At 45.4% G+C, this 458629-nt stretch carries 494 protein-coding genes, 10 tRNA genes, 3 rRNA genes, 6 pseudogenes and 4 riboswitches (2 of these 517 running past the window's edge); of the genes and pseudogenes, 117 read left to right on the top strand and 396 right to left on the bottom strand.

Going from position 1 to position 458629, the window contains the following annotated elements:
- The 6 genes from manZ to ACYCSE_RS17765 form a co-directional block, all read right to left on the bottom strand.
- Positions 1–499 carry the 5' portion of a PTS mannose transporter subunit IID gene (gene manZ, locus ACYCSE_RS17790; protein WP_459699121.1) on the bottom strand. The gene continues 326 nt to the left of window position 1, outside the view, so the window shows 499 of its 825 coding nt (coding positions 1–499); it begins with the start codon at positions 497–499; the stop codon falls past the left edge of the window.
- A gap of 28 nt (positions 500–527) precedes the next feature.
- Positions 528–1298, bottom strand: coding sequence for a PTS mannose/fructose/sorbose transporter subunit IIC (locus tag ACYCSE_RS17785; RefSeq protein ID WP_023988666.1), 771 nt, complete (start codon positions 1296–1298; stop codon positions 528–530).
- A gap of 39 nt (positions 1299–1337) precedes the next feature.
- Positions 1338–1820 carry a mannose/fructose/sorbose PTS transporter subunit IIB gene (locus tag ACYCSE_RS17780; protein WP_039269822.1) on the bottom strand — a complete coding sequence of 161 codons (483 nt, stop codon included), beginning with the start codon at positions 1818–1820 and terminating at the stop codon, positions 1338–1340.
- Position 1821: 1 nt separating this feature from the next.
- Positions 1822–2241: a PTS sugar transporter subunit IIA gene (locus tag ACYCSE_RS17775; RefSeq protein WP_039269820.1), complete on the bottom strand. Its 420-nt coding sequence runs from the start codon at positions 2239–2241 to the stop codon at positions 1822–1824.
- Positions 2242–2442: 201 nt separating this feature from the next.
- A complete protein-coding gene (locus ACYCSE_RS17770) occupies positions 2443–5223 on the bottom strand; it encodes a sigma-54-dependent transcriptional regulator (protein WP_459699116.1) in 2781 nt (926 codons plus the stop codon).
- 49 nt (positions 5224–5272) lie between these two features.
- A complete protein-coding gene (locus tag ACYCSE_RS17765; protein WP_235307906.1) occupies positions 5273–6094 on the bottom strand; it encodes a Cof-type HAD-IIB family hydrolase in 822 nt (273 codons plus the stop codon).
- A 274-nt stretch (positions 6095–6368) separates the two neighbouring features.
- On the opposite strand from ACYCSE_RS17765, the gene rpoN reads away from it, so the two are divergent.
- Positions 6369–7751, top strand: a complete 1383-nt coding sequence (gene rpoN, locus ACYCSE_RS17760; protein WP_459699112.1) for an RNA polymerase factor sigma-54 — start codon at positions 6369–6371, stop codon at positions 7749–7751.
- Between the two features lie 220 nt (positions 7752–7971).
- On the opposite strand, the gene ACYCSE_RS17755 is transcribed toward rpoN, so the two are convergent.
- Complete coding sequence (locus ACYCSE_RS17755) at positions 7972–8940, bottom strand: LacI family DNA-binding transcriptional regulator (RefSeq protein WP_459699110.1); 969 nt, start codon at positions 8938–8940, stop codon at positions 7972–7974.
- A gap of 644 nt (positions 8941–9584) precedes the next feature.
- On the opposite strand from ACYCSE_RS17755, the pseudogene ACYCSE_RS17750 reads away from it, so the two are divergent.
- Both ACYCSE_RS17750 and ACYCSE_RS17745 read left to right on the top strand, forming a co-directional pair.
- A pseudogene (locus ACYCSE_RS17750) lies at positions 9585–9851 on the top strand (spore germination protein); the annotation flags it as partial.
- Between the two features lie 146 nt (positions 9852–9997).
- The gene (locus ACYCSE_RS17745) at positions 9998–11101 is read left to right on the top strand and encodes a GerAB/ArcD/ProY family transporter (protein WP_459702542.1); all 1104 of its coding nucleotides are present in this window, start codon (positions 9998–10000) and stop codon (positions 11099–11101) included.
- Between the two features lie 302 nt (positions 11102–11403).
- On the opposite strand, the gene ACYCSE_RS17740 is transcribed toward ACYCSE_RS17745, so the two are convergent.
- The 6 genes from ACYCSE_RS17740 to ACYCSE_RS17715 all read right to left on the bottom strand — a co-directional run bounded on the left by ACYCSE_RS17740 (position 11404) and on the right by ACYCSE_RS17715 (position 17141).
- Positions 11404–11919 carry an OsmC family protein gene (locus ACYCSE_RS17740; RefSeq protein WP_459699108.1) on the bottom strand — a complete coding sequence of 172 codons (516 nt, stop codon included), beginning with the start codon at positions 11917–11919 and terminating at the stop codon, positions 11404–11406.
- 386 nt (positions 11920–12305) lie between these two features.
- The gene (locus ACYCSE_RS17735) at positions 12306–12563 is read right to left on the bottom strand and encodes a YciI family protein (protein WP_134910491.1); all 258 of its coding nucleotides are present in this window, start codon (positions 12561–12563) and stop codon (positions 12306–12308) included.
- Between the two features lie 276 nt (positions 12564–12839).
- A complete protein-coding gene (locus ACYCSE_RS17730) occupies positions 12840–13355 on the bottom strand; it encodes an OsmC family protein (protein WP_459699106.1) in 516 nt (171 codons plus the stop codon).
- Positions 13356–13417: 62 nt separating this feature from the next.
- Positions 13418–14146: a DsbA family oxidoreductase gene (locus tag ACYCSE_RS17725; protein ID WP_459699104.1), complete on the bottom strand. Its 729-nt coding sequence runs from the start codon at positions 14144–14146 to the stop codon at positions 13418–13420.
- 24 nt (positions 14147–14170) lie between these two features.
- Positions 14171–14827 carry a carboxymuconolactone decarboxylase family protein gene (locus tag ACYCSE_RS17720; protein ID WP_254349315.1) on the bottom strand — a complete coding sequence of 219 codons (657 nt, stop codon included), beginning with the start codon at positions 14825–14827 and terminating at the stop codon, positions 14171–14173.
- A 667-nt stretch (positions 14828–15494) separates the two neighbouring features.
- Positions 15495–17141, bottom strand: coding sequence for an RNA polymerase sigma factor (locus ACYCSE_RS17715; RefSeq protein WP_250261916.1), 1647 nt, complete (start codon positions 17139–17141; stop codon positions 15495–15497).
- Between the two features lie 948 nt (positions 17142–18089).
- Between ACYCSE_RS17715 and ACYCSE_RS17710 the strand changes: the two genes are divergently transcribed.
- Positions 18090–19547, top strand: a complete 1458-nt coding sequence (locus tag ACYCSE_RS17710; protein ID WP_459702541.1) for an IS110 family transposase — start codon at positions 18090–18092, stop codon at positions 19545–19547.
- Between the two features lie 392 nt (positions 19548–19939).
- Here the strand turns inward: ACYCSE_RS17710 and ACYCSE_RS17705 are convergent, their stop codons facing one another.
- Positions 19940–20893 (bottom strand): aldo/keto reductase, encoded by a 954-nt coding sequence (locus ACYCSE_RS17705; protein ID WP_250267906.1) that lies wholly within the window; start codon positions 20891–20893, stop codon positions 19940–19942.
- Between the two features lie 158 nt (positions 20894–21051).
- Here ACYCSE_RS17705 and ACYCSE_RS17700 point away from each other — a divergent pair, with 158 nt between their 5' ends.
- Entirely contained in the window at positions 21052–21717 is a 666-nt protein-coding gene (locus ACYCSE_RS17700) for a TetR/AcrR family transcriptional regulator (RefSeq protein WP_250261919.1), read from the top strand.
- Positions 21718–22085: 368 nt separating this feature from the next.
- Here ACYCSE_RS17700 and ACYCSE_RS17695 read toward each other — a convergent pair whose 3' ends face one another.
- The 4 genes from ACYCSE_RS17695 to trxB all read right to left on the bottom strand — a co-directional run bounded on the left by ACYCSE_RS17695 (position 22086) and on the right by trxB (position 25595).
- Positions 22086–23147, bottom strand: coding sequence for an NADH:flavin oxidoreductase (locus tag ACYCSE_RS17695; protein ID WP_322162885.1), 1062 nt, complete (start codon positions 23145–23147; stop codon positions 22086–22088).
- A 565-nt stretch (positions 23148–23712) separates the two neighbouring features.
- Positions 23713–24054, bottom strand: coding sequence for a thioredoxin family protein (locus ACYCSE_RS17690; protein WP_459699100.1), 342 nt, complete (start codon positions 24052–24054; stop codon positions 23713–23715).
- A 25-nt stretch (positions 24055–24079) separates the two neighbouring features.
- Entirely contained in the window at positions 24080–24568 is a 489-nt protein-coding gene (locus tag ACYCSE_RS17685) for an OsmC family protein (RefSeq protein WP_459699098.1), read from the bottom strand.
- Between the two features lie 97 nt (positions 24569–24665).
- Positions 24666–25595: a thioredoxin-disulfide reductase gene (gene trxB / locus ACYCSE_RS17680; RefSeq protein WP_459699095.1), complete on the bottom strand. Its 930-nt coding sequence runs from the start codon at positions 25593–25595 to the stop codon at positions 24666–24668.
- Between the two features lie 565 nt (positions 25596–26160).
- Between trxB and ACYCSE_RS17675 the strand changes: the two genes are divergently transcribed.
- On the top strand, positions 26161–26829 hold the full coding sequence (locus ACYCSE_RS17675; protein ID WP_023988726.1) for an ArsR/SmtB family transcription factor: 669 nt from the start codon (positions 26161–26163) through the stop codon (positions 26827–26829).
- Positions 26830–26978: 149 nt separating this feature from the next.
- Complete coding sequence (locus ACYCSE_RS17670) at positions 26979–27947, top strand: LacI family DNA-binding transcriptional regulator (protein ID WP_459699092.1); 969 nt, start codon at positions 26979–26981, stop codon at positions 27945–27947.
- 128 nt (positions 27948–28075) lie between these two features.
- Here the strand turns inward: ACYCSE_RS17670 and ACYCSE_RS17665 are convergent, their stop codons facing one another.
- The 7 genes from ACYCSE_RS17665 to ACYCSE_RS17635 form a co-directional block, all read right to left on the bottom strand.
- On the bottom strand, positions 28076–29038 hold the full coding sequence (locus ACYCSE_RS17665; protein WP_459699090.1) for a zinc-binding dehydrogenase: 963 nt from the start codon (positions 29036–29038) through the stop codon (positions 28076–28078).
- 441 nt (positions 29039–29479) lie between these two features.
- Positions 29480–29809, bottom strand: a complete 330-nt coding sequence (locus ACYCSE_RS17660) for a thioredoxin family protein (RefSeq protein ID WP_459699087.1) — start codon at positions 29807–29809, stop codon at positions 29480–29482.
- Between the two features lie 587 nt (positions 29810–30396).
- Entirely contained in the window at positions 30397–31062 is a 666-nt protein-coding gene (locus ACYCSE_RS17655; protein WP_459699084.1) for an ArsR/SmtB family transcription factor, read from the bottom strand.
- A gap of 244 nt (positions 31063–31306) precedes the next feature.
- Complete coding sequence (trxA, locus tag ACYCSE_RS17650; RefSeq protein WP_250267898.1) at positions 31307–31624, bottom strand: thioredoxin; 318 nt, start codon at positions 31622–31624, stop codon at positions 31307–31309.
- A 2287-nt stretch (positions 31625–33911) separates the two neighbouring features.
- Positions 33912–34028 (bottom strand): 5S ribosomal RNA (gene rrf, locus ACYCSE_RS17645).
- Positions 34029–34175: 147 nt separating this feature from the next.
- A 23S ribosomal RNA gene (locus ACYCSE_RS17640) occupies positions 34176–37102 on the bottom strand.
- A 361-nt stretch (positions 37103–37463) separates the two neighbouring features.
- Positions 37464–39019 (bottom strand): 16S ribosomal RNA (locus ACYCSE_RS17635).
- The 16S, 23S and 5S rRNA genes sit together here, the layout of an rRNA operon.
- Positions 39020–39947: 928 nt before the next feature.
- Between ACYCSE_RS17635 and ACYCSE_RS17630 the strand changes: the two genes are divergently transcribed.
- Entirely contained in the window at positions 39948–40361 is a 414-nt protein-coding gene (locus ACYCSE_RS17630) for a hypothetical protein (protein ID WP_250261929.1), read from the top strand.
- A gap of 313 nt (positions 40362–40674) precedes the next feature.
- On the opposite strand, the gene ACYCSE_RS17625 is transcribed toward ACYCSE_RS17630, so the two are convergent.
- The gene (locus ACYCSE_RS17625) at positions 40675–41004 is read right to left on the bottom strand and encodes a hypothetical protein (RefSeq protein ID WP_459699081.1); all 330 of its coding nucleotides are present in this window, start codon (positions 41002–41004) and stop codon (positions 40675–40677) included.
- Positions 41005–41393: 389 nt separating this feature from the next.
- Between ACYCSE_RS17625 and ACYCSE_RS17620 the strand changes: the two genes are divergently transcribed.
- From ACYCSE_RS17620 to ACYCSE_RS17605, 4 genes are all read left to right on the top strand, one after another.
- A complete protein-coding gene (locus tag ACYCSE_RS17620) occupies positions 41394–42119 on the top strand; it encodes an AzlC family ABC transporter permease (RefSeq protein ID WP_459699079.1) in 726 nt (241 codons plus the stop codon).
- Positions 42116–42439 carry an AzlD domain-containing protein gene (locus ACYCSE_RS17615; RefSeq protein WP_039269810.1) on the top strand — a complete coding sequence of 108 codons (324 nt, stop codon included), beginning with the start codon at positions 42116–42118 and terminating at the stop codon, positions 42437–42439. Before ACYCSE_RS17620 ends, ACYCSE_RS17615 begins: the two co-directional genes overlap by 4 nt.
- Positions 42440–42798: 359 nt before the next feature.
- Complete coding sequence (gene yhbH / locus ACYCSE_RS17610; RefSeq protein ID WP_459699076.1) at positions 42799–43965, top strand: sporulation protein YhbH; 1167 nt, start codon at positions 42799–42801, stop codon at positions 43963–43965.
- On the top strand, positions 43962–45404 hold the full coding sequence (locus tag ACYCSE_RS17605; RefSeq protein ID WP_452566518.1) for a SpoVR family protein: 1443 nt from the start codon (positions 43962–43964) through the stop codon (positions 45402–45404). Before yhbH ends, ACYCSE_RS17605 begins: the two co-directional genes overlap by 4 nt.
- Positions 45405–45543: 139 nt before the next feature.
- On the opposite strand, the gene ACYCSE_RS17600 is transcribed toward ACYCSE_RS17605, so the two are convergent.
- The 7 genes from ACYCSE_RS17600 to ACYCSE_RS17570 form a co-directional block, all read right to left on the bottom strand.
- Positions 45544–46725, bottom strand: coding sequence for a TolB-like translocation protein (locus ACYCSE_RS17600; RefSeq protein ID WP_459699074.1), 1182 nt, complete (start codon positions 46723–46725; stop codon positions 45544–45546).
- 126 nt (positions 46726–46851) lie between these two features.
- Positions 46852–48435: a sensor histidine kinase gene (locus tag ACYCSE_RS17595; protein ID WP_459699072.1), complete on the bottom strand. Its 1584-nt coding sequence runs from the start codon at positions 48433–48435 to the stop codon at positions 46852–46854.
- Complete coding sequence (locus tag ACYCSE_RS17590; RefSeq protein WP_459699070.1) at positions 48432–49118, bottom strand: response regulator transcription factor; 687 nt, start codon at positions 49116–49118, stop codon at positions 48432–48434. The genes ACYCSE_RS17595 and ACYCSE_RS17590 overlap by 4 nt, the downstream gene beginning before the upstream one ends.
- A gap of 34 nt (positions 49119–49152) precedes the next feature.
- Complete coding sequence (locus ACYCSE_RS17585) at positions 49153–50688, bottom strand: PucR family transcriptional regulator (RefSeq protein ID WP_459699068.1); 1536 nt, start codon at positions 50686–50688, stop codon at positions 49153–49155.
- A gap of 256 nt (positions 50689–50944) precedes the next feature.
- On the bottom strand, positions 50945–51571 hold the full coding sequence (locus ACYCSE_RS17580) for an aspartate/glutamate racemase family protein (protein ID WP_322162719.1): 627 nt from the start codon (positions 51569–51571) through the stop codon (positions 50945–50947).
- Between the two features lie 16 nt (positions 51572–51587).
- The gene (locus ACYCSE_RS17575; protein WP_459699065.1) at positions 51588–52538 is read right to left on the bottom strand and encodes an aminopeptidase; all 951 of its coding nucleotides are present in this window, start codon (positions 52536–52538) and stop codon (positions 51588–51590) included.
- Between the two features lie 26 nt (positions 52539–52564).
- Positions 52565–53260 (bottom strand): AroM family protein, encoded by a 696-nt coding sequence (locus tag ACYCSE_RS17570; protein ID WP_459699063.1) that lies wholly within the window; start codon positions 53258–53260, stop codon positions 52565–52567.
- A gap of 327 nt (positions 53261–53587) precedes the next feature.
- On the opposite strand from ACYCSE_RS17570, the gene ACYCSE_RS17565 reads away from it, so the two are divergent.
- The 7 genes from ACYCSE_RS17565 (at position 53588) to ACYCSE_RS17535 (ending at position 60187) form a co-directional block, all read left to right on the top strand.
- Positions 53588–54289, top strand: a complete 702-nt coding sequence (locus ACYCSE_RS17565; RefSeq protein WP_061831416.1) for a response regulator transcription factor — start codon at positions 53588–53590, stop codon at positions 54287–54289.
- Positions 54286–55647 (top strand): sensor histidine kinase, encoded by a 1362-nt coding sequence (locus ACYCSE_RS17560; protein ID WP_061831415.1) that lies wholly within the window; start codon positions 54286–54288, stop codon positions 55645–55647. The genes ACYCSE_RS17565 and ACYCSE_RS17560 overlap by 4 nt, the downstream gene beginning before the upstream one ends.
- 22 nt (positions 55648–55669) lie before the next feature.
- Positions 55670–56263, top strand: coding sequence for a PepSY domain-containing protein (locus ACYCSE_RS17555; RefSeq protein WP_459699060.1), 594 nt, complete (start codon positions 55670–55672; stop codon positions 56261–56263).
- Positions 56264–56382: 119 nt separating this feature from the next.
- Positions 56383–56931: a PepSY domain-containing protein gene (locus ACYCSE_RS17550; protein ID WP_459699058.1), complete on the top strand. Its 549-nt coding sequence runs from the start codon at positions 56383–56385 to the stop codon at positions 56929–56931.
- 207 nt (positions 56932–57138) lie between these two features.
- A complete protein-coding gene (locus ACYCSE_RS17545) occupies positions 57139–58149 on the top strand; it encodes an aminoglycoside phosphotransferase family protein (protein WP_322162713.1) in 1011 nt (336 codons plus the stop codon).
- Between the two features lie 18 nt (positions 58150–58167).
- Positions 58168–59064 (top strand): aminoglycoside phosphotransferase family protein, encoded by an 897-nt coding sequence (locus tag ACYCSE_RS17540; protein ID WP_165176119.1) that lies wholly within the window; start codon positions 58168–58170, stop codon positions 59062–59064.
- 244 nt (positions 59065–59308) lie between these two features.
- A complete protein-coding gene (locus ACYCSE_RS17535; RefSeq protein WP_459699055.1) occupies positions 59309–60187 on the top strand; it encodes an arylamine N-acetyltransferase family protein in 879 nt (292 codons plus the stop codon).
- A gap of 38 nt (positions 60188–60225) precedes the next feature.
- Here ACYCSE_RS17535 and ACYCSE_RS17530 read toward each other — a convergent pair whose 3' ends face one another.
- From ACYCSE_RS17530 to ACYCSE_RS17385, 30 genes and pseudogenes are all read right to left on the bottom strand, one after another.
- Positions 60226–61248, bottom strand: a complete 1023-nt coding sequence (locus ACYCSE_RS17530) for a protoglobin domain-containing protein (protein ID WP_459699053.1) — start codon at positions 61246–61248, stop codon at positions 60226–60228.
- A gap of 295 nt (positions 61249–61543) precedes the next feature.
- Positions 61544–62578 (bottom strand): annotated as a pseudogene (locus ACYCSE_RS17525) (protein prkA); the annotation flags it as partial.
- 48 nt (positions 62579–62626) lie between these two features.
- A complete protein-coding gene (locus tag ACYCSE_RS17520) occupies positions 62627–62830 on the bottom strand; it encodes a hypothetical protein (RefSeq protein ID WP_459699050.1) in 204 nt (67 codons plus the stop codon).
- A 46-nt stretch (positions 62831–62876) separates the two neighbouring features.
- The gene (locus ACYCSE_RS17515; protein WP_459699048.1) at positions 62877–63374 is read right to left on the bottom strand and encodes an ArpU family phage packaging/lysis transcriptional regulator; all 498 of its coding nucleotides are present in this window, start codon (positions 63372–63374) and stop codon (positions 62877–62879) included.
- 71 nt (positions 63375–63445) lie between these two features.
- A complete protein-coding gene (locus tag ACYCSE_RS17510; RefSeq protein WP_459699046.1) occupies positions 63446–63961 on the bottom strand; it encodes a hypothetical protein in 516 nt (171 codons plus the stop codon).
- A 195-nt stretch (positions 63962–64156) separates the two neighbouring features.
- Positions 64157–64465 carry a hypothetical protein gene (locus ACYCSE_RS17505; RefSeq protein WP_459699044.1) on the bottom strand — a complete coding sequence of 103 codons (309 nt, stop codon included), beginning with the start codon at positions 64463–64465 and terminating at the stop codon, positions 64157–64159.
- Positions 64462–64827 carry a hypothetical protein gene (locus tag ACYCSE_RS17500; RefSeq protein ID WP_459699042.1) on the bottom strand — a complete coding sequence of 122 codons (366 nt, stop codon included), beginning with the start codon at positions 64825–64827 and terminating at the stop codon, positions 64462–64464. The genes ACYCSE_RS17505 and ACYCSE_RS17500 overlap by 4 nt, the downstream gene beginning before the upstream one ends.
- Positions 64820–65185 carry an ASCH domain-containing protein gene (locus ACYCSE_RS17495; RefSeq protein WP_459699041.1) on the bottom strand — a complete coding sequence of 122 codons (366 nt, stop codon included), beginning with the start codon at positions 65183–65185 and terminating at the stop codon, positions 64820–64822. The genes ACYCSE_RS17500 and ACYCSE_RS17495 overlap by 8 nt, the downstream gene beginning before the upstream one ends.
- 6 nt (positions 65186–65191) lie before the next feature.
- A complete protein-coding gene (locus ACYCSE_RS17490) occupies positions 65192–65374 on the bottom strand; it encodes a hypothetical protein (RefSeq protein ID WP_459699039.1) in 183 nt (60 codons plus the stop codon).
- Between the two features lie 52 nt (positions 65375–65426).
- Positions 65427–65549, bottom strand: coding sequence for a hypothetical protein (locus ACYCSE_RS17485; RefSeq protein WP_459699037.1), 123 nt, complete (start codon positions 65547–65549; stop codon positions 65427–65429).
- A 15-nt stretch (positions 65550–65564) separates the two neighbouring features.
- Entirely contained in the window at positions 65565–65765 is a 201-nt protein-coding gene (locus ACYCSE_RS17480; RefSeq protein WP_459699035.1) for a hypothetical protein, read from the bottom strand.
- A 53-nt stretch (positions 65766–65818) separates the two neighbouring features.
- Positions 65819–66115, bottom strand: coding sequence for a hypothetical protein (locus ACYCSE_RS17475; protein WP_459699033.1), 297 nt, complete (start codon positions 66113–66115; stop codon positions 65819–65821).
- Positions 66116–66404: 289 nt separating this feature from the next.
- Complete coding sequence (locus ACYCSE_RS17470) at positions 66405–68081, bottom strand: DNA cytosine methyltransferase (protein ID WP_459699031.1); 1677 nt, start codon at positions 68079–68081, stop codon at positions 66405–66407.
- Positions 68082–68111: 30 nt separating this feature from the next.
- Complete coding sequence (locus tag ACYCSE_RS17465) at positions 68112–68912, bottom strand: hypothetical protein (RefSeq protein ID WP_459699029.1); 801 nt, start codon at positions 68910–68912, stop codon at positions 68112–68114.
- A 65-nt stretch (positions 68913–68977) separates the two neighbouring features.
- Entirely contained in the window at positions 68978–69571 is a 594-nt protein-coding gene (locus tag ACYCSE_RS17460; RefSeq protein ID WP_459699027.1) for a hypothetical protein, read from the bottom strand.
- Entirely contained in the window at positions 69568–69915 is a 348-nt protein-coding gene (locus ACYCSE_RS17455; RefSeq protein WP_459699025.1) for a hypothetical protein, read from the bottom strand. Before ACYCSE_RS17455 ends, ACYCSE_RS17460 begins: the two co-directional genes overlap by 4 nt.
- Complete coding sequence (locus ACYCSE_RS17450) at positions 69899–70135, bottom strand: hypothetical protein (protein ID WP_459699023.1); 237 nt, start codon at positions 70133–70135, stop codon at positions 69899–69901. Before ACYCSE_RS17450 ends, ACYCSE_RS17455 begins: the two co-directional genes overlap by 17 nt.
- Positions 70136–70163: 28 nt before the next feature.
- Positions 70164–70403 (bottom strand): hypothetical protein, encoded by a 240-nt coding sequence (locus ACYCSE_RS17445; protein ID WP_459699021.1) that lies wholly within the window; start codon positions 70401–70403, stop codon positions 70164–70166.
- 16 nt (positions 70404–70419) lie between these two features.
- Positions 70420–70791 (bottom strand): hypothetical protein, encoded by a 372-nt coding sequence (locus ACYCSE_RS17440; RefSeq protein ID WP_459699019.1) that lies wholly within the window; start codon positions 70789–70791, stop codon positions 70420–70422.
- Entirely contained in the window at positions 70772–72106 is a 1335-nt protein-coding gene (locus ACYCSE_RS17435; RefSeq protein WP_459699017.1) for a replicative DNA helicase, read from the bottom strand. The genes ACYCSE_RS17440 and ACYCSE_RS17435 overlap by 20 nt, the downstream gene beginning before the upstream one ends.
- A complete protein-coding gene (locus tag ACYCSE_RS17430; RefSeq protein ID WP_459699015.1) occupies positions 72096–72407 on the bottom strand; it encodes a hypothetical protein in 312 nt (103 codons plus the stop codon). Before ACYCSE_RS17430 ends, ACYCSE_RS17435 begins: the two co-directional genes overlap by 11 nt.
- Positions 72400–73218 (bottom strand): replication protein, encoded by an 819-nt coding sequence (locus tag ACYCSE_RS17425; protein ID WP_459699013.1) that lies wholly within the window; start codon positions 73216–73218, stop codon positions 72400–72402. The genes ACYCSE_RS17430 and ACYCSE_RS17425 overlap by 8 nt, the downstream gene beginning before the upstream one ends.
- Positions 73219–73233: 15 nt before the next feature.
- Complete coding sequence (locus tag ACYCSE_RS17420) at positions 73234–74091, bottom strand: hypothetical protein (RefSeq protein ID WP_459699011.1); 858 nt, start codon at positions 74089–74091, stop codon at positions 73234–73236.
- The gene (locus ACYCSE_RS17415) at positions 74088–74846 is read right to left on the bottom strand and encodes an MBL fold metallo-hydrolase (RefSeq protein WP_459699009.1); all 759 of its coding nucleotides are present in this window, start codon (positions 74844–74846) and stop codon (positions 74088–74090) included. Before ACYCSE_RS17415 ends, ACYCSE_RS17420 begins: the two co-directional genes overlap by 4 nt.
- Positions 74836–75075: a hypothetical protein gene (locus tag ACYCSE_RS17410; RefSeq protein ID WP_459699007.1), complete on the bottom strand. Its 240-nt coding sequence runs from the start codon at positions 75073–75075 to the stop codon at positions 74836–74838. Before ACYCSE_RS17410 ends, ACYCSE_RS17415 begins: the two co-directional genes overlap by 11 nt.
- Positions 75076–75421: 346 nt before the next feature.
- Positions 75422–76351 (bottom strand): RecT family recombinase, encoded by a 930-nt coding sequence (locus tag ACYCSE_RS17405; protein WP_459699005.1) that lies wholly within the window; start codon positions 76349–76351, stop codon positions 75422–75424.
- A 20-nt stretch (positions 76352–76371) separates the two neighbouring features.
- Positions 76372–76542: a DUF6906 family protein gene (locus ACYCSE_RS17400; RefSeq protein ID WP_459699003.1), complete on the bottom strand. Its 171-nt coding sequence runs from the start codon at positions 76540–76542 to the stop codon at positions 76372–76374.
- Complete coding sequence (locus tag ACYCSE_RS17395; protein ID WP_459699001.1) at positions 76539–76748, bottom strand: hypothetical protein; 210 nt, start codon at positions 76746–76748, stop codon at positions 76539–76541. Before ACYCSE_RS17395 ends, ACYCSE_RS17400 begins: the two co-directional genes overlap by 4 nt.
- Positions 76745–78310, bottom strand: coding sequence for an AAA family ATPase (locus ACYCSE_RS17390; RefSeq protein WP_459698999.1), 1566 nt, complete (start codon positions 78308–78310; stop codon positions 76745–76747). Before ACYCSE_RS17390 ends, ACYCSE_RS17395 begins: the two co-directional genes overlap by 4 nt.
- Positions 78282–78497, bottom strand: a complete 216-nt coding sequence (locus ACYCSE_RS17385; protein ID WP_459698997.1) for a hypothetical protein — start codon at positions 78495–78497, stop codon at positions 78282–78284. The genes ACYCSE_RS17390 and ACYCSE_RS17385 overlap by 29 nt, the downstream gene beginning before the upstream one ends.
- 375 nt (positions 78498–78872) lie before the next feature.
- On the opposite strand from ACYCSE_RS17385, the gene ACYCSE_RS17380 reads away from it, so the two are divergent.
- Positions 78873–79118, top strand: coding sequence for a hypothetical protein (locus ACYCSE_RS17380; RefSeq protein WP_459698995.1), 246 nt, complete (start codon positions 78873–78875; stop codon positions 79116–79118).
- Here ACYCSE_RS17380 and ACYCSE_RS17375 read toward each other — a convergent pair.
- The 4 genes from ACYCSE_RS17375 to ACYCSE_RS17360 form a co-directional block, all read right to left on the bottom strand.
- Positions 79096–79293 carry a hypothetical protein gene (locus ACYCSE_RS17375; RefSeq protein WP_459698993.1) on the bottom strand — a complete coding sequence of 66 codons (198 nt, stop codon included), beginning with the start codon at positions 79291–79293 and terminating at the stop codon, positions 79096–79098. The two genes, ACYCSE_RS17380 and ACYCSE_RS17375, sit on opposite strands and share 23 nt — an antisense overlap.
- Before the next feature lie 16 nt (positions 79294–79309).
- On the bottom strand, positions 79310–79924 hold the full coding sequence (locus tag ACYCSE_RS17370; RefSeq protein ID WP_459698991.1) for a BRO-N domain-containing protein: 615 nt from the start codon (positions 79922–79924) through the stop codon (positions 79310–79312).
- Between the two features lie 13 nt (positions 79925–79937).
- On the bottom strand, positions 79938–80141 hold the full coding sequence (locus tag ACYCSE_RS17365; protein ID WP_459698989.1) for a hypothetical protein: 204 nt from the start codon (positions 80139–80141) through the stop codon (positions 79938–79940).
- Positions 80142–80241: 100 nt separating this feature from the next.
- Positions 80242–80457: a helix-turn-helix domain-containing protein gene (locus tag ACYCSE_RS17360; protein ID WP_459698988.1), complete on the bottom strand. Its 216-nt coding sequence runs from the start codon at positions 80455–80457 to the stop codon at positions 80242–80244.
- Between the two features lie 182 nt (positions 80458–80639).
- Here ACYCSE_RS17360 and ACYCSE_RS17355 point away from each other — a divergent pair, with 182 nt between their 5' ends.
- Both ACYCSE_RS17355 and ACYCSE_RS17350 read left to right on the top strand, forming a co-directional pair.
- Positions 80640–81017, top strand: a complete 378-nt coding sequence (locus tag ACYCSE_RS17355) for a helix-turn-helix domain-containing protein (protein ID WP_459698987.1) — start codon at positions 80640–80642, stop codon at positions 81015–81017.
- A 175-nt stretch (positions 81018–81192) separates the two neighbouring features.
- On the top strand, positions 81193–81417 hold the full coding sequence (locus tag ACYCSE_RS17350; protein ID WP_459698985.1) for a helix-turn-helix domain-containing protein: 225 nt from the start codon (positions 81193–81195) through the stop codon (positions 81415–81417).
- Positions 81418–81666: 249 nt separating this feature from the next.
- Here ACYCSE_RS17350 and ACYCSE_RS17345 read toward each other — a convergent pair whose 3' ends face one another.
- Genes ACYCSE_RS17345 through ACYCSE_RS17325 form a run of 5 tightly spaced genes read right to left on the bottom strand, consistent with a single transcriptional unit; the run spans position 81667 to position 83676 of the window.
- Positions 81667–82035: a LytTR family transcriptional regulator DNA-binding domain-containing protein gene (locus tag ACYCSE_RS17345; RefSeq protein ID WP_459698983.1), complete on the bottom strand. Its 369-nt coding sequence runs from the start codon at positions 82033–82035 to the stop codon at positions 81667–81669.
- A 16-nt stretch (positions 82036–82051) separates the two neighbouring features.
- The gene (locus tag ACYCSE_RS17340; protein WP_459698981.1) at positions 82052–82174 is read right to left on the bottom strand and encodes an AgrD family cyclic lactone autoinducer peptide; all 123 of its coding nucleotides are present in this window, start codon (positions 82172–82174) and stop codon (positions 82052–82054) included.
- An 8-nt stretch (positions 82175–82182) separates the two neighbouring features.
- Complete coding sequence (locus tag ACYCSE_RS17335) at positions 82183–82707, bottom strand: accessory gene regulator ArgB-like protein (protein WP_459698979.1); 525 nt, start codon at positions 82705–82707, stop codon at positions 82183–82185.
- Entirely contained in the window at positions 82704–83330 is a 627-nt protein-coding gene (locus ACYCSE_RS17330; RefSeq protein WP_459698977.1) for a hypothetical protein, read from the bottom strand. The genes ACYCSE_RS17335 and ACYCSE_RS17330 overlap by 4 nt, the downstream gene beginning before the upstream one ends.
- Before the next feature lie 34 nt (positions 83331–83364).
- On the bottom strand, positions 83365–83676 hold the full coding sequence (locus ACYCSE_RS17325) for a hypothetical protein (protein WP_459698975.1): 312 nt from the start codon (positions 83674–83676) through the stop codon (positions 83365–83367).
- Between the two features lie 168 nt (positions 83677–83844).
- On the opposite strand from ACYCSE_RS17325, the gene ACYCSE_RS17320 reads away from it, so the two are divergent.
- A complete protein-coding gene (locus tag ACYCSE_RS17320) occupies positions 83845–84429 on the top strand; it encodes a DUF4352 domain-containing protein (protein WP_459698973.1) in 585 nt (194 codons plus the stop codon).
- 28 nt (positions 84430–84457) lie between these two features.
- Here ACYCSE_RS17320 and ACYCSE_RS17315 read toward each other — a convergent pair whose 3' ends face one another.
- On the bottom strand, positions 84458–84730 hold the full coding sequence (locus ACYCSE_RS17315) for a hypothetical protein (RefSeq protein WP_459698971.1): 273 nt from the start codon (positions 84728–84730) through the stop codon (positions 84458–84460).
- Positions 84731–84805: 75 nt separating this feature from the next.
- The gene (locus ACYCSE_RS17310; RefSeq protein WP_459698969.1) at positions 84806–85021 is read right to left on the bottom strand and encodes a helix-turn-helix domain-containing protein; all 216 of its coding nucleotides are present in this window, start codon (positions 85019–85021) and stop codon (positions 84806–84808) included.
- A gap of 150 nt (positions 85022–85171) precedes the next feature.
- Between ACYCSE_RS17310 and ACYCSE_RS17305 the strand changes: the two genes are divergently transcribed.
- The 3 genes from ACYCSE_RS17305 to ACYCSE_RS17295 all read left to right on the top strand — a co-directional run bounded on the left by ACYCSE_RS17305 (position 85172) and on the right by ACYCSE_RS17295 (position 85763).
- Positions 85172–85312, top strand: coding sequence for a hypothetical protein (locus ACYCSE_RS17305; protein ID WP_459698967.1), 141 nt, complete (start codon positions 85172–85174; stop codon positions 85310–85312).
- A gap of 107 nt (positions 85313–85419) precedes the next feature.
- Positions 85420–85608, top strand: a complete 189-nt coding sequence (locus tag ACYCSE_RS17300) for a hypothetical protein (protein WP_338532584.1) — start codon at positions 85420–85422, stop codon at positions 85606–85608.
- Positions 85605–85763 carry a hypothetical protein gene (locus tag ACYCSE_RS17295; protein ID WP_158442530.1) on the top strand — a complete coding sequence of 53 codons (159 nt, stop codon included), beginning with the start codon at positions 85605–85607 and terminating at the stop codon, positions 85761–85763. The genes ACYCSE_RS17300 and ACYCSE_RS17295 overlap by 4 nt, the downstream gene beginning before the upstream one ends.
- 172 nt (positions 85764–85935) lie before the next feature.
- On the opposite strand, the gene ACYCSE_RS17290 is transcribed toward ACYCSE_RS17295, so the two are convergent.
- From ACYCSE_RS17290 to ACYCSE_RS17130, 33 genes are all read right to left on the bottom strand, one after another.
- Positions 85936–86556 carry a glycoside hydrolase family protein gene (locus ACYCSE_RS17290; RefSeq protein ID WP_459698964.1) on the bottom strand — a complete coding sequence of 207 codons (621 nt, stop codon included), beginning with the start codon at positions 86554–86556 and terminating at the stop codon, positions 85936–85938.
- The gene (locus ACYCSE_RS17285) at positions 86556–86981 is read right to left on the bottom strand and encodes a phage holin family protein (RefSeq protein ID WP_459702539.1); all 426 of its coding nucleotides are present in this window, start codon (positions 86979–86981) and stop codon (positions 86556–86558) included. Before ACYCSE_RS17285 ends, ACYCSE_RS17290 begins: the two co-directional genes overlap by 1 nt.
- Before the next feature lie 99 nt (positions 86982–87080).
- Positions 87081–87212, bottom strand: coding sequence for a hypothetical protein (locus ACYCSE_RS17280; RefSeq protein WP_459698962.1), 132 nt, complete (start codon positions 87210–87212; stop codon positions 87081–87083).
- A 14-nt stretch (positions 87213–87226) separates the two neighbouring features.
- Positions 87227–87610 (bottom strand): hypothetical protein, encoded by a 384-nt coding sequence (locus ACYCSE_RS17275; RefSeq protein WP_459698960.1) that lies wholly within the window; start codon positions 87608–87610, stop codon positions 87227–87229.
- Between the two features lie 15 nt (positions 87611–87625).
- Positions 87626–89233, bottom strand: a complete 1608-nt coding sequence (locus tag ACYCSE_RS17270) for a tail fiber protein (RefSeq protein ID WP_459698958.1) — start codon at positions 89231–89233, stop codon at positions 87626–87628.
- Position 89234: 1 nt separating this feature from the next.
- Positions 89235–89795: a phage tail protein I gene (locus ACYCSE_RS17265; RefSeq protein WP_459698956.1), complete on the bottom strand. Its 561-nt coding sequence runs from the start codon at positions 89793–89795 to the stop codon at positions 89235–89237.
- A complete protein-coding gene (locus ACYCSE_RS17260; protein ID WP_459698954.1) occupies positions 89788–90918 on the bottom strand; it encodes a baseplate assembly protein in 1131 nt (376 codons plus the stop codon). The genes ACYCSE_RS17265 and ACYCSE_RS17260 overlap by 8 nt, the downstream gene beginning before the upstream one ends.
- Positions 90902–91252 (bottom strand): GPW/gp25 family protein, encoded by a 351-nt coding sequence (locus tag ACYCSE_RS17255; protein WP_459698952.1) that lies wholly within the window; start codon positions 91250–91252, stop codon positions 90902–90904. Before ACYCSE_RS17255 ends, ACYCSE_RS17260 begins: the two co-directional genes overlap by 17 nt.
- Positions 91249–91650 carry a phage tail protein gene (locus ACYCSE_RS17250; protein ID WP_459698950.1) on the bottom strand — a complete coding sequence of 134 codons (402 nt, stop codon included), beginning with the start codon at positions 91648–91650 and terminating at the stop codon, positions 91249–91251. Before ACYCSE_RS17250 ends, ACYCSE_RS17255 begins: the two co-directional genes overlap by 4 nt.
- 2 nt (positions 91651–91652) lie before the next feature.
- Positions 91653–92180 (bottom strand): phage baseplate assembly protein V, encoded by a 528-nt coding sequence (locus ACYCSE_RS17245; protein WP_459698948.1) that lies wholly within the window; start codon positions 92178–92180, stop codon positions 91653–91655.
- A gap of 1 nt (position 92181) precedes the next feature.
- Entirely contained in the window at positions 92182–93321 is a 1140-nt protein-coding gene (locus tag ACYCSE_RS17240) for a phage late control D family protein (protein WP_459698946.1), read from the bottom strand.
- A gap of 1 nt (position 93322) precedes the next feature.
- Positions 93323–93529: a tail protein X gene (locus tag ACYCSE_RS17235; RefSeq protein WP_459698944.1), complete on the bottom strand. Its 207-nt coding sequence runs from the start codon at positions 93527–93529 to the stop codon at positions 93323–93325.
- Entirely contained in the window at positions 93526–95346 is a 1821-nt protein-coding gene (locus tag ACYCSE_RS17230; RefSeq protein WP_459698942.1) for a phage tail protein, read from the bottom strand. The genes ACYCSE_RS17235 and ACYCSE_RS17230 overlap by 4 nt, the downstream gene beginning before the upstream one ends.
- A gap of 303 nt (positions 95347–95649) precedes the next feature.
- Complete coding sequence (locus tag ACYCSE_RS17225; protein ID WP_459698940.1) at positions 95650–97080, bottom strand: phage tail tape measure protein; 1431 nt, start codon at positions 97078–97080, stop codon at positions 95650–95652.
- 168 nt (positions 97081–97248) lie between these two features.
- Positions 97249–97587, bottom strand: coding sequence for a hypothetical protein (locus tag ACYCSE_RS17220; RefSeq protein ID WP_459698938.1), 339 nt, complete (start codon positions 97585–97587; stop codon positions 97249–97251).
- Positions 97588–97632: 45 nt separating this feature from the next.
- Positions 97633–98157 (bottom strand): phage major tail tube protein, encoded by a 525-nt coding sequence (locus tag ACYCSE_RS17215; protein WP_316243857.1) that lies wholly within the window; start codon positions 98155–98157, stop codon positions 97633–97635.
- A gap of 14 nt (positions 98158–98171) precedes the next feature.
- Positions 98172–99620, bottom strand: coding sequence for a phage tail sheath family protein (locus ACYCSE_RS17210; RefSeq protein WP_459698936.1), 1449 nt, complete (start codon positions 99618–99620; stop codon positions 98172–98174).
- Positions 99621–99977, bottom strand: a complete 357-nt coding sequence (locus tag ACYCSE_RS17205) for a hypothetical protein (protein WP_459698934.1) — start codon at positions 99975–99977, stop codon at positions 99621–99623. It abuts the gene before it with no gap.
- Entirely contained in the window at positions 99967–100437 is a 471-nt protein-coding gene (locus ACYCSE_RS17200; RefSeq protein WP_459698932.1) for a hypothetical protein, read from the bottom strand. The genes ACYCSE_RS17205 and ACYCSE_RS17200 overlap by 11 nt, the downstream gene beginning before the upstream one ends.
- Positions 100434–100982, bottom strand: a complete 549-nt coding sequence (locus ACYCSE_RS17195; RefSeq protein WP_459698930.1) for a phage tail protein — start codon at positions 100980–100982, stop codon at positions 100434–100436. Before ACYCSE_RS17195 ends, ACYCSE_RS17200 begins: the two co-directional genes overlap by 4 nt.
- Positions 100979–101392 carry a hypothetical protein gene (locus ACYCSE_RS17190; RefSeq protein WP_459698928.1) on the bottom strand — a complete coding sequence of 138 codons (414 nt, stop codon included), beginning with the start codon at positions 101390–101392 and terminating at the stop codon, positions 100979–100981. Before ACYCSE_RS17190 ends, ACYCSE_RS17195 begins: the two co-directional genes overlap by 4 nt.
- 18 nt (positions 101393–101410) lie before the next feature.
- A complete protein-coding gene (locus tag ACYCSE_RS17185) occupies positions 101411–101569 on the bottom strand; it encodes a hypothetical protein (protein ID WP_341161497.1) in 159 nt (52 codons plus the stop codon).
- Between the two features lie 17 nt (positions 101570–101586).
- On the bottom strand, positions 101587–102621 hold the full coding sequence (locus tag ACYCSE_RS17180; RefSeq protein ID WP_341063755.1) for a major capsid protein: 1035 nt from the start codon (positions 102619–102621) through the stop codon (positions 101587–101589).
- A gap of 16 nt (positions 102622–102637) precedes the next feature.
- Positions 102638–103030, bottom strand: coding sequence for a head decoration protein (locus tag ACYCSE_RS17175; RefSeq protein WP_339200458.1), 393 nt, complete (start codon positions 103028–103030; stop codon positions 102638–102640).
- Positions 103030–104259, bottom strand: a complete 1230-nt coding sequence (locus tag ACYCSE_RS17170; RefSeq protein ID WP_341063757.1) for a head maturation protease, ClpP-related — start codon at positions 104257–104259, stop codon at positions 103030–103032. The genes ACYCSE_RS17175 and ACYCSE_RS17170 overlap by 1 nt, the downstream gene beginning before the upstream one ends.
- Positions 104237–105934, bottom strand: a complete 1698-nt coding sequence (locus tag ACYCSE_RS17165; protein ID WP_459698924.1) for a phage portal protein — start codon at positions 105932–105934, stop codon at positions 104237–104239. The genes ACYCSE_RS17170 and ACYCSE_RS17165 overlap by 23 nt, the downstream gene beginning before the upstream one ends.
- The gene (locus tag ACYCSE_RS17160) at positions 105931–106164 is read right to left on the bottom strand and encodes a DUF6148 family protein (RefSeq protein WP_322175121.1); all 234 of its coding nucleotides are present in this window, start codon (positions 106162–106164) and stop codon (positions 105931–105933) included. The genes ACYCSE_RS17165 and ACYCSE_RS17160 overlap by 4 nt, the downstream gene beginning before the upstream one ends.
- Positions 106165–106191: 27 nt before the next feature.
- Positions 106192–108054: a phage terminase large subunit family protein gene (locus ACYCSE_RS17155; protein ID WP_459698922.1), complete on the bottom strand. Its 1863-nt coding sequence runs from the start codon at positions 108052–108054 to the stop codon at positions 106192–106194.
- Positions 108051–108539 carry a hypothetical protein gene (locus ACYCSE_RS17150; RefSeq protein WP_341063760.1) on the bottom strand — a complete coding sequence of 163 codons (489 nt, stop codon included), beginning with the start codon at positions 108537–108539 and terminating at the stop codon, positions 108051–108053. The genes ACYCSE_RS17155 and ACYCSE_RS17150 overlap by 4 nt, the downstream gene beginning before the upstream one ends.
- Positions 108540–108895: 356 nt before the next feature.
- Entirely contained in the window at positions 108896–109126 is a 231-nt protein-coding gene (locus tag ACYCSE_RS17145) for a hypothetical protein (protein WP_316243871.1), read from the bottom strand.
- A gap of 314 nt (positions 109127–109440) precedes the next feature.
- On the bottom strand, positions 109441–110115 hold the full coding sequence (locus ACYCSE_RS17140; protein ID WP_459698919.1) for a head fiber protein: 675 nt from the start codon (positions 110113–110115) through the stop codon (positions 109441–109443).
- Between the two features lie 195 nt (positions 110116–110310).
- Positions 110311–110778 carry a hypothetical protein gene (locus ACYCSE_RS17135; protein WP_459698917.1) on the bottom strand — a complete coding sequence of 156 codons (468 nt, stop codon included), beginning with the start codon at positions 110776–110778 and terminating at the stop codon, positions 110311–110313.
- Positions 110779–110924: 146 nt separating this feature from the next.
- Positions 110925–111581 carry a hypothetical protein gene (locus tag ACYCSE_RS17130; protein WP_459698916.1) on the bottom strand — a complete coding sequence of 219 codons (657 nt, stop codon included), beginning with the start codon at positions 111579–111581 and terminating at the stop codon, positions 110925–110927.
- Between the two features lie 93 nt (positions 111582–111674).
- On the opposite strand from ACYCSE_RS17130, the gene ACYCSE_RS17125 reads away from it, so the two are divergent.
- The gene (locus ACYCSE_RS17125; protein WP_459698914.1) at positions 111675–111947 is read left to right on the top strand and encodes a hypothetical protein; all 273 of its coding nucleotides are present in this window, start codon (positions 111675–111677) and stop codon (positions 111945–111947) included.
- Positions 111948–112019: 72 nt separating this feature from the next.
- Here ACYCSE_RS17125 and ACYCSE_RS17120 read toward each other — a convergent pair whose 3' ends face one another.
- The 3 genes from ACYCSE_RS17120 to ACYCSE_RS17110 all read right to left on the bottom strand — a co-directional run bounded on the left by ACYCSE_RS17120 (position 112020) and on the right by ACYCSE_RS17110 (position 113056).
- On the bottom strand, positions 112020–112304 hold the full coding sequence (locus ACYCSE_RS17120) for a hypothetical protein (RefSeq protein WP_459698912.1): 285 nt from the start codon (positions 112302–112304) through the stop codon (positions 112020–112022).
- Between the two features lie 82 nt (positions 112305–112386).
- A tRNA-OTHER gene (locus ACYCSE_RS17115) sits at positions 112387–112468 on the bottom strand.
- 81 nt (positions 112469–112549) lie between these two features.
- Complete coding sequence (locus ACYCSE_RS17110; RefSeq protein ID WP_459698910.1) at positions 112550–113056, bottom strand: hypothetical protein; 507 nt, start codon at positions 113054–113056, stop codon at positions 112550–112552.
- 736 nt (positions 113057–113792) lie between these two features.
- Here ACYCSE_RS17110 and ACYCSE_RS17105 point away from each other — a divergent pair.
- Positions 113793–115436, top strand: a complete 1644-nt coding sequence (locus tag ACYCSE_RS17105) for a recombinase family protein (protein WP_459698908.1) — start codon at positions 113793–113795, stop codon at positions 115434–115436.
- A gap of 63 nt (positions 115437–115499) precedes the next feature.
- Here ACYCSE_RS17105 and ACYCSE_RS17100 read toward each other — a convergent pair whose 3' ends face one another.
- The 28 genes from ACYCSE_RS17100 to ACYCSE_RS16965 all read right to left on the bottom strand — a co-directional run bounded on the left by ACYCSE_RS17100 (position 115500) and on the right by ACYCSE_RS16965 (position 131370).
- Positions 115500–115703 carry a hypothetical protein gene (locus ACYCSE_RS17100; protein ID WP_459699050.1) on the bottom strand — a complete coding sequence of 68 codons (204 nt, stop codon included), beginning with the start codon at positions 115701–115703 and terminating at the stop codon, positions 115500–115502.
- A gap of 46 nt (positions 115704–115749) precedes the next feature.
- Positions 115750–116247 carry an ArpU family phage packaging/lysis transcriptional regulator gene (locus ACYCSE_RS17095; protein WP_459699048.1) on the bottom strand — a complete coding sequence of 166 codons (498 nt, stop codon included), beginning with the start codon at positions 116245–116247 and terminating at the stop codon, positions 115750–115752.
- 71 nt (positions 116248–116318) lie between these two features.
- Entirely contained in the window at positions 116319–116834 is a 516-nt protein-coding gene (locus ACYCSE_RS17090) for a hypothetical protein (RefSeq protein WP_459699046.1), read from the bottom strand.
- Positions 116835–117029: 195 nt separating this feature from the next.
- On the bottom strand, positions 117030–117338 hold the full coding sequence (locus ACYCSE_RS17085) for a hypothetical protein (protein ID WP_459699044.1): 309 nt from the start codon (positions 117336–117338) through the stop codon (positions 117030–117032).
- The gene (locus ACYCSE_RS17080) at positions 117335–117700 is read right to left on the bottom strand and encodes a hypothetical protein (RefSeq protein WP_459699042.1); all 366 of its coding nucleotides are present in this window, start codon (positions 117698–117700) and stop codon (positions 117335–117337) included. Before ACYCSE_RS17080 ends, ACYCSE_RS17085 begins: the two co-directional genes overlap by 4 nt.
- On the bottom strand, positions 117693–118058 hold the full coding sequence (locus ACYCSE_RS17075; RefSeq protein ID WP_459699041.1) for an ASCH domain-containing protein: 366 nt from the start codon (positions 118056–118058) through the stop codon (positions 117693–117695). Before ACYCSE_RS17075 ends, ACYCSE_RS17080 begins: the two co-directional genes overlap by 8 nt.
- A 6-nt stretch (positions 118059–118064) precedes the next feature.
- Positions 118065–118247 (bottom strand): hypothetical protein, encoded by a 183-nt coding sequence (locus ACYCSE_RS17070; RefSeq protein ID WP_459699039.1) that lies wholly within the window; start codon positions 118245–118247, stop codon positions 118065–118067.
- A gap of 52 nt (positions 118248–118299) precedes the next feature.
- On the bottom strand, positions 118300–118422 hold the full coding sequence (locus tag ACYCSE_RS17065; protein ID WP_459699037.1) for a hypothetical protein: 123 nt from the start codon (positions 118420–118422) through the stop codon (positions 118300–118302).
- Between the two features lie 15 nt (positions 118423–118437).
- Positions 118438–118638 carry a hypothetical protein gene (locus ACYCSE_RS17060; protein WP_459699035.1) on the bottom strand — a complete coding sequence of 67 codons (201 nt, stop codon included), beginning with the start codon at positions 118636–118638 and terminating at the stop codon, positions 118438–118440.
- Positions 118639–118691: 53 nt separating this feature from the next.
- Complete coding sequence (locus ACYCSE_RS17055; RefSeq protein WP_459699033.1) at positions 118692–118988, bottom strand: hypothetical protein; 297 nt, start codon at positions 118986–118988, stop codon at positions 118692–118694.
- Between the two features lie 289 nt (positions 118989–119277).
- Complete coding sequence (locus tag ACYCSE_RS17050; protein ID WP_459699031.1) at positions 119278–120954, bottom strand: DNA cytosine methyltransferase; 1677 nt, start codon at positions 120952–120954, stop codon at positions 119278–119280.
- A gap of 30 nt (positions 120955–120984) precedes the next feature.
- Positions 120985–121785, bottom strand: coding sequence for a hypothetical protein (locus ACYCSE_RS17045; RefSeq protein WP_459699029.1), 801 nt, complete (start codon positions 121783–121785; stop codon positions 120985–120987).
- A 65-nt stretch (positions 121786–121850) separates the two neighbouring features.
- The gene (locus ACYCSE_RS17040) at positions 121851–122444 is read right to left on the bottom strand and encodes a hypothetical protein (protein WP_459699027.1); all 594 of its coding nucleotides are present in this window, start codon (positions 122442–122444) and stop codon (positions 121851–121853) included.
- Positions 122441–122788: a hypothetical protein gene (locus ACYCSE_RS17035; RefSeq protein WP_459699025.1), complete on the bottom strand. Its 348-nt coding sequence runs from the start codon at positions 122786–122788 to the stop codon at positions 122441–122443. The genes ACYCSE_RS17040 and ACYCSE_RS17035 overlap by 4 nt, the downstream gene beginning before the upstream one ends.
- The gene (locus ACYCSE_RS17030) at positions 122772–123008 is read right to left on the bottom strand and encodes a hypothetical protein (protein ID WP_459699023.1); all 237 of its coding nucleotides are present in this window, start codon (positions 123006–123008) and stop codon (positions 122772–122774) included. The genes ACYCSE_RS17035 and ACYCSE_RS17030 overlap by 17 nt, the downstream gene beginning before the upstream one ends.
- Before the next feature lie 28 nt (positions 123009–123036).
- A complete protein-coding gene (locus tag ACYCSE_RS17025; RefSeq protein ID WP_459699021.1) occupies positions 123037–123276 on the bottom strand; it encodes a hypothetical protein in 240 nt (79 codons plus the stop codon).
- A gap of 16 nt (positions 123277–123292) precedes the next feature.
- On the bottom strand, positions 123293–123664 hold the full coding sequence (locus tag ACYCSE_RS17020) for a hypothetical protein (protein WP_459699019.1): 372 nt from the start codon (positions 123662–123664) through the stop codon (positions 123293–123295).
- Positions 123645–124979 (bottom strand): replicative DNA helicase, encoded by a 1335-nt coding sequence (locus ACYCSE_RS17015; RefSeq protein WP_459699017.1) that lies wholly within the window; start codon positions 124977–124979, stop codon positions 123645–123647. Before ACYCSE_RS17015 ends, ACYCSE_RS17020 begins: the two co-directional genes overlap by 20 nt.
- On the bottom strand, positions 124969–125280 hold the full coding sequence (locus ACYCSE_RS17010) for a hypothetical protein (protein WP_459699015.1): 312 nt from the start codon (positions 125278–125280) through the stop codon (positions 124969–124971). The genes ACYCSE_RS17015 and ACYCSE_RS17010 overlap by 11 nt, the downstream gene beginning before the upstream one ends.
- Entirely contained in the window at positions 125273–126091 is an 819-nt protein-coding gene (locus ACYCSE_RS17005; RefSeq protein ID WP_459699013.1) for a replication protein, read from the bottom strand. The genes ACYCSE_RS17010 and ACYCSE_RS17005 overlap by 8 nt, the downstream gene beginning before the upstream one ends.
- Positions 126092–126106: 15 nt before the next feature.
- Entirely contained in the window at positions 126107–126964 is an 858-nt protein-coding gene (locus ACYCSE_RS17000; RefSeq protein ID WP_459699011.1) for a hypothetical protein, read from the bottom strand.
- Positions 126961–127719, bottom strand: coding sequence for an MBL fold metallo-hydrolase (locus tag ACYCSE_RS16995; protein WP_459699009.1), 759 nt, complete (start codon positions 127717–127719; stop codon positions 126961–126963). Before ACYCSE_RS16995 ends, ACYCSE_RS17000 begins: the two co-directional genes overlap by 4 nt.
- Complete coding sequence (locus tag ACYCSE_RS16990; RefSeq protein WP_459699007.1) at positions 127709–127948, bottom strand: hypothetical protein; 240 nt, start codon at positions 127946–127948, stop codon at positions 127709–127711. Before ACYCSE_RS16990 ends, ACYCSE_RS16995 begins: the two co-directional genes overlap by 11 nt.
- A 346-nt stretch (positions 127949–128294) precedes the next feature.
- On the bottom strand, positions 128295–129224 hold the full coding sequence (locus ACYCSE_RS16985; protein ID WP_459699005.1) for a RecT family recombinase: 930 nt from the start codon (positions 129222–129224) through the stop codon (positions 128295–128297).
- A gap of 20 nt (positions 129225–129244) precedes the next feature.
- Positions 129245–129415, bottom strand: a complete 171-nt coding sequence (locus ACYCSE_RS16980) for a DUF6906 family protein (RefSeq protein ID WP_459699003.1) — start codon at positions 129413–129415, stop codon at positions 129245–129247.
- Positions 129412–129621 carry a hypothetical protein gene (locus ACYCSE_RS16975; RefSeq protein ID WP_459699001.1) on the bottom strand — a complete coding sequence of 70 codons (210 nt, stop codon included), beginning with the start codon at positions 129619–129621 and terminating at the stop codon, positions 129412–129414. The genes ACYCSE_RS16980 and ACYCSE_RS16975 overlap by 4 nt, the downstream gene beginning before the upstream one ends.
- Positions 129618–131183, bottom strand: a complete 1566-nt coding sequence (locus ACYCSE_RS16970) for an AAA family ATPase (protein WP_459698999.1) — start codon at positions 131181–131183, stop codon at positions 129618–129620. The genes ACYCSE_RS16975 and ACYCSE_RS16970 overlap by 4 nt, the downstream gene beginning before the upstream one ends.
- Positions 131155–131370 carry a hypothetical protein gene (locus ACYCSE_RS16965; protein WP_459698997.1) on the bottom strand — a complete coding sequence of 72 codons (216 nt, stop codon included), beginning with the start codon at positions 131368–131370 and terminating at the stop codon, positions 131155–131157. Before ACYCSE_RS16965 ends, ACYCSE_RS16970 begins: the two co-directional genes overlap by 29 nt.
- Positions 131371–131745: 375 nt before the next feature.
- On the opposite strand from ACYCSE_RS16965, the gene ACYCSE_RS16960 reads away from it, so the two are divergent.
- Positions 131746–131991 (top strand): hypothetical protein, encoded by a 246-nt coding sequence (locus ACYCSE_RS16960; RefSeq protein WP_459698995.1) that lies wholly within the window; start codon positions 131746–131748, stop codon positions 131989–131991.
- Here the strand turns inward: ACYCSE_RS16960 and ACYCSE_RS16955 are convergent.
- The 4 genes from ACYCSE_RS16955 to ACYCSE_RS16940 form a co-directional block, all read right to left on the bottom strand.
- A complete protein-coding gene (locus ACYCSE_RS16955) occupies positions 131969–132166 on the bottom strand; it encodes a hypothetical protein (protein WP_459698993.1) in 198 nt (65 codons plus the stop codon). The two genes, ACYCSE_RS16960 and ACYCSE_RS16955, sit on opposite strands and share 23 nt — an antisense overlap.
- A 16-nt stretch (positions 132167–132182) precedes the next feature.
- Positions 132183–132797, bottom strand: a complete 615-nt coding sequence (locus tag ACYCSE_RS16950) for a BRO-N domain-containing protein (RefSeq protein WP_459698991.1) — start codon at positions 132795–132797, stop codon at positions 132183–132185.
- A 13-nt stretch (positions 132798–132810) separates the two neighbouring features.
- Positions 132811–133014: a hypothetical protein gene (locus tag ACYCSE_RS16945; RefSeq protein ID WP_459698989.1), complete on the bottom strand. Its 204-nt coding sequence runs from the start codon at positions 133012–133014 to the stop codon at positions 132811–132813.
- 100 nt (positions 133015–133114) lie between these two features.
- On the bottom strand, positions 133115–133330 hold the full coding sequence (locus tag ACYCSE_RS16940) for a helix-turn-helix domain-containing protein (RefSeq protein WP_459698988.1): 216 nt from the start codon (positions 133328–133330) through the stop codon (positions 133115–133117).
- Between the two features lie 182 nt (positions 133331–133512).
- Here ACYCSE_RS16940 and ACYCSE_RS16935 point away from each other — a divergent pair, with 182 nt between their 5' ends.
- Together ACYCSE_RS16935 and ACYCSE_RS16930 are read left to right on the top strand one after the other, a co-directional pair.
- On the top strand, positions 133513–133890 hold the full coding sequence (locus tag ACYCSE_RS16935; RefSeq protein WP_459698987.1) for a helix-turn-helix domain-containing protein: 378 nt from the start codon (positions 133513–133515) through the stop codon (positions 133888–133890).
- A 175-nt stretch (positions 133891–134065) separates the two neighbouring features.
- Positions 134066–134290, top strand: a complete 225-nt coding sequence (locus tag ACYCSE_RS16930) for a helix-turn-helix domain-containing protein (protein ID WP_459698985.1) — start codon at positions 134066–134068, stop codon at positions 134288–134290.
- A 249-nt stretch (positions 134291–134539) separates the two neighbouring features.
- Here ACYCSE_RS16930 and ACYCSE_RS16925 read toward each other — a convergent pair whose 3' ends face one another.
- The 5 genes from ACYCSE_RS16925 to ACYCSE_RS16905 are packed head-to-tail and all read right to left on the bottom strand — an operon-like array spanning position 134540 to position 136549.
- Positions 134540–134908, bottom strand: coding sequence for a LytTR family transcriptional regulator DNA-binding domain-containing protein (locus ACYCSE_RS16925; protein WP_459698983.1), 369 nt, complete (start codon positions 134906–134908; stop codon positions 134540–134542).
- Between the two features lie 16 nt (positions 134909–134924).
- A complete protein-coding gene (locus ACYCSE_RS16920) occupies positions 134925–135047 on the bottom strand; it encodes an AgrD family cyclic lactone autoinducer peptide (RefSeq protein WP_459698981.1) in 123 nt (40 codons plus the stop codon).
- Between the two features lie 8 nt (positions 135048–135055).
- A complete protein-coding gene (locus ACYCSE_RS16915) occupies positions 135056–135580 on the bottom strand; it encodes an accessory gene regulator ArgB-like protein (RefSeq protein ID WP_459698979.1) in 525 nt (174 codons plus the stop codon).
- On the bottom strand, positions 135577–136203 hold the full coding sequence (locus tag ACYCSE_RS16910) for a hypothetical protein (RefSeq protein WP_459698977.1): 627 nt from the start codon (positions 136201–136203) through the stop codon (positions 135577–135579). The genes ACYCSE_RS16915 and ACYCSE_RS16910 overlap by 4 nt, the downstream gene beginning before the upstream one ends.
- A 34-nt stretch (positions 136204–136237) precedes the next feature.
- Positions 136238–136549 (bottom strand): hypothetical protein, encoded by a 312-nt coding sequence (locus ACYCSE_RS16905; protein ID WP_459698975.1) that lies wholly within the window; start codon positions 136547–136549, stop codon positions 136238–136240.
- Positions 136550–136717: 168 nt separating this feature from the next.
- On the opposite strand from ACYCSE_RS16905, the gene ACYCSE_RS16900 reads away from it, so the two are divergent.
- Positions 136718–137302 carry a DUF4352 domain-containing protein gene (locus tag ACYCSE_RS16900; protein ID WP_459698973.1) on the top strand — a complete coding sequence of 195 codons (585 nt, stop codon included), beginning with the start codon at positions 136718–136720 and terminating at the stop codon, positions 137300–137302.
- A 28-nt stretch (positions 137303–137330) separates the two neighbouring features.
- On the opposite strand, the gene ACYCSE_RS16895 is transcribed toward ACYCSE_RS16900, so the two are convergent.
- Together ACYCSE_RS16895 and ACYCSE_RS16890 are read right to left on the bottom strand one after the other, a co-directional pair.
- On the bottom strand, positions 137331–137603 hold the full coding sequence (locus tag ACYCSE_RS16895; RefSeq protein ID WP_459698971.1) for a hypothetical protein: 273 nt from the start codon (positions 137601–137603) through the stop codon (positions 137331–137333).
- A gap of 75 nt (positions 137604–137678) precedes the next feature.
- Positions 137679–137894, bottom strand: a complete 216-nt coding sequence (locus ACYCSE_RS16890; RefSeq protein WP_459698969.1) for a helix-turn-helix domain-containing protein — start codon at positions 137892–137894, stop codon at positions 137679–137681.
- Between the two features lie 150 nt (positions 137895–138044).
- Here ACYCSE_RS16890 and ACYCSE_RS16885 point away from each other — a divergent pair, with 150 nt between their 5' ends.
- The 3 genes from ACYCSE_RS16885 to ACYCSE_RS16875 all read left to right on the top strand — a co-directional run bounded on the left by ACYCSE_RS16885 (position 138045) and on the right by ACYCSE_RS16875 (position 138636).
- A complete protein-coding gene (locus ACYCSE_RS16885; protein WP_459698967.1) occupies positions 138045–138185 on the top strand; it encodes a hypothetical protein in 141 nt (46 codons plus the stop codon).
- A 107-nt stretch (positions 138186–138292) separates the two neighbouring features.
- Complete coding sequence (locus ACYCSE_RS16880; protein WP_338532584.1) at positions 138293–138481, top strand: hypothetical protein; 189 nt, start codon at positions 138293–138295, stop codon at positions 138479–138481.
- Positions 138478–138636: a hypothetical protein gene (locus ACYCSE_RS16875; protein WP_158442530.1), complete on the top strand. Its 159-nt coding sequence runs from the start codon at positions 138478–138480 to the stop codon at positions 138634–138636. Before ACYCSE_RS16880 ends, ACYCSE_RS16875 begins: the two co-directional genes overlap by 4 nt.
- A 172-nt stretch (positions 138637–138808) precedes the next feature.
- On the opposite strand, the gene ACYCSE_RS16870 is transcribed toward ACYCSE_RS16875, so the two are convergent.
- The 33 genes from ACYCSE_RS16870 to ACYCSE_RS16710 form a co-directional block, all read right to left on the bottom strand.
- Positions 138809–139429 carry a glycoside hydrolase family protein gene (locus ACYCSE_RS16870; protein ID WP_459698964.1) on the bottom strand — a complete coding sequence of 207 codons (621 nt, stop codon included), beginning with the start codon at positions 139427–139429 and terminating at the stop codon, positions 138809–138811.
- A complete protein-coding gene (locus tag ACYCSE_RS16865) occupies positions 139429–139854 on the bottom strand; it encodes a phage holin family protein (protein WP_459702539.1) in 426 nt (141 codons plus the stop codon). The genes ACYCSE_RS16870 and ACYCSE_RS16865 overlap by 1 nt, the downstream gene beginning before the upstream one ends.
- Positions 139855–139953: 99 nt before the next feature.
- Positions 139954–140085, bottom strand: coding sequence for a hypothetical protein (locus ACYCSE_RS16860; protein WP_459698962.1), 132 nt, complete (start codon positions 140083–140085; stop codon positions 139954–139956).
- Positions 140086–140099: 14 nt separating this feature from the next.
- Positions 140100–140483, bottom strand: coding sequence for a hypothetical protein (locus tag ACYCSE_RS16855; RefSeq protein ID WP_459698960.1), 384 nt, complete (start codon positions 140481–140483; stop codon positions 140100–140102).
- 15 nt (positions 140484–140498) lie between these two features.
- Entirely contained in the window at positions 140499–142106 is a 1608-nt protein-coding gene (locus ACYCSE_RS16850) for a tail fiber protein (protein ID WP_459698958.1), read from the bottom strand.
- A gap of 1 nt (position 142107) precedes the next feature.
- Entirely contained in the window at positions 142108–142668 is a 561-nt protein-coding gene (locus ACYCSE_RS16845; RefSeq protein ID WP_459698956.1) for a phage tail protein I, read from the bottom strand.
- Positions 142661–143791 carry a baseplate assembly protein gene (locus ACYCSE_RS16840; protein WP_459698954.1) on the bottom strand — a complete coding sequence of 377 codons (1131 nt, stop codon included), beginning with the start codon at positions 143789–143791 and terminating at the stop codon, positions 142661–142663. The genes ACYCSE_RS16845 and ACYCSE_RS16840 overlap by 8 nt, the downstream gene beginning before the upstream one ends.
- Positions 143775–144125 (bottom strand): GPW/gp25 family protein, encoded by a 351-nt coding sequence (locus ACYCSE_RS16835; RefSeq protein WP_459698952.1) that lies wholly within the window; start codon positions 144123–144125, stop codon positions 143775–143777. Before ACYCSE_RS16835 ends, ACYCSE_RS16840 begins: the two co-directional genes overlap by 17 nt.
- Positions 144122–144523, bottom strand: a complete 402-nt coding sequence (locus ACYCSE_RS16830) for a phage tail protein (protein WP_459698950.1) — start codon at positions 144521–144523, stop codon at positions 144122–144124. The genes ACYCSE_RS16835 and ACYCSE_RS16830 overlap by 4 nt, the downstream gene beginning before the upstream one ends.
- 2 nt (positions 144524–144525) lie before the next feature.
- On the bottom strand, positions 144526–145053 hold the full coding sequence (locus ACYCSE_RS16825) for a phage baseplate assembly protein V (RefSeq protein WP_459698948.1): 528 nt from the start codon (positions 145051–145053) through the stop codon (positions 144526–144528).
- Position 145054: 1 nt separating this feature from the next.
- The gene (locus ACYCSE_RS16820; RefSeq protein ID WP_459698946.1) at positions 145055–146194 is read right to left on the bottom strand and encodes a phage late control D family protein; all 1140 of its coding nucleotides are present in this window, start codon (positions 146192–146194) and stop codon (positions 145055–145057) included.
- A gap of 1 nt (position 146195) precedes the next feature.
- Entirely contained in the window at positions 146196–146402 is a 207-nt protein-coding gene (locus tag ACYCSE_RS16815) for a tail protein X (protein ID WP_459698944.1), read from the bottom strand.
- A complete protein-coding gene (locus ACYCSE_RS16810; protein WP_459698942.1) occupies positions 146399–148219 on the bottom strand; it encodes a phage tail protein in 1821 nt (606 codons plus the stop codon). The genes ACYCSE_RS16815 and ACYCSE_RS16810 overlap by 4 nt, the downstream gene beginning before the upstream one ends.
- Positions 148220–148522: 303 nt before the next feature.
- Positions 148523–149953: a phage tail tape measure protein gene (locus tag ACYCSE_RS16805; RefSeq protein WP_459698940.1), complete on the bottom strand. Its 1431-nt coding sequence runs from the start codon at positions 149951–149953 to the stop codon at positions 148523–148525.
- Positions 149954–150121: 168 nt separating this feature from the next.
- Positions 150122–150460: a hypothetical protein gene (locus tag ACYCSE_RS16800; RefSeq protein ID WP_459698938.1), complete on the bottom strand. Its 339-nt coding sequence runs from the start codon at positions 150458–150460 to the stop codon at positions 150122–150124.
- Positions 150461–150505: 45 nt separating this feature from the next.
- A complete protein-coding gene (locus ACYCSE_RS16795; protein ID WP_316243857.1) occupies positions 150506–151030 on the bottom strand; it encodes a phage major tail tube protein in 525 nt (174 codons plus the stop codon).
- 14 nt (positions 151031–151044) lie between these two features.
- Positions 151045–152493, bottom strand: coding sequence for a phage tail sheath family protein (locus tag ACYCSE_RS16790; protein WP_459698936.1), 1449 nt, complete (start codon positions 152491–152493; stop codon positions 151045–151047).
- Positions 152494–152850 carry a hypothetical protein gene (locus ACYCSE_RS16785; protein WP_459698934.1) on the bottom strand — a complete coding sequence of 119 codons (357 nt, stop codon included), beginning with the start codon at positions 152848–152850 and terminating at the stop codon, positions 152494–152496.
- Complete coding sequence (locus ACYCSE_RS16780; protein WP_459698932.1) at positions 152840–153310, bottom strand: hypothetical protein; 471 nt, start codon at positions 153308–153310, stop codon at positions 152840–152842. The genes ACYCSE_RS16785 and ACYCSE_RS16780 overlap by 11 nt, the downstream gene beginning before the upstream one ends.
- Complete coding sequence (locus ACYCSE_RS16775) at positions 153307–153855, bottom strand: phage tail protein (protein WP_459698930.1); 549 nt, start codon at positions 153853–153855, stop codon at positions 153307–153309. Before ACYCSE_RS16775 ends, ACYCSE_RS16780 begins: the two co-directional genes overlap by 4 nt.
- Positions 153852–154265: a hypothetical protein gene (locus ACYCSE_RS16770; RefSeq protein ID WP_459698928.1), complete on the bottom strand. Its 414-nt coding sequence runs from the start codon at positions 154263–154265 to the stop codon at positions 153852–153854. Before ACYCSE_RS16770 ends, ACYCSE_RS16775 begins: the two co-directional genes overlap by 4 nt.
- Positions 154266–154283: 18 nt before the next feature.
- A complete protein-coding gene (locus ACYCSE_RS16765; protein WP_341161497.1) occupies positions 154284–154442 on the bottom strand; it encodes a hypothetical protein in 159 nt (52 codons plus the stop codon).
- A gap of 17 nt (positions 154443–154459) precedes the next feature.
- Positions 154460–155494 (bottom strand): major capsid protein, encoded by a 1035-nt coding sequence (locus ACYCSE_RS16760; protein WP_341063755.1) that lies wholly within the window; start codon positions 155492–155494, stop codon positions 154460–154462.
- A gap of 16 nt (positions 155495–155510) precedes the next feature.
- Entirely contained in the window at positions 155511–155903 is a 393-nt protein-coding gene (locus tag ACYCSE_RS16755; RefSeq protein ID WP_339200458.1) for a head decoration protein, read from the bottom strand.
- Complete coding sequence (locus tag ACYCSE_RS16750; protein WP_341063757.1) at positions 155903–157132, bottom strand: head maturation protease, ClpP-related; 1230 nt, start codon at positions 157130–157132, stop codon at positions 155903–155905. The genes ACYCSE_RS16755 and ACYCSE_RS16750 overlap by 1 nt, the downstream gene beginning before the upstream one ends.
- Positions 157110–158807, bottom strand: coding sequence for a phage portal protein (locus tag ACYCSE_RS16745; protein WP_459698924.1), 1698 nt, complete (start codon positions 158805–158807; stop codon positions 157110–157112). The genes ACYCSE_RS16750 and ACYCSE_RS16745 overlap by 23 nt, the downstream gene beginning before the upstream one ends.
- Entirely contained in the window at positions 158804–159037 is a 234-nt protein-coding gene (locus ACYCSE_RS16740; RefSeq protein WP_322175121.1) for a DUF6148 family protein, read from the bottom strand. The genes ACYCSE_RS16745 and ACYCSE_RS16740 overlap by 4 nt, the downstream gene beginning before the upstream one ends.
- A gap of 27 nt (positions 159038–159064) precedes the next feature.
- Positions 159065–160927, bottom strand: a complete 1863-nt coding sequence (locus ACYCSE_RS16735) for a phage terminase large subunit family protein (protein ID WP_459698922.1) — start codon at positions 160925–160927, stop codon at positions 159065–159067.
- A complete protein-coding gene (locus ACYCSE_RS16730; RefSeq protein ID WP_341063760.1) occupies positions 160924–161412 on the bottom strand; it encodes a hypothetical protein in 489 nt (162 codons plus the stop codon). Before ACYCSE_RS16730 ends, ACYCSE_RS16735 begins: the two co-directional genes overlap by 4 nt.
- Before the next feature lie 356 nt (positions 161413–161768).
- Positions 161769–161999 (bottom strand): hypothetical protein, encoded by a 231-nt coding sequence (locus tag ACYCSE_RS16725; protein WP_316243871.1) that lies wholly within the window; start codon positions 161997–161999, stop codon positions 161769–161771.
- 314 nt (positions 162000–162313) lie between these two features.
- Positions 162314–162988, bottom strand: coding sequence for a head fiber protein (locus tag ACYCSE_RS16720; protein ID WP_459698919.1), 675 nt, complete (start codon positions 162986–162988; stop codon positions 162314–162316).
- Between the two features lie 195 nt (positions 162989–163183).
- A complete protein-coding gene (locus tag ACYCSE_RS16715) occupies positions 163184–163651 on the bottom strand; it encodes a hypothetical protein (protein ID WP_459698917.1) in 468 nt (155 codons plus the stop codon).
- Positions 163652–163797: 146 nt separating this feature from the next.
- Positions 163798–164454: a hypothetical protein gene (locus tag ACYCSE_RS16710; protein WP_459698916.1), complete on the bottom strand. Its 657-nt coding sequence runs from the start codon at positions 164452–164454 to the stop codon at positions 163798–163800.
- 93 nt (positions 164455–164547) lie between these two features.
- On the opposite strand from ACYCSE_RS16710, the gene ACYCSE_RS16705 reads away from it, so the two are divergent.
- A complete protein-coding gene (locus ACYCSE_RS16705) occupies positions 164548–164820 on the top strand; it encodes a hypothetical protein (protein ID WP_459698914.1) in 273 nt (90 codons plus the stop codon).
- A 72-nt stretch (positions 164821–164892) separates the two neighbouring features.
- Here the strand turns inward: ACYCSE_RS16705 and ACYCSE_RS16700 are convergent, their stop codons facing one another.
- From ACYCSE_RS16700 to ACYCSE_RS16690, 3 genes are all read right to left on the bottom strand, one after another.
- The gene (locus ACYCSE_RS16700) at positions 164893–165177 is read right to left on the bottom strand and encodes a hypothetical protein (protein ID WP_459698912.1); all 285 of its coding nucleotides are present in this window, start codon (positions 165175–165177) and stop codon (positions 164893–164895) included.
- An 82-nt stretch (positions 165178–165259) separates the two neighbouring features.
- Positions 165260–165341, bottom strand: a tRNA-OTHER gene (locus ACYCSE_RS16695).
- Between the two features lie 81 nt (positions 165342–165422).
- A complete protein-coding gene (locus ACYCSE_RS16690; protein WP_459698910.1) occupies positions 165423–165929 on the bottom strand; it encodes a hypothetical protein in 507 nt (168 codons plus the stop codon).
- Positions 165930–166665: 736 nt separating this feature from the next.
- Here ACYCSE_RS16690 and ACYCSE_RS16685 point away from each other — a divergent pair.
- Positions 166666–168309, top strand: coding sequence for a recombinase family protein (locus ACYCSE_RS16685; RefSeq protein ID WP_459698908.1), 1644 nt, complete (start codon positions 166666–166668; stop codon positions 168307–168309).
- Between the two features lie 12 nt (positions 168310–168321).
- Here the strand turns inward: ACYCSE_RS16685 and ACYCSE_RS16680 are convergent.
- Positions 168322–169185: pseudogene (locus tag ACYCSE_RS16680) on the bottom strand (protein prkA); the annotation flags it as partial.
- Between the two features lie 283 nt (positions 169186–169468).
- Between ACYCSE_RS16680 and ACYCSE_RS16675 the strand changes: the two are divergent.
- Positions 169469–170302 (top strand): DUF2161 domain-containing phosphodiesterase, encoded by an 834-nt coding sequence (locus tag ACYCSE_RS16675; RefSeq protein ID WP_459698905.1) that lies wholly within the window; start codon positions 169469–169471, stop codon positions 170300–170302.
- A 19-nt stretch (positions 170303–170321) separates the two neighbouring features.
- On the opposite strand, the gene ACYCSE_RS16670 is transcribed toward ACYCSE_RS16675, so the two are convergent.
- The gene (locus ACYCSE_RS16670) at positions 170322–171575 is read right to left on the bottom strand and encodes an aminotransferase-like domain-containing protein (protein WP_061829165.1); all 1254 of its coding nucleotides are present in this window, start codon (positions 171573–171575) and stop codon (positions 170322–170324) included.
- Between the two features lie 50 nt (positions 171576–171625).
- The gene (locus ACYCSE_RS16665) at positions 171626–172282 is read right to left on the bottom strand and encodes a response regulator transcription factor (protein WP_023987808.1); all 657 of its coding nucleotides are present in this window, start codon (positions 172280–172282) and stop codon (positions 171626–171628) included.
- Positions 172283–172558: 276 nt separating this feature from the next.
- On the opposite strand from ACYCSE_RS16665, the gene ACYCSE_RS16660 reads away from it, so the two are divergent.
- Together ACYCSE_RS16660 and ACYCSE_RS16655 are read left to right on the top strand one after the other, a co-directional pair.
- The gene (locus ACYCSE_RS16660) at positions 172559–172966 is read left to right on the top strand and encodes a hypothetical protein (protein WP_013309441.1); all 408 of its coding nucleotides are present in this window, start codon (positions 172559–172561) and stop codon (positions 172964–172966) included.
- Complete coding sequence (locus ACYCSE_RS16655; RefSeq protein WP_254326420.1) at positions 172963–174030, top strand: phosphodiester glycosidase family protein; 1068 nt, start codon at positions 172963–172965, stop codon at positions 174028–174030. The genes ACYCSE_RS16660 and ACYCSE_RS16655 overlap by 4 nt, the downstream gene beginning before the upstream one ends.
- A gap of 98 nt (positions 174031–174128) precedes the next feature.
- Here ACYCSE_RS16655 and ACYCSE_RS16650 read toward each other — a convergent pair whose 3' ends face one another.
- The 12 genes from ACYCSE_RS16650 to ACYCSE_RS16595 all read right to left on the bottom strand — a co-directional run bounded on the left by ACYCSE_RS16650 (position 174129) and on the right by ACYCSE_RS16595 (position 186892).
- Complete coding sequence (locus tag ACYCSE_RS16650; RefSeq protein ID WP_013309439.1) at positions 174129–174377, bottom strand: AbrB/MazE/SpoVT family DNA-binding domain-containing protein; 249 nt, start codon at positions 174375–174377, stop codon at positions 174129–174131.
- Positions 174378–174753: 376 nt separating this feature from the next.
- Positions 174754–175218 (bottom strand): tRNA (uridine(34)/cytosine(34)/5-carboxymethylaminomethyluridine(34)-2'-O)-methyltransferase TrmL, encoded by a 465-nt coding sequence (gene trmL, locus ACYCSE_RS16645; protein WP_459702537.1) that lies wholly within the window; start codon positions 175216–175218, stop codon positions 174754–174756.
- 238 nt (positions 175219–175456) lie between these two features.
- Positions 175457–176548: a 3-phosphoserine/phosphohydroxythreonine transaminase gene (gene serC / locus ACYCSE_RS16640; RefSeq protein ID WP_081112429.1), complete on the bottom strand. Its 1092-nt coding sequence runs from the start codon at positions 176546–176548 to the stop codon at positions 175457–175459.
- A gap of 265 nt (positions 176549–176813) precedes the next feature.
- The gene (gene glnA, locus ACYCSE_RS16635) at positions 176814–178238 is read right to left on the bottom strand and encodes a type I glutamate--ammonia ligase (RefSeq protein WP_061829159.1); all 1425 of its coding nucleotides are present in this window, start codon (positions 178236–178238) and stop codon (positions 176814–176816) included.
- Positions 178239–178509: 271 nt separating this feature from the next.
- On the bottom strand, positions 178510–179547 hold the full coding sequence (gene aroF, locus ACYCSE_RS16630) for a 3-deoxy-7-phosphoheptulonate synthase (RefSeq protein WP_013309435.1): 1038 nt from the start codon (positions 179545–179547) through the stop codon (positions 178510–178512).
- 264 nt (positions 179548–179811) lie between these two features.
- Positions 179812–180768, bottom strand: coding sequence for a 4-hydroxy-3-methylbut-2-enyl diphosphate reductase (locus ACYCSE_RS16625; RefSeq protein ID WP_459698899.1), 957 nt, complete (start codon positions 180766–180768; stop codon positions 179812–179814).
- Positions 180769–180879: 111 nt separating this feature from the next.
- Positions 180880–182358 (bottom strand): sensor histidine kinase, encoded by a 1479-nt coding sequence (locus ACYCSE_RS16620; protein ID WP_069291491.1) that lies wholly within the window; start codon positions 182356–182358, stop codon positions 180880–180882.
- A 1-nt stretch (position 182359) separates the two neighbouring features.
- Positions 182360–183049 (bottom strand): response regulator transcription factor, encoded by a 690-nt coding sequence (locus ACYCSE_RS16615; protein ID WP_069291490.1) that lies wholly within the window; start codon positions 183047–183049, stop codon positions 182360–182362.
- Positions 183050–183198: 149 nt separating this feature from the next.
- Entirely contained in the window at positions 183199–184785 is a 1587-nt protein-coding gene (locus ACYCSE_RS16610; protein ID WP_061829154.1) for a S1C family serine protease, read from the bottom strand.
- Between the two features lie 195 nt (positions 184786–184980).
- Positions 184981–185289, bottom strand: coding sequence for a hypothetical protein (locus tag ACYCSE_RS16605; RefSeq protein WP_069291489.1), 309 nt, complete (start codon positions 185287–185289; stop codon positions 184981–184983).
- An 84-nt stretch (positions 185290–185373) separates the two neighbouring features.
- The gene (locus ACYCSE_RS16600) at positions 185374–185949 is read right to left on the bottom strand and encodes a 3D domain-containing protein (protein ID WP_459698896.1); all 576 of its coding nucleotides are present in this window, start codon (positions 185947–185949) and stop codon (positions 185374–185376) included.
- 61 nt (positions 185950–186010) lie between these two features.
- Positions 186011–186892: a putative sporulation protein YtxC gene (locus ACYCSE_RS16595; protein WP_165176137.1), complete on the bottom strand. Its 882-nt coding sequence runs from the start codon at positions 186890–186892 to the stop codon at positions 186011–186013.
- 240 nt (positions 186893–187132) lie between these two features.
- On the opposite strand from ACYCSE_RS16595, the gene ACYCSE_RS16590 reads away from it, so the two are divergent.
- From ACYCSE_RS16590 to ACYCSE_RS16575, 4 genes are all read left to right on the top strand, one after another.
- Positions 187133–187528 (top strand): hypothetical protein, encoded by a 396-nt coding sequence (locus tag ACYCSE_RS16590; protein ID WP_069291487.1) that lies wholly within the window; start codon positions 187133–187135, stop codon positions 187526–187528.
- 206 nt (positions 187529–187734) lie between these two features.
- Positions 187735–188229: a cation:proton antiporter regulatory subunit gene (locus tag ACYCSE_RS16585; protein WP_013309426.1), complete on the top strand. Its 495-nt coding sequence runs from the start codon at positions 187735–187737 to the stop codon at positions 188227–188229.
- Between the two features lie 4 nt (positions 188230–188233).
- The gene (locus ACYCSE_RS16580) at positions 188234–189460 is read left to right on the top strand and encodes a cation:proton antiporter (RefSeq protein ID WP_023987794.1); all 1227 of its coding nucleotides are present in this window, start codon (positions 188234–188236) and stop codon (positions 189458–189460) included.
- An 84-nt stretch (positions 189461–189544) separates the two neighbouring features.
- Complete coding sequence (locus tag ACYCSE_RS16575; protein ID WP_459698891.1) at positions 189545–190408, top strand: YitT family protein; 864 nt, start codon at positions 189545–189547, stop codon at positions 190406–190408.
- A gap of 96 nt (positions 190409–190504) precedes the next feature.
- Here ACYCSE_RS16575 and mqnC read toward each other — a convergent pair whose 3' ends face one another.
- The 4 genes from mqnC to metA all read right to left on the bottom strand — a co-directional run bounded on the left by mqnC (position 190505) and on the right by metA (position 195475).
- The gene (gene mqnC / locus ACYCSE_RS16570) at positions 190505–191638 is read right to left on the bottom strand and encodes a cyclic dehypoxanthinyl futalosine synthase (protein ID WP_459698889.1); all 1134 of its coding nucleotides are present in this window, start codon (positions 191636–191638) and stop codon (positions 190505–190507) included.
- Positions 191639–192071: 433 nt separating this feature from the next.
- Positions 192072–193250 carry an aminotransferase class I/II-fold pyridoxal phosphate-dependent enzyme gene (locus tag ACYCSE_RS16565; RefSeq protein WP_459698887.1) on the bottom strand — a complete coding sequence of 393 codons (1179 nt, stop codon included), beginning with the start codon at positions 193248–193250 and terminating at the stop codon, positions 192072–192074.
- Positions 193247–194431, bottom strand: a complete 1185-nt coding sequence (locus ACYCSE_RS16560; protein ID WP_459698886.1) for a PLP-dependent transferase — start codon at positions 194429–194431, stop codon at positions 193247–193249. Before ACYCSE_RS16560 ends, ACYCSE_RS16565 begins: the two co-directional genes overlap by 4 nt.
- Before the next feature lie 126 nt (positions 194432–194557).
- Positions 194558–195475: a homoserine O-acetyltransferase MetA gene (metA, locus tag ACYCSE_RS16555; protein WP_061829145.1), complete on the bottom strand. Its 918-nt coding sequence runs from the start codon at positions 195473–195475 to the stop codon at positions 194558–194560.
- A gap of 118 nt (positions 195476–195593) precedes the next feature.
- A riboswitch (SAM riboswitch) is annotated at positions 195594–195719 on the bottom strand.
- Between the two features lie 552 nt (positions 195720–196271).
- Between metA and corA the strand changes: the two genes are divergently transcribed.
- Positions 196272–197207 carry a magnesium/cobalt transporter CorA gene (gene corA / locus ACYCSE_RS16550; protein WP_459698883.1) on the top strand — a complete coding sequence of 312 codons (936 nt, stop codon included), beginning with the start codon at positions 196272–196274 and terminating at the stop codon, positions 197205–197207.
- A 161-nt stretch (positions 197208–197368) separates the two neighbouring features.
- Here corA and ACYCSE_RS16545 read toward each other — a convergent pair whose 3' ends face one another.
- From ACYCSE_RS16545 to ACYCSE_RS16490, 12 genes are all read right to left on the bottom strand, one after another.
- Complete coding sequence (locus ACYCSE_RS16545; RefSeq protein ID WP_459698881.1) at positions 197369–198376, bottom strand: HRDC domain-containing protein; 1008 nt, start codon at positions 198374–198376, stop codon at positions 197369–197371.
- Between the two features lie 165 nt (positions 198377–198541).
- Positions 198542–199420, bottom strand: a complete 879-nt coding sequence (locus ACYCSE_RS16540) for an ROK family protein (RefSeq protein ID WP_459698879.1) — start codon at positions 199418–199420, stop codon at positions 198542–198544.
- 222 nt (positions 199421–199642) lie between these two features.
- On the bottom strand, positions 199643–200539 hold the full coding sequence (locus ACYCSE_RS16535; RefSeq protein ID WP_080710677.1) for a 5'-3' exonuclease: 897 nt from the start codon (positions 200537–200539) through the stop codon (positions 199643–199645).
- Positions 200540–200611: 72 nt separating this feature from the next.
- The gene (locus tag ACYCSE_RS16530) at positions 200612–200977 is read right to left on the bottom strand and encodes an arsenate reductase family protein (protein ID WP_235307885.1); all 366 of its coding nucleotides are present in this window, start codon (positions 200975–200977) and stop codon (positions 200612–200614) included.
- A 43-nt stretch (positions 200978–201020) separates the two neighbouring features.
- A complete protein-coding gene (locus ACYCSE_RS16525; protein WP_459702536.1) occupies positions 201021–201980 on the bottom strand; it encodes an RluA family pseudouridine synthase in 960 nt (319 codons plus the stop codon).
- A gap of 21 nt (positions 201981–202001) precedes the next feature.
- Positions 202002–202565, bottom strand: coding sequence for a cob(I)yrinic acid a,c-diamide adenosyltransferase (locus ACYCSE_RS16520; protein ID WP_061829140.1), 564 nt, complete (start codon positions 202563–202565; stop codon positions 202002–202004).
- Between the two features lie 18 nt (positions 202566–202583).
- The gene (locus tag ACYCSE_RS16515) at positions 202584–203153 is read right to left on the bottom strand and encodes a type 2 periplasmic-binding domain-containing protein (protein WP_235307884.1); all 570 of its coding nucleotides are present in this window, start codon (positions 203151–203153) and stop codon (positions 202584–202586) included.
- 101 nt (positions 203154–203254) lie between these two features.
- The gene (locus tag ACYCSE_RS16510) at positions 203255–203461 is read right to left on the bottom strand and encodes an aspartyl-phosphate phosphatase Spo0E family protein (protein WP_061829138.1); all 207 of its coding nucleotides are present in this window, start codon (positions 203459–203461) and stop codon (positions 203255–203257) included.
- 114 nt (positions 203462–203575) lie between these two features.
- A complete protein-coding gene (locus ACYCSE_RS16505; protein WP_061829137.1) occupies positions 203576–204787 on the bottom strand; it encodes an aminotransferase class I/II-fold pyridoxal phosphate-dependent enzyme in 1212 nt (403 codons plus the stop codon).
- A 12-nt stretch (positions 204788–204799) separates the two neighbouring features.
- Complete coding sequence (locus ACYCSE_RS16500; protein ID WP_013370105.1) at positions 204800–205300, bottom strand: Lrp/AsnC family transcriptional regulator; 501 nt, start codon at positions 205298–205300, stop codon at positions 204800–204802.
- A 143-nt stretch (positions 205301–205443) separates the two neighbouring features.
- A complete protein-coding gene (locus ACYCSE_RS16495) occupies positions 205444–205830 on the bottom strand; it encodes a spore coat protein (protein ID WP_459698875.1) in 387 nt (128 codons plus the stop codon).
- Between the two features lie 31 nt (positions 205831–205861).
- Complete coding sequence (locus ACYCSE_RS16490) at positions 205862–206098, bottom strand: hypothetical protein (protein ID WP_459698873.1); 237 nt, start codon at positions 206096–206098, stop codon at positions 205862–205864.
- Between the two features lie 113 nt (positions 206099–206211).
- Here ACYCSE_RS16490 and ACYCSE_RS16485 point away from each other — a divergent pair, with 113 nt between their 5' ends.
- Entirely contained in the window at positions 206212–207450 is a 1239-nt protein-coding gene (locus ACYCSE_RS16485; protein WP_459698871.1) for an NAD(P)/FAD-dependent oxidoreductase, read from the top strand.
- Between the two features lie 71 nt (positions 207451–207521).
- On the opposite strand, the gene ACYCSE_RS16480 is transcribed toward ACYCSE_RS16485, so the two are convergent.
- The 4 genes from ACYCSE_RS16480 to ACYCSE_RS16465 all read right to left on the bottom strand — a co-directional run bounded on the left by ACYCSE_RS16480 (position 207522) and on the right by ACYCSE_RS16465 (position 212495).
- On the bottom strand, positions 207522–208775 hold the full coding sequence (locus ACYCSE_RS16480) for an MFS transporter (RefSeq protein ID WP_061829135.1): 1254 nt from the start codon (positions 208773–208775) through the stop codon (positions 207522–207524).
- A 116-nt stretch (positions 208776–208891) separates the two neighbouring features.
- Entirely contained in the window at positions 208892–209599 is a 708-nt protein-coding gene (locus ACYCSE_RS16475) for a hypothetical protein (RefSeq protein ID WP_254351385.1), read from the bottom strand.
- Positions 209600–209653: 54 nt separating this feature from the next.
- The gene (locus ACYCSE_RS16470) at positions 209654–210067 is read right to left on the bottom strand and encodes a DUF350 domain-containing protein (protein WP_013309402.1); all 414 of its coding nucleotides are present in this window, start codon (positions 210065–210067) and stop codon (positions 209654–209656) included.
- A gap of 58 nt (positions 210068–210125) precedes the next feature.
- Entirely contained in the window at positions 210126–212495 is a 2370-nt protein-coding gene (locus ACYCSE_RS16465; protein WP_254351386.1) for an endonuclease MutS2, read from the bottom strand.
- Between the two features lie 152 nt (positions 212496–212647).
- Between ACYCSE_RS16465 and ACYCSE_RS16460 the strand changes: the two genes are divergently transcribed.
- Entirely contained in the window at positions 212648–213007 is a 360-nt protein-coding gene (locus tag ACYCSE_RS16460; RefSeq protein ID WP_023987773.1) for a phage holin family protein, read from the top strand.
- 148 nt (positions 213008–213155) lie between these two features.
- On the opposite strand, the gene ACYCSE_RS16455 is transcribed toward ACYCSE_RS16460, so the two are convergent.
- The 15 genes from ACYCSE_RS16455 to ilvB all read right to left on the bottom strand — a co-directional run bounded on the left by ACYCSE_RS16455 (position 213156) and on the right by ilvB (position 234852).
- Entirely contained in the window at positions 213156–215180 is a 2025-nt protein-coding gene (locus ACYCSE_RS16455; RefSeq protein ID WP_254351387.1) for a cell division protein ZapA, read from the bottom strand.
- A 209-nt stretch (positions 215181–215389) separates the two neighbouring features.
- Positions 215390–217837 carry a phenylalanine--tRNA ligase subunit beta gene (gene pheT / locus ACYCSE_RS16450; RefSeq protein ID WP_254351388.1) on the bottom strand — a complete coding sequence of 816 codons (2448 nt, stop codon included), beginning with the start codon at positions 217835–217837 and terminating at the stop codon, positions 215390–215392.
- Positions 217838–217865: 28 nt separating this feature from the next.
- Positions 217866–218897, bottom strand: coding sequence for a phenylalanine--tRNA ligase subunit alpha (pheS, locus tag ACYCSE_RS16445; protein WP_269321413.1), 1032 nt, complete (start codon positions 218895–218897; stop codon positions 217866–217868).
- A gap of 452 nt (positions 218898–219349) precedes the next feature.
- Entirely contained in the window at positions 219350–221200 is a 1851-nt protein-coding gene (abc-f, locus tag ACYCSE_RS16440; protein WP_459702535.1) for a ribosomal protection-like ABC-F family protein, read from the bottom strand.
- A gap of 365 nt (positions 221201–221565) precedes the next feature.
- A complete protein-coding gene (locus ACYCSE_RS16435) occupies positions 221566–222567 on the bottom strand; it encodes a polysaccharide lyase family 1 protein (RefSeq protein WP_254351431.1) in 1002 nt (333 codons plus the stop codon).
- Positions 222568–222877: 310 nt separating this feature from the next.
- Positions 222878–222948 (bottom strand) — tRNA-Gly (locus tag ACYCSE_RS16430).
- A 107-nt stretch (positions 222949–223055) separates the two neighbouring features.
- Complete coding sequence (locus tag ACYCSE_RS16425) at positions 223056–225197, bottom strand: bifunctional diguanylate cyclase/phosphodiesterase (RefSeq protein ID WP_459698865.1); 2142 nt, start codon at positions 225195–225197, stop codon at positions 223056–223058.
- A gap of 341 nt (positions 225198–225538) precedes the next feature.
- On the bottom strand, positions 225539–226642 hold the full coding sequence (locus ACYCSE_RS16420) for an ATP-binding protein (RefSeq protein WP_061829128.1): 1104 nt from the start codon (positions 226640–226642) through the stop codon (positions 225539–225541).
- A 337-nt stretch (positions 226643–226979) separates the two neighbouring features.
- Positions 226980–227396, bottom strand: a complete 417-nt coding sequence (locus ACYCSE_RS16415) for a hypothetical protein (protein WP_013309391.1) — start codon at positions 227394–227396, stop codon at positions 226980–226982.
- A 259-nt stretch (positions 227397–227655) separates the two neighbouring features.
- Complete coding sequence (locus tag ACYCSE_RS16410; protein ID WP_023987763.1) at positions 227656–228195, bottom strand: peroxiredoxin; 540 nt, start codon at positions 228193–228195, stop codon at positions 227656–227658.
- 321 nt (positions 228196–228516) lie between these two features.
- Positions 228517–229593, bottom strand: a complete 1077-nt coding sequence (gene leuB, locus ACYCSE_RS16405) for a 3-isopropylmalate dehydrogenase (protein WP_076158045.1) — start codon at positions 229591–229593, stop codon at positions 228517–228519.
- Between the two features lie 204 nt (positions 229594–229797).
- Positions 229798–231339 (bottom strand): 2-isopropylmalate synthase, encoded by a 1542-nt coding sequence (locus ACYCSE_RS16400; protein WP_165176169.1) that lies wholly within the window; start codon positions 231337–231339, stop codon positions 229798–229800.
- A 124-nt stretch (positions 231340–231463) separates the two neighbouring features.
- A complete protein-coding gene (gene ilvC, locus ACYCSE_RS16395; protein WP_013309387.1) occupies positions 231464–232456 on the bottom strand; it encodes a ketol-acid reductoisomerase in 993 nt (330 codons plus the stop codon).
- A gap of 163 nt (positions 232457–232619) precedes the next feature.
- Positions 232620–233105, bottom strand: coding sequence for an acetolactate synthase small subunit (gene ilvN, locus ACYCSE_RS16390; RefSeq protein ID WP_023987760.1), 486 nt, complete (start codon positions 233103–233105; stop codon positions 232620–232622).
- 1 nt (position 233106) lies between these two features.
- Entirely contained in the window at positions 233107–234852 is a 1746-nt protein-coding gene (ilvB, locus tag ACYCSE_RS16385) for a biosynthetic-type acetolactate synthase large subunit (RefSeq protein WP_061829126.1), read from the bottom strand.
- Positions 234853–235465: 613 nt separating this feature from the next.
- Here ilvB and ACYCSE_RS16380 point away from each other — a divergent pair.
- The gene (locus ACYCSE_RS16380) at positions 235466–235906 is read left to right on the top strand and encodes a GNAT family N-acetyltransferase (RefSeq protein ID WP_061829125.1); all 441 of its coding nucleotides are present in this window, start codon (positions 235466–235468) and stop codon (positions 235904–235906) included.
- 34 nt (positions 235907–235940) lie between these two features.
- On the opposite strand, the gene ACYCSE_RS16375 is transcribed toward ACYCSE_RS16380, so the two are convergent.
- From ACYCSE_RS16375 to ACYCSE_RS16335, 9 genes are all read right to left on the bottom strand, one after another.
- Positions 235941–236288 carry a hypothetical protein gene (locus ACYCSE_RS16375; protein WP_023987757.1) on the bottom strand — a complete coding sequence of 116 codons (348 nt, stop codon included), beginning with the start codon at positions 236286–236288 and terminating at the stop codon, positions 235941–235943.
- Positions 236289–236550: 262 nt separating this feature from the next.
- Positions 236551–237510 (bottom strand): ABC transporter permease, encoded by a 960-nt coding sequence (locus tag ACYCSE_RS16370; protein WP_459698857.1) that lies wholly within the window; start codon positions 237508–237510, stop codon positions 236551–236553.
- 1 nt (position 237511) lies between these two features.
- Positions 237512–238591: an ABC transporter permease gene (locus tag ACYCSE_RS16365; RefSeq protein WP_069291470.1), complete on the bottom strand. Its 1080-nt coding sequence runs from the start codon at positions 238589–238591 to the stop codon at positions 237512–237514.
- Positions 238584–240122 carry an ABC transporter ATP-binding protein gene (locus tag ACYCSE_RS16360; RefSeq protein ID WP_023987756.1) on the bottom strand — a complete coding sequence of 513 codons (1539 nt, stop codon included), beginning with the start codon at positions 240120–240122 and terminating at the stop codon, positions 238584–238586. The genes ACYCSE_RS16365 and ACYCSE_RS16360 overlap by 8 nt, the downstream gene beginning before the upstream one ends.
- Positions 240123–240263: 141 nt before the next feature.
- Positions 240264–241301 (bottom strand): BMP family lipoprotein, encoded by a 1038-nt coding sequence (locus ACYCSE_RS16355; RefSeq protein ID WP_061829124.1) that lies wholly within the window; start codon positions 241299–241301, stop codon positions 240264–240266.
- A gap of 379 nt (positions 241302–241680) precedes the next feature.
- Positions 241681–242040 (bottom strand): 50S ribosomal protein L20, encoded by a 360-nt coding sequence (gene rplT, locus ACYCSE_RS16350; protein WP_007429517.1) that lies wholly within the window; start codon positions 242038–242040, stop codon positions 241681–241683.
- 52 nt (positions 242041–242092) lie between these two features.
- Positions 242093–242293 (bottom strand): 50S ribosomal protein L35, encoded by a 201-nt coding sequence (gene rpmI / locus ACYCSE_RS16345; RefSeq protein WP_013309379.1) that lies wholly within the window; start codon positions 242291–242293, stop codon positions 242093–242095.
- Between the two features lie 20 nt (positions 242294–242313).
- The gene (gene infC / locus ACYCSE_RS16340; protein ID WP_013309378.1) at positions 242314–242811 is read right to left on the bottom strand and encodes a translation initiation factor IF-3; all 498 of its coding nucleotides are present in this window, start codon (positions 242809–242811) and stop codon (positions 242314–242316) included.
- A 310-nt stretch (positions 242812–243121) separates the two neighbouring features.
- The gene (locus tag ACYCSE_RS16335; RefSeq protein ID WP_103047663.1) at positions 243122–244360 is read right to left on the bottom strand and encodes a glycosyltransferase family 2 protein; all 1239 of its coding nucleotides are present in this window, start codon (positions 244358–244360) and stop codon (positions 243122–243124) included.
- A gap of 610 nt (positions 244361–244970) precedes the next feature.
- On the opposite strand from ACYCSE_RS16335, the gene ACYCSE_RS16330 reads away from it, so the two are divergent.
- Together ACYCSE_RS16330 and ACYCSE_RS16325 are read left to right on the top strand one after the other, a co-directional pair.
- A complete protein-coding gene (locus ACYCSE_RS16330) occupies positions 244971–245498 on the top strand; it encodes a phosphatase PAP2 family protein (protein ID WP_061829122.1) in 528 nt (175 codons plus the stop codon).
- A gap of 51 nt (positions 245499–245549) precedes the next feature.
- Positions 245550–246683: an MGDG synthase family glycosyltransferase gene (locus ACYCSE_RS16325; RefSeq protein WP_416145804.1), complete on the top strand. Its 1134-nt coding sequence runs from the start codon at positions 245550–245552 to the stop codon at positions 246681–246683.
- 41 nt (positions 246684–246724) lie between these two features.
- Here ACYCSE_RS16325 and trmB read toward each other — a convergent pair whose 3' ends face one another.
- Together trmB and ACYCSE_RS16315 are read right to left on the bottom strand one after the other, a co-directional pair.
- Positions 246725–247438: a tRNA (guanosine(46)-N7)-methyltransferase TrmB gene (gene trmB / locus ACYCSE_RS16320; protein WP_013309374.1), complete on the bottom strand. Its 714-nt coding sequence runs from the start codon at positions 247436–247438 to the stop codon at positions 246725–246727.
- 104 nt (positions 247439–247542) lie between these two features.
- Positions 247543–247740: a hypothetical protein gene (locus ACYCSE_RS16315; RefSeq protein ID WP_013309373.1), complete on the bottom strand. Its 198-nt coding sequence runs from the start codon at positions 247738–247740 to the stop codon at positions 247543–247545.
- A 306-nt stretch (positions 247741–248046) separates the two neighbouring features.
- On the opposite strand from ACYCSE_RS16315, the gene ACYCSE_RS16310 reads away from it, so the two are divergent.
- The 4 genes from ACYCSE_RS16310 to ACYCSE_RS16295 all read left to right on the top strand — a co-directional run bounded on the left by ACYCSE_RS16310 (position 248047) and on the right by ACYCSE_RS16295 (position 251759).
- Complete coding sequence (locus tag ACYCSE_RS16310; RefSeq protein ID WP_061829120.1) at positions 248047–249000, top strand: tRNA modification radical SAM protein MnmL/YtqA; 954 nt, start codon at positions 248047–248049, stop codon at positions 248998–249000.
- Positions 249001–249582 carry a tRNA 5-(aminomethyl)-2-thiouridylate-methyltransferase MnmM gene (locus ACYCSE_RS16305; protein WP_235307871.1) on the top strand — a complete coding sequence of 194 codons (582 nt, stop codon included), beginning with the start codon at positions 249001–249003 and terminating at the stop codon, positions 249580–249582.
- A 169-nt stretch (positions 249583–249751) separates the two neighbouring features.
- The gene (locus ACYCSE_RS16300; protein ID WP_023987749.1) at positions 249752–250726 is read left to right on the top strand and encodes a type I phosphomannose isomerase catalytic subunit; all 975 of its coding nucleotides are present in this window, start codon (positions 249752–249754) and stop codon (positions 250724–250726) included.
- A gap of 25 nt (positions 250727–250751) precedes the next feature.
- Entirely contained in the window at positions 250752–251759 is a 1008-nt protein-coding gene (locus ACYCSE_RS16295) for an alpha/beta fold hydrolase (RefSeq protein WP_250261974.1), read from the top strand.
- Between the two features lie 94 nt (positions 251760–251853).
- On the opposite strand, the gene ACYCSE_RS16290 is transcribed toward ACYCSE_RS16295, so the two are convergent.
- The 3 genes from ACYCSE_RS16290 to ACYCSE_RS16280 all read right to left on the bottom strand — a co-directional run bounded on the left by ACYCSE_RS16290 (position 251854) and on the right by ACYCSE_RS16280 (position 256719).
- Positions 251854–252384 (bottom strand): YfiT family bacillithiol transferase, encoded by a 531-nt coding sequence (locus ACYCSE_RS16290; protein WP_250267860.1) that lies wholly within the window; start codon positions 252382–252384, stop codon positions 251854–251856.
- A gap of 139 nt (positions 252385–252523) precedes the next feature.
- Positions 252524–253822 carry a 2-oxoglutarate dehydrogenase complex dihydrolipoyllysine-residue succinyltransferase gene (odhB, locus tag ACYCSE_RS16285; RefSeq protein ID WP_254351392.1) on the bottom strand — a complete coding sequence of 433 codons (1299 nt, stop codon included), beginning with the start codon at positions 253820–253822 and terminating at the stop codon, positions 252524–252526.
- Between the two features lie 5 nt (positions 253823–253827).
- The gene (locus ACYCSE_RS16280) at positions 253828–256719 is read right to left on the bottom strand and encodes a 2-oxoglutarate dehydrogenase E1 component (protein ID WP_250261977.1); all 2892 of its coding nucleotides are present in this window, start codon (positions 256717–256719) and stop codon (positions 253828–253830) included.
- A 705-nt stretch (positions 256720–257424) separates the two neighbouring features.
- Here ACYCSE_RS16280 and ACYCSE_RS16275 point away from each other — a divergent pair.
- Positions 257425–258696, top strand: a complete 1272-nt coding sequence (locus ACYCSE_RS16275; protein ID WP_459698847.1) for an MFS transporter — start codon at positions 257425–257427, stop codon at positions 258694–258696.
- Between the two features lie 249 nt (positions 258697–258945).
- On the opposite strand, the gene ACYCSE_RS16270 is transcribed toward ACYCSE_RS16275, so the two are convergent.
- Positions 258946–259019, bottom strand: a tRNA-Pro gene (locus tag ACYCSE_RS16270).
- Between the two features lie 165 nt (positions 259020–259184).
- Here ACYCSE_RS16270 and ACYCSE_RS16265 point away from each other — a divergent pair.
- On the top strand, positions 259185–259490 hold the full coding sequence (locus ACYCSE_RS16265) for a hypothetical protein (protein WP_459698845.1): 306 nt from the start codon (positions 259185–259187) through the stop codon (positions 259488–259490).
- A gap of 41 nt (positions 259491–259531) precedes the next feature.
- Here ACYCSE_RS16265 and ACYCSE_RS16260 read toward each other — a convergent pair whose 3' ends face one another.
- Entirely contained in the window at positions 259532–259936 is a 405-nt protein-coding gene (locus ACYCSE_RS16260; protein WP_459698843.1) for a hypothetical protein, read from the bottom strand.
- A gap of 284 nt (positions 259937–260220) precedes the next feature.
- On the opposite strand from ACYCSE_RS16260, the gene ACYCSE_RS16255 reads away from it, so the two are divergent.
- Positions 260221–260433 carry a helix-turn-helix domain-containing protein gene (locus ACYCSE_RS16255; protein ID WP_094155811.1) on the top strand — a complete coding sequence of 71 codons (213 nt, stop codon included), beginning with the start codon at positions 260221–260223 and terminating at the stop codon, positions 260431–260433.
- A gap of 692 nt (positions 260434–261125) precedes the next feature.
- Here ACYCSE_RS16255 and ACYCSE_RS16250 read toward each other — a convergent pair.
- From ACYCSE_RS16250 to ACYCSE_RS16230, 5 genes are all read right to left on the bottom strand, one after another.
- A complete protein-coding gene (locus tag ACYCSE_RS16250) occupies positions 261126–261848 on the bottom strand; it encodes a hypothetical protein (RefSeq protein WP_459698840.1) in 723 nt (240 codons plus the stop codon).
- A gap of 197 nt (positions 261849–262045) precedes the next feature.
- Positions 262046–262420, bottom strand: coding sequence for a hypothetical protein (locus ACYCSE_RS16245; RefSeq protein ID WP_254327682.1), 375 nt, complete (start codon positions 262418–262420; stop codon positions 262046–262048).
- A 334-nt stretch (positions 262421–262754) separates the two neighbouring features.
- Complete coding sequence (locus ACYCSE_RS16240) at positions 262755–263123, bottom strand: barstar family protein (RefSeq protein WP_459698838.1); 369 nt, start codon at positions 263121–263123, stop codon at positions 262755–262757.
- Between the two features lie 135 nt (positions 263124–263258).
- Positions 263259–263771, bottom strand: coding sequence for a hypothetical protein (locus tag ACYCSE_RS16235; RefSeq protein WP_459698836.1), 513 nt, complete (start codon positions 263769–263771; stop codon positions 263259–263261).
- Between the two features lie 162 nt (positions 263772–263933).
- Positions 263934–264422 carry a HEAT repeat domain-containing protein gene (locus ACYCSE_RS16230; RefSeq protein ID WP_459698835.1) on the bottom strand — a complete coding sequence of 163 codons (489 nt, stop codon included), beginning with the start codon at positions 264420–264422 and terminating at the stop codon, positions 263934–263936.
- A 208-nt stretch (positions 264423–264630) separates the two neighbouring features.
- Between ACYCSE_RS16230 and ACYCSE_RS16225 the strand changes: the two genes are divergently transcribed.
- Both ACYCSE_RS16225 and ACYCSE_RS16220 read left to right on the top strand, forming a co-directional pair.
- On the top strand, positions 264631–265389 hold the full coding sequence (locus ACYCSE_RS16225) for a DUF2087 domain-containing protein (protein ID WP_069291461.1): 759 nt from the start codon (positions 264631–264633) through the stop codon (positions 265387–265389).
- 33 nt (positions 265390–265422) lie between these two features.
- Positions 265423–265764: a GIY-YIG nuclease family protein gene (locus ACYCSE_RS16220; protein ID WP_069291460.1), complete on the top strand. Its 342-nt coding sequence runs from the start codon at positions 265423–265425 to the stop codon at positions 265762–265764.
- A gap of 2 nt (positions 265765–265766) precedes the next feature.
- Here the strand turns inward: ACYCSE_RS16220 and ACYCSE_RS16215 are convergent, their stop codons facing one another.
- From ACYCSE_RS16215 to ACYCSE_RS16170, 10 genes are all read right to left on the bottom strand, one after another.
- The gene (locus ACYCSE_RS16215) at positions 265767–266327 is read right to left on the bottom strand and encodes a GNAT family N-acetyltransferase (RefSeq protein ID WP_061829107.1); all 561 of its coding nucleotides are present in this window, start codon (positions 266325–266327) and stop codon (positions 265767–265769) included.
- Positions 266328–266356: 29 nt separating this feature from the next.
- Positions 266357–266914, bottom strand: a complete 558-nt coding sequence (locus ACYCSE_RS16210; protein WP_322155956.1) for a hypothetical protein — start codon at positions 266912–266914, stop codon at positions 266357–266359.
- 309 nt (positions 266915–267223) lie between these two features.
- Positions 267224–268168, bottom strand: coding sequence for a class I SAM-dependent methyltransferase (locus ACYCSE_RS16205; protein WP_459698831.1), 945 nt, complete (start codon positions 268166–268168; stop codon positions 267224–267226).
- Positions 268169–268283: 115 nt separating this feature from the next.
- A complete protein-coding gene (locus tag ACYCSE_RS16200; RefSeq protein ID WP_459702534.1) occupies positions 268284–269495 on the bottom strand; it encodes a rhamnogalacturonan acetylesterase in 1212 nt (403 codons plus the stop codon).
- Positions 269496–269555: 60 nt separating this feature from the next.
- The gene (locus tag ACYCSE_RS16195; protein WP_459698829.1) at positions 269556–270038 is read right to left on the bottom strand and encodes a ribosomal maturation YjgA family protein; all 483 of its coding nucleotides are present in this window, start codon (positions 270036–270038) and stop codon (positions 269556–269558) included.
- 222 nt (positions 270039–270260) lie between these two features.
- Positions 270261–270848 (bottom strand): GNAT family N-acetyltransferase, encoded by a 588-nt coding sequence (locus tag ACYCSE_RS16190; protein ID WP_459698827.1) that lies wholly within the window; start codon positions 270846–270848, stop codon positions 270261–270263.
- Complete coding sequence (locus tag ACYCSE_RS16185; protein ID WP_069291454.1) at positions 270845–271558, bottom strand: HAD family hydrolase; 714 nt, start codon at positions 271556–271558, stop codon at positions 270845–270847. Before ACYCSE_RS16185 ends, ACYCSE_RS16190 begins: the two co-directional genes overlap by 4 nt.
- A 250-nt stretch (positions 271559–271808) precedes the next feature.
- Positions 271809–272366, bottom strand: a complete 558-nt coding sequence (locus ACYCSE_RS16180) for an SMI1/KNR4 family protein (protein ID WP_459698826.1) — start codon at positions 272364–272366, stop codon at positions 271809–271811.
- A 301-nt stretch (positions 272367–272667) separates the two neighbouring features.
- The gene (locus tag ACYCSE_RS16175) at positions 272668–273753 is read right to left on the bottom strand and encodes a saccharopine dehydrogenase family protein (RefSeq protein WP_459698824.1); all 1086 of its coding nucleotides are present in this window, start codon (positions 273751–273753) and stop codon (positions 272668–272670) included.
- On the bottom strand, positions 273740–274507 hold the full coding sequence (locus ACYCSE_RS16170) for a class I SAM-dependent methyltransferase (protein WP_459698823.1): 768 nt from the start codon (positions 274505–274507) through the stop codon (positions 273740–273742). The genes ACYCSE_RS16175 and ACYCSE_RS16170 overlap by 14 nt, the downstream gene beginning before the upstream one ends.
- A gap of 172 nt (positions 274508–274679) precedes the next feature.
- Between ACYCSE_RS16170 and ACYCSE_RS16165 the strand changes: the two genes are divergently transcribed.
- Positions 274680–275771, top strand: a complete 1092-nt coding sequence (locus ACYCSE_RS16165; RefSeq protein ID WP_459702533.1) for a LuxR C-terminal-related transcriptional regulator — start codon at positions 274680–274682, stop codon at positions 275769–275771.
- A gap of 76 nt (positions 275772–275847) precedes the next feature.
- On the opposite strand, the gene ACYCSE_RS16160 is transcribed toward ACYCSE_RS16165, so the two are convergent.
- From ACYCSE_RS16160 to ACYCSE_RS16085, 16 genes and pseudogenes are all read right to left on the bottom strand, one after another.
- The gene (locus ACYCSE_RS16160) at positions 275848–276027 is read right to left on the bottom strand and encodes a hypothetical protein (protein WP_013309345.1); all 180 of its coding nucleotides are present in this window, start codon (positions 276025–276027) and stop codon (positions 275848–275850) included.
- Between the two features lie 77 nt (positions 276028–276104).
- On the bottom strand, positions 276105–277106 hold the full coding sequence (locus tag ACYCSE_RS16155; RefSeq protein ID WP_459698820.1) for an NAD(+)/NADH kinase: 1002 nt from the start codon (positions 277104–277106) through the stop codon (positions 276105–276107).
- Positions 277103–278164, bottom strand: coding sequence for an SPFH domain-containing protein (locus ACYCSE_RS16150; protein ID WP_459698818.1), 1062 nt, complete (start codon positions 278162–278164; stop codon positions 277103–277105). Before ACYCSE_RS16150 ends, ACYCSE_RS16155 begins: the two co-directional genes overlap by 4 nt.
- A gap of 170 nt (positions 278165–278334) precedes the next feature.
- A complete protein-coding gene (locus ACYCSE_RS16145; protein WP_459698816.1) occupies positions 278335–279000 on the bottom strand; it encodes an HD domain-containing protein in 666 nt (221 codons plus the stop codon).
- Between the two features lie 250 nt (positions 279001–279250).
- Positions 279251–280285 carry an NAD(P)/FAD-dependent oxidoreductase gene (locus ACYCSE_RS16140; protein WP_459698814.1) on the bottom strand — a complete coding sequence of 345 codons (1035 nt, stop codon included), beginning with the start codon at positions 280283–280285 and terminating at the stop codon, positions 279251–279253.
- A 133-nt stretch (positions 280286–280418) separates the two neighbouring features.
- The gene (locus ACYCSE_RS16135; protein WP_459698812.1) at positions 280419–280691 is read right to left on the bottom strand and encodes a hypothetical protein; all 273 of its coding nucleotides are present in this window, start codon (positions 280689–280691) and stop codon (positions 280419–280421) included.
- A gap of 108 nt (positions 280692–280799) precedes the next feature.
- A complete protein-coding gene (locus tag ACYCSE_RS16130; RefSeq protein WP_459698810.1) occupies positions 280800–281249 on the bottom strand; it encodes a hypothetical protein in 450 nt (149 codons plus the stop codon).
- 28 nt (positions 281250–281277) lie between these two features.
- Positions 281278–281799, bottom strand: a complete 522-nt coding sequence (locus ACYCSE_RS16125) for a GNAT family N-acetyltransferase (RefSeq protein WP_459698808.1) — start codon at positions 281797–281799, stop codon at positions 281278–281280.
- A 38-nt stretch (positions 281800–281837) separates the two neighbouring features.
- A pseudogene (locus ACYCSE_RS16120) lies at positions 281838–282844 on the bottom strand (phosphotransferase family protein).
- A 2-nt stretch (positions 282845–282846) separates the two neighbouring features.
- Positions 282847–283338 carry an 8-oxo-dGTP diphosphatase gene (locus ACYCSE_RS16115; RefSeq protein WP_028542993.1) on the bottom strand — a complete coding sequence of 164 codons (492 nt, stop codon included), beginning with the start codon at positions 283336–283338 and terminating at the stop codon, positions 282847–282849.
- 255 nt (positions 283339–283593) lie between these two features.
- Complete coding sequence (locus ACYCSE_RS16110; RefSeq protein WP_459698805.1) at positions 283594–284550, bottom strand: aldo/keto reductase; 957 nt, start codon at positions 284548–284550, stop codon at positions 283594–283596.
- A 120-nt stretch (positions 284551–284670) separates the two neighbouring features.
- A complete protein-coding gene (locus tag ACYCSE_RS16105; protein ID WP_459698803.1) occupies positions 284671–285468 on the bottom strand; it encodes a helix-turn-helix transcriptional regulator in 798 nt (265 codons plus the stop codon).
- A 36-nt stretch (positions 285469–285504) separates the two neighbouring features.
- Entirely contained in the window at positions 285505–285966 is a 462-nt protein-coding gene (locus ACYCSE_RS16100) for a hypothetical protein (RefSeq protein WP_459698801.1), read from the bottom strand.
- 11 nt (positions 285967–285977) lie between these two features.
- Positions 285978–286406 (bottom strand): GNAT family N-acetyltransferase, encoded by a 429-nt coding sequence (locus tag ACYCSE_RS16095; protein ID WP_459698799.1) that lies wholly within the window; start codon positions 286404–286406, stop codon positions 285978–285980.
- Between the two features lie 295 nt (positions 286407–286701).
- Positions 286702–287052: a FlxA-like family protein gene (locus ACYCSE_RS16090; protein WP_235307839.1), complete on the bottom strand. Its 351-nt coding sequence runs from the start codon at positions 287050–287052 to the stop codon at positions 286702–286704.
- Between the two features lie 81 nt (positions 287053–287133).
- The gene (locus ACYCSE_RS16085; RefSeq protein ID WP_459698796.1) at positions 287134–287970 is read right to left on the bottom strand and encodes a hypothetical protein; all 837 of its coding nucleotides are present in this window, start codon (positions 287968–287970) and stop codon (positions 287134–287136) included.
- A 286-nt stretch (positions 287971–288256) separates the two neighbouring features.
- Here ACYCSE_RS16085 and ACYCSE_RS16080 point away from each other — a divergent pair, with 286 nt between their 5' ends.
- The 4 genes from ACYCSE_RS16080 (at position 288257) to ACYCSE_RS16065 (ending at position 290745) form a co-directional block, all read left to right on the top strand.
- On the top strand, positions 288257–288832 hold the full coding sequence (locus tag ACYCSE_RS16080) for a class I SAM-dependent methyltransferase (protein ID WP_061829083.1): 576 nt from the start codon (positions 288257–288259) through the stop codon (positions 288830–288832).
- A 15-nt stretch (positions 288833–288847) separates the two neighbouring features.
- Positions 288848–289453, top strand: coding sequence for a DedA family protein (locus ACYCSE_RS16075; protein ID WP_061829082.1), 606 nt, complete (start codon positions 288848–288850; stop codon positions 289451–289453).
- 138 nt (positions 289454–289591) lie between these two features.
- Positions 289592–289906, top strand: coding sequence for a transposase (locus tag ACYCSE_RS16070; protein WP_322159231.1), 315 nt, complete (start codon positions 289592–289594; stop codon positions 289904–289906).
- A complete protein-coding gene (locus ACYCSE_RS16065; protein WP_250268514.1) occupies positions 289861–290745 on the top strand; it encodes an IS3 family transposase in 885 nt (294 codons plus the stop codon). The genes ACYCSE_RS16070 and ACYCSE_RS16065 overlap by 46 nt, the downstream gene beginning before the upstream one ends.
- A gap of 237 nt (positions 290746–290982) precedes the next feature.
- Here the strand turns inward: ACYCSE_RS16065 and ACYCSE_RS16060 are convergent, their stop codons facing one another.
- The 3 genes from ACYCSE_RS16060 to recQ form a co-directional block, all read right to left on the bottom strand.
- Entirely contained in the window at positions 290983–292296 is a 1314-nt protein-coding gene (locus tag ACYCSE_RS16060) for an alkaline phosphatase (protein ID WP_459698793.1), read from the bottom strand.
- A gap of 184 nt (positions 292297–292480) precedes the next feature.
- Positions 292481–294349: a B12-binding domain-containing radical SAM protein gene (locus ACYCSE_RS16055; protein WP_061829080.1), complete on the bottom strand. Its 1869-nt coding sequence runs from the start codon at positions 294347–294349 to the stop codon at positions 292481–292483.
- A gap of 56 nt (positions 294350–294405) precedes the next feature.
- Positions 294406–296304, bottom strand: a complete 1899-nt coding sequence (gene recQ / locus ACYCSE_RS16050; protein WP_165176242.1) for a DNA helicase RecQ — start codon at positions 296302–296304, stop codon at positions 294406–294408.
- A gap of 223 nt (positions 296305–296527) precedes the next feature.
- Between recQ and ACYCSE_RS16045 the strand changes: the two genes are divergently transcribed.
- Complete coding sequence (locus ACYCSE_RS16045) at positions 296528–297541, top strand: RluA family pseudouridine synthase (protein WP_061829078.1); 1014 nt, start codon at positions 296528–296530, stop codon at positions 297539–297541.
- Positions 297542–297626: 85 nt separating this feature from the next.
- On the opposite strand, the gene ACYCSE_RS16040 is transcribed toward ACYCSE_RS16045, so the two are convergent.
- A complete protein-coding gene (locus ACYCSE_RS16040; RefSeq protein ID WP_165176244.1) occupies positions 297627–298475 on the bottom strand; it encodes a hypothetical protein in 849 nt (282 codons plus the stop codon).
- A 685-nt stretch (positions 298476–299160) separates the two neighbouring features.
- Here ACYCSE_RS16040 and speD point away from each other — a divergent pair.
- Both speD and ACYCSE_RS16030 read left to right on the top strand, forming a co-directional pair.
- Entirely contained in the window at positions 299161–299967 is an 807-nt protein-coding gene (gene speD / locus ACYCSE_RS16035) for an adenosylmethionine decarboxylase (RefSeq protein WP_013309324.1), read from the top strand.
- A gap of 272 nt (positions 299968–300239) precedes the next feature.
- Positions 300240–301658, top strand: coding sequence for an NAD-dependent malic enzyme (locus tag ACYCSE_RS16030; protein WP_134903719.1), 1419 nt, complete (start codon positions 300240–300242; stop codon positions 301656–301658).
- Positions 301659–301743: 85 nt separating this feature from the next.
- Here ACYCSE_RS16030 and ACYCSE_RS16025 read toward each other — a convergent pair whose 3' ends face one another.
- Positions 301744–302424 carry a protein kinase family protein gene (locus tag ACYCSE_RS16025; RefSeq protein ID WP_069291431.1) on the bottom strand — a complete coding sequence of 227 codons (681 nt, stop codon included), beginning with the start codon at positions 302422–302424 and terminating at the stop codon, positions 301744–301746.
- 137 nt (positions 302425–302561) lie between these two features.
- A complete protein-coding gene (locus ACYCSE_RS16020) occupies positions 302562–303293 on the bottom strand; it encodes an HAD family hydrolase (protein WP_459698788.1) in 732 nt (243 codons plus the stop codon).
- 359 nt (positions 303294–303652) lie between these two features.
- Here ACYCSE_RS16020 and ACYCSE_RS16015 point away from each other — a divergent pair, with 359 nt between their 5' ends.
- The 3 genes from ACYCSE_RS16015 to ACYCSE_RS16005 all read left to right on the top strand — a co-directional run bounded on the left by ACYCSE_RS16015 (position 303653) and on the right by ACYCSE_RS16005 (position 305830).
- A complete protein-coding gene (locus ACYCSE_RS16015; protein WP_061829073.1) occupies positions 303653–304507 on the top strand; it encodes a hypothetical protein in 855 nt (284 codons plus the stop codon).
- A gap of 112 nt (positions 304508–304619) precedes the next feature.
- A complete protein-coding gene (locus tag ACYCSE_RS16010) occupies positions 304620–305375 on the top strand; it encodes a threonine/serine exporter family protein (RefSeq protein WP_459698786.1) in 756 nt (251 codons plus the stop codon).
- A 20-nt stretch (positions 305376–305395) separates the two neighbouring features.
- Positions 305396–305830, top strand: a complete 435-nt coding sequence (locus tag ACYCSE_RS16005) for a threonine/serine exporter family protein (protein ID WP_103047615.1) — start codon at positions 305396–305398, stop codon at positions 305828–305830.
- Positions 305831–305951: 121 nt separating this feature from the next.
- Here ACYCSE_RS16005 and ACYCSE_RS16000 read toward each other — a convergent pair whose 3' ends face one another.
- Positions 305952–306464, bottom strand: coding sequence for a GNAT family N-acetyltransferase (locus tag ACYCSE_RS16000; protein WP_348621896.1), 513 nt, complete (start codon positions 306462–306464; stop codon positions 305952–305954).
- Between the two features lie 324 nt (positions 306465–306788).
- On the opposite strand from ACYCSE_RS16000, the gene ACYCSE_RS15995 reads away from it, so the two are divergent.
- Positions 306789–307397, top strand: a complete 609-nt coding sequence (locus ACYCSE_RS15995) for an MBL fold metallo-hydrolase (RefSeq protein WP_459698783.1) — start codon at positions 306789–306791, stop codon at positions 307395–307397.
- Between the two features lie 72 nt (positions 307398–307469).
- Positions 307470–308558, top strand: coding sequence for a M24 family metallopeptidase (locus ACYCSE_RS15990; RefSeq protein ID WP_341161978.1), 1089 nt, complete (start codon positions 307470–307472; stop codon positions 308556–308558).
- Positions 308559–308623: 65 nt separating this feature from the next.
- Here ACYCSE_RS15990 and ACYCSE_RS15985 read toward each other — a convergent pair whose 3' ends face one another.
- The 3 genes from ACYCSE_RS15985 to ACYCSE_RS15975 all read right to left on the bottom strand — a co-directional run bounded on the left by ACYCSE_RS15985 (position 308624) and on the right by ACYCSE_RS15975 (position 312420).
- The gene (locus ACYCSE_RS15985; protein ID WP_459698781.1) at positions 308624–309322 is read right to left on the bottom strand and encodes a queuosine precursor transporter; all 699 of its coding nucleotides are present in this window, start codon (positions 309320–309322) and stop codon (positions 308624–308626) included.
- A 246-nt stretch (positions 309323–309568) separates the two neighbouring features.
- Positions 309569–310966, bottom strand: coding sequence for an L-cystine transporter (locus ACYCSE_RS15980; protein WP_459698779.1), 1398 nt, complete (start codon positions 310964–310966; stop codon positions 309569–309571).
- 218 nt (positions 310967–311184) lie between these two features.
- Entirely contained in the window at positions 311185–312420 is a 1236-nt protein-coding gene (locus ACYCSE_RS15975; RefSeq protein ID WP_459698777.1) for a PTS transporter subunit EIIC, read from the bottom strand.
- 497 nt (positions 312421–312917) lie between these two features.
- On the opposite strand from ACYCSE_RS15975, the gene ACYCSE_RS15970 reads away from it, so the two are divergent.
- Positions 312918–314618, top strand: a complete 1701-nt coding sequence (locus ACYCSE_RS15970) for a methyl-accepting chemotaxis protein (RefSeq protein ID WP_459698775.1) — start codon at positions 312918–312920, stop codon at positions 314616–314618.
- 97 nt (positions 314619–314715) lie between these two features.
- Here the strand turns inward: ACYCSE_RS15970 and ACYCSE_RS15965 are convergent, their stop codons facing one another.
- The 10 genes from ACYCSE_RS15965 to cobD all read right to left on the bottom strand — a co-directional run bounded on the left by ACYCSE_RS15965 (position 314716) and on the right by cobD (position 325183).
- Positions 314716–316335, bottom strand: coding sequence for a cobyric acid synthase (locus ACYCSE_RS15965; protein ID WP_250267811.1), 1620 nt, complete (start codon positions 316333–316335; stop codon positions 314716–314718).
- A 38-nt stretch (positions 316336–316373) separates the two neighbouring features.
- Positions 316374–317243, bottom strand: a complete 870-nt coding sequence (gene cobS, locus ACYCSE_RS15960; protein ID WP_459698772.1) for an adenosylcobinamide-GDP ribazoletransferase — start codon at positions 317241–317243, stop codon at positions 316374–316376.
- The gene (cobU, locus tag ACYCSE_RS15955) at positions 317240–317800 is read right to left on the bottom strand and encodes a bifunctional adenosylcobinamide kinase/adenosylcobinamide-phosphate guanylyltransferase (RefSeq protein ID WP_459698770.1); all 561 of its coding nucleotides are present in this window, start codon (positions 317798–317800) and stop codon (positions 317240–317242) included. Before cobU ends, cobS begins: the two co-directional genes overlap by 4 nt.
- Complete coding sequence (cobT, locus tag ACYCSE_RS15950; RefSeq protein ID WP_459698768.1) at positions 317797–318867, bottom strand: nicotinate-nucleotide--dimethylbenzimidazole phosphoribosyltransferase; 1071 nt, start codon at positions 318865–318867, stop codon at positions 317797–317799. Before cobT ends, cobU begins: the two co-directional genes overlap by 4 nt.
- Positions 318868–318910: 43 nt before the next feature.
- A complete protein-coding gene (locus ACYCSE_RS15945; protein WP_459698766.1) occupies positions 318911–319744 on the bottom strand; it encodes an ABC transporter ATP-binding protein in 834 nt (277 codons plus the stop codon).
- Positions 319741–320787 (bottom strand): FecCD family ABC transporter permease, encoded by a 1047-nt coding sequence (locus ACYCSE_RS15940; RefSeq protein WP_103047604.1) that lies wholly within the window; start codon positions 320785–320787, stop codon positions 319741–319743. The genes ACYCSE_RS15945 and ACYCSE_RS15940 overlap by 4 nt, the downstream gene beginning before the upstream one ends.
- Positions 320784–321791: an ABC transporter substrate-binding protein gene (locus ACYCSE_RS15935; RefSeq protein WP_235307820.1), complete on the bottom strand. Its 1008-nt coding sequence runs from the start codon at positions 321789–321791 to the stop codon at positions 320784–320786. Before ACYCSE_RS15935 ends, ACYCSE_RS15940 begins: the two co-directional genes overlap by 4 nt.
- Before the next feature lie 208 nt (positions 321792–321999).
- Positions 322000–322193, bottom strand: a riboswitch (cobalamin riboswitch).
- 122 nt (positions 322194–322315) lie between these two features.
- Positions 322316–323074: a histidine phosphatase family protein gene (locus tag ACYCSE_RS15930; protein WP_459698763.1), complete on the bottom strand. Its 759-nt coding sequence runs from the start codon at positions 323072–323074 to the stop codon at positions 322316–322318.
- Positions 323075–323118: 44 nt separating this feature from the next.
- Positions 323119–324090 carry an adenosylcobinamide-phosphate synthase CbiB gene (gene cbiB, locus ACYCSE_RS15925; protein WP_452566464.1) on the bottom strand — a complete coding sequence of 324 codons (972 nt, stop codon included), beginning with the start codon at positions 324088–324090 and terminating at the stop codon, positions 323119–323121.
- Positions 324080–325183: a threonine-phosphate decarboxylase CobD gene (gene cobD / locus ACYCSE_RS15920; protein ID WP_452566463.1), complete on the bottom strand. Its 1104-nt coding sequence runs from the start codon at positions 325181–325183 to the stop codon at positions 324080–324082. The genes cbiB and cobD overlap by 11 nt, the downstream gene beginning before the upstream one ends.
- A 159-nt stretch (positions 325184–325342) precedes the next feature.
- On the opposite strand from cobD, the gene ACYCSE_RS15915 reads away from it, so the two are divergent.
- Positions 325343–326344 (top strand): lipoate--protein ligase, encoded by a 1002-nt coding sequence (locus ACYCSE_RS15915; RefSeq protein ID WP_452566462.1) that lies wholly within the window; start codon positions 325343–325345, stop codon positions 326342–326344.
- 162 nt (positions 326345–326506) lie between these two features.
- Positions 326507–327307 (top strand): Cof-type HAD-IIB family hydrolase, encoded by an 801-nt coding sequence (locus ACYCSE_RS15910; RefSeq protein ID WP_023987642.1) that lies wholly within the window; start codon positions 326507–326509, stop codon positions 327305–327307.
- A gap of 139 nt (positions 327308–327446) precedes the next feature.
- Here the strand turns inward: ACYCSE_RS15910 and ACYCSE_RS15905 are convergent, their stop codons facing one another.
- Positions 327447–328358: a DMT family transporter gene (locus tag ACYCSE_RS15905; protein WP_013309297.1), complete on the bottom strand. Its 912-nt coding sequence runs from the start codon at positions 328356–328358 to the stop codon at positions 327447–327449.
- A gap of 132 nt (positions 328359–328490) precedes the next feature.
- Here ACYCSE_RS15905 and ACYCSE_RS15900 point away from each other — a divergent pair, with 132 nt between their 5' ends.
- Positions 328491–329984 (top strand): aminotransferase-like domain-containing protein, encoded by a 1494-nt coding sequence (locus ACYCSE_RS15900; protein WP_459698759.1) that lies wholly within the window; start codon positions 328491–328493, stop codon positions 329982–329984.
- Positions 329985–329998: 14 nt separating this feature from the next.
- Here the strand turns inward: ACYCSE_RS15900 and ACYCSE_RS15895 are convergent, their stop codons facing one another.
- Together ACYCSE_RS15895 and ACYCSE_RS15890 are read right to left on the bottom strand one after the other, a co-directional pair.
- Positions 329999–330769: an MBL fold metallo-hydrolase gene (locus tag ACYCSE_RS15895; protein ID WP_452566460.1), complete on the bottom strand. Its 771-nt coding sequence runs from the start codon at positions 330767–330769 to the stop codon at positions 329999–330001.
- Between the two features lie 165 nt (positions 330770–330934).
- The gene (locus ACYCSE_RS15890; RefSeq protein ID WP_061829549.1) at positions 330935–331996 is read right to left on the bottom strand and encodes a sulfate/molybdate ABC transporter ATP-binding protein; all 1062 of its coding nucleotides are present in this window, start codon (positions 331994–331996) and stop codon (positions 330935–330937) included.
- 219 nt (positions 331997–332215) lie between these two features.
- Here ACYCSE_RS15890 and ACYCSE_RS15885 point away from each other — a divergent pair, with 219 nt between their 5' ends.
- The gene (locus ACYCSE_RS15885) at positions 332216–332617 is read left to right on the top strand and encodes a secondary thiamine-phosphate synthase enzyme YjbQ (RefSeq protein WP_235307813.1); all 402 of its coding nucleotides are present in this window, start codon (positions 332216–332218) and stop codon (positions 332615–332617) included.
- Positions 332618–332789: 172 nt separating this feature from the next.
- Here the strand turns inward: ACYCSE_RS15885 and ACYCSE_RS15880 are convergent, their stop codons facing one another.
- The 3 genes from ACYCSE_RS15880 to ACYCSE_RS15870 all read right to left on the bottom strand — a co-directional run bounded on the left by ACYCSE_RS15880 (position 332790) and on the right by ACYCSE_RS15870 (position 335513).
- Positions 332790–333371 (bottom strand): TetR/AcrR family transcriptional regulator, encoded by a 582-nt coding sequence (locus ACYCSE_RS15880; protein ID WP_459698757.1) that lies wholly within the window; start codon positions 333369–333371, stop codon positions 332790–332792.
- A gap of 5 nt (positions 333372–333376) precedes the next feature.
- On the bottom strand, positions 333377–334009 hold the full coding sequence (locus ACYCSE_RS15875) for a YigZ family protein (protein WP_029516377.1): 633 nt from the start codon (positions 334007–334009) through the stop codon (positions 333377–333379).
- Positions 334010–334157: 148 nt separating this feature from the next.
- Complete coding sequence (locus tag ACYCSE_RS15870; protein ID WP_235307810.1) at positions 334158–335513, bottom strand: glucose-6-phosphate isomerase; 1356 nt, start codon at positions 335511–335513, stop codon at positions 334158–334160.
- A gap of 250 nt (positions 335514–335763) precedes the next feature.
- On the opposite strand from ACYCSE_RS15870, the gene ACYCSE_RS15865 reads away from it, so the two are divergent.
- On the top strand, positions 335764–336663 hold the full coding sequence (locus ACYCSE_RS15865) for an NAD(P)-dependent oxidoreductase (protein ID WP_061829552.1): 900 nt from the start codon (positions 335764–335766) through the stop codon (positions 336661–336663).
- Between the two features lie 108 nt (positions 336664–336771).
- Here ACYCSE_RS15865 and ppnP read toward each other — a convergent pair whose 3' ends face one another.
- The 4 genes from ppnP to ACYCSE_RS15845 form a co-directional block, all read right to left on the bottom strand.
- Entirely contained in the window at positions 336772–337086 is a 315-nt protein-coding gene (gene ppnP, locus ACYCSE_RS15860) for a pyrimidine/purine nucleoside phosphorylase (protein WP_013309288.1), read from the bottom strand.
- A gap of 213 nt (positions 337087–337299) precedes the next feature.
- Positions 337300–339345 (bottom strand): transketolase, encoded by a 2046-nt coding sequence (gene tkt / locus ACYCSE_RS15855; protein ID WP_061829554.1) that lies wholly within the window; start codon positions 339343–339345, stop codon positions 337300–337302.
- 388 nt (positions 339346–339733) lie between these two features.
- The gene (purU, locus tag ACYCSE_RS15850) at positions 339734–340633 is read right to left on the bottom strand and encodes a formyltetrahydrofolate deformylase (protein WP_023987631.1); all 900 of its coding nucleotides are present in this window, start codon (positions 340631–340633) and stop codon (positions 339734–339736) included.
- A 22-nt stretch (positions 340634–340655) separates the two neighbouring features.
- Positions 340656–341783, bottom strand: a complete 1128-nt coding sequence (locus tag ACYCSE_RS15845) for a deoxyribonuclease IV (protein WP_025722686.1) — start codon at positions 341781–341783, stop codon at positions 340656–340658.
- 298 nt (positions 341784–342081) lie between these two features.
- Here ACYCSE_RS15845 and ACYCSE_RS15840 point away from each other — a divergent pair, with 298 nt between their 5' ends.
- On the top strand, positions 342082–342996 hold the full coding sequence (locus ACYCSE_RS15840) for a TIGR01777 family oxidoreductase (protein ID WP_250262027.1): 915 nt from the start codon (positions 342082–342084) through the stop codon (positions 342994–342996).
- 196 nt (positions 342997–343192) lie between these two features.
- Here ACYCSE_RS15840 and ACYCSE_RS15835 read toward each other — a convergent pair whose 3' ends face one another.
- The 15 genes from ACYCSE_RS15835 to ACYCSE_RS15765 all read right to left on the bottom strand — a co-directional run bounded on the left by ACYCSE_RS15835 (position 343193) and on the right by ACYCSE_RS15765 (position 360517).
- Positions 343193–345013, bottom strand: a complete 1821-nt coding sequence (locus ACYCSE_RS15835; RefSeq protein WP_459698752.1) for a DUF6382 domain-containing protein — start codon at positions 345011–345013, stop codon at positions 343193–343195.
- A 63-nt stretch (positions 345014–345076) separates the two neighbouring features.
- On the bottom strand, positions 345077–345589 hold the full coding sequence (locus ACYCSE_RS15830) for an A24 family peptidase (protein WP_025722689.1): 513 nt from the start codon (positions 345587–345589) through the stop codon (positions 345077–345079).
- Positions 345590–345683: 94 nt separating this feature from the next.
- Positions 345684–346679, bottom strand: a complete 996-nt coding sequence (locus tag ACYCSE_RS15825) for a TadE/TadG family type IV pilus assembly protein (protein ID WP_235307804.1) — start codon at positions 346677–346679, stop codon at positions 345684–345686.
- Positions 346648–348864, bottom strand: a complete 2217-nt coding sequence (locus ACYCSE_RS15820) for a hypothetical protein (RefSeq protein ID WP_459698749.1) — start codon at positions 348862–348864, stop codon at positions 346648–346650. The genes ACYCSE_RS15825 and ACYCSE_RS15820 overlap by 32 nt, the downstream gene beginning before the upstream one ends.
- Positions 348865–348904: 40 nt before the next feature.
- Entirely contained in the window at positions 348905–349573 is a 669-nt protein-coding gene (locus tag ACYCSE_RS15815; RefSeq protein WP_254326494.1) for a TadE family protein, read from the bottom strand.
- Complete coding sequence (locus tag ACYCSE_RS15810) at positions 349573–349764, bottom strand: Flp1 family type IVb pilin (protein WP_013309278.1); 192 nt, start codon at positions 349762–349764, stop codon at positions 349573–349575. Before ACYCSE_RS15810 ends, ACYCSE_RS15815 begins: the two co-directional genes overlap by 1 nt.
- Positions 349765–349777: 13 nt before the next feature.
- Positions 349778–350662 (bottom strand): type II secretion system F family protein, encoded by an 885-nt coding sequence (locus ACYCSE_RS15805; protein ID WP_080942820.1) that lies wholly within the window; start codon positions 350660–350662, stop codon positions 349778–349780.
- Between the two features lie 6 nt (positions 350663–350668).
- On the bottom strand, positions 350669–351460 hold the full coding sequence (locus tag ACYCSE_RS15800) for a type II secretion system F family protein (RefSeq protein WP_459698746.1): 792 nt from the start codon (positions 351458–351460) through the stop codon (positions 350669–350671).
- Positions 351457–352704: a CpaF family protein gene (locus ACYCSE_RS15795; protein WP_459698744.1), complete on the bottom strand. Its 1248-nt coding sequence runs from the start codon at positions 352702–352704 to the stop codon at positions 351457–351459. The genes ACYCSE_RS15800 and ACYCSE_RS15795 overlap by 4 nt, the downstream gene beginning before the upstream one ends.
- A gap of 15 nt (positions 352705–352719) precedes the next feature.
- A complete protein-coding gene (locus ACYCSE_RS15790) occupies positions 352720–353877 on the bottom strand; it encodes a P-loop NTPase family protein (RefSeq protein WP_459698742.1) in 1158 nt (385 codons plus the stop codon).
- Between the two features lie 528 nt (positions 353878–354405).
- On the bottom strand, positions 354406–356733 hold the full coding sequence (locus tag ACYCSE_RS15785) for a histidine kinase (protein WP_459702531.1): 2328 nt from the start codon (positions 356731–356733) through the stop codon (positions 354406–354408).
- Between the two features lie 214 nt (positions 356734–356947).
- Positions 356948–357835 (bottom strand): metal ABC transporter permease, encoded by an 888-nt coding sequence (locus tag ACYCSE_RS15780; RefSeq protein ID WP_459698740.1) that lies wholly within the window; start codon positions 357833–357835, stop codon positions 356948–356950.
- Entirely contained in the window at positions 357832–358761 is a 930-nt protein-coding gene (locus tag ACYCSE_RS15775) for a metal ABC transporter permease (RefSeq protein WP_069291389.1), read from the bottom strand. The genes ACYCSE_RS15780 and ACYCSE_RS15775 overlap by 4 nt, the downstream gene beginning before the upstream one ends.
- Before the next feature lie 5 nt (positions 358762–358766).
- Positions 358767–359531 carry a metal ABC transporter ATP-binding protein gene (locus ACYCSE_RS15770; RefSeq protein WP_459698737.1) on the bottom strand — a complete coding sequence of 255 codons (765 nt, stop codon included), beginning with the start codon at positions 359529–359531 and terminating at the stop codon, positions 358767–358769.
- A gap of 14 nt (positions 359532–359545) precedes the next feature.
- A complete protein-coding gene (locus ACYCSE_RS15765) occupies positions 359546–360517 on the bottom strand; it encodes a metal ABC transporter solute-binding protein, Zn/Mn family (RefSeq protein WP_459698735.1) in 972 nt (323 codons plus the stop codon).
- A 238-nt stretch (positions 360518–360755) separates the two neighbouring features.
- Between ACYCSE_RS15765 and ACYCSE_RS15760 the strand changes: the two genes are divergently transcribed.
- The gene (locus ACYCSE_RS15760; protein ID WP_459698733.1) at positions 360756–361532 is read left to right on the top strand and encodes a DUF3153 domain-containing protein; all 777 of its coding nucleotides are present in this window, start codon (positions 360756–360758) and stop codon (positions 361530–361532) included.
- 8 nt (positions 361533–361540) lie between these two features.
- Here the strand turns inward: ACYCSE_RS15760 and ACYCSE_RS15755 are convergent, their stop codons facing one another.
- The 3 genes from ACYCSE_RS15755 to ACYCSE_RS15745 form a co-directional block, all read right to left on the bottom strand.
- Positions 361541–361966, bottom strand: coding sequence for a thiol-disulfide oxidoreductase DCC family protein (locus tag ACYCSE_RS15755; RefSeq protein ID WP_061829569.1), 426 nt, complete (start codon positions 361964–361966; stop codon positions 361541–361543).
- A 130-nt stretch (positions 361967–362096) separates the two neighbouring features.
- Complete coding sequence (locus tag ACYCSE_RS15750) at positions 362097–362423, bottom strand: hypothetical protein (protein ID WP_025722703.1); 327 nt, start codon at positions 362421–362423, stop codon at positions 362097–362099.
- Positions 362424–362546: 123 nt separating this feature from the next.
- Positions 362547–362966 (bottom strand): organic hydroperoxide resistance protein, encoded by a 420-nt coding sequence (locus ACYCSE_RS15745; protein ID WP_061829570.1) that lies wholly within the window; start codon positions 362964–362966, stop codon positions 362547–362549.
- A 261-nt stretch (positions 362967–363227) separates the two neighbouring features.
- Here ACYCSE_RS15745 and ACYCSE_RS15740 point away from each other — a divergent pair.
- The 4 genes and pseudogenes from ACYCSE_RS15740 to ACYCSE_RS15725 all read left to right on the top strand — a co-directional run.
- Positions 363228–363514 (top strand): annotated as a pseudogene (locus ACYCSE_RS15740) (manganese catalase family protein); the annotation flags it as partial.
- Positions 363515–363606: 92 nt separating this feature from the next.
- Positions 363607–363921, top strand: coding sequence for a helix-turn-helix domain-containing protein (locus ACYCSE_RS15735; RefSeq protein ID WP_025722639.1), 315 nt, complete (start codon positions 363607–363609; stop codon positions 363919–363921).
- Positions 363876–364760, top strand: a complete 885-nt coding sequence (locus tag ACYCSE_RS15730) for an IS3 family transposase (protein ID WP_459698730.1) — start codon at positions 363876–363878, stop codon at positions 364758–364760. The genes ACYCSE_RS15735 and ACYCSE_RS15730 overlap by 46 nt, the downstream gene beginning before the upstream one ends.
- 235 nt (positions 364761–364995) lie before the next feature.
- Positions 364996–366315, top strand: coding sequence for an Nramp family divalent metal transporter (locus ACYCSE_RS15725; protein WP_459698728.1), 1320 nt, complete (start codon positions 364996–364998; stop codon positions 366313–366315).
- A 109-nt stretch (positions 366316–366424) separates the two neighbouring features.
- Here the strand turns inward: ACYCSE_RS15725 and kdpC are convergent, their stop codons facing one another.
- The 4 genes from kdpC to ACYCSE_RS15705 form a co-directional block, all read right to left on the bottom strand.
- A complete protein-coding gene (kdpC, locus tag ACYCSE_RS15720) occupies positions 366425–367153 on the bottom strand; it encodes a potassium-transporting ATPase subunit KdpC (RefSeq protein ID WP_061829573.1) in 729 nt (242 codons plus the stop codon).
- A gap of 19 nt (positions 367154–367172) precedes the next feature.
- A complete protein-coding gene (gene kdpB, locus ACYCSE_RS15715) occupies positions 367173–369203 on the bottom strand; it encodes a potassium-transporting ATPase subunit KdpB (RefSeq protein WP_459698726.1) in 2031 nt (676 codons plus the stop codon).
- A gap of 37 nt (positions 369204–369240) precedes the next feature.
- Entirely contained in the window at positions 369241–370917 is a 1677-nt protein-coding gene (kdpA, locus tag ACYCSE_RS15710; protein ID WP_459698724.1) for a potassium-transporting ATPase subunit KdpA, read from the bottom strand.
- A 412-nt stretch (positions 370918–371329) separates the two neighbouring features.
- Positions 371330–371725, bottom strand: a complete 396-nt coding sequence (locus ACYCSE_RS15705) for a hypothetical protein (RefSeq protein WP_023987603.1) — start codon at positions 371723–371725, stop codon at positions 371330–371332.
- A 115-nt stretch (positions 371726–371840) separates the two neighbouring features.
- Positions 371841–372008, bottom strand: a riboswitch (cyclic di-AMP (ydaO/yuaA leader).
- 465 nt (positions 372009–372473) lie between these two features.
- On the opposite strand from ACYCSE_RS15705, the gene ACYCSE_RS15700 reads away from it, so the two are divergent.
- The gene (locus tag ACYCSE_RS15700; protein ID WP_061829575.1) at positions 372474–372959 is read left to right on the top strand and encodes a glutathione peroxidase; all 486 of its coding nucleotides are present in this window, start codon (positions 372474–372476) and stop codon (positions 372957–372959) included.
- Positions 372960–373051: 92 nt separating this feature from the next.
- Here the strand turns inward: ACYCSE_RS15700 and ACYCSE_RS15695 are convergent.
- Positions 373052–373134 (bottom strand) — tRNA-Leu (locus ACYCSE_RS15695).
- A gap of 262 nt (positions 373135–373396) precedes the next feature.
- On the opposite strand from ACYCSE_RS15695, the gene ACYCSE_RS15690 reads away from it, so the two are divergent.
- On the top strand, positions 373397–374134 hold the full coding sequence (locus ACYCSE_RS15690) for an urease accessory protein UreF (protein ID WP_459698722.1): 738 nt from the start codon (positions 373397–373399) through the stop codon (positions 374132–374134).
- Between the two features lie 296 nt (positions 374135–374430).
- Positions 374431–374652 carry a hypothetical protein gene (locus ACYCSE_RS15685; RefSeq protein ID WP_029516349.1) on the top strand — a complete coding sequence of 74 codons (222 nt, stop codon included), beginning with the start codon at positions 374431–374433 and terminating at the stop codon, positions 374650–374652.
- Positions 374653–374776: 124 nt separating this feature from the next.
- On the opposite strand, the gene ACYCSE_RS15680 is transcribed toward ACYCSE_RS15685, so the two are convergent.
- The 6 genes from ACYCSE_RS15680 to ACYCSE_RS15655 all read right to left on the bottom strand — a co-directional run bounded on the left by ACYCSE_RS15680 (position 374777) and on the right by ACYCSE_RS15655 (position 376764).
- Entirely contained in the window at positions 374777–375160 is a 384-nt protein-coding gene (locus tag ACYCSE_RS15680; protein WP_069291379.1) for a helix-turn-helix domain-containing protein, read from the bottom strand.
- Positions 375161–375253: 93 nt separating this feature from the next.
- The gene (locus ACYCSE_RS15675; RefSeq protein ID WP_025722343.1) at positions 375254–375628 is read right to left on the bottom strand and encodes a helix-turn-helix domain-containing protein; all 375 of its coding nucleotides are present in this window, start codon (positions 375626–375628) and stop codon (positions 375254–375256) included.
- Between the two features lie 185 nt (positions 375629–375813).
- On the bottom strand, positions 375814–376269 hold the full coding sequence (locus tag ACYCSE_RS15670; protein ID WP_061829577.1) for a MarR family winged helix-turn-helix transcriptional regulator: 456 nt from the start codon (positions 376267–376269) through the stop codon (positions 375814–375816).
- Between the two features lie 163 nt (positions 376270–376432).
- Positions 376433–376515 (bottom strand) — tRNA-Leu (locus ACYCSE_RS15665).
- A 15-nt stretch (positions 376516–376530) separates the two neighbouring features.
- Positions 376531–376606, bottom strand: a tRNA-Lys gene (locus ACYCSE_RS15660).
- 86 nt (positions 376607–376692) lie between these two features.
- Positions 376693–376764: transfer RNA gene (locus ACYCSE_RS15655), tRNA-Glu, on the bottom strand.
- Positions 376765–377008: 244 nt separating this feature from the next.
- Here ACYCSE_RS15655 and ACYCSE_RS15650 point away from each other — a divergent pair.
- Both ACYCSE_RS15650 and ACYCSE_RS15645 read left to right on the top strand, forming a co-directional pair.
- Positions 377009–377770, top strand: coding sequence for a DeoR/GlpR family DNA-binding transcription regulator (locus ACYCSE_RS15650; protein WP_013309250.1), 762 nt, complete (start codon positions 377009–377011; stop codon positions 377768–377770).
- Between the two features lie 69 nt (positions 377771–377839).
- A complete protein-coding gene (locus ACYCSE_RS15645; protein WP_061829578.1) occupies positions 377840–378715 on the top strand; it encodes a Cof-type HAD-IIB family hydrolase in 876 nt (291 codons plus the stop codon).
- A 177-nt stretch (positions 378716–378892) separates the two neighbouring features.
- Here ACYCSE_RS15645 and ACYCSE_RS15640 read toward each other — a convergent pair.
- From ACYCSE_RS15640 to ACYCSE_RS15630, 3 genes are all read right to left on the bottom strand, one after another.
- Positions 378893–378981 (bottom strand) — tRNA-Ser (locus tag ACYCSE_RS15640).
- A gap of 1 nt (position 378982) precedes the next feature.
- Positions 378983–379058: transfer RNA gene (locus ACYCSE_RS15635), tRNA-Asn, on the bottom strand.
- A 44-nt stretch (positions 379059–379102) separates the two neighbouring features.
- Positions 379103–379627: a SprT family protein gene (locus ACYCSE_RS15630; RefSeq protein ID WP_459698718.1), complete on the bottom strand. Its 525-nt coding sequence runs from the start codon at positions 379625–379627 to the stop codon at positions 379103–379105.
- A 144-nt stretch (positions 379628–379771) separates the two neighbouring features.
- Here ACYCSE_RS15630 and cmpA point away from each other — a divergent pair, with 144 nt between their 5' ends.
- Positions 379772–379906, top strand: a complete 135-nt coding sequence (cmpA, locus tag ACYCSE_RS15625) for a cortex morphogenetic protein CmpA (protein WP_007429337.1) — start codon at positions 379772–379774, stop codon at positions 379904–379906.
- Positions 379907–380011: 105 nt separating this feature from the next.
- Here the strand turns inward: cmpA and ACYCSE_RS15620 are convergent, their stop codons facing one another.
- The 5 genes from ACYCSE_RS15620 to ACYCSE_RS15600 all read right to left on the bottom strand — a co-directional run bounded on the left by ACYCSE_RS15620 (position 380012) and on the right by ACYCSE_RS15600 (position 386089).
- On the bottom strand, positions 380012–382234 hold the full coding sequence (locus ACYCSE_RS15620; RefSeq protein WP_459698715.1) for a Tex family protein: 2223 nt from the start codon (positions 382232–382234) through the stop codon (positions 380012–380014).
- 179 nt (positions 382235–382413) lie between these two features.
- Positions 382414–382764, bottom strand: a complete 351-nt coding sequence (locus ACYCSE_RS15615) for a type II toxin-antitoxin system PemK/MazF family toxin (protein WP_007429335.1) — start codon at positions 382762–382764, stop codon at positions 382414–382416.
- 6 nt (positions 382765–382770) lie between these two features.
- On the bottom strand, positions 382771–383052 hold the full coding sequence (locus ACYCSE_RS15610) for a CopG family ribbon-helix-helix protein (protein ID WP_007429334.1): 282 nt from the start codon (positions 383050–383052) through the stop codon (positions 382771–382773).
- A 293-nt stretch (positions 383053–383345) separates the two neighbouring features.
- A complete protein-coding gene (gene alr / locus ACYCSE_RS15605) occupies positions 383346–384542 on the bottom strand; it encodes an alanine racemase (RefSeq protein WP_459698712.1) in 1197 nt (398 codons plus the stop codon).
- A 269-nt stretch (positions 384543–384811) separates the two neighbouring features.
- The gene (locus ACYCSE_RS15600) at positions 384812–386089 is read right to left on the bottom strand and encodes an outer membrane lipoprotein-sorting protein (RefSeq protein ID WP_459698710.1); all 1278 of its coding nucleotides are present in this window, start codon (positions 386087–386089) and stop codon (positions 384812–384814) included.
- Positions 386090–386377: 288 nt separating this feature from the next.
- On the opposite strand from ACYCSE_RS15600, the gene ACYCSE_RS15595 reads away from it, so the two are divergent.
- Positions 386378–386650, top strand: a complete 273-nt coding sequence (locus tag ACYCSE_RS15595; RefSeq protein ID WP_459698708.1) for a hypothetical protein — start codon at positions 386378–386380, stop codon at positions 386648–386650.
- Between the two features lie 181 nt (positions 386651–386831).
- Entirely contained in the window at positions 386832–387653 is an 822-nt protein-coding gene (locus ACYCSE_RS15590) for a helix-turn-helix domain-containing protein (RefSeq protein ID WP_459698706.1), read from the top strand.
- A gap of 24 nt (positions 387654–387677) precedes the next feature.
- Here ACYCSE_RS15590 and ACYCSE_RS15585 read toward each other — a convergent pair whose 3' ends face one another.
- The 3 genes from ACYCSE_RS15585 to ACYCSE_RS15575 form a co-directional block, all read right to left on the bottom strand.
- Positions 387678–389309 carry a formate--tetrahydrofolate ligase gene (locus tag ACYCSE_RS15585; protein WP_459698704.1) on the bottom strand — a complete coding sequence of 544 codons (1632 nt, stop codon included), beginning with the start codon at positions 389307–389309 and terminating at the stop codon, positions 387678–387680.
- Between the two features lie 213 nt (positions 389310–389522).
- Entirely contained in the window at positions 389523–389831 is a 309-nt protein-coding gene (locus tag ACYCSE_RS15580; RefSeq protein ID WP_013309242.1) for a hypothetical protein, read from the bottom strand.
- 98 nt (positions 389832–389929) lie between these two features.
- The gene (locus ACYCSE_RS15575) at positions 389930–390433 is read right to left on the bottom strand and encodes a DUF6933 domain-containing protein (RefSeq protein WP_459698701.1); all 504 of its coding nucleotides are present in this window, start codon (positions 390431–390433) and stop codon (positions 389930–389932) included.
- 268 nt (positions 390434–390701) lie between these two features.
- Here ACYCSE_RS15575 and ACYCSE_RS15570 point away from each other — a divergent pair, with 268 nt between their 5' ends.
- From ACYCSE_RS15570 to ACYCSE_RS15545, 6 genes are all read left to right on the top strand, one after another.
- Entirely contained in the window at positions 390702–391409 is a 708-nt protein-coding gene (locus tag ACYCSE_RS15570) for a response regulator transcription factor (protein ID WP_069291369.1), read from the top strand.
- Between the two features lies 1 nt (position 391410).
- Positions 391411–392355: a sensor histidine kinase gene (locus tag ACYCSE_RS15565; RefSeq protein WP_459698699.1), complete on the top strand. Its 945-nt coding sequence runs from the start codon at positions 391411–391413 to the stop codon at positions 392353–392355.
- 127 nt (positions 392356–392482) lie between these two features.
- Positions 392483–393406: an ABC transporter ATP-binding protein gene (locus tag ACYCSE_RS15560; protein ID WP_459698697.1), complete on the top strand. Its 924-nt coding sequence runs from the start codon at positions 392483–392485 to the stop codon at positions 393404–393406.
- Complete coding sequence (locus tag ACYCSE_RS15555; protein ID WP_061829586.1) at positions 393399–394094, top strand: hypothetical protein; 696 nt, start codon at positions 393399–393401, stop codon at positions 394092–394094. Before ACYCSE_RS15560 ends, ACYCSE_RS15555 begins: the two co-directional genes overlap by 8 nt.
- Before the next feature lie 121 nt (positions 394095–394215).
- A riboswitch (FMN riboswitch) is annotated at positions 394216–394360 on the top strand.
- Positions 394361–394532: 172 nt separating this feature from the next.
- Entirely contained in the window at positions 394533–395480 is a 948-nt protein-coding gene (locus tag ACYCSE_RS15550) for a DMT family transporter (protein WP_076292438.1), read from the top strand.
- Between the two features lie 241 nt (positions 395481–395721).
- Positions 395722–397752 (top strand): methyl-accepting chemotaxis protein, encoded by a 2031-nt coding sequence (locus tag ACYCSE_RS15545; protein WP_459698694.1) that lies wholly within the window; start codon positions 395722–395724, stop codon positions 397750–397752.
- 145 nt (positions 397753–397897) lie between these two features.
- On the opposite strand, the gene ACYCSE_RS15540 is transcribed toward ACYCSE_RS15545, so the two are convergent.
- On the bottom strand, positions 397898–399379 hold the full coding sequence (locus ACYCSE_RS15540) for a carboxylesterase/lipase family protein (RefSeq protein ID WP_459702530.1): 1482 nt from the start codon (positions 399377–399379) through the stop codon (positions 397898–397900).
- Positions 399380–399532: 153 nt separating this feature from the next.
- Complete coding sequence (locus ACYCSE_RS15535) at positions 399533–400096, bottom strand: GbsR/MarR family transcriptional regulator (protein WP_028543060.1); 564 nt, start codon at positions 400094–400096, stop codon at positions 399533–399535.
- A 515-nt stretch (positions 400097–400611) separates the two neighbouring features.
- On the opposite strand from ACYCSE_RS15535, the gene ACYCSE_RS15530 reads away from it, so the two are divergent.
- Positions 400612–401835, top strand: coding sequence for a quaternary amine ABC transporter ATP-binding protein (locus ACYCSE_RS15530; protein ID WP_029516322.1), 1224 nt, complete (start codon positions 400612–400614; stop codon positions 401833–401835).
- Positions 401810–404407: a glycine betaine ABC transporter substrate-binding protein gene (locus tag ACYCSE_RS15525; protein WP_069291363.1), complete on the top strand. Its 2598-nt coding sequence runs from the start codon at positions 401810–401812 to the stop codon at positions 404405–404407. The genes ACYCSE_RS15530 and ACYCSE_RS15525 overlap by 26 nt, the downstream gene beginning before the upstream one ends.
- A gap of 95 nt (positions 404408–404502) precedes the next feature.
- On the opposite strand, the gene ACYCSE_RS15520 is transcribed toward ACYCSE_RS15525, so the two are convergent.
- The 6 genes from ACYCSE_RS15520 to ACYCSE_RS15495 all read right to left on the bottom strand — a co-directional run bounded on the left by ACYCSE_RS15520 (position 404503) and on the right by ACYCSE_RS15495 (position 411230).
- Positions 404503–405726, bottom strand: a complete 1224-nt coding sequence (locus ACYCSE_RS15520; protein WP_459698690.1) for an ABC transporter permease — start codon at positions 405724–405726, stop codon at positions 404503–404505.
- Between the two features lies 1 nt (position 405727).
- Positions 405728–407092, bottom strand: coding sequence for an HlyD family secretion protein (locus ACYCSE_RS15515; RefSeq protein ID WP_459698688.1), 1365 nt, complete (start codon positions 407090–407092; stop codon positions 405728–405730).
- Between the two features lie 23 nt (positions 407093–407115).
- Positions 407116–407700 (bottom strand): TetR/AcrR family transcriptional regulator, encoded by a 585-nt coding sequence (locus tag ACYCSE_RS15510; RefSeq protein ID WP_250267730.1) that lies wholly within the window; start codon positions 407698–407700, stop codon positions 407116–407118.
- A 257-nt stretch (positions 407701–407957) separates the two neighbouring features.
- Positions 407958–409322 carry an ABC transporter substrate-binding protein gene (locus tag ACYCSE_RS15505; RefSeq protein WP_459698685.1) on the bottom strand — a complete coding sequence of 455 codons (1365 nt, stop codon included), beginning with the start codon at positions 409320–409322 and terminating at the stop codon, positions 407958–407960.
- A gap of 124 nt (positions 409323–409446) precedes the next feature.
- Positions 409447–410268 (bottom strand): carbohydrate ABC transporter permease, encoded by an 822-nt coding sequence (locus ACYCSE_RS15500; protein WP_452566434.1) that lies wholly within the window; start codon positions 410266–410268, stop codon positions 409447–409449.
- Positions 410265–411230: a carbohydrate ABC transporter permease gene (locus ACYCSE_RS15495; protein ID WP_043882098.1), complete on the bottom strand. Its 966-nt coding sequence runs from the start codon at positions 411228–411230 to the stop codon at positions 410265–410267. The genes ACYCSE_RS15500 and ACYCSE_RS15495 overlap by 4 nt, the downstream gene beginning before the upstream one ends.
- A gap of 192 nt (positions 411231–411422) precedes the next feature.
- On the opposite strand from ACYCSE_RS15495, the gene ACYCSE_RS15490 reads away from it, so the two are divergent.
- Positions 411423–411743, top strand: coding sequence for a hypothetical protein (locus ACYCSE_RS15490; protein ID WP_459698683.1), 321 nt, complete (start codon positions 411423–411425; stop codon positions 411741–411743).
- Positions 411744–411855: 112 nt separating this feature from the next.
- Here ACYCSE_RS15490 and ACYCSE_RS15485 read toward each other — a convergent pair whose 3' ends face one another.
- Positions 411856–412230 (bottom strand): PH domain-containing protein, encoded by a 375-nt coding sequence (locus ACYCSE_RS15485; RefSeq protein ID WP_165176370.1) that lies wholly within the window; start codon positions 412228–412230, stop codon positions 411856–411858.
- Between the two features lie 371 nt (positions 412231–412601).
- Between ACYCSE_RS15485 and ACYCSE_RS15480 the strand changes: the two genes are divergently transcribed.
- Positions 412602–413390, top strand: a complete 789-nt coding sequence (locus ACYCSE_RS15480; protein WP_254351545.1) for a polysaccharide deacetylase family protein — start codon at positions 412602–412604, stop codon at positions 413388–413390.
- Positions 413391–413593: 203 nt separating this feature from the next.
- On the opposite strand, the gene ACYCSE_RS15475 is transcribed toward ACYCSE_RS15480, so the two are convergent.
- The 3 genes from ACYCSE_RS15475 to ACYCSE_RS15465 all read right to left on the bottom strand — a co-directional run bounded on the left by ACYCSE_RS15475 (position 413594) and on the right by ACYCSE_RS15465 (position 417660).
- Positions 413594–414922: a prolyl oligopeptidase family serine peptidase gene (locus tag ACYCSE_RS15475; RefSeq protein ID WP_459698680.1), complete on the bottom strand. Its 1329-nt coding sequence runs from the start codon at positions 414920–414922 to the stop codon at positions 413594–413596.
- A gap of 100 nt (positions 414923–415022) precedes the next feature.
- Positions 415023–415904 carry an AraC family transcriptional regulator gene (locus tag ACYCSE_RS15470; RefSeq protein ID WP_322173998.1) on the bottom strand — a complete coding sequence of 294 codons (882 nt, stop codon included), beginning with the start codon at positions 415902–415904 and terminating at the stop codon, positions 415023–415025.
- Between the two features lie 811 nt (positions 415905–416715).
- Positions 416716–417660: an MBL fold metallo-hydrolase gene (locus ACYCSE_RS15465; RefSeq protein WP_459698678.1), complete on the bottom strand. Its 945-nt coding sequence runs from the start codon at positions 417658–417660 to the stop codon at positions 416716–416718.
- 193 nt (positions 417661–417853) lie between these two features.
- Here ACYCSE_RS15465 and ACYCSE_RS15460 point away from each other — a divergent pair, with 193 nt between their 5' ends.
- Together ACYCSE_RS15460 and ACYCSE_RS15455 are read left to right on the top strand one after the other, a co-directional pair.
- The gene (locus ACYCSE_RS15460) at positions 417854–418261 is read left to right on the top strand and encodes a MerR family transcriptional regulator (protein WP_459698676.1); all 408 of its coding nucleotides are present in this window, start codon (positions 417854–417856) and stop codon (positions 418259–418261) included.
- 382 nt (positions 418262–418643) lie between these two features.
- Positions 418644–419296 (top strand): annotated as a pseudogene (locus ACYCSE_RS15455) (IS3 family transposase); the annotation flags it as partial.
- 187 nt (positions 419297–419483) lie between these two features.
- Here the strand turns inward: ACYCSE_RS15455 and ACYCSE_RS15450 are convergent.
- Together ACYCSE_RS15450 and ACYCSE_RS15445 are read right to left on the bottom strand one after the other, a co-directional pair.
- Positions 419484–419696 carry a hypothetical protein gene (locus ACYCSE_RS15450; protein ID WP_459698674.1) on the bottom strand — a complete coding sequence of 71 codons (213 nt, stop codon included), beginning with the start codon at positions 419694–419696 and terminating at the stop codon, positions 419484–419486.
- Between the two features lie 36 nt (positions 419697–419732).
- Positions 419733–420251: a hypothetical protein gene (locus ACYCSE_RS15445; RefSeq protein ID WP_459698672.1), complete on the bottom strand. Its 519-nt coding sequence runs from the start codon at positions 420249–420251 to the stop codon at positions 419733–419735.
- 79 nt (positions 420252–420330) lie between these two features.
- Between ACYCSE_RS15445 and ACYCSE_RS15440 the strand changes: the two genes are divergently transcribed.
- Entirely contained in the window at positions 420331–420681 is a 351-nt protein-coding gene (locus tag ACYCSE_RS15440) for a hypothetical protein (protein ID WP_459698670.1), read from the top strand.
- A 164-nt stretch (positions 420682–420845) separates the two neighbouring features.
- Positions 420846–421730, top strand: a complete 885-nt coding sequence (locus ACYCSE_RS15435) for a hypothetical protein (protein WP_459698668.1) — start codon at positions 420846–420848, stop codon at positions 421728–421730.
- A gap of 25 nt (positions 421731–421755) precedes the next feature.
- Here ACYCSE_RS15435 and ACYCSE_RS15430 read toward each other — a convergent pair whose 3' ends face one another.
- The 5 genes from ACYCSE_RS15430 to ACYCSE_RS15410 form a co-directional block, all read right to left on the bottom strand.
- Complete coding sequence (locus ACYCSE_RS15430) at positions 421756–421977, bottom strand: hypothetical protein (protein WP_459698666.1); 222 nt, start codon at positions 421975–421977, stop codon at positions 421756–421758.
- Positions 421961–422293, bottom strand: a complete 333-nt coding sequence (locus tag ACYCSE_RS15425) for a DUF2500 family protein (RefSeq protein ID WP_459698664.1) — start codon at positions 422291–422293, stop codon at positions 421961–421963. Before ACYCSE_RS15425 ends, ACYCSE_RS15430 begins: the two co-directional genes overlap by 17 nt.
- Positions 422294–422334: 41 nt before the next feature.
- Positions 422335–422598, bottom strand: a complete 264-nt coding sequence (locus ACYCSE_RS15420; protein WP_459698662.1) for a hypothetical protein — start codon at positions 422596–422598, stop codon at positions 422335–422337.
- Positions 422599–422690: 92 nt separating this feature from the next.
- Positions 422691–423497: a hypothetical protein gene (locus tag ACYCSE_RS15415; RefSeq protein WP_459698660.1), complete on the bottom strand. Its 807-nt coding sequence runs from the start codon at positions 423495–423497 to the stop codon at positions 422691–422693.
- A gap of 1 nt (position 423498) precedes the next feature.
- On the bottom strand, positions 423499–423897 hold the full coding sequence (locus tag ACYCSE_RS15410) for a hypothetical protein (RefSeq protein ID WP_459698658.1): 399 nt from the start codon (positions 423895–423897) through the stop codon (positions 423499–423501).
- A gap of 294 nt (positions 423898–424191) precedes the next feature.
- On the opposite strand from ACYCSE_RS15410, the gene ACYCSE_RS15405 reads away from it, so the two are divergent.
- Entirely contained in the window at positions 424192–424752 is a 561-nt protein-coding gene (locus ACYCSE_RS15405; protein ID WP_459698656.1) for a site-specific integrase, read from the top strand.
- 66 nt (positions 424753–424818) lie between these two features.
- Here the strand turns inward: ACYCSE_RS15405 and groL are convergent, their stop codons facing one another.
- The 7 genes from groL to ACYCSE_RS15370 form a co-directional block, all read right to left on the bottom strand.
- The gene (gene groL / locus ACYCSE_RS15400) at positions 424819–426447 is read right to left on the bottom strand and encodes a chaperonin GroEL (protein ID WP_013369880.1); all 1629 of its coding nucleotides are present in this window, start codon (positions 426445–426447) and stop codon (positions 424819–424821) included.
- Between the two features lie 73 nt (positions 426448–426520).
- Positions 426521–426802 carry a co-chaperone GroES gene (groES, locus tag ACYCSE_RS15395; RefSeq protein WP_007429271.1) on the bottom strand — a complete coding sequence of 94 codons (282 nt, stop codon included), beginning with the start codon at positions 426800–426802 and terminating at the stop codon, positions 426521–426523.
- A 358-nt stretch (positions 426803–427160) separates the two neighbouring features.
- Positions 427161–427928: a twin-arginine translocase subunit TatC gene (tatC, locus tag ACYCSE_RS15390; protein ID WP_103048885.1), complete on the bottom strand. Its 768-nt coding sequence runs from the start codon at positions 427926–427928 to the stop codon at positions 427161–427163.
- A 112-nt stretch (positions 427929–428040) separates the two neighbouring features.
- Positions 428041–428292, bottom strand: a complete 252-nt coding sequence (locus tag ACYCSE_RS15385; RefSeq protein WP_013309213.1) for a twin-arginine translocase TatA/TatE family subunit — start codon at positions 428290–428292, stop codon at positions 428041–428043.
- A gap of 103 nt (positions 428293–428395) precedes the next feature.
- Positions 428396–428878, bottom strand: coding sequence for a MogA/MoaB family molybdenum cofactor biosynthesis protein (locus ACYCSE_RS15380; RefSeq protein WP_013309212.1), 483 nt, complete (start codon positions 428876–428878; stop codon positions 428396–428398).
- Between the two features lie 113 nt (positions 428879–428991).
- Entirely contained in the window at positions 428992–429480 is a 489-nt protein-coding gene (gene moaC, locus ACYCSE_RS15375) for a cyclic pyranopterin monophosphate synthase MoaC (RefSeq protein ID WP_013309211.1), read from the bottom strand.
- Between the two features lie 52 nt (positions 429481–429532).
- Positions 429533–430165, bottom strand: a complete 633-nt coding sequence (locus tag ACYCSE_RS15370; RefSeq protein ID WP_254350994.1) for a 5-formyltetrahydrofolate cyclo-ligase — start codon at positions 430163–430165, stop codon at positions 429533–429535.
- A 270-nt stretch (positions 430166–430435) separates the two neighbouring features.
- Here ACYCSE_RS15370 and ACYCSE_RS15365 point away from each other — a divergent pair, with 270 nt between their 5' ends.
- On the top strand, positions 430436–432400 hold the full coding sequence (locus ACYCSE_RS15365; RefSeq protein WP_039270134.1) for an ABC-F family ATP-binding cassette domain-containing protein: 1965 nt from the start codon (positions 430436–430438) through the stop codon (positions 432398–432400).
- A gap of 546 nt (positions 432401–432946) precedes the next feature.
- Here ACYCSE_RS15365 and tsaD read toward each other — a convergent pair.
- The 4 genes from tsaD to tsaE are packed head-to-tail and all read right to left on the bottom strand — an operon-like array spanning position 432947 to position 435860.
- Positions 432947–434011: a tRNA (adenosine(37)-N6)-threonylcarbamoyltransferase complex transferase subunit TsaD gene (tsaD, locus tag ACYCSE_RS15360; RefSeq protein ID WP_459698652.1), complete on the bottom strand. Its 1065-nt coding sequence runs from the start codon at positions 434009–434011 to the stop codon at positions 432947–432949.
- Complete coding sequence (rimI, locus tag ACYCSE_RS15355; RefSeq protein ID WP_190298813.1) at positions 434008–434523, bottom strand: ribosomal protein S18-alanine N-acetyltransferase; 516 nt, start codon at positions 434521–434523, stop codon at positions 434008–434010. The genes tsaD and rimI overlap by 4 nt, the downstream gene beginning before the upstream one ends.
- A 17-nt stretch (positions 434524–434540) precedes the next feature.
- On the bottom strand, positions 434541–435377 hold the full coding sequence (gene tsaB, locus ACYCSE_RS15350) for a tRNA (adenosine(37)-N6)-threonylcarbamoyltransferase complex dimerization subunit type 1 TsaB (protein WP_459698650.1): 837 nt from the start codon (positions 435375–435377) through the stop codon (positions 434541–434543).
- A 3-nt stretch (positions 435378–435380) separates the two neighbouring features.
- Positions 435381–435860 (bottom strand): tRNA (adenosine(37)-N6)-threonylcarbamoyltransferase complex ATPase subunit type 1 TsaE, encoded by a 480-nt coding sequence (gene tsaE, locus ACYCSE_RS15345; protein ID WP_459698648.1) that lies wholly within the window; start codon positions 435858–435860, stop codon positions 435381–435383.
- A gap of 133 nt (positions 435861–435993) precedes the next feature.
- On the opposite strand from tsaE, the gene ACYCSE_RS15340 reads away from it, so the two are divergent.
- From ACYCSE_RS15340 to ACYCSE_RS15320, 5 genes are all read left to right on the top strand, one after another.
- A complete protein-coding gene (locus tag ACYCSE_RS15340; RefSeq protein WP_459698646.1) occupies positions 435994–436524 on the top strand; it encodes a cysteine hydrolase family protein in 531 nt (176 codons plus the stop codon).
- A gap of 612 nt (positions 436525–437136) precedes the next feature.
- Positions 437137–438321, top strand: coding sequence for an acetyl-CoA C-acetyltransferase (locus ACYCSE_RS15335; protein WP_165176405.1), 1185 nt, complete (start codon positions 437137–437139; stop codon positions 438319–438321).
- Between the two features lie 55 nt (positions 438322–438376).
- Positions 438377–439117, top strand: a complete 741-nt coding sequence (locus tag ACYCSE_RS15330; RefSeq protein ID WP_250259069.1) for an acetoacetate decarboxylase — start codon at positions 438377–438379, stop codon at positions 439115–439117.
- Between the two features lie 43 nt (positions 439118–439160).
- Complete coding sequence (locus ACYCSE_RS15325; RefSeq protein ID WP_250259071.1) at positions 439161–439826, top strand: CoA transferase subunit A; 666 nt, start codon at positions 439161–439163, stop codon at positions 439824–439826.
- Entirely contained in the window at positions 439823–440479 is a 657-nt protein-coding gene (locus tag ACYCSE_RS15320; RefSeq protein WP_459698643.1) for a 3-oxoacid CoA-transferase subunit B, read from the top strand. Before ACYCSE_RS15325 ends, ACYCSE_RS15320 begins: the two co-directional genes overlap by 4 nt.
- A 245-nt stretch (positions 440480–440724) precedes the next feature.
- Here ACYCSE_RS15320 and ACYCSE_RS15315 read toward each other — a convergent pair whose 3' ends face one another.
- Together ACYCSE_RS15315 and ACYCSE_RS15310 are read right to left on the bottom strand one after the other, a co-directional pair.
- The gene (locus tag ACYCSE_RS15315; RefSeq protein ID WP_013309199.1) at positions 440725–440904 is read right to left on the bottom strand and encodes an H-type small acid-soluble spore protein; all 180 of its coding nucleotides are present in this window, start codon (positions 440902–440904) and stop codon (positions 440725–440727) included.
- A 56-nt stretch (positions 440905–440960) separates the two neighbouring features.
- Positions 440961–441200 (bottom strand): hypothetical protein, encoded by a 240-nt coding sequence (locus ACYCSE_RS15310; RefSeq protein WP_061829618.1) that lies wholly within the window; start codon positions 441198–441200, stop codon positions 440961–440963.
- Between the two features lie 211 nt (positions 441201–441411).
- On the opposite strand from ACYCSE_RS15310, the gene ku reads away from it, so the two are divergent.
- A complete protein-coding gene (gene ku / locus ACYCSE_RS15305; protein ID WP_013309197.1) occupies positions 441412–442326 on the top strand; it encodes a non-homologous end joining protein Ku in 915 nt (304 codons plus the stop codon).
- Positions 442327–442348: 22 nt separating this feature from the next.
- Here ku and ACYCSE_RS15300 read toward each other — a convergent pair whose 3' ends face one another.
- The 8 genes from ACYCSE_RS15300 to ACYCSE_RS15265 form a co-directional block, all read right to left on the bottom strand.
- Positions 442349–444160 carry an ABC transporter ATP-binding protein gene (locus ACYCSE_RS15300; protein WP_459698640.1) on the bottom strand — a complete coding sequence of 604 codons (1812 nt, stop codon included), beginning with the start codon at positions 444158–444160 and terminating at the stop codon, positions 442349–442351.
- A 20-nt stretch (positions 444161–444180) separates the two neighbouring features.
- Positions 444181–445677, bottom strand: coding sequence for a nucleotidyltransferase domain-containing protein (locus ACYCSE_RS15295; RefSeq protein ID WP_459698638.1), 1497 nt, complete (start codon positions 445675–445677; stop codon positions 444181–444183).
- Between the two features lie 45 nt (positions 445678–445722).
- The gene (locus ACYCSE_RS15290; protein WP_459698636.1) at positions 445723–446208 is read right to left on the bottom strand and encodes a lasso peptide biosynthesis B2 protein; all 486 of its coding nucleotides are present in this window, start codon (positions 446206–446208) and stop codon (positions 445723–445725) included.
- 1 nt (position 446209) lies between these two features.
- The gene (locus tag ACYCSE_RS15285; RefSeq protein WP_025720436.1) at positions 446210–446512 is read right to left on the bottom strand and encodes a lasso peptide biosynthesis PqqD family chaperone; all 303 of its coding nucleotides are present in this window, start codon (positions 446510–446512) and stop codon (positions 446210–446212) included.
- Entirely contained in the window at positions 446499–447542 is a 1044-nt protein-coding gene (locus tag ACYCSE_RS15280) for a serine kinase (RefSeq protein WP_459698633.1), read from the bottom strand. Before ACYCSE_RS15280 ends, ACYCSE_RS15285 begins: the two co-directional genes overlap by 14 nt.
- 191 nt (positions 447543–447733) lie before the next feature.
- Positions 447734–447862, bottom strand: a complete 129-nt coding sequence (locus ACYCSE_RS15275) for a paeninodin family lasso peptide (RefSeq protein WP_459698631.1) — start codon at positions 447860–447862, stop codon at positions 447734–447736.
- Between the two features lie 53 nt (positions 447863–447915).
- Positions 447916–449841 (bottom strand): asparagine synthase-related protein, encoded by a 1926-nt coding sequence (locus ACYCSE_RS15270; protein ID WP_459698629.1) that lies wholly within the window; start codon positions 449839–449841, stop codon positions 447916–447918.
- Positions 449838–451106: a sulfotransferase family protein gene (locus tag ACYCSE_RS15265; RefSeq protein WP_459698627.1), complete on the bottom strand. Its 1269-nt coding sequence runs from the start codon at positions 451104–451106 to the stop codon at positions 449838–449840. The genes ACYCSE_RS15270 and ACYCSE_RS15265 overlap by 4 nt, the downstream gene beginning before the upstream one ends.
- 213 nt (positions 451107–451319) lie before the next feature.
- Between ACYCSE_RS15265 and ligD the strand changes: the two genes are divergently transcribed.
- Entirely contained in the window at positions 451320–452222 is a 903-nt protein-coding gene (gene ligD, locus ACYCSE_RS15260; protein ID WP_459698625.1) for a non-homologous end-joining DNA ligase, read from the top strand.
- A gap of 69 nt (positions 452223–452291) precedes the next feature.
- Here the strand turns inward: ligD and ACYCSE_RS15255 are convergent, their stop codons facing one another.
- Both ACYCSE_RS15255 and cls read right to left on the bottom strand, forming a co-directional pair.
- The gene (locus tag ACYCSE_RS15255; RefSeq protein WP_081276708.1) at positions 452292–453236 is read right to left on the bottom strand and encodes a YitT family protein; all 945 of its coding nucleotides are present in this window, start codon (positions 453234–453236) and stop codon (positions 452292–452294) included.
- A gap of 195 nt (positions 453237–453431) precedes the next feature.
- Positions 453432–454862 carry a cardiolipin synthase gene (cls, locus tag ACYCSE_RS15250; protein ID WP_061830255.1) on the bottom strand — a complete coding sequence of 477 codons (1431 nt, stop codon included), beginning with the start codon at positions 454860–454862 and terminating at the stop codon, positions 453432–453434.
- Between the two features lie 144 nt (positions 454863–455006).
- On the opposite strand from cls, the gene ACYCSE_RS15245 reads away from it, so the two are divergent.
- Both ACYCSE_RS15245 and ACYCSE_RS15240 read left to right on the top strand, forming a co-directional pair.
- Positions 455007–456038 carry a M23 family metallopeptidase gene (locus ACYCSE_RS15245; RefSeq protein ID WP_459698623.1) on the top strand — a complete coding sequence of 344 codons (1032 nt, stop codon included), beginning with the start codon at positions 455007–455009 and terminating at the stop codon, positions 456036–456038.
- A 45-nt stretch (positions 456039–456083) separates the two neighbouring features.
- Entirely contained in the window at positions 456084–456545 is a 462-nt protein-coding gene (locus ACYCSE_RS15240) for a bactofilin family protein (protein WP_061830256.1), read from the top strand.
- Positions 456546–456563: 18 nt separating this feature from the next.
- Here the strand turns inward: ACYCSE_RS15240 and ACYCSE_RS15235 are convergent, their stop codons facing one another.
- Together ACYCSE_RS15235 and ACYCSE_RS15230 are read right to left on the bottom strand one after the other, a co-directional pair.
- A complete protein-coding gene (locus ACYCSE_RS15235; RefSeq protein ID WP_061830257.1) occupies positions 456564–457649 on the bottom strand; it encodes an AI-2E family transporter in 1086 nt (361 codons plus the stop codon).
- A 241-nt stretch (positions 457650–457890) separates the two neighbouring features.
- Positions 457891–458629, bottom strand: partial view of an ABC transporter permease gene (locus ACYCSE_RS15230; protein WP_459698620.1) — the 3' portion only. Its footprint extends 44 nt past the window's final position; only the last 739 of its 783 coding nucleotides appear in the window; its start codon lies beyond the right edge, outside the window; the stop codon is at positions 457891–457893.

Genomic DNA, 458629 nt, shown 5'->3' with positions numbered 1-458629 from the left:
CCGTACCTTTGAGATAACCGTATTTCAGACCGTACCATTTCGTTGCCAAGCGTGCAGTGTTAAAGAGAAGGAAGAAAAGAACCGGTCCGACAAGGCTGCCGGATAAGGCGATTGAGGCTCCGAGAGCAGCCAGAACCGGACGTAAAGTCCCCCAGTAAATGGGGTCACCCACTCCCGCAAGAGGTCCCATTAGACCGACTTTGACTCCACTTATGGTCGCATTGTCAATCGGCTGGCCGCTCGCTTTCTGCTCTTCCATCGCAGCCGTTACACCCATAATAGGCGCCGAGATAAACGGTTGAGTGTTGAAAAATTCCAGATGTCTTTTCAATGCCTCTTTTTGATCTTCTTTCTTGCTGTACAGCCGCTTAATCGCAGGGATCAAGGTGACACAGAAACCGATCGACTGCATTCGCTCAAAATTGAACGAGCCTAACAGGAAGCATGAACGGACAAACATCTTATTTAAATCACTTTTAGTCAGCTTCTTTTCTTTCATAGTGCTCTCCTCTCCCTTCAGGTAGTTACTATAACTCTTCAATTTCTTCCATCTTCTCATTACGCTGGTTGTATTTTGGGCTCAACTGGATGTAAAGCAGAGCCAGAACCGCGCCAATGACCCCAAAACCAACCAGATTAATGCTGGTAAAAGCTGCAATGACAAAGCCCAGAAAGAAGAATGGCATCAGGTATTTGGCTGCCATCATATTAATGACCATCGCATACCCTACGACTACGATAAAGCCGCCCGCAATTTGTAGTCCTCTTGTGATAACCTCCGGAATTGCGTTAAGCATAGCAGTCACCAGGCCCGTTTCTGCGGCAACTGCCACCAAAACAGCGGGCAGAGCAACGCGCAGACCTTGCAAAAGTAAGGCAATAAAGTGACATAGCTCAATTCCTTTGAAATTTGCAGATTCCGCATACTTATCAGCTAAATGCTGGAAGAAGACAGTAATCGTCCTGACAAAAATGGTAAGCACTTGTCCGGCGGCTGCAATTGGAATCGCAACGGCAATTCCGGCGCCGATCGATTGATGGCCGACGATGACCAAAATGGTTGAAACCACGCTGGCTAGAGCAGCGTCTGGTGCCATGGATGCTCCTACATTCATCCATCCCAAAGCCATTAATTCCAGAGTACCGCCAAGTATAATGCCAGTTTTGAGATCGCCAAGGACAAGGCCAATCAACGTACACGCAATCAGAGGACGATGGGTTTGCCCTTCATCTAGAACGCTACCCATGCCACATATGGCCGCTACCAGTGTTACCATCACAATTTGAAAAACAGTCATTTCTATAACTCCTCTCTAGTTGCCGCCTGGTATTTACGATCACATATCCTGCAGTTTGGTAATCAAGTTGATTTTCGGATCACTGGCTACTTTTCTGATTTCCAGCTCAATGCCTTTTTCATGCAGCTTACGAAATGCATCTACATCCTGTTGGTTTACGGATACCGCCCCGGTAATCTGCGTCTTTCCTTCCTTAAAACACATTCCTCCAACATTCACCGAGCGGATGGGTACTCCCCCTTCCACAACCCGCAGTACATCCGTAGGGTTGGTAAAGAGAAACAATGTTTTAAAATCACTGTATTTGGGGTTATTATAAGCCTCTATCGCTTTGTTAATCGTTACGACATACGCCTTAATTCCAGGCGGCGACACCTGAAGCAATAAGGTTTTGCGTAATGTATCCGCTGCGACATCATCGCTAACGGCGATAATCTTATTGCACTTCGCTTCTTTCACCCAAACGGTCGCCACCTGACCGTGAATCAGACGGTCATCAATACGAACTAATGCAATTTCCATTCTATAATTCCTCCTCTAATTGACTGTTTCGAATGGCACGAAAAGACATCATGGAATCGTGCCCTGCATGGATCGCTAAATTTACCAAATTCTCCACTTGTTCAATTCCTCTGTTTGCAAGAAGGTCAACGATCATTGGCAGGTTTACTCCTGTCACAATATCCATTTTTTCATGGTTAACTGCAATTCGGCTGGCAGCATTATAAGGACTGCCGCCGAATAGATCAACAAGGAAGATAACACCGTCCGTCCAATCCAGCGATGCCAACGCAGCCTTATATTTCTCTACAAGTCCGCTGACACTTTCACCTGGTTCAAACGTAACACCTGCCACATTATCCAAATGGCCGAAAACCATTTCTGTTGACCTCAGTATTTCTTCAGAAAATTTCCCGTGTGTCCCAACAATTACACCGATCATCTGTCTCACCCCCTTTTTTTTCTCTCCACATATCTATGATGCAAGTTCTGTGCCAAACTTCTGTATAGATCAGAAGGAATTTTGTAAACAACAAAAAAACCCCCGTTGCGTCGGAGGTTTTTTTCCAGTCTGAACAGATCATTATTTATCAATCTCCACTGCTTTCATACACATATGAAAGCGTTTTATACTCTTTGACCATTACTGTGGAATAAAGTTATATACTTCGCTCAACATTTCGCAAATATAATATTTTTCGTCTTCAGAAAGTATAAGATTCATACCAGAAACAAATATGCTGCATGAACGGTTTACCACCTCGAATATGTGCTGGTCGAGCTGTTTCACTTCCCCCTGATAAACAAGTCCATCGCGAATAACCATACGTTCCAGCGCATAAGCTGTGTGAGTAGAAATTTGGACTTTTGTTGCATAATCAAATTTGACTTCTAATCCAAGTTCCAGCTCTTGCACAAATCTCATCACCATTCCCAGAATTTTGTGGGGATTCAAATACGTCATAAATTCTTTCAGACTTTCCTCGCATAACTCCCTGACGACTACACTTTGATCCACAGCAGGGATCTGCTTGTTATTCAGCAGTAGCTCTCTCAATGTCTGCTCACCGCTCGCTTCAATCAGCTTTTCCAAGGGAATAAACGGGATTTCCGGCTCGCTTGGCCGTTTTACTCCAATCACGGCAAGAATGGTTCGCTTAGACCGCATATCCTGGACCACTTTATCCAACTCTCTTACGTTTGCCGGGACAACCAGTATCTCCTCATCCGTCAAATCGCAGACAACTTTCTCTACAAACTCTTTCAATTTGACCGCTGCACCTTTGCCGGAGGAGCAAACCGTCACAATTGCCTTATGAACTACTTTCACTGCGGCGCTGCTATTGTTATATCCCCTGAAATCCTTTAGCGATTGGTATATCTCCTCTATCCCCATGTCAAAAACACTGGCCTTTCGGACAGCCTCCAGCGTGAGCGGAGTTGAAACCATATCAATGGTCTTTACATTAATTCCAACACGTTCCATAATAGTTTCTTCAAGATTGAGCAAAGAGCCCATATCAACCAGCAGCAACACGCCTCTACCACGGTCAATGCTCTTTACTTTATCGATAATAAGCTCCAAAATTTCCCTAGGACTGACATCGAGGGGCATATCAACAGCACAAAGATTAGAACTGCCCAGCAAGCTGTCTACGACGCCGACGATGCTGCTCGCTGTACTGGTACCGTGTGCTGCCACAATAATTCCCACACTACCCTGTCGTTCTTCCTCAACAGATTTCAGAAGAATCGCCATATAAGTTATTTCGGCCTCCGGTACATGTACTCCAAACTTAGACTCGATCAAACTTTTGATAGTCTGGGCCAGTCTGTACTCTTCATCATGTTCATTCATCGGTTCATAGATTCGTGCATCACCGTATTTTTTATCTCTGGTGCGCTTGAAAAAGGCGCTTAAATGAAGACTGAAAGCATACACGAATCTCTCACTGTAAATTCGGTTTAGTTCCTTTTTGGCCATTTCCTTAATCTGCTCGGAGAATTCAAGGATGTCTTTGTCCACAATTTTCAGAATTCGTTCCCTGCTCCCCTTGGTGTTATAAAAACGGTTATAAAAGCTTTTAATATGGATATTGACATCCGTAGCAATAAATCTGTGGATGTAGGCGTCGTCGAGCCCTTCTTCCTTCAGCATGCCAATCTTGTCTTCAATTAATTTGTAAAGGTTAAACGGCAGCTCGGAAACAACCTCTTCATCCAAAGCTTTTCTTCCTTCTGGAGTAATGTATAGGCACGAGGAAATACATCCGATTTCCTTCATCTTATATTGCGTTTTATCAATATTAAACAAACCATCTCGGATATTTCCCGGCAGGTTTTTAAAATCAAGTCCTATTTCTTCTTTGTTTTCATGTATGCTGTTTAAAAAACCTTTAGCGCATACCAGCTGGATGTTCGACTTTAACTGGCCGATATTGCCGTAGGTGACGCTGCCGATCAGTGCTCTTACTACCTCTGGTTCAATCCTAATCGGCTTGTTTACCCTATTGGCCTCGTTAGCAAACAAATACTTCAAAATCAGCATTTGCTCCTCAATAGCACGTTCCTGAAGGGAAGGGATATTGATCGTGATGGGTATGCGCCTAATGAAGGTTTTCAGCATGGATGATCCGGGATCTTCCGTCGTAGCTCCAATCAATAACACACTCGCATCTCTTTTTCGATCCGTTTCGCCCAATTTGTTATAGGTGTGAGTATCCATGAAATAGAAAATCATTTCCTGGCCTTCCGGGGGTAAACGGTGAATCTCATCCAAAAACAGGATGCCTCCGTCAGCTTTCTCCACCAGCCCTGCTTTTTCATGATCAGCGCCTGTAAACGCCCCTTTAACGTGACCAAAGATGTGGGAAAGTAACAAGTGGGGGTTATTGAAATAATCAGCGCAGTTAAAAACGATAAATGGCGCATGCTCTGAAAACCGCTTCATATATTTGCCATAATGGTACATCAACCTGGCAAACATAGTTTTTCCAACACCCGTCTGCCCGACTATCAGGGTATGCAGACCTCTAGGAGGATACAGAATCGCTGCCTTCCCCTGCTCAACCTGGTTACGCATGCTGCCCCTGAAACCGATCAAAGCATGGAACGGATCGACCTGTTCGTCAGGCAGCAATACCTCTTTGATGCTTTTGACCTCAATTTGTTTCTCTTTCAGCCGAACCTGAAAGGTGTCCTCGATAATCTGCTTGTGCAGAAATCTGACCGGTCTTCCTTTGATTTTAAGGATTAGATCGTCACGCAGCAGATTATTCAACTCTTTGCTCACATTGTTTCTCAACATCTTTTGATCATCAGCAATTTCCGCAGCCGTAATCCCTTCCCCCGCAAATAAAGCCTCTTTGGAAATTTTCTTGGTGCTTTCGGCAATATACTCTAAAATCTTATCTATTCTTTTCACCTGTATTCCTCCAGCCTGAATCAGTCATTGGAAATTTATTCCAACCCGCTTATTTAGGGAACAGAATATGGTTTTTCAGCGCATGAGCTACTCCATCCTCGTCATTCGAGAGAGTAACGGTGTTGGCAGCAGCTTTGACCTCAAGGGGAGCATTTTCCATGGCAATGCCAAGTCCCGCAAAGGCCAGCATGTCGATATCATTGTAGTTGTCACCCATAGCCAGACAATCGCTTTGTTTCAGTTGGTACTCTTTTAGCAGAATTTGAATGGCTGCCGTTTTGGAAGCCTTTTTTGACATGATTTCCAGATAAGTAGGCTTGGATAAGTAGAGATTTACTTCTTCGCCGTATAGGGGTCGCAATACTTGAAGGACGCGTCTGATCTCTTCGGGATCACCCATGCACAAAATTTTACTTGTTCCATCAGTCTCTTCCCTCCAACCACTGGTAAGCTTAGAAAAACTATAAATGCGAGGCTCGATATTGGTGATGTCACGTTCTTGAAGCGCCCATGCATCCAATTGTTCAATATACCACTCATCATCCTTATACAGGCTTACGTGAAGATCATACTCAGCCAGGCTGTCAAGCAAACACTGTGTCATTTTCTTATCTATATAACGGGTGTTCAGCTTGTTCCCGTGTTTATCTATAACAAGTGCCCCACTGTAGCATATGAGAGGCTCAGAAATACCAAGATGCTTCTGCAATGGAATAATTGCTTTTGGCATTCGCGCAGAGACAAGAACCACTGGAATCTGCTTATCATTTATAACCTGGAGAATGGTTTCTTTTGTTGCTTCCGTGATTTGATGCGCCGAGTTAAGCAGCGTCCCGTCAATATCAATGCAGACAATTTTATAAGTTTCCATAAATGATTCCTCCAGCTCCAGTGTATTTTGTTATTCAATGAATGAGTATACAAGAAAGATAGTGTATATAACCAAAAATACAACACACATAATAACTGTTACTTATTACGACAAGCTTTGGCTTGTTTATGAATCGTTTCTATCAGATAAAATTACTCCGTAACGTTAACATCTAGGCAGGAGAATTGCATAGGCTTAGAGAAGTAGATCTTTCATAAATGACTGACTGTGAATTCGTGCCGGAAATGTATGGAAAAGGAGTTTGAATAAGTCAATGATACGATATGGATTACAACAGGAACAAGGATTCAAGCTGGTTATGACGCCCGAATTGCGACAAGCAATCACGATCTTGCAATATTCTTCGGCTGATTTAATATCCTTTCTGCATGAACAGGCGAACAATAATCCAGTCATTGATTTGCCGGAGTTTAATATGTCCATAGGCAGTATCAAAGAAGAAGCAGAGCGGTTTTCACAGAAAGATCAAGGAGATCTGCTTGAACATTATCGTGGCGGAGAAAAATATCCATCGGTCCAGCGAGCAAACCCCGTTACATTTCTGGATTTTGTCCCCAATCCGAATGATACCCTGTTTGAACATCTGTACAGGCAGCTTGGACTGGTATGTGGGCTTACAAATTCACAGCGTATGGTGGCACGGTACCTCATTGGCAATTTGAACGAAATGGGATATTTAGAACTTGATGTTCCAACGGTCGCCTCACTATTGGACGTTCCCATAGCCGAAATTGAGGATATGCTCTTGGTGATACAGAGTTTTGATCCACCGGGGATCGCCTCTTACAGCTTGGAAGAATGTCTTCTTCTCCAGCTCCAGCTTGCTGGCATGGATGATGAATGCATAGTCAGAATGGTAAGCAACCATCTGGCCGATCTGGCGAACAATCGGATACAAAAAATTGCGGATGCTCTTGAAATCGGTAGGCAAGAGGTTATACAGATGGCCGATCGAATTCGCAAGCTAAATCCATGCCCGGGCGCAGCATTTGCTCATAAAGAGCAGCAATACATCATAGCAGATATCACGGTCGAAAAAGCCAACGGGGAATATCTTGTCCTGATTAATGACATTAGTGCGCCGCGGGTTGAGATTAACCCTTTTTACCGGCAAATGATGCAGGATCTACCGAATAGTGAAACCAAACGTTTTATCCATGAGAAGATGAATACGGCAAAATGGCTGGTCAATAGCCTGAAGCAACGTCGGCTGACCCTTCTACGGGTTGCCAAGGCCATTGTGGAAAAGCAGCAGGATTTTTTTGAGCATGGCGTGTATTTCCTCAAACCAATCACCCAAAAGGAGATTGCCGATAAGACGGGCTTACACGAATCCACGGTCAGCAGGGCGGTCAGTAATAAATTTATACAGACGCCTCGCGGATTGTTCGAGCTCAAATTTTTCTTTACTTCCTCCTTGACGTCAGCGGACGGAGATGCTGCTTCATCGGAGAGTGCAAAAAAGCGTATCAAAAATTTGATAGATGATGAGGACAAGCAAAAACCGTTATCGGATCAGGCTATTACTACCCTGCTGGGAAAGGAAGGTTTGCATCTATCACGCAGAACCGTGGCGAAATATCGGGAAGAACTGAGATATCTTTCTTCTGCCAAAAGAAAAAAGTTTGAAGTTTGAATGTTTAAGGAATAGTCGCGTTTGATCCGGTTCCATATTTTTCGATTTGGCTTGATCCTGAATGATCCGACTCGCTAGTTCTTGAATTCACCATTACACCTCCTTTCTTGAACTAGGATGTTTTCACTTTTGAAACGCTTCCAATTTGCTGTGAGAAAAACATCAGTTAGTAGATCCATACTATGAATCGACCGAATGAGCTAATATTTTTACAATAAAATCATGTAGTTTCGCCTTGCTTGAAGACAACGGGGAGACGATACACTTGCTGATCTAAAGTTTCACCTTCGATTTTCTTATAAAGCAGTCTGATTGTCATACGTGCCATCTCCTCCACTGGCTGCCTGATTGTAGACAATATCGGATGAAAATAAGGATGGTCCTGAATCCCGTCGTAGCCGATAACCTTTACATCCTCTGGAACGCGAATGCCCTCCCTGCGTGCTCTTTCTATATAGTTGGCGGCTAACATATCGGTAATAGCAAAAATGCCGTCCACATCGCGATGCTCATTTAGGAACTCGTTAAAATAGGCATCGTCGTCCACTATAGGGTCGGGCTTCTCGTAGATTACATAATCGACTCCCAATGTTTGCGCCTCATGAATGAAACCTTTTCTCCGATTCATGGTTTCACTGAAAATGGAAGTGACGCTTCCCATAAAAGCCGGTTTCTGGGCCCCCACCTTAACAAGCTTCCTCAAAGCCAGACGCCCTCCCTCATAATTATCGGAGGTCACACAAGTAATTTTTTTGTTGAAGTGCCTATCAATACTTACAATCGGAATGTCATTGCTTACGCTATTTTCTATATCATTGTAAGTAATGCCGACAATACCAGCCACTTTGTTTTGCCGTAGCATATCCAGATAATACAGTTCTTTTTCGGGCTTGCCGCCGCTATTACACAACATGAGCTTAAAGCCTTCCTGATCCAACTCATCCTCAATGTAATAAGCCAGTTCAGAAAAAAAAGGATGCCAGATACTTGGAAGCAGCAAGGCTACCATCTTGGATTTCCTCATCTTGAAATTTCGAGCGACTTCATTAGGAAAATAATTCAGTTCTTGTATAGCTTCCTCCACTTTTCTGCGTGTATCTGGTTTTACAGAGCCCGAGTTGTTAATAACTCGGGATACAGTTCCTACAGCTACGCCAGCTAAGCTAGCTACATCTTTAATACTTGGCATCGGCATCTCCCTCCCTCTATCTCTCTTTATGAAAATTATAATAACACTAAGATGGAAACGTTTCAATTTTGTTGATGCTCTTTTTTCGCTGAAGCTCTTTATCTTCCTTACCGGGCTGAAGCACCAGCGCGGATTCCATTAGGTATACGTCCTTGTCCTCTACATCTGTTCATATTCATCTCTATCCTTAGGGTCAAGTTCTAAAAAGCAATAAAATAAACATTCTCTGTCGGCTGTAATTAGTTTTGTCATTAATACAGCCTATAAACGCCACTTTCTGTACTATGAAAATGACACTTTCTGTATTATCATTTGTCACTTCTTATATAGACTGTATTGTAAAATGTCATTTATCTGTTGCACCTTAATTGGAAACTTACACGTCTAAAATTGAGGGGAAATGCTTATCTCAATTCTCCGTCTCCATGCCCAATACTAGTTAGCGATCACTACACTAAAAACAAATAATATCATTCGTAGGAGTTCCATTCGAAAATGAACCTACTCATAAGTCTTTACAGATCTTTTGCAATTTAGGAACGGATTTTTCCGACTCATGTGTAAATACAACCTTTATTAGGAATACTTTACGAACAACTTGGTTCTTATTGGGAAATGAATTGAAACGTTTAGAGGTGATCATCATGTGGTCTAAAATAATTCCTTATATTCCGAGGTGGGTTACATTATTTCAGGCCGCTCTCGCGTTGATTACCCCTTTAGATTACAGGGAATTATGATTCCGACTTAAAGACAATTCGTGAGGCTATAGGTGAAAATAGTGATGTGCATTTTCGTGAGTTTGTGGTGAAGAAATGCACGGTCCGTGTTAGTCTTCATAGAAGGTATGCAGGATGAAGAGATTATGAACAAGCAGGTATTGCAGATTTTTGATGTTTAAAGATCAGCAACCCTAACAGGAACAACAGGAAAGTATAAGTAACTGGAATTTTTGTATTCCTAAGCTCCTATATCTCTGATGAAAAGAAGACCTATTATGATGAAAACGCAGCAAAGCAAACGTAAGCCATGATGCTAAGACGAAGGAGGAGCTATGGTGTTTACACGCTCTGATGATAAGATCACAACGAAGCAGGCCGCTGTATTCCTGACCAATACCGTATTGGGGGCTGGGATTTTGACACTGCCGAGAAATGTAACTGAAAAGGTACAGACTCCTGATGGATGGCTTTCTGTCCTCATCGGTGGATGTATTGTCATATTAGTCGTTTGGCTGATGGTGAAATTAAGTCAACAGTTTCCTGGAAACACCGTGTATCAATACTCCAGAAAAATCGTGGGCATCATCCCAGGAGGATTTTTAAGTGTATTATTGATTATATATTTTTTAATCATCGCTGGCCTCGAGATTCGGGTTTTTGCTGAAGTGACGATGTTTTATCTGCTTGAAGGCACACCCATCTGGGCGATTGTGATTCCATTTATTTGGGTAGGAAGTTATTTGGTTTTTGGAGGTATTAACCCCATCGCTCGGCTATACCAGATTGTACTTCCGATTAGTCTCTTTTTTCTGCTCTTCTGTTTTGTCTTTAGTTTAAGGATATTTGAAATTGATCATCTTCGTCCCGTATTGAGTGACGGGATTTTACCTATCATCAAGGGACTAAAATCGACTATTCTTGTTTATGTTGGATGCGAAGTCGTCATGACACTAGTCGCTTTTCTGCAGCACCCTGAAAAAGCATTTAAGGCCATGGTAGTGGGGATCAGTATCCCTTGGGTTTTGTACTTTCTGACCGTAGTTATGGTGATCGGCGGGTTATCGACGGACTCCACTGTGACAAGTACTTGGCCCACCATTAATTTAATACGCAGTTTTGAAATCCCCGGATTTCTTTTTGAACGTCTGGAGTTTCCGCTGCTGGTGATCTGGATGATGCAAATGTTTTGTAATTTTTGCAGTTTTTTCTTCAATGCATCCTTAGGAATCTCACAGGTATTCGGTCTTAAATATCGTTATGCGATTTTTGGCTTAATTCCGATTATCTTTATCTCCACAATGACTCCTCTCAGTATGATGGACGTGTTTAGCCTTAGCGGTGCGGTCGAATACATGGGAATCATTTTGTTTTTTCTGGTTCCGGTACTTCTCTCCATCGTGTTCGTGATCAGAAAGAAGGGAATGAAGCAAAATGTGTAGACGACCTATCCCATCTTTACTGCTTGCTTCATTCTACTTAGATCAAGTCGGCTGCTGGAGCAGCAAATCTATTTTCTTCACTCCCACTGTAGAATAGTTCGTACATCGGCCTGTCGGCTGTTTTAAAATACTAACTACTGACGTATGCAGGGCGTTTGGCAAAAAAAGGGAGCACACATGTCCTTAGCCACAAGGGAAAACGAAAGCACCCTGATCCTAAAATTATAAAAAAGTAGACATTATGCTATGTGTTCCTCGCATAATGTCTACTTTTCTAGCAAAACAATCAAGTATACATGGTATTAACTGTGAAGTGTATACATCGAAGTCACTTTAACGTTTCTTTCAATGGTGTTTCTCACAAGTGATATTTCTATGGCTTTTGCAATCAACTTTTCAACCTGCGCTTCATCTGCGTCACTGTCCACATTGAAACGAACGTTTATTTCATCAAAGCCAGAATTCCCCTCTTTTAAGCCAAAGAAAACGTTCAGATCTATTTCGCCAGTAACATCAACGTCCAACGAATTTACTTTAATCCCCATACCACTAGCTGTTGCAATGAATCCAACACCTACACAAGCACCAAGTGCACTTAACAAAAGCTCAACGGGATTAGGCCCTTTTCCAGTTCCGGATAGCCACTCTGGTTCATCAATGGGTACCGGCTTATAGTCCCCAACCTCGGCCTCCGAGTAAAACCCATCTTTCCATTTTACTGTAGAAGCAAAACTTGTAATCGCATCCTCGGGATTTTCCTTATATTTTTCTGCCAAGCTTCCGAGCATATTTACATCTACACCGTTCATTTTACTCATATTTAGGACTCCTCTATTTTATATTTTTCATAGACCAATTTAATTGAATCCTGGCTTGTCCTTTATGACTTTTTAGGCGGGATCGCACACCCTTCATCAGTACATAGTCCTTCACTAGGGGTTTCATCAGAAAGAATTTCAAACTTAGCTGCCGGATGCTCTTCTTCCCAAACTTTCTCCACCCTGCCCATCCGAAACCTTGGGTTGCCGGATGTCTGCTTTGGCTACGGCACTTTAAAGGGTAAAGTTACCCGGTGGATTTGAACCACCTAATGATGCGACTGTGAGGTGCACCCAAAAAAGAGGCTCCCTATACTGGGGGCCTCTTGATATTATAGTAGCGTTGATGGCTTTAAACAAAACCTAAAAGAGAAATGTATATTCATTTATACCATTTTCCACTCATGAAGTTCCAAGCGAAGCGCTTTTTCCGACACATACGGGTCTTTTTCAACCATCGCCTGTGCCTCTTCCAATGAATCTGCAACGTAAATGACTAGACCGCCGGCCCCATCAACAAAAGGTCCCATGGCATAAATTTTCCCCTGTTCCTTCATTTTGTTCAAAAATTCCAGGTGCTTAGGATGTAACTCTTGTCTTTTTCCCGGGTCAACTATGTGCAAGATTGCTGCGTAATGTGCCATTGTACCACTCCTTAAGTGAATGAAAAATAGATTACCAAGTCTATGAAGCCTTTATATTCTTAATAGCACGAATCTTTTGAATTAGTACACAATTTCGTGATCTTCACGTTTTTCATACAGTGAGGCCACTGGCTCGATAGTCCGTGATGCGCTCCGTCCATTACTGCTGGTGTCGTTCTGCTTTGGTCATCTGGCAAATCTCCTTGAGTTAAGATATGCCTATGATCTCATAACTGGTGTTAGGTTTACAGGTGTACTGGGTTTGACGCTTACGTTTTAACTGTGGAGTGTATACTCCGAAGTCACTTTAACGTTTCTTTCAATGGTGTTTCTCACAGGTGATATTTCTATGGCTTTTGCAATCAACTTTTCAACCTGCGCTTCATCTGCGTCACTGTCCACATTGAAACGAACGTTTATTTCATCAAAGCCAGAATTCCCCTCTTTTAAGCCAAAGAAAACGTTCAGATCTATTTCGCCAGTAACATCAACGCCCAACGAATTTACTTTAATTCCCATACCACTAGCTGTTGCAATGAATCCAACACCTACACAAGCGCCAAGTGCACTTAACAAAAGCTCAACGGGATTAGGCCCTTTTCCAGTTCCGGATAGCCACTCTGGTTCATCAATGGGTACCGGCTTATAGTCCCCAACCTCAGCCTCCGAGTAAAACCCATCTTTCCATTTTACTGTAGAAGTAAAACTTGTAATCGCATCCTCGGGATTTTCCTTATAATTTTCTGCCAAGCTTCCGAGCATATTCACATCTACACCGTTCATTTTACTCATATTTAGGACTCCTCTATTTTATATTTTTCATAGACCAATTTAATTGGATCCTGGCTTGTCCTTTATGACTTTTTAGGCGGGATCGCACACCCTTCATCAGTACATAGTCCTTCACTAGAGGTTTCATCAGAAAGAATTTCAAACTTAGCTACCGGATGCTCTTCTTCCCAAACTTTCTCCAACACTTGAGAAAAAGATTCTGTCGGCTGTGCCCCTGAAACTGCATATTTTTGGTTGAATATAAAGAACGGTACCCCGCTAATCCCAACTCTACGAGCTTCATCTTGATCTTTTCGTACTTGATCTTTATAAAGATCCTTATTTTTTAATACTCCGAGGGCTTCTTTTCTGTTTAATCCAACTGCTTCTGCAATATCGGCCAGTGTATCATAATCTCCTACATCCCTTGATTCAGTGAAATGTGCAATAAGTAATTTTTCATTCAACGTTGTTTCTTTGCCATTCGTTTTTGCCCATTTTAATAAACGATGAGCATCCAGTGTATTGGTGGGTTTAAGACTATCTAATTGAAAGGATAACCCCACGTTCTTGGCTTGTTGAGTTAAGTGGCTAAGAAATTCTTTTGCTTGTTCTCTTCCTCCAAATTTAGGGGTTAATTTTTCTACAAAACTTGTTCCATCATACGAAGAAGCTCCCGGATCAAGCTCAAAGCTTTTGTATTCAATACTTATTTCATCTTTATGCGGTAATCCATCTAAGGCTCGCTCCAGATTTTGTTTACCAATATAGCAGAATGGACATGCAATGTCAGACCAGATTTCAATTTTCATGTTTCTACCCCTTCTCAGTTTTAGTTATTCGTCAAATGCAACCAGTGCATTTACTCCATGAGCAAGAGCGGAACCAGCTTTTAAAGCAGTAGCTACCATAATCGACTCAGCCAGTTCTTCTTTGGTTGCTCCGGCTTTTTTGGCTGCTTTCGTATGAATATCAATGCAATATGGACACCCAGTGGTATGGGCAACCGCAACCGCAATCAATTCTTTTTCCTTGGTACTGAGTATGCTGGCTTTTAACGCTTGCTGATCAAAAGAAGCAAAGGATTTGAACGAATCACTTAATTGGGTAAACTCCCGTAGTCTATTAATATAAGATGCACGGTATAACTCGTCGTCATCGGTACCATCATACGCATTTAAAGCATTAACGCCATGAGCCATCGCCGAACCGGCTTTGAGCGCGGTGGCAACCATTATAGCTTCTGCCATTTCCTCTTTTGATACACCATGTTTCTTAGCTTGTTTTACATGAACCTCAATACAATAAGGGCATCCCGTGGTGTGGGCTATAGCAATTGCAATTAGTTCCTTGTATTTTGCTGTAAGTTTCCCTTCAGCCAATGCTAACTTTTCAAAGGCTACAAACGCCTTGAAAATCTCTGGAGAAACCGAGTTAAATTCTCCAATACGTTTAAAATTCGATTTTTTAAATAAACTGTCTTGATGACTCATAGAAAACCCCTCTATTCATTAGAAATTTTAGTGTACTCTGAGCTTTAATTCATTACGCTCAGAATTTTTTCCTTACTTACGTTTTTCATAGATCCTACGATTGAATCAAAAAGTTTCTCTCTTTAAATGCCTTCTTTTAATCGAAAACAATAAGACATTATTCAATTGATTAATTGAATTATAGAATACATAGGCATTTAAGTCAAGTGTTCGGTGAAAATAAAGTATTTTCTTAGTGCTTAGGTTAAGATAAGTCCCCTGTTTAAGCACTACATGCTATCCGCGTACGTTCTTTAATTAGTAATTGGAAATGGAATATAATGAGGAGGACGTAGCCCAAACGAAGGCGCGGGAGCGTCCTTTTTTTGAAAGGGCAGTTTTGCTGATTAGATCTGCTGAGTAGTGGAGCATCTGGCCTCTCACGGTTGGTTGCGGACAAGAAGATTAAAAATAGTAAGGTAAGGAGAAATCCGGCAGATACGATGGCGATCAAAAACTACCCATGACGGACATGCGTCATGGGTAGTTTTTAATCATTTCCATACGTTCAGGAGGGGGCCGTGGTGCAATAGCGATATCCTAATCACTTCGTTGGACAGACAGAGTTTTGTGTAAAAATGGCCACCGCTCGGGAACGGCCTTTCTTCATATACATTTCCGAACTGACTTATTTGACCGGCCCCATCCAGGTTGAGATCGTCTTCTGCTGGTGCGGCAACGGCGGTTTCAACTTCCCGTTATCGACCAAATGCTTCAAAATATAAGCGACAAGCCGGCCTCCGCCGGTGTTGCCTCTCACCATGTAAGCAAGCTGTGGCTCCAAATGCTTCGGCTGATTTTGCAGGAACAGCTTGAGCATTTTGTCGTAGAGCTTGCCGACAGCAGGCGCATACAGAGCGGACAAATCCGGCATTGCCTTGTTCAACCGATCCAACGTTTGCGGAGAGTCGATCCAAACCGCATTGAACTTGTACCCTTCATCCGTCTTGCGGATGTACCCCTTCTCCAGCAGGAACGAATATTGCTCGCTGTTCTCTTCGTTGTCGGGCAGTTCCCCTTGTTGGAACGCATGACAAATCTCGACATTCCGGTATTCCAGGAAACGCCAATCCATCTGGCGGTCACTCCAGTAAGTATTGAATTGCCACAAGTATAAGGGAGTGTCTTCGACGTAGCGGAGCGACGGACCGAAGGTGACGTAACTACTCAAATCAAAACCCGGATCGGCATTGCGGCTCCGGTTTAACGCCGCATAGGCAATATACTGACCTCCGTCCTTTCGCATTGGTGCGACCGCATCGAAGTTTTCGCCCGCCGGCATGCTCCGCCAAGATTGCTCCTCGACGTTCTTGGGCAGCAAGGTCCAGAGCAGGAAGTTATAGTCGCCGTCCGGAACGTACACTCCGCTATCCTCGACTTGCCGGCGAACTTCCATTAACGCGTCAAAATGAACATCGGCCACTTCGGCGGCGCAATCTTGCCAGAATTGATGACCGGCTACGGCCAACTCGAAGAGGTCCCAGACGATGGTATTGCTTTGATATTTGCCGGGAGAGGTTTGGATGAGAAAATTGTAATCGGCCAGGTGCCGGACTTCGCCTTCCAGCAAAGACGGCGGCATTCCGAGCTCCTCCGCGATTTGATGTACGGTACGCGCCTTGTGATAAGCCGCGTAAACGATATTTTGCGCCAAGGCGCGTCCAAGAAAATCGTTGGTTTCGCCCAGTCTGCCGGCCGAACCGGAATGGCCCATTTCCCCCATGCTGACCGGATTGACACTTAAAGTTCCTGTTGCACGCATACGTTTCATCCCTTTCCGTAACTTCTTTTTTGCCTCGCTCAAATGCCACTTCACCGTGTTGACAGGAATGTTCAGAGCAACCGCGATATCGCCGATTTTAAGCTCGTCGTAGTAATGCATGACCACGATCCGGCGATGGATGTCGGACAGGAACGCGACTTCTCGGCGCAACTCGCGGTAAGCTTCGGTTACCAGCAGCCGGTCAAGCGGCTCCCGGGAAGGGGCGGCAGACAGTTCGGACATGCCGTTGATTTCGATCGCTTGGGGAGCGTGCGCACGCTTTTTCAACCAATTCACCCAAGTGTATCGGGCAACCGTCCAGACGTAAGCGTCAAGGCTTCTAATGTCCCGCACCCCGGAGAAGGATTTCAACAACTGCAGCATAATCTCCTGAGCCAGATCCTCCGCCTCGGCCCGCTGCTTGACCCGGTTTAACGCAAAACCGAAAATCGGTTTGACATAGCTCCGAATCGCTTCCGCCGCTTCTTTTCCGTTTTTACTAATTGAATCCATTTTTTGCCTCCATAGTTGCATCTGTAATTCCTGACAATTATATAGTGTGCCAGGCGAAATAAAGGTTGGGATTATTTCAAAAAAATTTGGGCATCCTAACGGATCACTTCATACATGTATAATTACAAACTTCATGAGTAGGTCATTTGAATGGTTAAAGAGACGTTATGAACTTTTTGTTGAGTATATTGGAAAAGAATTAAACAAGCTGAAGATTACTTTAGATGTAAAGGTCTCACTTTTAGTATATAAAGATACTTTTTTCCGTTCAACTAAGGGAGGATACAAACTAGGAGCACGAGCCGAAGTTCTTCTTCGGGTACTTGGGGTACTCCTTCGTTCCGTAGGTAAACCAGGAGTGGTCTCGATTAATTATTCAAATGCATAATAGAGGTTCATTAAACTAACGGAGAACGTTAGTTCAATAAATTGGCTTTTACCACTTTTGAGCAACCTGCTAAAATACATTTGTACCAGTTAACCCCTGAGTCTAACGTGGAGCTTATAAGACTTCTATAAAGTGTTTGTGGTAACTGGTACATCCGTAGAGGATTTGGCGGTAAGAAGTCGTATATATATATTGTGCAGTGACCTCTCAGGAAAACAACCGCCCCAAAAAAGGTTTGGAGCCAGCAGGTATCCCCTCCTGGACTTCTTTAACAGAACTGAGGCGCTCCATGTTCTTGGCGCTGCACAAAATGATAAATTATCAACTTGTCGATGTGACAAGTTTTTTTTATGTAAACAAAGAACTTAACAGAAGAAAGAAGGAAAATGTTTCCATCTGTCGAAAGAACATAACAGAAAGCCCTTTAAAGTGTTGAGGCGAATACTCGACCTCTAAGTTTATTTTGGGTAATGCACTGACTCTGAAACCTGACATGCTACATTGGGCCCGTTTTGGAGCTCTTAAGAAAACTTGGTTAGTCTGGTGCTAATTGAATGCAAATAGGTGATCATAAGTTGAATAATTTTATGCTTAAGAATTCAACCATTAATAAAGGCCAAGACAACTCTAGAGCTTTTTACGCCTTCTATGTTGGAGTAGATATCGGCTCGGATTTCCATGTTGCTGCTTGCATTCCATTTGAAAAGTTCCGCAGTGAGAAGGAATGGAAACGCAGTAAAACGATGAAGTTTAACTCGGATAGTCAAGGAATTACAAAGTTTATCAATGCCTTAGAAGATATTCAAGCTCAATTCGGTTATAAACCTCAGGATTTCTTTGTATTGCTGGAGCCAACTGGCGGACATTATTCATATTTGGTTGTTCGAGTGCTGTTAGATCGAGGCTATTCTATATTTCAGGTTGAAAATAAAGCTGTAAAGGATTTTCGTGAACGCCAGCTAGGACTTAATGAAAAGTCCGATGAAATTGATGCTAGAATCATGGCCTATATGGGATGGCACAAAACCCTTCATCCCGATATGCGTTCGGTGCGAATAGTTCGTCCTGCAAGTGCAGAGCAGGTTTTGTACCGCACATTAACTAGGGATCGCTGGTTACTTACTACTCAATTAACAAGACGTAAGAATCAAATCCAGCAATTATTTTCTGTAACCAATCCTGAACTTAAACAAGCTTTTAAAAAAACAGGTGCGCTAAGTGTCCTCAAATTGGCTTTGAAGTATCCTACAGCTCAAGAAATGGCCAAGGTAACTCAGGATGAACTTAGGCAAACTCTAATAACTATTGGTGCAAAAACTATTGCTACGAAAGCCTCTACGACCTTGGCAGAACTGTTACCCAACACATTGGCCTTGAACATTCCACACTTAGCTGAACGGCAAACGTGGCTAATTGAAGAAGCTTTGCGCATAGACGAAGCGATAAAAAGCATGGATAAACAGATCACTTCCCTGCTTTATGGCGATAAAGAAAAAGGATATCAACCACATCCTTATACAAAGATACTTATGTCCTTCCCTATTATGAGTGAATCTATGGCGTGTACATTTATCGGCGCAATTGGTGATATTGAACGCTTCTCAACATATTTAGAGCTTAAAAAGTACCTTGGAGTAGCCGCAGAGAATAAAGTCTCGGGCACATCCGTTTTTAAGAGTAGGCAGACATACGAGGGTGTTAGAGATACTCGCAGAGTTCTATTCTTAATGACTTTGCTACTAATATCTCCAAAAATAAGTGAAAATAGTTTTCGTGTTTACTATAAGCGATTAGTTGATCGAGGAATGGCGAAGAGAAAAGCAATAGGGCATGTATGCGGTAAGATTGCCCAAGTTTTATACTCATGCCTTAAAAACAATGAACCGTATGATCTTTTCAAACACGCGAGCAAAATGGGAGTAATCCTTGACGATGATAAAGTAAGATTAAAGATCCCAGCTAATTTAGAAGATTACGAACGCCAAGCGGATGAGTTAGCAGATGACGATGTCTTATAAACGACCAGTATCTTACACTGCCTTACACTGAACATAAATAGCTCATTGCATGTAAAATTGGAAATAAGAAGCTTCCAAATTACGGTGATGGGCTCATTTACATTTTTCTAAGCGCTACACTACATTAGACTGGAGTCATTGATTTAACGCGGTTTTTGAATTGAAGAATCGTCAGCTTTTGAAAAATAAGTTTTAGTCTGATCCATTAATAAAAGCAGCGGCAGTCTAAGACTTGATAAATAAAGTCTTAGACTGCCGCTGTTGTCGTTCAACTAACGTTTCCCGTTAGCTTACTCCCTTACTTTTAAAACTTCGATCGTAATCTGCACTACATCAACATCCGCTGTGATTAGGATTTATATTTAGCATTATTCCGCAACAGGATACTACTATTAATAACGGCCACCAAACGCATTTGGACTAACAGCATCAATACGGGCAAAATCATCAGACGTAAGATGAATATCAAGTGCCTTGATATTATCCTCCAAATATTTACGGCGTTTCGTACCAGGAATCGGCAATGTGCCTCTTTCTACTGTCCATGCTATTGCTAGTTGAGGTACCGTACAGTTCTTTTCTTTGGCGATTTCCGCTAGTTTATCAACGATGTTAATATTCTTTTGGAAGTTCTCACCTTTGTAACGTGTAAAAAGATTGCGCATATCATCAGCTTGGAAGTTCTCATTCATGTGACGTTCCCCCGTAATAAAGCCTCTGCTTAGAGGACTGTAAGCTACAAGGGTGATTCCTAATTCTTTTACGGTAGGTAGAGCTTCTTCTTCAATTTCCCGACTCCAAATGGAGTATTCCGATTGGACTGCGGAAATAGGGTGTACTTGATGCGCTTTACGAAGTGTAGATGCACTAATAACTGATCCATTTAGGCCATTAGAAAGACCAAGATAACGTACTTTACCTGCTTTAACTAAGTCAGCCATAGCACCAACTGTCTCCTCAATTGGAACATTAGGATCTACCGCATGTTGATAATACAGGTCGATATAATCGAGACCAAGACGTCGAAGGCTTTCATCAATTGCTTTCTTTACATAGTCCGGGTGTCCTCCGATGAATTCCCAATTTGGACCATACGAAAACTTGGTAGCGACAATTGCCTGTTCTCTTCGTCCCTTCAACGCTTTTCCTAATAGCTCCTCATTATGGCCGTTGCCATATGTATCAGCAGTATCAAGCAAAGTTACCCCGAGATCAAGCGCCCGATGAATGGTTTTAATGGACTCCTCATCATCAATGGTGCCATATATGCCGGGGGACATGCCCATCATACCCAATCCAATAGAAGAAACGACGATATCGCTGTGACCGAGCTTTTGCGTTTTCATTTTAGTTACCTCGCTTTTTATATGTTTTAGCTTCGAGTTACATCTTAGCATAAAGACATTTACAAAGTAAACACTTTTAATCATTTCTGTATAATCTGCAAAATATGTTTGTGCCGAAAGCGAAATTCCGGTTATAATAAAAGTAAGGGGGGCTGTATGTGAATAGCCAGATATCAGATAAAAAAAACGAAACACGAGCTAAGCTTATGAATAAGCTGCTTCCTTATTTACGAAAAAATGGCCTTCAGTCCGTTCGGATGGACGAAATTTCTAGAGTAATGGAGATAAGCCGAGCGACTTTATATAAGTATTTCTCAACCAAGGAAGAAATTGTCGAGTTCATCGTAGATGGTTTTATTGAATACATGAAGGAACTGACTCACAACCCTTTGGATTCGGTTCAAAGTTTCGGTACTCGTTTTTTGCAAATATTTGAACAAACCATATCTCTAGTCGTTTATTTCTCGGATATTATCCTTCAGGACCTCGAAACCAGTTACCCGGATTTATTTGATCGCTTTAATGAAGCTATGAAGGAGCGAGAAGAGAAGATACTGGCTTTCTTTGAGGAAGGTAAACAAAAAGGGATTTTCAATCAACTTAACGGCAGGCTATTAATAAAGCAGGATGAAATTCTTAGAGGGATGTTCGATGTTAAATATCTGATGACCAATCAATTCACGGTTCAACAAGTTTTATATGATTATTTTCAATTAAAGAGGATTCAGTTGTTTAAGCCCGAAAAGCTGACAGCAATTGATGATGAAGTGTTGATGCCGAAAATAGAACATTTAACTCAAAAAGTGACCAAAAACCTTTTTTAACATTTACTAACGCGATACCACAATGATAAGAGGCCCACCAAATTAAATTAATGGGGGTTCTTCACTAACCTGCCCGTTCAGCTTAATGAAGCATTGTCAGTCTAATACTTTATTTTCTCAGTCTAGAACTTTATTTTCTTTTGACATCAAGTACTTTTTGTACGAAGAGTGGGACACCTTGAAAACCATGAATAACCAGATATTTAATGAATCTTTTATATAAATCCAACCTTTAAAAATATGGAGGGAAATAGCCATAAAAAAAATGAACCCTTAGAATACATTGGTTAAACCCAGGGTTTATCTAATGTATTCTAGTGGGTGCATTTCAAATCGATATAGGTTCTTCGTTATTTTTCAAACTCCGTTTAATATAATGTGTTTAGTGCCTCACGCGTAAACGGAAGTAATTCTTCTGTTCGTCCATCGCGGATTTTGTTTACCCAGTCAGGGTCAGCCAATAATGCGCGCCCGACTGCGATCAAATCGAATTCTCCACGTTCTAATCTCTCGATTAGCCCCTCTATTTGGGTTGTTTTTCCATTCGCATTTTCTCCGTTATCAAAGAAATCCAAAAAATCAGCGTCAAGACCGACAGATCCAACTGTAATTGTTGGTTTCCCTGTCAGTTTTTTTATCCATCCTGAAAGATTCAAGTCAGATCCTTCAAAAGCCGGTTCCCAAAAACGACGAATAGAAGCATGAAAGATGTCAACGCCTGCATCAACTAATGGTGTTAAGAAGTGTTCTAGTTGTTCTGGAGTTTCTACTAATTTTGCTGTATACGCATCATATTTCCACTGTGAGATTCGCAACACAATTGGAAATTCTGGTCCAACAGCAACTCGGCAAGCTGCGATAACCTCACTAGCAAAGCGCGTACGATTGACAATATCACCACCGTATTCATCGTTACGCGAGTTTGTTTTTTTCCAAAAAAATTGATCAATTAAAAATCCATGTGCCGCCATAATCTCGATGCCATCAAACCCAACTTTTTTAGCATTGACTGCTGCCTGCACGAAGGCTTCAACTAATTCCGAAATTTCTTGTTTAGAGTAATCATTGACGTTACCACGTGCACCCATGTGCCATATTTGCGAGAAAATTTTGCCACCGACTTCGTGGATACCATTAACTACTTCTGACCATCCATTTAGCGCCTCTTCTCCGTATAAGTGTGGTACGTCCTCCTGCCATGCTGGCACCTCGGATGCAACATCAGGATGGTTGATAAATGTACCCTCTGTTAGAATAAGTCCAACACCATTTTCAGCTCTACGACGATAATACGCAGCGACATCCCTCCCTGGCACTCCATTTGGAGAAAAATTTCGAGTCATAGGTGCCATTATAATACGATTAGATAGTTTGAGATTTCCCATTTCGAATGGTTTAAAAAGAGCATCAACAGATTGAAAATTATTCACAAAAAAACCTCCAAGTTTTATTATTGTCATTTTATAACGTAGACGTTCGTATATTAGCAACAATTAAATCAACTTATCTAATCCCTAACAATGCATATAAAAAGACTCTCATTCTAACGTTTATAAAATGAACTGAGAACCAAGTTATGGCTGCACCACCACAGAAGCCTGTTAAATAGGGCAGCTTTCCTCCATTAAAGCAGATATCCAAATTGGCTCCATCTTCGGCTTAGGGCTTGTTTTACCTAAGACATTGATTTTCATGTAATTTGGGAAAACACTCTTCCATCAATGAAATTACTTGAAACCAAATCCTTGCTGCTCCAACATTCTTCTCACTTCAAGATAATAAATGTGGTTATAGAAGGAGGATATTTCTTGACTCCAACCTCTTGTTTCTTTTCCATTTGTACGTTTATCCATGTAGTTAGAGATCGTTTGATCATATTCTTTAATGAGGCCTTCTAAGTTGGTGTCGTACCGTTCTTTATGCCAAATTGCTTTTTGAGGTAAACGTGGCTTCTTCGAGTAGTTTCTATATTGATACGAAATAGCGAAAAATCCCTTATAAACGTTTGTTACATACCTCAACAGCACTTTGCAGAAAATCCTCTATCTCTTCGCGTGATTTACGAAGCTTGTTGACATATCGAGTAAGCTCTTTACCGTCGACATAGGCAACAAAGCTTGGAATACCCATAATATTTTGTTCTTCACTTACAGTACCTACATGATCTACATCCACCTCGATGAGATCCAGATCATTCGCAAATTTTTCTTCAACTTCAGGCATGAATGGATCAATAAATTTGCAGTCCGGGCACCAGTCTGCTTTAAAAACAGCAACTGTAATTTTGGGGGAACGGATAGCTGTATCAAATTCTGATTTAAAGGTAATTTTTTTCATTTTAAGATCTCCTTTTTTAATGGAGTTACCATTCCAATTGATGTTGTTCAATATAGTTACTTGTCAGATCATCTCCAGCATCAATCGATACCTTACCTTCGGTACCTACCGGCACACCTGCTTTGACAAGCAGCTGACCAATGTGGCATTTTTCTTCTGCTTGTAAGAATAATGCTTCGACCACAGTGATATCTTCCTTTGATGCACTCGAGGATAAAACAACATGCGGACGATGTGTAATGCTCAGTTGGTCCCCTCTAGCTATGTCCCCTTCTGTGTCCATAAAGAACCCGACAACGTGTACTTTCTTGCGATCGAGCATGTACGCTAGTGTCAGAGCATAACAAGCAATGGCAGAGGACATCAGGAGTTGTTGTGGATTAGCACCTTCTCCACTTCCGCCTTTCATAACAGGGATAGCAATTTGGGTTTGTAAATTGTCGCCTTTCATACGACCAAAACCTTTCGCGTCTTTGAACCAAACCGTATTCATATTCACTTTTTGATTCGGCATTTTAATATGCTCCTTTCCATATTTTCAATACTTGTACTTGTCACTAAAATCCTTAGATTCCGAGAAACTTCAAAACGTTCTATTCGGTTACGACGTTTTAATTATTTTCCAAAGAATCGATAAACTTTTCGCTATCCATGGCCGCCATGGCTCCAGTCCCTGCTGCAGTAATAGCTTGACGATAGCGAGTATCCTGTACATCTCCACAAGCAAACACACCTGAAATATTTGTCATCGATGTGCCGGGTACTGTAACGATGTAGCCGTTCTTATCCGTTTCAATTTGACCATTTAAAAAGTCCGTATTCGGATGATGGCCGATGGCTACAAATACACCATGTGCATGTAGGATTTCCTCTTCGCCTGAGATATGGTTCCGGACTTTCAATCCTGTCACTCCACGCTCTTCCGCAACAACTTCAAGTGGGGTCCTGCTTAAAGCCCACTCAATTTTTGGGTTTGAACGAGCGCGATCTTGCATAATTTTTGAGGCTCTCAGTTCTTCTCGACGATGCACCACAGTAACTTTGGAAGCGAATCGTGTTAGAAAGTTTGCTTCTTCCAATGCAGTATCGCCTCCACCCACTACAATGAGTTCCTTATTTCGAAAGAAAAAACCATCACAAGTGGCACAAGTACTAACTCCCCGGCCTACATTTTCTGTTTCGCCTGGTATTCCTAAATATTTCGCACTGGCACCGGTTGAAATGATCAGAGTCTCAGTAATGATTTCACCTTTGCCCTCCACTTCCAGTTTAAACGGCCGTTTTTCCAAATCTACCATCTTTACCCAACCATTAAGAAATGTAGCCCCGAAGCGTTCCGCTTGTTTACGCATATTATCCATTAATTCGGGGCCCATGATGCCTTCTGGAAATCCAGGATTTTTCTCAATTTCAGTTGTTGTTGTAAGCTGTCCTCCTGGTTCAAGTCCTTCAATGACGAGCGGATTCATATTAGCACGAGCCAGGTAGATCGCTGCGGTCAGTCCTGCTGGACCAGTTCCGACAATTACAGATTTATACATATTCATCCCTCCAAATTCGATATTTTTTACAGTTGTTTATAACCATATTTTTTTAATATTCAATTGATTAATTGAATTATAGCATTAGGAAATCTGCTCGTCAATACAAGGATGGAAAATGACTACGAATGAGACACACATTGTAGAAATATATTTAGGGGCGGATGTTTGACTAATCTTTGCATAATGAAAAAAGCTGACAGAGCGCAATGGCAGTGTCAACTTTTTTTGTGAGAGTTTATGTTTCATATGCGTTGTATGTTGGAGTAAACCAGAATTTAAGGCTTTCTTTTTAACTTTCTAAATAGGGTATTCTTATAAATTTTATCAAGTTATATCCTTTTGACTTGACTCCACTCGGGTTGTTCATGTTAAAATTTTAATATTCAATTGAATGAACAAGAGCCGATTTCATGAGTAAAGTCAATTTTTGAGTATATAATTTCCACATTATGATTCTTCAGTTATGGATTATAGTTTAAGGTGTATTCTAAGGCTTCTCCTATGCATGATTGGAATTGGGGATTCCCGTTTTATAATACGACAAGAATAGAGGTTGAGAATAATGGAAGATATGCTGAACTCTGCGAAAATCTTTAAGGAAGATCTCTATAAACAATTGGCTAGAATCGGAAAATGTTTATCCAGTGATAAGCGTCTTGAGATCTTAAATGTGCTATCCAATGGTTCTAGAACCGTAGAAAAAATAGCTACCTGCACAGACATGAATATTGCGAATGTATCTCGCCACCTTCAAGTTCTGCTCGATGCAAAACTGGTTAAATTCACAAAGAAAGGAGTATATGTGATCTATTCTTTGGCTGATCCAGAAATCATCGAATTTCTTTCCTCTTTATGGCGAATCAGTGAAAAACAACTTCCTGACATTAGTAGAATGAAAGACGATTTCCTAAACAATCTTGATGACGTTCAAACGCTTACGATGGATGAGGTTAGGGAGAAGATTAATAATGATTCAATAATTTTGGTGGATTTACGTCCTAAAGAAGAGTATGACATGGATCATATTGCGGGAGCAATTTCAGTGCCGATGGAAGAATTAGATGCACTAATAAGAGAGATACCGAAAAACACAGAAATCATCGCATATTGTAGAGGTCCACTGTGTGTCTACTCAGCTCTGGCGACGCAGAAATTACAATCTGAAGGCTTTACGGCTTTTCGCATGGAAGAGGGCTTGAATGAGTGGCAAGAACATTTTCAGTTACATTAAGCTGACTTCTAAGAACAGACGAATAACAATTAATTTCTCCAATTCTTAACTAAAAGACTTCAAGGCCAATATTATTAGGCTCTGAAGTCCTTTTTAGTTAAGACAAACTTAGGAAACATGATATGATTTCTCTTAAGAGGTGGTTAGAAGTGGCGAATATTCAAGAAATTGCTCGCTTAGCGGGAGTATCCACAGCAACTGTATCACGAGTAATTAATAAACATGGCTACGTAAGTGATTTAACCAGACAAAAAGTTTTAGAAATTATCGAGGAGCTTGATTATGTCCCCAATGCTAATGCGATCTCTCTAAAAAAAGGTAAAACTCGTCAGATTGGAATAATGACGGTCTCCTTTAGTCCCATTATTATTAATTTTGTTCGTGCATTCACTCTTTTTGCTGAGAAAAACGGATTTATCGTCACTCTTTTTATCACGAATGGAGAACCTGAAAAGGAGCTTATTGCCCTGGAAATGCTAAAACGGAAGCAATTAGATGCTATCGTGTGTTTGATACGGTCCAATGAATGGGATGTCATTGAATCCTATGCCCGGTATGGCCCCATTGTTATATGGCAACGTCTTCAAAACGAGAATCTTCCTTCTGTCTTTATGGATCAATTTCATGCCTATTCGACAGGTCTTGAATATCTTCATTCCAAAGGTTACCGAAAAATACTTTGCATATATCCGATGTCCAAAGGACTGAATACAAAGGAACGCATTCGTGCCCATACAGAATTCGTTAAGAAACACAATCTCATGGCGTATCCATTTCCTCATTTCGAAGATAAAACTTTAGTTCGTGATGGGGAGGAGCTTGCTAAATGGTGGGTATCGCAGGAAGACCGACCTGATGCTATTTTTTGTGCCAATGATGAAGTGGCAGCTGGTCTTATGACAGCCCTGCGTCGATTGGGATTTTCCATTCCGGGAGATTTGGGGATTATGGGCTTCGATAATACAGAGGTGGCTCACTTGCTCGATTTGACAACGATTGACTATCCTATCGACCAGCAAGCTGAGAATGCATTTCTTATTTTGAAAAATAAGTTGAATAACACCAAAAACAGGCTAAACACTTTAACATACAAGTTAGTTGAGCGAAGTTCGACATAACGCAGTATCTTTAGTATTACTGGCATATGGTAAATTCTACAGTACATTAATAGAACCACTTGTCCAAATTGAACAAGTGGTTCTATTAACCCGTGAGTCGTAGGCTACCCACCCATGTAATTATATCATCACTCAGAAATATTCAGGACAGCACGGAATCGAGTCGATGCTGACATCATTTTATCGTATGCTTCGCTAGCACGATCTAATGGATATGACTCAATCATGGGGCGAATATCCGTCAGCACACTGAAATTAATCGTCGCTTGGATTTCTTCCGCTCCGCCTGTTAACGTACCTTTGACCGTGTTAGATCCTTTCAAAAAGTCCATCGCTGACAATTCTAGTGGATCAGTGGAAGTTGCCACAATGATGAGCTCGCTGTCTCGACCCAACCCGTTGATCAGAGAGGAAACGGCCTTCGCGTTAGGTGCAGTTGCCAGGATGACTTTAGCACCGCCTAATGCTTGTAATGCCTCAGCCGGATCTTCTTTGGCCGAATCAATGTAGTGATGGGCTCCAAGTTCACGTACGAGAGCTTCTTTATCATTTCCTCGTGAAATAGCCACGGTGCGATATCCGGCTTTGCTTGCAAACTGCACGGCAAGATGTCCCAGTCCACCAATCCCCTGAATCGCTACTAGATCACCAGGGCGAGCTTTACTATTTTTGATGGCACTAAAGGTCGTTTCTCCAGCACACATTAGTGGAGCAGCTTCCATTGCCGAAATTTCATTTGGAATACTGGACAAACTATCCTCATAAGCAACCATGTATTCAGCATATCCACCGTCCATTGTTAATCCGGTCACATGGCTATGTCCCCCATGCCATCCAATGCCGACACGTTCTCCAATTTTCCATTTTGACGAGCCTGATCCAAGCTCATCAACGATTCCTATCACTTCATGTCCAGGAATGCGGGGATATGCTGACGCCGCACCGCCCATGGCCATTGAATCTCCATTACATACGCCGCAAGCTTCAACGCGGAGCAATACTTGCCCTTCTGCCGGCTGCGGAACCGGTACCTCAACTAACTGCATTTTTTCTCCTGCAGCTGGAATTTGCATGGCTTTCATTTTCTTCATGAATAAACCTCCTTAGTTTTAAAATAGTGGTACTCCATTAGTATAGTTTAAACAGGTCAAATATTCAATTAATTAATTGTATATTTGAATGTATTATTTTCATTACGGATGAATAGATTCGTTGCAACTTCTTGTAAGTTTTGTATTTTTGTTATCTGATTGATGATTTTTGAGACTACTAGTTCAGCTGACTGAAGTGCACCTTCAAGATGTCACCAAATTCTGCACTTGCTTCTGTTCCAGCAAAGGCAATTTATTTTTCCATTCCCCAGATGCAGGTATAGGTCCGTAATGCGGAAAATTTTGAAGTGGAATACGATCTTCGGATATAGCAGTGCTCGCAGGTCACTTAAGCCAGCACCAATAATAATCACGGGGTTCTTCATTCTTTTCTCCATCGTATTAAATAGTTTTATTTTCATGTTGATATTACCTTAGAATTTATACCGCATTGTACAACTGTTCTAATCGTGCTTCTAATTGTTCAAACTGAACAAACCGTCCTTCACGAAAATATTCCTTTTGATCAAAAAATAAGATGATCGTGGGAACTGTAAAAATCAATAATTTGCCTGCAACCGCCTCTACCTTACTAGCATCTATATGCGCAAGTTTTATTTTTGGATAGTTGTTGAGTAATTCTTTTAGTTTGGGATAAATTGCATGACATACATTACAATCCTCTTGAGATACATATAGCATACTTAATCGGTTATTTTGGATAAACGTATCTATTTCATTCACTGAAGTTATTTCTTGGACATTTATCATTAATCTCCCGCCTTACTGTATGTTATTCGGAACTGAATGGCTCCAGATCCAATATTATTCAATGCAGTTTTGTTCTAATTTACTTTTCTGACTCCATTCAATTAATTGAGAAACTGGATCTACTAATAACTAATAAATACAAATCATGAAATCCCTGTTTTGGTAAAATACGTGCCACTTTTTTTCCTTTAAAATATTAATCGGTCAATATAATTACGCTATCTTTTGGAGACAAATCTTTTCCCCAAACAAACGGCAATCGCCCTAGGAAGACATTGTGGATTCCTGAAATGCTATTTTTCAAAATCGGAACTATCTCTTAATGTCAATCCATTTAATATAAACAGGCACCTGATTTTGTTTGATTATAAAGATAACATCTTACACCGCAAGGAAGCGAAAATGTTGAGTTAGCCAGTAAATTATCCTATATCTATTCCGTTCTTTCATATTAAGTCGAATCATTAAAATTAATAGAACTGTTGAATTTAATGATTAAATTTCAGTTTTATCAACTCTCTAAATCCAACTTTAAATGTTAAAAGCACTATATTTTTCACTTGCATCTTTTATTTAAATTTCATTCCTCATTCTCCATCGTAAGCATTCCACTCTCGGGCTCCTTCTTCTATTCGATACGCCGTAAAGCCCTGTTTTTGAATATAATCAACAGCTTGAGATGCAAGAGAACAATAAGGGCCACGACAGTATGCAGCAAGTTCTACATCAGCTTTATTTAATGTTTTTAGGTATTCTTCCAACTGCTCTAAAGGTACAGATATAGCACCTGGGATATGAGATGTTTTATACTCCTCAACTGGTCGAAGATCTATGAGAACCATGTTATCCTGCTTCATTTTTGCCAATAGGTCATTTTTTGTGATACTTTGGACACCTACATATTGCCTTTTCAACTCATCTTTAATCTGTTTTATGTCAGAGAGTCTGTCCTCACACAAATTCCATAAAGAGGACAAAAAATGAGTTACAGATAAATCACTAATATTATATATAACGAAAGTACCTTTTTTTTGAAATCTAACCAATTTTGCTTCCAGCAAAATTTGTAAGTGACGGGATACATTCGCAACACTCATATCAGTTTGTGTAGCCAAACTTTCAACAGATTTTGGTCCGTTTGATAAGAGATCCATAATCTCAAGTCTTTTGTCACTGGATAAACATTTCCCAATTCGAGCAAATTGCTGATATAAACGTTCTTTAATATCCGATTCAGGACATCTACTTTCCATTGGAACCTCCTCTTTGTTGCAATACCTTAGATTTTCGGGTATGCCTTCCTGCATGCGAATCACTCACTAGTATGTCCAAATATAAAATAGCAATCCAACATTTACTTTCCGTTCATTTTGGTTCTAGCTTTAAGAATTCACTTAATAAATTGAAAAAAACGACGGTTCAGAAAAATCCAAATCCGTCGTTCTCTTTACATGTATTTCAATGATTATTACAAAAATGGATTTGTTGAATACTCTGTTAATTAAGCATTCCTAGAATTTTTTCTCTAAGAGCCTGCTTTTGCTCAATCCCCACCATTGTCTCAGCCAATTTACCATCTTTAAATAAGAGTAGCGTAGGAATACTTCTAACTCCAAATTGTTGAGCCAATTCGATTTCTTCATCAACGTTGACTTTGGCTACTGTTGCTTGTCCAGCCAGATCATCAGCTAGCTCATTTACGATCGGAAGTTGCACTTGACAAGGTGGACACCATGGTGCCCAAAAATCAACTAGTGTCACTCCGCTGTTAATGTTCGATTCAAAATTCTGTTTTGTTAAAGATACTGCTCCCATAAATAGAATCCCCCTTAATTAATTTATCAATTATTCAATCGATTAATTGAATTATACTTTTGAAATCGAATTAAGTCAACTTTTTAATATCTATGAAGTTAAGTTCATTTATACGGCACCAGTATTTTTCTTGTATTATTTGCCCCGTTTGAACTACGTCTAATTTGCTTTTAAACAAAAAAGCCGAAGATCATTTGAATTAGATCACCGGCTAAAGATTCAACTTATTTAAGATTTTGATTAACTAGGGAGTGCGCCTTTAAACTCAAGTAATCCACTCCATATAACTGCCAAGATTAAATAAAATCCTTCTTCTCATTCAAACATTATTTTGCTCGTGAAATAAGAAAAAAAATCACAGAGTCGAATCCCAAACTTGGAACTCATCTGTGTTTTGCTTTTCTCGAATATTTTAGCTTTGGCTTGTCTGTTTATTTAATGCAGATCTATGTTTCAATTACGATGAACTGAAACCACTCGCTGGTCTTTTCATCTCTCAATTTGTTTTTTTAATATCTCCATGTTGTTTTGAATAATAAGTCTCTGAGCACCAATTAATTTGAGGCTCTCTATTCTTCTCATAAATCTTTATTAGTTGGTTTAAAACGAAAATCTTTTGTACGATATTTTCACAAAAAAAGTTAAGCTGTCGTTTATAAAAATTAATATCCTTTTGATAAGGATGGCGAAACGTTTGATTCCTCTCATATACATCAAGAAGCTGAATATGTAAATTATATATATCTTTATAATTAATCTTAATCTCCTCCGTTCTATTTTAGAATCAGTATTCCCATTTAGACAAGGAAATAGACATATGATTTCAATCTAATATTTCTTGGAAATTAATCAACAAAATAAAAAAACTGATGAGATCGTTTCGTCCCAACTTAAAAATTACAATGTATAAACAGGTCTGCTAATTATCTAAATACCTCGGGTAAATTAAAGCCTAAGTACCAAAGATGCATTCTCCAAATAGCAATGATGAGATTTGAATGAGTGCAACCTTTTTCTTGAAACGGTCATTTCACCTGCTATACATAAAGTAAAAAAGCCCCTTTTTAACGGGACTATTTAGGTTAGATATTTGATTGTCCTGTAGCTAAAAATGTTATAACAAAATTTTAGCCGAGCAAAGGTGATTTTTCCTTCAAATAATGTTTGTCTCACTTCTTGTTATAAAAAATAGGCTATCCTTTTTCACCATAAACTAAGAACACTTAGATTAATCATTAACAGATAATTTTGTGTTTACTTAGCCTTAATTCCCGATTTCACTGGGTTTTCGGGGATATTGCCTGTCTCATTTAGATGATATAAATAGTCTTGTGAGTTATAACTTCAATTGAGACAAAAACAGCCTAAAATAGGCTGTTTTTATATCATGAATTTTGAGAAAATTATAACATGAGCTAGGATAAACCCACTGTTTCTATACAACTAATTGAGATTTTATCAAAACAAAGAAACAAAGTAATGCTTTCTAAAAGGGACAATGAAATAAACAACGTCATTATCAGCTGCGACTATAAAATATCAAATGCTTTAATTAAGTGGCCATTTGTCTCGTCTATATCTTTTACTGCAATCATGCTTTTGTTCAAATCTTAGAAAAACGACAAGGGTAGTTATTCAGTATATAATAAGTTACTGTCTTGTACTTGCTTAAAAATCACACAATATTCTATGCCAGTTAACATCCTCAATAATAAAAGACATTACAATAAGTGAATTAGGAGAAGCCATGCTTCTTAATCAAACTACGGTTACTCGGAATGTGAACATCTTAAAAAAGCAGTTTCGTTGACGTCGTACAAAGTACAATTGATTCAAGAACTAGGATTATTACAGTGACAGAATTAGGATTGGCCAAGTTACAAGAAGCTATCCTATTTGGCAGGTAAGCCACTCCAATAGCGGTAACCATATACTAACGTTAACGTTGGTGGTAACATTAATATCTGTATTTCTTGGAAGTGTAATCTATGATTTTATTGCAAATAAATGAAAATTCCAAAGAGGAACGCTCTAACGATCTTTTTATCACTTCTGATCAGAATCCAGAGTCCCCAATTCGAACCACCTGCTCCAACGATTTCTCCTAACGAAACATAAACAGTTGGCTCTTAGAAGTTAATTGACATTGGGATGCTATACAGAAGTAGTAGTGCTAAGATAACTGTATATTTAGAAAGTACTAAACTTAAATTTCATTTTCTAATATCGACTCGGTTCCGAAAAAGACAAAAAGAGCACTGCCAGTAAGGCTGTGCTCTTTTATTACGCTTGGCAACGTCCTACTCTCCCAGGACCCTGCGGTCCAAGTACCATCGGCGCTGGAGGGCTTAACGGTCGTGTTCGGGATGGGTACGTGTGGAACCCCTCCGCTATCGCCACCAAACATGAATTTGCTGTGCAAATTCTTTTTCAGGAATCAGCATCGCCAAATGCTGTGTGTTCGCTTGTTTCATATAAGCCACTTGAGCCTATACAATACAAAACTTACACCCTGAAAACTGGATCCGAAACTTATTTGCGTTTTATTCTTTAGGATAAGCCCTCGACCGATTAGTATTGGTCAGCTCCATGCATTACTGCACTTCCACCCCCAACCTATCTACCTCGTCGTCTTCAAGGGGTCTTACTAATTGGGAAATCTCATCTTGAGGGGGGCTTCACGCTTAGATGCTTTCAGCGCTTATCCCTTCCGTACATAGCTACCCAGCGGTGCTCCTGGCGGAACAACTGGTACACCAGCGGTACGTCCATCCCGGTCCTCTCGTACTAAGGACAGCTCCTCTCAAATTTCCTACGCCCACGACAGATAGGGACCGAACTGTCTCACGACGTTCTGAACCCAGCTCGCGTACCGCTTTAATGGGCGAACAGCCCAACCCTTGGGACCTACTTCAGCCCCAGGATGCGATGAGCCGACATCGAGGTGCCAAACCTCCCCGTCGATGTGGACTCTTGGGGGAGATAAGCCTGTTATCCCCAGGGTAGCTTTTATCCGTTGAGCGATGGCCCTTCCATGCGGTACCACCGGATCACTAAGCCCGACTTTCGTCCCTGCTCGACTTGTAGGTCTCGCAGTCAAGCTCCCTTCTGCCTTTGCACTCTTCGAATGATTTCCAACCATTCTGAGGGAACCTTGGGGCGCCTCCGTTACTCTTTAGGAGGCGACCGCCCCAGTCAAACTGCCCACCTGACACTGTCCTCGCACCGGATTACGGTACCAAGTTAGAACCTAGATACGATCAGGGTGGTATCCCAAGGATGCCTCCTCTCAAGCTGGCGCTCAAAGTTCTACGGCTCCCACCTATCCTGTACAGATCGTACCCAAATTCAATATCAAGCTGCAGTAAAGCTCCATGGGGTCTTTCCGTCTTGTCGCGGGTAACCTGCATCTTCACAGGTATTAAAATTTCACCGGATCTCTCGTTGAGACAGCGCCCAAGTCGTTACGCCATTCGTGCGGGTCAGAATTTACCTGACAAGGAATTTCGCTACCTTAGGACCGTTATAGTTACGGCCGCCGTTTACTGGGGCTTCGGTTCATAGCTTCGCTCTTGCGAGCTTACCACTCCCCTTAACCTTCCAGCACCGGGCAGGCGTCAGCCCGTATACTTCGCCTTGCGGCTTCGCACAGACCTGTGTTTTTGCTAAACAGTCGCTTGGGCCTTTTCACTGCGGCCCCCTCGGGCTATTCACCCTACCGAGGCACCCCTTCTCCCGAAGTTACGGGGTCATTTTGCCGAGTTCCTTAACGAGAGTTCTTCCGCGCGCCTTAGAATTCTCTTCTCGCCTACCTGTGTCGGTTTGCGGTACGGGCACCTTCTCCTGGCTAGAGGCTTTTCTTGGCAGTCTGAGATCATGACCTTCGCTACTACAATTTTCGCTCCCCATCACAGCCCAGCCTTACGATGTGCGGATTTGCCTACACATCAGCCTCACTGCTTAGACGGACATCCATCAGTCCGCGTCACTACCCTACTGCGTCACCCCATCGCTCATAACGGATTACGGTGGTACAGGAATTTCGACCTGTTGTCCTTCGACTACGCCTATCGGCCTCGCCTTAGGTCCCGACTTACCCTGAGCGGACGAACCTTCCTCAGGAACCCTTAGGCTTTCGGCGGATCTGATTCTCACAGATCTTTTCGTTACTCATACCGGCATTCTCACTTGAATGCAGTCCAGCGCTCCTTACGGTACACCTTCAACCCGCATTCAACGCTCCCCTACCCCTGATGCAAGCATCAAGCCATAGCTTCGGTGGTGTGTTTAGCCCCGTTACATTTTCGGCGCAGAGTCACTCGACCAGTGAGCTATTACGCACTCTTTCAATGATGGCTGCTTCTAAGCCAACATCCTGGTTGTCTGTGCAACTCCACATCCTTTCCCACTTAACACACACTTGGGGACCTTAGCTGATGGTCTGGGCTGTTTCCCTTTCGACAATGGATCTTAGCACTCACTGTCTGACTCCCGGAACTAAATCTATGGCATTCGGAGTTTGACTGAGCTTGGTAACCCTTGCGGGCCCCGCACCCAATCAGTGCTCTACCTCCACGATTCTTCTTTCCGAGGCTAGCCCTAAAGCTATTTCGGGGAGAACCAGCTATCTCCGGGTTCGATTGGAATTTCTCCGCTACCCCCACCTCATCCCCGCATTTTTCAACATGCGTGGGTTCGGGCCTCCAGTGCGTGTTACCGCACCTTCACCCTGGACAGGGGTAGATCACCCGGTTTCGGGTCTACGTCCACGTACTCATTCGCCCTATTCAGACTCGCTTTCGCTGCGGCTTCAGCTCTTCACCTTAACCTTGCACGGGAACGTAACTCGCCGGTTCATTCTACAAAAGGCACGCCATCACCCATCAATAGGGCTCTGACTTCTTGTAAGCACACGGTTTCAGGATCTATTTCACTCCCCTTCCGGGGTGCTTTTCACCTTTCCCTCACGGTACTGCTTCACTATCGGTCGCCAGGGAGTATTTAGCCTTGGCAGATGGTCCTGCCGGATTCATACGGGGTTTCACGTGCCCCGCACTACTCGGGATCCGTCTCGGAGAGAACAAGTTTTGAACTACAGGGCTTTTACCTTCTCTGGCGGGCCTTTCCAGACCTCTTCATCTAACCGGTTCCTTTGTAACTCCATGTGAGACGTCCCACAACCCCAAGGAGCAAGCTCCTTGGTTTGGGCTAATCCGCGTTCGCTCGCCGCTACTGACGGAATCACTATTGTTTTCTCTTCCTCAGGGTACTTAGATGTTTCAGTTCCCCTGGTCTGCCTCTATTCTGCCTATGTATTCAGCAGAAAGTGACTGTCGATGAAGACAGCCGGGTTTCCCCATTCGGACATCCCCGGATCAAAGCTTGCTTACAGCTCCCCGAGGCCTTATCGTTGTTCGCCACGTCCTTCGTCGGCTCCTGGCGCCTAGGCATCCTCCGTGTGCTCTTTGTAGCTTAACCTAGACTTTTCTTTCGAAGAAAGAAAATGTCGATGTTCGATAAAGAATGATTTTTGCCAAAGGCAAAAGATCTTTCCTTACCTGCTACCTTTATTTTACTTGTTTACACAAGATCAGCTTAAAGGAATATTCTAAAACGCAATTTCGTTTCGGTATCCAGTTTTCAAGGTGCACGTTTTACCGGTTTTTAAGGCCGGATGAATAGTATATCTCATTGCTACTGACCTGACTACAAGTAAGTGTTGGAAATTGATATACCTTTTTGAGAGCTTGAACTCTCAAAACTGAGCAACGAGTGAGTAAGTTTGAAGCTAATGCTTCATATTTGAATGTTTCCGCTCTCCGGAAACGATTCTCCATAGAAAGGAGGTGATCCAGCCGCACCTTCCGATACGGCTACCTTGTTACGACTTCACCCCAATCATCTACCCCACCTTCGGCGGCTGGCTCCCTTGCGGGTTACCCCACCGACTTCGGGTGTTGTAAACTCTCGTGGTGTGACGGGCGGTGTGTACAAGACCCGGGAACGTATTCACCGCGGCATGCTGATCCGCGATTACTAGCAATTCCGACTTCATGTAGGCGAGTTGCAGCCTACAATCCGAACTGAGACCGGCTTTTCTAGGATTGGCTCCACCTCGCGATTTCGCTTCCCGTTGTACCGGCCATTGTAGTACGTGTGTAGCCCAGGTCATAAGGGGCATGATGATTTGACGTCATCCCCACCTTCCTCCGGTTTGTCACCGGCAGTCTGCTTAGAGTGCCCAGCTTGACCTGCTGGCAACTAAGCATAAGGGTTGCGCTCGTTGCGGGACTTAACCCAACATCTCACGACACGAGCTGACGACAACCATGCACCACCTGTCTCCTCTGTCCCGAAGGAAAGGTCTATCTCTAGACCGGTCAGAGGGATGTCAAGACCTGGTAAGGTTCTTCGCGTTGCTTCGAATTAAACCACATACTCCACTGCTTGTGCGGGTCCCCGTCAATTCCTTTGAGTTTCAGTCTTGCGACCGTACTCCCCAGGCGGAATGCTTAATGTGTTAACTTCGGCACCAAGGGTATCGAAACCCCTAACACCTAGCATTCATCGTTTACGGCGTGGACTACCAGGGTATCTAATCCTGTTTGCTCCCCACGCTTTCGCGCCTCAGCGTCAGTTACAGCCCAGAGAGTCGCCTTCGCCACTGGTGTTCCTCCACATCTCTACGCATTTCACCGCTACACGTGGAATTCCACTCTCCTCTTCTGCACTCAAGCTCCCCAGTTTCCAGTGCGACCCGAAGTTGAGCCTCGGGATTAAACACCAGACTTAAAGAGCCGCCTGCGCGCGCTTTACGCCCAATAATTCCGGACAACGCTTGCCCCCTACGTATTACCGCGGCTGCTGGCACGTAGTTAGCCGGGGCTTTCTTCTCAGGTACCGTCACTCTTGTAGCAGTTACTCTACAAGACGTTCTTCCCTGGCAACAGAGCTTTACGATCCGAAAACCTTCATCACTCACGCGGCGTTGCTCCGTCAGGCTTTCGCCCATTGCGGAAGATTCCCTACTGCTGCCTCCCGTAGGAGTCTGGGCCGTGTCTCAGTCCCAGTGTGGCCGATCACCCTCTCAGGTCGGCTACGCATCGTCGCCTTGGTAGGCCTTTACCCCACCAACTAGCTAATGCGCCGCAGGCCCATCCACAAGTGACAGATTGCTCCGTCTTTCCTCCTTCTCCCATGCAGGAAAACGATATATCGGGTATTAGCTACCGTTTCCGGTAGTTATCCCTGTCTTGTGGGCAGGTTGCCTACGTGTTACTCACCCGTCCGCCGCTAGGTTGTGTAGAAGCAAGCTTCTACACAACCCCGCTCGACTTGCATGTATTAGGCACGCCGCCAGCGTTCGTCCTGAGCCAGGATCAAACTCTCCATTAAAGACCAACCGAAGTTGATTTATAGAAAGAGCGATAAGCTCATTTTGAAACTGACGAGATAAAATATCTCTTGTTTGATTTTGCGAACAAAATCAATTTACTCACTCGTTGTTCAGTTTTCAAAGATCAAATTTTCATTTGGCTTTTCTTGGGCCGGATAAATAATATATCATTTAGGTTTCCTGATTACTACATGTAAATTATACAAATTAGTAAGTGACTTATCAAAATCAATTCTATTACTGTACTCCTCATATACTTTTGAATTTTTTTCTTCATTATATACCGTATATGTACCATGAATCTTTGAGGCTTCACAGCGCGGCGTTTCGACGGGGAGAAACATTCATAACCTTCAGTCAAAGCGTATTTACGAACGTTCTGAGCTAAAAGACGCTGGGACCAGACTTCGTAAGAATAGCCCAACTCTCCATCGGAAGCGTTAGACAAGGCTAGTTTATTTACATGGTAACCAAGTTCTGTAGTCTTTTCGTTGATATGTTTGATTAGGTTTATCCTATACTCAGGCTGTAAACAGTGACTTTCCTCTTTCAGCAATTGAAAACCTATCAATTAGAACAAATACACAGAATTATCCTTATTACAAGCACACTTATGCTTGGAGACTCAGATTAATTACCAGTGATTGGTTTAATAAAGTATTACTGAAAAATAAAATTAAATACTGTCCGGTCTGTATTAGTTTAAAGCACTATCATCGTTTGCATTGGGGAATTCACCCTTTACATTTATGTTTAATACATAAAACTAGATTGCAAGATTGTTGCGCGACTTGCTCTTCACCTATTACTCATAGCAATTTTATAAGAAATGAATGTGAAGCTTGTAATTCCAAATTAGAGAATGCAAATTTTGAGATATGCCAAAATGCGTTGCTTCTTGAATCTCAGAAAAGAATGTATGAAGCATTGCTAAACCAAAATTTAATTCTGCCGAATATTGATAGTTTCTCTGAATATCTTAAATTGGCGTATGGAAGTTTTCACTTGTTAATTGGTGCTAAGCATTTTATAGGAATGAAGGAAGGTGTTATTATAGCTTTTTATAATCAAAGTAATCATCGCAAAAATGGTTATGATGAGGCACTTGCTTATGCAAATGTTTATTGGATGTACAAAAACTTCCCATACAACTTTTATTTTGTTTTAAATGATTTTATTTCAAGAAACAAAGGCAGCAGAAATTTTTACCCTAGATTAAAAAAATTTGAGTTTTTTGTTCAATCCTCGGAATTTATTTGGTTAGAAAGAGCTTATCGGTCGTTTTTACTACAAAAATGTGAGGAAGGTACGATCAAAAAAGATTTATCGATTTTCAATTGATGTTCCATGCTTATGTTTAAAGAAAAGTAATAATATATATGACGAGAAATCAAGAAATGAGTTTGATCTATATATTTCAGCTACTGCATCAAAGGAAGATGATTACTGGTTACTTCCACGCATACAGTTTGATAAAGTACAATATCTTTCAATTAATTCATAATTTAAAAAAAGCCACTTAAGAAAATAATTGCTCATAGTTTTTTAAAAATTGATAATAAAAGTTAATGCCTAAAGAAAACATTATTATAGTTTAAAGTAAATCTTAAACGATATCGAAACATTGACAAAGTTGCTTTAGCTCAATTAGATATTAGGCTAAATGCTTAATAAAAATTGATTTCCAATCCTCAACACTTTTATTCTGTTGCAAAAGCACTTCGAGCTCATACACTGTTATTTTTGAATTATAAAGATCATAAATTATTGAATTCATAATAGTTGTAAGAGAATGTACTCTATAATATTTTCTTTCTATACCGGTTTCTTCAGTAATTCTTTGATGCGATATTGAAACCCCTTCTTTATATAATTTACATATGGCTGTTATTGCATTCTCAAGTCTTATACGTTCTGTTTCAATTTTATTTATTTGGGTTACTTCTTCTTTCCTTTGGATATACCAATTTATTAATTCTGGCATTTGACTCTTGAATAAAGTTCATCCTCATGTAACCATGATCTTTTACCGACCCAGTTCACTGCTATCACCTCTAAAATGACATTTTATTATCAAGTTTTAATTGCATTCTTATAAGCCATTGTTGCCGAAAAAAGTTAGCGTTAATCAAGAAAATAAATAACTGAAAGTAAAAAATGCCTGAACCATCAAGGTCGCAGGCACTGACATCTAATTCAAGTTCAATGACAAAACATATTCTATATAATGACAAAACTAATTACAACGGACATTCTCCCTGTGTGTTCGCTATAGACATTATTCAATATAACGTACAAACGTATAATATATTGATACTTTACAACTTACGTTATATACTATTATAAAATTTATACACTGGGGGTAAGGTTAAAATGTACATAGCTTCGGAGTTGAGCGGAACGAAGCCCGATTCACTCAGCTTTTTACATGGGGTTAAAGATTGTATTCCTACATTGCTTGGTTATGTATGTATTGGGTTCGCGGCAGGCATTGTGGGTGCCTCATCAGGGGTTAGCACCATGGAAATTGCCTTCATGTCAGCGCTTGTGTACGCCGGAGCCTCTCAGTTTATTATGTGCTCGATGCTGGCTGCAGCCAGTCCTCCATCCGTCATTATTTTAACGACATTCATTGTGAATGCTCGTCATCTGCTGTTAAGTGCGTCGCTGGCTCCTTACTTTTCTAAATATTCATTGTGGAAAAACATAGGCATCGGCGCTCTTTTGACGGACGAATCCTTTGGAGTAGCGTCGGATAAATTGGCTAAAGGCGGGCAGGTCAGTGACCGCTGGATGAACGGGCTTAATATTACAGCTTATCTCGCTTGGATTGCATCCTGTGTGGCGGGAGGGGTTCTCGGGAACTGGATTTCCCGGCCGGAGGCTTTAGGTCTGGACTTTGCCTTGCCTGCGATGTTCCTTGCCCTGCTTATTTCCCAGCTCCAAAGTGTCCAGACCTCCAAACTCAAGCATCGTCTGCTGCTTGTGCTATGTATGGCTGTTCTGATGTACCTTTTGTCCTGGTGGGTGCCATCACATATCGCCGTCATTGTAGCAACCATGATCACCGCAACGATTGGAGTGTTAACCGACAAATGAGCATTAATCCCAATGTCCTGTATATCATTATCGGTGCCATGATTGTCACAGCCATCCCAAGGATCATTCCCTTTGTCGTGCTGCAAAGGCTGGCGCTTCCCAAACCAGTGCTACAATGGCTTTCCTATATTCCCATCTGCATATTCACGGCCCTCGTGATGGAGAATTTACTCGTCCGAACCGAATCCTCAGTCACTCTTAATGGGCAAGTGCTTATGGCTGTCTTTCCTACGCTAGTGACCGCCTTGTGGAGCAAAAACCTGCTGGCTACCGTCGTTGTCGGTATTGTGAGTATGGCTGTAGTTCGACTATTATGGTGAAGATAAAAATGCCCTCCTACAATAGGAGGGCACCTGCCATTTCTTATGATCCACCTGTCGTCCTTACTAACGAGGACGACAGATCTCCTTCCTCAAAACCACGTTCTCGAAGAATGTGGCAATCCGTAAATTGACGCATCTGACGCATACCTCTACTACCAGTAAGCATATCTTCAAGCACAATCAATCAATATTAACCCAAGGTTCTCCATTCTTTTTTTACATTTTTTACTTTCATTATAAAAGCAAACGGGCAGAATTTAAATCGAGTTCCATCACATATCGTTCATCCCCGTGAATATACTTAATAACCAACAAGGCCAAACTGTGCCGTGTATCCACTTGGGGGGTGCCTAATAATGCCGGAACCACGCCAGCCATATTCATTCGTCGTATCCCGCGAAGATTGGTCGCTGCATCGCAAAGGGTACCAGGACCAGCAACGTCATCAGCAGAAGGTCAAAGATGTCATTAAGCAAAATCTACCCGATCTGATAACGGAAGAAAATATTATTATGTCGGACGGTCAACAGATTATTAAAGTGCCGATTCGCAGTCTGGATGAATATCGCTTCATTTATAACTATCAAAAGCAAAAACATGTAGGCCAAGGGGATGGAGATAGTCAGGTGGGGGATGTCATCGGACGTGATCCTGCCTCCCAGAAGCCTGGTAAAGGTGAGAAAGCCGGCGACCAGCCGGGACATGATATTATGGAAACGGAAGTCAGCATAGAAGAACTGGAAGATATGCTGTTCGAGGAAATGGAATTACCGAATTTACAGCAAAAAGATAAGGATCAAATTGAGGTTGAATCTATCGTGTTCAATGATATACGTAAAAAAGGCATGCAAGCGAACATTGACAAGAAACGAACCATTCTCGAAAATCTGCGCCGCAACGCCCGTGAGGGGAAACCGGGCATTCATCATATTAGTCCGGACGATCTTCGCTACAAAACATGGGAAGAGAAAACTATTCCTAAATCCAACGCGGTGATTATAGCCATGATGGACACATCAGGCTCGATGGGCTCTTTTGAAAAATATTGCGCTCGCAGCTTCTTTTTCTGGATGACCCGCTTTTTGCGCCGTCAGTATGAAAAGGTGGAAATTGTATTTCTCGCGCATCATACCGAGGCTAAAGAGGTTACGGAGGAAGAATTTTTTACCCGCGGAGAAAGTGGCGGCACGATCTGCTCTTCGGCTTATCTGAAAGCACTAGAGATTATCGACAAACGATATCCTCCTTCCAGCTACAATATATATCCCTTCCATTTCTCGGATGGCGATAACCTGACCTCGGACAATGAGCGGTGTGTGAAGCTAATCGAGGAACTTATAAAGCGAAGCAATATGTTCGGCTATGGAGAAGTGAATCAATATAATCGCAGCAGCACGCTGATGTCAGCCTACAAGAATATTAAAAAGGATCAGTTTATGTACTATGTCATCAAGGAAAAAGGTGAGGTATACCAAGCCTTACGTACCTTTTTTCGCAAACGGGAAGGGGGAACGGTGGGATGAGCACCGACCAGAAGGAGCTGGAATATGCGATATCAGAAATTATGGAGATTGCAGATGGATTCGGGCTCGACTACTACCCGATGCGGTATGAGATTTGTCCGGCGGATATTGTATACACGTTCGGAGCCTATGGTATGCCCACGCGCTTCAGCCACTGGAGTTTTGGAAAAACGTTTCACAAGATGAAAATGCAGTACGATTTTGGATTGAGCAAAATCTATGAGCTGGTCATTAACTCCAATCCCTGCTATGCCTTCCTGCTGGAGGGAAATTCTTTGGTGCAGAATAAACTGATTGTCGCCCATGTACTGGCACACTGTGATTTTTTCAAACACAACGCCCGCTTTTCAGCTTCTAATCGCAATATGGTGGAGAGTATGTCGGCCACAGCAGATCGAATCAACAGCTATGAAATGGAATACGGTTCAAAGGCTGTGGAATCCTTCATTGACTCTGTACTGGCGATACAAGAGCATGTGGACCCACAGATCATCAAACCAAGGCATCTGGATAAGCAGCGCTACATGGAGCTCAAAATTCGGGAGCAGAAAGAACCTGGAAAACGCCACCGTCCCCCTGGGCCTTACGATGATCTGTGGTCACTGGACACAGTGAAGCAGCATGATCCCGCCGAGACCGAGGGCATCAAGGTACGCAAGTTCCCACCGGAACCTGAAAAAGATATCGTCTGGTTTATTCAGGAATTCTCGGAGGTGCTGGAGGACTGGCAGCGGGATATTATGACGATGCTACGGGACGAAATGCTGTATTTCTGGCCCCAAATGGAGACCAAAATCATGAATGAAGGCTGGGCCTCCTATTGGCACCAGCGGATTGTAAGGGAACTGGATTTGACCGGGGAGGAAACCGTTGAATTTGCGATGCTGAACGCTTCTGTCGTACAGCCTTCCAAGCAAAGCCTAAACCCGTACTATTTGGGGCTGAAAATATTTGAGGATATTGAAAAACGATGGGATAACCCAACCCGTGAGGAACAAGAGCGACAAGGACGCAAACCAGGCGAGGGTCGAGCTAAAATGTTCGAGGTGCGAGAATTCGACTCGGACACCTCTTTTATACGCAATTACATGACCAAGAAACTGACAGAGGATTTGGATCTGTACGTGTTTGAGAAACGGGGACCCGATTGGAAAATTACTGATAAATCTTGGGAAAACATACGGGATCAGCTTGTGTTTTCACGTGTGAATGGAGGCTCCCCTTATATCGTCGTCGAGGATGGAGATTACCTGCATACGGGCGAGTTGAAGCTCAAGCACCAGTACGAAGGCATTGAGCTGGATTTAAAATATATGGAGCGCACACTTCCGTATGTATATCAGCTGTGGGGGCGCACCGTTCATTTGGAAACATTGATTGAGGGTAAGCTCGCCTTATTCTCATATGACGGTAAAAAACATCATCGCAAGTTTGTATAGATATATAAAATCAATAGCCATCCTAATTTAAAAAGGTGCATTCCGAAAAAACGGATATGCGCCTTTTTACTACTTACTTAATAACAGCTCTAAGCAATCACCATTTCTTACGGACTGGATGGACATATTTTTCCAGAAACTACTTCCTCCTAAATTCGACGATGTAGCTTTGATTGAGCTGTTTTCCACCTTCCGAAATGTTCTGATACATGGATAAAAACCGGGCGGATGGGCTCCATACCGTTGGGCTGTCATAGGATTGGATATCGGTCGTAACCGGAGTGGTTTTACCCGTGGACTGGTCAAACACATACAGCCCTCTCATGCCTTGCTGATCCTCATCATAAATGGAAAAAGCAAGCTTGGACCCGTCACTGGACCAGCTTCCACGACTCATTAAAGTACCTTGACCGACGATTCCTTTCTCTTTGCCCTGTTCATCCAAAATGATCATACGGGCTGGTTCGGATGTATTCCATTTCCGCTTTTCAATGGCAATAGACTTACCGTCAGGCGACACGGCAAAGGACATGGCACCCTCTGCAATGGTCACAGCCTGAGGATGATTGAGGGTGAACCGATTCAGCACCGGATACCCTTGTTTATCACTGCCTGTATAAAATATGGCGTTACCCACTTTTTCGACATGAGACATCAATTCAGAGCGATTCGGATCTTGAAAACTCAATTCTTCAGCTTTGCCGTCCAGACCAATCAGCTGGATTTTACCATCCGGTGTGCCCGTAATGAGATCATTCTCATCGCTCCAGCTCACTTCGTTAGTCATATCCAGCTTGCCAATCGATGTAATCCTACCACTGCTTAGTTCCAAAATGTAACCCTGGATATCATATTTGCTGCTGGTGCTACCTTCAGTAAAAAAGACATGGCGCTGATCCGGTGATACCACAGCAAGTAACTGTGGAGCCTTACGACCTGGTGTTAAAATCCGCTCCTTGTTTGTCTCTACATTATGAATCCACAGCTGGGTTTTACGCTCGACAATCAGCTCTTCGTCGCTCAGCCAAGACCTCGCGTAGACATCCCCCAGCCTGTCGATAGACGATACCACCAGCTCGTCCGTTACTTGCTTCTGGGCTGTATCTGTGTCAATCACAGTAAGCTGTTGGCCCGGCTTCATACCGGATGCAGAATTTGTCTCTCCTGCGTTCTTCATGCCGCAACCGCTGAGCAATCCCCCCACGATCAAGCCGGTCATGAGCACCCGCGTGGCTTTCTGTCTGAGAAACCTTGTGCGGGAATCTTCGCGATGAGAGAAGCCGTTTTTATGCCTATAGCTGTCTATGTTTTTCTTTATCATGTACAACGGCCTCCTTGTTAACGATACCCCCAGTTTAATGCCAGAACATCTCATGAATACATCGAATTGTTTCCAAGTTGTAAACAAGACATCATTCTATCTAGCCCTGTGCTAACAATCGGCCGTTTACAGGAAGCTATCGTGAACCAAGAGGGGGAGTCTAAGCGAAAATTCATTCCCACTTTCATTCGTATGGCCGTTGCCATTTTCCAACCCACCATGATCTGAAGCTGTAAGCTGCAACTCTCCCCCCATGCGCTCCGCCAGTCTGCGCGCCAGAGGAAGACCGAGTCCCGTACCGCTGTCCTGACGAGATCGATCACGACTTAAGGTAGCGAACGGCTCAAAAATCATGTTCCATTGCTCCCTAGGAATCGATGGACCGGAATTGCGTATACACACCATCACAGTGTCCTGTTCTACCCGATTCGATAACGTAATCCATCCACCGTCCCGATTGTACTTCACTGCATTATCCAGCAAATTCAGTACAATATGCATCAGATGCTTAGGGTCTCCCCACACCTGGGCAGGAACGGTATCTATCGAAAAATTCAGTCTACGCGCTGCCGCTCTTCCTCGAATACGACTCCCTGCATCTTCCAGTAACGAATGCAGTTCCACAGCCTCCGTATGCAATTCAAAATCATATTTATCCAGCACAGATAGCCGCAACGAGTCCTCGACAAGCTCGTACAACCGTTTTGTTTCCTTACTGATGCTTTCTCTCGCTTCACGCACCAGTTCAGGATCATCCCCATACATATCCAGTAAATCAGCATAAGCTTGAATAGACGTTAATGGGGTCTTTAGTTCATGGCTTATATTTCCAATAAAAGATTTTTGCTGCTGCTCTAGCTCTCTCAAGCGCTGAACCGCTTCTTCCAGCCGGAGCTTTTCGTTTTCCAGCGCGGTAATGCTCTTCCGGATCACATGACTCATTTGGAGCATTCCTTCATCCAGTCTTCCCAGTTCATCCTGCCGCCGCAGCAGTCTGACTTCTGGATAATGCCCTGCCGATATCTGTTCGGAAGCCCGAGTCAGTCGTCCGATGTCCCTCGTCTGGCGGCTAACATAGCCTAAACCCAAAATAAAGCTCAATACCAGCACCGCACCCCCCGTCCATAGAAACAAGTGGGCAATGGCCCGGTAGAACTGCTGCTGCGCTTCTATTGAGCTGTGAAGCTGTACCACTCCCAGTAAGCCGTCTGGACCTTGAAGCGGAGCCAAATAAGTGATTGCGCTTCCTTCCGTAATATACGCAATTTTGCCTTGGATCGCATAGGAGAGCGCCTGGCTGACATCTGTTCTAAAAGCCAGCGGTAGAGAATTGCCAACCTCATGCCCCTGACCATCATATAAAATAACACGCATATTACTGGATACGCCCAGTTCCACTGCGAGCCCAGGTGCCTGCTTCTTCATAAAGTCTTCCGGTGATTGGCGCACTCCCAACAGGTAAGACTGTTTTACACGCATTTCTACAATTTCGGCCTGACGCTTTAAGCTGCGTTCCATTTGATCTGTCTGGTTAGCGCGAATACCAGTAAGCACGAGCCAGCTCAGCACACCGACAGTAAACAGCAGCAAAGCCGCCAGTACCAGCGGAAATTTCCAACGCAGGCTCAAGCCTGTAGGGTTGCGTTTGCGCTTCTGTTGGTCGGTGGACCGCAAGCTTCCTTGCTGATGGAGTGAATGATGTTCGTTCACGTCATTTTCTCTGCCTTATAGCCGATACCATACACGGTCTGCAATATCGCCTGGTGTGGCTCAAGCTTCTTGCGCAAACGCTGGATATGAATATCCACCGTACGCGTTCCGCCTACATAATCGAAGCTCCATACCTGCTCCAGCAGCTCATCCCGTGTATATACCCTCCCGGCATGAGACACCAACAGCGCCAGCACATCAAACTCCTTGGGGGTCAGATCCAGCGCTATGGCTCCAAGTTCAGCTGTTCGGCTGGACGGACGTACCCGTAATGGGCCGAGGACCACTTCTGTTCCTTCCGGGGCAGGCGCTCCTTCTCGCTCCAGCCTCCGTACCAATGCTTTAAGACGAGCGAGCAGCTCCCTCAGGTCAAACGGTTTGCTCATAAAATCGTCCGCACCCAGCTCCAGCCCGAGTACCTTATCAACGATATCGTTTTTGGCCGTCAGCAGTAAAATACCGATGCCCTTCCGACTCTCCAAACGGCGGCACACCTCATATCCACCCAGTTTGGGCATCATCACATCCAGTATGAGCACATCTGGATGGAACAAACGCACTTTTTCCAAGGCGTCCTCCCCGTCAACGGCGGTTTCCACCAAAAAACCCTCTCGCTTTAATGCATAAGCCAGCGCATTTCGAATGCTCGCCTCATCGTCCGCTATCAGTATTTTTTTATCCATGTCCTGCCCTCCCTGCATAAAAAAAACGCTCCAGCTACCTATGTTCCCGCAAATAATAATGAATCAGACAGGTATGACATATAAACTGCTCACGTGGATCGTTAAGAGCAAAATCTATCATGTCGCGTATCCGTTCCAATCTGTATTTTACTGAGTTACGATGTATAAAAAGATAATTGGCTGTATCTACCAGACTGCCTCTGTTTTCCAAATAATAAAATAACGTTTTGAGTAAGTCACTGCCATGTGAGCGATCATATTGCTGAAGTCTCCCCAGCTTGCGTTCAAATACATTTGAAAATTCCTCTTTGTCCATCGCTTCTCCAAGCATATAGTGCATCTCTATATCGCTGTATTTGCATACACGTTGATCAGGATACAGCCGCTGGGCTACAGTAATGGCACGACGTGCTTCATTGTAGCTTTGCAGCAGCTCCCATAACTTTTTGGCACTTCCGATGCCTAAATAATAATCGGCGGTACCCCAGGCCTTTTCAGTCGACCAGTTTTTCAGCGTATCACTCCAGGACATTTCCTGATCAGAGCCAGGTACATTCTGGTGATCATTCTGCTGAAGAGTTGGCAGAAATAATATCGCCCGATTTGAACGAAACTCAATATGAGACACCACACGCCGTCGGGTCGATTCCATACTCAGTAGCCCAGAAAGAATCTCTTCTGGCGGAGCCGCAGCACTTTCCAGTACAGCCACCTCCCAGTCATATTCCGGATTGAATCCCAATTGACGGCCTCTCCGCTCAACCTCATGCCGCAACGGCAACGGAGGTGTCATTAGCTCATCTATAAAGTTCCCCCGTAGTCGGCTTTCCGTATCTTCTACCGCCTTTTCACGCATGAGTTCCAACGCCATCACCAGCCGTGCCTGCTCAATACCAACCTGCTCCATATCATCCAGCTCATTGCGGGCAATGACCAACTTGGCAACTGTACGTTTATCTACGCTAATGGGAAAATGACGAGCATCTTGTACCATCGTCCAATCCCATTCTTGTGGTGAAGTGACAATGGCTTGACCTCCATTATCAATCAAAGCAACCGGAGCTTTAAAAAGCTCTGCTATATTATCGCTTACAGCCTGTATGCCACTGTTTTCCAGCACCATCGTCGTTAACGTTCGATAGATTTCTTCCGAACGTCGCAGCAGCTCTGCCTGTCGGTTCAGCACCATATCCATGACACGCTGCGTAATATCCGTATAGGGAATATCGGCTGGAATCTCAATCACAGGGAGGCCGCAGGCATTGCTTTCTTCAAGCGCACTATGAGGGATTTCCGTGAGAAAGCGGGTAGGCTTGATCACAAGCGCCGCCGCTCCGCCCTGATGCAGTAATTGAATAATTTGACACAATACCTCAGGCTCATGACGGATCGAATAAGCCGTTGTCATCAACAATACACCTTCCCGGACCCAGCCTTTCAGGTCAGGGACTTCCATAATGTCAATAAACCGGACAACCCGGCTTAGCCCCTGTTCTCCGCTTAATACCTTCGCCTCCTTCAACACGGGTATTGCCATGAGCTCTTGAACTGTTACACCCGGTATTTTCATAAAGACAGACCACCCTGCTATTTATTTTGCAAAATCCTTACTTCATCTAATTTTCAGGATAGTGTATCAAAAAAGTATACAAAACAAAACCTTTTATCGCTTGGTCAAGTCTATCCACACCAGCCCATTCCTATCTTTAGGAGCTCAATGGAACATAAATAAACCGCCTTTCTAAAGAAGGCGGTTTATTCCAATATTGAACTATTTATGATGAAGTTTAAGATTATCCTGCCTGTGCCCCGTCACGAAGCAACTGCTAGCGTACCGACACGGCTGCACCCAACGCCACAATCGGATCAATAGCCCGAATACCCAGTGTACGCTCCAGCTCTGGTGCAAAGTTCATCGTTACAAAACCTGTGCAGGCAAGTACGATTACCTCAGCTCCCTTCTCCTGAAGCCGCAACGCTGCTGCCATAGCCGCCTCTTTACCTTGTGGAGTGTTCAAGTCCAGTGTCGTCTGCACACCTATGGGACGCTCTGTACCGATATAGGAATTGCCCAAAATGTGGCGAATCAGCGGCGGAGCCTCCTCCAAAATGGTCAACACGCCTACACGGCTGGCCGATGTCAGAGCCAAGAGTGCTGCACAAGACCCCGCCCCGTATACAGGTACAGATACAGCTTGACGAGTTTCCTCTAGCGCCGGATCAGCCGCGCAGCTAATACCGATAGACGTACAGCCTTGTTCAACGAGTTGTTGCGCCGCAAGCACAATTTTAGGCACCGCTTCCCGGTCTGTGATATCATCGTAGATTCCTTTCGGCTGATCAGGGATACATACACTGGTGACAGGCAGCCCGTAGCGCTGCTCAATGACCCGGCCGTGAAGGTCGATAGCTGCTTTGTCCTGCATGGTAAGCACTCTGATCATTCCAAGCATGATAACTTCCTCCCTTTTATCTCTCTAGCAACTGACCAGCCTTTATCATCAGACGATCATCCAGATATACATCCGGTTTTTGTACGACTCCGTCAATATGTACACCCGCAGCGACAGTTCCCCCGAAGGTATTATTGCTGCCAAAAGCGACATGAATCGTGCCATACACTTTCTCGTCTTCTAACACAACACCTGTAATGCGGGCTTTATCATTCGTTCCAATACCAAATTCGGCCAGCATTCTACCATCGCCTTCGCCGAGCATATCCAACAGGGACTGTCCGGCTTCCCCTTCTGCGGCGATTAATCTGCCATTTTGCACCGTCAGCAGCAGCGGTTCTTTTAAGGCACCGATTCCTGCTACAGAACCGTCCACCACAATCTGACCCTGTGCCGTTCCTTCCAGTGGAGCAATATACGCTTCACCGGAAGGCAGATTGCCCGATTCGCCAGGATTCAAATACATACCTGTGCTGGGAACGCCGTTGCGCCCTTCTATGGTAAAGTTCAGGCTATATCCATCCTTTTCAATCCGTACCTGCTTGGCAGCAGTCAGCAATGCGGTTACCTCTTCGGTCAGCGCCTTGACCTTCGGATAATCAGCAGCGATTGCTCCATTCATGAACATATCGTCTGTCATGCCAGGCATGGTCGCCAGGCGTGCTCCAGCAGCTGCGGCCTGCTTACGGGCACTTGTATGTGTCAGCGAATACCGGGTGACACATACAACAACGTTGGAGCGAAGCATGGCTTCGGCAACAGGGACTGGAGGCTCCTCGCCCGATTTGGAGCGAACCTTCATCGTCAAAATAGCTGCTTCTGCCCCCAGTGCCTTGCCAGCCTCATATATGGACTCGCCCAATTCTTTTTTATCATCGTCGGTTACGACCAGAAGCGTCTCCCCAGCGGTAAGTCCCAAACATTTTTGCAATACATTTTTACTGATTTCAATACGGTGTTGACTCATAGTTCTTACCTCCAATTTTTAGCTCCTTACACCATTTCCGATACCAGTTTGCCAATCAAGGCATTGGACAATACAACGGGAACCCCCGAGTAATGCGCCGCTAGCTCTCTATGCGTTTCCGTATAGCCCATACAATCCAGCACAATCAGATCGGCTTGATTCTTGAACTGTCCGGCTGCTCGGCAAAATTCTTCTTCACTGCCACTGTAAGGCGAGGCCGCCGCAAACTCTGGATTCAATCCATAAGGACTGAATTTAAGCTTGAGGTTATTCTTCTGTTCTTCGAGCGGTCCAATGAGACCCAATCTTCTTCCGCTGGACATAGCCTTTAGTACAGGAGGAAGCACTTGATCTGGCTCAATTAGAAAAGCGCTTTGGGTATGTAATCCAGGAAACACACCGGTACAGAGTAGCAAAATCGTACGTATGCCTTGCTCCTCCAAATGTGTGATTTTTTTCTGGAGCAGCGGCTGGATTTTTTCGCGTGAAATGACCACCGACTCCCCGGTCGTCAAGCGCGAGGTTAATACATATTCTCCCGGTGACGGTGATAGATGCTGTTGTATATAGTCCAATGAGAGCCCATCCAGCGCACCAGCCTGTACCAGCTCTGCCCGTCCTTCCAACGCCCTTTCTACGATAGGGGCCACATCTGACCGAGGGGCTTGCCCAATCGTAATCATCCCAAGCTTATGCATTTTGAACCCCTGCTTTCGCTTCATTTTATTTTACGCTCCTGGCGACAAAGGGCAAGCCCGCGGTCTGCCCTTATTTCGGTTCTGGTGAATAGTTTTAACTTATGTTACTGCAACTTTCCTAACATAAACAATGTTCGTTCTGACCAAAACAAAGGCTTATTTGTTGTGCATAAAGGATAAAAAAACAAAATCATAGCGCTATTATTACATTTTATCCCTCTTTTAATGTCAAGAAATATAACGCAGTATAAATATCTCTTCCCTCACTGCCCTGCGCTTTGAAGTGTCTTACCTGTCCGTATATGCTAAAATACTTCCGTATCGGCTATTCGCCTACAGGAGGGCATGATCATGAAACAATCTATTTTGATCGTAGAAGACGAAGAAAAGATTGCCCGGCTTCTAGAGATTGAACTTCAATTTGAAGGCTATCAAGTATGTAAAGAAAAAAACGGAATTGATGGGCTGGAGACGTATTGCAAAGGCAATTGGGACCTAGTGTTGTTGGATATTATGATTCCCGGTCTCAATGGCATCGAGCTACTTCGGAGGATTCGTAAGCATGATGCGAATGTTCCTGTCATTTTGCTGACGGCTAAAAGTTCCATTGCAGATAAGGTCGAGGGACTCGATTTGGGAGCCAATGATTATGTTACTAAACCGTTTGTGATCGAAGAGCTGCTTGCACGTGTACGGGCCGCACTCAGAGTGGGTGCAACGAAAGACATGGCTCCACAAGGGGTAGAGAAATGGCTTAGTGCCGGGGATTTACGTCTCCATGAAGGTACTCGTGAAGTTCTTCGAGGAGAGCACAACATTGAGCTTACACCGCGAGAGTTTGACTTGCTCGTTCATTTACTCAGACATCAGCGGCAGGTACTTAGCCGTGAACAATTACTGGAGAATGTATGGGGCATAGATTATATGGGCGATACCAATGTGGTCGATGTGTATATTCGCTACGTGCGCAATAAAATCGACCCTACGCGCCAGCTCCCTGAGCTGATCCATACTGTACGCGGAATTGGTTATGTTCTGAAGGAATCCTTATGAAGCTACAAAACAAAATCCATACGTATACCTCGTTATTATTCGGGATTTTACTTGTGGCCATTAACTTCTCTGTCTATTTCCTATTCAGCCAACTTTCGATAGACAGTCGAAAAGACCAGGTAGAGGCCGCAGCAGAAAACATGATTCGTGGGATTCAACGTGCTCCGGTATCCGTAGCCGCTGAGGATCTTCTCCGAGCCTATGTACCGCTGGATGGCATGCTTCGGCTAATGAAACCAGAAGGCGACTTTCTTCCCCCTATCACCTCTTCTTCCGAGCAATCTCTTAGCTTGATGAAGGGCGTTTTTGATGAAACACGGCAGGTTCGCATCATTACCTATGAAAGTAACCGTTACATTCTTGTATCGCTCCCCATGATTTGGACCAATGGCGAGGTTGTCAATCTCCAGGTGACCGAAAGTCTGCAACCGACGATGCAGACGCTACAGGTACTCAGAATCGTACTTGTTGCTGTCACTGGAATTGCACTCATTCCTGTCGTGGTATCGGGAAGACTGCTCGGCAGACTGATTACACGTCCAATTACATCTATGATTAGCACGATGAAAGAAATTCAGCGCAGCGGGAAATTTAAACGTCTTCCGCTCCATTCATCATCACGCGACGAACTGGTCGAAATGGGTGAAACATTTAATGACATGATTGAACTGCTGGAGCGAAATTTCGTCAGGCAAGAACAATTTGTATCTAATGCGTCCCATGAATTGAAGACGCCGCTCACCATTATTGAAAGTTATGCCAGCCTGCTCAAACGGCGGGGGTTGCAGCATCCTAAGATTTTTGCCGAATCCGTTGAAGCGATCCATTCCGAGGCGATCCGAATGAAGGACATGGCAGAGCAGCTTCTTCTGTTGGCCAGAAACGAAGAACAGTGGAATGTCGTGCTGGAGCCTGTACGCCTGACCAGAATAGCGACAGAATTAAAGGCTACATTTGAAAATGCGTTCGCCCGACAAATTCAACTGGATGTACAGGCAGACTGCATTGGCTATACCGATGAAAATAAGCTGAAGCAGCTCCTATTTATCTTTTTGGATAATGCACGCAAATACAGTGACGAGCCGATACACCTGATGATTGATACGATAGGCGATACAGCTCAACCCTGCATAAGAATCACAGATCAAGGAATTGGAATCCCAGAAGAAAAGTTATCTAAAGTATTCGACCGCTTCTATCGTGTGGATGAAGCCAGAAGCCGCGAGGAAGGTGGGACTGGACTAGGCTTATCATTGGCTACAGGAATTGCACAAGCTATACATGCTCAAATTGGGCTAGAAAGTGTAGAGGGGAGCGGAACAACGGCAACGATCATCCTCCCTACCGTTCCAAAATAATAAGCCAAAGGAGGGAATAACGATGAAAGCCATCTATGTGTGGATGATTGGGGGTACGCTGGCGGCTGTATTGATTACAATTTGTCTTTTACAGTGGCCTTGGGCACGGTCGTTAGCAGCTTCTCCATTGGAAGAAAAGGCCGTCATCCAATCCGTTTTGCATCAGTATCCCGGCGAGGTGCTCGAATCCCAACGCTTGGGTGATTTTTATCTGATCAGGCTGGAACGCACCAAAGGGAAGTACGATATAAAAGCCAATGCCTATGACGGTGTCATCGACTCCATTAAGCGGACACAAGCTTATACAGATGTGAAGCAGGAGCCCCAAGACCACAATCCCGGTAACTCACCAACCAGAGACACATCGAATCCAGCTAATAAACCTGACCCGGTTTCTCTCGTTATTACAGAGAAAGAAGCAGCCAAGCTTGCTGCCAAAGCAGTTAACGGAACATCCGATGATATTGAGCTTCACCGCAACGACAAAGGCCTCTATTATCTGGTTGAGGTTGAGGTGAAAAATGGGCGTGAAGCAGTGGTACAGGTCAATGCAGTATCGGGCTCTATCGACTCTATAACGTGGGAAAAAGCAAAACAGGAGCACGCCGAATCATGACGACTTGATGATCATCTCAGCTCATGTTTTCTCATGGTTTTCTCATGATTCTATTATGTTCCTCTCATGTTCAAGAGATAAGCTGTATTCATGCTTATAGCACAAGGAGGAATAATGTAATGAAAAAAAACTATACATTAGGAATTATGGCAGCTACGGTTCTGCTTGGAGTTACAGTTACGGGTGTCTCAGCGAATGCCGTATGGGCCGCTAAACCTACGGGCCTTATTGGAGCGACCGCCGCTGCCAACATTGCCAAGAAGGCTGTGGGGAATAATGCACAAGTTGAAGATGTCGAACTGGAGCGCAAGAACGGAAAAGTCTACTATGAGGTGGATCTCCAGCAAGGGGATAAAGATTGGGATATAGATATCGATGCTTATACTGGGAAAACCATCCGTTCCCATTCTGAGCTTGATCATGACTCTAATAACGAGTCCTCCCTTAACAAGCCAAATCACATCACCCTGACTGAAAAGCAGGCTGGACAAATCGCGCTTAAGCACGTGTCCGGGAGTACCCTTTTGTCTTCTAAATTGGATAAGGAAGATGGACAATTCATCTACGAGGTAAAGGTACTCACCAACGAAGGAACCGTTGAGCTTGATATCCATGCATCATCTGGTGCAATCGTGGATACAGACGATGATGATGACAACGAATATTAATTACCCAGGTCATAATTAGGGTAACTAAATACAGAGCTAATTAAAACGGAGCAGCGAACTTTCGCTGCTCCGTTTTTTTGACCAATGTGACACAGGAAAAGAACGAAGATGGCTCCATAAAACTGCACCTATTATATCTTCATGAATAGACTGATAACTAACAGAGGATTACCTTTTTTCTTCAATCCAAAGTCAAGTGAGGTTCTTATGGCGAAATCCTATACTAAAGCACAGATTCGCAAAATCACCCGTCGTTTCGGCCTGATCCCGTTAAAATCAAGCTTAGTCTCATCATTATACCGAAAAAATGCAGTGATCCAGGTGAAAACGAAAAAGGGAACTTATGCATTAAAACCCTTTAGTCGTACAAAGATGGTCCGTTCAAATACGATTCAACAGATGGAACGAGCTGCGAGCCATATCAGGCTTTTGAAAAAGAGAAAGTATACCTACATGCCCGCATGGCTCCCCACTCATTCCGGCAAGTTATGGACTCTGTATCAGGGAACGCCATTTTATGTAAGTCAGTGGATCAAAGGACGGGGACTGGAGACCGCTGAAGATTTCGAAAAACTGGGGCGGGCACTTGCTACACTTCACGCCACCTCCACTGGCTTGCATCAGATGGATAAAGGAAAATCCCCTCCGACCATTCAACAATTGCGGATATGGAAAAACCAGGATCGTCTTTTTCAAAAAAAAATGACAAAAACCAGTCGCCATGATAAAACGTACCGCAACTGGTACAATGCTCACGGCGAAGACTGCAAACGTTTATCCAGGCGAGCATGGAAGGATTTGCAGGATGCATCCATTATAAGGCTGCTTCGGATGGAACATCGGCATCCCTCCTTGATACACAGTGATATCACTACCCCAAATGTCATTATTTCGGATGACGGTCATCTCAAAATCATTGATTGGGATCGGGTTAAGATCGGCTCAGCCTATGCTGATTTGGCAAAGGCCCTTATGAATACGACTCAATTCAACCCTGAATTTGTGCAATCCTTGCTGAAGGGATACCAAAAACGCAAACCGCTAAGCCGTACTGAACGGAAGATTGTTACAGCTTTATATAAACTACCACGAGAAGCCTGGCATGCTTCCCGACACCCGAATCGTTCAAGAGATCGCGAAATCCTGGACAATTGGGATCAGTCGTGGCCTCTTCGATTACAAATCATCCATATTTTGCAGGAGTGGGCTCATGTATAAAAGAAAGTGAGGAGCAAAATGTCGATTTTATCGAACGTTGAGCAGATGTACGGAATCAAAATTCAGCGTAGCCGTCAAATGAAGGACATTCACAAGATTGAGACCGCTAATACGACTTATTGCTTAAAACCCTACAAATTCCCGGAAGAAGAGATCCGTTTTATTACACGTGTCTTGTCCTACTTGGATGAGCGCGGGTTTACACGCAGCCAAAAGGTCTATCCAACAGTACAACAAGCGGCTTACATGACCTATGAAGGTGTTTCGTATACATTAACCAATTGGGTTCATGGACTCAGACCAGAATTCACAAAGAGAATAGACTTCAAAAAGGGAATTGCTACTTTAGCCAAATTCCATTCCAGTGCCGTGGGCTTTCCTGTCACTGAAGCTCCGCCATCCAGAATCCGTTATGAAGGCTTGAGCGATGAAATAGCTGGATACAAAAAACGCCTCATCCCATACAGAGGCACAGCACATCTCGTAGCTCTTTGTGAGGAAGTGTCCCATCGCCTACAGCAGCCCAAAGTTAGAGAAGCCATTGCTCAGGAGCAAAAAGCCGCCGCATTTATACACGGCGACTATAATTATCCCAATCTGATTAAAGACAAACAGCTCAAAATCCATATGATCGACTTTGAAAATTGCTCCCTACATGTAAGGATGAAAGATCTCTCCCATCTTCTTCATCGGAATTGTCTTTGGAATGGGACAAAGATGCTGCGCGCGATAGATTACTATCAACGATATCGTCCATTGAGCACTCATGATTTGCATCTACTTCACGCACTATTGATCTCTCCCTATCATGTGGTCCGCAATATCAGAATAGGCGGCTTCCGTTCTGCCAAGCGAGTCATTCCATCGTTCGCGCATTTGAACAAATACCGACGTGAACTTAGATCACTCTTATAATCTGTCAGCTTGGAACTAAACAAAAAAACAGACCCGATGAAGCGGTCTGTTTTTTTGTGTTCTGACAACCAACTACAGGAAAAGCGCATGCCGCTAAAGCCAATTGACTTGCTGACTGTACCGGTACAACCAAAAATGTATAGCATTGTAAACAGCACTTCCCCCTTCTACAATGATGCTAAGACTCAATGCTTAATGGTTTCGAGAAGAGAATTTGGGAAACTAACAATAGAGGTGATTATACATGTACACCATGACAAAAGAAGAAATAAAAGCTTATTTAAACAGAATTGGAATTCCCGAAATTCAGCCTCCTACCCTTTCCTATTTAGTTGAGCTGCATAAGGCTCATGTAAAACATCTTTCATGGCAAACATTGGACATTTTCGCAAGGAAGCCGGCAGCCATTGGTTTTCGAGAATCCATTCAACTCATTCTACATGGGAGAAGTGGTTATTGTTTTCATCTGAATGGTGCCTTTAGTGCACTACTATATTCACTAGGGTACAAAGTCTCTCTGCATCGTGCCGGGGTACAACCTCTGGGAGCTGAACCACGCATTAATTCATTTCATCTTGGACTAACAGTGAACTTGCTAAATGAGCATCATGAAGATGAAGTATGGATTGTTGATGTCGGGCTAGGCGATATGCCATATGAGCCTCTTCCACTCCGTATAGGGACTTATGAACAAGCCCCTCTTCATTATAAAGTTATGGAATCCGGAGTTGTTACAAAAGGTTGGCGCTTAGAGCATGACTCACTTGCTTCATTTGTTGGCGTTGATTTTGCCCCTGCGGTTGTTCAGGATTTGGAAGAATTTATGCCGAAACATCATTTCTATAGCCGCTCAGCGGAATCTCCATGGTTTAACCTGTTTCTGATTCGGCAAAGGCAAGCATTAGAGGCGAATGAACTCAGAGGATGTATTTGGAAAAGACGCGGGCTACACAGTTTGGAAAAAATAGAACTGGATAAGAAGTCGCAGTGGCTGGAAGTGTTGGCAGATGTATTTGGCGAGCCGCTCGTTAACTACAGTCGCCAGGAACGGGACGAGTTATGGAAAAGAGTACTTGCGGCTCATATAGAATGGAAAAAATCTATGACTGAATCGTTACATTAGTGAAGCCTCCAACGTAAGGATAGCCTTCAAGCCACATCTTACACCTTTAGCATTTCCGAGGAGTGCTGCAGCATTTCCAATTCCTTCACCATGTTTTCGATCAGCTTTGTGAACGAAGCCAATTCCTCTGAGCTGGAAGCCTGTTGCCGGGCACTGGCTGTTGTGACAGCTGTTTCGGATTGCACACTGTCAAGCATACGGGCAATATCCAGCACCTTGCGCTGAATTTGCTCCTGTGCTTGCTTCGAATTAGATGCAAGCTTTCGCACCTCCTGTGCCACAATTTGAAACCCGCGCCCTGCTTCCTGCGCATGGGCAGCTTCAATTGCCGCATTCAGTCCCAGCAGATGAGTCTGATCGGACAGTTCCCGGATCGTACCACTCATCTGCTCAATATGCTTAATCTCGTCACTCAAATGCTGTACCAATTCCTCTGTATGTTCCTGCGAAGAAGCAGTGTTGCAGGCACTCTCCGCGATATTATCCGTATTTTCCCTAAGCTCAGCAATCATCCCGGTCAAATTTTGCGCAATTCGGGACACAACGGTCAGCACCTGCGTTTGTTCGTCGGCCAGCTCGTTGATTTGTTCCTTTTCCTTTTCCTGATAAGCTTCCAATACAAGCTGGGAATCCAGGTTGAACATTTTGGAAAGAGCATGCACAATAGAAAACCAATCCTCTATCCCCGAACGTTTTAAAATGTCGACTGCAATATCAAGATAAGCAATGTACGTGCCTAAATAATAATCGGAAGACAATCCGATTCGGGAATGTACCTGCCCCACAAAAAGACGGTGTTCGATAAACTGATCATCTATTTTTCCATCTGCGAGAGAAAGCCAGTATTCACGTTGTGTTTGTTTTAGTCGTTCAATATTCGACCATTTGGAAATAATCGACATGAGATGCGGAACCTTTTCTACATGCTCATAAAACCGATCGACCACCTCATTCACAATAGATCGGAATAGTCCTTGATAATGATGCAATAAAGCCAAATCATCATCAGTAATACCAATATATTGTATCTGTTTTAATCTACTCTCCGCGACATGAATCATAAGTTCCTCCAAATAATAGTTTACATATATTTTACATTACCATATTTATCGGCAACTTTTTAGAAAATGTTAAAAAAGCAGAAGATTGATTATGATTTTTTTCATAGCAATTTCAGAAAAATTATATATAAACTTAACTGCTTAATGATACAAAAAAAGAATCCGGCAGCACCTGAAATCCCCTGTGCTTGCCGAATTCCCTCTACGAAACACGTTCATCGGATACCTCACAACCGTATGACACCATCCAGATCAACCCATGGTTTCACCATACTGTACTTGTTTATTATTCGTCTTACCGATTCAGGAGGCTACCTACATACCTTAACAGATCGTTGGCGCTGGCTCCTGTGTAGCCGTGCTCCTCAATCAGTCGCTTAATCACCTCATTCATCCGTTTGAGCTGATTAGCGTCAGGCGTTTTGGTTGAAGTCGTAATCTTCACAATATCCTTCAAATCAGCAAACAGCTTCTTCTCAATGGCTTCTCGCAGCCGATCATGATGATGATACTCAAACTTTCGTCCCTTGCGAGAATACGCGGAAATACGGATTAATATTTCTTCACGGAACGCTTTTTTCGCATTTTCCGATACCCCGATTTGCTCCTCAATAGAGCGCATGAGCCGCTCATCCGGGTCGAGTTCCTCATCTGTGAGCGGATCGCGAATTTTCGCCCAATTGCAAAAAGCTTCGATGTTATCCAAATAGTTGTCAAACAGCGTCTTGGCTGATTCCTCGAAAGAGTACACAAAGGCCTTCTGCACTTCTTTTTTCGCCAATTCGTCATATTCCTTACGAGCCACGGAAATGAAATTCAGATAGCGCTCCCGTTCTTCCTTTGTGATGGAGGCATGTTGATCCAGACCATCCTTAATTGCTCGTAAAATGTCCAGGGCATTGATGGATTCCACATTTTGCTTAATCAATGCACTAGAAATACGATTAATAACGTACCTCGGGTCTACCCCGGACATACCTTCCTCCAGAAACTCACTTTGCATTTCTTTCAGATCGGCTTCCTTGTATCCTTCGACCTCTTCACCGTCATACATGCGCATCTTTTTGACCAGATCCATCCCCTGTTTCTTCGTCTCCTTCAAGCGGGTAAGCACAGAGAAAATGGCAGCTGTTCTCAGCGCATGAGGCGCAATGTGGATATGTCTCATATCACTTTGATCAATGAGCTTGGCGTAAATCTTTTCTTCCTCAGATACTTTCAGGTTATAAGGAATCGGCATTACAATCATCCGTGATTGCAACGCCTCGTTCTTTTTGTTAGCAATAAAGCTTTTGTACTCGGATTCATTGGTGTGAGCCACGATCAGTTCGTAGATTGTTACATCATAACACCAAAATAAAGAACAGAAGAAAAGCCCCTATTCATCTGGGGCTTTCTGAGTTTTTATGGTATGAATCATAGCTGTAGCAACTGCTGTGTATATCTCTTGTAGATCATTCGGGGAAGGTTCTTTATTAGGGGCCTTTATTGTAATCAGACCATGCTTACCCTGTATGTGCCCTAAGATGATTTTTTCGTCGCTGTCTTCACAAGTACGCGTGCCCGCCTGCTGGCACTCCATGTCCATCCCCTCCTTCTCCCACAATATATTCAGTGAGGCTTGTCCTTCATTCGGGATTAAAAATTTCTGAGATACGTAATATTTTTAGATCATCCAGTTTGAGTATTAATCTATAGAATGCTTTCCTGCGTATTTTCCCGTACGTATCTTTGTTGCACGGTGGCTGAAACTCAAAGTTATAAACGTGTCCATCGGTTATATACTCGGCATTTTTACTCATATACCGCTTCTGAATTAGGAACTTTTCCATCTTGGGTAATGCGTTCACGGCCCGATCAACTCTTTCGACAAAAGAACGCCGGAATGCTTGTGCATCCACATTATGAGTAGCTATACTTGCCGTCTGGTCGCTTGTCACATTAGTTGGGCTGCTACGTGGCATATCACTGTATGATGCGGTTATGCTGGCCTCTCTTTCCTCTGTTTCCTCAGACAACAGGTAACGGTACATTCTATATTTATGGAGAACATCTTCTACTGCTGACTTCGTTTTTTTAGGATCAAGTTCTTGCAGTTCAAAATCTTCAAATGATTGTTGCCCCACTTGGTAATCACCTCATGCTGTATTAAGTAAATCCCCCGACCGAAGCCGGGGAGCGTATAAGTGCGGTTTGCTTAGAAAGGCAAATCGTCGTCCGGGTTATCTCCACCTGCAGCACTTGCGGCAATCTCAGCGGCTGCGGCCTCTTCTTCATCCAAAGGCAATTCAGCCTGGTTCGGATCATCTTCACGGTTTACCGTTACGCTACCGTCCTGGGCAATGGTCCCTTTAACGCCTTCGCGATATTCCGCCTGTTGCTCACGGAATTCGTCTATATCCATTTGGGATTCAGTAATGGTCAGTTCCACATCAGAGCCCGCGAGTTTATAAAATTCAAATGTCTGAGCGGCAGAAGAGTCGCCTTTCACCTCAAAATCCAGAATGGTCTTTTTAGAGTCCTTGGAGGACTTCTTGAATTCGGCTGTCAGCTCCACATCCTCCAAACCTTTAATGCTCAAGACAACTACTTCCCGGGTGAGTTGATTCAGCTCTGGACGATGCTCGTCGTCACCTTTTACATAGAACTGCACAAGTTCCTTTTTAGAATCTTTCGTCTGTTTATTGAAATGAGCTTTAATAGTTACGTTCATGGGTGGTTACCCCTCTCAGTTGTTTTATTTTTATTTATAGAAAACGAACAGTATCGACAACGCTAATATAGCTGCAACACATATGCATGCCATGTTGCGAGCAGACTCTTTATTCTTGTCTCCCTCAGCTACTGTTCCGAGGAAAGAGGTTACTAGAATTGAGCCCAGCAGGATCTTAAACCACATATTTGACGGTCACCCCTTCGGCTTACTCTTATGAGCGTACTTGTTAGATGGATCAGGTTTCACCACGCCCATCATAGCCAGTTCATGGACTACACGCAGCTTCGACAATCCCGTAAGCTTGGCGATGCGTGAACGAGGTACGCCAGCACGGTCCAATCTGCGAATCTCCTTAACTGTCTCTTTGAGTAAAGGTGTCTGTAAGCTATTAAGCAGTAAATCCGGTCCGATTGAAGGAGCATCGTATCCATCTGGACCAGGAACTTTGGGCCCGCGTTGCTCTTTGTTCTGACCGCCTGTGCGGTGCTGACGCTTGTTCATCCTTTACCGCCTCCTAATGCCTGGCGAGCTTCTTCTAGCTTATAGGTCAGGCGGCGTATAACTGCGTCCCTCTCTGCAAGCTGCTTACGGAGAGCATCCCGTTCGGCTGTAACTCTATCAACAAGCTTGTCCCAGTCCACAGCAGTATCCTTTTGTATATTGTTAGCAACGTTGAGCATGTGGATTTTTTGTACTTGGTCATTTACCTGCTGCTGGAGTGAGTCTACCAGGGCAAGAACCTCAATCAATAAACTTGAATCGCTTATCAATCCTTTAAGGTCCCCCGTTCTAAGCCAGACACTTTCGTTGGCTTCTATGCTCAATTCATCGCCTGATGGCAGTGGATATGTCCGTTCACTCACCTTTACCGCCTCCTTGGTATACTGTTTTCGGTAGCCTAACCCAAATCACTGCCCCTTGTGGATGCTTATAAGGTATAGGCTCCGGGTAAATGATTGGATTTTGCATTACCCATGCATAAGGTGTTTTGTAATCTATATCTACGTAATCTACATGGTGCTTATCTTTATTAGCGGCCCACTCATACATGGTAAGCGGGATGCAGTCTACAAGCTTTGCTGTGCCGTATACAAGACCGCTGCCGCTCTTGATAATGCCGATGGTACCGCGTTTATGTGTCCGGCTGCCGCGTATCTCCCACGGTTTAATGCCGGACAGCACCATGTCAGCCCAGTTAGGTTTAATGATTAGTCCATCCATATCTATTCACTCTCCCATCCACTTTTTATATTCAGCCAGTTCCTGTCGAAGCCGATCATTCTCGAGCCTGATCTCACTCAAGCTCCGACAGGTGGTGTGTTTCATTTTGTCGCCATGCCAGCCTATTTCATCCTCATAGACAAGACCTTTGCATACGTAACAAGTACCAAGTATGCAGCCGCTAGCCATGCGCTTATCGCTCCTTATAGGGGTATAGGGTAAGAGGCCAGAAGGCCCCTGTTTAGGCGTTGTAAGGCAGCTCCGTAACCTCTGCCTCGCAATCTTCATCCGTCATGGTTTCAAGCAGACTTTCTTCGTATCCGATCTCACGCAGCAGTTTACGGTCATTGGTTTCTGTGAACATATTCAGCAACTCCTTTTAATTTTTTGGGGTATAAGGTAATAGAGTGGATATCTCGTACCTACCTTGGTTGTCTATACCGTAGACAGGATTAGAGATTTCAAATTCTTCAAATCCCTTGTCTCGCAGTGCGTTCACATACCCTTCAACGTCTTGTTCATACATCAAATAACCCGATGCCTTACCGTCTTTTTTACAGATCAACCAAACTTTTTGCATACGTTCATTCGCTCCTTTTAATTTGATTGGGTAGAGTAAGAGGCTGTTATGCCTCAAAACAATATGTTTGTATCAGGCTGCCTTTTGAAGTTTTTGTTTTCCCCATCTGTTGTTTTAACGACAATTTTTTCTTTGTTGTTGTTTAACTGCAACTGTTCAATTTTGGTGATGGTACATTTGCCTATTCCATGTTTACCACGGCTAACCCGAAGCCAAATTCGCCCTCTGTCGTTATAAAGTAAATGACCTTCATCCACCTCGATTTTTCTTTCTTTCGGTTTTAAAGACTCATTGAGATAAGTTTCAGCTTCCCATGTAATGCGATACCAACAGCCCTTTTCAAGTTCCATACTATTTATCTCTCCTTTGGTATAGGTAGTAGGATTACAAGCTGTATTCTTTAATCCATGTACGTTGGAATAGGTCGTCCCTGTATATTTCAATGCAATCACATTTTTTAGGGTCAAGCAGACTCCGAGCCTTTTTTAAGGCTCTCAACAAGCTGCTTTTAAAAAACATTACTCTAACGCGTTTGCCTTTGTAGTAAAGCACAAACTCAAAATCCGATTTATTAGTCATATCAATCTCCTTTGGTATAGGTAGTAGGGGGTGTATCCCCCTTATGGAGGGCTAAGCCTCCTACATTGAAAATGCCATTTGCCCGGCTGCTGCCTCTGCATAACGCTCCAGCACCAAGTTATTACCGGACCCAGTGCAAAGCTCTGGCAGATTGGCCCGGACAAGCGCCTCGGCAAATGGAGGCGGTACGGCGTTACCGCAGCGGGCAACCTGGGCCGACTTGGAATAGCGTTTACCGTCCGCGTCCACTTCGATAATGTAGTTGCTCGGGAAGCCCTGAGCCGCAAACAGTTCATGAGGCTCCAACATCCTCATGCCGATGTCCACTATTTGATAATCAACCCCGTGGATCGTCACCAATCCAAACCTGTCTTTAGTGGTGATAGTATGCAATGGCCCGTCCATCGTTTGCCCGTTGTCAGCACTGCCGTAGTATTTGAGTAGGAAGGCCCTGACCTCTCCGAAGTGATTCCCGCCGGCTGTTATCGTCTGAATCGGCTCCTCTACCAGCTGCCCGATGTTGGTTCCCTTCATTTTGACCAAATGCGAGGTAACCAGTGCATTGTGATCCACCGTCGTAACTGTAGAAAGTGGATCATCCAAATCATTGCTGGGGCCAGTGTATCCCCCGCCGTAGTGCTTGGCGAGAAAAGCAGCAACCAGTGCATGTTTACGCCCTCCAGCAACGACAGTCCCTAATGGTTTTTGCAAACCAGGTACGCGGGGTGCCTGCCCCGGTCCTTCGCCGTATCCAATCTCAATCAACGTTGGACTTACTACCATATGGTGACCCCCTGTTGTGACAGTACGTAGGGGTTCCGTAGGCGAACTACCGGGGTGCCCCGAAGTATTAACACCAAGTACAGGAGTAACAAGTAAATGCTCAGCCTTAGTCGTCACAGTAGTGAGCGGGTCGGTTACTTGGTATTGAAGCCGATCCTTACCGAATCCTGTCTGTCCGATACGAACAATGAACGGCTGAGGATTGTCGATTACAAACCGATGAATACCCCTTGCTATCCGGCGCTGAGTATTTTCAGCCAGTGGCTTCTTACGCTCAAAGATTGAAGGGCAAGGAAGGTCCCAGTCTATAATCTCCGCCGCTGTCCTCCACGGTTGACGCTTACCCGCTTTAACCTCCGGACTGTCCGGCGCTCCATGCGTCGGCTCGGGCCAGACAATCGGACGACCATCGCGGCGTGCTATAAGAAACAACCGCTTGCGAATCGTTGGCGCTCCGTAGTCACACGCCCGCAGCTCCTTCCACTCGACGCGGTAACCCTGCCGCCGCAGCGCATTGACAAATGCCCTGAAAGTGCGGCCCTTCTGCTTCTTATCAGGATAACCGTCTGGAGTCAGCGGTCCCCACGTCGTGAATTCCTCGACATTCTCCAGCATGATGACCCGCGGTTTTACCGTTGCCGCCCAGCGGACAGCCACCCATGCAAGGCCGCGAATCTCTTTTGCAACTGGCTTGCCGCCCTTGGCCTTACTGAAATGCTTACAGTCAGGCGAGAACCATGCCAGTCCCACCGGACGGCCTTTAACCGCCTCCGCCGGGCTGACCTCCCACACAGATTCGCAATAATGCTCCGTCTCTGGGTGATTTGCTTCGTGCATCGCAATAGCTGCTGAATCATGGTTGATCGCTATATCCACCGACTTTCCAGTCGCCAACTCAATTCCCGTACTGGCCCCGCCGCCTCCTGCAAAATTGTCTACTATGATTTCCTGCATGCTGCCCCTCCTTCTTGTCCCCTATGGGGCTTAATCCGTTATACCTGACACCTTAATGCCTGCAATTTCAAGAGCCGTGATAAAGCCAGCGTGGAACCCGTTTGCTTCCGCCACACTTTCTCCACAAAAGCACCCATCATGGGCCGTTGTTTCCTCGAAAGCCTCTTTCATCCGTTCTTCCATCGTCAATTCCACCGTATAGCCTGAGATAAGCGCCTGAGCCAGCAACCAGACTGACATACCGTTCAAAGCCTCCGCTTGCGTGCCGACCTGCCAGCCATTAGGGGCAGCAGCGTGTTCATGGAGGAGAGATTGTTTATCCCATTCAGTAAGCAACCACTTGATTGCCTCGTCCTCTGCCTTCGACAGCACAGGTTTATAGGGTCCGTCCGGTTGAGTGACAGGTAGTGTTTCCGCAGCGACCTCTGCAACAGGAACAGTAGGCTTTGGATCGTCCTCTGTTTTGGCTTTGATAGACTCCTTATACCGAGCAATTGCCACCTCTTCGGCCTCTGGTGTCTTGATATCCCACTTGGGCAGCCAATATGACCGCAAGCTGTTCATTGTGATTCCCAATTTCCTCGCTGCATCTGCGCGGGATAACGCTTCTGCTCGAAGCTTTAAATATTCGTTTTTCGATGCTTTTGCCACAGGTATTTCCTCCTTGATGGTCTTTGTTTTGGCACGGAAGGTCAGCGGTTTTATATGCGACTTTGGTATAGGCTTGCCAACAATCTCCGCAAGTTCTTCCGGGGAAAGCGTGTACGTTTTAACGTCACCCTGACCCCGAGAAGCCGTTTCGTTCTTTTGGTTTGGGATGGATGTACCCATGGATTGCCCCTTTCTAGCCGTTTTTGGGCGCAGCTACCCGCCGCAGGACCCAATAGCCCCGGGTGTTATGCCTTATTTAAGATAGATTCAATGACTTCGATTTGGTACGGCTGAGTGTCCAGCAGTGGCATGTATTCGCGCATGCGGTACAGGTTGAGAGCGATACGGGCGATGATGTAAGCATCCACTACGTCATTGCTTTTGTGGGAATATCCAAAGTGCTGCAATGCTGCATCTGCCATTGCTTTTTTCTTCGCTTTTCCTTCTAAACGCCGCTTGCTTCCAACCTCTCCCTCCCAGCCAGTTACAGCCACATACTTTTTAACTGAGTTCGGCATGATGAGGTTAAAACTCAAGCCTTTTCGATGGATGATGGTCCGCAGGTTTCCGTGTATCATCCCGGTTGTTATACCCTTTTGGGTACCAGGAGCGGCATCCTCTTTAAGAATTTCGTCACCAGGCTGGAGCAGCTGATAAAGCTGATTCTGTAAGGATACAAGTTGCGGAGTGGTTATCCCTCCGGGTATCTTAGGTCCTTTACCACGGATAGCTGTCTGTAATAGCACGTTAGCCTCGATGTCCAAAGCAACAACCCCTGTTGTCGTAGCTGGATCAATTCCCACAAATCTCATAGCCGGGTCAATTTCCAAAAGAGTCATCGCCGCGCCGCCTCCCAGTTACGCTGCCGCCCATACTCTGTAATCTTGTATAGGTGGTCCTGATTGGCCCGGGCAATCACATTTTGCAGGACCTTGCTGGCCTCTCCAGATGGAAGAGTCTCGCGGGCCTGCTGCCGGATTAGCCCCACCGTCACCTGCAGCACATCAAACAGTTCCGAAAGCGTCCGGCGTTGGTCATAATCCTTGGACTCTACTTCCTCGATCAGCTCATTAACTTCCTCTTGCAATTTCACGCGCATATCTCCCGGCTGGTACCCATGAACCGGATAGTCCAGTACGGGGATTGCAATTACTATAAATTGTTCTTTAGCCAACTCGCTCACCTTCGTCCTCTTTTGCGCTCGTTACTTGATCAGTTGTCATTTCCCACGCCTCATATGCAACGATTTCATCCAAATTCAATCCGAAGCTATCGTGTGATGTAATTCCACTGAAACTGTAGCCCACAAACTTCCCGGAACTGCTGGACCATTCAAAATTGAATTTTCTAGCGATGATTTCAATTTTGGTGCCGTTTCTAAGAGTGACATTTACCTTATACATGGTTTATCCTCCTTGAGTGATGATAAATTTAAGCATCATATGTCCCGAGTTCATTCATCTCGTATGTTGTACAAGCTCTATCACACGGCTCTATTTTTGAATCTTCGTAGTCAACAGAGAAAATTTTCCCGTTTAGGTTTATTTGACTGCATTCAGGCAATATTGTGATGCTATCAACAAGCAGCAATGAACAATCTTGTTTAGTTTCAACGAAAAACCGTTGTTCTGGTTCGAGTGTGATTTTCACTTCTTTGGTTGCTCTGTTCATCTTTCGGTCCCCTCTCTTAGTCCAACCAGCCTGATAGATCCGGCTTAGCTTTTGGCGGCTCTGGCGGCGTTTCTGGAGCCTGTTCAGGCTCGGCTGGTGTGTTGGTCTTCATCTTTTCAGCCTCTGTTGCTGGGGCCTCCTGTTCAGGCTGTGGAGCCATTTCCTGATACGTCCACCCGAGAATCTTATATTGCTCTTTCAGGCCCGGGAATTTGGCTACCAGTTCCCCACGCCGATATTCTTTGACCTTTGCAGATACAAGATCATATTGCTTTCTTAAATTCGTCTTAGCAGATTCATCAATCAAAGGATCATCCAGCATCGGAGCCTTTGAAACAAGCCAATCAAGCGACTTCTGATAACCTGCTTCATCTACGATTTGCCCCATGTTCCCTCACCTTCTTTTCTAGCTCATATTTATCGTCCTTCGTGAGATTCATAAAGCGACTCGTTTTCCGGTTGAACATCATTTGTATTGTTCCGGTACCGATCTTCCGGCCTTTGGCTACAATCAGCTCCATGACACCTTTCAGGACCGTATCCGGGTAATAGTAGTCGTCTCGGTAAAGGAAGATAATCACGTCCGCGTCAAACTCAATGTTTCCGCTATCCCGTAGGTCTGACATCATCGGGCGTTTGTCCTGCCGATCCTCACATTTCCGACCGACCGAAGAGATTACCACTACAGGGATACCCAGCACCCGAGCCATCTTCTTGAACTGAGCTGAAACATAGGATACACGCTCAGACGTACTGGAGAATTTCCGTTCTGACTCAATCAATTGAAGATAATCAACATAAATGATTAGGCGTGGATTCCGCTTTTTGAGTGTCTTGGCCTGCCGCCAAATATACTCAATGGTCATGCCTGGAGTATCGTCAATGTAGATTGGTAGAGACTCTAAAATCTCAAGCGCCTTGCTGTAGCTGTCCCAATCGTTCTCTGTCAGTCGGCCCGTTCGTATCTTCTTGCTGTCAATGCCGCCTAGAGTGCATATATGGCGTTCTGACACATCTTTAGAAGGCATTTCAGCCGAGAATATGGCAGCAGTAGTTCCACCCTCAGCAGCAGCTATAGAGTCGTTTACAATGTAGGCTGTCTTTCCGATACTGGGCCGCGCCGCTACAATGGTTACATCACCAGGCTGGTGACCGCTCCCCATCTCGTTCAGGTCGTCGGATGCTGTTTTCGTTCCCGTAATCCCTGCCCGCGAACCACGATCCATAATTTCTAGGTGGTGACCGTCCAGCACTTCCGCCATTCGAAGCATGTTATTCTCGGCCTGTCCCTTTTGGAGTTGGTTAAGCTCGTCCATTCGTTCCTGTACAGACGTTACGTCAATTACTCCCGCAGCCGATGCTTCTTCGAAAGCCCTAGCGGCTTCGCGCTGAACAAAAGCTTCGCGGACAATAGCCTGATAGGACTGGTAGTTATGAACCGCAGGAACCGCATCACGAAGCTGCATGAGGTAAGTCACCCCGCCAATCTTCGCAATATTCCCACCCCAGTGTTGAACCATCAACAGCGGATCAAATGGGTCAGGATTTCCGGTGAACTGTTCATATGCATAGCGAAGCGTTGTAAGGATCAGCCCGTGTCTTTCATCAGCTCCAAAATCTTCGGAAGTGAGGTAACAGTCGTCTAGCAATTCGGGTTTGTTCAGGATTGACCCGAGGACTGCGCGTTCAGCGTCAAGACTCATGTTTCACCCTCATTCGAGCGTTCAAGCGCTCCAGTCGTTCCCGAATGTGGTCAGGCATAGGCACGGCTTGTTCTAAATACTCCTGTAGAGCCAAAGTCTCAGCCCGTTCCTCTGCCCGCTGCAGAGCATAATAAGATTGTTCAGGCTGACATGCTTGGTATATCTCCGCAGGCGTTGGAGCCCATTTTTCATTCGTCTGGCAAAGCATCCTTGTTTTTTCTAGAGCAGTTTCAAAAGGAACGTCTCGAAGAAGGTCATGCCATACTTGAACCTCAGCTTCGACTTCCCTTTCGTCAATCACGAAACTCCGGTAAGCCTTGGAGATGTACTTCATTAGAAATATCACGTTTGCCCGTTCCACCTTGTCCCAACTCCTTCCGCATCAAGTTATCTAAGGCTTGATCTCCCCGAGCTCTGTTTGATTCTTTGGGAGCGTTTCGAGCCTGATCCCGTTTAATCCAAACACGAATCGCCTTGTTATGATCCTTCTTGTGTTTACTAGGCTTCTGGTTCCCTTGCCATTCGTCCAAAGCCTCAATCATGTCGTCAACCTTCGTTTTACCAAAGTCAGAACAAAGCTTTTCATACTGTTCTGGTATTAAAAATACAGTGTCAGCATATTGAGTTTTACCAGGAGGAATTTTCATATATATATCTTCTTTCTTTATAGTTTTCTTTCTTTCTTTCTTGGGGGGTGAATCTTCCCCCTCTCTTGGTGTATGATTAGACCCCTCAGAGGGGGAGGATTGTACCCCGAGAGATTGTTTTTTCCTAGGGGGCGTTTTGTCCCCCACAAGCCACTGGTCATAGTTTTTGTTGAATCCGAGTTTACGAGATTTGGACCCATAAGCTTCCTCAGTTACAACCAGCACCTTACGTTCTATAAGATAAGATAATTCCTTTTTAACGCCTCGCAGGTCGCCTTCGAGATATTCAGCGATGAAACTCACGGCTAATTCATGGTCCTTTCGCCCGTACCCGTAAGTGTATCGCCAGACCGCCAGGACAATCGCATATTGAGTTCCGTTGAATTTATGATGTCTCTTCACGATGTTATCGAATATCTCGTTGGCGATCCTCGCGTACCCATTTTCGAGTTGGGGGTTTGCCATTCCGTTTCACCTGCTTTAAATAGTCACCGCTTTGCCTGCTGCTGTTTCCCGTTCTCTGATAAAATCGCAGATTCGTTCAATCAAGACCTCTTTATCATCATTCGCGCAAGGGGCGTGATACCACCTATCTACAAGGGAGGTCACACTTTCCAGCATGGCGGCAGCCCCGTCCTTTTCTAAAACTGCCGTGTAGCCGTTGAGCAATGCGCACAACAGACTGTGTCCATTGCCTCCCTCATGGACATAAGATCGTAAAACATTCATGATCGGACCATTGATTCCAGTAGCCAAATTTCTCACGATTTCGTCGTTATCGACTCCGTTCCATTGACACCAGTTAAGCGCCTTTGCTACATCCCGAGGCACCTCAACGGGGTTACGCAAACCTTTTATTTCAGCCCGTAAGGATTTAATCATTTCATCGCGGCCCTGGGCGATTGTCTCCAGCTCCCGGATACGCTGCAGGAGCTTTTCGCTGTTAAGCTGCTCGTCGGTGTGGCGCTCAATCGTCTGGAGTAATTCGGCCTTGTCTTGCACCAGTTGCAGAACAGCATCCACCAAAGAACCGTCATGTTCACCTATAATTGCGCTAATCTCATTCAGTATTTTTTGACTCGCAGTAGCCTTCGTTAGCGCGTCTTCACTCATACGTTTCAGGTCGTCATATTGCCGCTGTGTAGGCCTTGGCTCGTCCGGCAAGATTACTGCCAGTTTGAAGGGAATTTCCTCACCAGCAAACGGGCCAGAAATTATTTGGAATGGAGCGTTAAAATCCAGCAACTTTGTTGAAAATCTCCGGGCTTCAAACTCTTTCCCTTGAGCAATAATCTGTTTACTTTTGGTTTGCAAGGTCTTAAGCATCTTAATTTTCATTCTGAAACTACCTCCAATGTGTAATGTTCTCCTGCTATAAATCCCCGCTGTTTTAATGCCGCCTTTACGGTCATTTCAGCCAGCGTGGGCATGTTGTTTTTACTAGATAAGTGCGTAAGAAATATCTTCTCTCCACGGCCCTGTATAAGCTGCTGGAGCGCTGCTGCTGTCTGCTGGTTGCTCAGGTGCCCGAGGTCCGAGAGAATACGAGATTGGATACTGATAGGGTAATCGGAAGCCTCTACCATGTCGGGGTCATGATTGGCTTCAATGATATAAACGGAACCTTCCATAAGCGCCAGCATAGCCTTATCGACCTTGCCTGTATCGAACACAACGCATACGCGTTCGCCTTCATCTGGCTCGATTGCATAGCCAACAGGTTCATATGCATCGTGATGTACACCAAATGGGTAAACGGAAATTCGTCCCAACTGCACAGGTTCGTATGTACCGAACCTCGTTTCCACTACCTGGCATAAGTCGTCATCAACGCCCGATATGCCTTTCCACTCTCCTTCACTGGCCCACACCGGAATGCGATACTTGTTCGCCAGTGGTAGGCCCTTGATGTGGTCGCCGTGTGCGTGAGTGATGAATATGCCCGTAATATGGTCAGGCCGTACACCAACGTCCAGCAGCCTCTTTTCGATTTTGGTCTTAGGTATACCAGCATCAATAAGGATGGTTTGATCTCCCGATGTGAGCGCGATGCAGTTGCCTTTTGAGCCGGATGCCAGGATATCAACTTTCATTTTGGCAGTCCTCTGCTTGACTTCTAATTGGGGAAGCGCTGATTACTTGCACAAAGAATGCAACCTTGTCCCCTAGTTCAATCACCTTAATACAATCTCTATCTACTCCGTACCGCAAGGCGATAAGGTCTTCTTCCTTGTTGGTGTAAGTCTCCCAACGGTCATTCCCCTCGAAAGCTTCTGCCGCTTCTTTTAAAAAGGTTAAGTGTCTTGGGGTAATCTGCTTCATATGCTCCGCTCCCTCTTAATCCGTTCTTGCCACTCTTTAAGGTGTGGACATCCCTTGGCAGGCTCTTCGTAGTGCCGCCGCCCGAGCACGAAAGAGACAAACATATCAGTGCTGCGCTCGTAGTACATTCCGTTCAGAACCGGACCCGCGGTCCGAGAAGGTTCAGCGCTGCAGAAGTCGAACAGGTCCATTTGCTCCATGTCCTCGGGCAACTCTGCCAACTCCCCTCAGCTCTCCATAGCACCGGGGGCACACTCGCAAATCGCGAATGTACTCTTCCCGGCCGGGATTTATCTCATTGCCGCATATTTCGCAGTCTTCACAGCGGACGTATATCTTAACTTGGTTAGATAGGAAGAACGTCATTTGCCTGATCCTGAGCGGCTTTCTCGGCAAGGTGCAGGTCCATTATCTTTAACAGGCCCTTAAGCTCTGCCAGTGTGGGAGCGTCAGCCTTCGGCTTTGCATGCTTTTGGATATAGGCATATTGATCGTCTCTTTCTGTAATACCAAGCTGTTTAAATTTCAATTTCATGTCTGTTAAGGCTTGTTCAACAGGAGTTTGTGCTTGTTCGGTACCTCCGTCAGGCAGCGGTTTGTTCCCCTGTTTGGCAGCCGCTGCTGCTGCGTCCGTTTCAGCAGTGATGTCGCGACGCTCATAAGGAGACACGTTCTCAATAGAAGGATTCGCACTCGTTGGTTCATCTTCCGAAACCTCAATTCCATATTGGCGCTTGAATGCTCTCTTAATTGCGTGCTTCACGATCATGTCGTCAAAATAGTCCTTCCACATCTGACCGTTTCGGCCTTTAATGAGATGTTCCACCTGATCCCTTCGCACGATAACAAGGATGTTAGGCGCATCGTCGCGATATGCGATGCAGTAAGCCCCCACCGTCTCCCCTGGGTTCATTACATCCGGTTCATGTTCGACCTCGCCCGAATGCATCTTTGCAGTGAAATGGTCGTTAGCTCTGATTTCAGAAGCGATAAATCCCTTGTATTGCGGGTGTTTCTTGGCAAGAGCAACAATGCCCTCCACTGCAATCTGCATACTCATAACAGGACCGTCTTTGCCGTTGTACACGATGCAGAAGATTTGATTTAGGAAAGGGTCAAGTCCAGTACGGACGCAGGTCTGAACAAAAAGCGCAAACTGCTCGTTGCTGGTTCCTTTGGCGATAGTTGATTTCAAGGTATCAAGATGTTTTTGAGTGTAATTTCCGACTACTACTTCCTCCTGAATTGCTTGGAGCTGGTTGTTTGTATTTGCCATGTTGGTGTGCCTCCTATGATTTAATTAGCGCGTTCTTCTCCGGTGCTGATAATTCGAATTTCATGATTTTCTCTATGAACGATGTGTAAATGAAATGGTCCAGCTTTACATACAAGCCAATCGGACGGGATCAATTTAGCGGCCCAAATCATATTCTGTTGTCGGCGGGTAGGTTTCTTTCCGTTCTTCAAGGCTGCCCACCTCCTAGGCGAGCTGTAATGCCCTGAGCGGAGACTATATGAAGGGCTTGGGCTTCGCTGAATCCTGTAGAAACCAGTTGATCGAAGTACGCTTTGGTGGCAAACGCCACTGGCCCATACATCCCCAGCAAAGCAGGAAGTATCTTCAACATATTTTCCGCCGATAGTTCAGCCTCAAGCTGTTCATGTGGCTTCATTCCGCATTACCACCCATCTGTTTAATTTCTAAAGGTGCATCCTCGACGGCCTTGACTAGAATAAGTTGACCGGAAGGCTGCTTGATTTTAAACACACTCTCGCTGTTATCCACGGCTACCGGAGCAATGACACCACTCTGTTCGCTGAGGACTTCCCGAAGCTCCAGACCAGCTCTGACGGACTCTGACAGTGACAATAGCGGATACGCCTTTCCGTCCATCTCAATCACAAAGTCAGGCTTCCGTTCCCCATTCTTTTGTTCTTTAAATAAAGAGATTGATAGAGTTGTGAACAGGCTTTGAACCTTGGCGGCCTGCAACTCGGCTTCCTTCGCCTCAAACGCCTTGATTGCGTCCAGAAAAAAGATAGAGTCGTTCCGGCTGGCAAGTGTATCAGCCTCGTCAGAGCGGGCTTTGTCGATGTCGGTCTGTAATGTTTGGCGGGCTTTATAGCTGCCTACTGCTTCGGCTGTTGCATCGCGTTTAACTTCCAAAGCACGCATCTGTGAAATTTGTTCGGATACGTCCACTGGCTCAATAGCGGCGAGTTTAGTTTCTAGTTCCTTGCGCTCGTTGATAAGCTTTTGATGATCGGCCCGTAGTTCATCTTTGCGAGTTTCCTTGGAAGCTGTAACAGCATCAATAGATGCCTTGTCCAATTCTCGTTTACATGTCGGGCAATGTTCCTCGATAGGCTCGTTGTAGACCTTCATATACCGATCCTTGGCCTGCTCAATCTGCCGCTGTAGGGACTGTATGGTACTCTCCAGCACGGTGCGCTTACGGTTTGTCTCCCCAGCAAGATCTGTTTGGGCTGCCAACCCCCGTATTTGCTCAAGCAGCGCAGTATCCTCGGCTTTCACCGCTTCGATATCTTCCGGTGCAGGTGGAAGCTTACTGAGCTGATCGACAAGCGCCTCTGTCCGACCCTGAGCACGCTTATAGGCTGTGTCCTTGTCATTCTTGTTCTTCTTATGGATTTCTCCCAATTGCTGCAGCGTGTGCTTTTTGACCAGCTCCAACAGCTTGGCAGCTTGGGGGTTCAGTTTTATGTCTTTGGCCTTCTCGTCCGGGCTTGTCCGGCTCATTTCCGTAAATACCTCTTTGTTAGAAACCGAAGTGACATACCGCAGAAGCAAGTCCCGTTGAGTGCTCCAATGCAAAGTAAAGAAGTATGAAGGGTTATACAGGGAAAGGAACAGGTCTTTATCGAATAGAGATTTAACAATTTCGTCGAAGTCTCCAGCTTTGGATGGAACTTCATTGATGTAATAAATGACTTTGCCCTTCTCGATCCCGCGTCCAAGAAGGACCTGCTTCCCGTCGATATCCAGCAGAGATTCAGACAGCACATGATCGTATTCGTAATTGGTGGGCGTAGGATCGAGCTTGCCACCCATGGTATCTGTGCCGTACAATGTCCACGTAAGGACTTCCAATATGCTGGATTTTCCTTGTGCGTTGTCGCCCGTGATCTGTGTTACCTCGCCAAAGTTAACGGACAGGTCACGGTGCGCCTTAAAGTTATGCGCCTTAGCGCTGATTATTTTTATTACCGCCATGTGTTACCTCCAAATTGTATTTGCGCTCCAGCATGTGCATTTCCATCAGCAACGTTCCCCGGGCTTTCGGGTCCTGTTCGTCCAGGTACATGTCGTAGACAAATAAATAATGTTTAATGTCCCGCTGCACTGCCGGGGCAAGTGAGTTGAAGAATTGAAGGAATAACTGCTGTTCGTGGTTTTGCAATGTGTTCACCTCCCTCCAGGTAATCTGCGGTCATTTCGCTTATACACGGCCTACATACGTCCTGCTCATTCCAGCGGCGTAGAAACTGCTTATGCATAACGTTTCCGCATATAGCACAGCAAGCGTCTTTACCTGACATCAAAACCTTCATGCTGTCCACCGCCCAACCAACTGCCGATGGTATTTTCGGAACTGGCCCCGAGCGTGTAGGGCTATCAGTAAGCGCCCGTTTGCCAACATCCGGCGTTCCATTAGGCCGAAGAATTCGCAAAGCTCCCGTAACCTTTCTTCACTAGGCTTATTCATGTGTGTGCAGCTCCTTTCTTTCGCTTTCCTCATTCTGGTAAACTATCTTCCAGAGAGGTGGTGATAGAATTGAATAAAGATAACTTGCTTAAATTAATTTCGAGATTACCCCTGACCAATGTCCAAAATTACGGATATATTGTGTTAATGACAGATGTTTACGATGTTTGTTTGGCGCATGGTGTTGATAACACAAACTTGGTCGTCGCTTGGTTGGAAATGCTTGAGAATGATAAGTTGGTTACGTTAGTACGGATGAAAGATTCGGGATTTGAAGAGATTCCTGTCGGACTTACTTTCCCTGAATCTTCCTAGAATCTTTATGCATCGCAATTGAAAATATGGTGTTGCTAATTTCTCTTATTGAATCGAAATCACGATCAGCAATTAACTGATATAGTTCAATAGCGATTGCTGAATTGCGCTTGCCTTGTAAAGATTCCTTTGATACCACCGTTACAGCGGTGGTTTCTTTTTGCTGTTCGTTCATGATTACCTTCCTTTCGTTAATGAATGTGCTTGTCGTAAATCGTCTGGCTGACCGCAATGTCCAAACTGAAACGCTCCTTGGTGCCCATCAGATCGACAGTATCCTCAAGAATCTCCTGCCTGCTAACCAGCATGTCCGGTGTCATTTGGTCTTTCTTGATCATTTTCGGGTGACCGTACAAGGATGAAACAGCTTTGTTCGCTATCGTGTTAGCTTTGATGAAGTCCACCCGAACAGGCTGTTTCAGGCTGGAGCGCAGTTTCTGCATAGCCTCCTTCTGGTGGTCCTTGTCCAACATGCGGAAGATCTGAAAGCCTTCGAGTCCGGTGGACTGGCGAAGCTGCTTGACCATTTCGAACACCCACCGTTTAAATTCCTTAGCTTCCTGCTTTCTGCTCTCGAATACCGTTTCATAGATCCCGTATTCGTTAACAATGAGCATCTTCCGGAACCCTTTACCAGAATCCACCAGGTCGGTTAAAACGACCTCCTCGCCCAAACGCTCCTTAATTCTTTTTGGTTTAAGTTCAAGGGCCTTAGCTATGTCGGCTAACACTGCCCACCATTCACCCGGCACCTTCTCGACAAAGCGGATTTCATGTCCCAACCAGATTTCAGTTCGTATGTTCATGGGGTACCTCCTTTCAACCAAGGTTTGCAGCAATTAGTAAATCACGCAGTTCTATAAGCGATTCGACCCCATCTATCCTGAATGATTTTGCAGGCTGGACACCTGACAATCCTTCCAGATCAGTTATTTCTTCTTGAAACAATGTAAGGGATACATCGCCTCGATCCGTGACAACCGCCGCTTGATAATCGTTTAATGCAGCAACGTTTCTTTTCATGCTTCCTCCTAATCGGAAATAAATCCCTATTTGGTATTGCGTTTTGTACGGTTTTACCGTATAATTCAATTCGTGGTCAATTCTCTGTTTTAGAGAATTATTATTCAAAAAAAACCGATGGATTGATACCCAGCCCCTTCTTACATATCGCTTCCAGTTCCTCAGCGTTTAATGCGTAGGTCCCGGATAGCAGCTTGTAGAAACGCTTTGGATGAATACCGGCTTTTTCAGCCACATCCTTGAATACATAATCTTGGGTAAGAATGTAATTACGAACACGACGGTAGATAGGAATGACCATTTCGGTTCTGGGCATATTGCACCTCCTTATTCTCTGTCTTAGCGAATATTCTCTGTTTCAGAGATTTCGTACCCTTACTATAATTCTTCGTTTCAGAGATGTCAACGCTAAAAATAAAAAAAGTATTTGTTTTAGAGAATAATTTCTCTGTAACTCGGATATTATGCTACTATCCTAATTAAGAGGTGAACGAAAAAATGTTGCCAATTTACGCTAAAAGATTGAAAGAGGCTCGTTTCAAAGCCAACAACATGACACAACTTCAAGTCATGCGGTCTACTGGCATAAACAACAAAACATTGAGTGGTTATGAAACAGGAAAAAATCAGCCGGATTATGACACTTTAAAGGTGCTATGCGATCTTTACGGGGTGACAACAGATTGGGTATTGGGGCATACAAATAACCCTAACAGCGTTTTGAAGGAGGCTGAAAGGGCTCTGGTAAAGGCTATTGAGTTGGGTGATGATTCATTCTTGGATGCTGAATTTACTATAAATGGACGCGAACTTACGCGTGCGGATAAAGAAAAACTACAGTCTATGGCTCGTCTGCTTCTGCAGCAAGATCGTTAAAAAAATTGGCAATTAATTGTATATTCGCCTCAGTATCTTTTGCAATTATTTGCAAGAAGTGAGCTGCGTCGATACTATCGGTTTTGGTCATTATGTATTACCCCCGTGTAATCGTAGTTTCATTATATGCGAACAGGCGTTCTTACACAATAAAAATTTAATATGGAGGAACGACATGGCGCTTACCTTCGGGAAGTGCCTGTTGCGTTATAGGAGAAAAGAGGCAAGCATTACACAGGCACAACTGTCTGATAGGCTTGCTAGGCTCGGTCTTGAGGTATCCACAGTAATGATCTCCCAGTATGAGAACAATCATCGAAAGATGAATCCGGTCGTCATGCGAGGAATATGCATTGTATTGGGATGCCAGGAAGCCGATCTATACGAATGGCCTCATTAACGCACAGGCCGGAGTGGTTATTCACCGCTCCACCATGGCGCTATGTTTACATTGTTGTTAACCTCCACTGTGTCAATAGGAAAATGTGTTCCATTTCCTATTATTTAATCCCATAATTAGGGCATTGTAAACAAAAACTCATTCTGCGAATTTTGCACTCACCGTCTACATGTTTCGACAACATGTTACAAAAGACCTATGTTACAATGCCTGCTAGACGAAAATAAAAGAGCTGCTTTTCAGCAACCCTTATGTTAATACAATCCTCGAATTAAGTTTTAGCAACTCTTGGCTTACTTTTGTGAACTTATGGTAAGCCATCTTACACACGGTTGATTCCTCCGTTGGTTGTTCATCAAAATAAACATATCTCAATTTTGAATCCAGTTTAACAATGTTGTCCACATTAATCATGTGATAGCGGTCAGCTTTCAGAAAATTATATCCGCTATTATTTAAAACAGTTGTCCAATAAATTAGCGAACCTGTTGTATAAAATGTGCGTGTATGCGTATGAATCTTGATCCTCTCAATAGACCCGTCATACTCTCCAAAAAGAATATCACTAACATCTATAACGATCAGATCAGCATCTAATTCTTTTGTTACAGAAATCATAAACTCATCTCCAGCTTTATTTCAGCAGTTCTTCCGGAGGTTCCGGGTTGTGGACAAACACCAAACTTGCGACACTGACAGACATTACCGCGATTGCAGAAAGGCTCGACGCAATTGTGCTATAGAAGTTTTTCATCATGATAGTTTTCACCTCCTAAAGTTAATTAAAGATAAGGTTTGTGCAAAAAAACTTATAGTTATATATGGATTAGCAATCCACAAATTAAGACTTACTACAATAAAGGCCCCCAACTTTAGCAATGGAAAGTATCGTGGAGGTATGCGCGTTTGTCGCTCTATACCAGCTGGGGCAAAAACAAGAATGAGCACCATACTAACTAATGTTGCACCTGTTGTCCAACTGTAGTTCAGTTGTATAAAAGATAATCCGGTAAAGAGCAATGTTGATAAAGCAACACATCCCGTACCGCTCTTTAGGTGTATTCCTCCTGTCATTTGGCGCAGGAAGGCGAATGCTGCCATTATCGTCAGAACTTCTCCTGTACGGCCTGTAAACGCAGAAATAGCAAGTGTCAGCCCCGTGATAAACACTACGTTTAAAGTTATAGCCAGTGCATGCTTGAGAACAGCAACAGATGCTGGATGATCGGGCACAACACTTTTTATATGTTGTGCCATCCGTATAGATAAAGCCTCAATCAGCTCGTTCACCCCTCTTCTCTTTCTTTTTTGAGAGCATAATAAAGGAACATGCCCGCAGCTAATGCGAAGTATATAGTAATAAGCACAAGGTCAGCCGCATACATGACAAATGCCGCAGCAGCAAGAGACATAACGATCAGGATTGCTACTATGGTGTGTTCCCATTTCATACGCAGTTTTTCAAAGTCAAAGGTGAACCCTATACGGAACCTGTACAAAAACCAAGATAAAAAGAACACCAACGCACTCGTTAATGCCTGCAGCAATGTCCCCTGTGATGAGTTCTGTAGATGAGTAGAGTCTAAACCTTTAAAAGCAGTAACGAGTAATACGGCCTGTACAGCTCCGTACAAGAATACCCCTGCTATAGAGATTATTGCCGACCATAAAATTGGTACTTTGACAACTGTCGTGAGCAAAAATGTAAACAGAAGAATATTCACGATTGGCGCTATATATGAAAGGCTTGTTTCCTCCCGGATCATATAGCTTTGAAGATTCATAATAAGGCTTATAAACAAAGCCTGCCATGCATAATCAATCCCTTTCAAGCGGAACATAGCGGTCATTAGAAAAAATGCCGCCATTGCCTCCGCTGTCGAAAACAGTAAGAACCTAATCGGCTCCCACATACGCGCATCCCCTTTTTCACCAGTTATCTAGCATTTATTTAGCGTTACTTTCGCGCCACTCTGCCAGCTTATCCTGGTACATCTGTATAGTAGTTTTGAACCAAAATGGTCGTGTTCCAACCAATAAATCCGGCTCGGGGAAAAACCGTGTTTTACGGGTGTGATGCATGTTCTTGGGGTCTACCTCCAAATATTCCGCTACTTCCTTGCTACCTAACAATGGAGGAATCTTATTGCCTCGTATTACTTCCCGTGCCTCTTCTAACTCCTCAACTAGCTCGTGTATAGTCTCTCCGACCTCTCCTCCTACTTTATCGGCTATCTTTCGGTACTGATTCAAGGTCATGTCTTCCCTCCTCATGTATGTAAAATACTACCTAATCAATATACGGCAATACCGTATATTCTACAATAGTTTTCCTGATTATTATTATTCTTCCTCTATTCTCTAGCAAAATATTCCTAGTTCATATATACTATTTTCATACATCTTTCAAATAGGGGGAAATAAGAATTGTTTAATAAGAAACTGGCATTACTTACTACTGCTGTACTTGCATTTGGAATTATAGCTGCCGGATGTGGGGCTAAAGCCACCACCACTACAGATAGCGGGAAAGCTACAGGATCTGCTACACAAGCCGATACAAAAGCTGCTACTACTGAAACGGACGACGCTCCTAAGGAGACTAAAGTAGGCGAAGCTGTAAAGGTGGGCAGTCTTACTGTAACAGCAACTAAAGTGAGCGCTAAAACAAAGATCGGTGACAACGAGTACCTTCAGAAAACAACCGAAGAAAAATTCATCGTCATTAATTTGGCAATTAAAAACGGAGATAAAGAAGCCCGCACCTTGGACTCAAGCATGTTCAAACTGATCGGCACAGATGGCACAGAATATGAACCAATGAGCGATGCCGACATGTACGTGAACAAACCAGAAAACATGTTGTTTTTCGCTAAGATCAACCCTGGTTTAACAAAGAAGGCAAACATCGCATTTGAAGTACCAAAGGATAGCAAAGGATTTAAACTTGAAGCTGCTAGCGGAATAGGTTTTGAAGCTGGAGAGACAGCATTAATAAATACTGGTAAATAAAAAAAAGGCCCCGGAGCAATCCGGGGCTTTAATATTCTGTATAGTATCTATTTGCAGCTCCGGGAGGCATGACGATCTTTTGGTCCCTGTCCCAGCCCTCTATAATTACGATATGGCGCGTATCGCTCTTGTTATCCCATAGAATATAGTTATCCTTCTCTAAAGCCGCCAACCCGGCTTTAATGTCCTCTGTACGCCTACCTGTCTTTATCTCCAGTTCCTTAATAGTGGGCATTCTACGACGACCCGCAGAATAGTTGTACAGTATCCGTAGTAGCTTGCGTTCGATGTCTGGCAACATGTTGATCACCTCTCTGTGACTATTATATGCAAACAAGCGTTCGTTATTCAAGCCAAAAAAAGAGCAGTGAGGGTTCTATTCCTCCTGCCCTTTTCTGTATTCGATCAGCTCCGATATATCATTTAATTCAAGCGCGATCATTATCTTTTCGAGATTTTCCAGAGACCAATGTTTAGACTTGTTTTCGACCATATCCGTTATGGTCGCGTAACGTATTCCTGTCATTTTGGCTAATTTATTCGGGTTTAACCGCTTCTCATAAAGCAATTCGTCCAACTTCAAACGAAACATAGAGCCACCTCCATCATCATTATAATACGATTATCGTACATCAATCAACGAATATAGTGTATATAACTAAAATAGTATACTTTTATACTAAAATAGTTGAATATTGTACGAAAATAGTATATAATAAGAAATGTAAGGAGGTGATACACATTGAGAGCTATAGATTGGGTCTTGCTCTCCACAGCACTAACAAACTTGATAACTGCCTTTATCGGTTTGGTCAAAGTGTTTAAGGAGAGCAAGGAAAAGAAAAAAGGAACCAATAAACGACGCGGGCAGCGTAAACGTTAAGGATTCCTTCCGAGGTGGCGGCTAGTATAGCGCCATCTCCACCCAATCTTAACATAACGGATTGACATACACAATTGGCGGCGGCCTTACGTAGGGAGGTAGTGAAAATGTTCAAAAAGTACAGAGCAACAAAGGAAAATGTAATTTTGTTGGAAAGCGCCATGAAGGAGTTGGGCTATCCCATTGAAAAGATAAGCGCCGCAAAAGATTACAAGGAATTTAAGTATAGTAACTGGCACATCATGTTTCACAACACGGTTAACTCGAAAATGCAAGAATTGGAGGCTACAATATGAATTGGGAACAGAAGTTAAAAAGCAGCGGTTATGATGTAGTTGCTCCTGATGGAACGGTTTGGGAATACGCTTTTGGAGAATGGACTTCAAGATCATTCCCAGGTGCTTCGTATGATACCGAAGACCTTGCAGAGAAATTTGAGGATATGGAATAACAAGGGGCTTCGGCCCCTCTATAACAGGAGGAAACTCTATGTACAATGTAATATTATGGACCATATCCTTATCTGGATGGGTTATAAGTCTTGCTTCGCTATTGTTAAGTATCCGTAATTACTTCAAATAAAAAAAGCCCAGCCGACCAATTAAGGTTAGCTGGGCTTTGGCTTACTTGCTTACTATAGTCGTATTGGTCTTACTGTTCCAGTCTACTTGAGCACCCCATGCTTCGCCCACGGGACGTAGCGGAACATACGTAGTACCGTTAATCATAACAACATCCTTGATTTCCTTGCCATTTACGATTACATTTGTTTTTTCCATCTTTTCATTATCCCCTTTCGCCATATCCGGTTTGTTATATAAGGCCAGTTCCGCCGCTCTGCGCCGTGTCAGACCAGCCAGCACTTTACCGCCAGCCTTGTCATATTTTCCGATATTGGCGGCAATCTGCGCAACTGTGCGCCCTTTACAGAGCGCCTTGAGGTTACCCGCGCCGCAGTTATAGCAAAAACTTGTAAGTGCGTCGAACTGGTTTTGCGTAAGCTGATTCGTAACTGGGACGTAGGCCGGGTTGTTAACGTAAGCTTCGTATTTACCCATGTCCTCAGCCAACATTTCATCTGCTTGTGCCTGGGTGATAGTCATACCCTGCTTAACGTCCGGGCCGTAGTGCCCCCAGCCAATAGTCCAATACTGCTCTGTTGGCACAGGCTTGTACGCTGCGAGGCGACAGCCCTCGAAGTTTTTAATTAACGTGAGTCCCGCTTTTGATATTTTACGTGCCATCACTTATCAGCTCCTTTATCATTATCGTTACCGCCTTTTCCTTTCAACACTTCAACAGCCTGCCGGATGACAGGAGGGACAGGCGCGCCCAGCCTGCCTCCGTTTTCGATGATCGACAACAATTCATTAGCCATATAGAAATAGGCGACCGTATCCCGAAACAAGTGGCTATCTCCTAGAACACCGTCCACAAGATGCCCAACCGCAACCATAGCGAAAATAAATACCTTGCGCGCAATACCAATCATGCCTACTTTGCTTTTCAATCCAACTGTTGCACTAGCTGCCGCACATCCCGTTATATAATCAAAAATCACGAATACCAGTAACACTCCTAGTACGCCAGACCATCCACCGAAAAAATAAGCTGCTGCACCACTCCCAGCAGCAGTAAACCACTTAAAAACTAGATCCATCCTATCCATCATGTTCCCCCGTATCTGCTCAGGAAAGGTTTCCTGACGTAATATAAGCCCCCGACCACTCCGAGGGCATAAAAATAGCGCATCCCATTGGGTGCGCTGCTAAACATTTTGCGGTGTTGCTAGAATCTCGTTTCGCTCTGCTTCTTGAATAAACTTAGGTGTGTATCGGTTAAGACGTTCCTCATCAACCTTGCCCATAATCCACATGTTCAGCAGAAATGTATACATCATGCCTCACCTCCTTGTTAAGTTGTAGTAGTGGTATCCATAAGGGCAAGCATAGCAGCTTCTGTGCTGTCCTGGCGCGCCTTGAGGTCGCTTACTTGATCAGTCAGAGGCGTTTGGTAGACAGGATCTGTTCCGCCTCCACCAGACGGATATGCAAACTCTATCAATCCAGTTTCAGGATTGATCCAATAGCCTGTAGCTCGCTGAAAGTCTTGGGTATATTTATCAAACTCCAGCTTCAACACTTCCAACTGATCCTGATCATAACCCTTTAGTTGCGGATAAAAATTCACGTCTTCCTCTTTGGTTGTCTCAACTGCCCAAGGGGATTCGATTTGTGAAGTAATATAAATAATCTCACCAGTTGTTTTTCTCCAATATACCTTCGGCCCGATTTTCATTTTAAACATCCTCTCTTATTCGTACGCCCACCATTCGTAGGCGGATATTTTGGCGATTGGAGAACCGCCAGCGTACGCGTCTATTCTGCTACTGGACAGCAACACATTGAAACCCTGTATAGGCGGCTCGATATACCCAATGTTTACATAGTTATTTCGCCATCCTTTAGCGCCTTTATTGTCGTTAAAGGTTGATGAGGTCATTAGAACAGCGTCGATGTGTCGTGTACCATCGGTTTCCGCTAGTATGACCCGTACAAATAAGCGATTAACGGTGAACGGTAACCCAGTCACGGTTATTCTCATATCCACCCCATTAACTGTGCTTGTGGCCTGTGCACTTTGTCCGTTCAACGTACCTGTGGCCCATCGCTTGACTGGAAGATTGGTTATGGCTGCCGCTAATTCTGGAAAAGTGTTGCTGGCTGATACATTACCGCCCTTGCCGTTGATAGCGCCAGCAATGACACCTTTTCCATCAACGACAGATTGCTTTAAACTGTTTAAGTCTCCACCGGGCCACACTAGATTGCCATCCGGCCCAACCCATATAAGGTTACCCTTTGTTTGACCTGTACTCATGTCAGCTTTCTGGAGATAAAAGAATCCGTCCGCACCAGCTTGGAATCTTATACCGTGGGGAGCACCAGTATTTTTTATAACCAGTGCTTTTTCAGTGCCCGAGATAGTCACATCCCTTGGTATAACACCACCTGTCGTGGTGAATATCTCTGTCCATTCTCTCCAGTCAGCACCGTTAAACGATATGCGCGTGAAAATTCGTCCGGGATTGTCGTGCGTGTAATAAGTGTGTACGCACGCGCCTCCGTTGTAGTCGACGACTAGCTTTCCGTACCCGTATGCTCCGGCTGGATAGTTGCTGTATCCCGTCCACGAGGATAGAGCTACATTGTAATTACCCGACAGGATGGCGTCGTTACAGTTTAGTGGTGCGTTTCCCCGGTCCCTGTATGCGTTATTAGCTAAGTCGTAAGTTGTTTTCAACGCCTTGGCAGTTGGCGCCAACACTTCGGACGTGCTGTTTGTGGAGTTGGTGAGCTGCACAACCCCCTTTTGAGTCGTGCTGGCATCGGGAACTTTCACCCCCAAGATTGCTGCGTCCGTGTAGTCCTTAGATTTCTTCAAGGCGTCCGCTACATCTTGCGGAGTGGCATAAATAATTGTGTCGTCCACAACTACTGTCACTTGGGCTGTATTGCTTACAGTCAACTCAAAATTAAATAGCTTCTTTAATACAGCAGACGTGTTCTGAGCGTCAATATATTCAGCCCCCTCACCCGCGTTGGCGTAGGCGTACAGGATCTCTCCCAAGTCTGGATCTGTTGCCCACAATCCTACCTCGCGAAAGAAAAAGCCGGAGGCAACGCCCTGGTTGCTAAACTCGAAGCCAGGAACAACCACATTTTCGTTTTGTATCTTCAGCCGACTGACCGGGAAAGAAATTTTTTCGTTAATCAGTGCCTTTAATGTAATAGGCATCTGACCGGACAGCTTTCCATCCCCGGCTGAAAATTTTGTATATGTTATTTTGGTCTGGCCTGCTTCTGCCTTTGCCAGCAGATTTCGACCACGATTAGTAATTTGGATTCCATCAAACGCCAATTTAATTCACCTGCCTTAAATTGATGAGGTCCACTTGCTGTGTACCCACACCATAGTAATGAGTGCCCTTTGCTGAATCCAAAACAACAACGCGTCGCAGGTGGGCGCTTTTCCGCTTAACGGATTCAACCACCTCAATGAACTGCTGCGCCTGTTCTTCGGTAGCCTTCGGGTTGGACACAACCACCTGAAAATAGCCAGGGTCGTCACCGTACTCCCACCACTCCTCTACCTTGCCATAGCCGAAAATAGTGGTCACCAAATCCTCCACAGCGCTCGGTGTACCCTTGCGACGATGGAGGGGGATAGACTGTCGTACAAGCTCCCTGCGCTGCTCAAGAGGCAATGTAGGGTCATAGTAGTCTACATGGAACTGCCAAGCCAATTCGTCGGTTTCTTCGTCTGACCAATCAGTACGACCGAACAAATCAACACGCTGAATCTTCGCTGTTAGCTCGTCCATCTTTACATCAAGAGCCATCGCCGCATCCTGTACTTGCTTATCAGTCCGTAAGTTATCAGGCAGCAGGTCCAACAAGCTTAATTCAGACAGTTTAATCATCAACCAGCCCCCCGAAAGTCATTGTAACCGTGCCTTCCTTGGCAACCTGGTTTGACCCAAGATTCAGGAATATAGGCGATTTAATATCTATCCGTGAAGCACCCGCAGCCACGAGCATATGTGTTAGCTGAGATGGGTTTATGTCTCGGCCTAATCGCGACTTTTGCCATAGCTTGTACTCGGATAAAGCAGCCTCTACGCCTTTTTGAATACTCGTTACGTCTGTCGCCCTTGATTTACGGATATAGTAGGTCAAATCAACATCGTAACCGACCTCTGTAGGAGCTTGAACAGTAACCTTGTCCGTTAGAGGTCGCCGCTTTCTGTCGTCCAACACCGCGAACACTTCGTCAAGAACGGTTTGTGTGGGGATGACCCCACCAGCAAGCAACACGGTAACCACCACCTGCATAGGACTCGGAGAATCCACATGTACGTCTGCTATTGATGCACTGGCAGTTTTGGCCCAATATTCATACGCACCATCTGGACCCGCTACACTAAACGATTCCGGGGCAATGTGAATCCGCTCGCGGTATGGGTCATTGTCCTCCACGGCAGCTCCGCCCGATGTTTCGGTCAGATTGGTTACAGATGCTACATAAGGGAGTGGGTCAATCAGTGTCGTGAGCTGGCCTGCAATGTATCCATTACCTTCTGTGCCAGAAACATTACATTCGGCTGCAGCCGTGACAACAACATCGCCAATCGGGACAGACACCGCGTCTTTGGTAGAAAAATAAATAGTACCGTCCCCCTCAGTCGGACCTATACGGGTCCCTGCGGGGATAATCTGGACATTCGTGAGTGGCGTGGACAGCGTGAACTGGATTAGGGTAATGGCATAATCGGCACCTAAACGCGGTGTTTCTACAAAGGCCCCTAGATGATCCAGCACAGTGCCACGTGCATACCGGAGTAGTTGACCCTTGGCGACCTGATTCAATTTAACCTCTTGCATTAACATCTTGTACGATATCGCATTTATGAAAGTACGAAGCGGATCGGCTGGAGCAAGCTGCCTCTTTGCAATTGATTCGTACAGCGTAATAAGCGAATCCTGCATTGCCTTAACATCCGCTTGGACAAAATCAATGTCCGGCAACTCAGCCAGTGTAGTCATCTGCGTTCACCTCCTGTTCCTCGAAGTAAATGACCGGGATTAACCGCCCGTTGTCAGGGTCGTCCTGCGGATTAACAAACTGTATCTCCTGAATTAAAATCCTTGGTTCATATTCACCGACCAACTCATAAATTTGTGACGTGATAAGCGCCTTGGAGACCTCTGTCGGCTCGTCCAAAGCAGCAGGATCAAATCCAAATTGTCGATTCAAAACAACAGATCCGCGCCATGATGTAAGCAGAGTAAACAGGTTCTGTCGCAATTCTGCCTCTTTGGTAGCTGGTGCAAAATCAATCGGGCGAGCACCGGATAACGTAAGATTGTACTCGCTCATTTGACGTACTCCTTCAGCGTTATGTTTATGGTGCCAGCCAGCAGGTTCCCCCGATTGTCCACATAACTCCAAGCCTGCTCAAGCCCCGTCACAACCCACAGACCAACACCCAACTTTTTACCGCCGATTGTCAGCGCTCCGGCCTTGCCCTTCCGATCCCATTCCACCAACTTTTCCATTTCTTTTCGCGGGTTAGTCCCATGCCACACTGCGAAATACATGGTAAATGTCACGGTGTCCAGACCCGGACCTAAAAACTGGCTTTTGGGCTTTTTCAACATGATTTCATGGTCCGCCCATCTGCTGGCGCTAGACCGGGTGAGCTCACGGAATGTACGTATAACCTTCGGCGTAACTACAAAAGGGATATCCCCATAACTGCCTATTTTAGCTGCCATAATTATTCACCTTCAATCGGTTCATTTAGTTCCTTTACCGATCCGACGACCGTTACATTACCACCGAACCGGACCGCTGGAGCATTTATATTTACGCTGCTGGCCTTAATCTCTACGGTTTGGGCTGTAATTTGCACAGACTCCGCTTTAATGTTTACGGCCTTCGCCTGTACGTTCACAGCTCCGACCGCATTGACCACTATGGAGCCTGTATTTCTATCGAAATATGCATAGCTGCCATCCTCGAAGTAGATACCACGTTGGGACTGATCGGCAGGCATATCATAGCTACCGTCATATAGTGCGCCAAGACAAACTCCATCTGGTTTCCCATTCCCGAGAAAAATACACACCACATTGTCGCCCGGCTCTGGCATAGCATTCGAAAGACCCCACCCAGTCCCAGTTGTTAAAAGTGGTAGCTCTGGGGAAACCATATCGTCCATATCAGGGAAGATTACTCGCACCTTTCCCGTCTCGGTGTCTACACTGGAGACAACCCCGATTCTATTTAAATTTTCATTTGCCATGTCACCACCCCAACACTTTTCTAATTTCCAGATTAGTCGTATATCCTGATCCACCAACTGCATGAGTGGCAGAAACGATAATGTACTTACCGTCAAAGCGACCAAAGCCTTTAATTGTAATCGTCATCCCGGCTGCAAGACCGACATTCCCCATGAGAGACAAAGTAGCTTTACCAGCCTCTTTATTCTTTTCGCGCAGGCTCTTACGGGCCGCGTTAATTGCCTCAGCCTGTGAACCAACGCTCTGAGACACCTTTAAGATTGGTCCATCTTTCGGAGCGCCAGGTGGGCGATAAATCACCTTAATCGGCTTTGGCTGCTCCGATTTCTCTTTCTTCTTTTTCGAATCCTTAGAAGTAGATCCATCTGTAGTTGCAGCAGCCTTGGTTTTATCCTTATCGTCTTTTTTCTTAGGCGACTTCTTTTTTGCGGAAGGCTGATAGTTGACCTCGCAACCTGCATATGCCACATCCTGAGTCGAAAAAGAAAACCCATAGCTTATAATATCCGAAACCCCGCGCTCAATTGTCAGCGCAGACGGCTTTTGCTCATAAACGTACTCATCGAACAGGACAAGCTTTTTGCCCGTTACCTTTAGCGCTATGCCTTCCTGTTTGCACAAGTCATTTAAAAAAGCCAGGTCAGACACATCGGTCTGATCCTGGCGGTCGTATTTCGGATTGTTGTGAGCCTCATACATTAAGGAGAAGCCCGCACGCTTGGCAATTTCAGCAGCAATAGACTTTAGTGTTACAGACTCCCAAGCCTTCGTTTTCTTCTCCTGGCGAACATTTGTTGAAACCGGTAGCGAAACTGCTTTAATGCTGACCGTATCAGGTGGGCCAGCGAAGTCAATCGAATCCACCTCAAACGTGCCACAATTAAGCCGCTTAATCTCTCCGGGTTTGCTCCAATTGATTGTTTTTATATAGGCAACTATCCTGTCTCCAGCACTTGGCGACCAAGGACCAGACCATTTACGCGCCTTATCCTCAAGGTTAATTTGCAGATCGTCCAGCGTCCCCGGCTCCGCATCGGTATAAGTTAAATCCAATGAATAGTCGGACAACTCTTTGGTGATGTCCTTGCCGTTATAATTAATTACGACCTGTGCACGTCTTGCATCAATAGTTTCGTCCATGTTACACCTTCCACGGAGGCAGGTCAGAGGCGGTTTCTTCAACTACTGAAACGTCTGGCATCCGCAAAACTGTACCAGCAGAAAAAATAGAAACGTCGATGTAGTCCAAATTAAGATTCATAATCTGGATCATCAACGTTTCATCACCAAACACTTTATAGGCAATCATGTCCCAGGTATCGCCCTGGATCGTGGTATATTTCGTCATAGGCTTGTCCTCGCATCTTGCCGTTTCATTTGCTTATACTGCTGACGGAAAGAAGGTTCTGCAGCTTTGACCGCCTGCGTCACTACTTCTTTATCAGCGTTCCCTTGGATTACAATATTAAAGTTAAGATTCAGATTGTCACCGTTTCCGCCTGGGTTGTAGCCCATGAGTCTATTGGTTTTTTCCAGTAGATTCATGGATCTAGGCTTGTTGTTGATCGGAATTGCGGCTTCCCAGCCAGCCTCACCCATGATTGACGGACGGTTGGTAATATCTCCATCTGCAAGCATAGGCAAATGTGGTATGTCCATGCCGCCTATCGTCTTACCACCTAGGGCATCTGGCATTGTAAAACTAAATCCATTTATTTTATCAATAGATGAATTTATTACTCCGATTACATTGTTGAATGCAGCTTTAATTGCCCCTGTGATACCTTCCCAAATTCCAACTACAATTTGCTTGATACCATCCCAGGCCAAAGACCAGTTCCCAGTAAATACACCAGTTAAAAAGTCAATCACACCACCCAGCACATCAATGATTCCACCTATTACAGGTTTGAGAATATTGATAGCACCTGTTACAGCAGTAGTGATAACGGGCCACGCCCATTTGAATATAGTCACAAGGGTATTTATGGTTGGCGCAATGCTCCTTTCATAAATAGCCATTATTAAGCCGCCCAATTTACCAAACAACGCTCCGATTTTAGGCAGCCATGCAGCCAGCACCGAGCTGACTTGCGGCAACAAGGTCTTCGTTAAATACCCAAAGACTGACGTAAATACAGGTCCAAGCTTGGAAGAAATAGAAGATGATAGTTTCATGACCAAAGGGATTATGGCATTGAAGGCTTGTTTACCGACCTTCATAAGTGGAGCAAGCAAGGATGTGACGGAATGCAATGCAGGACCGATCCCGGTGGCGATAGATTCTATTACAGGCGTTAAGGATTTCCGCAGGCTATTCACAGATGTTAATATACTTCCAAAATCCATACCGCTACCAAAAGTAAATGCTTCTTTGAAGTAATCTAGCAGATCCCCGATAATCGGCTTAAGACTAACCTTAAATTCTGCGAATTTATCTTTCATAGATGATAGTGATTTTCCAATTTCATCAGCTAATCCATTAGCCTGCTTGGAGTCCATGCCTAGCGCTTTGGCGTAGTTTATGGTTACACCCTTCATCTCACCATCAAATCCGTTTTGGAATAGCCAAGCGACATTCCCGCCGAATTCAGTGATCCCTTTAAGGGCTTTTTCGCCACGACCATAGATATCTTTCACATTGTCAGCAAGAACATTGGCCTGTTTATCATTCATACCAAACATTTTGCTGTAATTGACGACAACACCATGCATCTCACCGTCAAAACCGTTTTCAAATAACCATTGTATATTCTCAGCGACTTCGCCAATCTGCTTACCAATTCCACTGAAAAATTTACCGATTTTAGGTCCAGCGACATTGAACCAGTTACTGAACTTATTGAATGCTGGTAACAGCAGGTCCGAAACAGGAATAATCAGAGATGTGAGCAGTTGGCGACCTATCCCCTTGAAGGCATCGCCCATGCTGCTATATTTTATTTTTGCCATCTCATCAATCGTGTTTTTTGTCTTATCAAACTGCTTTTTGACGTTCCCGTAGGACTTGATTACGCGAGCCTCCAAGTCCTCCGCCTGCGTACCAAACAATTGCACAGAAACAGCATTCTTCAAAACCGGGTCCTTCACAGCTTCGATAGCTTTCACAGTTTTCAAGAATGCTTGCTGTGCTGTCTTCCCGCCTTTTGCGAATGCTGCCGTCATTTCTTTACCGCCGAGCCCTATGGATTTATAGGCTTCTAGTGAGCTTTTGGAACCGTCTTTTGTACGGATACCAAATTCTTTAATTCCATCCCCGACTTTATCACATTATGTTCAGTAAGGTTCGCTACTCCCTTACCCGCCACTAAAGGCAGCTGCATGTTTCCATGCAGATCAGACTATATCAAGAACTCCTAAGAGTCCCCTCCCATTTCCACGCGCTTGCATGTACTCGGCTTCTCACCGATAGTCGTTGCACGTTCCTGTATAATACAGGCTTCGCTCATGATTTCCCTCGTCTCAACGTTAGGGTTTCCCATGAATTAGAGAGGTTTCGGTATGGCGTCGCCGCCATAAAGCCCTAATAAAAAGGTTGAAGGCCCCTGCATCCAGGCCTGCAGAAAAAATATCGAACATGCCCTCTGCGCTGAATCCTAATTTTGCAAAGTAGGCTGAATATTCATTGGCGCTGTCCAGTAATTCGCCAGACTTGTCCAGCCCCTTCTGTGCACCTTGGGCAAGCAGGTTATACGCCTGTTCCGATGTGATACCAAAGTTTTTCATCATGGTATCGACGGTTTTGATAGATTCATCAACGTCCAGATTTTCGAAGGTGTCTCGAAGGACAATCGCGCCTCGTGCTGATTTTTCAAGTTCTGGACCAGTCTGTTTCAGGACGTTTTTCGCCTTACCGACGACAAGCGCCAAATCGTTCCAGTCCTCGCCTAGCTTCTGATTGTACAGATTCTTGGCAATGTCTTTCATGCCCTTCATCTGCGCTTCTGTCTGCCCTGTGCTGGCTTGGATTTGAAGCATGGCCTTCTGGTATTCGTCCGCATATTTAAACGCAAAAAAGCCGCCCGCAGCCACGGCAGCTCCCGCCATCATCCCAGCTCCACCAGCGGCAAGCAATGTACCGCCGCCTCCTGAATCATCTCCGCCAGATCCACCACCGCCACCGCCCGAAGGACCATGAATTCGCTGGATTTCTCTCATTCGCTTCTCTAATTCTTTAATCTGCCTTACATACGCTTCGATATCATTACCGAACTGATTTGAAGGCATGCGAATGCGGGCTATGTCTGCCAGAAGCTTCTTCATTTCTCGCAGATCCGGAATAACAATTTTCAATTCGCTAATCATGTTTTGGAAAACGTCTTTTGGGCCATTTATGCGCTTGATATCTTTAAATTCATTTTCCAGCTTTTTAAGATCTTCTCGGATATCTTTGACGATATCACCTGTGATCCGCATAGATTGAATGATTCGTATTTGCGCCTCAACCGCTTTAGCAGCCGCCATCATCGGTTCGAATACTTTCGCGCCGATCCTCAAATGCCCAAGGGCTTTAAGCTTGTGTTCAAGCCCCTGAACATTAACCTCCAGCGCACGGGTTATATCTCCCGACAAGCGCATGGACTGGAGCCGTGTAAGCTCTGTCTTCACGTCCCTAATGTCGTCCTTTAGGGGCTTAAAGACGTTTTCCCCAACCCGGTTGGCATTAACGCTTTGCAGCTTAGTATTTAACTGCCCAACTTCTTGCTGCAAATTGGTAATCGCTCCAGTAGGCATCTGGATATTTTTCAGTTCTTTAAAGCTGTTCTCAAGACCGTTCACTTTTTGAATCGCCTTATCAAACGCACCAAAAAAGCTCTGGTCCAAATTAGCCGCGAGCTTCATCGCCACATCATATTCGCGTCCCACTACATCACCGCCCTCTCTTTCGGGCCTTTTCAACTTCCTCTAGCGCCTTCTCTTTTTTAATTGCATAAGCAGAAAAAGCGTCCTGCCATTTAGACAGGTCGCTTATCGGTTGATCCAACCAAAAATCAATGCTGTTTCTGGTTTCTATTGATAAAGTCAGTACAATTTCCCGGATATCAGATGCAACATCTTCACTTGCATCTATAGCAGCAAAAAATTCTGAGCCATAACAGTCACTTTAGAAAAATAGTTGCCCGGAAGTTCGAGAATCAACTCCATCGGAACACTTGCAGCCTCAGCACATACAGCAGCTTGCAATTCCATACTAATTGCCTTGACAGGAGTTTTCATATCATCAAGATCCAATCTTTTAGTAAGTGCAATCATCTTACGACCATTGATTTTATTAAAATCAAATTTCAATTCCGTATATTTTTCGCCTTCAAAGTCCCAAGGTTTATCGAATTTAAGCGTATATTGTGAAGTACCTTCTACCTTCTCCACTGGTTTCAATTCTGCCTCTTTAGCGATATTAGTCATGTTATAATCCTCCATATTTTAATCCGGGTCAACGCCCGGAAATGATTAATTCCCAAGCGCCTGACGGATTTTTGCGTAGTAATCGACACCATTGATAACACAAACAGAGTTGTATTTATCAATTTCCACCTTGACCGCTCCATTAAGCGTGATCTTGATATAGGTCACTTCAAATTCCACAGAATTGTCGGACGTCGCTCCTGGTTCCAAGCTGCCCAAAGACATTGTTTTGGGATTACCGCGAAATGATACCTTGTACGGTACAACATCCAACTGCCCGGTTAAACGGTTCTGCACCTGGATAGCTGCCCGTAAATCTATGGCGTGGATCTCTTGAGCAAAAAGGGAATAATAACTTTCTTCGTGAGTCCTGAAATTCAGGGTAGTAGACATGGCATCGAATTGGGCCATAGTCGGAGTATTGACAGTACCGTTAATACCCCCGCCCGTCACGTCCTCAGCTAGTAATGTGATTTCGGGAAGGTCTACGGTTGTAGTCCCCAAATACTCCGAACCATTACGGTAAGCCTCATATTGTATCGTCCGTTGACTGATCTGCTCTTTAGCCAATGTTCAAACCTCCTCTAAGCTGCGAACAACGATGCAAAGTAAGAAGCATCGTATTCCAGTACAAAATCAATATCCTGACCCGGAGACGGCGGCGTGATGTACACATGAAATTTCATTTTGCCATCAATCAGATTTTCTATTGGGTTTTCCGAAGCGTTAAATTCAACACGTCCACCCAGCAAGTAACCTGCAGCTACCAGACCATTGATCCAGACGTTCACTGAATCAGTGATTGCCTCGATCATCTTCTTATTGGTTGGATCATCAAGGTACTTCCAGTAGGTTAGAGTCAGCGTATTACCAATCCAGTTGAACATACGGCGTACCGGTATAAAGCTAGATTGCGGGTCTTTAGCATCCGGGTAAACTCCTGTCCGGTTACCCCACACTACAAACCCTTCAACAAAATTGAGTGCTGTTACGATCCCTTGCGCATTAAGATACTGCGCTTGCTGTGGACCTAGTAAAAAGTCACGATCTGTCAGAGCAGTACCATCAATATTCGCGGCGGTATTCGACGGAGAAGTCGAAGGGATGCCGCCATTATCAACGTCAGATTTAACAGTCGCCGCAGCAACTACCGTAGACATGTGATATTTCAAACCGTCCTTGGTAGCCAACGGATAGGTGTTAATTTGCTGTGGGTCCGTATAAGCGTTGTCCTTCTTCCACTTCGCAATCTCGGTATATACAACGTTGGATGGCAGATCTGTGAGGGCCGTTGCTTTAAAGTGCCCACCGTTAAGCGAGTTGGCTTTTGCAACCATAATCGCACCGACCACAGGATTATGTGAAAATCCCGGCGCAGCAATTAGACCGGGAACAATTCGGAACAGCGGGAAAATTTGATCTAGCAATTCCAGTCCTGTAGCAATGCCAGTATCTACATCCATACCGCCGATAATATCCGCAGGTGTGACTTTGCTTTGGTCAAGCTTGCTGTAACCAACTTTGACCTTTGCACCAGATGCCAACGCGCCGGAAGCGATACGAGATACCACTAAATTCCCAGCATCGTTAAAGGACAGAGCGTAATCGGTGCCTAGTATATATGTGGTCGCACCATCTTCGGATGTGATCAGTACAGACGTTTTAATGATCCCCTGCACCGCAACCGTAAGCGTGCCATTAACCAATGTATAAGAAGCTGCCGTGACTGAGGTTGCATGCTTCACAGGGTCCAGCACATTAATAAAAACGACCGGCGATTGTTTCGAGATTTTAAAATGGAAATGCATGAATTCAGAAAGGGTAAATGATTCCCAGTCGTCCGAATATCCGAACGCAGAAACTGCGTCGGCCCACGATTCACACAGAATCGGCTTATTCACTGGTGCAGCATCAAGCGTACTAAGGTTGATCGGAGCTGTACCGAATACAACGGGTAATGTGACGTTGAGCCGCACTGGGGTAATGACAGATGCGGGCTGCTCAGTGATAAATACACCATGACGTTCAGCCACTTAAATTCCTCCTTTTTGGATCGCCTCAACCACAGCGGCATAAGCGATGTTATGAGTAGTTCCCGGCTGGTCCATCGCCACTTTAGCGGCTGCCAGATCAGTAACCGGGACAAACAGTTCCGTGATGGCAGGGACTTTGTCTGAAATGTCACTTAGATATGCCGGGAACCCGCCCAGTGAAATAAAATACTTCGCCAGTCTTCCGCCCGGAAGATTAGGGCCAATGTAAATAAGTTGTTCCCGTTCGGCTGCTTGGGATGGCTGAGCAGGTACCACAGGCGAAACGTCTTTCTTATCTTTTACAGGCGGCTTTTCCGCCTGTTTAACGTCTTGAGTTTCTGTTTTTTCAGTAGTCAATCTGAACACCCTCTCTTATAGCAGGAATGATCCAACTCATGTCCACATAGCCGAAAAAGTAAGGATACATATCCTCTTCCTCGAATAAGGAACACGTCAATTGGGGTTCCAAAATAAATTGTCTGTCCAACGTTCGGTTGGTAAGAAAGTGCTGTCTGATACGCTGTGTGATATTAAGGACAGTATCTTCACCGCGCATGTCCAGCCCTTCATCAATAATTCCAACGCTCAACATAATGGCGCACGTTGAGTTTTCGGTGTCCGAAACATCGACAACATCACCCACACGAACAAGAATGAACGGGTAATGATCGTCATCATCTTCTTGGCTTTTTGCAGGCAGGTTTTGCGCATAAATGTTTAGTTTGGACAACTCACCACGTGCATTCAGATATGCTGAGTCAGCAAAAAGACGCTCCAGTTCTTTGACCAAAGCGTCTCTAAGCATAAATGGGGTCATGGTTTCAACTCCCTATCCAGTTCGTGCATAATACGTTCTTCAAATGTTTCTCGGGCTTTCTGCTCAACAGGAGTACGCACCTTTTGCTGATTGAACATTTCTGGAGCTGGGGGACCATACAGGCGGCGAATAGGCAGCCTCTTTTTTCCTTCACGGGCGAAAATCTTTACTCCGTTTTTGTCTGCCACAAACGCGCCCTTTATCCCCTTTACCGCTCCCCCTTTTTTAACAGCCGCCTTCAAAACTTTAGGTCGCTTTCCCGTTGCTCGTTTAGGGTTGAACTTGTATTTATCCAGTCCAGTTCCCCGGCTGGTCGAACGCACCACGCTTGAAGTAGATGAAGCGCTGGCCTTGGTGGTTGACAATGTTTTGTTTACATCGCCTGATTTGATCACATATTCCTTAGCGATTTCTTTTTTTACATTGGTCCGTGCATTAGATGCAACACGGTTCATCGCTCGGGACACAACCACTTTAGCCTGAACTTTGACTTTCTCATAGCGCTTTTTCATGGTTCCCAGCTCTTTGGCATCGATGCGAATCATGATCCTTTACGCCCCAACGTGACGGTAACCATATTCTCGTCATCTTGGATATCTGTCACCGTATAGGTGCGTTCGTCGAACCTAATTTTGCTTTGCAGGGCCGGAAGCCTGCCAAAGTTCAGCAGGAAGTCGGCACGCTGAGCATAAAACAAAAGATCGGCATCGTAAACGCCATCTGTTGGATTCGAGGCGCTAGTTTTCCGATCTCTCAGTTCATCATCATCAACAATAACCAACATTTTGACAGGCGGTTCAGGTGTGACAGGCAGTCCGTTTTTCGGCGGACTCATAAAGGCGATTTCATGCCAGTCGGCAAACTCACGTTCATTCAAGAAAACGGACTTCACATCCCGCTCGATCTGATCCTTAAAACTGAACGGTTTTATCAATTCAGTTTGAATATCGCTCATGACGCGCCTCCTAACCCCTTATTCCGCAGGCTTGGCGGTATTCTTCTTGTCATCCTCTACCATTCCAAGATCAATCAGTCGTTGAATCGCCTCTTTGCCAATACTAACAGGGACCTCTTCACCAATTTTGTAATTCTTATCGTTGTGACGGATATTCCACGTTGCTATATATGCCATCTCTGTTTTCCTCCTCTTTAGTTAAGAACCTTAGCTACATACCATCCGTCCACATTTTGCGGAACGACGATAGGACGGGCCAACATTTGCAAGTAACGAGCTGCAGGTTCTTTAGTAGTCCATGATTGCGGCGTTACCTTTGCCTTGACATACTGGAACTGACCGTCATCCCCCATGATCAAGTTAGCTCCATAGTTAAACTCAAACGGTTTTCCGTCTGGCAGTAACGCAAGTGTTCCAGCAGGAATGTAATCCTGCTCTTTACCTTCTTCGTCGGTGTATGAATTGGTGTAGGACCAGATATGAATAGCAGCCTGACGCAAATAACCATGATATACAACGCCCTCTGGCAGAATGTCTTGGTTCAAATTACCGACATCAAGGGTTTCTTTTTCTGCTTTGATCATTGCAAGCAAAGTAGGATGACTAGTAATTGCAGATCCAACTTCAAAAGTGGTCAACACCCTACGCATGGTCAAGCCACTTTTTCGCATGACCTTCATTTTCTTCTCTGTGAGATAAGCAACAACATCAAAAGTTGGGTCCGAGAAGTCTTTTCCTGAAAGAACTTCCTTGTTGGTAAAATCCCAATCCAATTCCTGATTCACACCTTCACCGATTTGCGTTGTCTTGCCCGTAAACATGGTTTCGGACAACTGTTGAATCTTTCGGCGGTCGATTGTGCTTAACAATTCAGCCGTGTCTTCGATCAGGAGTTTCTGCGCCCGAACATCCGGAGAATCCGGGTTATACAAAGTCTCTCCAGCACGTCTTACTTTAAGATCGTTCCGAGTGATGACACGCATAGGTTTAACTAGCGCAGGCTTGTACTGTTTGGCTGTAAATCCAGTGCGCAGTACAACCTTACCTGGCATCAATTCATTGACATAAGGAGCCAGCGGACGGTGACCTTTTTTAGTCTGGATTTCAATTTCATCGGAGTCGAACGTTTCCCCTTCGGATGCGTATGTGTCCAGTAGGTAATAAGAATCCTGTGGAAATGATTCGACTACACGGAATAACTGCGGAAATGCGTAAATATCTTTTGCCATAATGTATTAATCCTCCCTATTTAACTACTCGTTTTGTGATAAGACCGATGTTGCGCATGGCGACTTCGTGTTTTGCAACTGTATCAGTGCCGCCGAACTTGAGAGCATCACGATTAAACTCACCAGATGTGTAAGCCACGGCCCGAGCATCCTTGGTTGTAGCGTCGACCTCTTCGTCTGCCAAGATGCAGTATGGATTCTCAATACCGCCCGTCTTACTCGAATCTACTGGCACAGTGATGGGTGTTCCTGCGTACGGATCTGTTTCAGCGAGTTGGCTTTCTCTGCCCAAGACAGTACCACGTTTAACCACTCCAGACCCCGCTTTGACGATAATTGCAATGACCGTTTTCGGTTCGACTCCACCTGCGTACAGATTGTCATACGGCTGGCTTTCATAAGCTGGCATTATTTACGACCTCCCTTTTTGTTTTGAAGCTGTTTTGCATACTCAATCATGTTGTTTACGGCTTGTTCGTTTTCAGCGTCATCATTTGATGCACCGACAGTGATTACAGGCGCTTCCGGGGATACATTTTTCACACCGCTGTCGTCCGAATCTTGTTGGCGTTGCGTCCCCTCTTGGCCCACACGCGTAATTGATGCTTGAACGATTTTCATAGCCACATCACCGGCGGTTTCGCCATTTGTGATGGCATCTTTAATAAAAGGCTTGGCTCCAGGGGCACCCTCCATATTTGTCAGTGCGCTAATACGGCTGCGTTCGGCTGTAGTAGCCAGACTGACCACCTCGTTGTACAAGTCTGGGTGCTCGTTTTTCAGTTGGTTTAAATCCATTGGTTTGTTTTCTCCCTTCATTTGGCTTATCTGATTTTTTAGTCCCTCGAATGTGTCTCCGGCTTGCGGAGTACCGCCTTTATTTGTGTTAACAGCAGCTACAGGCTGTTTGGCTGTCGAAGCAAATTGCAGATTTGGGATGCTTTGCAAGGGGGTTATCCTTTCCAGTCCGCTGTCGCCAAGCGCTGGAGGCTGATTTGTGAATCCTCCGCTTTTAAGAAGCTCGTTGCGAACCTTGTTTATGACCGCCTCAGGCAAAACTCCGTCACTGCCGAGCATATCAAAAGCGCTGTTGGTAACTTCTGTGGCGCCTTCACTGAACATTATTTCGTCCGCAAATCCAAGTTCGACAGCCTTCTGAGCATTCATCCAAGTTGTAACGTTCATGAGATCAAGTAGTTCGTCCCTTGTCTTGCCTGTTCGGAGTGAATAAGCATTGGTGATTGCCTCGTCCGTGCTTTTCAGCAGGGCAGAAGAGCGGTCATGGGCATTCTTGTCGCCATCCGTACCCGTTGCAGCGTTGTGAATCATGATCTGCCCCGGCGGCGATATCTTGATAACGTCAGCACCCATGAGCATAACCGAGGCAGCAGAAGCCGCTACACCCGTTACTTTCGCCGTGATTTTCCCGGGGTAATCTTTGAGTAAAGTGTAAATCTCAGCACCATCAAAGGCGGAACCGCCAAGAGAATTTACGTACAATTCGATCTCGTCTCCGTTTGCTGCATCAAGTTCCTTGGATATCATCCCTGGACTCACAGCCGGAATACCAAACCATTGATAAACCCATGCGTTTGCATCCCCGATTATCGGCCCGTTAGCCTTGATCTTCTTTGGCATTTGTGTTTTCACCCCCTTCCTCATCGTCGTTGTCTTCATCGCCCTCATCAGACGGTTCAGAAGGCGTAACCGGAGCTGGTGCAGTTCCTTCGGTCAGTCCCAGTTCCTTGAGTCGTGCTTTCTCATACGCACGCTGTTGAATGTTTTGTTCCCATGATCCGCCGTTTAGCTCGACCGTTTCCTTTGTGGCTGTACTTAAATTGTTCTCAATTCGGGTAACAGCCGCGCCTACTTCCTTGGTTGGATCAAGTAAACCTTGACTTGGACCATGCCATTCAGCCCGTGTGTAGGCAGCAAAAATAGCCGGGTCATCAAAGATGCCAGGCGCGTGTATCCTACCTTTGGTTACAGCCTCAACAAACCATTCTTCATAAATAGGCTGGCAAAGCGTTTTAGCCAGCCAGGAACGGCGCATGCGGTACATTTTCCAAGCTTCCAATAGTGCCCCCCGAGAAGCCGAGTACGAGCTAGTGAATTGCTTGGTCAGTATCTCATACGGTAGCTCAAGAGCTGCTGCAATCTGTTTCAACAGTGCCCGAACGAAAGCTTCATAGTTCGGATTTGGTCTTGACGGGTCAGCAAATTGAACATCCTCTCCAGGGTCCAGATAAACGATAGCACCCCGACCCATCTTTATGTTGTCGCCACCAGTCCCGGGTATAGGTTCTTGATACTGATTGTCAGTTTCCGGTTCATTCATACCATACGGATCTTGCCCGTCATCTCCTGGAGTTTTTACAAACACGGTGTACATTGACGTGATGACTGCAGCCATCAATTCTGCCTCTGTATACTGGTTGAGCAGCTTTAAAGATTCGATAATAGGCGCAATAATTGGTATGCCCCGTCGTTGCCCTGGTCGTTCCGCTTCAAAAAGATGGATTACATTCAATCGCCCCGTCTGCTTGCCATACCTCTCGACCCGGACCCATTCCCTTTCACTTGTCAGGTCAAACCTACTGCTACCCGGATGACGGTTGCTGAAATGGTACGCAACCACCATACCGTCTGCGTCAACCTCAACGCCAGATTGGATCCGATCCAAATCGTCCAATTGCACATTAAAAGGAGTATCACAACGGTCAGCTTCAACTAGGTTGATTCTGAGGTCATAAACCGCATGATCTCTCGGCAGCATTGGCAACAAAGCGAATACGTCCCCGCTCATGAGGGTTGACAAGAAAGCTAGGGCTTGCAACTCGTAAAAATCATTGAGCCCTGCCGCATCGCATTTGCTTGTTTCAGCCCACAATGCCCATTCCCTGTGTATGCTCGCCCTCAAGTCTTCGCTTTCCTGATCGCTGAGTGTTAGAAATTTGGAATCAAAGGCAGGGTTGAGGCGTAAGCCAGTACCAACGATGTTCGTTCGCAAACCCTTGTGAGCTGCTGCAACAACGTCAGATCCCATGTGTAAGTCTCTGGCCCGGGCTCTAAGCTCGTTAATATTCTCATGAATATCTGCATCAGCGTCACCAACTGGCGTTTGCCACATGACCATAGACGACTTTGTGCGGCTAGCTCCATGCCTGCCGTATCCTTTACCACCAAATGACTCTTTGTAGCTATTAATAACTGCCTGAGCTGCTTCATGCCTTGCAACATCCAGGCGGGACGCCTCTCTTTTAGCCGCAATTCCCGGAGCCACAAAGTTTAGAGTCTTGTCCAGCCAGTTCATCGGTCAAACGGGGTGATTCCTCTTACTTTGCTTCTCCGTTTCACTCCCGGATTTTCCAAGTCGTCAACGATGCGACCATAATATCTCTTGCGCTCCAGTACCACATTCATGTCTGTCCGTGTCATAGACCGACCAGCGATGGTGTATGATTTTCCTGTAGCGAGTGCCGCCTCAGCGTCACACCAAAGCTTGTACATCATTTGAGCCTCGGCTAAAGTCATTTTCGGCATATCCCCTGTTCACCTCCTTCACATAATTTACAAGCTGCTAGAAACATTCCTTTTCTTCTTCCGCTGCTGCGGCCTTACCGGACCCGTAACCACACTTCCCGGCTCAGGTAATGGCAGGTCAAAGTTCGGATTCATCATTTCAATTGCGGCACGGTTATAAACTGCAAGGTCAAGGGCTTCATTCCGCGCCCTGGTCTGCACCCAAACAGTATAAGGAATCCCATTTTTATAGCGGGTGACCAATTGCTCTGCCGTCAACTGTTTGAAATATTCTTCGTCATATACGAACGGGTCCGGGTTATCTGGATTGGGGAGTGGAAACCGACATGACCCAGGCTTTCCAGGTTCGATTGTAAGCGACGAAAACACCTTAGCCTTACCTTCGGCTACCCCAAGCCGAATAACCGTAGCACGGTGGACGTTGTTGTCTGTGGTGCCGTTTAAAAGAGGTGTGTGTGTACCGTCACCGCTGTCCTCACCTTTAATTGCATATATTCCGCGTGAGGCACGAGGCTTGCACCACTTGTACACCTCGCGAGTAAAGTGTCCACCCGAGTCCATCAATGTTCGACGTATGCGAAACTTCCTGCCCGCTGCATCCTGCCATGTCCGGGACAGAAATTCGTCCAGATCATCCCAAACGTCCTGCAATTTCAGGTCACCATATACCCGGTGATACTGTATTCTCCAGCTAGAATAATCTTTTCCCCAGCCAATGACGTCAATTTCGAACCGATTGTCCTGCGTGTCCACCGCCGCAGTGAGGAATTTCACACCCTCTGGAACCCGATGCATGTACATCTCACGGCGATTCAGGAGCAATTCATGTTCTACCTTCTCGCCTTCTTCCTCCCATGACTCCGCCATAACGGTGTTGAAGAAGGTCTTGAGAAGCGCTGGGCCGCCACGTTTGGCAGCCTTGAATTCATTGACAGCATCTTTCCATGTGTAATTTATCGTTGCTGCAAGGCTACTCAGCTTAAACCCGCGAGTTTTGGAGTGTTCCTTCCCAGCAACCCAAACCACTCGCTTGGCATAATCCTTTTTCCATTCATGTTCACCATGCAGCGCACCACAATGCTTGCACACATGATCGACCCGTGTACAAGCCCGCGTTTCTTCGTCGTAGTCGAAGTCGATCTGCCTCCATGTTAAGGGCTGCAGTTCATCACAGGACGGACAAGGGAAGTGTAATTCTTCCTGTGTGCTGTCCTCGTAAAGAGCCTCGATACGGGAAGCACCTTTGATGGTCGGAGTGGATACCCACACCATTTTTTTGTTGTAAAACGTCTTGGTTCTAGCTGTTACCAGTGATACAGGGTCACCTTCCTTGCCTGCCGATACCGGGAAACGGTCGATTTCATCCCCAATAACCACCCTGATCGGCTTGGAAGCCAAAGAAGCAGGCGAATTCGCGCCTGCGATGTTGATCCGTCCACCTGGAAATGTCTTATACAAAATGGTATTCCGGCTATCACGGCTCTTATCCTTGACCACCAGTGGTGATAATTGTGGAGAATCCCGGTACATCGGGGTCAAACGGTCATTAGAAAAGTCACGTGCAACCATCAAATCCGGCTGTATAACCATGATCGGAGCTGGGTCATGCCCAGTAAAATAACCAATCGTATTAAGCTGCAGGTCCGTTTTGCCAAGCTGTGAGGCCCACATGAGCACAACCGACTCAACATTTCTGTCAGATATAGCTTCCATGGGAACCCTTTGATAAGGTGCCCGCTCTGTTTTCCATGGACCAGGTTCAGCCGAAGCTTCTGGAGACAACACCCTGTGTCTGTCAGCCCATTCAGATACACTGATTGGCTCAGGAGGCGCGACAAGGCTTAAAGTGTCAGCAAGCAGGCGGAATGTCCTTTTACGTTGCGCATTCATGACTCATCATCTGCCATTGGGTCATACTTAGACAGCAGGTTTAGTGCCTCGTTTATGCGATCCTCCAACAAGATGCGAATTGCCTTTTCGTCGCTTAGATACGCCAGTTGATTTGCCAGTTTCGGAGGCAGGCCAGTTAATCTCTCGCGGAAATTCACCAGCAGTGTTCCCCATGCGTCTTGCACATCAGCGGTAGTGTGTAGATTCTTTCGCTTTTCCTCCAGTTCCAACGAGGCAATTTCCTTTTTAATCTGCTCATGCTGTGCCTTTTCGTCTGCAAAACTAATCTTGCCCTCCTCGGTTGCCCCAGTCACATGCCGGATGTATGCCTGGACGGTTGCAGCAAGCTCATATTTCCCCCGACTTACCTGCGTAAGCACACCGTCACGGGTTAATTGCCCGATCCATTGCTTGGTTTTGCCAACAATCGCCGCAAATTCACTGGTTCCGACAATGACCTCCGCCCTGTTCTCTCCTTTCCCCATAACTGACCACCTACTTTCCATTTATTCATCAAAATCCAAGCACGCTATCAGACGCATTTTAAGCCCCTTTTTAGCGGCGCATTAATAGAAGGGATAAATTATACATACACAATATAAAAAGCCCTCAGCAGGGATCACACGCAGCCTGCGGGGCTAAAAAAGGAAAGTGTTTTTCGAATTCAAAATCTACGCGTTTTTCGGGCTCATGCGCACCCGTACCTATTTTTAAGCTCCAGAAGGACCCAAATTTATTTTTTCTGGAGAAAAAGAAAGCTTTTAAGATTATTTTTCATAATCATTTCACGCGCGCGCCTCCTTCTTTTATTCTTTAATCTTTAAGACCTTGGTATAAAGGGTTAGGCATAGCTTATGTCTATGTGTATGAAAGACGGTGGTTGATGCACGAGTATTTTAATTGACTGTATATCCACCTTGTTATCTTTGGCATACTGTTCAACCTTATCTGCTATTTCACGTTTTAATTGATCCTGAGGCATGTCCTTCTTTAGTTGAACGGCGACTCTCATTTCTCTGTTCTCCAATAGATTCATCTGACAGTGGTAATTCTCTTCATGTTCCATCATCATCGTTATCATCCTTTCTGTTTTATGTATGAACAACAAATACACCGTCCTTTTATGCATAATGCATAGAACGATGTATGTATCTAGTTACTCTAAATGAGCTATATATTATATATATTATTATTTATATTTCTTTCTTTCTTTCTTGGGGGGACAATTATACCCCCCTAGAGGGGGACAATCATACCCCCCTAGAATACAAAACGCGCGTTTAGCGGGGGACAATTGTCCACCAGTAGAATCATACTAGAGGGGTACAATCATCCACCAGTAATATGCATGATATGTTGTATATTGTGTATAAACATTCAGCAGTATTATGGTGCAATAATACCTGCAGTTCGTAGCTTACCAAGCAAGGAATTAAAGTCAGCAACAAGACCAGCAACATCCGTAGCGGCGCTATTGGCCTGTGCTGCTGCCTGCTTCACTGTACCGTTTGCTGCTGTTGTAGCTGCACTAACAGGCGTGCCTGCTCCTATAGCTGTACGAGCTGCAGCCGCGTCTGCCACTGCCATGAGCTGCTTACCTAGTGCGGTCGCTCCTGAGATATCCGCAACTGCTGGAGTGTAGTTGCCTGCCTTGGCATCTGTAACTGCTATACCAACCTTTAGATTCGATGTGCCTGCGCCAATGGCTGTACGGGCCGCTGAGGCATCAGCAGCTTTAAGAATGGTCTTACCAACGTCACTCGCATCCGTAATGCTGTCAACTGTAACAGAACCACCGCCACCACCTGACAGTCCAGCCACAGGCAATGGGTTATTCTTGCCCACAAGCGACAGCTCGCCGTTCTCTCCTTCAATGTAAATCCCTTTTCCTAAAAAGCTTTTATAACCATCCAATTTGCTCAACTCCGCTTCTATATTGTTTGGATTAGAGAGATACTGAAATGCTTTGTTCTTTTCAGTACCGATAATGCTCATTTCCTTCTTGGCCTCAACCAAGTGATTCACATCAACCACCAACTCCCGGATCTCTTCCACTAGCATAAGTGGTTCAAGGAACTCCGGTATGTCTCCAACAAAACTGCTAAACTGAAATAACCCGCGCAATGGGATAGGCGGGCCAATGTAAATTAATATGCTCTCTACTATTATTAACACCTCCTTCCTGGTGGAATTAAGGCAAAGAAAAAAGCACCGGTTAGGGTGCTTGAAAATATTTTTACTTTTAAGAGTATTCAATCAACTTTTACGAGTAACAGTGATAGAACCAATTAATTCATTATTTAATCGTTCAATTTCTTTATCAATATCCTGCTTCTCTTCTTTCCATATTACCCAACCCTCATTTGAAGAGGGTACTTGAGTAGATTTACTATTTATTTCTTCAACTTTATCATTGAGAACTTTTTGCTTATTTATTAGTGAATGAAGTGAAACAATCTTTTCAGATAAATCCCCCACCTTATTTACCAATTCTAGATTTTGTCTAGAAGTTTCATTGCCTTGAATATAAGGGATTATGATGCCCACTACAGCTAATAATATTGAAAATAATGAAGCGCCTAGCGTGATCTGATCAGTTAATGTTTTTGGTGCATCTACACGCCAAATAATTACTGTTACCATTGCCATGATCAATATTATAATCCAGTACATTAAATCTTTTTTTTCTGGGAACTTCTCTTTTTCCCTTGTCTTGTTTTCCAAAAAACCAGCTCCTCTCATTACCATATATCGGTAGAAAAGAGATGGAACATAATAGAAGATTAACAAAACAAAAGAGCCATTTAGCCGCTATTATTTATGAAAGAGTTATTACTATGAGAAACCTGACCCCTTACGTTCCTGTTGATTTAAGGCATTTCTTGGAGATAGCGCTTTGTAATGATCTCTGAGGAAATCCAATGTACAGTTAGATCAATTAATTCCTTCATATTTGTAACGTCTTTATCTTCCCACTTTTTAACATAGTGGGTTTCATCGTTTCCCAACCATGCAGCCCTCTTTGCGCATAACTTTATATTATTATCTGTAACGAGCCCATCAATACATTTCCCTAATAACATACTTTTTATTTCATCTGACCTTTCAGGCATTTCCTCTATTAAATAATCTTTTATCAGGAATTCAAGTGATTTACGATACCCGGGGCCACATATATAACTCAGTCCGTCACTTTCAGCTTTAGCCGCTTGGTTATATATTACTGAAAATAAAGGAGAAATTCTTTTAATATCGTCACTGAATTCCTTTGAAATAAAAGAAGATGGTTTACATTCTAAAAATTTATAAAAATTGCGCTCATTCGGAGCTAACCTAGATAATTTATAATATGCTAGAAATATTTCGCCACATGCTTCTCTAACGCATTTAAAGACAAACACTGTTTTTTCTCTCCCAGGACCATACACATCCAAGGGTTGAGCTTCAATGTATTTTTTACATATGGGACACTGATCTGGCCTTTCGGTGAGAAGATACCCAGTTTTACCTACAAATATATTTATCAATTGTTCCACTCCCTTCGACACAACATTTCGACACCCAGGAAGGATATTCCTTTTTCTGCGCCGAAAGTATTAGTTCGAAAGGAGGTGTTGAAAATGGCTATTATTGCAGCTTTTGATTATGGATACAGAAAATACGAAATTGACGAAACTCATTTTTATGTTCTAGACCAAAGTGACAATCTGGTTGCTCGTTACCCTCTTGAACAAGTTATGGGGCATGGCGGATTCGATTACGGTGAATACAATAACTACACTTTTCAATTTTCCGAGTCAGACAAAATAGTAATAACCAATGATCCCGATTTGACTCCATTTGTTGAAGCATTTAATAAACAATTAGCAATCATTCTAAATAAGAAAAAATGAGCACCCCGCGGACTCGAACCGCACATTTCCTTTAGGCGCTGTAAATCCCCGGATCAGCTCCGGGGAAAACAATTACTGCAGCTCTTTGACTACCTTGGCAATGTGGGCAGGAATCGTAAGGCCCTCGCTCTCAGTCAGCGTACCATCTGCATGCAGCTTAATAGCCAATTGGTCGTATTCACCCGTGCCTGTAGGAACAACCGGGTTGCCGTATGCGTGTGGACCAGCAAAGCTAACTACTCTACCAGTGGGGCTATATTTAAGAGCCTCAGCTTCGGTGTTAACCACCTTAAAGATATTATCCGAACCAAGATATCCAAATCCGCCATTACGTACTGCGCTTGCTTCTGTACTCATTACAAAACACTTCCTTTTCTCTTTTTGTGAAAACAAAAAGAGCAGCGCATATACGCCACTCTCATTCATCCATTTATTTAGGTGCACGGTGTGGGAATTGAACCCACGACTTTAGGTCTGTTTTACTCGGGCCCGCCTGCGCTCTACCACTGAGCTAACCGTGCATAAAGTGATATTGAAGAAACTAAAAAGGCCGGCACGTTGGCCGACCTCCTTACTGCATTTAAATAACAATAATTTGATTATTACAGTTCTCCTCGTGAAGTGCCTATACGAACTGACATCTCGCCCTCCATATATGCTTTACCCGAGGAAAGAGATACATAATACTTATTAGCACCAGGCCAAGCGCTTGAACTAATTTCACTGTAAGTGCGACCAGGTTCTACAGTTCCAGACATCATTTGCGAACCTGTTTCTGAGCCTCTGTTCACCGAAAATTTAATTGGCTGCTTACCGTCATTACGTATCCATACCTTAACATAGCCATAACCTGAGGGTATATCGAAATTTTCTGTTAGTTCTGTGTTGCGGAGAGTTCTATCAACCACCGATTTAGTGGCATAAGGAGTAATAACATGATCTCCCGCTTTTGGTGTATTCACATCGGTCGATGTGTTTGCAGATTGGGAAACTGCTGTTGAGTCAGTTGTAGCTGGTGCAACATCCGTGGCTGCTGCAGAAGCAGATAACGGAATTGCAAGAGCTAGAGACAAAACAGATACTACAGAAGCCTTTTTAATGTTTTTCATACTCACAAGCCCACTTTCTTTGATTTTTTACCCTGTATACTTTATCAATCAACCAATATGTATAGAAACTATTAGAGTGTTCAAGATTGATAAAGTTTTTACAGGTATCTATGAACATTTACATTATAAGTCTTTTATTGTAATTATTCAACAAAAAAATGGGTTTTGATTCCATGTTAGCAGAAGCCCGGATTTGAACCAGGACTGTGGGGAACTGACCCCCGCAGCGAACCTCGCATTCTGCATGAAACCCCGCCAGACCGCACGAACGCGTTTCGTACAGCCTGGGCTTACAGGTAATGATATAAGCTTTGTTGGAATCCGGCACTTGCTTACGCGCCCGGCTGCGCTCCTGATCCACTCTTTAGCGGTTAGGATCACCGTCATGGGGAATGCGTTTGTCAGGCGCACATTAGCAAGAGTGGAGTTACTAGGAACAAACAGAAAGACCAGCATGCCCGCTTGTCCTACCCTTGCGGCTCTCTGTAGGTCTTATAGCAAGGGGCTAACTGGTGCCGCTCGTCTTACGCCTACCACCGTCAAACAGGTGTGTGATTGTGTCGGGTGCTGCTCTCTCTTTGTTTTCCATGTTATAAGAATAACCTATAATTCTGGCTTTGTTTTCTAGGTAACATCTATAATTCATCTGAAATTTTTCTCTTTATTTATGCATGTCTTTGGCTTTATCATAGTAACTATCATAATATATAAATACAAACCAAAAGGGCGTGTTATTGTGGCTTTACTGAATAGAGACTACCTCCTGAGCTTAGGAATAGAATTTATTATTAATTATCTTCGTAAATCTAGAGCAGACGAGGAACAAGAACGGAGAACAGGTGAAGATGTATTGACTGCTCAAAAAGAGCTTATGGACAGAATTCTTGAGCCTGTTGGATTACCCTACGACCAGCGACCCGAAATTGGTTCTGGTGACAAAATATCATCCAGACCTGTTTTCCAGTCTGTAATAGAAGACTTGCAAGCTAAGAAATATCAGGCCATTGCCGTTAAAGAAATTTCACGGATGGGCCGCGGATCATACACTGACATGGGCGTTATCTATGATTTAATAGTAGATAATCGTATTTTCATTATCACTCCGTATAAAGTATATGACCCTCGTAACCCTTCTGATCTGCGCCAAATTCGGTTTGAATTATTCATGAGCCGGGAAGAATTTGAGACAACCAGAGAACGGCTTTTTGGAGGTCGAGTAAATAATGCCATTGAGGGTAGATGGGTTTCCGGCGCCGCTCCCTATGGATTCACATACAACAAAGCGACAAAAAAATTAGAAATAGATGAAGAACAGGCTCGGGAAGTACGCGCAATTTTTGACTTCTTCGTTAATGGAGTGGCAGAGCCCGGGGGACATAGAAGAGATGTATCTTATAGAGCACTCGCCAGCTACTTGAGCAAAAAGACCTCTATTAAACCGCCACGCGGTAAGGGAGACTGGCAACCACAAGTGCTGCGTCAACTACTTAGTAATGAAAGATACATTGGAATTATGAGATTTAGAACAACACAACGGATTAACGGGAAAGTCGTTGCACGTCCAGAAGAGGAACATATTATCATTCCTGGTGCGATCCCCGCTATATTAGATGAAGACATTTGGGAGAAAGCTCAAAAGAAAATAAACGACTCTTCCCATAAACCAAGAACTAAAATGGACTTCTCTCCTTGTGAATTGGCTGGTTTATGCATATGTACTAAATGTGGACGCCGCATGGTAAGACAGTACAGCATCCAGGACTACAAGAAAAAAACGGGCGAAGTCATAAAATATCACAAGGAATTTTTATGGTGTACTACCTCAGGATGCACCTTTATAAAGTACAGAAACGTAGAAGAAGAAATAATAAGTGTTCTCTCTTACCTTTCTGATTTAGATGAGGATGAATTGAACAACACTTTTAGCACTATTTTAGCTAGTGAACAAAAATCTACGGAGATAGCTTACGATGATGAATACATTGAAAAACAGACCAAAACTTTGAAAAAAAGAATGGATTTCATTTTCGAAAAATATGAATCTGGAAAATATACGGATGAGATGTTTGATGAGCGTAAATCAGAGGTGGACAAGCAACTGGAGGATTTAAAAAAATTGAAGGAATCTTTTGAGGAACAATCTGCTCGGGTAGGAGAAAATAATGTGGACACGGACTTAATCAGGAAGAACATAAATACTGTTTTAGACCAATACCACGCAACAGATAATAAAACAATGAAAAATTCGATTCTCAGGGCTACATTCGATAGCATCGAAGTTACATTGACGGAAAAGGGCCGTGGACGTATACCCGCTAAATTTGATCTGACAGTAAACTTGAAGGCCAATTTAACTAAGCTCAATTTTTTAGTGTTATGATGTAACATACTATTCGTAGATTGTTACATCATAACACCAAAATAAAGAACAGAAGAAAAGCCCCTATTCATCTGGGGCTTTCTGAGTTTTTATGGTATGAATCATAGCTGTAGCAACTGCTGTGTATATCTCTTGTAGATCATTCGGGGAAGGTTCTTTATTAGGGGCCTTTATTGTAATCAGACCATGCTTACCCTGTATGTGCCCTAAGATGATTTTTTCGTCGCTGTCTTCACAAGTACGCGTGCCCGCCTGCTGGCACTCCATGTCCATCCCCTCCTTCTCCCACAATATATTCAGTGAGGCTTGTCCTTCATTCGGGATTAAAAATTTCTGAGATACGTAATATTTTTAGATCATCCAGTTTGAGTATTAATCTATAGAATGCTTTCCTGCGTATTTTCCCGTACGTATCTTTGTTGCACGGTGGCTGAAACTCAAAGTTATAAACGTGTCCATCGGTTATATACTCGGCATTTTTACTCATATACCGCTTCTGAATTAGGAACTTTTCCATCTTGGGTAATGCGTTCACGGCCCGATCAACTCTTTCGACAAAAGAACGCCGGAATGCTTGTGCATCCACATTATGAGTAGCTATACTTGCCGTCTGGTCGCTTGTCACATTAGTTGGGCTGCTACGTGGCATATCACTGTATGATGCGGTTATGCTGGCCTCTCTTTCCTCTGTTTCCTCAGACAACAGGTAACGGTACATTCTATATTTATGGAGAACATCTTCTACTGCTGACTTCGTTTTTTTAGGATCAAGTTCTTGCAGTTCAAAATCTTCAAATGATTGTTGCCCCACTTGGTAATCACCTCATGCTGTATTAAGTAAATCCCCCGACCGAAGCCGGGGAGCGTATAAGTGCGGTTTGCTTAGAAAGGCAAATCGTCGTCCGGGTTATCTCCACCTGCAGCACTTGCGGCAATCTCAGCGGCTGCGGCCTCTTCTTCATCCAAAGGCAATTCAGCCTGGTTCGGATCATCTTCACGGTTTACCGTTACGCTACCGTCCTGGGCAATGGTCCCTTTAACGCCTTCGCGATATTCCGCCTGTTGCTCACGGAATTCGTCTATATCCATTTGGGATTCAGTAATGGTCAGTTCCACATCAGAGCCCGCGAGTTTATAAAATTCAAATGTCTGAGCGGCAGAAGAGTCGCCTTTCACCTCAAAATCCAGAATGGTCTTTTTAGAGTCCTTGGAGGACTTCTTGAATTCGGCTGTCAGCTCCACATCCTCCAAACCTTTAATGCTCAAGACAACTACTTCCCGGGTGAGTTGATTCAGCTCTGGACGATGCTCGTCGTCACCTTTTACATAGAACTGCACAAGTTCCTTTTTAGAATCTTTCGTCTGTTTATTGAAATGAGCTTTAATAGTTACGTTCATGGGTGGTTACCCCTCTCAGTTGTTTTATTTTTATTTATAGAAAACGAACAGTATCGACAACGCTAATATAGCTGCAACACATATGCATGCCATGTTGCGAGCAGACTCTTTATTCTTGTCTCCCTCAGCTACTGTTCCGAGGAAAGAGGTTACTAGAATTGAGCCCAGCAGGATCTTAAACCACATATTTGACGGTCACCCCTTCGGCTTACTCTTATGAGCGTACTTGTTAGATGGATCAGGTTTCACCACGCCCATCATAGCCAGTTCATGGACTACACGCAGCTTCGACAATCCCGTAAGCTTGGCGATGCGTGAACGAGGTACGCCAGCACGGTCCAATCTGCGAATCTCCTTAACTGTCTCTTTGAGTAAAGGTGTCTGTAAGCTATTAAGCAGTAAATCCGGTCCGATTGAAGGAGCATCGTATCCATCTGGACCAGGAACTTTGGGCCCGCGTTGCTCTTTGTTCTGACCGCCTGTGCGGTGCTGACGCTTGTTCATCCTTTACCGCCTCCTAATGCCTGGCGAGCTTCTTCTAGCTTATAGGTCAGGCGGCGTATAACTGCGTCCCTCTCTGCAAGCTGCTTACGGAGAGCATCCCGTTCGGCTGTAACTCTATCAACAAGCTTGTCCCAGTCCACAGCAGTATCCTTTTGTATATTGTTAGCAACGTTGAGCATGTGGATTTTTTGTACTTGGTCATTTACCTGCTGCTGGAGTGAGTCTACCAGGGCAAGAACCTCAATCAATAAACTTGAATCGCTTATCAATCCTTTAAGGTCCCCCGTTCTAAGCCAGACACTTTCGTTGGCTTCTATGCTCAATTCATCGCCTGATGGCAGTGGATATGTCCGTTCACTCACCTTTACCGCCTCCTTGGTATACTGTTTTCGGTAGCCTAACCCAAATCACTGCCCCTTGTGGATGCTTATAAGGTATAGGCTCCGGGTAAATGATTGGATTTTGCATTACCCATGCATAAGGTGTTTTGTAATCTATATCTACGTAATCTACATGGTGCTTATCTTTATTAGCGGCCCACTCATACATGGTAAGCGGGATGCAGTCTACAAGCTTTGCTGTGCCGTATACAAGACCGCTGCCGCTCTTGATAATGCCGATGGTACCGCGTTTATGTGTCCGGCTGCCGCGTATCTCCCACGGTTTAATGCCGGACAGCACCATGTCAGCCCAGTTAGGTTTAATGATTAGTCCATCCATATCTATTCACTCTCCCATCCACTTTTTATATTCAGCCAGTTCCTGTCGAAGCCGATCATTCTCGAGCCTGATCTCACTCAAGCTCCGACAGGTGGTGTGTTTCATTTTGTCGCCATGCCAGCCTATTTCATCCTCATAGACAAGACCTTTGCATACGTAACAAGTACCAAGTATGCAGCCGCTAGCCATGCGCTTATCGCTCCTTATAGGGGTATAGGGTAAGAGGCCAGAAGGCCCCTGTTTAGGCGTTGTAAGGCAGCTCCGTAACCTCTGCCTCGCAATCTTCATCCGTCATGGTTTCAAGCAGACTTTCTTCGTATCCGATCTCACGCAGCAGTTTACGGTCATTGGTTTCTGTGAACATATTCAGCAACTCCTTTTAATTTTTTGGGGTATAAGGTAATAGAGTGGATATCTCGTACCTACCTTGGTTGTCTATACCGTAGACAGGATTAGAGATTTCAAATTCTTCAAATCCCTTGTCTCGCAGTGCGTTCACATACCCTTCAACGTCTTGTTCATACATCAAATAACCCGATGCCTTACCGTCTTTTTTACAGATCAACCAAACTTTTTGCATACGTTCATTCGCTCCTTTTAATTTGATTGGGTAGAGTAAGAGGCTGTTATGCCTCAAAACAATATGTTTGTATCAGGCTGCCTTTTGAAGTTTTTGTTTTCCCCATCTGTTGTTTTAACGACAATTTTTTCTTTGTTGTTGTTTAACTGCAACTGTTCAATTTTGGTGATGGTACATTTGCCTATTCCATGTTTACCACGGCTAACCCGAAGCCAAATTCGCCCTCTGTCGTTATAAAGTAAATGACCTTCATCCACCTCGATTTTTCTTTCTTTCGGTTTTAAAGACTCATTGAGATAAGTTTCAGCTTCCCATGTAATGCGATACCAACAGCCCTTTTCAAGTTCCATACTATTTATCTCTCCTTTGGTATAGGTAGTAGGATTACAAGCTGTATTCTTTAATCCATGTACGTTGGAATAGGTCGTCCCTGTATATTTCAATGCAATCACATTTTTTAGGGTCAAGCAGACTCCGAGCCTTTTTTAAGGCTCTCAACAAGCTGCTTTTAAAAAACATTACTCTAACGCGTTTGCCTTTGTAGTAAAGCACAAACTCAAAATCCGATTTATTAGTCATATCAATCTCCTTTGGTATAGGTAGTAGGGGGTGTATCCCCCTTATGGAGGGCTAAGCCTCCTACATTGAAAATGCCATTTGCCCGGCTGCTGCCTCTGCATAACGCTCCAGCACCAAGTTATTACCGGACCCAGTGCAAAGCTCTGGCAGATTGGCCCGGACAAGCGCCTCGGCAAATGGAGGCGGTACGGCGTTACCGCAGCGGGCAACCTGGGCCGACTTGGAATAGCGTTTACCGTCCGCGTCCACTTCGATAATGTAGTTGCTCGGGAAGCCCTGAGCCGCAAACAGTTCATGAGGCTCCAACATCCTCATGCCGATGTCCACTATTTGATAATCAACCCCGTGGATCGTCACCAATCCAAACCTGTCTTTAGTGGTGATAGTATGCAATGGCCCGTCCATCGTTTGCCCGTTGTCAGCACTGCCGTAGTATTTGAGTAGGAAGGCCCTGACCTCTCCGAAGTGATTCCCGCCGGCTGTTATCGTCTGAATCGGCTCCTCTACCAGCTGCCCGATGTTGGTTCCCTTCATTTTGACCAAATGCGAGGTAACCAGTGCATTGTGATCCACCGTCGTAACTGTAGAAAGTGGATCATCCAAATCATTGCTGGGGCCAGTGTATCCCCCGCCGTAGTGCTTGGCGAGAAAAGCAGCAACCAGTGCATGTTTACGCCCTCCAGCAACGACAGTCCCTAATGGTTTTTGCAAACCAGGTACGCGGGGTGCCTGCCCCGGTCCTTCGCCGTATCCAATCTCAATCAACGTTGGACTTACTACCATATGGTGACCCCCTGTTGTGACAGTACGTAGGGGTTCCGTAGGCGAACTACCGGGGTGCCCCGAAGTATTAACACCAAGTACAGGAGTAACAAGTAAATGCTCAGCCTTAGTCGTCACAGTAGTGAGCGGGTCGGTTACTTGGTATTGAAGCCGATCCTTACCGAATCCTGTCTGTCCGATACGAACAATGAACGGCTGAGGATTGTCGATTACAAACCGATGAATACCCCTTGCTATCCGGCGCTGAGTATTTTCAGCCAGTGGCTTCTTACGCTCAAAGATTGAAGGGCAAGGAAGGTCCCAGTCTATAATCTCCGCCGCTGTCCTCCACGGTTGACGCTTACCCGCTTTAACCTCCGGACTGTCCGGCGCTCCATGCGTCGGCTCGGGCCAGACAATCGGACGACCATCGCGGCGTGCTATAAGAAACAACCGCTTGCGAATCGTTGGCGCTCCGTAGTCACACGCCCGCAGCTCCTTCCACTCGACGCGGTAACCCTGCCGCCGCAGCGCATTGACAAATGCCCTGAAAGTGCGGCCCTTCTGCTTCTTATCAGGATAACCGTCTGGAGTCAGCGGTCCCCACGTCGTGAATTCCTCGACATTCTCCAGCATGATGACCCGCGGTTTTACCGTTGCCGCCCAGCGGACAGCCACCCATGCAAGGCCGCGAATCTCTTTTGCAACTGGCTTGCCGCCCTTGGCCTTACTGAAATGCTTACAGTCAGGCGAGAACCATGCCAGTCCCACCGGACGGCCTTTAACCGCCTCCGCCGGGCTGACCTCCCACACAGATTCGCAATAATGCTCCGTCTCTGGGTGATTTGCTTCGTGCATCGCAATAGCTGCTGAATCATGGTTGATCGCTATATCCACCGACTTTCCAGTCGCCAACTCAATTCCCGTACTGGCCCCGCCGCCTCCTGCAAAATTGTCTACTATGATTTCCTGCATGCTGCCCCTCCTTCTTGTCCCCTATGGGGCTTAATCCGTTATACCTGACACCTTAATGCCTGCAATTTCAAGAGCCGTGATAAAGCCAGCGTGGAACCCGTTTGCTTCCGCCACACTTTCTCCACAAAAGCACCCATCATGGGCCGTTGTTTCCTCGAAAGCCTCTTTCATCCGTTCTTCCATCGTCAATTCCACCGTATAGCCTGAGATAAGCGCCTGAGCCAGCAACCAGACTGACATACCGTTCAAAGCCTCCGCTTGCGTGCCGACCTGCCAGCCATTAGGGGCAGCAGCGTGTTCATGGAGGAGAGATTGTTTATCCCATTCAGTAAGCAACCACTTGATTGCCTCGTCCTCTGCCTTCGACAGCACAGGTTTATAGGGTCCGTCCGGTTGAGTGACAGGTAGTGTTTCCGCAGCGACCTCTGCAACAGGAACAGTAGGCTTTGGATCGTCCTCTGTTTTGGCTTTGATAGACTCCTTATACCGAGCAATTGCCACCTCTTCGGCCTCTGGTGTCTTGATATCCCACTTGGGCAGCCAATATGACCGCAAGCTGTTCATTGTGATTCCCAATTTCCTCGCTGCATCTGCGCGGGATAACGCTTCTGCTCGAAGCTTTAAATATTCGTTTTTCGATGCTTTTGCCACAGGTATTTCCTCCTTGATGGTCTTTGTTTTGGCACGGAAGGTCAGCGGTTTTATATGCGACTTTGGTATAGGCTTGCCAACAATCTCCGCAAGTTCTTCCGGGGAAAGCGTGTACGTTTTAACGTCACCCTGACCCCGAGAAGCCGTTTCGTTCTTTTGGTTTGGGATGGATGTACCCATGGATTGCCCCTTTCTAGCCGTTTTTGGGCGCAGCTACCCGCCGCAGGACCCAATAGCCCCGGGTGTTATGCCTTATTTAAGATAGATTCAATGACTTCGATTTGGTACGGCTGAGTGTCCAGCAGTGGCATGTATTCGCGCATGCGGTACAGGTTGAGAGCGATACGGGCGATGATGTAAGCATCCACTACGTCATTGCTTTTGTGGGAATATCCAAAGTGCTGCAATGCTGCATCTGCCATTGCTTTTTTCTTCGCTTTTCCTTCTAAACGCCGCTTGCTTCCAACCTCTCCCTCCCAGCCAGTTACAGCCACATACTTTTTAACTGAGTTCGGCATGATGAGGTTAAAACTCAAGCCTTTTCGATGGATGATGGTCCGCAGGTTTCCGTGTATCATCCCGGTTGTTATACCCTTTTGGGTACCAGGAGCGGCATCCTCTTTAAGAATTTCGTCACCAGGCTGGAGCAGCTGATAAAGCTGATTCTGTAAGGATACAAGTTGCGGAGTGGTTATCCCTCCGGGTATCTTAGGTCCTTTACCACGGATAGCTGTCTGTAATAGCACGTTAGCCTCGATGTCCAAAGCAACAACCCCTGTTGTCGTAGCTGGATCAATTCCCACAAATCTCATAGCCGGGTCAATTTCCAAAAGAGTCATCGCCGCGCCGCCTCCCAGTTACGCTGCCGCCCATACTCTGTAATCTTGTATAGGTGGTCCTGATTGGCCCGGGCAATCACATTTTGCAGGACCTTGCTGGCCTCTCCAGATGGAAGAGTCTCGCGGGCCTGCTGCCGGATTAGCCCCACCGTCACCTGCAGCACATCAAACAGTTCCGAAAGCGTCCGGCGTTGGTCATAATCCTTGGACTCTACTTCCTCGATCAGCTCATTAACTTCCTCTTGCAATTTCACGCGCATATCTCCCGGCTGGTACCCATGAACCGGATAGTCCAGTACGGGGATTGCAATTACTATAAATTGTTCTTTAGCCAACTCGCTCACCTTCGTCCTCTTTTGCGCTCGTTACTTGATCAGTTGTCATTTCCCACGCCTCATATGCAACGATTTCATCCAAATTCAATCCGAAGCTATCGTGTGATGTAATTCCACTGAAACTGTAGCCCACAAACTTCCCGGAACTGCTGGACCATTCAAAATTGAATTTTCTAGCGATGATTTCAATTTTGGTGCCGTTTCTAAGAGTGACATTTACCTTATACATGGTTTATCCTCCTTGAGTGATGATAAATTTAAGCATCATATGTCCCGAGTTCATTCATCTCGTATGTTGTACAAGCTCTATCACACGGCTCTATTTTTGAATCTTCGTAGTCAACAGAGAAAATTTTCCCGTTTAGGTTTATTTGACTGCATTCAGGCAATATTGTGATGCTATCAACAAGCAGCAATGAACAATCTTGTTTAGTTTCAACGAAAAACCGTTGTTCTGGTTCGAGTGTGATTTTCACTTCTTTGGTTGCTCTGTTCATCTTTCGGTCCCCTCTCTTAGTCCAACCAGCCTGATAGATCCGGCTTAGCTTTTGGCGGCTCTGGCGGCGTTTCTGGAGCCTGTTCAGGCTCGGCTGGTGTGTTGGTCTTCATCTTTTCAGCCTCTGTTGCTGGGGCCTCCTGTTCAGGCTGTGGAGCCATTTCCTGATACGTCCACCCGAGAATCTTATATTGCTCTTTCAGGCCCGGGAATTTGGCTACCAGTTCCCCACGCCGATATTCTTTGACCTTTGCAGATACAAGATCATATTGCTTTCTTAAATTCGTCTTAGCAGATTCATCAATCAAAGGATCATCCAGCATCGGAGCCTTTGAAACAAGCCAATCAAGCGACTTCTGATAACCTGCTTCATCTACGATTTGCCCCATGTTCCCTCACCTTCTTTTCTAGCTCATATTTATCGTCCTTCGTGAGATTCATAAAGCGACTCGTTTTCCGGTTGAACATCATTTGTATTGTTCCGGTACCGATCTTCCGGCCTTTGGCTACAATCAGCTCCATGACACCTTTCAGGACCGTATCCGGGTAATAGTAGTCGTCTCGGTAAAGGAAGATAATCACGTCCGCGTCAAACTCAATGTTTCCGCTATCCCGTAGGTCTGACATCATCGGGCGTTTGTCCTGCCGATCCTCACATTTCCGACCGACCGAAGAGATTACCACTACAGGGATACCCAGCACCCGAGCCATCTTCTTGAACTGAGCTGAAACATAGGATACACGCTCAGACGTACTGGAGAATTTCCGTTCTGACTCAATCAATTGAAGATAATCAACATAAATGATTAGGCGTGGATTCCGCTTTTTGAGTGTCTTGGCCTGCCGCCAAATATACTCAATGGTCATGCCTGGAGTATCGTCAATGTAGATTGGTAGAGACTCTAAAATCTCAAGCGCCTTGCTGTAGCTGTCCCAATCGTTCTCTGTCAGTCGGCCCGTTCGTATCTTCTTGCTGTCAATGCCGCCTAGAGTGCATATATGGCGTTCTGACACATCTTTAGAAGGCATTTCAGCCGAGAATATGGCAGCAGTAGTTCCACCCTCAGCAGCAGCTATAGAGTCGTTTACAATGTAGGCTGTCTTTCCGATACTGGGCCGCGCCGCTACAATGGTTACATCACCAGGCTGGTGACCGCTCCCCATCTCGTTCAGGTCGTCGGATGCTGTTTTCGTTCCCGTAATCCCTGCCCGCGAACCACGATCCATAATTTCTAGGTGGTGACCGTCCAGCACTTCCGCCATTCGAAGCATGTTATTCTCGGCCTGTCCCTTTTGGAGTTGGTTAAGCTCGTCCATTCGTTCCTGTACAGACGTTACGTCAATTACTCCCGCAGCCGATGCTTCTTCGAAAGCCCTAGCGGCTTCGCGCTGAACAAAAGCTTCGCGGACAATAGCCTGATAGGACTGGTAGTTATGAACCGCAGGAACCGCATCACGAAGCTGCATGAGGTAAGTCACCCCGCCAATCTTCGCAATATTCCCACCCCAGTGTTGAACCATCAACAGCGGATCAAATGGGTCAGGATTTCCGGTGAACTGTTCATATGCATAGCGAAGCGTTGTAAGGATCAGCCCGTGTCTTTCATCAGCTCCAAAATCTTCGGAAGTGAGGTAACAGTCGTCTAGCAATTCGGGTTTGTTCAGGATTGACCCGAGGACTGCGCGTTCAGCGTCAAGACTCATGTTTCACCCTCATTCGAGCGTTCAAGCGCTCCAGTCGTTCCCGAATGTGGTCAGGCATAGGCACGGCTTGTTCTAAATACTCCTGTAGAGCCAAAGTCTCAGCCCGTTCCTCTGCCCGCTGCAGAGCATAATAAGATTGTTCAGGCTGACATGCTTGGTATATCTCCGCAGGCGTTGGAGCCCATTTTTCATTCGTCTGGCAAAGCATCCTTGTTTTTTCTAGAGCAGTTTCAAAAGGAACGTCTCGAAGAAGGTCATGCCATACTTGAACCTCAGCTTCGACTTCCCTTTCGTCAATCACGAAACTCCGGTAAGCCTTGGAGATGTACTTCATTAGAAATATCACGTTTGCCCGTTCCACCTTGTCCCAACTCCTTCCGCATCAAGTTATCTAAGGCTTGATCTCCCCGAGCTCTGTTTGATTCTTTGGGAGCGTTTCGAGCCTGATCCCGTTTAATCCAAACACGAATCGCCTTGTTATGATCCTTCTTGTGTTTACTAGGCTTCTGGTTCCCTTGCCATTCGTCCAAAGCCTCAATCATGTCGTCAACCTTCGTTTTACCAAAGTCAGAACAAAGCTTTTCATACTGTTCTGGTATTAAAAATACAGTGTCAGCATATTGAGTTTTACCAGGAGGAATTTTCATATATATATCTTCTTTCTTTATAGTTTTCTTTCTTTCTTTCTTGGGGGGTGAATCTTCCCCCTCTCTTGGTGTATGATTAGACCCCTCAGAGGGGGAGGATTGTACCCCGAGAGATTGTTTTTTCCTAGGGGGCGTTTTGTCCCCCACAAGCCACTGGTCATAGTTTTTGTTGAATCCGAGTTTACGAGATTTGGACCCATAAGCTTCCTCAGTTACAACCAGCACCTTACGTTCTATAAGATAAGATAATTCCTTTTTAACGCCTCGCAGGTCGCCTTCGAGATATTCAGCGATGAAACTCACGGCTAATTCATGGTCCTTTCGCCCGTACCCGTAAGTGTATCGCCAGACCGCCAGGACAATCGCATATTGAGTTCCGTTGAATTTATGATGTCTCTTCACGATGTTATCGAATATCTCGTTGGCGATCCTCGCGTACCCATTTTCGAGTTGGGGGTTTGCCATTCCGTTTCACCTGCTTTAAATAGTCACCGCTTTGCCTGCTGCTGTTTCCCGTTCTCTGATAAAATCGCAGATTCGTTCAATCAAGACCTCTTTATCATCATTCGCGCAAGGGGCGTGATACCACCTATCTACAAGGGAGGTCACACTTTCCAGCATGGCGGCAGCCCCGTCCTTTTCTAAAACTGCCGTGTAGCCGTTGAGCAATGCGCACAACAGACTGTGTCCATTGCCTCCCTCATGGACATAAGATCGTAAAACATTCATGATCGGACCATTGATTCCAGTAGCCAAATTTCTCACGATTTCGTCGTTATCGACTCCGTTCCATTGACACCAGTTAAGCGCCTTTGCTACATCCCGAGGCACCTCAACGGGGTTACGCAAACCTTTTATTTCAGCCCGTAAGGATTTAATCATTTCATCGCGGCCCTGGGCGATTGTCTCCAGCTCCCGGATACGCTGCAGGAGCTTTTCGCTGTTAAGCTGCTCGTCGGTGTGGCGCTCAATCGTCTGGAGTAATTCGGCCTTGTCTTGCACCAGTTGCAGAACAGCATCCACCAAAGAACCGTCATGTTCACCTATAATTGCGCTAATCTCATTCAGTATTTTTTGACTCGCAGTAGCCTTCGTTAGCGCGTCTTCACTCATACGTTTCAGGTCGTCATATTGCCGCTGTGTAGGCCTTGGCTCGTCCGGCAAGATTACTGCCAGTTTGAAGGGAATTTCCTCACCAGCAAACGGGCCAGAAATTATTTGGAATGGAGCGTTAAAATCCAGCAACTTTGTTGAAAATCTCCGGGCTTCAAACTCTTTCCCTTGAGCAATAATCTGTTTACTTTTGGTTTGCAAGGTCTTAAGCATCTTAATTTTCATTCTGAAACTACCTCCAATGTGTAATGTTCTCCTGCTATAAATCCCCGCTGTTTTAATGCCGCCTTTACGGTCATTTCAGCCAGCGTGGGCATGTTGTTTTTACTAGATAAGTGCGTAAGAAATATCTTCTCTCCACGGCCCTGTATAAGCTGCTGGAGCGCTGCTGCTGTCTGCTGGTTGCTCAGGTGCCCGAGGTCCGAGAGAATACGAGATTGGATACTGATAGGGTAATCGGAAGCCTCTACCATGTCGGGGTCATGATTGGCTTCAATGATATAAACGGAACCTTCCATAAGCGCCAGCATAGCCTTATCGACCTTGCCTGTATCGAACACAACGCATACGCGTTCGCCTTCATCTGGCTCGATTGCATAGCCAACAGGTTCATATGCATCGTGATGTACACCAAATGGGTAAACGGAAATTCGTCCCAACTGCACAGGTTCGTATGTACCGAACCTCGTTTCCACTACCTGGCATAAGTCGTCATCAACGCCCGATATGCCTTTCCACTCTCCTTCACTGGCCCACACCGGAATGCGATACTTGTTCGCCAGTGGTAGGCCCTTGATGTGGTCGCCGTGTGCGTGAGTGATGAATATGCCCGTAATATGGTCAGGCCGTACACCAACGTCCAGCAGCCTCTTTTCGATTTTGGTCTTAGGTATACCAGCATCAATAAGGATGGTTTGATCTCCCGATGTGAGCGCGATGCAGTTGCCTTTTGAGCCGGATGCCAGGATATCAACTTTCATTTTGGCAGTCCTCTGCTTGACTTCTAATTGGGGAAGCGCTGATTACTTGCACAAAGAATGCAACCTTGTCCCCTAGTTCAATCACCTTAATACAATCTCTATCTACTCCGTACCGCAAGGCGATAAGGTCTTCTTCCTTGTTGGTGTAAGTCTCCCAACGGTCATTCCCCTCGAAAGCTTCTGCCGCTTCTTTTAAAAAGGTTAAGTGTCTTGGGGTAATCTGCTTCATATGCTCCGCTCCCTCTTAATCCGTTCTTGCCACTCTTTAAGGTGTGGACATCCCTTGGCAGGCTCTTCGTAGTGCCGCCGCCCGAGCACGAAAGAGACAAACATATCAGTGCTGCGCTCGTAGTACATTCCGTTCAGAACCGGACCCGCGGTCCGAGAAGGTTCAGCGCTGCAGAAGTCGAACAGGTCCATTTGCTCCATGTCCTCGGGCAACTCTGCCAACTCCCCTCAGCTCTCCATAGCACCGGGGGCACACTCGCAAATCGCGAATGTACTCTTCCCGGCCGGGATTTATCTCATTGCCGCATATTTCGCAGTCTTCACAGCGGACGTATATCTTAACTTGGTTAGATAGGAAGAACGTCATTTGCCTGATCCTGAGCGGCTTTCTCGGCAAGGTGCAGGTCCATTATCTTTAACAGGCCCTTAAGCTCTGCCAGTGTGGGAGCGTCAGCCTTCGGCTTTGCATGCTTTTGGATATAGGCATATTGATCGTCTCTTTCTGTAATACCAAGCTGTTTAAATTTCAATTTCATGTCTGTTAAGGCTTGTTCAACAGGAGTTTGTGCTTGTTCGGTACCTCCGTCAGGCAGCGGTTTGTTCCCCTGTTTGGCAGCCGCTGCTGCTGCGTCCGTTTCAGCAGTGATGTCGCGACGCTCATAAGGAGACACGTTCTCAATAGAAGGATTCGCACTCGTTGGTTCATCTTCCGAAACCTCAATTCCATATTGGCGCTTGAATGCTCTCTTAATTGCGTGCTTCACGATCATGTCGTCAAAATAGTCCTTCCACATCTGACCGTTTCGGCCTTTAATGAGATGTTCCACCTGATCCCTTCGCACGATAACAAGGATGTTAGGCGCATCGTCGCGATATGCGATGCAGTAAGCCCCCACCGTCTCCCCTGGGTTCATTACATCCGGTTCATGTTCGACCTCGCCCGAATGCATCTTTGCAGTGAAATGGTCGTTAGCTCTGATTTCAGAAGCGATAAATCCCTTGTATTGCGGGTGTTTCTTGGCAAGAGCAACAATGCCCTCCACTGCAATCTGCATACTCATAACAGGACCGTCTTTGCCGTTGTACACGATGCAGAAGATTTGATTTAGGAAAGGGTCAAGTCCAGTACGGACGCAGGTCTGAACAAAAAGCGCAAACTGCTCGTTGCTGGTTCCTTTGGCGATAGTTGATTTCAAGGTATCAAGATGTTTTTGAGTGTAATTTCCGACTACTACTTCCTCCTGAATTGCTTGGAGCTGGTTGTTTGTATTTGCCATGTTGGTGTGCCTCCTATGATTTAATTAGCGCGTTCTTCTCCGGTGCTGATAATTCGAATTTCATGATTTTCTCTATGAACGATGTGTAAATGAAATGGTCCAGCTTTACATACAAGCCAATCGGACGGGATCAATTTAGCGGCCCAAATCATATTCTGTTGTCGGCGGGTAGGTTTCTTTCCGTTCTTCAAGGCTGCCCACCTCCTAGGCGAGCTGTAATGCCCTGAGCGGAGACTATATGAAGGGCTTGGGCTTCGCTGAATCCTGTAGAAACCAGTTGATCGAAGTACGCTTTGGTGGCAAACGCCACTGGCCCATACATCCCCAGCAAAGCAGGAAGTATCTTCAACATATTTTCCGCCGATAGTTCAGCCTCAAGCTGTTCATGTGGCTTCATTCCGCATTACCACCCATCTGTTTAATTTCTAAAGGTGCATCCTCGACGGCCTTGACTAGAATAAGTTGACCGGAAGGCTGCTTGATTTTAAACACACTCTCGCTGTTATCCACGGCTACCGGAGCAATGACACCACTCTGTTCGCTGAGGACTTCCCGAAGCTCCAGACCAGCTCTGACGGACTCTGACAGTGACAATAGCGGATACGCCTTTCCGTCCATCTCAATCACAAAGTCAGGCTTCCGTTCCCCATTCTTTTGTTCTTTAAATAAAGAGATTGATAGAGTTGTGAACAGGCTTTGAACCTTGGCGGCCTGCAACTCGGCTTCCTTCGCCTCAAACGCCTTGATTGCGTCCAGAAAAAAGATAGAGTCGTTCCGGCTGGCAAGTGTATCAGCCTCGTCAGAGCGGGCTTTGTCGATGTCGGTCTGTAATGTTTGGCGGGCTTTATAGCTGCCTACTGCTTCGGCTGTTGCATCGCGTTTAACTTCCAAAGCACGCATCTGTGAAATTTGTTCGGATACGTCCACTGGCTCAATAGCGGCGAGTTTAGTTTCTAGTTCCTTGCGCTCGTTGATAAGCTTTTGATGATCGGCCCGTAGTTCATCTTTGCGAGTTTCCTTGGAAGCTGTAACAGCATCAATAGATGCCTTGTCCAATTCTCGTTTACATGTCGGGCAATGTTCCTCGATAGGCTCGTTGTAGACCTTCATATACCGATCCTTGGCCTGCTCAATCTGCCGCTGTAGGGACTGTATGGTACTCTCCAGCACGGTGCGCTTACGGTTTGTCTCCCCAGCAAGATCTGTTTGGGCTGCCAACCCCCGTATTTGCTCAAGCAGCGCAGTATCCTCGGCTTTCACCGCTTCGATATCTTCCGGTGCAGGTGGAAGCTTACTGAGCTGATCGACAAGCGCCTCTGTCCGACCCTGAGCACGCTTATAGGCTGTGTCCTTGTCATTCTTGTTCTTCTTATGGATTTCTCCCAATTGCTGCAGCGTGTGCTTTTTGACCAGCTCCAACAGCTTGGCAGCTTGGGGGTTCAGTTTTATGTCTTTGGCCTTCTCGTCCGGGCTTGTCCGGCTCATTTCCGTAAATACCTCTTTGTTAGAAACCGAAGTGACATACCGCAGAAGCAAGTCCCGTTGAGTGCTCCAATGCAAAGTAAAGAAGTATGAAGGGTTATACAGGGAAAGGAACAGGTCTTTATCGAATAGAGATTTAACAATTTCGTCGAAGTCTCCAGCTTTGGATGGAACTTCATTGATGTAATAAATGACTTTGCCCTTCTCGATCCCGCGTCCAAGAAGGACCTGCTTCCCGTCGATATCCAGCAGAGATTCAGACAGCACATGATCGTATTCGTAATTGGTGGGCGTAGGATCGAGCTTGCCACCCATGGTATCTGTGCCGTACAATGTCCACGTAAGGACTTCCAATATGCTGGATTTTCCTTGTGCGTTGTCGCCCGTGATCTGTGTTACCTCGCCAAAGTTAACGGACAGGTCACGGTGCGCCTTAAAGTTATGCGCCTTAGCGCTGATTATTTTTATTACCGCCATGTGTTACCTCCAAATTGTATTTGCGCTCCAGCATGTGCATTTCCATCAGCAACGTTCCCCGGGCTTTCGGGTCCTGTTCGTCCAGGTACATGTCGTAGACAAATAAATAATGTTTAATGTCCCGCTGCACTGCCGGGGCAAGTGAGTTGAAGAATTGAAGGAATAACTGCTGTTCGTGGTTTTGCAATGTGTTCACCTCCCTCCAGGTAATCTGCGGTCATTTCGCTTATACACGGCCTACATACGTCCTGCTCATTCCAGCGGCGTAGAAACTGCTTATGCATAACGTTTCCGCATATAGCACAGCAAGCGTCTTTACCTGACATCAAAACCTTCATGCTGTCCACCGCCCAACCAACTGCCGATGGTATTTTCGGAACTGGCCCCGAGCGTGTAGGGCTATCAGTAAGCGCCCGTTTGCCAACATCCGGCGTTCCATTAGGCCGAAGAATTCGCAAAGCTCCCGTAACCTTTCTTCACTAGGCTTATTCATGTGTGTGCAGCTCCTTTCTTTCGCTTTCCTCATTCTGGTAAACTATCTTCCAGAGAGGTGGTGATAGAATTGAATAAAGATAACTTGCTTAAATTAATTTCGAGATTACCCCTGACCAATGTCCAAAATTACGGATATATTGTGTTAATGACAGATGTTTACGATGTTTGTTTGGCGCATGGTGTTGATAACACAAACTTGGTCGTCGCTTGGTTGGAAATGCTTGAGAATGATAAGTTGGTTACGTTAGTACGGATGAAAGATTCGGGATTTGAAGAGATTCCTGTCGGACTTACTTTCCCTGAATCTTCCTAGAATCTTTATGCATCGCAATTGAAAATATGGTGTTGCTAATTTCTCTTATTGAATCGAAATCACGATCAGCAATTAACTGATATAGTTCAATAGCGATTGCTGAATTGCGCTTGCCTTGTAAAGATTCCTTTGATACCACCGTTACAGCGGTGGTTTCTTTTTGCTGTTCGTTCATGATTACCTTCCTTTCGTTAATGAATGTGCTTGTCGTAAATCGTCTGGCTGACCGCAATGTCCAAACTGAAACGCTCCTTGGTGCCCATCAGATCGACAGTATCCTCAAGAATCTCCTGCCTGCTAACCAGCATGTCCGGTGTCATTTGGTCTTTCTTGATCATTTTCGGGTGACCGTACAAGGATGAAACAGCTTTGTTCGCTATCGTGTTAGCTTTGATGAAGTCCACCCGAACAGGCTGTTTCAGGCTGGAGCGCAGTTTCTGCATAGCCTCCTTCTGGTGGTCCTTGTCCAACATGCGGAAGATCTGAAAGCCTTCGAGTCCGGTGGACTGGCGAAGCTGCTTGACCATTTCGAACACCCACCGTTTAAATTCCTTAGCTTCCTGCTTTCTGCTCTCGAATACCGTTTCATAGATCCCGTATTCGTTAACAATGAGCATCTTCCGGAACCCTTTACCAGAATCCACCAGGTCGGTTAAAACGACCTCCTCGCCCAAACGCTCCTTAATTCTTTTTGGTTTAAGTTCAAGGGCCTTAGCTATGTCGGCTAACACTGCCCACCATTCACCCGGCACCTTCTCGACAAAGCGGATTTCATGTCCCAACCAGATTTCAGTTCGTATGTTCATGGGGTACCTCCTTTCAACCAAGGTTTGCAGCAATTAGTAAATCACGCAGTTCTATAAGCGATTCGACCCCATCTATCCTGAATGATTTTGCAGGCTGGACACCTGACAATCCTTCCAGATCAGTTATTTCTTCTTGAAACAATGTAAGGGATACATCGCCTCGATCCGTGACAACCGCCGCTTGATAATCGTTTAATGCAGCAACGTTTCTTTTCATGCTTCCTCCTAATCGGAAATAAATCCCTATTTGGTATTGCGTTTTGTACGGTTTTACCGTATAATTCAATTCGTGGTCAATTCTCTGTTTTAGAGAATTATTATTCAAAAAAAACCGATGGATTGATACCCAGCCCCTTCTTACATATCGCTTCCAGTTCCTCAGCGTTTAATGCGTAGGTCCCGGATAGCAGCTTGTAGAAACGCTTTGGATGAATACCGGCTTTTTCAGCCACATCCTTGAATACATAATCTTGGGTAAGAATGTAATTACGAACACGACGGTAGATAGGAATGACCATTTCGGTTCTGGGCATATTGCACCTCCTTATTCTCTGTCTTAGCGAATATTCTCTGTTTCAGAGATTTCGTACCCTTACTATAATTCTTCGTTTCAGAGATGTCAACGCTAAAAATAAAAAAAGTATTTGTTTTAGAGAATAATTTCTCTGTAACTCGGATATTATGCTACTATCCTAATTAAGAGGTGAACGAAAAAATGTTGCCAATTTACGCTAAAAGATTGAAAGAGGCTCGTTTCAAAGCCAACAACATGACACAACTTCAAGTCATGCGGTCTACTGGCATAAACAACAAAACATTGAGTGGTTATGAAACAGGAAAAAATCAGCCGGATTATGACACTTTAAAGGTGCTATGCGATCTTTACGGGGTGACAACAGATTGGGTATTGGGGCATACAAATAACCCTAACAGCGTTTTGAAGGAGGCTGAAAGGGCTCTGGTAAAGGCTATTGAGTTGGGTGATGATTCATTCTTGGATGCTGAATTTACTATAAATGGACGCGAACTTACGCGTGCGGATAAAGAAAAACTACAGTCTATGGCTCGTCTGCTTCTGCAGCAAGATCGTTAAAAAAATTGGCAATTAATTGTATATTCGCCTCAGTATCTTTTGCAATTATTTGCAAGAAGTGAGCTGCGTCGATACTATCGGTTTTGGTCATTATGTATTACCCCCGTGTAATCGTAGTTTCATTATATGCGAACAGGCGTTCTTACACAATAAAAATTTAATATGGAGGAACGACATGGCGCTTACCTTCGGGAAGTGCCTGTTGCGTTATAGGAGAAAAGAGGCAAGCATTACACAGGCACAACTGTCTGATAGGCTTGCTAGGCTCGGTCTTGAGGTATCCACAGTAATGATCTCCCAGTATGAGAACAATCATCGAAAGATGAATCCGGTCGTCATGCGAGGAATATGCATTGTATTGGGATGCCAGGAAGCCGATCTATACGAATGGCCTCATTAACGCACAGGCCGGAGTGGTTATTCACCGCTCCACCATGGCGCTATGTTTACATTGTTGTTAACCTCCACTGTGTCAATAGGAAAATGTGTTCCATTTCCTATTATTTAATCCCATAATTAGGGCATTGTAAACAAAAACTCATTCTGCGAATTTTGCACTCACCGTCTACATGTTTCGACAACATGTTACAAAAGACCTATGTTACAATGCCTGCTAGACGAAAATAAAAGAGCTGCTTTTCAGCAACCCTTATGTTAATACAATCCTCGAATTAAGTTTTAGCAACTCTTGGCTTACTTTTGTGAACTTATGGTAAGCCATCTTACACACGGTTGATTCCTCCGTTGGTTGTTCATCAAAATAAACATATCTCAATTTTGAATCCAGTTTAACAATGTTGTCCACATTAATCATGTGATAGCGGTCAGCTTTCAGAAAATTATATCCGCTATTATTTAAAACAGTTGTCCAATAAATTAGCGAACCTGTTGTATAAAATGTGCGTGTATGCGTATGAATCTTGATCCTCTCAATAGACCCGTCATACTCTCCAAAAAGAATATCACTAACATCTATAACGATCAGATCAGCATCTAATTCTTTTGTTACAGAAATCATAAACTCATCTCCAGCTTTATTTCAGCAGTTCTTCCGGAGGTTCCGGGTTGTGGACAAACACCAAACTTGCGACACTGACAGACATTACCGCGATTGCAGAAAGGCTCGACGCAATTGTGCTATAGAAGTTTTTCATCATGATAGTTTTCACCTCCTAAAGTTAATTAAAGATAAGGTTTGTGCAAAAAAACTTATAGTTATATATGGATTAGCAATCCACAAATTAAGACTTACTACAATAAAGGCCCCCAACTTTAGCAATGGAAAGTATCGTGGAGGTATGCGCGTTTGTCGCTCTATACCAGCTGGGGCAAAAACAAGAATGAGCACCATACTAACTAATGTTGCACCTGTTGTCCAACTGTAGTTCAGTTGTATAAAAGATAATCCGGTAAAGAGCAATGTTGATAAAGCAACACATCCCGTACCGCTCTTTAGGTGTATTCCTCCTGTCATTTGGCGCAGGAAGGCGAATGCTGCCATTATCGTCAGAACTTCTCCTGTACGGCCTGTAAACGCAGAAATAGCAAGTGTCAGCCCCGTGATAAACACTACGTTTAAAGTTATAGCCAGTGCATGCTTGAGAACAGCAACAGATGCTGGATGATCGGGCACAACACTTTTTATATGTTGTGCCATCCGTATAGATAAAGCCTCAATCAGCTCGTTCACCCCTCTTCTCTTTCTTTTTTGAGAGCATAATAAAGGAACATGCCCGCAGCTAATGCGAAGTATATAGTAATAAGCACAAGGTCAGCCGCATACATGACAAATGCCGCAGCAGCAAGAGACATAACGATCAGGATTGCTACTATGGTGTGTTCCCATTTCATACGCAGTTTTTCAAAGTCAAAGGTGAACCCTATACGGAACCTGTACAAAAACCAAGATAAAAAGAACACCAACGCACTCGTTAATGCCTGCAGCAATGTCCCCTGTGATGAGTTCTGTAGATGAGTAGAGTCTAAACCTTTAAAAGCAGTAACGAGTAATACGGCCTGTACAGCTCCGTACAAGAATACCCCTGCTATAGAGATTATTGCCGACCATAAAATTGGTACTTTGACAACTGTCGTGAGCAAAAATGTAAACAGAAGAATATTCACGATTGGCGCTATATATGAAAGGCTTGTTTCCTCCCGGATCATATAGCTTTGAAGATTCATAATAAGGCTTATAAACAAAGCCTGCCATGCATAATCAATCCCTTTCAAGCGGAACATAGCGGTCATTAGAAAAAATGCCGCCATTGCCTCCGCTGTCGAAAACAGTAAGAACCTAATCGGCTCCCACATACGCGCATCCCCTTTTTCACCAGTTATCTAGCATTTATTTAGCGTTACTTTCGCGCCACTCTGCCAGCTTATCCTGGTACATCTGTATAGTAGTTTTGAACCAAAATGGTCGTGTTCCAACCAATAAATCCGGCTCGGGGAAAAACCGTGTTTTACGGGTGTGATGCATGTTCTTGGGGTCTACCTCCAAATATTCCGCTACTTCCTTGCTACCTAACAATGGAGGAATCTTATTGCCTCGTATTACTTCCCGTGCCTCTTCTAACTCCTCAACTAGCTCGTGTATAGTCTCTCCGACCTCTCCTCCTACTTTATCGGCTATCTTTCGGTACTGATTCAAGGTCATGTCTTCCCTCCTCATGTATGTAAAATACTACCTAATCAATATACGGCAATACCGTATATTCTACAATAGTTTTCCTGATTATTATTATTCTTCCTCTATTCTCTAGCAAAATATTCCTAGTTCATATATACTATTTTCATACATCTTTCAAATAGGGGGAAATAAGAATTGTTTAATAAGAAACTGGCATTACTTACTACTGCTGTACTTGCATTTGGAATTATAGCTGCCGGATGTGGGGCTAAAGCCACCACCACTACAGATAGCGGGAAAGCTACAGGATCTGCTACACAAGCCGATACAAAAGCTGCTACTACTGAAACGGACGACGCTCCTAAGGAGACTAAAGTAGGCGAAGCTGTAAAGGTGGGCAGTCTTACTGTAACAGCAACTAAAGTGAGCGCTAAAACAAAGATCGGTGACAACGAGTACCTTCAGAAAACAACCGAAGAAAAATTCATCGTCATTAATTTGGCAATTAAAAACGGAGATAAAGAAGCCCGCACCTTGGACTCAAGCATGTTCAAACTGATCGGCACAGATGGCACAGAATATGAACCAATGAGCGATGCCGACATGTACGTGAACAAACCAGAAAACATGTTGTTTTTCGCTAAGATCAACCCTGGTTTAACAAAGAAGGCAAACATCGCATTTGAAGTACCAAAGGATAGCAAAGGATTTAAACTTGAAGCTGCTAGCGGAATAGGTTTTGAAGCTGGAGAGACAGCATTAATAAATACTGGTAAATAAAAAAAAGGCCCCGGAGCAATCCGGGGCTTTAATATTCTGTATAGTATCTATTTGCAGCTCCGGGAGGCATGACGATCTTTTGGTCCCTGTCCCAGCCCTCTATAATTACGATATGGCGCGTATCGCTCTTGTTATCCCATAGAATATAGTTATCCTTCTCTAAAGCCGCCAACCCGGCTTTAATGTCCTCTGTACGCCTACCTGTCTTTATCTCCAGTTCCTTAATAGTGGGCATTCTACGACGACCCGCAGAATAGTTGTACAGTATCCGTAGTAGCTTGCGTTCGATGTCTGGCAACATGTTGATCACCTCTCTGTGACTATTATATGCAAACAAGCGTTCGTTATTCAAGCCAAAAAAAGAGCAGTGAGGGTTCTATTCCTCCTGCCCTTTTCTGTATTCGATCAGCTCCGATATATCATTTAATTCAAGCGCGATCATTATCTTTTCGAGATTTTCCAGAGACCAATGTTTAGACTTGTTTTCGACCATATCCGTTATGGTCGCGTAACGTATTCCTGTCATTTTGGCTAATTTATTCGGGTTTAACCGCTTCTCATAAAGCAATTCGTCCAACTTCAAACGAAACATAGAGCCACCTCCATCATCATTATAATACGATTATCGTACATCAATCAACGAATATAGTGTATATAACTAAAATAGTATACTTTTATACTAAAATAGTTGAATATTGTACGAAAATAGTATATAATAAGAAATGTAAGGAGGTGATACACATTGAGAGCTATAGATTGGGTCTTGCTCTCCACAGCACTAACAAACTTGATAACTGCCTTTATCGGTTTGGTCAAAGTGTTTAAGGAGAGCAAGGAAAAGAAAAAAGGAACCAATAAACGACGCGGGCAGCGTAAACGTTAAGGATTCCTTCCGAGGTGGCGGCTAGTATAGCGCCATCTCCACCCAATCTTAACATAACGGATTGACATACACAATTGGCGGCGGCCTTACGTAGGGAGGTAGTGAAAATGTTCAAAAAGTACAGAGCAACAAAGGAAAATGTAATTTTGTTGGAAAGCGCCATGAAGGAGTTGGGCTATCCCATTGAAAAGATAAGCGCCGCAAAAGATTACAAGGAATTTAAGTATAGTAACTGGCACATCATGTTTCACAACACGGTTAACTCGAAAATGCAAGAATTGGAGGCTACAATATGAATTGGGAACAGAAGTTAAAAAGCAGCGGTTATGATGTAGTTGCTCCTGATGGAACGGTTTGGGAATACGCTTTTGGAGAATGGACTTCAAGATCATTCCCAGGTGCTTCGTATGATACCGAAGACCTTGCAGAGAAATTTGAGGATATGGAATAACAAGGGGCTTCGGCCCCTCTATAACAGGAGGAAACTCTATGTACAATGTAATATTATGGACCATATCCTTATCTGGATGGGTTATAAGTCTTGCTTCGCTATTGTTAAGTATCCGTAATTACTTCAAATAAAAAAAGCCCAGCCGACCAATTAAGGTTAGCTGGGCTTTGGCTTACTTGCTTACTATAGTCGTATTGGTCTTACTGTTCCAGTCTACTTGAGCACCCCATGCTTCGCCCACGGGACGTAGCGGAACATACGTAGTACCGTTAATCATAACAACATCCTTGATTTCCTTGCCATTTACGATTACATTTGTTTTTTCCATCTTTTCATTATCCCCTTTCGCCATATCCGGTTTGTTATATAAGGCCAGTTCCGCCGCTCTGCGCCGTGTCAGACCAGCCAGCACTTTACCGCCAGCCTTGTCATATTTTCCGATATTGGCGGCAATCTGCGCAACTGTGCGCCCTTTACAGAGCGCCTTGAGGTTACCCGCGCCGCAGTTATAGCAAAAACTTGTAAGTGCGTCGAACTGGTTTTGCGTAAGCTGATTCGTAACTGGGACGTAGGCCGGGTTGTTAACGTAAGCTTCGTATTTACCCATGTCCTCAGCCAACATTTCATCTGCTTGTGCCTGGGTGATAGTCATACCCTGCTTAACGTCCGGGCCGTAGTGCCCCCAGCCAATAGTCCAATACTGCTCTGTTGGCACAGGCTTGTACGCTGCGAGGCGACAGCCCTCGAAGTTTTTAATTAACGTGAGTCCCGCTTTTGATATTTTACGTGCCATCACTTATCAGCTCCTTTATCATTATCGTTACCGCCTTTTCCTTTCAACACTTCAACAGCCTGCCGGATGACAGGAGGGACAGGCGCGCCCAGCCTGCCTCCGTTTTCGATGATCGACAACAATTCATTAGCCATATAGAAATAGGCGACCGTATCCCGAAACAAGTGGCTATCTCCTAGAACACCGTCCACAAGATGCCCAACCGCAACCATAGCGAAAATAAATACCTTGCGCGCAATACCAATCATGCCTACTTTGCTTTTCAATCCAACTGTTGCACTAGCTGCCGCACATCCCGTTATATAATCAAAAATCACGAATACCAGTAACACTCCTAGTACGCCAGACCATCCACCGAAAAAATAAGCTGCTGCACCACTCCCAGCAGCAGTAAACCACTTAAAAACTAGATCCATCCTATCCATCATGTTCCCCCGTATCTGCTCAGGAAAGGTTTCCTGACGTAATATAAGCCCCCGACCACTCCGAGGGCATAAAAATAGCGCATCCCATTGGGTGCGCTGCTAAACATTTTGCGGTGTTGCTAGAATCTCGTTTCGCTCTGCTTCTTGAATAAACTTAGGTGTGTATCGGTTAAGACGTTCCTCATCAACCTTGCCCATAATCCACATGTTCAGCAGAAATGTATACATCATGCCTCACCTCCTTGTTAAGTTGTAGTAGTGGTATCCATAAGGGCAAGCATAGCAGCTTCTGTGCTGTCCTGGCGCGCCTTGAGGTCGCTTACTTGATCAGTCAGAGGCGTTTGGTAGACAGGATCTGTTCCGCCTCCACCAGACGGATATGCAAACTCTATCAATCCAGTTTCAGGATTGATCCAATAGCCTGTAGCTCGCTGAAAGTCTTGGGTATATTTATCAAACTCCAGCTTCAACACTTCCAACTGATCCTGATCATAACCCTTTAGTTGCGGATAAAAATTCACGTCTTCCTCTTTGGTTGTCTCAACTGCCCAAGGGGATTCGATTTGTGAAGTAATATAAATAATCTCACCAGTTGTTTTTCTCCAATATACCTTCGGCCCGATTTTCATTTTAAACATCCTCTCTTATTCGTACGCCCACCATTCGTAGGCGGATATTTTGGCGATTGGAGAACCGCCAGCGTACGCGTCTATTCTGCTACTGGACAGCAACACATTGAAACCCTGTATAGGCGGCTCGATATACCCAATGTTTACATAGTTATTTCGCCATCCTTTAGCGCCTTTATTGTCGTTAAAGGTTGATGAGGTCATTAGAACAGCGTCGATGTGTCGTGTACCATCGGTTTCCGCTAGTATGACCCGTACAAATAAGCGATTAACGGTGAACGGTAACCCAGTCACGGTTATTCTCATATCCACCCCATTAACTGTGCTTGTGGCCTGTGCACTTTGTCCGTTCAACGTACCTGTGGCCCATCGCTTGACTGGAAGATTGGTTATGGCTGCCGCTAATTCTGGAAAAGTGTTGCTGGCTGATACATTACCGCCCTTGCCGTTGATAGCGCCAGCAATGACACCTTTTCCATCAACGACAGATTGCTTTAAACTGTTTAAGTCTCCACCGGGCCACACTAGATTGCCATCCGGCCCAACCCATATAAGGTTACCCTTTGTTTGACCTGTACTCATGTCAGCTTTCTGGAGATAAAAGAATCCGTCCGCACCAGCTTGGAATCTTATACCGTGGGGAGCACCAGTATTTTTTATAACCAGTGCTTTTTCAGTGCCCGAGATAGTCACATCCCTTGGTATAACACCACCTGTCGTGGTGAATATCTCTGTCCATTCTCTCCAGTCAGCACCGTTAAACGATATGCGCGTGAAAATTCGTCCGGGATTGTCGTGCGTGTAATAAGTGTGTACGCACGCGCCTCCGTTGTAGTCGACGACTAGCTTTCCGTACCCGTATGCTCCGGCTGGATAGTTGCTGTATCCCGTCCACGAGGATAGAGCTACATTGTAATTACCCGACAGGATGGCGTCGTTACAGTTTAGTGGTGCGTTTCCCCGGTCCCTGTATGCGTTATTAGCTAAGTCGTAAGTTGTTTTCAACGCCTTGGCAGTTGGCGCCAACACTTCGGACGTGCTGTTTGTGGAGTTGGTGAGCTGCACAACCCCCTTTTGAGTCGTGCTGGCATCGGGAACTTTCACCCCCAAGATTGCTGCGTCCGTGTAGTCCTTAGATTTCTTCAAGGCGTCCGCTACATCTTGCGGAGTGGCATAAATAATTGTGTCGTCCACAACTACTGTCACTTGGGCTGTATTGCTTACAGTCAACTCAAAATTAAATAGCTTCTTTAATACAGCAGACGTGTTCTGAGCGTCAATATATTCAGCCCCCTCACCCGCGTTGGCGTAGGCGTACAGGATCTCTCCCAAGTCTGGATCTGTTGCCCACAATCCTACCTCGCGAAAGAAAAAGCCGGAGGCAACGCCCTGGTTGCTAAACTCGAAGCCAGGAACAACCACATTTTCGTTTTGTATCTTCAGCCGACTGACCGGGAAAGAAATTTTTTCGTTAATCAGTGCCTTTAATGTAATAGGCATCTGACCGGACAGCTTTCCATCCCCGGCTGAAAATTTTGTATATGTTATTTTGGTCTGGCCTGCTTCTGCCTTTGCCAGCAGATTTCGACCACGATTAGTAATTTGGATTCCATCAAACGCCAATTTAATTCACCTGCCTTAAATTGATGAGGTCCACTTGCTGTGTACCCACACCATAGTAATGAGTGCCCTTTGCTGAATCCAAAACAACAACGCGTCGCAGGTGGGCGCTTTTCCGCTTAACGGATTCAACCACCTCAATGAACTGCTGCGCCTGTTCTTCGGTAGCCTTCGGGTTGGACACAACCACCTGAAAATAGCCAGGGTCGTCACCGTACTCCCACCACTCCTCTACCTTGCCATAGCCGAAAATAGTGGTCACCAAATCCTCCACAGCGCTCGGTGTACCCTTGCGACGATGGAGGGGGATAGACTGTCGTACAAGCTCCCTGCGCTGCTCAAGAGGCAATGTAGGGTCATAGTAGTCTACATGGAACTGCCAAGCCAATTCGTCGGTTTCTTCGTCTGACCAATCAGTACGACCGAACAAATCAACACGCTGAATCTTCGCTGTTAGCTCGTCCATCTTTACATCAAGAGCCATCGCCGCATCCTGTACTTGCTTATCAGTCCGTAAGTTATCAGGCAGCAGGTCCAACAAGCTTAATTCAGACAGTTTAATCATCAACCAGCCCCCCGAAAGTCATTGTAACCGTGCCTTCCTTGGCAACCTGGTTTGACCCAAGATTCAGGAATATAGGCGATTTAATATCTATCCGTGAAGCACCCGCAGCCACGAGCATATGTGTTAGCTGAGATGGGTTTATGTCTCGGCCTAATCGCGACTTTTGCCATAGCTTGTACTCGGATAAAGCAGCCTCTACGCCTTTTTGAATACTCGTTACGTCTGTCGCCCTTGATTTACGGATATAGTAGGTCAAATCAACATCGTAACCGACCTCTGTAGGAGCTTGAACAGTAACCTTGTCCGTTAGAGGTCGCCGCTTTCTGTCGTCCAACACCGCGAACACTTCGTCAAGAACGGTTTGTGTGGGGATGACCCCACCAGCAAGCAACACGGTAACCACCACCTGCATAGGACTCGGAGAATCCACATGTACGTCTGCTATTGATGCACTGGCAGTTTTGGCCCAATATTCATACGCACCATCTGGACCCGCTACACTAAACGATTCCGGGGCAATGTGAATCCGCTCGCGGTATGGGTCATTGTCCTCCACGGCAGCTCCGCCCGATGTTTCGGTCAGATTGGTTACAGATGCTACATAAGGGAGTGGGTCAATCAGTGTCGTGAGCTGGCCTGCAATGTATCCATTACCTTCTGTGCCAGAAACATTACATTCGGCTGCAGCCGTGACAACAACATCGCCAATCGGGACAGACACCGCGTCTTTGGTAGAAAAATAAATAGTACCGTCCCCCTCAGTCGGACCTATACGGGTCCCTGCGGGGATAATCTGGACATTCGTGAGTGGCGTGGACAGCGTGAACTGGATTAGGGTAATGGCATAATCGGCACCTAAACGCGGTGTTTCTACAAAGGCCCCTAGATGATCCAGCACAGTGCCACGTGCATACCGGAGTAGTTGACCCTTGGCGACCTGATTCAATTTAACCTCTTGCATTAACATCTTGTACGATATCGCATTTATGAAAGTACGAAGCGGATCGGCTGGAGCAAGCTGCCTCTTTGCAATTGATTCGTACAGCGTAATAAGCGAATCCTGCATTGCCTTAACATCCGCTTGGACAAAATCAATGTCCGGCAACTCAGCCAGTGTAGTCATCTGCGTTCACCTCCTGTTCCTCGAAGTAAATGACCGGGATTAACCGCCCGTTGTCAGGGTCGTCCTGCGGATTAACAAACTGTATCTCCTGAATTAAAATCCTTGGTTCATATTCACCGACCAACTCATAAATTTGTGACGTGATAAGCGCCTTGGAGACCTCTGTCGGCTCGTCCAAAGCAGCAGGATCAAATCCAAATTGTCGATTCAAAACAACAGATCCGCGCCATGATGTAAGCAGAGTAAACAGGTTCTGTCGCAATTCTGCCTCTTTGGTAGCTGGTGCAAAATCAATCGGGCGAGCACCGGATAACGTAAGATTGTACTCGCTCATTTGACGTACTCCTTCAGCGTTATGTTTATGGTGCCAGCCAGCAGGTTCCCCCGATTGTCCACATAACTCCAAGCCTGCTCAAGCCCCGTCACAACCCACAGACCAACACCCAACTTTTTACCGCCGATTGTCAGCGCTCCGGCCTTGCCCTTCCGATCCCATTCCACCAACTTTTCCATTTCTTTTCGCGGGTTAGTCCCATGCCACACTGCGAAATACATGGTAAATGTCACGGTGTCCAGACCCGGACCTAAAAACTGGCTTTTGGGCTTTTTCAACATGATTTCATGGTCCGCCCATCTGCTGGCGCTAGACCGGGTGAGCTCACGGAATGTACGTATAACCTTCGGCGTAACTACAAAAGGGATATCCCCATAACTGCCTATTTTAGCTGCCATAATTATTCACCTTCAATCGGTTCATTTAGTTCCTTTACCGATCCGACGACCGTTACATTACCACCGAACCGGACCGCTGGAGCATTTATATTTACGCTGCTGGCCTTAATCTCTACGGTTTGGGCTGTAATTTGCACAGACTCCGCTTTAATGTTTACGGCCTTCGCCTGTACGTTCACAGCTCCGACCGCATTGACCACTATGGAGCCTGTATTTCTATCGAAATATGCATAGCTGCCATCCTCGAAGTAGATACCACGTTGGGACTGATCGGCAGGCATATCATAGCTACCGTCATATAGTGCGCCAAGACAAACTCCATCTGGTTTCCCATTCCCGAGAAAAATACACACCACATTGTCGCCCGGCTCTGGCATAGCATTCGAAAGACCCCACCCAGTCCCAGTTGTTAAAAGTGGTAGCTCTGGGGAAACCATATCGTCCATATCAGGGAAGATTACTCGCACCTTTCCCGTCTCGGTGTCTACACTGGAGACAACCCCGATTCTATTTAAATTTTCATTTGCCATGTCACCACCCCAACACTTTTCTAATTTCCAGATTAGTCGTATATCCTGATCCACCAACTGCATGAGTGGCAGAAACGATAATGTACTTACCGTCAAAGCGACCAAAGCCTTTAATTGTAATCGTCATCCCGGCTGCAAGACCGACATTCCCCATGAGAGACAAAGTAGCTTTACCAGCCTCTTTATTCTTTTCGCGCAGGCTCTTACGGGCCGCGTTAATTGCCTCAGCCTGTGAACCAACGCTCTGAGACACCTTTAAGATTGGTCCATCTTTCGGAGCGCCAGGTGGGCGATAAATCACCTTAATCGGCTTTGGCTGCTCCGATTTCTCTTTCTTCTTTTTCGAATCCTTAGAAGTAGATCCATCTGTAGTTGCAGCAGCCTTGGTTTTATCCTTATCGTCTTTTTTCTTAGGCGACTTCTTTTTTGCGGAAGGCTGATAGTTGACCTCGCAACCTGCATATGCCACATCCTGAGTCGAAAAAGAAAACCCATAGCTTATAATATCCGAAACCCCGCGCTCAATTGTCAGCGCAGACGGCTTTTGCTCATAAACGTACTCATCGAACAGGACAAGCTTTTTGCCCGTTACCTTTAGCGCTATGCCTTCCTGTTTGCACAAGTCATTTAAAAAAGCCAGGTCAGACACATCGGTCTGATCCTGGCGGTCGTATTTCGGATTGTTGTGAGCCTCATACATTAAGGAGAAGCCCGCACGCTTGGCAATTTCAGCAGCAATAGACTTTAGTGTTACAGACTCCCAAGCCTTCGTTTTCTTCTCCTGGCGAACATTTGTTGAAACCGGTAGCGAAACTGCTTTAATGCTGACCGTATCAGGTGGGCCAGCGAAGTCAATCGAATCCACCTCAAACGTGCCACAATTAAGCCGCTTAATCTCTCCGGGTTTGCTCCAATTGATTGTTTTTATATAGGCAACTATCCTGTCTCCAGCACTTGGCGACCAAGGACCAGACCATTTACGCGCCTTATCCTCAAGGTTAATTTGCAGATCGTCCAGCGTCCCCGGCTCCGCATCGGTATAAGTTAAATCCAATGAATAGTCGGACAACTCTTTGGTGATGTCCTTGCCGTTATAATTAATTACGACCTGTGCACGTCTTGCATCAATAGTTTCGTCCATGTTACACCTTCCACGGAGGCAGGTCAGAGGCGGTTTCTTCAACTACTGAAACGTCTGGCATCCGCAAAACTGTACCAGCAGAAAAAATAGAAACGTCGATGTAGTCCAAATTAAGATTCATAATCTGGATCATCAACGTTTCATCACCAAACACTTTATAGGCAATCATGTCCCAGGTATCGCCCTGGATCGTGGTATATTTCGTCATAGGCTTGTCCTCGCATCTTGCCGTTTCATTTGCTTATACTGCTGACGGAAAGAAGGTTCTGCAGCTTTGACCGCCTGCGTCACTACTTCTTTATCAGCGTTCCCTTGGATTACAATATTAAAGTTAAGATTCAGATTGTCACCGTTTCCGCCTGGGTTGTAGCCCATGAGTCTATTGGTTTTTTCCAGTAGATTCATGGATCTAGGCTTGTTGTTGATCGGAATTGCGGCTTCCCAGCCAGCCTCACCCATGATTGACGGACGGTTGGTAATATCTCCATCTGCAAGCATAGGCAAATGTGGTATGTCCATGCCGCCTATCGTCTTACCACCTAGGGCATCTGGCATTGTAAAACTAAATCCATTTATTTTATCAATAGATGAATTTATTACTCCGATTACATTGTTGAATGCAGCTTTAATTGCCCCTGTGATACCTTCCCAAATTCCAACTACAATTTGCTTGATACCATCCCAGGCCAAAGACCAGTTCCCAGTAAATACACCAGTTAAAAAGTCAATCACACCACCCAGCACATCAATGATTCCACCTATTACAGGTTTGAGAATATTGATAGCACCTGTTACAGCAGTAGTGATAACGGGCCACGCCCATTTGAATATAGTCACAAGGGTATTTATGGTTGGCGCAATGCTCCTTTCATAAATAGCCATTATTAAGCCGCCCAATTTACCAAACAACGCTCCGATTTTAGGCAGCCATGCAGCCAGCACCGAGCTGACTTGCGGCAACAAGGTCTTCGTTAAATACCCAAAGACTGACGTAAATACAGGTCCAAGCTTGGAAGAAATAGAAGATGATAGTTTCATGACCAAAGGGATTATGGCATTGAAGGCTTGTTTACCGACCTTCATAAGTGGAGCAAGCAAGGATGTGACGGAATGCAATGCAGGACCGATCCCGGTGGCGATAGATTCTATTACAGGCGTTAAGGATTTCCGCAGGCTATTCACAGATGTTAATATACTTCCAAAATCCATACCGCTACCAAAAGTAAATGCTTCTTTGAAGTAATCTAGCAGATCCCCGATAATCGGCTTAAGACTAACCTTAAATTCTGCGAATTTATCTTTCATAGATGATAGTGATTTTCCAATTTCATCAGCTAATCCATTAGCCTGCTTGGAGTCCATGCCTAGCGCTTTGGCGTAGTTTATGGTTACACCCTTCATCTCACCATCAAATCCGTTTTGGAATAGCCAAGCGACATTCCCGCCGAATTCAGTGATCCCTTTAAGGGCTTTTTCGCCACGACCATAGATATCTTTCACATTGTCAGCAAGAACATTGGCCTGTTTATCATTCATACCAAACATTTTGCTGTAATTGACGACAACACCATGCATCTCACCGTCAAAACCGTTTTCAAATAACCATTGTATATTCTCAGCGACTTCGCCAATCTGCTTACCAATTCCACTGAAAAATTTACCGATTTTAGGTCCAGCGACATTGAACCAGTTACTGAACTTATTGAATGCTGGTAACAGCAGGTCCGAAACAGGAATAATCAGAGATGTGAGCAGTTGGCGACCTATCCCCTTGAAGGCATCGCCCATGCTGCTATATTTTATTTTTGCCATCTCATCAATCGTGTTTTTTGTCTTATCAAACTGCTTTTTGACGTTCCCGTAGGACTTGATTACGCGAGCCTCCAAGTCCTCCGCCTGCGTACCAAACAATTGCACAGAAACAGCATTCTTCAAAACCGGGTCCTTCACAGCTTCGATAGCTTTCACAGTTTTCAAGAATGCTTGCTGTGCTGTCTTCCCGCCTTTTGCGAATGCTGCCGTCATTTCTTTACCGCCGAGCCCTATGGATTTATAGGCTTCTAGTGAGCTTTTGGAACCGTCTTTTGTACGGATACCAAATTCTTTAATTCCATCCCCGACTTTATCACATTATGTTCAGTAAGGTTCGCTACTCCCTTACCCGCCACTAAAGGCAGCTGCATGTTTCCATGCAGATCAGACTATATCAAGAACTCCTAAGAGTCCCCTCCCATTTCCACGCGCTTGCATGTACTCGGCTTCTCACCGATAGTCGTTGCACGTTCCTGTATAATACAGGCTTCGCTCATGATTTCCCTCGTCTCAACGTTAGGGTTTCCCATGAATTAGAGAGGTTTCGGTATGGCGTCGCCGCCATAAAGCCCTAATAAAAAGGTTGAAGGCCCCTGCATCCAGGCCTGCAGAAAAAATATCGAACATGCCCTCTGCGCTGAATCCTAATTTTGCAAAGTAGGCTGAATATTCATTGGCGCTGTCCAGTAATTCGCCAGACTTGTCCAGCCCCTTCTGTGCACCTTGGGCAAGCAGGTTATACGCCTGTTCCGATGTGATACCAAAGTTTTTCATCATGGTATCGACGGTTTTGATAGATTCATCAACGTCCAGATTTTCGAAGGTGTCTCGAAGGACAATCGCGCCTCGTGCTGATTTTTCAAGTTCTGGACCAGTCTGTTTCAGGACGTTTTTCGCCTTACCGACGACAAGCGCCAAATCGTTCCAGTCCTCGCCTAGCTTCTGATTGTACAGATTCTTGGCAATGTCTTTCATGCCCTTCATCTGCGCTTCTGTCTGCCCTGTGCTGGCTTGGATTTGAAGCATGGCCTTCTGGTATTCGTCCGCATATTTAAACGCAAAAAAGCCGCCCGCAGCCACGGCAGCTCCCGCCATCATCCCAGCTCCACCAGCGGCAAGCAATGTACCGCCGCCTCCTGAATCATCTCCGCCAGATCCACCACCGCCACCGCCCGAAGGACCATGAATTCGCTGGATTTCTCTCATTCGCTTCTCTAATTCTTTAATCTGCCTTACATACGCTTCGATATCATTACCGAACTGATTTGAAGGCATGCGAATGCGGGCTATGTCTGCCAGAAGCTTCTTCATTTCTCGCAGATCCGGAATAACAATTTTCAATTCGCTAATCATGTTTTGGAAAACGTCTTTTGGGCCATTTATGCGCTTGATATCTTTAAATTCATTTTCCAGCTTTTTAAGATCTTCTCGGATATCTTTGACGATATCACCTGTGATCCGCATAGATTGAATGATTCGTATTTGCGCCTCAACCGCTTTAGCAGCCGCCATCATCGGTTCGAATACTTTCGCGCCGATCCTCAAATGCCCAAGGGCTTTAAGCTTGTGTTCAAGCCCCTGAACATTAACCTCCAGCGCACGGGTTATATCTCCCGACAAGCGCATGGACTGGAGCCGTGTAAGCTCTGTCTTCACGTCCCTAATGTCGTCCTTTAGGGGCTTAAAGACGTTTTCCCCAACCCGGTTGGCATTAACGCTTTGCAGCTTAGTATTTAACTGCCCAACTTCTTGCTGCAAATTGGTAATCGCTCCAGTAGGCATCTGGATATTTTTCAGTTCTTTAAAGCTGTTCTCAAGACCGTTCACTTTTTGAATCGCCTTATCAAACGCACCAAAAAAGCTCTGGTCCAAATTAGCCGCGAGCTTCATCGCCACATCATATTCGCGTCCCACTACATCACCGCCCTCTCTTTCGGGCCTTTTCAACTTCCTCTAGCGCCTTCTCTTTTTTAATTGCATAAGCAGAAAAAGCGTCCTGCCATTTAGACAGGTCGCTTATCGGTTGATCCAACCAAAAATCAATGCTGTTTCTGGTTTCTATTGATAAAGTCAGTACAATTTCCCGGATATCAGATGCAACATCTTCACTTGCATCTATAGCAGCAAAAAATTCTGAGCCATAACAGTCACTTTAGAAAAATAGTTGCCCGGAAGTTCGAGAATCAACTCCATCGGAACACTTGCAGCCTCAGCACATACAGCAGCTTGCAATTCCATACTAATTGCCTTGACAGGAGTTTTCATATCATCAAGATCCAATCTTTTAGTAAGTGCAATCATCTTACGACCATTGATTTTATTAAAATCAAATTTCAATTCCGTATATTTTTCGCCTTCAAAGTCCCAAGGTTTATCGAATTTAAGCGTATATTGTGAAGTACCTTCTACCTTCTCCACTGGTTTCAATTCTGCCTCTTTAGCGATATTAGTCATGTTATAATCCTCCATATTTTAATCCGGGTCAACGCCCGGAAATGATTAATTCCCAAGCGCCTGACGGATTTTTGCGTAGTAATCGACACCATTGATAACACAAACAGAGTTGTATTTATCAATTTCCACCTTGACCGCTCCATTAAGCGTGATCTTGATATAGGTCACTTCAAATTCCACAGAATTGTCGGACGTCGCTCCTGGTTCCAAGCTGCCCAAAGACATTGTTTTGGGATTACCGCGAAATGATACCTTGTACGGTACAACATCCAACTGCCCGGTTAAACGGTTCTGCACCTGGATAGCTGCCCGTAAATCTATGGCGTGGATCTCTTGAGCAAAAAGGGAATAATAACTTTCTTCGTGAGTCCTGAAATTCAGGGTAGTAGACATGGCATCGAATTGGGCCATAGTCGGAGTATTGACAGTACCGTTAATACCCCCGCCCGTCACGTCCTCAGCTAGTAATGTGATTTCGGGAAGGTCTACGGTTGTAGTCCCCAAATACTCCGAACCATTACGGTAAGCCTCATATTGTATCGTCCGTTGACTGATCTGCTCTTTAGCCAATGTTCAAACCTCCTCTAAGCTGCGAACAACGATGCAAAGTAAGAAGCATCGTATTCCAGTACAAAATCAATATCCTGACCCGGAGACGGCGGCGTGATGTACACATGAAATTTCATTTTGCCATCAATCAGATTTTCTATTGGGTTTTCCGAAGCGTTAAATTCAACACGTCCACCCAGCAAGTAACCTGCAGCTACCAGACCATTGATCCAGACGTTCACTGAATCAGTGATTGCCTCGATCATCTTCTTATTGGTTGGATCATCAAGGTACTTCCAGTAGGTTAGAGTCAGCGTATTACCAATCCAGTTGAACATACGGCGTACCGGTATAAAGCTAGATTGCGGGTCTTTAGCATCCGGGTAAACTCCTGTCCGGTTACCCCACACTACAAACCCTTCAACAAAATTGAGTGCTGTTACGATCCCTTGCGCATTAAGATACTGCGCTTGCTGTGGACCTAGTAAAAAGTCACGATCTGTCAGAGCAGTACCATCAATATTCGCGGCGGTATTCGACGGAGAAGTCGAAGGGATGCCGCCATTATCAACGTCAGATTTAACAGTCGCCGCAGCAACTACCGTAGACATGTGATATTTCAAACCGTCCTTGGTAGCCAACGGATAGGTGTTAATTTGCTGTGGGTCCGTATAAGCGTTGTCCTTCTTCCACTTCGCAATCTCGGTATATACAACGTTGGATGGCAGATCTGTGAGGGCCGTTGCTTTAAAGTGCCCACCGTTAAGCGAGTTGGCTTTTGCAACCATAATCGCACCGACCACAGGATTATGTGAAAATCCCGGCGCAGCAATTAGACCGGGAACAATTCGGAACAGCGGGAAAATTTGATCTAGCAATTCCAGTCCTGTAGCAATGCCAGTATCTACATCCATACCGCCGATAATATCCGCAGGTGTGACTTTGCTTTGGTCAAGCTTGCTGTAACCAACTTTGACCTTTGCACCAGATGCCAACGCGCCGGAAGCGATACGAGATACCACTAAATTCCCAGCATCGTTAAAGGACAGAGCGTAATCGGTGCCTAGTATATATGTGGTCGCACCATCTTCGGATGTGATCAGTACAGACGTTTTAATGATCCCCTGCACCGCAACCGTAAGCGTGCCATTAACCAATGTATAAGAAGCTGCCGTGACTGAGGTTGCATGCTTCACAGGGTCCAGCACATTAATAAAAACGACCGGCGATTGTTTCGAGATTTTAAAATGGAAATGCATGAATTCAGAAAGGGTAAATGATTCCCAGTCGTCCGAATATCCGAACGCAGAAACTGCGTCGGCCCACGATTCACACAGAATCGGCTTATTCACTGGTGCAGCATCAAGCGTACTAAGGTTGATCGGAGCTGTACCGAATACAACGGGTAATGTGACGTTGAGCCGCACTGGGGTAATGACAGATGCGGGCTGCTCAGTGATAAATACACCATGACGTTCAGCCACTTAAATTCCTCCTTTTTGGATCGCCTCAACCACAGCGGCATAAGCGATGTTATGAGTAGTTCCCGGCTGGTCCATCGCCACTTTAGCGGCTGCCAGATCAGTAACCGGGACAAACAGTTCCGTGATGGCAGGGACTTTGTCTGAAATGTCACTTAGATATGCCGGGAACCCGCCCAGTGAAATAAAATACTTCGCCAGTCTTCCGCCCGGAAGATTAGGGCCAATGTAAATAAGTTGTTCCCGTTCGGCTGCTTGGGATGGCTGAGCAGGTACCACAGGCGAAACGTCTTTCTTATCTTTTACAGGCGGCTTTTCCGCCTGTTTAACGTCTTGAGTTTCTGTTTTTTCAGTAGTCAATCTGAACACCCTCTCTTATAGCAGGAATGATCCAACTCATGTCCACATAGCCGAAAAAGTAAGGATACATATCCTCTTCCTCGAATAAGGAACACGTCAATTGGGGTTCCAAAATAAATTGTCTGTCCAACGTTCGGTTGGTAAGAAAGTGCTGTCTGATACGCTGTGTGATATTAAGGACAGTATCTTCACCGCGCATGTCCAGCCCTTCATCAATAATTCCAACGCTCAACATAATGGCGCACGTTGAGTTTTCGGTGTCCGAAACATCGACAACATCACCCACACGAACAAGAATGAACGGGTAATGATCGTCATCATCTTCTTGGCTTTTTGCAGGCAGGTTTTGCGCATAAATGTTTAGTTTGGACAACTCACCACGTGCATTCAGATATGCTGAGTCAGCAAAAAGACGCTCCAGTTCTTTGACCAAAGCGTCTCTAAGCATAAATGGGGTCATGGTTTCAACTCCCTATCCAGTTCGTGCATAATACGTTCTTCAAATGTTTCTCGGGCTTTCTGCTCAACAGGAGTACGCACCTTTTGCTGATTGAACATTTCTGGAGCTGGGGGACCATACAGGCGGCGAATAGGCAGCCTCTTTTTTCCTTCACGGGCGAAAATCTTTACTCCGTTTTTGTCTGCCACAAACGCGCCCTTTATCCCCTTTACCGCTCCCCCTTTTTTAACAGCCGCCTTCAAAACTTTAGGTCGCTTTCCCGTTGCTCGTTTAGGGTTGAACTTGTATTTATCCAGTCCAGTTCCCCGGCTGGTCGAACGCACCACGCTTGAAGTAGATGAAGCGCTGGCCTTGGTGGTTGACAATGTTTTGTTTACATCGCCTGATTTGATCACATATTCCTTAGCGATTTCTTTTTTTACATTGGTCCGTGCATTAGATGCAACACGGTTCATCGCTCGGGACACAACCACTTTAGCCTGAACTTTGACTTTCTCATAGCGCTTTTTCATGGTTCCCAGCTCTTTGGCATCGATGCGAATCATGATCCTTTACGCCCCAACGTGACGGTAACCATATTCTCGTCATCTTGGATATCTGTCACCGTATAGGTGCGTTCGTCGAACCTAATTTTGCTTTGCAGGGCCGGAAGCCTGCCAAAGTTCAGCAGGAAGTCGGCACGCTGAGCATAAAACAAAAGATCGGCATCGTAAACGCCATCTGTTGGATTCGAGGCGCTAGTTTTCCGATCTCTCAGTTCATCATCATCAACAATAACCAACATTTTGACAGGCGGTTCAGGTGTGACAGGCAGTCCGTTTTTCGGCGGACTCATAAAGGCGATTTCATGCCAGTCGGCAAACTCACGTTCATTCAAGAAAACGGACTTCACATCCCGCTCGATCTGATCCTTAAAACTGAACGGTTTTATCAATTCAGTTTGAATATCGCTCATGACGCGCCTCCTAACCCCTTATTCCGCAGGCTTGGCGGTATTCTTCTTGTCATCCTCTACCATTCCAAGATCAATCAGTCGTTGAATCGCCTCTTTGCCAATACTAACAGGGACCTCTTCACCAATTTTGTAATTCTTATCGTTGTGACGGATATTCCACGTTGCTATATATGCCATCTCTGTTTTCCTCCTCTTTAGTTAAGAACCTTAGCTACATACCATCCGTCCACATTTTGCGGAACGACGATAGGACGGGCCAACATTTGCAAGTAACGAGCTGCAGGTTCTTTAGTAGTCCATGATTGCGGCGTTACCTTTGCCTTGACATACTGGAACTGACCGTCATCCCCCATGATCAAGTTAGCTCCATAGTTAAACTCAAACGGTTTTCCGTCTGGCAGTAACGCAAGTGTTCCAGCAGGAATGTAATCCTGCTCTTTACCTTCTTCGTCGGTGTATGAATTGGTGTAGGACCAGATATGAATAGCAGCCTGACGCAAATAACCATGATATACAACGCCCTCTGGCAGAATGTCTTGGTTCAAATTACCGACATCAAGGGTTTCTTTTTCTGCTTTGATCATTGCAAGCAAAGTAGGATGACTAGTAATTGCAGATCCAACTTCAAAAGTGGTCAACACCCTACGCATGGTCAAGCCACTTTTTCGCATGACCTTCATTTTCTTCTCTGTGAGATAAGCAACAACATCAAAAGTTGGGTCCGAGAAGTCTTTTCCTGAAAGAACTTCCTTGTTGGTAAAATCCCAATCCAATTCCTGATTCACACCTTCACCGATTTGCGTTGTCTTGCCCGTAAACATGGTTTCGGACAACTGTTGAATCTTTCGGCGGTCGATTGTGCTTAACAATTCAGCCGTGTCTTCGATCAGGAGTTTCTGCGCCCGAACATCCGGAGAATCCGGGTTATACAAAGTCTCTCCAGCACGTCTTACTTTAAGATCGTTCCGAGTGATGACACGCATAGGTTTAACTAGCGCAGGCTTGTACTGTTTGGCTGTAAATCCAGTGCGCAGTACAACCTTACCTGGCATCAATTCATTGACATAAGGAGCCAGCGGACGGTGACCTTTTTTAGTCTGGATTTCAATTTCATCGGAGTCGAACGTTTCCCCTTCGGATGCGTATGTGTCCAGTAGGTAATAAGAATCCTGTGGAAATGATTCGACTACACGGAATAACTGCGGAAATGCGTAAATATCTTTTGCCATAATGTATTAATCCTCCCTATTTAACTACTCGTTTTGTGATAAGACCGATGTTGCGCATGGCGACTTCGTGTTTTGCAACTGTATCAGTGCCGCCGAACTTGAGAGCATCACGATTAAACTCACCAGATGTGTAAGCCACGGCCCGAGCATCCTTGGTTGTAGCGTCGACCTCTTCGTCTGCCAAGATGCAGTATGGATTCTCAATACCGCCCGTCTTACTCGAATCTACTGGCACAGTGATGGGTGTTCCTGCGTACGGATCTGTTTCAGCGAGTTGGCTTTCTCTGCCCAAGACAGTACCACGTTTAACCACTCCAGACCCCGCTTTGACGATAATTGCAATGACCGTTTTCGGTTCGACTCCACCTGCGTACAGATTGTCATACGGCTGGCTTTCATAAGCTGGCATTATTTACGACCTCCCTTTTTGTTTTGAAGCTGTTTTGCATACTCAATCATGTTGTTTACGGCTTGTTCGTTTTCAGCGTCATCATTTGATGCACCGACAGTGATTACAGGCGCTTCCGGGGATACATTTTTCACACCGCTGTCGTCCGAATCTTGTTGGCGTTGCGTCCCCTCTTGGCCCACACGCGTAATTGATGCTTGAACGATTTTCATAGCCACATCACCGGCGGTTTCGCCATTTGTGATGGCATCTTTAATAAAAGGCTTGGCTCCAGGGGCACCCTCCATATTTGTCAGTGCGCTAATACGGCTGCGTTCGGCTGTAGTAGCCAGACTGACCACCTCGTTGTACAAGTCTGGGTGCTCGTTTTTCAGTTGGTTTAAATCCATTGGTTTGTTTTCTCCCTTCATTTGGCTTATCTGATTTTTTAGTCCCTCGAATGTGTCTCCGGCTTGCGGAGTACCGCCTTTATTTGTGTTAACAGCAGCTACAGGCTGTTTGGCTGTCGAAGCAAATTGCAGATTTGGGATGCTTTGCAAGGGGGTTATCCTTTCCAGTCCGCTGTCGCCAAGCGCTGGAGGCTGATTTGTGAATCCTCCGCTTTTAAGAAGCTCGTTGCGAACCTTGTTTATGACCGCCTCAGGCAAAACTCCGTCACTGCCGAGCATATCAAAAGCGCTGTTGGTAACTTCTGTGGCGCCTTCACTGAACATTATTTCGTCCGCAAATCCAAGTTCGACAGCCTTCTGAGCATTCATCCAAGTTGTAACGTTCATGAGATCAAGTAGTTCGTCCCTTGTCTTGCCTGTTCGGAGTGAATAAGCATTGGTGATTGCCTCGTCCGTGCTTTTCAGCAGGGCAGAAGAGCGGTCATGGGCATTCTTGTCGCCATCCGTACCCGTTGCAGCGTTGTGAATCATGATCTGCCCCGGCGGCGATATCTTGATAACGTCAGCACCCATGAGCATAACCGAGGCAGCAGAAGCCGCTACACCCGTTACTTTCGCCGTGATTTTCCCGGGGTAATCTTTGAGTAAAGTGTAAATCTCAGCACCATCAAAGGCGGAACCGCCAAGAGAATTTACGTACAATTCGATCTCGTCTCCGTTTGCTGCATCAAGTTCCTTGGATATCATCCCTGGACTCACAGCCGGAATACCAAACCATTGATAAACCCATGCGTTTGCATCCCCGATTATCGGCCCGTTAGCCTTGATCTTCTTTGGCATTTGTGTTTTCACCCCCTTCCTCATCGTCGTTGTCTTCATCGCCCTCATCAGACGGTTCAGAAGGCGTAACCGGAGCTGGTGCAGTTCCTTCGGTCAGTCCCAGTTCCTTGAGTCGTGCTTTCTCATACGCACGCTGTTGAATGTTTTGTTCCCATGATCCGCCGTTTAGCTCGACCGTTTCCTTTGTGGCTGTACTTAAATTGTTCTCAATTCGGGTAACAGCCGCGCCTACTTCCTTGGTTGGATCAAGTAAACCTTGACTTGGACCATGCCATTCAGCCCGTGTGTAGGCAGCAAAAATAGCCGGGTCATCAAAGATGCCAGGCGCGTGTATCCTACCTTTGGTTACAGCCTCAACAAACCATTCTTCATAAATAGGCTGGCAAAGCGTTTTAGCCAGCCAGGAACGGCGCATGCGGTACATTTTCCAAGCTTCCAATAGTGCCCCCCGAGAAGCCGAGTACGAGCTAGTGAATTGCTTGGTCAGTATCTCATACGGTAGCTCAAGAGCTGCTGCAATCTGTTTCAACAGTGCCCGAACGAAAGCTTCATAGTTCGGATTTGGTCTTGACGGGTCAGCAAATTGAACATCCTCTCCAGGGTCCAGATAAACGATAGCACCCCGACCCATCTTTATGTTGTCGCCACCAGTCCCGGGTATAGGTTCTTGATACTGATTGTCAGTTTCCGGTTCATTCATACCATACGGATCTTGCCCGTCATCTCCTGGAGTTTTTACAAACACGGTGTACATTGACGTGATGACTGCAGCCATCAATTCTGCCTCTGTATACTGGTTGAGCAGCTTTAAAGATTCGATAATAGGCGCAATAATTGGTATGCCCCGTCGTTGCCCTGGTCGTTCCGCTTCAAAAAGATGGATTACATTCAATCGCCCCGTCTGCTTGCCATACCTCTCGACCCGGACCCATTCCCTTTCACTTGTCAGGTCAAACCTACTGCTACCCGGATGACGGTTGCTGAAATGGTACGCAACCACCATACCGTCTGCGTCAACCTCAACGCCAGATTGGATCCGATCCAAATCGTCCAATTGCACATTAAAAGGAGTATCACAACGGTCAGCTTCAACTAGGTTGATTCTGAGGTCATAAACCGCATGATCTCTCGGCAGCATTGGCAACAAAGCGAATACGTCCCCGCTCATGAGGGTTGACAAGAAAGCTAGGGCTTGCAACTCGTAAAAATCATTGAGCCCTGCCGCATCGCATTTGCTTGTTTCAGCCCACAATGCCCATTCCCTGTGTATGCTCGCCCTCAAGTCTTCGCTTTCCTGATCGCTGAGTGTTAGAAATTTGGAATCAAAGGCAGGGTTGAGGCGTAAGCCAGTACCAACGATGTTCGTTCGCAAACCCTTGTGAGCTGCTGCAACAACGTCAGATCCCATGTGTAAGTCTCTGGCCCGGGCTCTAAGCTCGTTAATATTCTCATGAATATCTGCATCAGCGTCACCAACTGGCGTTTGCCACATGACCATAGACGACTTTGTGCGGCTAGCTCCATGCCTGCCGTATCCTTTACCACCAAATGACTCTTTGTAGCTATTAATAACTGCCTGAGCTGCTTCATGCCTTGCAACATCCAGGCGGGACGCCTCTCTTTTAGCCGCAATTCCCGGAGCCACAAAGTTTAGAGTCTTGTCCAGCCAGTTCATCGGTCAAACGGGGTGATTCCTCTTACTTTGCTTCTCCGTTTCACTCCCGGATTTTCCAAGTCGTCAACGATGCGACCATAATATCTCTTGCGCTCCAGTACCACATTCATGTCTGTCCGTGTCATAGACCGACCAGCGATGGTGTATGATTTTCCTGTAGCGAGTGCCGCCTCAGCGTCACACCAAAGCTTGTACATCATTTGAGCCTCGGCTAAAGTCATTTTCGGCATATCCCCTGTTCACCTCCTTCACATAATTTACAAGCTGCTAGAAACATTCCTTTTCTTCTTCCGCTGCTGCGGCCTTACCGGACCCGTAACCACACTTCCCGGCTCAGGTAATGGCAGGTCAAAGTTCGGATTCATCATTTCAATTGCGGCACGGTTATAAACTGCAAGGTCAAGGGCTTCATTCCGCGCCCTGGTCTGCACCCAAACAGTATAAGGAATCCCATTTTTATAGCGGGTGACCAATTGCTCTGCCGTCAACTGTTTGAAATATTCTTCGTCATATACGAACGGGTCCGGGTTATCTGGATTGGGGAGTGGAAACCGACATGACCCAGGCTTTCCAGGTTCGATTGTAAGCGACGAAAACACCTTAGCCTTACCTTCGGCTACCCCAAGCCGAATAACCGTAGCACGGTGGACGTTGTTGTCTGTGGTGCCGTTTAAAAGAGGTGTGTGTGTACCGTCACCGCTGTCCTCACCTTTAATTGCATATATTCCGCGTGAGGCACGAGGCTTGCACCACTTGTACACCTCGCGAGTAAAGTGTCCACCCGAGTCCATCAATGTTCGACGTATGCGAAACTTCCTGCCCGCTGCATCCTGCCATGTCCGGGACAGAAATTCGTCCAGATCATCCCAAACGTCCTGCAATTTCAGGTCACCATATACCCGGTGATACTGTATTCTCCAGCTAGAATAATCTTTTCCCCAGCCAATGACGTCAATTTCGAACCGATTGTCCTGCGTGTCCACCGCCGCAGTGAGGAATTTCACACCCTCTGGAACCCGATGCATGTACATCTCACGGCGATTCAGGAGCAATTCATGTTCTACCTTCTCGCCTTCTTCCTCCCATGACTCCGCCATAACGGTGTTGAAGAAGGTCTTGAGAAGCGCTGGGCCGCCACGTTTGGCAGCCTTGAATTCATTGACAGCATCTTTCCATGTGTAATTTATCGTTGCTGCAAGGCTACTCAGCTTAAACCCGCGAGTTTTGGAGTGTTCCTTCCCAGCAACCCAAACCACTCGCTTGGCATAATCCTTTTTCCATTCATGTTCACCATGCAGCGCACCACAATGCTTGCACACATGATCGACCCGTGTACAAGCCCGCGTTTCTTCGTCGTAGTCGAAGTCGATCTGCCTCCATGTTAAGGGCTGCAGTTCATCACAGGACGGACAAGGGAAGTGTAATTCTTCCTGTGTGCTGTCCTCGTAAAGAGCCTCGATACGGGAAGCACCTTTGATGGTCGGAGTGGATACCCACACCATTTTTTTGTTGTAAAACGTCTTGGTTCTAGCTGTTACCAGTGATACAGGGTCACCTTCCTTGCCTGCCGATACCGGGAAACGGTCGATTTCATCCCCAATAACCACCCTGATCGGCTTGGAAGCCAAAGAAGCAGGCGAATTCGCGCCTGCGATGTTGATCCGTCCACCTGGAAATGTCTTATACAAAATGGTATTCCGGCTATCACGGCTCTTATCCTTGACCACCAGTGGTGATAATTGTGGAGAATCCCGGTACATCGGGGTCAAACGGTCATTAGAAAAGTCACGTGCAACCATCAAATCCGGCTGTATAACCATGATCGGAGCTGGGTCATGCCCAGTAAAATAACCAATCGTATTAAGCTGCAGGTCCGTTTTGCCAAGCTGTGAGGCCCACATGAGCACAACCGACTCAACATTTCTGTCAGATATAGCTTCCATGGGAACCCTTTGATAAGGTGCCCGCTCTGTTTTCCATGGACCAGGTTCAGCCGAAGCTTCTGGAGACAACACCCTGTGTCTGTCAGCCCATTCAGATACACTGATTGGCTCAGGAGGCGCGACAAGGCTTAAAGTGTCAGCAAGCAGGCGGAATGTCCTTTTACGTTGCGCATTCATGACTCATCATCTGCCATTGGGTCATACTTAGACAGCAGGTTTAGTGCCTCGTTTATGCGATCCTCCAACAAGATGCGAATTGCCTTTTCGTCGCTTAGATACGCCAGTTGATTTGCCAGTTTCGGAGGCAGGCCAGTTAATCTCTCGCGGAAATTCACCAGCAGTGTTCCCCATGCGTCTTGCACATCAGCGGTAGTGTGTAGATTCTTTCGCTTTTCCTCCAGTTCCAACGAGGCAATTTCCTTTTTAATCTGCTCATGCTGTGCCTTTTCGTCTGCAAAACTAATCTTGCCCTCCTCGGTTGCCCCAGTCACATGCCGGATGTATGCCTGGACGGTTGCAGCAAGCTCATATTTCCCCCGACTTACCTGCGTAAGCACACCGTCACGGGTTAATTGCCCGATCCATTGCTTGGTTTTGCCAACAATCGCCGCAAATTCACTGGTTCCGACAATGACCTCCGCCCTGTTCTCTCCTTTCCCCATAACTGACCACCTACTTTCCATTTATTCATCAAAATCCAAGCACGCTATCAGACGCATTTTAAGCCCCTTTTTAGCGGCGCATTAATAGAAGGGATAAATTATACATACACAATATAAAAAGCCCTCAGCAGGGATCACACGCAGCCTGCGGGGCTAAAAAAGGAAAGTGTTTTTCGAATTCAAAATCTACGCGTTTTTCGGGCTCATGCGCACCCGTACCTATTTTTAAGCTCCAGAAGGACCCAAATTTATTTTTTCTGGAGAAAAAGAAAGCTTTTAAGATTATTTTTCATAATCATTTCACGCGCGCGCCTCCTTCTTTTATTCTTTAATCTTTAAGACCTTGGTATAAAGGGTTAGGCATAGCTTATGTCTATGTGTATGAAAGACGGTGGTTGATGCACGAGTATTTTAATTGACTGTATATCCACCTTGTTATCTTTGGCATACTGTTCAACCTTATCTGCTATTTCACGTTTTAATTGATCCTGAGGCATGTCCTTCTTTAGTTGAACGGCGACTCTCATTTCTCTGTTCTCCAATAGATTCATCTGACAGTGGTAATTCTCTTCATGTTCCATCATCATCGTTATCATCCTTTCTGTTTTATGTATGAACAACAAATACACCGTCCTTTTATGCATAATGCATAGAACGATGTATGTATCTAGTTACTCTAAATGAGCTATATATTATATATATTATTATTTATATTTCTTTCTTTCTTTCTTGGGGGGACAATTATACCCCCCTAGAGGGGGACAATCATACCCCCCTAGAATACAAAACGCGCGTTTAGCGGGGGACAATTGTCCACCAGTAGAATCATACTAGAGGGGTACAATCATCCACCAGTAATATGCATGATATGTTGTATATTGTGTATAAACATTCAGCAGTATTATGGTGCAATAATACCTGCAGTTCGTAGCTTACCAAGCAAGGAATTAAAGTCAGCAACAAGACCAGCAACATCCGTAGCGGCGCTATTGGCCTGTGCTGCTGCCTGCTTCACTGTACCGTTTGCTGCTGTTGTAGCTGCACTAACAGGCGTGCCTGCTCCTATAGCTGTACGAGCTGCAGCCGCGTCTGCCACTGCCATGAGCTGCTTACCTAGTGCGGTCGCTCCTGAGATATCCGCAACTGCTGGAGTGTAGTTGCCTGCCTTGGCATCTGTAACTGCTATACCAACCTTTAGATTCGATGTGCCTGCGCCAATGGCTGTACGGGCCGCTGAGGCATCAGCAGCTTTAAGAATGGTCTTACCAACGTCACTCGCATCCGTAATGCTGTCAACTGTAACAGAACCACCGCCACCACCTGACAGTCCAGCCACAGGCAATGGGTTATTCTTGCCCACAAGCGACAGCTCGCCGTTCTCTCCTTCAATGTAAATCCCTTTTCCTAAAAAGCTTTTATAACCATCCAATTTGCTCAACTCCGCTTCTATATTGTTTGGATTAGAGAGATACTGAAATGCTTTGTTCTTTTCAGTACCGATAATGCTCATTTCCTTCTTGGCCTCAACCAAGTGATTCACATCAACCACCAACTCCCGGATCTCTTCCACTAGCATAAGTGGTTCAAGGAACTCCGGTATGTCTCCAACAAAACTGCTAAACTGAAATAACCCGCGCAATGGGATAGGCGGGCCAATGTAAATTAATATGCTCTCTACTATTATTAACACCTCCTTCCTGGTGGAATTAAGGCAAAGAAAAAAGCACCGGTTAGGGTGCTTGAAAATATTTTTACTTTTAAGAGTATTCAATCAACTTTTACGAGTAACAGTGATAGAACCAATTAATTCATTATTTAATCGTTCAATTTCTTTATCAATATCCTGCTTCTCTTCTTTCCATATTACCCAACCCTCATTTGAAGAGGGTACTTGAGTAGATTTACTATTTATTTCTTCAACTTTATCATTGAGAACTTTTTGCTTATTTATTAGTGAATGAAGTGAAACAATCTTTTCAGATAAATCCCCCACCTTATTTACCAATTCTAGATTTTGTCTAGAAGTTTCATTGCCTTGAATATAAGGGATTATGATGCCCACTACAGCTAATAATATTGAAAATAATGAAGCGCCTAGCGTGATCTGATCAGTTAATGTTTTTGGTGCATCTACACGCCAAATAATTACTGTTACCATTGCCATGATCAATATTATAATCCAGTACATTAAATCTTTTTTTTCTGGGAACTTCTCTTTTTCCCTTGTCTTGTTTTCCAAAAAACCAGCTCCTCTCATTACCATATATCGGTAGAAAAGAGATGGAACATAATAGAAGATTAACAAAACAAAAGAGCCATTTAGCCGCTATTATTTATGAAAGAGTTATTACTATGAGAAACCTGACCCCTTACGTTCCTGTTGATTTAAGGCATTTCTTGGAGATAGCGCTTTGTAATGATCTCTGAGGAAATCCAATGTACAGTTAGATCAATTAATTCCTTCATATTTGTAACGTCTTTATCTTCCCACTTTTTAACATAGTGGGTTTCATCGTTTCCCAACCATGCAGCCCTCTTTGCGCATAACTTTATATTATTATCTGTAACGAGCCCATCAATACATTTCCCTAATAACATACTTTTTATTTCATCTGACCTTTCAGGCATTTCCTCTATTAAATAATCTTTTATCAGGAATTCAAGTGATTTACGATACCCGGGGCCACATATATAACTCAGTCCGTCACTTTCAGCTTTAGCCGCTTGGTTATATATTACTGAAAATAAAGGAGAAATTCTTTTAATATCGTCACTGAATTCCTTTGAAATAAAAGAAGATGGTTTACATTCTAAAAATTTATAAAAATTGCGCTCATTCGGAGCTAACCTAGATAATTTATAATATGCTAGAAATATTTCGCCACATGCTTCTCTAACGCATTTAAAGACAAACACTGTTTTTTCTCTCCCAGGACCATACACATCCAAGGGTTGAGCTTCAATGTATTTTTTACATATGGGACACTGATCTGGCCTTTCGGTGAGAAGATACCCAGTTTTACCTACAAATATATTTATCAATTGTTCCACTCCCTTCGACACAACATTTCGACACCCAGGAAGGATATTCCTTTTTCTGCGCCGAAAGTATTAGTTCGAAAGGAGGTGTTGAAAATGGCTATTATTGCAGCTTTTGATTATGGATACAGAAAATACGAAATTGACGAAACTCATTTTTATGTTCTAGACCAAAGTGACAATCTGGTTGCTCGTTACCCTCTTGAACAAGTTATGGGGCATGGCGGATTCGATTACGGTGAATACAATAACTACACTTTTCAATTTTCCGAGTCAGACAAAATAGTAATAACCAATGATCCCGATTTGACTCCATTTGTTGAAGCATTTAATAAACAATTAGCAATCATTCTAAATAAGAAAAAATGAGCACCCCGCGGACTCGAACCGCACATTTCCTTTAGGCGCTGTAAATCCCCGGATCAGCTCCGGGGAAAACAATTACTGCAGCTCTTTGACTACCTTGGCAATGTGGGCAGGAATCGTAAGGCCCTCGCTCTCAGTCAGCGTACCATCTGCATGCAGCTTAATAGCCAATTGGTCGTATTCACCCGTGCCTGTAGGAACAACCGGGTTGCCGTATGCGTGTGGACCAGCAAAGCTAACTACTCTACCAGTGGGGCTATATTTAAGAGCCTCAGCTTCGGTGTTAACCACCTTAAAGATATTATCCGAACCAAGATATCCAAATCCGCCATTACGTACTGCGCTTGCTTCTGTACTCATTACAAAACACTTCCTTTTCTCTTTTTGTGAAAACAAAAAGAGCAGCGCATATACGCCACTCTCATTCATCCATTTATTTAGGTGCACGGTGTGGGAATTGAACCCACGACTTTAGGTCTGTTTTACTCGGGCCCGCCTGCGCTCTACCACTGAGCTAACCGTGCATAAAGTGATATTGAAGAAACTAAAAAGGCCGGCACGTTGGCCGACCTCCTTACTGCATTTAAATAACAATAATTTGATTATTACAGTTCTCCTCGTGAAGTGCCTATACGAACTGACATCTCGCCCTCCATATATGCTTTACCCGAGGAAAGAGATACATAATACTTATTAGCACCAGGCCAAGCGCTTGAACTAATTTCACTGTAAGTGCGACCAGGTTCTACAGTTCCAGACATCATTTGCGAACCTGTTTCTGAGCCTCTGTTCACCGAAAATTTAATTGGCTGCTTACCGTCATTACGTATCCATACCTTAACATAGCCATAACCTGAGGGTATATCGAAATTTTCTGTTAGTTCTGTGTTGCGGAGAGTTCTATCAACCACCGATTTAGTGGCATAAGGAGTAATAACATGATCTCCCGCTTTTGGTGTATTCACATCGGTCGATGTGTTTGCAGATTGGGAAACTGCTGTTGAGTCAGTTGTAGCTGGTGCAACATCCGTGGCTGCTGCAGAAGCAGATAACGGAATTGCAAGAGCTAGAGACAAAACAGATACTACAGAAGCCTTTTTAATGTTTTTCATACTCACAAGCCCACTTTCTTTGATTTTTTACCCTGTATACTTTATCAATCAACCAATATGTATAGAAACTATTAGAGTGTTCAAGATTGATAAAGTTTTTACAGGTATCTATGAACATTTACATTATAAGTCTTTTATTGTAATTATTCAACAAAAAAATGGGTTTTGATTCCATGTTAGCAGAAGCCCGGATTTGAACCAGGACTGTGGGGAACTGACCCCCGCAGCGAACCTCGCATTCTGCATGAAACCCCGCCAGACCGCACGAACGCGTTTCGTACAGCCTGGGCTTACAGGTAATGATATAAGCTTTGTTGGAATCCGGCACTTGCTTACGCGCCCGGCTGCGCTCCTGATCCACTCTTTAGCGGTTAGGATCACCGTCATGGGGAATGCGTTTGTCAGGCGCACATTAGCAAGAGTGGAGTTACTAGGAACAAACAGAAAGACCAGCATGCCCGCTTGTCCTACCCTTGCGGCTCTCTGTAGGTCTTATAGCAAGGGGCTAACTGGTGCCGCTCGTCTTACGCCTACCACCGTCAAACAGGTGTGTGATTGTGTCGGGTGCTGCTCTCTCTTTGTTTTCCATGTTATAAGAATAACCTATAATTCTGGCTTTGTTTTCTAGGTAACATCTATAATTCATCTGAAATTTTTCTCTTTATTTATGCATGTCTTTGGCTTTATCATAGTAACTATCATAATATATAAATACAAACCAAAAGGGCGTGTTATTGTGGCTTTACTGAATAGAGACTACCTCCTGAGCTTAGGAATAGAATTTATTATTAATTATCTTCGTAAATCTAGAGCAGACGAGGAACAAGAACGGAGAACAGGTGAAGATGTATTGACTGCTCAAAAAGAGCTTATGGACAGAATTCTTGAGCCTGTTGGATTACCCTACGACCAGCGACCCGAAATTGGTTCTGGTGACAAAATATCATCCAGACCTGTTTTCCAGTCTGTAATAGAAGACTTGCAAGCTAAGAAATATCAGGCCATTGCCGTTAAAGAAATTTCACGGATGGGCCGCGGATCATACACTGACATGGGCGTTATCTATGATTTAATAGTAGATAATCGTATTTTCATTATCACTCCGTATAAAGTATATGACCCTCGTAACCCTTCTGATCTGCGCCAAATTCGGTTTGAATTATTCATGAGCCGGGAAGAATTTGAGACAACCAGAGAACGGCTTTTTGGAGGTCGAGTAAATAATGCCATTGAGGGTAGATGGGTTTCCGGCGCCGCTCCCTATGGATTCACATACAACAAAGCGACAAAAAAATTAGAAATAGATGAAGAACAGGCTCGGGAAGTACGCGCAATTTTTGACTTCTTCGTTAATGGAGTGGCAGAGCCCGGGGGACATAGAAGAGATGTATCTTATAGAGCACTCGCCAGCTACTTGAGCAAAAAGACCTCTATTAAACCGCCACGCGGTAAGGGAGACTGGCAACCACAAGTGCTGCGTCAACTACTTAGTAATGAAAGATACATTGGAATTATGAGATTTAGAACAACACAACGGATTAACGGGAAAGTCGTTGCACGTCCAGAAGAGGAACATATTATCATTCCTGGTGCGATCCCCGCTATATTAGATGAAGACATTTGGGAGAAAGCTCAAAAGAAAATAAACGACTCTTCCCATAAACCAAGAACTAAAATGGACTTCTCTCCTTGTGAATTGGCTGGTTTATGCATATGTACTAAATGTGGACGCCGCATGGTAAGACAGTACAGCATCCAGGACTACAAGAAAAAAACGGGCGAAGTCATAAAATATCACAAGGAATTTTTATGGTGTACTACCTCAGGATGCACCTTTATAAAGTACAGAAACGTAGAAGAAGAAATAATAAGTGTTCTCTCTTACCTTTCTGATTTAGATGAGGATGAATTGAACAACACTTTTAGCACTATTTTAGCTAGTGAACAAAAATCTACGGAGATAGCTTACGATGATGAATACATTGAAAAACAGACCAAAACTTTGAAAAAAAGAATGGATTTCATTTTCGAAAAATATGAATCTGGAAAATATACGGATGAGATGTTTGATGAGCGTAAATCAGAGGTGGACAAGCAACTGGAGGATTTAAAAAAATTGAAGGAATCTTTTGAGGAACAATCTGCTCGGGTAGGAGAAAATAATGTGGACACGGACTTAATCAGGAAGAACATAAATACTGTTTTAGACCAATACCACGCAACAGATAATAAAACAATGAAAAATTCGATTCTCAGGGCTACATTCGATAGCATCGAAGTTACATTGACGGAAAAGGGCCGTGGACGTATACCCGCTAAATTTGATCTGACAGTAAACTTGAAGGCCAATTTAACTAAGCTCAATTTTTTAGTGTTATGATGTAACATACTATTCATCTGCACTGATGAGCGCAAACCGCCCAGCCTTAAAATTTCCCTCTTGGGTCAGAGAAAGCAAATTCCACAAAAACTTCTCATCGCATTTCAGCATTTCCTGAAACTCCATCAGTCCACGATTCGCTTTGTTCAATTCTCCGTCAAACCGATACGCACGCGGGTCGGATTCGGAACCATACTCTGTAATCGTGGAAAAGTCGATGCTGCCCGTCAAATCAGCAATATCCTGTGACTTCGGATCAGAAGGGCTGAACGTACCAATACCAATCCGGTTTTCTTCCGATATAAATACCCGCTCCACGCGGACCTTTTCAATTTCACCATCAAATTCCGTGCGCAATCTCATCTGGCAGGATGGGCAGAGATTACCTTCAATCCGTACACCCAACTCCTTTTCAAAATCGGGACGCAGCTCATGGGGAATCAGATGAAGTGGGTCCTCGTGCATGGGGCAGCCTTCAATCGCGTATACGGCTCCCTGATCCGTTCTTGAAAACTTCTCCAGACCACGTTTTAGCAACGTGACCAGTGTCGATTTCCCCCCACTGACGGGTCCCATCAAAAGAAGGATACGCTTGCGAACATCAAGCCGCCTGGCTGAGGAATGGAAATATTCCTCCACCAACTTTTCCAGCGCTCGATCCAGTCCAAAGATCTCCTGCTCAAAAAATTTGTATCGCTTATGTCCCCCAACCTCTTCTACACCAAAAGATTCAATCATCTTGTAAACCCGTGCATGAGCTGTCATCGCCGGCGTCGGGTCTTTCTTGAGTATCTCAATATACTCTCTAAAAGTGCCGCTCCAGGCCAGACGGTTGTTTTCCGCCCGGTACTCCGCAACGCGTTCAAAAATATTCATGCTCGGTTCCTCCCATGACTGCGTAATGACTATCCTCCACTCCTGATGATTATGGCTACACTCGTCACGCCTTTCAGGATATGATGCAATCCCCTTAAAAAAAGTGTAATACATACCTATGCAGATTGATTTCAGAATTGACCTATTTTTTGTGACAGGTCTCTCTGCTTTTTCGAAAAAACCAAGGGATACACTGTGCTAAAATATACAACAACAACGCGGACCTGACGCATTATGGTACAATATAAGCTCGGAATAATGGGATAAAGGAGCGGGAGAAGTCATGGCGGTTCGGCATGAGACGGAGCTGTACGCTCCGGTGAAAGCCTTTTTTGAGAACTTGGGATATGAAGTCAAGGGAGAGGTGCGCAACTGCGATTTGGTGGGTATCAAGCCAGGGCAACAGACACCATTGATTGTGGAGATCAAAAAGACGTTTAACCTGGCGCTTGTGCTGCAAGGCATGCAGCGTTTGAAACTAAGCAGCAATGTATATGTAGCTGTAGAACGAAATCGTGCCAAAAAAGGGGCCGTGAATCAACGCTGGAACGAGCTGGTCGGACTGTGCCGCCAGTTGGGACTTGGCTTGCTCACCGTCACCCATTTTAAAACGAAGCCGCCGCTCGTTGAGGTACTGTGTAAGCCTGCGGCGCATAGCGACAATGTCCACAATGCAGCAACGGTACGCCACGGCTCGCGCAAGGAAAAGCTGCTGCGGGAATTTCACGCACGCAGCGGTGACCACAATACCGGCGGCAGCACCCGACGCAAGCTGGTCACTGCCTACCGGGAAAAAGCGCTGCGCGTAGCCGCAGCCTTGCAGGGCTCGGGGGAAGCTGCCCCGGCGCAGCTCGCTCGCATAGCAGCCGTCAGCACAGCTGCTGCCGTACTTCAGCACAACTACTACGGCTGGTTTGAGCGCGTATCCCGCGGCCGCTATCGACTGACTCCGTTTGGCGAAGCTGCCCTGAACGAGTATGCGGCAGTACTGCAAGAGCATGGCATAAAAACGGCCGCTGAAATAGACGCAGAGCTTGACGAGGACAGTGGACAGCTCCAGATTGCGGAAGCGCCAATCACTTACTCCACCGTTGTTCTGGAAGCGGAGGATGACTGACATGGGGCGATGGTTTTCGCTAGCTCCGCGCAGTAAACTCGCTAATCGTCTCACCGATCAGATTCATGCCCATAAGCAATTGTTCACGGCCCGGATGGCTAAAATTAAGGCGAATATGGGACGCGCCTTCACTGCCAACCGCACATAGTGCACCTGGCATAAAGGCTACGCCTTTGGGTAACGCCGCCTTTAGCAGCAATGCGCTGTCCAGCCCATCGGGCAACTGCACCCATACATACATGCCACCGGACGGAATATGATACGTCACGTCTTTCCAAAACGGGCGCTTGAGTAGCTCCAAGATTAATTGAAGTCGAGTCGAATATTCCTTGTTCAGCATCGCTAAGTGCTCATGCCATTGAAAACGCGAGCTGGTCAGCAATTGGAACAGCAGCCGTTGGTTCATCGTACTGGATTGCATATCAGCCAGCTGCTTCAAAGCGTACATCCCTTCAATCAGCGGTGCAGGACCAGCAGCCCAACCCGTTCTCAGCGCAGGAGCAACTGTTTTATTGAACGAACCGATATAGAGCACTTGGCCGCCCTGACCCGCATGATCCAGCGCAAATAGGGAGGGGTAAGTCTCTGCAAATTTTCGACTCTGACCATGTGGACTCTTGTCATGGAACTCATTTTTTTGCTTCAAATGCAATTCACCATAAGAATCATCCTCAACTACTAGCACCTCATGATGCCTGCACAGGTCCAAAATTTCCTGCCGCCTAGCCGCGCTCCATAAGGAGCCCGTCGGATTCGTAAACGTCGGCGTGGCAAAAAAAAGCTTGGGTCGATAACGGATCATTAAAGCTTCAAGCTTATCAGGAATGACACCTTCCCCATCTGATTCTACAGGAACGATCTGCGCACCCTGCATAGATAGCACTTGTAAACATCCAGGAGACGTAGGGTTTTCGACCAATACCGGATCACGCTCATCCACCATCAGCCTTATGATCAGGTCAATGGCCTGCTGACTGCCTGTCGTGAGGAGGATTTGACCTGGTGGTACTCTTACTCCTTTACGCTGTTCCCACTCTCCCGCAAGCCATGCTCGTAAAGGGAAATAGCCCTCCGGTTCACCATACTGGAGGGCGTCAGGGCCGGAGCCAAACACATCATGGGCCGCTTCTTCCAGCAGCTTCACCGGAAACAGCTCTTGTGCAGGTAGTTCTTCAGCCAGAGATATAAAGGAGTGTCTTCTCGCATTTTCCCGGATATGACGCACTGGAGAAGCCAACATCGCAGCCGTTCGTGAAGCAAAGGAATATTGCATGAACATCCTCCTTCTCCTGAAAAATAGGTCATGATCTCCGGGCTGACGCATCAGGCATATAGCTGCTTCATCTGACGCGCATATAAGGCATAACGTTCAATCGCCTGAGCCCGGCTGGACACGCCTAATTTCGCATAAATTTTACGTAGATAATTATCAATGGAGCGCCGGCTAACTTCGATCTCGATAGCAATTTTGTCATATGTAATTCCTTGTACAATACGTTCCATAATAAACACTTCGGTTTGCGTCAATTCGTCAAAAGGCTCGGATGCCATTAACGGCATAAAGGGCCAGTTTCCACACCGAATCCAATCCATTGGTAAAGAAGCAAATCCTTCGCGCAAACCGTTGATCAAATGGATTAACTGGCTCGGTGATGCCTGTTTGGATAACATTCCATTTGCTCCGAGCGAAATTAGCTGCTGAAACAACGTAATATTATCCTCATCCGTCATAATAACAATATGGCTGTCCGGAGACAAGGCCCGCATTTGTGTCAAAAATGGTTCCGCCGTTCCCTCAGGCAACCTGTAGTCCATTAAAATGATTTCCGGTCGAATGGAGCAAGCCAGCTCCAAGCCTTCCGTTCCGGAGGAAGACATCCCTCTGACAAGCAAATCCTGCTGGTCTTCCAAAATAAGCTTTGTTCCCAGCATACTTGTAGGATGGATATCTATGATGACCACCTGCCATACTTTTCTCATATCTAAACCTCCTGAGTTTACAAAAAAATACATAGTTAGTAGCGAAAATAATTCTAAAATTAGGGATTGCATATGTAGAAATTGCGCGAATGTGAACGTATAGGAAGCGAAAAACGTTTAAGGAAATTGTATCCTAGGACTTCCTTCCGATGCAATCTCTTTTTCCAATATTTTTATACGACTATTTCGCTTTTGCGAAATAAATAGGCCCATGATAGAATTGGTACTGCAAATAAAGGACTGGAAATTTGACTTTACACGGGAGTTGAAAATCGTATGCAAGCTTCACCTGAACGTCCTCCTGCCGAAGCTCGGCGGAGCAATTCAAGAAAGGGGTTACCCGTAAAGGCTTTTCTGCTATTTTGGTTCATTCTTATTATACTAGGTGCTCTCGCAACCTATCTGTATAGCAATCACTTGAAACAGCAAATGCTAAACGAGATGCAAACCCATACAGACCAACAGATTCAAGCACTCAAATCTGACTATGAAAAGCAACTGACTGCTCTTTCCAAGGAAGTTAGCGGATTGCAGGGAAAAGTCCAGTCCTTCAATGAACTACTGACCTTTACGAAGGATAATGCAAACAATAAGACCGATAACAGCAACAAACTGTATACCCAATTAAACGAAGTCAAGCAGCAGCTCAATACACTTCAGAAAAAAATGGACTTGCTAAAATGAATGTAGACGCAAAACAAGTGAACCGGTTCTTTATGTTGGCCCTTGCTCCTTTTATCGGTTTGTTGGGGTATATTTTGTTAGTGCATCCCTCATTGAGCTTTCCTGGGTCTACTTCTTTGAGTCTGCAAAAAGCTGAAGTCACTCTACAAATGCAATCAGTAGGTAAACAGCTTGATGAAGCCAAGCAAACGGCAACATACACCTTGTCTACAATTCGCCGGACTTCTGAGCTATACAAGCAAACGACTCAAACGATGAATCAGCTTGTCGTGACTGCCTCTACGCAGTCCAAGCGGCCCGCGATTATCTATGATCGACGCATCACCGCCAAACTGGGGGTTCCCTATGAGCGGGTAGATAGCAATCGGATTACCATTGAATTATTTAAGGTAAACCCGGGAATTTATCATGGCTACGCTATGAAGGTCAAACTTAAAGATCCTACTGCTATGAAAATGTCTTTGGGAAGTGACAAATTGGGTGGCTCCGAAACCACCATGCGTGCAGTCTTGAGACACGGAGCTATTGCAGGCATCAATGCAGGCGGCTTTGCGGATGGAGACGGCAAACGCTATCCATTAAGCACTACTGTCTTGAACGGCCACTACCTTACTGGCTTTCAGTCCAGTTTTAAGGATTTGTCCTTCGTCGGACTGAGTAACGATGGCAAGCTTATCGGTGGCAAATTTTACAGTCAAGGTGCTCTTGACAGCTTAAAGCCTGCCTTTGGTGCTACCTTCGTTCCCGTCCTGCTGCAAAGGGGACAAAAAATGCCTATTCCTGACAAATGGAAAGTCTCCCCCAAGCGGGCCCCACGTACGGTCATTGGCAACTATAAAGATGATCAGTTGCTCATTATTGTCGTAGACGGCTACAATGAAAGCGGGGGTTCGGGCGCGACGCTCGAAGAACTGCAAGGAAAAATGTACAATCTAGGTGTTCAAGATGCCTATAATTTGGACGGAGGCGGTTCCTCGTCGCTTATACTTAACAGTCGAGTCGTAAACAAACCGTCAGATGGTAATTTGCGTCCAGTCCCTACTCATTTTTTGTTCTATAAATAGCTATGTGTAGTCTGCTAACAAATTAAATATGCTTGCCGACGTACGGCACTATCCGAAAAAAAGCATCACGAACGAATGTCGTGATGCTTTTGCCTCATTTAGGAGGAATACTGTGTCATTTCTGTCAGGCATTGAGCACAAATATAACGGTCCTTGAAATCGTTCACTTGTTCTACTGACCCACAGAATACACATTTTGGACGATAACGCTCCAAAATAATGTGGTCACCCTGAACCAAAATTTCGACAGGATCTCCCTCATTCATTTGATATCTTTTACGCAGTGACTTAGGCAAAACTATTCTCCCCAGCTGATCAACTTTACGTACCACACCGGCAGGTTTCATCGTGATCGTACACCTCTCCTATTGAGTAATAACTTACAAATTTCTTACCATGCGAAAAACTAGGTACAAAGACACTATTCTTTATGTAGTATTCGCTGTCTTTTTGTCGAATCCTGCTGATCACAGGAAATTTTATTACATTTTTTCATAAAATCATGAACCATATCAAAGTATGGTACAGAATGTCTATAATATTTTTATCGACCGGAAAGCCAATTATCATTAGCCCTCGCTGAGAAATTTCGCAAATTTTTGACCATACAACCTTTATTTAAGTTCCACTATCATGTAGATTTGAGCAATATAGGTGAAACTTTTATTACCAACTAAGGTCCTGGTTCTTTATTCGCATTTATACTTGTTCACTCGATGCTCATTATGATAAATCCGGAAAATCCATTTGTCTCAACGCTTCATATACGATAATCGCAGCGGAATTCGACAAGTTTAGAGATCTTACTTTATCTGACATAGGCATCTTGATACATGTATTTGGATTAGCAGCTAGCAGCTCTGGCGGCAAACCTTTCGTTTCTTTACCAAATACCAAGAAGTCTCCATCCTGAAATGCAATATCACTATATCGCTGATTCGTTTTGGTCGTCGCATAAAAAAAGCGACCTTCCTGATATTTCTCCTGCACTTCAGCAAAAGACTCATGATATTCAATGTGGACAGCATACCAATAATCAAGTCCGGCCCGTTTTAACGTGGCATCGTCGGTACGGAAGCCCAGTGGCTTCACCAGATGTAGATGAGTTCCGGTTGCAGCACACGTTCTAGCAATATTCCCTGTGTTAGCCGGGATTTCCGGCTCGACAAGCACAATATGTAATGGCATCACGTTTCGTTCCCTTCATTTTAAATTCATCAGACAAATAACCTACAGTTTTACCAAAGTGTATACATTGAAAACATACACATTCTTTTATTTTAACAAAATCAGACAGATATGAACATCAAACGACAAAAATTTCAACCCACACCACTAAAAGCCTTCCCCTATACACATTCAGGGAAGGCTCTACATTTACTTTTTCGATTTCAAATACCGTGTATCGAAATATATGTCCGTGTAATCAACTGTTACGTTGCTTGAATCCGTCCATAAACTCGGCTAATGCTTGACAGTTCTCCAGTGGAACAGCATTGTAGATCGAGGCGCGAAGCCCTCCTACACTGCGATGCCCCTTCAGTCCGATAAACCCGGCCTGTTCGGATTCCTTAATAAATTGTTTTTCCAGATCCTCGTTCGCGAGGCGGAAGGTTACATTCATGATAGAGCGATCAGCGCTGTCCACACAACCACGATAGAAGCCTTCGCTACTGTCAATACGGTTGTATAGCAAAGCAGCTTTCTGCTGGTTCACACGCTCAATGCCTTCCAAACCGCCTTCTTCCTGAATCCATTTCAGCACTTCATTCACCATGTATATGGCAAAGGATGGGGGAGTATTGTAGAGAGAGTTATTTTTTTCATATGTGCTATAACGCAGCATCGTAGGAATATTGTCCGGTGAGGAAGTCAGCAACTCTTCACGGGCAATCACGACCGTCACACCAGAAGGTCCCAGATTTTTTTGTGCGCCAGCGTAAATCAATCCAAATTGAGTAACATCAAAAGGCTTGCAAAAAATATCACTGGACATGTCCACAATCAAGGGTACGGAACCCGTATCCGGGAATTGCTTAAATTGTGTACCTTCAATCGTTTCGTTGGACGTCATATGCACATAAGCAGTATTCTCAGGCAAGTCCAAGGAATCCACATTCGGAAGACGCATGTACTTCTCATCAGCGGAGGATGCAGCAACATGAGCCTTGCCCAGTAGCTTGGCTTCTTTATATGCCTTGTCCGACCAGCTACCTGTCATTACATAGCTCCCAGTCTGTCCTTCGCTCAAGAAATTTAAAGGCAGCATCGCAAACTGCGTACTTGCGCCACCTTGTAGGAATAACACCTTGTAGCCTTGTGGATTACCCAGCAAAGATAACAGGCGTTCCTGCGCCTCATTATGAACAGATTCATACACAGCTCCACGGTGAGACATTTCCATGATCGACATCCCTGTTCCCTGGAAATCTACGAATTCAGCTTGTACACGTTCTAGTACTTTGAGCGGCAATGCCGCTGGTCCTGCATTAAAATTGTAGGCTCTCTTACTCAACAAATTCCCATCCCTTCTCTACTCTGGTGTGGATATTATCGCTATGATAGCAGTATTCATAAATGCGTTCAAGACTTGTATAAAAATGTTTTCAATTTCATTTATGATGTGACAGAGTTGTGAATGTCAACATATTTAACATCTTTATTCTGTGATTTTCACTTTAATATTAAAAGGTCCCCGGCATAAGACCGGAGACCTATTTTGAATAACAACTGTTACCCGTAAGCTAATGCTTGTTATTCAAAGCAGCTATGCTATCGACTTATTAGCAGTCAAAATACAGGCTGTATTCGTGTGGATGAACACGGATGTTCACCGATTTAGCTTCAGAACGTTTGAGCTCTACATAGTTATCAATAAAGTCCTTCGTAAATACGCCGCCTTCAGTCAAGAATTCGTAGTCAGCTTCCAGAGCATCCAGAGCCTCATCCAATGAACCAGGTACGCTACGGATTTTACCTTTTTCAGCGTCAGACAGCTCGTAGATGTTGCTGTCAAGTGGACCATATCCCAATTCGATTGGGTTCAGTTTGCGCTTGATGCCATCCAGACCCGCCATCAGCATTGCTGAGAAGGCAAGGTAAGGGTTAGCTGTGGAGTCCGGTGTACGGAACTCGATCCGACAGCCTTTTGGAGTAACAGCTGCTACTGGAATACGTACAGCCGCAGAACGGTTACCTTTGGAGAATACCAGGTTAACTGGTGCTTCGTAGCCAGGAACGAGACGTTTGAACGAGTTGGTGCTTGGGTTGGTCAAAGCGATCAACGCAGGTGCGTGGTACAGAATACCACCAATGTAATGAAGAGCCATTTCGCTCAGATTAGCATAACCACCTTTTTCGTAGAACAAAGGAGTGTCGCCATCGAAAATAGATTGGTGAACGTGCATACCGCTTCCGTTATCCCCAAAAATCGGTTTCGGCATGAATGTTGCCACTTTACCATATTGACGAGCTGTGTTGTGTACAATGTATTTATAAACGAGCAGGTTGTCTGCTGTTTTCTTGAGTGTATCAAAACGGAAGTTGATTTCCGCTTGGCCTGCCGTAGCTACCTCATGGTGATGGCGCTCAATTCTCAGACCTGCTTCTTCAAGCAAACGGCACATTTCACTACGGATATCTTGTTGGGTGTCTACTGGCGCTACAGGTACATATCCGCCCTTCACTCCCACTTTAAAGCCCAGGTTGCCGCCTTCTTCCTTACGGTTCGTGTTCCAAGCTGCTTCCTCGGAATCTACGAAGAAGGAGGAGCTGTTCATGCCGCTTTCGTAGCGTACATCATCAAAGATGAAAAACTCGGACTCAGGTGCAAAAAATGCTGCTGTGCCCACTCCTGCCGATTGCAGAAATGCCTCAGCTTTTTTTGCGATGCCGCGAGGATCGCGGTCGTATTTTTCGCCGTCTGGCGTAGCAATGTCACACAGGATATTCAGTGTAGGATGCTGAGTGAAAGGGTCGATAAAAACCGCTTCTGGATCGGGCAGCATAACCATGTCGGATTCCTCGATGCCACGATAGCCGGGAATGGAAGAACCGTCGAAAGCAACACCGTTAACAAATGTCTCTTCATCTACTTCGGAAGCTGGCAATGAAATATGGTGAGCACGACCAGACAAATCTACAAAACGAAAATCTACCCACTCAATATTATTTTCCTGAATTGTTTTCAATACGTTTTCAACGGACATGTCTTCTTCCTCCCAATTTTTCCGAACATTAAGTCTTATACAACCCTGAAATGTTCATGATCGAATGTTTTTTTCTGTCGTCATTATAAATCTCAAACATGACACGGGTCAATAGCTATGTAAGGTATTTTTTAAACTAATGTTAGATATGCTTACGCCCTTGATAACATTTGAATAGCACAAAAAGCCCGAAACATCGGGCTTTTAGGCAATTTAAATCTCATTACTGCGTTGCAGCAAAACTTTTATGCATTAATGTTAAACATTGGTTTTAAGCAATGGTAGTAGGCGTGTGAAATGTTTTCCCCACAGCAGGAGCCAATATTTCCAAATCTTTTAGCAAATCTGAAAATTGATCTGGGAACAGGGATTGTACGCCGTCACCCGTCATCGAGTTGTCAGGGTCTGTATGCATCTCAATAATTAAACCATCCGCTCCGGCAGCTACCGAAGCCTTCGTCATAGGAACAACCAGTTCACGTCTACCTGTGCCATGGCTAGGATCAGAAATGACCGGCAAATGGCTCAACTGTTGCAAAACAGGGATCGCGGACAAGTCGAGCGTATTTCTAGTGTAGGTTTCGAATGTACGAATACCGCGCTCACACAACATAACATTCGGATTGCCGCCTGCCAAGATGTACTCAGCAGCATTCAAGAACTCATCATAAGTCGAGCTGAAACCGCGCTTGAGCAATACTGGCTTGCCGCAAGTACCCAGCTTGCGCAGCAAATCAAAGTTTTGCATATTACGTGTACCTACTTGCAGAATATCGGCGTATTCCGCGCAGATGTCTACGTATTCAGGTGTCATGACCTCTGTGATGGTCAAGAGATCGTGCTTTTGCCCCGCCTCAGCCATCATGATTAAACCTTCTACACCCGTTCCTTGGAAGCTGTATGGCCCTGTGCGCGGCTTAAAAGCACCCCCACGGAGAACTTGCGCGCCTGCAGCTTTGACCAATCCGGCAATTTCATCTATCTGTGCAGCAGACTCAACAGCACATGGTCCACCCATAATGACAAGCTCGCCCCCGCCGATATTTACACCTTTAATAGAGATAACCGTATTTTCCGGATGAAAATCACGGCTGGCCAATTTATAGGACTTCGATATTTTAACCACATTTTCTACGCCTTTCATTTGACGCAGATGTTCAGCCAGCTTGGGCTCTACGCTACCGATCAGTCCGATGATCGTGCGATCCGATCCCCTTGATACATGAGCCTGCAATCCTTCTTTCTCAATAACTTCAACAATAGCTTGAATATGCTCTTCAGGTGTTTGAACACCAGCGATAACGATCATTTTTTTCTTCCTCTCTATGAAACATATTTTATAAACCAACATATAGGTTAATATTATGACACTTAGACGCTTGTTCGCTTTTAAGCTTTTATTCGTTAAAGCAACTATACCTGTTTTAGCTATACTCGTCAAGGCTTAATTATCCCGATTTATTCAATATTCTAACTTAATGAAGCTAACCGGATAATATCTACAAATTAAAGCAATTTAAAAAGCCGCTATCCGGATGGTTGTATCCGAATAACGGCTGTAATCAATCATATACTATTTCGTTGTTTTTGACTTCTCTCGTACAGGAGGCAGCAGTTTTTTCATATCTATGGTTCGCTGAATCTCCCACGTATCCGGGTTAGCCGCATCATACTGCTCCAAATACGTAATAACCTCTTTGGTAATCAGTGTCGGGGTCGAAGCCCCAGAAGTCACAGCCACTTTGGCTACGCCTTCAAGCCACTCTCTCTTCAGCTCGGTTACATCAGAAATACGATAAGCTGTTGTACCAGCAATTTCCTCCGAAACCTGAGCCAATCGGTTTGAATTGTTACTGCGCGGATCACCGACAACGATCACCAGATCCGCCTGTCCAGCCTGCTCAGCTACCGCTTCCTGACGTACCTGCGTCGCCAAACAGATTTCATTGTGTATCTCGGCACCCGGGAACTTCTCCAGCAGCTTCTTCATAATGTGCTTGATGTCCCATTGGCTCATGGTCGTCTGATTCGTGATAAGGATTTTGCCAGCTGCCAACGTAAGACTGTCGATCTCTTCTTCTTTATCAATCAGATGAACATGGTCAGGAGCAATACCAATAGCTCCCTCTGGCTCTGGATGATTCTTTTTACCAATATAAACAATCTGATAGCCTTCGGCAGACTTCTCCCGAATCAGATCATGCGTCTTTGTGACGTCAGGGCAAGTCGCGTCTACCATAGTCAGCCCCTTGTCTCGTGCCAGCTTGCGAACCTCTGGTGATACGCCATGAGCAGTGAAGATAACAGTGCCGCTCTCTACCTGGCTTAAAATCTCCATACGGTTCGGGCCGTCCAGTGTAATAATCCCTTCGTCTTCAAAGGAATTGGTGACATGACTGTTATGCACAATCATGCCCAATATATAAATAGGCCGGGGTAAGTCCAGATTTCTGGCTGCCTGACGAGCCAATACCATGGCATCGACTACGCCGTAGCAGTAACCCCGGGGCGAAATTCTGAGTACTTCCAAAATGAGCCCCCGCTTTCTTCGACACAGTATACAGCTCCGATAACTCGGTAGCTGTGGGCATCCTAGCCTTTACCGGCCAATTCTATGATGTAGTTGCCTTCCTATTATAGCCTATTCCAAAGGCGCGGAAAAGCTGACCGGAAGCCAGATGACAAATGTCGTTCCTTCTCCTTGGCGCGTAACCACTTCCACAGACCCGTGATGTTCATCAATAATCCACTTGGCAATAGATAGCCCCAACCCAATTCCCTCTGTCACCCCGCGTGATTCGTCTGCCCGGTAAAAGCGGTCAAAAATAAAGGGAACCTCACTCTTGTCCATTCCAATGCCCGTATCACTGATCCGTAGGCCCACCTGTCCTTGATAAACAATGGCATCAAATCGGACTGTGCCTTCAGGTGTGTATTTGAATGCATTATCAATGAAAATGAATAGCATTTGCTGCAAATAATCCTTGCTGCCATCCATATAAATACCATTCAGCAATGAAAAATCCCCCACATTCCATTCGGCCGTTCGCTCTAAAAACTGAGCACGACGGGCAACCTCACTTACAAGTGGTTCCAGCGCAACGGGAGTCTTATCGAACGTTTTCCCTGTGTCCGCTCTCGCGAGTGACAACATATCACTCACTAAACGGCTCATCCGTTTGCCTTCATCCGCCATGTCATTTAATGCCTCCATAGAAAGCTCGCGAATCATCTCTTCATCCATATTCGGTCGCTCTCCTGGTTCGGTAGTCCACATTTTGAGCAAAAAATCAACGTTGCCACGGATCGTCGTTAGCGGCGTACGAAGCTCATGGGAAGCATCAGCCACAAAACGGCGCTGTGCACCGTACGCATCTTCCAGCTCCTTGTAAAACACCTCTGTGCGCCCCAGCATGTTGTTAACCGTCCCGATTAATTGGCCAATTTCATCATGTGGTCCGTCATATTCAATCCGAACACTCAAATCATTACTGGATTGAATCTGATTAGCCCCCTCAATGACCTTGACCAGCGGCTTCATAGACTTGCGAGCCAGAAAGAGACCTGAAGTCGCAGCAGCGAGTAATGCAAACAACGAGCCGTATACAAGCACATTTTGTAACCTGTTCATGAGTCGGTCCTGAGAGCCCGTGAATTGTCCTACCTGTAGCAGCCCGACCACCAAGCCCAGCTCCTCGGATTTGATCGGCTGTTGAATAATCATAAAGGAATCCCCATTGACGTTCACACGTCGAATTCCCTCATTTTGAACTGCTCCTGCCGCTGTAGATGGAACAGGGAAGGTGATATTGAGGTCTTTCATATTTTGGGTCGTTTTCGTTACACCAGACGTATAATTGTAAATTTGTACATAGAGCTGTGAGTCATCTATTCCACGTCCCTGCTCTAATCCCAAATCCAGGTTGGGGACTTCAAACAATCCCCCTTTTATAATAAGGCGTAATTGCTTGTTAATCTGTGGCGCCTGAGTCATAAGCTGACTTTTCACTTCATTATATGTGTAGTAATATACTAGTCCGTAAGTAACCAGACCAAAAATGACTAGTACTATAGCCAAGATGCTCGAATACCAGGCCGTCAGCCGCCACCGAATAGACATATTACATATCACCTCTTAAAATATAGCCAGCTCCCCGAATTGTACGAATGAGTCGTTTACCGCCATCCTGCTCCGTTTTTTGTCGTAGCATGGCAATATATACTTCCAGCACATTCGATTCTCCACTATAGTCATAGCCCCAAATTTTGTCCATAATCAGATCACGCGACAGAACACGCTTCGGGTTTTGCATGAACAAATGGAGCAGTTCAAATTCTTTGGCCGTCAGTTCCAAACGTTTGCCGCCACGAACCACTTCGCGGGATTCGTTATCCAGTTGTAAATCCTCGAAGGTAAGCCGATTTCCGTTATTGTCCTGTTGTTCGGTTTTACGCCGCAAAAGCGCTCGCACTCGCGCCAGCAGCTCCTCTAGAGCGAACGGCTTAACGAGATAATCATCGGCCCCTAGATCCAAGCCCTTAACCCGATTCTCAACCTCATCCTTGGCTGTAAGCATCAGGACAGGTACTGTACTTCCACCCTCCCGCATACGACGACATACCTCAAAACCATCGACCTGCGGCATCATTACATCTAGCACGACCACATCAGGCTCAGCTGTCAACATTTTATTTAATCCTTCTGCTCCATTGGCGGCTGTCAGCACTTCATAGCCTTCAAATGCCAGCCCTCTGCGCAGCATGGAAACAATTTTTTCATCGTCATCAATGATTAGAATAGTAGAACGCATACACGATCGAACTCCTTTATCTCTTCTTTTCCTTCTATTGTAGCAGGAGTAGACGCGTGTAGCATCTGGCTGCTTCATACAGCAAGAAACGGAAGGGATCTTCCTTCCGTTTCTTACGTGCACTTGTTCATTTTTGTAGAATTTTCATCTTATTGCTGAAGCGTCGAGCTAAAGTCATTTTTGTTGCCAATTTTCAGCTGAACATCTTTTTTCTGCCCAGCTCGTTCGATGTTAAGTGTCAGCGCTGTACCCACTTTTTGTTTTTGAATGAACTGGATCAGCTCTTGTGATGTGCTATAAGGCGTGCCATTCGCTCCGATAATCACATCGTAAGGACGCAGATCGGCCTGATAAGCTGGTGATTTGTATATAATATCCCGTACAACCGAGCCTTCGGTCAGGGATGTACCCAGTTCTTTGGCTACTTCAGGACTCAAATTTAACAGACTTGCACCAATGAAAGGTACAGGTTCTTTCGGAATAGGCTGGTTATTTTTCAGCTTATCGACCACTTCCAAAATCGTATTGGACGGAATCGCAAATCCGATTCCCTGTGCGTCTGCACTAACAGCTACGTTCATACCGATAACCTGCCCTTGCAGATTTAACAGCGGTCCACCAGAGTTACCAGGGTTAATGGATGCATCCGTCTGAATGAGATGCTTGTATTGCGTCGGTTTTCCAGTCGATTCACTATTAATAGTGATCGTACGTTCTTTCGCACTTAGCACCCCGGCTGTTACCGAATGTTCAAAGCCTTCAGGGTTGCCGATTGCGACCATCCATTCGCCGACTTTAGCGTTATCGGAGTCACCCAAAGTTACTGTCGGAAAGTTGTTTTTGCCTTCAATTTTAAGTACCGCCAAATCAAGATCAGCATTTTTGCCCAAGACTTTGGCTTCATAAGGCTTATTAGTTCCCTCTACTGTAACCTGAACCACACTCGCGCCTTCAACAACATGGTTGTTGGTTAGGACGTAACCCGATTTATCAAAAATAAAACCAGAACCAATACCAAGCGGAGTCAGCTGCCCGCTGTTGCTACCTTCATTTTCATTACTGTTACCGCTGCTGCCACTGTCACCATACTGATTACCGAAAAAGTATTGATACAGCGGGTCATTGTAATAAGGGCTGCTTTGTCTGCCACTGCTACCACTGGTTTGTTTGGCAAGCGTTTCGATTTTAACGACTGCCGGCCCAGCCTTGGCCACAACAGATTGAACATCAGCGGTACCTGAAGGCATCACAGCCGGAACTGCGCTTGGAGTCGAGCTGGTGGTTCCTGAATTAGTCGTTTCTCCGCTTTCAGCTGCCGCCGAAGTCAACGCCGTCTCGGGTGTGAACATATTTGTTCGGTCAGCTGTATACATCAATACCGTAATGACCAGCATCCCGGCCAAAAAAGATAAGAATATTGTTTTCACCTGCGACTTGGGCTTATTCGGTTTGAATTGCCAGTTGCCGCCATTCCGACCCGAACCATCCTGTTGCTCAGGCATAGCCCGATGGTAAGAGGGAGGAAGAGGTCTCACTGCCTGCGGTGGCGTAATCTCAACATCCTTTTCCACCGGCTGCCCTTCCTTACGTTGTCCGTCCGATTGAACTGAAGAAAAAGGGCCGTAAGAATAATAATATGAGGAACCGTTCGAATCGTTTTGCCGAGTTGCGTTATCGGTATCAACCTGATCGTTGTCGTTCCGGCGTCCGGAGTTATTATTTTTAAATTCGTCCATTGTATATCTCCTCCCAAACCCTATGCTTCAAGGTGGTGTTGTTTAACTGACTTTATTTTGCACTTTAAACCTTAATTCCACCTTAAAAACAATTAAAAAGGAGATAAAACCTTAGACCTATTGTACCTAATCACTTTTACTTAAAACGAAATGCCCCGGATATAATCCGGAGCATTATCGATTGTATATGCTTTTTTATTTCGTGTTAAAGTTTTCGTCGAACTTTTCGTTCGGTGTTTGAGCATTGTTTTGAATTTTGTTACGGCTGGAGTTTTGAACTTTTTGCGCTACTGCACCTGTACCGCCTTGATCTGTTGCAAATTCTTCGTCATACTTCTCATTTGGTGTCTGGAAGTTGTCTTGAATTTTATTTTGTTCAGACTGCTTTACCTTTTGTGAAACGACACCTACCGTATTGTCTTGTGCAAATTCCGCCTTGAACTGATTTCCTGTGCTTGCCTTGAAGCCTTTGTTCGTGAAAGAACTTCCGCCTTGATTTGGCATAATTCTCAACCTCCCAGTATGTTTTGTGGGATAAGCTTATCCCGCAACATAGTATGTGATGTTGGAAAAAACAATATTCAAGGATTATATGGAAGCATCCAGTGTCGCACTCGGAATGGTTTTATGCGTTTCTATCGCTTTTTGGAGCGATTTTACCATCTTTTCCGTACATTTTCCGTTCCCTTTTTTTATAATTTGAACATCCACATCTTTCTTGCCCCATTCAGAATACACCTGCCGGGTTGTTTTAAAATACAAGTCAATTTTATTGCCCTTAATCGCAGAACCTGTATCTGCTACAATCCCGTATCCATAACCTGGAATGTACAATATGCTCCCCAAAGGAAACGTTTTGGGGTCAGCCGCAATCGTAGACAGAGTGTTCTTGTCACGACGCACTTTTACACCGGAATACGTAATACCGTAGCCGGGATGATTTGGCCGTTTGCCAGTCGATTCATAGCCTGCTGTATATCCTGTTGCCGTGACCGTCATGGTCGTAATAACCTGCTCCTCGCGTGGAGCCAAAACAGGTGCGGACTGCCATTTTTTATGCTGGACCGGTTCTTTGTGACCGTAAACTTCATTGCCGGGCAATACCAGACAGGTTGCAATTAACACGGTTCCCAAAATCCGTTTCCATACCAACATGGATCTCATAAAAAACCTCCCCTTGAGGCAAAGGCTTTCCAGAAATCCATTGGTTTATACGAAAAGATTATTATTTTTGAACATCCTGACCTGGATAAAGTCTGCTCAGCTTCACTTTATCTTCAAAAATATGCAGGAGTGTCCGCACTATGGGGGTGTGCTCATCGTCTGTGTGCAATATAATGGAAGCAGGAGAAATCGAAATAAGGGTGCTTACGATTCGATCTTCGACCTCCATTTCTAGTTCAATGCCTGGCATCTCGACAATGATGTCATCTGCATCAGGAGTCGGTATGGGTACCATGGCACTATCCAGAATCGTAAAATTATGTCCGCCTTGGTGAAGTACGTGTACGAGCGGAACTTTGCTTTCCTGAAAAAAAACAAAATATTTAAGCAGCCCCATAAATTCTTCGTATTGCCGATCTGCCCAGAATTCTTCCATGGCATAGTCGACGATTTCTTCAAGCTCTTTTTTATACGCATGGAGCCTAAATTGAATCAGTCCTTCCAAATTGATCACATGAAGCTCCTTAAAATCCTTCTCCAGGAGAGTGGTCAGCTTACCATGACGCTTCAAACGGCCTCTCGGGCCATCATCGTTTAACAGTGAACGAATCATACTGCGAATTTGCTCCGTATCCTCTTTCTCCAGCAGCGAACAGGCTTTGGTGAGAATGAGATTGAGCATCCCCCACTCCTTGACTTCGATAATATAATCCGCTATTGCCGAAGACATGATGCTGTATACACAGGGGAGAAAGCTTTCAAACGCCGAATTGCTTTCTGTGCCCTTGCAGGTCCATGCCACTTTGTTGTCCAGCTGTCTGAAAGTGAATCGAAATCCGCGCCGTGACATATGTAGTCCCTTTGTTCTACTTTTGACCACTTCATAAAACCGGTTGGTTTCCTGATCTCCGTCTGTATTGGTCCACACTGTAAACAGTTCCATTGGCTCACTCCTTTCGATCACTGCTTTCAGTATATGGCGGCCTCTAAAGGGTTATACGAAGTGAACGACTGGAAACAGAAAGACATATCCAAAAGAGGATGATCAAGTTTCAAAAAGCTGGTTTGGCGTGTTATAAACAATTACTGTGATATAGGAAATAACGAAAGACGTTTGAATATTTAGGGTGGGGTATGTTAAGGTTATAGTAATATGAATTTTTCACAAGAGGGAGGAGATAAGATGTTAACGATGCTGAACATGCTGCGTACATTCATGATCGTCATATTGAGCCTCGTTCAGATTTTGTCCCTTCCTGTGACGTTTCATGCGGAAGACACCACTCAATCCCTCCAGTTTACTGCGGGATCTTCTGTCGTGCCTCATGCTGATGTTTCCTCGTTAGAAACAGATTCTCACGGTCTGGAACACCATTCCAAACCAGCTATACGCAAATCCTCCCCTTTACTTCATCTGGTGATCGCTGCGGCCAAATCACTTCCCTTTGTCATTTTGATAGCGCTTGTGCTGTTATTGAGCATCCCTAAACTACGTCTGCCTTTTATTCCTGTCATTTGCAAACTAAAGAAGCAATTATACTTGTTCCCCATCAAATTCACCTCTAGTTATGTGGCTTAACCTCCCTTTGCTTGCAGATCACCACATTCGCATGTCTATTTGTTAATATTTCCCGATAGCTGTAATACGTAAGTGTATGTATCAGGTTTTTTACGTTAATTCATAAAATTTAATACAAAAAGAAAGTTTCCATGTCACTCCCAGAGTATGTGATTTATTTCCCATACCATTCATTTAAATAACGTATCGTACAGGAGGCTTTATAAATGGATATTCGAGAGTCTATTTTGCCAGGAATCGGGATTAAGTATCGAATAGATGCAGAGAGTGGCGACCGAATTGTCATTATTATTCATGATGATGGCAGGCGCGAGTTGTATCACTTTGATTACGAGGATCTGGAACAAAGTATTTCTATGACAACCCTGAATGATCAGGAAGCGCGATTGGTAGCCTCCATCATCGGGGGTATGACATATAAGCCCAAACAGCTTGAAAGTGTAGAAATGACGTTTGATGATTTTATTATCGAATGGTATAGAGTGGAATCCCACTATGCAAGTGTCGGCAAATCCATCGGTGAGCTGGATGTAAGGCAAAATTCGGGAGCCACTGTTATTGCCATTGTGGAGAAAAAAGGAATGAAATATGTAAATCCTGGTCCTGAAGTGATTATTAACGATGATGCCACTGTAGTCGTTGTTGGGGAACGCGATCAGCAAAAACGCTTTAAACAAATCCTTATGAACGGAAGCGGGTGATTGGATGGATCATCTGGTATTTGAGGTTGGATTGGCAATTGCTCTCATCGCTGCAGCTGGACTTATTTCCTCCAAACTGCGCTTCTCGGTCATCCCTTTTTATATCCTGATCGGAATGGCAGTTGGGCCGCATGCGATGGAGCTATGGCATTTTGATTTTCGCTTTATCGAAAGCGCCCCATTTATTGATTTTATGGGAAGAATCGGAGTGCTGTTTCTTCTCTTCTACTTGGGTCTCGAGTTCTCAGTAGGTCGGTTAATTAAATCAGGCCGTTCCATTGCCGTGGGCGGCACCATTTATATTGGCATCAATTTTACACTGGGGCTGGCTCTTGGCTTCCTGAGCGGCTTTCCTGTAGCAGAGACACTGGTTATCGCCGGAATTACAACAATATCATCCAGTGCTATTGCTGCGAAGGTGCTGGTAGATCTCAAGCGGACTGCCAATGCAGAAACAGAAATGATTTTGGGCATTATTATGTTCGAGGATGTTTTCCTCGCCGTATACATCTCCATCCTCTCCGGATTGGTTCTTAGTGATTCATCCTCGCTCGGGGGTGTGCTGCTATCAGCGCTAATCGCGCTTGGCTTTATGCTTGCAGTCATTATTATCGGCCGTAAGGCCGTCCCTCTGTTAAATCGGATTCTCCGTATTCGCTCCAATGAGGTATTCGGACTTGTTGTTTTTGGCTCTCTGTTTCTGGTGGCTGGTTTTTCGGAAACGATTCATGTGGCGGAAGCTATCGGCGCCCTGTTGGTCGGTCTGGTACTGGCCGAAACGGAACATGCCAAACGAATCGAGCATTTAATTGTTCCTTTCCGCGATTTCTTCGGTGCCCTGTTTTTCTTCAGCTTTGGACTATCCATCGATCCACTGTCCCTGGGAGGAAACGCGATATGGCTTGCGCTGGCAGCAGTCGTCCTCACGTTATTTGGTAACATTTGGGCAGGAATGCTGGCTGGGCGTACGGCCTCCTTATCTCCCAAAGCGTCAGCAAATATCGGTCTGACCATTGTGGCACGGGGTGAATTTTCGATTATCATGGCCAACTTGGGCAAGGAAGGCGGTTTGCTTGATATTGTTCAGCCCTTTGCAGCTATCTATGTACTCATACTGGCGATTCTTGGACCACTTCTGACAAAGCAGTCAAAACCTATCTTTAATATGTTAAACAAAATATTTAAGTTCAAGGACCCCCGCCTACGAAAGGAAGAAAGTAACTCGGCATAACTGCAAAAGCTGGATACGACAATCCATAGGAGGGAAGGCTATGCCGCACGCTGTAAAACATGCCGAAACTCTATGAGGCGGCTTGTGAAGCCCGCTTCAGGAGATGCGAGCAGGTTCCCTGTCTTTTATACGGTGATTGGTGGAATTACGGCATCCGTCGGTCTGGAATTGTTTTTACATCCGCATGATATGATCGCTGGAGGCGTCACGGGGATCTCCAGACTCATGTCGCTTTATACACAGGAGCATTTTGGGTTACTGCTATTCGTTTTGAACTTGCCACTCATGTTGCTGTATTCTCTGTCTACTCACAAACCCATGCTGCTTCGGGCACTACCCGGCTTGTTCGCCTTTTCGGGCTCAGCCATTATTCTTTCGCCTTTTCCGGCAGTGAGTGGCCATCCGGTCGTATGCGCTTTGGGCGGCGGAATCTGTATCGGTCTTGGCGCAGGGCTGGCAGCTCGTCATGGTGGCCTGCTCGATTCACTAGGACTTAACGAATCTGACGATGGCCGTCCATCCACATTGTTGCTAACACACCGCAAGATTCCATTAATACAGATTGTTATGCTGTGTAATGGTCTGCTGCTCATTACCGCCGGCTTTGTGCTAGGCTGGGAGCCAGCTCTCTATTCAGCCTTATCCTGCCTCGCCGCCTATGAAACGACCCGGCTGATGTTTACCGGTCTGACGCGTATGGTTTGTGTTGTCAGCAAGAAACAGCAAACCGTCGAGGATGCCATATATCGCAGGCTGCGTATACACAGCACACCTGTTGGAGGCTCTGCACAGATAGAGAGTAAGATTAAAAGCGAATCTGAGGATAAAAAAGAACAAATGGTCATCGTTTACAGCGTTCATCTGTTGGATTTGCAGCGTTTTAAGGCAGTCATCCAAATGGCTGACCCGCAGGCTGAGATCATGTTTTTGAAACGATGGAAAACATAGCAAAGTAACACATCAAAAAACGCTTATCTACACTAATCCTTATACATAGATTAGTGATGGATAAGCGTTTTGTAATTAACAATATATTAATGGATATTAATTTTGCATGATAAAATCATGTTCAATACTGCTGGCACTGTCAAAAGTACGAATAATATCATAACGGGTATTGCGCTGTGCCGGAATGTGACCCGTCTCGCGGATCAACTGTAAAATGGATTCGATGTTAACCTTATACGTTGCGCCTGCAGCGGAAACTACGTTTTCCTCAATCATGGTGCTACCAAAATCATCGCAACCGTAGTATAACGATTTTTTACCGATTTCAGGTCCCATAGTTACCCATGAGGATTGAATATGCTTGATGTTATCCAATACAAGACGACTGATCGCAACGGTCTTCAGATATTCCTCTGGCGTCTGGCGTTCCTTCTTCAGATTGGTATTGTCTGGCTGGAAGGTCCAAGGAATAAAGGCCAAAAATCCTTCAGAATTATATTTGTTTTCAATGCATTCGTCCTGAGCATCACGAACACGCAACAAATGCAGCGCTCGCTCCTCCATCAACTCGCCAAAGCCGATAACCATCGTAGCGGTTGTGTTCATCCCAACCTTGTGAGCCGTTTGCATGACATCCATCCAATCACGCCAAGAGCCTTTGAGACGGCTAATTTTGCGGCGTGTGCGGTCATCCAAAATTTCTCCGCCTCCGCCCGGAAGCGAATCCAATCCAGCTTCATGAATGGCTCGAATCGTATCTTCCATGGATAGACCGGATTTTTCCTTCATTTTGTGAATTTCAGCTGGCGAGAAGGAGTGCATCGTAATACCAGGAAAACGCTCCTTAATAGCTTTCAGCAAATCCGTATAATAACTGAACGGCAGATTTGGATTCACACCGCCTTGCATTAGAATTTCGGTGCCACCTACCTCCTGCGTTTCCTTGATCTTCTGAAAGATCACCTCATCGGGCAAAACATAACCTTCATCGGAACCCGGTCTACGGTAAAAAGCGCAGAAGCGACAGTATACGTCACATACGTTCGTATAGTTAATATTTCGTCCGATGACGAAGGTTTTAATGGGATCGGGGTGCATGCGATTCATGACTTTATTCGCCGCGTGACCTATTTTTTCTACCTCGTCTGATTCGAACAAAGCAACGGTATCCTCTAAATTCAGGCGTTCGCCGCGTAGGGCTTTATCTAAAATATGGTCGATTACACTCATGGTGTATCCTCCTTCGCTGTCACAGGGCGACGAAATGAACGACAGGACTTATGAACGAGAATGCTTTCACAAACCTGCGTTCGAACCCTGCCGTAATGTATGTTCATGACTGGCCTTGTATGTTGTCTGTGCTATTTAGCATAGTAAAACCTAATGATAATACTAACATATCTTTAGGTAAGGGACCATACTTATTCCCGCTTCTTTCTGCTTTTCACCTAGGAAAACAAGCAACTGCCAAGCTTATCTCAACATTACGTATAGCCAAGAAATAACAAAACAAGACTGAAAAGTGCCTTTTTTCACACTGTCCTTCATGTCATTCTTATAGAAAACAGCAAGCCTCCTGAAATACTGGAAACTTGCTGTTTAGTGCTGTACATATTTGCTCCCGGCGTGAAAACGACAAAGATGCTGCGGATGTGCTAACGCTCTAGCGCAGCGCCTCATCCAGATCACTGATCAGGTCGTCAATGTCCTCCAAACCTACGGAGAAACGAAGTAGTCCGTCCGTAATCCCGCGCTCCAATCGTACACTACGGGGCATAGCCGCATGTGACATCATCGCCGGATACGACAAGATGCTTTCCACAGCTCCCAGACTCACCGCTACAATTGGAATACGTACGCGACTGAGGACTTCTTTTGCACGCTCACCAGAACCCACATCAAACGATATCACTGCACCATAACCGCTGGATTGACGCTCATGAACTTCACGCCCTGGATGATTTTCCAGACCCGGGTAGTATACTGCCTCAATGTCGTTACGCTCGTTCAGCCAGTTAGCGAGCTTGGCTGCACTCTTTTCGCTGTGAGCCATACGAGCCTCCAGTGTCTTCATACCGCGCATGAGCAACCATGACTCCTGCGGAGCCAGCACGGTACCCAGTCCATTTTGGAGCTGCTTGATTTGTCTCCCGAGCGATTCGGTACGCGCTACCGCAAGTCCTGCCAGCACATCGCTGTGTCCGCCTAGAAACTTGGTCGCACTGTGCAATACAATATCGACTCCCTGCTCAATCGGACGTTGATAATAAGGTGTCATAAAAGTATTATCCAATAAAGTTAAAAGTCCGTTGTCCTGTGCCCAAGAGGTTATTCCTGCTACATCGGTAATTTTGAGTGTCGGATTGGACGGTGTTTCCATATATACAGCCCTTGTATTCTCCTGCAACGCCTCTTTCACAAGGTTGAGGTCCGTCATGTCGACGAAGGTCGTTTCGATATTCATCCGTTTCAAAATGGAGGTCAACAGTCGATATGTTCCCCCATATACATCCTCGGAAACAATGACATGATCTCCAGCGGATAAGAGCATAAAGGTAGTGGAGATGGCCGCCATACCTGACGCAAAGGCAAAGCCGCACGCCCCGCCTTCTAATAAAGCGATATAATCCTCCAAAGCTTGTCGTGTCGGATTACCTGAACGGCTATAGTCATGCTGGGGAGGATTAAAAATATCATGATGGTGAAAGGTAGAAGCTTGATAGATCGGGACGCTCGAGGCCCCCGTAACGCTGTCAATTTCAGAACCAAAATGCAGCAGCTTGGTAGCGAACTTCCGTTCTTTGTTCAAATCCTGCCCGATCCTCCTCGCATCCTCTATCATTGCAGCTCTCCTCCTTCTACTTCTTGACGTGCCGCTTCCAACGCCGAACGCAAATCTTCAATGAGGTCGTCTGTATGCTCAATGCCTACGGAGAAACGCAATAGCCTGTCATCTACCCCGACAGCATCCCGAATTTCTGCTGGTATGTCCGCATGTGTCTGCACCGCGGGATAGGTCATTAGCGACTCAACACCGCCGAGACTTTCCGCAAACGCAATGAGCTTAATGTGACGAAGCAAAGGTTCCACATAACGAGCATCCTTTACTTTAAAGGAGAAGATACCTGTATTTCCGCTGGATTGTTTATTTTGAATCTCACGACCTGGGTGGCCTTCGAGAGCTGGATAGAATACTTCTGCCACCGCCGGATGCGTCAGTAAATAGTTAGACAGCACTGTTGCATTATGCTCATGTCGGTCCATACGCAGCGCTAACGTCTTCATCCCCTTCATCAACTGATAGCAGTCACTCGGGGAAAGCACGGCCCCTATGGAATTGTGCAGAAAGGAAATTTCAGCTGATAGCTCTTTGCCTTTGGTTACGATTAACCCTGCCAGCACATCGTTGTGTCCGCCCAAATACTTGGTTGCGCTATGTACCACAATATCCGCGCCGAGTTCCAATGGCCGCTGGAAGTATGGTGTTAGCAGCGTATTATCTACAATGGTAAGCAACTGATGTTGTGATGCCCATTCAGCCACCGCTCGAATATCAGTAATCATCATTAACGGATTTGTAGGTGTTTCTATGAATACAGCTTTGGTGTTCGGTCGACATGACTGTTCGAGTGCTTCAAGATCGTTCGTATCCACATAACTGGCTGTTATACCAAATTTAGATAATATGCGCTCCAGCAAACGATATGTCCCGCCATACAGATCCAGCGATACTATGAGATGATCTCCCTGTCCAAACAAAGCAAATACCGTTTGCAGCGCCGCCATACCTGAGCTACATGCAAAGCCTGCATCACCAGATTCAAGTGCAGCAGAAGCCTCTTCCAGTACCTTTCGCGTGGGATTGATCGTCCGAATATAATCAAATCCTGTGCTTTGACCCAGACGGGGATGGCGGAACGCCGTAGATTGGTAAATCGGGTAATTAACAGCCCCGGTTACTGGCTCCTCTACTGAACCGATTTGTGCCAATCTGCTTTCGATTTTCCACTGTTTCTCACTCATATGAATCCTCCTGTTAACTTCCATAGTGGGTGCTATAACCAATCCTGCAAAAATGGATGTCAAAGACTATACTGCTGCGCTACTGCAAGGTGGTACTGTACAAGGGTAAACTACAAGCCCCTTTTTTTAAATCTGGGGCCCGATATCGTAAGGTGTCTCTTGGTATACATAATAGTTCAGCCAATTCGAGAATAATAAATTGGCATGCGCCCGCCAGATTGAGGGCGGTGTGCGCTCAGGATCATCATTAGGAAAATAATTTTTGGGAACTTCAATATCCATTCCTTTGGCCACATCGCGGTCGTATTCCCATTTCAATGAAAGCGGGTCATATTCAGAATGCCCAGTTACAAAAATTTGTTTACCGTCAAGCGTGGCTACGAGGTACACTCCAGCTTCCTCGGATTCGGATAAAACTTCTAATTCGGCGATATGATCAATATCTTCCCGCCGAACCTCCGTATGTCTGGAGTGAGGGGCATAAAACAGTTCATCAAAGCCGCGTAGCAATTTTACTTTAGGTTTAATCACGGTGTGTGGAAATACGCCAAAGCATTTGTAGTCGAGCCCGTATTTCGGGACATTGAAATGATGGTATAAACCTGCCTGTGAGGCCCAACAAATGTGCATGGTCGAAGTTACATTCGTTTTCGTCCATTCAAAAATTTGCCGGATCTCCTCCCAGTAGTTCACATCCTCAAACTCAAGCTGTTCAACCGGAGCTCCTGTAATGACCATGCCGTCAAAACGACTGTTCTTGATCTCGTCAAACGTTTTATAGAACATATTCAAATATTCTTGCGATGTATTTTTGGATACATGAGACTTCATGTGCACCAGCGTGACGTCCACTTGCAGCGGCGTATTGCCGACCAGGCGCAATAGTTGGGTTTCCGTTGTTTCCTTCGTAGGCATCAAATTCAAAATGGCGATGCGCAACGGACGAATGTCCTGATGATAAGCCAGGCTTTCATCCATTACGAAAATATTTTCGCCCTCCAGCACTTCCTTGGCAGGTAGTGTATCTGGAATTTTAATCGGCATGTAAACTCACTCCTTGTTCGGTAAGTTTTGCGAAAATCGTCCTGCTGAGATGCCGGGCATATAATAAAAAGACCTTTCTCTGGTTAGAGAAAGGTCATATTTGTATCCATATGCGCCTCTCTCATCTGTCAGGGCAACGCTCTTTGTACAAAGCGCGCGTCCTGCAAGAATTAGCACCGTGCGATTAAAATCGCCGGTTGCCGGGTATCATCGGGCTAGTCCCTCCACCTGCTCTTGATAAGATTTCGCTATATTCATTTTGGGTTCACAAAGTTCTTGTTGTTCACTTTAATGCATCGGCTGGGCTTCGTCAAGATGGGACTTTTAAATTTGTGCCCTGCAATCACATTTTGTCTACCTTTTCCATAGGTTAAATCATATCCCTCCTTTCGCTGAAGCTCTTGCCACTACTGTCGATTTAGCCCATGATTTTGCGCTTGAAAGGCCGTAGGCCGAGCGTTATACTATACAAGTGCTATTAGGCAAAAATATGGAGCAGTAGTGCAGACTTTGAGTGTTTCCTGCGATACTGTGGCAATCAAAAAAAGAACATTTGAGAGGTGAATCCGGAATGGAAGGCGACCCGAGTCCGAATAGGCGGCGATCCCTGAACAACAGCATAGGAATGACTTCAGCTTGCCGAAAGACGGGACGCCAGGCTCTGCATGCTCCAAAAGCCTCCGGCTTTTGATGAGAATGCACGCTTACCCGCACCGGCTAACTGGCTAACTGAGTTCATTCCTTATGCTTAAGGTAAACGTATTTCCGTTACGACGGAGCATAAGGAGTGACATATATGAAAATCCGTTTGGTCAACAACGGGGTTTTTACCCCTGTCGAAGAAATTGAAATGGCGCTTACTGCACCGACAGAAGGTTTTTATTGGATTGATGCTGATGTCGATGATTTGGCAGTGCTCCAACCTTTATTTTCCATGCATGATCTTGCAGTAGAAGACTGTTTGAGTGAAGAAGAACAGCGTCCGAAGATCGAAATTTATGAAAGCCATTATTTTATCGTTGTAAATAGCATTCGTTTTGATGATGAAGAAATATTTTTGCGAGCTTTGAACATCTTTCTCGGCCGCCATTTTATCATTACGGTGACCAAGCAGAAAATCAATGAGCTTCGTACCCTCAAGCCTATGCTGTGGGAGCAAGAAGTCAGCCAGCCTGACCGCTTTATGTATCTGTTGGTCGACTTGATTGTTGACAACTATTTTCTGGTTGGTGACCGGATTGAGGTCCGCATTGAAAAGCTGGAAGAAGATATTCTAATGCATACGAAAAAGTCGCATTTGAACGAAATCATCGGCTTACGCAGTGAGATTCTGTGGCTGAAAAAGGTGCTGGGTCCGCAAAAGGAAGTCATCAATACCCTGAACAAACGGGATTTGCGACTCATCGACGATCAATTGCAAAAATATTTCAGCGACATTTATGAAAATGCTGTGAAAATTTCGGAGACTTTTGAAACTTACCGCGATTTGATGGGTAACCTTCGAGAAGCTTATCAATCCAGTATCGCCAATCGTGCCAATGAAATTATGCGTGTATTTACGGCAATAACGACCGTATTTATGCCATTGACGGTCATTACCGGAATATATGGGATGAACTTCGATAATATGCCTGAACTTCATACACGTTATGGCTATTTTGTCGTCATTGGTATTATGGTGGCACTAGGTGTCAGTATGTTCTGTATTTTCCGCAAGAAAGACTGGGTTTAAAAAGAAAAGGGGAAAAAGTACGGAGTTGGATACCTATTTCGATTTTCAAGCTTGATCATAAAAAGCAGCAGCCGTGTCCTATGAGGAACTGGCTGCTGCTTTTTAGTATGTTGGACCCTGAATGTACTTTAATACTTTAGCTTTATCCAATCAGTTCTATATTATCCAACATGTCGGTCGGGTACCTGCTGATGGCGAAACCGTATACGGATCAGACGCAGACGCTCATAAATTTGATCCAATCCTGTTTCTGTCGCCTTTTCTTCCCCATACACTTTCAGCATGACAGGCTTGAGCAGCGTATCCCCCAACTCTTCATAAGCAGACCAGATGGCTGCCTGCTCCTCCTCAGATACATTCACCAATTCCTTGCCGATCAGCTTCTCCATATCAATACCATCCCTGTCCAAATGCTCCACAGCTTCAATCATTTCTCTACGATGCAAACCTGTCTTCATCCCGATATGCTCCAGTGAAAGACCGTCCGAAATGCCTTCGATAATCGTTCTAGTTAGGCTGAACTTATTCAGCTCCTGCCTGTATTGGTTCTCTTTTTGCTTGTATAGCCATGACAAAAAAACTTCTTCTTCCAGCGTCTCTGTTACCCAGTTCAACGGAAATGGCGTGGTCCGGTCATTTTGTGTCGTAATAGCCAATAGCTCCGTCCCATATTGCGACACCTTACCCTGACCCATACCAGGCAGCTCCAACAATTCTTCTTCGGTATGGGGAAGATAGACGCTAATGAGTCGAAGCAGCCGATTCGTAGCGATAAAATAAGGCGCTTTTCGTTCCGTTGCTGCTTTTTGCCGTCTCCACATCGTCAACTGCTCATACACTTCATCACGTGGAAACAAATCACTGTAGCAATACAGCTTTTGCAGCGTTTGTCCTCGTCCTGATGATCCTTCTTGCTCATGAAATACGCCATGGATTAAGGGCCTGTAGCCCTCAGCCATTTTGAGCGCCAGCTCATGACGGTATACATGCAGTAATTCCTGCCACAAGCTGCCCTCATACCAAAGGTCGTCTATACTTTCATCCGGGACATGTTGTGTGCTCCAGCCTGCACTCCATCCCCCTTCATGTTGCCCAATCCATACCTGAGCAAAGTCCTCATAGCCCTGTTCATTCCGTTTGGACAAGCGATTTAAAAATACAAACTCCATGATTTCTTCCTCCCTCATATCGTTGAAAGACAGTCCCGCACAACACAAAAACGCAAAAAAAGCACCTATCCTGCGTATTCGCAAGAAAGGTGCTTCCCTTTTTGAGCCGTACTATGCTGTTGCCTATATAATAACCGTACCTTGGAGTGCCGTCAACCATAAATTCTAATGATTCAGCTTTTCCTTTGCCAATGCCAGAGCACCGCACAATCCAGCATTGTCACCCAATCCCGGAGATACGATATATTGCTCAATATCTGTCGTCAGACTCGAATGCTGTACGTATCCGTTCAAAAGTTCTTGAAGCTTGGTACGAATGAGCGGGAACAGTTGGTCCTGCTTCATTACTCCCCCGCCCATAATAATTTTTTGCGGTGACAGGATTAATACATAGCTCATTAAAGCCTGTGCCAAATAGTACGCTTCCATTTCCCAGGCTGCGTGATCGATAGAAAGTTCATGTCCTTTAACCTTCCATCTTTTTTCGAGCGCAGGACCTGCTGCCAGTCCCTCCAAACAATCTCCGTGATAAGGACATGTCCCCTCGTAAGTATCTTCTGGGTGACGACGTACCAGAATATGCCCCATTTCCGGGTGGGATAATCCATGTATCAGCTTTCCACCAACCAAAGCACCCGCCCCGATGCCTGTACCTATCGTAATATACAGACAGTTGTCCAATCCCTTGGCGGCACCCCAAATAGACTCACCAAGTGCTGCTCCATTCACATCCGTGTCAAACCCCATAGGCACATCAAAATGCTGTTTCAGTTTGCCAATTAGATTGTAATTTCCCCAATGTGGCTTTGGCGTTGTTGTAATATAGCCATATGTATCACTGCCTTCGATAGGATCAATCGGCCCGAACGAGCCTACGCCCAACGCTTCAATGCCCTTGCCTTCAAAAAATGCGATGACATTCTCCATTGTTTCTGCTGGGGTGGTTGTTGGAAAGCTTGCTCGTTCCAGTACCTCCCCATGTTCGTTGCCAATTCCACATACAAATTTGGTACCGCCTGCCTCAATTGCTCCCAATACTGTCATAGTTGCTGTTGTCCCCTTTCAATAATCCGGTTCTCTATCCACTATATTCACCTGAAATGTGCCCGAGGTCAATCCCCTTATCGCAATTGTATATAATCCTTCACATGACTATACAACTCCCTTGACATAACGGTATAAAAATAAGGACACTAACGCACCTAGCGTCAGCATCCCTATAAACTTACTTCACTTAAATTGTCCGTATCAAGCCTAACAGCTTCATTATGATCCGGTTGCGACACCCATCAATGTACACAAGCTTTTCATTTCAAGCTGCTCAAACTTGTCTACAATTTGCACGTGATCCAGCGTCAGCAGACAGCTATCCAAAGCACATGCTACAGGTACACCGCAGTGAATTTCAGCAAGCTTGCGTGAAAGATGCAGCATATCCAAATCACTCTCAATTTTTTTACGGACCGAGGGTGTTAATTGATCCAAATTCTCCAGAATGCCTTCAATAGAGTCATATTCCTGCACCAGCTTGAGTGCCGTTTTCTCACCAATACCTCGTACTCCTGGATAATTATCGCTTGCATCCCCCATCAGGCCTTTAAGGTCCACCACTTGGCGTGGCTTAAGCCCTTTTTCAGTCAGCAGAGTCTCCGGGGTGTATACCATATAATTGCCGTGCCCTTTTTTCATAATAATGACCCGTGTCCGATCATCCACTAATTGAAGTAAATCATGATCTCCCGAGAGAATCATTACATCCATGTCCTCATTTTGCGAATAATGGCGTGCAAGCGTACCGATACAATCATCGGCTTCAAAACCTTCCGCTCCAATGTTGGGAATGCCGAGGCTGTCCGTCACTTCCCGAATCAATGTAAATTGGGGAATCAAATCATCTGGTGCGTCGGCTCGGTTTCCCTTATACGCAGCAAAATGTTCCCCACGAAATGTCGTTCCGCCCATATCCCAGCAGCAAATGACGTGTGTAGGATTAAATGTTTGGACTGCATCCCAAAAATATCGAATAAAACCATATATGGCGTTCGTTGGCACTCCAGCTTTTGTACGACGGATATAACCGTTTGCGGCGGTTGCATAATAAGCGCGAAATAGCAGGGCCATGCCGTCAACCAGCATTACGGATTGTTCATTGCGTTGTGTCACAGATTGTATTGCTCCCATTCATCATAATATTTAACCCCCACAGTATAACATATCGTGGGGGTAAATTGGGCGTTATTGAGCTCCCCATGTGCCCTCAAATGTTTCCTCTTTGAATCCTACCGTTACTTTGTTACCGTCGGTTACAATCGGGCGTTTGATTAATCTTCCATTCGAGGATAAAAGCGAAATTTGCTCTTCACGGCTCATGTCTCCAAGCTTATCTTTCAGCTTTAACTCTTTGTACACCTCACCGCTTGTATTGAAAAACTTTTTCAGCTCCAGCCCGCTTTTGCGAATCAAGTCCTCCAATTCCTCCGGGCCGGGCGGTTGTTCAAAAATAGGAATAAGTTCCGTCTCATGTTCCTTGTTTTGCAGCCATTTCACTGCATTACGACAGGTACTGCATTTAGAATACTGATATACTTTCAGTTGGCTCAACGCTAGATTAACCTCCATTTGATTTTCATCGCTTATTTATATTTTATTCTGAAAGATATTGCGCTCTTAATAGCTCCTGCATTTCAGCCATATCGTCAGGTAGAGGAGCAAAGAACGTCAGCCGCTCCCCGGTAACAGGATGCTCCAAGGATAGCTCTGAGGCATGCAGAGCCTGTCGAGGCATCTTGGCATCAAGCTGATCATATCGCTCACGTTGCGCAGCATCATCAGGTGTAATCCGATACATTTTATCTCCGATCAACGGACAACCGATATAAGTCATATGCACTCGAATTTGGTGCGTACGCCCGGATTCCAACTTTAGCCCAATGCGACTTCCCCCGTTCCACACTTCCTCCAGCTTATACAGCGTAAGGGCAGGATAACCATCCGGGGTCACCATACGTAAATGCGGATCATCCGGGTTGCGGTCAATCGGTCCGTCTACCTTTCCTTCCTGCAGCTCAGGCCGTCCATGCACCAGAGCTGTATAGCGCTTATCCACCGTTCCCGCAATCATTTGCTCAGAAATATGCTGGTGTACATACGGATTTTTGGCTACTACCAGCACACCCGTCGTCTCCTGATCAAGACGATGAACAGGACGAAACCGGAACAGTTCTCCCTTGGCCTGCCAATAATGCACAACCCCATTAGCCAGCGTTCCTGTGTAATGACCGTGAGTCGGATGGACAATCATGCCCGCCGCCTTGTTCACCACTAACAGATGTTCATCCTCAAACAATATCTCAAAAGGAATGGGTTCAGGTAAAATATCATCAGAACGCTCGCGCTCCATGCGAATTTCTACTCGATCCCCGGACTTCACCTTTACGCTGATGTACACACGTGTCCCGTTTAGCATAATACCTTGCTCGGTCAGCTTGAGTTTGGATATTAACTTTCGAGAAATGTTCATACGTTTTTGTAAAATAGTCTTCAACAGCATGCCCTCCTCCTCAGGAGGGATCGTATATACGATAGGTTCATAATACAAGCTCATCACAAATTCCCGGTTGCCTCCTTATTTGCGGAACACTTTTTTGCTGCGCACATATTCGACATCGGGCACGCCTTGACGGACATTCGCCGTGCGAGCGACGGCAAAGAAATAATCAGAAAGGCGGTTCAAATACCGACGTACCGCCGGATTAATGTCCGTATGTTTACCTAGTGTAACAGCACGGCGTTCCGCGCGTCGGCAAACTGTACGGCAAACATGAAGCGTTGAGGATAATGTGCTACCACCCGGTATAATAAAACGCTCCACCTTCGGATTTTCCTCCTGACATGCATCAATCCAGCCTTCCAGACGCTCTGCCAGCTCATCTTTCACCTTATATTTGCTTTCACTAATTTTAACAAACGCCAAATCCGAACCACAATCAAACAGCTCCTGCTGTATTTCTTCCAATTGAGTCCGAATATCCGTAAACTCTTCCCCTTCGGCAAAGCTGATCGCTTGTCCTACAAAGCTGTTCAGCTCGTCAATTGTACCGTATGCCTCCACACGATCATCATCTTTGGACACTCGACCGCCGATCACAGAAGTTTGCCCTTCATCACCTGTTCTAGTATATATGCCCATTTCATTCCATCCCCTTTATCATTCCGTAAGTGCTTTCAGCACCTTGATGGCTTCTTCCTTATTGCTTGTACGAGGCGGCACGGTAGCAAATAATGTTTTGGAGTTATATTTTACCTCCTTAAACATCTTCATCTGCTCCACCGGAATTCCGAACAAATGAGTTTCCTTGCTTACATCTGATCCTTCTTCCTCCTGCCCCTTCTTCTTAAATACGCCGCCCTCGAACACGCCCCGAGCGTACGTCTTCTTGTCAAAAGCATCATCTAACGGCAGATTCGAGCCATTCTGTCCATACAGCTTCATGTCCTCTTCCGGCAAAAGAAACAGATCATGCTCCCCGGCCGCATATTCTACAACCAGCTTCTGCTGGTTATACAGCGGACTGACCGAAATCTCAATAGTCGGAGCCTGTTCGCCCAGCTTATCCTTAAGCTTTTGTGCCAGCTCCTCACGGATGACTGAAGCATCCCCTTTATCCATAATAAAAATGGAGAAGCTGTCCTTGTCCCGTCCCCCACATCCAGCCAATAATACAAGTGCAAGCATTCCGATGATCCATGGCGATAGCCTTTTTAGCCCTGCTCTCATATGTACGCCCCCTCTTCCATGCCATTAATATATCATAAGTTGTGAACGCAAAAAAAGAAGGCCCGACGGCCTTCTTCTTACATTTGGCTGACTTCATACGGTTAAACCTTGCATTCCGTACCATACAGCTTCATATATTCATTGATTTTCAAATCGAGCTTGCAACTGATCTGGATAACAAGATCAGAGGTGAAGGACTGCTCTTCCTGAAACGTCCGCATCATCTCATTGCGCAGGAACAAAATTTCATCTTCTAGGGAAATGTCGTATCCTATTGAACTAGATGAATTATATCCAACATATGACATGAGCATTCCTCCTACAATTGAAAAATTGAACTTCCTGCTTCCGATTTCAAATTATAGCATAGAAATTTAGAAATAAAAGACTATTTTTTATAAATTACCCATAAAAAAATAATTTTAACCTTCTTTTCTTACTTTTTCTACAAAATGACCAATCCGATCCAGTGCCTCCGTCAGCTGAGCAACAGAAGTTGCGTATGAGCAACGAAGATAGCCTTCGCCTCCCAAACCGAACACATTACCCGGTACAGCCGCAACTTTAGCCTCTGCCAAAAGACGCTGTGCAAATTCATCTGAGCTGAGTCCCGTGCTTTGAATACTAGGGAAAACGTAAAAAGCCCCTCTTGGCTCATGGCACTCCAGGCCGATTTCCCGGAACCCTTCAACCATCAGACGGCGACGCTGATTATAGGCTTCTACCATACGATCTTTCTCACCCAAACCATTCCGCAAGCCTTCCAGTGCCGCAACTTGCCCCATAGAAGGCGCACACATTACGGTGTACTGATGGATTTTGAGCATAGCGGCAATCAGATCTGGATGCCCGCATGTATATCCAATACGCCAGCCTGTCATGGCGAAGGCTTTGGAAAAACCACTGACGAGAATCGTACGATCCATCATACCAGGCATAGCGGCAAAACTGACATGCTTCTCTCCATAATTCAATTCAGCATAAATTTCATCAGAAATGACGATCAAATCATGCTTTTCCACGACTTCGGCAATCGGAAGCCAATCTTCATAAGTCATCGTAGCTCCAGTTGGATTGCTCGGATAGCATAAAATCAACACCTTGGATTTAGGTGTAATTTTTGCCTCCAACGCCTCAGCTGTCAGCTTGAATTCATCCTTAGCAAATGTTTCAATACCTACTGGAATTCCGCCTCCAATCGAAGTGATTGGAGAATATGAAATGTAGCACGGCTCGGGCACGAGAATTTCGTCGCCAGGTACAATTAACGCACGCAAAGCAAGATCAATCGCCTCGCTTCCCCCGACGGTTACGATAATCTCATTTTTGGGATCATAACGGACTTCAAATTGCTCATTCAGATAATCACTAATCGCTTCACGCAGTTCTGGCGTTCCCGCATTAGACGTGTAGCTGGTAAAACCTCGCTCCAATGAATAGACACAGGCTTCCCGCATATGCCAAGGGGTTGTAAAATCCGGTTCGCCTACACCAAGGGTAATAATATCCTTGTTGCCACCCACCAAGTCAAAAAACTTACGAATACCCGAAGATGGGATTTCGCGCACCAACGGGGACAAATAGGAACTCATGGCTTTGTTGCTGTCGGTAAATGCTTCTGTTTTGAGATTCATCATGATCTTCCTTTACGGCGAAATCATCAGACGATTATCTTCCTGATGGTCTTCAAAGATAATTCCGTCCTGCTTGTATTTTTTAAGCGTAAAATTAGTCTTGGTAGACAAGACCGAATCAATAGGCGACAGTTTTTCCGACACAAAATTAGCAACCTCACGGAGATTGCGGCCTTCAACCTCTACCAGCAAATCGTATGCTCCGGACATGAGATAGACCGATTTAACTTGCGGATACAAATAAATCCGTTCTGCAATCCCTTCAAAGCCTCTTCCACGCTCAGGTGTAATCTGTACTTCGATCAAAGCGGTAACCTTTTCGTCGTCGACTTTGTCCCAATTGACTACAGCGGCGTATTTGACGATCACATGTTGGTCTTCGAGTTCTTTAATTGAGGTGCGAACATCCTGCTCGTCAACCCCCAGCATAGTAGCTAATAGAGTCGGTGTTCTTCTTGCATCTTCTTTTAACAATTCCAGCACTTTTAATTTCAATTCATTCAGTTCTGTCATTCTACATAAGGCCTCCATCGAAAGAGATTACTATACATCATACAATACGCACTTTAAACCTGCAAAGAAAAACCGTCCACTCCGGTAAACCCGGCAGATGGACGGCTGTTATGGGAATCTGCTTCAAAAACGAAAAATCCCGTTTACATATAATAAGGGTTGTTTTGATGAGTAGACTGGCCTTGCTGGTGCATAGATTGGCCATATACTCCCGCGGATGCCGACTTTTGCTGAATGAACTGTTGGCATTCTTGTTGGGTCTTGCGAGCTTCTTGAATCTGTTTGTCCAAATCGATGCGCAGTGCTTTAGTCGGAGTGGAATACATATTGTTTTGGCTCATCAGATGATACAAATCACCTTGCAGACGCAATGTATCATTCGTAAGGTCGGTGAACATCTGACGCACAGACGGGCAATTGGATTCTGTCGTCGCCGTTGTGTACTCGCGCACCGTACGTTTCATATCAGCAAGAATGGTATAGAGCAAATCTTCTTCGGGCATAAATGACATATTGTTTTGTGAATACATTCTGTCAAACCTCCTTTATTGTAAATCCAAATTACTGCTGCGGTTGCATTGGGGCAAGCTGCTGATGCTGTTGAAGAGCATTAGAAAGCAGATTCAAGTGGTGCTCATGAGTTCTTGCCAGTTGCAAACAGGCTTGTTGGATGACTGGGTGCTGAATAGAAGCCGCTGTCGCCGCACTTTGTTTGAGTAGTAGTTCTTCATTGGAAATGGAGTCCACGATGTACTCCAGCTCTTTACCTGACAAGGGTTGCATGTTCGTAGATTGCATAATCTCTGTGCCTCCTTGAATGTTTTGTTGCACGCTGGTTATCTTGTCCGTTTGGCGAAATACTATGTACACCTAAGAAATACTACATATTACCTTATGAGGAGTGCATTTATATGGAATTGATAAGCGGGAATACATATTGGCCCAGTACCTTGGAGAAAATGTTGGATTTCCCGCCTTTGGCAGAGGATTTAAATTGTGATGTATTGATCATCGGTGGCGGCATGGGTGGATCCATCTGCTCCCGACTGTTGGGAGAACGACAGGTAGACGCCGTGGTTATTGACAAACGCAAGCTAGTACATGGAAGTTCTTCGGCCAATAACGGACTGCTGCAATATAGCAATGATAAGACGTTAACTTCCTTCATCAATACGTTTGGTGAAATAAACGGTGTACTGTTTTACCGTATGTGTAAAGATGCTCTGGATCAGTTGGAAAAACTGTCTACCACGCTGGAAATTGATCCGTCTTTTTCACGCCGAAGTAGCCTGTACTATGCAAGTACATCGGAGGATGTGCAGACACTTCAGGAAGAGTACAAACAGCTAACCCGGTTTGGATTTCCCGTCGAATACTGGGATGATCAACAGATTGCTGCCCGATTTCCTTTCCGAAAACCAGCAGCCTTATATACACGCGAAGATGCCGAGGTTAATCCATTTTTGTTCGCCCAAGGACTGCTGCGATCTGCCAGCCGTCTTGGTGTTCGCTTATATGAGCATACGGAAGCCAAGCATTTTGAATTTAACGAAAATGAAGTTGTTTGTCATACCAGCGGTGGGATTATCCGAGCGAAAAAAGTTATTTTTGCAACAGGTTATGAAACACAAGAGATTAAAACAGACCGCGGAGCCGTTCTGGAAAGCTCATATGCTATCGCCACCAATCCAATCGGAGATACTCCCTTGTGGCATGAACAGTGTCTCATCTGGGAAACTGCTCGTCCTTATCTATACATGCGGTCCACACCGGAAGGACGCATTATTATTGGTGGTTTAGACGAACCTGTACTGGACGCCAATCAACGTGAAATCAGGCTGCTGCACCAACAGCAAAAGCTGCTACAAACATTACAGGAATTTTTTCCGGGTATATCATTTCAGATCGACTTTGCATGGGCTGCTGTATTCGGCTCCTCTCATGACGGCTTGCCGTATATTGGTCCACATCCGCGTTTTCCCAACTGCTACTTTTTAGAGGGTTACGGGGGAAATGGAGCAGTCACGAGTATGATGGCCGCGCAACTTTTGGCTGATGAACTGACAGGCACACACCGACCTGAAATGGAGCTTTATTCTCTGACCCGTACTACCAAGCCCTCGCCCGAAACAACGGAACCGATGGTTTAACATATGGAATACAAAAAGAACCTCCTTCCCCTATAAGTGGGTCTGGAGGTCTTTTTTAAATGTATTTTAAACTATTCGGTTTGCTTGTGCCAGCGTTGTGCGTGGGAATGAGACTTGCTCTGCTTTGTCTTTTGTTCCATTTTCAGCACACTTCGCATAAAAAACCATCCGAGCACTGGCATCAATGCCAGTCCAATCAACAACCAGATCATCGCCGTGGGAGCCTTGCTGATACTTAGGACACCCAAGAAAATGAGTGTTCCGGTCAATCGGCCTACCATTAAGCATAGTTCGCGCAGTACAACCAGTTCCACTCTCTGATTGGCATCTCCTTTACTCGTACCCATTAAATCAAAGCTGGCAGAAATCATGGGAATTAAATACAAGGGCATAAATAAAGCGGTGCCGATCCCCATAATCAGTAGTGTACTATACTCCATACGCCACAATAACGGTAAAAGCGCGATCACCAACAATACGGCACCCAACAGCATACCCGCCGAACGATAGTGTGGCTTGAGCCATTTTCCGACAGCCCAAAAGCTGAAAAATGAAACCGCCGATGTAATAAGTGAAAACTGCGCCAGCTTCCATTCCTGTTGAGTAGCTACATACACGAGCAGCGTAATCAGGAAGGCAAATACCCCTTCACGGATGCCCTGGGCAACAAGTGATAACGACAATGGACGCCACATACTCCCTTTTTGTGACAATCGCTGCTTGGGCTCCTTCCAATTGTAATTTCCTGTCGGCTTACGCTTGCGAAGAAAGAAACTAAGCACCACTCCTACGACATAAAAGGCCAAGGAAATACTGAATATCACGCGGTAACCTGCGTCATCCTCCATACGGGCAATAATCCAACCGGACAGCCAAGGTCCCACTATACCGGAAAACGAGCCTAGCAGACCCACCCATCCGTTAAAATGATCACGACTTGCCTGATCCGTGACTTCGAAAAAAATCACATTAAACGCCAGCCAGAATAAACCTAATGCTGCACCCAGCAACATCCCGAGCGGCCATATGTAGTTCACAGCCTGCGGTCCCGTATATAACACGATCAGATAAAATAGGCCGGATAATGCGGTCCCCACGCGCAGGGCATTCATTTTATTATGTTCCTTGACCCACTTTCCAGCCACCCAGACCATAATTCCCAGGGCAATTTGTTGACTGACATTAAACCAGCCGATCATCGCATAATCCTGCCTGCTTTTCCACAAATACACGTTAAGAAATGTGCCTGACAATGCTGCTGCAAACACAAACAATCCATTCAAGCTTAATAGCAGAATGGATTGTCCGTTCAGGTTTGATTTCAATGCAGTTCCCCCTAACCGAAAAATCACCAATCAGCTTATTTCAAGCCAGCTTGTTCAAAGATTTCTTCGATTTAAGATGCCCGTATTGAGCTTGGGCCTATCCGGGGGATTGCTATTTAATTGTTGGAAATACCGCTGAGCTTCTCCAGCATCCGCAGTCGGTCATTCTCTGATAGTGTCTGCTGGACATGGAAGCAGCTAGGACACACATAAACATTCAAGACGAACGGCAAATCCAGAACAGGCTTACCAAGCGCTGGGGACATCGACGGTTCAAAACCTTCTCTGGTTACGGTTTGCGAACCCGCATGCAGCATGTACTCTCCACATTGAGAACATTCAAGAACCTCATCTTGTCTGTCGAGTATTTGTTCAGCACCTTGTTCATAAGCCATCAGATCCGCACCGCTTTCTTCGAATTTTTGCAAAGTATGCAGTACAGGCAACTTATGAAGCTCATTATCCTGCAACAACGGTGCATCAACCGGTTTTTCAACTACGATTTCATCCTCTGCCTCATATAAAATATCCTGCTCCTCATCATCACCGAGCTGAATACTCAATGTCCGATAACCCTTCAGGTCTTCTGTTCCATGAGAGTGGGGCGCCGGGGTTACAGAAGCCACATGATCATGTTTCGTCTCTTCATATCCATGCTCACCGGCATGTCTATGCACAGGTGGAGAAACAGACTCATCTTCATCATCGGTGATGTCAGAGTACCCTTTCAGATCATTATGGCAATAAGGACACTCTTCCTCAGGTCCTAATTCTTCATCCCAAATAATTTCCATGTTACACCATGGACAAATAGTCATTTCCAAGCTTTATCATCCTTCCGTTCCAAGCGTATACCAAGCTCTAGTATACAAGATGTGTCAAGTTACACTGGCACCGATCACATAAGATAAAGATATGGAAATAATCATGGAGAACAAGCCGACAGCACGATTATCCTCTTTAATCTGTTGATCGATAGAAAATACCGGTGTTAGAAACTCAAAAAGAAAGTACGCCGCAAGTAGCAGTAAAAAGCCAACGAACGACCAAATCATCGTATCATACACACTAGATTTGGCTTCCATTGCAAAGCGGAGCACGTTGCAAATACCGAACATTTTCCCTCCCGTAGCCATGGCTACCGAAACATTGCCGCGCTTGATCTCTTCCCAGCATTTATAGCGGGTTACCAGCTCAAAACACGACAAAAATACAATTAGCTCCAGCACCGCCACCGAGAAATAACCCAGCATCATCCCCAACGGATGTGACAGCAATTCATCAATCGCCATCTTCACTTCGTCCCTCCCGTTCTACCAAGCGTTCCCGGGCAAAGCCGGCACCCCATAGCTATTCCAATTCAGCAACTGTTACGCCTGTGCCGCCTTCATTGTAATTACCGATACGGTAGCTTTTCACATGTTTATGCTTGCGGAGGTACTCCTGAATACCGGTTCTCAGGACACCCGTACCTTTGCCATGAATAATGTGTACCTGTCCCAGATTGGCCAGAAACGCTTCATCCATGAAGCGGTCCACTTCCATCAAGGCTTCCTCCACGTTCGCCCCCCGAAGATCAAGTTCACTTCGTACGTTATCATCCCGTGTCCGCTTAACGCCAGTCACTGGTTTTTGAACTCTTGGAGTCGTTGTTTGTGCAGGTTGCAGTAGTTCCAGATCATCCAGACTGACCTTCATCTTCATGATCCCCAGTTGAACCACAGCTTCCTTGGTACCGGACAGTTCAACCACGTGGCCTTTTTTATTCAGACTGTGAACGGATACTTCATCGCCAGCCATGATAGAACGAGTACGTGTAGCGGCCGGGCGTTTGACGGTACTTTTCTTGCGTTGCTTCGGTTCAGCCTCATCCAATTCTCTGCGAGCTGCAATCAGCTTATGCTCCTTAACCGAGGCCCCTTCTTCCTGAGCCAATTTACGCAAATCAGTAATGATTTTCTCTGCTTCACTACGAGCCTTATCCACGAGAACTCTTGCTTCGTCCTCAGCTTTTTCCAGCATACGATCCCGTTGGGACTCCAACTTATCCAACTCCGTCTGATGACGGCTACGCAATGCTTCCATTTCCTTACGCAGCTGCTCCGCTTTTTCCCGTTCTTGCTCAGCTGTTAAACGGTTCTGCTCCAGTGACGCGATCATGTGCTCGACGCGCTGGTCTTCTTCCGTTACCTCACCACGGGCATAGTCTAAAATACGCCCTGGCAATCCCAATCGCTCGGCAATAGCAAATGCATTACTTCGTCCGGGGACACCGACGAGAAGGCGGTAAGTCGGGCTTAATGTAGCGACATCAAACTCCATGCTTGCATTAATAATTCCTTTACGCTCATAGGCATACGCCTTCAATTCACTATAGTGAGTCGTGGCAACCATACGGCAACCCATGGCATGTATATGCTCCAAAATGGATACAGCTAGAGCCGAACCTTCCGCGGGGTCCGTTCCTGCCCCCACTTCGTCAAGCAATACAAGACTTTTGGGCGTCATATTTTTCAGGATGCTAATGATATTGGTCATGTGACTGGAAAATGTACTCAAGTTTTGCTCAATGCTCTGCTCGTCACCAATATCGGCATAGATTGCATCAAATACACACAGCTGGCTTTCATCCTCAACAGGTACAAACAGTCCAGACATCGCCATCAAACTAAGTAGGCCGATGGTTTTCAGGGTAACGGTTTTCCCCCCTGTGTTCGGTCCGGTAACGATAATGGAGGTGTATGAATTGCCTAACTCCACATCAATGGGAACAACCTGCTCCAACGGAATTAGGGGATGTCTGCCCTTTTTCAGCTTCAAGTACCCGCGGTCATTCATTAAAGGTAAGGTTGCCTTCATTTCACGGGCGAGACGCGCTTTTGCAAAAATAAAATCAAGATTACCCAATATGTCCACATCATACAACAACAAATCTGCTTGTTCTGCGACAAGTGCGGTCAGCTTCTGTAAAATGACTTCAATTTCACGCTCTTCTCTCAGCCTTGTTTCCCTCAGCTTATTGTTCATGGCTACAATGGATTCAGGCTCGATAAACAATGTTGCGCCAGACCCGGATTGATCATGAACAATTCCGCCAAAATAAGAACGGTATTCGGCCTTAACTGGGATCACAAACCGATCTCCACGAATCGTTATCAACTGATCTTGAAGCATTTTGGATACAGTTGAGGAACGAATCATGGAATCCAGCTTTTCACGAATACGCACTTCTCCCGAGCGCAGCTCCCGACGGATTTGAGAAAGCTCTGTGCTGGCAGAATCCAGCACCTCTGCATTTTCATCAATACAGCCTTTAATGGAGTTTTCTAAACCTCTCTGCTCCGAAAGCTGCTCGCTCCAATACAGCAATGTTTCGACAGGATTTTCCTCATGCAAACTTGCCACGTATACCTGTATACGGCGTGCGGCCTGAACTGTTGTCCGAATGCCAAGCAACTCCTGCGGGCTTAACGTTCCGCCAATACGGGCACGCTTCACTGCCGGAGTGATATCCACTACTCCGTTAAATGAAGGCACTCCTTTGAGTCGATCAGCAGCATAGGCCTCATCCGTACCTTTCAGCATTTTCTTGATATGCTCCAAATCATCGCTGGGCTGTAGTCGAAGGGCTGTTTGTTGTCCCGTTGCCGTTTGGGCATAGTGACTTAGTTTATTTAGAATTTTTTGATATTCAAGGGTTTTAAAAATTTTAGAGTCCAACTTCACTACTCCTTTCACATATATCTATATTATACCGAAAGCAGCAAACTTACGCTATTTGCCAACTCCTTTTTACACATAAGAAAGCTCTTCATGCCACACACTAACCTTTGTCTAACCCTGTAAATTCAAAAAACAAAGGAGGTTATTCCGTGAGCATTCTCGGGCACATTGTACGTTTCATCGTTGCCGCTCTGGTGCTGATGGTCGTAAGCTGGATCGTTCCCGGATTTAGTGTAGGCGGCTTTTGGAGCGCGCTGATTCTTGCCATTGTCATCGCCTTGGTTGGTTACATTATCGAGGCAGTGTTCGGCCGACGCGTTTCTCCATTTGGACGCGGTATCGTAGGTTTTCTTGTGAGCGCTCTGGTGATCTGGATCGCTCAATATGTGGTGACCAATGTCAGTGTTTCCGTTCTGGGCGCATTGCTCGCTGCGTTGGTTATCGGGATTATCGACCTGTTTATTCCGGTATCGACACCGTTTGAAGCAGGTCGCAAAGACGGGAAATAACTTCAATAGAACTCCCGACAAAGCTGTCCCGAAGCAGATTTCGTCTGCCAAAGGACAGCTTTGTGTCATATAACCTCTGAGTGGATACAAAAGCAAACAATCCCCGGCGATGAGCAGCCGGGGATTGCCTTACATTTTTAATCCGTATCTACTGATCCTGTTCGATAAGTTCAATCCATTCATTGTACTCCGTTTGAAGTTTAGTGTATTCTTCCTGTAATTGACGTAATTCTGTAGAAATCTTCTCCGTATTTTCCCGATCTACGTCCTGTTGTACTTGTAACAGACGAAGCTGATGCGCCGCCATTTCATATTTTTGACCCACTTCGTCCAATTCAGACTGCAAGGCCATTCGTTCCTGCTCTATGGACTGCTGTTCAGCTTTCGCTGTTTTGGCAGCTTCAACCGCCAAACGAGTCTCCTCCTGAAGCTGTTCCTTTTGTTCAACGGTTACCGCTATTTCTCGTTCCCAAGATGCAAATTCTTCCTTACGGGCAGCATCTTCAGCTTCCAGACGTTCCGCTTCTGCCTTCAACTGATCGTATTTAAGTTGCCACTCTAGAGATTCTTCCTCAGCACGTTCCAGTTTACTCCGCCGTTCGTGATCTTCCTGTTGAAGCTGCTTAATATTCTGCTCCAGCTGTCCAGCTCGGCTCTTCATGCTTCCATATTGCTCCTGAAGCGATTGATATGCCTTAGCTCCCTCTTGCTCTCGGACTTTGGCTTTCTCAAGCTCATCCTGAACGCGAATCAGCTCAGGTGAAAGCTCCTTGATTCTCGCTTCGAGTTGAACTAGCCGTTGCTGTTGTGAAGCAAATTTATCATTAATAGCTTCGAGCTCAGCCTCTGCGTGCTGTAATTGCTCCTGTATCGCTTCCTTCTGTTCACGTGCTTCCAGCAGGGAGAGCTCCAGCTCATCAACTGCCAACTGGCGTTCTTCTGCGAGTTTCTTCCATGACTTCTCGCTTTCAGCTAGCGTAGCCAGCTCACTTTGCAGTTTGCGAGAAGATACGTGAGCTTGCTCCAGCAGCTTCTGCATCCGCCGCTGTTCTTCCTCCAGCTTAGCCGTCTGCTGCTGCGTAGCCTTGGCTTCAGCCGCTAATTGATCATATCGGCTTTGCAGTTCTTCACGCGCAAGCGTATCTGCCTGCTCTCGCTCTATCGCAGCCTGTCGCTGTGTTTCCAGCACAGACTCCAGCTCGGACTGTTGTTGCTTCAGTACTCTTGCTTGTTCTTGAGCCTCTCCCAGACGAGAAACAAGCTCTGTACTGCCTGCTTGTACTTGTTCTAATTGTTCCTGAAGCTCCTCAACCCGAATCTCCTGCTCCAGTGCAGCTTCATCAGCTCGCTTCTGCGCTTCCTGATGCTGGAGCTTTTCTTCATTCAACGCCAATTCAGCCTGTTTACGTTCCTGCTCCAGCTGCTCATTCAGCCCTGAGCACTTGGTCTGCCATTCGCTTACCTTCTTACTATGCTCTTGCTGCAAAGCAGATCGCAGCTTGTCCAGTTCTATACGCTTTTGCTCCTGATGAGTCTTCTCTGCAGCTGACAGCTTGGCTTCAGCCTGTTTAGTCGCTTCAGCTACTTCCTTCTTCATCTGCTCTTCTATTTGCCGGATACGGGCATTAGCCGCCTCCTGCTGCTCTTTCAGCTTGCGAGAAGCTTCTTGACGAGACTCCTCCAATTCACGTTTAGCTTGTTTTTGTCCATTTTCAAGTTCAGTCGCTTTTTTCTCCTGCTGTTCCAGCTTTGCCTTCAATTGGGCAATCTCTTTGGCTGATACAGATTCGGTTTCCATCAGCTTCTTCTGCGTTGCTTCCTTTTCTTCCTTTAGTTGAATAAAAGATTGATGCAGATCTGTATTTTTTTGCTGCTGTTCCCCTAGAGCCGTCTGGAGTTGCGCCAGATCTCCCCGGAGCTCTGCTCGTTCCGCTGCTAAGCGGTTCATATGACTCTGAATTTCCTGGATTTGTACAGCTTCTTCTGCCATATGAACCGCAGCCAGCACGGCAATTCGGGGCATATCCAGACGCGAATGAGCTTGAGAAATGCTGTGCATACGCTCATCCACGTAATTGGCAACCTGCTTCATATAATCGGTATTGCTGCCGACGAGTTTATAAGAAGTACCGTAGATCTCTACAGTGACGCGAGTACGATCTGGTGTAGTCACAATTATGCCCTCCTTCAATACTACTGTATGTTGATTCTAAGGTGTGTCCGGTACTATGGTAACCCGCCTTCCGTGAAGCGTTCAACCTTATTAGTCCGGCTTCCCCGCAGCGGGTAAATATCAGAGTAAGAGAGCTTCTATGATGATAGGCCAAAAAGCCGTATCGAACCTCTGTCACTAAGATTCGATACGGCTTCCCGCATTTCCTGCTACTTTCTCAATTCCGCTCCAAAAGTTTGTTCCAGAGACGTAACGACAGGAGTATGCGCCGCATTGATCTCTTCATCCGTCAACGTATGTTCCCAATGACGATAGGTCAGAGAGATAGCTACGCTCTTCTTATCTTCACCAAGCTTACTGCCTGTAAATACATCAAACACTCGTGCATCCTGCAACAGCTCTCCGCCTGCAGCGTGAATAACACGAAGCAGTTCACCTGCCTCAACGTCTTTATTCACCACGAGGGCAATGTCACGTTCCACGGATGGGAAGCGAGCCAGCTCTCTGAACTGAATATGAGGGTTTGCATGTTCTACGACCTGTTGCAACGCAATTTCCGCTACATACGTATCATTCAGCCCATAAGATTGTTGAAGCTCCGGATGAATCTGCCCAATGGTACCGATCCGTTGAGAGTTTCCATTCACATCCAGCCATACCGAAGCAGAACGGCCCGGATGGTAGCTTTGTGGTTGGTCAGCCACATAACGAATGCTGGCACTCAATCCGAAATAGTCAAACACCGTTTCAAGCGCGCCTTTAATATCAAAGAAATCAACCTTTTCAGCACCAATATTCCATTGTTTTTCACGGCGTACCCCAGTCAGCAATAGACTAAGCACTTGAATTTCCTGCGGCTGACGGGTTAATGTTTGTTCCTCTGTATAAAATACAGTTCCCATTTCAAAAATCGCCAGATTGTCTTGCTTGCGATTCATGTTGTACACCGCTGTATCCAGCATCTGTGGAATGATACTCGTACGCAAAACACTACGATCTTCGCTCATAGGCATAGCCAAACGTACCGGATGGCTACCTTCTGTCAGGGCATTAAATAACCCCGTACTTTGCGGATGTACAAAAGAGTAGCTGATCGTCTCCTGCCAACCACCATGAGCCAGCAATCTGCGCAGGGAGCGGCGCAATGATTGCGATGCTGTCAAAGCTCCCGGAGTTGTAGGACCTTCAATCGGCGTGGTCGGGATATTGTCGTAACCATACAGACGAGCTACCTCTTCGATTAAGTCCACGTCAATGGTAATATCTCCACGGCGTGTAGGAACTTGAACTTCCAGTACACCTTGCTCTGCGTCGCCACATCCGAAATGAAGTCTACCGAAAATCGTTTTCACCTCAAGCAGCGACAGTTCGGTTCCCAAATATCGGTTTATTTTATCTAGCGACAGCTTGATAATGCGGTTTTCAGCTTTTGCAGACGCTGATTCTACGATGCCCTGGTGTACAGTGCCTCCCGCATAACGCTGAATCAGCGCAGCTGCACGATTCACAGCAGGCACAACAGCGCCTGGATCAACCTCTTTTTCAAAACGCAGACTTGCTTCTGAACGCAGTCCAAGTTGACGGGATGTTTTGCGAACTGTACCGCCGTCAAACTTGGCAGATTCCAGCGCAATGCTGACCGTCGCATCCGTAACCTCGGAATTGGCTCCACCCATCACGCCTGCCAATGCAATGGGTTTCACACCGTCTGTAATCAGCAGCATATGCGGCTCCAACTTACGTTCCTGATCGTCAAGTGTAATCAATGTTTCGCCTGCACGAGCGAGTCGAACTTCAATATTTCCATTTTCCAGCTTATCCGCATCAAAAGCATGCAACGGCTGACCGTATTCCAGCATAACGTAGTTCGTAATATCTACGATGTTGTTGATCGGACGAACACCTGCCGCCATCAGACGGTTTTGAATCCATAACGGGGAAGCCCCCACTTTTACACCTGTGATATAACGGGCCGCATAGTGCGTACACAGTTCAGGAGTATCTACCTTCACAGACAGATGATCTGCCGCTGCATCGCTAATTTCAACCAAATCCTTAGCCGGGTCAGCCAGCGAAATGTCACGTCCCAGAATCGCACTCACTTCATATGCTGCTCCGTGCATGCTCAGGCAATCCGAACGGTTGGGTGTCAGATCAAAATCCAGCACCTGATCATCCAGCGCCAGCAGCTTCGTAATTGGCATACCAATTTCAGCATCCTCAGGCAGCACCAAAATACCTTCTTGCAATTCCTTTGGAAGCAGCTTGTCATTCATGCCCAGTTCTTTGGCCGAGCAGATCATGCCCATGGATACAACACCACGTAGCTTGGCCTTTTTAATGTGGAAATCTCCCGGCAACTTTGCACCTACAACTGCAACAGGAACCTTTTGACCTGCATCCACGTTTTTAGCACCACACACGATTTGCAGATCTTCCTCTTGACCTGCATCGACAATACATACATTCAGCTTATCAGCATCTGGATGCTTTTCCTTGCTTTTAACATAGCCGACAACGACACCAGTAATTCCTTGATTGCGCTGCTCGACTTCATCAATTTCTATGCCCGAACGGGTGATTTTCTCTGCTAGATCCTCCGCGCTTACCTGATCCAGCGATACATAATCGGACAGCCACTCGAATGATACTTTCATATGGGTTCACTTCCCTTGATATAGTTGTTTATTGACGCGCAAACTGTTTCAGGAACGACAGGTCACTGTTATAAAAATGACGAATATCGTCGATACCGTATTTCAATATAGCAATCCGCTCTACACCCATACCGAATGCAAAGCCGCTGTACACCTCGGGATCAAAACCTCCCATCTCCAACACTTTCGGATGGACCATGCCACAGCCTAAAATTTCAATCCATACACGTTCGCCATTTTTCTTCACAAAAGTCACGTCTACTTCAGCGCTCGGCTCTGTGAACGGAAAGAAGCTTGGGCGCAAACGGATTTCGGTCGATTCTCCGAACATTTCGCGTGCAAATTGAAGTAAGGTTCCTTTCAAATCACTCATACGAATGTCTTTTCCAATGACAAGCCCTTCAATTTGGTGGAATTGAAAAGAATGCGTTGCATCGTCATCATCACGTCGGAAAACCGTACCCGGACAGATAACCTTAATAGGCGTTTCGCCCTTCATCGCTTCCATTGCACGAATCTGAACCGGTGACGTATGGGTACGCATCAACAGATCCTCGGTCAGGTAAAATGAATCCTGCATATCCCGTGCTGGGTGATTTTTAGGCAGGTTCAATGCTTCGAAGTTATAATAATCCGTCTCTGCCTGTGGACCTTCAGCCACTCGATAGCCCATACCTGTAAAAATATCCTCGATTTGCTCAATCACTTTGTTGAGCGGGTGCAGTCCACCTTGCGGCAACGCGCGTCCAGGCAGCGTAACGTCGATCTTTTCCGCTTGCAAACGCTCATTTGTTTCTGCTTTCGTGAACTCGTCCTGCTTACGGTTAACGACTTCTTCAATCGCCTCGCGCACCTCATTGGCTACCTGTCCAACAACCGGACGCTCTTCCGCGCTCAGCTTGCCCATACCGCGCAAGATTTCAGTCAATGCGCCCTTTTTCCCCGAATATTTGACCCGTAAATCAGCCAGCTCCTTGGGTGTTGCCACCTTCTCCAATACTTCCAGTGCTTCTTCCTTCAAGGCCAGCAAATGTTCCTTCATTTGGATGGTTTCGCTCATCGCCTGTTCAGTCCCCTTTCTTCATATCCAGCTTTTCAGACAACAAAAAAAGGTCTTTTCTCCCGGTAAGGGACGAAAAGACCGTGGTACCACCCTCGTTAGACAATAAGCTCAGCTCACCCAGCATTCTGCTGCCTTACGGCAACTACTTACAGGTGATTTTCATGCTATGCATCATCGTCTCGCTCTACACGTTGTAACGGTCGTGAACCGGTATCCCCTACTTGCACATTCGCCATTCACATGGCGTCTGAGGTTCAAGGAACTGCTCCGGAGCGAACTTCAACAGCCCAGTATTTGCAGAAACGCTCTCAATCCTACGGCGCTTCCTCCCTGTTCAATCGGACACTGTCTACTCTTCTCCATCAAGACATTTTCAAAAATTCGAACTATTGTTCATTATTATATGCAAACTACCGCGCTTTGGCAAGCAGGGCATACGTTTCATTTCTTTAGATATCGAGATCATCCAACCGCTCCAGATTTGCACGAATGCGCCTGATTTCGCTCAACAACTTCTCGTTTTCGTCATTCGTGCCCGTCATTCCCATTAACTCTGTAAGACGCAATTGTAATCGAAGCCGTTCCTCACGCCGCTCCTGGTCTTCTGGCTCCCGTTGACGGCTCCGCTCATCTTCTTGCTTTTCGTCAGCTGTCCCCTCATAGATTTCATATCCGCCCCCCGGCTTCATATCCAGTAACCGAGTTGCCGTGCACCTCACCAGCTCCCGATCATGTGAGACGAGCACCAGTGCTCCATCATAGTTGCGCAAAGAATCCTCTACAATTTCACGGGTTTCAATGTCAAAATAATTCGTGGGTTCATCCAGCACCAGCAGATTGGCTCCACTAAAGTACAGACGCAGAAAAGCTACCCTGCATTTTTCTCCCATACTGAGTGTCCCGATCCTTTTAAATACGTCTTCTTTCGCAAAAAGAAAGCAGCCCAACACCGTTCTCGCTTCTGTTTGAGTCATCGTCGGGAGTGCAAGCAGACTGTCCAGCAACGTTTGATCCTCCGGAAGCTGCTCCAGCTCCTGTGAAAAATATCCGATGTTCAACTGTGGGTTGGTTGTGATTTTTCCTGTCTGTGGCTCCAGTTGACCTGTTAATAACCGAAGCAGCGTGGTTTTACCAATTCCATTGGGCCCGCGAACAGCCAGTCGCTCTCCACGTGCAACGATCAGATTTAGATTTTTCACAATGATACGGTCGTTGTAGCTAAAGTCAACCTGCTCAGCACGCAGCAAATATTTTGCCTGAAACCCGCTGTCACTTAATTTCATGTGCAAAGACGCAGCCTCACGCGGTTGCTCTACTCTATTGGCCTCCAGTCGCTCCAGTTCCTTCTCCTTCGCATGATAACGGGAAATATTTTTTTTAGCTTTGGCCTTATAAAAGCTCTGCGTGACGGCCATCTCAACCTTGGATGCGCCACGATGTGCCTGATGAAACCATTCCCTGTAATTTCGAATCGTTTCCTCCAGCGCCTGTTTCGAGAGTTCCTGCTTCCGATAGCTGGCTTCCTGCTCTCGCAGCTCTCGCTCCTTTTGCGCTTTATATTCCTTATAGCCGCCTTTATAGCGCCCAATACCCGTCGAAGTGAGCTCAACTATACTCGTAGCCACCCGATCCAAAAAGGCTCTGTCATGCGATACAAACAGCAGTGTTCCCGGATACGTGGACAGCCACTGCTCCAGCCAAAGCAAGCTTTCGGCATCCAAATGATTGGTCGGCTCATCCAGCACCAGCAGCTTCGGCTGCCTGACCATGAGTCCGGCTAATCGCACTCTCGTCTTCTGTCCGCCACTCAGGTCACCATAAGCAATGGACCACGTCTGAACAGGCATTCCCATTCGAGTGAGCGCCTTTTCCACCTCAGACTCCCAGGCAAAGCCTTGCAGGCGTTCGTATTCATCCATCAGTTCGCCGTAACGCTCCAGATGATGCTCCATATCCTCCCCAGCATCGGCTAGGTCAGCTTCCAGCTGTCCCAACGCTTGCTTGAGAAGCCAATGCCGAGGGCTGGCCTGCTGTGCGGCCTCCAGTGCGGTTCGAGACCAATCCACCGTATCCTGCTGCTTCAGCCAGCCCCGCTCTTCCAGTGGCAAATCATGCTCTACTTGACCAGAGGTTGGCGCTTCATCTCCCAGTAATATTCGCAATAGCGTCGTCTTACCTGCTCCATTTCTTCCAAACAGTGCGAGCCGTTCTCCTTCCATCACATCCAACGACACATTCTCAAATAAAGATGTCCCGTTCCAATCCTTTACTACATTGCGAATACGCAAAATCGTTCTCATACCGATCATCCTTTCCCAGTCCGGTTTTTTGACCCCGGAAGCAATAAAAAAAGCCGCAGAAGGCTGCGGCTTGCATACAAGGAATATAGAATGACTGTTATGAATCGTCTCAGAACATACGCTTATGAAAAATAATACCGTAAACGAATAAGCCAAATCCCGTTCCGGAATAAACGCATACGTCCCTACATTCATTTTCAGACACACTTCTCCCGTTGCAGCTTACAGCCGCCTGCCAGTAACTGTGCAGTTAAGTGGGAAAATCAGTGTGCTTACTTCATCGGACGTATGGTTACCTTCCTTTTCATGGGATACTTACTTGCAGTCAGTATAGCAGATCACAATGCATTTGCAAATAACCCGCGTTATTTTCCAAATACCAAAGTTGTATTGGACGAACCTGCATATTTCGTTACAAACTCTTTCGTATATTCAGGAGTCTGAACCTGATAGCTATAGTTTTTGCTTGGATTCCAGCTGGTTACACGCGATTTTTGGTTGTTGATGGCGGGAAAACTCCCCACATCTTTAAACTCGCCATTGGCTTTATCATCAAGAATACCTCCCTTTTCACTACCTTTTCCAAAGTAGTTGTACTCAGAATAGATTCTTGCATTCGTAGCAATGGTGTAAGCAAGCTGGAAATTATTAATATAATTATTTTTAACATGGAAATATCCATATCTCATAAGCCCTGGGCCACGTACAAGTAAGTTTTCAAAGTAATTATTGGCAATCGTGATATGGGGCATGCCATCATAATTTTTATTGCCATCATCAGGGTATCCCAAAATGAGACCATATTTATGATTAGCAAATTTGGAGTTACTAATGGTTACATAATCAGCCGATTGGCCTATGTACAAAAGTTTGTCCAGATCCGAGCCATTCGCATTATAACTGTGACCTGCAAATGTAATATGATCAATCCAATAATTTGTACCTGCAGTGAGATAAAGTTGGATGTCATCGTTACCGTTAATGTTGGCACTGTGCTCAAAAGTTAAATTTTGAAAGATCACATTTCCCGAATTATTTGTTGTTTTCAAATGAATGTTAACCAGCTTGTGTTGCGCGTAAGAACCAATGAGTGATTTGTTGGAACCAATGTTAACCACGGTTTTAGAGGAGGCAGAGATATTTTTTTCGATTACCAGAATTTTAGGAGTTGAATCCCCTAACTGGTTTTTCAAATCGTTTAGATTATTGATATAAATGACCTGACCGCCTTTTCCCCCCGTTGTGGCAGGCTTTGTAGCTCCATTTTCACTTTTAGCCTGTCCGGCAAAACCAGTCATTCCATTCGTCGACGTATTTGGAAAATCAGCAGCGGCGAACGTAGAACTTGCTGAAAAAGTAAACAGCATCAAAGTTAATGCTAAAAACAGAAAAGAAATTTTCCTCATTGCAGCTACACCATCCTTTTTTAAGTTAAATCCCGACAATCCGACTATACATATTTTTTAGTAATTGGTAAATAGTTCTTTTTATCTGTTTATTTATAGCATCTAAGCTAAATATTTTATATTTTATTTTTGTGCAGCCATGTAAAAATAGTTCGTAAGAACGCAAAAAGCCGTGATACCCCGTCGGCACCCCGGCTATAATGCATTTATCTAGCTCCAAACAAAACAAAAACCCCTGTGTCACAAGGGTTCCGAACTTCTTAAAACAGTAAGCGGGTGATGGGAATCGAACCCACGCTATCAGCTTGGAAGGCTGAAGTTCTACCATTGAACTACACCCGCATTTTATAACATCTCGATTCTTATGTATGACACGCTTAACCTATCGTCAACCAGCTGAATCAGGATGTTATTTAGTATAACTTACCTTTCAGCAAAATGCAAGCATACTACATACTATCCTGAGCCAGCCAATTCATAGGTTTACGTAAAAACAATTTTTCAAAAACTTCTGCAGGAATGGGGCGACTAAAGTAATATCCCTGACCCTCATGACAATCCTGTGCCTGCAAAAAATGAAGCTGCTCCTCATTTTCCACTCCTTCAGCCGTAACCTTCAGCTTCAAATGGTGAGCCATGGAGGCAATAGTAGATACAATTGCCGCATTTTTGCTGTCGACCAGTACCTCATTTACAAAGGAACGGTCAATTTTTAGACGATCAATCGGGAGATTCTTCAAATAATGCAATGAGCTATAGCCAGTTCCAAAATCATCAATACTGATTGCGACACCAATAGCCTTTATTTTTTTCAACTGTTCAAAGGCCCGATCCTTATCAAGGGTCATACTTTCGGTAATCTCAAGCTCTAGATAGCGTGCTTCAAGTTCCGTATAGGTCAAAATGTCCCGAATGACATCCACCAGCTTTTTTTGCTGAAATTGGCGCATGGATAAATTGACCGAAATCGGGATGGGTGGGTACCCGAGCTCCTGCCATTGCTTATTTTGCAGACAGGCCTCCCGTAATACCCATTCCCCCAAGGGCACAATTAAACCACTTTCTTCAGCCACCGGAATAAAATCGCCCGGCATCACCATCCCACGATGAGGATGATTCCATCGCACCAGCGCCTCCAAACTCGTTAGCTCGCCACTTTGCAGGTGGACACGTGGTTGATATACCAATGAAAATTCCTCATTTTCAAGCGCTCGCCGCAGATCATTTTCCAGCTGGAGTCTTTCATGCGCTCGCATCTGCATCGCGCTAGCATACCGCTGAAAATTCACTCCCTGCTCTTTGGCACTATGGACAGCCGTATCCGCCTGCTGAATAAGCTGTTCGCTCTGATTCGCATCCAACGGGTATAAAGCTATACCAACACTCACCATCACATGATAGGATTCGCCATTAATATCGAAAGGCTGATCGAACAGCTTCACCATATCATCAATACGATTTCTCATAGCATCTGTATCTTCGTATCCCGTTAGAAGAAAGGCAAATTCATCTCCGCCCATGCTAAAGACAGCTTCCCCTTCATGGCTAAAATGCCCCAAGCGTTCGCCTACCGCATACAGCAAATAATTCCCTGCCATATGTCCAAGCGAATCATTAATCGCCTTGAAACGATCAATATTTAGCACTAAAAGCGCTACTGTCTCATCCGATTTCAATGATTTGCGCAATATTTTATCTAAGCGTTGGGAAAGGCGACGACGATTGGGGAGTCCTGTTATATCATCATTATAGGCAATGTGATTAAACTCAGATTCTGCTGCCTGCTTTTCACGATAAGGAACCAGAATCATCAACCGAACCAGCCCGCTCAACATATTATAAAATGCTACCGCGTTGATCAAAAGTCCCAAAAGATGATTAATATCGCTCATTTGCTCAGAAAATAAATAGAACAACTGACTCACAACACACAGCCCAATCCCACGAACAATAAGCAACATGCCCAACTCCGCCGGGCGGGCTTTCCGATATTTTCGCACCCCGAAAATAAAAGTGAGCACAAGCAGTAACATGACAGCCAGATTTAATGTCCAGCCTAAGTTGCCTATTTCGTATCGTATACGTAGATCCGGTAAGTCTGCACCAAATGTCTTAATAACTCCTAGAATCAGCAAAGTGCAGCCTATCCCTGCCCACAAAGCCACTGTCTTGTATTCAGACTTCGTCTTGCTAAACGGGAGGAAACAAACACATAAGAGCAAGACAGAAGTAACGGCACGATTTACAAATAGCAGCCATAACGAAATGCCCGGAGACAAAGCAAAGTCCGTCAGGCTTACGAAACTAAACGAAACAATATGAACAAGGTAAAGCAGACCAGCCACCAAAAACGTCGGGGCAATAAAAAGTCTCTGCAAGGATAACTGTTCCAGTAAAACGGACCAGGACTGATAAAAAATAGAAAAACAAATCGCAGCACAGGAAAATCCTACAATCGGATATAACAAGAAAAAAACATTATGGGAGTATATCTTATTCAAAGTTACGTGAAATAACTGAACCAAGACAAACAAAACTATCGAAGCAATGCCGATACCTATCGTTTTTTTTACTTCCAGCCGTATACTCATTCAGCCTCTTCAGCCCCCTGCATATCGGAGATTCCGATCATCTAAGACGTTTGACAGCTTTGGAAGCCGTTGTTTAAGTCTATAGTATCAAAAATAATGTTGTATTCTGGTATATAATAGCATTTAATCTGTGAAAGGTGAATCATTTTTTTGTCTTAAATTCATGAATTAATTTTCGCATTTACGCAAATAACCGAGCTTACAGCACCAAAAAAGCGCATCATCTTGTCAGATTATGCGCTTCAGACAACCTTTTCCAAAAAGGTGATACCTATACCCCAACGCTGCACAACATAAAAGAAATAGTATGTACAGGACCCCTCTGCGAAAACCTCCCCATATTAAACTACAGGAAGCGTGATTTTGAATTGTGTGCCACTTCCATGTTTACTGTCTACATGTATGAAGCCTCCGTGATTTTTGATAATTCGATAGCTCACAGCCAATCCCAATCCGGTTCCACTTTCTTTTGTTGTAAAAAAAGGATCAAATAAACGCGCCAATGTATTGTGATCCATACCTAATCCGTTATCTTCAATACAAATGTGGACATAATTACCCTCAAGCACTGTATGGATATCGATGAAGCCCTCTCGTTCCCCACTGATGCTTTCAATGGCATCCATCGCATTTTTAATCATATTGAGGATAACCTGCTTAATCTGCTTCACATCAATGGAAACCTTCATGAGCTCATCATTTTCGTCCAATGCAATCTGGCAACCCTTCATTAATGCTTCGCTTTCTGTCAGCATCACTACCTCTTTCAGCAAGCCCATCACAGATACAGCTGTTTTTTGCGGAGCCGAAGGCTTGGACGAATTTAAGAACTCATAAATAATGTCGTTCGCACGATCAATCTCTGTTAATATAATGCGGGCATACTCGTCCCTGCCCAACTCCACCAAATGTGGCCGAAGCAATTGAATAAAGCCCCGAATTGCGGTAAGCGGGTTACGGATTTCATGGGCGATAGAGGCAGAGATGCGTCCCAGCATCGCCAGCTTATCGTTTTGATACGCCGTCTGCTCAATCTGCTTATAATCCGACACATCCTTGACGCTAAACAAAAAATCCCCATCCATCTGATCACCATAGGTCACTGTTATCAACCAATGCCGACCATACTCATCAATCAACTCGTGATAGCGCTTTCTATGAAAGATAGTTTCTTTATAAATCCGCATGATTTTCTTCTTCTTAAACCGACTTAACTCAGGATGATGCAAAATTTGCATCAAATTGCGACCTGCTAGCGAACTCCGTGGTAGCTCCAGCAATTTCGCCATTTGCACGTTAATAAAGGTCAGTACCCCGTCACTGTCAAACAGCATGATACCACTATCCAGGTTCTCCAGCACATTTTCATACTTGTTATTGGCGATCTGTGTGGAAGGACAAGCTCCCACGGTATCAAGCAAGGCTTCTTGGAATTCACTGATCATGCCAGGCTTCCCCCTTGTTTCGGAATGACAAACTGGCCGTTTCGGACGCGTAATAATCTTGAAGAAGAGAAAGGCATCTATCGACTACCCTTCAATGATGTAGAAAACAGTTTCACAGAAATCCGACCATCTCTTTCCAATTCGAGTCTTATTTTATGATAGACAAGATTAAGGATCGCAGTCAATCGGAAAAAGTGTCGAATCCACATTTTTATCCTGTTTTCTTTCGTCATAATATCTGCGCAACATTACCAAAATGAAAGATTACGTTAGGAACAAGCGCCCTACACACCAAAGAAGCTCTCCAGAATTGAGAGCTTCTTTGGTGTGTAGGATGTCAACTGCCGCTCTTATTATGTTGAAGTCGGGATCGTCTTTGGCTCATAACGGCCAGTCTTCTCTTAAGCTCTCCCTGCCATTTTTCATCATTCATCTGTTTGGCTACCATCAATAAATCCAGAGATATGTCAATTTGACGCTTCACAATTTCAAACGCATCTTCACTTTCACGATTCACACAATTTTCAAATATCGTATCATCGTCTTCCATGACATAATCCTGAAAATCAATCTCGGTTGCCCCATCTCCATGTGCATATTCAGCCAGAATTTCATACTCATTTTCGACTTTATAATGAACTTCAATGCGACGACATACCGGGCAAAACAGCAAAGGAACATTATGAACTTGGGTGCGGTAATGCTTCAGCGTTCCCTTGGTTCCTACCATGCTTGCTCCACAGCAATAACTCATCCGGGCTCAGCCTCCTCTGAACAAAACCTGTTCTGCCTTGTTTATCTTCTACAATACCTTATTCGCTTTCATCAGGCAAAATTCCTCCAGAACACAACAACATTTCCATAATTATTTGTTACTTCACTCTATTTGTCTCATTTAAACTGGACATCCTCACATCTTGCGCTGCACAGAGCAGGCAAGCAAGCCCCCAATAACGGCAGAGTAACCGCTAGTTGGGGGCTTGCTTGTTTAATTTCAACTTGTGAAGCTTATATTACAGATTTTGATCGCCTGGTTTCCAGTTCATTGGGCACAAGCCACCGGATTGCAAAGCTTGCAGTACACGCAAAGTTTCTTCCACACTGCGGCCTACGTCGTTGTGGTTAACCACTTGATATTTCAATTCGCCTTCTGGATCAATGATGAACAAGCCGCGCAATGCAACGCCTTCTTCTTCGATCAGAACGCCATAATCGCTCGCTGTTTTTTTCGTGATGTCAGAAGCCAATGGGAAGTTCAGTTTGCCCAGACCATTGTTTTCTTTAGCTGTGTTGATCCATGCTTTGTGGCTGTGCACGGAGTCTACACTGATACCCAGAATTTCAGTATCCAGCTCTTTGAATTGGTCAGCAGCATCGCTCAACGCTGTAATTTCCGTAGGGCACACAAAAGTGAAATCCAGTGGATAGAAGAAAAATACGAGCCACTTGCCACGGTAATCGGAAAGCTTCACCGAACCAAATTCTTGACCGTCTCCAGTCACTGTTTCCAATGCAAAATCAGGGGCGGGTCTTCCTACCAATCTTTCTGCCATAATAATGAAATCCTCCTTTAAAATATGTAAGAAAAACACCGAATGTGTTTTCCTCAATCATCTGTATTGTAATGAACAACTTACTTGATAAATGTTATCATTCACTGAAATCAAAGTCAACATTATAACCATTACTTTTTTATAATTATTTTAAACTAGCTTAAAAATTCACGGTTTATTCACATTTTTAACTTTTGAATATACAAGTAGCTCCTGATTGCTCAGGAGCTACTGTGCTAAACATTTGTCGAAAAGGCTGTACTGTATAACCTTACTATATAATAGGAAGCTTTTTTTCAGAACAGGTGATTTACGGAGCTTTTAACGAATAGCTGCTGCGATCAGATCGCCCATTTGAGTTGTCGAGATCGCTTGAGATTTATCCACCGCAATATCCGCCGTACGGTGCCCTGCATCCAATACCTCAGCTACCGCTTTCTCAATGGCATCAGCTGCCTTCTCGTACCCGAAGGTGAGACGGAACATCAAAGCAACGGACAAAATCGTTGCGATAGGATTCGCCAGCCCTTGACCTGCAATGTCAGGCGCCGAGCCATGTACCGGCTCGTATAGGCCGAAGCTGCCTTCTCCAAGTGATGCGGAGGAGAGCATGCCGATGGATCCGGTCAGCATAGCCGCTTCATCACTGAGAATGTCACCAAACATATTTTCCGTCACGATGACGTCAAAGCTAGATGGACGACGCAGCAATTGCATGGCGCAGTTATCAACCAATACATGCTCCAGCTCGACATCCGGGTAGTCTACAGCAACCCGGTTAACGACTTCACGCCATAAACGGGAGGTTTCCAGTACATTAGCCTTATCCACCGATGCAAGTTTCTTGCGACGTTTTTGTGCAATTTCGAAAGATTGGCGCACTATACGCTCTACTTCTGTTACATTATATGCACAAGTATCGACTGCTTCCTCACCCTGAGGACTTTCTCGTCTGAACTTCTCACCGAAATAAATTCCGCCTGTCAGTTCGCGCACCACGATCAGGTCCGTTCCTTCCAACACTTCCGGTTTCAATGTAGATGCGTCCTTGAGACAGTCAAAGACGACAGCAGGACGAAGATTCGAAAACAGACCGAGCTCTTTACGAATGCCCAGCAGTCCAGTTTCAGGACGAAGTTCCTTTGGATTGTTGTCCCATTGGGGTCCTCCTACGGCTCCCAGCAGAACGGCATCTGCAGATTGACATACTGCCAGTGTTTCTTCCGGCAATGGTGTCCCCTTCTTATCAATCGCAATCCCACCAAACAGCGCATGCTCCGTTTCAAATGAAAGGCCGAACACTTCTTCCGTACGTTTCAAAATTTTCTCTGCCTCTGCGACCACTTCAGGTCCAATTCCATCTCCCGCTATTACCGCAATCTTTTTAACGTCTGCCATCACGTACACTCCTCTTGTTATACAGCTATACAACCGTATTTTTCATACCTTCTTTGTAACATACATGGCAGGACTTTGACCAAGATATAGAATCTATCAATTCAATAGGCACAGCCTATAAGCTGATTTTTTCATCAGAGAAAAAGAAAACAGGACCGGAAACATCCGATCCTGTATATATCCAACTCTTAAGTCTGCATAAAATTAAGATTTATAATCTACGCGATTACTGTAATTTTTACGCTTGTCGATCAAACCATTTAGCGCATCTACGTAAGCCCGAGCACTTGCTTCCAGAATATCGGTACTTACCCCGCGTCCCTGCACAGACAGTCCGTTTTGCGTCAGCACTACATGGACTTCACCCAGGGCGTCCTTACCATGTGTAACTGACTTGATGGAGTAATCTGAAAGTACAACGCTTTCGCTGCTGGCTTGGTCAATCGCATTGTAGATCGCATCGACTGAACCATTTCCTTCAGCTTCTGTCTCGATAACCTGACCTTCATCGTTAACCAGACGTACTTGTGCGGAAGGCGTAGCCTTGTTTCCATAGGTAACAAAAATCGTTTCCAGCTTAAAGACTTCAGGTGCATCGGCCAATTTTTCTTCCAGCAATGCCAAAATATCATCGTCCGAAACTTCCTTTTTCTTATCAGCCAAGTCCTTGAACTGCCCAAAAGCGCGATTCAGATCTTCTTCACTCAATTCGTAGCCCAACTCGATCAAACGCTCACGGAAAGCATGACGACCTGAGTGCTTACCGAGTACCAGCTTGCTTTCTTTTAGACCGATACTTTCTGGTGTCATGATTTCATAGGTCGTTTTCTCTTTCAGCATGCCGTCCTGATGAATACCTGATTCGTGCGCAAAAGCATTGGCTCCAACAATCGCCTTGTTGCCCGGCACGACCATCCCCGTCAAACGGCTAACCAAACGACTCGTGCGCGCAATTTCAGACAATTGCAGAGATGTTTTGGCCTGGAAAAATTCCTGTCTCGTCTCCAGTGCCATGGCGATTTCCTCAATGGCCGTGTTTCCAGCGCGTTCACCAATACCGTTAATGGTTCCCTCGATCTGATCCGCACCGTTCAGGATGGCAGCGAGTGTATTAGCAGTAGCCATTCCCAGGTCATTGTGGCAATGTGCACTCAATTGAATCTTCTCCACATCGACCACATTTTCCTTAATGTGTTTGAATATATTTCCATACTCGTAGGGTGTCAAGTAACCTACCGTATCTGGAATGTTGACGACAGAAGCCCCTTCCTGTACAGCCATGGTAACCATTTCAACCACAAAATCAAGCTCTGTACGACCTGCATCCTCCAAAGAAAACTCCACTTTAGGCAAATATTTCAACCCATAGCGTATGGCAGCACGAGCAGTTTCCAATACCTGTGCCTTCTCCATCCGCAGCTTATGCTGACGGTGAATAGGAGAAGTTGCCAAAAAGATATGGATACACGGGTCCTGAGCTCCCTTGAGTGCCTCGCGAACCGCATCAATATCCTGTTCCCTTGCACGCGAAAGACCAATAACCGTCGAATTTTTCACAGCTTTTGCTACTGCATTAACAGCCGCCAGATCACCCGGAGAAGCAGCCGGGAACCCAGCCTCCATACGATCGATTCCCAGCTTCTCCAACTGATGAGCGATCTCCACTTTCTCACGAGTATTCAAGTTCACGCCAGGTGACTGTTCTCCGTCTCTCAACGTTGTGTCAAATATATATATTTTGCGCAACCTAACGCACCTCCTCAGGATTAGGACCCTTAAATTACAATGCGGCTCACGCAATAAGCAGGGCCGCATTGTAATTAATATTTATAAATAATTCATGTTGTCGAGTTCATAGTACAAAAGATTATTACTTTTTGATCCAATGCATCATTTCACGCAATTGTCCGCCCACCACTTCAATCGGATGGTTAGCTTCATTACGACGAGTAGCCGTCAGGAATGCACGTCCAGATTGATTTTCAAGGATGAAGTCACGAGCAAATTTACCTTGTTGAATGTCAGTCAATACATCCTTCATGGCTTTCTTCGTATCTTCCGTTACCACGCGTGGTCCAGTTACATAATCGCCATATTCCGCTGTATTACTGATGGAATCACGCATCGTTGCCAATCCACCTTCATACATCAAGTCAACGATCAGCTTAAGCTCATGCAAGCATTCAAAGTATGCCATCTCAGGAGCATAACCTGCTTCAGTCAATGTTTCAAAGCCCGCTTTTACGAGTGCGCTCACGCCGCCACACAATACCGCCTGCTCACCGAACAGATCCGTCTCCGTTTCTTCACGGAAGGAGGTTTCAATTACGCCCGCACGTGTACAGCCAATGCCTTTTGCGTATGCAAGACCGATTTCTTTGGCTTGACCCGTTGCGTCCTGCTCAATTGCGATCAACCCCGGTACTCCAAACCCTTCTACATAGGTACGACGTACCATATGTCCTGGGGATTTTGGAGCAACCAGCAATACATCGCTATCTTTAGGAGCTACGATTTGTCCAAAATGAACGTTGAAACCATGGGAGAACAAAAGAGCTGCGCCTTTTTTCAGGTTAGGTTCAATTTCATTTTTGTACACAGAAGCTTGAGTTTCATCAGGTAACAAAATTTGAACCACATCTGCACGGCTTGTTGCATCAGCTACGTTCAGAACTTCAAAACCGTCGTTTCTTGCGACATCAGCTGATTTGCCTTCACGCAAACCAATAACAACATTCACACCACTGTCACGCAAGTTTTGTGCTTGAGCATGTCCTTGGCTACCGTAACCAATAACGGCCACTGTCTTTCCTTTCAATACGCTGAGTTCTGCATCTTTTTCGTAGTACGTTGTAACTGCCATGGTTAATTTCCTCCTTTTAATTGGACCCTTCATAATGAGCGGGTACCCCAAGAGACTTTCCCTCGTGCTCAGTATCTAAAAATCTCTTCGAGCCCCCGCTCTTATGCGGGCGGTTCTTTATTGATGTAATGCGCTATAAGCGGTAATTCGTTAAAGCTCCATATTAAGCATTGCCACGTATCATAGCTGTAACCCCGGTTCGAGTCAACTCCCGAATACCGTAAGGCTTCAACAACTCGATCATGGCATCAATTTTTTCTGTATCGCCAATGACCTGTACGATCAAGCTCGTCGTTCCAACATCAATTACAGCTGCTCTGAATGTTTCTACCACACCCATGATCTCTGGCCGCTGAGGCGGTTCTGCCTTTACCTTTATCATCGCCAATTCCCGAGCTACCATCGGCTTGGAACTGAGATCGATGACCTTGATCACATCAACCAGCTTGTAAAGCTGCTTTTCAATCTGCTCCAAGTTGTTCTCATCCCCTACAGTCACAATGACCATACGGGATAATCCAACTTCTTCCGATTGTCCCACAGTTATGCTCTCAATGTTAAAGCCTCGGCGACCGAACAGGCCGGACACACGTTGCAAAACGCCGGGTTGATCATTTACCAGTACAGCAATGGTATTTTTTGTTGTCATTTTACTCGTCCCCCATCAGCATTTGATCAATTGTCGAACCTTGCGTCACCATCGGATATACATTCTCTTCCTTGCTGACTACAAACTCGACAACGACCGGTCCGGGTGTATCAAGCGCCTCCTGCCAAGCCCGACGTGCCTCTTCCTTATTCGTAGCACGCAGTCCTTTGACTCCGTATGCTTCGGCAAGTTTCACAAAATCCGGACTTCCAGCCAGGTCAATGTGACTATACCGATTGTTATAGATCAATTCCTGCCATTGGCGAACCATTCCAAGAACCTGGTTGTTGATAATTACGATTTTAACCGGAATGTTATTAATTGCACAGATGGCTAATTCCTGCGAACACATCTGCATACCGCCGTCCCCGTTAATCGATATTACCAATCTGTCAGGATTTGCCATCTGAGCACCGATTGCAGAAGGGAAACCAAATCCCATCGTACCGAGTCCACCAGAGGTGACCCATGAACGTGGCTGATTGAATTTGTAATACTGTGCTGCCCACATTTGATGCTGTCCCACGTCCGTCGTTACGATTGCGCCGCCCTTGGTCGTTTCATCCAACAACTCAACAACCCATTGTGGTTTAAGCACCGTTTCAGAATCCTTATATGAATAAGGTTTCTCTTTCTTCCAATGCTGAATTTGCGCTCTCCATGCATCAGCTCGATCCGCACGTTTCACATCCTGATTCAGCAATTCCAGCACTGCCTTCACGTCACCCACGATAGGAATATCTGCTGCAACATTTTTTCCAATTTCAGCAGGGTCGATATCAATGTGGACGATTTTAGCTTGAGGAGCAAACCCATCCAACTTGCCTGTTACCCGATCATCGAAGCGGGCTCCGATACAGATCAACAGATCTGACTGTTGAATCGCTTGATTGGAGGTGTATGTTCCATGCATCCCCGGCATCCCCGTCCACAGTTCATGTCCACTTGGGAAACCACCCAATCCGAGCAATGTTGTCGTAATAGGAATTTCCGTTTTACGAACAAACTCGTAGAGTGCTTCATGTCCACCGGAGTATACAACTCCTCCACCTGCCAGAATGAATGGACGTTCTGCTTCGGAAATAGCTTGAGTTAGCTTGTCTAGTTGAATTTTGTTGGGTATCACTTTCGGGTTATAACCCCGCATGGTCACAGGTTCCGTTTGTGGAACAAACAACGTCTGGGCTGCAGAAATATCCTTCGGAATATCAATCAGCACCGGTCCCTTGCGCCCTGTGTTGGCAATATGAAATGCCTCATGGATGATTCGCGGCAGATCCTCCACATCTCTTACCAGATAGCTGTGCTTCGTAATCGGCATTGTAATTCCCGTGATATCGGCTTCCTGGAAAGCATCCGTACCGATCAGGGAAGATATAACGTTACCCGTGATGACCACTAACGGCACTGAATCCATAAAAGCCGTCGCAATACCAGTTACCAGGTTTGTCGCTCCAGGTCCGGAAGTCGCGATACAGACACCCACTTTACCGCTCGCCCGTGCATAACCATCTGCCGCATGAATAGCTCCTTGCTCGTGACGAGTGAGGACATGCTTGAAATCCTTAAAGCCATACATGGCATCATAGATATAAAGCACTGCACCACCAGGATATCCGAAGACACAATCTACTCCCTCCAGCAACAGGCTACGGAGTAAAATTTCCGAACCTGTAATCACTTCAGGCTTCATCCACTTTTCACGTAATTCATTGGTTGACCTAACTTCAGGAATTTGTGCACTCATTGGTCATCCTCCTTTACAAAATTTACATGCATCTGACATTTGTAAAAACAAAAAAACCTTTCATCCCTAGAACAGACTTGCTGTTACTGAGGGACGAAAGGCTGTAGCTTCCGTGGTACCACCCGTGTTTGCCCGATATTTCGCAATATCGAACCTTGGCAGGTACAGAAATCACAAAGGATCTCCATATCTGGCGTCTGTAACGTAGACCGTACGATTTTCCCTAATAGGTGATTCAGCGCACCGTTAATATCATCGGGCCCAAATACTTTTCAGGAAAACAGCTCCAAGGTGAGCTCGTTAAAAAGGGATTTTGGTGAAGCTTGCAGCTAATGCCTCACTCTCTGAACAAAAGAGCCCTAATCACTTCGTCCTCTTCATTGCCGTTGAGTTCATGTCATTCTTTCAAATGTTTAGACACATTATATGTCTCTCATCTGGGATAGTCAATACCCATATTTCATAAAAATTTATGTTTCTTTTCTGAAGCACCTCAGAGTCGCACGCTTGTAAGAGGTACCCGCATATTATAAAAAAGACCACACGGTGAGACAGTACACTCCTTCAAAGCCACGTCTTATCTTGTTAAAAGGGTAGAAAAGGAGGCCCGTTTATGATTCGAAAACGCAGCTATCAAGATGACAGCATTATCTTTCGTCTCATCGAGCAAGAGCTTGTCCCCCTATCGCATTTAAGTGCCCAAGAAATGGAACAAATACGCAAAGAATTACCCCGGCGCTTAAACCGGGGCATCACTTTTGTGGCTTGCAGACCGGATAATGCACAGGTTGTTGGCTTCATTCATGTTATGCTGCATGGCGAACTATTATACATTGATTTGATCGCAATCTCTTCGGCTCATCAAGGTATGCGATACGGAAAAAAACTGCTGGAGCATGCCGAACACTACGGACGACTGCGTCGCTGCAAGCGGGCTAAAGTTATGGTGGACGAAGACAATATCAGGGGGATCCATTTTTATCTGCGTCATCAATATCAAATGCTGCGCTACGTAGCTCTGAGCCGATGCCACGAACTCGAAAAGTCACTGTAAAAAGTATCTTTTTCGAGCTCAAGATTTTGTATGACTAAAATAAATTAGGGTAATACGGATATCCTACTCCGGGGTACCCCCCGTCTGTATACGGGCCTGGCTGCGGACCATATCCTGGTCCTCCATAACCTGGACCGTAGCCACCATATCCCCCACCATAGGCACCAATGTATGGAGCTGTGCCGATGGCAAGCAAGTCAAACAGCACCAGAGGAATAATCGCCTTCGTGTTTACTTTTTTCTTGCGGTTTGGTTGAAGAACCAGTCGGTTACCCGAAATGCGAATCAGCTTGCCGCTGACCTGGGAACCATCCTTGCGAGTAGCAAAGATGACTTTGCCAACAAGCTTCTCCACCTGCTTTCTGGTTACTGCCTGTTTCATCGTATTTCCTCCTTCTTTCTCAACGGATGGACAGATTGAACGGCTCCTTGATAGCTCATCACCACCACAAAATAGACCGGAGCTGACAGGGGCCGAGCGTCCCGTCCAATCTGCATAGCACAGTCTATTCCATTCATGCCAGTGGCGTATGTTTAAATGCCTGCACAATATAAAAAAATCTGGTACCTGCACATGCAGATACCAGATTTTTTATACACCAATGTACATTTTCAAAACATACACATCAGCTGTTTATAAGTTTTTAACGCTTGCTTGGATCATAAAGTTGACCCAAAGCGGCCGGAGCACGTGAACGTCCGACAGCCGCTACCAGTACAATAATCGTCAGGAGATATGGCAACATAAAAATAATTTCCTGGGGAATACTTTGGGACCATGCGAACAGCTGCACATAGTTGCGAATGGCTTGTGAAAAACCAAAAAACACTGCTGCGCCAAAAGCGCCGAGCGGATTCCATTTACCGAAAATCATAGCGGCAATAGCAATATATCCCTGCCCCGAAACTGTATTGTGCGAGAACATATTGGTTGTAGTCAGGGTGATGGTAGCTCCACCAATACCAGCCAACGCCCCACTGATCATAACACCAATATACCGAAGACGATTTACTTTAATACCCACTGTATCGGCCGCTCCTGGATGCTCCCCAACGGAACGCAAACGCAAGCCAAACGGTGTTTTATACAAAGTAAAATAGCCAATAATAACTAATAGAATGGCTAAGTATGTCGTTGGATAGGCTTGGAAAAAGGCTTTTCCTGCAATCGGAATATCCACAAGGTAAGGGATGGATATTTCGTTGAAACCCTGGATCCGACCCGTGTCACCATCACCCTCAAATAAAAGCTTGACCATGTACAGTGTACTACCTGCTGCTAAAAAGTTGATAACTATACCACTTATTACCTGATCAGCTTTAAACGTAACAGAGGCTACAGCATGAATTAGCGAAACCAGAATACCGAACACCGCAGCTGACAGCACACCTACCCAAGCCGCAGAGGTGCCTCCTAGTCCAGCTTGCTCGGCATAAAATCCGCCAACACCCGCTGCAAACGCTCCAAATACCATAAGTCCTTCCAACCCGAGGTTCGTTACACCGGATTTTTCTGAAAAAACTCCGCCGAGAGACGCAAAAATAATCGCCGTCGCAAAAACGAGCGTTGTATGGATTAATTCACCAAGTGTTAACCAACTCATTTTACAACACCTTCTCTTTCTTCCGCTTGGAGTAGAGCGGCTTCACAACCCAACGTACAATACCTTGGGCCGCAATGAAGAAAATAATCGAGCCAATGACAACCCGGATAATTTCGGGCGGTACATCTGCGCTAAAGCTCATCCCCGCAGAACCATACGTAAGCGTTCCGAACAAAACAGAACCGAGCAGCACACCGAATGGGTTATTCATCCCAATCAGAGCTACAGCGATACCGTCAAAGCCGGTTCCCGGTGATCCTGCCATGACAGATTGATAATGGAATACTCCCAGTACTTCAAAGGCGCCTGCCAATCCGGCAAAAACTCCACTAATAAACATCGCTTTTATGATATTACGATTTACATTCATACCTGCATAGCGGGATGCATCCTGATTAAATCCGACAGCCCGAAGCTCATAGCCTTGCTTTGTTTTCCACATGAAAATGTAGAAAAAGACTGCCGCCAGCACTGCAATAACTGTACCCCAATGTACCCGAGCATTCCCCATCATCTGGGACAGCCATTCGATGGAAATTGAAGCAGAAGGCTGAATATCCACAGAACGATTTTCACCTTCCATAAGTGCGAACTGATTGATCACCAAATTAGCCAAATACAGACCGATCCAGTTCATCATAATACATGTAATAACTTCATTCACGCCTCGTTTGGCCTTCAAATAGCCAGCAATCGCAGCCCACAGACCTCCGAAAACTGCACCTGCAATCACAGCCAACGGTGCATGAATGATAGCTGGCAACCCATGGAGTTTAATGCCCACAATCGAAGCAGCTGTCATACCTACCAGAAACTGACCTTCGCCGCCAATATTAAACAATCCGGCGCGGGCCGCAAAAGCAAATGCCAACCCCGTTAAAACCAGCGGAGTCATCTCACGGATAGCCTCTCCAAAGTTATAAGAATCTCCGTAAACACGGCTAAACAAAGCAGAATAGGCCACAATAGGGTCATACCCGCCAATCAGCATCACAATAGCACCCAGAAGGAGACCCAAAATAATAGAGACCAGCGCCAGTACAAAGGAGTCTTTTGTGAATATTTTCAATAGATTAGCCATTCTCTACTCCTTTCTTCACTGCACTTCCTGCCATCATCAGTCCCAGTTCCTGGTCATTCGTTTCTTCTGGCAGCACTTCCCCGACAATCTTGCCCTCATAGATGACAGCAATTCGGTCGGATACATTCATAATCTCATCCAGTTCAAAAGATATGAGCAACACAGCTTTACCTTGGTCCCGCTGGGCAATCAGTTGTTTCTGGACAAATTCAATAGCTCCGACATCCAGACCGCGTGTAGGCTGTGCTGCAATGAGAAGGTCTGGATTTTTATCAATTTCACGCGCAATGATAGCCTTCTGCTGGTTCCCACCAGATAATGCTCTTGCCTTCGTGTGAATATCCGGTGTTCTTACATCAAACTTTTCGATAAGACTTTTGGCCTGTTTCTCTATAGCATCTTTGTTCAAGAAGCCATTTTTACTGTAAGGCGCCTGGTAATACGTCTCCAGTACCATATTTTCACTCATAGAAAAATCGAGCACCAGCCCATGCTTATGACGGTCTTCTGGTATATGGGAAACGCCTGCCTCTGAAATTTTGCGCGGTGGCTGATTGGCCACCTCTTGTCCGAGCAAACGAATGCTTCCGCCATCCACCTTGCGTAAGCCTGTCAAAGCTTCAATCAGCTCACTCTGTCCATTTCCATCTACTCCGGCAATCCCCAAAATCTCGCCCGCCTTGACCTGCAGGTTCAACTCATTTAGAACATTAATGCCATCCTTGTTTTTAGAAATTACATTGTTCATTTCCAGTACTGTTTGTCCTGGTTGCGCAAGCTGCTTGTCCACTTTAAAGGACACGCGACGGCCCACCATTTTCTCAGCCAGCTCATTTGGTGTTGTTTCAGACGTCTTGACCGTATCAATAACCTGACCTCGGCGAATGATCGTAACGGTATCTGCAATTTGCATGATTTCTTTAAGTTTATGAGTAATAAGAATAATTGATTTGCCTTCAGCGACCAAGCGCTTCATAATATCCAGCAACTCAGTGATCTCCTGCGGTGTCAGTACAGCTGTAGGCTCATCGAAAATCAGAATATCTGCACCGCGATAGAGCGTTTTGATAATTTCTACACGTTGCTGCATACCAACAGATATATCCTCAATTTTGGCATTCGGATTTACCTGAAGACCGTACTGCTCAGACAACCGCTGTACTTCTGCGGCAGCCTTTTTATAATTGATTTTCAGACCCTTACGTGGCTCCGAGCCCAGGACAATATTTTCGGTAACGGTAAACGGCTGTACGAGTTTAAAATGCTGATGCACCATGCCAATCCCCAGATCAATCGCCTTATTTGGACTATCAATCTGTACGGGTTTACCTCCGATTTCAATTGTCCCTTCATCCGGCTGATACAGTCCGAAAAGAATATTCATAAGCGTAGATTTACCCGCGCCATTCTCACCCAAAAGGGCATGAATTTCTCCCTTATGCAGCTTGATGCTGATGGAGTCGTTGGCAACGATGCCGGGGAATCGTTTTGTAATTTGCTTTAACTCAACGACGGGGGTCGCTGCATCCATGAGATCACCCTTATACACTTTATAGTATGTGCTCCAATGAGCTGATTTTGCCCGTTATAATCCATATAACTCCAGACGTAAGAACAAGGCTAGTCTTATGAACCAGCCTTGTCGCTACTTCTATGTTCTTCAAGCCAAAACTTATTTCGAAGGAACTGTAATTTCGCCCTTAATAATTTTTTGCTTGTATTGTTCTACAAGATCAAGCACGTCTTTAGGTACGTTTTTCGTTGATGTGTCTGCCAAACCAATACCATTATCCTTCAGAGCCAGTGTCTCGACACCACCCTTAAATTTACCATCAATTACTTCTTTAGATACGCGTTTTACAGCTTCATCTACACGTTTTACCATCGAAGTCAATGTTACGTCGTCACCAAACTCAAGTGATTGGTCTTTATCTACGCCAATAACCCATACTTGCTGACCTTGTTGCTTACGTGCGAGTGCTTCATTAAATACACCTGTACCAGATCCGCCAGCTGCATGGAAAATAATATCCGCACCGCTGTTATAGATCGTCGCAGCTGCTGCTTTACCCAGGTCCGGCTTATCAAATGCACCTGTGTAGTTAACTTCCAATTTTGCATTTGGATTTACAGCTTTAATTCCTGCTTCGAATCCTTTTTCAAAACGTTTGATCAATGGGCTGTCTTGTCCACCCACAAAACCTATTTTGTTTGTTTTGGTAAGCTTACCAGCTACAACCCCCACCAAGAAGGAACCTTCATTTTCAGCAAAAACAACCGATTTTACGTTAGGCGCATCCACGACACTGTCAATGATCGCCAAATTCTTGCTTGGGTTGTCTTTCGCTACTTGTCCAATCGCATTCGCCAGATTAAAACCGATTCCCCAAGTCAGGTTAAAATCACCCTTAACAAATTGGTTCAGGTTAGGAATATAATCTTGATCGGATTTACTTTGCAGGTATTTAACTTTAACGCCCGATTCTTTCTCAGTGGCTTGTAGTGCCTCCCAAGCAGATTGGTTAAACGATTTGTCGTTTACTCCACCCACATCTGTAACCATGCCGATTTGGACATTCGATGTTTTGGCAGAACCACCTGTGTCTCCACCATTTGCGTTGGACGCCCCTTGATTTTTGTTACCGCAGCCTGCGAGAATGACCGAGATCGCCAGCAGCATAACCAAAGACATACTGAACATTTTCTTCATGCTGATACTGTTCCCCCTTAGTGTTAGATCCCTGGACTGTCTCTTTTCTTTGAACATGTACATGCTCATTGCATGTCATTTACTGACGAGACAGATCGTACAGAAGACTTACTTTAGAGATTATACAATTATGATCGGCTAAAATCTAGACAATTAATAACCTTGGGTCAATTTTTTTTAAAATCTCATCAATGTAAGCGTTACAAAGTTAAAAAAAACATACATTCTTCCATCTCACGTCATATTTATTCGTATTTTGGAGAAAACGAAGTCTTTTCCGTAACATTGAGTATGTACAAAAAAAGGCATCCCTACACAGCGTACTGCTTGGGATACCTTTTTACCGCTTTCGCGGTTTCCACGCCTTCATTATTAATAATTAAGCGTTGATTTTGCCTTTAGCAACAGTTGCCAAAGAGTTGAATGCATTAATATCATTGACTGCAAGATCAGCCAAGATTTTGCGGTTAATGTCCACACCAGCCAATTTCAGGCCGTGCATCAATTTGCTGTAAGACAAACCGTTCAAACGAGCTGCTGCGTTGATACGCACGATCCACAGTCTACGGAAGTTACGTTTCGTCTGACGACGGTCACGGTATGCGTAAACAAGCGATTTCATTACCTGCTCGTTAGCTGTTTTAAAAATGCGGTGTTTGGAACCAAAATAACCTTTAGCAAGCTTCAATACTTTTTTATGACGACGACGAACGACGAATCCGCCCTTTACTCTTGCCATATCAATAGACCTCCCAAATAATGTTTATGCTTCATTCATTGCAGTGCTAGTGCTATTTCAGGTTAGCAAGACCTTGTTTCAGACGCTTAACGTCCCCAGGTGCCATCTCAGGGTTAGTACCCAGAACGCGTTTTGCACGTTTGGATTTGTGGGAAAGCAAATGGTTTTTGTAAGCTTTGTAACGCATTACTTTACCAGTACCGGTAATTTTGAAGCGGCCTTTAAGGCTGCTATGTGTTTTCATTTTAGGCATTGAACTTCCTCCTTAATTTGTCATTGACTCTTTGGAGCCAATATCATAATCATGCTGCGTCCTTCGAGCTTGGGTTGGCGCTCCACGGTACAAAGATCAGCAACTTCCAATTTCACACGTTCGAGAATTTTTTGACCCACATTAGCATGGGTAATTTCACGACCGCGGAAACGAACGGAGCATTTCACCTTGTCCCCTTCATTCAGGAACTTTACCACATTGCGAAACTTGGTTTGGTAGTCATGTTCCTCGATGTTGGAACGGAACCATACCTCTTTGATGTCAACGATCTTCTGGTTTTTACGGGCTTCCTTTTCTTTCTTCTGTTGCTCATAGCGGAATTTACCGTAATCCATAATCCGACACACGGGCGGCTTCGCTTGAGGCGCCACGTTTACGAGATCCAAGTTTGCGTCAATCGCCATTTGCAAAGCTTCACGCGTCGGTGTAATCCCGATTTGTTCCCCATTCGCACCAACTAGACGTACTTCTCTCACCCGAATCTCATCATTGATCATATGTTCCTTACTAATAACCCTCCACCTCCAGAACCTGTTATTGTTGTATTGTGTTTAAGCACAAAAAAGGGATGACGACTATACAGCCGACATCCCTGTTTGATACTCAATTCATCATGAAAGTTCAATTCACAAATCATTGGATCATGACCAGCCGGCAATACCGGGCAGGTGAGAAGTCGGACCTTCTACTTATTAATCCATACTTTTCAATTAACATACTCAAATATCTTATCACGGTGCAATCGAGGTGTCAACACTTTAATAAAAAATGAATGACACCGATCTTCAGTCCTATTTTACCGTCCAATTAACCTTGCTTGCTCTGAACCTCTTCCAGGCGAACGACACGCGTATGCTGGGTATGGCTCCATTGCTTGTTGTTCTGTGTAAAGAACGCATAGAACGTAATCGGATACCACGAGACCAGATATACCGGGAATAGCAGCAGGTACAGATATACTTTTTTGAACGTGACCTTTTCCAAAATCATCGCGATCACAAAGGTAGCAATATTCAGACCCACAGCTATAGCACCGGTCCAAGCCGGGAATTGCACATAAATATTTTCGATATTAGGTCCACCAAATAACGCAATATCTATCCACATAGCTACTGTCATCAAGAAGGTGAGCAGTACGATATACACGTTTAGACCATAAAGAGCCATATCGAATTTAATCAGGCTTCTATGCTTGATACTTTGCCACAGCAACGGGAAGAAATAACGACGAGCAACCGTGAAATGACCTTGCATCCAGCGCAGACGCTGTCTGGACGAAGCTTTGAACGTCAACGGCTTTTCATCATATACCTTGGCATCGTAATTAAATCTTGGATATACGTTGCGTTGTGTGCAGCGCATGGTGAATTCCAAATCCTCTACGAGACTTGTTGCACCCCAGCCCATTTCCTTAAGCAGATTTGTTTCAAAGCACATGCCTGTACCACCGAGGAAATTAGCCATGTTCAGATTGTGACGTGACAGCTGCCACAAACGGTTGATGTACCAATAAGATACCCCGTATGCCGCTGTAATCCAAGAATCCTCAGGATTCTTAGTATCAATGTACCCCTGAATAACACGGGCACCTGTGCACAGATCATTGTTCATTTCACTCAAGAAATTGGTATGCGCCAAATTGTCAGCATCAAACATGACAATGGCATCATATTGGCGCGGCATAGCCCATAATTCCTTGAGCATCCACTCAATAGCGTAGCCTTTACCACGCAGATTCGGATTCGTACGTTCACAAGCATTCATGCCGTGAGCGCGAACGATGTCCGCAGTCTTATCTGTACAGTTATCACAGATTACGAACACATCGTAAAGTTCCTTCGGATAATCAAGTTGCTTCAAATTTTCCATCAATGCTCCGACAACCTGTTCTTCATTGTGGGCAGCGACTAAAATGGCAAATGATTTTTCTGGAGCCGCGTGCTCTTTCCTTTTCTTGCGAACCAATCCGAACAAGGAGAATGCAAACTGATAGACTGCGATCACCGCCAGTATAATCTGGAGTGTCACGAAAATAGCGTCTAACATGATCTCTTGTTACCCCCTTTTTTATACCCCTTAAAATCTTGCGTTTGTTTGTTTTCTATCTGTGTAGCGCAAGTTGCGGCGCTTTGCGCGCCTTTTCTGTAGTTTTTGACCCGACCCTTGCTTTCTTCATTGGCTGTGTGCAGCCCCCTTTTGGCTGACACAGGAATGCCATTACGATTTTCGTTGGTTTTCAATCTTTTGTCAAAGCCCTTAAACCGGTCTCAGCAGCAAAAAAACACAACAAACTCCCGTTTGAACCGGGAATGCGGCGCTGGTCTTCTCATTGATGACGCTTAGGTCTTATTTTCATCCATTTGCTAACTTTTTATTTCTTTGGTCCCTCCTTTTTGTGGGCCAATTAGCAACCACTTCTAAACACTCTATCTTATTAGACGGATGAACGCAAAGAAAGTTATACAATTTGGCTTATATTCCATTAACATTTTTGTGTAGAATTGAACCAAGTAAGTTTGAATCTTTAGTGATTCTTGAAATGAACAGCGTTTAAAAATATGATGAGAGCAAGAGAATAATTACTTATGGTCTGATTATGTCAAAATGACTCAAAATATTTGCCGACTGACCTGGACCGGCAACCGGAGGAAACCAAATGCAACGTCTAGTCGTAAAACTTGTAAATCTGGAGCAGCAGTTGTTCAAATGGATCAACGGACGCTTACACAACCGTTTTTTGAACTTCTGGCTTTATTATCTCACACATTTAGGCGGGGCTACCTTTACTATAGCCTCCACACTCCTTATTTGGTGGCTCGCTCCGAATCCGTGGAAAGATACCGGTATGAAGGGAGCCATCGCTCTCGGGGTCAGTCATATCCCCGTAGCTATCGTTAAAAAGCTGTACCCGCGGATTCGCCCGTATTTGGCTCTACCAGGTACAAATACATTCCGCAACCCCTTGTCGGACCATTCTTTTCCCTCAGGGCACACGACCGCTATTTTTTCAGCTACCGTGCCTTTCATGCTACAGTCACCGATGCTAACATTGCTGCTGTTGCCTGTAGCGACAATTGTTGGTTTTTCTCGAATTTATCTGGGTCTTCACTACCCAACGGATGTACTCGCAGGAGCGGTCATCGGAACGTCTGCAGCAATAGGAACGGTTGCATTCTGGCCTTAAAGCCGATATGGTATGATTGAGAACATCCCAGCAGGAACAGGTGAAATGAGAGTGGCTAAAAAACGAGTGTTATTATTATCGGAAGGTTTCGGTGCCGGACATACTCAAGCTGCCTACGCGCTCTCAAGCAGTTTGCGGAAGCTTTCTCCGAATGTGCAGACCAGAGTGCTGGAGCTGGGGAGTTTTTTGAATCCAAGAATGGCCCCGCTTATTATTACAGCATACAAGAAGACTGTTGTATCGCAGCCTCGTCTAGTCGGATTGGTTTACCGTCATCAGTACAAAAAATCATTAAACCGTCTTACAACGCTCGCTTTGCACCGTCTGTTCTACACGCAGACCCGAAACATTCTCCGGCAGCTTCGTCCCGATTTGGTGGTATGTACTCATCCCATCCCAAGCGCGGTAATTTCACGTTTGAAGCGCTTAGGCTTACATGTTCCGCTTTGTACTGTCATTACAGACTACGATGCACATGGAACATGGATTAGTCCCGAGGTTGACCGGTACTTTGTATCTACGCCTGAAGTCATGCGTAAGCTGCGCGCACGCGGAGTACCCGTCTCGAAAATCCAGGTGACCGGTATTCCCGTTCATCCAAATTTTTGGGAACATCCTGGGCATGATGAAATTAGAGAACAATTTGGACTTAAACCCATCCCGACCGTACTCGTTATGGGTGGCGGCTGGGGCCTTATGAATGACGAAGTCATACATCGTTCGCTTACTCAGTGGAGAGATAACATTCAATTTATTTTTTGTTTGGGGCATAATGATAAAATTCGTCGTAAAATGCAGTTGGATCCCAGGTTTAATCATCCAAATATTCATATCTTCGGATTTACACGGGAAATCGACAAATTAATGGAGGTATCGAATCTGCTCATCACCAAACCCGGCGGAATGACATGTACCGAGGGATTGGCCAAAGGGATTCCGATGCTGTTTCACAAACCTCTCCCTGGACAGGAGGAGGAAAATTGTCAATACTTTACGGCTCAAGGCTTCGGAGAACCGATTACTTCGCTGGATGTTGTCGTTAAATGGATGAACCGACTGCTACACGATTTTCCAGAAATCGTCCGCAAGCGACAGGAGCACGTCCATAATGTAGCGCGATATTATCCTCTTCAGAGCGCACAGAGTATTTTGGATATACTGGAACCGAACAGGGTGCTTTCCTAATAAGGAAGCACCCTGTCTTATTTTATCCATTTGATCTGTTTTTATTTCCCGTACTTTTCAAGGCGTGTTTTTCCGTACTCTTCCAAAGCATCTTTGCCGATCAGCACCTCGACTCGATGAATATTCATACCTTTGCCCATAAACTTTTGTTCATATTCCGTCATGACATGCTCCTCGTTAATCCCCTCACGATGAAGGTTTAACGAAATATTCGTCATCTGCAAACCACTATCGGCAAACGAATTCAGAGAAAACTCAAACAGTGTCTCCGAATCGGTCTTAAAATGAATTTGTCCTTTGCTGTTCAAAAGCTGACGGTACTTGTCCAAAAAACGCGGATGCGTCAAACGACGACGTGCATGTTTGGCTTTAGGCCAGGGATCACTAAAATTCAGATAAATGCGTTCAATCTCTCCTGGTTCAAAAACATTTTCGATCTGTTCGATGTTTGCCAGTGCCAATTTGATATTAGGCGGCGTATCAACCTCTGAATTACTCCAGGCCAGACGAGACTTTTCTGTTGCACGGCGAACCAGCTCATCATACATATCAAAGCCAATATAGTTAACCTCCGGATTCCGGAAGCTCATTTGGCTTATAAATTGCCCTTTACCCATACCGAACTCTACATGAATGGGACGATCATTACCAAAAAGCTGCTGCCATTTCCCCTTATACTGTGCTGGCTCCAAGATGACTAGGTCCTGCTGTTCTTCCAGACTTTCCCGAATTCCTTTTCTTCCGCGTAAACGCATGTTACTCCTCCATATACTCTGTTATCAAGGAAAAAGGAATTTCACCCCCGCTTGAAGATACGGAAATGAAATTCCTTTTTCAATATATTTGGATTGGGGTCCAACTAATTTAATTGTTCATAGTCTACCCCATCAGCAGGTGAAAAATCAATTGTCTTTTGGCAAGCCGCTCTGATTTTTTGACGTGCGGTCGTTCCAATCTGACGATCCTGCCCAAAACGGACACCAGTCAATGCCAACGCCTCATCAAAGGTTAACTCAACAGTAACTTTATCCATACGCGTCTTATCCTGCGCATTCATAAAAGATCACCTCACGGGTTATTTGTGATGGAACCGACGTGCACTTACCCTAAAACAGGCGATAAAAACAGCATAGCTGCCTCCCTGAAGAATAATCATTAGCAACGGATAACTTTTATCTTCAGGATCGAAAACAGTCCTTTTATTGTATGTCTGGTACCGCTTACAATATAACACATTGTGTAACCTTTTTCAATCCGCAACGCCATAAAATACGCACATTTTATTGACTTGTTCGGTCAAATGATTCCCAATGAAGACTGATTTTTGTTACAATAGGGTGATCGTAAAAAAAGGAGTACACCCATGAAAACAGATTTATTGCCTGCTCCTCTCCTGTGGGGAGATAAACGGTTCCATACTTGGAATTACGAAATGCGTGAGCAATTTCAAAATAAAGTGTTCAAAGTCATGCTGGATGCCGGTTTTACCTGTCCGAATCGCGATGGCTCCATCGCTAAAGGGGGTTGCACCTTTTGTAGCGCACGCGGATCGGGTGATTTTGCCGGGCGTCGTCGTGATGATCTGGTCACCCAGTTCAATACGATTCGGGATCGGCAGCATCTAAAATGGCCAAACGCCAAATATATTGGCTATTTTCAAGCCTATACTAATACGTATGCCCCGGTTGAGGAACTGCGAGAATACTTCGAGGTTATTCTGGAGCAGCCCGGTGTTGTCGGTCTGTCCATCGCTACACGTCCTGATTGCCTGCCTGACGATGTAGTGGATTACCTTGCCGAGCTAAACGAACGCACGTACCTATGGGTCGAAATGGGTCTGCAAACTGTCCATGAATCGACCTCAGAGCTGATTAACCGCGCTCATGATACTCAATGCTATCTGGATGCGGTGGAAAAGCTGCGCAAGCGGAATATCCGCGTGTGCGCCCACATCATTTATGGTCTGCCCCAAGAGACGCATGAAATGATGCTCGATACGGGACGGGCAGTAGCCGCTATGGATGTGCAGGGCATCAAAATCCACCTGCTGCATCTCATGCGCAAAACGCCCATGGTCAAGCAGTATGAAGCGGGATTGCTACGCTTTCTGGAAAAGGACGAATACGTTAAGCTGATAGTTGATACGCTGGAGTTTTTACCTCCCGAAATGATCGTTCATCGGTTAACCGGAGATGCCCCACGCGATTTGCTAATGGGACCCATGTGGTCGCTTAAAAAATGGGAAGTGCTTAATGCCATTGATCATGAACTGAAGTCACGTGAAACGTGGCAGGGAAAATACTGGAGGCAACCTTAAATGGGGTTCCTATCCGTCCTGAGCTACGCTCATCAATTGGTGGCTGCGCGGGTGCAGCCAGGCGATACTGCTATAGACGCCACCGTCGGCACAGGAGCAGACACGTTGTTTCTGGCAAAAGCTGCTGGCAAACGGGGCCGTGTCTATGGCTTCGACATCCAACAAGAAGCACTGCATTGCGCCCGTCGTCGGCTGGAAGAAAACGCTTCTCCTTCATTAGCAGAAGTATCGCTACTGCTACAAGGTCATGAGCAAATGCGGGAGGCCGTTCCGGATATGCTGCATGGCAAAGTCGCTGCGGTCATGTTTAACCTCGGCTACTTGCCTTCCGAAGGCGCCGATCCTACGGTCATCACCCATACAGACAGCACGCTCGTCGCACTTGATGCTGCCTTACAATTGCTGCGACCACGCGGCATTCTGACTGCCGTGTTATATCCAGGACACGCCGGAGGCAGTGAAGAAGCAGATGCCGTTCTTCAATGGGCTTCTGCTCTCCCGGTCTCCAGCGGTCAAAGCATTATTTATCGTCAATTACAACGAGCCGCTTCGCCTTTCGTAGTGGCGGTTGAGAAGAAATAATGTTGGATTTTAAACTCAGGTTATGAGCGGCTTTTTAAGCCGCCTTACATATATTATTTTTCAAGCTCGTTTGGGCACTATTCATCCCAGTTTATTGCCACAGCGGCACGTTATTGATTTCCCTATTCTGTTAGGTCGCACTCATTACTCAATATGGAGGAGAGAAATTATGCTAAAGCCATACCCGCTGCAATTTCAACCTGAGTTCAAAGAGAGAGTTTGGGGAGGACGGGCCTTAGAGCAATTTGGTCTAACCCCACCAGAAGGACATATCGGGGAAGGATGGATGATTGCCGATCATCCAAACGGAACAACAACGGTTATCAATGGTGAGCTGGCAGGCAAAGGACTGGATGAAATCCGCGAGACCTACGGGCAGGATTGGCTCGGGGCCAAAGGTGTATCGGAAAAAGGCGGACGATTCCCACTTTTGATCAAACTACTGGATTGTAATGATGACTTATCCGTTCAGGTGCATCCGACAGATGATTACGCAGGACTTCCAGCCGGAGAATTAGGAAAAACTGAAATGTGGTACGTGCTTGATGCCAAGCCAGATGCCAAGATTATTTATGGTCTGACCGAAGGTGTAACCCGCGAGAGTCTGCGCACAGCCCTTGAAAGTGGGGATATCCTCGGCAGTTTGCGCCAGGTTCCAGTCGAAGCAGGCGATACGTTCTTCATCCCCGCCGGAACCGTACATGCACTGTGTGCAGGCGTTGTCGTTGCTGAAATCCAGCAAAATTCGGATACTACCTATCGCTTATATGACTACAATCGCCCCGGACTGGACGGCAAGCCTCGTGAGTTGCATATCGAGGATTCCCTCAATGTAACCTCCTACGAAGGTGCAGGCGCAACAACGATGAAAACGGACGGCTTACAGCCTGGTAAATGGCTCCAGTTGGCAGCCTGTGAGTATTTTGTTGTGGAAAAGGGTATCGTAGATGGAAGTTGGGCACTTTCTACAACGGAAGACAGCTTCACCATTCTCGTGATTTGTGAAGGCAGTGGGACCATAACATGGAACAATAATACCGAGTCTCTTTCCTGTAAAGCTGGAGATTGCTTCCTGTTGCCCGCTAACCTGAGTGGTTACACGCTGAATGACGGAATGACCGTACTTAGATCTTATCTTCCTTAAAGCTTAAAGGATGTGATGTCTAATTATGCGGGAATACACCTTCACCATCGCTGAAAATGACGGAACAGAGCTTTTTGCCTACCGCTGGCTGCCTGATCAGAATTTGCCCATTAAGGGGATTGTCCAAATTTCGCATGGTATGTGTGAGACGTCCTATCGCTACATCCGACTGGCCGAAAAACTTACTGCTTGCGGTTATGGCGTTTATGCCAACGATCATATCGGTCACGGGCGCACGGCTGGTGATCCTGATAAGCTGGGTATGCCGGGAGCTAATGCGTTTAATCGAATGGCAAACGGCATGCTGGAGCTAGGCGAAATTGCAGCTAAGGAATTCCCTGATCAGTCTCGTTTTTTGCTGGGTCACAGCATGGGGTCCTTTTTAACCCAGAAAATTATGTATGATGATCGGCAAACGTATCACGGGTTTATTTTATCGGGAACCAACGGACGACGTGGTCTCCTAAAACTCGGAGAGCAAGTTGCTCTACTGCAAGCCAAGTTGCAAGGAATGGATCATCGCAGCATGCTGCTCAATGCTATGGTCTTTGGCGGCTTTAATCGTGCCTTTCGTCCGGTGCGTACGGCGTTCGACTGGCTGTCCCGTGATCCTGAGGAAGTAGATCAATTCGTGCACGACCCATTATGTGGAGCTATATGTACGACAGGCTTTTTTCTGGATTTTTTCAGGCTATTACAAGAAATCCACTGGCCTTCCTCGCTGAAACGCATCAATCCCAAACTGCCAGTTTATATTTTTGCCGGGGATCGTGATCCAGTGGGTTTGTTCGGTAAAGGTGTGTTGTCACTAGTGGAAATGTATCGAAGCCTAGAGCTTCAGGACATCGAATATCGCCTCTATCCTGACGGTCGCCATGAGATGCTTCATGAAACAAACCGCGACGAGGTGATGAGTGACATCGTGGACTGGCTCGACCGCCATGTTAACACAGGGGTGACCTCTGTTTCCGCATTGTCTGGAGACTCCGAGGCACCCGGACATTCAACCTCGCCCAAGTCATCAACCTTGTGAGGAAATAAGAAAAGAAACCTTTAAAACCACGATTAAAGTGGATTGAAGGTTTCTTTTTTATTGCCTTATATTCATTTGGATATAGTTTTAAAAATCACCATGCATTCCGTTCTCTCAGGGAAGTAATATGAGCTGTGTGATGCTTGCCATGCCAGGCATAGATGCCGATGTTTCGTTCCAGGCGGATCGTCTGGCCCGATTCAGGATGAATAAATGTTCGGTGTAGCTGATCCTCTCCCAACGATCGTAACACGGTCACCCACCGTTCATGCAGTCCTTCCAGCAATTGCAACGAAGGTTCCAGTGGAAGCTCCCTGGCGTCTGGTATTTCGGCCCAACGCCCCTCATCATATGGCTTGATCGTCGGCGTATCCTCCGTCAGTGCCAGCTTAAAACGGATATAGCTGTTCATATGGCTGTCTGCCACATGATGAACTACCTGCCGAATCGTCCAGCCCCCTTCGCGATAAGGCGTATTGAGCTGCTGCTCATTCAGCCCTTCGACCGCCTGACGCAGCTGTGCAGGCAATTCAGCAATGTCGTGAATCCATGCGATAAGCTGTTCTTTTGTAATGGTATCTGGAACAACGAATGATCCTATCGGATAGCGCAAGTCTTTGTCCAAAACAGTTCCCGCCCTTCTCTACATCTACTGCCTGTAATGTCAGTTGCCTTATGTTATAACTATGCAGGAAAAAAAGCAGACTCGCAAGAGTCTGCTTTTGTCATACACGTAAAGAGGAGATACACTTGCCCGATTGATTTTATCCTTCCAGTAACAATGATTCCGGATCTTCCAGCAATTCTTTGACCGTTACCAGAAAACGAACCGCCTCACTACCATCAATAATCCGGTGATCGTAGGACAACGCGATATACATCATCGGACGATTTTCCATGCGTTCCTCGTCGATGGCAATCGGGCGAAGTTGGATTTTATGCATTCCCAAAATACCCACTTGCGGTGTATTGAGAATTGGCGTAGACAGCAGGGAACCGAAAATACCTCCATTGGTTATAGTAAACGTTCCTCCTTGCAAGTCGGCCAGAGAAAGCGAATTGGAGCGTGCTTTGCCAGCCAAATCTGCAATACTTTTCTCGATCTCAGCAAAGCCAAGACGATCAGCATCTCGTACAACTGGCACGACCAAACCTTCCTTGGCAGATACAGCGATCCCGATATCATAGTATTTTTTCAGTACGATATCATCGCCATTAATCTCTGCATTCACGGTAGGGAAGCGCTTGAGTGCACCAACCACTGCCTTTGTAAAGAAGGACATAAAACCCAAGCCTACATCATGTTTTTCCTTAAACTTATCTTTACGGCGTTTACGCACATCGAGAATGGCGGTCATATCCACTTCATTAAAAGTGGTGAGCATGGCAGCTGTTTGCTGTGCTTCAACAAGACGCTTAGCGATCGTCGCTCTGCGTCGAGACATCCGCTGGCGTTCCACAGGCTTGCTGTACTCCGTTTGTGCTGGAGACGGAGGCGCAGGCTTGCTAGTAGCGGGAGATGCAGGTACAGATGCTGCACGTGACACTTCAGAGCTGTTATGCGTTTTTACGTCCTCCTGGAAAACACGTCCCAGCGGGTCCTTTCCCTGTACCTGCTCAAGATCAATCCCGCGCTCACGCGCCAACTTCCGGGCGGATGGTGATGCCGTCTGGCCATTCCCGTCGCCATTCGATGAAATAGGCGGTGCAGACTTTTCTTCTGCTTTAACGCCGCCTCCTACGGAAGACGGTGAAGTCGCTACGGACGGTGCTTCAGGCGCTTGAGTCGCTGCAACTTCTCCAGCACCGGTTGATTCCGCACCACCACTGCCGCTTCCGATCAAACCAACAGCTTCACCGATGACCACAGTATCTCCCTCCTGACGAAGGATTTTCTGGACCACACCTGCTTCTTCCGCACTAATTTCCAGATTGACCTTATCGGTTTCCAGCTCCAGTAGAACATCTCCCTGTCCTACAGAATCCCCTTCCTTCACAAGCCATTTGGAGATTGTTCCTTCCGTGATGGATTCTCCCATTGCTGGCACTATAATATCGCTCACAGCCGCTACCTCCCAAGTGTAATATTATTTTTGGAATCCTGCTTCAACGCCGATTGAATAATTCGCTGTTGTTCTAGGCTGTGTACTTGCTGATAACCGCTGGCCGGGCTTGAACGATCTGGTCTGCCTGCGTAACGAATTTCCGCTCCCTGTGGCACTACATTCCGCAGACGAGGTTCAATGTAACTCCAGGCCCCCATATTTTTAGGTTCTTCCTGAGCCCATACGAACTCCTTAACATGCGGGAAGCGGCCGAAAATATTCCGAATTTCCTCTTCCGGGAAAGGGTATAGCTGCTCCACACGAATAATATGCAGACGCTCTTCTGCCTCATTCTTATCCTTTTCCAATGCTTCTTCGAGATCGATGGCAATCTTGCCACTGCACAGTACAATGCGCTCTACACGATCCGGACGTGCACCCAGACCAGGCTGTTCCAACACAGGACGGAATGCTCCTTCGCTGAATTCAGAAGCAGGCGAAGCGACACGATTATTACGAATCAGGCTCTTCGGCGACATCATCACAAGCGGGCGGGCTTCCTCACTTTCGCTTAATGCAGCCTGACGGCGCAGCAGATGGAAATACTGTGAGGCACTGCTCAAATTAGCGACAGTCCAGTTATTTTGTGCGGACAACTGGAGAAAACGCTCCAGACGTGCGCTTGTATGCTCTGGTCCTTGTCCTTCGCTACCATGCGGTAACAGCATCACTAGACTCGATTTCTGTCTCCATTTGGCACGGCCTGCGGAGATGAATTGGTCAAAAATAACCTGTGCACAGTTGGCAAAATCGCCGAATTGTGCTTCCCAAATCACTAACGTTTCAGGAGAATACACGTTATAGCCATATTCAAAGCCGAGGACAGATGCCTCAGACAATGGACTGTTATGAATACTGAATGAAGCACGTGCTTCCGGCAATGTATGCAACGGGCAATGTGTACGGCCTGTTTCAGGCTCATGCAGCACAAGGTTACGGTGAGCAAATGTAGCTCGCTCCGCATCCTGACCTGTCATACGAATAGGCTTGCCGTCTGCGAGAATGGTGGCCAAAGCCAGCGTCTCCGCCAAGCTCCAATCTACCTTTTCCCCTTCGTTCAGAGCGGTTTTTCTACGCTGTAAAATTCGATCCAGCTTCGGATATACATGAAAAGCCTGTGGCCATTTGAGTAAGTTTTCATTGATTTGGCGCAGCTTTTTCAATTCCACTGCAGTACGTACCATAGAATTCTGATTCTTTTTCGCCTTCACAGGACTCATTTCCGGCTCTTGTTCCGGTTGATTCTTCACATGCTCATGCGCTTCCTTCAGTCTGTTTTGGACCTTTTCAATGAGGCCGGCACTAAACGCTTCATCCACTATACCCTGCTTCATCAGCTTTTGAGCATATAATTTGCTCACCGTCGGATGATTCTTCACCTTACGGTATACCAGCGGTTGTGTTGTTTCCGGGTCATCGGATTCATTGTGACCATAACGACGGTAACCAATCAGATCAATCAGAAAATCCTTCTTGAAACGATTGCGGTATTCGCCAGCCATACGTGCCGCTGCAATACAGGCTTCAGGATTATCCGCGTTCACATGCACAATTGGAATTTCATACCCTTTAGCCAGATCACTGGCATAACGGGTCGAACGGGAATCGACACTTTCCGTTGTAAAACCCAGACGATTATTCACAATAATATGGACCGTGCCGCCATTACGGAAGCCACGCAAATTGGTGAAATTAAGTGATTCTGCCACGATACCTTCACCTGGGAAAGCAGCATCACCGTGCATAATAATTGTAGCTGCCTTGCTCACATCCAGCTTCGGATATCCAGCCTCACTGCGGTCTTCCTGTGCAGCTCGTGAAAATCCTTGTACCACCGGATTCACATATTCCAGGTGACTTGGGTTATTCGCCAATGTCAGACGGGCCTGCACCGCTCCCCCATCTTTTACAAAACGATCAGCACCCAGATGATATTTCACATCGCCAGTCCAGCCATAGTTAATTCCTGTGGAACCTTCCGACGGGATCAAATCTTTATTCGGCGAATGATGAAATTCAGAGAAAATTTTACTGTAAGGCTTGCCCAGCACATGAGCCAGTACATTCAAACGGCCGCGATGCGCCATACCCATCAGAACATGACTTGCTCCTGCATTTGTGGTTAGACGAATAATCTCGTCGAGTACAGGGACAAGCACATCATTACCCTCGATGGAAAAACGTTTCTGTCCAACGAATGTTTTATGCAAAAACTCTTCGAACTGTTCTACTTCTACCAATCTGCCCAGCAACGACTTGCGTTCCTGTGTTGTGAGTGGCTTGGAGGACCAGCCGGATTCTGCATAGCTGTTCAACCAGCGGCGTTCCTCCTCGTTATGAATATGACTAAATTCATAGGCAATCGGACCTGTGTATGCTACACGTAACCGTTGAATGGCTTCCCATCCGTTAAGTGTTCCCGCAGGAGCGTTATCCCATATTAAAGAGGCTGGAAAAGCCTTTAAGTCTTGTTCAGTTAAACCGTAAGATGCTGGATTAAGCAAGCGTGTATCCTGCTCTGCATCCAGTTCCAGCGGATCGATTTGGGCGGCTAAATGTCCGTATTCACGGATATTCCACACCATTTTCCCCGCTGTAACCGCTTTCTGCAATGTGTTCGAATCAAGGTGCCCCAAAGCACTTGTGGGGGGGCCTTGCAATTTGTTGTCTATCATGGAAGCAGCCGAATATTCGGATTGTGGCGGCTCACCCCATTGATCAAACAGCTCGCGGTAAGCCGGATCAACCGTTCCGGGGTCCGCTACATACTTTTCATACTGGTCCTGCACATAACCTAGATTAGGTCCATAATACGCCTGCCAAGGTACCTGTCTGCTGCTCTCTTCCATTGTCATCTCGTTCCCTCCGTCAAATTTTGAAATTCATAGCTGGACGGAAATCATTTTCATTTTTTATTAAGTCTTCAATTTAAGTTGTTCACAATATGATCACATTATATGAAATCCTTCATCAAAAGTCGAATTTCACAATTCTTATTCCTCTTCCATTGTATAAAGTTTTCTAGCTATGAGCATTTCCTTTTTCTCAACATATCCATGCGTAAATGAGATGAATCGGGCTATTCTGTAATTCTCCCTCCCATTATAGACAATTATCGTATGGATTATTTCAGATAACATATCGGACAATTAAAACAAGCCATTCCACAAAAAGAAGAAGAGCTTTGACTGGTATAAAAAAATAATCGCCACAAATGGCGAGGATTTCGCTTAATTAACATTGGAGACTGACGCCCATTTGTAAGTCAGAAATCAAACACCTGGCAACTTAAATAACCAGCCGTCGGATATCAACCGTCGGCTGGTTACTTAAGTTTATATTGCTCCTCATACTACGCCAAACCATTTTGAAAACAACTTCCCAGTCCACCTCACTATGATTATCGTTAACAGCAGAATTTAAAAGGCAGAGGGTCTGATACGATGCAAATTCAAACTTAAAGTGACATTAAAGTCACTTTTCTGTACAATATTCCTACTTTTCACTATTATTTTAATTAGGCATCTAAAAACCGCTTTGAAAGCGAAAGGGATGGAACTGTGACTGGATTAAAACAAGTACTCAGAAACAAGAATTATGTCAGGTTTTTTCTGGCAACCTTCGCCTCACAAATGGGAGGAATTATCGGGGTTACTGCATTCATGTTTTATTTGTTGAAACGGTTTACAAATCAGCCATACTATGCAACGCTTGCCGAGTTAATGTATTCGCTCCCGATGCTGGTAGTGTTTCTCGTGGTTGGAGTGCTGGCAGATCGGATGGACAGACAAAAAATTGCTGTTAATTGTGACTGGATCAGCGCTGTTTTATCCTTATGTTTGCTTATTTTTATTTGGGTCGATTCGATTCCTTTGATATTTGCCCTCCTCTTCATTCGTAGTGCTGCCTCCAAATTCTTCTTCCCAGCCGAAAGTGCCATTATACAGGGAATATTAAGCGAAGATGATTACACCATTGCCGCAGGCCTCAATCAAATGATGGGGAGTCTTTTCATGTTATTTGGAGGAACTCTGGGGGCCGTCGTCTACTGGCACTTTGGAATTACTGGAGCCATCCTAATTGATGCTATTTCTTTTATTGTGTCTGCACTGCTTATTCGTTCCTGCAAAATTCCAAAGGAAGTACGCCTTCCGAACGGGGCACATCAATTCAAACAATTAAAATTCAAACTTGTCATGATCGATTTTAAACAAGGGTTTCTTTACATATTACGCAACAGACTATTGCTTTGGTTGGTTTCAGGCTTTTTTATGTTCGGTATTTTAAATGGTGGTTTTAGCGTTTTACCGATGTTTATTCTTAAATATAAGCTAGCTCCAGGCAACTATGAGCAGTATATGGTTTGGACAGGTATTATTTTTGGAGCTGGTGTGTTGCTTGGTACCCTAATCGCTTCTCTCATCTCCGCCAAGCTAAAGCTACACCAAATGATTGCATCGGGAGTTCTGGTAGCCGGAATAGGTATGTGCATACTAGGATTTGTTGACCACATCTACGCTTTTCTGATTATCAATTTTGTCATTGCACTGATACTTCCGTTCATTAACATTGGCATAGGAGGATGGCTTCCTCGTATTGTAGATCCTCAAATGATGGGACGTGTGCAAGGTTTGATTAATCCGTTAATGATGCTGTCCCAATCTCTTACATTAGGTTTCATTGCTATAAGCTTTCCTTCATTTATTTCAATTGAGCTCTTGTTTTTATTAGTTGGGGTCTGTACCGTTATTGTAGGAATATACTACACTATTGTGCTTCCCCGTTATGCTGATTACAGCACTTCTTCCAAGACCCTTCAGGAATCTTTATAGGCAAATTAAAAAAGTCAAACAACAGACCATTCCGCCAGCGATTGTTGAGTTGCCACTTCTGCCTCCGAATCCAGTGCAGAGGTGGCTTCATCATATCTCCCCTCAAATACTCCACAAGTACATACGTTGGTTGCATACGACTAGCTCGTCACAACCCAGTAGATGCATAGACCGATAGGGTATATAATATTCAAAAAAAAAACGCCCGGCAGACGCATTAGCTGCATCAGCAGGACATTTTGATTGAAATCGGAGTAGCGGGATTCGAACCCACGACCTCACCCACCCCAAGGGTGCGCGCTACCTAGCTGCGCTATACCCCGATAACCAAGTGTATGTAGATCGATGCTGTTATTTACCATTATATTCCGGTCATAAAATCCTGTAAAGGGATTATTTTCTCATCCTTCCGTTGCATCTTTAAGTTGTTTTCATTATGGTAGATACAAAAGTTAAGAGGTCAAAAACAGAGATCATAGGAGCTAACCATGCAAAACAAAAAAGTGCTTATACCCGTTGCATTACTTCTTTTAATACAGTTAAGTGTTCCTATGTGCTATACCTTTGCACAGGATAACCTTGTCATAGATCATGAAACGAAAGAGAGATTCAAAGAACAATATGGCTTGGATGAACCGGAATTTCCTTCATCAAAGCAGCAGCAAAACATATTATTGGGAGGTGATTTTGGATTTACTCCCTCTGGTGATGCTGTTGTGGTGGAATTGACCATATTGATTCGGTATCCGCTTATTTTTATCAGTCAACAACTGGTACATTCACTGAAATCATAATTTTTTTCTACAAGTTCCATGATATAGAGCATAAGAATCATTTATTTCGTAGCAAGTTGTCTGTCACTTGGGGTCACTTCATCCTTCTTATTGAAAAGGTTTAATTCAATGGGGCCCCTCCCATGTAGCCACAGCAGTTCATCGAATAAAAATGTCAGTCCATCCTTAGCGCGTAAGCGTTCGATGATCTCCGTAACAACTTGCATAACTTCCCCTTGTACACCCTCTGCCAGTTGCAAGCCTCCGCTCTCTCCATCCAGATAAAGATGCGTATGATATGATTGCTCCACCTTCTTCACATGGCGCAAACACAGTATGCCATTTTCGAGGTAAAAGAAGTATTGATGGTCATACAGAATTCCTTCGCATATTTCATACATATGAGGTAAATCATATGGCCCCTGAACCATGGATACCCGTTCCAATCCCATTACCCATTCTGTCATACATCCTCGCTCCATTCCTTTGTTCAAAGTTTCTTATTTGCCAATATACTTTCTTCTACAGGTAGTTTTTCAAACTAGGTGGTTGAACGATAATTAATTGCTAATTGTAAAACGTTTTGGTACGATAAGCATATTACTACGACGTTCACAAATAACATTTCAATAAACCAAATGCACATTACAGTGTTATTTTTGTTGTTTTCAGAATATATCGAACAGTGTTTATTGTCAATACTTTGATGTTGCTTTTTAACACTATAGAATGCATTTAGCTGGAGGAAAATATGATAAAGATTCATCTTTCCCGTATTATGGGAGAAAAACGAATAAATATTGCCGAGCTTTCCCGCATGACTGGATTACATAGAAACGGAATCACCAAACTTTACAACGAAGAAACAGACGGTGTGAAATTTGATACGCTAGATAAAATTTGTAAAGCTCTAGACTGCCATGTTCAAGATGTTATCGAGTATGTAGAGGATGATGCAAATTAGTAAAATGGACTTCTCTTGTTTTAGAAACTGTTTCAATTAGGTTTAGAACCCTTGGCGACTCCCTGGTGAACTGATCGAATACTTGCCGGAAGACGACGAAGAGAGCCGTTAACACGCTTAACGGCTCTCTGTTCTTTATATAATATTCAAATTTTTAACGATCTTCCCATTCAAATTAGGTTTGAAGATCATAATCCCTTCCTATCAGCGATTTCAAATAAACTCTTCCCACGTATGATAAATATCAAATAATGCATTAGGGTTACGTTTTCCTTTTAAAATTACGTACATTTTATTCGATACAATCCTGATCACATCCATTTCTTTGTTCCTGAATCCAATAATAACTGGGCGATTAACGCTAATATAAGACTTTGGTTTAAAAATAACTCCCCAATCCAACCCACTGTGATTACTTTTTACAGTCTCTCCTACTCATTTCAGAGTATTTCTTTCATGACAAAAGGTGGTTGCATAATTTATAGTTCACTTATATATTTTCCTCCTTTCACTCCTTTTTTATCCTATATAAATTTATATAATCGATGCAGATTCCCAACTCCTTTTAAACCCTTAGAAAAGAAAAACCACACAGAATTAATCCATGTGGTTGGAGTGCAAACTCACTATTAAAGAATCATCTTAGACCGAATAAAAAATCGGAACATGTTTTTGCTCTCAATTTAATTTGATTATTTCCTATTACCTTGAAGATTCTTTACAGTTCCAGCAATGGCTTGATAGTGATTAATAATTGAGTTGTTTTGAGGATTAGAAGCAAAACTATTAGAGATTTGGTATGGCTCTCTATTAAAATTACTAATTCCACCTATATTTTTAATAGAAGGACCATAATTCTGATCGTAGTACCACTCACCATCTAACGTATGGATAAAAAATTCTCCTAAGAAATAGCTTGATAACAGAACGTTTTCCTCCGTCGGTTCTGAACTTAGCAAAGCTTCGATGGTTTTTAATGAATTTTCATCTTTAAAGTTCAGATTATTTACCTCGACAAATTTCTGTAGCTTCTCAAACCATCCTTTATCTAAAAAGTTAGCAGGAGGAAGCGTATCTTTAGGCACATTCTCTTCAAACCATTTTAGAGCACACTGATCAATAATCTTTTCTAGGGTGATAAATATATCTCGTAATGACTCTTCATCCTCATAATAATGAAATTTCTCCATCTTTGATCCATCAATGAAATAAAAGCTATACACTGATTCGGACTCAGTCATAAAAGTAATGCGTATTGCATTCTCTGTCCAATAACTTTTATCGATTTGGATTGTTTCCTTAAATCCATTGACTACTCTTGTAAAAAACCAAGTATTGTTTAAATGCTCATAAGTAAAGTTCAAAGCAGCTAATTTGTTCCCTATGGTTTTTCTGATAATATTTGATATTTTCACAAAATATTCTCCTTACAAGATAATTGGAACATGCATCCGTGGAACAGGAAAAAATCCTCCTACTCTCAATTTAACGAGCAAATGATCATCTTAGAGCATGTTGTCTCCTAATTTATATATTTTCAGAATGAGGAGCTAAAAAGAAACCTCATAGAGTTTTATACTCCATATGGTCAAAATAACTATACAATTAATTTTTAATCGTTCAAGAGTTCCTGATTTATTCTTTTCATTTCTTTAAGGCACAAATCAATTCTGTCTAAATCTATGACTGTTTTATCAACGCCAGCTACAAAAAACAACTTTAGCCAGAAAGCATCCTCCTGAGCGTAATTTTCAATAGCTTGTTCAATAGTTTCTTCTGTTAATGACTTCACAATAATATCTGGTGGCGATGCAGGAATAAAATTAATATTCTCTTTGGTCATATAACTAATTAGATTTTTTGGGGTACATACAGCAACAGAAATATTAGTCCCATCTTCAAGTTCAATAAATACATCTATATTATCATCCTCAATATCTGCTATCTGAGATAGTGAAGTTGGATATACAATTTTTTTCACTCTCATTTGGGCCTCCTCATTTACCATAAACATTATATATGATATCAATAACTGTTTGTTCGTTAGCCATATTAGCCTTAGCCAAAATGTTCATTTGGCCATTATTCATTCTAAAAAACACTCTTGCTCCTTTTTCCCCCTTAAGTAATTAATATCTCTTATTAGATTTCTCGTTTCATTTCCCGGATTAAAATTTCTTTTAAGGAATTTGCCACAAGTTCATCTGCTTCTAAATGTTCTTTCCCTTCGTTTTTACTCATTTCAGAGTATTATTTCATGTCAAAAGGTGGTTGCATTAATTTATATTCCATTTTAAAAATTCCCTTCTTGCTTTGCTATCTTAATTCGAAGAAAAATTCACGGTAACACCACCTGATACTAAGATCGTTAGAAGATTCGTAAAATATTGCTGTGGTGAAAATCTATAACCTCTCTCTTCTTGATCCCATTCTTCCTCGAATCTTTCCAAAAAATAATGTGCGTTTTTCCAATGGATCGTAAACGGTCCTACTGTCCCAAAACCTCCACAGAGACAGTCCGATATACTATCCAAGCTAAATCCATAGTACCCTCCAGGCCCATTAATCGCTTCACCAAGTGCTATAAAAAATGTTTTAAAATCAGATATGTATTCGCCGTCTAAGGTGTAGACTTCTCCTCGTTTATCCTGTCTGGTAAAATGATTAGATGCAAAATGTATTCTAGTCACGTTTAGCCACCCAGACGTTCTTCTTTAGAAAAGCCTTGCCATATATTATTATCAAGCGACTGAGCATCCTTTAAAAACTCCCATAATCTTAATTCCACAGGGGAGGGCTCTGTTTCAAGTTCTTGGGTAGAATAATTAATTAATTTGAAGGCGATAAGGATTGAGATCCTCTGGCTTTTTAATTTTTTTCAGATCTTCAGTAGGTAAATAGAAGTAAACATCCTTATCTTTGGGCTTAAACGTTAACGAAGCATCATACTTCTTTTCAACAATCCACTGCTTTATTTCCAACATCTCTTGAAGATAATGAGTGGCTGAAAAGTTACCTTTAATATAAATCGAAGCTTCTGAGGAGAGTTTCTGACTAACCATAGAATAGCTTGGAACCTTATCATGGTATGTTATACCATACTCTCTAATAAGATTAACATTTACGATGACTTCGGCATCTGAACCTGTAACTTCCTTTGTTTTTTGTGTTACAGCTTTTTTTAGCTCATCCCTCCACACAGAAGAGGCGTAGTTATCCATCATTTGCCCATAATAGTCTTCATCCACCAAAAAAGAAATCCCTGAGTTAGAGATCACATTTGCTATAAATTTATCATTCTTAAAATCATAATCTACTGATTCAATTTTCCAGTTCATAGTGTACGTTTTATGTAGGTAGTCAGTGACGTTACTCCGAAATTGGACTCTTTCTATCGGACTTCCTGTTGTAATGGATACAACTGTATATGCAATTACAATGATGATCACGAATAAAACAGTTTTTTTTACCACTCCAACCAAACCTCTCTAATAAAAGAATCATGTAAAAAGCTCTAAAGATTCCAGCAAAAAGTCACGCTTATATTTGTTTTTATAATCGGCTAGCTTTCTTCTTATCTTTTGTCTACATATGTCCTTTTGCGCCTTAGTAATTTTATCTTGTACGGTACTTATCAGTTGATAGGATTGTCTACTCGCTTCAAAGGTATCATCCAGTAAATCTACCAGCGCCACAACATGAGTAGATACGTCAAAAAATTCTAAAGCATATAACAGTGTTCCTCTATTCCCCTTGGTCTTTGGATTTCTTAACAAGTCGATAAGAGGCAACACCGCTTCACGGTCTCCTAGATCAGCTAACGTAATGGCGATTACATTTCTTAGCAATACACTATCCGTCGTTGCTAAATATCTCAATAATATTGGAGTGAATGTATAATCCAGCTTTTCACCTATCTCCTCTATAATCCTTACCGCTTCCTTTAAATCTCCATTTTCTATGACTTCTTCTAATCGCATTTTGTTCATAGTTTACCAACCCACCTTATTACAATATATAGCAACTATCCAGTCTTAATGCAATTCAATAATTTACATATGATAACAATCCGATGTCTCTTTTGTATATAGCGAACATTGTCGAGACCTTAAATAAATATCCACTCATTGATTTAAAATAAACAAAATGTTATATTGTCTATAAAATAATCATCATTTAATTGAGGTGTTTGCTAAAATGGATCATTCCGAACTGTTCTGGAATGCTGGAATCGAAGAACTGAAGCGAGGATATATTCGCCAAGAAGAACAGGTAATTTGCCTGCTGGACGGACAGCGATTTGAGCAAGGCATCATATATCAGGATCAAGGGGTATTTTATGACGCGGAGAGGTACATGCGACTTCATATTGAGCGGACGTACGGATCGGTGTTTGACTATTTGATCGGTCTGGATAAAAAGCTGACTGGACTGACGGATCATCAGAATCGGTTGCTTCAGTTATTTTATCAAGGCATGGGCGATGCGGATATTCAAAAGGAAACCGGAATCGGTAGCGCATCCACCATACGTAATCATCGCTTTGGTCTCAAAGAAAAAGAACGACAGGCCAAGGTTTTTCTCACATTAATGGAGCTGTTAAAGGAGAAAGATCGGCACGCTCCTGCCATTGTAGAAGTACCAGTACAAGCACGGATGGTGGACGAACGCTACAACATTACGGAAAACGAGCGGCAAAAGGTACTCACGAAGTATTTTCCGAATGGGACAGACGGACGCCTAAAGACCTTTAAAATGCAAGAAAAGCACAAGCTGATTGTGCTGCGTGAAATTGCGGGCCGTTTTGTAAAGGGACAAATATATCATGAGAAAGATATCAATGCGATTTTACAGGAAGTATATGACGATTATGTCACGGTGCGAAGATATATGATTGAATACAATCTATTGGATCGTAAGCCGGATGGCAGTGAATATTGGTTGAAGGAATCTTGAATCTCAACGTTTATACAATAGGAGGATTCGACAATGAATCGAAGAAAAGAATTGGTGCAGCAGTACATGGAGATGAAGACAGAGGCAGGAATCTATTGCATTCGCAATACACGTAATGGGAAAATTTTCGTCTCTTCCACGCCGAATTTAAAGTCGCTGAATGGACGGCGTTTTGAGCTGAACATGGGTGGATTTAAGAATAAACAACTGCAACAGGAATGGAATGAGTATGGCGAAGATTCGTTTGAATTTGAAGTGCTGGACGTTTTGAAGAAAAAGGACTCAGCGTTCTTTGATGTCAAAGATGCACTGACAAAGCTGGAGCAGACCTGGCTTGATCGACTCCAGCCATACGGAGACAAGGGATATTTGTAAACTTACCGATCCACGGAAAACTCCTTCCGAAGGTAGCCAAAAATAACAGCGTCGACAAACTGACCTTTTTCATAAAAATAGTCTCTTAGGTGACCTTCTTTAGTAAAGCCACTTTTGAGCAGCAGCCGTCTGGAGCCTTCGTTATCTGGATCAATGAAGGCTTCTATACGGTGAACCTGCGGCAATTGAAAGCCATAATTCACGACCACCTTCATCGCTTCTGTCATCAGACCTTGCCGCCAATATTCCGGTGCCAGTTCATACCCAATTTCAATACGGGAGTGCTCCTTGTGCCAGTTATGGAATCCAATTGTACCCACGATCCGCTCAGGAGCTTCTTTTAATGTAATCCCCCAACGAAAGCCCTCTTGCTTCTCATATCTGGTTAGCATCGAACGAATAAATTTTTCGGCTTGCTCTACCTCTGTAAAGCTTTCCAAGTCATAATATTGTGTGACCTCATCCTTGGAAAAATAGCCGAATACATCCTCCGCATCCCCTACTGTAAGCTGTCTTAAACGAAGCCTATCGGTTTCTAAAATCGGAAACGTTTCCATTGACATTATCCACCTCCTCCTTCACATCGAAGATCCTATCTTATCAGCCACCAGCCAATCCCAACCATCACTCCATTTATGAAAAATAATGCAATACATGCTCTCCACTTGTGGATTCCACTTGTTTGAAAAAAGCCGGTCACTTTACTACGACACATGAACAACGTAAACAACAAATTCCAAATAATACGCATACCATATTTTACGTAGTATAGAGCAGGGTTTAGCTGTACACCGCCCAACGTTGGAGGGACATCCGGAATAAACAGAATTGCACACGTATAACGCATGGTCTCATATGTAAAATAAAATACTGCCAGCCACCAAGCCCACTTCTTACCAAATAACATACCGACACCGGCAGTCGTCCCTGCCAAACCGAGTAACGCGATAAATCCTTGAAACATGCCCCTACAAATGCCTACTAACGTAGAAGCCTCATTTAATGCATTAAGCGTCAATAGCTGGGTCACCAACAGAAGTGCCCCATTAAAGATCAATAAAATGGCTGAAATGCTTACACCTAAAGGTCGTTCGAAAACCACGTTCGTTACATAATCTTCTACTTCTTTTTTCGTATACAGATCTGACACTTCTTCTACTCTCCTAACCCAAATTATATACTTCCATTTTCGGGCGGGTATAATAACAGTATGTTCTCGCCTCATTCCCATATATCGGCTTTTAGGAAAATATGATTTAATCTTTCCTGAAAATTCCGTTATCCGTAAGCTAATTATTATTATTCAGTGCAGCCATACAGCTAATGATCATCCTCTAATGGTGTCTAATTAGCTTCATGAGAATCTTTATCATTAACAGAATCCCAAATAGAGTAATATCTATCCTTATACTACCATTCCAAGAATGAATCTGACAAATGAATGGACTACTACTCGCGCTTATGAATGTACACGCGTTATTTTCGTGGCCCTGTATCCTTCAGATGACTGGATATACTCTACTTGATAACCCATTCGGGCATCCAAAAGCTCTTCCATAAACGGAAGGCACGGACTGTAAATAAAACTCCCTCCTGGACGAATGGCTCTAAGCAATTCCATATATTTGCGAGCGTACTCATGAATATTACCATCTGCCTTCAGATGATGATGTATAAAATGATTGGAGAATGCCATATGTGAAATGATCGTCCCCCATGCACTTTCTCCAAAGGTGGTCTCTAACCAATCTCCTCGAGTGACACAACCTTCTGTTTCAGCCAGCCGATCTGTTCCGTAAGCCTCAATTCCACAGGCACGTAAATAAGTAATTAACCGCGCCTCAGATCCGCAACCAACATCTAGAACAGGCTCTTGCAAACGAGCAATGTCCAATCCTAGTAGATTAGCTTGCAACTCCGGCGTATATTCCTCACAAGGTATCCAAAAGGTATACTCACACTCTGCATACTTAGCAAACATTTCACGTCCATTGGTACGAGTTAAAAAATCTCTCAAATGCCCGTAATGCTGCTGAAGCAGCAAGTCCAAGATTTCTATATCTATAGATTTCTTCTGGAACAACTTTTCAATCCGAGTGAAGAGTCGATCATACAGCTCCGTAAGCTCCCTCGCATGATCTGTGTGAAAATGTAGATACTGATTGGTATTTACAAACTGGGACAGTATTTTAGCCGCTACATCCGTCACAAAAGCGTTATACGTATGCTGGCGCTTCAAGCTTTGAAGCATGAGGATCAGCTCCGAGCTTCTCTGCGTCAGCCAGTACGTCATTTCTGTTGAAGGTCCTAACAGAACAGAACCCTCGCGCATATAAAATAAACTCCGATGCTGATTGTACAGGAGTTGACCGTTAATAAGATTATGAAGTTGAGCGACTGTCATTTTCGCTTCCTCCTTAAGATCCAGAACATTAAAGCCCTACCCAAGCCTCAGCAATGCTATCTTTGGGTAGGGCCAGCTTATTTTCTAAGTATACCATGACTATGGAAATAATGTTTTATTGCGAATCTTCCGCCTGTACATAAGAGGATAAAGGAATATTCAACTCATGTATTCCCTGAGCTACCAGCCGAGCTATTTGCTCCGCACCGTATTCCTGAAAATGTGTATCATCCTTCACTCCATCAGGAAATGCAGGATACACCCCTGGCTCCACATGTAAAAATAACGGGAGTGTTCCTTCGAGGCCAAGTGTATCATAGTACGCTACACTCAAGCGGCTAAGATCGACCAGTGCAACATTTGTCTCCGATGCTGTTTCCTTCATGGCCTGCACATATTCCGGGAAACTAATCCGAAACGAGGCACTTGCCGCATCATAATCCCGGCGGCCAACAGGAGTAATTAGCACAGGTGTTGCACCGCGTTGGATGGCTCCTTGGATGTAGGTTTTTAAGTAAACTTTGTAATCCGCGGGTGAAACATAACGCTCTTGGTTGTTGATCGCGGCATCATTATGTCCAAACTGAATGAGCAGATAATCTCCTGGACGGATATTGCGTAAAATATCATCTAACCGCCCTTGTACCAGAAAGGTTTTCGTGCTTCGTCCACCAATAGAACGGTTCACAAAAATAGGCTCATCTGTGAAGAACGGAGCAATCATTTGCCCCCAGCCCGCTTGAGGCTTCATCGCGGATTTATAGGTTTGAACCGTAGAATCTCCCGCAAGGTATACCGAAGGGTGTTCTCCAGCCGTTCGAGCATCCTTTGGAGTAATAACCAAAGCGTTAATCTTCGCTTCATTACCTGAGAAATACAATTCAAGCTGCCCATCGATGAGTGCAAGTTCAAATCCAGCCTCGACAAATTGTCCTGCTGTTTTGGTAGTAGGTTCTACCTTGACAATGGACTCGGCTTTAACCGTAATATCTGTGTTTCCGGCAGTATCTCCGGCAATAAGGGAAAGCGTGTAATCCGCAGGTGGTAAATTGACAACAAATGATGATCCTTGAACACGAACAAAATCTGAGCGTATAGCATCATTTCCACCACGATCCTCTTCATCCACCTTGGAAAGATCGGTAAATCCATAGCCTCGCTCAGGCGTGTAAACATCCTTGGCAGTGACTTGGGTGTAGCCGTCAGCTACGTTCCCTGGGCCAAAGTCGAATCGAAGAGGCGCCGCAAGCTGTCTTTCGGCCAGTGCCTGCCCTGGGATAAGTATGGTTGCAAACAACAAGCTGAATCCTGCGCATAATCCAATCATCTTACCGAACAACCTGTGACGCTTTCCCTTTTGTTTCAAGCGCAACCCTCGCTTTTCAGGTTATTTGAGTGGTTTGTCATTGTCTCTACGTGTATTGCTCCCCGCCAGCTTTTGACAGCCTTGATCCATCGCCCAGGATACCACAATGCCAACCGTGTACCTGATCAGATCCGCGGTCAGAAACCCTTTCCCAAGCACTAAGCCGCCCAGCGTCGTTGCCCGAATGTGGTTAATCCAGGGAGCCTGGTACATCTGGCTGAACTCAATGGCGAAGCAAAACAGCAAGCTGCCCCACAGGGCTACAGACAATTGACGATTCACCCACAACATTCTCAGCCCAAAATAAATCATGCACGCCCACAGAGCATCCCCAAAGTGATTAGCAACGAATTCAGGCAACTGGGAGGAGAAAACCCGGCTTCCCAAACCCAACAAAATCGTGAACAGCACAGCAATTAGGTACGCAGCGTGGGCCTTCCAGCGGAATTTCGCCTTTATTTCCCGATTGGCCTTTCTAATAACGCTCTTACTTACGCTCCTCATGCTAAATCACCTGTCCTAATGCTGGGACATCTTCGCCAAGCTGCTGGAAATTCGTAAAGCATCCTCTCTTGGATAGCGCTTGCAAGATTGCTGAACCTTTTGCTGATGACATATTGTATGCACACTAACTTGTCTGTATTTTTCATAATATAATTAATCATAATGAGCCTCCGTAATATCGTACAAACCATCAGCAACTTCCAAACTGTTCATGTGAGGATACTAAAATTCAATACCACGCACCTTGGCAAAAACCATTTGGTGTGCCATGCTTCCCTCTTCATCATACTCGACGTTTCTTAAAATCCCCTCCAGTGTAAAACCTGCACGTTCCGCTACCTTGGCGCTGCGCGTGTTTCTGGAATCACAACGAATCTCCACCCGATTAGCATTCAAATGCTGTATGGAAAAATCCGTAATACCGTGCACGGCCTCTGTGATAATGCCTTTTCCGGTCCATGATGTTCTGAGCCAATACCCAATTTCAAATCTTCGTGCATCCCAATCAATACGATGCAGACCGCTGCTGGCTACAAATTCTCCCGAAACCGTATCAAATATATACAACATCATATCAGACCGATCCAGAAATTTAAGTCTGGCTTGGCGCGAACGGATTTCAGATTCCTCTACCGTAGGAAGATTTCTTGCAAACGGAAGCCAAGGCCGCAGTTCATTCGCACTCTCTCGCATTGCCTCATTGACTGCCGCCCCATCCCCCCACTGCGGGGCGCGTATGGTCAATCGTTCCGTCTGGAATTGGTCAGGGAACGATAAGAGAATGGGATTCGTTTGCTGCTCCATACTCATGATGCACCCTCCTCCTTATTCGTTGAATAACTGCGACGATCCAGCCAACCTGTAATTTCACGCAAACTCCCAATCTGATAGTCCGGTACAATGCCCGTTTCCTGCCACGTCATAAAGCCTTCCAGCCAGATGGTATGCAATCCTGCACTTTGTGCACCACGAATATCATTTGTCGGGTGATCGCCTACATAGCAGGCATGGCCGGGATCGACAATGCCCAGCTCATTCAGAGCCAACTCGAAAATTCGAGGATTAGGCTTCTGGATGTTGACGCCGCCCGATACGATAATAGAATCCACATAATCCCTCAGCATAACTCGGTCGATTTTCGCTTGCTGCGTACGGAGTGAGCCGTTGGTAATAATACCAAGCTTCAAGCCACGCGACCGCAGTTCGGACAGCACTTCCTTGGCCCCGTCCATCAACACCGTAAACTTATGAAATTCACCATACCAAAAGCCCAACATCTCTTGTACTGACGTATCGGGATTTTTCAGTTCCAAGTCTGCATGCAGCTCGGTATACAGTTCCCTCTTATCCCGATATCCGTCCTGATCCGCCAAACGTATCTGTTCAACGACAGCCGCGCGGATCGCAGGTTCTTCTGCCACAATAAATCGTTCTATAAAGCGCTCTGTATATGCCGCAAACGCCTGTTTGCGATGAATAAGAGTATTATCCAGATCAAAAATAATCGCTTCTATGGACATAAATAGCTCCCTTCCTTCATCCTCTTGCACCGATTAGGTTGAAACAAATTGAATAATTCCTATTAGAAATAAAAGAAAAAAAATAGACAAGAAAATGATGATCATGTACTTCAAGATTCTCTTGGAGGTCGACTTTTGTTCCAGTTTGGTCTCGATCTGGGTCAACCTTTCTTTGATTTCTTCCAAATCCTGCTCCACCTTCACATCATGCTCCCCTTCCTGCGTTTCGACTTATTCATCTTCCTGACACTCACTCACAAAAGTTGCTCCAAAAACGCACCTTTTTTACGGCATTAAAATCAATTTGTTCATAAGGCTTCTCCCCAAACTCCAGCTTGAAATACTCCTGCAAACATTCCCCATACACGATAATATCCGTTTGATACACTGAAAATACCGGATTTCCTTCTTCAGATGGCTGCTCTGGGATATATCGATGGCCGTTGATCGGGATTAGCTTGGGCACACGTAAAATCTCACGTTTACATATATCAACAGCTTCCACCGAATCTGTCGGTTTTTCGCCCCATTCGGGAGGCCAGAATATATGTTGCTCCACATCAAAAATTATACCTTCCAGCGGCCAATTCAACCTTTGCCGAATTACACCCATCCGCTGTGGTGACGTATCTCTCCAAGGGATAAAGCTTTTACCGATGGGAAGAACACTCATCAGAAGCTCCCTCAAATCGGGCGGGAAGTGAATATCATACCTGCCTTCGACATCGGTAACCTCTTGCATGGATAAGCCTGGAGCTAAGGTCACATCGTGTTTACGTAATAAATCTATGATATAAGCGATATCCATCTCTTATCGACTCCTCAGCAGCTAGCTAGTTGACCGGATTGGTCAAGAGGCCTACCAGGCTTGTAACTTCAACTTTACCAACACGGCGCGGGCCTTCCATAAAATATCCCCTCGTTCCTGCGTATGCTGTCTGCTATTTTCATAGGGGTTTCACATTTCAAATCATCCCCTTAGGTCTTTTCCAAAAATATGTACTTCATTCTAGTGTAATTCAATAGGAAAAGAAATCCAAGACTTATCCGCAATTCATTGCTGAATAAGCTTGGATTATATGGGAGTCCTTTATTAAAATATATGATTTCTATGCTTGCTGTCCGTTCACCTGAATATCTACGGATACTTGCTGCCCCAACCAAGCCTGCATGCGATTCCACGAAAAAACCTGCTCCATGTGAAATACACCATATGGAAGTTCTGAACGGTACAGGGCGAGCGCTGCAAAGACGGCTGCCTTAGCGGTTAAATCAGACTGATGGTGACCCCTTAGCCGGCATTCAACCTTCGTCTCCTTGCCATTGAGAGTTCCTCGAGCATCTACCTTGACCGCTACAGCATTCCCTCCTATATGTACCTTGCCAAAGCTGCGAACCACTGCATCACGCACGGTTTGCTGTCGGAGTAAACCTGATACTCCTATCGTCCGAAGCCCTGCCAGAAGCCGGGTGGTCAAACGCGAATCAAAGCAAAGGCGTGTGCTAACGGTAGGAACTTTGAGCGTACGAGGAAGTGTCTGCTGATCCGAAAAAGGAAATCGATACGCCCGATGACGCCCCACTCCTGCACCAAAGTCTGCCACTATGCCGTCGGTAAAGCTTTTTCGAGTCACAGGGCGTCCCTGTTCTATAACCTCCAAATCGGCATGAATCTGATCTACTGTCCACTCAATGGCAGCCTGACCGTGTTGATCTCCCAAGCCTAGCATCAAAGATATGTTCAACTCATCTGTCTGATCCATGAGCTGTGTCGCTTGCAGTGCTAACAAATTGGTCAGCCCCGGAGCTAATCCTACACTTAACAGGGCTGTGGCCTGATAAGCTCGGGCCTCTTGATGACACTGCTCCACTTGACTCAAAAAGGCCGCATTCGCTGTAATATCCATGTAATGCACCCCATGTCGAAGACAGGCACGTACCAAGGCCGTATTGTCCTGATCCAGACACATGATAACCAATTTAGCTTGCTCTAATATCGACGGGTCCATCGGCTCATGAATATTTAGCTGCAAGGGCCGTATCTTACCATTCGATTGTCTACTAAATTCATTGGCCCGCTCCAGACTACGACCTGCGGCAAATACCTTGCAGGGAAACATTTTACTTAACTCCGTGCATATAATTTTTCCAACATGGCCATACCCGCCAATGATGATGATATTATCCTTTGTCATAAGTCGTCTCTCCCTCTTTAACCGCAAACCATGCATTTACTAAAAAAGCGCCATAATACCGGGTGATGTGGGTAAAGCCTGCATCTATCAACAGTTCCTGTATTGCCGCATTGGACACCGCGTTTGACTCACGACCGATGGAAGCAGCGAATCGTTCCCAATCCTCCAGTGAAATGCCCTGACTCAGCATATGACCCTTCCACGCCTGCATTTGGATGGAAAAAGAAGGCTCCTGGGAATTCCCATTAATAGAAGCTAGACAAAAAGGTGCACCCGGCTTGAGTCGAGCGGATATCTGGCGTAGCAATGCCTGTTTACTTTCCAAGCTCTGAAGAAAATGAAGCACCAGCAGGCAGGTTGCAGCGTCATAGATCGGTCCTCTGGATGACTCTTCCAACGTACCTGCAACAAACGATATTGTTGAACTGATGCCCGCATGTGTCACACGCTTGCGTGCCAAATCCAGCATGTGCTCAGAGGGATCAACTGCCGTAAAGGACCATGCTTCATGGCGCCCTCCGAGCGTTATCAATTCCTGGCCGCCTCCAGCTCCGACAATTAGCACGTTTGGATCTATATTTCGAATATGAGCTTGTGCCTCAAGTTGTGCGGCTATCAAACAGTCTGTCATCTCGTACAAATGAGCATATCCAGGTATTTTTAAAGCAATCGTATCCGCGTACTTATGCACATTCGGATGATTCCAGCTCATCGGTTGATTTGAGTCCGTATTTCCAATAGGGGTATGTTTCATATGTGCTTTCCTCCAAACATTTAGCCTTGATCTTCTCAGACCATTCGTTTATTGTTGATTTAATTAAGAATCATTCTCAATTATAAAGACAATACGAATATCCACCATCCCATAAATGTGGGATTTAATAATCGTGCTTGAGAATCTCCAGCTTTCACGATAGGAGTAAATGATGAACGCACATTACACGCCATTTGCACAGCTTAAGGACGCTCGACAGCAGATCATGGATCTGGGGAAAAAAGCCCCCTCATCCCTAACGTACAAGCACACCCTAATCGACCGCTTGCGTACTCAGGTTGCTTTCGATGCGGCGTGCTGTACCTCAGTAGATCCGCGTACGCTGCTTTCCACGGGGGCATTTACAGAATCGGGTGTGGAGGACATTCATAACAAACTGCTAGAATACGAATATCTGCACGACGATATGATGAAGTATGATCAGTTGGTGCGAGACGGACAGTCTGTAGCCACGCTACATGGGTCTACACAAGGCCAACCGGATCGGAGCACACGATATAGAGATGTTTTGCACCCCGCTGGATTCGGGGACGAGCTACGTGTTCCGTTTATGTACAAAGGGAGCTGTTGGGGATTTCTTACGTTGTTCCGTCATCATGGAAAACCTGTATTCAGCGAGGAAGAGCAACAACTGCTTGAAGCGTTAGCGCCGTCCATAGCCTACCATCTGCGTCAGGCCAGTGTCGGTCTATCTCCAGCCCCTGCCATGATTACGGAAAATGAACTTGAACCAGGAGTTCTCATACTTTCTGATAAGCTAGAACCGATCTCATCCAATACAGTAGCAGAGCAGTGGCTACAGCTGCTTCGGCAGCAGGAGGGAATCCATGAAGACAGCCTTCCGGCTCCTGTCCGGGCGGTATGCTTGCGAGCGCTATCCACTGCCACTGCACCAGCCCGACTATGTATCCCTTCCGCAGACGCAGGAACCCCATGGGTAACCATCAGGGCCACCCTTTTGCAAGGCGGACAGGAGCATACGGGCCAGAAACAGCTAGCCGTATGGTTTGAGGCTGCTAAAGCAACTGACATGCTGCCGCTTATGACCGAGGTGTACTCATGGTCCGAACGAGAGAGACAAATTGTCCAGCTCATTGTTCAAGGCTTTTCGACCAAGGAGCTGGCCAGCGCACTTCATATTACTGCCTACACGGTGCAGGATCATCTGAAAGCGATTTTCTTGAAAACAGATGTAAGCAGCCGTCGTGAGCTCGTATGGAAGGTATATTCCAGATTCAACTAACCTATGTAAAAAAGACAGATGACCCGATTAGGGGTCATCTGTCTTTGCTTCACTGCTCTATTTGGACACAAGAGCCTTATTTCTTCGAAGAGGAGTTCGTATCATCGTATGACACTGGTGAGGGCTTCGCAATCCATTCATCAGCCTCAGGCTCGATATCCACGCCATTTTCCAGCTTCGTTTTCTCCATCAAGGAATCTCCGTCCTCGTCCTTCTTGTTGCGGATTTTCGCTTCGTCTTGAGTGTGATCGCTCATGTTGATTCCTCCTTTTTTAATTTCATCTGATGGTTGTACCTTACTCATAATTACCCATTGCCGTCCTGTACAAACCTCTACACGACCAGATGCCCTTTTTTCTCCGCTGGTTCAATGGTTGCCTCAATGCCAGCATTAAACTCCAGAAAGTCGCTTTCCACTCCATCGCTGAAAATAACTCCATTTTCCGGCATCTGCGATGCAATCCGTAACGGCTTTTCGGCTGCTACCTGACCAAACACAAGATCCGCAGCAGTCGTTCGACTGGGGAATGGTTCTCTCACTGTAAAATAAAGTGATGGCAAACTCCAGGTTGCACGATGATCATGACTCGTTTCGTCTACTGCCCCTTCCTTACTGAAGGCTGCACCTGGCATCAGCTGGCCTGGAGTCAGCGAGATGGGATGCCGTGTAGCACTGCCGACAATCCCGGCCGCTCCAGCAAGCACGCTGGTCAGCCAGCCTGTCGCTCCCAATCCGGTTGAAACGATAATGCCGCTAGAGGATTGCTGCTCTACCTGATCCTCCAGTCTTAGCTCATATCTCGCGGAGACATGAGTTTTGCGCCCAATGAACAAATCATTTACAGCATACAAGGATTGGCCATCATTTAATTGGGCCTTAGCCAGCGTAACTTCCTTAATTGGCCGTCTGTGCACGAATACATCCGGCACCACCCAGCGCAGGTCGGATACAGTAAACGGCAGCAATACCCCGTCCCAGCGCAATGGATCTGGATTCACACCAATAAGCGGCTGCTCGGTCAAATATTTTAACGTGTTGGCTACCAGCCCATCCTGACCCAGCACCACCACTGTATCCTGCTCACCAAAAATAAAGTTCGGCACATGCTCCCGCTCCACAATCTGAACTCGACCCAAAGCCGTTAACTCCGACGTAGCCGTTGCCACCGCCCTGCGGTAATTTTCGTCCTCCAGCACATAATCACTGAAATCAGCACCCAGCCGTTCCATAAAGAAGCGAGCCTGCTGCACCGTATTGTATCGAACAATCAGTTCCTCCAGTCGCGTTTTACGCTTCACTAAAATGATCTTTTGCTCTGTCATTCGGCTGCTCATCGTGTTCTTCCTCCAGACCCTCTCGATCCTGCTGATCCGCTTGCTCCCGTATCTGACATGAGACCTTGCAGCAGATCCGGTGTAATATTCAGCTGACCGATTTTCCCTGCATTTTCTGCAAGCTCCTGGAATGCTATCGCAATTAGCTTATCCGGGCTCATATCCATGTTGGCCATAGCTTGAAGTACGTTCGGCTCAACATCCTGCAACGATTTCATGACTGCTGTCAGCTCGTAGGCCTTGGCATCGGCTTCTGCCTTTTTATTCGTTACGGTCAGCTCAATCAGCTCGCGTTTTTTCTCCTCCAAGGCCGTGTCAAATCGTAGCTGCTCCTCTTTCATCTCGCTTTGCTTTTGCTTCACAGAACGCTCGGCATCGAGTTGAGTTTCGCGGATTTGTTTCTTTTTCGTCTCCACTGCAATCTCGGTGTTCAGCTCGTTTTCCTTCACACGCCGCTCTTGCTCAATAGATGCATTACGACGCTCATACAAAGCGTGATCCGCGTTGCGAAGAATCTCTTCCCTCGCTTGAGCCTCCAGCGCTCTCATCGTCTCCTTATTGGGTAGAATCGCCAAAATCGACAACCCCATAACCTCAATGCCGAGCTTTTCCATTTCCGTATGCTGAGCAATATCCTTCGTCATGTTTTGGGCCAGACGTTCACTGGACTGAACAGCTTCTTTGAGCGGGACACGCTCCAAATACTTTTTGGTAAGCACTTTGGCGATGTTAATCACCCGTTGGGCCAGCTTACTCGGATCATCCGAAATGTAGCGTCGTTCCTTCAAGTCATACGTATAGTTTAAAATCTGCGTCGTTCTCCGATAATCTACAATTCGATAAGTCAGTTGCCCCTGCACCGTCACCGCCTGAAAATCATTCGTCATATCCTCAAACATGAACGGTACATCAATGGAAGAGACGGGCGCGACGACGACCGAGGTGGTCGGGGCGTAATAATAAAAAGATAATCCAACACCCTCCCGAACCACCTTCCCGTTTTTCACCTTCATCACATATTCACTGGGCTGAAATTTAACAAAATTAAATCCAAACATAGCCGCTTCCCCGCTTTCTTTATATTTTATAATATTTTGTTATTATCATTTTGTTATTATCAATAAAATAACACACATTTTCGATAATATCAATATGACATTTATAAAAAAATAAAGGCTATTTCCCCTCCGATATACTCGGTTAGAGGAAACAGCCTTATTGAAACACTTTATTTATTATCCACATTCCATTCTCTATAAAATTGCTCCAAGTACATCTCCATCCATTGATGCCGAACCTCCGCCAGCTCTCGGGCATAAGTGGTATTCATTAAATCTTTGAGCTTGAGTAGCTTTTCGTAAAAATGGTATATGGCACTTTTACCTGCGGCACGATACTCATGCTGTGAAAAGTCTTTATCCGGGTGATGCATCATACTGCCTTTTGAGCCTGCATACATAAAGGTTCTTGCAATCCCAATCGCTCCAAGAGCATCCAACCGATCCGCATCCTGCACAACTTGACCTTCCAGCGTCTCCATAGGCGGGTTTTGTCCACCATTGTAGGACATCGTAGCTATAATAGTCATCACGTGCGTGATTACATTCGGATCGCTGATATGCAGACGCAGCCACTGCTCTACTTTATCTAGCCCGGCTTGTTTGGAATCATTTAATTTTTCATCCGCTACATCATGCAGCAGTGCTGCCAGCTCACAAATAAACGAATCTGCGCCCTCTTTGGCAGCAATTTTAAGGGACAGCTTTCTCACCCGGTCTATATGCCACCAATCGTGACCACTATGATCATGCTCCAACTGCTGCTGTACAAAGGGCTCCGCCTTTCGAATAATATCTGCCATCATCGCTTCCTGTTGCTCCGTTCGTCTCTTCATATGTCACCTTTCAATCCCGTCCATACTTTCTATGGTAGGTTCGTTTAATTTTTTAATGCTTGTCCATTTGCTTACTACGAATCATTCTTCATTTTATTCTATAGGGTGTATGGCATCCAACCTTTAGAACGAGAAGTCAGTAACGTGACAAAAAAAGAACCTCCAAAACCACATCAATCGTAGTCGCGGAAGTCCTTTTTCGTTTGTCTATCTAAACCCGATCCTATTTAACTTAATTCCGTATCTTACTCTACTCCACGACACCAAGCTCGCGGTTCTTCTCCTTAAAGCGGCTGTTATGAGAAGATACATATGCCGCTTTGTCAGCTGCTGGATCAATGTGCAGCTTCGCGCTGTTCAGTGCAAGGGCGGCATCTGTGAACGCACCGGCAATCAGATACAACTTGCTTCCGTACTCAACAAAATCGCCTGCCGCGAAAATCCCTGGTAGATTCGTTTCCAGCTTTTCGCTCACTCGGGCATGCCACTCACCCATATCCAGCCCCCAATCCCGAAGCGGGCCGAAATCGGATTTTAGTCCATGATTTACGATGACTGCATCGACATTCAACACCTGTATTTCGTCCGTATCTACATGACTGATCGTCACCTGTTCAATCGTCTCTCCATTGTTGCTATGTAGCTGACTCACCGCGTATGGTGTGAGAACACGGACCGAAGATGATTTCATACGAGCTACATTTTTCTCATGTCCGCCAAAGTGATCCCGACGATGTACGACGGTCACACTCGCCGCAATAGACTCCAGCTCATTCGCCCAATCCACCGCCGAGTCGCCCCCACCGGAAATCAGGACGTGCTTGTCCCGGAATGGCTCTAGCTCTTGTACCGTATAATGCAGGTTCGTAACCTCATAGCGGTCCGCCCCCTCAATCTCCAGCTTAGCCATTTTGAGAATTCCATAGCCTACTGCCAGAACGATCGTGCGTGTCCAATGCTGTTCCCCTGTGGCAGAAGTTAGCAGGAACGTGCCATCCTCTTGCCGATCCAAACCAGTGATCTGCTGTCCCAACACAATGGTAGGCTCGAACGTCTGCGCCTGCTGCTCCAGCTGATCAATCAGCTTTTCACATAAAACCGGGGTAACCCCCCCGACATCCCATATCATCTTCTCTGGGTATATGCGCATCCGCCCGCCCAGCTCATGCTTGGCTTCGATCAGCTTGGTCTTCATATCTCTCATTCCACTGTAAAATGCGGTATACATACCGGCAGGACCACCGCCGATGATCGTTACATCATATAATTCCAAGGATACTGTCACTCTGCAACTCTCCCTATCATAGCGTATTATGTCTGCTCCTATTATAAGTGATAATAATTATCAATATCAATTAAGAAATAAAAACATGACCATTACAGAGTTTTTCGTGACCTTAGAACTATATTTTATAGGTTTATATAACTACTACTTCCGTTATTCTCGTAAATTTTGCGAGGATTGCTGCACAGAAGGATGAAAAAGCTTCTTCTACCTCATCCATCAGTTGTTCCTTGTTTTGCATGGAAGGTATAAAGCTATCCTCCATTCCTTGCTTGTATGTAATCGTCGGATCCATGAGCTTGGCTGCGTTTCTGCGCACATGCACCATGATATGGTTGATGATCCCACCAATACTGTTCGTTTCGGCCTCACCCACGCGCCATAGCACCTGTTCATCCAAAAGCACAATGCATGCCCGCAACTTTACCAAATATTGATCGTACATTCTGTGCTTGGATATGATATAAACTCATGCATGGAAGAATCCATATTCTTAACAGCCTCCTTCGTCCTATCAAGTGAATTTCTCAAAAAAATCACTTCCATTTATAATCCAATACCGTTCAGATGAAGGTACCTCGTTCAAAAAGTTTTGATATTCCCCTTTCCACCCCGCTGGGACATAGTGTTCAAACGAAGCTGGCTCAGGAAATAGCGAATAGAGAACTTTCTCGTCAAAGTTAACATACAGAGCAGGACAGAACTCCAACAATTCATCCTGATGCTGAATAGCCTCATCCAGCAACTGAAGCATTGAAGTTAGTTCCCCTGTAGCCACCTTATATTCACAGATGTGATCCAAAAATGCTCCCGCTGTGGTTTCATCCAAAATAGCGATACCGAACCGTTCCTCCATTTCGATAGTCAGAAACCAATACTCTCTTTCCGTCACATACCAGTTCCATTTCCCTTCAAAAATAACACCAACAATAATGTTTTGCGCATATTCAGGCCATAATTTCATGAGCTTCTCGCGTTCCCCTCTTTCTCACTCACAGTTCGATCCAAAACCGGTTTACACGGTTTCCGTCTTCCTCTATGTAATCCTTGTCCGGCGTTCCGCCGTTTCGCAGGATCGTTCTTTTGGAGCTGATATTATCAGAGTCACATACGACCAGAGCTCGGGAAATCCCCAGTTCTTTTGCTTTTTCCAATGCCAAGGCCAACATAGTTACAGCGTACCTGTTCCCTCGTGCAGAAGGACGGATACCGTAACCAATATGACCTCCGGCATTCATTAGGTGTTCGTTAAGGTCATGTCTGATATTCACTGCTCCCACAACCTGTTCATTCGCATTCACAAGCCAGTATGTTGAGCTTTTGACCCAGCCTTCAGACAGGTTCATTCCATTTTCCTGATTACTTAAAACCGTCAGCATACCTTCAAAATCGTACGGCTCTACAGAGATCACCCAAGGTACCATATGCTCCTGACTCTTTTTCCATTCCTCATAAAATGAAAGATAAGCCTCCTTCCAGTCCTGATCCGGCTTTACCAATCTGACGGTCTGCATCCACTCACGGCCTCCTCTTTAAACGTTCAATTCATCTGCTATTGCTTATATACCTCAATATCTATGAACTTTTGCGCCCAATCTGCAAAAGAGAGCTTATCATCCCAGGTGACTTGCTTCATCGCTTTGGCACATCCCCAGTTTAGAACCTGCTGATGCAGCATATGCACCCGGAAACGCTCAGTAAATCCTTCTTTAGCTTCCATTCCTTGTGCGTAAGCAGTAAGAAAACCTTTTGCCAACTCTTCTTCGCCATTCTCCAGATACATGGTGGTTATTTTCGGAAGGTCGGCAATCCCATCCCCAAAATAGGCTGTCGTAAAATCAAAAAGACCACTGACTCTCCAACCCTTATCCCCATTCTGTACAAGAAAATTTTGCGGTTTAAAATCCCCCATCACAAAGGTGGCAGCTTCCAGCTGATCGAATGCTTGACGAGAGCCTTCCAATATTTCCTCTACCCATTCCATATCCTGTACAGAAATGTCCGAGTATTTTTGGGCATCCTCTAGCCAATATCGAATTCGCCCATACAACCATACTCGATAAGAAACTTCAAAAGGACGAATGGCTAGAGTTGTTGTATCCAGCTCTCCACTGTTCTTAAGCTTCCAGCTATGAAGCTCCAACAGAACATTAGCAAGCATTTCAGCCATTTGCTGTTTATCCAGCGAGGTCAGCTTTGCTTGCAACTCAGGTATATGTATATGCTGACCGTATAGACGGGGCATAACTGCATAGCTCCAGCCAAAAATGTCCTCCGTATGATCCACAAGATACGGTGTTGGCACGGGAATTGAAGTCCGTGTCTGTATTTGCTCCACCATAAACTTTTCTTCTATCCATTGCCTAGAAAAAGCGGGTTCCCCTTCAGCACAAACTGCCCAGCCGTTGAGGAAACATAGAGGGTTTGCCCTAGGACACCTTCTGCCGTTTTTTCGTAAGACAGCAAACGTCCCAAATCAAAACGATTCAGCATCCTTTGCATTTGGTCATTTGTTACCTCACCTAGCCGATTAGACGAAAAATAAATGGTCGTCGTCATCTCTACACACCATAGCTCTTAATCGTTGCTTCCAGGGTTTCATCCGTATCTGCCAGCCAAACGAAACTAACCTCAAACGTTCCCGGCTCGAAAAACAATGGAAATCTCCGCTTAAACCAATCCTGCATCGGCAGATTTAGCGCTTCCTTCATATCGACCCACAGCAGTTCCCCCTCGGGGGGATTTTTTAATAGTTCACCTTCAGTGGCTGTAGCCAAATAGTTAAAGACCATATACCTCAGCCCTTGACTTGGATCACAATATTCGTCGATTCCTTTAAATACAATTTCCGTCACGGTTAAGCCCGTTTCTTCCTTTACTTCACGAATGGCCCCATTCACAATGCTTTCTGGAAACTCTACTTTTCCTCCTGGAGCAATATAACCCGGAAACCCCTTTCGATTGGGTCTATTCATAAGCAATACCTTGCTTCCGTCTTGAATCATACACATGGTATATATTTTGTGTGTCACTTCTGTTGTCAATCCGATCATACCTTTCTTTATTCACGATTCATGATCTAGCTTTTAACTTTCTCACCGACATATTGTGGTTAAATATGGTATTCACCATACTTTAACGCGTTATTTTGTAGAGCGCAATAACTCTAACCATAGACTAGATTAGAAAACTCATGCCTAAGTCGGTCAAAATCAGTAAAAAAAAGACCGCCTTTCTGCAAAGCCGTTGGTACTACCAAGCGACTCCAGAAAGGAACGGTCTTATCCATCATGCCAATAATCAGTTTTCTAGACACGCCCCGGATAACGAGAACCTGCTGCGAAGCCTTTAGGCGAAATGCGCTCAATCTCTTGAAGCTCTGCTTCCGACAAGGAGATCTGTAGAGCACCAAGATTTTCACGCACTCTTTCCAGTCTCTTCGTTCCCGGAATCGGAACGATATGGTCGCCTTGCGCCAGCAGCCATGCCAGCCCCAACTGAGCAGAAGTACAGCCTTTTTGGGCAGCCAGTTTTTCGATCAGGAGGACAACTTCTAGATTTTTGTGGAAATTCTCGCCTTGGAAGCGTGGAAAATGACGGCGGTAATCATCCTCTGGCAGATCGTCAAATTTCTTGATCTGTCCCGTGAGGAAACCTCGACCCAGTGGACTGTAGGGTACGAAGCCGATTCCCAATTCGTTCAGTAGCGGAAGAACATCATCTTCCACTTCTCTGCTCCACAAGGAATATTCGGTTTCTACCGCGCTAATTGGATGCACCGCATGCGCGCGGCGGATCTGTTCAGCCGACGCTTCCGACAAGCCGATATAACGGATTTTCCCTTCCTTAACCAAATCGGCCATCGTTCCGACGGTCTCTTCAATCGGAGTATTGGGATCGACTCGATGCTGATAATACAGGTCGATATAATCAATCCCCAGATGAAATAGACTGGCGTCCACGGATTTTTTGATATATGCCGGATCTCCCTTGGGCCCCTGAGTGTGCGTGATTCCGAATTTAGTGGCAATCACGGCCTCCTCCCGACGACCCTTGAGCGCACGTCCAACCAGCTTCTCATTGCCTCCGAACTTCTGCTGTGCGTATTCCTCACCATAAAGATCTGCTGTATCAAACAGCGTTACACCAAGGTCCAGCGCTCCCTGAAGTGTACGCACCGACTCCTCGTTGTTCGGCATCATCATCGTGCCAAGGCCCAGAACTGATACCTCCAGCCCTTCATGTCCCAATTTCCTTTTCAGCATATCATGGTTCCCTCTCTTCTTTGGGTAAATGGATGGAATGAACATGTACTCATTCTAATGGATCCATATGGAGGCAACCACAGTACGTTTATACTAGTAACAAGATTACCAGGCAGAGGATTAGCTTACTGGCGTGTAGATACAAAAGTGCAGACCCGGTTGGTCCGTAATGCTTGCTAAAGAATTAATATCATAGGAAACTGCCTCCACAGCGCCAGGGATTTGAAAGGAAACCCGATTCACTTTTTTGAGCTGGATATGATGCAGCTTCCACATGGTGTCAAACTCCATACTTTCCACACGTAGCCGTTCTACCGTCTCCTCAAACCAAGGATCTCCTAAATACTTGTCATAATAGGTTCTAAAAACAGCTACCGAATAGGACGCAAATTCTTCCCAGTTAACCATTCGACGACGTAATTCGGAATCCACGAACAATAAACGAATCATGACACGTTCAGAAATAGACAGGGAAGAAAAATCGGTAATGACCTCATTCGCCGCGCTATTCCAAGCAAGCACTTCCGCTTTCTCATTGCTGATGAAGGAAGGATAGGACAACTGATCAATAATATGTTGCCACTGTGGATTCAGCGTTGTATGGATGGGCGAAATAGCAACCGTCTCATTGGGATTCCACAATTGAATTAGATGTGCTCTCTCATCATGAGTTAATTGTAGAGCTTCTCCTATACTTTCGATAATTTCCTTAGATGCTGTTACTTCTCTACCTTGTTCCAGCCATGTATAATACGTCGCACTGACACCTGCCAGCATAGCAACTTCTTCTCGGCGAAGCCCCGGTGTTCTTCGCTGACCCTGTGAAAGTCTAAGGCCTGCCTGCTCTGGTTGAAGTCGATTTCTACGTGATTTCAGAAAAGCTCCCAACGTTTTCGATTTACTATAATCATTAGACATGTGTCACCTCTTTTCCAATCAATCGCCATAGAACCATCACAGTCCCTCGTCAAACAACTGTAGGCCTATGATTTCAAAGGCGACACCGTCGCCCGCTTTAACGTTGACATCACCATTTATTTCTTCAGAATCCAAAATAAACGTAGTGTCTCCTACTACAATCTCCAGGCATTCTATCTCGCCTGCTTCGCCCTGCATCACTTGATGTATCGTTCCTTGAATCCAGTAGTCGCCTAGCTTTGGTTGAGGTCGAAAAATCCCTGTCTCTTCAGTAGACTTCCGCCTTCTGAACCCCTCTATACTGGATTGAGAAGTCTCGACCGAAATTACACAACCGGGAATCATCTTGTTCAAGCTTTGTTCATACGGGACAACATACGCATATCCGGAAGTCAGTTCATGCCAAAAATATGTCCAGTAGCCGTATACTTTTTCCTCGCCCATACTACGAATGATGATATGCTGATCTTTATTTAATTCCTTGATCTGTACACGCATATATAGAGTCCTCAGTAGATACTTTTCTTATAATAATAGTGTTTAAAGCCTCTCGGAGCATCGTCAATGACACCAACGACTTCATACCCATGCTTTTCATAGAATTTAGGCGCTTGAAAAGTAAACGTATTAAGTTGTATAAAATTACACCCTTTATCTCCAGCAATCTGTTCAATTTCACCAAGCAGTTGTGAACCGTAGCCCTTTCCTCTGTAACGCTGATCCACCCACAAAATATCAACCTCCACCCAGTTCCAACATAGTACACTTAGGAGACCGCCCATGACCTGACCGTCTTCATCTTTGAGCGTAAGATTAATCTCTTCGTATCGGGTTTGAATATCTGCTGGGACGTGTTTCGCATTAAACTCAATCAACTTGTTTCTGACTAAACGCGCTTCATCTCTACTACTTCGATTCATCTGAGGTTCCAGCGTCATGGCATAAATCCTCCAATTTAAAATGATTACCAGCACTTACTGATTTTAATATATAAAATAATAGAGTTAAAATACTTTCATTTCCCTACTGTTATATATTGTATATACTTTTCTATGTTTAGTCACATGATTCAATTTAGATGGACAGAATTATTCTAATCTAAATATCGGTGATTAAAGTCGCTCCCTGGATTCATGCAAAATATTTAGTAAACGAAAAAAGCAGGCCCCTATGAAACGGAGAACCTGCTATCGTTTATACATCGTCTGTCATACAGGAGAAGAGATGGAATGATTAAATTGAAATATCCAGTGATTTCCCAACTCCCGTAATATCGCTGCTGTTAGCGCTGTTGATACGAGTTGTTTCTGTGTTACTTGGAGCGGGCTTTTCCATTTTTGGAGTTGACGTACTGCTGGATTGCGAACTTTGCTGTGCAATTTGAGCTTCAATCTGTTTAATTTGTTGCTGAAGCTGCTTCATTTTTGTTTCTTTTGTATCTTTATTATCCTTACTTTGCTGTACCTTGTTGTACTCCGCTTCAAGTTGAGCTTTTTGCTTTTCCAGACTAGCTGTATCGTTGGTACTGGATGATGATGTGCTTGCAATAGATATTGAACTGCTGGATGTGGATGAAATGTTCATACGAGATTTCCCCTTTATAAAAGTATGAGTTTTACACGTGTGGGCTAACCGGTTCTAAGCTATGGCATTGCACTCTAATGACTATGACGACGATGATACAGATTGTTCAAAAATCTTAGCGATTTTATCGAATAAAGCCGATATTTCTTCATCTGTGGCATTCGATTCATCTGTATTTCCCCATGCGTCTTTTAATGCAGAAAGCAGATCTGTTTCCTGATCTTTGTCCGAAGCTGTTGACCCGGATATAAGACTAGAACTCAGAATGCTCTGCAAATCACTCAGCAAGGACCTTTTTCCATCTACTGTAAGCTCTTTTTCAGATGTAGTGCTGTTATCCTCTTGATTGGAAGTCTCTTGGATATTCCATGCGAATGGAGGCATAATTCCACCCATTGCCTGCATCATAGGAGGCAGACCACTGCTATCCATTTCAGGATGGGACGGGTCACCTTCAGGCGGCGGTGCAGGACGATTATTTTGGATCGTTTCTGCTATCTTATCGAATAGATCCGATACTTCCTCATCTGTTGCCGTCGAAATATCCACATCAGCTAATAAGTCTCTAACCGAAGCCAACGAATTCTTCCTGCTATTGGTGAGTTCATCTGTATCAGAGGAAGCACTGGAAGACATCAGGTAACTTTGCAGATCAGACAACAGCGTTTTCTGTTCGTCTGTAGTTAGCGCAATGGTATCCTGGTCGTCGTACTTGTAATCATTACTGTAGTTTTCCGTAGGAAGCGGAGCCTGCATTCCTCCCGTGTATTCCATGAATTCCTTGCTCAATTCGAGTGAATCGTTAGATTTCTTGTGTGTGGTATGACCCGCGGTATTTAGTCCATTCTCATTTGACTTCACCATATTCGATTGATCATAGGAAGTCGTGATGAGATGCCTGTTAATGGATAGTGACAAAGTAGATCCCTCTCAGTGTACATAATGTTTTTAGCTGCCCACCTACCTTTCATCGGTAACAAAACTGAATGCAACCTGAGGGTATGCTGAATAATAACTGAATAAATACAAACTCATTAATACCGTAACCCTTTTATTATTTCCTAGACCATAGTCAAGGAAAATCCCCTCCGCAAGACGGGGGGATCAACCCTACTTGAGACAGGAGTAAGTAAAGGGATAATTTGTTACTCTTAGCAAAGAATAAATGAACGTATTTTAAAAATTGAAAGTAGGGAAATGATGTATGATCCGTATTAGCCATTTGGTTCACGAGAGACTTATGTTCCTAGTCAAATTTTTGTACTCGCCTGCATACGTGGGTAGTGTAACACCAAGTTCCAGATTTTTAGCTAAAAATATGATAGAATCCATTCCATGGAGTGAAGTTCATGCTGTTGCCGAGCTTGGTGCTGGAACAGGGGCAATTACCCAATACATCCCGTCTGCTGCTGAATTTCAACCCAAGGTTTTACTCTTTGAGAAAGACCAAACCATGCAGCAGAGTTTAAAAAGAAGATTCCCGAATTATCTGTGCTATTCCGACTCGCGTGAGCTTCAGCTTGCTATGAAAAATGCCCAAATAGAACAGCTTGACTGCATAATCAGCGGGCTGCCATTTTTCAATTTTCCACAAGCGATGCGGAATCAAATTGTAGAACAAATTCATCTATCGCTCAGGGATGGAGGAATGTTTGTGGCCTTTCAATACTCTAAACAGATGAAACAACAGTTAGGTGAATGGTTTGATATTGAAGAAATCAAGTTTGTGCCTATGAATGTTCCACCCGCATTCGTGTATGTATGCCGAAAGAAAACCTAAGAAAGGAGTACGGGTATGGACGTGGAATATTTAATTTCCATCATCGAACAATACGGCTATGCCGCATTATTCTTTTCTCTATGGCTGGGGATTGTGGGTCTACCCATCCCGGATGAAGTCATCGTGATGACTGGCGGGGCTGTAACAGGCATGGGCATACTTCACCCGTTACCCGCTTTTTTAATTGTATATCTTGGGGTTGTATCAGGCTTGTCCTTAGGTTATGTATTGGGGAGAACCGTGGGCACACCGATTCTAGAACGTTTACGCCGGAAGAAAAAAATGGACAAGTACATTACGTTTTCGGAAAAATTGATACATAAGTATGGCAATTTCACTATTTGCATCAGTTATTTGCTGCCGATCGTCCGTCACATTATTCCTTATATTGTCGGAATCAATAAAATGAGCTTCAAGCGCTATGCCCTCTTCTCTTATTCAACGGGTTTGATCTGGACGCTGATCTTCTTTCTGCTCGGACGTATCTTTGGCGATCATGTACAAGCAGTAGGAGAACTAATCCATCGTTATGGCTTGCAGATGGCATTGCTTCTCATCATGCTGACAATTATATTTTTTATAATGAAATTTGTATGGGGGAAGAAAACAACGGAGGAGTAAAGGTTAAGTATATTCGGCATGTTCATTACCTACATGAAAAAGAAATAGACCGCCCTCACTAATGAAGTGCACCCCTTAGAATAGACATTGGAATAAACCCCTGGTTTATCCGATGAATTTCTAGGGGGTGCATTTTTTATGCCAGCGAAAAAAGGACAGAAGTTTAAAGAATATTCGTTTGAAACTAAAGTAGAGGCCATACGGCTTCATATCGAAGAAGGTTGGACATATCGTAAACTCATGGAGAAGTTCGGGATTGCAGATCGACATCGGTTGAAAGAATGGATGCGGAAGTACAAGGAACTCGGTGAATTCGGACTTATGGACCAACGAGGACGGCGTAAGGAGTATATCGACCAGGATAGGTATGTACAGAAGCTGAGACGGGAAAATGACATGCTAAAAAAGTGTTTGGAAATCTGGATACAGGAGATGAAGCACACAAATATATAACCATTGAGAAAGCTGCGAAAGACTATCCTATTAGCAAACTGTGTACGCTTTTCAAAGTCTCCAGAAGTGGATATTACGCCTTCTTAAAACGGAGAGAAACAGATCGAGATCGGGACGCGAAAGCACTTGTGAAGAAAGTGTATGAGCAGTATAACGGAGTCTACGGCTATCGCCAAATTCAACTATTTTTGCAGCACGATCATGGAGTCTGGATGAACCATAAAAAGGTACTCCGGCTCATGCAGGTCTTGGGGATCCGCTCACAAATTCGTCGGAAGCATCGCTGCAATTATGCTTCTTCTACGGAAGGTCGTGTGGCGAAAAATCTGCTAAAACAGGATTTCAAGGCGGACAAACCAAATCAAAAATGGGTCACAGATATTACGCAATATCGTGTGGGTGATTGCTGGCTATATCTGTCTGCGATTAAAGACTTGTTCAATAACGAAATTATCGCGTACCAGATGAGCCATAGAAATGATAACGAACTGGTCTTACAGACGTTTCGACAAGCCTGGAAACAGCAAAAAGACGTGACTGGCCTCATCGTTCACAGCGACCAGGGATTCCAGTACACGTCCCATGCGTACCATGACATGCTGCCAAAGGTTGGCGCCCGAATCAGCATGTCTCGCCGAGGCAATTGTTATGATAATGCCTCGATAGAGAGCTTCTTCTCGCATCTCAAAACGGAAGGGCTCTACCCATATGATATCCGAAATATGGACGAGGCACAAAGGAGAATAAAAGAATATATCCAATTTTACAACCAGTGTCGACCACAACGAAAGTTAAATAAGCTGCCTCCGAAAGAGTATCGGAAGCAGCTTATAGCCTAGGGTCTTTTTTCAGTGTCTATAAAATGGGGTCTTGACCAGGAAAAGGTTAGCGGTCTATTTTACTAATCCAACCCTACAGCCACCGCCCTTATAAGCGGCTGTTGTAAAAGAGTGAGGATGTTGGCAGCATCCTTACTCTTTTTTAGTATATACTTATTAGCTTTAGTTTATCACAGGAAAATCCATATTGCCAATATGGCAAATCTTTTTAAGGAGCGGCTTTCCTTTCACACCATGTTACTTCTTTAATTGAAGCAACTTTACTAACTTGTCATGAATGGCAGTATTCGGATAATTCCCGCTAAACTGAGAAGACCCAGGTCCCATCGCGGTTAACGCCACATCAACAGATGTATGTCCATCCGTGGTCCAGTCGATATAAAACTTCTCATCGGAGCCTTTTACAGTAAAAGGACCATCCTCTTTGGAAATGCCTTCACCGGATTCATCCTCCGCATCTTCGCCTTCAATCGCCAAACCGCCCGTTTCATGATCTGCCGTCACCAACACTAATGTATCTGGATGCGCTTTGGCATACTCTTTAGCTACTTTAACGGCCTTATCAAGTTGTTGCCCAGCCTTAATCGTTAACTCCCCTTCATTGTCATGCGCCATCTCATCCGTTCCTTCTTCTTCTACCATCAGGAAAAAACCTTTTTGGTTTTTGGAAAGAACATCAATCGCTTTAGCCGTCATATCCGGTAGAGAAACGGTTGGGTTGTAAGAGTTACCCAGCTTGTTGTGAGCTTGAAACATCTCTTCATTGGCGAACAGTCCTAGCAACTTAGAACCTTTGGCTGCTTTCATTCCTGCCTGATCCGTCACATAGCTATAACCCAGCTTCTTCGCTTGTTCTACCAAATTCCCTTGAGTTCCCTTACTAGCTTCCTCAGGATCTTCTGCCGGAGCATCTGGATGTTTGCCTACTGTTCCGGCAGGGTACCAGAAATCCTCACCACCGCCCAGAATAACATCCACCTTGCTTTTCTCCAGATACTGCTTGGCAATCTCGCTTTGAGCGGAGCGTTTTTCGACATGCGCACCAAAGGCGGCCCCGGTTGCGTCTGTCACTTGGCTTGTCGTCACGACACCTGTAGACATGCCTGCTTTTTTAGCCAGCTCCATAATCGTTGTCACTGGTTTTTTATTCAAATCCATTCCGATTGCGCCGTTATACGTTTTCACACCTGTTGCAATGGCAGTTGCAGCCGCGGCAGAATCCGTAACCAGGTTATCCCCTGAACTTGTACTAACCAGGCCGGTTACAGGCATGTTATCCATTTCAAGTAATCCCGATTTCCCTACCGTCGCCAAGCGAATCGCGTTGCGACTTGCTTCTCCCATACCATCGCCGATAAAAAGAATGACATTCTTAGGAGCATCGACCTTCGCTGACGAAGTTTTCAGTCCTTTGGATACCTGTGCGGTAGTAGACTTGGTATTAGATGAGGCTGCAAAAGCGTTAGGGATATTAGCAGATAACAATGGCGCACTCAAAACGGTAATGGCACCTAAAGCAAGGATACTCTTTTTCATCGAACGCTTTTTCACAAGGTCACACTCCAATAAATTTGATATTCATATATGATAAAGTAATCATATATTTGTTTTGTAAAGCATCGTAAAGCAATAGATTATGCGAATGTAAAATTTGGAATGAGCGCCTATTTATTTATAAAACAAAAAAGACACCGACTCTTGGTATATCAAAGTCGATGCCCTCTGGCGTTTTTATTTAAATGGCGGCGATATTTTTGCCGATCGGCATGGTGTAGTAGAGCGGTTTTTGCTGTCCATTTTGCTGATAGACTACAAGCAGCAGGGTGCGGCCTTCGGCTGTCAATGGGCTTCCTCCGCTCAGGATATGATCCAGACTGAACGGCAGTACATCCAGCACAGCGTGCTTTTGCAGTTCCTTTTCACTCAGCTTCAAGGAAGCAAAGGCTGGAATAATCTCGCGGTATGGCTGCGGCTGTTGACTGCCTACATCCGTCCCACCTGTACTCTCCTTGCTCGCATCTGCCACAAAATCTGTAACCGCAGGTGACAACAGCGCATCCGGATGCTGGAGAACCATTTTCATATAGCTGGACCAATCATTCTTCTCCAAGGTATGCTCCCACCAAATTTTACGCGGCTTGTATTTATGGTTAAGGAAATAATCAAGCTTCATCAGTCCAAGCACCATATCCATTCGCTTTGTTCCACGCGATTCTAGAAAGGACTGGAGACGCGTGAACAAGTCTTCGAGCTGATGTCCGATTTTTTGCCAGCCCTGTCCTTCCCAGTAGTCTCCGAATTCCTGAAAGAAATCAAAGGCGGACGAGAATTCGCGCTCGATCAGATAGTTAACTGTATGATCCATACGATGAGAGTTCCAGTATTTTTCCAATACATCTTCCAAGCGCTTGAGCCGGACGATATCGGCAAAGGAAAGGACGTCATTGCTCAACATTTCATACGGCGCAACATCCATATACGTATAGTTATACTTGTCTGCGTCGATACGCAGTCCGGTACCACGCAGCATTTTGAGGAAGCCAAGTTGAAGCTCTTCCGGGCCGAGCGCAAAAACGTCATTAAACGTTTTACGGAATGTGTTGTAGTCCTCCAACGGCAATCCAGCGATCAAATCCAAATGCTGGTCGATTTTACCACTTTGTTTGACCTTGGTAACAGTACGGGAAAGTTTGGTAAAGTTCTGGCGACGCTTAACCAACTCATTGGTAGGATCATTCGTTGATTGGACGCCGATTTCAAAACGAAATACGCCAGGTGGCGCGTTTTCCGCCAAATAATCCAACACCTCGGGACGCATAATATCTGCCGTAATCTCAAACTGGAAGACACAACCACGGTGATTTTCAATCAAAAATTTGAACATTTCCAGCGCATAATCGCGTTTAATGTTAAACGTCCGATCCACGAACTTAATTAGGTTGGCTCCATTGTCGATCAGATACAGAATATCCGACTTTGTACGCTCGATATCGTAATAGCGCACCCCAACTTCGATGCTCGACAGACAAAACTGGCAACTGAACGGACATCCTCGGCTCGTTTCAAAATAAACAACCCGTTTCCCAAGTTCCGGTATATCCTCTGCAAAACGATAGGGCGACGGTAGCTCGTTCAAGTCCGCTTTCGGGCGACCGGGCATCTGAATGACCTCTTCTCCCTTACGGTAAGCCAGTCCATACACAAAATGGAACTTGCCATCCCCTTCCAGCTCCTGCAGCAGTTGATGGAAGGTTTCCTCTCCTTCACCAACCACGATAAAATCCACATTCGCCAAGCGCTTCATCCAGTGATCCGTATCGTAGGATACCTCTGGACCACCCAGAACAATTTTGACCTCGGGCATAATCTTTTTCAACACATCAATGACTTTGATCGTCTCTTCAATGTTCCAAATATAACAAGAAAAGCCGATGACATCTGCCCCGCGTTGAAACAAATCGGATACGATGTTCATCACCGGGTCCTTAATCGTGTACTCCGCCAACTCGATATCAAAGTCCTTTTCACTGTAGGCTTTGAGGCATCGAATGGCCAGCGAGGTATGAATATATTTTGCATTTAACGTTGATAAAATGACTTTCATAGGTCACAACCTTCTATAGTTTGCATGAACTGTTATATCCCCTTACCTTAGTATAGCTATTCAAAATCCTCGTACACATCGTCTGCATAAATCTCGTCCTCGCTTACCGTTCCCCCGATACTCCCCTGATTTTGAAAAAAATCAAGAAACGGCTTGCCGTACTTGCGGAACTTCACTTCGCCGACACCCTTGATCCGCAACATGTCTGCCTCGGATTGCGGGCTCGCTACGCTCATCTCACGCAGCGTTGCATCATTGAAAATGATATAAGACGGTACATGCTCCTGAGCGGCCAGATCGCGGCGGATCAGGCGCAATTGCTCGAACACGGTTTCGTTGACTGCAGCCGGGTATGCATCGCGTCCCTGTCGTCCGCGTGAACCTGCTCCACCTGCAAAAGCCGTGGCATGTCGCACCACACGCTGCATGACTTCTCGCTGGCCTTTCAGCACCTCAGCCGCAAGCTGCTGCAAGCGTACGACCGGATATTGTCCCTCGGACAACATTAGATAGCCTTCCGAAACAAGAACATTGATAATTTCGGCAATTTCTTTTTCCGTCCGGTTGCCCATCACGCCATAGGTTGGCAGGCTGTCAAAACCATATTGCAGCACTTTTTTGTTACGCGATCCTTTCAACACCGAAGCGACCATCGAGACCCCATAACGTTCCCGCATGCGATGAATGCACGAAAAAATCTTCTGCGCATCTATGGTCATATCAACCAATTCCCGCTCATCTGTACATGAACTGCATATGCCGCAAGCTTCATGCTCCTCCGCTTCTCCGAAATACTCAAGCTGTGCCGTACGTAGGCAACGAGTCGTGTAGCAATAATCAACCATCTGCTGGAGTTTGCGGTAGTCGTTGCGCTTGCGGTCTTCATCCTGTGGATTTTGCTCAATCAGAAACTTCTGCGTCACAATATCTTGCGGTCCGAACAGTAAAATACATTGACTCGGGTCGCCATCACGTCCTGCGCGCCCCGCCTCTTGTACGTAAGCCTCCATATTTTTAGGCATGTTGTAGTGAATGACATAGCGTACGTTCGATTTATCTATCCCCATGCCAAAGGCATTGGTTGCTACAATGACACGGATATCGTCGTACAGAAACCCTTCCTGACTATCTGCACGTTCCTGATCTGTCATCCCGGCATGATAGCGTCCGGCCGCCATGCCTGCGTCACGTAGCCGTTGGTACAAATCGTCCACGTCCTTACGTGTCGCCGCATAAATAATGCCCGATTCACCCTCATGCTCACGGGTATAATTCAGTAAAAAGCTGCGTTTGTCTTCCCCACGCAGCACACTGAACGCCAAATTGGGCCGTCCAAGGCCTGTAACGAACGTCTCCGGTGAGCGCAGACGAAGCAGACGCACGATATCATCCATGACCTGCGGTGTCGCCGTTGCCGTAAACGCCGCCACGATTGGGCGTTCATACAGCCCGTCCACGAATGGAGCCACCGCCAGGTAGCTGGTACGGAAATCATGGCCCCATTGGGATACGCAGTGAGCCTCATCTACCGCAACGCAGGAAATCGGCAACTGAGCCATTTCATCGCGAAACCAGTCCAATTCCAGTCGTTCCGGTGCGACATACAGTAACTTCAAGTCACCATTCCGTGCGGCTCGTATGCGATCATTCACTTCTCGACCACTCAACGTACTATTGATGTAGGCAGCAGCAATCCCCATGGTGGTCAGCGCATCCACCTGGTCCTTCATCAGCGAGATGAGCGGTGACACGACAATGGTCAGCCCCTCATGCAACAACGCGGGGATCTGGTAGCATATCGATTTTCCGCCCCCTGTCGGCATGATGCCCAACGTATCGTTGCCCTCCAGCATACTGGCCACAATTTTCTTTTGTCCCTCCCGGAAATCGGGATAGCCATAAAATTTTTGCAGCAAGTCCTGCGCCCGTTCCAATGTTGGTGCTTGTACACTCATAGTTTCAAAACTCCTCATATTTCTAGCGTCCTTGACGCATATCGGCTTTTCTTTCGTTACCTTTAGTTTACCGGGGTTCAGGGTAATGTTCAACCGCTAGAAGACTGCCAATCTGGTTTAGTCCCTTATGGCGTTCGCTGTTTTCTCATGATATAGTGAACACGGTGCCGCAAATTTGTCCATAATTATGAAGAGACACGGTTCCAAGAAGGAGAAAGAACCCATGAACAATCGGAAACCCCAACGGAAAAATCATACAAAATCTACGTCAAACGCAAGCCATTCCAAACGCAGTCATAAACCTGCCGGAAGATCTGGCTCCCATAGACCAGAAGCTCAACGGAGAACGAATGCTTTTGATAAAGCCCCTGCCAAAACATACATCGTCCAGGAGCCTGCCGAGCTATTAAGCTTTTTAGTAGAGCATGTGACTGGCATGGGTCGTAACTCCATTAAATCAGCACTGGCTCGTGGGCAGGTGTCCGTCAACGGCATTCCACGTACCGTGCACAATTTTCCACTGGAGCAAGGTCAGACTGTCGCGCTTTCCAAGGAAAAAGTAACTCCCGTCGTACCACTGACTGGGCTACGTATCTTGCATGAGGATGAAGCCATTATCGTTATCCATAAGGATGCCGGGTTGCTGTCCGTGGCTTCAGCGCAGGAGCAGGAAGTAACAGCCTATCGCCAGCTTACGGCCCATGTGAGGCGCGAACATCCGTACAATCGTATTTTTGTACTGCATCGTTTGGATCGTGATACATCAGGAGTGATGATGTTTGCAAAAAGCGAAGCCATACAGCAGGAAATGCAAAAAGCGTGGAAGGAAGTTGTGTATGAACGAACATACATTGCTCTTGTAGAAGGACAGGTTAAAAAAGCTGAGGGTACAATCACCTCATGGCTGAAAGAAAGCAAGACGCTAAAAATGTATTCCAGTCCTTATCCGAATGACGGACAGCACGCAGTCACTCATTACAAGCTGCTTCAAGCCAATCGTCATTTTTCTTTGCTGGAAGTACGTTTGGAAACCGGACGCAAAAATCAAATCCGCGTACATATGGAGGATATCGGTCATCCAATTGTTGGAGATAAAAAATACGGTTCCAAATCCAAGTCGATTGGGCGCCTTGGCCTACATGCGAGGGTATTGTCATTTATTCATCCCGTCACCGGAGTATTGCTGCGTTTTGAATCCGACATTCCTAAAACTTTTTTGAATCCGTTTCGGGAGTAGAATTGAGCAAAGCATACGGAGATTAGATGGAAAAGTAGAAGAGGAAATGAGGGGGCTGTAGAAAACAGCACCCTTTTTTGATTGATTAAGCGGTATACCTCCGAACACCATCAGCCATTTTCATCAACTCATCCCATATATATATGGGCGTATTACACACTGGACAATCTAGCCAACCGATTAAATAGGGTAATTGAGCAAGAAGCTTGTTCTCTTCAATTTTTTGGGCATATTCGTGTAACCACTGTATATTAGCACCTTTATGGTCCAATGAACGGGGGCGGATTGGGTGGGGAACCAGATTGTCTGAATTTACAGGGTCCTTATCATAGACAACTAGGGTGTCATTCTGTTCATCAGGCCAAATATAGAGCGGGGTACCGCAATGCGGACAATCCAGCGTATATTCGTCACCTGTATCGAAGCTTTGTAGCATATAAGCTATACAGCGATATCCCTGAAAAGCGGCACCCGCAGCCAGAACATAGCGTTTACCTACATCTCCTTCGTGTTCTTTCGCATAGAGCACCATTTCTTCAGTCAATTCTGCAAGTCGGACAATGGCACACCGATATTGCGCATAAATATATTCAGCCACACTAGAATCCACTTTTACCTGATCCCTTGTAAATTCCAATGGAACTTTGGTATGTAAGGGATTGTTATTCTTCGCTTCGAATATTCCGCAAATGTTATAAATATCTGCACGAATCCCTATATCAGAACTTTTTAACGCAATGTCTACAAGGTAAGGAACAGCCGCAAATGTACAAGTATACAATGTATTTTGGTGATACAGTTCCTCCCAATACAAGGTGTCAGCCATTTCGCCGTCATATCCGGCTTGGAGCTGTTTCAACATTTCTGGGACGTATTGAGAGGAACCGTAGGGGCCTTGGAGTAGAGTCCAGGCCGGATCGGACAAAGCCAGCATCTTGATACTCCTTCCACCGTTTTTTTACAGTAGAGGATTTTGCAAAAATCCAATAAGCAAATTCCAATGAACAACATATAGATCGAAATAGTTTAGTTCGTCTATAACTTGCACTTCGGAGCGACTGGAATCGAATTTTGTAAAATCCTTATAGTAACATGCGATCGGTTTATAAAATGAGTTTTGCTATCAAAATTCATTTTAACTTCATAATTCTCAGCTTCTTACGTTTATTTCATTATACGCATATTATTAGCTGAAGTTGCTTTTCTCGATTTTCGCAATATACAAAATCACTATTTTTTTGGGTCTATAATCATATTCGGTTAAGCTTTCGGCATTGTGAAGGTGAAACACATTAAATTAATGAATGACTAACCCGGTTCTTATGTCTTACTACGACTCCTCTGTCCATTCAGTTCCTTCTTCGTATACATAGTTCATATTATAAGTCCTGTTACTTAAAAATTACTGAGTAAGAAATAAAGTATATATACATTAAAATTTCCATACATGTAAAAACAAAGCCACTCCCCTACCTGTTTTTAATTATGCCAAACGGGTAAGACATACTTGTTCAAGCCTTTAATCTAACAGTTACAGAACTGATTTTATGAATCGGTATATGAAAAGGCGTGTTGGGAATATTATGTATGAATACTGCGACTATAAGGGGAAATAGCCTATGACCATAACACCGGAACAGCGGATTACCCTGCACGGATTTAACAACCTGACCAAATCATTGAGCTTCAACATGTACGATATTTGTTACACCAAAACCAAAGAAGAACGCGAGGCGTATATTGAATATATTGATGAACAATACAACTCAGATCGACTGACAGCTATTTTAAAAAATGTATCTGACATTATCGGCGCCCATGTGCTCAACGTAGCCCAGCAGGATTATGTACCTCAAGGAGCCAGCGTGACCGTACTTATATCCGAAGGACCCATTGTGGAGGTACCGACTGAATCTTATGCCGAGTCACCCGGCCCCCTACCTGAATCTGTCGTGATACAACTGGATAAAAGCCACATTACGGTTCACACCTACCCGGAATATCATCCAGACGAGGGGATCAGTACGTTTCGAGCAGATATTGATGTCTCTACCTGTGGGGAAATCTCCCCACTCAAGGCACTCCACTATTTGACTCATTCTTTCGACACCGACATTATGACGATTGATTATCGGGTGCGCGGCTTTACACGTGATACGAATGGACATAAGCTTTTCATCGACCATGATATCGCCTCCATTCAAAACTATATTCCGGACGAAGTGCGCAGTCAGTATGACATGATCGACGTGAATGTGTATCAGGAAAATATTTTCCATACCAAATGTAAGCTAAAACAATTCGATTTGGACAATTATCTGTTCGGCTACACCAAGGAAAGCCTGAGTGAAAAAGAGCAACAAAATATATCAACACGTCTCAAAATCGAAATGGACGAAATTTACTACGGTAAAAATATGACGTAACAGATCAAATGCGTAAAAATAAAATAGATCATTTCATTGAAAAAAGGATGCTCGCTTGGACTGGGATATAGCCGGGCTTTCGTCCTTTTTTAAATACAAAATAATAGATATTACTCAACTTGATCTGTACAAGCGAGAGATTGTTCACTATGATAGGGGAAGAAACCACTAATTTAAAATAACAGCATGGATTTTACATCCGCTTCTCATTGTAAGCGCAATCAATTGATCCTACGTATGATTTTGTTATGGAAAACAAAGGAGGAATTTGTATGCAAGGCGGTATTGGCGGTAAAAACATCATTTTACGATTGGAAATTTCCACCGGGCACATCCAATTTGGTCAATTGATTACGCTGGTAAACGAACATGGCGGAGATGTGATTGCCATTGACGTCATTAGCACCTCTGAGAAGGTCACCGTGAGGGATATTACGGTGACCATTGCCGATCCAGCAGAAATCGACCGTATGATTGCCCGAATTAAAAAAGCACAAGGTGTTAAGGTATTATCCATCTCTGACCGTACCTTCCTATTACACCTCGGGGGCAAAATTGAAATGCAGCCCAAAGTCCCAATTCAAAACCGCGATGACTTATCCCGGGTATATACCCCCGATGTGGCACGCGTATGCATGGCGATTCACGAGGAACCCGACAAAGCTTTCCGTTTGACGATCAAGCGCAACACGGTCGCTGTCGTCTCTGACGGAAGCGCTGTCCTCGGGCTAGGTAACATCGGCCCCTATGCAGCCATGCCGGTTATGGAAGGCAAAGCCATGCTGTTCAAGCAGCTCGGCTCCGTCGATGCCTTTCCAATCTGTCTGGATACGCAGGACACCGAAGAGATCATTAAGGCCATTAAGCAAATGGCCCCAGCTTTTGGCGGTATTAATCTGGAGGATATTTCATCGCCACGATGCTTTGAGATTGAACAGCGGTTACGTAAAGAGCTGGACATACCTGTTTTTCATGACGATCAGCACGGCACAGCTGTCGTTTTATACGCAGGGCTGATCAATGCGCTTAAAGTTGTCGGCAAAGCCCTGTCTGACGTCAAAATTGTCGTCTGTGGTATCGGGGCTGCGGGTGTGGCTTGCACCAAAATTTTGCTATCTGCAGGGGCTGTCAACATCATTGGCGTAGACCGCCATGGGGCTCTTACAGCTGATGAAACATACGAGCATCCGATGTGGAACTGGTATGCGCAGCATACCAACCCTGAACGGCTGTCTGGCACGCTGTCCGAGGTTCTGAAGGACGCTGACGTGTTTATCGGTCTGTCGGCAGGTGGAATACTGCAACGAGAAGACGTGAAACGTATGAAAGAAGCCCCGGTGCTGTTCACTATGGCTAACCCGGTTCCTGAAATTGCGCCAGAGGACGTCGAGGACATTGCAGGTGTCATCGCCACCGGACGTTCGGATTATCCTAACCAAATTAACAATGTGCTTTGTTTCCCTGGCATCTTTCGAGCGGCGCTCGACTGCCGTGCCCGTGAAATCAACGAAGAGATGAAGCTGGCGGCCGCAGAGGCCATCGCAGGCACGATCCGTCCTGAAGAACTAAACAAGCTGTATATTATCCCAGGTGTATTTAACGAGAGTGCGGTTCAACGGGTTCGTGAAAAGGTGATTCAAGCCGCGATTGCGAGCGGTACAGCCAGAAGAGTGCCTCGGGATTTCAGATAAAAGAAAAGGATTGCTCCCCTAAATGCGGGTGCAATCCTTTTTGCTATCGAAAGATCAAGCTTCATATCCGTTATCTTTACAGCGGTTATGACCTCCATTTAGAGAACAATTGACTGGCACGCTGAGCAAACTCCTCCAGATTAAAGTTGGAGTTATCCAGCTTGTAGTACCATTTTTTAATCGTATCCAAAATCCATGAGGGCACTTTAACCTCCGAGATACCGGAATAAAACGTATGATATGCCCACACCAAATGCTCCCAGCGCTTGTCATCGCCTTCCTTCACGTATTCCGATACGTCCAATACCTTGGCACGCCCGTCTTGCATAAGTACATTCTTGAGGTGAATATCACGGGGATTCAGCCCCTTGGACCGGACAAATTCCCTCGCCTTTTCCACATCCAGAATGACCTGCTCTGGCACAGGAATTCCTTGCAGCAAACAATCCAGCAGCGTAATACCGGATTCATAACTTATGACAATATACTTGTCGCCTTTTCCGTAATAATGAGGAAAAAAGTCAGATCCTCGCAAACGCTCATATACGTCGGCCTCCGCATCTTTTTTCTCGATCGCCATGTCTGAGTACACCTTGAACGCGTAGCCTGGCAACGTATCGAGCGTAAATACGGCCGCATCTGTCCCGATGCCAATACAGCGGACGTCTTGAGTGGCTGTTTTAATGGTAACCGGATCATTATCCTCCGTACTGTATACGGTCACTTGACTTATGATGTCTTCTGCCTGCCTCCATTGTTCTACCATGCGCGATCCCCTCCTTCTCTGTTCTAAACCTTGACCAATGAAGTTAGTTCTATAACAGATAAATAGTATTACGGGTTATCTTTTGGAATGGCTTCAAAATAGGTTGATTCTTTTAAAAAATACGGTATGTACCGTGTCTAACGAGCGTCCGGCAGCAGCAACCTTCTTAACTCTGCATAGCTTGCTGCTGTTTTATAGTCCCCCAGCACATCAGTTTCCGGGGGAGCATTCCTGTGATTGAACCAGATCACCTGCCAATTTGCAGCTATAGCTCCCGCCACGTCATTACGCCAGGAATCCCCAATGTAGCAGCAATGCTCTGCTAACGTTCCTGTCCGCTCATTCACTACTTCGAAGATGCGCGGATCAGGCTTGGCATAGCCAACAGTCCCAGATACAAAGATATGCTCTGCCGCAACATGATTTTCCAACGCCATCGCCTTGATCTTGCTCATCTGGTGTTCTTCAAGACCGTTTGTAATTAATCCAACTAAAAAGCCAGCCGAGCTCAAATCATTTATTAACGAGGTAGCCCCCTCAAAAGGCTCAATTCGGTACTGACGATCCAAGTATTCTTGTTGAACATGTACTGCCTGCTCACGGGTAATTTCTACCCCGAATTCTTGTAAAGCCAGAATGAAACGGCCTTCCCTCATCTCATCCAGTTCATCTGGCCCTGCCTTTCCCTCCAATAGTCCTCCTTTAGCCGACAGTACATCGCTGTAATAGCGAATACGATGGTAGGCTTTCTCATAAGGAAAACGCTCACTCAATCCTAATACTGTACGCAATGCCTCGCGTGTAGGGTGCAAATGATCGTACATCGTATCATCTACATCAAAAAAAATAGCCTTCTTTTGCAAGTTCATATGCCCACTTCTTTCTGTTAAATCTTCGGATGACGCTCCTTTTCACCTTGTCCTGATATTATACCCGTTGGCCTGTTACGTTGCACCCTGTCCTTCACACCGCGCATCCTGCAATCACACTTCACGGTTGCTAACATACACTGAAAAGACCGCATTTTCGCAAACCCACTTTACTTCTCTACCGAGCTAACATAGGTATCTTGTCCTGCTTTGCTCGAAAGCGTTTTATTTGACAACACACGGGTAAAAGGTCACATTTTTGAAAATATTCGTCATACAGGTTTACATTTCGTGTAAAATCACGTACCTTTTAGGGATGAACGCTTTAATGGATGTATTGGATAAGGGAGGCATACATGATGGATTCCGGTTCTAACCTAGCCTATGGATCAGCTACACCTTTGATTGAGGCACTTATAGAATTTGAAAAGGAGCTCGAAGCGAACCGGCATTCTCTGAGTTTTGATTTGGGATTGATTATGGAGCAGGGCCGCGCGCCACGATATATGGCTACACCACCAGATGTTATTCCTTTTGCCCACGCAGGAGTGGACGGAATACATTATGGCTTTTTAACGGATTTTGGTCTTGAAAAGGACCTATCACAGGCCCCTATCGTATGCGTATCTCCCGTCGATTGGACGGGTGTATGGGTGGTTGCCCGTCATTTGCAGGATTTTTTAAGCGTTGTTTATACAGAGAACAGTTCATTAAAACGATACTACGCCAGCGGAGACGACTATTCTGGACATGCAGGTCAGCGACTGCCTCAGCTCTTAGATGAACGCACCGCGTTTGTACGCGAATGCTTTCGGGAACGCTTTGGTATCGAACCGATTCAGGATATGGCTGCCTATATCGACAGCTTGCGAGCAGAACGGAAGCACAATGAAGCAGCTCCTACGCTTAACGGCTTGGGCATTCAGGTATCTTCTTCCGCGAAGCATAGCTCTTCTATGGAAAGTACCCTCTTGACCGTAACGGAGCCTTTCCTTTGGGAACAACAAGGCGAAGCTGTGCGTGAATTGTTCTATAACGGTTCGCGTGAAGCCCGACTGGCCTTTATTCGGGATGCCCAGACACGGCATCTGTTCACCCATTCTGCCCTTCGTGCTTTTGTAGCTGGACAGCTTAAGTTGATGGGCCTATCTGAGGCCGCAACATATCTGGAAGAGTCCTACTATACTGTTATTCCCGATATGATAGAATCTTGACAAAAACTTCGATTCCCCCTAACATAACCGCCTCTGAAAAGGCGGCTTTTTGTGCTACAATAAATGAAAATAATAGGGTCGAACGGCCCGGTACGAATGAAAGAGAGCGAGTATGAATAATCATTCCTATCCTACTCCTGAAATCATTGAAGTTTGTCTGTTGGCGGGCAAACTGATGATGCAAAATGGAGCCGAAACCTATCGTGTTGAAGACACGATGTCCCGCATTGCTTCAGCCTATGGCATATCCCAGTCCCATAGCTATGTAACACCAACTGGGATTTTTTTTGCCATTAATGATTCGGAGCCCGCCAAGCTCATCCGCATCGTAGAGCGGACCACCGATTTGCACAAGGTGACAGAGGTCAATTCCATTTCACGTAAAATCAGCACAGGTGATTTGTCTCCCCGCGCTGCCGTCAAGGAGCTTGCGAAGATTGAGCGTGGCCCCCTCCGCTATTCCAACCGTGTACAGCTGATGGCTGCTGCGTTGGCCAGCGGTTGCTTTATGATTATGTTTGGTGGTGTCTGGCGAGACTTCCCCGCAGCTGTGTTATGCGGCGGTATCGGATTTGCAGCCGTACAGTATTTTCACAGGCTCGTTAAGGTCAAGTTTTTCTCAGAGTTTTCTGCATCTTTTCTAATCGGCTTGCTGGCAGCTCTGTTAACGATAGTAGGCTGGGGACAGATGATGGATAAAATTATAATTGGCTCCGTCATGCCACTGGTTCCAGGCTTGTTAATTACAAATGCCATTCGTGATTTAATGTCCGGGCACCTGGTTTCAGGTCTTTCCAAGGGAGCCGATGCTTGCCTGACATCTTTCGGCATTGGAGCTGGCGTTGCGGTTATCATTTCTTATATGTGATTCGGAGGAGATTCAAGTCTATGCTTGCACAATTATTCACAAGCTTTATTGCCACCGCTGGTTTCGGCATACTATTCCACGCCCCCCGGCGCTCGCTGCTGCAATGTGGTTTTGTCGGTATGCTAGGCTGGCTGGTCTATTATTCAACCACGGACAGCATGGGACCTGTGAGCGCCAGCCTTTTGGCAACGATCCTCATCGGCATCGTCAGTCAAGGCTTTGCGCGGCTGTACAAAATGCCTGTGATTATTTTCAGTGTGGCAGGCATGATTCCGCTCGTTCCAGGGGGAATGGCCTATAATGCCATGCGCCAGTTCGTACAACAACATTATCCTCAGGCACTAGAGCTGGCCATGAGCACGCTGATGATCGCAGGAGCTATTGCTGTCGGTTTGGTGCTGTCTGAGGTCCTTAATCAAATTTTTCACAACATACGTTTTAGACCTCAGCGTTAAAAGCGATGAAAATAGCAAAATAAAAGAGGCTGCTCCCAAAATCATCCGCAGTGTATGAGACGATTTTGGAAACAGCCTTTTTCTGTACACATTACCAAAAATATTTAACTGTCATAAGCTATTATTCATCCACTCGCTTGCCCAATATCGCCAAGTCTCGCTCTATGCTGTCCAGCACAGCTACACGCGGATAGTACCCCCATTGCTCAAAACCAAACTTCCGCAGCAGCCCAATACTTGGCTCATTATGACCAAAAACAAATCCCAACAACGTTGTAATCCCCAGTCTCGGACATTCATTTAGCAAATGCTGTACCAGTCGACTTCCTGTTCCGGTTCCACGAGAATCCTCATGGACGTAAATGCTAATTTCTGCTGTACCGTTATAAGCTGGACGCCCATAAAAGGACTGAAGGCTGGCCCAACCGGCAATGGTCCCCTTTTGCTTTAAAACCCACAAAGGGCGGTGGTTCTCCTGATGAGCCTCAAACCATGGAATGCGACTCTCCACTGTCACCGGTTCCAGATCTGCGGTGACCATTCGTCCTGCGATTGTAGAATTATAAATGTCCACAATATCGGGAAGATCCTCTTTGCACGCAAATTCAATGGAAAAAGATTGGTCCTGATTCATTATTCGTATCCGCCTCCTATGGTGTGATTTATTTATTGTACAAGACAAGCGCCCGATCAGCCATATCGAGTTGTTTTGCGGATTAGTCCCAAAGGGTTTTATAATAGAGCTTGAAGATAAGGAAAAATAAAAACGGGGAAAGCGATTTAACACGATGAGACGGGAGGTATGTTTCGGAGTCAAGGATTCTGAAGCAGCTTAATATGAATATTGGAACTCAACTCTTGATTTTGGAAATACCTATGGAATCTTTTTTTTGGAAAAACGACTATTTATCCTGTACTGCTCAAGGACGAGGATGGACTTACACTGATTGACACGGGAATGCTCGGCCAATTGGAGCCATTACGCAAGGCTATCTCAGATGTGGGTGAGGATATCAGCCGCGTGAAAAGAATTATTTTAACACATCAGGATATTGACCATATCGGAAATGTTCATGCACTGCTGGATCTGCTGCCGAATACTGCCCTGTTAGCCCATAAGGATGACGTTCCTTATATGACAGGGGAGCGACCGTTTGTGAAGCTGACGTCGGAACGGATTAAACAAATGGATACTGTGCTCAAGCAGCAAGCAGAGGATATGATTCGCCGCCTGCCAGATTTGCGCTTTGCTCATATTCTTGAGGACGGTGAGCATCTACCCTATGGTGGAGGAATACAGATTATACATACACCTGGCCATACACCCGGGCATATCAGCTTGTATGTGCCCGCACAAAAGCTACTGTTGGCAGCAGATGAACTGCTGGTAGTCGAAGGTGAACTGGTCGGTCCTGCTGAGTCGGCTACGCCGGATATGCCATTGGCTCTGAAGAGCCTCGAAAAGCTGACGGTATTGGATGTTGAAAAGGTAATCTGCTACCATGGCGGCTACTATGATCAGAACGTACAAGCACGTCTGCAAACATTAAGTCAGGCAAGAGAGTAAGCCATTCAAAGCTATAAATTATGATGTAATAAGAGCTATAATGAATACATGGACAGAAAGGAATGAGACTCTATGAATGATAAAATTACAAGATTATATGATGAACTGAAGTCACAGTCTTGGGACGGCCTGCTTGTGACCGATCCCAAACATATTTACTACCTGACGGGCTTTGCCAGTGATCCGCATGAGCGTTTTCTTGGTCTCGTGCTGCTTCGAGACCAAGAACCAGAACTGATCGTACCCGCTCTGGATGCAGAAGCCGCCCAAGCTGCTTCTTCTGTGACTCGTATATCCACCCACACCGATACGGACAATCCATATGATCTGCTTCGTCAACGTACAGGCACCGGAGTGAAAACATTTGCGCTGGAAAAGGAGCACGTCTCCGTCCTCCGTTATGAACAGTTACATACTGCTATTGGCGCGGCTCAATATGTGGATCTGGGTCCTGTGCTTCAAGAAATGCGTGTGAGAAAAACTCCTGAGGAAGTACAACGTCTGAAACATGCAGCTCGTTTGGTGGAAGATGCTCTTCGCCACGGCCTCACCCATGTGCGCGAAGGAGTGACGGAAGTCGAGCTGGTGGCCGAAATCGAATATCAGATGAAAAAAATCGGCGCAGATGGCCCGTCCTTTGACACAACAGTGCTGTCTGGACCCAAAACAGCCTTGCCTCATGGTGTTCCAGGCACCCGCAAGCTACAGCATGGCGATCTGCTCATGTTTGATATGGGCGTATATTCCGATGGCTATGCTTCGGATATTACGCGTACTTTTGCTTTTGGAAAGCTGTCGGCTGAGCTGGAAACGATTTATAATACGGTTCTTCGCTCGAACGAAGCGGGAATTGCCGCCATTCGCCCGGGAGTTTCTTGCGCATCCGTAGATCAGGCAGCACGGGCTGTTGTTGAAGCCGCTGGATACGGCCCTGCCTTTAACCATCGAGTTGGACACGGCCTTGGCATGAGTGTTCACGAATATCCATCTGTACACGGAGGCAATAGCGATCTGCTTCATGAAGGCTTCGTGTTCACCATCGAACCCGGCATCTATGTGCCAGGCCTCGGCGGTGTGCGGATTGAAGATGACGTTTTGGTCACCTCTGATGGTGTTGAAGTGCTCACCTCTTTTCCAAAAGAACTGACAGTGCTGGGATAAACCCATCGCTATTCATTATATTGGTATGTAAAAAAGGATGAAAAAAGGAGGGGCACCCCAAGCCATCATGGCTTGAGGGTTTGCCCCTCCTCTTCTATAAAGCGGAAATTGCGTGCGATGTACAAAATGGGTGTACCCGCCGCGGTCAGTACAAATTTTAAGATGTAGGTGGTGAATAATATCTCGAGCCATATCCCCCACGCATAACCGTAAAAGGCAATAGTACAGAAAATGAGCGTATCTATAAACGAGCTGATCATCGTGCTGCCATTGCCGCGAATCCAGAGCTGATGACGTTCCGGGAAGAACTTGCGAATCCAGGCGTACAGACGCACGTCCAGCAATTGACTGATCGCATAGGCTGTCAAGCTGGCAAGCGCAAGTCTTGGCAACAATCCAAACAGCTGTTGCATCGGTGTCTGGGCAAAATCCGTTGCAGTAGGCTCGAACTGCAGCACCATTTGCATCGTTACCGTCGTCATGATCAGAGTGAAAAAGCCGAACCATACAGCTTTACGCGCTTCTTTAGGCCCATATTTTTCATTCAGTAAGTCGCTGGCCATATACATAGAAACATACATCGTATTTCCCAATGTCGTGGTAATGCCGACCAGATCAATCGTTTTGGTTACCTGAATGTTGGCCAGTACAGTAGCAACACCAATCCAGGCGTACAGCCCTTTTTTACCGAACAACCGAAAACATAACAAAAAGAACATAAAATTGACGAGGACAAAAGCTGCCCCCCATAACAGATTAAACATGAAATCCTCCTAGTTTTGATAGCGCGGGATGGTTGCGAACCGCGGTTCATCCGAAGCAAGCCGGAAAAACATTATTTTAATGTATCATAGATTAGGATTTGTGAACAGCCATAATTTACACTGCCCTAAAATCAATACAAAGAGCCGACCTTATGGCCGGCTCTTTGTACAGCGTACATACAGTACGTGTGTTATATTGGCCAGATGGGATATGAGACTGATCGTACACCCTTCATTTATCATTACTTAAGAGTGTGCCGTTGCATCCAACTCCATGCCATGATTATTGAATACGTCTTGATCGTTCTCCTTGAGCACCTTGCCTGAAATGAGACCTGCAGTAATAGAATCATTGACATTTAACGCTGTGCGTCCCATATCAATCAACGGTTCAACTGAGATGAGCAATCCTGCCAATGCCACTGGAAGATTCATGGTGGAAAGCACGATCAGGGAAGCGAAAGTGGCACCACCGCCTACACCCGCCACGCCGAACGAGCTGACCGTAACGACCAGAATCAGCGTGAGGATAAAATCCCAGCTCGTTGGATCAATACCCACGGTTGGAGCAATCATAACCGCCAGCATTGCCGGATAAATACCAGCACAGCCGTTTTGCCCAATAGTCGCTCCCAAGGTCGCAGACAGATTCGCGATGCCGTCGGACACACCAAGCTTTTTCGTTTGTGTTTCAACATTTAACGGAATGGTCGCCGCACTGGAACGAGAAGTAAAAGCAAAAACCAGTGTAGGCAATACTTTTTTCACATACGTCACCGGATTGTAGCCGAACAAGGCCAGCAAAATAAGATGAATGATAAACATGACCAACAGAGCCACATAAGAAGCGAGCACAAACTTGATTAGCTTCAAAATTTCATCTGGATTGGTCGTAGCTACTACTTTAGTGATCAGTGCTAAAATACCGTAAGGAGTCAATCTCAGCACCAGCGTTACAATTCGCATCACTACAGCGTACACTGCATCAATCACTTTACGGAAGGTTTGCGCCTGTTCCGGTTTTTTACGATCCAATCCGAGTACAGCCACCCCGATAAAGGCTGAGAAAATAACCACCGCCAGCGTCGACGTACGACGTGCTCCCGTCATATCCTCAAAAGGATTTGAAGGAATAAATTCCAGCACCTGCTGTGGAATGGTCATGTCCTGAACTGTTCCAAGGCGCTCTTCCATCTTCAAGCCCTGTGCTTGTTCCTTTTCCCCACCTTGAATCTCAATTGCCTTTAGGTCAAACGACAGGCTGGTTACAATACTAACTGAAGCAGCAATTGCCGTTGTAATCAGTAGTACTGCAATAATGGACACGCTGATTTTGCCAAGGTTCTGTCTTCCCTTCAAATTCATAATAGCCGAAATAATCGACACCATGATAAGCGGAATAACGACCATTTGCAGCAAACGGACATAACCGTTACCTGCGAGGTTGAACCAATCAACCGATTTTGTAATGACCTCTGAGCCTGCACCATAAGCATATTGTAGAATTGCCCCGTAGATCAGTCCGAAGCCAAGTCCGGCAAACACCCTTTTTGTAAAGGAGATGTGCTTTTTCTGCATCCAGACCAATACGCCTAGCAGCAAAAGCAGCACGATTACATTTAAAATAATAAAGAAGGTATCCATGTATTATTTCCTCCAAACTTATACTTAATATGTTTTATAAAGTGATCCTTCAATCCGAAGAATACTATATCACAAAACCAACTATTTTTGTAGGTTTTATAACAATAAAATAGTTAAGCAGCTTCAAATTTGGATTTTATCGAAACGTCAAACAGCAAGCCTTCATCTTTCGAGGGCTTGCTGTTTTTTTGTCCTGAACAGAACGACATGTATTCAACTTAGCTGCCGGGGCTCTTTTCCACAACCGAGTTCGGAGAAGCATTCATGCCAGATGTAGATACTCCTTGCGAATGCTCATCTTTTTCATCCACAAAGCCCATAAAATACGTAATTACGCCAGCTGTAACAAACGAAATCAGCATACCCACGATACCGTACACAAGCGTGGGTTCAGAAAATAAAGGTAAGCTGAGCAGCCCAGCAGAGACACCAATACTAGTAAGCTCCGTTTCAAACAGACACATACAAGCCCCACCAACGGCTCCACCGATCATAACTGCTATTAACGGTTTTTTGAAACGGATATTGACACCATACATGGCCGGTTCAATGATTCCCAGCATGGCCAACAAACCTGTGGACGCAGCCAGCGTTTTGACTTTGGCATTTTTGGATTTAACACATACGCCAAATGTTGCGCCAGCCTGAGCGAAAGCCGCTGCAACGACCACGGGAAAAAGGTGATCATAACCCAATGTTGTCAGCGAGCTGATCATAATCGGCAGCATTATATATTGCATACCTGCAATAATAAGCAAAGACATCGTACCTCCGAGCAACAACCCTGTAAATACTCCTGCATTGTCAAACAACCAGCCTAGTCCATCGGATACATGTTGGCCGAGATAACTCCACAGTGGCCCGAAAGCGAACACCATTAAAGGTATAGTGATCATCAGTGTCAAAGTCGGGACAACCATTAATTTAAGTGAATAAGGGATATACCTGTCTAACCATTTTTCGATATACGATGCTATCCAGACGACAACAAGTATGAGCACTATAGATGAAGCAGCTTGTGGGTCTATAACTGGCAGACCGGCAAAACGTACCTCCTCACCAGACTGGAGTAAACTTGTTAATTGGGGATGGAATACGGATGCTACGATGGCTGCTGCAACAAACACATTGCTGCGCAGCTTTCTTGCCGCACTTGCCGCAACAAAAATAGGTAAAAAATAAAATATCCCATCGCTGATAGCCATTAAAATAGTATATACCTGCGGATCAGACAACAATAAACCGAAGGACATTAAAACTAATATAATTACCTTGATCATTCCCGCACCAATCATTGCCGGCAAGATCGGAGTAAATACGCCTGATACATAATCTAATAGTCGACTTATCGGATTTCTCCCTGTGGCAGCTCTATAACTGCCGGAAGTCAGCTCCTGTGTATCTTCTCCTCTGACCTGCGAAATCACTTCTTTGGAAGGTAAATCCCGATTCATAACAACCTTTTCCCCTTTTATATGTATATTGAAGACCACTTTCGAACTTACAAACCAAGCTTATAAGAATATTGTAAAAAAACCGTATTTCTTATGCTACTTATATTACTTCTTTTTTACAATAGTTTTAAAGAAGGGGTAATCTATTCGTTTTTATGCACCTGATAATTTACATCTAACTTACATCTAAACACCTAAGACCATAGTTATATATTTTTTGTTTGTTTTTGGGCAAATATGACTATTCAACCGTCTGTTAATTATGTAAAATAGGTCTAACCTACTTTTTAGTAAATCATGGATTACTTCCCTTTCACATTCTTGTCCCTTGAATTCAGCTGAAATATACATAGAATCCGAACATTTTCAGTCTTTTCTTCAAGCAAGGAAAGGAACACAAGTAGATCATGGCGTGTCAAGTATCTATTGGACAAGCGGCCTACTTCAAGCAGGGAATTCGTCTGATTTTATTACCATCATGTGAGAGGAGATTTTTCATGAAGCGTTTTAATCGTTCCATTGGCGCGAAATTACGAATTATGTTTTTGCTGATTCAGCTCTTTGCGTCCCTTTTGTTCAGCATCAGTTTCTATGCAATATCCATGAGTATCATTAATAACAGTGTCATGCCTCAGGTAGACCAATTGCTAGAAATTGGAGCTAAAAATGTGTATCAGGATCTCAATATTTCCTTAGCTGTTCAGGCTGGGCAAGGAAGCGGTTCTGATTCCGGCTCCGCTATACAGATGGAATCCTATCTTCAGGACAAGGTCGATACCCTCAAATTAGAATCGGCTTATATCGCGGTAGTGAAGGATGATAAAGCCGAAGTCGTCGCACGGAATGTAAAATCAGTATACAAGGTCAAGGATGCACTCATTCCTGTTGAGGATATTAAAAAAGCAAAACAAGGCGAGATGAATATCAGTGAAATTTACAGCGATTCATACGGAGTACACAAAACCGCCTTCTTTGCTATATCAGGTAGTAATCTAGTTCTGGGTGTGAACGAAGACGTCGGATTTGTACAGGAAAAATCCCAACAAATTCTATGGATTTGCATAGGTATTACAGTGGCAACGCTCCTGCTGGGCGGCATTATTTCTACCCTCGTGATACGTAAAGTTGTAGAACCCATTGCTGAATTGGTTCGTCATAGCGAAAAAATTGCTCAAGGTGATCTTTCACAAGAAGCGAAGGTTCATGGAGTTAATGAAATTGCCCAACTTGCCCGCAGCTTCCAATCCATGTCTCATAACTTGAAAGAAATGATCGGCCATGTGCTTTCTACATCCGGTGCGGTTGTTGAAGGATCGGACGAGCTACTTCGTCGGACTGAGGCTATCAGTGTAAAAGTGCAGGACTCTACAGTTGCCGCAGAGGAAGTAGCAAAGGGCAGTACCAGCATAGCTACAGCTGCTGCTGAAAATGCACAGGCTATGGAGGAAATCGCTCAAGGTGTTCAGCACATCGCCTCCTCTGCCAATGATGTATCCGATCAAATCAGTGAAGCGACAAAAGAAACGGTTAACGGTAATACGCTCGCTCAAAAGGCTGTAGCTCAAATGTCACAGGTAGGACATGCTGCCGATGAATCGCTTCGATACATCCATAGTATGAATGAGCGCTCAGAAGCCATTGGCAGTATCGTTTCGGCTATCTTCGATATTACGAAGCAAATTCAAATGTTGTCCCTGAATGCCTCCATTGAAGCCGCCCGTGCGGGCGAACATGGACGGGGCTTTGCCGTAGTAGCTGGAGAAGTACGCAAGCTTGCCGAGCAATCTAAAGAAGCCACACAAGAAATTTCCGACTATTTGGTTACCATTCAAGAAGTATCGCAACAATCTGTGGACTCTGTGACCCAAGTGAGCCGTGAAATTCATTCGGGAACGGAAATGGTTCAACAAGCGAGCTCAGCCTTTAACCAGCTAAGTGAGCTTATGCAAAAGATCAATGCTACGATTCAAACGGTATCTGCAGCAACGGAGCAGGTATCCGCCAGCTCGGAGGAAGTATCTGCTTCCGTGGAAGAGACAGCTCTCATCGCAGCCAATGCACAGCATATGATTCAAGAAATCGGTTTAAATGCCGATGAGCAACTGAATGAAATGGAAAGCCACAGCGAAGTTGTTCGCCAATTAAGCAAACAAGCAACCGAACTGCAAAAGGCTGTCCAAAAATTTAAAATTACGTAAGCCGATACAATACAAAGAGGTATCTCACAGTCTTGAAAATGGCTGTAGAGATACCTCTTTATTTTTTAAAAGCGATTTTAATAATCATCCATGAAGTTTATGAATCCATTCCCATAATACGATAAATTTGCTCCATATCTAAATGAGCCCGGACCACCTCTGCGACACGGTCAAACTCTCGTTCCTTGGCTTCACGTACAGTAAAAGTGCTCTCTAAAGGTGCCAAGCCCTTGGCTTGTCGCAATCCATCCAGCCAGCAACGGCGAAAACGGTCATTATCAAACACACCGTGCAAATAGGTTCCCCATACTTTACCGTCTGTCGTACCCCAGCCTTCCTCAAAAGCTGCTTCTTCGCCACGCCGGATACGGAATAACCTTTTCATTTCGCTTAGCTTAAAAGTTATATCTGTAGGTGCGTATGGTTCCGTAACATACTCCGTAACGCCCATATGTATTTCATAACCTTCAATGCTTGGCTTGGAGGCAGAACCCGAATCAGGCACAGTGCTAAGCAAAAGCGGGCAATGATTAGACAGGGTTCCCTGTACGCGTACGGTTTGCTTTTCCTTTAAAAAGGTCGTGGATAGAGCAAGCCAACCTAACCCTTCTGCCTGCTGCGGCAACCCAGATTCGACGGCTTCGGGATCAAATAGTGCGGTACCCAGCATCTGATAACCTCCACAAATGCCAACTAGCTGTGTGCGTCCGGTATTCATAGCCTGCCGAATGTCTTTCTCCAGACCTCTCTCACGCAATTCCAGCAGGTCTCCAATAGTGTCTTTGGTCCCCGGTAAGATAATGGCGTCTGGTACGCCCAACTGTCCAGCTTCAGTGACATAACGAACGCTCACATCCGGCTCTGCGGCCAGAGCATCCGTGTCGGTAAAATTGGAAATCCGCGGATATCGTATCACCGCAATATCCAGTTCTTTATCCTTTGCAGATTGTTTGGGCTTCTTATCCAGTACTACCGAATCCTCTGCTTCAATGCGAATGTCTGGCAGATAGGGCAATACACCGAGTACAGGAATGCCTGTCCGTTCTTCCAGCCAGTCTAATCCTGGTTGAAGCAGAGACAGATCGCCTCTGAATTTGTTAATGATAAATCCGCGGATACGCTGTACTTCATGGGGTTCCAGTAATTCGATAGTTCCTACGAGAGAGGCAAAAACTCCGCCCCGGTCGATATCTGAAATAAGCAACACTGGAGCATCCGCCCAACCTGCCAGATTCATATTTACGATATCGCGGTCCTTCAAATTAATCTCTGCCGGGCTGCCTGCCCCTTCCATAAGGACAATATCATAGGTATCACGCAACCGATTCAGAGCATCCATAACGGTCTGTTTGGCTTTTGGCAAAAAATCCTTCCGGTAATCGGAGGCGCTCATATAGGCATAAGGTACACCGTGTACAACAATTTGTGAGTGCATATCTTTGACCGGCTTAATCAGAATCGGATTCATGTCAGTTGTGGCCTCAATACCGCAGGCCTCAGCCTGCACCCCCTGAGCGCGTCCTATTTCCTTGCCGTCCTCGGTAACATAAGAGTTTAATGCCATATTTTGCGACTTAAACGGTGCGGGACGATATCCGTCCTGCGTAAAAATACGGCAAAGCGCAGTCGTCACCACGCTTTTGCCCACATCCGACGCTGTTCCTTGAAGCATTAATACGGCTGCCGGGTTCGTGCAGGACGGTTCGAAAGTTGACAATTGCCTCTTCCCCTTTAACGAATTCATTTCAAATCTGGTCACAACCCGTACAAAATGACAATAAACAACAATAAAACAGCCTCCAGCAATTCGTTTAAAGTTCCGTATATATCTCCTGTAAGTCCACCCAAGCGGCGGTTAATACGGTTTGCCGTGAAGGTTCCAACACCGTAAGCCAAGACCGGAAGCAACACAAAACCTAGCGAGATTGGAAGGCTCTCAGAATATGAAAGGAACGTCTGTAAGTATGATCCTGCCAATGACAGATTCCCAGTCCCCCTTGTTGCTGTAGCCAAACCTGCCAGAAGATATTGTCCTACGGCAGCACTCAGGGTCACTAATACTGCCCAGAATACGGCCAACCCTACGCGGCCACCACTCATATCAGCAAAACGCGCAGCCAGCCCATCATCATTACGGGCTTTAGGCCAGCGTTTCATTGCATGTACCATAAACCAACGGCTCCAAACCATCGGAAGCAGCAGCAAGCCAGACACATTCCGTTCAACCAGCACCGTATACAGCAAAGAAGCCTTGAGCATAAGTAGCAGCACACAAGCAATAACGCCCATTGCTCCTACACGGCTATCCTTCATAATCTCCAGCATCCGCTCACGGGATCGGTAGCTGAATAAGGCATCAGCCGCATCCATCCACCCGTCCAAATGCAATCCGCCCGTCAACCAAACCCAGACAACAAGCGTAAGAATCGCACACGGCAACGGCGGCAACACCATAGAAGTAAGCGCCGCAAAGCCCCAGACAATGATGCCAATAACCACTCCCACCAGCGGATAATAACTTGCACTGCGTTTAAGCAAATCCGGGGAAAAATCTATTTCCGCCTTCACCGGAAGACGCGTTAAAAATTGAAAAGCCGCCGCAACAGCCTGACGTTCGCGGCTCATAGCTTATATTCCAACTGTTTGAGTTCTACGGGAATGCCCGCCGTCACCAAAAATACTTCATCACAAAGACGGGCAATCCGCTGATTCATAACCCCACTCAAATCCCGATACAGCCGACCCAGCGGATATTCGGGCACAATACCGTCACCAACCTCGTTGGTTACGATGACGAGCTGCCCTGGATACTGCTCCACAGCTGCCGTCAGTTCATTAATGGCAGCTCTGGCCGCAGCCTCGCCGTCCTCGCCTGCGGCCAGCAGCACGTTCGACAGCCACAGGGTCAGGCAGTCGACTAGCACCATAGGCGCGGGCTGCGACGCTTGATCACCGCCAAGCCGTCGCAGCAGCTCAGGCAGCGCCTGAGCTTCCTCCAGCGTCTGCCAGTCGTACCCAGCAGACTCGCGCTGGACCCGATGAAGGGCGATGCGCTCCTTCATCTCCATGTCATAGGCTTGCGCCGTTGCAATGTAGCAGGCGCGCGAAGCGCGCGACATGCATAATCGCTCGGCAAAGTCGCTTTTCCCGCTGCGTGCCCCGCCGGTCACGAGCGCTTTCATCGCTGCGCGGCTCCCTGACCGTCCGATACGCCTGCATTGGCAAAGGTCGCCATTTCGCGCATGATGCGGCACGCCGCATCAATCAGGTGCAAGCTAAGCGCACCGCCTGTGCCCTCCCCGAGCCGCATGTCCAAATGAAGCATGGGCTCCAGCTTGAGCTCGCGGAGCACCGCCGCGTGTCCGCGCTCGTCCGAGGCGTGCGAAGCGAGCATGTACGCAGCGCTAGCAGGCGCAAGTGCACGCGCTGCAAGGGCGGCTGCGCCTGAAATAAAGCCGTCCAACACGACTGGACAGCGATGTGCGGCTGCGCCGAGGATGACTCCTGCCAAGGCGGCAATCTCCAGACCGCCGACCTTAGTGAGCACGTCGAGCGCATCATTTGCATCTGGCTGGTTCACCTCCAATGCGCGGCAGACAACCGATATTTTACGGGTAAGTCCAGCCATATCTACACCCGTTCCCCGGCCTACGATAACTTCCGGCTCTAGCCCGGTAAGAGCACATACGACCGCAGCGCTGGCTGTCGTATTCCCGATGCCCAGTTCTCCGGTAACGAATAGCCGTGTGCCACCTTTGACCGCTTCTGCTACGGCTTCAGCTCCGGCCAAAACCGCCTGTTCCGCTTCCGTACGCAGCATTGCTGGCCCTTTAGCTATATTCGAAGTACCCATGCGTACCTTACGGTCCACCAGATTCGCGTGAGCGACATCCGCATTCACGCCAACATCTACCACCTTGACATCTGCGCCCGCATGGCGTGCCAGCACATTAATTGCCGCGCCACCTGACAGCATGTTATACAGCATTTGCTGTGTAACCTCAGCCGGAAAGGCACTGACTCCCTCTTCACACACCCCGTGATCCGCAGCCATGACCATAACCGTTTTACGATCAAATTCAGGCTTGTCCACTCCTGTAATTCCTGCTAGCTGAATGGCCACACTTTCCAACTTTCCAAGACTTCCCGGTGGCTTCGTTAATTGGTCCAAATAGGCTGAAGCTGCCGAGGCCGCCCCCCCATCCGGCTGGGCAATGCTATCGATCAGCTGACGCAGCTTGTTGTTCATACCTTCCACTCCCTGCTCTTTTTAAGTGTGTTTCATCGTTTATTTAATCTGCTGTATCCGAAGCACTTCTGCGCAGCAAGAGCTGCGGCACACCGCTATCAGGATGCGGAAGCATCACAGGCTCAACACCGTATACTCGTCGAATCCGATCCTCGGTTAATAACTTCGATGAAGCTCCCAATCCTTCAACCATTCCATCCTTGAGTACAAGCAAATCTTCGCAAAATTGGGCTGTCAAGTTAAGATCATGCAAGACCGCAATGATCGTCACACCCGTTTCTTGGCGCCAATCTGCCAACAGTTCCATAAATTCAAGCTGATAGCGCAAGTCCAGATAGGTCGTAGGCTCGTCCAGCAGCAATATTCGTGGCTCCTGTACCATTACTTTTGCCAAAGCTACACGCTGTCGCTGTCCCCCACTCAAGCGGTCCAATGCTCTGTCCGCCAACGTGGTAAGACCCAATCGCTCCAGCACGCGATTCGTGATCGCCTCCACATCAACACCCTTTTCCCTGCCTAACCAGTCCTGATGAGGAAAACGTCCCATTTCTACGACTTCCCTGACGGTGTATCCCACTGGAGGAAGCCCTTCCTGTTGGAGTACGGCTATGAGTCGGGAAAGCTCCTTTCTGCTGTAGCTACCGACCTTTTTGCCATAGATATGAACGTTTCCCGAAGTTGGCTGATCTACACCCGAAAGCAGATGCAGCAAGGTCGATTTTCCACTTCCGTTCGGACCAATAATCCCCCACCAAGTTCCTTCGTCGACGCTCCAGCTTATATTCTTTAACGCATGGAACTCTCCATAGGCACGTGTCAGACCCGCTACCTCTAATGCCCGATCCCGCACCTTCTGTGATTCACTTTGTTCTGTCACAGCAGTTCCCCCCTGCGCAGCTTCTTGTTCCGGTACAGGAGATATGCGAAGAACGGTGCCCCAACAAAGGCCGTCATCACGCCCAGAGGAATTTCCGTGGGGGCTAACAACGTGCGAGCCGCCGTATCCGCCCAAGCCATAAAAATGGCTCCACCGAGCGCAGATAATGGAACAATCATCCGGTAATCAGGACCTGTCACCAGACGAATGATATGCGGTACAACAAGTCCCACAAAGCCAATCACTCCACATACCGAGACAGCGGCAGCTGTCAGCAGCGTGGAAATGATCAGAACAGATAGCTTCGTCGCATCTACATGAACTCCCATGTGAGCCGCCTGACGTTCACCCAAAGCCAAAATATTCAGTACACGTGCCCGGTTCCATAGAAATACCAGTCCTATGACCACATAAGGTAAAAGGATTCCTGTATATGACCAACCGCGCAGGCTAAGACTTCCCATCGTCCAGTACAATATTTCATTGACCGTCTCCTTCGACATGGCTGTCAGAAAGGAAACAACCGCTCCCAGAAAGGATTGCATCACTACACCCGACAAAATGAGACTTTGTGTCGGAATTTTTCCACCTTCCCGTGCCAACGTCAGCACCATCCACAGCGTCAGCATTCCGGTCGTAAATGCCACTAGCGGCAGCGTCCATATGCCAACAAATGAAAATTGAAGGCCCCAATAGATCAGTACTGCCGCTCCTACCGAAGCCCCCGAGGATACCCCCAGTGTATACGGATCAGCCAAAGGATTACGCAGCACACCCTGAAATCCGGCTCCCGCCAGCGCCAGCGCTGCTCCTACCAACATTCCTAGTAACACTCGTGGCAATCTGACCTTCAAAATAATCTGCTCTGAGGATGTATTCCAATCCGGTGTAAATGTATCGCCTAACCACGGAAGGTGGTTAACCAGAATGCCCGTGATCTGGCTGACCGGAAGCTTGGCCGAGCCGATGCCAAGACAGAGCAGCAGCGTCAGCAACAGCAAGACAAGACCTGTCCCTCCAAAGCCGATCAGTTTACGGTTCATTTGAAAATTTCAGGATACACGCCCTTGGCCACTTCCTTGAGACCTTCCGTTACGCGTGGACCCGGACGACTGATCAAATTATCATCCACGGCAAACACCCGGTTGTGGCGAACAGCCGATATTTGATCCCATCCACTGCGAGCTTTAATGATTTCGCCGAGCGTTTGGCCAGTTTTGTCGTCCTTGACACTTTTGCTGTACAAAATCACGTCAGGGTTCGCAGCAATAATATTTTCCTCACTAATTTGGTACCACCCCTTCTGCGTGGCACCTACATTTTCGCCGCCCGCCAAAGTAATCAGCTCGTCCATAAACTCACCTTTACCAACTGTCCAGCCTGGTGAAAACTCGACGTATACCCGCAGCTTCTGCCCTTTACCGATATTTTTAACTCCTTCTTTCACTTCCGCTACATCTGCTCTCATCTTGTCAGTCACCGCTCTCGCATCTTTCTGATGATCGGTGATTTTTCCATACAATTCGATGTTAGCTATGACATCTTCAACTGTCTTCGGTTCCGTTTTAAAAATCATAATTCCCATGTCGCGCAGCTTGGTCGTAGCCTGTTCACTAAGTGATATCCCTGCAAAAACGACTTCCGGGTTAGCAGCAATGATCGCCTCTTCGTTCGGTTTCATAATACCGCCTACTTTAGGCTTTTTCGTAGCTGCTTCCGGGTAATCAGAGTAGTCGGAGACGCCAACTATTTCCTTATCCAGCCCGATGGCGAACAGCGCCTCGGTTTCTGCCGGGGAGACGGAAACGATTTTATCCGGCGCTTTTTTGAATGTAAATTCCTGTCCTGTTGCATCCTTAACTGTGAGTGGGTAAACTGTTTTGCCCGGAGGCTCTTGTGCGGTTACGGTCTTTCCTGGCTGCTGTGCAGAAGTCTGATTCTCTTTATTTTCAGCATTTTTTCCATTAGCGCCACATGCACTCAGCACAACTGCCAAAATCAGAACCAATAGACCTGTTGTCCAAACCTTTATTTTTTTTCCTGCCATGATATGCACCCCTTCATAAAAAAATCGTTAAGAGCGTTACTTGAGCATCATCAGATATCTTCTAAATCCAGCCTTCTTTTCCTATCAAAAAACCCCCGCATCCTTATATCAGGACACAGGGGTCACGTTAGCGCAGATCGTGCGCAGGCGGCAGCTTCTTTCCGCACGGACAGTCACTGCGAACACGTCATCCTTTCCTCGAAGGATTATGGTGACAGGCGGACGGGCAGGTATCCTGACTTATGGTAAGATGCATGTCCTGAAATTCCTTCATATGCTTAGTAGCACATAAAGCAGGACTAACGGGCATGTTTCCATTTACAGTGGCGGGACCGCGCCGGACTTACACCGACTTCCCTTTTAACAGCGCAGGCAAGGGAAACCATAGTTTCATCACACCGCGCCGACCTCGTCTGCTGGATATTTGATGTAGTGGTAGTCAAGCCGTTCTTTTACTTGATGATTATAGGTTAAAATGAGGCGGCTTACAACCCAAACAGCCTCTTTATCCACTGGTGCCTAACCTAACGAGGGAGCATTTCCGCTATGTAATTGTGCGGTCCTGCCAGCCTCAATTGAATCCTAAATGCTTCTCCCGGCTTCGGATTCAGACTCCAAAAATCATGGCCCGGTATCAGCATACAAGCTAACTGACGAATTACGCCACCATGCGTAACGACCAAAACAGAGAGCGGCCCAGCAGTCAAATCCATGGGTCGAACTTCCATAGCAACACGCCATTCATACAGAGAGTCAAGAAATTTCCGCAAACGATTCACAAAATCTGTCCAAGACTCTCCTCCAGGAGGGGTTATCCGTTGCGGCTCATCAATCCAAGCGCGATACAACGACACATCCTTGAGCATGTCATACGTTTTTCCATCCCACTCGCCAAAATGAAGCTCTCGCAGACGTGGTTCCATCATAGGAGACATAATAGATAGGGAACCTCCAGACGTCAATTCTGATTCCGGCACAATGATCTGCAAGGTCTGGCGACATCGCATTAAATCGCTGCAGTAGATTCGAGCAAAGGACTGCCCCTGCAATTCTTCTTGCAAAGGCTTTAATTCCTGTTCTGCTCCCGGTAGCAAACCTAAGTCGGAGTGTCCCAGATATCGACGTTCCTTATTCCATAAGGTTGTGCCGTGACGAACTAACACGAGTTCCATGTCCCAATGCAGATCTTCTTTAGTATCATACGGCACCTTATCCTCCTGTGAGTTCGGACTTTGTACGTATTCTACCGTCCTTTTTGCTGCTATATCTTGTTTCAAGATCATGTCACTTCCTGCTCGATCATTATTCAGTGTGTTACTCCTCACCCTCATTGCACCCATCCCAAGGCAAAACAACCTGCGGCTCCTAACAAACACAATCCTACGAACATACTGGACACGGCGAACATCAGCTGGATTGTATGCCGTATATCTTTCGACTCTAGCGGTCGTATCCAATCGCCCATGTATGCACGAAAGGAGCGCACGCCATGATACACATTATAGCCTCCAAGACGAATCCCCAGTGCTCCAGCAACAGCTGATTCCGGGAAGCCACTGTTCGGGCTTGGGTGCAGACGAGCGTCTCGCTTGACTGTGCGCCAGCTTCTTGCAGCATCTCGCTTGTACATCCACGCCGCTACGACAAGCATTGCCGCTGTCAGGCGTGCTGGAATGTAGTTAGCCACATCATCTAGACGCGCTGAAGCCCAGCCTAAATGCAGATACTTTTCATTTTTATAGCCAACCATGGAATCTAGCGTATTCACAGCACGATAAGCCAGCGCCAAGGGTGCTCCCCCGATCAAGGCATAAAAAAGCGGCGAAATAATCGCGTCCACGATATTTTCAGCGACCGTTTCAACCGTACCGCGTACAATCTCAGGCTCATCAAGCTGTTGCGTATCCCGCCCGACAATCATGCCCAGCTCCCGCCGTGCTGCTGCCAGATCATCCGCCTGCAACGCTCGGTATACTGCCATTCCTGCATCCTTTAGTCCTTTGGAAGCAATCGTGGTCGCAATCAGCACCATTTCTGCGCCGACAGATAACCACGGATGAATCCAGGCAAGCAAGTGCAACAGCGCCCAGGCAAGCGCAAAGGAGCCTCCCGCCACAATGAGCGGAAGCAGTATGCCCGCACGTTTTAGCCCTCGGTCACTGCGGACCTGGCGACGAATCGCTTTTTCCAATGCTGAAATGGCATGTCCCATACCGATGACTGGATGCGGCAACCACCTCGGATCACCGATCAGCCTGTCCAAAAGGTAGGCTGCCAGGATAATCAAGCTAACTGTCACGCCGCTGCTCCTCCTCCAGCACTTCACCCAATACAGACAGCAGCCTGCCGTTGGCTTCTGCATCCTTGACCGCAATCCGAAAATGGCTCGTCGTCAGTCCCGGATACATAGCACAGCTACGTATAAGAATTCCACGTTGTCCAAGCGCCTGCTGAATAGCCGATGCGCTCCACGTACCCGGCGCCCTTGCCAGCACGTAATTGGCTTCGCCGGGAACGACACCGCAGCCCCATTCCGCCAAGGCGGTCAACAGGCGGTTGCGCTCCGCAGCAATCAGCTCCTGTGTTTGGCGCTCATATGCTTGCCCACTTCTCAAACACGCCTCCCCAGCCAGCAACGCCAATCCATTCACACTCCAGGTCACCTGTTTGGCCGTCATTCGCCGGATATAGTCCGGATGAGCAATCGCATAGCCCAATCGCAAGCCAGGAATGGCATAAAATTTGGTCATTGACCGGATCAAAATCACATGAGGATAGCGATCCAGCACAGGCAGCAGTGAGTTTCGCCGTTCCATCGGAATAAAATCAATGAATGCTTCATCCACCACCAGCACGGTACCCGTTGTGCCAGCCGCCTCTGCCAGCTCGCATAGCTCCTGCTCACTATATTGCACGCCATTTGGATTATTCGGCTGTCCGAGGAACAAAACATCTACCTGCTCCATGAGCTGAAGGATGTCCTCCACGTCCGCCTTCCATTGAAGCGAGGCCTTCCCATACACCCGGTTGACCTCGGCTCCGAATTTGCCAGCCAGCTCGGCATATTCCGAAAAACACGGCTCCACTGTACCCACACGCTTAGGAGCTAGTCCCAATAGTAGGAGAGCCATGCTTTCAGCCGCTCCGTTTCCGATACTTAGCGACTCCGGTGGAACATGCAGTCGCCGTGCGAGCATATTTTTAAAATTCCGATGCCCAGGGTCTGGATAGCGAATCACAGTGTCAAATGAGTGTTGCAGCGCCTCAAGCACCTCTGGCGGTGGACCAAGCGGATTAATATTTGCACTAAAATCTACAAAATCCGCAGCAGCTCCGCCAAAAGTCGCGGCAGCTGTCTCCCTGTCTCCGCCATGACCGTAAACCTCTATCATTGCCTCTCATCCTTTCCGCCCGTTTCCAATCATTTAGCTCCATTATGAGGCTGCTTTTTGCGTCCCGTCAATGCAAATGAGCTTTTGTACATGGCTCACTTGGGTTACAATAGAAGGAGGCACACATAAATTACACAGTTTATATACGGAGGAATGGACATGCTGTTCATCGACAACCAGGGGATACACGATCCAGCCATTAATCTTGCTATTGAGGAATACGCGCTCAAGCATTTACCGCTGGACGACAGCTATTTGCTGTTTTACATTAATCAGCCTTCTATTATTATAGGCAAGCATCAAAACACTATTGAAGAAATCAACGCCGAGTTTGTTAGGGACAACAATATTCAAGTCGTTCGTCGCCTGTCCGGCGGTGGGGCTGTATATCATGATCTCGGTAATTTAAATTTCAGCTTCATTACTAAGGATAACGGGGAGTCCTTTCATAATTTCCTCAAATTTACGCAACCTGTGATTGACGCCCTGCGCCAAATGGGAGTAGAAGCTGAAATGACAGGCCGCAACGATCTACAGGTCGGAGAACGTAAAATTTCAGGAAACGCCCAATTTGCCACACGCGGACGTATGTTCAGCCACGGTACATTGATGTTCAACCTGAACTTGGATAATGTGGCTGCATCGTTGCATGCCAATCCCGAAAAGTTTAAATCCAAAAGCACAAAATCCGTCCGCAGTCGCGTGGCTAACATCAGCGAACTGATGGACCGTGAGATGACCATAGAGCAATTTCGCGAGGAACTGCTACGTTCCATATTCGGAGCAGAATTGGATCAGGTGCCTCAATATAAGCTCACCGATGCCGACTGGGCCAAAATCCATGAAATTTCCAAAGAACGCTACCAATCGTGGGATTGGAACTACGGTCTATCCCCCGAGAGCAATATCAAGCACACACGTAAATTTCCGGTCGGTATTATTGATATCCGCATGGATCTTAAGGAAGGCTACATCCGTGATATTAAAATCTATGGGGATTTCTTTGGTGTGGGTGACGTTGCTGATATTGAAAATATCCTGCGCGGCAAGCGCTATGATGAAAGTGAGGTACGTCAAGCCTTATCCTCTCTCGATTTGAAGCACTATTTTGGTAATATTGAGTTGGACGATTTTGTTGGACTTGTATTTTTGGAAGACTAACCGTTACTTTTTCCCATCGTTTCAAGCCAATACTTCAGTGGTTATAAGGGGACAGGCTCTTATAGGAGCTGTCCCCTTTTCATTGCGATATTGTCATTTTGAATATTATAAGATACAATTTTAGCATTGCCCCATGATAGAGATAAAGGAGAGAATACCGATATGTATAAATTAATTGCCATTGATATTGATGATACACTCATTAACGACCAGAAAGAAGTCACACCAGCGACACAACAGGCATTAGAAGCTGCTGTAGCAAAAGGTGTGGTGGTTACCCTCGCTACTGGACGAGCTTATGCCTCTGCACACAAAATTGCTCGCCAGACTGGTTTGAACGTGCCGATCATTACGTACCAAGGAGCTTTGGTTAAAAACCTGCTGGACGAAAACGTGCTGTATGAGCGTTATGTTCCACTCGTGGCTGCACGTCGCCTGTATGAATTCTGCGTGGAACGCAATCTGCATCTGCAAACGTATATAGATGACAAATTGTACACACGTGAAGATAATCAGAAAATCAAAGATTACACGGAGCTGAACAACACGGAATATTTTGTAGAGCCTGTATTCAGTAAAGTTATAGAGCAGCCGGCTCCTAAATTGCTGATTATCGACGAGCCTGAAGTGTTGGATGAATTAATTCCTGAACTTCGCGAACTGCTTGGCAATGAAGTTCACATTACAAAATCCAAGCCTCATTTTCTGGAAATTATGCATCATGAAGGCACTAAGGGCCATGCGCTTACCTTCCTTGCAAACCATTTTGGCTGTGAACTGTCGGAAACGATTGCTATCGGTGACTCCTGGAACGACCACGAGATGCTTGAATGCGCTGGTCTCGGCATAGCGATGGAGAATGCCATTCCCGATTTGAAAAAGCTGGCTGATTACATCACTCGCAGCAATAACGAAGACGGTGTTAAGCACGCCATCGACAAATTCGTACTCAACGTTGAATAAAGTAAAAGTGACTGTTCCCATAATACTTAAATGAAGTAGTACAACAACAAAGCCTCCAAACGTCGCATGTTCAGTAACATACGGCAGTTTGGAGGCCTTTTCTGTCAGATCATATAATAACCTGCCCCCTTTAAAATAATCAGGCAGCAGAACGTACCTTACGCCTGTTCACCAGACGGATAATTCCATTGTTCATAAGGATTAATCCGGTCACAATGAGCAGCACCCCAGCCAGCATCCACCAGCTTACATGCTCTCCATACAACAACGCTCCCAAGCCCACCGCAATCGGCGGTGATATATACAGCCACGTCGTCGGAAACAGGGGATTTGTACGCTCCATGAGCCAGTAGAACAGTGTATGTGCAATCATCGAACCAAACAGGATCAGATAAAGTAAAGACCCCATGGCAGGAAGGTACTGCCACCCCTCAGAACTCCACGGTTCCGTGATCGCAGACAGTAACAGCAGCATCCATCCCCCATGGATCATTTGCGCCGCATTCAGGGCAATCGGGTTCGTTTCACGAAATACATCCATCACTCGCTTGGAATACAGAGCTCCCCCGGAATAACACAGCTCCCCCAGCAAAATGACAAGGCATCCCGCCAGCCACAGACCACTGATCTGAACCGCCAATCCGGGCAGCACAACCAGCACCACACCAAGAAAGCTGATCATGCAGCCAACGACCGTAATCCGTGACGTTTTTTGCCGTAGCAGTACAGATTGCAAAATGACGATCATCATCGGCCCGGTAGCTGACAAAATAGCTCCGATCCCGGAGCTGACATATTGCTCTGCCCAATACAAGGCTGAAAATGTACCGAAGGTCGTTCCTGCTCCAATCAGCAACATTTCCTTACGCCATAATAACGACCATCGTACTTTTCCGGTCAGCTTCATAGCAATGAACAATATCGCCCCTGCCGCGAAAAAACGTACACCTGCCGATAGGAATGGCGGAAGTCCGGCTTCCACTCCCACTTTTATGGCCAAAAACGTTGTGCCAAAAATAAGACACATTACTGTAAACGCGATACCTATCATGATACGTCCCTCTCCCTTCAGTTGCTTTTAAGCATACAGGGAGACAAACAGAACAGATGTATAACTACAGAACAGTTGTATACGTTTTTGAAGTGCTATATAGTACAATACACAGAAAGGAGCGTGGATAGCATGGGTAAGAACAACAGCGAACTACTCTTTGCAGCCGATCATGCCTTAAAGCTGTATGAGCAGGTTATCCATTATGTAACTGTGCGGATTGATCGCGGGGATTGGCAAACAGACATGAAGCTGCCGTCCGTACGAAGCTTGGCTCAGGAGCTGGGTGTACATCGGCTAACTGTTTTCCGGGCATATCAGGAGTTGAAGCAACGGGGACTGGTCTATGTAAAGGACAAATCAGGATATTACGTTCATGCTTCCCAAGCGACTGGGCATGCAAAATATGCTGGCTACTCGGGACATTCGTCCATTGACCTCACGATGCACTCCGAATCTGCCCATGCGGCAGATGATCCGTCAGTTTCAGCCTGGAGAGGAATGGATGGACTTAGCCGCGTTCAATCCGTAAATACGAATTTCCAGTTTTCCAAAGCGCTGATTGACCCCTCTCTCCTGCCCAACCGATTTTGGGGAGAGATGATGATACAGGTATTTGAAAAGCATCCGAAAGTAGCGGCCACCTATTCCGCTGTGCAGGGTGATGCCGAGCTTCGGGAGGCCATGGCACAGCATTTTAGCGTGGATAAGCATTTTGCTTTATCACCGGATGAAGTGCTGATTACCTCCGGAGCACAGCAAGCCATTGATTTAATTGGCCGATCTCTGCTCCGTACAGGAGACCGTGTATTGATCGAACGCCCTGCCTATGGCCCCGCTATGGAAATATTCCGTAGACTAGGCGCACGTCTGACTATGACTGATATTCGACCAGAAGGTTATGATATGGACCAGATTGAGTGGTGCATGAAAACGGAAAAACCACGCCTCTTTTATATGAATCCAACATTCCACAACCCGACGGGCTTTACGGTCCCCGATGAGCAGCGCAAACGACTGCCTGAACTAGCCGAGCGCTATGGCTGCCTCATTGTTGAGGATGACAGCACCTATGACATTAGCTTTGGGCAAAAGCCCCCTTCTCCGATTTTCGCCTATGATGTTTCGGGAAGCGTCGTCTACATTCGAAGTTACAGTAAATATGTCGCACCCGGTCTACGAATCGCAGCCGTGACCTGCCGACCACAGCTCATGAACAGCCTGTTGAACGTCAAAGCGTTAGTGGACAATGGATCGCCACTGCTGAATCAAAAGCTGTTTTTAGAATACTTTCAATCTCCACGTATGCAGCAGCATATTAAAAAGCTATGTATCGCGCTCCAGATTCGTAAGGAAACGATGGAAGACAGTCTCCGCGACTCCGGTTGGACATGGACCAGCCCGGCAGGGGGACTCAACCTGTGGCTCCAGCTGCCTTCTACGTTGAAACCTAATGAATTACTTGCCAAAAGTTTACAAGAGTCTGTATCCTTTGTCCCCGGCAATGTATTTGATCCCATCGGCGCAGAGGGTAAAACACATGTACGGCTGTCCTATTCATACGCCAACGAGCTACAAATCAAAGAAGGAATCTCCACACTTCTACGTATCAGTCAAACGATGTAAAGGTAAAGGCACCTTTATTCTAACGGCAAACTCATGCCGGTGTGTGCCAAGCTAATCCCTTCCAGAAGCCCATAGTTGCGTGTGACATCCACATCATGGGACATATGTGTAAACACTGTGCTTTCGGGTTTAAGCCTTCCTATAAGCTCCTGAGCCTCCAGCATGTCATATACGGAACGGGTGGCATACTCGGCCTCCTCATGATAAAAACTCGTTCCCAGGACGAGCAAATTCAGATTGTGCAAGGGCAGAATTTCCGCCTCATTCAATCCAATCGAATCCGAACAGTAAGCCCACGAGAAACCGTCCTTTTCCAGACGATAAGCGTAGGCATATCCGTTCTTCCCGTGATTCACACGCCATCCCCGGATATTCCATCCGCCAAGTTGGACTCCCTGGTCTACTGGAATAAGATCCAAGTTTCCAGAGAGCCAGGAAAATTGACGCAAGATCGTGTCAATCACTTCCTGTGGCGCGTACAAGCGACCTCTGTTCCCAGTCCAGCGACAGGCATCTGCCCATTCTGGTAATCCTCCAATATGGTCAAAATGTGCATGTGTCACAAGGATCGTAGGGATAAAACGCAGACCGCGCAATTCTAGCTGTCTACGCCAGTCCGGGCCACAATCAATCATAAAGTCCTCCGTCTCGCTTTCGATCAGCACAGACGATCTCAATCTTACATTCGCCCCTGTCGTGCGAGCTTCTGTGCATACGAGACAATCACAATATACACGCGGAACCCCCATTGCATCCCCCGTGCCAAGAAAAATAAGCCAATTCATGGTTTAACTCCTATCTACCTGGGTCTTTTTACTACTATTATAACGAACAGACCGATTCTACGTAAATCATCTGCGTAAATCCTTCCAGCGTCCAACGCCAAAAGGAGCATGCCCAAAGCCGTGAAATCCGGCTAGACATCCCCTCATGCGTGATCGTATTTATTTTCAAATGATGATAGGCATTGGATCTTCCTTCAGGCGGTTTTCCACCATCCAGCTGGACTGGTCATTATAGAGATAGGCTCTATGCACCAACACTCGCACCTGCTGACCAGGTTCCAGCGTAGACTTCTCCAGCGAGCGGTATGTCATGAGACGATGATCCCCGACCTGTACTTCAACCATCCACTCACTTCCACGAAAATGCAAATGCTTCACTGTGCCTTCCTCGGTCGCCGACAGAAGCGTAAATTCCTCGCTTGGCCCCACATCAATATACTCTGGACGGATCAAGGCACGTGTTCCCACTCCAGCAGCTTCTTCGAAGCCTCTGAGACTGCCTGCCTGTTCAATCACCGTAGATTCCCCAATAAAGGAAGCTACGAACGGAGTACCCGGTTTTTTATAAATATCCCAAGGTGTTCCCTTCTGCTCCAGTCGTCCCTGATTAATCACCATAATTTCATCCGCTACTTCAATCGCCTCATCCTGATCATGGGTGACAAAAATTGAAGTAATACCCACCCGCTCAATCAACTCTCGCAGCCAGGTGCGCAGCTCCTGACGAATCTTGGCATCAATAGCTGCAAAAGGCTCATCCAACAGCAGCAATTGAGGCTCTGGTGCCAAAGCACGCGCAAAGGCAACCCGCTGTCGCTGTCCACCTGACAACTGATGCGGATAACGATGCTCAAATCCTTTGAGCCCCGTTAGTTCGACCAACTCTGTGACCCGTTCCTTGATGCGGGTTTTGGAGCTTTTTTTCACTTTCAGGCCAAAGGCAATATTGTCGTAGACGCTCATGTGCTTGAACAAAGCATAGTTTTGAAATACAAATCCGATTCCACGTTCCTGCGGGGACAGCTCGTTTACCCTTTTTCCATGAAAATGAATTTCTCCCGCATCCGGTTGCTCCAGACCCGCCAAAATGCGAAGAATGGAGGTTTTCCCCCCACCACTTGGACCGAGTAAGCCAATAAGATGGCCCGCCTGAATATCAAAAGATACGTCCTTTACTGCATGAAAATTACCGAAATGCTTGTTTAATCCTCTTACTTCCACATGCATATCCGTACACTTCCTTTCCGCTTCTGGACCTGTTCAGGAACAGCAGCAGCCTTGCTTCCCGCAAAGCACGTACCTCATTTGAAATCATTTAATTATTCCAATGTATATACTATGTTTTTTCTTATGTGATACTTTATCAAAGGAAAGTAATTTTCGTCAACTATATATTATATTAGGAATTAAAAGGGTAAAGTATTAGGAAGAAAGGAGATGGAGTTATTGTTGCATACTTTAGAATTATCCACTACACGGCGAGATGAAATGCGCGATATTACACGAGAGGTTGCTTCATTGATCGAAAAAAGCGGGGTACAACAAGGAACCGCACTTGTTTATTGTCCACACACGACAGCCGGCATCGCCATTAATGAAAATGCAGACCCAGACGTCAAACATGATGTGATATTAAGACTAGATGAAGTTTATCCGTGGGAGCATCCCCAATATCGCCATATGGAGGGAAATACGGCTTCCCACCTAAAATCCATTACGACAGGCCCCTCACAAACGCTCATCATCCATGATGGAAAGCTGTTGCTCGGACGATGGCAGGGACTTTATTTTTGTGAATTCGACGGACCACGCAGACGCCAATACCATGTAAAGATCATAAAGGGCTGACGGACCGGGTAAAAAAACAGACCATGATGTTTTCCTACTGGATGCATCATCGTCTGTTAAATTCTTAGTCGCTTTCGCAAAGTAACGTAATGATAAGTCACCGTCATGAAGTGTATACACCCAAAAAAGCGCCCTACATGTTCATGGCTGAAGTGTGTGAATGCAGGTACGCTCATAGGTGTCTGCACAGTAGCTTTACATGTGCTAAAGCAGCGGGCCTAATTTCTTCAAATGTTAAACCGTCCTGAATATAAAATGATACAAAGCCATGCATGGATAAAAACAGGCTTTTCGGTACCCTTGCGCAATCTTCCTCCGAATGCCCCTGACCACTCAATTCTTGACGGATCATGGACGCAAATAGTTCCACACAACGGTTTTGCTCTGTGCGACAGTATGCAAATAGTTCTTCATCGTGCATCATGAACATAATTTCGTACTGATATGGATTTTCCAAACCAAAACGGATAAATTCCAGCATCAAGTACTCCAGCCTGCTCAAGCCATCATCAGGCGCACCTGTTGCTGCTTGCAGTAGAATCCCACGCAATGTATTAAAATCTTCAATTACAATGGCATAGAACAGTTCAGCCTTCTCTTTAAAATGATAATATAACGAACCATGACTGTAACCCAGATGCTGGCCAATGCTGCGCATTGAAATCGCACGGTAGCCCTTGGTAATAAACAAGTGCCTGGCCGCTTCCAGAATCCGCCCTCTTGACAACTCCTGTTCTACTGCTCTTCTAGCCATATTATTTATTCCCCTTCAATAAAGTAAAGCTGCTCTCCCTCCGACACAAGCGATTGCCCCTGCGTCAAGTCTGTTATCCAGTTGCTGAAGGATTCCGCATCACCAGCCAGCGGCAGACAGGTTAAGGTAACTTTATCCGTAAACATTGTTTCTCCAGTGCGGATGCTGCGATTGCGTAATTCATTTTCCACTTTGCCCAACCAGGTATAATCCAATTCTACAAAGACTTCGCGATGCAGCACACGTGTAATTGCATCTCCTGCCTCGATTGCTGCAACAGCACCATCTGAATACGCGCGAATCAGACCGCCTGCTCCCAACAAAATCCCACCAAAGTAACGGGTAACAACAATAGCGACATTTTTTAGCTTCTGGTTGCGGATCACCTCCAAAATAGGCTTTCCAGCCGTACCACTCGGTTCTCCGTCATCCGATTGCTTTTGGATTTCGTCTCTTTCGCCAATCATGTAAGCAGAACAATTATGGGTAGCGTTCCAATGCTCTTTTTTGATGCGCTCTATGAAAGCAACTGCTTCTTCCTCAGTTTGAACAGGCTGAATATGGCCGATAAAACGGGATTTTCGGATCACAATTTCCTTGTTGCCGGCACCGCGTACGGTTCGGTATTGTTCCAACATACACGTATAACCTTCCTTACTTCATTTTACAAGAAAGCAGTCCCCCGCTTCTGGCAGCTGGTGAACTGCTTTCCTGTACTTTAATTGATGCTATACACTATAACACTTCTGACCGAAATCCTGTTTCGCATCAGAGATTACAGCACTCTTATTCAGACAATCTCGCTTCAAGCTCAGCTTTTTCTTTTTCGAAGCCTGGTTTGCCGAGCAGCGCAAACATGTTCTTCTTGTAAGCTTCTACGCCCGGTTGATCGAACGGATTTACACCCAACAGGTAGCCGCTGATGCCGCAAGCTTTTTCGAAGAAATAAGCAAGATAGCCGAAAGAGTAAGGGCTTAAGTCAGGAATATTTACAATCAAGTTCGGTACTTGTCCGTCTGTGTGGGCCAGCAATGTACCTTGGAATGCTTTTTTGTTTACAAAATCCACAGTTTTGCCTGCCAGGAAATTCAGTCCGTCCAGATCATCCTCATCTGCTTCGATGGTGATGTGACTTGGTACATTTTCTACTTGGATTACCGTTTCGAAAATGTTGCGGCTGCCTTCCTGAATGAATTGTCCCATGGAATGCAGGTCTGTCGAGAAATCAACAGAAGCAGGATAAATGCCTTTGTAATCCTTGCCTTCGCTTTCTCCGTACAACTGTTTCCACCACTCGGATACAAAATGAAGAGACGGCTCATAGTTTACGAGAATTTCAATTGCTTTACCTTTGCGGTACAAAGCGTTACGAACGGCTGCATATTGATAAGCTTCGTTCTCAGCTACATTCGGGTTGCTGTACTCTTTGGAAGCGTCTGCCGCCCCCTGCATCATTTCCTCGATGTTAATGCCTGCAGTAGCAATCGGCAACAAGCCTACTGCTGTCAGCACGGAGTAACGACCACCCACATCATCAGGAATAATGAAGGATTCGTAGCCTTCTTCGTTAGCCAGTTTTTTCAAAGCGCCACGTTCTTTATCCGTCGTTGCATAAATACGCTTGCGCGCTTCTTCTTTACCGTATTTTTTCTCCAGAGCTGCACGGAATACGCGGAATGCGATCGCTGGCTCTGTTGTCGTACCTGATTTGGAAATGACGTTCACAGAGAAGTCTTTACCTTCAATCAGTTCCAACAGATGATTCACATATGTAGAGCTGATGTTATTACCAGCAAAATAGATAGCTGGACCCTTACGTTGATCTTTAGGCAGCGCATTGTAGAAAGAATGCGACAGCATTTCGATCGCAGCACGTGCTCCAAGGTAAGAACCACCGATACCGATTACGATCAATACTTCGGAATCGCTTTGAATTTTAGCAGCAGCCTTTTGGATGCGCGCAAACTCTTCTTTATCATAATTGGTAGGCAGGTCAATCCAACCCAAGAAATCGGACCCTACACCGGTTTGGTTGTGCAGTTGCTCATGAGCCAGCTTGATGGGCTCTGCAAAATAATCAATTTCGTGCTGACCTATAAAGGAGAGCGCTTTAGTGTAATCAAAATTAACTTTTTTAGACATGTTTGGAACCTCCTGTTTGGTATTACTAAGACCATGAATACGAACATAAGGACTTAGGAATAGGATACTTTAATTTGCGGGACCTGACAAGCTTGCGTTACCTGTGTATCCTGTGCTTGACAGCCCCTCCTGTAGATAGGGTAGCATGCCCATGCTACAATTAACTGAGATCAACCTGTTTTATATTCATTTCAAGCCGAACTCGCAATCTGCATCGGACGGCAACTTCCAACAAGAAAGGTGATTAGCAATGAAAAACATCGGATTTATCGGACTGGGCACCATGGGCGCCCCGATGGCATCCAATCTGCTAAAGCAGGGATTCGGAGTCACAGTTTATAATCGTACCGCTTCGCGCTGCGAACCACTGGCAGAGCAAGGCGCACGTACAGCTTCAACTCCTCGTGAAGCAGCTGAAGGTCAGCACTTGGTCATTACCATGGTCAGCGATGATCACTCCATTCGTGACATCTATTACGGCGATGACGGCGTGTTTGCCGGACTTACGGCTGGCATGACCGTGATGGACAACAGTACGATTTCACCTGAACTGGTCAAGCAACTGGCCGCCGAAGCGGACAAGCTGGGCTGCTCTTTCATTGATGCACCCGTAACAGGCAGTAAGCCTGCTGCTGTAGACGGTACACTTGTGTTCATGGTTGGCGGTAATGCAGAAGCCATTGCGGCACAATCAGATGTTTTTGATACCCTGGGCAAAAAGGTACTTCATATGGGACCTAATGGCAGCGGGGCCGTAGCCAAGCTCGCTCATAATACGATGGTGGGTATTCATAACCTCGCTCTGGCTGAAGGCTTTGCTATCGCGGCTAAATCCGGCATCCCGGCAGACAGCTTCCTTGAATTGGTACAACTCGGATCGGCAGGCAGCAAGGCCGCTGACCTGAAAGGGCGCAAAATCATTGAACATGATTTTAGCAACCAGTTCTCACTTGCCTTGATGCTTAAAGACTTGAAGCTTGCTTCCTCACTAACAGACAGCCTGTCCATCCCTGCACCTATGTTATCCATTGCCAAAAGCCTGTTTCAAGCCGGGCAAACACAAGGCTACGGCGATGAAGACTTATCCGCTGTCGTGAAGACATACGAAGCATGGATTGGCCACACCATTGGTGGTCAACCTCTCGAATAAGCTGCACCTTTCTTTGTAACCATACGGCTGTGCTTGTGTACATATGGCATAGCTTTAGGGTAAGCACACTTGGCTTGAAGGCTGAGTGTGCTTACCTTTTTTAGCTTATTATTCGGGATAAGAACAGCAATAATCAGTTACACTTCGTACTTCCAGCTTGAATGAAGACTTTGCAGGTACGTGAAAGGTTGCCGTCCCTTGTATTTCTAGCCATTCCTCAGTACCTGGAAGCAACACTCTCAAATCCCCTGCCAAAATCTCCATGATCTCACGGGAATCCGTGCCGAACTCATACGTTCCTGGCAGCATAATACCCAGTGTAACCTTACTGCCGTCACCCAGGATGACTGTACGGCTTGTAACCTGACCATCGTAATAAACGTTTGCTTTTTTAACTACGCTTACTCCATCGAACTGTGTCATTCGTTATCCCCTCATCTGCTCTCAATGGTTGAATGAATATTGGTGCATCATAACATAGATTTGATTCCAGCTTCAGTATGAAAATACACACTGTATCACCGTATCCTATACATTGGAATTCAATAGTGATTTCATTGCAAAACATCAACTGTATGAAACAAACAGCCGTAAGCCTTTCTCAGGTTACGACTGTCTGTTTTAATTTCCAATGTTTTATTTCAACAAAGCTTTCACACGGCTAACAACATTCTCTACTGTAAAGCCGTATTCCTTAATTACGCGGTCGCCAGGTGCGGATGCACCGAACGTGCTGATACCGAGAATGTCGCCTTGGTCGCCAACATATTTTTCCCAGCCCAGTGGATACGCCATTTCGACAGCCAAACGAGCTTTCACTTCTGGCAGCAGAACGGAATCTTTGTATGCTTTGTCTTGTTTTTCGAACAGATCCCAGCTTGGGAAGCTGATAACACGTACTTGAATACCTTGTTCTGCCAGTGCTTCCTGAGCTTTAACAGCCAATTGCACTTCGGAGCCTGTAGCCAGAATTTGAGCAACCGGTTTGCCGTCTGTTGCATCTGCAACCACATAAGCACCGCGTTTGATACCTTCGCGTGCATGCTCAGCACTAGCAGCCAGGATTGGCAGGTTTTGACGAGTCAATACCAGAGCAACCGGGTTTTTCTTGTTTTCTAATGTATAAGCCCAAGCAGCAGAAGTTTCATTTCCGTCCGCTGGACGAATTACTGTCAAGTTCGGGATAATACGCAGGGAAGCCAATTGTTCGATCGGCTCATGAGTCGGACCATCTTCACCTACAGCAATACTGTCGTGAGTCAGAACGTAGGTTACAGGCAATCCCATCAGAGCTGCCAGACGAACGGCTGGACGCAGATAGTCTGTAAATACGAAGAATGTACCGCCGAATACTTTTACACCTTGGTGCAACGCCATACCGTTCATGGCAGCAGCCATACCAAATTCACGGATACCGAAATAGATGTTACGGCCGGCGTAGTCTTCTGGCGTAAAGTTCGTCAGGTTGTTCAAATGTGTCATCGTGGAGCTCTCCAGATCGGCAGATCCGCCTGTCAGGAAAGGTACGTTTGGAGCCAATCCGTTCAGAGCATTACCAGAAGCTACACGAGTCGAAACGGCTTTGTCTCCAGTCGTGTATTTCGGAAGATCACGATCCCATCCTTCTGGAAGATCGCCGTTTACAGCTGTTTCGAACTGAGCTGCCAAATCAGGGTGAGCTGCTTTGTATTTTGCAAACTGTTCATCCCATGCTTTGTTCGCCGCGATACCGCGCTCTTTTACTTTAGCAAAATGCTCGCGAACCTCTTGTGGTACGTGGAAGTCCTCTTCGTATACCCATTTGTAGAATTCTTTAGTCAGCTTAGCTTCTTCTGATCCCAGCGGGGAACCATGAGTACCACCGTGTCCGCCTTTACCTTGTTTGTTCGGGCTTCCGTAGCCGATAACTGTTTTCACTTCAATCAGCGTAGGGCGTGTCGAGTCGCCTTGCGCTTCTTCAATGGCTTTTTGGATGGCTGGAAGGTCGTTACCATCTTCTACGCGCAGTACTTGCCAGTTGTAAGCTTCAAAACGTTTGGCAACACTCTCGGAAGAGGACAGATTAAGCTTGCCGTCCAGTGTAATATCATTGGAATCAAACAATACAATCAGCTTGCCCAGTTGTAAGCGACCAGCCAACGAAGCAGCCTCGTGAGAAATACCCTCCATCAGATCGCCATCGCCGCAGATTGCATACGTGAAGTGATCTACAACTTTAAATTCGTCTTTATTATATGTTGCACCCAGTTGAGCTTCAGCCATTGCCATACCTACGGACATTGCGAGACCTTGTCCCAGAGGTCCGGTTGTAGCATCTACACCAGCAGTGTGGCCAAACTCAGGGTGTCCCGGTGTAAGGCTTCCCCATTGACGGAATTGTTTCAGTTCTTCCATAGGAAGATCATAGCCGCTCAGGTGCAGAAGGCTGTATAGCAACATGGAACCGTGTCCTGCGGACAATACAAAACGGTCACGGTTAACCCATGTAGGTTGATCTGGATTATGATTCATCGTTTTAGCAAAAAGTTGGTATCCCATTGGCGCGGAGCCCATCGGCATACCAGGATGTCCCGAGTTTGCTTTCTCGATGGCGTCAATTGCCAACGTACGAATAGTTGTGATGGACAAATTGTCGATCGTGGAGTTTTCATCCTTTTGAATCGCTTGATTCTGGTCAGTCATGGTTTGCCTCCTCATATTGTATAAAGTATGTCAATTGCATTCGGTCATACTCTCCAACACCACCGTCCGATATAGAAACGATGTCTATTGAAGTGAGTGAATCTGCTTGAATGTTTCAATATGACTTATACATTCTTAAGTATTGTACCATTTGCCGTGAAAGTTTGCCAGATCGTTTATAAAGATGATTGTGGAAATGTTGTACCGAGTCCTCATATAAATATACCCGTAATGTATTAACCTCATTTAAAAAATTATAAAATCACAAAAAATATTATGTACTGACCGTTTATAAGGCAAATAACTCACATAAAAAAAAGCCCGTTATACGACGGGCTTTGTTCAACAAAAAATATATATTCACAAATTTTCTTCTAAAATTTTAAGATTAGTTAAAAACGACCGTTTTGTTCTCATGAACCAGAATACGATCCTCTGCATGCCACTTCACGGCTCTTGCCAAAACGACCCGCTCTATGGTGCGACCGATCCGTTTTAGCTCATTTACATCATCTCCGTGACTTACCCGCTGCACGTCCTGCTCAATGATCGGGCCGCCGTCCAATTCTTCAGTTACATAATGCGCAGTAGCACCAATAATTTTCACACCGCGATTATAGGCTTGGGCATATGGCTTCCCACCCACGAATGCGGGCAGAAAGGAATGATGGATATTGATAATCCGGTTGCGATAATGCTCAATAAACTTAGGCGAAATAATCTGCATGTAACGGGCCAAAATGATAACGTCAATGTCTTCACCAATGACTTCTAGTTGACGGCGCTCCGCCTCTGGCTTGGTATCGGCTGTTACCGGAATATGGTGATACGGGATGCCAAACGATTCCACATACTCCTTCATATCTGGATGATTACTAACCACCAATGAAATATCCGCGTCCAGATCTCCTGCCTGCCATTGCCACAGCAGTTCTACCAAACAGTGATCTTCTTTGGAAACGAAAATAGCCAGTTTTTTCTTGCGGCTGACCGCAGAAATCGTCCACTCCATACGGAATTGCTCAGCAACAGCGGCAAAATCCTGCTCCAACTGTGGCTGGGTTGCACTCAAATTCGGCAGATCAAATTCAATCCGCATAAAAAACATACCGCCGGACGGGTCCATTGTATATTGGTCAGATTGAACGATATTGGCCCCATGTTCATACAAAAAACGGGACACGGCCGCTACAATACCTGGTCCGTCTGGACAAGATACAAGCATACGCGCGCGGTTTTCATGGGCTGATAGTGTGCTATTTGGCTGATGTTTTACGTGAATTTCCATGTGGCTATTAATCCCCCTTAGCTTATACCGTCACTGGCAAATGACTGCCGGCAAACCAGGCAATCAACCGTTGATTAATGTGTTCTTCGCTCAAATCTGGAAATAGTGCTGCTTCCGTTATCATGTCATACAGACGCTCCAACGGCTCACGTGGATCGGCTTTTCTTGCTTTGGCATCATTTTTCAGCAGAGCCCAGGTGTCCAGCACAAATTTACGGACATCCACATCCTGTTTTTTGAAAAACGAATGCAATTGCTCTACCTGACCCAAAAACTCATCCCCAAAGCGCTCCTTTACATTTCCGCGAAGCAGGGCAATTTCAACCTCATACATCGGACGCTGAGTTTTGGCTTCCTTCCCAATCCATGGCGTCTCCAAAATAAACGGACGTCCTTGAAGTGCTTCATGATGCACCACATTATGAATCGTCTGATAGCCAATCCAGCCTGATCCGATCGGAGTATGTCGGTCTTTATGAGCGCCAACTGGATTTTTACTGTCATTAATGTGAACAACTGCGATGCGATTCAAGCCGACAATCCGGTCGAATTGCTCTAATACACCGTCCAGATCATTTACGATATCATAACCCGCATCGTGAATGTGACAGGTGTCCATACAAACTGTAAGACGCTCGTTATGCTCTACTTTATCTATAATGGAGGCAATCTCCTCAAAGCTACGACCCATTTCCGTTCCTTTGCCTGCCATCGTTTCAAGCGCAATGTTAACATCTGTCTCCTTCACGCCGTTTAGTACCTCGTTCAAACCATCAGCAATACGCCCAATTCCGTATTCTGCATCCTTATCGGTAAAAGCGCCTGGATGTAGCACGATATTTTTCACACCAATCGCGTGTGTGCGTCGAATTTCCTCCTGAAGAAAGCTGACCGCAAGCTCATAGGTATTTTCTTTGTAAGAGCCAAGGTTGATGATATACGGGGCATGCACCACGATATCTTCCATTCCCTTCTCAGCCATTAACTGCTTGCCTTCCTCCAAATACATGGACTCCATCGGCTTACGGCGCGTGTTTTGCGGTGCCCCCGTGTATATCATAAAGGAGCTGGACCCGTAAGAAGACGCTTCTTTTGTAGCGCTGAGCAGACCTTTGTCCGAGAAGGACACATGAGAACCAATTTTCAGCATGATTCTGATTCATCCCCTTATCCTGTTATGCTTGTCTTATTTTAATTTAATCATTTTAACGTGATTATTGAAATCAAACAACATAGCTTTTATGGCAGCTTTCTTAAATGACTCTATTAAGGGAACACGTAGATAAAGTACACATCCGAATATATGTTAGTCAAACGAGGGTAAATAAAATCATGGATTGACATCCTTAACCGTATAAAGGTACATTCATATGAAGTTTTTTTCTCGAAAAGGGTTATATTCTATAACAGATGTATTTTTTTTGTGAATCGGAAGGAGAGCTGGCTCCATGAACATCATCGTATGTGGAGGAACTGGATTGGTGGGGAGTGCACTGGTCAAAAGCTTGCTAGACGACGGATACACTGTGAAAGTCGTTACCCGCAAGCCACTGGTAGGACACGAAGCGAGCCCCCGTTTGCAATATATGAGTTGGAACGAATTAAAACAAAAGCCTGAAGTACTGGAAGGCACCGATGCGGTCGTTAATTTAGCAGGCGAAACGCTGAATCAGCGCTGGACGGATAAATCCAAACAAAGAATTCTTCAATCTCGACTGCTATCTGTTGCCCGGTTGGCTCAAGCATTGAATGCTCTACAAAAAAAGCCGAAAGTTATCATTCAGGCTTCGGCTGTTGCCGCCTATGGTACTTCCCTGACCGAAACATTCGATGAAACGAGCCCACGTCGATCGGGAGATTTTCTGTCTCAGGTGGTTGAGCAATGGGAGGAAGCCGCCAATGCCTACCCTTCTGATGCCCGTTTAATTAAGTTACGCATTAGCCTTGTGCTGGACAGAAAAAAAGGGGCATTCCCCCTCATGAAGATGCCTTATAGCTTCGGATTCGGCGGCAAAATAGGCAGTGGCCATCAATGGATGAGCTGGATTCATATTGAAGATATCGTTCGTCTGATCACGTACTGCATCCATACGACGGAAATCGTCGGGACAGTGAATGCTTCATCACCACATCCCTTGACGAACGACCAGTTTGGGAGGACAGTAGCTACGGTATATCACCGTCCGCACTGGTTTCCCGTCCCCAGCATTCTCGTTTCAAAGCTAGTTGGTGAGATGAGCACGCTTGTATTGGATGGTCAAAAGGTACTACCGCGCAAAGCGCTGGAGCACGGATTTAAGTTTAACTATCCTTCACTTAAGGACGCTCTTGAGGAACTCCATTCTTCCCAAAAACAGCATTGAATCTAAAAAAAGGAACTCCAGGCTGGTAGGTAGTGTCACTGCCAGCTTAGAGTTCTTTTTTAGTCCGACACAATCTCTCAAGCAGACTGCAAGTTTTTAAGATGCTCATTTTATTCCTATGAATAGCCCCTATTACAAAGAAAGAAGCCCTGAACATAACAGGCCTCTTCTTGACATATATCCATATAACCTTTATTTATGATGCATTGGAGGATTTAAAAGTGTCCAACCGATAAGTATAAGATACCCCGGCGATTTTAAAAGTGTCTCCATCCTTCATTGTGTACTCCTTATAAGGCACCATAGGCTCTCCATTCAGAACAGTTCCGTTCGTCGAGGATAAATCCTTAACAATGTGGCTATGTTCTCCTGTAACTATACAAAGCTCAATATGAGAACGGGAGGCTCCATCCGTATGCTCCACAAACTGGACCAGTTGCGGGTCTCTCCCGATGATAAAGCTGCCTGCAACGAATTGGTCTGGCTGCAACCGGATGCGCTCGGTCCCTCCACTACCTGGTGGCTTGCGATCCAGGCAAGCAATCGGTGATTGCTGAACAGGTGAAATCTGTATCTCTTGATCTGGACGAAGCAGCATGGTTTCCTGCTTAGATGCAGCATTTAGCAGCTCCGTTACCCCGGAGAGAGACTTATAATAAGCCTCACTGGTATCACTGGCTTCCAATTCATTTCCCTGCTCCGCACCTTTCCACGATGGCTCGTGTAAGTCAAAATTTGCTGAAGTTTTCTCCCTGTCTTCCGTAACTCGGTCTCCCACGCTTTTAGATTCTGAGTTTGGAAAAGTCCATCTCCAGCTCTCCTGCCCTTGATCACTCAAATCGGAAGATCGCTTGTCTTGATGATGCTGTCCCGCTACAAATCCGGTCAGCTTATCTACCTGATAACGATCATTTTTCCGCTGCGCTGGGGAAGAAGTAGTTCCTAACCATTCCGAATCCAATACAGGTACTGAATCGCTGTACATATGAGATGAAGTTCTATTGCGCTCCCATTTCCCCGTCCAGCTTATATAAGCAACGGCGGCAAGTACCAAGGTCAGCACCACGGAAATGATCAAAGGTACCGTCTCTGGATGATCCAGATAAATATAACGCCACACGATGGCCGAAGCGAGCAGACATCCAAGAGCAATGTACGTTTTATATTTTTGCAATCCAGGCTCCACATCTTCTACTTCGTTTTCTGTTACAAACTCAGAATTCTCCTCTGGTTTCATGGACGGTTTGAGCCGATTGATCCGTTTAAGCTCCTGAATCTCCTGCAGAGTCTCCCGATGCTCTTGCCCGTATGTTCCGCCACGATCAGTATAGTTCCCCTGTGAGGTATGAGAGACATGAGAGGTATGAGCAGATATGAGAGGGTCGGCTGATGAAAAAGCTCGCCCCTCCATACTTTCTCCCTGCACGCTAGCACTCTCTGTACCGGCCTTCATTCCTTGTAATAACAGTTCCTTTAGCAATCCCAATTCAAATTCATTTCTATCACACAGATCCAGTATGCGTTGTATATATTCTCCCTGAGAGTGGGCCACACGAGTCATTAAACGAATAACCATCTGCTTAAATTGACTGCCTGTTTGCCCTGCATACTGTACACTGCGTAAAGGAACATAGGTTAAACTGGCGGTTTCCCTAGTACCTGAACCACTTAGAAAAATATAATCCTCATGCAAAATAAACTGGCGGATATCTAACATATATTGCGGGCTACGATGGAGGGCATCTGCCACTTCAAAAAGAATCCGGTAGAAATCAGAAGTCGACACGCTCCCACCTTTCCATAACTGGGAAAGCATGCGTTGCCCCGAAATGTCGTAATGTAACTCAATCTGAAAATCGACTTCCTTTATTCTAAGTTCCAGCAGACCGGGAATCCGATTACCAGTCATCATGCCGGTCTGTACGGAATTTAAATCATCGGTCTTGAGCCCGTCTTCCTTGTTTAGAATCATAAATGTCCCGCCGTTCCGGGCAAAATCCCTGCTTAAACCCAACAATTCATGACCTCCTTAACAATTTCCTATCTCCGTGAGGTAGCATGATCTCCCCCAGCGGACATGTCATGGCAGGAAGTAAAGATAAGCACTGATCGCTCCCGGAATGACTGCCGTCATAAAAGGAAACCTGAGGTGCGCTTCATTTCCACTGGTCAGCGCTTTGCCGCTGCGAAATAGAAAAAATCCTCCTAAATTAAAAGCCACGCGCCGCAGTCTCATGATCGTTTCTCTCTTCCATAGCAAAATTCCTATGCCAATAATACCTGCAAAAAAAATCGAATATAAAGCTGACTGCCATGCAAAAGCGGCACCTGTCCATGCTCCAATCAAGCCGAACAGCTTTACATCTCCTGCACCAACAGCTCCCATCCAGTACAAAATCAGCATGAACCCAAATCCGGTACCCAGTCCAGCAACAGCAAATAAAAAACCGTGCCACCCTCCAAACAGAGTATTGAACACCAAGCCTACCACTATACCGGGCAATGTAAGCTTATTAGGGATTTTCATGCTACGTAAATCCGTAACTAACGCAATCGCGAGCAGTACTCCGCATACAATATACATCCACGTCAATACGATCTTCCCCCTTTAAAAAATAGAACTAGCAGACTACCAAATCATTTTCCATCGTAGTTATTCCTGTCCGTCCATGTCGAGTCGATCCTATCTATCCATCAGCTGGCTTTTCCACGGTAAACGGAACTTCTATACGTTGACCGTCCTCCGTTTCAATCACAAAGCTCCATTGACCAGGTGTTGTATTCGTTCCAACAAACCAGTTCCATTCAATAATCCCGTCCGCATTGGCAGAGGTCCAGCCCAAGTGCTGAGCTGTGCTCTCACCCGACTTATAAAGTACAGAAAGGTTAGCAGTCGTCCCAGGCTCAACCTTGGCCTTGATCAAATTGTACACACCTTTCACAGCAGGTTCAGGCTTGACGAGCAACTGTATGGAATGCTGCGCATCCTTATCTCCTGTCGCATTTCCTGTACCTGCTCCTTCCCCTGTGTCGCCAATCCAAAGACGTTCCTCTGCCGCCGCCTGAAGCACAATGCTGCGATACAGAAAGGGGACCTTCATCGGCAGTTCATACGACAGCTCTACTCTAAAATAAGGGTCCTTAGTTCCTGTAAGAGCAGGTACATGTACGCTCGTTATATGAATACGGTCATATTCCAGAATGCTTTCCTCCATAAAAGGCTTTAGCATCGGCTTCAGAACAGGGTCAAGTGCAGCTTCCGTAAATCGCCCCCGCAGCTCCTCCATCGGCTTTTGACCGCCCTGAACAGCGCTTTCTACCCAATCGCCAATTGGAGGTGGCAACTGGGCAGCGAATTGGCTTGCATATTCACTCACAGATAACTTGGGCAATTCATCCAGCGGTTCACGGACTGCATCTATTTTCGCGGACGCCGCCTCCACGGCTAGAGAAACTGGGTAGATTTTAGTCGAAACCTGCTTAACCGCTTCTGAAGCGGTGGTCTGCAAGGCTGTGGATACCAGCGTCATCTGAACCATATAAATGAGAAAAATAATAAAAAACAGAAACATTGGCAACACGAGTGACGCTTCTAAAACAATACTTCCTTGTTCACGCCGCTCCTGCCCACATACCTGCCGTAGATACTGATTAATAGGAAAAATGCGCTGTTTTCGTGACATAGTACACACTTCCCTTAATACTCTCGCCTTCTTTTGAGGCGGTCCCGAGCATCTTCATTACCCCAGGTAGAAACCACAGCCTCATCCCATTCTTGACCTCACCCGTTGCATACGTTTGCCGCTCCGCAGGATTGACATCTGTATTCAGGCGGATCAGAGCAAGCATACGGGACATTTTTCGTTCATTATTGCTATGGAGCATCAGGAACAATCGCAAATGATCTTTGTATGTCATTCGAAATTTTAGAAAATCAGACAAGGGCACGTCCCCCTTTTGTGCCAGCATAATCATATCTTCTATCGCTTTTTCTACTCCATATAACAAAGCTGCCGCCAAAACGACCAGCGGATTACCTTTTGAGCTGTTTTTAACCAATCCCTCCATTGTTCGAATGGCGAGTCTCATAGCAAAAATTTCTCCATAGGCGGATGCCAGATTACCCGTCGGATTATGGAACCCATACAGGATGTACTCAACTTCCTGATTATTCACCTCCAGCTGATCTCCCAAAATCTGTGCAGCATTTCCCACATTTCCACCCGATCCGGCCAAACTGCCAAAACGGCTAAAATCCACATGATGGAAGTAAGAAAGCGCGTATTCATTCTGGTAAAACTCGTCTCCCAGTTGAGTCAGTAAATTGGATGCCGACCCGTATAGACCATCCATACTATCCATGGAAGCTCCCGCTGCATCATAGGTGTCATAGGACAAATCAGCGGATACAGATGGACTGGATGTAGACTGGTTAAACGAAATACTTTCATTGTAATACCGCTCCAGATTTCGGAATTGTTCTGCACTTTGTTTACCTTTGGAAAGAACCTCAATGATCCGATAGGCTTGTTTGAGCTTGTTTTTCGCCTCTTTTTCCATTTTCTTGCGTTCTTTATCCGGTCCACGTCGCGTATCCATCATTTTGGCTTCACCGTCGAGTACATTCGCAGGTCCCGTCCAAGCGTACGCACTCAAGTATTTATCTATCTCTTTGAGAGTTGAAGCGACTTCTTGCTTGAGCATGTCTGCATTCAAAAATGGATCTGTATAAAAAGATAATGTACGCATCATACTCGTTATTCTATTGTTAGCAGTATTTATAGAAGTCCGTTGCTTTTCAATTTCTGCTTCCCATTGCTCAAATTCCTTGTCTGGAATCAACAAATCCTCTACCTTTTGCCGTGCGCTTCCTACCGACGGATCTGCGCTGGAGCCTGCTCCGCTTGGAGTAGGTGCTGCTGAAACCTCATCGTAGCCTGCATTGGCCGCCCTCTGCTTATACTGGGCAATGACTTTGCGCATCTCTTCATTGATCTGCTGGGCCTCATTTAACGGTTCCTTGGCTTCCAGAAGCAGCTTATCATGTTCTTCTCCAGCCTGAGCCATGATCTGACGCAGGCGATCAAGCGCTGCCCTCGCTCTACGTGCATATTTTTCCATCTGCATGATTTTAACGTCGTCCACACTCTTCTTATTGTCTTCATATACATGTACGTAATGCTTATATTGAGCGGCAATATCGGCTACAACCTCAAGCGGGTCCCATATATACTGATTGGGCATATAGGTGCCCCTCTGTTTAATAATCCGCTTACGAACCTCTTCCATATAAGCTCCTGCCTTACGCTGCTTCTCCAGCATGTCATCTAGTTTGGCCTCTCGTCTGTCGTACAGCTTTTGCAGCCGTTTCAGCAAATCTACCGTATGAGAAGCCTCTTTCATATTTTGAGAGAGCGGCTTTAGCTTTTCGAGCACTTCAAACGTAAAATCGACAGGTGCTTTATACTTCATCTCTTCACGGATCTGCTCGTTAAATATGGCATATTTGCCAAGCTTCCTTTCCATTTGCAGGGAACTAGAATCCAGCTTCATATTCATAAGCGGTAGCGTTTCTGCGCGTGCCGTACGCCGCGCGCTGTCATTGAGCACTTTGACCATAATTTGTTCTCCGCCGCCTTCACCATAAGCAAACAAACCGTACTCCTGTTGTAATGTCGGATCATAAGCAGACATCACTGAACGAACCGCCGCATGGGTCAGCCGTTCGGTCTGCACATGCAGTGCAGCAATTCTCGCGTAATCAATAAATACAGCAATAAAACCGAACATGACCGCCAAAATCAGAATTAAAAAGACCGTGACAGCACCTGATTCCCCGTCCTTTGCATTGTGTCCCTTACCAAACACCCGCTTCCTCCTTTCCAGTTACATTCCCATTACTTACTTCTCACTGACCGCTTTGACCATATTGCATCAATACTTTCCCTACAACTGCCGAATCTACCTTTTCACCTGACCCTCTGCCCATAAACTTCGCACCATAATAACGGACCAACTCCACCGTACGAATCCATTCTACAGGTTCGACCACGCCAGAACTCATTTCCCCTTGCAAATCTGTCTGATCTAAAAACTGATTCAGCAAAGGTACCTTCACTATCTTGTTTAACTTTGTGGTTACCTTACGGTGAATCATACTGTTCTCATATGTCATCTGCCCCTGCATGCCCGCAGGCATATTATTTTCTGCATTGGACAGCTTTTGAGCAGGTAACGAGCCTCCCCCATTGTCGCCCGGCACCTGTACACTTTCCTGATTGTTGGCTCCGGTCCAGCCAAACAGGGCTCCTAGCATAACATCATCCTTCAAGCGCCAATAGAGAGAATCCCGTTGCCCTTGTGTAAATGCTCCCGTACGTGGGTCCTTGAAGCTGTTATCCCAACTGTAAGCGGCCCTTTCCGAAGCAGTAGCAGCGACCTGCACCAATATAGATTTTTGATATATGTACAGGCAAAAAAATAACATCACAAAAATGACCAGCAGTAGAATGGGAAAGACGAGGGAAGCTTCCAAGGAGAAGCTCCCGTCCTCTTTTTGTGCCAATTTGCGTAGCATTATGAATCCATAAAATCGTTACTTTTTTTATCCGCCTTTTTCAAAAGCCCTTCTACAATTTTTTTGATCTGATCCTTGAAAATAATTGCCACCGCAATCAGAATGGCAATGATCAGGATCATTTCTAACGTACCCAGGCCATCCTCATCCTTGTACAATTTACGAATACTGCCTGTTACTAATGTCATCATCGTTGTATTCCTCCTACATATTCATCATCATTAAAGCCGGAGCGCCCACCAGCACAATTACCGTTAGCAAAATCAGCGCCATCGGGAATACTAGCTTAGATGAAGCCTGCTCCCCCCTTGTGCGGCTAATTGAAGTCCGCTTGCCCCATAACGTCTGGGATAACTCACGTAAAGCCATCACGAAATCGCTCCCGCCGCGCCTCATATTCAACAAAACTGTCGTCGTAAATACCGTCATTTCCTGAATACCACAACGTTTGCTCAGGTGCTCAAATGCCTGTTGAAAGGAAAAACCACTTTCCCATTCCGCCACCGTCTGCCTCAGTTCTCGATACAACGGATGTTCCGTATCCGCCCCTTTACGTTCCACGCAATGTAGCAATGCCCGTTGTACCGTCTCACCTGCACCTACTAAAAGCATCATTTTACTCAACAGTTCAGGCAGTTCCATTAAAATTTGCTGATCCCGCTTCTGTACTTTCCCATGCAAATCCTTGATCAGCGCGATGGGTACCAGAATACCAAGTCCCAATCCGAGCACCAGCCCAGTCGCATCCCCGCCCAGCATAAGCGATATTAAAGCTCCACCAGCAGCCATCATATATCCGTAACCCAACATTTCTGCCAGAAAAAGCATCGTTTTTTCTCCGCTGTTGCGCATACCATACAGCTTCTGCACCGAACGCTGGAGCTTGAACATCAGCAAAGGCAGCCGGTGAGTAGCACGTGAAGCATGAATCATGTGTACAAATGGGACTGAAAGTCTTTGCAGCCGCAGTCCCTCCAGCTTCATATGGCGAAAATGCGCATACTTAGCACTATGCATCTGGTTCAGCACCACCCAACCTCCCACTTGCAGAACCAGCATGACCAGACAAACCAACATCACCACACCCATCTCTCCTTACACTTCAATCTTCATAATGAGGTTGATCCACACAAGACATCCACCAAGCACCAATAAACAAAAGGTTGATAAAATCATACCTGTACCGCTGTATAAGGGCATCATGTAATCACCCGCCGTCATCGTCATAAACAATACAAACAAAAAAGGAGCCGCAAACATAACCCTCGATTCAAAACGTTTCTGCGCAATCATTACACCGATCTCCTGCTGAATTTCCAACTTCTCACCAATGACATTTGAAGCTCGTCGTACGACTTCCACCAGATCACCTCCGGTTCGTTTGCAAGCCGCAAATACGTCCGCAAAATTCGTAATATCCTCCATCTGCGCCCGACGGGCCAAATCCTGCAAAGCAGCCTCTACAGGCTGTCCGATTTCAAGACAGGCGGTAATGATATTAAATTCAAAAATCAGGTCGTGATCTCCATCCGGACTAAGCAATCTCAAATCCTCTACAGCCTCACGAAAACCATTCTCCACCGACCTTCCCGCTGAAAGAGAAGATGAGAGTGAATATAAAGCCTGCTTGAATTGGATGCTTAGAGCAGACCTGCGTCGTTGCAGCAAAAATTGCCTAAAATAACGAGGCGTCACCACAGCCCCGGCAGCGCACAGCAATGATAATATCCATTGGTGATAAAATAGATAGCCGATCATCGCAAACAGCACGCCACTAAACAATATGCACAGACTTTTTTGTACTGTCGATAATGTATATACCGTATAATCTGGCAGAGAAGGGACCTCACGTGATACTTGCTTGGCAGTCGTTTTTCCTGACTTCACGCTGATACTCCTCCCCTGTGCCAGCTTTCCGGATTGATCCCGGCCATTTGCAGCTTCAAAGTATGTTGCAGACCCTCGCCACAACGTTCCAGACCTCCTACGATTCGCCCCTTACTTTCTCCTCGTTCCTGAAAACGATAAAGAGGGTTAAGCGTCACCTCACCATTTTCAAAACCAATCACTTCGCTAATTTCTAGCACTCGTCTGGATTTGTCGCGCATCCGTGACAGATGAACGAATATATCAATAGCTGAGCTGATCTGCTGCCGTACTACTCCAAGCGGAAGCTCTGCCCCTCCGAGCACCATCGTTTCCAGCCGGCTGACCATATCGCGGATATTATTCGCATGCCCAGTTGACAACGATCCATCGTGTCCTGTATTCATGGCTTGCAGCATATCCAACGCCTCACTTCCCCGGACCTCACCCACCACAATGCGGTTGGGCCGCATGCGCAGGGATGAACGAATCAGATCACGAATCGTGATTTCTCCCTTTCCCTCGGTGTTCGCATTCCTTGTTTCCATGGAAACCAGATTAGGGACCGTCACAATTTGTAGCTCTGCTGAGTCTTCAATAGTAATAATCCGTTCAGACGACGGGATAAACTGGGATAATGCATTCAGAAAAGTTGTTTTACCAGAACCCGTTCCCCCGCTGATAAAAATGTTGTACTTGCTACGTACCAAGTCCTTGAGCATAGCAGCGGTTTCTGCATCCAGCGCACCCATTCGTATCAAGTCATCCATCGTCATAGGACGCTCGGGAAACTTCCGTATGGTCATCGTCGGACCCTTGAGAGCAACTGGAGGCAGCACAATATTTACGCGTGACCCATCCTTTAACCGGGCATCCACAATGGGAGAAGCCTCATTCACAATTCGGTTCACCCCGGCTACAATCGTCTGGATTAAATCCTCCAGTCGCTCGCGGGACTCAAAATGATCGGGTACCTGCATCACCTCACCAGCCCGCTCCACAAAGATTTCCCGGTGACTGTTGATCATAATTTCCGTAACCGTCGGGTCGTCAATCAATGGCTGGAGTACATCTAGCCCACGGAAAGAGTTAAAAATCTTGCGGACAAGCGCGTGCTTCTCACGGGAAGTTAAGCCCGCCAGCTCTACATCGTGTAAAATTCGATTTTCAATATGCCGTACCAGATCGGTATCCTTTACCGAAGACGTTACGTCCAGCCCGTTTCGGATATCTGCTCGCAATGCCTTAAACCGTTCCTCATTCATGTTCATCAGCCCCTTTTAAGACCAAACGGCGGGCGGATGTGTTACACTGTCCACATTCAGCAGCTCGTGGCACAGATGACGAATTTCCCGCTGATAAATCGGTGAACTAAGCAGTAGCTCACGGTGCTGCATCTGCTTCCATGAAGGTATATAGGGTAACGCTCCGTTTAACTCCATGAAGTCACGAGGTAACGAGTTGATCATAGTTCCCATATAACGGTTCACCACAAAGCTGGTTTTACATATCATATCTTCAAGTCCTTCAGGCTGCGTGGTTTCTAAAACATCCAGCCATAATCCGCACTTGTGCATGCTCATTAAATCGTCTGCCAGCAACCAGATCAGCTTATGACTAGCTTCAAGCACCGCTTGAGCCCGGTCACCTTTTTCAGAATCGCCATCTACGATCACTACATCATACTGTCCGCTTTCGGCAACCGTTCGAATCAGTTCTTTCGCTTCATCACAAGTCATGTCCGTCAGTTCCTTACGATTATAGACAGGCTGAAAAGTATCCGCCTGAATTTCAGGGCGGCGAACACAATAGGCTGCCACAGATAATGGAATGCCCTCATTCCCCTCCGCCTTGAGATCATAGAGCAGCCTGGACAGCCCTTCTCCTTCTGCTCCGCTAGCACTGCCTGAACCAGTGAACAACGAGCTTGAATCCACCGTCTCCAGATTCAGATAGAATACCGAATATCCCTCATTCCCCAGCTGTTTGGACATATTGAGTGCGGCCGTTGTCTTGCCCAGTCCGCCGGAAGCTGCTACCATGCCGATAATCAGTCCACCTTCCCGGCTGTTTACACATTTCCGACCGTTCGACTTCTGTCTCGCCGTTTCCAAAATAAAACCGACCAGCTCAGATAAAGGCTGATATTTTAATAAAGGCTGTCCATATTCGCTCACTTGTTCTCCCTCATGCAATACCAAACAAGGAATATCAGCAGCTTCCCTATCTGTCCATAGATTCAAAAAAGCCGCTTCACCAACCACCACATCCGGTCTTTTCATTCCGCTGGTTTCCATCATGTATTGATGAAATGCCTCCGGTTGCGAAAAAGCCGTTATTCTCAGCCTTCTGGCGTACTCGCTTCCGTGAACATAATTCAGCAGCGGCTCAATATAATCCCGGCCTTCTACAGCCAATACCACTTTCACTGGAACCATAACGCTCATCCCTTTCCCTAACACAACAACGCAAAAAAGCACCGTTCATCCATCCGTAAGTACATACGGTTGGTGAACGGTGCTTCCGTCACGTGCAATCTATTTACTGGTAGAATAGCATAGCGCTTATATTAGAGCAAGTATTTTTTGTGCAAGTATCTTCCAAAATCCTCGTACTAGGAGAAGGCGGGCAGTCTAGCCCCGCCTCCTACCATCTTCATCTTAGTAGAATTTGTGGTGACGACGATGACAGTCATGATGGCGATGATGGCGACGTTTCCGGCAATGACATTTCTTATCAAAATCTTCATGTTTCCAGTGATCACGTTTAAATTTAGGTTTAAACTTAATGACAGTCACCTTAATGATCTTCTTAAAGACACGTTTTTTCGGCTTTGGAAAATGACAATCATGCTTACGATGTTTATACATTCAAATTCGCCTCCATTTCTTTGAGATAGAATATACTATGGAAGCAGCGAACCATCGGTAACCAGCATATGACTATTTATGAATTTACTAGGCTAATTAATGATCTACCTCCAGCTTAATATCCGGATCATAATCCGCCACAATGAGAACATCCATATGACGTGCTTGACGGAGAATCCTTGGCACAACCGCAGACTTACCCCAACGACTACTTCGGGAAGACTGCCCCACGATGAGCTGTGTACCTGAATATCCTTCCACCGGAGCAATCAAAATGTCGGCAATCTCGCATCGGCTGGAAACAAGCCGTATCTCAAAGGTCCCCCCCAGTCGGTGGGTCAGTAGCTTTAGTTGTTCCAGACGAGGGCTCAGTCTCTCAGGTATACGCTCACCGACATGAGCATAAGTCACAATCCACACAGCCTTCAGACGAAAGGCGATACGAAAACCACGGCGAATCAACCTTTCAGCATTTTCACTTAGCGTCACGCCTACGAAGATCACTTCCTCCCTGCGCCACGGTCCCCGAAGTGATTCGTGTCGATCCCAGGATTCCAGCCGCTCATCTACGTCATCTGCCAATTCCCGCAAAGCAAGTTCACGCAGCGCAATCAGATTGCCCAGTTTAAAAAAGTGGCTAAGTGCCTGTTCCACCTTCGCATGATCGTATATTTTGCCCTCACGCATACGTTGCTGTAACGATTTAGGAGCCACATCAACAAGCTGTACCTCATCGGCCAGACGCATCATATGGTCGGGAACAGTCTCCCTCACTCGTATGCCAGTAATCTGTTCTACCGCATCATTCAGGCTCTCCAGATGCTGTACATTCATTGTGGATATCACAGAAATACCTTGTTCCAAAATCGTAAGCACATCCTCATAGCGCTTAGATCTCATACTTCCGGGCACGTTGGTATGTGCCAGCTCATCAATAAGCACTACCTCGGGATTACGCCGGAGAATGGCTTCGGTGTCCATTTCTTCCAAGTGTGCACCATGACGCTCAATGGACTGACGGGAAATCATCTCCAGAGAGCCTACTTGTGCCAGTGTTTCTGCTCTTCCATGCGTTTCCAGCAGTCCGATAACTACATCGATCCCGCTCTCCAGCAGATCATTCCCCTCTCTCAGCATCGTGTATGTTTTGCCGACCCCCGGAGCAGCGCCAATGTATACCTTGAGCTTGCCCCGCAGGATTTTGGCTGCCTCAGCCTGTGCTTCCTCAACGCTCAAACGATGATACGGATCATTATCTCCCTCCTCCTGTCTCATTGTTGGCAAAATCCGTTCACCCTCCTGCTCGGCCCGGTCCGCAATCAGCAGCAAATCCATATTTTTCATTCGTTTTAAAATCCCATTCACCAGCGATCCTTTCATCAGCTCCTGCCACGGAGTCTGCCGAGAATGCCCCATAACAATTCGGGTAACATTGTGCGTCACCGCATAATGAATCAGTTGACGAGGCAACCTTCTGCGGGAAAAAAGCGGGATTTCTTCAAATGTTGATCCGATCTTGTCAGCCAACTGCTCAATCGAACGCTTGAAGGCTGCTGATTCCTTGGACAGCTTGCGCTTCGAGCTGACAAAGGAGACTACTAGCATATCTCCACCCAACCGCTTGGCGACCTGTTCCCCCCTACGTACATAAATAGACCCATTCCAATGATATTGAACAGGTACCAAAATACGCTCTGCCGCTCCTGACGCCCCGTGCAAGCCTAACTCCTCCCGGTGTCGTTCCAGCGAATCATTCACATCCTCTGCTACCAATCGCAGGGCTAGCTCACGCAATTTACCCAGATTTCCCCGGTGAAACATCTCAGGATTGGGCGTATGCATGTAGCCTTTCGCCAGCCGTTCCAAAATCATCTCCGGGGTGGCATCAATCAGACGAATTTCATCCGCCAGCTCCAGTGTATCAACCGGAACCGTATATTCCGCTTCAAAGCCTGTTAGCTGATATACCCACTCCGTAATTCCTTCGAGTTCATAAACATTAACCGTCGTAATGACGCTAATTCCCTGCTCCAGCAAATACCGAATATCCTCCAGCCGTGTTGGAAATGGGGCGTCTTTCCGGTTATGATGTGCCAAATGATCCACCAGTACCACCTCGGGATTTCGTACCACCAAAGCTTCCACATTCAGATCCTTTTGCTCCTCACCATCTTTTATCCAATGAATACTAGGCACGCGCTCCAGCGTGCCGACCTGTTCGACGGTCACAGGCCGCTGCATGGTTGAGACCGCACAAATCACAACATCAATACCTTCATGCTGCAACGATTGTCCCTCCTGCAGCATATGATACGTCTTGCCCGAGCCACTGACCGCACCCATGTATATTTTGAGTCTGCCTCGATGCAGTTTGTTAATCGAATCCAGTATTTCCTCTGGTGATTTACGTTTGAAGCTCTCCACTTTCGTTCCTCCCCCAGCGTAACCGCTCATTCCGTTCATTCTTATATGGTTGTAATGAATGTACTCCCGTGTCCCAATCAATTCAAGATGATCAATCAAGCTTGCTCCAAAAAAAGCCGCGCAGGGCAGTATAAGCGCAAAAAACGTGCATTCAGGTCTCTTATGCCTGAATACACGCTATTTTGGGTAACTCATATGGGATCACTTCCTACAATCACTTGCTATCTTCGCTAACGATCCCCCGTTGTTGAAATAATTTTTGCCATATCACACCGTGAGACGGGGAAAAGAGAAAAGCCAAAAGCAGCAACACACCCGATACACATAGCATACATGCAGCAATAGAAGCATCCAATACACTTGCTGTGTAAAAGCCTGCGACCGAACTGATGGCTCCAAATCCGACGCTGTATACAATCATACGAGACAACTTCTCCGTCAGCAGATAAGCGGTAAGCGGCGGCACAACGAGCATGCCAACCACCAGAATTGCGCCCACGCTCTCAAATGATGCCACCGTCGTTAGCGAGACGAGGCTCATCAGCAGATAATGAAAAAAAACAACTGGAATGCCCAACGAAGCTGCTAATGCGGGATCAAAGGAAGTAATTTTAAATTGCTTGAAAAAGCCTCCTATCACGAGCAAATTGATCAAAAACATCGCGCCCGTAATCCACACAGCCCTCGGACCGACATCGAAGCCGGCAATCTCGAACGTATTCCACGGCACATAAGCAATTTCCCCATATAAAACGTGATCCATATCCAGATGGACATTGGAAGCAAACACGCTGACCAGCAAAACACCGATAGCGAACAATGTCGTAAACACCACGCCAATGGCAGCATCACTTTGCAGACCGCTTTGTTGGAATAGCTGAATCAGATACACCGTTAGAAGACCCAGCACAGCCGCACCAAACATCATCCACACCGAATCCCTCGATCCGCTGATGAGAAAGGCAATGACAATCCCCGGTAGTACCGCATGACTGATTGCATCACCGATCATAGCCATTTTTCGGAGCACGAGAAAGCACCCAACGATACTACATCCCCCTGCCACTAACATTCCCGTCAAAATTACATAAAATGAACTCATAGGGCACGCTCCTCCCTTGGCTGTGTTCCGACTGTCTGCTCCAAATTTTTTCTGGCGTTCAACCGAACGATAGCCTTGGAGATCATCCCGCGCTGCGGCGCAAAAATCAAGCTCATTCCAAACACCACAGTCGCACACAACACACATAACGGTCCTGTAGGCAGATTTTGCCCCAGAGAGCTAATGAGCGTCCCACCAAGGCCTGCTATAGCACCAAACAAGCCTGATAGGCACACCATGACACCCAGCTTCTCTGTCCAGTATCTTGCCGACACGGCCGGGGTAATCAGCAGGGCAGCCATCATAATGACTCCCACGGCCTGAATGCCAGCAACCACCGCAATGACAATCAATAGCATCAACAACTTATCCAGCAAACCTGCCGGATAACCAAGTCCGCGGGCAAAGCCGGGATCAAAGCTGAGCAACTTAAATTCCTTGAAAAATAATATACATATTCCGATGAGTACCACCGAAATTACCGCCATCGTATAGACATCAGACAATACCATTGCCGCAGCTTGACCAAATAGAAATTTATCCAATCCGCTTTGGTTGCCTGCGCCACTATGCTGAATTTCGGTCAACAACATAATGCCGAAGCCAAAAAATACCGACAGCACCGCTGCAATCGCGGAATCGCTTTTAATTCGTGAATACCGGGTTAACGCACTGATGGCAAAGGTCGCAACAATCCCTGCAATGGCGGCCCCAATCATAAATCCAAACACGGATTTTGTACCTGTGATCATAAAAGCCACACATACCCCCGGCAAAGCTGCATGTGCCAAAGCATCTCCCATGAGCGACTGCTTGCGCAAATACATAAAACTTCCAATCACTCCGCTGCTTAAACCGAGCAAAATGCAGCCCAGCAAAATCCACTGCATATTCGGGTCGGTCAAAAGCGTTGCCAAGCTTGTCATACTGCTCACCTCACTCCGAGTATCGTACCGGAATCCGGGCTTGTTTTGAGTATACTCAGACGCCCACCATACGTACGCTGCAGATTTTCCTCGGTAAAAATATCTGTCGTCTCTCCAAACGCCATAAGATGCCCGTTCAACAGCATAACCTGATCAAAATAATCCGTGACTGTAGATAAATCATGATGAACGACAAGCACGGTTTTACCCTGCTGTTTCAGATCGTTGAGCAGCGAAATAATGGCTTTTTCTGTTGCAGCGTCCACACCGACAAACGGTTCATCCATAAAATAAAGCTGAGCATCCTGTGCGAGTGCTCTGGCTAAAAAAACACGTTGTTGCTGACCGCCAGACAATTGACTAATCTGCCTGTCTGCATATTTGCTCATTCCAACCTTGTCCAAACTCTCTATCGCAGCCTGACGATCTGCTGCACCCGGACGCTTAAACCAGCCCAATCTGCCATACCGTCCCATCATAACCACATCCAATGCGTTCGTCGGAAAATCCCAATCCACCGACTCCCGCTGTGGTACATAGCCAACCTTGAGCAGCTGTTGCTTATAGGGCTTGCCGTAGACCAGCACCTCGCCCCTAAGCTTTGGAATCAGTCCAAGCGCTGCCTTGATCAACGTAGATTTCCCAGCCCCGTTCGGGCCGATAATACCAATCAGCTTGCCTTCCGGCACCTCAAAGGAAACATCGAACAAAACGGGCTTTTTTTGATAAGCTACCGATAAATCACGAACGACAAGTGGTGAATGCCCCATGTATCTTTGCCTCCTTATTTAAGAGCTTTAACAATCGTATTAACGTTATGTTTGACCATTCCAATATATGTGCCATCTTCTGTGCCTTCTTCACCCATGGCATCCGAATACAGCTCGCCACCAACCTTAATTGTATGACCTTGCTGAGCGGCCCCTTGAATAACCGCATCTATGGCCTTTCTCGGAACACTAGATTCTACGAATATAGCCTTGATTTTATGTTCGACCAGATAATCTCGCAGCTTGGTCACATCTTGAGAACCCGCTTCTGATTCTGTGCTCATACCTTGAAGTCCTCTCACTTGAATGTGGTAGGCATCCCCGAAATAGCCGAAAGCATCATGTGCCGTGACAAGCACTCGCTGGGCTTCCGGTATACTGGCAATCTGCTCTCTCGTGTAATCATCCAGCTCTCGCAGCTCAGTAAGATAGGCTTCTGCGTTGGCCTTATATTCCTCCGCATGAACAGCGTCTAGCGCCGACAATTCATCTCTGACGGTTTCTACCGCAGACATCCAATTCTGTACGTTAAACCAGATATGTGGATCATGCTCAGATCCCATTTCCGGGCTACCTGCACGCAACCGATCCTGTGCGATGTTTTTGGACACGGGTATGACGGGTTTTTGCTTGCTGATCTTCTCCAGAATGTCCTGCATTTTTCCTTCCAGATGCAACCCGTTATAAAAAATAACATCGGCCTGATCTAGCTTGCGCATATCTCCCTGAGAAGCCTTGTACAAATGCGGGTCAACGCCTGACTTCATAATTCCCGTGACCTCCACATGATTACCGCCGACCTTGCGGACAATGTCAGAGATCATACCGATGGTAGCCGTAGCCTTTATTTTTTGTCCTGTTTCTCTCGCAGTTCCCTGCTCCTTCTTCTTAGCATCGGTACATGCAGTCGCTAAAACCAGAGCTAGAGACAATACTCCAACTGTCGTTACCCATCGCGGCAAAGCCTTCTTAAACTGCTTGTTCATGTTTTAAAATCCTCCTTTGAACTTCGTTTTGGGACAAACTATTTCCTTGATTCAATTATTTTTTATAAATACTATATTTTAGAGTATACACTAAAGTTTTTACCTAGGGAAACATTTTTTAAAAAATATAATTCTTATGTTTTTCGTTATACCGTTCGATTTTCGTTCTCCCAATGTGTAATATATAGAAGATATCCAATAGTAAAATTAAAGAACGTATTTAAAGAAGGGGCAGGTCATGAAGCAAACTGGATACAGTCCTTATCGGAACCAACGTCAGCAAAATCTAATACGAAAAATACTGTTCATTTTTATGCTAATGTGTTGTCTGCTTACCCTTACTTCATGTGCTCGGGGTGACATCCATGTAGATGTTCATCTCGATCAAAGTGTAGATCTGGATGCAACGTTCAGTGTAAACAACCAGACACTGATGATGTTGGACAATCCCGGGCTGCTAGATCGATTAGTCAAGCGTATTCAAAGCAACAATGTAGATGTACAGCCGCTAGCTGAACAGGGAAGAAAGGGATATCAAATCAAGGGGCATTATCAAGGAGATTGGAGCACAAACAAAAAAAATCCCAGTCAGGGATTAAATCTACCTGAGGGATTAGAAATAAAGCGCGCTGTGAGCCAACATTTTTTCACAACGCATATTGATCTTACCATGAAGCTCGATCTACCACGGATGCTTCCTGAAGAAGCTCAAGGACTGAGTGATAAATTTGAGCAAATGAATGTGTTTGCGCGCAAATTACTGGAGCGGCAGCTGGATCTTAACTTCAGCCTATCCTTACCCATCCAACCTGCTACCAATAATGCGGACCGTGTGTCGGAAGACGGAAAAACACTGTATTGGGACATTGCTCCTTTGGAATCTAACGAGCTAAAATTGTCTGTTAACGTACCCAATGTACGACATATCGTGTATGTAGCTGTTACGAGCCTGATACTAATCGTGATCGCTGTGATCTTACTAATTCGTAGACATCGCTCCAAAAAAGAAACTTAAAAAAGCAACTAAAAAAATCGTTGTCTGATTTCTGGTGGGGGGATCTGACATTGATCCTCTTCATCCTTGCCAAACCAACGATATCGGTTACGCGCCACCCAGTTATAGACAGCGTTGCGCACAAAGCGGGGAACCAGGATGAACACATAGGCCAGCGGGTATGGAAAACGAAGACGTTTGGCAATTCGCAAAGCCGCGGTGGACCTTGTATAATACGTACCGTCTTCAATCAGCACGAACGTATCCAGCTGATCTGTAGATAGTCCTCCTGCACGTAATAGTTCTTGTCCTGCCTCGGATTGCAGGGAACCAAAATGAAATGTTCCCTTAGGGTCACGCTTGATAATAAAGCGGGCCGCTCCCTGACAAAAGTGGCATACCCCATCTACCAACACAATGGAATGATCTGAATGAGCATGATCAGTCTGGTTCATAAATGCATTTCACCTCCAAGAAAATCAACGGCATGAATACCAGCAACGCAACCATATGAATATAAACAAAAAAACGCCGAAAGTATCCGACGCTTGTTTAGAAATGTATAGTCTTTACCTGTTCGAAAAACTAGCTCAATGCTTTCTCAAACAGCTGTTTCGTATTAATTTGCTCTAAAAACTCCTCATGGAACTTATCCATACACTTGCAGATAAAATCCTTATGGCATACCGGGCAAGGCGTCGTTAGCAGTCGACTAATATTCGTCAAGGTCCACTCCGGATTACGTTGAGAAAAAACGCGGCACTCCGTTCCATCGGCCAAACTCATTTTAAACTCATAAAGCCCTTCTTTTTCGTTGCTGCCAGCCAGCGTGAAATTAACAATATTCGGTCTGTAAGACATCATATCACCCGTATTTTTCAAATTTGTTTCGTACCTGATGACCAGAATCACCTAAGCCATCTTAATGAATTTTGGCGATGATGTCAAATGGTCACAAATCTCAGCGAATCAAGATCTATGTGCAAAAGCCACCGATAAATCGGCGGCCAGAGTGTAAAAGTTATAGAAATGCAGTCAAATGACATTAAGCTCGACATCAATGTTACCGCGTGTTGCTTTGGAATACGGACAAAAATCATGCGCTTGGCGTGCCAGATCTTCGGCCTGAGCGCGTTCAATACCGGGTATTTTCACATCCAGACGTACCGCCAGCTGGAAGCCGCCATCGCGTGGGTCCTTGCCGATAGATACGTGGCTGGTGACCTCAACATTGTCTACCTTCACCTTAGCCTTCCGGGCCACATTAGCCAATGCGCTCTCATAGCAGGCACCATAGCCTGCCGCAAACAATTGCTCCGGATTCGTAGCTTCTCCACCTGCGCCACCCAGTTCCTTCGGCGTGCTGAGCTTATGCTTCAAAACTCCATCAGATGAAGCGACTGAACCGTCTCTTCCACCATGTACCGTTGCTGATGCTGTGTATAATGCTTCCATGATTTCATCTCTCCTTCTCTATATCATATGTTTTCCGCAGGAATCTATCGTCATGTTAATACATGATTTCCTTCTCGTATGTACTTTAAACGAACTACACAAAATGAATCATTTGAAATAAGGTTGTTAACCAGTACATTTACCGTTTAGTTCCATCTCACCTTGTTTACACTATATGTTATAAGCCCCTAGCTTGATGGGCCGTCAACATGTGTCTTGAAGGCTTACTTGAATCATTTTATTGTATCTGCTCAGACTTCCATGACTGACAACCCTGTCGTACGCGAGATCGTAGGCTACTTGTTGGTGCGGGGTGGAGTCCATGTGATGGCCTATACCAAAGCGTTGGAAAAGCTTACAGGCGTAGAAATGACCAAAATGCTTCCGATTCCGAACTTGGAGAATGAAGCCTTTTCTGAAACGCGTAAATTCGAAGAAAAAGGATTGTACCGGACTATTTATCGTTTCAGTCCGAATAACTACAAGGAAATTGATAAATATGGAGCAGCGTTCACCCGGAAGATGGACAACAATTTAAAAAAATCCAAAACGACCAAGCTGCTCCCTGAAGTGCACCCCTTAGAATAGACATTGGAATAAACCCCTGGTTTATCCGATGAAATCTAAGGGGTGCATTTTTATGCCGGCGAAAAAGGGAACAAAGTTTAACGAGTATACGTTTGAAACCAAGGTAGAGGCCATACGACTCCATATTGAAGAAGGTTGGACGTATCGTAGACTCATGGAGAAGTTTGGGATCGCAGATCGACATCGATTAAAAGAATGGATGCGCAAATACAAGCAACTCGGTGAATTCGGGCTAATGGACCAGCGAGGACGGCGTAAGGAGTATATCGACCAGGATAGGTATGTACAGAAGCTGAGACGGGAAAATGACATGCTAAAAAAGTGTTTGGAAATCTGGATACAGGAGATGAAGCACACAAATATATAACCATTGAGAAAGCTGCGAAAGACTATCCTATTAGCAAACTGTGTACGCTTTTCAAAGTCTCCAGAAGTGGATATTACGCCTTCTTAAAGCGTAGAGGAGCAGATCGAGATCGGGACGCGAAAGCACTTGTGAAGAAAGTGTATGAGCAGTATAACGGGGTCTACGGCTATCGCCAAATTCAACTATTTTTGCAGCACGATCACGGAGTCTGGATGAACCATAAAAAGGTACTCCGGCTCATGCAGTTCTTGGGAATCCGCTCACAAATTCGCCGGAAACATCGCTGCAACTATGCTTCCTCTACGAAAGGTCGTGTGGCGAAAAATCTGCTAAAACAGGATTTCAAGGCGGACAAACCTAACCAAAAATGGGTCACAGATATCACGCAATATCGTGTGGGGGATTGCTGGCTATATCTGTCTGCGATTAAAGACTTGTTCAATAACGAAATTATCGCGTACCAGATGAGCCATAGAAATGATAACGAACTGGTTTTACAGACGTTTCGACAAGCCTTTAAACAGCAAAAAGACGTGACTGGCCTCATCGTTCACAGCGACCAGGGATTCCAGTACACGTCCCATGCGTACCATGACATGCTGCCAAAGGTTGGCGCCCGAATCAGCATGTCTCGCCGAGGCAATTGTTATGATAATGCCTCGATGGAGAGCTTCTTCTCGCATCTCAAAACGGAAGGGCTCTACCCCTATGATATCCGAAATATGGACGAGGCACAAAGGAGAATAGAAGAATATATTCGATTTTACAACCAAAGTCGACCACAACGAAAGTTAAATAAGCTGCCTCCGAAAGAGTATCGGAAGCAGCTTATAGCCTAGGGGCTTTTTTCAGTGTCTATAAAATGGGGGCTTGACCACCCCTCAGAGCGATATAGCTTGGTTTTTTCTAGTGTTCGGCTTTATACGATGCCCATATTGCTTCAAAAATACGATTAACTTGCTTGACCACACAAAAGTTGCACTAGACAAAAACTATTGTAAGTGTACAATAGAAATAACACAATCGTTATGTCACTAATAATATATTTCAACATCAATAAAGAAGGTGAAGCGTATGAAAAATACAAAGGGTAACTACGCGGAAATCGCTTCACTGTCGGAAGTGAATCGTTCCTTGAGCGTCCCGAAAGACGGAACCTGGTTTCGGAAGTTTCTTGCCTTTGCTGGACCCGGCTATATGGTCGCAGTCGGCTATATGGACCCCGGCAACTGGGCCACAGACATCGCTGGCGGATCGAAATTCGGCTACACGTTGCTTAGTGTCATTCTAATCTCCAACCTGATGGCCATCCTGCTACAAGCCTTATCTGGCAAGCTTGGCATTGCCACAGGTAAAGACTTGGCTCAAATGTGCCGTGATGCTTACAGTCGTCCTGTCGCCATCGGCTTATGGCTCTTGTGCGAAATTGCTATTGCAGCCATGGATTTGGCCGAGGTCATCGGTTCAGCCATTGCGCTGAAGTTGCTGTTTGGTCTACCGTTACTATACGGAGTCATCATTACCGCATTTGACGTCATGCTTATTTTACTGCTGCAAAACAAAGGTTTTCGGGCATTGGAAACACTTGTCATTGTGCTGATGGCGACGATTGCCGGCTGTTTTGGGATTAATCTCATTTTGGCACAACCGGAATGGGGCGGCGTATTGGGCGGCTTTGTACCAGACTCGCAAATTTTGACGAATCCAAGCATGCTGTATATTGCCATCGGTATTATGGGCGCTACTGTAATGCCGCATAACCTGTATCTGCATTCTTCTATTGTACAAACTCGCAAATTTGAGCAGACTTCAGCAGGTAAACGGGAAGCTATTACATTTGCAACTTGGGATTCCAGTATAGCGCTGATGTTCGCTTTATTTATTAATGCCGCCATCTTGATCGTAGCAGCTGCTGTATTCCATACGGCAGGAAGAACAGATGTAGCCGAAATTAGTGATGCCTATTATCTGCTTTCGCCACTACTTGGAACTACGCTGGCAAGCATACTATTTGGGGTGGCGTTACTCGCCTCAGGTCAAAATTCAACCGTTACAGGCACTTTAGCCGGACAAATCGTGATGGAGGGCTTTTTGAATCTTCGTCTTTCACCTTGGTTGCGTCGTCTGGTGACCCGCCTCATCGCGATCATTCCAGCGGTTATCGTCACTGCTATCGCAGGTGAAAAAGGTGCGGAAGAACTGCTTGTGCTGAGCCAGGTTATTCTGTCCATCCAGCTTCCCTTTGCCATCATTCCATTATTGCTCTTTACCAGTGACAAAAAGATTATGGGTGAATTTGCAAATAAAATGTGGCAAAAAGTATTAACCTGGATCGTGACCGCTGTCATCATCATCTTGAATGTAGTGCTCATCATCCAAACGATTTCAGGTTAATTGGTAGCCAAATATGAATATATTAAATAGGTATCTCACTAGCCCCAATGGCAGCGAGATACCTTTTTTGTTCATCCTATTCTATTTGTCCTGTATACATAAAGAATACTCAACGCTTGGCAGGCTCTACCTTTATTTGCGCCTCAAGCGCGAGATTCAGCTTGAGCACGTTCACACGCGGCTCGCCGAATACCCCGGCGCTGCGGCCTTCTGTCTGCTCCTGCACCAGTGCTCTCAGTTGATCCTGCGGGATACCCGTCAAGCCACTAATGCGCGGAATTTGCACCCGTGCCGCCTGTGGCGAGATGTGCGGGTCCAGACCTGAGCCGGAGTTCGTAATCAGGTCCACCGGAACCTGACTGACGGGTACATCCGGGTTATGCTTCTGCCAATCCGCAATAGAGTCCTTGACTCGCTGTATCAAGGCCGGATTCGACGGCGCGTAGTTGCTTGAGCCTGAACCAGCGCCATTGTAATCAACGCTCGATACCCGACCTTGAAAAAATGCCGAATCGGCAAAGGACTGCCCAATCAGTTCGGAGCCGACCACCCGTCCCTCTGCGTCACGGAGCATACTGCCGTTTGCTTGCTGCGGAAACAGAACCTGCGCTACTCCTGTACTGACTAGGGGATATGCCAAACCGCACAAGAGAATCATCAGCACCGATGTTCGCAAAGCCACTCCAATAACTGTACTTCCTCGCATCTCTTGTCTCTCCGGTTGTCCTTCCGACACTGTCCCGGTCCCTGTACGTTTGTTATGACCTTGCCCGCCAGATTCGGCTTTTTCGTGCGCAGCAAATCTGCGTCCAGACATCATCCGATAAAAACCACTCATGTCGTTCACCCTTTCTGCGCTAAATCCACAAATGCACCAGCAAATCAATGGCCTTAATACCGACAAACGGTACGACCATACCGCCCAGACCGTAAATCAGCAAATTCCGTCCCAGCAGGCGATCCGAGCTCATCGGCTTATACTTCACGCCCTTCATGGCTAGCGGAATCAGAAGCGGAATAATAACCGCGTTAAAGATCAGCGCCGACAAAATAGCGGACAGCGGGGAGCCAAGCCCCATGACGTTCAAAGCGCCCATTTGTGGAATGGCCAGCATGAACATCGCCGGGATGATGGCAAAATATTTGGCAACATCGTTCGCAATGCTGAACGTTGTCAATGCTCCGCGCGTCATAAGCAGCTGCTTGCCGATCGCGACCACCTCAATAATTTTGGACGGATCGGAATCCAGGTCCACCATATTAGCTGCTTCTTTGGCTGCGACTGTGCCGCTATTCATGGCCAGACCGACATCCGCTTGCGCCAGCGCAGGTGCATCATTCGTGCCGTCTCCGGTCATGGCAACCAGCTTTCCCTGTTCCTGCTCACGTCGGATAACCGCGATTTTGTCCTCCGGCTTGCTCTCAGCTACAAAGTCGTCCACACCCGCTTCTCGTGCAATTGTAGCTGCCGTCAGCGGATTATCTCCGGTACACATGATCGTACGGATACCCATTTCCCGGAGCTGATCAAACCGTTCCTTCATGCCTGGCTTCACTGTATCCTTCAAATAAATAATGCCGTATATCTGATCATCCAGCGCGACTGCCAGCGGTGTACCCCCTTCTGAGGCTACCTGATTGGCTTTTTCCTCCAGATCGGCTGGAACACTGCCGTTTTGCGATACGATCCATTGCCGAACAGAATCCACCGCGCCCTTGCGTACCTTTCGTCCATCGGCCAGATCCAGACCACTCATCCGGGTTTCCGCCTTGAATTCGATAAAGGTTCCACCTGCTGCCAAGGATGCATCCAACGTATGCTCCTGTTTGCGCATCAATTCGAGAACCGAGCGGCCCTCTGGCGTCTCATCCTTCATAGAGCTAATCGCTGCCCACTTCACTAACTCTGCCTTCTCCACGCCCTCCACAGGCACGAATTCACTCGCCATTCGGTTACCGAAGGTGATTGTACCTGTTTTATCCAGAATCATCGTGTTGATATCCCCAGAAGCTTCTACCGCCTTGCCTGACATGGCCAGTACGTTAAACTGAGTGACCCGGTCCATACCAGCAATCCCGATAGCTGACAGCAGTCCTCCAATCGTGGTCGGAATCAGACAGACTAGCAACGAAATCAGCACAGGAACAGGCAAATCAATGTTAAAATGACGGGCAATCGGCGCTAGCGTAACCACCACAATTAGAAAAATAATCGTCAAGCTAATCAGCAAAGTGTTCAGTGCAATCTCATTCGGCGTCTTTTGCCGCTGTGCGCCTTCCACGAGCGAAATCATTTTATCAATAAATGTCTCGCCTGGCTCTGTCGTAATTCGCACCTTAATCCGGTCACTGACTACTCGCGTCCCGCCGGTTACCGAGCAAAAATCACCACCCGATTCCTTGATGACCGGAGCCGATTCTCCCGTAATTGCAGATTCATCCACCGAAGCCAGACCTTCAATGACCTCACCATCGCTTGGAATCATTTCGCCTTGGGAGACAATAACCACGTCCCCCTTACGCAATTCGGTTGAGCTAACCACCTGAATGTCATTTCCGATGAGCTTGTTAGCTTGTGTATCCTGCTTGGATTTTTTTAAAGAGGCAGCTTGTGCCTTACCCCGCCCCTCCGCGAGTGCTTCGGCAAAATTAGCAAAAAGCAACGTAAACAACAGAATAACAAACACGGCCAGGTTAAAGCCCATTTCCTTGCCAGTTCCAAAATAACCGGGAAACAGTAACATGAGCAGTACGACCAATGTACCGATCTCCACGACGAACATGACAGGATTTTTCATCATAATCATCGGATTTAACTTTATAAAGCTATCCTTGATCGCATGCTTCAAGATGCCTCTGTCCAGCATGTGTTTGCGTTGTTCCTTCATGATCAAACACCCCGTTCATCCATTCTCATTTTCTTCTTCACATGGTCAAAAATTCAGCAACAGGTCCCAATACGATGACGGGTAAAAAGGTCAACGCACCAATCAGCAGCACGACCCCGATCAGAATGGCTCCAAATAACTTGTTGTCCGTGCGCAGTGTCCCCGTCGTCACCGGAGTCGGTGCTTTGGCATTCAACGAAGCCGCCACAGCCAACAATGCAATCATAGATACATATCGTCCGAAGAACATAACCATCCCCGTCGTCATGTTCCAGAATACATTGTTATCCGAAAGACCTTCAAATCCCGAACCGTTATTTGCGGCAGATGACGCATATTCATAGAGCACCTGAGTCAACCCGTGATAGCCAGGGTTCGTGACCGCATCGTATCCCCAATGACTCATAAATGCAAGTGCAGTTGGGGCGAGAATGAGAAACGGATGTACCAAAATGGCAATCGCGATCAGCTTCATTTCCTTGCCTTCAATTTTCCTCCCCATAAATTCCGGAGTTCTCCCGACCATCAGTCCGCATATAAACACACCCAGAATCGCATACATCAGCATATTCATCAGTCCAACACCCTTGCCGCCAAAAATGACGTTTAGCATCATTTCTCCCAAAGCAGCCATGCCACCCAGTGGAGTTAGTGTATCATGCATATTATTGACCGAACCTGTCGTTGCCGCTGTTGTGACCGCAGTGAATAAAGCCGATTGTCCAATGCCGAAACGAACCTCTTTCCCTTCCATGCTTCCCTGAGAAGCATCCACACCCAGTGTCTGGATTAACGGATTACCTGTCTTTTCAGACACGTATGTAATGGATAGAAAAATAAGAAACAATACCATCATGGAGCTAAAAATAATCCAGCCCTGCTTGCGATTACGGGCAAACAATCCAAAGGTATACGGCAACGAAGCCGGCATTACCCACATTGCCAAAATTTCCAGCACGTTCGTCCAAGGACTTGGATTTTCAAAAGGGTGCGCCGAGTTAGCTCCCGCATAACCACCCCCGTTTGTCCCCAAATGCTTGATGGACTCCAGAGAAGCAATGGGTCCCATAGAAATCTGCTGCTGTGTTCCGCTCAGCGTCGTAAGATCCGCCGTAGGCTGTAGCGTCTGGGGTACCTTCAATCCAACCAGCACCAGCGTAAGCACAAAGGCCAGCGGCAGGAAAATTCTTATAATGGCTTTAATAAAATCTTGAAAGAAATTGCCCATTCCTTCACCGCGCCGCGTCAATCCTCTCATAAAAGCCGCAGCAACCGCAAAACCGGAAGCAGCCGAAGTGAACATCATCATCGTGACGAACGCCATCTGTGTCAGATACGTAAGCCCGCTTTCTCCGCTATAATGTTGGAGATTTGTATTCGTCATAAAGCTGATTACCGTATTAAAAGCTAGTGATGCTTCCATATTACTGTTTCCCGCCGGATTACCGGGAAGCATTCCCTGTAAACGCAACAGCAAGTAGCTGATCGCCACAAGCACGGCATTCGTTGCAATGAAACTCATAACATACGTAGTCCAACGCATGCTCTCCAGCTTCTTCAATCCTACTATCTTATAAATCAGCTTTTCTGTTCCGCCAAAAATCCGATCCATCCGATTGGGTTCATTTGAGAATACATGATACATATAGGTGCCCACTGGCTTTACCAAGAGCAACAATATGACGATCACAATTCCAATTTGAAGCAGCTCCATCCTCTATTCCTCCTCCAAAATGCTCCTGCGTTTGGAACAACAGACCTGCTTCAGAGCACCAAACGTGTGCACACGTTTGCGAAAACCTGCTACCTATGATGCTTAATATTCATGATCTGTTGTTCCCGCCCGCTCTATCCCCCATAGCTGACTAGAACTTTTCAGGGTTCAGGAGTGCGTAGATTAAATACATAAACACAATAGCCGTAAGCCCAAGTATAACGATCATCCTCTTCGTCCTCCTTTAGAGGTCTGCGCATCACACCAGCGTACAAACAGCAGTATCACTCCATAACTCACAGCCATGACGAGCAGCATGTATATATCCATCATGTTTATACCCTCCGTATCGGTCCTCAGATCGCCATTCTTATTTCATCATAAAATCATAAAACAACTATGTTATAAGTGCTTATCCGTTCAGCAGAAAACCCACCTCTCCGTTCAATGTGTAGATCACATGGTCCGCTCCCAATCCTCGATAAATTCCTTGTGGATTACAGCCGTGCGTAATAACATAGATCGATTCCGATGTTAGCGGCCGACATATTTGCAGGAAACGGCAAGTCAGATTCAAGCTGTTCTCGAACAAATACACACTACCAATTTCTTTTTTTGGAAAATTCCATTTTCCCGCTTGCATGGTATTGATGCGGACAATGTGCTCCACACCCATTTTCTTGAGCTGTCGTTCCTCCTGGGCGCTATTCGTCAAAACTGCAAACGCCAATTTTTTGAAAATAAGCAATTTCACAAAACTTCTGCCCGCTTCATTCGGTGCAGTGACAATAATTAACCGACCTTCCATCAGTAGCTCCTCTCCCGGTATAAAAAGACAACAAAAAGAAACCGAAGGAAAAAGGCTTTCCTCCGGCTTCTTACATATCCATGATAAAATAAACCATGGCTGCACACGGCGGTTTGTTGCCTCTCCCTGTACGCTTACGAGGTTAGCTGTCGGATTCGGACGTGAGAGTCGCCCTATTTCTGGCACTTGACCGGAAAATTCACCCCATGGGACATACGGCAAGCCGTACAGTCTCGATTGGTTCCCCCGCTTTTGCAACTGCAAAATTCAGCGCTATAGACATTTCGTTGTTGCTTCATTCAAGTTAATTTGAAATTACGTCTTGAATCATACACCCGCGCATGGAAGACTGTAAAGCTCAACTGCGGGGTTATAAATCGGCCTTTAGAGCATAGAAGATTAATAATAACGCTTACAATGCAAATATGCTTCTCACAGCTCCTCCAATCTCTGTTTTTCATCCCTTTTTGAAAATGACAAGCATGTCAATATTGGCGTAGGGTAGAGCGTTTTGTCCTTTTTTTGTAAAAAGAGAAGAAAATACGCTATATGTACCAGCTAAACACCGATTGAACCCGCTTTTATAAGAAGAAACACCTTAATTCGCTCCATTTGCAGTGCGATTTACTATTTTGAACAAAATACGATTTTACAGCGGCTAAAGGCTTAATACAGCTTTTCCAGACTTGCAACCTTACTTTGAATTGCTTACAATTTAATTGCTGAATATTGAATAAGGAGAGATACTATGACCGTTTATGAATATGATGCGCAAACCCTGCAAGGGAAACCAATTCCGTTATCCACATATAAAGGGAATGTTCTGCTTATTGTGAACACAGCCAGCAAATGCGGGTTAACCCCCCAATACAAAGCGTTACAAGAGCTATATGACCAGTACCATGAACTGGGGCTCGAAATTTTGGGATTTCCCAGCAACCAATTCGCCAAACAAGAGCCAGGTTCCAGCGAGGAGATTTCCGAGTTTTGCCAGATCAATTATGGTGTTACCTTTCCGATGTTCACCAAGACAGATGTCAATGGCGATCAAGCGCACCCCTTATTTCGCTACCTGACCCAAACAGCTCCGGGGGTATTAGGATCCAAAGCGATCAAATGGAATTTTACTAAATTCTTAATTACACGAGAAGGTAACGTATTTAAGCGCTATGCACCGCAAACCACTCCAGATAAGTTGGCGGGAGATATAGAGAAGCTTTTGCAGCAAAACTGATATTCTTCTTTATCACAGTTATTAAAACAAAAAAAAGCATCCCTTCACGTAAACCGTGTCAGGATGCTTTTTTAACTAAGTCTTGCATATAATGCGGTCGAGAGGACTCGAACCTCCACGGGCGTACGCCCACTACCCCCTCAAGATAGCGTGTCTGCCATTCCACCACGACCGCAAATCATAATGTATTGAGGCAACAGATTTATTATACTCTCTCATCAACTATTTGTAAACAAAAATATAATAATTATTTTATATGTTATTTTATATAACATATATGAGCGATAATAATATTTAATTTGACACAAAGGCTGCTAAAATGTAAATATATATTACATATATTTCGAATTATTTCGTTATCCCTAAGTGCAAAGTAAAATAATATAACATAAGGATTCACTTCGAGGAGGCGAACCGCCCTGCATAAAGGCAACCGCTTGCTGAACTATGCATTATTGTTGGACCCTTCCCTACCTGTTGGTGGCTTCACCCGTTTTAACGGACTGGAGAAACTATTCCGCAACGGACATTTGAACAGTCTACAAGACCTGGAACATTACATGCTGGATGATTTGTATCCTCAATTCACAACCGTGGACGGCATGGCTATCAAAAGTCTGTATGTCGCCATCCAGCAGAATGACGGTTGGCGGATCGCTCTCATTGATAAGATGCTGCATACCCAACGTCCCTCATTGCAGCATGTGAAGGAGTTGCGTCTATCCGGTCAGCGTCTACTTAAGCTCGCTAAGGCTCTTTATCCTTGGCTTGAATTTGACCAGTTGGAATCCATACTCATTCAATACAATGCGATTGGCACACTCGCTACCGTTCACACCTGGATTAACTTCCTCCTCGGAAACGATGTAGAACAGACCGTTCACGGCTATCTTCGCGCAGCGGTGTCCTTCTGTGTGGAAGATGCCTTCAAACTACTCAATCCTCCCTATGAGGAAAAGAACCCTTTTATGGAGCGTATGACCAGCGAGCTGCTCTCCGCATGGAAGAAGCTTAACGAACCTGAGCCAACCACATTTCAGCGTCGCTTTCTTCACAGACATTGGTCCAGCTCCTACATCACTCTACCGCCTTTTATGAGCCATAATGTCCAGTTGAATGAATCTAGACTGTTTTCCTCCCCAGGCCTATTCAAACGTCTTCCAGCATCCCCCTGATGCGTCGTTTCGCTAATGTGGCAGCAACACCAAAAACACTCTGTCCCTTTCCTCAGGTGGCAGAGTGTTTTTTATCCACACATAATCGAAATTCACACTATTAGTAGACTCTAGACGGGTTATCAGAACCACCTAGCACTTAATTAAGTAATTAATTCAACAAAATAACGTATTTGAGATTGTAAAAACACGTATAAAAGTGTATCATAGTTTCAGATGGTTAATTCTAACATGTTTACTGATGATTATTATAACACACCAATTATTCCGCAAGAATCCGTAAGGGGCGATTTCTCTTGAACAACAAAATGCCTGTCACCTCCTTCGGGTGGGCCATCAAACAACGGCTTGTCGAACTTCGACTGGATCAGAAAACATTTTGTGAGACACACAATATTCCGCCTTCACGCTTGTCCAATCTGATTCACGGCACCCGCAAAGCACAAAGGTACAGAAAACAAGTTGCTGCAATTCTGAACATCGACGATAACGATTATAAGGAGGCATCGCCACTCTAAACCCAACAAGCATTCCAGTTACATATAGGTCATTCCATATCACCAAGAAACCAAATAAACCCGTAAAGCGAACCCCTCCAGTTCGTTTACGGGTTTTCAACCCAGACGATCTTTAGCCAAAAAATTATTCCGGCTTTGTTTTATCCTTCTCACTTTTTTGCTTACGGTATTTCGCAAATTCAACATATTCTAAAATAAAATTCTGTTCTTCCGTCTCAAGATCTTCTGCCTGGCAATTCAGTGGCCCCATCACTCCAAAAAAATAAGCAGCCTTCTGCTCCTGAAGTACGCCTTCCCCTGGCTTAATCCCTTTCATTAACCAATCAAGCGATACATTAAAAAAGTCCGAAATCTGAATCAAATGGGCGGTACCCGGCGTTGTTTTACCTCTTCTCCAATCACCGAGATTCCCTGAACTGATTTTAAGTTTTTCACAAAATGCCTTCTTGGTCATTCCGCGATCCTTAATCAAAGCTTCAATCCGCTGATAAATAGTTTGATCTCCCAAAATGTTTCCCCTCCGACACAGTAACTTTTTCTGAAATAATTTTCATTTTTCAGCCTTACTCATTAGTAATCCTCATCAAATCCTAAGCAACCATTACCCCATAGTAGAATTGCGCTGGTTTTTCTCTTTACGAAAGCGGGTAAATTCAATATACTCAAGTATAAAATTTCTTTCCGCCTCACTAAGCGGTTCCCCCTGGCAATTCAGTTGCCCTGAAGCGTCAAAAAAATAAGGGTCTTGCGACTCCTTCAGCACCTCACCCTGTACATCTCGACCCAGCATAATCCAATCCAGACTGGCATCAAAAAAAGAAGCGATTTCAATGAGTTTATTCGTGCCCGGCGTCGTTTTTCCTCTTTTCCAATCCCCGAAGTTCCCTGTACTAATGCCTAACTGCTGGCAGAACGCCTTTTTCGTCATTCCCCGTTCCTTGATGAGTTCCTCAATGCGATGGTAAATAGATTGCATAGAAGTTCCTTCCTCCCTAGCAGGCTCTCAAATAACGATATCATGTTCTCTGTTCTCATTTCAAAGATCACGTATGCTAAAATTACCGAATTATGTATGTTGGTTTCCATTATACCACAACACGCAACAAAAACCGCCTGTTTTCCGAAGAAAGGGCGGTCTTTAAGCCAGTTCACTTACGCTAATCACGTAGCAGCGTTGTCGATTTTAAGTAAGATATGCTTCAATTCATTCAAAGTTTCGCTCAGATGCAATAAATCTTCTTCTGGCAGATACACCAGTCTTTCTTGAATTTTATTGGAGAAGGTATGAAATACCTGTTCACAAAAAGCATCGCCTTCCTGTGTAATCGCCACATTCACGACTCTGCGATCCGAATCACACGACTGGCGGTCAGCCAACCCATGCTCCACCAGTTTGTCCAGAAGAGGAGTCATGTTCGGACGTGAGACATTGAGCTGTTTGGATAAATCAGATACCGTAGACAAGCGCACCTCACGCAGAAGCAGTAGTACCTGAAAGTTATTAGGCGACAAGTGTAATGGGAAATCGAGCGGACCGTAGGTGAAAAATTTCTTCTTCACAATCGGAAACAAGCCCAAAATATTTTCTGATATATTTCCTAACAGTTGAGTGTCCATATTTTTCACCGTCACTTCATAAGTTTATACTTATCATTCTATAACATTATGGCATTATATTATACTATGGAATCATTATTTCATCATAATCATTACTTTATTACATCACTACACAAATAAAAAAAGCCTCTACCGCGAGAGACTTCTCCGTTTATTCCATTGATGCGGTCGAGAGGACTCGAACCTCCACGAGCGTACGCTCACTACCCCCTCAAGATAGCGTGTCTGCCATTCCACCACGACCGCATAACAAAATATAAATGGTGAGCCATGAAGGACTCGAACCTTCGACACCCTGATTAAAAGTCAGGTGCTCTACCAACTGAGCTAATGGCTCATGCTGTTCATCCAAGCTGTCCGCCATTAGACCAGACCTCAGGAATTTCCCTTAAGCATGCAACATGTAGTCTATAAAGACAACAATGACCCGTAGGGGATTCGAACCCCTGTTACCTCCGTGAAAGGGAGGTGTCTTAACCCCTTGACCAACGGGCCTTATTATTATGCGCCAACTTGGCGACAAGAAAGAGTATATCAAATAGAATAACGAATGGCAATACTTATTTCTAAAATTTTTAAAAAAGCAGTTTTTATAAGTACAAAATGCATATTAACTTACAATTCCTTATCTTCAATCACTGAAATCCTGAAAACAGCGATAAATGATTGCAATATCACTTGTATTTACTTATAATCACTTACAAGATACCGAAATAATTATATATCAGAGGAGCTTTCTATGTATCAGGAAGAACGAATGTTAAAAATCGTTGATTACTTACAGCTTCATAAACGTATTTCGGTGGATGATATTTGTGAATTTTTTAATGTTTCACGAGATACGGCTCGTCGAGACCTCGTAAAACTTGAAGAACATCAAAAAATTATTCGCACCCGCGGTGGCGCTCTTCTCCCTACACTTCATCACGATCCAATTGGAAATTATAACGAAAGACTACTTACTGTATCCGAGGAGAAACAAGTGATCGGACAGCTGGCTGCCAGCATGGTACGAGATAAGGATCGTATTATATTGGATTCCTCTACCACCGTACAGGCGTGTGCAGAAAGACTGAATGTGCAGGAATGTTCGGTCATCACCAATTCAATCAATCAGGCTGACGTGCTATCTGGAAAAGACGGTGTCTCCATACATCTGTTGGGAGGCCGCCTGCAAAAAGAACACCGATATGTATATGGCTCCTCCGTGATCGCCACTTTGTCTCACTATTTTGTAGACAAAGCCTTTATCGGGATTGGTGGTATATCTGCCCACGGACTAAGCCTGATTCATGAAGAAGACGGTATGCTGAAGCATCAGATGATGAAGCAGGCAGATCAGGTGATCATCCTTGCGGACCATTCGAAATTCGGAATCAATTTTCCATATCGTTTTGCCGATCTGTCTGAAGTTAATATCGTGATTACCGACAGATTGCCAGAACCAGCGATGCTGGAAATTTTGCAACATTATGATGTTGAAGTTGTTGTACCCTCATAAAATATGAAACTGCTTAGCTAGAACTCAAGATTTATCACAGAGATATCGAAAGACAGGAGTTGGAGAGAAATGAAACTGTTTGCGATTGATATGGATGGAACACTGCTGAACGAGGAAGGAAAAATAAGCAAAGTGAACGCGGAGGCTATACGCCAAGCACAGCAGCAAGGCGTTCAGGTGACAATTGCCACTGGTAGAGCCGCTTATGACGCCTGGACGAAGCTAGAGGAAGCAGAGCTTGTAACTCCCGTCATTGGAGCAAACGGCGCAACCGTACACGATGTGCATCGTCGTCAGTTAACCTCTACTCCTATGGGCCGCAGTGAAACGTTTGAAGTGCTGAGCTGGCTGCATGACAACGACTTTTACTATGAGGTCATGACAGACCGCGCGATTTATTCTCCACAAAACGGACATCAGCTGCTTGCTGTTGAAATGGACCGCTTGCTGAGCTCCAACCCGGATATTTCGCTGGATACTTTATTACATGCAGCTGAAAAACAATATGAACAGACCGGACATACCCGGATCGCTTCATATGAGGACATTCCACTGGATGTAGAGATTTATAACGTGCTCTGTTTCTCCTTTGATCAAGCCAAATTGGAGCGGGGTCGTGAGCGTTACCGAGGTTTTCAGGGCCTGAACATGGTCATCTCTTCAGACCGTAACTTTGAAGTCGAGCATAGGGATGCGTCTAAAGGTAATGCATTGCGTTATCTGGCGAATCATCTGAGCATTCCCATGCAGGAAGCCGTAGCGATTGGGGACAGCTACAATGATATCTCCATGCTAACAATGGCAGGAACAGGCATTGCCATGGGCAATGCAAAAGACGACATCAAGGCCGTCTGCTCCCAAGTGACTCTGACTAATGCGGAAGATGGCGTCGCTCATGCTCTGTTGAACATACTCAAGACAGTCGAGGCTGACACCGTGAAATAGACGTCATTGGCTGCGTACAACACAGGCTAACGCCGCTTCATGCTGTACGCAACACGTCCCCTCTCCATTTAAACGATTTCAGTCCACCGTTATTCTCAAAGCAGATATAGACGAAAAGGACGCTCGCAAGCATCATTACAATGCATACGAGCGTCCTTTTTCTACTTAAAATACCAACGGAGAGAGAGGGATTCGAACCCTCGCACCGCTTTCGCAGCCTAACCCCTTAGCAGAGGGTCCCCTTATAGCCACTTGGGTACCTCTCCATGGCTCCCCGAACAGGACTCGAACCTGTGACAACTCGATTAACAGTCGAGTGCTCTACCAACTGAGCTATCAGGGAACATTACTGTAAATTATCTTACAGTATGGTTAATTTACCATGATTCAGGGGATGCCGTCAAGTGCCAACAGGCGAAGCTTACCTCCACATTTCCCACAGCGATACCGCTGAGGATTCATCTTACGCTTGCGCATATACTCCTGTTTACAGGAAACGCATACTAGCTTGTAACGATAAGGCTGAGGCTTACGTTCCGTTCTTCCCGGCAGAGTCTGACAATGCCTGCTTCCTCCTACACGGGCCAGCCATGCTTTGAAGTCAGCATCTCGATGCTGATAGCCCATCCCGCGCAAATGCAAATGATAATGGCACAGCTCATGCTTAATAATTTTCTCCACCTCGGAATGTCCATAAGCAGCGAGTTGATGTGGATTAATTTCAATATGATGACTTTTCATAAAATACCTACCACCTGTGGAAGACAAGCGCGCATTAAAGGTGGCTTGATGTCGAAACGGCACGCCGAAGCTCTCCAGCGAAATGCGCTCTACCCATTCTTGAAGCTCTTCATTACTCATAGAACGGCTCATTGAATGGTTCATTGAATCGCTCAGGGACTTGGACTCCATCCTAACGGTCTCTCCTCCTTTGCTCCTTACTGACAAGCATATTATAAAATAACGACCGAAGTCTAACCCCCAATTCATAAGCACACTTTAGGTACCCACCCCATATGCTAAACATACAGATGTAACGCAGAGGAGGAGATCGGCTTGCCTCAATGGCTCAGCAACCAGCTCATGCGGGCCTTTTACAAAAAGGACCGGCGCCAAATTAAACTGTTGAACGATTGTTGGTTTTTTTATCATAAAGCACCTGGCGTGGAGTTCGATGCCAACAACGGGTAAAAGCTAAAGGCATCCAAAAATGAAAGCCGGAAGCTCCGATGCAGTTCGGAGCTTCCGGCTTTTATTATACCTGCACAAGAAGGTTGTACAGCTTTATTTAAAGTATTATGCCTGCGATTGCGCCTCTGCAGGAGGTTTCATCGTCAGACCAACCCTGCCTTTTTTCAAATCAACATTCAACACCCACACCGTTACGTTATCCCCGACAGATACGACATCCATCGGATGCTTTACGAAGCCACTGCGCAGCTGTGAAATATGAACCAACCCGTCACTTTTAATACCGATATCGACAAACGCGCCGAAATCAATGACATTGCGGACGGTTCCCTGAAGCTCCATACCCGGTGCCAGATCCTCGATCTTCAGCACATCCTTGCGGAATACCGGCAACGGCAGCTCGTCACGCGGGTCACGGCCCGGACGCTGAAGGCTGTCCAGAATATCCTTCAGTGTCGGCACGCCGACTTCCAGCTTGGCGGCCAGTTCGTCAATGTTGGACACACTCAGTGCTTCCATTGCAGTCTTAGTACCCAGATCGTGAGCGCTGATGTTCAGTTCCGCCAACAGGCGGTCTACGACAGCATACGATTCAGGGTGAATCGGTGTGCGGTCCAGTGGATTTTCTCCACCCGGTATACGGATAAAGCCTACAGATTGCTCGTAGGTTTTTGCACCAAGACGCGGCACCTTCTGCAACTGACGACGATTGCTGAATTTTCCGTTTTCCTCACGGTACTTAACGATGTTTTTGGCAATCGTCGCGTTGATCCCTGCTACATAGGATAACAGCGCAGAGGAAGCCGTGTTCACATCCACACCGACATGGTTAACGGCTGATTCGACAACGTCCTTTAAGCTTTCATCCAGATGTTTCTGCGACACATCATGCTGGTATTGGCCTACACCAATAGCCTTCGGCTCAATCTTGACCAACTCAGCCAGCGGGTCCTGCACACGACGTGCGATGGAAGCCGCACTGCGCTCGGCCACGTCCAAATCGGGAAATTCCTCCTGTGCCAGCTTGGAGGCAGAATATACGCTCGCGCCCGCCTCATTGACGATCAGATACGCTAGACTGCTGTCACCAATGTCCGCGATGACTTCCGCTACGAATTGCTCTGTCTCGCGCGAAGCAGTTCCGTTACCAATGACAATCAATTCGATACCGTATTGGGCAATCAGCTGCTTGAACTTTTCAGCAGCCTCGCGCTTCTTGTTGTTCGGCGGTGTCGGATACGTCACTGCCACTTCCAGCAGCTTGCCTGTGTCATCGACAACCGCCAGCTTACAGCCTGTCCGATAGGCCGGATCGACACCGAGCACACGTCGGCCCTTGATCGGAGCCTGTAGCAACAGACTGCGCAAGTTGCCTGCAAAGATGGAGATGGCCTGCTGCTCGCCCTTCTCCGTCATTTCAGCGCGCACTTCACGCTCGATAGATGGCGCGATAAGTCTTTTATACGCATCCTCGATGACGCTGCGGAGCAGATCTTGCACGACTGATGATCCTTTAATCACTTGACCTGCCACGTAATTGTAGATGGAATCTGGCACTACCTCCAGACCAACCTTAAGAATGCCTTCCCGCTCTCCGCGATTAATCGCCAGAATACGGTGAGGTGGCATTTTCTTAGCAAGTTCACGATAGCTATAGTAGTTCTCATACACGGATTCTTGCTCCGCATCCTTCGCTTCGGAGGTCAACATACCATGGTCCAGCGTATATCGACGTACCCATTGGCGAATAGCCGCATCATCCGCTATATTTTCAGCTAAAATGTCCAAGGCTCCTTGGATGGCCGCCTCGGCGCTGTCCACTCCCAGTTCCGCATTTACATAAGACTCGGCTTCTTTCAGAGTATCGCCCTGCTTCGGCTGGCTCCAGATCCAAATGGAGAGCGGCTCCAGTCCCCGTTCCTTTGCTACACTGGCGCGGGTTTTGCGCTTTTGCCGATACGGACGGTACAGATCCTCTACTTCCTGAAGTTTAACCGCAGAGGTGATAGCAGCCTGCAGGTCTTCCGTCAGCTTGCCCTGCTCATCAATAATGCGGATGACCTCTACCTTACGATCCTCCAGATTACGCAAATACACCACACGATCTTCAATTTCACGCAGCTGATTTTCATCCAGCTCTCCTGTCATTTCCTTACGATAACGCGCGATAAAAGGAATTGTATTCCCTTCATCCAACAAACTGATCGTTGTCCGGATTTGCTTGAGTGCCAGCGACAGCTCTCTCGCCACTTGTTTGACAATCCGCTCTTGGCGTTCTGCTTCGTTCGGCTCCTGCCGGATTTCCGTCTTCGTTTCCTCGTTAGACAAACCTATCCCTTCTTCCTCACAGCTCTTGTCTTACACCATGTCTTTCATTATCACAAAAAATGATTCAAAGCGCCAGCAGGTGACGTTAAAGCAAGCCCTACCTGCATTTTTCATCGGACACACAAAAGGACAGCGCCCAAGCGCTGCCCTTTTCCCGTTTCACTCGTCGTTCCATCACGCTAAAAATCAATCAAACCGAGACTGATTTGTAGCGAATCGCTCACTTTGCGCATGGTTTCTTCATCTAAGTGGGTGATTTTGTCGGTAAGCCTTTGCTTGTCGATCGTCCGAATTTGCTCCAGAAGAACAACAGAATCACGATCAAAGCCATGCGTCGCCGCGTCGATTTCCACGTGTGTAGGCAGCTTTGCCTTCTGAATCTGGGCGGTGATGGCTGCTACGATCACAGTAGGACTAAACCGGTTGCCGATATCATTTTGAATGATCAGCACAGGTCTGACGCCACCTTGCTCGGAACCGACTACGGGTGAAAGGTCTGCAAAAAAAACGTCGCCGCGCTTTACGATCAATATGGATTACACCCCGCTAACTGTACGGCCCAAGGTGCTGTTTGCATCTTCCTCCGCGTGAAAGGCTTCGGATGCCATGGTTAAGTTAATTTTAGCCATTTCCATGTATCCACGCTGCATAGCTTCACGAATGTAACGTTTTTTTCGTTCACCTACATACAGCTTCATGGCCTGCCTGATAAATTCACTGCGGTTGGAATTTTCCATAGCTACGATCCCGTCCACTTCCTGCAAGAGATGATCTGGCAAACTGATCATTATTCTTTTGGTGTTCTGCAAATTGGCCAACTTCTCTTCCACCCCCAAAACCTTGTCGCCATTGTACCATTATAACGTTATTCCCGGTAATTTATTCAAACGGAATACAAGAGAATGTATATGATATTCGTATATCATCTATGCTGCATTCCATTATAAACTACGCAGTTCGTTTTCGTACAGGCGTTTGATCCCCGAAATACAAGTGTCAGCGGAGCCTAATGCGTCTTTTGACAGTTATAGCGCTCTTTTCTTTCCTTTGTACATATTTCGGGACGTTCTGCGAAAACTCCTGCTTTTATTCGGTAATTTGCGTTATGAAATTAATTCCAGCGGGTTGGAAGAAGCGAGTTCACTCGAACAACAGGAACATGACCTCGTGTGTATACACGCGGTACTCTGTCTGCGATCATGCAGATCACCTCATAGTGGATTGTACCAAGCTTGGATGCCAGCTCATCCGCCGCAATAGTTTCGCCGGACTGCTGGCCGATGAGAACAACCTCTTCGCCGGTTTGGATTTCTTCCGCATCTTCTGCGAAAGATTGTAAGGATACCATACACTGGTCCATGCAAATTGTACCGAGTACCGGGACGCGGCGACCGCGTATCAACACTTCGATCTTCCCACTCAGCATGCGGGAGTATCCATCCGCATAGCCGATTGGCAATGTACCGATCCGTTCTTCAGTGGAGGTTACATACCGGGTGCCATAGCTAACTCCCCAGCCGGGAGGAAGCGTCTTGGTATAAACCACCGCCGTCTTCAATGACAATACAGGCAGCAGCTCAATAGCTTGCCGGTTAACCTCATCAGACGGGTACAGACCGTATATACTGATACCAATCCGCACCAAATTGGGGGAAAGAGAAGGGGTATCAATGGTGGCGGCGCTGTTGCCCGTATGTATAATGGGAATGGTGATACCTTGTTCCCTTAGCGCTTCCGCCACGCCCCGAAACCGATCATATTGTAGCAGTGTATAGCTTTTGTCTTCTTCATCCGCGCGGGCAAAATGGGTGTACATGCCTTCCAGCAGCACTTGCTCTAATTCGTAAGCCTGCCGGACAAAAGCCATAGCCTCTTCTCCAGGCAGCAAACCCAGTCTTCCCATGCCGCTGTCTATTTTGATGTGCACCTTCAACTTGCGTTCGTTTCCTTGGCGGTCCAGTCTACGGATACCGTCCAGCACTTCCTCACTGAACACTGTCAATGAGATATCATGCTCCCAAGCCGTTTGTACAGCTTCCGGTGAGGTATAACCGAGTACTAGAATTGGTAGCTGAACCCCCGCATGACGAAGCTCCAACGCTTCATCCAGAAAAGCGACGCTCAAATAATCCGCACCAAGGCGTTCCAATTCCTTTGAAATTTCCACGGCACCGTGTCCGTAGGCATTAGCCTTGACACAGACCAGTATCAGCTTATCCTCTGGCAATGCCTTGCGAAAAGCTTCATAGTTGGCGCCAAGGTGATCCAGGTTGATTTCGGCCCGGGTCGATCTGTATTGTGCTTGCAAAATCCAGTCACCTTCTTCAATTGTTAGCCTCTAACATAACCTTTTACCATTCGAATGTAGCAAATTCCTTGCTTCCAAAGGTTAATGGTAATGTTCAGAGACGTGGCTGTCAATGGCAGGAGGACTTTGCCAGCCTCCTCTACCATATCTACAATAGAACAGGATATACAAGCGATGCACATCTTAGACTGCGAATGAATAAAAAGACGGATACGGGCGGCAGCAGAGCATTTTTACACCCTAGACCGTCTGCATCCGTCTATAAAGTTTTATTTACCCGATTGATCCTGTATAGAAGCGGCAATTTGTATCATTTCGCTCACAGGCAGGTCAGCACTGGTGATTCTGAACTCGATTCCGTCATTCATCCAGGTCATCGTCTGCTGTTCGCTTCCAGTCAGAACGGCAAAGCTCCCTCCAATATCAACCAGTTCGCCTGCGGCTAGTGCGACTGCCCGATCTTTTGGACGCGCCTCCACAATGGTATAATTATACGTTCCACTATAGCGCAGCATCACGGCATGTGTACCATTATCCTCCAGCTCCGGCGTATCCTTGATCTGTACTCCGGCTGGCGTGTAGGACGGTTCGATTAAGCCGAACTCACCCATCACCGCTTCTGCCGCATCTGTTCCCGCTGACGTTCCGTTTGCGGCATCCGATGTGCCCGGGGTTTGTTGCTGCGCATCTGCGTTGGCTGCTGCGTCCGGTTTGGACGTATCATTTGTGGCAGTACCGTCCACGTTCGCGTCCCCTGACGGCTGCTGGACTGCATCCCCTGCTGTTCCCTGCTCTTGTCCGGGTTCGCCAGACGTCACGCCAGTCGTCCCATCCATCGCACCGGAAGGATCAAGCTGACCGCTGGGCTCCACTGCTCCAGAAGATGGCGCCCCTTCGCTACCCGTACTCGTCTTACCTGAAGCCATGTTCCGCTCCATATCAAAAGAGTCTTTGTCAAACTTCGTATCAAAAGCAAATTGATCGAATTTCAGATCAACAACTACCTTGGCATTCGCATCAGACACCTGTACCTGAGTCGGTGCATAGTCATTTTTGGACAGCCATATCTTTTGTCTCACCAGCGCATGGCTGTTGTAATTCGCTGCCACATCAAACACATAGGATTTATCGTCGGTAGCCAACTGACGGGAGGCATCGCCGATAATGCTGCGAACCAACGTTTCATATAAATATACTTGACCCTGATTGTTTGGCCAGTCGCTTTTGAAACGGAAGCTTTTGTTCAGGCTGGGTGTCAGTACAAATACACCCTCATCATTACGAAGCACAATTTGTGTAACATCCTTTTTCTCGTTCGTCATGGCAATTCGGTAATAGGACGGCTTGCGGTAGGAAATATCCACCTTGTATTCCTGCGGCGTGTCGCCGGTATGCAGCGTCATCAAAGCTGTACCGTGGTAGCTGTTCAGGTCGCTCACCACGTCACTCAAATCTTTAACCACATCGTCCGCGCTCTTCTTGCCGCACCCGGCCAGCAGCAGCGTTACACACATGACCATGGCAAGCATCCATGAAATCCGGCGCATGTCATCAACCCCTTCAGCACATGTTTTAAATGAATTAGTACATGTCTATGAAGGACTTGTTCGATTTATGCAGACTGGCATGACAAGCTTGCGCGTATCCTTGCGTAATACTATAGAATCTTTTGAAGACTGATAATAAATTCATACAGGAAATAAAAAGAACCTCCCCCGTTCAGTTCACTGCTTTTTCATTTTAAAGAAATTGCGTTGATTGGTGAGCCTACCGATGAATTATTATCACGTCCCAATTCATATCACTGTCTGCTTATGTTCATCGGTGGGACAGGTATGGTGGACATTGGCTCAGAGCAGTATCTATTCCATACAGGTCATGGATATTGGCTAGCTCCAGGTGAATCCTATCAAATCGCTCCCCTGAAAGGAACTGTGCCCGAATACTACAAGATCACGTTTGAGGTCATCGCTTTGCCGTCAGAACCACAAGCGGACATGGCCTTGGGTAAACACGCAGTACGTATGCCATCCTATATCATGGACCTGTCCTGCCGAGACCGCGCGAATGCATCGTCTCCTCTTCTTCCTCCAAACTTATTCAGTTGACTGAAGAGCTATTTCATAGTACCCAACAAACGATACAGCCGCATAACCAGATATCTGTATTACGGCAGCAAATTATGTTTCAAGAGTTGCTCTTGCTGTGGCAGGAAGACCACACCCATATTGATCAAAATACTACCTCTAATCCGGCATTGCCAGCATCGGTAGAAGGACTCTCTCATATATGGAAAGCAACTATGAAAAGCCCATTACCGTCAAGCAGCTTGCCGAGCAGGCGAACGTTTCCATATGGCAATACTCCCAAATGTTTCGTAAAATCACAGGCAAAAAGCCGCTGCATTACCTCACTGAGCTGCGCTTGAATCATGCCAAGCGGCTGCTGCTGGATTGCAAACGGCCTTTACGTGAAATTGCCCGTCAGGTTGGTTTCTCTGACGAATATTATTTTAATCGGCGGTTTAGGCAAATGACCGGGATTCCCCCGGGCAAGTACGCGCTTACTGTCTCCGGTTCTGTGCACGTCAAGGATTGGACGTGTCACCATATTCATATTCCGCGCCGAGCAAGCCGCATCATCTATCATGGAGAAACGATGGGCGATCTATTGGCATTAGGGGCCAAAGCCATCGGCGGAAGTCTGCGACTCAGTGAATACAGCGTCTATAAACATCGTCTTGTGAATGTCGCCGATGTGGGCCTTCCACTGGATACCCGCTTGACCAGTGCTCTCGATCCTGATCTAATTATCATCGCTAATTCGGATGAACAGGAATATGAGCGCATTGCCAGTATCGCTCCCACCGTCACCTTCAACTCCTTCGCCACGCTGGAGGAACGGATGCGTACACTTGGCACCTGGCTCGGTAGGGAGCGGGAGGCCGAACGCTGGTTGTCTACCTTCACAGCCCGTAATCTGGCAATGTGGCAGCAGCTCGGTACGCAAATCACAGCCGGAGAAACGGCCTCCGTCTTCAACTGGAGCGATGCCATGACCCGGCAAAAACTGCTTACTGCACTGCCCAAACTGCTCGTCACTTCATCCTGATAAGCTGCCATTTTTCTAAAGATACTACATTAGACCATGAATGCTTCCATCTGCCTCCAGCGACATATGCTCAGCTGCTGGGGATTTGGGTAATCCTGGCATCGTCATAGTATTGCCTGTTTCCACGACCACAAAGCCTGCCCCTGCGGACAAAGAAACGCTGGACACGTGAATGGTAAAGCCCTCCGGTGCACCTAGCAGAGAAGGTTGATCTGAGAAAGAATACGGTGTTTTGGCCATGCATACAGGCAGTTGTCCAAAACCAAGCTGCTCCATACCGGCCAACGCCCGTTTGGCCGCAGGAGTGTAAGCTACCTCTGCCGCACCATAAAGCTCCTTCGCAATGACACTAATTTTCGCTTGCAAATCAAGTGTATGCTCATACAATGGTGCAAAATGGGCTTTGTCCTCCTGGAGCAGGTTTAGGAGGCTTTGAGCCAGCTTTTCTCCACCTTGGCTTCCCTGTGCCCACACCTGTGACAGCTCTACGGGTACACCCAGCTTGCGGCATTCCGAGAAAATCAGTTCCAACTCGGCTTCGCTATCTGTTACAAAATGGTTGACCGCTACCAGTACTGGCACGCCAAACTTTTGCAAATTCCGAACATGCCGGTTCATGTTGACTAATCCAAGTTGCAATTGCTCCAGATTTTCTGCATCCAGCTCATTTTTAGCTACACCGCCGTTATATTTCAGCGCTTTGGCGGTTACAACCAACAGAGCCGCATCTGGCTGCAAACCGGATTGACGGCACTTGATGTCAAAAAACTTTTCCGCGCCCAGCTCGGCCCCGAATCCAGCCTCCGTGACGACCACCTCTCCCAGCTTCAGGGCCAGCTTCGTACCGATCAAACTACTGCATCCATGCGCAATATTCGCAAACGGTCCGCCATGCACAATAACTGGAGTTCCCTCCAACGTTTGTACCAGATTGGGTTTCAATGCTTCACGAAGCAGCACAGCCATACCTTCCACCGCATGTAGTTCCTCAGCTGTTACCGTTTCGCCATCTTCGTTATAACCAATCACCATCCGACCCAAACGCACTTTAAGATCGTCCATATCTTCACTTAAACATAATACCGCCATCACTTCTGAAGCCGAGGTGATCAGAAAACCACTTTCTCTTACCGCCCCATTACCTGATCCCAATCCAGTCACAATACTCCGCAAACTCCGGTCGTTCATATCAACAGCGCGTTTCCACACGATCCGCTCCGGTTTCAACCGCAAAGCATTTCCATAAAATAAATGGTTATCGATCATCGCTGCCAGCAAGTTATGCGCTGCTGAAATCGCGTGAATATCACCTGTAAAATGCAGGTTAATGTCTTCTGCCGGAACAATCTGGGCTTGTCCTCCCCCGGTTGCTCCTCCTTTCATACCGAAGCAAGGGCCGAGGGACGGCTCACGCAACGCAGCAACGGTTTTATGCCCCAGCGCATTCAGCGCCTGTGACAGCCCGATGGTTGTCAGCGTTTTTCCTTCTCCCGCCGGCGTGGGATTCATCGCCGTAACCAGCACCAGCTTTCCATTCGGGCGATCCTTTAACTGCTCCCACAGGGACGGATTTAGCTTCGCTTTATATTTTCCATACGTCTCCAGATGTTCTTCTTCAATTCCTGCTTCCTTGGCTATATCAATAATCCTCTTCATCTTTCGTTATGTACCCCCCGTTTTATAAGTCTGACCGATGGTGTCAAACCCTGTATCGTTTTATTTTACCAAAGTGTGCCGCTTATTGCGCTATGATTCATTTCATCGCAAGCGTTGCTATCATGTGAGTTATAAAAAAAAGAGCATTCCCCGCCCGCATGGACTTTGGTGGATGCTCTTTTGATACGTCTCGTTTAACAAACAGCTCTCAATTTAACCTGCAAAGTTAGCAGCGTAATTTTCAGCAATAAATCCCTTAGAAATCAGGATAGCTTGGGATTTCTTAGTAGCAGGGCCATAGCCTTGGGACAACAAATCATTAATATGTAAGCGGTTATATATGAAGCAAAATACAAAGTTGGATGCCCCACTCGTAAGGATCGACACCAGAAAAATAATAACAGCCCACTTCCAGTCCCCTCTAAACAACGCAGGGAAAAAACCGAAAAAGAGCGTAGTCCATGAAAAACCTACTTTGCGTTCCTTGATCATTCCAGTTTTATTTCTCAATTTAATCTTCATTTACCCCTTACCTCTCTTTATATAGTCTTTTAGAACTATATTAGATTATATAGGACAGAGGGAATAAATGGAACTGATTTCGTAAAATCATAAAATTCTCAAATACTCTCTAGTTTATACTGCTTTTCTAGCATTTCTTTAAAAACATCAACAGGGTACTTGTATTCGACTGTTTTGAAAACAATCCGGTTATTCCACTGGTTTTTTTCCAGCTCGCACCCATGCTCCATATCCAGTTCCTTCATGATAAAAATAATCTCATCTAAGGTTCTTATTACACTATGACTATTCGTCGTCGTAGCCAGCATCTGCTCGCCTTCCTGTGTGTAAGCCTTTACGATCTGTTCATCAAAGCCTTCGCTGATCATCAATTCCTTCAAGGCTTGCACAAAAAGAGTCGGCAGGTTGTTGTACTGCGATTTTTTAATCCCAAAAAGCGTGATGCTTAAGCGGGATATATCATGCATAAACACTATATTTTTTCTTCGATTCAGTAAAAACAAGCTGGCATGCCAACTATTCAAAGGCGGATAAATATCAACTTGAAGTGGTTCAGTCTCCCATTCCTTCAGCAGTTTTTGTGTTCCTCGTATGACAAACATCGTCGCTCTCCTTTATTGACGGTCCTGTACCGCAGCGTGATTCGACATACCCAATCTCTCATATGAGGCATGTCCCGGATATCATAACACCGTATTCCAAACATCGGATTATAAACTCTTTCAGTATAATATAGCGGAATCATAGATTACCAGACACATTAATTTTCTCTTTGGATATTTATTATGGAAATCCCCTCCACTGCTCTATATAATTCAGGTACAGTTCGTCACGCGAGCTTAATCTAAAAATTAGGGGTGTTCTACACCTATGTCACAGCATATTTTACTTATTGAAGACGATCTATCCATTGCCGAAATGCTACTCAAAGCACTCAGCAAGGAAGGCTACAATTTAACTACCGCCTATGACGGGGAAGAGGGGCTTCTCGCCTTTGAACGTCATACCTATGATCTGGTACTGGTGGATTTGATGATGCCGAAGGTGGACGGTATGGAGGTGATCCGCCGGATCCGTACCCACAGCGCCGTGCCGATTCTGATTATGTCAGCCAAGGACAGCGACGTGGATAAAGCGCTTGGACTGGGCTTTGGAGCAGACGATTATGTTGCCAAACCTTTTTCAATGCTGGAAATGACGGCTCGTATTCAGTCCGCGATCCGCAGATCTACTACATATGCCCGTCAGCAACAACAGGAGGAACAGCCTCAAGCACAAGTTTTGACCTACGGCAGTCTGCGCATTGATTTTGATCATTTTACAGTCATACGCAATGAAAATGAAATTCAGCTAACAGCCAAAGAGTCCGATATTTTGAAGCTATTTGTAGCCAATCCGAACCGGGTATTTACAAAAGCACAATTATACGGATTTATTTGGAAGGACGATTATATGGGCGACGAGAACGTGATTAACGTCCATATTCGCCGCCTGCGTGAGAAAATCGAAGAAGATCCCTCTCATCCTGTCCACATTAAAACGCTATGGGGCATTGGCTACAAATGGGAGAATGGCTGATATGAACATCGAAAACATTTCTGAATGGATTGTCGGCCTCATCATGTCAGTCGTTATAGTATGGCTTTGGCGGGAGCGTATGGCCTATAAGCGCAAAATAAAGGATATCCGAACCCTACTAGAGCGGATTGTGACGGTGAATCATGCGGAAAAGCTGCTATATGTCACAGGTGACGTTGAACTGCAACGGCTCATGACGGAAATTAACCGACTGCTGGACTTGAATCTCAGAGTGTCTGCAGATTACAACCGTAGCCAAATCGCCATGCGCAAAATGATTTCGAACATTTCCCACGATCTCAAGACCCCGCTTACGGTTGTGCTTGGATATGCCGAGATGCTGGATGGCGATCCGACTATTTTGCCAGAAGAACGTATAAAGCTGCTATCCAAAATTCATCAAAAGACAAGCGAAGCGATTGAGCTGATCGGCAGCTTTTTTAGCTTGGCGAAGCTGGAGGCTAATGATACGGATATTCCGTTGACTCGACTGGAAGTGGGAGAACTGTGCAGACGCAGCATTTTGGAGTTTTATGACCTGCTGACCGCACAGGGATTTACTGTGCATATTGAGATCCCGGAGCACCCCATTCATGCCTTGGGGAACGAAGGAGCGATTGGGCGGGTGCTGAACAATCTGATCTCGAATGCCATTCGTTATGGGGCAGATGGACGGACGCTGGGTCTGGTTCTATTGGAACAGCAGGATACAGTGCGTATAGAGGTATGGGATCGTGGCAAAGGCATACAGGAATCTGAGCAAGATAAAGTTTTTGAACGCATGTACACACTGGAGGACTCCCGTAATAAGGCGGTACAAGGCAGTGGATTGGGCCTTACGATTGCCAAACGCCTGGTTGAAACGATGAACGGAGAAATTCAATTGACTAGTAGACCTTATGAGCGGACAGTCTTCTCTTTTACATTGAAGAAAATCAACTATTAATCGAACTAAGCATTTTGCATAATTCGATTTGTGCTCAACTTAATAAATTTGTAAGAATCACGAAAGAAAAATGAACATTTCGCCCTTTATCCTTGAATTATCAGCAGTATACGAAGGGAGAACACCCATGACTTACGTAATACGTACACATCAGTTGACCAAGGCCCTGAAGGGCAATGAAATTGTAGCGGGAGTCAGTATGAATGTGCGCAAGGGAGAAACCTATGGCTTTCTCGGCCCTAACGGGGCAGGCAAGACAACGATGATGAAAATGATTACGAATTTACTCAAGCCGACTTCGGGTGAAATTGAATTATTCGGTGAGAAATTAACACCAAAATCGTATCATCTGCTTGGACGGATGGGTTCGATTATTGAATACCCGATTTTTTATGACAGACTGACGGCACAGCAAAATCTCGAACTTCATTGTGAATACATGGGCTACTATAATAAGCAGGCTGTTCGGGATGCCCTGGAATTAGTGAATTTGCGAAATGCGGATGACAAGCCGGTAAAGGATTTTTCGCTGGGAATGAAGCAACGTCTTGGGATTGCCCGCGCTATTGCGACTAAGCCAGAGCTACTCATTTTGGATGAACCCATTAATGGTCTGGACCCCGTGGGAATCAAGGAAATCCGCCAATTATTCCACATGCTATGCAAGGAATATGGGATGACTCTGCTCGTGTCCAGTCATATTTTAGCGGAAATAGAGCAGATTGCGGATACGGTAGGCGTGATTAATCACGGACGACTGATTGAGGAAGTATCGATGGAGCAGGTGCGGGAAACCAATACGGAATATATCGAATTTACGACCAACGATTGTAAAAAAGCGACCTATGTCCTCTCCCATCATCTGAATCTGAATAATATAAGAGTACTAAATGAACAGAGTATACGTATTTACGATTCAAATGTACCGCAGAAACAAATTACGAAAACGCTCATTTTAAACGATATAGAGGTGGATGCCATTCATCAGAAAAGCAGCACGCTGGAAGACTACTTTTTGCGCCTGTTAAACGGAGGTGATCTCCATGCTTAAATTGATGCAGTTGGAGCTGAAAAAATTTCATCTCGCGGGTTATATCCGATCAGCACTGATTGCCAATGCATGCATTCTTGGGCTGCTCTGTATTATCGCGCTGGACAGTCAAAGTGAAGGAATACCCGAATTCACACAGTACACTCAACTCTTGGATCTAATAGACAATTTTGTGAGAGCAACATTTATTGTATTTTCCTCCGTTTTGCTATGCCGCTTTATCGTCGGAGAATTTAAATCCAAATCGATTACGATCTTGTTCATGTATCCGATTCACCGTCAAAAGCTGATGATCGCCAAGCTCTTGGTTGTGCTGCTGTTTACGTTCTTGTCTATTATTATTTCGGAAATAATCATTACGGCTGCTATTCATCTGCTCAACCAGTTTGTCTTGATTGTACCGGATAACCTTACTCTTTCCATACTGGGCCAACAATCAGCACGGACGCTGATCAATGCCGTTGCTGCCAGCTTTATGGGATTGGTTCCGCTGTATATGGGGATGCGGAGATACTCTGTACCCACCACCATTGTGACCTCAATCCTGATTGTAGCATTGCTTTTCTCCAATAATAACGGCGCTACACTTAGCTCCATAGCCCCCGTGCAAATTGGCTTCTCTCTACTAGGAATGCTTGTGGCTTATGCGGCGATTCGACGTATTGAGTATAAGGATATTACCTCGTAATATGTAATTTCGTAGAGCGCTTTCAAAAAAAAGATGAAAATCATTGTTAGATATACACACATTTTTCACTGGACTTCATTCTAAAACAGGTATATCCTATAGGAGAAATTAAAAACGGAATAAGGATCTTCGGGGTAGGGTGAGATTCCCAACCGGCGGTATGGCTCATGGAGCTAAGCCCGCGACTCTGTATCTGGCAACAGGATACGGACTGATTTGGTGAGATGCCAAAGCCGACGGTAAAGTCCGGATGGAAGAAGATCGAAATATCAACATGCCGCGAAGTGGATGAATACTGCGTTATTAGTTTTGCAGCAACTTCATTTAACTTGCATAAAGCGGCAAGTTTATTTGATCAACCCCCGTCTTGCATGGCCTTTCGCCATGGACGGGGGTTTTTGTGCCACCGGTCCTGTATTCGCAAGGAGCTAATTGAGTATGAGTCAATCTTCTACTGTACTAACATCCAAAGGTTTTGATCGTAGCTCCCACATGAAAAGCGGTTTTTGGCTGGTCGCAATTGGAGCAGCCTTGTGGGGCGCAGACCCGCTTTTTCGTATTATTTTGCTAAAGTCATTTACTTCAACACAAATTGTACTTATGGAGCATGTGCTGCTTTTCCTCGCTCTGACACCGATGCTGTGGAAGCATCGTGAGGAACTCAAAGCGGTACGGCTTCGTCAAGTTTTCGCTATTTTATTCGTCTCGTGGGGCGGCTCGGCTCTGGCCAGCGTGATTTTCACTATGGCACTCAGCAATGGTGATTTGAATGCTGTACTCTTACTCCAGAAGCTTCAACCCTTGGTCGCTATTGTTCTAGCCCGTATTATTTTGAAGGAAATGTTGCCGCGTCATTTTGGATTATTAATTGTTGTCGCTCTGTTCGGGACGTATCTTCTGACCTTCGGTTGGTCGCTCCCCTTCGGACATGTTCGTGATTTTGTTCAGGTTGGTAGTCTGCTTGCACTCGGTGCAGCAGTGCTGTGGGGCGGTTCGACAGTCATGGGAAGTTACTTGCTTCGTTCAATGAAATATGAAACAGTAACCTCCCTCCGCTTCATGGTGGCGCTCCCTCTGCTGATTGTCCTCACCTCTGTAGAGCATGCGCCATGGAATATGCCTGCCGGTACATGGGCGGGCGCAGCTGTGATTATCAATCTGCTATTGCAGGCATTGCTTCCGGGTCTTCTCAGCTTGCTGCTGTATTACAAAGGCTTAAGTACGACCAAAGCGTCTTATGCTACGATGGCAGAACTGAGCTTTCCCATGGTTGGTGTCGTGATTAACTGGATCGCCTTTCAGCAAATTGTCACTGTAGCACAATTGACTGGTTTTATGCTCATCTGGATTACGCTCTTTATGATTTCACGTCAGCAAAAAAATTAACAGTTCAACGTCCCTTTCATGACTCACCCAAGCCAAATCGTGAAGATGCTTTTGCATCTCCGATTTGGCTTTTTTATGTATTCGTATTCATATAAAATATAGTGCTTTAGACTTATCTTTCAGAAAAAGTGTCTAAAACATGTAATTATTCTTCGTTTCTCAAAGATTACATCTATAAAATTAGTCGGTTTCTGTCGAATAAAAGAATGTAGTGATCATCAGACACAGAGGAGCAAGAGCTATGACTAAAACAAAACAAACAGTTCCGTGGTGGAACAGGTTTCTCAAGCAGTTTTATTTAATGAGGACAAGATTAATAATATCTTTTTTGGCTGTGTTATTGATTCCGAGCGTACTTATCGGGTACTTTTCCTATCAGGGGGCTACAACACAACTCAGTCAGCAAATGGGCGGTTCCGTATACACGAATCTGTATCTGATCCGGAGCAATGTCAATCAGTATGTAGCGCCTATTATGAAAGACCTGGATGTGCTTACCACTGAAATCAATTCTGATTCCATTGGTACCAACCAAGAGGCCCTTCAGAAAAAGTTGGATGTTATCGTCAAGGCTCATCCCGAGCTAGATGCCGCGCTTCTCGGCAATGCGAAAGGGCAATACATACGTTCGCCGAAAAAACAGGAGGCCGATTATGACCCCCGGGAGAGAAAATGGTACAAAAATGCGATGCTGGAAAAGGGCAAAGTATTCGTCGGTGTTCCAGTTGCCAGCGTCACGACAGGGAATTTAGTCGTTAATATATCGGGAACGCTGGAGGACGGTGAAGGAGCTATTGCATTGGCTTTGAATCTGGATAAGATGGGTGAAAGTCTGCAGTCTGTTAAGATTGGTGAACGCGGAGGACTCATTATTGTTGATTCTGAACATAAAGTTGTATCTGGGACTGGAACAGCCTTTAACAAGACAGGCAAAAAACCGGCTGACGCCATAGAGGGACTTCCCGAAGTGGCGACAACCGTCGAAAATGATACTCCTTCCATGTCGCAAATTCAATTTATGAATCGAGATATGCTGGCCTTTACACTTAAGGACCCTCTCACCGGATGGAGCATTGTCGCACTGTCGGATCTGGAGGATTACAGTGATGCAGCCCAACCGATTCTGAAGCAAAGCCTAATTGTGATTGTCATTTCCATACTTGCCGCTGCGATCATCATTGTGCTTATGGTCCGCTCGTTCTTAATTCCGCTGCGCAAGCTGCAGGCAGGAACACGCATCGTCCGTGACGGAAATCTGACCGAACGTGTTAACCTATCCAGCAAGGATGAGTTCGGCGAACTGGCACAGAATTTTGACCAGATGACTCATTCCTTGCATACGATGGTTTCCGAGGTCAATCAAACGTCCTCCCGACTTGCTTCCTCTTCTCTGATGATCAAGGAAAGCACAGAGCAAACGACGGAGTCCGTACAACACGTAGCGGAAACGGTTATGGAATCCGCAGAAAATGCAGCCACCAGCGCCGAGGCATCCGAACAAACCGCTAATGCCGTTGAAGAAATGGCCAAGGGTGTCAGCACCATTGCCGAATCAGCAAGCTCCATCGTGGATTCAGCAGGACAAACCGAGCATGATGTAGCTCAAGGCAGTCAAATGATCAGCCATGTGCGGACACAAATGGACCGTATTCTGGAAGCTGTAAGCCAAACGGCTAGCCTGATGGATGAGCTATCCCAGCTCTCAGACGATGCGAAGCAGATGAATACAGCTATTGCCGCCATTGCCAAGCAAACCAATTTGTTGTCTCTGAACGCGTCTATTGAAGCTTCCAGAGCTGGCGAAGCCGGGCGTGGATTTGCCGTAGTCGCTATAGAGGTACGCAAGCTGTCTGAGCAATCCAAGGAAAGCGCAGATTCCATCAGTCAGATCATTACTCAGATGCTCGATTTGATTCAACGCTCCACCGCTACTATGAACGGTAATGTTCGTAACCAGGTAGGTGAAGGATTACGTATTAGCCAAGATGCAGAAGGTGCATTTACGAATATTGAACGCTCTACATCTCATATTGTGGAACAAATACAAAGTGTGTCGGCTGCAGCTGAACAAATCTCAGCCAGTACGGAGGAAGTTTCGGCTACTGTAACCCATTTGGCAAGTCTGTCTCGCAATTCGGCGGACAGTTCGCAGACAACATCTGCTGCCGCTCAGGAGCAAATGGCGGCCATGGAGGAAATCGCATCTTCGTCTCAGGAGTTGTCCAACATGGCCCAGGATTTGCAACAGCTGGTTAAGCGATTTAAGATTTAAGTTACACATCGTATCGTTGCAATTTCATGCAAGTAAGAATGAGCGGCAGTACATCTAATGACTAACAAAAGCCTTCGTCCGTATACAAATTACGGGCGAAGGCTTTTTCCATTTGAGTACTTGGGGTGATTTCTCTCTTGCTTACTTATAGGGTCATCTGACCGGTTAACTGCCGGCGTCTATCTCCTTCGGGATCGTGCTCCATTTTAATATCCTGATGGAAAATAGCTGTAGTCCGCTCTTCCCTGTCGTACATCGGCCAAGCCTCCTCGTACAGCACAGGCTTCCCGTCACGTGCAAAAGCAACCCATGCCTGCTGCATAGCTTGAGCGAGCTTCTGCATCGACGGTTGAATCTCTAATCCAAGCTTACCTAGCAGCTCCAGATTATCGAAAACAAACGCAATTTCGGCACCGTGAACCGCTTGTCCAAAGGTAGGATGCCCCGGCAATGTCCAATCAAAACGATACATCCATACAGGCGCATGCGCCGACTGCGCAACAGCAAGAGCCAATGCAGGACGCCAAAAAAATAGATCAGTCAACATTTGTGCCTGTCCCTCAATCGTAACAGGAAATGGTTCTATCAGGTCGCCGATGTCTGACATGCCCGTCATCATTTCCAATGCCTGACTCGCTGTTGACTTGTTCATTAGATGGGATTCTTTTCGGATGAAATAGGCCCCCTCATGCAAGTTCGTTCCAATCAAAACGGATACCTGCTTTGCTGAACCTTGCGCGATTGCAGACAGCGGTTCATCTGGCAAGGTCACACCGTCCACGACGGGTTGATAGATCATCGCCATCCCTGGTCCGATGACTTCATGCGTCTTCGCCATAGCTAGCATCAGCGCATCTGTCGGCAGCGTAAACAACCGTTCTGGATGCTGAGTGTCCACACCCAGCTGCTGCAGATACACAGCCGTCACTTGTTCGGCCTGTGAGGTTGGCAGTACCTGCGACGCACCGCTCTGCAAAATCGCACGCTGGAACAGTCCCTCAGCGGATGGCATCGCCAATAAAGCGGCAATACTCATCGCGCCTGCCGATTCACCGAACACCGTTACTTCGTCCGGGTTACCGCCAAAGGCAGAGATGTGATCCCTAACCCATTCCAGCGCAGCGATCTGATCCAGCAGTCCCGCATTAGAGGTCAGGCCATCTCCCTTTGGAGTTAGATGCAAAAATCCTAACGGCCCTAATCGATAATTGATCGTAACAACCACAACATCGCCATTCTTCGCCATTCGTTCCCCGTCATATAAAGGTATAATCCCGGACCCCGTGACAAAGGTACCGCCATGAATCCACACCATCACCGGACGTCCCTTCTCAGGAGCCTTCGAAGCAGGTGTCCAAATGTTCAGGTATAAGCAATCCTCTGACTGCTCAGGCGGTTCCACCAGATTTCCAGTTATACTTTCAGCGGATGGCATAGGTTGCGGACAGATTGGCCCAAAACTCGTCGCAGCCCGTACACCCTCCCAAGACTCCAAAGGCTGGGGCGCGTGAAAACGTAGTTTTCCAACAGGAGGCTGTGCATATGGGATACCTTTCCATACATGATATCCATTCCCCGTTTCCCCACGTAATTGACCTAAACGAGTATGTACTGTAATACTCTCCATCATGAAGCCTCCTTTATTTCGTATCTTCAACACAACGGTATAATATCAATCTTTACATATCTCTATTATACCCTTTGCACACGGCCAAACCAAAAAATACCGGAAGCACTTTTGCGCTCCGGCATTTTTATAAACAAGATAGAGAAATAGCGATTAATCCCGAACTTCTTCTTTGGGAATCAGCTTATAAATTTCTTCGCTTTCCATAGAGTCAATTAGTCGGTCTAGCCACTTGTAATAAGCGACGGCCTGCTTCATTTTCATACGATCTTGCTGAAGAATCGCCTTAAATTCCTCGTACTCTTCACCCTGATTCATCAATCTGTCCAGCTCATCAATGGCTTTGCGCAACACCAGTAAATTTGTTTCTACCGCTTTTCTCCATTTAATAGCGAAGAAATCAGTGAAGGTTTGATGCCAGTCATATTCGACTTCATACAAGTCTTTGCGTGAGCCCTTGCTCCAAACCTTATTTACCATTTTCAGATCCAATAATGTTCGAACTCCTGTACTCATGCTCGTTTTGCTCATTTCCATTTCACGGCCCATCTCGTCCAGCGTCATCGGTTTATCCGCAAAGAAAAGCAAACCGTATAAATGCCCCGCAGACAAAGTGATCCCATACAGGTCCATGTTTTTACCTATAGCTTCTATAACACGTTTGCGAATTTTTTGCAGCGAAGCCTGCTGCTCATCACCTAACTGGTACAAGCTCATGCTTGCAACCTCCTAATTTTAGAGCATTTTGCACAACCTAGTATGAACGATTTACCCGTAAAAGATTAGCTTTGACGCAATGTAAGAAATCTTTCAATAATAAATGAAATGTTTCAAAAACAAAGCTTCTGTCTATATTACAACAGCATGGATCGTTCAAAATCATAATTCGCAAAATTGCTAATGATAGTAAACTTTTAAAATTATGGATATACATAAATCTTTTTCTTATGGTTATATTTCATTGTCTATTTTAAAAAAAGCACTATCGGTTGTAAAGTTCCGAATGTTTGAGCATTCTATAGAACGAAGGAGCATATCAAAGGAAACTTTGTACAGTTTTTTCTGTACGTACTTTATGAACAGTTTTTTTGTTTGAAATGTAAGCTATGCTTCTGTTACAATTAATTTTGTCATTAACCGTTCAGGATGTTCAGAATTATGATTTTTATACTCAATCCTTAATGCAACAAGGGGTTAATACCAAGCAAAGTATAGAAAGAAGAGGTGTATGTATGACGATTTTGGAAGTCAAAAATGTCAGCAAACTCTTTGGTCCTCACGCAGAGCAAGGTGTTCCGCTCCTGGAGCAAGGCTGGGGCAAGGAAAAGTTGGCCAAAGAAAAACAGATTACTGTTGGTGTCAATAAGGCCAACATGGAAATTAAGCAAGGTGAAATTTTCGTAATTATGGGGCTATCGGGCAGTGGCAAGTCCACTTTGGTGCGAATGCTAAATCGCTTGATTGAGCCTACCTCCGGTGAAATTCTGGTCCACGGCAAAGATCTCCGTAAGATGAACAAAGAACAACTTCGCGAAGTTCGTCGTAAAACCATCAGCATGGTTTTTCAAAAATTCGCCCTGTTCCCACATCGGACTGTATTAGAAAATGTAGAATATGGTCTTGAAATTCAAAAGGTAGAAAAAGCACAGCGTCAGGAAAAGGCGCAACAAGCGCTGGAACTGGTTGGTCTTAAAAACTGGGGCGATAAAATGCCCGATGAATTGAGTGGCGGTATGCAGCAGCGTGTCGGCCTGGCACGGGCGCTGGCTAATGACCCTGAAGTGCTCCTGATGGATGAAGCGTTCAGTGCATTGGACCCTCTCATTCGCCGTGACATGCAGGATGAGCTGTTAGAGCTTCAAGATAAAATGAAGAAAACAATTGTGTTTATCACCCATGATCTGGATGAAGCGTTGCGGATTGGTGACCGGATTGCCTTGATGCGAGACGGTGCGGTCGTACAAATCGGTACACCGGAAGAAATTATGATCCAACCGGCTAACTCTTATGTAGCCCGCTTCGTCGAGGATGTGGATCTTTCCAAGGTATTGACGGCTGCTCATGTCATGCTTCGTCCAGAAACCATCACCATGGATCGTGGTCCGCGTGTGGCTCTGGAATTGATGCGGGAGCGTGGGATATCCAATTTGTTCGTCATTGACCGTACTAAAAAGCTACTAGGTGTTATTAACGCTGAGGATGCTGTTCATGCACTGCGCAATAATTTGAAGATTGAAGATATTTTGATTACTGACGGACCGCAAGTTGCTGCCGAGACTGTCATTAATGATTTGTTTGAAATTACAAGCTCGTCCAAGGTGCCGCTGGCTGTGGTCGATGACAAGCAAAAGCTGCTGGGCGTTATCGTCCGTGGAGCATTGCTCGGCGCACTTGGTGGAGATGTTACCACTACAAAGGAGGTGAATGCCCATGATACCGAAACTGCCAATCGCTGAGTGGATTCAATCCATTGTCGACTGGATGGGTATTCATCTGGCTGGATTGTTTAATGTTATTTCTTCTATTATAGAAGCTGTAGTAGGCTTTTTCTCAGGCCTGTTCATGCTTCCGCACCCTCTGGTGTTCATCGTGATCATCGGGATTATCGCCTTTATGATCGGGCGGGTTCAGCTTACGCTGTTTACTGTCATCGGCTTCCTGCTGATTGATAATCTCGGCTATTGGAGTGAAACAATGAATACGCTCGGACTGGTCATCACGTCTGCGCTCGTATCCATTGTTATCGGGATTCCCATCGGGATCTGGTGTGCATACAGTAAATCCGCATCCCGCATTATCACGCCTTTACTTGATTTTATGCAGACGATGCCTGCGTTCGTGTACTTGCTCCCAGCGGTTACCTTTTTCAGCCTGGGTGTTGTACCTGGTGTTATCGCATCTGTTATCTTTGCTATCCCCCCAACCATTCGCATGACTAACTTGGGGATTATGCAAGTATCAGGTGAGCTGATCGAAGCCTCAGATGCTTTCGGTTCAACCTCTGCGCAAAAGCTGTTCAAAGTTCAGCTTCCACTGGCATTGCCTACCTTAATGGCTGGTATTAACCAGACGATTATGCTGTCACTGTCCATGGTTGTTATTGCTTCCATGATCGGTGCAGAAGGCATCGGTGCTGTTGTGTACCGTGCTGTGACACAGCTGCAAATCGGTAAAGGTTTTGAAGCCGGCTTAGCTGTTGTCGTTCTGGCTATTGTGCTTGACCGTTTTACGCAAAACCTGTTTAAACCTACGCAAAAAGGCAAAAGCCGCGTATCCAGCAAGCAAAAAGTATGGATTACTTCTGCAGTTACAGCTGTCATTTTGATCGCTGGTGCTTCCCAATATTTTGTTGGTACAGATCATTCCGCATCTGGCAAAGGTAACGCTGCTGCCAACCCGGTTGGCGAAGAAGTCGGTTACAAAATTATCGGTATTGATGCCGGGGCAGGCATTATGAAATCGACTGCCAAAGCAATTCAAGACTACAATTTGTCTGATTGGAAGCTCGTTGAAGGTTCCGGTGCAGCTATGACGGCCACACTGGACAAAGCCATTAAAGCGAAAAAACCGATCATTATTACAGGTTGGACTCCTCACTGGATGTTCAACAAGTATGATCTCAAATATTTGGAAGACCCTAAGAAGTCTTATGGTGAAGCCGAGGGGATTCATACGATTGCCCGTAAAGGCTTGCAGCAGGATGCTCCTATCGCTTATGAGTTTCTAAAACGTTTCAAATGGACACCGGAAGATATGGGTGAAATGATGGTTGCCATTCAAGCCGGAACCAGTCCTGAACAAGCTGCCCAGGATTGGGCGGAGAAACATGCCGACAAGGTTCAGGAATGGACTAAAGGACTGCAACCTGTCAATGGCGACACGTTCAAGCTGAGTTATGTCGCTTGGGATTCCGAAATTGCCAGTACGAATTTGCTAAGTTATATTTTGGAGAACAAACTGGGTTACAAAGTAACCGCACTGCAAGTTGAAGCAGGTCCTATGTGGACGGGTGTCGCTAGTGGTGATGTAGATGCTTCACCGGCTGCATGGCTGCCGTTAACACATGCGGATTACTGGGCTAAATACAAGGATAAGCTCGACGATCTTGGGGCTAATATGAGCGGTGTTAAAACCGGATTGGTGGTTCCAGCTTACATGGATGTTAAATCGATTACTGATTTGCAGGATAACGGAGCCGAAGCGGCTCCGGCTTCCGCCACAACTGAGGACTTTGGCAAAGAGGTCGGTTACCGCATTGTCGGTACCGACCCTGGCGCCGGACTAATGAAGCTGACCGCTAAAGCTATTAATGACTATGGCTTATCCGACTGGAAGCTGCTTGAAAGCTCTGGAGCTGCTATGACCGCTACACTGGATAAAGCTATCAAAGCCAAGCAGCCTATCGTCGTAACAGGTTGGACTCCTCACTGGATGTTTAACAAATATGATTTGAAATACTTGAAAGATCCTAAAAAAGCGTACGGTGATAAGGAAGAAATTCATACAATCGCCCGCAAAGGTTTGAAGCAGGATGCTCCTGTGGCTTATGAATTTCTAAGCCGCTTTAAGTGGACTGCTGAAGATATGGGTGAAGTGATGATCGCGATTCAGGACGGTATTGCCCCACAGCAGGCTGCCAAGAACTGGGCTGATAAACATCCTGACAAGGTACAGGCATGGATCAAGGGCCTACAGCCCGTCAACGGTGATCCTTTGAAGCTGAGCTACGCTGCTTGGGATTCTGAAATTGCCAGTACGAACGTATTGAAATATGTATTGGAACAAAAATTGGGCTATAAAGTAACAGCCCTGCAAGTGGAAATCGGCCCGATGTGGACTGGCGTGGCCGGAGGAAGTGTAGATGCTACTGCTGCCGCTTGGCTTCCATTGACGCATGCTGATTATTGGGCTCAATACAAGGATAAGGTGGATGACATCGGAACCAGCATGACTGGCGTTATGTCCGGACTTGTCGTTCCATCCTATGTACCGATTGATTCTATCGAGGATCTTAAAGCGCCGCAATAATATTTTTTCCACTTTTAAACCATATGAACAAGCAAAAGGCAGATCAGGGTTTACTCCTGATCTGCCTTTTTATGAATTCCATATTAAAGTTGCTCTCAGCCTTTTAGCGTGAATCCTTCTTGAGCGGGCACATCGACATGCTGCCCTGTCGTCTGGTGCTGTCTAAAGAATAACGGATAGATCACAAAGGACACCAGCAGACTCACACAACCAATGACGCCTAGAGCAATCATATCTTTAAAGATGTAGGTGATATCCAGTCCTTTGAGCGTGATATTCCGTACAGCATCCAGGTAATACGTCAGTGGCAATATTTCAGCAAGCCCCCGCAAGAAGCCGGGCATTGCCTCTAATGGCCACGTATAACCTGACAACATAAAGGAAGGAACAGCAATCAGCATCAGCGTTTGGGTCGCATCCACTCTGGTCTTGGAAAAGAGACTGAACAGGAAGCCTAATCCGCACAAGGCAAAGTTAAAGACCAGCGACACCAAAATTAACGGCAGTACCTGTCCCCTGAACGGAATATCAAAGCATAAAGCACTGATACTGAATACAGTCAGCACATTGAAAGCTCCCGCTGCATAATACGGTGCCAGTTTGGCAATAGCCAAACGCCAAGGGGTGTTTCTCCATGCACCAAATCTTCCCCAAGTCCCTGCTTCCTTATCACGCGTGCAGGACAACGCGATACCAAGCAGCAAACACTGCTGGAGAGCCGCAGAGATAACCCCTAGTGGCATGAAAAGCTTATAATCATATACCGGGTTAAATAGCACTCTGGATCGGAACGGGATGGTAGTCAGCGTCGACGCGGCCTGATCGGCGTTCATTCCCTTTTGTTTCATGGAATTGACCGATACTCCAGCGCTCACGCTGCTAATGACCTGATTCGCAATCCGACTGGCACTATTGGAATACATCATATTACTGCCGTCAATCAGCGTGAGCACGGGTGGATTCTCCCCATGCTTAAGCCGAGTCGTAAAGTTGTCGGGAATGACGATTCCGACCTTAGCTTCCCCGGTCTCTACCTGACGGACAGCATCTTCCTGATTGGTCGCTTGCCGTGTAACAGCAAATGAGTCGGTCGAATCGAACGCCTGAATGATCTGGCGACTGAGCTGTGAATTATCTCCATCGTACACTGTGACAGGCATCTCGGTAATCCGCTGATGTGAATATAGGAAGCCGAATAGTATCGTATACACAATTGGCGTAATCAGCAGAATAGCCATAAAGCGGCGGTCCCGGAAGATGCTCAGCCATTCCTCGCGAAACACATCACGGATACGAAGTCTTTCCTGTGAATCCTGCATATTACTGCGCCCCTTTGCCTGTAAACAGGACCGTGGAGCCTGTTGGAACCGAAGCAGCAAGGTCCGGCAATGCTACTTTAACACCGAAGGAACGGACATCCTTGTCACCGGAGCTTTGGCTCGGTTTTTGAATGGCAAAGTCAGCAGCCGATTCTAACAGAATGACTTTACCCTTCAGCTCCTTACCGCCAGACAGCAATTTAATTGGGACAGTATCCCCTGCTTGAAGACCGTTCAGAGACGTTTCAGGTACATAGAATTTAGCCCAACGTTGTGTCGAAGTTTCAATGGTATAGACCGGGAATCCTGCGCTAGCCATTTCACCTAAGCTAAGCGACTTGGATTTTACGATTCCATCTTCGGCCGCATATAGAGTCGTGTAACTCAAATAGGTCTGAGCCTCTTGAAGCGCGGCTTCCGCTTGGGCTACCTGAGCATTGGCACCTGCAACCGCAGATTGAGCCTGCTCAACTGTGGATTGCGCCGCCTTCACAGCAGATTGCGCTTGTTCTACCGAAGCCTGAGCAGCTTTGACATCTTCCTGTTGCACAGCAACTTTGCCCGCTCCTGCCTGTGCTTCCTTCACCGCAGCCAAGGCTTGACGGTATTGAGCTTCAGCCGCCGTAATTTCCTCCTTGCGGCTTCCCTCCCGTGCCATATCCAATTTTTGCGACTCTGCATTATACTTGGCCACTGCCTGTTGATGTTCCAATGTCGCTTGATCCAAAGATGCCTGGGTTGCTGCTCCGGCTTCTTGAAGCTTTTTGGCACGCTCCAGATTTTTAACGGTCAGATCCAGCGTTTCCTTGGCTATCTTCACAGATACTTGCAATTGCTCAAGCTCCTGCGGTCTTGCCCCGCTCTTGAGCGCATCCAGTTTTGCCTTGGCGGCGTTCGCAGCCGCTTTGGCCTGTTCGATCTGGCTGGAGGATGCCTCAGCGGTCACACTGACCGATGTCGTACCTTGGCTCTTCTTGGCCTGAGCGGCGCTCACAGTAGCCTGTGCCTGACCTACGCCTGCTTGAGCCTGCAACACACTGGCTTTTGCTTTGGATACATTACTCTTAGCTGCCAGCAACGCCGCCTGTGCCTGCTTCACCTTATCTTCCAACTCGCGACTTTCCAGATGGGCTAACACCTGCCCCTTTTTAACCTGATCGCCTTCTTTGACGAGCATCTGGTCAATCCGTCCTGCCATTTTAAAGCTGGCATTGAGGGTATCCGATTCCACATAAGCCGTAGGTATGGAAGAAGACTGATCCGCAGACAAGCTGCTCCCACCCCGTGGGAAAGCAGTCAAGGCATAAATTCCTACCGCGATTAAAATAATAAGTACGACGTAAATCGTATATTTTTTAGCTTTCATGTTTTCATCACTCCATCTGTCTATTAATGTTGCATGCCCAATGCATTACACACAAATACTTCAATACTTTCTCGAACCTCTTGCAGATTCATCGTTTCGCCCCAAACCATGGACCGCATCGGAGCGAAAATGTAAATCCCAAATAAGCAATTGGCTGTTGTTTTGGCATCCAGCTTACTTGAAATTTTCCCATATAACTTACCGGAATCGATCTCCGCCTCCATAAAATCAAAATAGTCTGCCAGCACCTGCCTAATATTAAAATGCTGTTCCTGTGAGACCCATCCCTTGCTAACCAGTAAACGGCAAAAATCCGGCTCTCTCCCAATGAACTCAATATGTACTTGGATCAGCTTGTGAACCCTCAGTTCAACCTGATCCATAGGAACCTGAGCCATCGCTTCATGGATATCCTGCACAAATCGCTCCATCCCCATCTTCAAAATGTAAATGTACAATTCTTGCTTGTTTTTAAAATTGTAGTACAGGGTTCCTTTGGCTATGCCACAAACCTTAGCGATTTCTTCCATGTTTGTTTCGTTAAATCCTCGTTCGGAAAAAGCTTTAAGTGCGCCGTTAAAAATAATTTCCTTCGTTTGCTGTTTCATGCTTCCTCCTTTTTTGAACTGACCGTCCAGTACAAAAATTATGTATTTATTATAAGCCCATCTTTAGTTACCCAGCAATAGGAAAAATGAAAATAATTCATTTTAGACAATTCGTCTAAACGCTTATTCTAAAAAAATAAAAATGCAAAAACGGATCGAATAAGTGAGGGGGTCACTCATTCGATCCGCTATGTCATAAAATCGGATGATAAGGGGGCCATTCTACAGATTATCAACCGATTTTAAGGGAAGGCCGACTATTTTTTCACCGTTTGATTGTATTGCGCAATTTTGCCTGTAATTTCTTGTGCAGCTTGATCCAATGCCTGTTTTGGCTGTTGCTGGCTACTCAGAACGGCCTCGATTGCACCTTCGACGATTTGGCGCGCTTCTGGGAATACACCCATCACTGCGCCCTGTGTAGCGGTGGATTGTGCCGATGCGTGCAATTGGTCAACCGCCGTCTGGAATTGCGGATATTTTACCATATTGTCTTTGAGTACCTTCTCGTCATAGGCTGCTTTCGTGATCGGGAAGTACCCGGTATTTACACTCCATTGTGCCTGTACAGCTGGGGAAGCGACGAATTTAATGAACTCCCACGCTGCCTTCTGTTGGGCTTCAGGCTTGTTGTTCATAATGTACAAACTCGCGCCGCCTACAACCACGCCGCCTTCTTTAGCTTCATTGGCTCTTGGCAGGAATCCTGTGCCTACTTCAAATTTATCGCCAACCTGCTCCACAATATTACGCAGCGAAGCGGTGGAATCCAGCGTCATCGCAATTTGTCCTGCGGAAAAAGCCTTTGCCGTATCGTCCGAGTTACGTCCCAGATTGGATACAACCTTTTCATCGATCATTTTCTTCCACCACGTCAGCGTTTTTACACCGGCATCCGAATTCAGCATGGATTCCGTTGCCGCTTGGTCACGACCATTGCCATTATTCACATAATCCGCGTTCTGATTGGCAAACAGTTGCTCCATAAACCAGCCGTAGATGGCAATGGAAGCACCGGATTTACCATCCTTGCTCAAGGCTTTTGCGGCCTTTTCGAATTCATCATACGTTTTCGGAGGATTAGCTGGATCAAGTCCTGCGGCTTTGAATGCATCCTTGTTATAGTATAGTATCGGGTTTGACGTATTGAACGGCATGGCGTTCAATTTACCATCAATCGTGTAGTAACGTGTAATATTTGGCTCTAACTGCGACAGATCGAACTTGTCTGCATCAATAAATTGTTGTACAGGTGTGATCATTTTGGAGTCGATCATGAATTTACTACCGATTTCGTATACTTGAATGATGTCCGGGCCGCTGTTGGAACCAAGCGACGCCTTCAGCTTGTTCAAGCTATCATCATATTTGCCTTGATATACTGGCTCTACCTGAATGTCCTTATGACTGGCGTTAAAGTCAGCAGCGATCTGCTTGATTGCTTTTTCACCGTTACCGGACATCGAATGCCACCAAGTCAGCTTCACTGGAGAAGTCGCTGCTGCCCCTTCACTACCATTACTCGGCTTCTCTGCAGCAGTATTATTGCTACAACCTGCTGCAACCACCATGGCAGTCAGAATAAGCAGGATCAATGTACTTTTCAGACGAAAAAATCTCATAATCTCTCTTCTCTCCCTTTGATTAAATGATCTTGAATTGGCATTCTCTTGCGATATTCTTGTGTGTTGAAGCTCTGTATATGGGCTGCTTGCGCAGGTGTTGCTTTTCATTTGAAATATGTGATCAGCCTTTAAGCGCACCCGCTGCCATTCCACGTACCAACTGCTTTAGTCCAAAGATCAGCAGGAGCAGAGACGGTAAAATGACAAGGGCCGTACCCGCAAACACCAGATTCCATGAAGTAGATTCCTGAAATTCGAGCATGGATATTCCGATCTGTACCGTACGCATATTCTCACTATTGGTGATCAGTAAAGGCCAGAGATACGAATTGTACATATTCAGGAACGAATACACAGCCAGTGTTCCAAGCGCAGGGCGCGATAATGGAAGCACATGGAACACAAAGTAACGGATATGTCCGCACCCATCCATACGAGCCGCCTCAAACAGTTCCTTGGGAAGCTGGAGAAAAAATTGCCTTAATAGGAATGTTCCGAATGCCGTCGCCAGAAAAGGAACCGTCAATCCTTGATATGTATCAAGCCAGTTCCAGCTTCGTACCGTCAGGTAGTTTGGAATAATGGTCACTTCCCAAGGGATCATCATCGTCGCTACAAACATGCTGAAGATGAAGTTTTTTCCCTTGAATTCCATTTTGGCAAAGGCGTAGGCCGCCAAGCTGGCTGTAATCAACTGCCCAATCATCGTCAGACCCGAAATGAGAAATGTATTTCCAATAAAGGCTGCAATCGGAACAATTTCAAACACTTCAGTGAAATTTGCCATATGAAAAGAATGTGGAAGAAAGCTTGGTGGATAAGAGCTTGCTTCCTCCGGCGACATGACTGCCATAAAAAACGTATATATAACCGGATACAAAATGAGAGCAGCTGCAATCGTAAGCAGTACATACAACAATGTTGAATTCAGGTGTCGTTTCATTGGTAATGCACCTTTCTTTCCACCCATTTGAACTGAATCATCGTGAGCAGCAGAATGACGGCAAACAAGACAATGGCCTGCGCGCTCCCCGTTCCAAACCGGAAATTAACGAAAGCTTCCTGATAGATGGAATACACGAATACATTCGTACTGTTCACCGGACCGCCTTTGGTCAAAATGTTAATTTGAGCAAAAGACTGGAAGGCTCCAATGATGGAAACTACTGTTACAAAAAAGATCGTCGGTGATAACAGTGGCAGGGAGATACGCCAGAACGTGACGAGCGGGCCAGCTCCGTCCATTTTGGCACTTTCATACATGTCATCTGGAATCCCTTGAAGTCCGCTCGATAAGATAATGTAATTGAAGCCAAGATTCATCCAGATGGTCATCATGGCTACTGAGAACAGCGCCCAATCCGGGCTGGTCAGCCACGGAACCGGATTAATATGTAGCAGGGAAAGCACATAGTTGAACATCCCCAGTGTCGGATGAAAAAGAAATTTCCAAATGACCGCAGATGAACCGACCGACAACACCATCGGCAGCGAAAAGGCAAACTGGAAGATACGCATTCCCCGCAATTTACTGTGTGTAAGTGCAGCCAGTACCAGCGCCAATAAAATACCTACTGGTACTGTTAACAGTGCAAACAGGAGTGTGACCTTAATTCCTTGTAGAAACAGTCCCGAGCTGAAAAGTGTAGTAAAATTATCTAACCCCACATAAGCTGCAACGTTTCCTGCGGGATCTGTAGAATGCAAGCTGAGATATACGGACTTGATCATCGGGTAAAACATAAATACAGCAAACAAAATAAGCGATGGAGCCAAAAAGGTATACGCCAGCGCGTTTTCGCGCAATCTTTGAATTTTTAGCGAACCCGTGCGTATGCGGGCTTTAGACGAAGTCTGTTGCTGACTCCTCGTCCCTAGTCCCATAGATTTGTTAAGCTCACCCAAAACGGAGCGCCCCTTTCTTTTCAAACCAACCTCAGTAAGTGTATCGTTTTGATGTAAAGGGAACGTCAAGTGGACTGGAGTAAAATGTTAATGTTTTTTCATTTTGTAAAAGCAATTCTCTATAGGTATAAGCACAAGGACATAGACTCCTACATATAATGCATCATTACAGGGTATGGAGGTTAGAGGCGAATGCCATACAACACCGTCAGTCCGCAAACTTTATATCAAGCTAGACCGGAATTACATGCCGAACTCAAAAATATCCGCGATCATTTGCATTATCAATTAAGCCCCTACATGAATCACACGGTTAGGGTGCAAACGATGGATCATCAAGTATATGAAGGAACGATTATACACATCGATGCGGATCATTTGTATTTAAGAGTCCCTCAGCAATATCACTCACCCTTCTCAGGCAACACCATCCCTGATCGCTCCTATGCCTACAACAATGTCATTCTGCCGTTGGTGTTATATAATTTATTGGTTATAACTCTGTTGAGCTGACGCTCGATCCACATCTCTCTAATTAAAAGACAAAAAAACCTCCAAATTCTGTAAGTATCCTTCTTGGCACATTACGAAGTTGGAGGTTTTAGTTATTTGTTTTACATAATCATTAGTTCTCACAAGAGATACCTGCTTCTTGCTCTAGTACAGCTATAAACCTTTCTATACAATCTCCACTCGGCAGGTGGGTGAACACCTCGTTCACACCCTGATTGATCAGCGTGATGTTCCCCCTAGAATCCGACAAACCCTTATCCAGCTTAGCCAGTGAAATATGGTGATAATTGATGAACTTGACCCAAGGAGTACCCATAGTACAGGAATAAAAGATGATTCGTTGGGATGTCACTGCCAGCATTCCATGATGCGATATCTTCTGGGAGCTCTGTTGCAAATCATACGTACACCCCATACATGATCGGATGTGTTCGCCCGCTTCTAACGTCAGACTAATAGCTCGCAACTCTTTTTCATTTGTTTGCATCCCGTCTCATCTCCTGTTCGAAGTTCAGGAACGAGTCGCAGCTCCTTGACCTCAGATCAGCTTTTGCGGCTTGTCCCGTCGACCTCTTCATCTTTCGTCAGATTAACACTCTCACGAACTGGACAATGACCTACCTCAACTGCACATTGAAACCAAGGATGGATATGTACAACTTAACATGGGTACAGGATGTTATCAACAAGCAAGCTATCACTCTTTTTCAGCATAACTTTGTAATCTAAGCATTGCTGAAGAAGCAATTAGATCTAATTTTAAGTGATTGGAATGGATGAATTTCAGAAACGAGGAATGGTATACGCTTCTTCTTGGCAAGCTAATGTGAGAATACGTTAGAACGGAGAAGAAGCCTTATGAAATACAACCGTTTGCTGTGCGCTGGAATCGCTGTTTCTTTACTGTGTATCAGCTCTTGTCCCACTCCATCTACCAATGCACAAGCCCCATCGTCCGCCTCCCCCACTCCTACAAAGGGAAGGGCCTATTACGAAGAACGGGGCGACATTGTGTGGGAAGTTCCTACCCATCGTAAGCTTATCGCTCTCACATTCGATGACGGACCGGACGAAAGCAATACGCCTGCCATTTTGGATTTGCTTAAAGAGTACAATGCTAAAGCAACCTTTTTTGTCGTCGGCAGCCGTGTAGAAAAGCTTCCTGATATTGTGAAACGAGAACGAGCAGAAGGGCATGAAGTAGGCAATCATACCTTTTATCATTCATCTTTTCAGTATATTTCCCGTAACAAAGCTCTGACAGAATTAGATCAAGGCCAAGCGAGCATCGTTCAAGCAACTGGTGCGGGAACCCATCTTTTTAGGCCCCCCGGCGGCTCCTATACCGATTCGTTAGTCAAGCTCTCCAAAGAGAAGGGACTGAAAATTATTTTATGGTCCTGGCATCAAGACACCCTGGATTGGCGAAAACCAGGCATACACCGTATCGCTAATAGGGTGCTTCGCAACGCCCGTAATGGCGACATTGTCCTGATGCACGATTATGTACATCAAAGTACACAAACCGTCGAAGCCCTGAAAATCATTTTACCGGAGCTCAAGAAGAAAGGGTTTACCTTCGTCACGGTATCCGAATTACTCTCTAATCGGGAGAAACCGGATGGGCTCATTGAAGTGAATAAGTAAAAGAGAGCAATAAAACTCCGTCAATTATTTGTTGATGGAGTTTTATACATGAGGATTTTGCGAAAACCCAATAAGGAACTGATAATTCTCCGAGCGATAATGTGTTGTTAACGAATAACTCAGAGAATGTACGGTAAGGCTGGCTTGAACTTTAAAGAAGCCTATTACATCATATTGCTATTTTCATTTGCTAGCTATACCTTTCAGTCCAACGTTTTGGAGGCTAGCCATTGCATCATCGTTATTTTCTTTCCGTTAATCACCTTCGATACTTCGTTGTTATAAACGTAAATCCAAGACCAGTGGCCATTGTATTCATACGGTGTTTGGTCGCTCTTTTTGTACAAACCAGAGGTATCTACTACGCTATCAAATAACGACATATGAACATTCTTTGCTCCAGCATTCACTAAACGGTTGTAGGTCGGAACCGTATAATCGTTCGGCGGTACTACGGTGTCGGTTTTGGCAGCCACAAACCAGATCGGCAGGTCCTTCATTTCGTTAATCTGTTCATCGGTTATAAGGCTATCCTTCAAGGCTTCACATGCAACCACAGCGGCTGCAAAATAGTCTTTATAATCACGGATCATCAGCATAGTCATGTAACCGCCGTTGGAGTCTCCGCCAATGTAGATTCGATCTGTATCAATGTCTTTGTTCTTGGCCACGTACTCCTTAATTAAGGACATCAATGCTTGCTCGTATTTGGAGGTGCCGTCTCCGAAGCCTGTAAAACCATCCATCCAGTAGGTTGGAGTCTGAGGTGCCAGCACATAAGCCCCTTCAAAATAGGATTGAATATCTTTAGATGCAAAATTCGCTGCATTATTTCCGGAAATCGGAATCGTCGGATCTGTACCTCCCTCACCCATACCATGCAGCCAGATCACCAAGGGGTTTTTCACTTTGTCTTTTGACGGTGCATAGTCCGCATAGGTTAAAGTAATCCCGTCAAAAGTAGCTTTGCCGGTTGCAAATTGATCAACTAGCTTCCGTATCTGACCTGCGGAAGTATCAATTTTCAAGCCGGAAATCGTTCCTGATGTGGTTTTAATAGCTTTTTGCTGCGTGATTGTGTATTTGTTATCATTCCATGCGTTAAACCCGGAACCTGCCGCATCATAATGAATAGCTGAGCTTAGTGTTAAGGCTGGGCCGACTTCCATTTCTAATACAACGTAGCTTCCGGTTTTATTTACAGGGTTGCCACTTTTGTCCGATACATAGGCCTTGGTGACTTTCCGGTTGCCACTCTCAATAAAGGGATTTACCAGCCTATTGTCGCTTCTTCCCACATGTACCTTAAATGTATCCTTTGTTATCGCATCTTTAGGTACTGGCTTACCCAGGTTAACAATGACCTTCGTAATGGCTGCTCCCCAATCCTTAACCTCCGCAACCGTCCGGTACGAGGTGGGCTGTATCTTTACATCCTTGGCCCATGCAGCGGAATTGAAAGCAAGGGTCGTACCGATAGCTAAAGTGAATAACATAGTTGTTTTAGCAGCCTTTTGAAACCGTTTAAACATGATGTCTTACCTCCCGGGTGCATTAATAAAACGCTTACATTATTTATTTTAATGATTTTTTTATTTGTATCCTGTCTTTTATTAGCCTAATTCAGGTCAATTACTGACTCCTTGCTCCAGAATACCTCTTGTTCTCTTTTCGATATTGATGCGGTGTTGCCTGATAAACCTTTTTAAATACCCTGGCAAAAGACTTCTCGTTCGGAAATCCATGCTCCAGCGCAATTTGTATGATGGAATGATCCGTATTCATGAGAACTCGAAAAGATCTCTCCAGACGGATGGCATTGATATATTGAAATAAGGTCATCCCTACATGCTTCACAAAAAAACGGGACAAATATTCGGGAGACAACCCAAAAACCTGAGCTATCGAATCCAAGGATAAACTTTGATCGTAATTCTTTTTGATATAATCGGTTATCAACGTCAGCCGCTCCAAATATTTATCGGAGTTAAAGCCACGGATAGATTCATGATCCATTTTAAAATGCATTAATAACAGATACACCAGTTTATAAGATAATGACGTTAAATGGATATGCGCTAAAGGGTCATTATGCCGGTTGAGATAAGCCACAAATAAGGTGTTTAACAAATCACGCAGCTCCGCAAAATGCAGTAATCTCTGCTCGTTAGTTTCGAAAATGGAAATACAGTCAAATGAGATGGGATTACTGCCGTTAACATTTGCTCTAATAAATTCAGAAGGAATCAGAACCGTTATAGCCTCTCTCCCTTTTCCCTTAGCCACAGAGAAGGAATGAATAGCATTCGAATTAATGAGCACAATATCTCCTTCTTTGGAGCTATAACTGGCGCCATCAATATAGATATTATCGATTTTTCCTGAAAGCACATAGGATATTTCGATGCTGTCGTGCCAATGCCTAGGTATGTACGCTGGTTCATTGGAGGAATGAACTATAATTTTTAACGGAAAATGATTGTCTGCCTGGACCAGCTCATATTTGTATTCCAAGTTTGTCGCTCCTCTCAGATGTGAACTCATAAATAGAAGAAAATGGCTTCAGCAAAGTGCCGAAACCACTTGTATTTAACCTTCCTTTCTCTATAAACAAAAAAACCTAAGTATAACAAAATACATAAGATCCTTAGATCTTAACATTTTGTTCCTTAGGTTTTGCCTGCGTAACAGTAACAATCCTAGTGCTATTCATTTAATTAAGCTAAGTATATAGTGGGTTGAAAATCATGTCAACGCTTTCATTCAAGGCGTAATAAACGAAAAGGTCTTATAGATCATGCGTAAATCTATATATAACACTGCATTTTGGATCATTAAAAAGGCTGATTATGAGAGTGTCCATAATCAGCCTTTTGTTTTACACTATGTGGTCAAACAGGGCGTCTAATCATAAAAGCCCTTGATGCATAAGTTTTTTTGCCCCCCACATAATTCATTCTAATCAACAACTTCCTTACAATTGTATAAGGGGGTATACAAAGTAGCAATGATATTCTGAGAATTTAATTTTCTAAAATATCTCACCTTCTCTTGGCGGCATAGGTATGCTCTATCCCGCTCCCAACTCTCCAGAATGACGATATCTCGTAGTGTAGACTTATCCGGCCCCATAATATAGTTATTTTGCTCTAAAACAAGCAACTAACTTTTATGCTTTCTGTACACCTCCGCGTCTTTATCTCCAGATCTAACATATTACGGCAGACTGCCAATTACGTTTGAAAATACCCAAACGTGCTGCCGGGTTGACATTCAGAACTGGCCTTGTGAATCTGGTGAAGTTAAAGGGAGTACTAGTTGTGTCTCATCTATTATTTTGAACAAGCATTGTATTGAAGAGCCAGCGAAAATTCCATCTGAAATACTGAGCTAGATGCCAATCTTCATAGCCATTTAATACACCTTCATTTAACCAGTAAGACTCTGGTTTTCCGCTCGTCACAGCTTCAGACACATAAGCGATCGTTTTTTCTAAAAAGCGAATGACATCTAGGATTCTATCTGGAGTGGACACATCTCCATGCCCGGGAATGACAGTATCTACCTTCAGATCTCTTTGAATGCGTCTAAGGATGCGTATCCAAGCGTATGGATTACCGTATGGCATGACCGGAATCGTCTTGTTGGTTATTAAATCACCAGCAATCAAGGTTCGTTCTTCAGGCACGTAAATAACGGCATCGCTTAAAGAATGGCCGCCTCCGTAGGATAAAACTTCGACAGTGCGTTTTGCTCCTTTTATAACTAGTTTATCGTCAAAAGTTATCGTGGGTATCACCCTACGAAGGGAAGGGATAGCATCATACAGGGCTCTCTGCACGGAAAGATCATAGCCGATTTCGGTTAACATGTGCGGATTTTTTTCTTGTGAACGTACTTGATGTAGGCTATTTATTAACTTCTGAATGTTTTGTTGCATTAGATCAATATTCACTTTACCCATTTTAGATAGCAAATCTCTTGTCCAAACGGTAGATATAAAATCACTTTCCATGAATTCCTGATTGCCGTTGACATGATCTCCATGGAAATGAGTATTGATCACATATTTAATTGGTTTATTCGTTAATTGTTCTGCGGTTTGACGTAACAAAGCACCAGAATGCGGTAGGTTGGTTGTGTCCACAACAACGGTCAAATCCCCAATGTCAATAATTGCTGCATTCCCCAGCGAACCACTACCAGGTACCGAAATAGCACCCCAGATACCTTCCGCTGCTTGTTGAATCGTGAAATATTTGTTGTTCATTGTTTATGCCTCCATCAAATTTATGTTTCATGTATATCAATTAGCAACTTTAGCTTACAAGTTAGAGTCAACTAGAAATCAAGCACAAATTTTTGAAATGAAGTTAGAGGTGCAAATATCGACTTCGAGTTGACTTAAAGATGTATAATAGTTTTAAATTTTGGTTTAGAAAAAAGGAGTGACATAAAAAACAATGCTTACTATAAGTCAAGTATCAGAAAGAACGGGGCTAACTCCTTATACGATTCGCTATTATGAAAAAATTGGAGTACTACAGGAACCAAATCGAAGAAATGGAAGGACACGCATTTATACCGAAAGTGAAGTTTCATATATACAATGTTTAATTAGATTAAAAAAATTGGGATTGTCACTTGAGGAGATTACGGAATTTACTCGTGACGGATGTGTACTGGATAGAATTCAAAAAGGGGAAGAAGTTGCTAATTTTACTCCTGCCTTACACATACGGATAGAAATTCTTGAAAAGCATCTGGTGGAACTGGAATCCAAGCGGCAGGAACTTGAGTGCATGATTTCCCTTGCCAACGAGAAGATAGCCCTGTACCAAAAACTTACGAAAGACGATATAGTAATGTAGAAGACCTGGTTCACCACCAGCATATACGATGGCAACAGAATTGATTGAACTAACGGGAAACGTTAGTTCATTGAAATAGCGATAGTCTAGGGCTTTATTTTCCCGTCCTATGCTACCATTGTTTCTTTTGTTGTAGTTATCAACGAACATTTAAAAAGTAGACTCATACCAGTTCTGCCTTGAATGTCCGTCTGTAAGCAATTTTCCAACTAAAAAGCTCTGCCGACCTTAAGGGGAACGGAACTGACCCCATAACGTGAGACAAATCAAAACACCTTCAAGAGAATCGAGCCATGTCGTAAGATATGGAGATAACCTTGGAGGTGTTTTTACGTTGGCAACGAGAGTTAGCTATCCAGTAGAAGTGAAGATGAAAGCTATTGGTTACCGGAAAATCACCGCACTCCTTCGGGCAGAGCAAAGAATGAATCACAAACGGGTTCAGCGGATTATGCAGCGTGAGGGGCTACAGTGCCGCGTGAGGATGAAAAAACGAAAGATCACTGGGCAGCCCGCTTATCCGGCAGAAAATCTGCTGAAGCGGCAATTCCATGCAGAGGCGCCCCTGCAAAAGCTCGTCACGGACATCACCTATTTACCGTTTGGCGGAAAAATGTTGTACTTCTCTAGCATTCTAGATCTGTACAATGGGGAGATTGTGGCTTACAGTATAGCGGACAAGCAAGACACGTCCTTGGTTTTGGATACGCTGAATCAACTTCCAAAACGGACAAGCATGCTGCTTCATAGCGACCAAGGAAGCGTATATACGTCACAGGCTTATCAAGCTGCAGTAAAGGGAAAAGGCATTACCATGAGCATGTCCCGAAAAGGAACGCCCGCTGATAATGCCCCATCGAATCGTTTCATTCCACACTAAAGTCTGAAACGTTCTACCTTGAATATCTCATCTGTACAACGACTGCAATCGTTGTACAGACCGTTCGAGACTACGTCACCTACTATAACTCAATTCGGATTCAAACGAAACTAAATAACCAGTCGCCGGTAGATTACAGGCGACGGGCTGCTTAAACTTGAAAGGTGTTTTGATCCCTGTCTCACAAACGGGGGTCAGTCCCATTTAGGTTAGCAGAGCTTTTTACTAATGATGATATTGGAAAGGAAGCTTCAGCATTTAAGACACGCTAAATCCCCTTAAAATTCCCCCCTAATATAAAATCTAACCCATAAATAATCAAGTTTATATTAGGTAGCTTTATTATTCATAAGTATTAATAAGTACTAGTTTAGAGCTATTTCCGTGAACCACTATCTCAGCTTCAGTTATTACCCCTATCATTGATTTGAAAAGCCCTTTCTGCCCTAATGCAACTGGGTTCCAACCATATTTTAAAGTGTGATCAAAACTACCAGGACCAGCGCCTAAAGCAAAACCTTGCGATTGAGAATCTATAGGGCCATTTCTCATCATACCATTTTGTCCAAGTCTAAATTTTTTTGCAGTTATTCAAACTGGAGTGGTATAGTCATTTATTCTCCAGCCTCCATTTGCGCTTACTAGACTACCATACAAAACACCATTTTCATCAGTTGACTTTGCCATATAAAAAGTCGAATAAGTAGTTACTGAAATACTGTCATCTGATTTTGATTCAGATCTTGAACTATCATACACTGCAGCAGCAGAAATAGCGTAGATATTCATCTCATTACTTTCATTTACATTGGAAATCCTTAACGATTGGTTAACTTCTCTACCTACCAGCTTAGCTGTTCTGTATGTTTTGACATCAAACTCTTTCCCATCAATATTGTAAGTAGACTCTATTACAGTACTTCCAATATCCAAGTCGCTGATTCCTTTTTTAGCACGATCAATGACTTCTTCTACATTTAAAGCTTTGTCCACCTGGTATGTAGCTTTTCCCTCAAGGTCGACTACGTTAGAACTTGAGTCTGCGAAAGCAAAAGTTGGCGCTAGTAAAAGAGCTCCTACAACTGACAAAATAATTAACTTTTTCTTCATTAATTTTCCTCTTTTTGTATGTTATGATACTATTATTAGACAATTTCATAAATAAAACAACCCTTTTGGAGGAAAAATAATGAAAAAAGTATTATTATTTGTATGGTTTATAGGATTTATGTTATTTTTGAAATTAATAAATGTGTTTGATGAATATTTCCAAAATCAAATGTCAATTACTTTAAAATATCAACCTTATTTAACTTATGAGTGGATTTTATACGTATTACTAGGGATATACTTTTCGTTAATTTTTACTGGAAGTTTGAAATTTGTATTCAAAAGAAATGTTTTTATTTTTGCCTTCATCCCCTCTCTTTTAGTCATAATTTATTATTTAGCAGGAAATTATCTATCTTCAAATCTTAACTTAATATTTATGTTGTCTGGCTCCTTATTATCGTACAGCTTGTTAGGAGAAAAAAAATAACTTTCAGAAAAAGGACTCATACCAGTTTTCGGGCAGAGCTCATTACTCCAGAAATTTAAAACCACATTTAAACTTATTTTTGAATATATAGACATTAATGTTTAGACATCCCTTTTTCAATTTTGTATGATTACTGAGCAAATAAACAAAAAGGGGATTTATACATGAAAAGAAAGCTCAATTTAATTTTATGCTTCACTTTACTTATTACTATTTTCCTCCCATTGTCATCAGTGAGTGCCTATACTGGAGGATATGCTAATGGGAAGAATGCAGCTATTACGGGAAGGGCAATGTATATATATGGAGCAACAAGCGCTGAAAACACATCTCTTGTTACAGATAATAATGAAGAAACAAAATACTCAATGCCTGCTGGCAAGATGATTGTAATTGATCTAGGCGAAATCAAAAAAATAGATTCTTTTAAACTTAAAAGCGATGCCAAAGTATCAAGAATAGTTTTTTTTGGGCATGATACTGGTTATTTAGGATCTTATGGAATAAACGATAGTAACGATAGTGCTTTCAGTGGGCAACTCAATACAATTCCATTAGAACAAAATGTTAGATTTGTATCATTTATGGGATTATCAAATGAAACTATAAACATCAGTGAAATCGACTTTTTTTATAGTAAAGATCCAGGGCCAACACCGGACCCTACTCCAACACCAGATCCAACACCCAACCCAATTCCAGATCCTAATCCTGTACCTGTAGATCCAACACCAAACCCTGATCCGACCCCAAGTCCTAACCCTGATCCTTCTGAACCTACGGAGCCAACTGAACCAGCACAACCAACTGGTGACCGCGCTATTCTGACGGTAACAATGGATAATGGATTTGATAAAGAATTCGATCTAAGTAAAAAAGAATTGAATGCCTTCGTCGCTTGGTATGACGCTAAAGATGCTGGTAGAGGCCCTTCATTCTTTGCCATTGATAAGCACAATAATAACAAAGGTCCATTCAGCAACCGTAAGGACTATGTAATATTCAATAAAATACTCACATTTGAAGTAAGCGAGTATTCAACAAAATAATTAACAACAAAGGACTTCATACTGGTTACATACCAGCGGAGTCCTTTTTCACATCTACTCTAAATTCAAACTGATTACGGAAGAAATAAGATCCGTTAATCTTAATCGACTCTGCTGTAATCTTCTCCACTGCACCCCCATCCCATAGTCCACAATATCTATCAAATCCTCTCCCTACGGCTGTATGGCTTAATGCAGCTGCAAATAGTTCTATATCAGACTTTAACACTTTATATGTGTGATTCATCCTGATCACTTCGCTTTAAGATACGTTCTGCCTGTACCCAGTCTCCCTGCTTTGTAACTTTAACCTCATCGCCAACAACAAATAGACCATACTTTTCTTCAGGTACACTTACTTCTTCACGTTCGAGGTTTTCAAATTCACAAGTCAGATAATAAAACTTCAAAGAGCTTCCTTCGCTCCATTGTACCCGCTTATCAACTACTGTCGCATTTCTCACTATAATTGGCTGTTTAGCATTTTTCTCATCGTTTCGCATTAAGGCAATAAATCCCCATACTATTAATCCAATAATAACTATTAAAACAATCCATCCCATAATTGTCCCTCCATAAGAAATTCCAAATAATTTTTATTATACTAAATACAATATCGTATTTTAAGCGTTGCTCCTTTCCCTTTAGGCGGAGCATTTAATATCTCATCATTTGGCTTTTTTAAGCTATACATAGCATCACAACAGGAAGGCATAGCATGTTTTCCATCTTTCCCAGGATATCCACCTAATTTTCTATGGATCTCTCCAGAGTTAATGTCTATATATTTCGCCCCGTTACTGCGAGCTACATCAATTTGATGTTGTATTTCCTTCTTAAAATCATCTTTTGAAGGCAAAACGTTCACGATAATCCCCCCCTATATAAAAAAATCCCCCACCAGCGTATGCCAGCAGGGTATCACCGATGCTTTCGGATTTTAATTATCTCATAGTGTTTTTAACCACTGATGTCCTTATCAAAAAGCTTTCTTATAACAGCTGGTATCTTTACTTTATTTGCCCTTGCCGCATATTTAACCATTCTCCAGAAGTAGTTACCATATATCCATGTGGCAACCGGATAATGTAAATTCTCTGCTATAATACCAAAGAAACCATTTCCGTTAGTGAAAACTTTTAGATATTCGCAACCAGAAACCATGCCAAGCAAAATAAAAAAGTTGGTCGCGAATGTCATTAATTTCGCTTGAGATTTATGTTCTTTTTCAGTCCCTGGCTTTATATTTCCTGGAATCAAACCAAGTATTAAGTCCACAAGAGCTATAAAGAACAGACCAGCTAGCAATGCTGCAAGTTGAACACCGAAAAGCGATACAAAAAATGTGCCGACAACAGTAAACCAATATTTAAGTTTACTCCGTTCAAACATTTCTTTCATCTCATTGGCATACATTTGTATGAAACTAGGATAACCCATTGGCATTACGAATGCACCTACCTTTCTCAAGGTGTTGGAGGAATCGCGAGTTTCTATTGCATGTTTGAAGGGAACTTGTATCACGTCGCCTGAATGCTCAACCAAATAAACCGAATTGATTTGGATATGCCTTTTCTTTACTTTCAAGTCAAAGTTAATGCTTTGTAAACTATTTTTCTCTAAAAAATCAGTAGAATTAAGTAAAGCTTTCAATTGTTCTGCAGCTTCTTTATCAGCTTCACAAGGGGAAGTTGATGGAACAAATTTAGTCTGCATTTTGGTTGATAAATTATGTATATTCATTGTTTTATTTATAAGAACTGCCATTTTACCCTTCCTCCTTCCTTAAAAATTTCACCGGGTAGCTAGAAATTACTTTGTTATTATAATAAATTTCAAAGTATACAGTTCCTTCGACATTTACAGGGAACTCATTGAAATTTATACTTGAAACAGTTATTTCGTCATAACCATTAAAACTATAATTGAATAATGGTAAGTTGAATTTAATGTCCTTGCCACGAACGTTTAGATATACATCTTTCCCATCATCACTTTCTTCTCCTGTCATACCTACAACAAAGATAATTTCATTTTCTAGTTTTACTGGTAAACTATCAAATGTTCTTTTGTCCAGAATTCCGATTGCCGAGAAATCGTAGTTTCTATCTTCGATTTTTCGGGCAAAAACTTGGTCACAAACAAAAGAATACAAGACTTTCAACATACATTCCAATCCCTCTCAAAATTCTTTAATTATTATTTACCCAATTCATACTTACACAATACCATATTTTCCCTAAAAAAAATAGAGTCTAGGTTATATTACCCATAAATATGCTCAATATATAATACGACAAAATACCTACATTACCTTCCGAACATATGTGATTTTTCTAATTTTATACATTCATTGTAGTTTCTTATGCTTAAATCTCTGCGATTCATACATATGTATATAGTTTTTAGAAACAAAAAAACAACCCTACAAGTGCTTACCTGTACCTTAGCTTACACTGGCATGAGAGTCGGTGAATTATGCGCATTAAAAGAACTAGATGTCAACTTTGAGGACGACAAGATAAGAGTAACAAAAACACTATACAACCCAAATAATAATTACGCTCTTTACAAACTTAACACACCAAAAACTGTATCATCGGTTCGTGAAATAGATGTTGATCATGAAGTTATTATAGGTTTTCAAAACCTCCTGACCATTCAACAAGTAGAAAAATCAAAAAGACCAAAAACTTATCACGACCAAGGTTTCTTATTCGCGATAATCGGTAAATTCGCTGGGTATCCTCAGGTTATAAAAATGGTTGAACTTCGGATGAAGCGACTACTAAAACTAGCTGGCCTAAATCCTGATCTCACCCCGCACTCACTTCGCCACACTCATAAATCACTATTAGCTGAAGCCGGGGCTACTCTCGAACAAATCATGCAGAGGTTAGGCCATGCAAACGATGAGATAACACGCAGAATATATCTTCATATAACTAAGCCAAAAAGAAAAGAGGCTGCTCAAAAGTTCAGTGAACTAATGAGAGCCTCAAAAAAATCTGATCAGAGTTAACAAATTGTTAACAAATCAATATAACAATCCATCAAACCCTTGTTGCACCAAGGTTTTTTTAGTTTATTACATCATTCCACCCATGCCACCCATGCCGCCCATGTCAGGCATTGCAGCCTTTTCTGGTTCTGGCTTGTCAGCGATAACCGCTTCGGTAGTCAGGAACATTGCTGCTACGGAAGCAGCGTTTTGCAAAGCATAACGAGTTACTTTCGCAGGGTCCACGATACCAGCTTCGATCATGTTTACCCAGTCGCCAGTAGCTGCGTTAAAGCCTACGCCAACTTCTTCGCGTTTCAGACGCTCAACGATTACAGAGCCTTCTTCACCTGCGTTAGCAGCAATAGTGCGGATTGGAGCTTCCAGAGCGCGCAACACGATGTTCACGCCTGTTTGCTCGTCGCCTTGCAGTTCAACAGCTGCAACTGCTTTGTATACGTTCAGGAGCGCTACACCACCACCGGATACGATACCTTCTTCAACCGCAGCACGGGTTGCATTCAGGGCATCTTCGATGCGCAGTTTGCGTTCTTTCAATTCTGTTTCAGTTGCCGCACCGACTTTGATGACTGCTACGCCGCCGGACAATTTAGCCAGACGCTCTTGCAGTTTCTCTTTGTCGAACTCGGAAGTGGTTTCTTCCAGTTGCGTACGGATTTGGCTAACACGAGCGTCGATGTCGGCTTTGTTTCCAGCACCGTCAACCACAATCGTATTTTCTTTAGTGATACGCACTTGACGTGCTGTACCCAGTTGGTCTACGGAAGCTGTTTTCAGGTCCAGACCCAGTTCTTCTGTAATCACTTGACCGCCTGTCAGGGCAGCGATATCTTGCAGCATTGCTTTACGACGGTCACCAAAGCCTGGAGCTTTAACAGCTACAGCGTTGAATGTACCACGCAGTTTGTTAACAACGAGCATAGCCAGTGCTTCGCCTTCGATGTCTTCAGCGATCAGAACGAGTGGCTTGCCTTGTTGTACGATTTTTTCAAGCAATGGCAGGATTTCTTGTGTGTTTGTGATTTTTTTGTCTGTGATCAGGATATACGGATTGTCCAGTACAGCTTCCATTTTGTCCGTATCTGTAATCATGTACGGGGAAATGTAGCCACGGTCAAATTGCATACCTTCAACCACTTCCAGCTCTGTTGCAAAACCGCGGGATTCTTCAACAGTGATTACACCGTCTTTGCCCACTTTTTCCATAGCTTCAGCGATCAGTTCGCCTACTTCGTCATCAGCAGCGGAAATACCGGCTACTTGAGCAATGGATTGTTTGCTTTCGATTGGTTTGGAGATGGCTTGCAGTTCAGCAACAGCCGCTTTAACCGCTTTGTCGATCCCTTTACGGATACCGATTGGGCTTGCGCCAGCAGTTACGTTTTTCAGGCCTTCTGTGATGAGGGCTTGAGCCAAAACAGTAGCAGTAGTCGTACCATCACCAGCTACATCGTTCGTTTTGGTTGCTACTTCTTTAACCAGTTGAGCGCCCATGTTTTCGAACGCGTCTTCCAGCTCGATTTCTTTTGCAATCGTTACACCGTCATTGGTGATGAGCGGGCTACCGAATTTTTTCTCCAGTACAACGTTACGGCCTTTCGGTCCGAGTGTTACTTTAACAGCATTAGCCAATGCGTCAACCCCGCGCAACATAGAGCGACGAGCGTCTTCACTGAATTTAATATCTTTAGCCATTTGTGATAAACCTCCCTATGGATTATGAATGATTTGTTTCAATTCCTATATTCAGGTCTTGTCCGGGTTCCGGTTAACCGATGATCGCGTGGATATCGCTTTCTTTCATAATCAAATATTCTTTACCTTCATATTTGATTTCCGTTCCAGCGTATTTAGAGAAAATGACACGGTCGCCTTCTTTTACTTCCAGAGGAATACGGGCACCGTCTTTCAATGCGCCTGCGCCAACCGCGATAATTTTGCCTTCTTGCGGCTTTTCCTTGGCAGAGTCAGGAAGTACGATCCCGAAGGAAGTCGTTGTCTCTTGCTCAATTGCTTCCACCAATACGCGTTCACCCAAAGGTTTGATCATGAAAAAATAGCCTCCTTATTAAGTGTTTTATCCTGTAATTTGGTTGTTATGTTGTATGTATTAGCACTCGACAGTCGTCAGTGCTAACAACCAACTTTATGATACTCAACTTGGGATTGAATTTCAAGTCCCTAATGTATTTTTTATGGGAATTTTTATGGACAGCCCTTCCCGATTATATCCATCTATCTGAAAAATAACCGTTAACTCAAGGCTAATGGTTATTTTTAAGGCAGCTAAGCTGCTGCTGTTATGCTCTATAGATAGCCATGATATACAAATGCCATTCATCATCTGCAAGTGACATGTAGCGCGGACCCGAATAAATTGTTTACTGAGCCATTCAGGTCCTGCCTTATTATTCTGAAGCTACACGCAATTGGGCCTCACGTTCCTCCTGTGCACGCAGCTGCCTGCGGTACACGACCGAAGACAAATACACGCTCACTTCATATAGCACCAGCAACGGAATCGCCACCAAAAAATCGGAAATAAAGTCCGGCGGGGTAATGACAACCGCAACGAACACAAGCAGAAAATAAGAAATCTTCCGCCATTTGCGAAGCCGCATTGGTGTTAAAACATGAATCCCCGTCAGAAACATGATAAGCAGGGGGAGCTCAAACAGCAGCGCTACAGGTAGTACAATATTAAACATAAAGGTGAAATATTGTGCGATCCCGTACGTTTCCTGTAATCCCATACTTTTGGTGACCGACGATGTAAATTGAATCGCCATCGGGAAAATAATGAAATAAGCAAAAGCTGTCCCAATGATGAACAAAAGCAGCACATAAGGCACATACCGCAAAGTCGCACTTCGTTCTTGTGGTCTTAAGCCCGGGCTGACAAACTTCCACAGTTGGTAGCAAGCAAACGGTAGCGCCACCGCAATCCCGATGATCATGGCGATCTTCATGTAGATACCGATCCCGTCCCAAAAGGAAAACGCGTTTAACTGAAAAGCTTGCGCCGAACCGGAGCGAATAAGCCAGTCATAGACAGAACCCGCCGCGAACAGACCACCAGCCAGTGCCAATACAAATACAATTAGCACATAGATAATTCTGCGGCGAAGCTCTCCCAGATGTTCCATTAGCGGCATTTCATGCTCTGATGGGGTCAAGTCCACTCCTCCTTTCTGAACGGAACGCAGCAGCGCCTCCTAAAAAATAAAGCCCTTCACTGAAGAAGAGGCTTTTGTTTATTGTACAAGCATCAAGAATCGATCACTAAATCTATGACAAGCGTTTATCCTCAGGCTGAGGTTGAACTTCTGAAGACGTCGTCTGTGATGCTTTGACCACACTATCTTTGCTGTCTTTACGCTCAGTCCGTTCATCTTCTGATAAAATATCGCGTGCCCCGTTTTTAAACTCACGGAATGTACGCCCTACAGCTCGACCCAGCTCAGGCAGCTTGTTCGGACCAAATAACAGCAGCGCCAGAATGATCAACAAAATATAACCCGGTGCTCCAATATTGGGCATGTGTAGTAATCCTCCTTATGTTGACGGACAAAATAACAATCTTTGTCCGTATACGGCCTTATAAATTCTTATAGGTATCATACCACACACGATGTGCTGCCTTCTACCGGAACTGGCCTGTCACCATAAGTAGCGCTTCTGGAAGTTGGTCCATTATCGCTGCCAAATTTTCATGCACACCTTTGGGCGTTCCTGGTAAATTGACGATCAGTGTACGTCCGCGTATTCCTACGATTCCACGGAATAGCATAGCCGCTGGATTTTTCTGCATCACGATCATTCTCATGGCTTCCGCCATGCCTGGCACTTCCCGTTCCACAACCCGCCTAGTCGCCTCCGGTGTCACATCACGGATCGCCAGCTCGGTTCCACCCGTAGTTAGTACCAGGTCTGCATGAAAATAATCGGTCATTTCGATTAAAGCTGCAATAATTTCATCCGGTTCATCGGGAACGATCCGGTATTCCACAATCTCTCCGCCCAGTTCTTCTTCGATGAGTTCCCGGATGACCTGTGCGCTTGTATCCTCACGCTCTCCCCTTGCCCCTTTATCACTGGCTGTTAGGATCGCCGTTTTCCACACCATAAGATCACCCTTCTCCTATCATGAAAGAATACTTTCTCTTCTGAAAATCAGAAACAGCCACGCTGCATCCTCCATCACATCACAGTACCCTCTCGGCGACAATGTTGTCTATGTCAAGGTTCCCGGTGGTCCTCCCTTTGAAAATCCCCATGCTTGCCACCTGTTTTGGATTGCAGCATGGTAGGGCCGATGATCATATCTTTTTGCAGCGCCTTGCACATATCATACACGGTTAACGCTGCGGCTGAAGCCGCTGTCAAAGCTTCCATTTCTACACCTGTCTTACCTTCGGTCTTCACTTCAACTTCAATATGAAGCACATCATGTCCATTATCGGAAAAAGTAATGTTCACGCCTGTCAGGGCCAGTGGATGACACATCGGTATCCAGTCTGACGTTTTTTTCGCGCCTTGAATCCCTGCGACCTGGGCCACAGCAAGAACATCACCCTTGCCGATTCTTCCTTCTTTTACAGCCGTCAATGTAGCCGGATTCATCGTAATCTGAGTCACGGCAACTGCTGTACGAATCGTAGACGTTTTACCCGAAATATCTACCATCCGAGCCCGTCCCTGTTCGTTAAAATGAGTAAAGGAATCCACGACTCCCTCACAGCTCCTTTCACATACCCAACTTTACTTCATTCATCATTTGTCAATAATCACAATCTAAGCGTCCATCCAGAGTAAACAGCACGTCCACTCGCAAATCCCTTGGCTCCATGGGCACCTGTGTTAGCAATTGTCCCGGCAACAGCAGCGAGACATAAAGCGGACCTACATGGCTGTTGTTACGCTTCTCTGCCTCTACCTGTACGGTAAAGCGGTCATAATAGCCTCCGCCGTAGCCGATCCTGCCCCCACGGCGATCAAAGGCCAAGCCGGGCACAACAACCCAGTCAATTCCCGTCCACATTTCAGGCGACCATTCCTTGCATGTCAAAGCAGGCTCAGGGATGTTCCAGATGCCGGGTACAATATCTCCGTACTGATCCATCTCCCTCACCTCCATAGTCCGAGTTACCGGATCCACTCTTGGGGCTAGGACACGATCTCCCTGTGACCAGCAATGCTCAATGAGGGGAGTCGTCGAAATCTCGCTGCCAAAAGAGAGATAACTAAATAAGGTTAGCTTATCTCCGTTTCTGTCTATTCTAAGCTGCTCCCATGCCTCGATTGCATGCCGACAGGCCACAGCCGATGCCTTCTGCCTTGTCAGCGGGTCCATGGAGTCACGCGCTTCCCGTTGCTGCAAACGCAGCGCGTTCTTCACATTACAGACATCCATCACATCCGCCCTCCCGCACAATCGTCGATAATCTTTAAAACGTTACTATTGTCCCATTTGTCAGTAAGTGCTGTACGTTGCAAGTTTTTTTCATTCTTTTTCACTTCTCGTTTAAGTTTATCATTGTTTATACAAATTGACTACACGCGGCTCAAGGGTTTACAGGGTGAAAGCAGTGCAATAGTGGGTAATTTCATGTAAACTGGAAGGAAGGTACCTGTGAAAAAAGCAGGTAGAACTGTGCAAAATGTAATGGAGGAACGATACGCTATGCTATTGCAAGTAACCGGAATTACTAAATCTTATGGAATTGAGCCCGTTCTGGACGGGATTAACCTTCAAATATTGGAACGTGAACGTATTGGACTCGTAGGTGTGAACGGTGCAGGCAAATCGACCCTGCTCAAAATCATTGCTGGTGAAATATCCTATGACAGTGGACAAATTTTCAAGGCGAAGGAGACCAGCATCGGTTATCTGGCGCAAAACAGCGGCTTGAATTCTGACCGTTCTATCTGGGGGGAAATGATGCTGGTGTTCACTCCCCTGATTGAAGCGGAACGGGAACTGCGGCAAATGGAACAGGACATCGCTGACCTGGCCAATGCTCAAAACGAAAAACGCTACGCAGATCTGCTGGAACGCTATGCACGTCGTTCAGACTGGTTCAAGGATCACGGTGGTTATGAAATGGAGACCCGTATTCGCAGCGTGCTGCACGGTATGGGCTTTGGTTCATTTGCACCTGAGACGCCTGTAGCTACTCTGAGCGGAGGACAGAAAACTCGGCTTGCGCTAGCGCGCATCCTACTGCTCGCACCAGATGTCCTTATGCTCGATGAGCCTACCAACTATCTGGATATTCAAACACTGACCTGGTTGGAGGATTATTTGCGCGGCTACTCCGGTTCTCTGCTGGTAGTATCACATGACCGTTATTTCCTGGACCGACTGGTAACGACGATTATTGAAATTGAACGCCATCGTTCTACTCGATATACAGGCAACTACAGCCGCTACATGGAGCTGAAGGCTGCCGAGTACGAAACGAATCTGAAGCATTACGAAAAGCAGCAAGGAGAAATTGCCCGTTTAGAAGCATTCGTACAACGTAATATCGTGCGGGCTTCCACGACCAAACGCGCTCAAAGTCGGCGCAAGCAGCTAGATAAAATGGAGCGTATGGATCGGCCCATGGGAGATTTGAAAAAGGCTCATTTTTCCTTTGAAACAGCTCATATGTCAGGTAAGGAAGTACTGGAGGTACGTGACCTCTCTGTGGGGTATGAAGGTAAAAAGCCTTTATTCCAGCACGCATCGTTCGACTTAAAACGTGGAGATACCGTGGCACTGATTGGTCCGAACGGGATCGGAAAATCGACGTTGCTCAAATGTCTCACCGGATCACTTAAACCTGCTGCTGGCTCCATCCACTGGGGCACGAAAATCAAAATCGGCCTGTATGACCAGGAGCAGACGAACCTGAACCCCGCCAATACCGTACTGGAGGAGTTGTGGAGCGAGTACCCTCATATGGAAGAAGCACGTATTCGTACAGTGCTGGGTAATTTCCTGTTTAGCGGTGACGATGTACTAAAAAAGGTAGCTGCATTAAGCGGAGGGGAAAAAGCCCGCGTTTCTCTGGCCAAGCTCATGCTGCGCGAAGCCAACGTATTAATTCTAGATGAGCCTACCAACCATCTGGATCTGTTTAGCAAGGAAGTGCTGGAAGCGGCTTTGATGGACTATGATGGTACGCTGTTGTTCATTTCCCATGACCGTTATTTCCTGAACAAAATGGCGGAACGTGTCATCGAGCTTCATCCTGGGGGGATAGAACATTTCCTGGGGAATTATGATGACTATGTAGCCAAAAAGCAGGAGTTAGAGGAAATTGCGCAGGAAGCTCTGGAGGCAAATCAGGCCACACGCGGCAAAACATCGGCTACCTCTGCATCCGTGACAGACGAGACCACATCCAAATCACGCGCCGCCACCTATGCGGCAGACAAACAAGCCAAAAGCGAGGAACGTAGCCGTCAACGCAAGCTGGAGGCATTGGAAAACCAGATCAAAACGCTGGAAGAACAAATTTTAGGGCTGGAGGAACAAATGACCCTGCCTGAGATTTATCAGGATTACACAGCGCTTCAGAATATTCAGGCACAACTCGACACCCATAAACAGGAATTGACTGAAACCTATACCTCTTGGGAAGAGCTGTTAGAAGAATAAAAACTACTGCATAAAATCTTAGCCTTAAAAATTTCACATTTTCCTCTTCTATATTTTTGTACACAAGATTATCCACAGCTTATGTGTATGAATGAGATTGAAAAATGGCCTTTTGGGCCATTTTTTTATTGATAAAAAGCCATTTTCAAATGAAAACCAAATTTATCCACCCTTTTATCCACATTATCCACAGATTTCACAAGAACTAAAGGTGTTACATATCCCCCAACTTGCTATCTCCAAAAAGTCTTAGCCTGCTTGCTTCGGACTCGGTTATCCACATCCAAAGCGGTATATGTGGATAACTTTGTTCACAACTTGACAAATCACATCATTATTCGGTCAATATCAAAATTCCAGATTTTTTTGATGGATCATGAAAAATCGTGAACAATCGTGACGAATAATGCGAGTGAATGAGATGCTGCCATTCATTTGCTCAAACTCCTGTATTTTATCCTCTTGAATTTATATTTTTATGATAGTTTTGGAGCGGACAAAAAAGACACGACTCAACTGTGCCGTGTCTTGCTCATTCTTCTTCAATTAAGTTTGGACAGACCATTCTTCCAGAGACAGCCCTGGATCAGCCTTCATATCCAATGAGGTAAATTCCCCGCGCTTCCATTTGGCGTAGGCCGCAGCGCCGATCATCGCTGCATTATCTGTGCAATATTTCATCGAGGGTACAAGCAGCTCGATTCCTTCGCGCTCACAACGCTCCCGCAACGCTGTACGCAGTCCGCGATTAGCAGCCACACCGCCACAAAGCAGGAGCTGCTTCGCACCGTATTCACGCATGGCACGAATCGCCTTTTCCACCAGCACCTCGACGACCGACTCTTGAAAGCCTCTTGCGATCGCTCCGACATCAACGGTTTCTCCGCGCATTTTCGTCTGGTTAATTACATTCAGCACCGCAGATTTCAAACCGCTAAAGCTAAAATCATAAGAATCCGGCTCCAACCATGCACGCGGCAAAGTAACCACTTCCTCCGATTCATGAGCCACACGATCCACATGCGGGCCACCCGGATACGGAAACCCAATCGCTCTCGCTACTTTGTCGTAGGCTTCCCCAACCGCATCATCCCTTGTACGACCAATGAGTTGAAAATGACCTTCGGACTCCATCAGCACCAGCTCTGTATGTCCTCCTGACACAACGAGAGCAATGCACGGATATACGATATCATGCTCCAGCTGATTGGCATAAATATGTCCCGCGATATGATGCGTCCCGATTAATGGCTTGCCGAACGCCAAGGCAGCACTCTTGGCAGCGACAATTCCAACCAACAATGCGCCAACCAGTCCTGGTCCTTGTGTCACGGCAACCGCCGAAATCTCACGAGGGGTAATTCCCGATGTTTGCATGGCCTCGTCCAGCATGTAGGTGATGCTCTCCACATGTTTGCGTGAAGCCACCTCTGGCACAACACCACCAAAGGCTTTGTGTGTTTCAATCTGACTGGAAATCAAATTTGAGAGCACCTCTGTACCATTTTTCACGACGGAAACAGCCGTCTCATCACAACTCGTTTCCACTGCCAGTATATAGCAAGGCTCGCCGGAGGCGGAGCCTGTACCTGCTTTTTCCTCTTGCATCATTGCTTCTGCACGCTTCCTTCCTGTTCACCGGATGCCCCATGCGCGGGAAGATCCGCCCACATGATCACGGCATCCTCGTTATTATCCGAATAATAGCCTTTGCGCACACCTGCGGGCTTAAAGCCTTTTTTCTCATACAAGCCCTGAGCGATCCGGTTCGTTACCCGCACCTCCAGCGTCATACGTTCCATCCCTAAATAAGAGGCGGTCTGCATCAGCTCATTCAACAGCTTGTCCCCAAGCTTGCGTCCACGATAAGCCTCACGAATCGCAATATTCGTAATATGGGCCTCATCCATAATCGTCCACATGCCTGCGTAACCAATGGCTCGTCCGTCTAGTTCCATAATCATATATTTAGCGAAATGATTCATCGTCAGCTCATTGCGGAATGCTTCCTCCGTCCACGGCAGCGTGAACGCTTCATGCTCAATCTCCAGCACATCGGGAATATCATCCAGTTGCATCAAGCGAAACTCAAGTTTCTCTTCCCGCTGTATGTTCTTTGCCATGTTGTTCACCGCTCTCTTCAGCGCTGACGAAGCAGATTGGCTTCCGCCTCAGCCAGCTGGGTATAATTAGGAACCAGCGTATGTAGCTCGTCATGTTCCTGACGAAGCAGCTTATCCGCCCCAAGGCGGCCAACCCATCTTCCCTCCAGCTCATAAGGTACGATACGCAGCTCGCTCCATGCACGCAGGCGCTCGGCTGTTTCGGCGTGAACCGCCGTTTCACCGACTAGCCAAATGACTGGAGGACGCTCTTCAGAAGGCAAAGCCTCCAGCCGTTGCAGCAGGTCATCGGTCCAAGCAGTCATCAAGCGAATTGCATCTGGCTCCAGCCGTTGAGGGCTCTCGGTGTCGTCAACTGTATTCACGCCGAACAGCCCCGTGTAAACCTGACCACGGCGCGCATCCAGCACAGGCACAATCCAGTCTGCTGCCTGTGCTCCGGACGAACCGTTACTCACAGACTCATTTTTATCTTCTTGTCCCTTCATCTCGATGCCGCGATTCCAACCACCCCACGCCAAAGCATGCAAAGTGGATATGGACGTCACCGGGATACCCCAGGCCCAAGCGAGTGTTTTGGCTGCGGTCACCGCAATCCGGATACCGGTATAAGACCCCGGTCCAACACCAACTGCAATACCATCTACATCATCTCGTGTCAGCCCTTCTTCATTCAGCAGTCGTTCCAGCTCGGTAATCACATGCACGGAGTGATTACGTTCGCCATAGACGTTGCTTTCTCCCAGCAATTCTCTTCCGTTCATCAGAGCGGCCGCCATCACGGTCGTCGCTGTATCTAACGTCAAAAACCGCTCACGCGGCTTTACATCCACATCTGTATGCTCTCTTTGCATGATTCAAACTCCATTCTCCCGCAAACTGCGGCACCATTGTTCATAAGGCTCGCCGTACCCGGTCAGGTGAATCAAGCGATCCCCCACATCCGTTGTTTCTATATACATGTGAAGCCGCTGCTCCGGCAATATATCCGGTATAATACTACCCCATTCCACCAGACATACTCCTGTCCCGTAAAAATATTCGTCCAGCCCGAGATCCTCCGCCTCGTCCTGGGAAATCCGGTACACATCCATATGATACAAAGGCAATCGACCCTCGTACTCCTTTATGAGGGTAAAGGTTGGACTATTTACGATACCCGGCACACCTAAATGACCGGCAAAAGCTTTGGAAAAAGCAGTTTTGCCCGCTCCCAGATCTCCATCCAGCACAATCACCGTTCCGGGAACCGCTTTGGCTGCCAAAAAACCAGCCAATGACCCGGTCTGTGCCTCTGAGACAGAATGGAACGTAAACTGCTCCTGCGAAATTGTCATATATTTTAATCACCTTTCGTCCGAATCGGACCGTTCCAACTTGTTCTTTATTATATAGTTCACCTTATGTCGCCGCAAGGCATGAAGACATGCTATTGTAAGTTAGTGATACACACAGGGAGGGATTGAAACGATGGGGCAAACCGTTTTACTCATGATTGATGTTCAGCAGGCTATGTTCATGTATGATGAGAAGCTGTATCGTGAGCAGGAAGTTGTAGCGCATTTGCAGCAGCTTTTGGACAAAGCCAGAGCTACAGGTACACCGGTGATTTTTATACAGCATACCGATGAAGCGGATGAGGATTTCCGAGAAAACAGTGTAGGCTGGGCCATCGCCGACGTAGTGCGTCCTCTTCCTCATGAACGAATTGTCCGTAAATCATCCTGGGACAGCTTCTACCAAACCGAATTGGGCCATGTACTGAAGGAACTGGGGGCCGATCAACTCGTAATCGCGGGGATGCAGACCGAGTTTTGCCTCGACACGACTTGCCGAAGCGCCTATAGTCTGGGATACCAGAACAACGTACTCGTATTGGATGCGCATAGTACATTTGATAGCAAGGTGCTAAGCGGTGAACAAATCGTAGCTCATCATAATGGTATGCTTGGCAATCGTTTTGTGCGTTTACTTGCGACGGAAGATGTACATTTTTCGTGAGTTGTTGAAGTTTAATGTTCCAAGCCGATTGCTTTCAAGCAAGTCGGCTTCTTTTTTTTGTTCATACGAAAAAAGCGCACTTTCGGGTGACACTGTTAACAAGAAGCGAGCTAGCACAATATAACGAAGATCATGAATATTGGAAGGCAAAGCCGTCTTCAGAAAATTCTGGAGGCTTTTTTTATTACCCAGCGATGAGTTAGATGATATTGCGAAGAAAACTTTCTCACGTATGGATTGCAACTTTCATTTTTAACATAAAATTCAATTAATGATCATGATTTTCAGAAAAATTAAGAAATTAACAGAAAACGTTAGAATGGCCTAATTATTGTGGAGTATATGGCCCTATAAACATCTGTACATAGATATGTGTAAATATTTGGACATTGAGCAAAATCTGCATTAGAACTATGATGAAAATGGTTTTAATTTCCAATGAGAGAAGGCGATCGAACCGTCACACTCACTGTCTTAGGCACCATGATATGCCCGCATGCAAATGTATCTTGCAGTCGCTGCTTCTCGTAGGTTAAGAGCGGAAATTACGAATTGAAGTGCAATCATGGATGTATTGTGTTTTGAACACAGCGAAAGGAATGTGAGTTTTTAATGAAAAAAGTAGCTTTAGTAAGCCCGTTGAGAACAGCGGTAGGCTCTTTTAACAAAACCCTTGCGCCTCTATGCGCTTCCGAACTGGGGGCAACTGTGATGACAGCATGCCTTCAGCAAAGTAAATTAGAGCCTTCTTTGATTGATCAGATTTATTTGGGAAATGTTCTTCAGGCGGGCAATGGACAAAATCCTGCCAGACAGGCGGCATTAAAAGCCGGTATCCCTATTGATGTACCCGAAACAACGATAAACACGGTTTGCGGTTCAGGACTTCATGCCGTTGCTTTAGCTTACAATTCAATATTGGCTGAACAAGGCAACATCGTCTTGGCCGGAGGCATGGAGAGCATGTCGAACGCCCCTTACCTGCTAAGGAATGCAAGAAACGGCTACAAACTTGGCAACGGTGAGTTGGTAGACTCCCTAGTGGCCGACGGCCTTACGTGCCCGATCAACCATTACCATATGGGAATTACCGCAGAAAATGTTGCCGAGAAATATGGAATTTCAAGACTTGAACAGGACGAATTTGCCTATCAAAGCCAGCTAAAAGCCGTAGAAGCAAAAAACAAGAAGCTTTTTGAAGAGCAAATTGTTCCGGTCATGATCAAAACCAAAAAAGAAACTATTTCTTTCACAGAGGACGAACACATAAGAGGAAATACAACGCAAGAAAAACTTTCTCAATTAAAACCTGCGTTTAAGGAGAACGGGACGGTTACCGCCGGAAATGCTTCAGGAATCAATGATGGCGCGGCGGCCGTGCTTGTAGTGTCGGAAGACAAATGCAAGGAACATGCATTAAAGCCATTGGCATATATCAAGGGTTATTCACTTGTTGGCGTTGACCCTGCATATATGGGAATGGGGCCAGTGAAAGCCATTTCGACACTTCTTAAGCAGCAAGGTATATCCATCGATGCCATTGATCTTTTTGAAATTAATGAAGCGTTTGCCTCACAAGCATTAGCGGTAGTGAAAGAGCTAGGGGTCAGTCCGGAGAAGGTGAATGTCAATGGCGGCGCAATCGCGATCGGGCATCCTGTCGGTGCCAGCGGTGCTAGGATATTGACTACGTTGGTTCACGAAATGGTGCGAAGATCTTCACGCTACGGCATCGCCTCGTTATGCATCGGAACAGGAATGGGAATAGCCATGCTAGTTGAAAATGCGCTCATTTAAAGTGAGTGTTCAGGATGAATTTTAGAACTATCTCTTAAAAGGAAGGGAGATCGCTATGAATCAAAAAGATGTACTTTCACTCCAATCTATGCCTGCGGCTAGCGGCAGCTACGGGCGCCCACCATACCGCTTCATCAACCGGGAATTTTTTATCATTACCTATGAGACCGATCCCGCTGCGATTAGACAGGCGGTCCCAGAGCCTCTTGAGCCGGATGGAAGCAATACGGTCTCCTATGAATGGATCAAGATGCCCGATTCTTCCGGTTTAGGATGCTATGAGGAAAGTGGTATTGTCATTCCGTGTACTTTTCAAGGAGAACCCTGCAATTTTGTCGCCCAAATGTATTTGGATAACGCGCCTGCTATTCTGGGGGGACGCGAAGTCTGGGGATTTCCGAAAAAATGGGCAAAGCCTCGCCTGAGCGTGGAGGAAACGGAGACGCTGACGGGTACATTGCATTATAATCACGTCCTGGTGGCCACGGGAACTATGCCTTTCAAATATAACATTCTTGATGAAAAGGAAACGGCAAAAGCCATCGCAAAAACGCAAGTTAATTTAAAGCTAATTCCTGATGTTGACGGTACCCCCAAAATCGCTCAATTAGTAGCGTATAATCTCGAGAACATTACTGTAAAAGGCGCCTGGTCAGGGCCTGCCAGATTAAGCTTGATCCCCCATGTCAACGCTCCAGTGGCAGATTTGCCGGTTAAAGCTTATATTGGCGGGAAACATTTTATTGCTGATTTAACGCTTCCATATGGAAGAGTCCTCTACGACTATCTCCAATAAAGTTTGCTTTCCTAAAAATATATATATATAAGGAGAAGGAACCATGAATAACAAAGTAATCTCCGCTGAAGAAGCAGTTAAGAAGGTCAAAGACGGAGACACGGTGATGGTCGGAGGTTTTCTGGCAGGAGGCTTTCCGGAGGAACTTGTACGTGCGCTTGTCGACACCAATCCCGCCAGCAATCTTACGATTGTTTCCAACGACACAGGCACACCGGAATTATCTATCTATAAACTTGTAAAAAGCGGCAGAGTAAAGCGGATTTTTGCATCCTATATCGGCTCCAATCCGGAAACGGGAAGGCTCCTGATGACGAAAGAAGCGGAGGTCCAACTCTTCCCGCAAGGCACGCTCGCTGAAAAAATACGCGCAGGAGGAGCCGGTTTGGGCGGGGTTTTAACACCTGTAGGTGTAGGCACCGTTGTAGAGGAAGGAAAACAGAAAATCAAAATTGATGAAAAGGAATACTTGCTCGAACTGCCGCTCAAAGCCGATGTGGCATTAATTAGAGCCCATAAGGCTGATGAAGCGGGGAATCTTGTCATCAACGGCTCTTCACGTAACTTCAATATGGTTATGGCTACAGCGGCAGAGTATGTAGTTGCTCAGGTAGACGAATACGTAAAGACGGGTGAAATTGACCCTAATCATGTCAACGTTCCCGGAATATTTGTCGACGCAATTGTAAAGGTGGGTGAAAACGCATGAATAACAGAGAATTTATTGCTCGAAGAATAGCCCAGGAATTCAAGAATGGTGAAGTTGTCAACCTTGGTGTCGGATTGCCTACAATGGTAGTGGACTATATCCCCGAAAACATTCATATTATGCTGCAGGCTGAGAACGGAATCCTCGGTGTAGGCCCCAAAGCGGCTCAGGGAAAAGAAAGGATCGATTGTATCGATTCAGGCGGAAACTACGTTACAACTATGGAAGGAGCATGCTTTTTTGACAGTGCACTTTCATTTTCCATCATCCGCGGAGGGCATGTGGATATCACCGTGCTGGGTGCTCTGGAGGTCGATGAGAAAGGCAACCTTGCAAGCTGGATGATCCCAGGGAAAAAGGTGCCAGGCATGGGGGGAGCCATGGATTTGGTGGTCGGAGCCAAGAGAGTGATTGTAGCCATGGAGCATGTGAACAAAAATGGAGCTCCGAAAATACTGGAACAATGTAAACTGCCCCTGACCGCTGTAAATGTTGTAAAGACCATAGTAACAGAAAAGGCTGTCATCGATGTTATTCCGGGTCAAGGGCTGATGCTAAAAGAAATTGCTCCGGGTTTGTCGGTGGAAGATGTTCAATTAGCAACAGAGGCTAAACTGATGGTTTCACCACATTTGAGAGCCATAGCAGTATAAAGGTCATCATAGAAAGGAACCAGCTGCACCTTCAAATTAACTTGTCTGGCGTTTAACATGCTCTCTCGACTGCATTTATTATTACAAATAAGGTTCGCTAATTGCTCATTGAGCAATTGCGAGCCTTTTTTTGTTGGAGTGGGACCTTTCAAGCAGCATTCTGCGATGAAAGACTACAGCTGTCCAAGATCTTTCTACAGCTATACCCCATACTATGGAAAAAAATCTGTTTTGGTGCTCCTCTTCTATTGTTCTTCCAGACGATCCACACGGACGGTTTGGGTATTGGTGGGTCTGCTACCTATCTGTACAGTGGCCATACCGTTCGCTTCGTCTACATGCTCAATCCAGATCGGTTTACCATCCAATTGTACGGCAATGGTATCGGGCGAATCATAAATAGCTTTTGCTCGTTCCACGTTCATGCTATTCTTCCCCTCCTGATTGTTGTTGTCTGCATTCATTCAGAAATATAGTTCACCTAGTCTTCATCTATAATCCGTTCAACATCTAATGAAGGGATGCTATGAGAAGGCGAAGTTGAAACTACAGCCTCCAAATCCACATGAGCCACAGCTATGGGAAAAGGCGGTTGGATTCCATGGGAAAGGGCAAACTCTGGCGGCAATGCATCCTGTTCTCCTCCGGCGGGTCCCCGAAAGGCGACATGGTTTTGACCTACACGATGCCTGATTTGCCGAGGAAAGGATTTTCCGGACATAAATTGTGTACCTCCTTTTGAATCGGATATGCCTTACTATGCACCAAAATTGTTGTAACCATGCACAAGCAGAAGTAATTCGCAGTCTTCATTTGCACCTCATACAATCACTTGTACGAAGCATACTAAGTGAAAAATCATATGCTCATATCCCGGGGTGACCGGAATCGAAGGTGCAAAATGCGGATTTAAGAAAAGGGGGACTGGCGGTATGCATACGGTCTGGAAAGGCGCAATCAGCTTCGGGCTGGTTCATGTGCCCGTTAAAATGTTTTCAGCGACGGAGGATAAGGACATTTCCATGCGTTATATTCACAAGGAGTGTGGAAGCCCACTTAGCTATGTACGAAAGTGTCCCGTTTGTGATAAAGAGGTTGAGTGGGAGGAAATTGGAAAAGGCTACGAATATGAAAAAGGAAAATTTGTCATGTTCGACAAGGAGGAACTGGAGCAAGTTAGCGGACAAGCGGATAAAAATATTGTCATTTTAGATTTTGTGGATTTGCAGGAAATTGATCCGATTTACTTTCAGAAAACCTATTATTTGTCACCGGATCAAGCTGGCTCCAATGCGTATAAGCTGCTCATGAATGCGATGAAGGATACCGGGAAAATCGGGATTGCCCAAATCTCCATCCGCTCTAAAAGCAGCCTGGCGGCTATTCGGGTGTTGGATGAATGCTTGGCGGTGGAGACGATGTTTTACCCAGATGAAATTCGCCCCATTGCTCAAGTTCCTAACTTACCGGGGCAGGAGGAGGTTAAAGAGAAGGAGCTAACTATGGCAAAAATGCTGATCGAGCAGCTATCTACACCTTTTGATGCAGCGAAGTATACGGATCAGTACCGCGAGCGTCTGCTGGATCTCATTCAGCATAAAGTGGCTGGTGAAGAGGTGCGAATCGCCCCAACACAACCTCAGACCAATGTAGTAGATTTAATGGCCGCCCTTCAGGCCAGCATCGAGGCAGTGCAACCTGTCGTTACCGATCCCGGCCCTGCTGCGAAAAAACGTCCTGCGCGTAAACCAGCAGCCCCAACAGCACAGCAGGCTGTTGCAGGCGAGAACATCTCTCCGACTCCAGTCAAAAAGAAAAGAAGCACTGCCAAACGTAAAGAAACTTAAGCTGAGTTACAGAAAAGTCTGGCTAAGGGGTGGCGGTGAGACTGCTTTGATACGATAGTAGCTGACTGAACGCCCCCCGCTCCTCTTGTTCCAGTTGGCGGTAGTTCCCCTGCTGTATGACCTCGCCTTGATCCAGTACGACAATTTTATCCGCATGTCTGATGGTTGACAGGCGGTGAGCGATGACGATCAACGTCATTTGACCTTTCATCCGTTCCAGTGCTGCCTGAATTGCAGCTTCATGCTCACCATCCAGCGCACTTGTCGCTTCATCTAGTATAAGTACCGGAGGATGATGCAAGACAGCCCTTGCTAATACTAGCCGTTGACGTTCTCCTCCAGACAGACGAATCCCGCGATCTCCAATGACCGTGTCCAGCCCTTCGGGCAGTCTGGATACAAAGCTGTCTGCGGCTGCAAAATGTAACGCCTCCCATAGTTGCTGCTCACTAGCATCCTTATCTGCCAGCATCAAATTTTCGCGGACAGTCGCATGAAATAAAAATGGGTCTTGTGACACGTAGCCAAACGACTGCCGCCACTGGGGCAACAATTCGTCGTCCAGAACAAGCCCGTCTATTGTAATCTGCCCCCCAGTTGGACGTAAAAAACCCATCAGGACATCGACCATTGTACTTTTACCTGCTCCCGATTTCCCTACAATGGCTGTCATTCCCCGCGCGGGTATGAACAAATTGATACGACGCAATGCAGGCTCTGCTGCACCATCGTAGCGATAACCCAGATGGCTGCATTCAATTCCATGGCGAAGGGACAGGGGTTGCCGTACAGCTGCAGATGATAGATTGAATACCGATGGATCGGAGAAAGCTTCGCACTCCTGTTGCACCTTGGTGACACTTTCAAAAGCGGAAATCATAGACATGATGTATTCCAGACTCGCTTGAATAAGGGCAAATCGGGGCCATAAGCGGGAAAATATAAGAATCAGCACAATCAGTTTTTCAGATGTAACATGCAGCCACTGCAACGATATAAATATGACACAAGCGACAAAAACAGCTGCCGCTGTACGATGAAAAAACTGTGTGGTCGCATTTTGCCGGACAAATTGGGTCGTATTATCCTCCATTCGTTGTGTCAGGGAGCGAAACCAATGGATATTCGCCGCTTCCAACAGATTGCTTTTAATATCTTTCATGCCGTTCATGTGATCCGTAATTCCAGCAAAATAAACCTGCGATAGCTCAGTCGTACGATCACCTAATTGTTTGGCATTTCGAATGGAGCGGCGGAACACGACAAACAGCCCCAATCCACTCAGAAATACCAGTCCGGTTAAAGAGGGGGATAACCAAAAAGCCAGCGCAATCTGAATCAGCGTAAACATGACGGCTGTAGTCAGTTGAAGAAGTAAATTCGTTCCCTGACTGACACGCGCCAGCTCAGTCGTCATCACATGGCTAAAATCAGATTTACGCTGACGCAAATAAAAAGCCCACTGCGCCTTCATAAAGGAAGTGTACACGTCTACTCGCAGAGAACGCATAAAACGCTGCTGAATCCGCGAATTCAGGATGGATTGGTAACGCTGAAGCAAAGCCTGCCCTGTAAGCAGCACTACAAAAACCATCAACATCCCCGGCAACAGCCAGCTTTTAGGAATGAACGCCAAAAAATGATCCAATCCATCAGACAGAAATGGCATCCCTGAATGACCGACAAATACGCCGATGGCCGCCAGCATAGGAACAAGCATATAAATGCCAAAACCCTCCAGCAGGCTAACAATGATCATACATCCAATATTGAGAAATAACGCACCGCCGTTCACGCTATACAGCTTTGTCATATATAATCGCAGGTGAACCATAATGCACACTCCTTATCGAGTCAGTGCTTTGAAAATCGCCGCTTCAGCCAAAGAAATGGACGTAAAGGGATATACAAAAAATGCAGCTGGCGAGGCAGTGGAAAAACGGCCGAATCCCCCGTAGAAGGAAACAAACGGCTGATGAGGTACCTTAGTCTGTGTCTTGGCTCTTTTAAGGAAAGCAAGTAAGTGCGGCTGACCGGCTGATGGGCAGCCGCCGTGTTTCTGGGCATGACTTGGCTGGAGGCGACAGCTGGAGTAATGGGGGCACAACTGGTAGCGGTGCTCGTCGGGCTATAGTCGTCGTGACTGGCATCTTCTGTGATGCTAGTAACGCCACTGGTGGCAAGCATGGCTGCTTCGCCACAGGTACTACACAATGAAGGACCGCCATCCGGAGGGGCGGCCTCCGCTTGCTCCGCCAAAGCTCTGCTGTGCAGCAGCTCTGATGGAGCAAGCCTACCTGTACCCGACCCGTTGGCAATCGGGTATGGTGCGGGAACGCTGGCCTGCATGAAGGCCAGCGCGCTCAGCGCGAGCCTGTGCGCCTGCCGGGTAGCCGATACCGGACGCATCGGCTCTGGTATCGGCGTACCCAACAGCGCAGCGGCGAGCGCCCAGGCCTGCCCGCCAGCAGGCAGGCCCCCGTAGCGGCGCATCATCGGCAGTAGCGCCTCCCAATCGACAGCACATACCGCAAGCCTGTCGATGTCAACCAGCCAGCGCAGCCTGAACCAGCCGTGACGCGCACCATGCGCACTCAAGTACAGAAATTGATGCTCGCTGCCAAGCGTATACATACAGGACGTCATCGCAGTCCTGTTGTCGGCAGGTGCCAACGGTACCATCCGACTGGCTCCTGTAGCTTTACCCATTTGCCGACAGCTCCACAGCTCGTCAAAAGAGGGTTCCCCACCCCCATCCGGGTGAAGACGCCAATGCAACTCTATCTCTACCCGTTTTTGCGGATGGAGGTAGGATGCATGATGGTCCTTCCATTTCCAACTGCCAAGGACACGCACTTCTCCGCTCTTGGATGCATATCCGGCTTCCTTCATCCAATGCTCAGCCTCATCCATATCGTCAGGGGCAATGAGTAAATCGATGTCCTTGGAGGTACGCAGAGAAACATCCCCGTACAATTGCTGCGCCAGAGCAGGACCCTTCAGCATAAGCACACGGATTCCATGAGCTATGAGCAGCCTGGTCAGACGCCCGGCTTCTGCTTGAAGATGGAGCATGCGAAGCGTGTTTCGATGATATTGCGCCTGAAGGTTTCGCAACAATTCTGCGGGAATGAACGGATGATTCAATGTTTTCAGTTGGAGATACACCGTAGGTACCACTCGATGGTGCTCGGTCAGACGTAAAAAGCGGACCCAATCCATCCCACGCAGCTGGGTAGCAGCAGTCTTATCCTGCCAATGAGAAACGTCTTTCCCCAATAGAGAGAGTAACAATGTTAATTCCTGATCCTCATTCCAATTCGCAAGTTCCAAAACAGACTTGGTGGGCATGCATTCTTCTCCTTCGATTCTTTGGACTTCTTTTGTATCATCGCATTAAAGCATTGAACTCCCTTTATCCGCCATCTTCGTATTTGTATCCGTCACAGCACGTCTCCCGAATATCCCCACTACCGTAAATGCTTCCATCTCCCGTTTCCCCGTAACATAAATCGGTCCGCTACGTACCCATGCATGTGCGGCCAAGCGTCCAGCGGCATTTTTGGCTGTGCCCAGATACAGCGTGCAGTCCAGTTTTCTACGTCCCAGCAACGTCATCGCCGCAGCGGCTTGTACAAGACAACTACTGCGCCAAGGAGTATAACGACTTGCCAGCTCCACAGCGTGCGAGATCTGCTGAATGGACTTCTCCTGCCCGACATCACACTGCCATGGAGTTTCTTCCGTACATATACCCCAAACCCTTGAGTAATCCCCAAAAGAACGACGCTGGCGCAGCCTCGCCCATCCCAGCTCCAGCCAAGCTTCCGGCAACAACCTCCTGACCTCTGGAGACAGGAGAAGAAGCCGTTGTATCCGCATATTATACCGACTCCCGTAGAAGCTTTAACAGTCCTTCCCGCTCCAACTCAGCCACAAAGGTATGTACCTGCTGTCTGCACTGTTCCTCGTCCACCTCATATTCGTTCGTCAGGACAGTTACGATATCGCCAAGTGAAGGACCGGATTCTGCCAGTTCCCAGATTCGTCCTCCTGTGAAGCCTAAGTTGTAATATTTACCAGTGTTAATACTCATCATCACTTTTTCCCCGTCCATATCACTGACGTAGACTTCTTCACCGTAAATGACGCGATAATGGTCTTTAGCTGGATTAGTGGCTGCCATAACTCTTTTCCTCCTTACAAATGATATCAAGTACCCGTTGTACAACCTCGGACGCAGTAAAGACGGAACTATCCCTCAGCAGCCGCCAGCCCTCTACTTTACGAGCCATCCTAGCCGCTGTATCAAACGACCATTCACTCAAACCCATTCGCGGAATAATCACCCTACGATATGTATGTTGTAGTAATGTATGCAAGCACTCCAGAACGTTCAAGGGCTGTTCCGTAACTGCCACTAACTCCCCTTCGCGCATCAACGCACGGATTGGTGAATCTGCCACTAGCTCAAATACGCCTCCTAAGGGCAGCGGATCGCTAAAAAATTCATCTACGGCGGGTACGGCATATTTATTCAGCTCATCTGCAAGCATACGAAAATCTCTGTATTGTGGCATTACAGAATTGCCATCCGTTAGGGACCGTATGTGATTTATTGTGCGTGCATGCTTGTTCTCCCGTAAAGCCTCCAGTTGGAGCAAGCTATCCAACCCCAGCTTTTGCTGCGGATAAGCTGGATACACGATGGCTGAGGAAGCCGTAGCTTCTACAGCAATCACGTCATCACTAACCATCTGATAACCTGCCTGCCTAAAAGTAGCCGCCAGTGTCGATTTCCCCGTACCCGATTCACCCACAAATGCGTAGGCCCTCCCCCCAATGAGGACCGCACTTCCGTGAATAGGTAATATTCGTCTTTGCATTAGCAGAACACCCATGCATGTACCCAGCACAAATAGCCGCACGGTGTCAGGATCGGCCCCGGAGAATATGCTTACCTCGATTTCCTTGCCTTCCCTGACGGCATATATGGCCGTGCCTGGTATTTGGAACATAAATCGTTCATCCAGCATCACAAAATTGGCCTGTTCCAGCTGACCACTCCATGCAGTCAAATCAGCCTGTCGAATGACTACATCCTCTACTGCTTCCGGTGCTGCCAGGAGCAGCTCAGGCAGATTCAGTTCACTGGCAATCCTGAGTCCAAAGGCTGTATATTTCGTCCAACTAACATTTGCACTCCTGTCATGCACGGTAGGACTCACTCCTCTGTCCTTAAAAATCCCGTCTTTATTTCTTGGGCAAAACCTCTAACCCGAAAGAAATAAAGACGGCTCTGTATTGAATACGAGTCCAATGGATTATGATATTTTCGTTCATTCAATCGTTATCAGCCGAGCTGTCTGGCTTCCAGTCCAACATCGGCTGCATGTATAACCATCTATTAGCTTGGATTATAAATATCGGCATCGTGGTCGGACACCCAATCAATCTGTCTCCAGCCTTTCCCCGCCATGGTCTGGCTAATATCCAACATCTCTATCGTCGGTTCCTGCCATTCTTTTTTACTCATTTCATCACCTCCCCTCCAACGAATGACGAACTGTCCGGCCAGATCAATCTGAATCAGTTCAATCCACAGAGAAAACGGTACACGATCAGGCTATGCATTAGTAGTCGTATATTGGGATCAGACGCCTGTTCAGGGCGGGGGTGGCGAAGTTTCGCCATAGCCGTCTTTATTAACTCAATATTGAGATATTCAGCCGCTCGTAAATCATGACACATCAGTTGAAGCTCCCCCATAAACGTATCCCAGCAAGGAAGCATACGATGTAGCCAATCGGCAGGCTGCACGCCGCGTACCCGCTGGTTCAACCGAACATCATCAGGTAGATGATCACGCATGGCTTTACGAATGAGGGCACGGTCCCGACCGTTTTGCACATACTGCTCAAAAGGCACCGATAAGCAAAAACGAATTACCCGGCTGTCCCCGGTCGGATCACGTTCCCATAGGCCATAACGTAGTGAAAGTTTGGTCGCAACCACACCATTTTTGTTGGCAATCGCCAAATTTGAGAACTTCTCTTTTCTCGTCTGATCGGCATTTTTTATCCAACCTGTTCCGCTCAATACAGGAATATCTTCTACATGCATCCGTTTGGCAAACTCCGGGTGAATCAGGGAAGGAACGGGACTTCGATTGCTACGCCGCAACCATGAATGAGATTCAAGTGAAGTCGCTTTTTTCAACATTACGGGGAGTAGATGTGACATGTGCCTGCCCGTAAGCTTGCTGTACCGCCACAATCCCTGAAAGGATTGCAACCAGTGCAAACGACGAAACTGCCGGGCATAATAGTCCAGTGCAGGGCCCCACGATACGGTAAAGTTGCCTCGTGCCCCGGTCAACAGTACACCGACATTGTGCTCCTGTGCTTTTTCGTAAAAACCTCTGATCCAGAAGGAGTTTTCAAAATATTTGTAGGGTGCTTCCATGAGTTCCAGCCAAATATCAATTTCTGAAAACGGACTTTTCCCCTCAAAATCCATATAATTCTCGTGGATGTTGCCCACATAGCGAGCCGTAGACTGAATATAGCTTCGTTCGTTCGCCAGCAATGTAGGCGGTGTCCAGTCTGTAAAATCTTGAACAGGCACATAGCTGTAGGCATGCAGTGGCTTTTGTTGCAAGTGCAGCGATGGCGCGGCAAAGCTGGCAACCGCTCCAGAATCCAGCCCCCCGCTTAAGGCAGCCCCTACAGCGCGATGCGTCCGTAGTCGGGCAGTGACCGCCTGTGTGAACACCTCACGGAAAGCTTCTATGTACTCGCCCCCTGTTTTGAGCCGCAGTGGCTCTACCTCATCCAGACATGCATATTTATGAAGGGTTCGCTTTCCCTCCTCCATAGTGAACCAATGTGCAGGAGGAAGCTGGTTGATATACTTGTATGCGGTCGTTCCGATATCGACGGATTCCTGCATGGCGCGGATGGACAAAAATTCGGCCAGCCATGGCTCATGCAGTTCTTTTCGCAGAGAGGACAGAGCCAAAAGCGGAGCGACTACCGTGCTAAAGGCGAATCCTCGGTCATGCTGGTAGATGTACAACGTACGATTGCCTGTCATATCTCGAGCACCATATAATCGATGTTCCTTGGCATCCCAAATAACAAAGGCAAAATCACCGATCAGATAACCGGCTGCATCCACTCCCCATTTGTCATATGCCAGCAAAATCAGCTCGCTGTCCGTGATATCTTGTCGCCGTTCCTGCTCAACTCCCAGCCGTTCAAACAGTTCGGAACGATTGTCAATAATTGCATCCGCTGTGATTGCCAAATCTCTTAGCTCATCATGGAAGGGAAGACGCTCATGAACAGATTCCGGGGTCACATGCTGGGCATGACAACCCAAAAAAATAGAGCCTTCACACCAAGCGCATACGCGGTCAGCGGGATATTTTCGCAGGGCTTGCATCATTTTCCCGCCTTCTTCGGTGCATACGGACTCATGCCCAAAGCTATAGATTCCGGCAATCGCACTCACGTTCTTCCCCCTTTTTCTTTTGCTATACTTGATAACACTACAGACGCCAAGCGCCCGAGCTTACGGGCAAAGAGGCTGCGATATCGGAGACCTTGATTTGGGCGTTGATAGCTTTGGAGCTGAGCGATAAGACGGTTCCGCTCCTCATAGCTATGTGCCAACCTGTTTTCCAGGGATTGAATCCGCCGATCGTTCACGATCTGGTCCACATGCATCCTTGCCGGATCTTGAGGTGCAGCATGACGGGTTGCATTTATCACGAGTTCTCTGTTATCTGCATCCTGTTCTTCCAGCATCCGATAAGCTGCCTTCCATTCAAAGCCGCTTTGCTGGAGGAATTGTTGTGTACGTCGACTCAGCAACTCTATATCCGGCTCATCTTCAAAGCGGACTCCAGTCATCTGCTCAGCCTGCTCCAGCTCTTCCGCGTAACCAAGCTGCCTAAACATGCGGGACCCAATGCTTCTGCAATACAGCTCAATTTCCGTTTTACTCAACAAGTGTTGCCAGCTATGTACCGAATCTTGATGCGCCTGCTCATGCTCTCCTACGAATGGATCACCCGCTCCCATACTATAAAAAAGACTGGATTTGGGCGTATCCGCAAAGTTCCCGTACTTTTCCATCCCCAGCTCGTACTTGATTCCCAGAAAACCGCACAGCTTCTCGATCTCCATCGTTGGATTGGATACGAGTTGTTCATACCTAAGCGGGTATGCAAGTGGATGAGGTTTAGCAAAATAATGAGCATAACGGAATAAACCAACCGTAATATCCGTCATTTTCATATTAAAATGCGGGCTCCCCAGTTCTTCCAGCAGTTGAAAACGTCCATTCCGTAGCTGATTAACCTTTTTGAATGAGGCCACAATGGCCAAAGGATTCCGGATAAGCCACAGCCTGCGGGCAGCAGGGAATAAAAGGTCTATAAATTCTAAAACCGTATAGTAACGCGGGGATTTGTCGATAAGCATATCTGCTGTTGTTCCTTGAAGCAGACCATTATATATTTCAAGTGCATACGAACGGGAGGCCTGCTCCAATACGTCGGGGGGGACCATACCTTCAAAAAATTGCCGAAGTATCCCTGTTCCTCCATATGGCCGTGCATGTGACTGAGGAAGATCATATAAACTGAGCAGAAACCACATTTCCTGCGTGGCAAACAGGCGGGAATGGTTTTGCAAAATGGCGGTAAGCAGCGAGCTTCCACTCCGAGGGACACTTAACAGGAATACCAGCCCTCCGCCTTGCTTTTCAATCAAGCAAACTCCTCCTCTACCTCTGCTCAAGACACTTTGATAGATACATATCGTATTTTTTATTATAAATTTATGATACATAGTGTATCTTGTCAATCCCTTTGATGGATAAATTCAGCACTTCACGTTCATGTTAAACCATATGTAGATCTATAAGCTCAACAATCAGCCTATAAATAAAGATTTTGCTGCATATTAACCAAAGGAGGTAGCACTATGGGACAAGCTGTTAAAGGTACAATTACCATTGAAGGTCAGGAAATTCCTATCACAAACCCGGATAAACCGCTGTGGCCTGAAGTAGGCGTGACTAAGGCGCTATATCTTCGCAAGCTCGCGGTATTGGCTCCCTTCCTGCTCAAATATTGCCATCATCGTCTGCTGACCGTCATCCGCTGGCCACATGGGATTCACGGTGATTTTTTTTATCAAAAAAATGCCCCACGTCCTCGGCCAGACTATATTGAAACCGCTCTGCATGATGGTATTGAATATATTGTGCTCGGCAAATTACCACAACTTCTCTGGCTTGGTAATCAAGCTGCGTTGGAATTCCATCCCTCTCTGCATGAAACGGGAAGCAAGCTGCCCTGTGAATGGATGATTGATCTTGATCCATCCAGAGAGGTGGAGCCACGTATTATGGAGGCCGCCTCTATTGTCGGTGAAGTACTGGCTTCGCTTGGTTTGGATTCCGTCCCCAAAACATCCGGGGCTACAGGTGTACAAATTATCGTTCCGATCCGTACAGGCATAACCTTCGATGAACTTCGCAGCATCGGGCTATTAGTCGGGCAGTTTGTGACAAAAAAGCACCCGCATCTGTTCACACTCGAACGGTTAAAGAAGGACCGTGGAACAGCCATCTATTTTGATTACTTGCAGCATTATCAGGGGAAAACTCTGGCCGCTCCTTATACCCCGCGGGCACGCCCCGGCGCTACGGTCTCTACTCCGCTAACCTGGGAAGAGGTACGGCAAGATGTATCACCACTTGACTACCATTTGCTGAATATTGAGGAACGACTAAACCAGGTAGGCGACTTGATCGACAAGGTTCCTCCCCAGCCCGTAGAAGACGTCCTCAAGCATATGCGCACCAAGGCACACCGAACTTGATCCATGCTTGGAAGAACAAAAAAGGGGACGAACCCCACAGCCATTAGGCTGAGAAATTGTCCCCTTGCGCTAGTGTATTCCTTTTTTCTTAAAGCGTCCGCCCTTCACATCGTGAATGTTACCGATCGCAACGAAAGCGTGCGGGTCCCAATCTTCAACGATGCTCTTCAGCTTCGCTTCCTCCAGTCGGGTAATGACGACGAAAATCACTTTCTTGCTTTCACCCGTAAAGCCGCCTTCACCTTCCAGATAAGTGACGCCCCGTCCAAGACGGTCTGTCAGGGCATCCCCGATATCACGGTATTTTTCACTAATAATCCAGACCGATTTGGACTGATCCAGACCTTCAATCGTAATATCAATCATTTTCATGGCGATATAATAAGCAATCATGGAATACAGGGCATTCGGCCAACCGAACACAAAACCTGCACTTCCCAGAATGAAGATATTTACGAACAGTACGATCTCACCGACCGAAAAAGGAGTTTTTTCACTGACGAGAATAGCTACGATCTCTGTCCCATCCAGCGAGCCGCCGGACCGAATCACAAGACCCACCCCAACACCGAGAATGACGCCCCCAAAAATAGCGCCGAGCAGCGGTTCGCCAGGAGTCAATGCACTTACATTGTGAAGTAACGCGGTTCCGATGGACATAACGACGATACCGAATAATGTGGATAAAGCGAAGGTTTTACCGATTTGTTTGTAGCCGATAAGTAAAAATGGAAGGTTCAACAGGGTCAGGAAAATACCGAGCGGATAGCCAGTAATCTTGGAGGCCATGATGGAAATACCTGTAACGCCTCCGTCAATAACGCCGTTAGGAACCAGAAATATTTCCAATCCCACTGCCATCAAAGCTGCACCAACCACAATCATGGCTGCACGCTGAAACAGGCGTTTTACTTTGTTCTTCGGATTAGCTGGAATTTTGCTGATCTTGGTCAACTCTCCGGTCACATCTGTGATCTCAGACAGATTTTGGACTTCCTTGCTCACTACACTCATATATAAATCCCCCCGTTACAGTATGGTATATTGGACCGAAAAAGGGGCTGCTATCCGCAGTCCCCTCTCCTTTACCGCGCTTGTGTTATATGAATAGTATACCATAAAACTGCGATTTTGCGCAAAAAAGTTAGCAAAGAGCACATAAATCACAATAAAGTGGGATTATAGCGATAAAAACGTCGAAAATCGCCTTTAAAGGAGTGGAGAGAGCATGCGAGTTAGAATTTCAGCTGTTTTCTGAGATCGAGGCCGTCTGCGGAACACGTTCAAATCAATGCGTGAGGAGTTGGAAATGTCCTCTACAAAATCTGCCGAAAGCCGTTCCAGCGCTGAATTAGCAAAAACTACAGCGGTCAACTCAAAATTATAGAAAAAGCTGCGCATATCCATATTAGCGGTCCCGACCGAGCCGAGTAAATCATCGACAATCACCACTTTGGCGTGAATAAATCCTTTTCGATATTGGTAGAACTCCACCCCTGTCTCCAACAGTTCTTGCACATAGGATAAAGACGCCAGATGAACCAGCTTCGAATCTGATTGGTAGGGAATAATAATTTTCACATCTACGCCACTGACTGCTGCCAGCTTGAGCGCCTCATGAATCCCCGGATCAGGAATAAAATACGGCGTCGTAATCCAAATCCGCTTTTTGGCAACTGTGAGCGCACCAAAACACATTTCCTGAATCGTATCCCATACCTGATCGGGACCGCTGCTCAAAATCTGTACTTCCTCATCCCCGGTGCAGGTATGTGGAGGAAATAAATTCACATCCATCAATCTCTCCCCTGAAGCCAGCTTCCAGTCGCTAAGAAATGCATTTTGCAGAAAATAGACGCTATCTCCTTCAATCTGCAAATGCGTATCCCTCCAAAATCCCACTTTGGGGTATTTTCCGAGATAATCGTCGCCTATGTTAATCCCACCCACAAATCCAATCATGCCGTCCACCACCACGATTTTCCTGTGATTGCGATAGTTGATCCGGCGATCCAACGTGGCGAAAAACGGAGGTAGAAAATAATGAAATTCCACTCCCGCCTCACTACAGGTACGAATAAAGGAATAAGGCAAATTATAGCTTCCTACACCGTCCACAACGAATCGTACCTTTACTCCCTCACGTGCCTTGCGGATCATGACCTCTTGAAACTTTCTTCCGATTTCATCGGCCCGAAATATGTAAAACTCCACATGGATATGATGTTGCGCTTGTTCCATCGCTGTCAGCATAGCCTCGAAGGTTTCTTCACCGTTCGTCAGCACACGTGTGCGATTACATCCAGTCAACGGGTTTTCCGACATGCGAATTAACTGGTTAAACAGACGCTCCTGATGCTTGAAATGAGGATTATGCATTTGCTCCACATGTTCAATCACTTTGGATTGCGCCCACAGACGCTCGCGAAATTCACGAAACAGCTGCGATCCCCCTTTTCGGACCATTTTGCGCTTCTGATAATCCTGTGCAACAAAGTAGTACACGACAAAGCCAATGAGCGGGAAGCAAAACAAAATAAAGAGCCAGGCTACCGCTTTGGACGGCTTGCGAAATTCAAAGAGCAGAATCGTCCCGGTCTGAAAAATAAAAACAATTAAAACCAACAGCAACCACAGCATGTCTAAGCCTCCTTATATATCTCAGGATTTTGCAAAATCCTCATCTACGTTTTATACTAAGCTCCAATTTTTTTGACATGTTTGCCTCTTAAGCTGAATAGATAGTAACCACACTATAGGAGCGATGTCCGGAAAGGAGCGATTATGAAAAAAGGAAGCCTAAATCGCCGGATGACCCTGCTTGTTATTCGGGATGCACAGCAACCGCCCAAGCAGCTACAATGCTCTACTGCCGCTGTCATTCTCGTCCCGACTCTTGTGATCGCGTCTATCTCTACACTCGTGATCGGGCTGCAAATCCGTTCTTCCCATATTATCTCCCAAATGGAAACGAATCTTGCTGTCCAGAGTTTGCAGATGGAGGTCACGGTAGCGGACAAGGATGCAGCTATTGGGCGACTACGGCAGGAAGTCATGGAGCTGACGAATCAAGCCACCAATATTCGTGAACGCCTTCAGCGCGTAACAGAGCTGGAACAACAAATGCAGCAATTCATTCGTAAACACGGAAACTCATCTGCCACAAGTAACCATAAAAAGACCATGACGCCGCTCTCCTGGGATGCTTCCGGCCATATTGGAGGTGAACTGATCGCAGTGCATGAAAATACTGCACTCCTAACTCGCCAGGCAATGGATGATTTTCAGGAGATCGAATCTCTGTTGGACACGGTGGAACGTACGGTTCCCCGCTCTATTCAGCAAGCAAATGCCGTACAGCAGAATCTGGAGCGCAAACAAGCCGCACAGCTACTCCAGACCCGTAGGCTGGCTCTTGCCGAACAAGAGAATCCCTCCGTATGGCCTGTAGGTTCACGGCGAATGACCTCCAGCTTCGGCTATCGCAGCGACCCTTTTACGGGTAGATCTGCCTTTCATTCAGGCGTGGACATTGCCGGACAAACCGGTGATCCTGTCTATGCAGCAGGAGCAGGCACCGTCTTGGAGGCTGCTTCTAGCGGAGCCCGCGGCAAGTGCATCATCATCCAGCATCCTGACGGACTCCAGAGCTGGTATATGCACCTGAGCGGCATGCAGGTGGCTCCAGGAGATCGTGTCCACAAAGGACAGACCATCGGTCTGTTAGGAAGTACCGGGAGAAGCACGGGACCTCATCTGCATTTTCAGATCGTCAAGCATAACCAACCTGTCGATCCATTACTGTATGTACAATGAGGACTTTTCAAAATCCTTACAATAAAAGATTGGGGGAAAACCATCATGTTCAAGGAATCCAAAAAAAAGCTCTCCGCCCCAGCTATGGATACACTGCTCGCTAATGGCACCAGCTTTGAAGGTACAGTTGAGGCAGAGGCCAATATTCGGATTGACGGTCATTTTCAGGGCGATATCCGCAGCACTCGTACTGTCGTTATTGGAGAATCTGCTGTGGTACGTTCGGACATCATCGCACAAGACGTCATTCTTGCCGGTAAGGTGTTCGGCAGCATTACTACAGAAGGACGACTGACCATTACGCCGACAGGTGAACTGTACGGAAATACGGCGACCGCTGCATTGGTCATATCTGAAGGCGGTGTACTGGACGGCACAAGTCAAATGAACCGAACAAAGGATGTAGAGTTGTCAACTTCTACGGATGAGTCAAACGACGAAACCCAATCTAGTTTCAGCAAAAACAGGGAGGACAGCCAAGCCGATCTGCAATCCGAAGCAGGATAAAATCAGTATACACTCCATTCATTCCATAATATCCTCCACTCTGCGTTCCAAAAATAATTGGTACACCTTACGTATGACAATTTTTCCGCACATATACAATGGAATCACCAAAATGATGCCCAGAATCCCGAGCAGGTCGCCACCAACCAACAGTAAAATAACGACTGTCAACGGATGAATATCCAGCTGCTTGCCAAAAACTATAGGTGACAGCCAATTATCCTGAATTTGCTGTGCAGCAATCACCACGACCAGCGACCAGAGCGCCATCGAAGGTGATTCGAGAAATCCAATAATAACTACAGGTATAGAAGCAGCCACTGCCCCCACATAGGGAATAAAATTAAGAAAAATCGAAATAACGGCGAGCAGCAAGGCATAAGGCAAACCTATAATTAAAAATCCAAGGAACATCATCACACCCAACGCGACATTGATCAGCACCCGACTCACGATAAAGCTGCTGAGCGCGCTATCGATATCTTCCATGACCTCCAACGCGTCTTTGTGATATTTTTTAGGAAAGAAGTTTAGCATTTTAGGGCCAAACTTGCTTCCTTCCTTCAGCATGTAATAGAGCAATATGGGAAAAGTAGCCAATACGATAAAAAAGTAGGATACGAACGATACCAGCTTTACCGAGTAATCAGACAGTGTCGAAAAAGCTTCGTTCAACGTATCTGACAGTTGTGACAGCGGGTCTTCACCCGGAGGCAGCACTTGTCTCAAGGATTGATTATGCCGCCATTGGCTCAATTGATCAACCAGACTTTTAATGAGCTTCGGCGCATTTTCAAATAAATTGGTTACCTGATCACGCAGCGTAGGCCACACACCCCATGAGAAAACAAACAATAACACTCCAATGACCAAATAAATCAGCAAGATGGAGATAGATCGTTTGATTTTTCTACGTTCCATTACATCTACAATCGGCCTCAATAAATAATAGAGGAAAAAAGATAGCATCAACGGTACAACCAGCAAGCTGACCAAAGATACGAGAGGACTGAATATAAAGCTTACTTTGGTGCCCAAGTAAATGATGAGTAATAGCATGACAATACCAGTAGTCAGACGAAAAAAACGATTATTTTGCAGCATATCATGCGGCCCCCCTCTGTTCTGTTCTCTCTACCTCTTTAAACGCAAAATGACCCTATTGATTGATTGTTGCTGAAAATAGATTACAATATACCCCTACACTCAGAATGTGTAGCAAAAATGACATAGATACAGGATAAAATAGTGTTAAATGAGAATTTTGCAAATTCCTGAAATAATAAAAGGACGTCCAAATGCTAGGCATTTGAACGTCCTTTGTGTTACTCTATGGCACTTCCATTTAGGTCGAAACATCCCGTCTTACGAAAACCACCCAGGCAATGGCGATAAAAATCACATAATAGGCGGCCAGCACGGTGAGCGAAAAGGTTAGACTAGAACTTACTGTTCCCGGCGGCATATCTAAATATTTTTTCAGATCCATATGTGTAAATAGTACGTATTTAGTCCATTCATAACGATCTGTGCTGAACAAGCCAATAGAGTTATAGACTGTTTTGGTGAACATCATGAACAACGACAGCCCAATCGCCAAGGCACTGGAACGGAAAACTGCGGATAGCATAAATGCAAAGGCCATCGTCACGAATAAGGCGATATAGCTATACAAGAAGTTCAGCGTTACATAAGATATCGGATCACTGAACAGCGGAACAGAACCCGCTGGTGCATCTTTGGATAACATCAGCCATGAGGACAGCGTAACCATCAAGATCAAAATGATCGTTCCGAGCAAACTGAACAAAATCACGGATATATACTTGGACAACAATATTTTGCTGCGAGTCCAAGGTCGGATGAGCAACAACTTAATCGTTCCCCAAGTAAATTCACCAGCCACCGAATCAGCGGCTACAATGACCGTAAACGTCGTATTGAGGAAAAATGTAAACAACGTCGTCAACGCAATTCCATCCCACACACTGACCTGATCGGAAACCAGGGAAATCAGCATCGGAATCGCAGCCGTGATGACCGCCAGCAGACCCAGCATAATCCATGTGCGCACACGCAGGTAA

The sequence above is a fragment of the Paenibacillus sp. SEL1 genome (genome assembly GCF_054602535.1).
This window is presented reverse-complemented; position numbering and strand designations above follow the sequence as displayed.

Excerpts from the sequence above, each read along its gene's own strand:
- ACYCSE_RS17785 (WP_023988666.1), bottom strand. The coding sequence starts at position 1,298 with ATGACTGTTTTTCAAATTGTGATGGTAACACTGGTAGCGGCCATATGT.
- ACYCSE_RS17780 (WP_039269822.1), bottom strand. The coding sequence starts at position 1,820 with ATGGAAATTGCATTAGTTCGTATTGATGACCGTCTGATTCACGGTCAG.
- ACYCSE_RS17775 (WP_039269820.1), bottom strand. The coding sequence starts at position 2,241 with ATGATCGGTGTAATTGTTGGGACACACGGGAAATTTTCTGAAGAAATA.
- ACYCSE_RS17765 (WP_235307906.1), bottom strand. The coding sequence starts at position 6,094 with ATGGAAACTTATAAAATTGTCTGCATTGATATTGACGGGACGCTGCTT.
- rpoN (WP_459699112.1), top strand. The coding sequence starts at position 6,369 with ATGATACGATATGGATTACAACAGGAACAAGGATTCAAGCTGGTTATG.
- ACYCSE_RS17755 (WP_459699110.1), bottom strand. The coding sequence starts at position 8,940 with ATGCCAAGTATTAAAGATGTAGCTAGCTTAGCTGGCGTAGCTGTAGGA.
- ACYCSE_RS17740 (WP_459699108.1), bottom strand. The coding sequence starts at position 11,919 with ATGAGTAAAATGAACGGTGTAGATGTAAATATGCTCGGAAGCTTGGCA.
- ACYCSE_RS17735 (WP_134910491.1), bottom strand. The coding sequence starts at position 12,563 with ATGGCACATTACGCAGCAATCTTGCACATAGTTGACCCGGGAAAAAGA.
- ACYCSE_RS17730 (WP_459699106.1), bottom strand. The coding sequence starts at position 13,355 with ATGAGTAAAATGAACGGTGTAGATGTGAATATGCTCGGAAGCTTGGCA.
- ACYCSE_RS17725 (WP_459699104.1), bottom strand. The coding sequence starts at position 14,146 with ATGAAAATTGAAATCTGGTCTGACATTGCATGTCCATTCTGCTATATT.
- ACYCSE_RS17720 (WP_254349315.1), bottom strand. The coding sequence starts at position 14,827 with ATGAGTCATCAAGACAGTTTATTTAAAAAATCGAATTTTAAACGTATT.
- ACYCSE_RS17715 (WP_250261916.1), bottom strand. The coding sequence starts at position 17,141 with ATGGATTCAATTAGTAAAAACGGAAAAGAAGCGGCGGAAGCGATTCGG.
- ACYCSE_RS17705 (WP_250267906.1), bottom strand. The coding sequence starts at position 20,893 with ATGAAAACGCAAAAGCTCGGTCACAGCGATATCGTCGTTTCTTCTATT.
- ACYCSE_RS17690 (WP_459699100.1), bottom strand. The coding sequence starts at position 24,054 with ATGAAAAAAATTACCTTTAAATCAGAATTTGATACAGCTATCCGTTCC.
- ACYCSE_RS17685 (WP_459699098.1), bottom strand. The coding sequence starts at position 24,568 with ATGCCGAATCAAAAAGTGAATATGAATACGGTTTGGTTCAAAGACGCG.
- trxB (WP_459699095.1), bottom strand. The coding sequence starts at position 25,595 with ATGTATAAATCTGTAATTGTCGGAACTGGTCCAGCAGGACTGACCGCA.
- ACYCSE_RS17675 (WP_023988726.1), top strand. The coding sequence starts at position 26,161 with ATGGAAGATATGCTGAACTCTGCGAAAATCTTTAAGGAAGATCTCTAT.
- ACYCSE_RS17665 (WP_459699090.1), bottom strand. The coding sequence starts at position 29,038 with ATGAAGAAAATGAAAGCCATGCAAATTCCAGCTGCAGGAGAAAAAATG.
- ACYCSE_RS17660 (WP_459699087.1), bottom strand. The coding sequence starts at position 29,809 with ATGATAAATGTCCAAGAAATAACTTCAGTGAATGAAATAGATACGTTT.
- ACYCSE_RS17655 (WP_459699084.1), bottom strand. The coding sequence starts at position 31,062 with ATGGAAAGTAGATGTCCTGAATCGGATATTAAAGAACGTTTATATCAG.
- trxA (WP_250267898.1), bottom strand. The coding sequence starts at position 31,624 with ATGGGAGCAGTATCTTTAACAAAACAGAATTTTGAATCGAACATTAAC.
- ACYCSE_RS17625 (WP_459699081.1), bottom strand. The coding sequence starts at position 41,004 with ATGCCAGAATTAATAAATTGGTATATCCAAAGGAAAGAAGAAGTAACC.
- ACYCSE_RS17620 (WP_459699079.1), top strand. The coding sequence starts at position 41,394 with ATGTACATAGCTTCGGAGTTGAGCGGAACGAAGCCCGATTCACTCAGC.
- ACYCSE_RS17615 (WP_039269810.1), top strand. The coding sequence starts at position 42,116 with ATGAGCATTAATCCCAATGTCCTGTATATCATTATCGGTGCCATGATT.
- yhbH (WP_459699076.1), top strand. The coding sequence starts at position 42,799 with ATGCCGGAACCACGCCAGCCATATTCATTCGTCGTATCCCGCGAAGAT.
- ACYCSE_RS17605 (WP_452566518.1), top strand. The coding sequence starts at position 43,962 with ATGAGCACCGACCAGAAGGAGCTGGAATATGCGATATCAGAAATTATG.
- ACYCSE_RS17600 (WP_459699074.1), bottom strand. The coding sequence starts at position 46,725 with ATGATAAAGAAAAACATAGACAGCTATAGGCATAAAAACGGCTTCTCT.
- ACYCSE_RS17590 (WP_459699070.1), bottom strand. The coding sequence starts at position 49,118 with ATGGATAAAAAAATACTGATAGCGGACGATGAGGCGAGCATTCGAAAT.
- ACYCSE_RS17585 (WP_459699068.1), bottom strand. The coding sequence starts at position 50,688 with ATGAAAATACCGGGTGTAACAGTTCAAGAGCTCATGGCAATACCCGTG.
- ACYCSE_RS17580 (WP_322162719.1), bottom strand. The coding sequence starts at position 51,571 with ATGCTTGGAATGATCAGAGTGCTTACCATGCAGGACAAAGCAGCTATC.
- ACYCSE_RS17575 (WP_459699065.1), bottom strand. The coding sequence starts at position 52,538 with ATGAGTCAACACCGTATTGAAATCAGTAAAAATGTATTGCAAAAATGT.
- ACYCSE_RS17570 (WP_459699063.1), bottom strand. The coding sequence starts at position 53,260 with ATGAAGCGAAAGCAGGGGTTCAAAATGCATAAGCTTGGGATGATTACG.
- ACYCSE_RS17565 (WP_061831416.1), top strand. The coding sequence starts at position 53,588 with ATGAAACAATCTATTTTGATCGTAGAAGACGAAGAAAAGATTGCCCGG.
- ACYCSE_RS17560 (WP_061831415.1), top strand. The coding sequence starts at position 54,286 with ATGAAGCTACAAAACAAAATCCATACGTATACCTCGTTATTATTCGGG.
- ACYCSE_RS17555 (WP_459699060.1), top strand. The coding sequence starts at position 55,670 with ATGAAAGCCATCTATGTGTGGATGATTGGGGGTACGCTGGCGGCTGTA.
- ACYCSE_RS17550 (WP_459699058.1), top strand. The coding sequence starts at position 56,383 with ATGAAAAAAAACTATACATTAGGAATTATGGCAGCTACGGTTCTGCTT.
- ACYCSE_RS17545 (WP_322162713.1), top strand. The coding sequence starts at position 57,139 with ATGGCGAAATCCTATACTAAAGCACAGATTCGCAAAATCACCCGTCGT.
- ACYCSE_RS17540 (WP_165176119.1), top strand. The coding sequence starts at position 58,168 with ATGTCGATTTTATCGAACGTTGAGCAGATGTACGGAATCAAAATTCAG.
- ACYCSE_RS17535 (WP_459699055.1), top strand. The coding sequence starts at position 59,309 with ATGTACACCATGACAAAAGAAGAAATAAAAGCTTATTTAAACAGAATT.
- ACYCSE_RS17530 (WP_459699053.1), bottom strand. The coding sequence starts at position 61,248 with ATGATTCATGTCGCGGAGAGTAGATTAAAACAGATACAATATATTGGT.
- ACYCSE_RS17520 (WP_459699050.1), bottom strand. The coding sequence starts at position 62,830 with ATGGAGTGCCAGCAGGCGGGCACGCGTACTTGTGAAGACAGCGACGAA.
- ACYCSE_RS17510 (WP_459699046.1), bottom strand. The coding sequence starts at position 63,961 with ATGAACGTAACTATTAAAGCTCATTTCAATAAACAGACGAAAGATTCT.
- ACYCSE_RS17505 (WP_459699044.1), bottom strand. The coding sequence starts at position 64,465 with ATGAACAAGCGTCAGCACCGCACAGGCGGTCAGAACAAAGAGCAACGC.
- ACYCSE_RS17495 (WP_459699041.1), bottom strand. The coding sequence starts at position 65,185 with ATGGATGGACTAATCATTAAACCTAACTGGGCTGACATGGTGCTGTCC.
- ACYCSE_RS17490 (WP_459699039.1), bottom strand. The coding sequence starts at position 65,374 with ATGGCTAGCGGCTGCATACTTGGTACTTGTTACGTATGCAAAGGTCTT.
- ACYCSE_RS17485 (WP_459699037.1), bottom strand. The coding sequence starts at position 65,549 with ATGTTCACAGAAACCAATGACCGTAAACTGCTGCGTGAGATCGGATAC.
- ACYCSE_RS17480 (WP_459699035.1), bottom strand. The coding sequence starts at position 65,765 with ATGCAAAAAGTTTGGTTGATCTGTAAAAAAGACGGTAAGGCATCGGGT.
- ACYCSE_RS17475 (WP_459699033.1), bottom strand. The coding sequence starts at position 66,115 with ATGGAACTTGAAAAGGGCTGTTGGTATCGCATTACATGGGAAGCTGAA.
- ACYCSE_RS17470 (WP_459699031.1), bottom strand. The coding sequence starts at position 68,081 with ATGCAGGAAATCATAGTAGACAATTTTGCAGGAGGCGGCGGGGCCAGT.
- ACYCSE_RS17465 (WP_459699029.1), bottom strand. The coding sequence starts at position 68,912 with ATGGGTACATCCATCCCAAACCAAAAGAACGAAACGGCTTCTCGGGGT.
- ACYCSE_RS17460 (WP_459699027.1), bottom strand. The coding sequence starts at position 69,571 with ATGACTCTTTTGGAAATTGACCCGGCTATGAGATTTGTGGGAATTGAT.
- ACYCSE_RS17450 (WP_459699023.1), bottom strand. The coding sequence starts at position 70,135 with ATGTATAAGGTAAATGTCACTCTTAGAAACGGCACCAAAATTGAAATC.
- ACYCSE_RS17445 (WP_459699021.1), bottom strand. The coding sequence starts at position 70,403 with ATGAACAGAGCAACCAAAGAAGTGAAAATCACACTCGAACCAGAACAA.
- ACYCSE_RS17440 (WP_459699019.1), bottom strand. The coding sequence starts at position 70,791 with ATGGGGCAAATCGTAGATGAAGCAGGTTATCAGAAGTCGCTTGATTGG.
- ACYCSE_RS17435 (WP_459699017.1), bottom strand. The coding sequence starts at position 72,106 with ATGAGTCTTGACGCTGAACGCGCAGTCCTCGGGTCAATCCTGAACAAA.
- ACYCSE_RS17425 (WP_459699013.1), bottom strand. The coding sequence starts at position 73,218 with ATGGCAAACCCCCAACTCGAAAATGGGTACGCGAGGATCGCCAACGAG.
- ACYCSE_RS17420 (WP_459699011.1), bottom strand. The coding sequence starts at position 74,091 with ATGAAAATTAAGATGCTTAAGACCTTGCAAACCAAAAGTAAACAGATT.
- ACYCSE_RS17415 (WP_459699009.1), bottom strand. The coding sequence starts at position 74,846 with ATGAAAGTTGATATCCTGGCATCCGGCTCAAAAGGCAACTGCATCGCG.
- ACYCSE_RS17410 (WP_459699007.1), bottom strand. The coding sequence starts at position 75,075 with ATGAAGCAGATTACCCCAAGACACTTAACCTTTTTAAAAGAAGCGGCA.
- ACYCSE_RS17405 (WP_459699005.1), bottom strand. The coding sequence starts at position 76,351 with ATGGCAAATACAAACAACCAGCTCCAAGCAATTCAGGAGGAAGTAGTA.
- ACYCSE_RS17395 (WP_459699001.1), bottom strand. The coding sequence starts at position 76,748 with ATGAAGCCACATGAACAGCTTGAGGCTGAACTATCGGCGGAAAATATG.
- ACYCSE_RS17390 (WP_459698999.1), bottom strand. The coding sequence starts at position 78,310 with ATGGCGGTAATAAAAATAATCAGCGCTAAGGCGCATAACTTTAAGGCG.
- ACYCSE_RS17375 (WP_459698993.1), bottom strand. The coding sequence starts at position 79,293 with ATGAACGAACAGCAAAAAGAAACCACCGCTGTAACGGTGGTATCAAAG.
- ACYCSE_RS17370 (WP_459698991.1), bottom strand. The coding sequence starts at position 79,924 with ATGAACATACGAACTGAAATCTGGTTGGGACATGAAATCCGCTTTGTC.
- ACYCSE_RS17365 (WP_459698989.1), bottom strand. The coding sequence starts at position 80,141 with ATGAAAAGAAACGTTGCTGCATTAAACGATTATCAAGCGGCGGTTGTC.
- ACYCSE_RS17360 (WP_459698988.1), bottom strand. The coding sequence starts at position 80,457 with ATGCCCAGAACCGAAATGGTCATTCCTATCTACCGTCGTGTTCGTAAT.
- ACYCSE_RS17355 (WP_459698987.1), top strand. The coding sequence starts at position 80,640 with ATGTTGCCAATTTACGCTAAAAGATTGAAAGAGGCTCGTTTCAAAGCC.
- ACYCSE_RS17350 (WP_459698985.1), top strand. The coding sequence starts at position 81,193 with ATGGCGCTTACCTTCGGGAAGTGCCTGTTGCGTTATAGGAGAAAAGAG.
- ACYCSE_RS17345 (WP_459698983.1), bottom strand. The coding sequence starts at position 82,035 with ATGATTTCTGTAACAAAAGAATTAGATGCTGATCTGATCGTTATAGAT.
- ACYCSE_RS17340 (WP_459698981.1), bottom strand. The coding sequence starts at position 82,174 with ATGATGAAAAACTTCTATAGCACAATTGCGTCGAGCCTTTCTGCAATC.
- ACYCSE_RS17330 (WP_459698977.1), bottom strand. The coding sequence starts at position 83,330 with ATGTGGGAGCCGATTAGGTTCTTACTGTTTTCGACAGCGGAGGCAATG.
- ACYCSE_RS17325 (WP_459698975.1), bottom strand. The coding sequence starts at position 83,676 with ATGACCTTGAATCAGTACCGAAAGATAGCCGATAAAGTAGGAGGAGAG.
- ACYCSE_RS17315 (WP_459698971.1), bottom strand. The coding sequence starts at position 84,730 with ATGTTGCCAGACATCGAACGCAAGCTACTACGGATACTGTACAACTAT.
- ACYCSE_RS17310 (WP_459698969.1), bottom strand. The coding sequence starts at position 85,021 with ATGTTTCGTTTGAAGTTGGACGAATTGCTTTATGAGAAGCGGTTAAAC.
- ACYCSE_RS17300 (WP_338532584.1), top strand. The coding sequence starts at position 85,420 with ATGTTCAAAAAGTACAGAGCAACAAAGGAAAATGTAATTTTGTTGGAA.
- ACYCSE_RS17295 (WP_158442530.1), top strand. The coding sequence starts at position 85,605 with ATGAATTGGGAACAGAAGTTAAAAAGCAGCGGTTATGATGTAGTTGCT.
- ACYCSE_RS17290 (WP_459698964.1), bottom strand. The coding sequence starts at position 86,556 with ATGGCACGTAAAATATCAAAAGCGGGACTCACGTTAATTAAAAACTTC.
- ACYCSE_RS17285 (WP_459702539.1), bottom strand. The coding sequence starts at position 86,981 with ATGGATAGGATGGATCTAGTTTTTAAGTGGTTTACTGCTGCTGGGAGT.
- ACYCSE_RS17280 (WP_459698962.1), bottom strand. The coding sequence starts at position 87,212 with ATGATGTATACATTTCTGCTGAACATGTGGATTATGGGCAAGGTTGAT.
- ACYCSE_RS17275 (WP_459698960.1), bottom strand. The coding sequence starts at position 87,610 with ATGAAAATCGGGCCGAAGGTATATTGGAGAAAAACAACTGGTGAGATT.
- ACYCSE_RS17265 (WP_459698956.1), bottom strand. The coding sequence starts at position 89,795 with ATGATTAAACTGTCTGAATTAAGCTTGTTGGACCTGCTGCCTGATAAC.
- ACYCSE_RS17260 (WP_459698954.1), bottom strand. The coding sequence starts at position 90,918 with ATGACTACACTGGCTGAGTTGCCGGACATTGATTTTGTCCAAGCGGAT.
- ACYCSE_RS17255 (WP_459698952.1), bottom strand. The coding sequence starts at position 91,252 with ATGAGCGAGTACAATCTTACGTTATCCGGTGCTCGCCCGATTGATTTT.
- ACYCSE_RS17250 (WP_459698950.1), bottom strand. The coding sequence starts at position 91,650 with ATGGCAGCTAAAATAGGCAGTTATGGGGATATCCCTTTTGTAGTTACG.
- ACYCSE_RS17245 (WP_459698948.1), bottom strand. The coding sequence starts at position 92,180 with ATGGCAAATGAAAATTTAAATAGAATCGGGGTTGTCTCCAGTGTAGAC.
- ACYCSE_RS17240 (WP_459698946.1), bottom strand. The coding sequence starts at position 93,321 with ATGGACGAAACTATTGATGCAAGACGTGCACAGGTCGTAATTAATTAT.
- ACYCSE_RS17235 (WP_459698944.1), bottom strand. The coding sequence starts at position 93,529 with ATGACGAAATATACCACGATCCAGGGCGATACCTGGGACATGATTGCC.
- ACYCSE_RS17230 (WP_459698942.1), bottom strand. The coding sequence starts at position 95,346 with ATGACGGCAGCATTCGCAAAAGGCGGGAAGACAGCACAGCAAGCATTC.
- ACYCSE_RS17220 (WP_459698938.1), bottom strand. The coding sequence starts at position 97,587 with ATGACTAATATCGCTAAAGAGGCAGAATTGAAACCAGTGGAGAAGGTA.
- ACYCSE_RS17200 (WP_459698932.1), bottom strand. The coding sequence starts at position 100,437 with ATGACCCCATTTATGCTTAGAGACGCTTTGGTCAAAGAACTGGAGCGT.
- ACYCSE_RS17195 (WP_459698930.1), bottom strand. The coding sequence starts at position 100,982 with ATGATTCGCATCGATGCCAAAGAGCTGGGAACCATGAAAAAGCGCTAT.
- ACYCSE_RS17190 (WP_459698928.1), bottom strand. The coding sequence starts at position 101,392 with ATGAGCGATATTCAAACTGAATTGATAAAACCGTTCAGTTTTAAGGAT.
- ACYCSE_RS17185 (WP_341161497.1), bottom strand. The coding sequence starts at position 101,569 with ATGGCATATATAGCAACGTGGAATATCCGTCACAACGATAAGAATTAC.
- ACYCSE_RS17180 (WP_341063755.1), bottom strand. The coding sequence starts at position 102,621 with ATGGCAAAAGATATTTACGCATTTCCGCAGTTATTCCGTGTAGTCGAA.
- ACYCSE_RS17175 (WP_339200458.1), bottom strand. The coding sequence starts at position 103,030 with ATGCCAGCTTATGAAAGCCAGCCGTATGACAATCTGTACGCAGGTGGA.
- ACYCSE_RS17170 (WP_341063757.1), bottom strand. The coding sequence starts at position 104,259 with ATGCCAAAGAAGATCAAGGCTAACGGGCCGATAATCGGGGATGCAAAC.
- ACYCSE_RS17165 (WP_459698924.1), bottom strand. The coding sequence starts at position 105,934 with ATGAACTGGCTGGACAAGACTCTAAACTTTGTGGCTCCGGGAATTGCG.
- ACYCSE_RS17160 (WP_322175121.1), bottom strand. The coding sequence starts at position 106,164 with ATGCCGAAAATGACTTTAGCCGAGGCTCAAATGATGTACAAGCTTTGG.
- ACYCSE_RS17155 (WP_459698922.1), bottom strand. The coding sequence starts at position 108,054 with ATGAATGCGCAACGTAAAAGGACATTCCGCCTGCTTGCTGACACTTTA.
- ACYCSE_RS17150 (WP_341063760.1), bottom strand. The coding sequence starts at position 108,539 with ATGGGGAAAGGAGAGAACAGGGCGGAGGTCATTGTCGGAACCAGTGAA.
- ACYCSE_RS17145 (WP_316243871.1), bottom strand. The coding sequence starts at position 109,126 with ATGATGATGGAACATGAAGAGAATTACCACTGTCAGATGAATCTATTG.
- ACYCSE_RS17140 (WP_459698919.1), bottom strand. The coding sequence starts at position 110,115 with ATGCTAGTGGAAGAGATCCGGGAGTTGGTGGTTGATGTGAATCACTTG.
- ACYCSE_RS17125 (WP_459698914.1), top strand. The coding sequence starts at position 111,675 with ATGGCTATTATTGCAGCTTTTGATTATGGATACAGAAAATACGAAATT.
- ACYCSE_RS17120 (WP_459698912.1), bottom strand. The coding sequence starts at position 112,304 with ATGAGTACAGAAGCAAGCGCAGTACGTAATGGCGGATTTGGATATCTT.
- ACYCSE_RS17110 (WP_459698910.1), bottom strand. The coding sequence starts at position 113,056 with ATGAAAAACATTAAAAAGGCTTCTGTAGTATCTGTTTTGTCTCTAGCT.
- ACYCSE_RS17100 (WP_459699050.1), bottom strand. The coding sequence starts at position 115,703 with ATGGAGTGCCAGCAGGCGGGCACGCGTACTTGTGAAGACAGCGACGAA.
- ACYCSE_RS17090 (WP_459699046.1), bottom strand. The coding sequence starts at position 116,834 with ATGAACGTAACTATTAAAGCTCATTTCAATAAACAGACGAAAGATTCT.
- ACYCSE_RS17085 (WP_459699044.1), bottom strand. The coding sequence starts at position 117,338 with ATGAACAAGCGTCAGCACCGCACAGGCGGTCAGAACAAAGAGCAACGC.
- ACYCSE_RS17075 (WP_459699041.1), bottom strand. The coding sequence starts at position 118,058 with ATGGATGGACTAATCATTAAACCTAACTGGGCTGACATGGTGCTGTCC.
- ACYCSE_RS17070 (WP_459699039.1), bottom strand. The coding sequence starts at position 118,247 with ATGGCTAGCGGCTGCATACTTGGTACTTGTTACGTATGCAAAGGTCTT.
- ACYCSE_RS17065 (WP_459699037.1), bottom strand. The coding sequence starts at position 118,422 with ATGTTCACAGAAACCAATGACCGTAAACTGCTGCGTGAGATCGGATAC.
- ACYCSE_RS17060 (WP_459699035.1), bottom strand. The coding sequence starts at position 118,638 with ATGCAAAAAGTTTGGTTGATCTGTAAAAAAGACGGTAAGGCATCGGGT.
- ACYCSE_RS17055 (WP_459699033.1), bottom strand. The coding sequence starts at position 118,988 with ATGGAACTTGAAAAGGGCTGTTGGTATCGCATTACATGGGAAGCTGAA.
- ACYCSE_RS17050 (WP_459699031.1), bottom strand. The coding sequence starts at position 120,954 with ATGCAGGAAATCATAGTAGACAATTTTGCAGGAGGCGGCGGGGCCAGT.
- ACYCSE_RS17045 (WP_459699029.1), bottom strand. The coding sequence starts at position 121,785 with ATGGGTACATCCATCCCAAACCAAAAGAACGAAACGGCTTCTCGGGGT.
- ACYCSE_RS17040 (WP_459699027.1), bottom strand. The coding sequence starts at position 122,444 with ATGACTCTTTTGGAAATTGACCCGGCTATGAGATTTGTGGGAATTGAT.
- ACYCSE_RS17030 (WP_459699023.1), bottom strand. The coding sequence starts at position 123,008 with ATGTATAAGGTAAATGTCACTCTTAGAAACGGCACCAAAATTGAAATC.
- ACYCSE_RS17025 (WP_459699021.1), bottom strand. The coding sequence starts at position 123,276 with ATGAACAGAGCAACCAAAGAAGTGAAAATCACACTCGAACCAGAACAA.
- ACYCSE_RS17020 (WP_459699019.1), bottom strand. The coding sequence starts at position 123,664 with ATGGGGCAAATCGTAGATGAAGCAGGTTATCAGAAGTCGCTTGATTGG.
- ACYCSE_RS17015 (WP_459699017.1), bottom strand. The coding sequence starts at position 124,979 with ATGAGTCTTGACGCTGAACGCGCAGTCCTCGGGTCAATCCTGAACAAA.
- ACYCSE_RS17005 (WP_459699013.1), bottom strand. The coding sequence starts at position 126,091 with ATGGCAAACCCCCAACTCGAAAATGGGTACGCGAGGATCGCCAACGAG.
- ACYCSE_RS17000 (WP_459699011.1), bottom strand. The coding sequence starts at position 126,964 with ATGAAAATTAAGATGCTTAAGACCTTGCAAACCAAAAGTAAACAGATT.
- ACYCSE_RS16995 (WP_459699009.1), bottom strand. The coding sequence starts at position 127,719 with ATGAAAGTTGATATCCTGGCATCCGGCTCAAAAGGCAACTGCATCGCG.
- ACYCSE_RS16990 (WP_459699007.1), bottom strand. The coding sequence starts at position 127,948 with ATGAAGCAGATTACCCCAAGACACTTAACCTTTTTAAAAGAAGCGGCA.
- ACYCSE_RS16985 (WP_459699005.1), bottom strand. The coding sequence starts at position 129,224 with ATGGCAAATACAAACAACCAGCTCCAAGCAATTCAGGAGGAAGTAGTA.
- ACYCSE_RS16975 (WP_459699001.1), bottom strand. The coding sequence starts at position 129,621 with ATGAAGCCACATGAACAGCTTGAGGCTGAACTATCGGCGGAAAATATG.
- ACYCSE_RS16970 (WP_459698999.1), bottom strand. The coding sequence starts at position 131,183 with ATGGCGGTAATAAAAATAATCAGCGCTAAGGCGCATAACTTTAAGGCG.
- ACYCSE_RS16955 (WP_459698993.1), bottom strand. The coding sequence starts at position 132,166 with ATGAACGAACAGCAAAAAGAAACCACCGCTGTAACGGTGGTATCAAAG.
- ACYCSE_RS16950 (WP_459698991.1), bottom strand. The coding sequence starts at position 132,797 with ATGAACATACGAACTGAAATCTGGTTGGGACATGAAATCCGCTTTGTC.
- ACYCSE_RS16945 (WP_459698989.1), bottom strand. The coding sequence starts at position 133,014 with ATGAAAAGAAACGTTGCTGCATTAAACGATTATCAAGCGGCGGTTGTC.
- ACYCSE_RS16940 (WP_459698988.1), bottom strand. The coding sequence starts at position 133,330 with ATGCCCAGAACCGAAATGGTCATTCCTATCTACCGTCGTGTTCGTAAT.
- ACYCSE_RS16935 (WP_459698987.1), top strand. The coding sequence starts at position 133,513 with ATGTTGCCAATTTACGCTAAAAGATTGAAAGAGGCTCGTTTCAAAGCC.
- ACYCSE_RS16930 (WP_459698985.1), top strand. The coding sequence starts at position 134,066 with ATGGCGCTTACCTTCGGGAAGTGCCTGTTGCGTTATAGGAGAAAAGAG.
- ACYCSE_RS16925 (WP_459698983.1), bottom strand. The coding sequence starts at position 134,908 with ATGATTTCTGTAACAAAAGAATTAGATGCTGATCTGATCGTTATAGAT.
- ACYCSE_RS16920 (WP_459698981.1), bottom strand. The coding sequence starts at position 135,047 with ATGATGAAAAACTTCTATAGCACAATTGCGTCGAGCCTTTCTGCAATC.
- ACYCSE_RS16910 (WP_459698977.1), bottom strand. The coding sequence starts at position 136,203 with ATGTGGGAGCCGATTAGGTTCTTACTGTTTTCGACAGCGGAGGCAATG.
- ACYCSE_RS16905 (WP_459698975.1), bottom strand. The coding sequence starts at position 136,549 with ATGACCTTGAATCAGTACCGAAAGATAGCCGATAAAGTAGGAGGAGAG.
- ACYCSE_RS16895 (WP_459698971.1), bottom strand. The coding sequence starts at position 137,603 with ATGTTGCCAGACATCGAACGCAAGCTACTACGGATACTGTACAACTAT.
- ACYCSE_RS16890 (WP_459698969.1), bottom strand. The coding sequence starts at position 137,894 with ATGTTTCGTTTGAAGTTGGACGAATTGCTTTATGAGAAGCGGTTAAAC.
- ACYCSE_RS16880 (WP_338532584.1), top strand. The coding sequence starts at position 138,293 with ATGTTCAAAAAGTACAGAGCAACAAAGGAAAATGTAATTTTGTTGGAA.
- ACYCSE_RS16875 (WP_158442530.1), top strand. The coding sequence starts at position 138,478 with ATGAATTGGGAACAGAAGTTAAAAAGCAGCGGTTATGATGTAGTTGCT.
- ACYCSE_RS16870 (WP_459698964.1), bottom strand. The coding sequence starts at position 139,429 with ATGGCACGTAAAATATCAAAAGCGGGACTCACGTTAATTAAAAACTTC.
- ACYCSE_RS16865 (WP_459702539.1), bottom strand. The coding sequence starts at position 139,854 with ATGGATAGGATGGATCTAGTTTTTAAGTGGTTTACTGCTGCTGGGAGT.
- ACYCSE_RS16860 (WP_459698962.1), bottom strand. The coding sequence starts at position 140,085 with ATGATGTATACATTTCTGCTGAACATGTGGATTATGGGCAAGGTTGAT.
- ACYCSE_RS16855 (WP_459698960.1), bottom strand. The coding sequence starts at position 140,483 with ATGAAAATCGGGCCGAAGGTATATTGGAGAAAAACAACTGGTGAGATT.
- ACYCSE_RS16845 (WP_459698956.1), bottom strand. The coding sequence starts at position 142,668 with ATGATTAAACTGTCTGAATTAAGCTTGTTGGACCTGCTGCCTGATAAC.
- ACYCSE_RS16840 (WP_459698954.1), bottom strand. The coding sequence starts at position 143,791 with ATGACTACACTGGCTGAGTTGCCGGACATTGATTTTGTCCAAGCGGAT.
- ACYCSE_RS16835 (WP_459698952.1), bottom strand. The coding sequence starts at position 144,125 with ATGAGCGAGTACAATCTTACGTTATCCGGTGCTCGCCCGATTGATTTT.
- ACYCSE_RS16830 (WP_459698950.1), bottom strand. The coding sequence starts at position 144,523 with ATGGCAGCTAAAATAGGCAGTTATGGGGATATCCCTTTTGTAGTTACG.
- ACYCSE_RS16825 (WP_459698948.1), bottom strand. The coding sequence starts at position 145,053 with ATGGCAAATGAAAATTTAAATAGAATCGGGGTTGTCTCCAGTGTAGAC.
- ACYCSE_RS16820 (WP_459698946.1), bottom strand. The coding sequence starts at position 146,194 with ATGGACGAAACTATTGATGCAAGACGTGCACAGGTCGTAATTAATTAT.
- ACYCSE_RS16815 (WP_459698944.1), bottom strand. The coding sequence starts at position 146,402 with ATGACGAAATATACCACGATCCAGGGCGATACCTGGGACATGATTGCC.
- ACYCSE_RS16810 (WP_459698942.1), bottom strand. The coding sequence starts at position 148,219 with ATGACGGCAGCATTCGCAAAAGGCGGGAAGACAGCACAGCAAGCATTC.
- ACYCSE_RS16800 (WP_459698938.1), bottom strand. The coding sequence starts at position 150,460 with ATGACTAATATCGCTAAAGAGGCAGAATTGAAACCAGTGGAGAAGGTA.
- ACYCSE_RS16780 (WP_459698932.1), bottom strand. The coding sequence starts at position 153,310 with ATGACCCCATTTATGCTTAGAGACGCTTTGGTCAAAGAACTGGAGCGT.
- ACYCSE_RS16775 (WP_459698930.1), bottom strand. The coding sequence starts at position 153,855 with ATGATTCGCATCGATGCCAAAGAGCTGGGAACCATGAAAAAGCGCTAT.
- ACYCSE_RS16770 (WP_459698928.1), bottom strand. The coding sequence starts at position 154,265 with ATGAGCGATATTCAAACTGAATTGATAAAACCGTTCAGTTTTAAGGAT.
- ACYCSE_RS16765 (WP_341161497.1), bottom strand. The coding sequence starts at position 154,442 with ATGGCATATATAGCAACGTGGAATATCCGTCACAACGATAAGAATTAC.
- ACYCSE_RS16760 (WP_341063755.1), bottom strand. The coding sequence starts at position 155,494 with ATGGCAAAAGATATTTACGCATTTCCGCAGTTATTCCGTGTAGTCGAA.
- ACYCSE_RS16755 (WP_339200458.1), bottom strand. The coding sequence starts at position 155,903 with ATGCCAGCTTATGAAAGCCAGCCGTATGACAATCTGTACGCAGGTGGA.
- ACYCSE_RS16750 (WP_341063757.1), bottom strand. The coding sequence starts at position 157,132 with ATGCCAAAGAAGATCAAGGCTAACGGGCCGATAATCGGGGATGCAAAC.
- ACYCSE_RS16745 (WP_459698924.1), bottom strand. The coding sequence starts at position 158,807 with ATGAACTGGCTGGACAAGACTCTAAACTTTGTGGCTCCGGGAATTGCG.
- ACYCSE_RS16740 (WP_322175121.1), bottom strand. The coding sequence starts at position 159,037 with ATGCCGAAAATGACTTTAGCCGAGGCTCAAATGATGTACAAGCTTTGG.
- ACYCSE_RS16735 (WP_459698922.1), bottom strand. The coding sequence starts at position 160,927 with ATGAATGCGCAACGTAAAAGGACATTCCGCCTGCTTGCTGACACTTTA.
- ACYCSE_RS16730 (WP_341063760.1), bottom strand. The coding sequence starts at position 161,412 with ATGGGGAAAGGAGAGAACAGGGCGGAGGTCATTGTCGGAACCAGTGAA.
- ACYCSE_RS16725 (WP_316243871.1), bottom strand. The coding sequence starts at position 161,999 with ATGATGATGGAACATGAAGAGAATTACCACTGTCAGATGAATCTATTG.
- ACYCSE_RS16720 (WP_459698919.1), bottom strand. The coding sequence starts at position 162,988 with ATGCTAGTGGAAGAGATCCGGGAGTTGGTGGTTGATGTGAATCACTTG.
- ACYCSE_RS16705 (WP_459698914.1), top strand. The coding sequence starts at position 164,548 with ATGGCTATTATTGCAGCTTTTGATTATGGATACAGAAAATACGAAATT.
- ACYCSE_RS16700 (WP_459698912.1), bottom strand. The coding sequence starts at position 165,177 with ATGAGTACAGAAGCAAGCGCAGTACGTAATGGCGGATTTGGATATCTT.
- ACYCSE_RS16690 (WP_459698910.1), bottom strand. The coding sequence starts at position 165,929 with ATGAAAAACATTAAAAAGGCTTCTGTAGTATCTGTTTTGTCTCTAGCT.
- ACYCSE_RS16675 (WP_459698905.1), top strand. The coding sequence starts at position 169,469 with ATGGCGGTTCGGCATGAGACGGAGCTGTACGCTCCGGTGAAAGCCTTT.
- ACYCSE_RS16670 (WP_061829165.1), bottom strand. The coding sequence starts at position 171,575 with ATGCAATATTCCTTTGCTTCACGAACGGCTGCGATGTTGGCTTCTCCA.
- ACYCSE_RS16665 (WP_023987808.1), bottom strand. The coding sequence starts at position 172,282 with ATGAGAAAAGTATGGCAGGTGGTCATCATAGATATCCATCCTACAAGT.
- ACYCSE_RS16660 (WP_013309441.1), top strand. The coding sequence starts at position 172,559 with ATGCAAGCTTCACCTGAACGTCCTCCTGCCGAAGCTCGGCGGAGCAAT.
- ACYCSE_RS16655 (WP_254326420.1), top strand. The coding sequence starts at position 172,963 with ATGAATGTAGACGCAAAACAAGTGAACCGGTTCTTTATGTTGGCCCTT.
- ACYCSE_RS16650 (WP_013309439.1), bottom strand. The coding sequence starts at position 174,377 with ATGAAACCTGCCGGTGTGGTACGTAAAGTTGATCAGCTGGGGAGAATA.
- trmL (WP_459702537.1), bottom strand. The coding sequence starts at position 175,218 with ATGCCATTACATATTGTGCTTGTCGAGCCGGAAATCCCGGCTAACACA.
- glnA (WP_061829159.1), bottom strand. The coding sequence starts at position 178,238 with ATGTCCGTTGAAAACGTATTGAAAACAATTCAGGAAAATAATATTGAG.
- aroF (WP_013309435.1), bottom strand. The coding sequence starts at position 179,547 with ATGATCGTTATCGCTGGTGTTCAAACACCTGAAGAGCATATTCAAGCT.
- ACYCSE_RS16620 (WP_069291491.1), bottom strand. The coding sequence starts at position 182,358 with ATGTCTATTCGGTGGCGGCTGACGGCCTGGTATTCGAGCATCTTGGCT.
- ACYCSE_RS16615 (WP_069291490.1), bottom strand. The coding sequence starts at position 183,049 with ATGCGTTCTACTATTCTAATCATTGATGACGATGAAAAAATTGTTTCC.
- ACYCSE_RS16610 (WP_061829154.1), bottom strand. The coding sequence starts at position 184,785 with ATGGACGAATTTAAAAATAATAACTCCGGACGCCGGAACGACAACGAT.
- ACYCSE_RS16605 (WP_069291489.1), bottom strand. The coding sequence starts at position 185,289 with ATGCCAAATCAAGGCGGAAGTTCTTTCACGAACAAAGGCTTCAAGGCA.
- ACYCSE_RS16600 (WP_459698896.1), bottom strand. The coding sequence starts at position 185,949 with ATGAGATCCATGTTGGTATGGAAACGGATTTTGGGAACCGTGTTAATT.
- ACYCSE_RS16595 (WP_165176137.1), bottom strand. The coding sequence starts at position 186,892 with ATGGAACTGTTTACAGTGTGGACCAATACAGACGGAGATCAGGAAACC.
- ACYCSE_RS16590 (WP_069291487.1), top strand. The coding sequence starts at position 187,133 with ATGTTAACGATGCTGAACATGCTGCGTACATTCATGATCGTCATATTG.
- ACYCSE_RS16585 (WP_013309426.1), top strand. The coding sequence starts at position 187,735 with ATGGATATTCGAGAGTCTATTTTGCCAGGAATCGGGATTAAGTATCGA.
- ACYCSE_RS16580 (WP_023987794.1), top strand. The coding sequence starts at position 188,234 with ATGGATCATCTGGTATTTGAGGTTGGATTGGCAATTGCTCTCATCGCT.
- mqnC (WP_459698889.1), bottom strand. The coding sequence starts at position 191,638 with ATGAGTGTAATCGACCATATTTTAGATAAAGCCCTACGCGGCGAACGC.
- ACYCSE_RS16565 (WP_459698887.1), bottom strand. The coding sequence starts at position 193,250 with ATGATAGAGGATGCGAGGAGGATCGGGCAGGATTTGAACAAAGAACGG.
- ACYCSE_RS16560 (WP_459698886.1), bottom strand. The coding sequence starts at position 194,431 with ATGAGTGAGAAACAGTGGAAAATCGAAAGCAGATTGGCACAAATCGGT.
- metA (WP_061829145.1), bottom strand. The coding sequence starts at position 195,475 with ATGCCGATTAAAATTCCAGATACACTACCTGCCAAGGAAGTGCTGGAG.
- corA (WP_459698883.1), top strand. The coding sequence starts at position 196,272 with ATGAAAATCCGTTTGGTCAACAACGGGGTTTTTACCCCTGTCGAAGAA.
- ACYCSE_RS16545 (WP_459698881.1), bottom strand. The coding sequence starts at position 198,376 with ATGGAGTTTGTATTTTTAAATCGCTTGTCCAAACGGAATGAACAGGGC.
- ACYCSE_RS16540 (WP_459698879.1), bottom strand. The coding sequence starts at position 199,420 with ATGACAGTATTGGGAGCAATTGAGGCAGGCGGTACCAAATTTGTATGT.
- ACYCSE_RS16525 (WP_459702536.1), bottom strand. The coding sequence starts at position 201,980 with ATGAGCTTGTATTATGAACCTATCGTATATACGATCCCTCCTGAGGAG.
- ACYCSE_RS16520 (WP_061829140.1), bottom strand. The coding sequence starts at position 202,565 with ATGGGCATATATACTAGAACAGGTGATGAAGGGCAAACTTCTGTGATC.
- ACYCSE_RS16515 (WP_235307884.1), bottom strand. The coding sequence starts at position 203,153 with ATGAGAGCAGGGCTAAAAAGGCTATCGCCATGGATCATCGGAATGCTT.
- ACYCSE_RS16510 (WP_061829138.1), bottom strand. The coding sequence starts at position 203,461 with ATGTCATATGTTGGATATAATTCATCTAGTTCAATAGGATACGACATT.
- ACYCSE_RS16505 (WP_061829137.1), bottom strand. The coding sequence starts at position 204,787 with ATGAATCTCAAAACAGAAGCATTTACCGACAGCAACAAAGCCATGAGT.
- ACYCSE_RS16500 (WP_013370105.1), bottom strand. The coding sequence starts at position 205,300 with ATGACAGAACTGAATGAATTGAAATTAAAAGTGCTGGAATTGTTAAAA.
- ACYCSE_RS16495 (WP_459698875.1), bottom strand. The coding sequence starts at position 205,830 with ATGTATTCACAAAACAATATGTCATTTATGCCCGAAGAAGATTTGCTC.
- ACYCSE_RS16490 (WP_459698873.1), bottom strand. The coding sequence starts at position 206,098 with ATGCAATCTACGAACATGCAACCCTTGTCAGGTAAAGAGCTGGAGTAC.
- ACYCSE_RS16485 (WP_459698871.1), top strand. The coding sequence starts at position 206,212 with ATGGAATTGATAAGCGGGAATACATATTGGCCCAGTACCTTGGAGAAA.
- ACYCSE_RS16470 (WP_013309402.1), bottom strand. The coding sequence starts at position 210,067 with ATGGCGATTGATGAATTGCTGTCACATCCGTTGGGGATGATGCTGGGT.
- pheT (WP_254351388.1), bottom strand. The coding sequence starts at position 217,837 with ATGAAAGTATCATTCGAGTGGCTGTCCGATTATGTATCGCTGGATCAG.
- pheS (WP_269321413.1), bottom strand. The coding sequence starts at position 218,897 with ATGAGCGAAACCATCCAAATGAAGGAACATTTGCTGGCCTTGAAGGAA.
- abc-f (WP_459702535.1), bottom strand. The coding sequence starts at position 221,200 with ATGAGAACGATTTTGCGTATTCGCAATGTAGTAAAGGATTGGAACGGG.
- ACYCSE_RS16435 (WP_254351431.1), bottom strand. The coding sequence starts at position 222,567 with ATGCTGTTTACTTTTTCAGCAAGTTCTACGTTCGCCGCTGCTGATTTT.
- ACYCSE_RS16425 (WP_459698865.1), bottom strand. The coding sequence starts at position 225,197 with ATGAGTATACGGCTGGAAGTAAAAAAAACGATAGGTATCGGCATTGCT.
- ACYCSE_RS16420 (WP_061829128.1), bottom strand. The coding sequence starts at position 226,642 with ATGATCAGTGAATTCCAAGAAGCCTTGCTTGATACCGTGGGAGCTTGT.
- ACYCSE_RS16415 (WP_013309391.1), bottom strand. The coding sequence starts at position 227,396 with ATGAGTTATTGCTGTGGAGCAAGCATGGTAGGAACCAAGGGAACGCTG.
- ACYCSE_RS16410 (WP_023987763.1), bottom strand. The coding sequence starts at position 228,195 with ATGGCAGAAAGATTGGTAGGAAGACCCGCCCCTGATTTTGCATTGGAA.
- leuB (WP_076158045.1), bottom strand. The coding sequence starts at position 229,593 with ATGGCAGACGTTAAAAAGATTGCGGTAATAGCGGGAGATGGAATTGGA.
- ilvC (WP_013309387.1), bottom strand. The coding sequence starts at position 232,456 with ATGGCAGTTACAACGTACTACGAAAAAGATGCAGAACTCAGCGTATTG.
- ilvN (WP_023987760.1), bottom strand. The coding sequence starts at position 233,105 with ATGACAACAAAAAATACCATTGCTGTACTGGTAAATGATCAACCCGGC.
- ilvB (WP_061829126.1), bottom strand. The coding sequence starts at position 234,852 with ATGAGTGCACAAATTCCTGAAGTTAGGTCAACCAATGAATTACGTGAA.
- ACYCSE_RS16380 (WP_061829125.1), top strand. The coding sequence starts at position 235,466 with ATGATTCGAAAACGCAGCTATCAAGATGACAGCATTATCTTTCGTCTC.
- ACYCSE_RS16375 (WP_023987757.1), bottom strand. The coding sequence starts at position 236,288 with ATGAAACAGGCAGTAACCAGAAAGCAGGTGGAGAAGCTTGTTGGCAAA.
- ACYCSE_RS16370 (WP_459698857.1), bottom strand. The coding sequence starts at position 237,510 with ATGAGTTGGTTAACACTTGGTGAATTAATCCATACAACGCTCGTTTTT.
- ACYCSE_RS16365 (WP_069291470.1), bottom strand. The coding sequence starts at position 238,591 with ATGGCTAATCTATTGAAAATATTCACAAAAGACTCCTTTGTACTGGCG.
- ACYCSE_RS16360 (WP_023987756.1), bottom strand. The coding sequence starts at position 240,122 with ATGGATGCAGCGACCCCCGTCGTTGAGTTAAAGCAAATTACAAAACGA.
- ACYCSE_RS16355 (WP_061829124.1), bottom strand. The coding sequence starts at position 241,301 with ATGAAGAAAATGTTCAGTATGTCTTTGGTTATGCTGCTGGCGATCTCG.
- rplT (WP_007429517.1), bottom strand. The coding sequence starts at position 242,040 with ATGGCAAGAGTAAAGGGCGGATTCGTCGTTCGTCGTCGTCATAAAAAA.
- rpmI (WP_013309379.1), bottom strand. The coding sequence starts at position 242,293 with ATGCCTAAAATGAAAACACATAGCAGCCTTAAAGGCCGCTTCAAAATT.
- infC (WP_013309378.1), bottom strand. The coding sequence starts at position 242,811 with ATGATCAATGATGAGATTCGGGTGAGAGAAGTACGTCTAGTTGGTGCG.
- ACYCSE_RS16335 (WP_103047663.1), bottom strand. The coding sequence starts at position 244,360 with ATGTTAGACGCTATTTTCGTGACACTCCAGATTATACTGGCGGTGATC.
- ACYCSE_RS16330 (WP_061829122.1), top strand. The coding sequence starts at position 244,971 with ATGCAACGTCTAGTCGTAAAACTTGTAAATCTGGAGCAGCAGTTGTTC.
- trmB (WP_013309374.1), bottom strand. The coding sequence starts at position 247,438 with ATGCGTTTACGCGGAAGAAAAGGAATTCGGGAAAGTCTGGAAGAACAG.
- ACYCSE_RS16315 (WP_013309373.1), bottom strand. The coding sequence starts at position 247,740 with ATGAATGCGCAGGATAAGACGCGTATGGATAAAGTTACTGTTGAGTTA.
- ACYCSE_RS16310 (WP_061829120.1), top strand. The coding sequence starts at position 248,047 with ATGAAAACAGATTTATTGCCTGCTCCTCTCCTGTGGGGAGATAAACGG.
- ACYCSE_RS16305 (WP_235307871.1), top strand. The coding sequence starts at position 249,001 with ATGGGGTTCCTATCCGTCCTGAGCTACGCTCATCAATTGGTGGCTGCG.
- ACYCSE_RS16300 (WP_023987749.1), top strand. The coding sequence starts at position 249,752 with ATGCTAAAGCCATACCCGCTGCAATTTCAACCTGAGTTCAAAGAGAGA.
- ACYCSE_RS16295 (WP_250261974.1), top strand. The coding sequence starts at position 250,752 with ATGCGGGAATACACCTTCACCATCGCTGAAAATGACGGAACAGAGCTT.
- ACYCSE_RS16280 (WP_250261977.1), bottom strand. The coding sequence starts at position 256,719 with ATGACAATGGAAGAGAGCAGCAGACAGGTACCTTGGCAGGCGTATTAT.
- ACYCSE_RS16265 (WP_459698845.1), top strand. The coding sequence starts at position 259,185 with ATGCAAAACAAAAAAGTGCTTATACCCGTTGCATTACTTCTTTTAATA.
- ACYCSE_RS16260 (WP_459698843.1), bottom strand. The coding sequence starts at position 259,936 with ATGACAGAATGGGTAATGGGATTGGAACGGGTATCCATGGTTCAGGGG.
- ACYCSE_RS16255 (WP_094155811.1), top strand. The coding sequence starts at position 260,221 with ATGATAAAGATTCATCTTTCCCGTATTATGGGAGAAAAACGAATAAAT.
- ACYCSE_RS16245 (WP_254327682.1), bottom strand. The coding sequence starts at position 262,420 with ATGAGAGTGAAAAAAATTGTATATCCAACTTCACTATCTCAGATAGCA.
- ACYCSE_RS16235 (WP_459698836.1), bottom strand. The coding sequence starts at position 263,771 with ATGAACTGGAAAATTGAATCAGTAGATTATGATTTTAAGAATGATAAA.
- ACYCSE_RS16230 (WP_459698835.1), bottom strand. The coding sequence starts at position 264,422 with ATGAACAAAATGCGATTAGAAGAAGTCATAGAAAATGGAGATTTAAAG.
- ACYCSE_RS16225 (WP_069291461.1), top strand. The coding sequence starts at position 264,631 with ATGGATCATTCCGAACTGTTCTGGAATGCTGGAATCGAAGAACTGAAG.
- ACYCSE_RS16220 (WP_069291460.1), top strand. The coding sequence starts at position 265,423 with ATGAATCGAAGAAAAGAATTGGTGCAGCAGTACATGGAGATGAAGACA.
- ACYCSE_RS16215 (WP_061829107.1), bottom strand. The coding sequence starts at position 266,327 with ATGTCAATGGAAACGTTTCCGATTTTAGAAACCGATAGGCTTCGTTTA.
- ACYCSE_RS16205 (WP_459698831.1), bottom strand. The coding sequence starts at position 268,168 with ATGACAGTCGCTCAACTTCATAATCTTATTAACGGTCAACTCCTGTAC.
- ACYCSE_RS16200 (WP_459702534.1), bottom strand. The coding sequence starts at position 269,495 with ATGATTGGATTATGCGCAGGATTCAGCTTGTTGTTTGCAACCATACTT.
- ACYCSE_RS16195 (WP_459698829.1), bottom strand. The coding sequence starts at position 270,038 with ATGAGGAGCGTAAGTAAGAGCGTTATTAGAAAGGCCAATCGGGAAATA.
- ACYCSE_RS16190 (WP_459698827.1), bottom strand. The coding sequence starts at position 270,848 with ATGAGTATGGAGCAGCAAACGAATCCCATTCTCTTATCGTTCCCTGAC.
- ACYCSE_RS16185 (WP_069291454.1), bottom strand. The coding sequence starts at position 271,558 with ATGTCCATAGAAGCGATTATTTTTGATCTGGATAATACTCTTATTCAT.
- ACYCSE_RS16180 (WP_459698826.1), bottom strand. The coding sequence starts at position 272,366 with ATGGATATCGCTTATATCATAGATTTATTACGTAAACACGATGTGACC.
- ACYCSE_RS16175 (WP_459698824.1), bottom strand. The coding sequence starts at position 273,753 with ATGACAAAGGATAATATCATCATCATTGGCGGGTATGGCCATGTTGGA.
- ACYCSE_RS16170 (WP_459698823.1), bottom strand. The coding sequence starts at position 274,507 with ATGAAACATACCCCTATTGGAAATACGGACTCAAATCAACCGATGAGC.
- ACYCSE_RS16165 (WP_459702533.1), top strand. The coding sequence starts at position 274,680 with ATGAACGCACATTACACGCCATTTGCACAGCTTAAGGACGCTCGACAG.
- ACYCSE_RS16160 (WP_013309345.1), bottom strand. The coding sequence starts at position 276,027 with ATGAGCGATCACACTCAAGACGAAGCGAAAATCCGCAACAAGAAGGAC.
- ACYCSE_RS16155 (WP_459698820.1), bottom strand. The coding sequence starts at position 277,106 with ATGAGCAGCCGAATGACAGAGCAAAAGATCATTTTAGTGAAGCGTAAA.
- ACYCSE_RS16150 (WP_459698818.1), bottom strand. The coding sequence starts at position 278,164 with ATGTTTGGATTTAATTTTGTTAAATTTCAGCCCAGTGAATATGTGATG.
- ACYCSE_RS16145 (WP_459698816.1), bottom strand. The coding sequence starts at position 279,000 with ATGAAGAGACGAACGGAGCAACAGGAAGCGATGATGGCAGATATTATT.
- ACYCSE_RS16130 (WP_459698810.1), bottom strand. The coding sequence starts at position 281,249 with ATGAAATTATGGCCTGAATATGCGCAAAACATTATTGTTGGTGTTATT.
- ACYCSE_RS16125 (WP_459698808.1), bottom strand. The coding sequence starts at position 281,799 with ATGCAGACCGTCAGATTGGTAAAGCCGGATCAGGACTGGAAGGAGGCT.
- ACYCSE_RS16115 (WP_028542993.1), bottom strand. The coding sequence starts at position 283,338 with ATGATCGGATTGACAACAGAAGTGACACACAAAATATATACCATGTGT.
- ACYCSE_RS16110 (WP_459698805.1), bottom strand. The coding sequence starts at position 284,550 with ATGCTGAAAAGGAAATTGGGACATGAAGGGCTGGAGGTATCAGTTCTG.
- ACYCSE_RS16105 (WP_459698803.1), bottom strand. The coding sequence starts at position 285,468 with ATGTCTAATGATTATAGTAAATCGAAAACGTTGGGAGCTTTTCTGAAA.
- ACYCSE_RS16100 (WP_459698801.1), bottom strand. The coding sequence starts at position 285,966 with ATGCGTGTACAGATCAAGGAATTAAATAAAGATCAGCATATCATCATT.
- ACYCSE_RS16095 (WP_459698799.1), bottom strand. The coding sequence starts at position 286,406 with ATGACGCTGGAACCTCAGATGAATCGAAGTAGTAGAGATGAAGCGCGT.
- ACYCSE_RS16090 (WP_235307839.1), bottom strand. The coding sequence starts at position 287,052 with ATGAACATTTCATCCACATCCAGCAGTTCAATATCTATTGCAAGCACA.
- ACYCSE_RS16080 (WP_061829083.1), top strand. The coding sequence starts at position 288,257 with ATGATCCGTATTAGCCATTTGGTTCACGAGAGACTTATGTTCCTAGTC.
- ACYCSE_RS16075 (WP_061829082.1), top strand. The coding sequence starts at position 288,848 with ATGGACGTGGAATATTTAATTTCCATCATCGAACAATACGGCTATGCC.
- ACYCSE_RS16070 (WP_322159231.1), top strand. The coding sequence starts at position 289,592 with ATGCCAGCGAAAAAAGGACAGAAGTTTAAAGAATATTCGTTTGAAACT.
- ACYCSE_RS16055 (WP_061829080.1), bottom strand. The coding sequence starts at position 294,349 with ATGAAAGTCATTTTATCAACGTTAAATGCAAAATATATTCATACCTCG.
- recQ (WP_165176242.1), bottom strand. The coding sequence starts at position 296,304 with ATGAGTGTACAAGCACCAACATTGGAACGGGCGCAGGACTTGCTGCAA.
- ACYCSE_RS16045 (WP_061829078.1), top strand. The coding sequence starts at position 296,528 with ATGAACAATCGGAAACCCCAACGGAAAAATCATACAAAATCTACGTCA.
- ACYCSE_RS16040 (WP_165176244.1), bottom strand. The coding sequence starts at position 298,475 with ATGCTGGCTTTGTCCGATCCGGCCTGGACTCTACTCCAAGGCCCCTAC.
- speD (WP_013309324.1), top strand. The coding sequence starts at position 299,161 with ATGACCATAACACCGGAACAGCGGATTACCCTGCACGGATTTAACAAC.
- ACYCSE_RS16030 (WP_134903719.1), top strand. The coding sequence starts at position 300,240 with ATGCAAGGCGGTATTGGCGGTAAAAACATCATTTTACGATTGGAAATT.
- ACYCSE_RS16025 (WP_069291431.1), bottom strand. The coding sequence starts at position 302,424 with ATGGTAGAACAATGGAGGCAGGCAGAAGACATCATAAGTCAAGTGACC.
- ACYCSE_RS16020 (WP_459698788.1), bottom strand. The coding sequence starts at position 303,293 with ATGAACTTGCAAAAGAAGGCTATTTTTTTTGATGTAGATGATACGATG.
- ACYCSE_RS16015 (WP_061829073.1), top strand. The coding sequence starts at position 303,653 with ATGGATTCCGGTTCTAACCTAGCCTATGGATCAGCTACACCTTTGATT.
- ACYCSE_RS16010 (WP_459698786.1), top strand. The coding sequence starts at position 304,620 with ATGAATAATCATTCCTATCCTACTCCTGAAATCATTGAAGTTTGTCTG.
- ACYCSE_RS16005 (WP_103047615.1), top strand. The coding sequence starts at position 305,396 with ATGCTTGCACAATTATTCACAAGCTTTATTGCCACCGCTGGTTTCGGC.
- ACYCSE_RS16000 (WP_348621896.1), bottom strand. The coding sequence starts at position 306,464 with ATGAATCAGGACCAATCTTTTTCCATTGAATTTGCGTGCAAAGAGGAT.
- ACYCSE_RS15995 (WP_459698783.1), top strand. The coding sequence starts at position 306,789 with ATGCTCGGCCAATTGGAGCCATTACGCAAGGCTATCTCAGATGTGGGT.
- ACYCSE_RS15990 (WP_341161978.1), top strand. The coding sequence starts at position 307,470 with ATGAATGATAAAATTACAAGATTATATGATGAACTGAAGTCACAGTCT.
- ACYCSE_RS15985 (WP_459698781.1), bottom strand. The coding sequence starts at position 309,322 with ATGTTTAATCTGTTATGGGGGGCAGCTTTTGTCCTCGTCAATTTTATG.
- ACYCSE_RS15980 (WP_459698779.1), bottom strand. The coding sequence starts at position 310,966 with ATGGATACCTTCTTTATTATTTTAAATGTAATCGTGCTGCTTTTGCTG.
- ACYCSE_RS15975 (WP_459698777.1), bottom strand. The coding sequence starts at position 312,420 with ATGAATCGGGATTTACCTTCCAAAGAAGTGATTTCGCAGGTCAGAGGA.
- ACYCSE_RS15970 (WP_459698775.1), top strand. The coding sequence starts at position 312,918 with ATGAAGCGTTTTAATCGTTCCATTGGCGCGAAATTACGAATTATGTTT.
- cobS (WP_459698772.1), bottom strand. The coding sequence starts at position 317,243 with ATGAGCCGCGAACGTCAGGCTGTTGCGGCGGCTTTTCAATTTTTAACG.
- cobU (WP_459698770.1), bottom strand. The coding sequence starts at position 317,800 with ATGAAAGCGCTCGTGACCGGCGGGGCACGCAGCGGGAAAAGCGACTTT.
- cobT (WP_459698768.1), bottom strand. The coding sequence starts at position 318,867 with ATGAACAACAAGCTGCGTCAGCTGATCGATAGCATTGCCCAGCCGGAT.
- ACYCSE_RS15940 (WP_103047604.1), bottom strand. The coding sequence starts at position 320,787 with ATGAACCGTAAACTGATCGGCTTTGGAGGGACAGGTCTTGTCTTGCTG.
- ACYCSE_RS15935 (WP_235307820.1), bottom strand. The coding sequence starts at position 321,791 with ATGGCAGGAAAAAAAATAAAGGTTTGGACAACAGGTCTATTGGTTCTG.
- ACYCSE_RS15930 (WP_459698763.1), bottom strand. The coding sequence starts at position 323,074 with ATGATCTTGAAACAAGATATAGCAGCAAAAAGGACGGTAGAATACGTA.
- cobD (WP_452566463.1), bottom strand. The coding sequence starts at position 325,183 with ATGATAGAGGTTTACGGTCATGGCGGAGACAGGGAGACAGCTGCCGCG.
- ACYCSE_RS15915 (WP_452566462.1), top strand. The coding sequence starts at position 325,343 with ATGCTGTTCATCGACAACCAGGGGATACACGATCCAGCCATTAATCTT.
- ACYCSE_RS15910 (WP_023987642.1), top strand. The coding sequence starts at position 326,507 with ATGTATAAATTAATTGCCATTGATATTGATGATACACTCATTAACGAC.
- ACYCSE_RS15905 (WP_013309297.1), bottom strand. The coding sequence starts at position 328,358 with ATGATAGGTATCGCGTTTACAGTAATGTGTCTTATTTTTGGCACAACG.
- ACYCSE_RS15900 (WP_459698759.1), top strand. The coding sequence starts at position 328,491 with ATGGGTAAGAACAACAGCGAACTACTCTTTGCAGCCGATCATGCCTTA.
- ACYCSE_RS15895 (WP_452566460.1), bottom strand. The coding sequence starts at position 330,769 with ATGAATTGGCTTATTTTTCTTGGCACGGGGGATGCAATGGGGGTTCCG.
- ACYCSE_RS15890 (WP_061829549.1), bottom strand. The coding sequence starts at position 331,996 with ATGCATGTGGAAGTAAGAGGATTAAACAAGCATTTCGGTAATTTTCAT.
- ACYCSE_RS15880 (WP_459698757.1), bottom strand. The coding sequence starts at position 333,371 with ATGGCTAGAAGAGCAGTAGAACAGGAGTTGTCAAGAGGGCGGATTCTG.
- ACYCSE_RS15875 (WP_029516377.1), bottom strand. The coding sequence starts at position 334,009 with ATGTTGGAACAATACCGAACCGTACGCGGTGCCGGCAACAAGGAAATT.
- ACYCSE_RS15870 (WP_235307810.1), bottom strand. The coding sequence starts at position 335,513 with ATGTCTAAAAAAGTTAATTTTGATTACACTAAAGCGCTCTCCTTTATA.
- ACYCSE_RS15865 (WP_061829552.1), top strand. The coding sequence starts at position 335,764 with ATGAAAAACATCGGATTTATCGGACTGGGCACCATGGGCGCCCCGATG.
- ppnP (WP_013309288.1), bottom strand. The coding sequence starts at position 337,086 with ATGACACAGTTCGATGGAGTAAGCGTAGTTAAAAAAGCAAACGTTTAT.
- tkt (WP_061829554.1), bottom strand. The coding sequence starts at position 339,345 with ATGACTGACCAGAATCAAGCGATTCAAAAGGATGAAAACTCCACGATC.
- purU (WP_023987631.1), bottom strand. The coding sequence starts at position 340,633 with ATGGAAATTCACGTAAAACATCAGCCAAATAGCACACTATCAGCCCAT.
- ACYCSE_RS15845 (WP_025722686.1), bottom strand. The coding sequence starts at position 341,783 with ATGCTGAAAATTGGTTCTCATGTGTCCTTCTCGGACAAAGGTCTGCTC.
- ACYCSE_RS15840 (WP_250262027.1), top strand. The coding sequence starts at position 342,082 with ATGAACATCATCGTATGTGGAGGAACTGGATTGGTGGGGAGTGCACTG.
- ACYCSE_RS15825 (WP_235307804.1), bottom strand. The coding sequence starts at position 346,679 with ATGTCACGAAAACAGCGCATTTTTCCTATTAATCAGTATCTACGGCAG.
- ACYCSE_RS15815 (WP_254326494.1), bottom strand. The coding sequence starts at position 349,573 with ATGCTACGCAAATTGGCACAAAAAGAGGACGGGAGCTTCTCCTTGGAA.
- ACYCSE_RS15810 (WP_013309278.1), bottom strand. The coding sequence starts at position 349,764 with ATGATGACATTAGTAACAGGCAGTATTCGTAAATTGTACAAGGATGAG.
- ACYCSE_RS15805 (WP_080942820.1), bottom strand. The coding sequence starts at position 350,662 with ATGGGTGTGGTGATGTTGGTTTGTCTGGTCATGCTGGTTCTGCAAGTG.
- ACYCSE_RS15795 (WP_459698744.1), bottom strand. The coding sequence starts at position 352,704 with ATGAATGAGGAACGGTTTAAGGCATTGCGAGCAGATATCCGAAACGGG.
- ACYCSE_RS15790 (WP_459698742.1), bottom strand. The coding sequence starts at position 353,877 with ATGGTTCCAGTGAAAGTGGTATTGGCTGTAGAAGGCCGGGATTATATT.
- ACYCSE_RS15780 (WP_459698740.1), bottom strand. The coding sequence starts at position 357,835 with ATGAGTTCATTTTATGTAATTTTGACGGGAATGTTAGTGGCAGGGGGA.
- ACYCSE_RS15775 (WP_069291389.1), bottom strand. The coding sequence starts at position 358,761 with ATGACAAGCTTGGCAACGCTTTTGACCGACCCGAATATGCAGTGGATT.
- ACYCSE_RS15770 (WP_459698737.1), bottom strand. The coding sequence starts at position 359,531 with ATGGGGCATTCACCACTTGTCGTTCGTGATTTATCGGTAGCTTATCAA.
- ACYCSE_RS15765 (WP_459698735.1), bottom strand. The coding sequence starts at position 360,517 with ATGAACAAGCAGTTTAAGAAGGCTTTGCCGCGATGGGTAACGACAGTT.
- ACYCSE_RS15760 (WP_459698733.1), top strand. The coding sequence starts at position 360,756 with ATGAAGCAAACTGGATACAGTCCTTATCGGAACCAACGTCAGCAAAAT.
- ACYCSE_RS15755 (WP_061829569.1), bottom strand. The coding sequence starts at position 361,966 with ATGAACCAGACTGATCATGCTCATTCAGATCATTCCATTGTGTTGGTA.
- ACYCSE_RS15745 (WP_061829570.1), bottom strand. The coding sequence starts at position 362,966 with ATGGAAGCATTATACACAGCATCAGCAACGGTACATGGTGGAAGAGAC.
- ACYCSE_RS15735 (WP_025722639.1), top strand. The coding sequence starts at position 363,607 with ATGCCGGCGAAAAAGGGAACAAAGTTTAACGAGTATACGTTTGAAACC.
- ACYCSE_RS15725 (WP_459698728.1), top strand. The coding sequence starts at position 364,996 with ATGAAAAATACAAAGGGTAACTACGCGGAAATCGCTTCACTGTCGGAA.
- kdpC (WP_061829573.1), bottom strand. The coding sequence starts at position 367,153 with ATGAGTGGTTTTTATCGGATGATGTCTGGACGCAGATTTGCTGCGCAC.
- kdpB (WP_459698726.1), bottom strand. The coding sequence starts at position 369,203 with ATGAAGGAACAACGCAAACACATGCTGGACAGAGGCATCTTGAAGCAT.
- kdpA (WP_459698724.1), bottom strand. The coding sequence starts at position 370,917 with ATGGAGCTGCTTCAAATTGGAATTGTGATCGTCATATTGTTGCTCTTG.
- ACYCSE_RS15705 (WP_023987603.1), bottom strand. The coding sequence starts at position 371,725 with ATGGAAGGTCGGTTAATTATTGTCACTGCACCGAATGAAGCGGGCAGA.
- ACYCSE_RS15700 (WP_061829575.1), top strand. The coding sequence starts at position 372,474 with ATGACCGTTTATGAATATGATGCGCAAACCCTGCAAGGGAAACCAATT.
- ACYCSE_RS15675 (WP_025722343.1), bottom strand. The coding sequence starts at position 375,628 with ATGCAATCTATTTACCATCGCATTGAGGAACTCATCAAGGAACGGGGA.
- ACYCSE_RS15670 (WP_061829577.1), bottom strand. The coding sequence starts at position 376,269 with ATGGACACTCAACTGTTAGGAAATATATCAGAAAATATTTTGGGCTTG.
- ACYCSE_RS15650 (WP_013309250.1), top strand. The coding sequence starts at position 377,009 with ATGTATCAGGAAGAACGAATGTTAAAAATCGTTGATTACTTACAGCTT.
- ACYCSE_RS15645 (WP_061829578.1), top strand. The coding sequence starts at position 377,840 with ATGAAACTGTTTGCGATTGATATGGATGGAACACTGCTGAACGAGGAA.
- ACYCSE_RS15630 (WP_459698718.1), bottom strand. The coding sequence starts at position 379,627 with ATGGAGTCCAAGTCCCTGAGCGATTCAATGAACCATTCAATGAGCCGT.
- ACYCSE_RS15600 (WP_459698710.1), bottom strand. The coding sequence starts at position 386,089 with ATGCGCCGGATTTCATGGATGCTTGCCATGGTCATGTGTGTAACGCTG.
- ACYCSE_RS15595 (WP_459698708.1), top strand. The coding sequence starts at position 386,378 with ATGGTGGACATTGGCTCAGAGCAGTATCTATTCCATACAGGTCATGGA.
- ACYCSE_RS15590 (WP_459698706.1), top strand. The coding sequence starts at position 386,832 with ATGGAAAGCAACTATGAAAAGCCCATTACCGTCAAGCAGCTTGCCGAG.
- ACYCSE_RS15585 (WP_459698704.1), bottom strand. The coding sequence starts at position 389,309 with ATGAAGAGGATTATTGATATAGCCAAGGAAGCAGGAATTGAAGAAGAA.
- ACYCSE_RS15580 (WP_013309242.1), bottom strand. The coding sequence starts at position 389,831 with ATGAAGATTAAATTGAGAAATAAAACTGGAATGATCAAGGAACGCAAA.
- ACYCSE_RS15575 (WP_459698701.1), bottom strand. The coding sequence starts at position 390,433 with ATGTTTGTCATACGAGGAACACAAAAACTGCTGAAGGAATGGGAGACT.
- ACYCSE_RS15570 (WP_069291369.1), top strand. The coding sequence starts at position 390,702 with ATGTCACAGCATATTTTACTTATTGAAGACGATCTATCCATTGCCGAA.
- ACYCSE_RS15565 (WP_459698699.1), top strand. The coding sequence starts at position 391,411 with ATGAACATCGAAAACATTTCTGAATGGATTGTCGGCCTCATCATGTCA.
- ACYCSE_RS15560 (WP_459698697.1), top strand. The coding sequence starts at position 392,483 with ATGACTTACGTAATACGTACACATCAGTTGACCAAGGCCCTGAAGGGC.
- ACYCSE_RS15555 (WP_061829586.1), top strand. The coding sequence starts at position 393,399 with ATGCTTAAATTGATGCAGTTGGAGCTGAAAAAATTTCATCTCGCGGGT.
- ACYCSE_RS15550 (WP_076292438.1), top strand. The coding sequence starts at position 394,533 with ATGAGTCAATCTTCTACTGTACTAACATCCAAAGGTTTTGATCGTAGC.
- ACYCSE_RS15545 (WP_459698694.1), top strand. The coding sequence starts at position 395,722 with ATGACTAAAACAAAACAAACAGTTCCGTGGTGGAACAGGTTTCTCAAG.
- ACYCSE_RS15540 (WP_459702530.1), bottom strand. The coding sequence starts at position 399,379 with ATGGAGAGTATTACAGTACATACTCGTTTAGGTCAATTACGTGGGGAA.
- ACYCSE_RS15535 (WP_028543060.1), bottom strand. The coding sequence starts at position 400,096 with ATGAGCTTGTACCAGTTAGGTGATGAGCAGCAGGCTTCGCTGCAAAAA.
- ACYCSE_RS15530 (WP_029516322.1), top strand. The coding sequence starts at position 400,612 with ATGACGATTTTGGAAGTCAAAAATGTCAGCAAACTCTTTGGTCCTCAC.
- ACYCSE_RS15525 (WP_069291363.1), top strand. The coding sequence starts at position 401,810 with ATGATACCGAAACTGCCAATCGCTGAGTGGATTCAATCCATTGTCGAC.
- ACYCSE_RS15520 (WP_459698690.1), bottom strand. The coding sequence starts at position 405,726 with ATGCAGGATTCACAGGAAAGACTTCGTATCCGTGATGTGTTTCGCGAG.
- ACYCSE_RS15515 (WP_459698688.1), bottom strand. The coding sequence starts at position 407,092 with ATGAAAGCTAAAAAATATACGATTTACGTCGTACTTATTATTTTAATC.
- ACYCSE_RS15510 (WP_250267730.1), bottom strand. The coding sequence starts at position 407,700 with ATGAAACAGCAAACGAAGGAAATTATTTTTAACGGCGCACTTAAAGCT.
- ACYCSE_RS15505 (WP_459698685.1), bottom strand. The coding sequence starts at position 409,322 with ATGAGATTTTTTCGTCTGAAAAGTACATTGATCCTGCTTATTCTGACT.
- ACYCSE_RS15500 (WP_452566434.1), bottom strand. The coding sequence starts at position 410,268 with ATGAAACGACACCTGAATTCAACATTGTTGTATGTACTGCTTACGATT.
- ACYCSE_RS15490 (WP_459698683.1), top strand. The coding sequence starts at position 411,423 with ATGCCATACAACACCGTCAGTCCGCAAACTTTATATCAAGCTAGACCG.
- ACYCSE_RS15485 (WP_165176370.1), bottom strand. The coding sequence starts at position 412,230 with ATGCAAACAAATGAAAAAGAGTTGCGAGCTATTAGTCTGACGTTAGAA.
- ACYCSE_RS15480 (WP_254351545.1), top strand. The coding sequence starts at position 412,602 with ATGAAATACAACCGTTTGCTGTGCGCTGGAATCGCTGTTTCTTTACTG.
- ACYCSE_RS15475 (WP_459698680.1), bottom strand. The coding sequence starts at position 414,922 with ATGTTTAAACGGTTTCAAAAGGCTGCTAAAACAACTATGTTATTCACT.
- ACYCSE_RS15465 (WP_459698678.1), bottom strand. The coding sequence starts at position 417,660 with ATGAACAACAAATATTTCACGATTCAACAAGCAGCGGAAGGTATCTGG.
- ACYCSE_RS15460 (WP_459698676.1), top strand. The coding sequence starts at position 417,854 with ATGCTTACTATAAGTCAAGTATCAGAAAGAACGGGGCTAACTCCTTAT.
- ACYCSE_RS15450 (WP_459698674.1), bottom strand. The coding sequence starts at position 419,696 with ATGATGAGAAATGGCCCTATAGATTCTCAATCGCAAGGTTTTGCTTTA.
- ACYCSE_RS15445 (WP_459698672.1), bottom strand. The coding sequence starts at position 420,251 with ATGAAGAAAAAGTTAATTATTTTGTCAGTTGTAGGAGCTCTTTTACTA.
- ACYCSE_RS15440 (WP_459698670.1), top strand. The coding sequence starts at position 420,331 with ATGAAAAAAGTATTATTATTTGTATGGTTTATAGGATTTATGTTATTT.
- ACYCSE_RS15435 (WP_459698668.1), top strand. The coding sequence starts at position 420,846 with ATGAAAAGAAAGCTCAATTTAATTTTATGCTTCACTTTACTTATTACT.
- ACYCSE_RS15430 (WP_459698666.1), bottom strand. The coding sequence starts at position 421,977 with ATGAATCACACATATAAAGTGTTAAAGTCTGATATAGAACTATTTGCA.
- ACYCSE_RS15425 (WP_459698664.1), bottom strand. The coding sequence starts at position 422,293 with ATGGGATGGATTGTTTTAATAGTTATTATTGGATTAATAGTATGGGGA.
- ACYCSE_RS15415 (WP_459698660.1), bottom strand. The coding sequence starts at position 423,497 with ATGGCAGTTCTTATAAATAAAACAATGAATATACATAATTTATCAACC.
- ACYCSE_RS15410 (WP_459698658.1), bottom strand. The coding sequence starts at position 423,897 with ATGTTGAAAGTCTTGTATTCTTTTGTTTGTGACCAAGTTTTTGCCCGA.
- ACYCSE_RS15405 (WP_459698656.1), top strand. The coding sequence starts at position 424,192 with ATGAGAGTCGGTGAATTATGCGCATTAAAAGAACTAGATGTCAACTTT.
- groL (WP_013369880.1), bottom strand. The coding sequence starts at position 426,447 with ATGGCTAAAGATATTAAATTCAGTGAAGACGCTCGTCGCTCTATGTTG.
- groES (WP_007429271.1), bottom strand. The coding sequence starts at position 426,802 with ATGATCAAACCTTTGGGTGAACGCGTATTGGTGGAAGCAATTGAGCAA.
- ACYCSE_RS15385 (WP_013309213.1), bottom strand. The coding sequence starts at position 428,292 with ATGCCCAATATTGGAGCACCGGGTTATATTTTGTTGATCATTCTGGCG.
- ACYCSE_RS15380 (WP_013309212.1), bottom strand. The coding sequence starts at position 428,878 with ATGGTGTGGAAAACGGCGATCCTAACAGCCAGTGATAAAGGGGCAAGG.
- ACYCSE_RS15370 (WP_254350994.1), bottom strand. The coding sequence starts at position 430,165 with ATGGATGTCTGTAATGTGAAGAACGCGCTGCGTTTGCAGCAACGGGAA.
- ACYCSE_RS15365 (WP_039270134.1), top strand. The coding sequence starts at position 430,436 with ATGCTATTGCAAGTAACCGGAATTACTAAATCTTATGGAATTGAGCCC.
- tsaD (WP_459698652.1), bottom strand. The coding sequence starts at position 434,011 with ATGATGCAAGAGGAAAAAGCAGGTACAGGCTCCGCCTCCGGCGAGCCT.
- rimI (WP_190298813.1), bottom strand. The coding sequence starts at position 434,523 with ATGGCAAAGAACATACAGCGGGAAGAGAAACTTGAGTTTCGCTTGATG.
- tsaB (WP_459698650.1), bottom strand. The coding sequence starts at position 435,377 with ATGCAAAGAGAGCATACAGATGTGGATGTAAAGCCGCGTGAGCGGTTT.
- tsaE (WP_459698648.1), bottom strand. The coding sequence starts at position 435,860 with ATGACAATTTCGCAGGAGCAGTTTACGTTCCATTCTGTCTCAGAGGCA.
- ACYCSE_RS15340 (WP_459698646.1), top strand. The coding sequence starts at position 435,994 with ATGGGGCAAACCGTTTTACTCATGATTGATGTTCAGCAGGCTATGTTC.
- ACYCSE_RS15335 (WP_165176405.1), top strand. The coding sequence starts at position 437,137 with ATGAAAAAAGTAGCTTTAGTAAGCCCGTTGAGAACAGCGGTAGGCTCT.
- ACYCSE_RS15330 (WP_250259069.1), top strand. The coding sequence starts at position 438,377 with ATGAATCAAAAAGATGTACTTTCACTCCAATCTATGCCTGCGGCTAGC.
- ACYCSE_RS15325 (WP_250259071.1), top strand. The coding sequence starts at position 439,161 with ATGAATAACAAAGTAATCTCCGCTGAAGAAGCAGTTAAGAAGGTCAAA.
- ACYCSE_RS15320 (WP_459698643.1), top strand. The coding sequence starts at position 439,823 with ATGAATAACAGAGAATTTATTGCTCGAAGAATAGCCCAGGAATTCAAG.
- ACYCSE_RS15315 (WP_013309199.1), bottom strand. The coding sequence starts at position 440,904 with ATGAACGTGGAACGAGCAAAAGCTATTTATGATTCGCCCGATACCATT.
- ACYCSE_RS15310 (WP_061829618.1), bottom strand. The coding sequence starts at position 441,200 with ATGTCCGGAAAATCCTTTCCTCGGCAAATCAGGCATCGTGTAGGTCAA.
- ku (WP_013309197.1), top strand. The coding sequence starts at position 441,412 with ATGCATACGGTCTGGAAAGGCGCAATCAGCTTCGGGCTGGTTCATGTG.
- ACYCSE_RS15300 (WP_459698640.1), bottom strand. The coding sequence starts at position 444,160 with ATGGTTCACCTGCGATTATATATGACAAAGCTGTATAGCGTGAACGGC.
- ACYCSE_RS15295 (WP_459698638.1), bottom strand. The coding sequence starts at position 445,677 with ATGCCCACCAAGTCTGTTTTGGAACTTGCGAATTGGAATGAGGATCAG.
- ACYCSE_RS15290 (WP_459698636.1), bottom strand. The coding sequence starts at position 446,208 with ATGCGGATACAACGGCTTCTTCTCCTGTCTCCAGAGGTCAGGAGGTTG.
- ACYCSE_RS15285 (WP_025720436.1), bottom strand. The coding sequence starts at position 446,512 with ATGGCAGCCACTAATCCAGCTAAAGACCATTATCGCGTCATTTACGGT.
- ACYCSE_RS15275 (WP_459698631.1), bottom strand. The coding sequence starts at position 447,862 with ATGAGTAAAAAAGAATGGCAGGAACCGACGATAGAGATGTTGGATATT.
- ligD (WP_459698625.1), top strand. The coding sequence starts at position 451,320 with ATGGGACAAGCTGTTAAAGGTACAATTACCATTGAAGGTCAGGAAATT.
- ACYCSE_RS15255 (WP_081276708.1), bottom strand. The coding sequence starts at position 453,236 with ATGAGTGTAGTGAGCAAGGAAGTCCAAAATCTGTCTGAGATCACAGAT.
- cls (WP_061830255.1), bottom strand. The coding sequence starts at position 454,862 with ATGCTGTGGTTGCTGTTGGTTTTAATTGTTTTTATTTTTCAGACCGGG.
- ACYCSE_RS15245 (WP_459698623.1), top strand. The coding sequence starts at position 455,007 with ATGAAAAAAGGAAGCCTAAATCGCCGGATGACCCTGCTTGTTATTCGG.
- ACYCSE_RS15240 (WP_061830256.1), top strand. The coding sequence starts at position 456,084 with ATGTTCAAGGAATCCAAAAAAAAGCTCTCCGCCCCAGCTATGGATACA.
- ACYCSE_RS15235 (WP_061830257.1), bottom strand. The coding sequence starts at position 457,649 with ATGCTGCAAAATAATCGTTTTTTTCGTCTGACTACTGGTATTGTCATG.